Here is a 461,373-nt window from a genome sequence, read left to right as displayed (position 1 = left end):
AGTGAAGGGATCAGAAGCAGCAAGCCGAGTACAAATGCTATGATTAGCGCAATAGCCATCGAGTCATTGGTGAAATTATCGTGTATGGTCAAATAGGGATACAGAATGTAAGGCAGATGAGCTGAGCCGTATCCATAAAAGGCGAATGCAAACTGCAAAATGACGAAGATAAACGATAATCCAAGTCGCTGGCGCTTCCACACCAAGTAAACAGCTAACATAAAAAAGAGAAAGGATAAAGCGAACATCCATGATCTATCCAGCATTTTCTCATAGTGCTCACGATTATGGTCATGGATGGCGAAGAAAACAAGAAGGCTGCTAAGTATTGTCGGTAAGCTCCATACGAGCGCGTATGTTCGAACGATCTTAAATGCAGGAGCATCGCCTGCTTTATGGGCATAGAAGCTTAAGAACATAGCCGATATGTACAGCACGCTTACAAGGGCGAGCAGAACAACGGACCAGGAATAGCTGCTTCTAAACAGTTCGTTAACGAGAAATACTACTTTTCCTTCGTCTGTAACCTTGATGTATCCTCCTTCTGAGATCGTTAGTACTGTTGATAAGGCAGCTGGAATAAGCAAGCCGCTAGCCCCGTACATGAGTGTATAGATTTTCCGACTTCGTGAGCCGTAATGATTAAAAGCATAATAAGCCCCTCGAATAGCTAGCAGCACAATGGCAATGCTTCCCGGTATAAGCAAGGCAGTTCCATAATAATAGGCGGTATCCGGAAAAAATCCGATAAACCCGACAAAAAAGAACACGAGAAAAACATTCGTGACCTCCCATACTGGGGACAAATACCGATCAATGATGGAATGGATCAGATGCCTCGATCCAGTAATAGAGCTGTAATAGCTGAAAAAACCGGCGCCAAAATCAATAGAAGCGATAATGAGATAGCCAAACAGAAAAGTCCAGAGCACGGTAATACCAATGACTTCATAACTCATAATGGATCATGAGCCTCCTTCTCGTAGGCAGCTATTTCATCTTCAGCGTGATTATTTCGGAACATTTTTATTAGAACTCTTACAGAAGAAATGCCGAGCACAAGATAAAGCAGAGCAAATAGCAAAAGCATCAAATCGACATGATCGGATGTCGTTGCACCTTCCGCAGTACGCATAATGCCTCTTAAGATCCACGGCTGCCTGCCAACCTCTGAGAAAATCCAACCATGCTCAATGGTGAGTATCGCTACTGGAGCAGCAATAACAACGGCGCAAAGAAGCCAGCGGCGGTATGTATTCCCTTTTTTTCGAACCATTTCAATAATAAACAGAAGGGAGACCAGCACCATAAAGGCTACATAAGCCATCTTAATGTCAAAGAGGTAATGAATCCATAGAGGCGGATGCTCATCCTCAGGAAATTCATTTAATCCAGTAACCTCAGCAAACGGATTGCTGTGAGCGAGAATGCTTAGGCCAAACGGGATTTTTAGTCCGTATTTCACTTCATTGTCTTCGGTAAGGATACCTCCGAGTATAAGCGGCGCTTTGCCCATCGTTTCAAAATGCCACTCCGTTGCAGCCAGCTTCTCGGGTTGATATTTTGCAAGATATTTTCCCGACAAATCTCCGATAAGCGCTGTAGAAATCATAAAAACAAAGGCACAAACCATTGTGAGCTTTAAAGCTTTCTTATAGTAAATATGGTTTTTTCCTTTAAGCAGCGACCAAGCCGTAATGGCTGCGAGTATGAATGCGCAGGTTAAGTAAGCTGAAGAGAGCACATGTGCTACCTTAGTCGGCATGGCCGGGCTAAGCATTGCTGCAATAGGATTAACGTCCGCGATTTCACCATTAACTAAAGTAAATCCAACCGGGTAATTCATAAATGCGTTCACGATCGTAATGAAGAAAGCTGAAGCTGAAGAACCAATAACGACGGGAATCAACAGCCAAAAATGCGTCATCCTACTTTTAAAGCGATCCCAAGTGTAGAGGTAAATACCGAGAAAGATGGCTTCAAAAAAGAATGCAAAGGTTTCAAGGAAAAGAGGCAGGGAGATAGATTGTCCAGCAACTCTCATAAAGCTTGGCCATAGCAGACTTAGCTGCAGGCCAATAGCTGTTCCTGTCACGACGCCTACTGCAACGGTGATTACATAGCCACGAGCCCAGCGCCTTGCAAGCAGCAGGTAATGAAAGTCATTTCGTTTAATGCCGATCCATTCGGCTAGTGCTATCATCAGCGGGATGCCGACACCTATCGTGGCATAGATGATGTGGAAGCCAAGGGTGAGAGAGGTTAGTATACGACTGAATACAACGGGATCATAGCCGTTAAGCAGCATGGAATTCACTCCTTAGATGATTGATTCTTGTTTGAACTAGCTCATAAATTTTCGGATGATCGACAGCAGCATGAGCAGTGTCACAACCGCACATAACATAATTAATTTTTTTTCCTGTTGTTTTGGACGATTTTGTTTGTTTTCTTTCATGATTTCACTCGCTTTCAAACTATGTGATGTATTTCACAATGAATAAATGATTACAGCTTCCAATTGGGCTGAAATCAGTATGCCCTTTATGAAGTGAAAATAATATGACTCGATAGAGCTATATGGAGGGTGAAATGTAACGAATCGATGAACAATGCAGGAGTAGGGGAGTGTAATTAATAAAGGCCGTCCAATCATCTAAATGACTTGTTGGACAGCCTATTTTCAAACGTTAGTTTTTTAAAAACTGTTTTCGAAACGCATGAACGACTAATAAAATCAAAGGAAGAATGAGTCCGTATGTCGAGACATAAGGTATCCATGCTCCTTTGTTGAATTCAATTCCATGAAGGACATTAGGATGTAAAATGAGGGAAAATACGACCATGATCATCCCTAAAGGTAACGTAAGTGAGCGGTAGTCTTTTAAGTTCAACGTTTGTGCAAGACCGATTACAGCTGCGTAAAAATACAGTGATGTTCTAAAAAAAATCGTGACAAACCATATTCCAGCCATTATGGCTTCAATACGTATAAAATTTCCTGTGTTTATTTTTTTGGCTAGCGCAAAACTTGGATACATATGCCTTCCTGTTGTATCAGGACCGAGAACTAGAATAGCCAAAGCGATAATAATAATTAAAATGATTCCCCCTATAAATGTGCCTATCAAAAAAGCTTTTTGTGCTTTTTTAGGTTGATTCACTGAAACAGGGAAAATCATTAAAAAAACAACAGGGGAAAGAGAGAAAATACTTGTGAAGATTAAAGTAGAACGAATCATCGGTTTTATTCCAGTATCAAATACGGGTTGAATGTTGTGATTGTCGATTTGCGGCGAGATGAAAATGACTAATATGATAAATAATAAAACGAACCAAGGGAAAAAAAACTCCGCTGTCCGAGCTAGATTTTCAAGACCAAGACGAACTCCCATGATGACTATGCAAGCAAAAAGAATATGAATAGCTTGCGCTGGTGTGTCGGCCATGATCTGTGTAGTTATAAAATCCGCCATATAATACAAAAGATCTGCCGCTGTAATGAATGCAAAAAAAACAAAGGTAATAGAAACGGCCTTTCCCAGCCAGCGTCCGAGAAGCTTCTCATTTTTTTCAACTAGGGTCATTTCTGGATAAATATTCCCTACGGCATTGTACAATAATACGAGTAACATCCCTAATCCCACACCGAGAATAGCCGCGATCCAAGCATCTTGTTTGACGATTTCAGCTAATGTTGATGGAATAATTAAGACAGCAGTACCAACGGAATACAATATGACTAACACGGTAAATTGACGCACATTTATTTTGATGTCTCTTACCATTTTTGGCCTCTTTCTAAGTTATCTGCATTATATTATATCGTCCATAAAAACCATTCCCCATTAGCTTTGACTAAAGCATTGCAGCATCTTCTCATTGTTACCTTTTACTTTGTTAGATAAACACTTGTCCTAGTCACTCTCTTCATTCAATGAATGTATGAATCAACGAAGTTTGGTTAACAAATGTTAAAGATATTTTCAAAAAACTTACCCTATTTCAGAGCAGAGAGGAACATAGGCAAATGGGGTTTTTCAATAATCAATCAAAAAACAAGATGGATCTTCCAGCAAGCAAGCGTATAGATTCCAACAAAGCTGCCCAAGAAAAAAGGTTGAATTTATGCCTTGATGATAATATCCAATATGTAAAAAATATGCTAGGTCATAGCAGCGATATTGTGATCAGAGAAATTCAGATTGGAGCAGGAGAGAAATTTAAAGCCGGGATATTTTATACAGATGGTTTAACGGATCTGCAATCTGTGCAGAAATTCATCATCGAATCGCTTATGCCAAGCATCCCTAATACGGAGCTTGACCCAAACGAATCAAGCCCAGATAAGATCCTCCAAGTTGTGAAGGATCAAATTCTAACGGTAGGAGCTATCAAGGATGTTTCTGAATTTGGTGCTTTGACAACTGCTTTGTTGTCTGGAGATGTCATTCTTTTATTGGACGGTTGCGCCCAAGGGTTCATCATCGGCATGCGAGGCTGGAAAGACCGTGCAGTCACGGAATCCACGACAGAGACCGTCATTCGGGGACCGAAAGAAGGCTTTACAGAATGTATTCGAACCAATACGGCGTTAATCCGCCGCAAAATAAAAGATCCTAATTTATGGCTCACAACAACGTCAATTGGGAGAGTGACAAAAACCGATGTATCGATCATGTATATCAAAGGAATTGCAAATGACAAGATAGTAGAAGAAGTGCATCGTCGTCTCGATCGGATCGATATTGATGGCATATTGGAGAGCGGCTACATTGAAGAATTAATTCAGGAAAAAACCTATACTCCTTTTCCTACGTTGTATCATTCGGAACGTCCGGATGTCATAGCAGCTGAGCTTTTGGAAGGGAAAGTAGCCATTTTGGTTGACGGAACGCCGATTGTATTGGTCGTCCCAGCATTATTTATCTCGTTTATACAGGCTGCTGAGGATTATTATACGCGCGCGGATATCAGCACGTTGATTCGTATGCTTCGTTTTCTTAGTATTTTTATTTCTCTGTTAGGTCCGTCACTTTACATTGCTGTCACTACATTCCATCAGGAAATGCTGCCTACGCAGCTGTTAATCGGTTTGGCTGCTCAACGAGAAGGGGTACCTTTTACAGCGTTCATCGAGGCCGTGATGATGGAGGTAACATTTGAAATTTTACGGGAAGCTGGCTTAAGAATGCCAAAGGCCATTGCACAGGCCGTCTCCATTGTAGGAACATTGGTTATTGGAACAGCGGCTGTTGAGGCGGGGATTATATCTGCCGCCATGGTAATCGTCGTTGCACTAACGGGGATTGCCAGCTTTGTGCTTCCGGCCTTCGACATGTCCATGACCTTTAGAATGCTTCGTTTTCCTTTGATGATACTTGCTGCTTCTTTTGGGTTGTTCGGGATTATTATTGGGATTTTTGCACTCGTACTTCACTTGTGCAGTTTGCGTTCATTCGGAGTTCCCTACCTGAGTCCATTTGCACCATTTAATCTTGAAGAGCAAAAGGATACCATATTCCGATTCCCCCGATGGGCAATGATTGCGCGACCTAGATTGATCAATAAAAACAACATCATTCGCGAACAAAGTAGTCATTCTGAACCGTCGCGCGATAATGCAGGTGGATAATCGATGATGCATAAAAGATATTTACTCTGTTTAATTGTCATCTCGCTTATATTCGTCACAGGTTGTTGGAAGGGCCGTGAGTTGAATGAGCTCGCAATCGCTGTAGCTTTGGGGATTGACAAGGTCGGAAATCAATATAAGGTTTCCGTTCAGGTCGTCGAGCCGACTGAAGTTGCAGGGAAGAAGGGCGGTGACAAGACACCCGTCACGACGTATCAAATCACGGCTAATACCATTTTCGAAGCAATACGCAAAATGACTACAGTAAACCCTCGTAAAATCTATCCTTCCCATCTGCGAATTGTGGTTCTTGGCGAATCCTTAGCTAAGGAAGGAATCGGTCAGGCGTTAGATCTCTTGTCAAGAGATGAAGAAATTCGTACTGATTTCTTTATCGTTGTTTCAAAGCATACGACTGCCGAGAATACGCTAAAAGTATTAACAAAGCTGGAAACGATCCCCGCGGTCAGTCTGTTCTCTACTCTTCAGACTTCTGAGCAGCAATGGGCTCCAACAACAACGGTTACATTGGATGAGCTTATTACTACACTCGTGAGCGAAGGAAGAGATCCTGTATTAACAGGTCTTGTTGTTTTGGGAGACGAGCAAATAGGGCAAGAAAAGAGAAATATGGAGAAGGTTCTGACCCCAACTACATTGCAATATTCGGGACTCGCGGTATTTAAGAAGGATAAGTTGATTGGTTGGCTAAATGAAACTGAAAGCAAAGCATACAACTATATTAGCGATGAAATTAAAAGCACGGTTGGTTTTGTTGCTTGTCCACAAGGCGGCAAAATTACGTTCGAGGTCATTCGGTCTAAGACAAAGGTCAAAGGCAGCGTAAAGAATGGACAACCTCAGATCGATATTGAAGTACGAATAGAAATTAATATAGGGGAAGTACAATGCTCCATAGATTTGTTGGAGACGAAAAATATTGCAGAAGTAGAAAGGCTAGCAAACAGCAAAGTGGAAGGTTTCATTGACGCGACAGTAAAAAAAGTGCAGAAAAAATACAAAGTTGATATTTTTGGATTTGGGGATGTTATTCATCGTTCGAATCCTAAAGATTGGAGAAAGCTCAAAAAAAATTGGGATCACACTTTTGAGACGATGCCAGTAAATGTGAAGGTAAATCATAAGATTCGACATTTAGGTACGGTGTCTAATTCCTTTCTGGAAGACATGAAGAAAGAGGAGTGAAGATGCACATATGGTACCTATCATAGTGATCCTTGTAGCGGTCGCTTTAATTATTGCCATTGATGTTCCTGCGCTATTAAGAGGAAAATCAAAAAAAGAATTATGGATATTTTCCATTCTTCTGCTGTTTGGGACTGTAATAGGCATTGCTCAAGCTTTACATATTGGACTCCCCAACCCTTTGGATGGGATTATCTACATATATAATCCTGTTTCACACTTATTGGACACATGGTTAAAATAAAGCTGTCTAAAATATAGAATGTCATCTGTTAGCCACGTCACAAGGACGTGGCTTTTTTGCTGTTTTAATTATTAAAAATGAAATATTTTAGTTTAAACCACTAAACCTTCAGTATAAAAAGCTTTACCCTTTTATCGTTAAAATAGGTTCAACTTCTGCAACAATTTGTGCCATGCCGTGTTCTTCATGTGATTCGATGATGGCATTGATATCCTTGTAAGCGTAAGGAGCCTCTTTCTTCAATTCTTCTTCCCATTTCTTGAGTATATCCTGTCTGGATTTAATATCGTTACGGTTCGGATCAATAGGTGTAACAATATTAAACTTGGAAATAAATTCGCGAAACAAAGCATCATCTACTTTTACTGAATCTCCTCTTGAAAGGCTTCGACCAGCACCATGACTAGCGCTGAATAAGCTCTCACGATTGCCTAGTCCTGCAAGAATGTAGCTTTTCGCTCCCATGGATCCAGGTATAAAGACCGGCTCACCCGTAAATTGAAAAGGGGTGTTGGCCATTTGTTCAGCTGACTTTGCTGTGCAAGAGCCTTTGCGATGGATAAAACCTTCGCTGCCATCAATCGTTTCTTCCCATACAAAGTTGTGAGGGGCATCGTAGAGCAATTTATACTCAAAATCTTTTAAGCTTTTGGACAAAGACTTTTGAAGCATAAGCCCCAGAAATAAGCGATTCGCAAAAGCGAAGTTTGCTGCGTTATGAAGGAGGTTCCAATAACGATTCCATTGATATTCATATTGTTCGGAATGAGGCAGGACATAGATCCCATTGCTTGGATGCTTAAGAGAGGCGGGGTAAATTTCTTTAAGCATTTCTTTGATGTTCAGACCTGCGTGATGCCCGATAGATACAGAGCCTGTATGAATCATAACGACGATTTGGCCAGCTTTGATATTCCATTCCTTTGCCAAAGCATGATTGCGTATATTCACTACTTTCTGAATTTCTACAAAATGATTGCCGCCGCCGATCGATCCAATCTGACTATCATAGGACAAATCATCGCTGCCTAAATAACTATCCAGTCCATCTACTTTATCCGTAATAAATGAACCAAATCGATTTACCTTTAAAAGGTCGTCCTCTTGCTGCTTAGCATCATAAAATTCCCACAAACCATTGCACTTAATCGATTTCTGTGTCTCGAGAATACCCATTAATCCTTCTTTGAAAATAGCTTCACGCTGCACCCTTGTCATTGGTATATGACGTCCGCCTTCAAAGAAAATATGACGAATATCGGATTCGATTTGTTTAAGATTTGACCGGATATCATTTTCCTTCAGCGATGTCGTGTATAACCGCATGCCACAATTAATGTCATTGCCTACAGCTTGAGGGATGACAAATCCTTTGGTGAAGATGGTTGTACCAATCGGAATGCCACTGCCTTTGTGGAAATCGGGAGTGATCGCTACCTCTTCAATTTTTGCATTTTCGTTCGTAAAATAACCGCTAGTGTGCTGTTTCAGGGTTTCTACAGATTCATTGACGGTGAGGAGTTGATCAAGTTCTTCTAAAGCATTTTTTTCAAGCCTAATTTTGTCGTTTATGAAAAAACGGACAGGAATATTTTTGCTATTGTTAATTTTCAAATAGGACCATCCTTTTGATTTATAGGTAGATTATTGACATTAGTAATATTGAAGTATTCGAAAAAGATGCATAACATCGGCAATCATCCTTTCCTAGCTAATGATTTCAATATATCATTTCAAAATTTGAAAAGCATTACCTAATTCGGGCTTTAGCGCAACAAATGGATAGAGAATTACGTTTTATCCATAAATGCTAAAAAAGGAGTGTTTGTTAAATGATGAGAAAATTAATAAAATTGACCATTGCGGGTGTAATGATGTTCTCCATAACAGCTGTCAGTTATGCTGCACCCAAAAAAAGTACACCCGTTATTTTGAAAATGAACAATTATTATGTGGCATATACCTATCCAAAGGAGCCTTATGTTGATAAACAGAATCGATTGATTTTACCATTAAGATCTGTAAGTGAATTGCTGGGTGCTACAGTTTCTTATAATAACCAAACGAAAACAGCTGAAATTAAAGAAGGGGAGAACATTGTTCAAATTCAGGCAGGCAATAAGACTGCAAAGGTTAATGGTCAAAATGTAGAGATGGACACTAAAGCAGTAGTGGAGAAAGGTTTTCTGCTCGTTCCAGCTCGAATACTTTTTGATTCCTTCTCTTTTAAAGTCACGAATGAAAATAATGTGATCACTTTGAATGACGAACGATTATTAAAGCAAGGAAAACTGAAGTATCTTTCTGATGATGACCGAGTAGGGATAGCAAGAACAGCAGACCCCAATGCGTTCCAGCCAATAGAAATTTCATATAATGTCTTTGTGAAAAATAAAGTATCGCTCATTGATCTAACCGTAACTGCCAAAAATAGTACAGGGAAAGATATACCGGAGGGACAAGAGGATCTGCATACTTTTGTATATTTTGAACACTCATCCATCATGGATGCAGATGATTCTACAGTGGATATTAAGGATAGGCCAAGACCAGCTGTTAAAAAGGATGCCATCATCAAAAAACAATTAAACGCAGGTGGAGGCACGATCATTCAGCCAAATGAATTACAGTACATACTCATCGCGGGCAGGACGTTTAAACCGTTAAATGAAAGATAAGGAATGGATTAACTTTGAGTCATCCATAAAAAATGAAGCTTGACTTTCCATCTTGACACCATTATTAATTTAGTAAATAATTTAAAAATAAATTGGAAAAAGCTTATGGGGGCTCATAATGGTATGAGTAATGACGATAACTTTCAAGGAACGAATATAGATCACTTAACGAAGGAACTTGCGCTCGTATTCGGTCAATTGAAGCGTGTCGGGCATGTGTTTAGTCCTTCTAAGGAGCTCCGGCAGAGCGAATCCAATTTGCTTGTTTACTTGACGTATTTATGTCCGCCGGGTTCTAATGGCATTAAAGTTTCCGATCTAAGCAAACAGTTGAAAATAACCTCAGCTGCTGTGACGCATGTCATACAATCGCTTGAACAGATCGGGTATATTACTCGTACGATGGATGCAAGTGATCGGAGATCCATTCTTGTTACAGCAACTGAAGCTGGACATGAATTTGTTGGAGCAAGGGAGACAGAGCTATTTGAACGTTTTCAGCACTTGCGAGAACATCTAGGTGCAGATGACGCCGAGCAACTCATACGAATATTAGCTAAATCCATAAAATTTCTGAATACTTATGAAGATAGCGAAGCATCCAAACGATAGTCCGGTAACGGACTATCGTTTTATTTTTGCCAGAGCTTGGTAAGAACCTTCCTCCATTTCTTTGACGATCGAGTTGGCAGAGGGGCTCCATTGCAGCTGCTGTTCAGCACGCAAACCAGATATTCTTTGGTTAATGCTCGCTCCCCAAGCAGCAGGGCCCAAAACATGAACAGCTTCCTCATAACTACACGATTCAATTTCAGCGACGCCGGCAATTTTGCCAATTGCTATTATGAGCTCTTTGGTCGTAATGAGTTCCCTGGAAGCAGCGTTATATAACGCCCCAGGAGATGCAAATGTATAAGCGCATGCATAAAGGTTTGCCAAGTCGTCTACATCAATGGTTGACCATGCGTTTAGTCCATCACCAACGTATTTGGCGAATTGAGTGAGCTTCGTTCTTTGAATAGTCGCCCCAACTAAACCGCCACCACCTCCGTAAACGAGAGCTGGTCGAATAACGACAGTACAAATGTTTCTCTCAGCAGCTGTCAGCACTTTTTGCTCCTGATTTGCTTTCCATTGCAAGAACGGCAATGGATTTACAGCCGAATCCTCATCAACGACATTATGAAGCGTATCGTTATAGATTAACGTTCCGCTCGTATATACGAATGTTTTGCCAGTGCCTTCCAAACCGTCTAACATGGCATCAACTGCAAGAACATCTAATTTTTCCATGTCAGAACTATGCGAGATAGCAGTATGAATGACACCATCAGCAGCAAGAGTACATTCCGCCAGCAAAGCCAGATCAGCAAGATCGCCTATTACAGGGGAGATGCCTAATTTTATTAATTGCTCAGCTTTTTCATGTGTTCGAACTAATCCGGAAACTTGATAACCTTGGGATAGGAATTGTTTAGCTACTGCTAAGCCAACATACCCAGTAACTCCTGTAATGAATACTTTCAATAAAAGACCTCCTCAAATTAATTAATTTACTAACTAATGTATTTATTTTATTATTTAGCGGTTTTACTATTTTGTCAATACTTTCATAAAAAAAGGTAATTCAATTAAGGGCTACATCTGAAAGAGCATGTGTGAACATTTTTTTGACTATGTAAGCAAGGATTAGATTCAAAATAAAAAAAAGAAGACCCACATAATGGGTCTTCTGGAGAGGCTTAAGTGTATTCAGCATTTTGAATGCGTGAGAGCAGCAGTAAGCCCTTCAATTATTATTTATTAGTAACCACCACCGAAAATACCGCAGCTGCAAGAGATAATCACCAACAAAATAAACAGTACCAGAATAAAACCAATATTATTATGAGCACCACCAACGAATCCTGACATTAAACATCCACCTCCTTGCGACTTGAATACATTGTAAGGTATGCATTGCAAAAGCTTAGTGACTGGATATTTGTCATGGGGTGACATATGCCCAGTATCATTAGCCTATAATAGGGGATTAGAGGTTTTGTATAGGGAAGACCGTTAAGGATACTCTGTAGTCTGTAGGACAAGTGAATAAGTCATATCCAATCGCTAATGATTAGTAGTTGTTACCACCGAAAATTCCGCAGCTGCAAGAGATAATCACGAGCAAAATGAAGAGTACAAGAATAAAACCAATATTATTATTTACACCGCCAACTGATCCTGACATAAAACATTCACCTCCTTGTATTATCTTATAGAGCAAGTTAGTTAAAGCTATAGCTATAAGACAGGATAATGGGTAGATAGAGTATGTTTATCCATCTCATAGAGCGAGCAGAGTGGTGAAAATAGGATTAGTAGCCTCCGCAACAGCCGCCGTAACCTCTGTCGCTCACTCTGTCATTTCTTTTTTCGTTGACACTTTCAACTTGATTTTCATTTCTTCTTTCATTGCGGCCCAATACGCCACAGCTACAAGCAACAATGACTAATAAGATGAAAAGAACCAAGATCGTACCGATATTATGAGACATTATTTTAAAACCTCCTCTTATTTAACTACTATATAACGTATGATTGACTCTCATTTTTTGATTGTGTGTTTGTTACATAGACATAGTTTCAATGTCATTAGACTAGTAAATGAAGATAGAGCAAATAATCTAATGGAATCTTGTTAAACTGGATCTTATATACGACTAGTATCTGCCACCGAAAATACCGCAGCTGCAAGAAATAATGACTAACAAAATAAACAACACGAGAATAAAACCAATGTTATTGTGAGCACCGCCTACTGATCCTGATATAAGAAATTCACCTCCTTGCTGCTGTTTAGAAAGTAAGTTATACATGGATGCCGTTTAGTTATTGGTTGTTTGGCAGGGAAATACAAATTATCCATGTCTGAAGCTAAATTGAGGGATTAATAGCCTACTCCACAACCGCCGTTGTAACCTCTGTCGCTTACTCTATTGTTTTCGTTGCTGCGTACATCGTTGTTTTCTTCTCTGTCATCGTTTCTCTCATTACGACCGAAGACACCGCAGCTGCAAGCGACAATAACCAAAAGAATGAAAAGAACGAGGATAATACCGATATTATGAGCCATTATTTAAAAACCTCCTCTTATTTGACTGCTATATAAGATATGTTTGTATCTATTTAAGTGTTTGTGTGTTTGTTACAGAGGCATAGTTTCTATGTCATGTGACTATTAGAAGGAAATAGGTAGGGGAGGGATATGATAAAAAAGTAAATGTACATATGCGGTTAGAAGGATGAATACGATAGAAAAAACCCATCAATGATTCAATTAATGGCGTCGTTTTGACCTCCACTATTCAACTGAATCAGATCATGGGTTTTAGCTGCTTGCAGATTTGCATATTTTTTTATCGGAGTGCCGTTTTGCAAAAACGACGAGCCGTTCTGAGTATTCTTGATTTTTACGATTGAATTTACCAGTGCATGTAATTAAATTTAAACGAGACTCGTCCGCGGGACCAAAAATTTTCGAAAGTGGAGCCTCGGATGTTTTGAATATTTCAATCGATTCCACTTTAAAATCGATGGTGCAGTCCTCTTTACTTTTTATTGAAATCATGTCACCTAATTTTATGTTCTTTAATCTGTAAAATACGGCTGGTCCTGTATGGCTGTCAACATGTCCATCTATAACTGAATTGCCGACCATGCCAGGAAGAATGCCATTAGATAATAGCCCTACCCTCTTGGTGCTTGATGGAACATCCATTTGGCCGTTTTCTGTTATGCTGACTGGATCTATGATCGCATCGATTTCTAGAGCGGGAATGGAAAGTTTAATGGGTACGATTCCCTCTAATTTTACTTTAGAAATTGTATTCGGAATGATTTGATTATGATTTGTAGGCGGTGGACTCGGCATGGTTTCTGCTTTTACAATGGGTTCATTATACTCAGATTTTGTTGTTGTTATTTGAGGCTTAATACCATGATCTTGATCATTTGAGTAGCTGCAGGCTGTACAACCGGCAAAAATAGCTGCAGCTATCAATTGCAATATAAACTTTTTCAAAGTTAGTAAGAGAGGGGAGAGTAGATCCCCTCGTTTTTTACTGTTTATTCAGCTTGTTCGCTGGCGCCGCCGAAGCCGGTTTTCGGCATTTTAGTAATTTCTTTTGCTCTCAAGTTTTTTGCCTTCAAAGTTTTTGCTTTCAAGCTTTTAGCATGTAGGTTTTTTTCATGAGCTTTTTTTGCATGGATGCTTTTTGCATGAAGGCTTTTAGCATGCATTTTATGTTTCTTTTTCTCTTCCATTTTCTTTACATGCATTTGATGCTTTTTCTTTTCTTCCACTTTCTTCATATGCATTTCTTTTTCAGATACAGGAGCAGCAGCGTACACAGCAGAGCTTGCACTAAAGATTAAACATGCTGAGAAAACGGCGATAATTGTTTTTTTCATAACGGTTATTACCTCCAAGTTGTTGTTTAAATTATTGTGCATAGTCATGTTCCCCATTGGAGTCAAAAATCATGAATGTGAACCTTTCCCAGCTTAAAGAAAGCGATTTATATTGCAAGAACTCTATAAGGCGAGTAGAATAAAACTTTATTTCCAATACATAGTTATTGATCAGCTTGAGTCCAAAACGTATATTTGCGCACCCACATTTGTAAAAATATTGTATTTTATCCTTTTGTCGAAAGAGGCAGGAATTTGCCCTCGAAACACGAATTATATGTATATTCGTGTTTTTTGAATTAATTATGATAAACACCGCAACTTTTCGTTCCCGGGACGGTACAATGATATATAGCGGTCCGGGAATAATCCGCAGGTGGAGGAGGTTCGCCTGTCATGACTGATTCCCAGTTGATACGAGAGATAAAGGATGGCAATGTCGAGCTGTACTCCGAGCTTATGCGGCGCTACCAACGAAAAATTTTAGCGTTTATTTATCACATGCTGAAGAGTGCAAAGCTCGAGCTTATGGCCGAAGACTTGTGTTCTGAGACCTTCTATAAAGCCTACCGCAGCCTTCATTCGTTTCGCGAATTGGATGCTTCTTTTTCGACGTGGTTATATACGATTGCGCGAAATACAGTACTTAGCGAGCTTCGCAAGCAAAAATCAGCGCATGTGTCGCTTGATGAATCGGGATTCGAGCCTGTCGCAGCGCTTGATGCGGTTCCTGAGCAGCATGTGCTAAGAAATGAACGTATGGCGATGGTGCGAGAAGCGATAAACAACTTGCCAGAAAAACAACGCTCAGCGCTTATTCTTCGGGAATATGACCAGCTGGACTATCAAGAAATTGCTAATATTTTAGGACAAACGGTCAGTTCTGTTAAATCACTGCTATTCCGAGCAAGAGCAAGCGTAAAAACGCAGCTGGAGCCGTATTTCGGACAATCGCCGCTGATGGAGGAATTCGAAGGGATGAATACGAGATGAATTGCAACGATGCGCAAGACAAATTCGGCGAATATTGGGATTTAGCTGATCACGATGAAGTGCGGATAGCAATAGACACTCATTTGCTTGAGTGCAAGACATGTGCGGAGCAGTTTGAGCTGTGGGAAGAAAGCGAGGATATCATTCGTTTCTTATCGGAGGAAGATGAGAGCCTCGGTCCTATGGAGCATGTGAATCGAAATGTGATGGATCGCATTTACGCTGAGGAATCTTGGTTAATGCCTGTTCCGCACAAAAGCTATCAGTTTTCGAAGTCGTTTCGCCGTAATATCGCGCTGATCGTTGCAGCTTGTATGGCTTTGTTTGCAAGTGCATTCTTTGTATTCATATTTGATAATGATGGCGGTGTTTCACAAGCTGAAATTGCCGAGCTAAGCGGATTGATGGACACAGCAAATGCGTCTGGTGATGGTTTAATTACAGCAGGATTTTATGCAGAGGTTCCGGTTGCCAGCATTAGCGAGCCATTCGTTCTAAAGGTTATGCCGGCCTTCCCGCAATATTATGTTGCATTGTCCTTGCTTGGTCTTATTATGACGCTGCTGATTTTGAACTGGCTCTCTAGAACACGAAGCTAATGTTGATGTATGATAAAGCTCCCTAGGGAGCTTTTGTTATGTCTACTATATAAAGGAGCTGAATACGGCTTGTTGATTGGATTAGTGCGCCACGGTAAGACGGACTGGAATGAACAAGGAAAGATTCAAGGGCAAACGGATATTCCATTGAATGAAGTAGGTATTGTACAAGCCAAAGCATTGGCAGAGCGATTAAGCCGTGAAGACCAGATATGGGATGCTGTTATATCAAGTGATCTGCAGCGGGCTCATGCGACAGCACAGATTATCGCTTCGAAGTTAAATATTCCTTTGCTTGAAAGTGAGCCGCGCTTGAGAGAGAGGTATTTTGGCGAGGTTGAAGGCACGAGGGAGCAGGAGCGTCACGAACGCTGGGGAACGAATTGGCGAGAAATTGCTGAAGGTGTAGAGTCTAATGATGAGGTCAGAGCAAGAGGCTTGAGCGCAATTAATGAATGGAAGCTGAAGTATCCAAAGCGCAACTTGCTTGTCGTTTCTCATGGCAGCTTTTTGGCTCAAATCATGGAAGAGATATGTTCGGATCTCGAGGATCAATATTTATCCAACTTGTCTTACTCTATCCTGGAGCTGCGTGATGAGAAATGGCATCCGCAGCTGTATAATTGCACGATCCATTTAAATGAAGCATAGGAATCGCATACGAGCTGCGCCTTTATTTATTAAGGTGCGGCTTTTTTTGTATAAACTCCTTGTAATCTAGGTTATAAAACAATAGATATTTTCCCATAATGATATCAACTGACGCTTATTCATTACACAATACCCTTACGAAGCGGGGCGCCCGAGTGATAAGGCGGCTTCTGTAGAAAGGAGAGAGCTATGAATTTATCGGATATGCTAGGGTACGCGGATATTCAACAACTTAGCAGAATTGCAGATGTTTACCGTTGCGAATGCAATGGACATTCCAAAAACGATTTGATCCAATCCATTCTCTCTACCGTAAGTCGAAATGATGTTTTTGAAGCGCAAATAAGCAGCATGAAGATGGAGGATTTACGATTCCTCAACTCTTTGCTATTCGAAGCAAGAAACTCCTTTAGTTTAGAGGATTTGCTCGCTCGGGTGCAGCACAGCAGATTTGGGGAAGAGATCATCAAACCGGAGTTAGACCCGCCGAAAAAAACAAAACGCAGCAAAAAAAAGACAGAAGCAGTCGAAAAGCAGCTTAGCCCGCGAGAAATGATAGCTAAATTCAAGCATCACGGTTGGTTGTTCAATGGCTTCAGTGGTCCAAGCAGATATCTCTTTCAGGTTCCAAACGATTTGAAGACGCGCTTCCGCGATACGCTTGCGAGGAGGTTTGCCGCTGATCTGCAGTATACGGATGAGCCGCCTATTTACCGGGATGAGCAAATGCTTATTCACGACGATATTACACATCTGCTTCATTACACGTACCATAATGAAATCCAGCTAACAGCTGATGGGTCGATGTACAAGCGATTTACGCTGCAGCTGCTTGATCGTTTTGGCGTGCAAGAGGAGCTGCCTGCAAAAGGAGCATGGCGTTTTGGATATGGCAGACATTTTAACCAATATCCGAATCGTTTCTCATTCGTATACGATTACTGTTATCACGCAAAGTATATCAATGAAAATCAGACGCTTTTGACAGTTACGGGTCCAGGTGAAGAGCGCATGAAGAGCAGGCCTTCAAGCGAAGCAGAGCAAATCTATCGATATTGGTTGAAGCTATACAAGGGACCAATTACACATTTACTGTCGCTCGTGCATTGGATTAACACCCTCGCTGTGGAATGGGTTACGGTTGAGTCGCTCAGAACGGTACTTGTTCCGTTCATTAAGCCTTATTTTTACGATGATGCAAATACGATTTTGGAACAGAGAATTATGGCTATGATGGTTCATTTGGGGCTGCTTCGGCTTGGGGAGCATCCGATTTATGGGGCTGTAGTCCGTATGACCAAGGCAGGACGAGCTGTAGTTGCTGGCGTGAGCCTTGAGGAATCAGGTCCGATAGTGGTCCATTGATTTTGGAAATCGTACTCTTGGAGTAAGATCAAATATAAGCTACAGTATAAGAATACGACAGAAATGGCTTGTTATATTTGATCGCTTGGAGAGGACTGAAGAAAATTGTTGATCCCATACAAAGGCGTAATGCCAAAGATTCATGAAGATGTATACATAGCTGAAGGTGCAAAAATAATTGGTGACGTAACGATTGCTGAGAAAAGCACCGTTTGGTTTAATGCAGTACTGCGAGGGGATCTTGCACCTATACAAATCGGTCATAGCTGCAATATTCAAGATGGAGTCGTCGGTCACTTGAATGTGAATCAACCTTTGATTCTAGCTGATGAGGTGTCTATCGGCCATGCCGCTATAATACACGGCTGTACGATAGGCAGAGGCACATTAATTGGAATGGGGGCAATCGTACTTAACGGCGCAGACATTGGTGAATATGCTTTAATAGGAGCCGGTTCGATTGTTACAGAGAACAAAAAAATACCATCCTATACTCTATCTATCGGATCACCCGCCAAAGTCGTAAGAGAGTTAACAGAGGACGATTTACTGCGTATGAAAAAAACGATGGAGAGCTACGTGACAAAGGGAATAGAATATAGGATCTCTTAACGCCGGTTTGGAGGTGTATCCTATGGACAAAATGAAAGTAACGTATGAAGCCATGCTAGGTTTGGCCGCAGAGTTTGTGCTTGACGAAGCGGTATTGAAATTTCAAACCAACCAAATTTATACGGCAATTGACAAAGCATTGGCCGCTGGTGACGAGGATACGTTTTACCGTCTCGCAAAACAGCTAAATGCTTTAAAAAAATAACGCGTATCGTCTTTTTTGTAAAAATGACGATTGAGCGAGGAAGCTTCCCAGTTAAATGCGAACGAATCTGTTCGGTTTTGACACAGGGAGGCTTTTTTCTGTACATTTGGTTTGGCAAGGAGCGGAAATGGAGTTAACATAGAAGCAGTGATGTTGATATAGGCTGCAATTATGTTAAGGAGTGAGAATGTAAACGATGAAATTTAGTGAAATAACAAAAGAGCAATGGGATGAGTTAAGTCCATATTTGGATACTTGCCTGCTTCCTGTGACTGGAATGCCGAATGCAGCAAAGCCGTATGAGGCAACAGAATGGCTTGAGCAGCTTAGGGACATAATGGATTTAATTGAAATCCCTTTTAAAGGGAGGGTGGTCACTTATCCTGCATGGCATTACATCTCCGACAGCGAGCGTCTCTCAGAGCATTTAAATGAGTGGTGTGCTGCGGCGAAGCGCGGCGGGTTTCGTTATGTTATTGCGGTAACTGCAAATAATCAATTGATTGCCGAGTGTCCAGAAGTGGATTTATGGTTTGGTCCGAATCAAGATGGTGAGTTTCCGCAGCAATCTGATGTTTCTAATGCGATACGGAGTTTATGGAGTGGACAGACTACATGAATTTCATAAAATTGTCGTATAATATAGTTAGATTTCGGGGAAAACAAATGCCAGACAAGGTCAAATGTGACAAAATGATAACAAATTATTGAACGATAATTTGATAAACGTTCAAATATGAAGCCATATTCTTGACGCTCCCAAGCACCTAGGCTATTATAAGTTATGTCCTAGTTCGTCATGTGTTTTTGCCCTGCGGCAAGACGCGAGATATGGTTGGCAAAGGGGGTTAGAACAGAAGATGAGTAACCATGAACAACACGAGACCGCGCATCGACCGGTTCAGCGCAAAGAAATGTCCCGGCGTCAATTTTTGTCATATACGCTTGGTGGCACAACTGCATTTATGATGGGCGGCGCGGTATTACCAATGGTTCGTTTCGCAGTGGATCCACTCCTTAAGAAAAAGGGCGAGGGTACATACGTAAAAGTTGTGGAAGAGAGCAAAATTACGAACGAACCGCAAGAATTCAAATTTAAAATTCATCAGATCGACGGTTGGTACGTAAGTGACCCAGAGCTTGCAGCTTGGATTTCGAAGGATGCAAATGGCAAGATCTTTGCACTTTCACCAGTTTGCAAACACTTAGGTTGTACGATCGGATGGAACACAAAAGGTCAAAATGAATACGATTGTCCTTGTCACGATGCGCGCTACACGAAAGACGGGAAAAACATTACAGTTGCCCCGAACCCATTGGATGAGTACGAAGTGAAGCTTGAAGACGGCTTCGTGTACTTGGGTCCAGTAATGCCGAATACAAGAATGAAATAAGGAGGTCGTATGGCAGATGTTTAAAAGTGTTTACAACTGGATCGACGAGCGTCTTGACATTACGCCTCTGTGGAGAGATGTGGCTGACCATGAAGTGCCTGAGCACGTTAACCCAGCGCATCATTTTTCCGCATTCGTATATTGTTTCGGCGGTCTCACGTTTTTTATCACTGTTATTCAAATTTTGTCCGGTATGTTTTTGACGATGTATTATGTTCCGGATATTATCAACGCATATGCAAGCGTTGATTACCTGCAGCACAAGGTTGCATTCGGACAAATCGTTCGAGGCATGCACCACTTTGGGGCAAGCTTAGTTATTGTTATGATGTTCTTACATACCCTTCGAGTGTTTTTTACCGGTTCTTACAAAGCGCCGAGGGAAATGAACTGGGTTGTCGGAATGCTGATCTTCTTCATCATGTTAGGCCTAGGATTTACAGGTTACCTGCTTCCTTGGGATAACAAAGCTTACTACGCAACAAAAGTTGGTGTCCAAATTGCTGAATCCGTACCGGTAATCGGACCGTATCTCGCTTCATTCCTTTACGGCGGCGATATCGTAGGCGCACAAACACTAACTCGCTTCTTCGCGATCCATGTATTCTTCTTACCTGGCGCTTTGATTGCAATGTTGGCAGCGCACTTTATCATGATTCGGAAACAAGGTATTTCGGGACCACTTTAAGCGAAGGGAGGCATACTTATGGCGCATGGTCATAATTCGAACGAGAAGGTTGTCTATGTAGGCGACTCGCGTGTTAAGAAAAACAACCATCCGAACATTCCTCCGGACTACACGTCTTTTCCAGGTAAATCGGAAGCGTTTATTCCAAACTTCCTGCTTAAGGAATGGATGGTCGGCTGTGTCGTTTTGGTTGGTTTTCTTGTATGGGTTATTGCTGAGCCAGCACCACTAGGTTATCCAGCAGATCCAACGAATGCGGCATTTATACCGATGCCGGACTGGTACTTTTTGTTCTTGTATCAATTTTTGAAATACCCATATGTTTCGCAAGATTACATCTTGCTCGGAACAGTAGGTATTCCCGGAGTCATGTTTGGCGCATTGTTGCTAGCACCATTCCTCGACACTGGCAAGGAACGCCGCTTCTACCGTCGTCCGATTGCATCTTCATTGATGGGGCTAACACTTGTAGCTTGCGTTTACTTGACAGTTGTTTCTTGGGATCACTACCAGCATCAGCTTGAAATTAACGGACAAGTACCGGAACATATTGAGCGTGAAGAGAAGGCGCGTGAGGCTGCACTAGCAGGCCAAGAGCGTCCGAACTACACGAAACCAGCAGTAGAAGCATCACTTGTTGATGCAAATGATCCAGCAATGAAAATTGCTGAGCAAGCAAAATGTATCAGCTGTCATGCAGCTGACCTCAAAGGCCAAGGATCTGTTCCTAGCTTGGTTGGCGTTGGTGACGTTTTGTCGAAAGAGCAGCTTGTAGAAGTAGTTACGAATGGTCGTAACGGCATGCCAGCTTTCGCTGATACTTTATCTGCCGAAGAAATTGATCAGCTGACTACTTGGCTGTCCAAACAAAAAGCGGCAACAGAATAAATCATCGAAAAAAACCTGATCGTATTACACGGTCAGGTTTTTCTTCGAATATAAGTCCTTTTTAATGATAAAGCGAAGGAGAAGTGATTCATCATGCTCGCTATTTTTTGGAGCCGTGAATTTTTACTAAGCCGACCATTTTTATGGTTGCTTTTTATTGTTAATTTTTTTGGAACGGTTTATGGCTACATCTGGTACGAGTCACAATTAGCTGAAACGTTAGATAGCCACCCCTTATGGCAAATTGTTTTTGTGCCCGATTCACCTACAGCAAGTCTGTTTTTTACGATTGCTCTACTTTATTTTTTGTTTCCGCCTAAGCGTTCAAACGGCCTTGTAACAGTTTTGCGGTACATTATTGAAGGTTTGGCTGTTGTATGCTCAGTCAAATACGGAATTTGGGCTGTGTCGATGATTGTAGCGGGAGCATGGCAGGGGTCTGAGCTGAACTGGCAGCACTATATGCTTATGGCTTCACATCTTGGAATGGCGTTTGAGGCATTGCTTTTTTTCAGATTTATGAAAGCAGGAGCTGTCTCGCTTATTGTAGCTACAGGATGGCTTCTTCTTAATGACACGGTTGATTATACATATGGGATATTTCCATACCTTGCCAAACAATTGTACGATGATTTGGATGCAGTTCGCATATTCACCTACGGTTTATCCTTCTTTAGTTTGGCAGCTGGATTACTCGTATGGCGTTTTAGAAAGAAGGTATAACGATGGACATCCCTTCATAAGTTGTATTATGGGGGGATGTCCATGAAGATACGTTTTATTATTCCATTCGTCGTATGTATCGTCATGACGATAGGTTATGCTAATTTAGTCTGGGGCAGCGGAGCTAGTCTTCAAGCTTTTGCGTCCCGGCTGACGTCAGATCCAAGTAAACAGGTTCAACGGATGGATAATATTGCAAGCTCATTATATGAAGCAGCTTATACAAATAATCGACAAGCAGCTTATCAATATGTCCAACAGCTTCAGCAATTGGTTGATGGAGAGCTTAAATATGCAGCTGGTAATGCCGAAGGGTGGCAAGCTGTTGAACGAGATGCCAATACAATTGAGAAAACGCTCGTTAAAGGCTCACTTGGGACAAGCTGGTTTGTAGAGGCAGCCCGAATTAAATTAACTGCTGATGCTCTTGCAAGGCCTAATAATGCCTTGTGGCTACAATATGAGAAGATTATGCTGGATGATATTTCGCGTGTGGAAAAAGCTTGGAAGCGCCAAACTGATGATGGAGCTATAGCAGCACGAGCTGTAATGATAAGCTTGGAAAAACATGCAGATCGTATTAAACCTGCTGTCAGTATGATGTACGGGAGCAAGCATGAAACAGAGTTGATGGAGCGAATTCAGTATACGAATCGACTGCTGGAAGCATCTCGCAAAGATAAAAATAATGTCGCCAGCATTAATCGATCAGTGCAGGAACTAAAGGATACACTCACTCGAATGTTTAATCAGAATCATTTAGAAGCGGATGTTCCCGTTGTCGCAGCAGTGCCTATTTCGAATCCTTTGCGCTGGACACTTTTATTAGGCGCATTTATTTCAGCCATTCTTACTTACACAGGCTGGAGAAAATATAAAGAAAATCCTTTTGGAGTCAAGCCTATTTCCTAATGGGTAGATGATAGATCCTAAATGATATGTAAATGCATTGTTTTTTTGAAGCAATGATTAGAATAAAGACATGAAAGTCGATATTGCGCACATTTATTTTTAGCAGCCAAATTAGTTGCTGCAGAATGTTGCAATAGACGACTTTTTTGCTATCTAAAGAAAGCAATTTAAAAACATTGATTTTATTTGCGTCTTTAAGTTAACATATGAATGTATAGCTATCGACAGAAAGGAAATGTACAGATGTCGGAAAAAACGTTATCAGATATTCAGCGAGAAGTTGATGATTATATTTCTCAATTTAAAGAAGGTTATTTCAGTCCTCTTGCTTTGATGGCTAGAATGTCCGAAGAAGTGGGCGAGCTTGCTCGTGAAGTAAACCATTTCTACGGCGAAAAACCTAAAAAAGCCGATGAAGCGGATAATTCCGTTGAAATGGAGCTTGGTGATATTTTATTTATTCTTTCTTGCTTCGCTAATTCCCTCAATATAGATTTAACCGAAGCGCATAATAAGGTTATGCATAAATTCACTACGCGCGATGCGAATCGGTGGACGAAGAAAATAACCGAACAGTAAACAAGCTCCATACATATGCTGTACCATCAACCTGTGTACAAGGAGGATGGGCGGATGGATGGAGAGAGCTGCATGAAAAAGGCTTATGAATTCATCTTTAATAGTGATTTCGAGCAAGCGATATATTGGTTTGAGAAAGCCATTGAGGTTGAACCGGAAAATGCATTCTATTATCATACATGCGCCGTATCTTGCGCACGAAGCGGTAAATGGACAAAAGCGAAGCAGCATGCAGAATCAGCCGTTAGGCTTGCGCCCGAGCTTGCGGAATATAGATATCATCTTCAAACCGTAGAAGCCGGAATTTTGCAAGCGGAGGCTAATTTTTTGCTGGCCAAAGTACCGCCTGAGCTCCATGAGGCAGCACCGTTACTTGAGAGAGCAGCACTGCTTGACCCATTAAGCTTCGATGCATTTTATACGCTTGGCGTTTTGTATGCATCGCTTAGCCAATACGATAAAGCGGTTATTCATGCGAGGGAAGCAATGAGGCTCGATCCCAGCCATTCGGCAGCGAGAAGGCTCTTTGCTGACGTTAATCGTAAGAGGCGTATGCTGCGATTTCAATTGGATGCAAAAAGAAAAAGGAACAGGTGATAAAGATGACGACACAAAAAATACGCGTGGCAGTAGCTGGTGCAAGTGGAAGAATGGGACGCGAAGTTGTAAAAATGGTGCTGGAGGACGAGTCGCTTCAATTGGTGGCGGCCGTCGCTCCATCTGCTGGTCCTGTAGATGCGGGTATATTTGCAGGGAAAGCAAATACTGGAGTTATAGTCAGTGCAACACTTGAGGAAGCACTTCAAGGTACTCAAGCCGATGTACTCGTTGATTTCACCATTCCTCAGATGGCATATGGCCATACGAAGACGGCAATTGAATTAGGAGTACGTCCTATTATGGGGACAACGGGTTTTACGCCTGAACAGATCGTGGAGCTGGACGAGCTTTGCCTCGAAAAAGGAATCGGCGGTTTAATCGCCCCTAACTTCTCCATCGGTGCGATTCTGATGATGAAGTTCGCTGCAGAAGCATCAAAATATTTGCCTCATGTTGAAATTATTGAATATCATGGAGATCAAAAGCTGGATGCACCTTCGGGGACTTCCATAAAAACAGCGGAGTTGATCTCACAAGTGCGAAAAGAGTTCCGACAGGGCAACCCGAATGAGGAAGAAGTCATTGAAGGTGCGCGCGGCGGCTATTACAACGGATTCCGTATACATAGCGTTAGACTTCCTGGTGTATTTGCTCAACAAGAGGTTGTGTTTGGCGGCCATGGACAAACGCTCAAAATTCGTCATGATTCCTATGATCGCGCAGGCTATATGCCTGGTGTAAACGTGGCTGTGAAGAAGGTAATGACATACAGCGGTTTAATTTACGGATTTGAACATATTATGGATTAGATTATTAGGCAGCAGGAGAGGGGAACCGCATGTTGAATATTGCATTTATTGCGCATGATCGGAAGAAGGAAGAAATCGTTAATTTCGTAATCGCTTATGAGAAAGTATTTGTACCGCATAAGCTATACTCTACTGGCACGACGGGAACACGGATAATGGAACAAACGAACTTGTCCATTCATCGGTTCATGTCAGGCCCGCTCGGCGGCGATCAACAAATCGGTGCGATGGTTGCCCAAAATGAAATGGATTTAATTATCTTCTTACGCGACCCATTAATGGCACAACCTCATGAGCCGGATATTATTGCTTTGCTGCGTTTATGCGATGTACAAGGCATACCGGTTGCTACTAACGTAGCGTCTGCTGAACTGCTGGTTAAAGCACTTGAACGCGGTGATTTTGCATGGCGAGAGCTTGTCCATAAATATAAACCAGGTATTGAATAATGACGACAGAACTCGATATTCTCGTTTTTGGCGCTCATGCGGATGATGCTGAAATTGGAATGGGCGGTACCATCGCCAAACATGTACAAGCTGGCTTTAAGGTCGGCATATGTGATTTAACGATGGCAGAGATGTCTTCAAACGGAACGGTTGAGCTGAGGAAACAAGAAGCGGATCAAGCATCCAAAGTGCTTGGACTGCAGGCTCGTACTAATTTGGGTTTGCCTGATCGGGGTTTGGAGCCTTCACGCGATCAAATCGAACGTATTGTAGCAGAAATTCGTTATTTTAAGCCGCGGGTTGTATTTGCCCCTTACTGGGTAGATCGTCATCCCGATCATGTGGCTTGCAGTAGATTAATTGAAGAAGCTGTGTTTAACGCCAAGCTGCGCCGCTATATGCCGGAGCTGCCTGCCGTACAGGTATCACAGCTTATTTATTACTATATAAATGATGTGGATCAAGTATCGTTAACCGTTGATATTAGTGATTTTCAAGCAACCAAAAGAAACGCGCTGCTTGCTTACCGTTCACAATTCGATGCGGCAGCAGGCTCCGACCGAGTGGCTACGCCATTAACGAATAATTACATAGAACGAGTAGAAGCACGTGATTCATTGCTTGGACAAGCAAGAGGCTGGGCATATGCAGAGGGTTTCGCAATTAAGCGTCCTCACGCCATACAATATTTTTGACAATTCGTACAGCTCTTGTGTAATACAATAGTTATACGTAACGAACACAGGAGGTGCGACAACAGTGGCGAGAAAATTAAAGATTGGTATTACCTGTTATCCTACCTTGGGCGGATCGGGCGTAGTTGCAACCGAATTAGGTAAATTACTGGCAGAACGTGGTCATGAAATTCATTTTATTACACACAGTATTCCTTTTCGATTAGGACACTTTAATAAAAATATTTTTTATCATGAGGTAGAAGTTAATGATTATTATGTGTTTCGTTACCCGCCTTATGATCTAGCTTTAGCAAGCAAGATGGCACAGGTAGCAAAAATGCAGCAGCTTGACTTGCTTCATGTCCATTATGCGGTGCCTCATGCGGTTTGCGCCTATTTGGCGAAGCAGATGAATGGCGATGGCTTAAAAACGGTCACAACGCTGCATGGCACGGACATAACGGTGCTGGCTCAGGATGAATCGTTAAAAGCTTTAATTCGTCTTGCGATCCATCAAAGCGACGCTGTAACTGCCGTTTCAAAGGATCTGATTCAAGAGACTAGACAACTGCTTGATATTACGACACCAATTGATTTAACCTATAATTTTGTTGATAAACGTGTTTATTATCCACGCGATGCGGTTTCCTTGCGAGCTGATTATGCGGCTCCTAATGAGAAAATTTTGATGCATATATCTAATTTCCGTCCGGTTAAACGGGTTGGGGATGTAGTTGAAATATTTGCTCGCGTTTCCGAGAAGGTTCCTTCGAAACTTCTCTTAGTCGGTGAAGGACCTGAGCTCTCAAAAATTCAATGCCGCATTCGCCAGCTTGGTCTTGAAGACCGTGTCCATTTTCTGGGCAAGCAAGAGGATGTTGCACAAGTCATTTCAATGGCAGATGTGCTGTTGCTTCCATCAGAGAAAGAAAGCTTCGGGCTTGTTGCGCTTGAGGCAATGGCTTGCGGCGTTCCAACTATTGGTTCTAACGCTGGTGGTATTCCGGAGCTTGTTACCCATGGAGAAACTGGATTTTTGTCAGAGATCGGCGATGTCGAAGATATGGCTAAAAATACGGAAAGACTGCTTACGAATGAGAAGCTGCATGAGCAGTTTAAGCAGGCTTGTATGTTTAGAGCAAGAAACGAGTTTTGTAATGACGTAATTACAACACAATATGAGCAGATCTATTATCGGGTACTCGGCATAGAGGCAGATTTGCCAATCGCTGTTTGCAGCGATAGCTAATCATTTCCCCTGCAAGAAGAGGTGTATGACATGCAGCTTTCATTATCAACACCGATCATAGCTGCATTGCCTATCATTGAGCGGCTTCGAGAGCATCATTTCGAAGCCGTTTTTGTGGGAGGCGCAGTTCGTGATACGTATTTAGATATACCAATCAAAGACGTTGATATCGCTACATCTGCTCGTCCAGAGCAGGTGCTTGAGCTGTTTGAGCGATGCATACCAACGGGCTTGCAGCATGGCACGATAACGGTTATACAAGACAACATCACATATGAAGTGACGACGTTTAGGCAAGAATCTGCATATGAGGATCATCGCAAGCCAGAAAGTGTCCTTTATATTACCGAACTTGACGGTGATTTGCTGCGCCGTGATTTTACGATGAACGCGATGGCGCTTTATAGCGATGGTACGCTTTATGATCCATATGGCGGAATTTATGATTTGCAGTCCAAGAGGCTTCGCTCAGTCGGCGATCCGAACGCACGTTTTCAAGAGGATGCGCTTCGTATGTTAAGAGCGGTCAGATTTATTGGCGTCTACAGGCTCACTCCTTCGCTGCGAACATGGAAAGCAGTCATTCGTTATCGCGAGCTGTTAAATTATATTGCGATGGAGCGTGTGCAAGTCGAGCTAGATAAAATGGTAGCTGGAACTGCTCCGCAAAGAGCGCTGCATTTTGTTGCCGCAAGCGGACTTTTGTTTCATTTGAAGGAGTCCTTCCATGAAGAAACATTGTTATCGCTGAAAGAGATGGGACACGGAGACCAAGCACAAACGATTTATTCTCGCTTGCATGAGCTGACAGCTGTTGATTCTCGCTGGGCGGCACTGGCAATAGGGTTGCATTTATCTGTTGAGGCAGCGCAGCAGGCGCTGCAAGTGTTGAAATTTTCAAATACGCGCAGTAAGACCATAAGTACAATTGTAGCGATACATAAAGAAATGCTAGTTGTCTCGACGCAAACTAATGAGCGTGAGCTTCACTCGAGCTGGTTAAGCCTTGTCATTCGTTATGGAAAAGGGATTTGCGGCGAATGGATTCATGTTATGCGAACGCTAGAGAAGCAAGAGCTAGCCTTCACTGCTGCGTTTCTAAGACGTTTGGAGAACTGGATTGATTTATTGACCGTTTCATCACTTAAGCAGCTTAAAGTGACCGGCAAGGATCTAACAAATCATTTGCAACGAGATGCTGGACCATGGGTTAGTGAAACATTAAGCAAATTACTATTGCTAACAGCACTCGGTGAGATTGAGAATGAACGAAATGTTTTGCTTGAGCAAGCGTCGCTCGAGCGATGAACAATAACATTCACAGCAGATTGTTTTGCATTATTTGAGGAGGCACGCGCAGATGAATCAGGAGCTCTTGCTTCAATTGTTTGTAGACAAACCAGGTGAATATGTGTCCGGAGAAAACATTAGCCAAGAGCTCGGCGTCAGCAGAACAGCGATATGGAAGCATATTCGCAAGCTTGAAGCGGCTGGTTATCAATTTGAAGCTTCAAGACGTCTTGGTTATCGACTTCTAAGCATACCGGACATGCTGTCTGTAGAGAAACTTGAAAATCAGCTGCAAGGCAACATATTTGGACAGCATATTCAATATTTTGAAACGGTGGAATCCACTCAAAATCTTGCTCGTGCTGCAGCAGAAGAAGGCGCCTTGGAGGGTACCTTATTCGTTGCTGAGCAGCAGGTTAAAGGCCGCGGCCGAATGGGACGAGGATGGATCTCGCCGCGCGGCAAAGGCATTTGGATGAGCATGGTGCTGCGTCCTTCCGTACCGATTCATTTTGCACCGCAGCTTACCTTATTGACAGCGGTAGCGTTATGCCGCAGCCTGAAGCGTTTAACTGGGCTGCCAATTGGAATTAAATGGCCCAATGATTTGCTAATTGAAGGTAAAAAAATTAGCGGTATTTTGCTTGAATCAGCCGCAGAAGACGAAAGACTTCGATATGTTATTGCAGGGATAGGTATTAGCGTAAATCTAGAAGAAGCTGATTACCCAGTGGAATTGCTGGAGAAAGCAACATCACTTCGCATCAGCGGTCAGCAAAAATGGTCAAGAGAAGAAGTTATTGCTGATTTTCTGAAGGAATGGGAGCAGTTGTATTTCCTCTATCAGGAGCAAGGCTTTAGCCCGATTGTAACGTTATGGGAAGCTTTGTCCGTATCTTTGGGCAAAACGGTGCGCCTTACAACCCCACAAGGCGAATTGGTTGGAGTTCCGATTGGACTAGAAGAGAGCGGAGCTATTCGCATTCAACTGGAGGACGGCTCCATTAAGCCTGTTTTCTCTGCAGAGATGGGCGAACCTCTATAACGCATTACAAGTCGTTTACGTAATGAAGAAAGTTTGGTAAACTAAAGTCATCAGGCGGTATTCTAAGGAAGCTGCACTGATGATAAAAAATACGATGTAAATGGTTGGGAATGCACACTCTGCTCTGAGCCGTAGGGACCGAGACAGAAGGAAGCACAACAAGCAAACGTTTCCTTTTCAGTTTGGGGACCTTTTTGGCAGCGGCTAAAAGGTTTTTTTGTGTTTATCCTATCATTGAACGGGAGGATGAAAGCTGATGAGGAAACGACTGACGATTACAAAAATTAAGAAGATGAAGCAGGACCGCAATGCGATTTCCGTTTTGACAGCTTACGATTATCCTTCAGCCAAGCTTGCTGAAGAAGCTGGAATTGATGTCATTTTGGTTGGAGATTCACTCGGGAACGTTGTACTTGGATATGAGACTACCATCCCGGTAACCATTGATGACATTGTTTATCATACAAGAGCAGTTGCTAGGGGTGCCCAGCAAACGTTTATCGTTGCTGATATGCCCTTCATGACTTATGGCATTGGACGTGAAGCAACACTGCGCAATGCTGCGAAAATTATGCAAGAAGGCGGTGCTCAGGCTGTAAAGCTGGAGGGTGGCGTTGAAATTGCATCTGATGTATCCGCGCTTGTCAAAGCAGGCATACCTGTTATGGGGCATATCGGCCTGACGCCACAATCGGTTCATCAGCTTGGCGGGTACAAAGTGCAAGGTAAATTAGATGCCGAAGTGGAGCAGCTAGTGAAAGATGCGAAGGCGCTGGAAGAAGCAGGTGCTTTCAGTATCGTTCTTGAACTAGTAACTGAACCAATCGCTACAATGATCAGCGAAATGCTTTCCATTCCGATTATCGGAATTGGCGCAGGTCGCGGCTGCGATGGCCAAGTGCTTGTATATCATGATATTTTGCAATACTCATCTCCTTATTTTGAGAAAAAATTCGTAAAAACCTATGCAGATATTGGAACAACCATTAGAAATGCGATCCAATCTTATGTAGACGATGTGAAAACAGGCCAGTTTCCTGAAGAAGAGCATGTATTTAATGCACAACCTGCCCATATTCCTTCTTTGTATGGTGGCTCCTCTGAGAGCAGCAATCTTAACATAACTGAAAATAAGGACCTCGCGAATAAGGAGGTCAAATTGAAATGATCATTTGCCGCACGAAAGCTGAGCTAAAGCAGCAGTTAACTGCTGTGCGCAAGGGAAATAAAAGCATTGGTTTTGTGCCAACTATGGGTTATTTGCATGAAGGTCATGCTTCCTTAATGCGCCAAGCACATGCCGAAAATGATACCGCTGTGCTTAGCATATTTGTTAATCCACTGCAATTTGGACCTAATGAAGATTTGGATCGGTATCCACGAGATGAGAAGCGTGATTTTGCGCTTGCAGAAGAATGCGGGATCGACATCGTGTTTATTCCTTCCGTTCAAGAAATGTATCCGAATAAGCCGCTGACAATGGTCATTGTCAATCAGGTAACGGATCGTTTATGCGGCGCTTCCAGACCTGGACATTTTGACGGAGTGGGAACGGTAGTTAGCAAGCTGTTTCATTTGGTTGCTCCTGATCGTGCTTATTTTGGCATGAAGGATGCTCAGCAGGTTGCTGTCATTCAGCAAATGGTTGGAGATCTTAATTTTCCAGTGGAAATAGTGCCAAGTCCAATCGTTCGAGAACCAGATGGTCTTGCTTTAAGCTCAAGAAACGTTTTTCTTAATGCGGAGCAGCGTGAGCAGGCAGTCGTATTGTCCAAAACGCTGCAGCAGGCTTCCGACTGGATGAATGAGCCTGATATGACGGCTGAGCGGCTGGAGGCTAAAGTGAAGCTGCAATTGGTGAAAGCGAGTGAAGCTGTAATTGATTATGTGGAGCTGCTTCACTATCCATCCCTGCAGGTGCTGGATGCAAAAGTTTTATTAAATACGATTCAGCAACCGTTAATTTTGGCATTAGCTGTAAAGTTTGGCGCAACAAGGCTTATAGATAATCGGATATTACAGACTGCGGAGGTGAACCAGCATGTTCAGAACGATGATGAAATCCAAGTTGCACCGGGCAACAGTAACGGAAGCGAACCTGAATTATGTCGGTAGCATTACAATTGATGAAGATTTGATGGATGCGGCTAACATATGGGAAAATGAAAAAGTTCAAATCGTTAACAATAATAATGGTGCTCGCTTTGAGACTTATGTCATAACAGGTGAACGCGGATCTGGTGTAATTTGCTTAAATGGCGCAGCCGCAAGACAAGTTCAGCCAGGTGATCAGGTGATTATCATTTCTTATGCGATGATGACTGACGCTGATGCTAAAGCACACAAACCGATTGTAACGATTTTGGATGCGAACAATCGCCCCTTGACCATTTTAAACGAAGAGCTGCACGCGACAATCCTGTAATTTGATCTTTCACTACGTTAATCCCTGTATTATGTAACGAATGGGATGCTGTATGAAAAGCGGCGTTGAAACAAAAAATGAACATAACACTCCTTAATTCTTTGGCGAAGGCGGGATGCGGTATGTTCCAGCATATGTTTTCATCCATGAACGAAATGCTTGATCAAATTATTGAACAGTACGATGGTGCAGGTGCAAGTGAAAAGCAGCAGTTCGAACAGCAAATGCTTGAGCTCAAAAAAGTAAGTGACACATTTATTGAACAATGGCTTGAATTTGAAGAGAAGTTTTCTGAGTTCAAGGAGCAGCAAGGCGATCAAGCAGCAGTATCGCAAGTTCAGGAACAAGCCCCAGAAGGGGCGGTTCAATCAAGTGTACCTGTAAGTATCGCAGTCAGCAGTCCAACTTCAGATTTTGAAATCTCGGACGAGCTTGCTGCGGTCATCTCCAAAGGGCAGGGCTACTACAAGCTATTTATGTTTTCGCAAGCAGCAGTGCAATTTCAAGCGGCTATTCTACAATCGCCGGAATGTAATTTGGCTAGACTGTTTTTGGGCATGACTCAGATGCACCTCCAGAACTGGAGTGAAGCTCAGCGGCATTTTCAATTGCTGATTGTATTGACGGACTTCCCCAAATGGCTTGCAATGGGCTATAATGCGCTAGGATGCATTCAAGCGGTGCAAATGAATTTGGCACAAGCAGAGCAATTATTTATGAAAGCTTATGAGGTCTGTCCCAGCTTCAAGGTTCCGTTAAACAATTTGAAATCATGTCAAGAAACACCCAAGCACTTATCGTTATATTTCGGAAGCACGGAGCTGTGCTGTTTGTGAGAGGATCGGGGAATAAATGAAATTTGCAGTATTGGATTTAGAAACGACGGGACACAGCTCGGATGATGATATTTTGCAGGTTGGGCTAGTCATCGTTTCAGAGGAGCTTGAAATTATCGATACGTATAGCTCCTTTGTTCGACCTAATATCCCGATACCGGCCTTCATTACACAATTAACAGGCATAGATGAAACGGTCGTTGCGGATGCCCCAACTCTCAAAGAGGTTATTGCAGGGCTGGTTCCGTTATTGGATGATGCCGTTTTGGTCGCTCATAACGTTGGCTTTGACGCCGGTTTTTTAAACCAAGCATTAGCACGATGCGGTCGGCGTCCTTTTGCAGGACGCAGGCTGGATACCATTGAATTATTACGAATTTTATATCCTACAATTAATACGTATCAGCTTGGAGCTGTTTCTGAGCTCTTTGGAATACCACATGATCAACATCACCGCGCGGACAGCGATGCAAATGCAACTGCGCTATTGCTAATTGAAACGGTAAAAAAGCTTCGCAAATTGCCGCTGCTTACTTTGCAGCGGCTTTCCACGCTTGTAGATGACGGCAGCGATTTGAGCTGGTTTATTAAGCATACTGGGCAGCAGATGGAATATAGTACTGTATTCGAATCGAATGAATATGACTATTTTAATCAATTTGCATTGAAGGTTCGCGAATGGAGCGATGAACAGCCTCCGCGTTCAGGCGGCACAAGTGTGCTGCCATTAACAGATGTTTCATTTGACAATTATTTAGCTGATGTAAGACAACGCTTCGAACAGAAATTTGAGAATTATGAGGAAAGAGAAGCGCAGGTAGCCATGTTTCAAGAGGTGTACAGCGCTCTAAATCAGAATCAGCATTTACTTATAGAAGCAGGGACAGGAACAGGGAAGTCGCTTGGTTATTTAATTCCTGCGCTTTATTATGGCATTCAGAACGGCAAAAAAGTTGTCGTTAGTACGCATACAATCAATTTGCAGGAGCAGCTTCGTCAACGCGATTTGCCATTGCTTGAAGAAATACTGCCATTTGAGTTTAGAGCTTCGATCTTTAAAGGCAGAGGGAATTATTTATGCTTGCGCAAATTTGAAGGTAAAATCAACACAAAAGATCTTGTATCGCCGATTGAGGATACGGTTACAGCTGCTCAAATGGTCGTATGGCTTGGAGAAACGGAAACTGGCGATCAGGAAGAGCTTAACTTCGGCAACAAGGGTGCTGAGTTTTGGTCTACGGTAGCGAGCGATACGGATTCATGCCTAAATCGAGCTTGTCCTTGGTTCAAAAGATGTTTTTATCATCGCGCGAAGCATGAAGCAAACATTGCTGATGTTACGATAACGAATCATTCAATGTTATTTACGGATGTTCAAGCAGATCATCGTTTATTGCCTTCCTATACTCATCTCATTATTGATGAAGCACATCATGTGGAAGAGGTTGCAGGCAAGCATCTAGGTATGCAAATTAACTACTTCTCTTTGACGCAGGCTGTTCTTCGGCTTTATAAAGATGCGCGCTCTGGATTATTGCCTGGGCTTCGCCAGAAGCTTATGTATGAGGATGACGCACATCAAGCTTCCTGGTTAGAGACGATTGATACCGTTATTCCTATTTTCCAAGAAATTAAGGAGCACTGGGATAAGCTGTTTGAAATGTTTTATAGCTTTACTTCAACTTCATCGGATGGACCAACTGAGAATGGTCAGTCGGTATGCCGCCTTAAGAAAAACGAGCTTCCAGCAGGCTGGGAGGACGGTGTTACGGTTGAAGGAAATATCCACACTGAACTCAACCGAGTCATTCGAACCGTCGATAAAATGGTTACCGATATTAAAGACCGTGTTGACGATTCCGGTGTTCAAGCGATAATAACGGATTTAAATGGCGCGGTACGTGATTTGTCTCGACTTAAGGATGAGCTTAGAACGTTTATCACCTTAGAGCTTGCGGACTCTGTGTTTTGGATTGAAGCAAGCAGCGTATACCGCTACAGATCTGTGCAGCTATACGGTGTGCCAGTAGATGTAAGCGCTCAGCTGCAAAAATATTTTTTTGATGTCAAAGAAAGTATCGTATTAACCTCTGCAACGTTATCTGTGCAAAAATCTTTTCAATACGCGGAGGAGCAGCTTGGGTTAACTGGATATGAACAGCAGGGCAGGCTTAAAACCGTTCAATTGCCTTCTCCGTTTAATTACCGGGAGCAGGCATTAGTTGTCATTCCACGCAACTTCCCAGTACTCAAGGGAGCAGCTGTAGATGACACCTATTTGGATATGCTTGTAAAATCGCTTTCTGATGCTGCAAAGGAAACGAAGGGCAGAATGCTAGTGCTGTTCACGTCCTATCGCATGCTGAGGCAGGTCTACGAGCCGCTTAAAGAGCTTTTAAGCGTTGCAGGAATTCAAGTACTAGGACAAGGAATAGACAGCGGCAATCGCACGAAGCTTACAAGACGTTTCCGTCAAACGCCAGAGTCCGTTTTACTTGGCACGAGCAGCTTCTGGGAAGGTGTAGATATACCCGGAGAAGCTCTGATTTGCCTTGCCATCGTTCGTTTGCCATTCCAACCGCCTAACCATCCCTTAGTGGAAGCAAAAGCTGAGATGCTGCAGCGGCAGAAACAAAATCCTTTTATGAAATTGTCGATTCCCCAAGCCGTCATTCGCTTTAAACAAGGCTTTGGGCGTCTAGTAAGGACTTCACAAGACAAAGGGATCGTAATCATATATGATACTAGAATAATCGACACTTACTACGGTAAACACTTCTTATATTCACTGCCAGGACCAAAAATCGAAACGATGCATATGGATCAAATGGTCGTGCGAATGAGAGAATGGTTAACGGATGAAAATGCAGCATTGCCGCAGGAAAATCAAGCTGTGTCTAGCGAAGAGGAGGAAAAACGATGAAGCAAACGAAAATATCGGAGGCTGTCGTCAGAAGGCTTCCCGTTTATTTGCAAGTACTAAATGAAATGCTTAATCGTGAGATTCAGACCATTTCTTCGCAGGATTTAGGCACAAAGCTTGATTTAAATCCTGCTCAAATTCGTAAAGATCTCGCTTATTTCGGAGAGTTTGGACGGAAGGGCGTAGGCTACGATGTTGTATATTTAATTGAGAAGATACGTCAAATTTTGAAGGTTGATCAGACGATAAAGGTTGCGTTGGTTGGAGCCGGCAATCTAGGTCATGCCTTATGCAATTACAATAAATACTCCAAGGATAATATGCAGATTACCGCCGTGTTCGATGTACATCCGAGCAAAATTGGAACGAGCATTAATAATTTGATTGTAATGCCGATGAGCGAGCTTGCTGCAACGGTTGCAGAGCAAAATATTCGGATCGGCATCATTACCGTTCCAGCATTTGAAGCACAAAATGTAGCTAATCAATTTGTCGAAGCAGGCATAGAAGGAATATTGAATTTTGCCCCTGCTATTCTACGAGTACCGGATGAAATGCGAATACATAATGCTGATTTCACAAGGGAATTGCTTAGCTTAGCCTATTATTTAGCCAAAGAGGGAGAGACGCAGGATGAGTCAGATTTGGATTGAAAATGGTTTGTTTATAACGATGGATGACGAAAATCCATCATTTAGAGGACATATGGTTGTATCCGATGATCGGATTAGTTATATAGGTACGGCTGTTCCTGAACAGCTTTCTGATACGGTGCAAAAAATAGACGGCAGCAAGCTGGCTTTTATGCCAGGACTTATTAATACTCACGGACATGCGGCGATGAGCTTGCTTCGCGGATATTCCGATGATCAGAATTTGCAGGTTTGGCTGGAACAGAAAATGTGGCCAATGGAAGGCAAATATGTTGATCAAGATACACGTGCAGGAAGTTCTCTAGCGATCGTAGAAATGCTGAAATCAGGTACAACAGCTTTTGTTGATATGTATGATCGCATGGATCAAGTTGCTCAAATGGTTGAGCAAAGCGGTATCCGCGGTGTTTTGACAAGAGGCGTTATCGGACTATGTCCACCAGATGTACAGGAAGCTAAGCTTGCTGAGGCAATTGCTTTTGCCCGTGATTGGAACGGGAAAGCCGATGGACGCATAACCACGATGATTTCTCCACACGCGCCTTATACATGTCCACCAGCATATATTGAACGTTTTGTACAAGCAGCTCATGATTTTGATTTGCCTTTGCACACGCATATGTCGGAAACGATAGCGGAAGTTGAGCAAAACGTGCGTGATTATGGACTTCGTCCGGTCGAACATTTGGATCGTTTAGGCTTTTTCTCACGTCCTGCACTTGTTGCGCATGCCGTACATCTGAATGATGCTGAGATCGAGCTGCTTGCTGCTAAAGGAGTTGCGGTTTCACATAATCCTGTAAGCAATCTTAAGCTTGCTAGCGGCATTGCACGTGTTCCTGATTTGATTCGCGCAGGTGTTACGGTATCGCTTGGAACAGATAGTGTGGCAAGCAACAACAATCTTGATTTATTTGAGGAAATTCGATTCGCGGCTTTGCTTCATAAAGGTGTATCTGGAGATCCTACTGCTATCCCTGCTTTGGAAGCATTGAAGCTTGGTACAGTGAATGGGGCAAAATCCATTTGGCAAGAGAAGAGCCTTGGTAGTCTAAAAGTAGGCATGAAGGCAGATTTCATCGCTATTGATATTGAACAGCCGCATTTCTACCCTCAGACGGATATCGTATCACATTTGGTCTACTCAGGTTCAGGCCGCGATGTGCGGCATGTATGGATTGATGGAAGACAAGTATTGAAAAACGGCGAATGCACTTGGCTTGATGAGGAGAAAATTCGTTACGAGGCACAAGCGAGCTTTGATCGCTTGCTGCAAGCTTAATGCGAGCAACAGCAAGGAAACGAAAGCCGTTTATGACACTTAAGCGATGGTTGTTGTTAATTACAGCATTCCTCTTGCTGCTTCTAACCGTTTCCTTTATCTATTTCCGTGAAGTTCAGTCCCCTGAGTGGACAGCAATTAATGCGGCGAAGGAACAAGCGACTAAAGCAGCTGATCTTATCGAGATAGAAAAGGTACATCATCATATATGGCAAAAAAACAGTTGGGTCGTTGAAGGTATTAATCAACAGGATGAACATGTATACGTATGGCTGACTGAGAAGCAACAACCAGTTATCATGAGAGCGACGGAAGGCATTTCTGAGAAGTCACTCAAAGATGATTTCATCAGCAAGAGGCCATTGGCAGAAATAAAGAGAATTCAGCCGGGTCTGCTTGATGACAAAACGGTGTGGGAGATCTATTATAATGACGGTGAAAAGCCTGATCATTACCGATATGATTTCTACCGTTTTGATGATGGTGCATTTATTGATTCTTATACGTTACCAGCAAAAACGGGGCCATAAGGCTCCGTTTCCTTTTATTGATGGACGATTCTTGCATAATTTCATGATATACTTTCGTATAGCGGTGTTGATATACGGAGTGTTCATAAATTTATTGCAGGAGGGATTTTCATAATGATGAGACCACGTGTAATACCAATCGTGATTACTGCTGCAATTTCCGCTTCCGTTTTGTTCGGAGGCTGGGCTGTATATAATCAAGTGGCTGTAGCAGCTCCATTAGAGAAAGTTACAAAAGGCATTAAAGGTATTGTTTCTTCAGAAAAACCAGTTATGGATCGCAATAAAGTAGCTATTTCTCTTGAATTAACGCCGGATGCGAATCTCCGGGACATCTATGAAAGTATTGCGGCTAACGGAAAAGATGTAGTTGGCGACCGTAAGCTTGAGCTTAATATAGAAGAAAAATCGAATAAGCAGCTTGAAGATCTGTGGTATGCTTCCATGTTTGAAGTTGCAGAGGCGATGGAGCGCAAAACCTACTCTCATATTCCAGATGCGATGAAAGAAGCAGCAAAATCCATGAAAGATGTCACCGTGACGACTGAAATGGATGATACGAATGTGTATATTACGATTAAAAATAATGAAGCGGTGAAATATATCGTCCTGCCACGCACGCCAAACCAATTGGAGGCATGGTAATATGATGAAATATGGTAAAGAAATTGCGATAGGCTCACTTCCTGTACTTATTGCTTTTTTTATATATATTGGACAAAATGTTGTTCCCATCGTATTGCTGGGTGTGTTAGGCTTTGCCGTAGTTTATGCAGCACGAGGTAGAGGCAAGCTGACCGCGTTGTCTAGCCAGAAGCGGCGTTCTGAGGAGAAAATGACACCACTCACCTTTGAGGAAATCGGAGGTCAGGAGCGTGCCAAGCAGGAGCTTGTAGAGGCGCTTGATTTTCTCGTTCATCAAGAACAAATTGCTAAGCTTGGCATTCGGCCGTTAAAAGGCATCCTGCTGTCAGGCCCTCCAGGAACAGGAAAGACGCTGCTTGCTAAAGCAGCTGCTCAATATACAGATTCGATTTATTTGGCTGCTTCTGGCAGTGAGTTTGTTGAAATGTATGTTGGTGTAGGCGCAGGACGTATTCGCGACCTGTTCAAAGAGGCACGTACAAAAGCGAATAAAGCGAAAAAAAGCAGCGCTGTTATTTTTATTGATGAGATTGAAGTCATTGGCGGCAAACGAGATGGCGGTCAGCAGCGCGAGTATGATCAAACCTTGAATCAGCTATTAACCGAGATGGATGGTATTTATGCAAATGAATCACCGCGCATTTTGTTAATTGCGGCTACTAACCGTAAGGAAATGCTCGATAGCGCATTGCTCCGTCCAGGCCGTTTCGACAGGCACATCGGTGTTGAACTTCCTGATAAAAAGGGCAGATTGCATATTTTGAACATCCATGCGAAAAATAAACCTATCCGCACAGGCGTGAACTTAGAACGGATTGCAAGTGAATCCTTTGGTTTCTCAGGTGCACAGCTAGAGAGCGTCATGAATGAAGCGGCGATTTATGCGATGCGTGAGAGCAGTGAAACCATCGCTGAACAGCATTTATCGATGGCTATTGATAAGGTTATGATGGGTGAAAAAACGGATCGTGAGGCATCAAAAGAAGAGCGTGAACGGATTGCGCTTCATGAGCTCGGACATGCAATTATGGCAGAACTAATGCGTCCAGGCAGCGTGTCACAGGTTGCTTTGTCTCCGCGCGGTCAAGCGTTAGGTTATGTTCGTCACAATCCGCAGCAGGATCAATATTTGTACACAAAACAGTTCCTTAACGGTCAAATTATGATTACATTAGGCGGAGCCGCTGCTGAGGAAATGTTTTATGGTGATCGGAGCACTGGATCAAGAGGTGACTTCGAACAATCGATGAATATAGTCAAAACATTAGTGGAATCGGGATTGACTGATCTTGGCATTATTGATTCTTCGATGATGACAAAAGATGGATGGGCAAGCATCAATCGAACCATTTTGGATGAGCTGATGCTGCAAACAAAAGGTCTGCTTGAGTCGAATAGAGAAGTGTTTATCAAGTCTCTTCAGACGCTTCTGCGTGAGGAAACATTGAGCGGAGATGAGTTTAGAAAGCTCTTTTCTTCCAATACAGCAGCATGAAGCGTTTACAATATTACAATTTGAAGGCGGAGTTGTCGTCCGCCTTCTTTTTTTGATGAAATTCGTTATAATAAGATTGAACTATCTTTGCAGAGAAAACTTCTATTATGTTTTAAGAAGAATTCTCCCCACACTAAAGGAGCTAATACATTGCATATCAAAACAGTTGGAGTTGTAGGAGTAGGCACGATGGGTCAAGGGATCGCGGAAATGCTGGCCTCCAAAGGATTGGATGTTATCATTATCGAGCGTTCGGACGATCGCCTAGATTATGGTAAACAAATGATTGAAGTAAGCTTGGATAAACAAATCGAGAAGTGGGCGCTCACGAATTCCGAGAAGAAGCTGATTATGAATAGAATAGAGGCGACAACAAGCTACGAGAAGTTAGCGGATTGTGAGCTTGTTATTGAAACGATAACTGAAGATTTGGAATTGAAAAAAGCTGTATTTGAACAAATTGATCAAATTTGCGGTCCAAATGTTATTTTAGCGAGCAATACATCTACTCTAAGCTTAACTGAGCTAGCAAGCTTTACGAAGCAGCCGAGCCGCGTAATTGGCATGCATTTTATTTATCCAGTATCCAAGATTGATCTCGTGGAAATTGTTCGTGGTCTGAAGACGTCAGAGGAAACATTTATACGTACGAAACATTTTGTGGAAGAGGTTATTAACAAAAAAGGAGTTATGGTATTTGAATCTCCTGGTTTCGTAACTACACGACTCATTTGCTTATTTATTAACGAAGCCTTGCATGTACTCGAGGAAGGGGTCGCGTCGGCTGAGGATATTGACAGCGCTATGCGTATCGGCTATTCCTTCCAGCATGGACCTTTCGAGATGTGTGATCGTTTCGGTCTTGATTCCGTGTTGGCAGCCCTTGAGAGAATGTTCCGCGAGTATGGCGAGCTGAAATACCGTCCTTCGATCGTGCTGAAAAAAATGGTGCGCGCTGGACATCTCGGAGCCAAATCAGGAATCGGCTTCTTCAAATATGATACGGATGGGGATCGGATTTAAATGAAAGTACTCGTAATTAATGCAGGAAGTTCCTCTTTAAAATATCAGCTTTACAACATGCGTGACGAATCAGTTCTGGCAAGCGGACGCGTGGAACGGATCGGAATGGATTCTTCGATTGTTACTCATGAACCAGTTGACAAGCCCGAGGTTCGTAAAGTTAGTGAAATATTGGATCATGTTGCTGCTGTTAAGCAGGTTATCAATATGCTTACCAACCCGGAGTTCGGAGCGATCGCTAATCTGGACGAAATCGAAGCTGTAGGCCATCGTATCGTTCATGGCGGCGAGGCATTTAGCAGTTCAGTGCTTGTAACACAAGAGGTTAAGCTCGAGATTCGTCGATTGTTTGATTTGGCGCCGCTTCATAACCCAGCGCATATGATGGGTATTTTGGCGGTAGAAACAAATTTGCCTGATGTACCTCAAGCGGTAGTATTCGATACAGCATTCCATCAAAGCATGCCGAACACATCGTATTTATATCCAATTCCTACTGTGCTATACCGTCGTCACAAGGTTCGCAGATATGGTTTTCATGGCACGTCTCATTCCTATGTGAGCGCACATGCAGCCGAGTATTTGCAAAAACCATTGGAATCAATCAAAATGATTACTTGCCACATCGGAAACGGCGCAAGCTGTACAGCCATTTTGAACGGCAAGTCCTTTGATACAAGTATGGGAATGACTCCACTTGAAGGTCTTATGATGGGTACCCGGAGCGGAGATATTGATCCAGCGATCGTGCCATTTGTAATGAACAAAGAGGAATTGACTTTAAATGAAGTAAATTCTATGCTGAACAAACATAGCGGTATGCTGGCTATTTCCGGTATTAGCAGCGATATGCGCGAGGTAACAGAGGCGATGCTTGAAGGCGATAAAAACGCAAAGCTTGCTTTTGATATGTATGCTTACCGAGTTAGAAAATATATTGGCGCATATGCCGCGGCGATGAACGGTGTAGATACGATTGTGTTCACTGCTGGAGTAGGAGAAAATTCTGTCGCTCTACGCAAAGCGATATGCGAGGGCATTTCATTCTTGGGTATTGAGCTAGATGAAGAGCGCAACTCAGAGCGTCGCAAAGATATTCGTGAGATTACGACGGACAGCTCACGCATTAAAGTTTTAGTTGTTCCTACGAATGAGGAGCTCCTCATCGCAAGAGACACGTATAACTTAGTTAAGCAAAAGGATACGTCTGCACAGGCGTAGTCGTATAGGAGGCAGCTGGCAGTGAACAACGAGATATGGAAAGCTTACTCGCATGGTATGGCTGCTGCGTTGCAGGAAGGCGGCGTTTATGTGTCGGCGATGCTGCTGCGAACTTACCGCCAGCTGGAATTGTCGGATACAGAAGCGATGCTGCTCCTGCAAATCATGGTTTATATGGAAGCGGACATGAATGATTTCCCGACGCCAGAACAATTGGCTGAGCGGATGGGCCTGAGTGTTAGAGAAGTTGGACAATCCCTTGGCCGGCTGATGAAAGAAGATTTTCTTACAATTGACGAGTACGTTGACAGTTCTACGGGGATGCAGTCAGAGCGTTATAACTGGACAGGCTGGCTGCTTAAGGCAGCTGCGTTAACCGCGGAGCAGAAGCGTGAATCGCGGAAGGCAGAGCGTCAGCCATTCAAGCAGCAAGCGGCGCCATCATCGGACTTATTCAGTGTATTCGAGCAAGAGTTTGGACGCTTATTATCTCCGATAGAATGCGAGACGATTACAGGCTGGCTTGATCATGATCGATATACAGACGAAATTATTCGTTTTGCTCTTAAAGAAGCCGTCTTTGCGGGTAAGCTTAGCTTGCGTTATATTGATCGGATACTTATCGAGTGGAGCCGCAATCGAGTAACGAATGCAGACGAGGCTCGCGCACATGCGCAAAAATTTCGTGGAGGAAGAGGCTAAGCCATGCGGCTTAGCTCTTTTTTTTATGTAAAAGGGTCACATTATTATATATAGCTAAGGTTTGATCGCGTAGAGTAAACCAACATATGGGGTAAGCCGGTTGATGACAGTGGAATATCCACGTTTGTTGAACCAGTTCAGATGTTCGGATACAGAGGAAAGATGCCAGTTAGGCGGTATGGCAAGCTTTGTTTTTATCTCTTCAGAATGTATTTTATCATCGTCAACCACGTCCTCATCCATTAACCCCGTAATCACAAGCCGTCCCCCATTTATTAAAACGCGGTCCATTTCTTCTAGTGCCAGAAGCTGTTGTGAACGATTCAAGTGATGCATAGCAAAGCTGCAGCCTATAAAAGAATAACTGGATGGGGCGAGAGGCAGTGCGAGCAAATTGCCTTGTTTTGCATCAATGGCAGGGAGCCTTTCTCTTATGATCGAGAGCATTTCAGTCGATTGCTCGACAACCGTAAGCTTCGTGCCGGCCGCAGCTAGCATGCTGGAGAGATTGCCGCTGCCTGCTCCTATTTCTAAGCCAAGCTCATCAAACCGCGGATCAAGCCATTCAACGGTTCGCAGCAGTGCCATATTGTATTGCTCCTCCGAAAGAATACCGCTAAGTGTAATGATAGGTGCTTTATATCCGTGCTGAATCGCTATCTCATCGTAATTCCATTGATCGCTCCAAGAGGCTCGCGATAGCCGATTTTGTTTAATTTCTTCAGCGGCCAGCTCTGCATGTGTCAATTCAGCTGCTCCTTTTTTGTGCCATGCTGAAATCGTTTCATCAAGCGCTTGCAGCGCTTTTGTTGCTGTGATCCATTGCTCATACAGCAATGCACGAGTGCCATCCACACTTCGAATAAAAGCGTCCGGTTCATTGATCACGTTTAGAGCATCCTGTATTGCAGATACGGATAAGCCCAATTCTCTTAGCGATATGATCCAGCGGAGCCGAATGACGTCCTCAATGGAATAGTCGCGATATTTATTCTCTATTGCTTTATATGGATGAATTAGACCTTTTTCTTCATAAAAACGAAGTGTACGCGGCGTGACACCGAGTTGTTTTGCAGCTTCATGCACCTTCAATAGAGCCACCTCCTCTTGCCATTATGAACGTTTACGTTACGTTAAAGTCAATATAGTTGACTCCGTTTTTTATGTTAAATGAGGAATTTAACATGATGGTTATAGACAACAAATTGTTCCGAGTTTACTCATATAAGCAGATAAATATGGTAAAACATTTAAAAAATAGTTTATAGTTAGGTTACGATAAAAGTGATTCGACTAAATCCCGCTGAAGCATTAACTACAAGGAGGATATTTATGTCAGATAAACATTTATTTTTGTTTGGTGGTGGAGCGCCGTTCAATGAAAGCTTAGCAAAAAAATTTGGAGCTCTGGCATCAAAAGGGTTAAGCAAAGTAGTTATCTTATTTATTGAGCAAGAAGGTTGGCAAGAATACATGACGAAATATACCGATCAAATAGGTTTTCATGATATTGATCAGTTTGTGTATTTCACCTTGGATGCATCACCATCAACCGATTTATTGGAACAGCTTCAATCAGCTACAGGAGTGATTATAAGCGGTGGTGATACTGAGCTTTATCGAGATTATATCGTGGAAACAAAGCTCGGCACAATAATAAAAGCATTATACACAGAAGGCGTGCCAGTTGCAGGTTTTTCGGCTGGCGCCTTAATCAGTCCTAATGTATGTGTAATTCCACCCATCGACAACAGAGCGAATGAGCACCTTTTCCTCAAAGGTCTTGGATTAATAAATCATTGCGTCATTAGTGCACATTTTTCAAAATGGGATGAAGAAAAGAACTTATTGGCTGCACTTTCCAAAACCAACTTGTCAACGGGTTATGGGATAGATGATGCTTCTGGCATTTATTTTAAAAACGAACGGATATCAGAGACTGCGGGACAAGTTTATTTTTATTATGGAAAAGAGTGAGTGTGTTTACAACGAAGGAGGAAGATGGTTATTTCAAACGGTAAATCAATGATAGCAGCAAGCTTTATTCTCGGAGTATCTTTTATAGTGGGTTGTATGTTTATGGAGAAAAACGACGTGCCTAATAAAGAGCAGTCCGACGTTACGATAAGCGTGGAAAAACCTTTGCTAACGATAGAAGAGGCAGCAAATTATTTGCATTTATCGGAAAATGAAATTAAACAAATCATTCATACAGAGCAAATTCAGCTGACTACAGCAGGGTCCTTTTCTGGCGTTATGTTCCCCTACATAAAAGTTGGTGAGAAATTTTATATTAGCAAAAATGAGTTAATGGTTTGGATTAATGAAACGTCGAGAGAAAGGCGGGAGTATGCTGCTGGAACAGTTATCCAATAACAGTTGATCGGGAAGGGGAAGAGCGAAGATTACATATCATTCAGGAAGAGTTATCATTTTGATGGTCATGTTTTTAGATGGGTTATAATCTAGCTGGAAAATCTCCCGCTAATCAGCGCTTTGAAACATAAAAAGTGCTGAAGCGGGAGAAAGTCCTTCTAAAAAATGAAATGATCAAGCTGGAAAATGCTTAAGCTTTACCACGCTGCAGCAATTCCAAACGATATACATATTCAAAAATAAATTCAAATGCTTCAAGGTGGCGTTTTGCCTCAAATGCGTTTGCTCCCCAAGCGTAAATGCCATGCTTGCGCAGCACGATGCCAGGAATGTTTTTCACGATACGCTCCGTTATTTCCGGTACGATAGAAGGGATATGTGCGAAGTTCGAAACGATTGGAATATCAATGTGTGCTTCCTCGTCCCAAATGTTAAACCCTTTGATCAGTTCAACGCCATCTACCGGCACAGACTTGCGATCCCAGAAATACTCTGAGATTACGCTGTTAAATACGGTATGCACGTGGAAAATAGCGCCAGCCCCAGTTAATTTGTAAATTTCACAATGGATCAGTGTTTCAGCGGATGGTTTTAAGCGTGTTGTTTCGCATGGCTTGCCATCTTGATCAACAAATAAATAATCCTCTGGTGTATGAATCGTTTTGTCCTTACCGCTTGCCGTAATAGCGAATTGAAATTCGTCGGGGTTATAGTCGCCTACACGGATCGATAAATTGCCGCTGGTGCCAGGGAACCAGCCGCGTGAAGCGAACAGCTCCTTAACGTCGCGAAGATCAGATAAAGCGCGCTGCTTGTCTTCTAAAGCAATTTGCTCAAAACTCATTTTGTTGACTTCCTTTCAGCATTCATAGTGTTGATAATATCGTGGAATGTTTCGTATTCGTGATGTGGCAGTCCGAGCTCCTTGCATTTCACCGTAAGGTGGGAGCGGGAATAGACGATATCAGCAAGCTTAGCGCCTTCAAAGTCGGTTACGCTGTCGCCTATAATGATGCGCTCGTATTGCTCTTCAGGGAAACGACGCATAATGGTCGTTTTACACATGCCGCAGTTGTTGGTGCAATGAGCATCACACGGATTTGGCCACAAAATCTCAATTTGCTCATCGCTGAAATCACTGCCGTTGCAATAAATATGATCTTTTGGTATGTCGAAAGCTTCAAGAATAGGATAAACAAAAAAATCAATGCCGCCGCTAGTTACGTAAAAATCAATCTGCTGCTCTTTGCAATAGTTTAGAAATTCAGCGAAGCCTTCACGAATGCGTACATTGGAAATGCTGAAATCGATAACTTCTTTCTGCATAGAAGCAGGAAGGAGGCGGAACATTTGTCCAACGCCATCCATAATTGAAATCTCTTGCGCAATCGTTCGCTCTGCAATGTTTTCCCAGCCTGCTGGATTAAAATGTTTAATAATTGCGATAATGTTGTCATTAACGGTAATCGTTCCATCAAAATCACAAAACACGATGCGTTTCTTAGTTGTATTCATTTCAGTCATTATTCTTTGATCCCCCATGCTTCAATTGCTGCCAACAGCGCTTCATTGCCCGGTTGCTCAGCGGCATTGCGAAGAGGTACTCCATTTAATGTTGCAGTAATCGCTTGACGGAATGCTTGTCCGCCAGCTGCAGTTCCCATGGCATGACCATGAATACCGCCGCCAGCATTTACAACCACGTCGGTACCGAAATCTTTTAGAATGAGAGGTACTAGTCCAGGATGAATGCCCGCCGATGGTACAGGGAAGCTCGTCCTCAGCCCGTGAAGCGGCGCAAGCAAAGCTTCCTTAACTGCTAAATTCTCTTCCTTTGGCATAACAACCGAGCCGTAAGGTGAAGGGAAGAGCACAAGATCGGCACCTGCAAGACGCATTAACTTCCCAAGAAGAAGAGAAGCGCTAATGCCATAATGAGGCGATGGGTACATCGCTCCAGCCATTGCAGGGTGAGCTGCTATAGGGATATTAATGGATTTGTCACTGCTAAGCTCATGAAGCACATCATAGCCATAAGCAAGAACGTTAAATAAAAGCGCGTTGGCGCCGGCGTCAATCGCTTTTCGAGCATTCGCAGCAAGAGCTGAGGTAGGCCCTGTCAAGTTAACGGCGTAAAGCAGCTTTTGGCCGGTCTCTGCTTCAGCGCGACGCGCTGCATCCAAACAAGCTTCGACACGTTTCTCCAGAGGGGTAAGTGGATTCTCAAATAGGATTTCATCATCCTTGATTAAGTCCACACCGCCAAGCGCTTGCTTGTAGAACTGATCTTGAAGATTGGCTAGATCGTATCCGACAACGGATTTGAAAATACTCATTAGCAGCGGGCGATCATGTACGCCAAGCAAATCGCGAACACCGTTTAGTCCAAACTTAGGACCTGGGAAAGCAGATGCAAAATCTTCAGAAACGTCGAGATCCATAAGCTTGATTTTGCCGTCCATGGACAGCTTGCCGAATACAGTTACTAGCAAAGCAGGGAGGTCACGGCTGAAGTTGATGTCTGGATAAGCAATTCGCATGTCGGCATAGCGCTCACCGGGCAATGCATTTTCGGGCTCATGGACAGTAACGGACAATACTTTTCCAAGATGCTTTTCCATATTCGCCTTTTGCGCTTCAGGAAGCTCAGTCCAGCTGCCGACGGTTAAGCCAACAGCGATCGAAAGTGCCTTTTTATTGAAATCCGCTCGATCATCATAAGAACGATACGTTGCGATACAAACTCCAATCATTCGTTAATGCTCCTCTCGATAGCTTCTCCAAGCTCGCCTGCACGTTCTGCTGAGCGATGGATAGCTTTCTTGATTGTTTCTGAAAAATGATTTTCGGCCATCAGCTCAAGAGCTGCCTGCGTCGTCCCATTTGGCGATGTGACCTTGCGGCGCAGCTCTGCTGGCTCTTCGCCGGTATGACGAACCATTTCCGCTGCGCCAAGAACCGTCTGAACGACAAGCTCCTTTGCTGCTGTCTCCGAAAAGCCTAGTTGGATTGCGGTATCGATCATCGACTCCATAAAGTAATAGACATAAGCTGGGCCGCTGCCAGACACGCCTGTGACAGCTTGCTGGAGTGACTCGTCTACGATTGCATTAATGCCAACAGAGCTGAAAATCGCTTCTGTAAGTGCTTTTTGCGAAGTAGTCACAATATTTGAATAACTAATTCCAGTTGCTCCTAGACCAATTGTGCTGGATGTGTTCGGCATCGCACGTACGACGGAAGCCTGCCCACCAAGCAGCTGCTCGATTGCTTTGATCGATAACCCGGCAATGACCGATATAATAAGCTGTTTAGAGGAAATGAACGGCTTAATGGATGCGATCGCTTCAGCAGCATCCTTAGGTTTCATGGCTAGAAAAATAATGTCTGCCTCTTTTAAATAAGCTTCATTAGAGGAGCCTTGCACGATGGTTTGTATACCGTATAGCTCATTTAGCTCAGAGAGTCGATCTTTATTTTGTCGATTGAGCATTGAAATCTGATTAGGTGCAATGAGGTTTTTGTTAATTAGACCTCGCGCAATGGCTTCCGCCATCGATCCGGCACCATAGAAGCAAATTTGCTGACTGGCAATTGCTGTTTGTGTAAGCTGTGTCATGAAGTATTCCTCCGTTGTTCCATTGATATTGGACTGAATTCGTCCTGTTAGCCTCGTATTTGTCCAGTTCCATAAACAAGATATTTAGTAGACGTCAATGCAGGCAAACCCATTGGACCGCGTGCATGAAGCTTTTGTGTACTAATGCCGATTTCAGCTCCAAACCCGAATTCAAATCCGTCGGTAAAGCGAGTAGAGGCGTTATGATAAACGGCAGCCGCATCAACATCTTGAATAAATCGCTCAGCGTTTTCGGAGTTTTCGGTCACAATACATTCGGAATGTTTTGTACTGAAACGGCGGATATGCGCAAGCGCGGCGTCAAGATCTGAAACGACGCGGATATTCATAATATAATCATTGTATTCTGTACTATAGTCCTCATCAGTTGCCGGTTTAATGCCTGTGAGAAGGGAAGCCGTTCTTTCGCAGCCGCGGAGCTCAACGCCAGCTTGAACAAAACGATCAGCAAGTGCAGCCAAATGCTGCTCTGCAAAAGCTTCGTGAACGAGCAAGGTTTCCATGGAGTTGCAAACCGATGGCCGTTGTACTTTGGCGTTAAAGGCAATCTCGACAGCCATCGTATAGTCAGCGCTGGCATCTATGAAGGTATGGCAAATACCAGCTCCTGTTTCGATGACCGGTACAGTGGCATTTTCAACGACATTTCGAATAAGCGATGCGCCTCCACGAGGAATGACAACATCAAGCAAGCCATTAAGCTTCAGCATTTCGTTAACCGAGGCACGATCTGAATCCTCTATTAACTGAATGGCATCAGCTGGCATTGCCGTATCTGAAAGTGCATTTTTTAATACCTCTACGATTTTACGATTTGACTCGATAGCAGCTGATCCGCCGCGAAGCACGACGCAGTTGCCAGTTTTTAAACATAAGCCAGCCGCATCGACAGTAACATTGGGACGAGCTTCATAGATCATGCCAATGACGCCGATTGGAACTCTGATCTTATTTACTTTAAGTCCGTTAGGACGATCGAAATGCTCAAGCAGCTCACCAACAGGGTCCGGAAGCTCAACAATTTGTCTAAGTCCCTCAGCAATGGATGCTACACGATCTTTATTTAAAGCAAGGCGATCGAGCATGGAAGGGCTTGTGCCTTGCTCGCGACCTCGCTGCAGGTCAAGCTCATTTGCAGTAATAATTGCGTTAGTCTCGGCGATTAATGCATCAGCCATACGAGATAGAGCCGTATTTTTTTGTTCTGTGGACAAACGATTCATAATGGCAGTTGCATCTTGAGCTAAAGTTGCTTTTGTTCTCACTTCACTGATCATAGCGGAATCCCCCTTATTATTTTAATGTAATCCATTCGTCTCGATGAATAAATTCGATACGGGATACATCGACTCTACGTTTAACTTCTTCAGTAGTAAGGCCAGCCACAGCTTGAATTTGCCATGCTGCATAATTGACAACGCCTCTGCCAATGGTTTGGCCTTGTGGATTAATGACTTCGACGACATCTCCGGAATGGAAATCGCCTTGAATTTCTTTTACGCCGGCAGGGAGGAGGCTTTTGCCGCCTTCCAGCAAGGCTTGAACAGCGCCTTCATCTACAAAAACCTTGCCTAGCGGCATAGAGTGAAAGCCAAGCCATTGCTTCTTCATCGGAAGGCTATTCAGCTTCGTATCAAAATATGTACCGCGGCCATTGCCTTCCACAGCTAGCTTCAGATCGCCTTCTTGCTGCACCTTACCGATAAAAGCATGTACGCCGCCGCGCATGGCGATGCGTGCTGCTTCGATTTTGGAACGCATGCCGCCTGTTCCGACGGAAGAGCCAGCTCCGCCTGCGAGCTTCATAATATCTTCAGATATTTGATCGACGCGCTCGATCTTGACCGCTTGCGGATTTTTACGAGGGTCCTCTGTGTATAAGCCGTCCATATCGGTAATGATGATCAGCTGTGAAGCTTTCGTCATCGCAGCGACAAGCGCTGATAAGCTGTCGTTATCACCGAATTTAGGAACAAGCTCGTCGGTTGCCACCGTATCGTTTTCGTTAATAATCGGTATGATGCCAAGCCGCAGAAGCTCTTCGATTGTCATAAGTGCATTTTGAATGCGGCGGCGATTGGAGAAATCCGCACGCGTAAGCAAAATTTGTGCAGCTACTATGCCATAACCGTTGAAGGCTTCTTGATAGGCTTGCATAAGCAGTGCTTGCCCTACAGCAGCGGCTGCTTGTTTTTCATGAACGATTTTTGGCTTTGCAGCATAACCGATTTGACGAAAGCCAGCTGCAACAGCACCTGAAGTTACGAGCATCACGCCATTTCCTTTTTTATGCAAGGAAGCGAGCTCTGATGCGAAATATTGAATACGCTCGCGGTTTAGACCGCCTTCTTCCGAGGTAAGCGAGCTGCTGCCAATCTTTACGACAATACGTTCCGTCATCATTAATCCCATCCTATGCTTGTTTGGTGACAACAAAAAAGACTTTCGTCCATAAAGGACGAAAGTCTTTGCTTCCGCGGTACCACCTTTGTTGATAATCCTTAAATAGAATTATCCAGCTTAAGCCTATAACAGAAGGCGCTGTCCGGTTCATAGCCGGCCGCTCGGAGGTAGGTTCAGCAAGCGGCCTTCGGTAAATTCTTGCAGCCCATGGAATTTACTCTCTGATCGCGACCCATCTTGCTTAATTGTCCCGTCATCACGTTTCATGTTCAATTCCTACAAGCATATCACGATCCCATGCTGCTGTAAAGCAAGGTAAATGGCGGATATATTCTAAAATAAATTTAGTTTTCCAATCCGTTCAATCGCTTCTTGCAGGCGTTCTTCACTTGTAAGAAGACCAAGCCGAACAAAGCCTTCACCATGGGTACCAAACCCAACGCCTGGAGCGACAACAACATCAGCCTCATAAAGCAGAAGGTCCGCAAAAGATTCAGATGTATAGCCTTCAGGTACAGGCAGCCAGCAGAAAAAAGATCCTCCTGGTCGAGCGGCTTTCCAACCAATTCGGTCAAGGGCAGTAAACAGGGCATTGCGACGGCTTTCGTACATTGCTGTAAGTTCAGCGACACATTGCTGTGGCCCCGTCAGTGCAAGTGCGGCTGCTTCCTGAATGCCACCGAATAGGCTGCAATAATAATGATCTTGGATTAAATTGATTAGCTTGACGATTTGAGCATTTCCGATCGCAAAGCCAACACGCCAGCCAGCCATGTTATAAGTTTTGGATAGGGTATAAAACTCAACGCCTACTTCTTTCGCGCCTGGCGTCTGCAAGAAGCTGATCGGTTGATTATCATCGAAGCCAATTGCGCCATAGGCGAAATCACTTGCAACAACGATACCGTGCTTTTTTGCGTATTCCACCGTTTGTGCATAAAATTCCGCATTAGCAACAGCACCTGTTGGATTGTTCGGATAATTCATGAACATTAGCTTTGCGCGCTCGGCTATTTCTGGACTTATGGCGTTATAGTCTGGCAAATAGCTGTTTTGTTCTGTTAATGGCATAAATGACATCTCGGCACCTGCAAGCGCCACCCCAGACCAATAGTCAGGATAACCAGGGTCCGGCACGAGACAGACATCGCCGGGATTAAGCAGGCATTGGCTAATTTCGACAAGGCCAGTTTTTCCTCCGAAGAGGATAGCGACTTCAGTTGTGGGATCTATATCTACGTTATAATCCTCTTTGTACCGCTTCGCCACGGCTTCCTTTAGAAAAGGGTAGCCGCTAAAGGGTGGATATTTATGGTACAACGGATTAGCGGCAGCTTCCTGTAGCTTCGCAACAATATGGGGAGGAGTCGGTTGATCCGGATTGCCTTGTCCCAAATTGATGACATCGCGTCCTTTGGCCGTTTGAGCATTTGCTTTGGCGACCAGCTTGGCAAAAAATTGCGTCGGAAGTACATTCATCCGTTCCGCAGGTTGAATAAGGTGTTGACCGATTTGTGTTTCCATACCTCACACTCCACATGACAAAATCGCTATCTATTTAGGCAATAGCTTTAATGTAGCATGAATAGCGGGAGATGAGAAGCGGCTGGTTATGCAGCCGGAATGCCTACCCTGTCAATAAAGGGTTTAATATCGGCTTTGAACAGGAATAAAAAAGGTCTGCGCTTCTCATCAAACACGAGCAAGAGAGGAGGCTTTTCCTTACAATAAAAGAGAAAAAGATCATCGGATGAAACGGAAACGTCATTTGCTTTGATGGTAACGGCCTTCTCAAGAGGAACACGATACACATAGCTGCAGCTTGAATCATTTGTCATTTGTGGAGCAAGACCAGTGATGGAACCAACCCATGAAGAAGCCATCTCTTGATATTTGGCGTCATTTGGGATTGTCTTTGTTACTTTACCGGCGGCTACATCGAATACTTGAACTGGCTTAAGCCCTGTTTCTGGGTTAGGAGCGCCGCTAAGTGCTTGATGAGCAGAAGCGAAGTTGGCAAACAGGAAAATCGAGCAGCAAGCAAGAAGCATTGCAGCTATTCGTTTTGGAAGCATAACAGACATTCTCCTTTATGTTCGTAAAGTAGTAAATCCCTCGTTGTTACGTTTCCCATCTTGACACAGAACCATGACAGGGTATCATTAGGTGAAAAAAGGATCAACAGGAGGAACGGCATATGAGTAAACCATTGCGGCTTGCATTGCTGCAAATGCATATAGAAGCAGGAAATCCAGAAGCTAACTTCACGAAGCTGGCGAGCATGCTTGAAGAAGCGATGAGCCAAACGAGTAAACCGGATGTCATTATGTTTCCGGAAATGTGGAACACAGGTTACGCTTTAACTGAAATAAAAACGATTGCAGATCGTGAAGGCGAACGCACTCGTGCTTTTTTATCTGATTTTAGCAAGAAGCACAGCGTTCATATTATTGGAGGTTCAATCGCGGAACTTAAGGAAGACAAAGTGCTGAATACAATGTATGCATTTGATCGTTCAGGCCATGTTGTATCCGATTATTCAAAAATTCATTTATTCCGTCTTATGGATGAAGAAAAATATTTGGCTGCAGGAGATAAGCTTGGCAGGCTTGAGATAGAAGGGACAAAAGCAGGCATGATGATTTGTTATGACATCCGCTTCCCTGAGCTAGCTCGCAAGCTTGCGCTGGATGGAGCCAAATTGCTATTCGTTCCAGCAGAATGGCCGCATCCAAGACTTCATCATTGGCGTACTTTGCTTACGGCACGTGCAATTGAAAACCAAATGTTCGTCATCGCGTGCAACCGGATGGGCTCGAGCGGTGACACTAATTTCTTTGGTCACTCGCTCGTGCTTGATCCTTGGGGAGAGACGATAGCGGAAGCGGGCGAAGAGGAAACGATTATATATGCAGACATCGATTTGGATTTAGTTGATGCTGTACGCACAAAAATTCCTGTTTTTGAAGATCGCAGACCTTCTATTTATGAAGCTTAATTACCGATAACTGCTTATAGTCATATTGAGTGTACGGATAAATGCTTCAGCAGCTTTGGATAAATATCTGCCTTTGCGGCTCGCCACGACTAACGTTCTTGTAGGCTTGGATGACAATGGAAGGTAAACAGGCATGAAATCAGAGCCTTTGACTCGCGTAAGCATTTGCGGGACAAAGGCTATTCCCATTCCGCCTGCCACTAAGGATTGAATGGTTTCCATATTGCTGCTCTCGAATACGATTTGCGGAGTGAAACCTGATTGCTCACACAGTTCGACTGTAATTTGCCGAAAGCCTTGTCCGCGCTTAAGTCCAATAAACGGCTCTTTATCAAGTTCTGAAATCGAGATTGAGCCTTCTCTTAATGCAAGAGGGTGCTGTGGAGGGACGGCTAAGCAGATTTCTTCCTCCAAGAATGGTTCCCATGCGAGAGAGTTGTCAATGAGCGGCAGCGAGAGCAGACTTAAATCGGTACCGCCGCTCGCAGTAAGCTGCTCAAGCTTTGCAGTTGTTTCTTCAACTAGAACGACTTCAATCTGCGGATATTGTTCACCAAATACTGGCAAAACAAGCGGGAGTATATGTGATCCTGTTAGCGGCAATGTACCGACAACAAGTCGTCCGCGCCGCATTTGCGCCATATCGTCCATTTCCTGCTTTAACTGCTCAACAGCGTCAAGAATTGCTTGTGATTTATGAACGAATACTTGTCCAGCTTGCGTTAGTTCTACAGAATTTGTTGTTCGCCGGAACAGAAGTACGCCGATTTCTTGCTCAAGCTTGGAGAGCTGCTGACTTAGTGAGGGCTGAGCGATATGAAGCTTTTCCGCTGCTCTTGAAAAGTTTTTCTCTGAGGCGATTTGAATAACATAATTTAATTGTCTCAATTCCATATAAATTTTCCTTTCAACTGTTTATTATGTAAGGAATCTACTATTATAGTTATTACCTATAGACGTTATAGATATTATATCTTGGATCAATGAAGAAAGAAATGTTATAGTAGTTTCAGTTAAGAAAAGCAGAAGATTCAATGAAACGGTGGGGTGAACATAATGACGAAAAAGACAATGTTTGAAAAGATCTGGGATAATCACGTCATTAATCAAGAAGAAGGCAAGCCAAGCGTCATTTATATCGATTTGCAGCTTGTACACGAAGTAACATCTCCGCAAGCGTTTGAAGGCTTGCGTCTATCAGGCCGTAAAGTGCGTCGTCCTGATCTTACTTTCGCAACGATGGATCACAACGTACCAACGAAAGATCGCTTCAACATTACAGATCCAATTTCCAAACAACAAATTGACACGCTTACACAAAACTGTAAAGACTTTGGCGTAACGTTGTTTGATCTTGACAGCATTGACCAAGGTGTCGTTCACGTAATGGGTCCTGAGCTTGGTCTAACGCATCCAGGTAAAACAATCGTTTGTGGAGACAGCCACACATCTACTCACGGTGCTTTCGGCGCATTGGCGTTCGGTATTGGTACAAGTGAGGTTGAGCACGTTATGGCTACTCAATGCTTGCAGCAATCGAAAGCAAAAACGCTTGAGGTTCGCTTTAACGGCACTCGCAAGCCAGGCGTAACAGCAAAGGATTTGATTCTTGGCGTTATTGCTCAATACGGCACAGATTTCGCAACAGGTTATGTTATTGAGTTTACTGGCGAAGCCATCACAAGCTTGACTATGGAAGAGCGGATGACAGTTTGTAATATGTCAATCGAAGCAGGCGCACGCGCTGGCCTCATCGCTCCAGATGAAACAACATTCAACTATCTTCGCGGCCGTCAATATGCGCCAGCTAACTACGAAGAAGCAGTTGAAGCTTGGAAACAGCTTACTACGGATGAAGGTGCAGAGTATGACACAGTCGTTCACTTCGACGTTGACGCACTAATCCCGCAAGTGACTTGGGGAACTAGCCCAGGCATGGGTACCAACATCACAGCTAAAGTTCCTTTCCCTGCTGATCTTCCAACGGAGAACGAGCGTAAAGCTGCTGAAGCAGCACTTGAATATATGGATCTTAAGCCTGGAACACCAATGAACGAAATCCCAATTGATTATGTATTCATCGGTTCATGTACAAATGGCCGTATCGAAGATTTGCGTGCAGCAGCTGAAATCGCCAGAGGCTACAAAGTTAGCGATCGTGTAACGGCTATCGTCGTACCAGGTTCAGGCCGCGTAAAAATTCAAGCCGAAAAAGAAGGTTTGGACAAAATCTTCACTGAAGCTGGCTTTGAATGGCGTGATGCTGGCTGCTCGATGTGTCTTGCAATGAACCCTGACGTATTGAAACCGGGCGAGCGTTGTGCATCAACGTCTAACCGTAACTTCGAGGGGCGTCAAGGCCGCGGCGGACGCACGCATCTTGTATCGCCTGCGATGGCAGTTGCAGCAGCAGTAAAAGGTCATTTCACAGATGTACGCGATTGGGAAATTAAATCCGTAGTGTAGAACGAATTGAACGCGAGAGGGGTATATAAGATATGGAACCGTTTAAACAACTTACAGGCATCGTAGCCCCGGTCGACCGGGTCAATGTCGACACTGATGCAATTATACCGAAACAATTTTTGAAGCGTATTGAGCGCAGCGGTTTTGGTCAATTTCTTTTCTTCGAATGGCGTTTTCACGAAAATGGTGAAGTGAACGTTGATTTCGAACCAAACAAGCCGCGTTACGAGGGCGCATCTGTACTCGTTTCCCGTGCTAACTTTGGCTGCGGCTCATCCCGTGAGCATGCTCCTTGGGCAATTCTTGATTATGGATACAAAGTTATTATCGCTCCGTCTTATGCGGATATTTTCTATAACAACTGTTTCAAAAACGGTATTTTGCCTATCAAGCTAAGCGAAGAGCAAGTGGAAGAGCTATTTAAGCGTACAGCGAAGCATGACGGCTACAAGCTTACTGTTGATTTGGAAAACAAACAGCTTTCGGATGAATATGGTCTAACGATCGCATTTGATCTTGATGAGCACCGTCGTCAATTTTTGCTGCAAGGTCTTGACGATATCGGTTTGACTCTTCAACATGAAGACAAAATTACAGCTTATGAGCAAAAACATATTGCTCGTCTTGTGTAATTAAAACGAAATGAAGAGGACGAATCAGCCACTCCGGATGATTCGTCCTCTTTTTTCCTTTAAACGCAACTTTTTCTGACAAGCTGCGTCTATATTTGCGTCTGTTAAAGTCGAATGCACTCATTCGATGCGGGCAATTTCAGTCATCGAGGTGGGAAATGAAAAGATTTGTATCCGTATTAATGTTTATGTCGATTTTTTTCACGATGTTCTCCGCAGTAGGACAAGCTGCAGAGGTCGTACCCAAGCTTTTCTTGAATGGTCAGCAATTGAAATCTGATGTTAATCCGCAAATCATTAATAATGCAACCGTTGTACCTGTGCGGACGGTATCAGAAGGATTAGGCTACCTGATTGATTGGGATAACACGACCAAAACAGCGACAGTAACACATGCCAATAATGTCATAAAGCTAAAGCTGAATGACAATATGGCAGTAGTCAATGACAAAAAGGTTAAAATGGACACGTCAGTTTCTATCATTAAAGGCTACACTTTAGTTCCACTTCGCTTTATTGGTGAGCAGTTTGGATTGGATTTTGAATGGAAAGCTGTTGAGAAAGAAGTACATATGTACGAGCAGAACAAAGAACCAACAGATCCGACAGAACCTATTGATCCAGACCCGAATCTTCCTGTGGAAGCAGCAGGCCAGATAACAGACATTTATTACTCTGGCGGAAGCAGCATGACCCTTAATTATGAAGGAACAGTTAAGGCCAACAAGCCAATGCTGCTCGAGAACCCAAAGCGCATTGTGTTCGATTTTCCGAATACTAACTATTCATCAAACTTATCTTCACAGTTTTTGAATGGACAAGTTGAGGTTAATGTAACAGACAGCACTTATTTGCAAGGTTATCGTTATTCCTTATTTTCGAACACGCCAGCTACCGCTCGCTTAGTCATTCTTATTGGCGATAATACCGGCTATGTGATGACTGAGGAAGCAGGAAAAATTCAGTTTAGCTTAATGTCTGCTGCAGACGTTCCTGGTACTCCGCCGATTACAGATCCAGTAACTCCTCCATCATCCAAAGTCTACAACGTTGTTCTTGATGCGGGACATGGCGGCTCAGATCCGGGTGCAGCGAGTGTTTTGAAGAAACCGGAGAAAGAATTTACGCTTAGTATCGCACTTAAGATGAAGGCGTTGCTTGACAAAGAAAGCAAAATTAAAGTTCATTTAACTAGAACGGGGGATACTTACCCGACTTTAGATGATCGCGTCAAGTTTGCAGAAAGCATAAAAGCTGATTTATTTATGTCTATTCATGCCAATAGCGGTATCAGCTCCGCAACAGGAACTGAAACCTACTATTATCGCGATAACAGTAAAGCGTTTGCTAGTATTATTCACAAGCATCTAATTGCGGCAACCGGTCTTAAAGACCGCGGCGTCAAGAAAGAAGCTTATAAAGTGATCAAACAAACGACGATGCCAGCCGTACTAATCGAAGCAGGCTTCCTATCCAACGCAAACGATGCAAAAATGTTATTTGATGATGCGGCACAAAACAAAATAGCTGCTGAACTGGTTGCAGGCATCAAAGAGTACTTAAATGTAAAATAGAAAGCAGGTGTTCAGTGTTATGAAAACTTTCAAAGCACGCGGGCTGCTTGCTGTCATTATATTATCCGCTGCGCTTGCAGGATGCGGAGTTCAGGATAAGCAGGGAAATCAACCAGGCAGCACGGTATCGCCTACAATTTCACCTTCGCCTTCTCCTGAGCCAACTCCCGTTATAAACGAACTAGATGCTATTATTTATTTAACCGATGCTGAGCTAACTGAAACAGTAGAGCATCCAGTCAAGCTAACCTATGAAACGGATCTTGATCTGGTCAAAGCAGCAATTGCTGAACTGCAAAAAGATGCTGACGAGAATAAATTATCTTTATGGAAACGAATTGAGGTTAAATCCGTACAACTATCAGACGGGCTTGTTACACTGGATATTCATTTGCCTGATGAAGCGCGGCTTGGTGCGCCAGGCGAGACGTTTGTCATTCAGACGCTTCAAAAAACATTGTTTCAATTCGATGCTGTAAAATCAATCGATCTGCTTGTCGATGGACAAAAGGTTGAAACGCTCATGGGTCATGTCGAGCTCGAATATCCAATGAACAAGCAATAAGCAAAAAATATGAATGGCTTCGTTCCATCCTAGCAATAGGTTGGCGAAGCCGTTCTGCATGAGTTATTACATACTAATCAGGGGGAATATCTACTTATGACAATGCAATTTGCGAGCAAAAAGATTTTGATTGGAGCGCTAGCGTTTTCTCTAGTTGCAGGAAGCGGTGTAATCATACCTGCTTCCTATGCCTCAGCAGCCTCCGGATATACAACACCATTTACCGATGTAAGCAGTGGTCATTGGGCAGAGAAGCATATAGCTAAGCTTGCATTGCAAGGAATTATTGAAGGAAATAAGACATCAAGCGGAGCTGCTATATTCCGTCCGAAAGAAAATGTGAGTCAGCAAGAGGCTGTGCTTATGGCTCTTCGATTCGCGGGATTGGATAAAAAGGCAGATAAAGATGCAATTATCGGTTTTCCTAATTCTTTTTCCGTAAGCACTTATTTTAAACCTTATGTAACTTTGGCTTTCCAAGAAGGCCTGCTTGATCAGGTGGAAGAGTTCGGACTCGCAGCTAAAGATCCTAAAATCGCCTGGGGGACTAAGCCAGCTACCCGTGAATGGGTAACGAAGCTTATGGTTCGTGCAATCCAGCAAGAGGAAGAAGCGGTACGTTTGCAAAATACAGCCTCGACTTTCGCGGATGCAGCGCAAATCACTTCTATTTATAAGGGTTATGTGAATGCCGCTTCCAAGCTTGAGCTCGTAAAGGGTGTAACGGCAGACAAATTTGTTCCTAAAGCGAATGTGGATCGTGCGAGTCTGGCTACGATGTTCAGCCGTGCTGAGAAGCTGTTCCCGGTTGCATATGAAGGTCAAGTAAACGGGATTGCAACTAAAATAACAGATACTCAAATTACTGTTTACAGCGACAAGAAGGAAATCAACTATAGCATTAATTCAGATACTTTATTTTATCACTACAATACAGAAACACCTATTACGAGACAGCAGCTTCTAGAATACGGAGATGTAACGGTCATTGCGAAGGATGGAAAGGCGCTTTACGTTGAAGTGAAAGGCGATAAGACTTACACTAAAACGACGTCTGGAACGTTGGATCGTGTTATCGCAGATGAGAAGAAGTTATATGTATGGATTAACAATAAGCCTGTTGAATTTTTCTATAATGATTCAGTAGTAGTCGTTGATACGGATGGCAAACCGCTAGCATTAACCTCAATTAAGAGAGACAGCCAAATAAGCATCGTACAAGACAGCTTCCGTGATGCGCCGGCAACAATAAAAATTATTTCATCGACGCAGGCGTCGGCAACGAGTGTTAAAGGTACATTCTACGGCTCGACAGGTGATTTGATCACTGTCATGGAGGGTTCAACACTTGTATCTAAATTGATGGCAGATACGGTTTCCGTTGAAATTGAAGGCATTAATGGAGCAACAATCGGCGATTTAATTAAAGAAGCAGATCAAGTAGAGCTTACGCTTAATGATGCAGATAAAGTAACAAAAGTGAAAGTAGTTAACCGCAATGTGAAAGTCGTTGCTGGTGCGCAGGTTGCCGCTTTTGTTTACGATAAAAAGTTGTTGACCATTCTTGATGCAAATGGCAATAACGCCCAAGCGCTTTATTTTACGGATAAAACTCGAATTGAATACAGCGGCAACGTTATTTCATTAGCTTCTGCTAATAGCTTACTAACCGTGAACAGAAAAATTGTTATCAGCTATACAGGAAATTCGATCGTATCCCTGCAATTTTTAACTAAATATACAGGTACTTTATTATCAATGAATTCACAAAGCAACTTGATGAACATTAAATTGGAGAACGGCGCTACGTTGTCGCTTCCATATAATACTGCATACGTTGAGCATGCTGCCATAGCAAATGCAACTTACAGCGATCTTAAGGCAGGCGATCAACTTACGCTTGATTTGAGCAGCAACCAAGATCGTGTTGCAACGATTAGAGTCCACACAAATGCTCAATATGATGTAATGTCAGTAGACGTAATCAACAAAAAAATTCGTGTTAAAAATGCAATGACATCCGCATTTGATCTAAATGTGCTAGGTACAGAATTGGTTAATGAAGCAGGAGCGAAGCTTGCGATTGAACAGATTACTCCGGGCTCTATTATTACTGTTAACTACTTAGGAAAAGAAGCCGTTCGTGCACGCACTATTTCTGTTGCTTATGGCAAAGTACAATCCATCTCAGCAAACAGTGTCACTATTGTAGACCTTGTAGGTCAAACTGTTGCTTATAATGGCGATGCTGGGTTCGTAATCGTAAAAGGAGCCACGCAAGGAACAGCAACGAGCCTGCTTACTGTGGGGGACTATGTTGAGGTTCAGAAGCTTGAAGGCAACAAAACACAACTGACTGTAGCTGTTGGCGAGAGCCGCGTATTTACGAACTTCAATGCGACTGCATCACAAGTGTGGACGGAAAAAACAACAGATGCGGATAACCGGAATTATTTTAATGTAAACAGCCAGACCAAATACATTTTAAATGGAAATTCGGTTTCAGTTACAGCTTTCAAGTCAGGCGACACGATTACAATCTATGGCTTTAGAAACTATGCAATTGCAATCGTCAAGTAGCTTTTTAACGAAATTTTCATCAATTATAGGCTGAGATATTCATTTTTTGTGAAAAAACTGCCCTTAGGGGCAGTTTTTTTATAGAATATGCTTGTTTACGGTTGCGAAGCGTGACAAATTTCGCTACACTTTGAACGATAGTGTTTGATTAGGGGAGAGGACGATGGTTGCGAAACAAAAAATGCGTCATGTGCTAGACATTATTGCGGACATGTTTCCAGATGCACACTGTGAGCTTAATCACAGCAATCCGTTTGAGCTTACAATAGCAGTACTGCTGTCTGCGCAATGTACGGATGAGACGGTCAATAAGGTGACGGTGAACTTATTTCAAAAGTATAAGTGCCCCGAGGATTATTTGAGCGTACCGCTGGAAGAACTAGAGCAGGACATTCGCCGCATCGGCTTGTTTCGAAGTAAAGCATCAAATATACAAAAGCTTTGCCGTATTGTCATAGATAAATATGACGGGAAAGTGCCTGAAAGTCATGAAGGTCTGACCGAGCTGCCAGGTGTAGGGCGGAAGACGGCTAACGTCGTGATGTCTAATGCATTTGGTGTGCCTGCCATCGCTGTCGATACGCATGTGGATCGTGTAACGAAGCGACTGGGATTCGCTAAGACCGAAGACAGTGTCCTAGAGGTAGAGAAGAAGCTGATGAAACTCGTTCCGCGCGAGGAGTGGACATTAACCCACCACAGACTCATCTTTTTCGGCCGCTATCACTGTAAAGCGCAAAGCCCGCAGTGTCAAATTTGTCCGCTGCTTGATTTGTGCAAAGAAGGTAAACAACGTATGAAGCCAGGTTTTAAAACCAAAAATAAGAGTATAAAACCTAAAATAGCCAGTGAAGGATGATGAACATGAACTGTATTTCCGTGTACACAAACAATTTTGAGCTTTTTTCTGATATTTATGAGCAAGTGCTTGAGTCTCCGCCAGAGGAGCACGAGGATATCCTTGTAGAAGGCATTACAGTTAGCGGCTCAGGCGACGTGCCTGATCAATACATCGAGCGTATGCGCATTAAACCTGAGGTTGTTGTGATGAGAGATAAAGAGCGCAACATTATGATCTTGCAACATGGCAACGTATTTGAAATTTGTTTGCCGTCTGAAGAAGAGCAAGCCGTTTAAGGAGAAGCAAATGACAGAAACAACCGTGCAAAGCATAGCAGGAGCTATATCCGAAGCAGCTGGTTTAATGTCAGCTGCAGGAGATACATTACATGCCAAGCAAGCACAGGAGCTAAACAGTAAGCTGACCGATGGTCGGCTTACTGTCGCTTTTTGTGGACATTTTTCAGCTGGCAAATCAACTCTCATTAATCGTTTATGCGGGACTAAGCTACTTCCTTCTAGTCCAATTCCAACAAGCGCGAACGTTGTGTCTATTCGCGGCGGGGATCGGGCTTATGCAGCTGTTGAAACCGTAAAGAATGGTGTTGCTTCCAAAGCGGAAGTTCCAATCGACCAGCTTGACCGCTATTGTGTCGATGGCGAGCAATTTACTTCTGTATCGATCGTGTATCCGTCTGAGCTTTTAGGAGATCATACCGTGCTCCTCGATACGCCTGGCATTGATTCAACTGATGATGCGCACCGGATGGCAACCGAATCCGCATTGCATCTTGCAGACGTTGTTTTTTATGTCATGGATTATAATCATGTGCAGTCTGAAATCAATTTTTCTTTTGCGAAGCAATTGAAGGATTGGGGAAAGCCCTTATATTTTATTGTGAATCAGATTGATAAGCATCGTGATCGCGAGCTTTCTTTCGCAAGCTATCGTCAAAGCGTTGAGGATGCGTTTCACGCTTGGCACTTGGAGCCGGCGGGGATCGTTTATTTGTCGTTGCGCGAGCCAGACCACCCTCATCAAGAGTGGGAGCAGCTGCTTGAGCTGCTAGATAAACTGCAAACGATCCGCAAACCGCTTTGTGTGTACAGTGTAGATGCGTCATTGCGCCATGTAGCTGATGGACATTTGAAATGGAGTGAGCAGCAAGCGGAGCCTGAACGTGAACGGCTTCTTGCTGAGGCAGGCGGCGTTGAGGCTGTTGCCCTTGTCACAACACAAATGGATCAGCTGAAACAGAAGATTAGGCAAGTTTCGGAGCAGAAAGAGGTTTACCGGGCGCAGCTTCGCAAAGAACTGCAGACGCTTCTGGATAATGCGAATATTACGCCAGCGGGACTGCGTGATTTGGCTCAAACGTTTCTGGAGAGCCGTAAGCCTGGTTTTAAAGCGGGGCTGCTTTTTGCGGCAGCTAAGACTGCTGCTGAGCAGGAACGGCGCTTGCTGGCGTTCAGCGAGGAATTAAACAGTTTAATCAGCGCTTCGATCGACTGGCATGTGAAGCATCTGCTGCGTACGGAAGCAGAGCGTATATCATACGATGGCGAGCTGCTGGAATCGGAGCTCGCGCGGAACTTGGCTTGGCTGCCGGATTCGGAGTGGCTTATCGCGAGAGTGAAACCCGGCGCCGTCATCAGCAACGAATACACGATGACGTTTAGCCGCGATCTAGCCGCGGATGTGAAGGCCGTTTATCGCCAGCGCGCGCTCGAGATCATCGATGCGCTGGCAGACCATGCAGCGGCGGTAGGCGAAGCCGCCGCCGCTGAGGCAGAGTCACAGCTTGCTGCGCTTCGCGCGCAGGCTGGTGCACTACATGCGCTTACGGCGCTCACGAAGCGCGCCGAGGAGCATAAGGCGCGGCTAACTGCCGCGCTGCCTGAGGCGCCGGCAAGGCCGGCATTGCCAGCACCGCGTATAGCTGTGGCTGGCGGTGGCACTTCCGCGCAAGCTGGCGGCGACGCTGCTGAAGCGCGGGGTGTGCTTGCGAGCGAGAGCGGGCGAAGCGCGCGAGAGGGGCAGCATCATGTGGCAGCGGGGCGAAGCGCCCTAGCTGGCGGTGCAGCTTTGGCGCAGCAGCACAGCGCTGCAGCGCGCTTAGCCAGCGCCGCGGAGCTGCTGGCGCCGCATGCATCGCTTGCGGCTGCTGCGCAAGCGATGAGCGATAAGGCGAAGCGGCTGCAGGACAGCCGCTTCACCATCGCATTATTCGGCGCCTTCAGCGCCGGCAAATCATCGCTTGCGAACGCGCTGATCGGAGAACCGGTGCTGCCGGTTTCTCCTAATCCGACGACGGCAGCGATCAACCGACTCGTGCCCCCTACGGCGGAGCACGGTCATGGTACAGCGCGCATTGTCATGAAGACGCGCGCTGCCATTATTGATGATGTGCGCTATTCCCTAGCGCTCCTCGGTGAGAAAGAGCAGCAGTCTGATGACGCTGCTCTCATGCGGGCGATCGATCGCCTATCTCCGGATTCCATCGGAGCTGGCGGACGCCCGCATTTCAGCTTCCTGCGCGCAGCCCGCGCAGGCTGGGCAGAGCATGAACCGCTGCTCGGTCAGCAGCTGTCGGTCGATCAAGCGGAATACGAAAAGTACGTCGCTGAGGAATCTCGTTCCTGCTTCGTGAGTGAAATCGAGCTGCACTATGACTGCGCGTTGACGGCGCAGGGTATCGTGCTCGTTGACACGCCAGGAGCGGATTCTGTAAATGCTAGGCATACGGGCGTAGCCTTCAATTATATTAAAAATGCCGATGCAGTTTTGTTTGTCACGTATTACAATCACGCCTTCTCGCAAGCTGATCGTCAATTTCTGATGCAGCTTGGCAGGGTGAAGGATCAGTTTGAGCTTGATAAAATGTTTTTCCTTGTTAACGCTGCCGATTTGGCGGCAGATCAGGAGGAGCTTACAGGTGTGTTAAAGCATGTTGAGACGAATCTGCTGCAGCATGCGATTCGTTCGCCTCGCTTATTTCCTGTATCGAGCTTGCAGGCACTGGATGGTAAATTAGATGGAAATGCAGAGCTGCTGCAACGCTCCGGCATTGAAGCTTTCGAGCAATCATTCCTTTCCTTTATTCAGAACGATCTCGGACGGCTAGCTATTGATGCCGCAGAGCAGGACTTGAAACGAGCGGCAGCGACAGTTGCAGGCTGGCTTCAAAGCGCAGAGGGCGACGCAGCTGGGCGTGAAGCTGAGCTTATAGCACTGCTGCAAGCGGTGAACGAAGCGAAGATCGATATATCAGCGCTTCAAACCGGAACGATCCCTGAGCAGCTAAAGCAGGAGCTTAGTGAGCTATTGTATTATGTCGTTCAGCGTATCCAATACCGTTTTGGTGAGTTTTATAACCTAGCCTTTAATCCGGCCTCCTTGCAGGATGATGGACGTGACTTGCGCAAAGCCATTTGGACATCTTGGCTGGAGCTGCAGCGGCTCGTCCAACTGGAGCTGTCACAGGAGATGCTGGCAACCTCGCTTCGTATGGAACGAGGCATTCATACTCAGCTGCAAAAGCAATATATTCATACTGCGCAGCGTTTAGAAAATTCAATTTCCGCATATAGTGCTGTTCCTTATGCGCCAGCTGCTTTGCCAACGCCAGATGAGCCGGCCGCTTGGGAAGCGGATAACGTTGATGCGAAGCTGCTTTGGAGCCGTTTCAAATCACCGCGTCAATTTTTTGAAGGCGAGGGCAAGTCGATTCTTCGCAAAGAGCTTGAAGCGCTGCTTGCTCCTTCATTAAATGGATGGATGTCCGAGCAAACTCTCTTGTGGACATCGCTTTACGAGCAAATTTGGCAGAAAGCGGCTGATCAAGCTGGTAAACAGCTGCAAGACGATATGCTTGCCTATGAAAGCGGCAAACGAATCTCGTTGTCCGGCAGTGCGGACACGGCTGAGCTGAAGCAGCTGTATAATCAATTGATTCATATCTAATTGTCAATGAATACGGATTGTTCTATCGCATTAACAGCTGAATGCTTTTGCGAGCGTGTAAAACGCTTGCAAAAGCTTTTTTTAATTTAGTGTGTTTTTGTGCAAAAATTGAGTAATAGGCACATATTTGTCATGATTTGCGACCAATTGGGAGTATTAACCGTTTCCAATTTAGATAACGAGTCAATAAGCGGTTTATAACAGGTATATGCATATTTATACTGTTTGCTCGCATTTGATGATGCTGATAATATTCATTCATGCTTACAAAATAGATACGGGGAGATGGATTTACTTGGACGTACTAAGGCAGTTGAAAGCATTTTATTGGGCGGAACGAAAGTTTATGTTCACCTCGATATTTTGCTTAATGTGCGCTACGGCGCTCGGACTTGTCTATCCGAATTTACTGAAATTCTTGATTGATGATGTCATTACTCCAAAAAAATTCGAGTTAGTGCCGACGCTTTCTTTTACAGTAGTCGGAGTCATTATCATTAAAGGATGCATGCAGTATTTACATGGTTTTTTTGGTGCACGACTTGGTAACAAAGTGGCATTCCACATGCGGAATGCTTTGTACGACAAGCTGCAGACGCTGTCGTTTCAATATTATGACAAAGCAAAAACAGGCGATTTGATGTCACGTTTAACGGCTGATTTAGAGGCGATTCGCAACTTTATCGGTTTCGGCTTTGCACAAATCTTGAACATGGTGTTGATGATCTTGTTCGGCGGCGCCATGATGCTCTCTATTCATTGGCAGCTAACTTTGATTACATTAGTAACGATACCGCTGCTAGGCTTCGCAGCCATTCGTTTTGAACGCAATATTCATCCAGCGTTCCGTGAAATGCGTCAAGCGATGAGTAATTTAACGACAGCGGTTCAAGAGAATATTACGGGCGTACGCACGGTTAAATCTTTTGCACGTGAATCGCATGAGGTATCGAAATTTTCCATACGTAGTGAAGCCTATCAAACGAATCAGGTTGGCGCAGCAAAGATTTGGGCGAAATTTTTCCCTGTAATGGAGCTTGTAGCGAACTTAAGCGCAGTAATCCTGCTTGTAACAGGCGGTATTCTTGTCATTAACGGATCACTGCAGCTCGGTGAATTTGTCGCATTTTTCAGCTTGATTTGGTACATTATCGGTCCGATGTGGGGCCTAGGGTTCCATATTAATAACTACACACAGTTCAAAGCTTCAGGCGAGCGTGTACTAGGACTGCTGAATGAACATGTTCATGTAAAAAATATTGAGCACGCGATTGAGGTTAGCAGCGATACCGTAAAAGGTCATGTACGCTTCGATCATGTTACGTTCAGTTATCCTGACAAAACGCCGGCGGTAACCGATTTGGTCATTGATGCGCCAGCAGGCTCTGTCATTGGGTTTCTTGGTGCGACAGGCTCAGGGAAATCAACGATTATTCAATTGTTAATGAGAGCCTATAATGTAAAAACAGGTTCAATTACGCTAGACGGCATCGATATTAAAAATTTGGATGTCGCAAGCCTTCGTTCATTAATAGCTCCCGTGTTTCAAGAAACGTTCTTATTCTCGGCATCGATTCGCGATAATATCGCTTATGGCGTGCGGGATGTAACACCAGAGCAAATCGAGCACGCAGCTAAGCTGGCTAAAGCGCATGACTTCATTTTGGAGCTGCCGCTAGGCTACGATACGATTGTAGGCGAAAGAGGAATGGGCTTGTCCGGTGGACAAAAACAACGGATTGCCATTGCTAGAGCACTTATAAAAAATCCTAGAATTTTAATTTTGGATGACGCAACAAGCGCGGTAGATATGGAAACCGAGCATGAAATTCAAGCGGGCTTCAAGGAGCTGATGGCTGGCCGCACGACCTTTATTATTGCACATCGGATTTCTTCGCTTAGACATTCCGATGAAATCATCGTGTTAGACAAAGGCCATGTCGTTCAGCGTGGTAAACACGCAGAGCTGATTAAGCAGCAAGGACCATACCGCGACACCTACAACATTCAATATGCTGACTATCCGCTTGATGATGCTGCTATAGCTGCGCAAGCGAATGAGCGGAAAGGGAGTACCGTATAATGAGTACGAGTGCCAAAGCAAAAGCTAGCAATAAAAATGAACGTTTCATATACCAAGACGATGAGCTGATTGAAAAGCCCTTTAACTGGGGCCAATTGCGCCGCCTATTCGGATATATGAAGCCTTACACAAAGCAATTAATGCCTGTCATCGTTATGATGATTCTTGGTACGTTGACACGCCTAGGCGTGCCGGCGCTCGTCATTCTGGCAATTGACGAAGCGATTGCTCCTGAGCAAGGTGAAACAAGTGTACCGAAGTTGATTACTATCGCAAGCATCATGCTGGTCTTATATGTTATTCAATGGGCATCCAATACGTACCGGATCAAATATACGAATATCATTGGGCAAAAAGTTATTTATGATCTCAGAAATCATTTATTCCAGCATATTCAAAAGCTAAGCTTCCGTTTTTACGACAAGCGCCCAGCAGGCTCAGTACTTGTTCGTGTCACGAATGACGTAAATGCACTGCAGGATTTGTTTACAAACGGTGTCGTCAACTTATTGATGGACTGTGTGCAATTGTTCGGTATCGTCATTATTTTGCTCGTATGGAACTTTAAGCTTGGCCTTGCGGTCATGATAACCGTACCGTTAATGTTCATTGTATCGACGACTCTGCGCAAAAAGATTCGTTTTGCATGGCAGGATGTGCGCATTAAGCAATCCCGTATTAACTCACATTTAAATGAGAGTATTCAAGGGATGAAGGTAACGCAAGCGTACGTGCAAGAGAAAGACAATATGAGTTTCTTCGATCATATGAATACGATCAACAATAAATCATGGAACCGAGCGTCATCGCTTAACCAAACGTTCGGTCCTGTAATCGAGATCACTTCAGCAATCGGTACTTTTATTCTTTTCTGGTATGGCTCCCACCTCATTCAAATAGGTGCAATTACCGTTGGATTGCTTGTTGGTTATGCCAACTATATCGGAAATTTCTGGGACCCAATAAACCGACTAGGACAAATGTACTCCCAGCTGCTTATTGCGATGGCTTCATCAGAACGGATTTTTGAATTTATTGATGAAGAACCGACGGTAGCTGAACTAAAGGTTGCAAAGCCGCTTCCGAAAATTGTTGGCGCCGTAAAGTTCGACCATATCGTGTTCGAATACGAGAAGGGAAGGCCAGCACTCAAAGGCATCACCATCGATGTAAAAGCAGGCCAATCGATAGCGCTCGTAGGGCATACTGGTTCAGGAAAAAGTACAATCATCAACCTATTATGCCGTTTCTATGATCCGGTTGAAGGCCGTGTCCTCATTGATGGCATCGATATTCGTGATGTGACGATTGAAAGCCTGCGCTCACAGGTTGGCATCGTGCTCCAGGATACGTTTATTTTTGCAGGCACGATTCGTGACAATATCCGTTATGGACGCTTGGATGCAACCGATGCGGAGATCGTAAAAGCAGCTCAAGCCGTTAACGCGCATGATTTCATCATGGGGCTGCCAGATGGCTATGATACGCAAGTTGAAGAGCGAGGCAATGTACTTTCCATGGGTCAGCGTCAGTTGCTATCGTTCGCCAGAGCATTGCTAGCTGATCCGCAAATTCTTATCTTGGATGAAGCAACAGCCAGCATTGACACTGAAACGGAGCTGAAAATTCAAGAAGCTCTTAAAATTCTTCTAGCAGGCCGTACATCCTTTATGATTGCTCATCGATTGTCGACGATTCGTCACGCGGATGAAATTATCGTGCTTGACCACGGTGAAATCGTTGAACAAGGCAATCATGAAGCGTTGCTTGCAAAGCGCGGCGTGTACAACGGCTTGATCGAAGCACAGTACCGTTTTCTTTAAAACGTAAGCACAATTCATTTCAGCAAATGCTTATAAAATAGTTGATTTTTAAGCTTAGAACCTCCACAATGGAAGAAAAAACGAACCGAAACGCTAGTCTCTGCCTTTAGGACAGAGCTGACGATTCGATTTGCTTCCAGGAGGTTCTTTTTCTTTATGTATGGATCACCCTTAACAACGAATGCTCGCAAGTTGCTCCTGCTAGGCTCTGGTGAGCTTGGTAAAGAGGTTGTATTGGAGGCTCAGCGGCTTGGCATCGAGACCATTGCAGTAGATCGCTATGATCAAGCACCAGCTATGCAGGTTGCACATCGCAGTTATACAACGGATATGCTGGATGGGGCTGAGATTCGCCGTATTATTGAGAAGGAGCAGCCTGACTATATTGTTCCGGAAATTGAAGCAATAGCTACAGAAACGCTGCTTGAACTTGAGAAGGAAGGACATCGCGTTATTCCTACAGCACGCGCGGCTTGGCTGACGATGGACCGCGAAGGCATTCGCCGCTTAGCTGCTGAGACATTGGAGCTGCCTACCGCGCCATATCGATTTGCAGATACGTTTGAAGAGCTTGCTCTTGCGGCCGAAACGCTTGGTTTCCCATGCGTCATCAAACCAATTATGAGCTCCTCAGGCAAAGGACAAAGCGTTTGCCGATCTGAAGCGGAGCTTGAAGCATGCTGGAGCTATGCGATGGAAGGTGGACGTGCCAAGAAGCAGCGTGTTATCGTGGAGGGCTTTGTAACATTTGAATCTGAAATTACATTGCTTACTGTACGATCGGTTTCGGGTACAAGCTATTGTCCGCCAATTGGACATGTGCAGAAGGATGGCGATTACATCGAGTCCTGGCAGCCGCATCATATGACTGAGGCCCAAATTGCTCAAGCAGAGTCCATAGCGCAACGCATCACCGATGAGCTGGGTGGTTTTGGTATTTACGGAGTGGAGCTATTCATTACAAAGGATGGCGTCTTGTTTAGTGAAGTATCGCCGCGTCCACATGATACAGGCATGGTAACGATGGCGACTCAGGATCTTTCAGAGTTTGCCCTGCATGTAAGAGCTATTTTAGGATTTCCAATTCCAACAATTCGGTTGCTGTCACATGGTGCATCACATACGTTGAAAGCAGACCGTGAATCTTCCGATTTCCGCATTGGCGGTATTGAAGAGGCTTTGTCGGTTCCTAATACACAGGTTCGCGTTTTTGGAAAACCAGAAACGAAGGTTGGACGAAGAATGGCCGTTGCGCTGAGCACTGCTCCTGATGTAGAACAAGCACGAGATTTAGCTCGTAAAGCTGCAGAAGCTCTTTACGTATCGTATACTAACGAATAGAAAGTTTATTTTAAGGCAGGTGCAGCAGCAATGGGTAAAAAACAGAAAAAAATAACGTCTTCAGCTCCTAGATCATCATCAAAAAATGCTCCAAAAAATGAGTCAGAAAACGGCTTGACGCTCAAGGATTTATTAAGCAATGAGGTGCTTGGAAAGCTAAAAGCACAAGCGGATGATATGAAGCAGGCTGAAGCATCACGTAAAGAAGAACTTCGCAAACAGGAAGAAGAAAAGAAGAAGCAGGAGCAAAAGCGTTTGGAAAACGATTTTTCTTATTTGCTTGAGAATAGCGACCCTAACTGGTCGAAGCATAAGTAATAGGAAGAAAGTCGCAGTTCGCATTGTTCTCAAAAAAGCACCTTAGGGTGCTTTTTTTGTTCGGAATATCCTAAATCCTAAATTCACTAATTTCAAAACTTTTGATATAATCTTATTTTTTATGATTTTCTTTTGTTTCAAAATGCATGCAGGGTTTGCCAGATGAGCGAAAAACCATTATGCTCGGCAGTACGCTTGTTTTAAATCCAAAAGCTCTACAGCCTTTAGGTGCACTTGGCTCCCATGTAATAAAATAATGTTTGCATTTCAAACAATCAATGCGTTCATTCGTATTCATTCTGCTACCTCGAATATGATTTTGGGTGTGAATTTGAATCGTAAACCATATTACGAAGGTTGAGCATTAAAGTCAATCCTAATCGATTAAATAGGCAAGGCTGTGCCTCACAATCGCCTTTTTTAATACAAATTGTTACCACGCATACATAAATCTAATGATTCTGCAAAACATGCTAACAACAGTTATTAAAGCGATGTATGTGCATTCCATTTTATTTTCAAAGGATTAAGCTAATGTCATTGCAGTAAATTCTACATGTACGACAAGCGTATAACGCAATGTTTCGTGGTCGAAGCTGGTAGAAACGCTCAAACAGTGGATACACACGAATAACTTTAAGTGTTTTATTGAAAATGAGTTGTAGAATTTGTGGAACAAAAAAAGTTTTTTTGTTATTGTGTTAATTATGCTTGCGCTTATTCCGATTATTACATACGCTGAGCTGTAGGTTATGAATAAGTAGTGCTGCTGTTGAAACAAGACAGGAAACTATAGAACCCCTCCAAACTAATCGTTGGAAGGTTCTGTTCAGCAAGGATAGTGTGTTATCCTTATATGTATCTCTTATGACCATTAGCAAAATAAGGCTTGAAGATCGTGTAATTGCACTAATCGTTTTTTTTTGGAGACTTTACGAAACATGACAAATTGAATTAAAATAGCTTGAAGATACGGAAACGTGATTAAAGATAGGGGGACGCTCATGTCTGAGCAAACAGATCTCTTCGCAAATACAGCGGCCGCAGACCGAAATTATGAGGCCGATGATATACAGGTGCTTGAAGGGTTAACAGCAGTTCGTAAAAGACCGGGCATGTACATAGGAAGTACAAGCAGTTCGGGATTGCATCATCTCGTTTGGGAAATTGTCGATAATGCAGTCGATGAGCATTTGGCTAAATTTTGTTCGGCCATTGAAGTGACGCTGCACAAGAACGGAGCAGTAACGGTACACGATAACGGGCGTGGTATTCCTACCGGCATGCATAAGACCGGTATTCCTACACCGCAGGTCGTATTTACGATTTTGCATGCGGGCGGTAAATTTGGCGGCGGCGGATATAAGAAATCCGGCGGTCTGCACGGCGTTGGCGCATCCGTTACAAATGCTTTGTCAGAATGGCTTGAGGTTGATATTTACCGAGACGGCAAAATTCACAGACAACGCTTTGAATATTGGATCGATGAAGCGGGACGTGAGCATGTTGGTGAGCCGGTACGCGGACTTGAGATTATTGGCACTACGAATCGGACAGGCACTAAGGTTACTTTTAAGCCGGATGGCCGCGTGTTCCAGAATGGCACAACATTAAGTTATGATACGCTGGCAGAGCGTTTGCAAGAGATTGCTTTTCTAAACTCTGGATTAAAGGTAACAATTAAAGACGACCGCAGCGGTAAGCAGGATGTTTTTCATTATGAAGGCGGCGCTCGTCAATTCGTTCAGTTTTTGAATGAAGAAAAGACCGTACTGCATGATGTTATTCACTTTGCCAGTGAGCGCGATGATATTGAGGTGGAGGTAGCCCTCCAATATAATGACGGATACACGGAGACGATCGCTTCCTTCGTCAATTCCATTCCGACACGCGGCGGCGGTACGCATGAAACCGGTTTTAAAACCGCTTATACTCGCGTCATGAACGACTATGCCCGTAAAGCAGCGATGCTTAAGGAGAAAGACAAAAACCTTGAAGGCAACGATTTGCGCGAAGGCATGATGGTTGTTATTAATATCAAAATGTCTGAGGTTGAGTTTGTTGGACAAACAAAAGACCAGCTCGGAAGCTCATCTGCGCGAAGCGCTGTTGACGCAATTGTTTCGGAGAAGATGCAGGTGTTTCTTGAGGAAAACCCTCAAATCGCACAAATGCTGTTAAAGAAATCACTTCAAGCCTCGAAAGCGAGAGAAGCAGCGCGCAAAGCGCGTGAAGAAATCCGCAGCGGCAAGAAGCGGAGCGAGAGCTCAAATCTAAATGGCAAACTAACTCCTGCGCAGTCAAAAGATATTACTCGCACGGAATTGTTTATTGTGGAGGGGGATTCAGCTGGCGGTTCAGCTAAGCAGGGTCGTGACTCGAAATATCAAGCGCTGCTGCCGCTTAAGGGAAAACCGATGAATCCGGAGAAAGCCAAGCTCATCGATATTTTGAAAAACGACGAGTACAAGGCCATCATTTCTGCAATAGGGGCAGGTGTGGGTTCTGAGTTTGTCGCTGAGGAATGCAACTATAATAAAATTATTATTATGACTGATGCGGATACAGACGGCGCTCATATCCAAGTGCTTCTTCTTACTTTTTTCTACCGTTATATGAAACCGTTAATCGATTTGGGACGCGTTTATATCGCTCAGCCGCCGCTTTACAAAATTACACGTAAATCTGGCAAGCTGGAAACGATTCGATATGCGTGGACAGATGAGCAGCTTCAAAACTATTTGAAGGAATACGGTAAAAATTATGAGCTTCAGCGTTATAAAGGGCTTGGTGAGATGAATCCTGACCAATTGTGGGAAACGACGATGGATCCAGAGAAAAGAACGCTTCTTCAGGTACAAATCGAGGATGCAGCCAAAGCAGAACGCAGAGTATCGACGCTTATGGGAGATAAGGTAGATCCGCGTAAACGTTGGATTGTTGAGAATGTCGATTTTATGGAATATGAGGAATAGGGGGATTTCTGCATGAGTATGCTGGAACAGTTTTTACCGGCGTTTTTGGAGGAAGTGGTAGGCGACCGCTTCGGACGCTATTCAAAGTATATAATTCAGGACCGTGCCATTCCTGACGTTCGCGATGGTTTGAAGCCCGTGCAGCGTCGTATTCTATATGCGATGTATGATTCAGGAAACACACCGGACAAGCAATACCGCAAATCGGCTAAAACAGTCGGTGACGTTATGGGTAATTACCATCCGCATGGTGACTCATCCATTTATGAGGGTATGGTTCGGATGGCACAGCCTTGGAAAATGGGACATCCGCTCGTTGATGGACACGGAAACTGGGGTTCTCAGGATGATGATCCAGCAGCAGCTATGCGTTATACGGAAGCGCGTCTATCGCCAATTGCGATGGAGCTGCTTCGTGACATAGAGAAAAGAACGGTACAATTCAAGGATAATTTCGATAATACAACGAAGGAGCCGGTTGTGCTGCCGTCGCGGTACCCCAACTTGCTCGTAAACGGGACCAGCGGCATCTCTGCCGGCTTTGCCACGGAAATCCCGCCTCATAACCTGCGTGAGGTTATTGATGCGTGTATCGCCCTTATGGGAAGCCCAGAGCTGACGCAAGAAGAACTTATGACCTATGTGAAAGGTCCGGATTTCCCTACTGGCGGCATTATTATGGGCGAAGAAGGCATTCGAGACGCTTATGCTACAGGTAAAGGCCGCATATACATTCGTGCTAAGACGGCTATCGAGGATATGCGCGGAGGTAAGCAGCAGCTTGTCATTACTGAAATTCCATATCAGGTCGTTAAATCACGGTTGGTTACCGCAATGGAAAACATTCGGCTAGAGAAAAAGGTCGAAGGCATTGCGGAGGTGCGTGATGAGAGCGGACGCAATGGTCTGCGCATCGTCATTGAGTTTAAGAAGGATGCCGATGCACAAGGTATATTGGCTTATTTGTTCAAGAAAACGGATCTGCAGGTAGCTTATAGCTTCAATATGGTCGCAATCGTGAACAAAACACCGATGCAGCTTGGTCTTAAACAAATATTATCGGCGTATATCGATCATCAGAAGGAAGTAGTAACTTTCCGCACGAAATATGATCTTGAGAAGGCGGAAGATCGCGCTCATGTTGTAGAAGGACTTGTCAAAGCGCTCAACATATTAGACGAAGTTATAGCGACGATCAAAGCATCCAAAAATCGCGGGGATGCACAAGACAACTTGGTTGCGAAGTTCGATTTCTCCGCTCGTCAAGCAGATGCCATCCTTACTTTGCAGCTTTATCGCTTAACGAACTTGGAAATTACGACACTTGAGAAAGAGCTTAAGGAAGCGATGAAGAAGATTGCTTACTTGAAATCGATCTTGGCTAGCGAGAAGAAGCTGATTGGTGTTATTAGGGATGAACTGCTTGAGATTCAAACCAAATATGGCATTGATCGCCGTTCTGTTCTGCGCGGTGAAATCGAAGAGCTGAAAGTTAACCTCGAAGTTCTTGTTACACCAGAGGATGTTCTAGTTACATTAAGCCAGGATGGTTATGTAAAACGGACAAGCATGCTCTCGTTTACGAGATCGGGAGGCGAGCTGCAAAACGCAGGCGTCAAGGAAGGTGACTTCGTACGAGAGTTGCTTGAAGTCAATACGATTGACAATTTGCTGCTCTTTACACGCAAAGGTCAATATTATTTGCTGCCGGTCCATCAAATTCCAGAATTCAAATGGAAGGATACCGGAACAGCGATAGTGAATGTTGTACCTATTCCGAAGGATGATTCGATCGTAAGCGTCATTCCAATTAAAGATATTTTGGCATCTACAGCATCACTTGTTTTCGTAACGAAACGTGGCCAAGTCAAGCGTACGGAGCTTAAGGAATACGCAACTACAAGATCCACTGCGGTTGCAGCCTGCAAAGTTTCAGAGGGCGACGAAGTCATTCGGGTTGTTTTGAGTGATGGTTCGAAGCAAATCATGCTTATTACTAAGCAGGGAATGAGTATTCGGTTTACAGAATCCGAAGTTAATTCGATGGGTAGAGTTGCAACAGGCGTAAGAGGTATTCAGCTTAAGGATGGAGACGAGCTTGTCACCGCGGAATGGGTTGCTGAGGATGAAGGCGAATTACTCGTCATTACCGATATCGGTTACGCCAAACGTACTTTGCTGCTGGATTATCCAATTCAGGGCAGAGGCGGCAAGGGTGTTCAAACGTTCGAATTTAAAGAAGGCAAACGAGTGCGTCCAAACGGTTCGTCACTGATTGGGGCTTATTATTGCAAGGCAGCCAAAGAGATCGTAGCGATTACCTCATCAGGAGCGAAGCTTTCTGCTGCATCGGAGAAAGCACCAATTGAAGATCGCAAATCGATAGGCAAGCTCATATTCCCAGTAGAGAAAACCGACGTTATTACGAGCACGCTTGCACGTTCCATAACAGACACTAATCAAAAGGTCGATTAGGCGGATCAAACCGTTCAATGACTTCCAAAATAGCTTCAAGCATGACCCACAATGGTACCAGCTCATCCGGGCGGTCCAGCCATTGTGGGTCTTTTATAATGCCATAATTTTTAATTTTTTGAATGATTACAGCTTTTCTTTCTTCCACTGGGTGCACGCTCCTTACTGTTTAAGCATGAATAGACATAGCGCTGGGCTTTCGCCTTATTGTATGTCTAACGCTGTCATAATGTTCAACAATATATCGATTAATAGCGCAAATTATTAATTGGGTTAATCTTTTATTCGACAATAAAGACTGCTATAATAAATAGCAAATAGATGGAAATTGACAGAGAGCGAGTGTGGGAGTATGGTGTCTGGAGAATTTACTCGATTATGGACGAAGCTTTCGCGTGAATGGAAAAACAACTTGGAACAATCGCTTACTCCTTTGACAGAAGGGCAGCTGAATGTATTAGAGCTGATGCTTCAGCACCAACCGATGAAGCCATCTGATCTGCTCCAATATTTAGCGACTACGCCTGCTGCAATTACAACACTGTTGGATCGAATGGAAAGAAATGAGCTCATTGAACGTACTAGAGATGAACATGATCGAAGAATTGTGTGGGTATCTGTTTCGGAGAAGGGCAAAGCTGAGGCGGAGCGCGGTACAACGATTCGGACTCAAATGATCGAACAATCGCTGGACCGCATTTCCTCTCATAACCAGCAACTGCTGGTTTACTTGTTGGGTAAAGTAGCAAATCTGTAATCTGATTTCGCCATTCAACGCTTATTTCATAGAATCGAGCCGATTGCGCAGCATATCGTAATTTTTTTGGAGCACCTCGTAGTCGGCTTGCGTTAGCAAGGTATCATTTGAAGCAGCTAATGTTTCTTCGATTGGCAAGATGCGATATCGAAAGGAACGATCAGGCTTGTAGCGATGCACCCATGTCGGAATGGATTCAACATCAGTAATAGTAACTGTGCCTTCTGTCATATTTTTACGAACATTAACTTTAAAAATAACTCCGTAATCCTTCGATTCGCCCCGCTGATTAGAAATAAAATTTCCCATAGAATAAATAATAAGTCCCTTTTTTACATGACCATTCTCATCGGTTGTTTCGAGCACTTCATATGGCTGGACAACATGGGGATGCGAACCGGCAATAATATCAGCTCCCGCAGCGACAAGCGAACGTGCGAGACGTTTTTGTTCTTCGTTCGGTATAATCTGATATTCAGTTCCGAAATGCAGAGAAACGGTAATAAAGTCAGCACCTGCTTCACGCAGCCGAATGATGTCTGCTTTAATTTTCTCTTCATCAATAAGCGAAACGAGGTAAGGTTTGCCTTCTGGAATTGGAATACCATTTGTACCATAGGTGTAAGCTAACAATCCCATAACGATGCCATTTTTCTCGGATAGGACAGCTTGGTCTGCTTCTTCTTGCGATGCGGCTGTTCCCTTGCTTGGAAGACCAAGCTTCTTTAAATTCTCAAGAGTGCGAAGCACACCTGACTCGCCTTTATCAAGTGAATGATTGTTGGCATTTGTTATTAAGTTAAATCCAGCATCCTTGATCGCTTCTACAAGTTCGGTTGGCGCATTAAACGTTGGATATCCTGTATAACCATATTCAACACCAGCAGTTGGTGTTTCTAGGTTGGCAATAACCCAATCTCCTTGCTTCAAAATCGGTTTAACCTCTGCAAAAAACGGCTTGAAGTTATATCGATTCGTCTTCTTGTCAAAAGCTCCGGGCAGCTGGGGCGTATGCATCATGATGTCGCCTACGGCCATCCATACGGCATCGGCAAAAACAGGCTCTGGTGGTGCTGTCGGTTCAGGAGATGGTGAAGGGGTTACGACTGCTTGCTCAGTAGGAGTGGGGTCAATTGAAGCTGCAGGAAGCGAGCTGGCAGGTGCAGAAGCCCTCTCGTAAATGGAGGGCAATAAAAAAATAACCAGTAAGCCAAGTAAACTTAGTAATAATAGTATAGAATTTGTTTTTCGGTGCCTTTTACGGCGCATTAGTATTTCGTCCTTCCTTGTTACGTATTGCTCAGCATACTGGAGGCGTCTTCAAGCTGCGAACTAGTCCACCAATTCCAAACATCAGAGCCGGTTGGGACGGAACGAAAACTCATCCATTCCTTTGTTATAGGATGAGGGGCTGAAACCGAGGTTGACCATAACGCAATTTCGGATATGCCGCTTGTTGGTTTCGCGCCGTATTTCAGGTCGCCTACGAGCGGACAGCCGATATGAGCCAGCTGTGCACGGATTTGATGAGGCCTTCCGGTATGCAGCTTCACCGCAATCAATGAATAACGGCCAGATACAGCTGCTACCTCGTAATCCAAAATCGCTTCTTTAGCCTCATTCGTGGGTTTGTTATAGACGGTTACTTGATTTTGTTTGCTGTTCTTAACAATATAATGAGTCAAACGCGATTGAGGTTGTTTTGGCGTACCTTGTACAACACAAACATAAGTTTTGCCAAAATGTCTACTGCGAACCGATTCGGATAATCTGGACGCAGCTTTTGAGGTTTTGGCAAAAATCATAACGCCGCCAACCATACGGTCAAGACGGTGAACGAGGCCGAGAAAGACGTTTCCCGGCTTGTTGTATCGTTCCTTTATATCCTGTTTAAGCAGGGTAAGCATATCAGCATCGCCAGTGTCATCCTCTTGTGAGAGGACGCCAGGCGGCTTAACGACAGCTATTACATGATTGTCCTCGAACAGAACCTTGATCGTCATTACTTAGACTCCCAACGTCCCAGTATTCCGCACGGCAAATTAAGGCCGGATTTCGTAATCGGCAATCCGATTTCTCCACAGTTGATCTCGCCGCCATACTTGGCATTCATTGTCATATGCAGCAGGTTGTGCAGAACAGATTGCGATAATCCAGTTGTATAGGAGTTGATGAGTAGGAACAATGGATTGTCAGACAAAATCGATGTACAGGATTGTAAGAATGGAAACAAATTTTCTTCGAGCTTCCATGTTTCACCATTCGTGCCACGTCCATAAGAAGGTGGATCCATAATAATCGCATCATACTGCTTGCCGCGGCGTTGTTCGCGTTGAACGAATTTGAACACGTCATCCGTAATATAGCGAATTGGAGCGGACTCAAGTCCAGACAGCTGGGCGTTATCTTTTGCCCATTGGACCATACCCTTAGCTGCGTCAACGTGGCATACCTCAGCGCCTGCTGCTGCGGCTGCAACAGTGGCACCGCCCGAATAGGCAAAGAGATTCAAGACACGAATAGGACGTCCTGCATTACGGATTTTGTCCATCATCCAGCTCCAGTTAACGGCTTGCTCAGGAAATAATCCTGTATGCTTGAAGTTTGTCGGCTTGATATGGAAGTTTAGTTCGCCATAAGAAATGGTCCAGCGCTCAGGCAATGATTCGCTCATCGACCATTGACCGCCACCGGAATTGCTTCTATGGTAATGGCCATCGGCTTTTTTCCAAAGACCTGTTTCATTTGTGATCGGCCAAATAATTTGTGGATCTGGACGGCGGAGTGTATAATTGCCCCAACGTTCGAGCTTATCTCCGTCTCCTGTATCTATAACCTCGTAGTCTACCCATTTATCTGCTATGTACATGTTATTCGTAACCCTTCCTTGACCTTGTTTTTGTAATATAATAATGTCAACGATAATTATATCGAAGCTAACACAATGAAGCAATGAAACCGACGCATTTAGAGGCTGGTATTTATTCGTAAGTTATGAAAATGGCTGTTTATTACAGCAAATAAGTAAATGCTGTTGCTGACAGAGCAAAAATCAGTGTAAAAAAGAGCAAAATTTAGTAAATCTACAATAATAGAGGAGCAACAATATCATGATGAGTTTTGAGTGCGAGTGCGGGAATAAAACAGTAATGTTTGCTACGGGAGATCGGGACGAGCAGGGCAGAGAGTATATTGAAATCGAGGACGACGAGAGGCTTACTATTAAAGTAGGCGATAAAAGCGTATTATTTCGTTGTTCGTTTTGCGGCTATACATACCGACTGGAACAAATTTGATTTTCTTTAGAAATTTTATAGGGGCTGCATATTGAAAACATTTATGGTTCGGAGTATGATAAACGTGAGTCAAGTTGTATGTACAAGTGCATCGTCATACCAGTGATAACTAGCGCTAATGTCCGTACAAGTTGAGAAGAGGCGTTATCTCTAAAAATACGTTTAATACTCGGTGAATGCTTACATAGCTGTTTTGCATTCGCAAAACTTGAAGCGGATGCTTACGTAGCTGTTTTGCATTCGCAAAACTTGAGGAGGAACCATTCCATGTTACAAGTTAAGCCCTATCAATTTTGGTTTGTTACCGGAAGCCAGCACTTGTACGGACCAGAAACATTAGAAGAGGTTGCACAGCATTCACGTATTATTGCTGCGGCGTTGAATGATGATTCTATTATTTCATCCGAAATTGTATTTAAACCTGTAGTAACAACTCCAGAAGAAATTTACAAGCTTTGCTTAGAAGCGAAAGCGGATGAGAACTGTGCAGGCATCATCACTTGGATGCATACCTTCTCACCGGCAAAAATGTGGATTCATGGGTTGTCTGAGCTGCGTAAGCCATTACTACACCTTCATACTCAATTCAACCGTGATATTCCTTGGGAAACGATTGATATGGACTTTATGAATACGAATCAATCCGCACATGGCGACCGAGAATACGGCCATATTTTCGCCCGACTAGGCCTTGAGCGCAAAGTCGTTACGGGTCACTGGGAGGATGGCGTTACTCGTTCCCGCATTGCCAGCTGGATGGGAACGGCAATTGCAGTTAATGAAGGCCGTCATCTTAAGGTTGCTCGCTTCGGAGACAATATGCGTCAAGTTTCGGTTACGGAAGGCGACAAAGTTGAAGCGCAAATCAAATTCGGCTGGTCGATTAATGGTTATGGCATTGGTGATCTTGTTGCTCGTATGAATGAGGTTTCAGATTCAGAAGTAAAACAGCTGCTTGAGGAATACAACGAGCAGTACGATATTTCGTCCGAGACACGCGGCAATGCAGCTTCATGGGCTTCCATTGGCGAGCAGGCTCGTATTGAGCTTGGCCTAAAAGCATTTTTACAAGAGGGCGGTTTCTCCGCATTTACTACGTCATTTGAAGATTTGCATGGCATGAAGCAGCTTCCAGGTCTTGCAGTTCAGCGCTTGATGGAGCAAGGATACGGCTTTGGCGGCGAGGGCGACTGGAAAACATCTGCACTTACTCGCATGATGAAGCTGATTGCCAATAACAAAGGTACTTCATTTATGGAGGACTATACTTATCATCTAGAAGAAGGCAACGAGCTCGTACTTGGATCACATATGCTTGAGGTATGTCCTACAATCGCGGATAGCCGTCCAAAAATCGAAGTTCATCCGCTTGGCATCGGCGGCAAAGCGGATCCAGCACGGATTGTATTCGATGGACGCTCTGGTGCTGCGCTTAATGCTTCACTCATCGATCTAGGCAATCGTTTCCGCTTGATCATTAACCAAGTGGATGCAGTGAAGCCTACTCATGAAATGCCGAAGCTTCCAGTAGCTCGTGTGTTGTGGAAACCAGAACCATCGCTTCGAGATGCAGCAGAGAGCTGGATTTACGCTGGCGGCGCTCATCACACCGTATTCTCATATGTCGTAACGACTGAGCAGCTTGTAGACTGGGCGGATCAAGTTGGCATTGAAACCGTAGTAATCGATAAGCATTCAACGGTACGCAGTGTTCGCAACGAGCTTCGTTGGAACGATCTCAGCTATCGTATTCGTTAAACATCCTATCATCTGATTGCTTCTTAATAGAGAAGACTGCTGCTTAAAACCGTACAAGGTTAAGCAGCAGTCTTTTTCTCTATTTATAGGGGCTTTAAAGTTATGGCTTAATAGCTTTTACTCTAATCCGCACATAATCCACATACCATGTACCATCATGGAATAAATCATTTCTTACTCTTGCGGCTATTTTAGCGTATAGCAACTTTTTATCTTCTTCCGATACATTAGCGAAAAAATGATTTGCGAAACCAGATAACCAGTGATTTAGTCCTTCTTCACCGTCTTCCATCTTCGTAGGCCGATCAAAAAGAACGGCATAAGTTACTCGAAAGCCTTGTTGTTCAAGTAGAGCGCTATATTCTGAAATGCTCGGAAAGAACCAAGGATTTAACTTTTCTGCATCAATAGCATAATCCTCATCAAGCACAGCTGTTGTTGCTTTTACTATTCGATTAACATTTCCTTTGCCGCCAAACTCAGCAACAAATCTGCCGCCGCTGTTTAGCACATTCCACACATTTTCAACCACTTGTTTCGCATTTTTCATCCAATGCAATGCCGCATTAGAGAATACAGCATCAAATGATTCATCTAACTGAAACTGTTCACCATTTCCAGTGAAAAAAAGAATGGTTGGATATTTCACTCGTGCTTTTTCAATCATTTCCGCAGAAAAATCCATGCCTACAACTGTTGCTCCCGTTTTCGATATTTCATAGGCCAAATCTCCGGTGCCACACCCTACATCTAATATTTTCTCGCCTGGGGCAGGACTTAATAATTCAACAACTTCCTTCCCGTACTCAGATACAAAACCCAGTTTGTTGTCATATAATTCGGTTTTCCAAAATTGGCCGGAAGGCATAATATCATCCCCTAACTATTGGTAACCCTATTCTCACACAAAGATTGTATATAAGTAAAATATATTATTCCTATCTTCTTTATAGTTTAAAGTTATAAAGTTCGATCAGAAAAAAGCTTTACTCCTGTAGGTTAGAAGCAAAGCTCAAGGTATACCTCAACTATGAATGGGTTTATTCTGATTTTTCTTTTTGAATTTTCGCAGGGTTATTGATTTTGTAAGGAACAGGGTGCTTAGTAAGCTTTTTAGCGACTATTTTTCCTTCAAAATGAAGGATATCGCCGATTTCCAGCTCAAGCTTTTTGAGGGTAGCACTATGGCTGGACCAAGCATCGCCGATCTCCATAGCAGGATCTTGAATGGCTACTGCGTTGTAAATAACAACCTCGTCATCTGTGTCAGAAAAATTGTTAGGTACAGTCGTAAATTCTTTTACTGTTGCGACCATCTTGATCTTATCTTCAGGAAGCTGCAGTTTTGGCGCCTTTTCTTTTTTTGTTTTTTCCTTTGGAGCTGCTGCTGTTTTAGGTTCTTTATGTACTTCTTCTACTGAATCAGGCGCTGGTATCGTCTCCGAAATCACTGCTGCATCATTATTTTGTGATGTTTCTAGCAGAACGTCATTTTTATCAGCTTCAATCTCTTGTGCAGGTGCAATCTCTTCAACTGCATTGGAAGTCTTCTGGCCATAACTAGAAGCTTGCATTTCCTTTAAGTAGGAAGGGTGAATACAATGCTTTTGTTCATTTTCAAATGAAATGACAGCAGTCATTTTATCCACATATCCAATAATAGTGCATTCGAGATTCACGCCGTTTCCTTTATAGAAAAATACTTTTGTTTTGGCAGCCTTCTCAGAAAGCAAACCCCATTCCTTGCATTTTTCTATTTGCTCTGCCTCGTTTTCGAAGCTAATGTACGATATCGGTTCAATAATGAATGGATGTCCCATGTAATCTCCGCCTTTTTGGTATTATCATCATCTATTTTATCATTTTTTTGACATGTTAGTCGTTACTTGCTGACGATTAATAAAATTTTAGTCGTTTATTTAAATAAGAAGGGGAGGGGAGAAAAATAAGCCACCTGAATAGGAACATTTTAACAATGTTTATTTGACAATGAGAATCGTTATCGATATAGTTAAATGGTAGTTTTTAAAATGATATAGGAGGGATTTCTGTGTTCATTCAATTGAGATCAATTGTAGTGGAAAAGGGAAATTCACAGCAAGTTGTCGACAATTTTGGGCAAGAGGGCTATATTGACGGCAAGGAAGGTCTTATCGATATTAATATTATGGTGAATAGAAAAGCAAAAGAAACGGAAGAAGTTGTTATTATGATCCGTTGGGAGTCTGATGAAGCTTGGAAAAATTGGGAGAAAGATCCCGTCCATATTGCTGGCCATCGGAACAAAAAAGATGAGCAGCGTCCTTCATATATCGTTGATTCATCGGTAAATATGTATGATGTAAAAAAAATCAAACCAGGTACTTTTGGCAAATAAACAGAAAGCGACTTACCCTTGGCGGGCAATGTCGCTTTTTTTATTTATTCATTTTAGGGAATCTGGAATGATACCGTGGTTCCAAAATTAAGTTTGATTGTAATGACAAGCCCATAGCCATATAACTGTTCTAATCGACGATCCGTATTCAATAAACCAATTCCACTTTGTTCGTTATACTTCCCATTCAACAGTTGCCCCAATTCTTCTTCGTCCATTCTGATTCCATCATCTGCAATCGATATTTCGATGTACTTCCCAGACAATCTCTAAACGTTCAGCAAAACGTTCCTTCTCGATATACAAGTAAGCTTGAACGAGCTCTAGCTCATGTGCAATAGATACAAATTGATTCGTATTTTTGTGATCGGCAGCCTGATCTGAGCGCTCCATGATGGATTGCGTCTCGCAGGGGAGTTCGCAGCTCATAAGAAGTATTCACCAAAAATCATCTTTCGTTTTATCAGCCTTTTGCAAGCTTGATCATACGATCGGCATTTTGAAAATAACGCTTAAACCAATAAGCAGCAAATCTGAGAAAAGCAGCAAGCATATCAAAAGGGTATTAGCCGATTTTTATTAATCCAGTGGATTTGATGATACCCCAGATGATACCTGATGCGACACCCGCAGTTGCTAACAATAATAAAATGGTATCTTCATATTTTGATAATACAATTTTTATAAATATCATCATTAACGCAGTAGACGAGAAAGTCATAATGAATATGAGAAGCACACTAGTAGAAATGATGATACTGGCTATGAATGTATAATGCCAAACTCATATGATGCATATAGTAATGAACAAGCTGCATCCCGTGAGGAGGTTTTGAATGAAATCCAGCATTTCGGGAAAAGTGATGGTCATTTACGGAAGCACATTTCTGCTGATTATTGTCTTAACCTTTTGGTTGTCCTATCGGGGTACGGTTGGTCCGCTTGAGGCGGATCTGACCAATACGAATCTCGCGCTACTCAAGCAAGTAGACCAAAAGATTGAAGTGGCGTTCCGTCAAACCGAGAAAGATTTGCTCGCGCTTATGGAAGAACTCGAATTTGTCTACTTCATGCTGGATAGCTACAATGACGATGCCCAAAAATACAGCAACTATTATGGGCTTACGACAAAATTAAAAAACTTTATTAACGCGAATCCCACATTCTCATCCATTTTTGTTTACTCTGCTGTAAACGGCGATATTTTGACCGAAAAGGCTTATATGAATGATATTTCATCGGTAGACAACTGGCTAGCTGATTATATGGACATGCCGGGTTACTTCAAGTGGATGACGACCCATCCGGTGTGGGATGGAACGACAACTCAAAACGTTGTGACACTGGTGCGCTCCTACCCGACGCTCAGCAGTCCCGGTTATCGCAACGGCATCGTTGCCGTTAACATTAACGAGGTTGTTCTCTACGATATGATTAAATCGGTCTATGAGGAAAGCTCGGCTGGCCATCTGTTTATATTCGACGCAGATGGAAAAGTCGTCAGCCACGATGACAAAACGCTCCTTTACCAAAATTTAAAGCAATTACCCTATATGAAAAACGTACTCTCAGCAGAAGGCAGCGGCTCCCTATCAGTCAAGCTGGACGGGATCCCGCAAACTGTTTTTTACAGGACTTCCGCCTATACGGGGTGGAAAATGGTCAGCATCATGCCGGAATCACAAATTTACGAGCCGCTTCAGATTACCCGCAATCTTTTATTTATATTGGCTGGCGTAATGATCGTTCTAGCGCTAATTGTATTGTTCTACATCAATCGATTAACCTTTAAGCCGCTTGATCGACTGGTCAGCAAGCTTTCAGGGACCTACCAGCCAGATAAGAAGCGCGGATTTGATACGGCGGGATTCACTTATTTGGAGACGGTGTTTGAGCAAATGATGGAGGATCGGGAGCATTTGGAGAAGCATGTGCGGGATTCCAAATCCGTGCTCAAATGGAGACTGATTATGGATATGCTGACCGGCTACCGAACGGACTACCAAGCTTTGCGGCATCACTTTGAATTTACAGGCATTAAGCTCTATTCAGAGCGCTACCTTGTATGTACGGCAGAAATTGCGAAACCAGAAGGCTGCTTAAGCCTGCGTGATGAAACGTTGTATACGTATGTGTTTTGCAACGTGGCGGAGGAGATGATGGGCAAAGAGGATGCTGGAGTCGCAATCGATTTAGGCGGCGGACGAGCGGCGCTTGTCTTTAGCTTCGCAGAAGGCGAAGCGGAACAAAACCATTTGCGCGCGCTCGCAATTTTGGAATGGATACTTGAGGTGATTAAGAAGCAATTCGGATTAGTCGCTACGGTGGGTGTAGGCAGAGGAGTCAAGGAACTCGGCGATATTCAAAGCTCCTACGGCGAGTCGCGCAAGGCGCTCCGCTACAAGATGCTTTTTGGCAGCCATTCCGTCATTTCAATCGAGGATTTGCAACCGCCGGACAGTCAAGACTATTACCGTTTGAATCGGAAGGCAACTCGAATTATGGAGGCGCTCAAACAGACGGATACGGATAAAATAAAGGAGGATGTGCACCAAGCCTTTGAGAAGGCGGTGGGACTAGGCTTGCCTCCTGACCTCATCCGCCAGTTTTCGTTCGATTTAATCGTGAAGGCGCTGCAGGTTGCTGATGCAATCGGAATCGGTCCCGAGGAGTCGATGGGCAACTTGGATAGCATTTATGAGAAGATTGAGCACAGTGAGGATTGGAAGCAAGCAGAGGCCCTCGTCCTCGCTGTTCTTGAGGAGCTAGCTGCTAAGCTTACGAGCAAACGAAGCCTGAGAGGGAAAAATGACACGATTGAGCGAATGCTTACCTACATTCAAGCCCATTACCATGAAAATGATTTGTCGCTCGATCGGCTCGCTGAACAGTTTCATTTGAGCCCAACCTATATTAGCAAGCAGTTTAAAGAATACACCGAGCGAAATTTTATCGACTATCTTATCGAAATTCGAATTGACGCCTCGAAAGCACTGCTCGCTAACAAGGATAAAAAAGTGAACGATATCGCCGAAGCGATTGGATATATGAATACCCGCAGCTTCTTGCGGACGTTTAAAAAATTTACAGGGATGACACCTACAGAGTACCGAGAACATGCCATCAGCAAACAAACAGGGCAAGGCACAGAGCGAACGTAAGACCGGTGGCACACTTCCTAAGCGGAGGCGTTGCCCCGGTTTTTTCCTTGTACTATAAGAATCTATAAGTTTGTTAGCTTATAAAAGGCTTACATTTCTCCGTCAAAGCTACTTCAACATCCAGAAGTTGAAGGGGTTTTTACTTGTAATGGCGGGATTTCTTTCGTGTCACAGCAAAAGAATGAACCTGGTCAAGAAAGGTGACTGGGCCATTTCACAATAAAAGACACCTGGCACAGAACATGTCTATATTCAGCTTCCCGAGCTTTGTGTACGATCGAATTGTAGACGGAACATAAAGGGGGGGAGGACGATTTGGATACGGCTTAAGCGGGATCGTCACTTATATTTGATGCTTCTGCCTGTCATCTTGTTTTATGTCATCTTTAAATACGCACCGATGGCGGGCGAAATTATCGCATTCAAAAATTACCGGTTTATTGATGGAATATGGGGAAGCGAATGGGCCGGTTTTCATCATTTTCAAATGCTGTTCGCAAGCTTGGATTTTTGGAGAATTCTTAGAAATACACTGCTGCTGAACATCTATAGTCTCGTGTTTGGTTTTCCGGTACCTATCCTCCTTGCCTTGCTGCTTAACGAGGTGCGCAGAGAATGGTACAAAAGGACGGTCCAGAACCTGTTGTATTTGCCTCACTTCATCTCTTGGGTTGTGCTGGGCGGTATCGTTATTGCGATCCTATCGCCGAGCACAGGCGTCGTGAATCTGATTCTAAAACAATTTGGCATCGAGCCCGTCTATTTTATGGCGGATTCGACTTGGTGGCCTGTTGTGTATACGTTATCCGGTATTTGGCGCGAAGCGGGCTGGGGGACGATTCTCTATTTAGCAGCGATGGCTTCGATTGATCCCCAGCTTTATGAAGCAGCCAAAATCGACGGTGCAAACAAGCTGCGGCAAATTTGGCATATTACACTTCCCGGCATTCGCAGCACGATTGCTATCTTATTGATCCTTCGGATGGGGCATATGATGGATGTTGGTCTTGAACAAACGCTGGTGCTTCAAAACCAATCCGTGCTGGATGTAGCGGATGTCATCAGCACCTATGTATACCGGGTCGGCTTGCAAAATATGAATTACAGCTACACGACAGCGCTTGGATTATTCCAGTCCTTGATTGGGTTTATTCTAGTCGTAGGCGTTAACAGGCTCATCCGAAAGTTCGGCGAAAGGGGGTTATGGTAACTGTGAAAAGGAATGCTGCCGCAGCTTTTGTGCTGTCATCGATTAGCAAAATCATCCTTTATACGTTTCTTGGCCTCTCGTCCTTAATCGCCCTGTTCCCGCTATGGTATGAGGTGGCGGCATCCTTTAGCAGCAGCCGGGCAATTACAGCCGGAGAAGTGATGCTGTGGCCAATTGAATTCAATCTGCATGCTTACGATCGGCTATTTGATGACGGACAAATTTTGATCGGCTTGCGAAATACGGTCTTGATCACGGTTGTTGGTACCGCGTTGAACATGATCATGACGATACTGGCTGCCTATCCGCTTTCAAGACGCCGCTTGATGGGACGCAGCGGACTGCTAATGTTCGTTACGTTCACGATGTTATTCGTTTCTGGGATCATTCCGAGCTTCATTCTCGTCAAGACACTGAGCTTAATGGACACCTACTGGGCATTATGGCTGCCAGGGCTGATCAGCACGTATAACATGTTTGTGATGAAAACGTTCATGGAAGGCCTTCCGGATGAAATTGAAGAGTCGGCTGCTATGGACGGAGCTGGAGATTGGCGGGTTTTAATGCAGATCATGCTTCCGCTTTGCAAGCCGATTATCGCCTCCTTGTCGCTGTTCTACGCCGTTGGCTGGTGGAACTCCTATTTCAGCGTTCTTCTTTATATAACAAAAACGACGTCACAGTCCTTGATGGTGAAGCTGTATCAGATGATTAATCAAGTGGATGCAAGCCTGCTTAACAATACTGGGGGAAGCGAGGGTGCGGGGCAAATCTTGTTAACGCCCGAAGGCATCAAAGCTGCGGCCATCGTCATTGCGGTCACGCCGATTCTATGCGTATATCCGTTCCTTCAGAAACATTTTGTAAAAGGTGTCTTGATCGGTTCGGTTAAAGGTTAATAAGGAAAAGGGGATGATGTATTTGATGAAATGGAACAAAATTCGTAATTTGATCATGATGGCTAGCTTAATTGTTGTACTGCTGGTTGGCTGCACGGGGAAATCAGAGCCGACTAAACCTTCTGCTGCACCGAATAAGACTGATGCGCCAGCACCAGTGGTAGAGCAAAAGAAAGAGATTAGCGTATCTATCCTTGATCGGGGCGAAGTGTCATCGGAGGAAGGCAGCTATGAAAACAACCGCTGGACGAAGTGGATCAATGAGAATGCTCCTGCAAAGGTGAAATGGGTACCCGTGCCGCGTACGCAGGTACAGCAAAAATTAAACACGCTGATTGCATCGGGCACGGCTCCGGATCTCATATGGGAATATGACCGCAGCTATATCAGCCAGCTCGCTGCGCAGGGCGCGATCCAGCCGATCGACGAATATATCGAAAAATACAGCACAACGTACAAAGCTTATTTGGCTAAGCATCCAGAACTTAAACCCTTCCTAACGATAAATGGAAAAATGTATGCGGTTGCAAGTGCGCGTGGACAAGAAACGATAGCCAATCATGGCATTATGATTCGTCAGGATTGGTTGGATAAGCTAGGTTTGAAAGCTCCGACAACAGTTGAAGAATTAATTGAGGTTGCACGAAAGTTCAAAGAGGGCGATCCGGACGGCAACGGCACGGCAGACACGGTTCCAATCACCTTTAATTACAACGGAGTGCAAATTTTAAGAGCCCTTTTCTTCAATAACGAGAACCAATGGTATCTGGAAGCTGGCAAGCTCACGTTCGGCCGGATACTGGATCGATATACCGATTCGCTTGCTTTGCAGAAGCAGCTTTTTGACGAAGGGTTAATCGATAAGGAATACATTACGGATACGAATTTTCAACGCTCGCTGCAGCTTTGGACGACAGGCAAGTCGGGTATTTATCTTGGCTCATGGTCAATGGGCGCAGAGTTTGTAGATTTGAAGAAAAATGTGCCGGATGCAAAAGTAGTGCCTTTGGAGCCTGTCTCTTCGAAGTATGGAAAAAATGGCCTTTATCAGGAAGTACCGGCCAATATGTATATCGCTTTTAATACCAATATGAAGGAGGACAAAATCGAAGCAGGCGTCAAATTTTTGGACTGGATGCTGGAGCAGGGCTGGGAGCCGCTCAGAATCGGAGAGAAGGACGTTCATTATAAGCTCGTGGGTGAAGTTCCGCAGAAGACCGACGCTGATAAGTTCAAGAAGGAAGTGTTTTATGCAAGAGAGTATGCGATCTTGAACGAATGGGATCCGAAGCCGGAATGGTATGCGGTGATGGCGGCGCAGGATCCGATTTCTCAAGAGCAGGCCGTGCTTAAAGCAGCAGGTCTTGAGATTGCGATGAAAAATAAATACAGACGGGATATTGCCTATAATCCTGATCTGCCTGAGGTCAGCCAACTGATTGCTACCTTCGCTCCGATTGCGCAGCAAATTGAAGCCAAGATCGTAACTGGAGGAGGCGCGCTTACGCCGCAGGCTGGAATGGAGGATATTCGCAAGGAATGGAAGCGTTTGGGCGGTGAAAATGTAGAGAAGTTAGTGCAGGAGTGGTATGAAACGAACAAAGAGCATCTGAAGTAGAGGGGAAGGCCCTTCCTGAATGCGGGAGTTACTTTTTCGGGAAGGGTTAATCGCCGATCCGAGTAGCAAAGGATGGATGGAAAATGATGACCATGAAAAAAGTTTTTTCATTATTCCTCGTCTTTGCATTGATCATGACGGCATCTGGTACGCTTGGCGAAAATGAACATGCAGCGGCTGCAGAAGCGGTGGTCGCAGAGCTGCAAGCTGGCGATTATGAAAGCTCCGACGAAGTATGGGACTTCCTGCTGGGAGCCGAATTTCCCGGAGCGCAAGGAAGCTTTACAAGAGATCAGTCTGTATTCAAAACAGGTCTTTCCTCGGCCAAGGTGACTGGCGATTTTAATGGCGGCGGCTCTTACGTTGCACTAGAGCGGTATCTGACGAAACGAATAGTTCCGGCGGATGCTGTAAGCTTATCCTTTTGGGTGAAAACTGCGGATGCTGCATCGATTTATATTGTACTAATGGACGGAACGAACCAAAACCACTCGCAAAGGCTGGTGCTTCAGCCGACAACGGATTGGCAGAAGGTTACCGTGAATGCTTTTAATGCCGGCAGCGAATATACGCACTGGGGAGGCGCCAATGACGGAGCCTTTCATCCGTCGCTTAAGAAGATGACGATCAAGGTGGCACGGGCAGGACTGCGCACGGGGCTTAAGAGCGGCTCGGTATGGTTCGACGATCTCCGAATCAAGGTGACTGTACCTGATTTAGCCATCGCTCAAACGCAGGTTGGCAACGTATTTGCTGGTGCAAGCAAAGGCACTTTTGATGTATTAACGACGGGAGATACCGTCACATGGCAAACCAATGATGCTTGGGGAGAGCCCGGTTCATCTGGAAGCGCGCCGGTTACCGGAGGCAAGATCAGGCTTGAGGTGCCGGTACAATCAGATGGCTATTATCGTTTAAAACTATCAACTTATCAAGCGGGAACTTTGCTTAAAACAACAGAGACGACATTCGCGGCTGTGCCAACGTTTGATTTGGCAGCAGTGACGGCATCACCGTTTGGCGTACAGACGCATTTTGCACATAGCTGGAACCGTGAGATGCTTCCTTTGGTCAAGTATGCCGGAGCCAAAAGCGTGAGGGATGCGATGTTTTGGTCTGAGATCGAGCTAAAAAAAGGCATCTACACCTATAACCCGAAATTTACACTCTATATGGAAGGATTGCTGGAGAACAGCATCGATCCGCTGATGACCTTCGCTTTTTCCAATCAATTTTATGATAATTTTCAAACGCCTTATTCGGCAGAAGCTCACGCCGCCTATGCGAATTATACGAAATCCGTACTGAACCGATTCGGCGGCCAAATCAAATGGGGCGAGATGTGGAACGAGTTCAACCTGCCCGGATTTGGAGGGAATGGGCCGGCTGCATCACAGCCCGATGTATACTTCAATCTAATGAAAGCAGGTTATGAGGCTGCCAAATCGGTGCGCCCTGATCTGAATGTGCTTGGAGGCGCGACCGCAGGCATTCCAGCCGAGTGGCTTGAAGATTTGTTCCAGCTCGGAGGGTTAAACTACATGGACACCTTATCCGTACATCCTTACCGTTATCCCGACAAGCCGGAAGGACTGCTTAACGAGGTAGCCTCGTTAAATCAACTGGTGAAAACCTATAACAACGGACAGACGAAACCCATCTGGTTCTCGGAAATTGGATGGCCGACGCAGCTTGACCCCCGCGGGGTGGATGAGAGGACACAGGCTGCCTATTTGATTCGCACCTATGTACTTGGCATGGCAGCAGGAGTGGAGAAAATCTTCTGGTACGATCTGATGGACGACGGAACGGATAAGAAATATAACGAGCATAACTTCGGTATTATTCATAATGGCGGTGATCCGCTCGGCGCGTATACGCCAAAACCGGGTTATGTGGCGTTAGCGACGGTAGCGCGGCAGTTGACTGGCGCAAGCTTAACCGGTCAGGAGATTACGAACGGCATCTATCGCTATAAATTTAAGAAGGACCAGAAAACGATTCATGTGCTTTGGTCAGGGACGGATACCGAAACCGATCTGACTTTGAAAACAAATGGACCGCTGGTCGTAACGGACATGATGGGCCGTTCAGCTACCTATACGCCGAAGGACGGGGAAATTTACATTACGGCTTCAAGCGAGCCTCTATTCATCCAAGGAAAAATCGATAAAGTCATTCAAGGAAGCAAATACAGGCTTAAGAGCGAACCTTCCTTTACCGGTGATACTATCAGCGTAACGTTATCCGTATACAAAGCATCATCTTGGAATCCGCTAAGCGCTCGCATTCAATTGCAAGGATCCATTCAAAATATACAGGCTTTTTCGGTCGGCACCTATCCTGCCGTATTTCAAGGAATAGGTGAGCCTGGCAGCTATACGGCGACGGCGGATCTTGTCGTTGGCGGCAAAAAAATCGGAGCGTTAAAAAATACAGTGGTGATCAAGCAATCGGAGGAGCTTTCTGTCAAACATGTGCTGAAGGAGGGCAGCAACTTCCTGAGAGTTCGAATCGATAATACAAAACCGGTCGATAGGCGGTTGACACAGATCGATTGGCAGGTGGGTGCAAACACCGAATCAGAAACTTATAATACGGTGCTGCCTGGTTTTACGGATTATACAATTGATCTTCCAATACCGGCACTGCCCGATGGAACTTTAACGCCTCACCAGCTTACCGTCTATTTGGATGATGGCACCGTATTGTCTTCTTCAGGCAACTTGAACAATATCACTGTCGCAAGTATGACGCCCATCGTTAACCGCACAGTGCAGGTGGATGGGTCGCTGGACGATGTAACCGATCTCCCTGGCATCGACCTGTTTGAGGAAGGCCATTCAAGAGTGGTGCCGCATAATGGGCCGGAGGATTTGAGCGGTAAGCTGTGGGTTACGTATGATAATGACCACCTCTATCTATCGGCAAAGATCCATGACGATCTATTCTCGCAAACCAAATCAGGAGATGCGATTTGGAGCGGAGACAGCATTCAATTCGCTATTTCTTTGGGAACGCCGGGAGAGGCGGCGGAATGGTATGAATACGGAATGGCGCTGACACCAGATGGACCGGAATTATATCGGTGGATGGCGATGAGTGGCGTATTGACCGGACCGGTTACAAATCGCCAGCTCCAGATTACGAGAGATGAAACAAACAAGGATACGATCTATCGGCTCGCATTGCCTTGGACGGAATTGTCGCCGATTGCTCCGAGTGACGGGATTTTAAGCTTGTCCGCTCTTGTGAATGAGAATGACGGCAATGGACGCAAAGGATGGCTGGAGTGGGGCGGAGGCATTGGGTCCAATAAACAGTCTAAACTATTTAAGCCTATGTTGATTGGAGGGGCTGGATTAGCAAGCGTTAGCGGTGTGACGCTTGACAGAAGCCTACTTGAGATGACTGCGGGTGACCCTGCAGTTGCACTTCTTGCAGCGGTGACGCCAGAGAATGCTGCGAGTAAAGAGGTAACGTGGACAACAAGCGACCCGAATGTTGCGACAGTAAATGCAGGGGAAGTTACGCCTGTCGGAGTGGGTACGGCAACGATAACGGTAACGACGATGGATGGTTTATTTACAGCCAGCTGCATCGTTACAGTCACAGCTGCTCCAGTTGTTGACCCGGAGGTTGGGACACCTGTGCCTACTGAAATCGTGGAGCCGGGGTCAACTGAATCTCCAGAACCAAGTGAAACGGTAGTGCCAGTACCTAGTGAAACGCCAGAGCCGGGAAGCTCTGAAGCTGACTCCGGCGCCAACTGACTAAAGCGCCAGAGAACAGAGCTTAACCGATACACGTTGAATGGCAGGAGATGAGCAGTTCGCCTTAATGGCGGTCTGCTCTCTGTTACTTCATTGGCGCCAACTAGGATACCGTAATTGAGAGGATGGGATATATGGATAAGACGAACAATCCAATGGATCATAAGCTGCTGCTCGGAAAAATCCATCACTGGGAGCCGTTTTTTGACCCGGAAGTCAACATGCTTGAGCTGCCCTTTCATAGTCCCGGATACCATACGACGCTTACGGTTGAGGAGTTCCCGCTTGTTCACCCTACATATCCTTCTCTTCTTTATGCACTGGCTTTGCTTGACAGCGGTTTGCCGGATTATACCACGCGAGCTTATGAAGTCATAAGCAAAGTGATTTCACTGCAAGACCAAAATCCAGCACACCTAACGTATGGCATATGGTCATGGTTTTACGAGGAGCCGCTTGCGAAAATGTCCCCGCCAGATTGGAACTGGGCTGATTTTTGCGGGAAACAGCTCGTTCAAATCGAAGTCCGGCATGGGGACAGATTACCTATGGAACTGCGAGAGCTGATCCGTCAGGCTGTATTCTGCGCATGCGATGCCATTATGAAGCGGGATGTAGGTCCAAATTATACGAATATCGCACTTATGGGTGCTTTGGTCACGCTTATCGCGGGCGAAGCATACGCTGAGCCAGAATTGGCCGATTATGGTATTCGAAGGCTGGAAAAGCTCCATGCATTTACGAATCAGCTAGGGACGTTTCATGAGTTTAACAGTCCGACTTATACGGTTATCGCCATCACCGAACTGTCCAAAATTTATAAGATGACGGCGAGCACTCAGGCTAAAGCGCTTGCGGAAGATTTGCTCGATAGTGCATGGCGCATGGTAGCAGAGCATTTTCATCCGGCGACGAAGCAGTGGTCCGGCCCGCACAGCCGGAGCTACAGTACGCTGCTAACGGATATGAAGAAGTCATTTTTGCAAATCGCTACAAACAATAGGGTTGTGTTTACATTTAAGAATGAACAGCCGTATGATGCGGAGTGGTTTGGGAGCGGGATTTGCTGTCCGCACAAGTATGATCCATTCTTCACACAGTCTGAGGAAAGGCTGCTCCAGCAGCTCTATTCTAGAAATGAACAGACCGGGCAGGAAAAGTGGGCAACAACCTACATGACCTCTTCCTTTGCGATTGGTGTGTCCAGCGAGGAAATTATGTGGAATCAAACAAGACCGCTGCTTGTTTTCTTTGATAATGGTGGAGAGGCGGCTTATTTGAAGCTGCGCGTCCTGCATGACGGCTATGATTATTGCTCAGCTGTACTGAACAGTAGAGTAGAGGGAAGTAGACTGCTGCTCGGCATCCGTTTTCTAACTGATGGAGGAGATACTCATCCGAGCCTTGATCGAATAAATGGCTGCATAGCTGCATCTGATTTGCGAATTCGGGTAGAGCTTGGCGGTTGCTTGGATAATGTAGACGCGGAAGTGAGCGGGGAAAGAGCGGAGGTTAGAATCGGTGACTGCAAAGTTGCTCTGCGTATTTTGTTTACGGCATTTGGTGCAGGGACGGAGGAGCATGACGATAAACAAAAAGACAATTGGAAGTGGGAGCTCGCGAGGAACAGCAGCAGCTTTTGCTTCGACCATATTTTACATGCAGTAGAGGACAGTACAATTGATTTTGAGAAGATGGGCAAAGCAGCTTTTCTTTTTTCGCTAGTAATTGGTGAAGCAGAGCCGGAAATTATAGTAGAGGCCTATGATGATGCTGTAGCAGCTAGATTTTCAAGCAAACAGAATGCTGCCGCAACCAGTGATGATCCAATTAAGCTATCCTTAGCATTGAAGCCTGCAGCATCACCATCAGTATAAAACGGATAAGCTGCATCATTTAATGGAGGTGGAGGAGCGGGCATGAAAACGAAGTTATCGCGGGAAATAGTGAAGCAGGCGGCTGATCGTGTATATCACTATATGCTGGAGGATCATTCCGGTAGTTGGGGCATGGATTTGAACCATTGGGACTGGGTGCCGGGAGTCGGCGTCATTGCGATGCTGTCTTATTATGAGCTTACAGGTGAATCAGAGACGATGACGGAGTTAATAAAATGGTCGCAAAATAATTTACACCTTGCGGAGAAGATCAGAGTCATCAATGCGATGGCGCCATATACGGTTTTTCCAGCGCTTTATGAGCATACGCATGACCCTGTTTTTTTGGAGACAGCAGAGCGGATTGGACAATGGATGATGACGGAGGCGCCCCGTACAAGGGAAGGTGCCTTCGAGCATACGGTTACGGAAAATGTGAAATTCCCGGAGCAGGTATGGGCGGATACTATTTTTATGGCGGTTTTGTTCTTGGCTAAACTTGCGAAACTCACTGGGAATGTGGATTATGCGAAAGAGGCCGTACGTCAGGTGGAGCTGCATTTAACGCTGCTGCAAGATAAGGATACGGGTGTGCTGTTTCATGGCTGGAATTCGGAGGCACGGAACCATCTTTCGGCTGCCCGCTGGACGAGAGCTAATGCGTGGATAGCGGTGGCGGTGCCGATGATAGTAGAAGAGCTGGAAGGTTTAGCAGTTGTTCCGAAGGAAACGCTCGAACGTTATCAATTGCTCATGCGCAGCCTTATTCGCTTTCAACATGAGGAAGGCCTATGGGCAACGGTGCTTGACCGTCCTGAATTTTATTCGGAGACGTCGGGCAGCGCCGGCATTTCTTGCGGCATTGTGAAAGCGGTACGTCAAGGCTTGCTCGATGCTGATTATTTGAATGCTGCCTACCTTGCGGCAGATGCTATCCTTCTTAAAATAAAGCCGAGCGGGGAAGTCATGGGCGTGTCCGGCGGGACGCCAATCATGCCTTCAATCGAAGCTTACAATGAGATCGCTTGTTATCCAACGCTTTATGGGCAGGGACTCGTACTCATGCTGCTGTCGGAGCTATCGGACATCTCAAGCTGATTTAAAAGGACCGTTTGCATCACGATGAGGTGAGCAAACGGTCCTTATGTGTGCCCAGCTTCGGCTTTATCAGACGCTGTCGATAACCATCTTTTTGAGCGGTACCATCGATTCTTCCGGGACATAAAATTTGAATTTATTGTCGCTGATTTGTCCAAGTAGTTGACGGCGGATCGGATCGGCATCCTTTAATAGATGCTCGTCTGCCTGATGATAGTCAATCGGACGCATCCAGATCGGGCTATAGCCGAGAAAGAGCTGCCTTCTTGTAAATTCGGATTGATTGATCGATCCGGCATGCCATAAATTTTGTGCGAAAATAAATACATCACCCGGCTTTCCGCACACTTGTACCTCGCCATCCAATTGCTGGCGCACATCCTTATGGTTCGGATTATAGGGCTGCCTGTGGCTGCCCGGAATAACCTTTGTATTGCCGCGGTTCGGCTTTGTCATATCGCTCAAAATGTAACAGACTTTTATATAATAAGTAGCCGTTAAGCCTGCAATAACCGGAAACTGTGGATGAGGGCCGTCTTGATGCCAATCGATAAAGCTGTGGGAAGCCGTCTTTATATCATTTGGATTAGGTTTTCTCACGGTTAGATGAGAAATATGCAGCTGAATATTATGTCCAAGCAAATTAACGATTAAGGGAAGGATTTCTTTGTGATCGATCAATGAGGCAATTTCAGTGTGCCGAGAGACGCTATTATAAATATTATGAGCGAAAGTATCTTCCTCCTCTGCAAGGACCTCATCGATAGCTGAATTCAGGAGGGATACCTTTTCCTGTGAAAGTATATCGGGTAAAACCAAGTATCCTTGTTCATGAAAACGGCTCATTAATTCTGGAATATTTAGCGAAGCTGTACGCATTAGCCTCTCCTCCTTCTTGTAATTAATTTTATTATATGCGACAAATTTTCGTTGTATAATGTATAGATTAATCAACTTTCTTGTAAATAATTTCATAAAAGGGATGATGGAATTGGACAAGCCTTGGTTTCGCGAGCCCGAGCTGATTTACCATGTGTTCGTGAAGGATGCTGCGCATTTTCAGAAGACAGAGGATACTTATGATCACTGGGCTTTATTCATTGTTGAAGAAGGCGGCTTTGAGTATAGAATGGGAAATTCGAGGAGCGAGAGAGCTGTAAAAGGGGAGATGGTGCTTTGTCCGCCCCATATGACCTTTTACCGTAAAACAGATGGCTTGTCATTTCATCTCATCGGGTTTCAGTGGCGGAATGCAGATAGCGCTGCCGGGGAGGACAACATCACTTTGCCCCCTACAGGAAAGCTTATTCTGCTGAACAAAAAAAGAATGAGTTCTACACTTTCGTTGCTTCGCGAAGCTCGTTATGTGAAGGATAGTCTGGCGCTGAAATACAAGCAACATCTGTTAAGGGATTTGATGTATGTCTATCAGATTGAAAGCATGAATCGTAAGATAAATTATTTATATAGCGAGAACCAGGTCCTGCAGCGCGTGGTACATATGCTTCAGCAGCAAGCGGAAGAGGGCGTTTCCTTGAAGGCGATCGCGATGGAGCTTGGCCTCAGCCAAGTGCAATTGACCAGGCTGTTTAAGCAGGAATTTCAAACGACACCAAGTTCGTACGCCGCTAATCTAAGAATGGATAAGGTTAAGCTTATGCTAGTTAATTCTTCATTAACGCTTGCGCAAATAGCAGAGCAGTGCGGGTTTACGGATGAGCATCATTTGAGCAAAAGCTTCAAGAAATCGTTTGGCATGAACCCGTCCTCTTATCGGAAAGCTTATACGATTTGAGCGAATCTATTTCGACAATAAATGCCATATAAATTTCCTTAAGGAGCATAAATAAAAAATAACCGCTGGTTTTAACCAACGGTTACCGGACAAGCTGGTATCAATAACAATAATAACGCTCCCAAATTTTGAATGAATCGTCCTTATGCTTATCCCACCAACAGATATCATCCCACCAATCATCATTGTCGAACCAATCATCATTGTCGAACCAGTCAAACCAGCCTTTCTTGTCCCAATCTTTGTCGTTCTTATTTTTGCTTGGTTGGTTTGAATGATTATTGTTATTAGTATTCTTGTTGTTGTTTTGCTTATTATTATTGCTGTTGTTGTTGCTGCTATTGCTGTTGTTTGTACTTTTCGTAATGGAGAACACAGACAAGATACTTGATAAGAAACCTTTCTTTTCATCGTATGGTTCTTTACTGGATGCAGCAAATGCGGAAGCAGGATACATACAGATGGTGATCAGCAACGTAAGTGATAAGATTTTTTTGAATTTGGACATGACATCAACACCTCCCGTCCCCGCTCTAATTGCGAACTTGATGTTCGTTATAAAGAATTTTATAATAATTATATCCTTTTGTAAACGAACATTTTGAAAAAAATGGATAGTTTGGAGGAGGACTTTAGCCATAGTTTCGTAGATAATAGAGTGAAGAATACTAGTTAAATCGAAATGGAGCGGGATGTATGTTATTGTCGAAGGGTCAAAAGGTAGATATCACTAGAGGACGCGAACTTACATCTGTGAGAGTTCAATTTGGTTGGACGTCTAGAGAATCATCGATGAGCATCGATGCTGCTGCTTTTCTATTATCTGATCGAAATATCTGCGAGAGAGATGAACATTTTATATTTTATGGCAATCCAAAAGCACACGATGGTTCGATTTCGCATGATGTGACAGATAAGAGCGGTGATAAGGAGGCAATCACGATACACTTGAAGCGGCTGAGTAAAAATACGGAAAAAATAGCTTTTACAGTGACGATTCATGAGGGCGAACGGCTTGGCCATTTTATGCAAAACGCATCGCATTTATATATTCGACTAGTAAATGGAAGTACAGATGAAGAGTTGTTCCGATTTGATTATGGCTTGGCGTTTACAAAGGAAACGGCCGTAGTAGTCGGTGAATTGTATAGATATAACGGTGAGTGGAAGTTTAATGCAATTGGGAGCGGTTTTTACGGAGGGCTTGAAGCGTTATGTACAAGCTTTGGTCTAGAGATTGAGAGGGAAGAAGCAGAGGTAGCAGCTGCTGCAGCCGAAATGACTTTATCATCCATTGATTTGCGGAAAAAGATCGTTCAAATTACGTTGGAGAAGAAAAAATTAACGAGTGTTGCGGCTAGAGTAGGTATTGTACTTGATATTTCAGGTTCTATGCAGCCATTATACAGAAATGGCACCGTGCAGGAAGTAGTGGAACGAATTCTCGCGGTTGCCAGTAAATTTGATGATAACGGGATGCTCGATGTCTGGGTTTATGATACTCATTTTAGCCGATTGCCTTCTGTTTCAGAAAAAGATTTTGATCAATACGTCCAACGAAAAATATTGGATAATAACAACATACATAAGTTTGGGCGCAACAATGAACCTCCAGTTATGGAAGATGTCATTCGTAAATATACGGTGGAAGAGGAAGCGGCCACGCCAGTATTTATTATATTCATTAATGATGGCGGAGTCGTAAAACCGATTAAAAAGGTCATTACTGCCGCAGCGGTTCAGCCGATTTTCTGGCAGTTCGTTGGCATTGGTCATTCCGATTTTGAGGTGTTGAAGCAGCTAGACACCATGGAAGGCCGGATTGTCGATAACGCAAACTTTATACATTTGGATGATATAGCAGCTGTATCTGATGAATTATTGTATGATCAGCTATTAAACGAATTTCCGAGCTGGTTGGAAGCTGCGAAAGCGAAGAGGATCGTTAGACCAAATTAATTAGCATTTTTTATTTACAGTAACGACAATGGAAAATCAAAGCCACCAGATCATTAGGTCTGGTGGCTTTTGTTTATTTGCTTATGGAAATAACTCGATTATCAGGATCCCAATCAATTTTACGATCAAGGCCTTCAATAACAAAACGCAAGGGAACCATGGTCATCGTATCGATAATCATCGGAGGATAGTCTAATGTTATCGGCTTGTCATCGATAAATGCTTCTTTCTCTCTAATGGTGAGATTCAGTGTATGGTTAGCATCCGATATGGTCATTTTCCCTTTTACGTATTCCACTTTTGCACCTAGTTCATTAAATGTACTGCGAAGCGGTACGAAAGTAACGCCTTTGTAAATATAGGGATTAGAAGTGAGCGTTATCGTCTTTCCGTCGAGCTTTACTGTGATGGCTTTCTTCACTTGGCGCAGCTTTGAAACCATTTCACTTGAAGGAATATTCATTTGATTGTAATAGTCCATAATGGTTTCACTGCCTGTTCCATATCCGAATGGTTGTTTAGACCATAGAGTTCCGTCTGCCTTCAAAATAATAAAAAAATCTTGATTAAGTGAATGGATCGCAAATTGTTTCCCATTCGAGATGCCTGCAATGGGTGATGGATCAACTAAATCTTTGGAATTATTATATAAACCCCATAATGTTCCATCGGAATGAAGTGCTGCGCAGCTAAATGTTCCACAGCTTATATCAGAAGCCGATGTTAGAAGTTTATTGAGTTTTAAACCTTTGTTTATTTCCCACACTGTACCATCCATGTCGAGAACAATCGATTTTTCCCATGTGGCAGAAACTTTTTTAGCATAAATGCCAGGTAGCTTAAATGGACTCATCAAATCTCCTGTATCGCTGCCCCATCCATTGTAATGACCCCAAATCCAAGTTTCTCCTTTCGCATTAATTGCTGCTGAAAGGAAGCTTCCTGCGTGGACGGAGACAATATCTTTTAGTCCAGCAACTTGCTTTGGAATATTTTGTTCACTGACGCGTTTGCGATAATCTTCAGGCTTATAGGCGCTGATGTCCATGCGACCCAATTGACCCAACCCGCCGTTCCCCCATGACCATACCGTGCCATCTGACTTTAATGCTAGATTATGGTCTTCTTTTGCAGCAATATCGATGACATCTGAAAGACCATTAACCATTTTAGGTTTTGTTACAATAGCTTGTGCGTTTGTATCATAGGTATCAAAACCGCTTACGCCATCACCGTTCCCGCCCCAGAACCACACTGTACCATCTTTTTTGAGTGCGAGGCTGTAAAAGCCTGTGACTTGAACTTTAGCAACGTCACTGAATACAAGTACCGCAGCCGATTTGAAACCAATGGTTCCATCTCCCAGTTGACCAGCAAAGTTATTGCCCCATGCCCATACCATTCCTTGATTGTCTAACGCTAATGCTACGTTACCAGCCATTTCGACCTGAGTAAATCCTGTGAGCGAATTGGAACTGCTTTCTGCAGCCTTTAAATTACTGAGAGGTGTTAGTGATAATGCTAATAAAACCGCAAGGCATACTTTTGTGAAAATACGTTTTTTCAAAGGTTAGCACTCCTTTTTTTGCATTTAGGCGATTACAATTGTTTGAATGGGTATTAAATTGGTCCTAATGTATAGATGCCGATGATGTATGTTACATTCTAAACGATAAATTTCCATTTTTTGTTTCACTTTTTTTTGGAAACTTTTGGCCGCGCATAAAGAAACAGCTAATGAATAAATAATTGCCAACTTGTTATATAAGTCATTCAAGAAGAAGAGTACTATTGTAAGGAGAACGAAATAGGAAAGGCGGTTTTGTTGATCATGTCATTTGGCGTTTTTTTGGAGAAAGGTCCTGTGGCTTGGGAAATTATTCAGCAAGTAGACGGAAGAGGTAAGCTTGCGTTATCGGGCACTTGGGAAGTGGACCAGGCAGTGCACATTGGTCCATTCCAAGTGTTTGCAAGAGTGGTTCATGAGAATAACGGTAGAGATGTATTAAGCTGGACACCATGTGAAATGGTGGGTGAGAATGGATGGCGAGTTAGCTTGCATGTTCCGACTGGTGGTTTATACCGCTTGGAAACTTGCTTGCAGCATGATCAGAATGCGCTACTTGGTTCAGGAGCGATACGCGGAGATATGATCCATCATATCGGTGTTGGAGATTTATGGATCATAGCCGGTCAAAGCAATGCGGCAGGTTATGGAAGAGGAACGGTAGAAGATAGTCCGATGCTAGGGGTTCATTTGCTAAGAAATAACGGATTGTGGGATCTCGCAACGCATCCGTTCAACGACTCCACGGCAACAATCCATGAGGTGAATATGGAGTGGGTAAATCCAGCACATAGTCCGTGGCTGCATTTTGGCAAGTTGTTGCAAAATGAGCTCCATTATCCTATTGGTTTCGTACAAACGGCTCTTGGCGGTTCTGCGCTTCGTGCTTGGAATCCTGATGAAGAAGGTCATCTTTATCGAAATATGATCGAAACGGTGCAGCGCTGCGGCGGCAAAGTGGCTGGCGTGGTATGGAACCAAGGCAGTTCCGACTGCAATTCTGAAAGCGCCGATACTTACTTGGAGCGTTTTACAAAGGTTGTTCAATATTGGCGTAAGGATTTGAACATAACTGAGCTTCCCTTTATAACGGTCCAGCTTAACCGCTTCACCAATATTCAAGAAGACAAAGAGCATCACGACAAACAATGGGGGAAGGTGCGCGAAGCACAGCGGCAAGCTGCAATATCCATACCTTCGGTTTCTGTCATACCTTCACTTGATTGTCCAATGTCTGACGATATTCACAACAGCCCTGCAGGAAATTTAATAATTGGGAGCCGTGCGGCGAATATAGCATTGCAAGCGGTTTATGGTTTACAGCGGCAGGCGTACTCGCCTAATTTGGAACATGCCATTTACATACAGGAACATGAATCGAATTCACATGCCATTAAGCTGCGCTTTAAGCATGTATCGGAACGACTATTTGCGATAAATCCACAAGCGGATTTGTTTGGTATAGAGGACGAAGAGGGTGCTATTCTATTGAATGGCTGGACAATTATATCAAGGAATGAAGTGTTGCTTAAATTATCGAGAAAGCCAAGCGGCAAACTTAGTGTTCATGGTGCATATCAGACGAATCCGGCATCTCAGATGCTGATTGATACGGGGACTTATTTGCCGATGCTGGCTTTTTACAATGTGAAAGCGGTTGCTGAAATATAAACGATTATAAAGTAGCTAGTCTATATTTTCAGATTACAGTGTAAGAGAGCGGTTGGAGTAGAAATAGACGCTTTAAATTTGAAGTCAAATAAGCAAGGACTGTTGAACGAGCAGGTAATGCTGAGGTTAGCAGTCTTTTTTTATAATGACGGATATATCAATTTCAGACACAAAGATGATAATCAGAGCCATTGTTGAAGAAGGAACGGCGCAGTAATATACAAGTATAGCAAAACATCTGCAAGCAGCGTCAATCACACTCGAATAATGGAGAGGGGATTATCATTATGCTTACAACACAAAGGGAACTATTAAAGCCGCTATCTAAAGAACAACTGGAGCAATATCATAAAGACGGATTTGTTATTATTAAAAAAGGCTGCAGTGCGGATTTAATCGATGCTTTTAATAGACATATTTATGAACTGCGTTCTACGCCACTTGATGAAACGCCGGATTGGGCACGCACCTCCGAGAAAGCACGCTATTCTACTCGGCTGTTCAACCCGCACCAGCATGACAGCTTCTCGCGACAAGTGATGAAGCTTCCGATCGTTAGGGGTGCTCTAGCTCAGTTGATGGAAAAGGAGGCTGTTTGCGTGCAAAGTATGTTCTTCTATAAAGAGCCGGGTTCGCCTGGTCAAGCTGCGCATCAGGATTATTACTATATCAAAAACGATCCAATGACCATGGTTGCCGCTTGGATTGCGATGGAAGAGCAGGTAGATGTACAAAACGGCTGCTTATGGGTTATTCCTGGGACGCATAAGCTTGGGCTTCTGCCGCATGGCAAGGTGAAAAATGTCGATGAGCATGAAGAATGGACGGACGAGACAGAAGGCATCGATTTAAATCAACAGATTCCTGTTATTATGGAAAAAGGAGATATTCTTTTCTTCCATGAGCTTTTAATTCATTCCTCTAACCGTAATCGGAGCACGGACCGCTGGCGTCGTTCTTATGTTTGTCATTACATTCGTGAGGATTCAGCAGTTACATTGCGTGAAGATCTGCGCGAGAAATATGCGTTGATTTAATGGCTAATTCCGTATCGTTCAACAGAATCAAATCGGCTTACGCAGGCACAGTTATTTATCCGGCTAACGGTCGTTATGGCCCTCGTGTACAAGAGGATATACAGCTCGTACTGCTGCATTCGGGCGAGATGAGCATTGAGATTGATGATGAAGTTCATGAGATAACGCCTGGGTCTGTCGTGCTGCTAAAGCCTGGGCACCATGAACTGTTTACATTTTCGAGCAAGGGTGAAACCTGGCATCGCTGGATATCTATTCATATTGAGGACTTATCCGAGACGGAAAAAGATTACTTCGAGGAACTTCCGCTATGTCAGCGCATCTCGGAGGAGATGAATCGATTAACAGATTTAATGCTTTCTGTGCAATATGCTCATCCATCCGAAAGTGATCTGCTTCGCAGCTTGGGTATGTCAGCGATCCTGTTATATGTCTCTGAAATGTCGCGGACTCGAGCACTTGAGGAGATTCATCCGTCTATTTTAACAGCGAAAAGTCTGATTCACAGTACTTACCACGAGGAGATAACTTTGACTATGCTCGCGGAGCATGCAGGAGTCTCGCCAGAACATCTTGTTCGATTGTTTCGAATGAGCGAAAAAACGACCCCGATTAAGTACCTGTGGCATTATCGGGTGTTAAAGGCTGTTGAATATTTAACCCATACTGGTTTATCCATTACTGAGATTGCAATTAGATGCGGGTTTAAATCAACCTTCCATTTTGCAAGGATAGTTAAAAAGCAGATGGGGAAGACACCAACCGAAGTAAGGCAGTTCTCATGGAAAGGCAATCAAATAGACAAAGCATAAAAAAGTTCGCAGTGAATTTCCTGCGAACTTTTTTTCTTATTTCTTCTGAAGCTCTGCTTCTATAAAACGAATCCATTCGCGCGAAGCGAAGGATAAGTACTTGTCTTTGCGCCATATCATCGACAATTGCCATGGGATTACAGGCTGAACAACGGAAACCGAAGCAAAACGTTTTTTGTCCAGCTGTCTGCATATGCCCTCAGGCAATAGCGTTACACCGTATTTAGCTGCAATCATTTCCGTCATGAAATCCCATTGCGAGCTCTCAAACACGATTTTGGGCTCGAAGCCTGCTGCTTCACAATGTTCTTTAATTAAATGATGGATCGTAAAATCTTTGCGAAACATAATAAATGGCTCTGATTCTAGCTGCTTCATCTCAATCATGCTCTGACCAGCAAGCTTGTGTTCAGCATGAACAACAAGGCGTAAATTCTCGTTGATGCAGGGAAGGATATGATACCGTTCCACGTCCTTAACGGGAAGAATGACCATACTGAAATCCAGTTCTCCATGGAGAATATCCTGTTCCAAGCTTTTCCCGCCCTGTTCAATGACATGCAATCGAATTTGAGGATAATGAGACAAAAATTTCTCAATAATGAGCGGTAAAAAATATCCACCTACCATAGGAGGAATGCCTAAGCGCAGCGTTCCTTTTTTTAATTTTACAACTTCCTCAAGTTCACTCGACATATCCTCAAAGGATTGTATAATCTGTTTCGCTGAACGGAGAATCGATAGGCCAGCATCCGTCAATTCGATCTGCTTGGAGGAGCGATCTATCAGCTGTGCACCAAGATCCTCTTCAAGCAACCGTACCATTTTTGATAATGAGGGCTGGGTTACATGCAGCTTGCGTGCGGCTTGTGTGAAGCTGCCCGCTTCAGCAACCGCGACAAAATAATTTAAATGTTTAAGATCCATTTATATTGCTCCTTCAGCTTTAGAGCAGGAATCAATTGATAATCTGCTTTATGAGCACCTATAGTGAAAAGGAATGAAAACTATGCGATATATGTATTTTACCTATATATAAGATGGGTGTAAACTTAGCGTTATCGAAAAATTTTATGAAGAAAAAAGGTGTTACCATGAACGTATTAGAAAAATTAGTTGTCCCTTTATCATCAAGACCAGCATCAGCATCACTAACCATTAAGGAATCGATTGTTCTGCCGCCAGATACCAATCATCACGGAACGATTTTTGGTGGAAAGCTTATGGCATATATAGATGATGTAGCTACGATAGCCGCAACGAAGCATGCTCGTCGTCCCGTCGTTACGGCTTCAACGGACTCCGTCGATTTTCTTCATCCAGTAAGAAAAGGCGATGCAGTAAGCTTATCAGCTTTCGTTACTTGGTCACATAAAACGTCTATGGAGGTGTTTGTCCGAGTAGTGACGGAGGATTTGCTTACAGGCGGTCGCAAGGTGTGCGCTACCTCATTCCTGACGTTTGTTGCATTAGGTGATGACGATAAACCAACAGTAGTGCCTGGCGTATTAGCCGAATCAGATGAAGAGCGGCTATTGTTCTCTACTGCACCAGATAGGAAAGAGGCAAGACGTATACGAAGACAAGAGAGTAAGCATTTTGCCAACTACATGGGAACAGATTATGCTTTTAAAGAAACGCAATCCAAATCAGTCCCACAGCATTCCATTAATAAAGGTTACGAATCTGCTTGGGGCTCGGACTGGTAAACGTATAATTGGTTTCACTAAGCTGCTGTAATTGATTACAGCAGTTTTTCTTATTCAAGGTGGTAAATTGTTTTGAAAATAAGGATAACCTGTTGCCGCATATCCTATAACGAGCAAAAATTCGTTCAAAGGAGCATGCGATGCATAATGCAGGGACTTTATTTTTGAAGCTGATCGTTCATCTTTTTTCGCTTCTTTTTATTTTTCCCGCAATTTTGTTCTCCATTCTGGTGCTATGCTTGACGGATAATGTGAAATCCGGAATGGTTATGCTTATTTCTGCGTTGATTCTTCATGTTATTGTGAAAATTAGCAGCTACTCGTATTCTTTATCAGAAGGTGATCATAAATATCGAATAGACAGGCGAGAAACCGAAATATTTAGTGAGTGGTCATATGAAAAAGAATCGCCGCCACCACTTGTGGACATCTATCGTGAAATTGAATGTTGGAATGGGGAAACTGAGGCATTATACCGCATGATTCGAAATCGTGAACAAGCTAATTACTCGGAAGATCGTTCTGAACGATGCGCAGAACGCAAGCAGAATAAGTGCGGAAATAGACATGTAGATTAGTATAGGCAAAGCAGTGAAATGGATGATCAGAAAATATTACCAGCCATATTAATAAATATTAATGACGTTATGCCCCTGAATTCATATAAGATATGCGAAAGATATGTAAACAGGGAGGTTATATGATCATGGAAAAGAAACGCTGCTTGTTCTGTTCTGAGATCGTACCCATCGAACAAAAAGGTGAGTATGAGCGCTATTTGGGCTGCAACTGCGCACCGGGAAGTTATTACAGTTTATTAAGAGATAGTTACCTTGCTATTAACTCATTGTCCTATCCTATAAAAAATAAACGTTTTCCCATTATATCGGGGTACATTAGAGAACAATTAGATTGTGGTGAAAAGATTACTCTTACAATTGATGACTTGGAAACGATTGAGAAAGCACCACATATTCCGCTTACAATTGAAGATAAAGAAGCACGGCTTCTTCAATATTTATATCGTCATTCCGATGATCCTGGACAACCGATCGTCATTCAGCCGCTTTCGCAAAATTTTAATTTAACTTATTCTCCAAACCTGCAAGAGCTCGTGTACATTGTGGAGAAACTAAGGGAAGCTCAATTGATTGTTAGAGAAGGGATTACTTTTAAGCTTACGGAGAAGGGATGGAACGAAGCAGCAGCAAGAGCAGGGGGAAGGAAGTTGAAAACCTGCGGTGTGCTGCTCCCAGACAATCAGCCATTGCGAGCGGAATGGTTTGAGCATGTATTTCCGAAATTAGAGCAGTTTGGTTATTTGCCGTTTATGTTTCAACAATCAGATACAAGCGGCAATGAAAATCATTCCATAACGAAGCTAGCTGAAAGCAAGCTTATCATTGCGGATATTACAAGCCATTCACCGGAGGTTTATTTTGCAGCTGGGTATGCGCTTGGCGCAAATGTTGAGGTCGTGTGGACGATGAATAGCACACAGGAGGAGGAGCTGTGCGTTCAGCCGGAGTCCATTAGGCCAATGATATGGGATGATGCGGGGGAGCTTGCTGCGCTGCTTCAGCAGCGGCTGAGCTTTAAGAAATAATCTATAGAATCAATACACAAAACACACGCTTAAAAAGGTGTGTTTTGTGTTATTTATGTTAATCTACGTCTAGCTGCACATCGTGGCAGGTTTTAAGGCGGCATTAAAAGCAGCACGATTTTCCCATAAGAATGAGTGAATTTGGCTTGACTCATCAAAGAAATGCTCCTGCTCATCCATGTAATCTTCACCTAATCCATGTACGCTGAATCGATCCTCACAGTTATTCATTAGAGTCCACTGTCCTCCACGTTTGCGATCTGCGAATACAAAATAAAATTTTTGACCGGTTGCATCCCACTGGGCGAGTTGCTTGAAGTTTTCTAAAATAAATGCAATATCATTTTTCTTTTTGATCAACATGGTTCATCTCCTCTTTCTTTATAAAAATAATTGTCATATTAGCGTGTATGCTCGCATAAGAACAAGACAAGAATATACGATTTTATCAGAAAAGTATGTCAAACGGTAGGAACGATTTATAGGATTGTTTGACGAATAATGGCGTACTTGATATATGGTGAAATCAGTTATACTATAAATGTCAAATAACATCAGCAGTTGAAAGAAAGGATGTTTGTAGATGAGCATTTATTTTGCGCTTTTACGAGGAATTAATGTTGGCGGCAATAATATGATAAAAATGGCTGAGCTTAAACGAATGTTTGAGGAGCTTGGCTTTGCACGTGTGCAGACGTATATTAACAGCGGGAATGTCATTTTCGAATCAAACGAGAATGCAAACAAACTAGAAGAGACAATTGAGAAGCAGATTAGTGAAGTGTTTGGATTTAATATCGCTGTAATACTGAGGACGTCGGATGAACTTGTAAGCATTATTGATAAATCACCATTCAATGCGGCTGAGTTGACCGAAGGTCAGAGTATACATCTCACTTTATTAAAAGAGGCGCCTACACAAGAACAAATTAATAATTTGCCTGATGTAGACCTAGGCAATGATGAATATTACATAAGCGGCAAAGAAATTTATGTGCTTTATCGAAACAGTATTCTTGATTCCAAGCTGCCCAAAAAATTTCAAAATTTACTGCCAGCTACAGCTCGAAACTGGAAAACAATTATGAAGCTTGATGCGATGGCAAAAGCATTAAAATAAGTACAGTGTTAGAACGAAAAAAAAGGATAGGGTACTATTCTTATGAAAAGAATAGACCCCGATCCTTTTTAACCTTAATGTTTGTTAACCGTTAGCTGCCTCATCTTCAACGTTCAGTTGCCACAAGATGCCAAGCTTGTCCTTTACTTGGCCGTAGCATTTGCTCCAGAACGTTTCTTGGAGTTCCATTAGAACCGTACCGTTTTCCTTCAGCTTATGAAATAGTGATGTTACTTCATCTTTATCTTTGCTGACGATCGAAAGGCTTATATTGTTTCCTTCAATAAAGGGCATTCCAGGGAATACATCAGAAAACATAACATTGCTGCCTAAAATGTTTAAGCGAGCGTGCATGACTAAGTTTTTTGCTTCCTCAGGAAGGGGATATTCTGGGTTTGGTGGAATATCGCTGAAAGTAGTGAAATTTGTAATTTCAGCCCCAAACACTTGCACATAATATTCGACCGCTTCACGACAATTCCCATTGAAATTCAAATAAACATCAACTGCCATTTTATTCACTCCTTCATGATTATTGGCTCATTATTGCTCCAATATTTTCATTCCAATTGTATCATTAGATGGTCTGGAATCAAATTTTTTTTGAAAATTTAAGATGTTATTTTAGAAAAGATTAGGCAGGATGACAAATAGAAAAACAATAAGAATGATGATACTGCTTATCCGGCTCATTAGTATGTAAGCATCGCTAGGTTCTGAATTTCCTTTAACCATCCAGCCGTATCTCATGTACCAACCGAACTTAGGGAAGAAGATATTAAGGAATGCAATGATGACAAATAGGATAACAAACAATACCACAAGGATCAGCCCCTTATTTGTGTATTCGCGATTAAATGAAGGAATTAAGAAAGTTAAAAATAGTTGATCGGTATTTCTTTTATTGTACATGATAAAAGGCTACAGCAGACTAATAAAATGGAATTAATTCCTTATTATTATTGATTTATGTAATGGAAAAAAGGAAGACCACAAGGCCCACGAAATGGTCCTTGTGGATAATATAAACGTCTATATACTCGCACCGATACGGGTTAGACCTTCTTTTTAGTATCCTTTACCATGACCAGTGCCAACTCCGCCAACTCCACCATATCCACCGTATCCGCCAACTCCGCCAAATCCGCAACTGCAAGCGATAATCACCAAGAGAATAAAGAGGACTAAGATGATCCCTAAGCTCGAGAAAGCTCCACCAACGTGACCAGACATTTTTCAATGCACCTCCTTACGTTCTGTGTACTGTGTAATTTATGCTGGATGGGTATTTGTTGATTGGGTGTTTGTTACCTAGCTAAATGAATCATGTCATAAGCCTAGTTATAAGTTAGACAGAAGCGAAAAAGAAGTATGACTGTCTTGGGGGTGACAAACTTGAACATGAAAATGCATTACTTTATAATGTGCTTAATAGAAATACAATTCATAATATGATGTTTAAGCCACATAAGTGGCTGAAGGAGTGATTGATATGAGTACTGCAAATCGTGGAGTTAATATCGGACCTCCTAGATTTAAAATAGCGGTTCATTCCATTGTCTGGTTAGCGCAGAGCGGCAGCATCTTATCAAGTGCGATGATTGCAAATCAGGTGAATTCGCATGCAACTTTTATGAGAAGAGTTATGCAAGCATTAGCGGCAGCCGGCATTGTGGAGTCAAAGGGCGGTAGAGAAGGCGGATATATTTTAAGAAAAACAGCGAATGAAATTACATTAGGCGACATTTACGCGGCAGTAAATACATGTACAGCTGAACCAGAAGGTGATGGTAATTGTGGAGAAACAGGCCATAAACTGGACGTAGAGCTGGAAAAAATTCTGTTTGAAGCTGAGCAAAAAACGATTGATTACCTTCGTCAGTATACTATTAATGATGTGATGGAGCGTGTAGATTTTTTTGTCGTTTAATTTTTTCAACAAAGTACTAGTCAAACGTTTTGAAACGAATTATAATGTGCTTAAATGAGTTGCAGTTAAAACTGCACTTTTATTTTTGTATTATATGTGCTTATTACAAGCACAGTTAACTTTGAAGATTATGGGGGTATGACCTAAATCGGAAATAACAACAGTAAGCATAAAATATTTGAAAAGAATAGTCTGTTTTATAATGTGCCTTCATAGGTTGCATTAACCGAGAAAAAAGGAGAGTCTACAATGGAAATATTAGCGTTGGTATTGCAGGGACTATTAGGTTTGATGTTTTTGATGGCGGGATTCGGTAAAGTATCGGGGTCGAAGATGCACATTGACGGCTTTAAACAATGGGGATTGCCGCAATGGTTCCGAGTTGTAACGGGTGTTGTTGAATTAATCGCTGCCATTGCTTTAATTATTGGATACTGGGAGCACAGCTGGGCAGCAGCTGGCGCGTTATTGCTTGGCATTACAGCTATCGGAGGTACATTAACTCATGTACGTGTAAAAGATTCTTTCAAACAAACTTTCCCGATCATCCTCGTAGGTGTTTTATCATTTGTACTATTTTTTATCCGACTATCCGATTTATCTGATTTTCCTGGGTTTAACTAAGGTGTACTAGAGTAAACATAATTTCGTAATCTTCATATCTATCGTTAATAACAAAATAAGGAGCCATCACAAGTGATGGCTCCTTTGCTGTTCATTAAGTGTTTTAGTATGCTGACCAACCGCCATCCGCGGTAACTACAGTGCCGTTGATAAAGCTAGAATCATCTGAAGCTAGAAATAAAGCAACGCTCGCAATTTGTTTCGGATCTGCCGCTTCTCCGCGTTGTAAGGACATACCAGCCATAGCTTGTTCGATACCAAATGGATCAGCATGTGTCATACCTGCACCAATGTTTGTAGCAACAGCGCCAGGCGCGATAGCATTACATCGAATGCCGAGCTTGCCATATTGGAACCCTACATTTTTGGTAATGCCAACAACAGCATGCTTGGAAGCCGTGTAAGCAATGCCTGCGCGTGAACCAAATAGACCGCCGACAGAGGCTGTGTTAATAATGACGCCATGGCCTTGCTTCGTCATGAGGGGAATAGCTTTGCGAATAGCTCTCATAGGACCAGTCACGTTAATGTCCATTACTCTGTTCCACATTTCATCTGTAACGGATTCTGCAGGCAGCATTTGATCCATAATACCTGCATTATTTACTAATATATCAAGTTTGCCAAAATCATTTACTGCAGTGTCAATCATTCGAGCAACGTCTTCTTCCTTTGTAACGTTTGTAACTACGCCTTTGGCTTGTCCACCAGATGAATTAATTTCCTCAACAACAGAAGTTACTGCCGCTTCATTAATATCGGCTACAACTACTTGAGCACCTTCTTGTGCGAATAATAATGCCATTTCCTTGCCCATACCTGACGCTGCGCCTGTGATTACGGCTGTTTTTCCTTGTAATTTCATTTGTATCATCCTCTCGACTAGGCAGATTGGTTCTTTCTTTATTTGACGACGTCCTGTCGTATATACTTAGGATAACAAGTTAAGTGATTATTACTATGACATTTCGAGTCAAAATGTCGTTTAAGGTATAAATTAGTTCAACAAGCATGTGAATGAACGAGGGGCTGAGCAAATGACAAAAGTGTACAATACCTTAGATGTACGTGGTGTCCGCACCCGTACATTTCTCAAAGAAGCGCTGTTATCACTGATGGCTGTCAAAAGCTATAACCAAATAAAAATTAAAGAAGTTACAGAAATAGCGGGTGTAAACCGCGTGACCTACTATGATCATTTCTCAACGAAAGATGAGCTCCTTATGGAGCTTATTGAAGACGTGCTAACTGAATACGCCGATATTATTGAAGGCGTTACAGAATTTTCAGCGTCAAAGCGACCGTCCATTGAATATATGAAGACGATCAGGCTATCCGTTGGTCATATAAAAAAACATTCCGATTTCTATAGCATCATGCTGCTTGGAAATGGCGTTCTTAACTTCTCGGATCGACTTCATGATCAAATGTTTGAATCTTTGCTTCAATTAGTACGCCGGATGGGGCAGCAGAATCCGGAAATTGAATCGGACCTGCTTGTGAACTGGATTGTTGGAGGGGCTATAGGAATATATAAATACTGGCTGCAAAATGGCATGCGGCAAACCGAGGAAGAAATTTCACGGCAGATGCTGAAAATAACGATGGCTTCTAGTCAGGTTTTCAATTTGCGTACATATGTCATTCCATAAGGAAATGAAAAAGCTGCCTCTAATTAGTATGGCAGCTTATAGGTGAATCTTATTTATTGAGAATGCTGTCTACCCATAAATAACAGCTTTCTAATTGTTGTTCGCTAATACGATCAGACCTGTGCTCGAACATGATCCTTACTTTATTATTTTCTTCTCTAATAATGTTCAAATAATCTTCTATCGGTGCCCATCCCTCATCGGGACTGAGTTCGGGGAGTGCCGGATGATGTCTATTTTGAATGGTATCGTTAATTTGCATGTTTGACAAATGAATCGAAGCAGCATATTTCGTATACTTTCTAAATATTTTTCTTGCATCTAACGAAGGATCTATACTCTCTTGATGAAATAGTCTTGCCGTATCCAGGCACAGCTTAATTTTCGGGTACTTTATAAGCAAATTTTCCAAGAAATCCGTATCATAGATATACTTATTTAGTGCGTCAAACTCCAGTAATGGGGTGAAATGATATTGCTCGCTTTTTTCCGTAAGCCAGTTGAAAAGGTATTCGCTTTTTTCAACAAATTGCTCAAAACAATAATTGCTTTCTAAAATGTATTCCGTACTATTCGTAAATTTCCATGTATCCCAGTTGACGCTGTCATCCAATAGGACTGGTTTAGGATAATGGAACAAAATATAATCAAGTGGGGCTGTTGCTAAATAATTCAGCTCTACTTCGATATTGTTGAATGCGTCAGTTCTAATCTTATCATCTAAGGATAAAATTAATGCATCTCTTAGTCTTGAAGCATTAGCTCGCATAGGAAAATGTACTCCGATATGAAACCCTCTTTTTTTTGCTTCTTCAACAAGCTTTAAATAATCTTCATGGGTATGGAACAAACATGCTTCAATGCCGTAAAAACTATCTCTAAAATCCTTTTCATATTTACGGTCATCGAATCCTCCGTATTGCCCGATCATAAATTGTTTGATGAAAATCTCCTCCTCTTCCATAGACGTCATTACAATTCGACAGAAAACCCCATTTTCCTGTTATTGAAGTCATAAATTTTTCTTTTTTATGGAAGTGGCTACTTTTGTTTAACAAGGAACAGCCCAATAACGATAATCACTAAGCCAACCCAGTTTTTCCAATTGGGGAATTCTTTTAGAAACAAGTACCCCATAATTAACGAAATCAAAATTTCCAAACACTTAGCGGCTACTAAAGTAAAGCTAAGATTCCCGGAAGATTTGAGACCATACTTTACACCATAACCAATAGATAAATTAGCCATTAAAAAGAAGGGTAACATTAGCATTTGAAACTTTAAAGTTGACCAAAATTGGGGCTCAATATGTTTCCCTTGATAAGAAAAAATAAAATTAACTACAAATAATCCTCCAAATAAAAGCGCGAAGCTATACAGGTAAGTCATAAGAACCTCCAACTATTGTTTTTAAATTCGTTTGTTTTTTTATGAATTGCATGTAAAAAATCTTTGATCGCTTTCGTCGATTAATGTTTCCTGAAGCCAACTTTTTTATCCATGACAAAGATTTAATCTGACAGAATACTTGAAAAATCGAGCTGAATTAAAATAATCATCATAAATAATCAACGAAATCATTTTCGTACAGGAGGTAAGAACTATTAACAATCGATTCATAATGCTATTACTTACATAGGAAGCACACTTGCGATTGGTGAAAACCATTTTTTATCGTTAAAGGAGATTGAAAGGGCATGGGATGGAATTGATCTAGAATATATGCCTGAAAAAGCTGTAGACGCGGTTAAAGCAGTTCTTCCTCAAAAAATATACGAAGAACTGTTTCCAAACCGCTTAGGTTCTCCTGAATGGTATAAAGTAGCTAAAGGCAAGGAGTATTTTAAAGAAGACCAATCGGATTATTTCTCTTATGATCATTTGATCGCTGCTGTAACTGAGGTGTCAAATCTTAAGTTAAAGGTTAGCACACGCAAAGGAGACAACAGCGCTCAGGAAATACATAGATTGGATAAGGATGCTAGAATCGAGACATTGCCCTCCCGTTCGGCCGAGTTTAATTCGCCAGACAATTTAAAAACGGTTGTCATCGATTTTGGCACATTCCTCAAGGAGGGTTCTAAGAAAGATCGTAAGCGTGAGCTTGCTGCATTTCTTGCCAATCTTGCACATGAGACTGGCGGAGGCTGGGCTACAGCACCTGGCGGTGAACTGAAGTGGGGACTGTTCTGGAATGAAAATATTGCTGGAAGAACGGGTGTAAATGAATCCGCTTTCGTGGATGAAGCAAGCAGTGCTCTCTATCCGGGCGTAACGGGCAAACGTTATTATGGACGTGGACCGATCATGTTGAGTTGGAATTTCAACTACGGCTTGTTCAGCTCTATTATTTATGGAGACAAAAATGTGCTTCTTAGCAATCCAGAAATCGTCGCAGCGGACGGTAAGGTAGGTTTCATGACTGCTATTTTATTTTGGATGACACCGCAGGCGCCTAAGCCATCAGCTCATGATGTTATCGTGAACAAATGGAAGCCATCGAAGAGGATATTGCAAAAGGTTTAAAGCAGCCAGGGTTTGGCATTACCATCATGGTGCTTAGATTAGAAGCGTTTTATTAATTTCTTCCAGTTTAACTTTTAAATGAAATAATCGAACGCGATAACATACTATGCATTTTATGCAAATTTCTCTGTTTCAGATGGAGTAAGCAAATGTTCAATGACACAATATAGAAAGAAAATAGATAAAATGATTGACACAATATACGGTAGGGGGGTATAGTGTGTTTATGAGAAAGAGCAGTAAACTTCTTAAACATTGTATTTTCAATATGAAGATAAAAATAAATGATTCACATAAAGGAGATATGAACAATGAAAAATGTAACATTAAATGTTGAAGGAATGTCTTGTAATCACTGTGTTAATTCCATCGAAGGAGCTTTAAAGACGATAGGTACACAAGGAAAAGTGGATCTGGCGAGTGAATCGGTTCAAGTTGTGTTCGACGAAAGTAATCTAACACTTGAAACGATCAAGGAAACCATAGAAGAACAAGGATATGAAGTTCATTAATCGAGAAAAAAAGAGGTGATCATCATGGAAGCGACTAGCTCAGATACGAAACAAATTTCCCTGCAAATTATTGGGATGACTTGTGCAGCTTGCGCGAATAGGATTGAGAAAGGATTAAATAAGCTTGAAGGTGTTTCGGAAGCGAATGTAAATTTTGCAATGGAACGCGCTACCGTTATTTATGATCCAAGCAAAACAAACATTGCAAATATGGAACAAAGCATACAGAAGCTTGGGTACAGCACTGCTAAAGAAAGCGTTGATTTGCAGCTAGTTGGGATGACTTGCGCAGCTTGTGCACTTAAAATCGAGAAAGCATTGAATAAACTGCCTGGTATCACGAATGCTACCGTTAATTTCGCAATAGAAACTGCTCATGTAGAATTCAATCCTTCAGATGTAACTTTGTCAGATATGCAAAAACGAGTCGAGAAACTCGGTTACAAAGCAGTGCCAAAACAAGAAGTTGGCGATCCGGCAGAGCATCGTCAAAAAGAAATTAAACAACAAAAGCGCAAGCTTCTCATATCTGCCATCTTGTCGCTGCCGCTGCTTTGGTCCATGGTGACTCATTTTTCATTTACATCATGGATTTGGATGCCAAAGATTTTTATGAATCCTTGGTTTCAGCTTGCACTTGCCACTCCGGTTCAATTTTATGTCGGAAAACATTTTTATGTTGGAGCCTACAAAGCACTACGCAACAAAAGTGCCAATATGGATGTTCTGGTAGCTCTAGGCACGTCAGCTGCTTACTTTTATAGCCTATACCTGACAATAGATTGGGCAACGATGTCTGGAAATATGCACCACAGTCCATCCATGTATTATGAAACAAGCGCAGTTTTAATTACACTCGTTATTCTCGGTAAATTATTTGAAGGTTTGGCGAAAGGGCGTACTTCTGAAGCAATCAAGACACTAATGGGATTGCAAGCCAAGACTGCGTTAGTCGTTCGTGATGGTCAAGAGCTAACGATTCCTGTCGAGGAAGTGCTTACTGGAGACTTTGTGCTGGTAAAACCGGGTGAGAAGGTTCCGGTGGATGGTGAAGTCATCGAAGGTACTTCAGCGGTGGATGAGTCTATGCTGACTGGTGAAAGCATTCCAGTGGATAAAAAAATTGGCGACCATGTAATCGGAGCGACGATTAACAAAAATGGTCGGTTGAAAGTGAAAGCAACAAAGGTCGGCAAAGAAACGGCTTTAGCACAAATTATCAAAGTTGTAGAAGAAGCGCAGGGTTCAAAAGCACCAATACAGCGTGTTGCTGATGTTATCTCAGGTATCTTTGTACCGATCGTTGTTGGAATCGCACTTGCAGCTTTTGTTGTATGGTACTTCTGGATAAGTCCTGGCGATTTCGCTAATGCTTTAGAGATTGCGATCGCGATACTTGTCATCGCTTGTCCGTGTGCTCTCGGTCTTGCAACACCTACGTCGATTATGGCAGGTTCTGGTCGTGCTGCAGAGCTCGGAGTTCTCTTTAAAGGCGGCGAGCATCTCGAATCAACGCATAAAATTGATGCAATTATTTTGGATAAAACGGGAACGGTGACTAAAGGCAAACCCGAATTAACGGATGTATTTGTGGAGTCGATGGATGAAGATGCTTTCTTGCGTCTCGTCGGCGCTGCTGAGAAAAATTCAGAGCATCCGCTTGCGGAAGCAATTGTATCCGGCATATTGGCTAAAGACATTGAGCTTCCAAACGCTGATGAATTTGAAGCGATTCCTGGGTATGGCATTCGGGCAATTGTGGATGGCAAAGAGATTTTAGCCGGAACTCGGAAGCTGATGGGGAAATATAATATTCAAGCAGAGCATGCTTTTGAACAAATGTTCAACCTAGAGCAAGCAGGAAAAACAACGATGTTGTTCGCGATTGATGGCCAATATGCAGGCATGGTAGCTGTTGCTGACACCATTAAGGAGACTTCGAAAGAAGCCGTTTCTCGTTTGAAGCAAATGGGGATTCAAGTCGTTATGATTACTGGTGACAATGAACGAACTGCCCAAGCTATCGCACGGCAAGTTGGCATTGATCATGTGCTGGCAGAAGTACTTCCAGAAGGTAAAGCTGAAGAAGTGAAAAAATTACAAGCACAAGGCAAAAAAGTAGCGATGGTTGGTGATGGGATAAATGATGCACCGGCCTTAGCAATGGCGGACATTGGAATGGCTATTGGTACAGGTACAGATGTTGCGATGGAGGCTGCTGATATTACACTAATGCGCGGTGATCTGAATAGCATCCCTGATGCCATCTTTATGAGCCGTAAAACGATGGGCAATATTAGACAAAATCTATTTTGGGCGCTGGCTTACAACTCGTTGGGTATTCCTATTGCAGCAATCGGATTGTTAGCCCCATGGGTCGCTGGCGCTGCTATGGCACTTAGCTCCGTATCCGTTGTGTTAAATGCACTTCGTTTGCAGCGGATGAAAGTATAACTAGCTAAAAATTCGATATTAATCAATTGATTTTCATAATAAATTTGGTTCTTAAAAAAGGTCGCCATCGGCAACCTTTTTTTTGTATCTATGTTCTTACTCTAATGATGGGAATGATTCAATCGGATTCGTGAAATCATATGGGCAGAAGGAGAGGGCATAGTGGATAAGAAAGCGATCGTTTCAGCGATAACAAAATCAAAAGGCAGGAAAAGCCTTTACCATTTTACACGAGTAAGGAACTTGCCTGCGATCGTACATCATAATGCACTTTGGTCGAGCAAACATCTTTATCCATTTCATATCGGCGAGCGGCGATCAGAGGTCAAAGAAGTTAAATATTTCGAAGATACGGTTGTCATTAATGCGCATCTAAGGATTGTTGAGAGTATGATGGATGCGAATTGTACACATGAACAATTTCGGGCTTATCTTGATCAACATGTGTTCTTTTGGCCCACATTAAAGGATTGTCGCAAAATGTTGGATACATACAAACGAAGAGAACCGGATGAAGCATTTGTTATTTTACAGTTCGAAGCATTTCCATTATTGATGGATCATTATTCGGCCGTTAAATTGTCCAAATACGATTCGGGGAGTTCACCAAGGTTTCCAAAGAGCTGCAAGTATAAGAAAAGTTTAGAGATGTTTCTTTCTTTAGATGATTTCCAGAAAAAACGGAATAACACTGTTCCTGTGAAAGCTTCTGAAATACATGAGCTGCTGTTCAAAGACCAAGTTATTAATCTTAATCAATATGTACAGGTCATTTATGCTGATCATGATAATGGATTACCTGAGAACTGGAGAAAACTTGTGAAGCCGTTGGAAAGTTTCTCTTAGAGTTTATGATACTTCAATTACATATGAGGTCATTTCTTTTATTTTTGCTTGTTTGGAGGCGCTGCTAAACACATACATAGTACAAAAAGCATAACTTTTGTCGTTCTCAAGTTTTATAACTCCATTCGTTGCTGCCGTGTTTCCGTGTGTGACGATATTTGTAATTTGTAATTCGATGGTCTTGCTTATGTTCATTTGAGTGAGTGCTTCGAGAAATTCATTTTTTCCGTGTATAGCGGGAAATGAACCGACAATGTTCCATTGCACATCATCTGTAATTTGATCCTTTATAAAAGGCATATCCTTTTGAGCAAAAGCAATATTAAATGATTTAAGAATCGATTTTCTAGGCGCGTTTCCGCAATCTACTGGACACAGTATTTTTAATTCCTGATTTTGAGGAGCCATATGAGACATTATTTTGTTCCTTTCTTATTCCATACTGTGATGATTGCAGATTGTAAGCTTTTATGCTAAATCTAACAATACAAATTATTTTTCTAGAGCGGGGGGCTGCATATGTTGATCGTAAGTTTTCTTATAATCGCTTGGATATTAAGTTGGTTTAAGTTTAATCATTTATTAGCTTAGTTAATGAAGAGAACAGGAATAGGAGAGTTAGCTGATCGTGATATTACGCAGGTTTCAGATGGCCAGCTACAAAGAGCAGCTATTTGCAGGGCTCTTATTAATCAGCCTGATATTCTTTTTGGCGACGTAACAATTGGCGCTCTGAACTCCAAAGCTGCGGGTGAAAATCACTCCTAAGGACACCAACGCTTAGTTGGTGTTTTTTTGTTTTGTATTATTCCTTTTCGCTAGCTTGATCAAATGATGATCTAGCCAATTCAACAAGAGAATAATTTGTTCTTGTCCACTGCTTCAAGGCACTCAGTGGCTCGAGCAAAGACTCTCCCAACTTGGTAAGCGAATACTCAACGATTGGTGGAACAGACGGAGTCATATCTCGCTGAACCAAGCCGTCACGTTCCAATTGCCGCAAGGTTTGCGTTAGCATTTTTTTGGAAATTCCATCAATCCGTCTGCTAATATCTCCGTATCGAATAATACCGTCTTCCAATGCATAAATGACCAGTGCTGACCATTTGTTTGCAATGATTTCAAGTACTCTACTGTAAGAGCATTCAGATATCGAAATGTCGGGTTGAACGCTTTTAGCTGGAGATGATGTTTTCATTTAAGGTCCTCCTTATGCACTTTTTGGTTCATTGGAAACCTTAAAGTGCCTTCTTACTTTATTTTAGTTTGTATATTATTGTATGTCTATATTATCCATAAAGGAGAGAATATTATGAAGGTATACGAAATTAACGGTGAATTTGGAATTGATCGATTGAAGGCATCCGACCGCCCAATACCAGTGCCCCGTTCAAATGAAGTTCTTATCAAAATGCACGCGGTTTCTTTAAATGCTAGAGATTTGGGCGTTATCGATGGGTTTTATAACCCCAATTTAAATACGCCATTAATTCCAGTATCTGATGGTGTAGGTGAAGTTGTATCCCTCGGAGAAAACTCAAACAAATTCAAAATTGGGGATAGAGTAAGTGGAATTTTCACTCAAAGCTGGATTACGGGTGAGCCGACACAACAAAACTGGGTAAGTACACTAGGCAGTCCGTTGAATGGATTGCTCGCTGAATTTGTTGTGCTGCCAGAAGAAGGGTTAGTTCATGTACCTGATCGATTGACGGATATAGAAGCGGCAACCCTGCCTTGTGCAGGCGTGACAGCATGGCATGCTCTCATTGAGGAAGGCAAGATTAAAGTGGGTGATACCGTTGTCATACAGGGGACGGGTGGCGTCTCCTTGTTCGCACTTCAATTCGCAAAACTGTATGGAGCAACTGTTATTGTAACATCAAGCAGTGAAGAGAAGCTAAATAGAGCGAAGGAAATTGGGGCGGATTTTGGCATTAACTATAAGCAAACACCCGAATGGGATAAGGCTGTACTTGCACTGACGGAGGGACGTGGAGCAGACCATATCGTTGATCTCGGCGGATCAGCTACGTTAAATAGATCGATCTCAGCACTCCGTGTAGGTGGACATATCAGCATGATCGGCGGTCTATCGGGGTTTCGTGTAGAAGGATTTGACATTATCCCTGCAATTGTTAGAAAAGCGCGTCTGCAAGCGATCAACGTAGGCAGCCGGGACATGTTTGAAGCGATGAATTTTGCTATTGAACATAGCGAGCTACATCCCATAGTTGATTCAGTGTATCCATTTGAACGTGCTGTAGATGCGCTTCAGTACTTGACGAATGGGTCATATTTTGGGAAAGTTGTTATTTCATTTAAACATTAATGCCATTATTTTTAAGTAAACATGATTCTTTTTCTTCAATCTCATATCCAATAGTTCCCCGTTCGATGAGGAGAAAAACACAAAAAGCCCATACAATGGGCTTTTTGTGTTCATGCTATTTAAGAAAATATTCACTGTCTGAATAGATGGAAGGCATTAAGCATTCTGATTAGTAGCCACAGCCGCCGCCAAAGATGCCGCAACTACAAGCTATAATGACCAACAAAATGAACAGAACCAGGATAATACCAACACTGTGATTAGCACCACCAACAAATCCACCCATCAAACATTCACCTCCAATGTTTAAAGTACACTGTAGTTTATGTGCGTATGGTACGGTATGATTGGACGTTTGTTCTGTAAGGATATTTGCCCAATAAGCTGTTTGTTAGAAAAGAGAAAGCCCATGGCATGGACTTTCTCTTTTTTACAATGAGATGTTATAGGTTAAATGAGCATACATTGTGGCAGGTGCTGTTATGGTTTTATTCATTCGACGTAAAACAGAACAGGGTTTGTTATCTAGACAGTTTTTGTTCTAAGCGCGGTCACGGCAGTGAGTAGCGATAATAACCAACAAAATGAACAGAACTAGAATAAAACCGATATTTCCCATCAAACATTCACCCCCTGTGTTTTGACTACACTATAAATTATGTATTGCTAGAGCGAAGTGATTGGATGGTTGTACTGGTATGATAATAGCCTTATAGAATACAAACATAGCAGCTCATATTATTTTCGGTGTTTTAGATAAAAAATCGTTTAAGCGAGCAAAGACATCGACATCACAAAGTTTTATATTAATAGGGAAAGCATTTACAGAGGAGTGATTTCGATGGAAAATACAAAAGTCATGTTCGTGAGCCCCTTACAAGTTGAGACGGTTAAAGAGAATTACACTCTAAAAAAATTGAATGAAAATGAAATATTTGTGCAATTGATATATTCCCTCATTAGCCCAGGAACTGAACTAGCAATGTTAACGGGTAAAGAAGAATGGGCTAAGCTTCCGCTATGTCCGGGATATGCAAGCGTAAGCAAAGTATTGGAGACAGGTGAAGGCGTTAAAGATGTGCAGCCAGGCGATATCGTGTTTCATTATGGACAGCATAGCAAATATCAAGTTGTTAACACGAATGAGCTATGTATTCAAGTTCCTGAAAATCTGGATTTAAAATGGGTGCCATTTACCCGTATGGCTACGGTTGCCTTCACATCGGTACGCGTTTCTGAAATTGAAATTGGTGACTTTGTAAGTGTGACTGGGCTTGGATTAGTCGGTAATTTGGCTGCTCAGCTAGCTCAGCTTCAGGGAGCTACGGTTATTGGAGTCGATTTATCAAAAGAAAGAATTCGGACTGCCGAGGCATGTAGCGTGGATTACACGGTTGATGGTGGAGTAGATGATATAAAGCAACGGATATCAATGTTAACCAAGGGTGCTGGTGTATCCACACATATTGAGGCAACTGGCGTACCTGCTGTCGGAGTTGACAGTTTGAAGTGGATTGCTAAGCTTGGCGAAATCATTTTCTTGGGAAGTCCTCGCGGAGAGTACAACACAGATGTTACTGATATATTAAACTATTGTCATCTTTATGGCCGAGGCTGTATTACGTTTAAAGGCGCGCATGAGTGGCGTTATCCAGTTGAACCTAATGAATTTGTTAAACACTCATTAGTTAGAAATTCAGAAATTGTATTTGATCTTATGAAACAAAATAGGCTGCAGATCGAACCATTAATTAGTCATGTGATTAAGCCGGAGCAAGCACAAGAAGCGTACGAGGGACTAAGAGTTAATAAAGATCTGTATAATGGTGTATTGTTTGACTGGTCTTAATCGGATAACAGCTGAATGATCTATTCTAGCGGATTAACAGATTTAATTATGAGTAATTTTAATATGCTTCATTTATAATGGGAGGAGTGATAGAAGCGTTTCGATAGCAGGGGTGAAAGCAATGGATGAGTCTTGGATGAACAGCATATCGCCTTTCGTAAGGGTGGTGAGAATGATGACGACTTCATCCTTAACCGGTGAATGGATGGATCACGATCATGTGTTTACCTATATCGAACAAGGTGAAGCTGAGTTTTTCTTGAGTGGTGTTAAATATGTTGCTCAAGAAGGCGATGTGTTGTTGATGCATCCTTTTATGCCTCACATTATTCGATCGATCTCTGATCAACCATTAATTCAATATATTTTTCATTTTGATCTATATTATGATGAGGAAAGAAGTTTATTGGATTTCACAACAGCTTCCAAAATTCATAATACTTATACTGCAGATAAGGAAATGCAGTTAACATCCATTATTCCCATTTCACACATACAGTTGGCAGACAGAATAGAGCTGAAAAAGAAGTTTTTGCAGCTTCACAAACATTTTCAGGAGAAAAGAGCTGGACATTTTATATTAACTAAATCAATCTGCTTGGAGCTGTTATATTTATTTTTTAAAAATCAAACGGATCGCAATGAAGGGAAATTGACTAAAGGCTGGGCATTCATTGAAAGAGCAATCCATTACATCCATGACAGCTATCAAGATCCTTATTTAAATAATGTTTCTATAAGTAAATATGTCGGAGTGTCAACGAATCATTTGTCTCATTTGTTTAAGCAGCAGCTTGGGATATCCATTCATAAATATGTAACGCATATTAGAATTGAGCATGCAAAATTACTGATCATGGAAGGGAAGTATACCGTGACAGAAATTTCTGAAAATGTTGGTTACTCCAGCATCTATTTATTTAGTCGTTCATTTAAAGCCGCTGTAGGCATAACACCCAGTGGCTTTGCGGGTGCACAAACTAAGGTCATACAATTGTGAGAAATGCCGCCAGTGATCTGGCGGCATTTCTGTTTTGTGTTGTATTCCATTGTTATGGGGAGCCAATTCGTTGTTATTTTTTAATTTTAAGTCCTAAAGCTTGCATGAGTTTATGAAATACATCTGTATTTTCGTAGATTCCTGTAAACAACTCAGCATTTGGACCCATAGCTGTAATCGGAATATCTACGGCAGTATGGCCCGATGTTGTCCAATCCACAACAAAATTAAATTTGCTGTTAGCAACGGCGAAAGGACCATCTTCTTTGGAAATTCCGTCGCCGGACTCATCATCGGCATTCACTTCTTCGATGGAGAAGCCGCCAGTTTCATGATCGGCTAATACGAGGACAAGTGTATTCGGGTTTTTCTTGGCAAAATCTTTGGCGACTTGAACGGATTTATCTAATTCTTGACCGGCTTTGATCGTCATTTTGGCATTGTTTTGGTGAGCAAACTCATCCGTTCCTTCTTCCTCAACCATTAGGAAAAAGCCTTTATTATTTGTAGCGAGCGTATCTATCGCTTTTTTTGTCATCTCTGCTAGAGATACAACGGGGTTATAAATATCGCCTTCGCCTTCAGGTTTTTGTTGGAACATTTCTTCATTAGCGAACAGACCAAGCAGCTTGCCTTTTTTCACTTTTTGCATTTCTGTTTTGCTTGAAACGTAACTGTACCCTAATTGTTTTGCTTTATTTACGAGATTTCCTTGTGTTCCTTTGCTTTTTTCAGAAGGATCTTCGATCGGCTCATCTGGGAATTTACCAGGCTCTCCAGCTGGATACCAGAAATCTTCGCCTCCACCGAGAATGACATCAACTTTGCTTTGTGTCAATAGCTGCAAAGCGATCTCACTTTGTTTAGAACGATCATCAACATGTGCGCCGAAAGCAGCTCCCGTTGCGTCAGTTACTTGACTTGTAGTTACAATTCCAGTTGATTTCCCAGATTCCTTGGCGTATTCCATGATCGTTTTTACTTTTACTTTATTGGCATCCATTCCAATTGCACCATTGTACGTTTTCACACCGCTGGCATATGCCGTAGCTGATGCAGCTGAATCGGTTACAGGAACAGTAGAGCTCGTGTGCAGCAAACCTACGTAAGGCATCGAATCCATAGCGAGGTTGCCTTTTAAGCCGACGGTAGCAAGGCGGATAGCATCACGTTGAGCCGTTCCCATCCCATCGCCAATAAACAAAATGACATTTTTCGTTTTTGTAGTAGCTGCTTCAACTTGATTAGGCGATTGTGTACTGATAATGCTCGTAATCAGAAGGGCAGTAGCTGCTGTACCTACAATCGCGGCCTTAATTCCGTTCTTTTTAACAAGTTTCATAAATTCCCTCCTAAAGTAAGTTTACTATTTTATAGTAGAGTAATTACATTAAGAGAGTGTTTTCTTCATTTCTTGTTATTGTAAAAGATGGTTTCTCAACCTCCGTACATTCAGATAACATTACCTTTAATCATGGTCCATTCTACTTGGAAATGTTCATTCAACAAAACAAGATCGGCATCTAATCCTGTTTTGATTGTTCCTGTCTTATGATCCATACCTAATATTCGTGCAGGAGTCGTTGAGGCCATTTGAATAGCGTCGAGCATGGAAATACCGGTTTCGGTCGTGAAGCGGAGTGCTTCATTCATTGTAACTACACTAGAGGCTAATGTTCCATCCGCAAGCTGCGCAACGCCATTGGTTACTGTTACTTGATGGCCGCCAAATAGATAGCTGCCATCTCCTAAACCCATGGCTTGTAATGCATCTGTGATCAGTACCATGTTTTCGGGTCCTTTAATGCGATGCATCAAACGAACAACAGCAGGATGGAGGTGGACGCCATCGACAATGGCTTGAATACTCACATGATCTGCTTCAAAAGCAGCAGCGACGAGCCCGGGATCTCGATGATGAATCGGCCGCATGCCATTAAAGCAATGTGTAACATGGCTAGCTCCAGCATCAAATGCTAACTTAGCTTCCTCATACGTTGCATCAGAATGTGCGACAGCAATGATAACTTCCATTTCTTTCAAATAAGAGAGGAGTTCCATTCCACCTGGTAATTCTGGAGCTATCGTTACCATTTTAATAAGTCCATCTGCTTCTTCGAAAATTTGCTTCATCTCACCAAGATGCGGATGACGTAAATACTTTTCATTTTGCATCCCTTTACGTTTCGGATTCAGATAAGGTCCCTCTAAATGAAGTCCAGCAATTTTGGCGCCGACCTCAAGCCCAACGACACGTTTTACACTACGAATCATAGCTAATAATTCATCCATTGTAGAGCTTACTGATGTAGCAAGAAACGAGGTACAGCCCGTTGCAGCACATGCACGAGAAACCTCTTGAATACTCGCTTCGCTTCCATCCATCATATCGAACCCGTTAGCTCCATGTATATGCACATCGATCATACCGGGGATTAACCATTTCCCGTTCCCATCTATAAGCTCATATTCCTCCTCTGGAAGAGGCGAAAGGGGAGTATGATTATTTTCTATTTTTTCGATGATTCCATTTCTAATCCAGACGGTACTAGCTGGCAAAATAACATCAGGCTGAACGATTTGAACGTTATGCACGATTTTATAAGTCATCTTTATTTTCCTCCTCGAGTTTGTTGTTCATCTCAGAGCAAATAACTGTTATATTTTTCTGATCAAGTATTTCTTCTATTTCGCTAGGTACTTCTTGATCGGTAATTAAAATATCAATATAGTCAAAATCTAAACGATAAACCGACTTGTTTTTAAACTTCGTAAAATCAGCTACAGCGATAACCTGGTCTGATCTGCGTGCCATCTCTTTTTTGATATGCGCATCCTCTTCAAACGGGTAGTAGAGCCCATCTGATTGAATCGCCGCGGCGCCAATAAACACCTTATCAGCTCTCATTTCACGAAGCTTTTCAATAACGGAGGGACCATACAGCAAGCGGTTCTTTACATGTAAATAACCACCGAGTACATAAACCTGCAGATCATCTCGATCAGAGAGAATTCTTACGATGTCTATGGACTGAGTAATAGCTGTAATATTTTTTGCGGAGATTTGTTCGGCCACTGCCTGCACCGTTGTAGAAACGTCTAATATGACCGTCTCATGATCATGAATGAGCTTTGCTGCTACCAAACCAATATTGATTTTGCTATCTGTCTCATCAATTAGCCGTTCCTGATAGGAAGCAAGCTCCTTCTGTAATTGAGGAGAGGCTACTCCACCATGTGTTCGATTGACTACACCTTCTTGCACTAATTTAACGATATCTCTTCGAGCTGTATCCCTTGATACACCGAGATGGGTGCAAATATCCATGACACTCATCGTTTGATGTTCTTTTAAATATTCGAGTATTTTCAATAATCTCTGCTCTTGATAGATGATGAACACCTCTTTGTAAGTAAGTTTATCGTATTTTTTAAGTAAATGGAAGTATTATTTAAGTAATTAGAAGTAAGTTATAAGTAAGTTGAAGTGAATTATTGGACGAGCGGATTAGAATAAGGAGAATCAGACCATTTGTCAATTACGAGATTGACTTAGCAATCGATGTGATTTATTATTAGTTAGAAATCTAACGATTATGTGGGGGCTGATGGAAATCGAACATACTTTACAGTATCAAGTGCGCGCGATTGGCCACAAACTAAAAAATTATGCGGACAAAAAGCTTGAAGCTCATGGAATAACGTTCGAGCAAGCCAAACTCATCGAGTATGTATATCACCATGAAGAAAAAGGTGTGTCTCAGAAAGATTTGGAACGTGCATTTCAACGTAAAGGATCTTCCATTAGCAGTATCGTTCATAATCTAGAGAAAAACGGGTTTATTGAAAGGAAGACGGATGCGAAGGATGAACGCAAAAAAATAATACGCATGCAAGCAAAAGGAAAAGATGTTGTTTTGGATTTTGATCAGTTTTTCAGTGAAACGGAGAACCTCATGATGAAGGGATTGAGCAGCGAAGATCAAGTGAAGCTGTTTGCATTTTTGGATACAATCAATCAAAATCTTGATCAGGAAAATAAGCTGTTATAATACGTAACAGCAGTTATTTTCATAATATAGTTAGATATCTAACAGTATTGTTCGAAATGATTTTTGTATAAACGTGCTTTTAATTTGAAAGAGGGATTGTCATTTTTCAGTATTTAGTTAGATATCTAACTAAAATCACAGTTGTTGGCTCCTCAAAAAAACAGAAAGAAGTGATTTTCATGGAACAAACCGTCGTTGAATCGAACGAAAGTATTTATTATTTTGAAAAGGCTCCAATTCCCAAAGCAATTGCTCATTTTAGCATACCCATGATGTTAGGGATGTCTGCGAGTGTTATTTATTCTATAATTAATGCGTACTTTATAGGATTTCTTCACAACTCAGAAATGTTAACGGCGATCACACTCACCTTGCCCGTCTTTGCTATACTGATGGCATTTGGGAATCTAATTGGTGTCGGTGGGGGAACCTATATATCGCGGCTCTTAGGGGAAAAGGAATATAATAGCGTGAAACAAGTTTCATCTTTTTCATTTTATAGTTCACTTCTTTTAGGCGTTGTCATTTGTTTGGTTAGTATTCCGTTCATAAGTTCAATCGTATACGGGTTAGGGGCGAGCTCCATATCCTTTCTTCATACGAGAGACTATATGACCATTATGCTTATCGGAGCACCAGCTGTTATCGCGAATTTTGCGCTAGAACAAACAGTTAGATCTGAAGGAGCAGCTAAAGTATCGATGTATGGCATGATATTAAGTGTGATTTTGAATATTGTTTTGGATGCTCTTTTTATTTTTGTATTCGACTGGGGAATGAAAGGAATTGCTGCCGCTACTATGCTCGCAAACCTTGCGTCTGTAGTTTATTATGGCCAATATATTCATCGTAAAAGCCCATTTTTAACGCTTTCCTTGAAGGCTTGTCGAGTAACGGTAACTATGATTCGTAATATTTTAAGTGTTGGTGTTCCTGTTTTTTTACTCAGCGTTTTTATGGGAACGACAGCTTTGTTTTTTAATCATTTTCTCGCCATTTATGGAGATACATCTGTTGCGGCCTTTGGAATATCTTCTCGGCTTATGCAATTTCCTGAATTTATTATTATGGGCTTATGTGAAGGCGTGATTCCTTTGATAGCCTATTGTTTTACAGCAAATAAGAAACGAATGAAAGAAGTCATCCAGTTTACTGCTGCTGCTGTCATTTCGATTGCTGTCTTATGCGGTACTATTGTATTCTTCATCTCGAATCATTTAATAAGTTTGTTCACGATCGATCAAGAGCTGATTGCAACAGGGAGTTATATTTTGAAAGTAGTTTTTCTATCTTTGTTTATGACAGGTTTTACGCTTTTAATTACTGGTATTTTTCAAGCTACAGCACAAGGAAAGGCAGCTCTTGTTATGGCGGTTGCTCAGGGAGTTATTTTTATTCCAACTCTGTTTGTGATGAATCATTATATGCAGTTCCATGGTGTTATTTGGTCCATAGTCATCGCTGATTTTATGGCTTTGGTCATCGCTAGCGTACTGCTCTTTGTACTTCGTAATAAGCTGACGATAGCGCCGGAAATGGGCTCATTTGAGGGCTGAAATGTAAACGTTAGGAAAGAGGAAGGTAAGTAACGGCAATAGCGAACTTCATCGAGTCTGTGTAGAATTACTTCGTACTCAAAAATAAATATATAACATTCTAAGGAATATATAGTTTCTTTTCATGGCAGCAAAAACAGAGTGAAAAAGCAGAGAACGTAAGCTTAGGTTCCCAATATCTTAAACTAGCTCATGTCTTATGACATGGGTTTTTCATTTTTACTGATATCTTCCAAAAATTTCATGATTATTTCCTATTATTTATGCTATTATACTGGTGATAAGATTGTTTAAAAGAATGTTGAAAATATAGCAAAAAGAGAGGGAATTGATATCTAGATATGATAAATCAATTATTAATTCATCTAATTATCATATGTTTTCCGATCTTTATCCAACAATTTTTTTATTCTCGAAATAAATTAATTAATAGAATTTCTTATCAGGTTCTTAATGGATTTGTGTTTGGAGCATCCTCTATCCTTTGTATGGCCTATCCTATTTATGTAATGGGCAACTTTCATGGCGATTTAAGAAGCATTCCTTTAATTGTTCTGATTATTTATGGCTACGAGTACATTGTACCTGGCATTATTGCCCTTGCTGCTGCCATCTTATACTGCTTGTGTATGGGAGGAGATGATGTCTTCCTCTCTACAGCAACATTGTTGCTAAGTGTGGGGCCATGTTTCTTTTTTTTAAAGTCATTGCGTAAAAAACAAGCTGCCAGACGCATGCTGATTTGTATGAACTTATCGATTTATTCCGTTATTGTGTTCATTTTATCTTTTTTTGTCTATCTCGAGATTAACTCCTACACAAACGAGATTCATTCAGACTGTATTTTTATCATTTCGATTTTAGCTGCAGCATCATTTATTGGAATGGGTGTTTCTATATTACTGAAAGAGCATTTTATCGAAACGGCATATTTGAAAAATGAGCTAGAGCGTAGTGAAAAATTGAAGATCGTAAGTCAAATTGCTGCTTCCGTTGCTCACGAGGTGCGAAATCCTCTGACGGTAGTGAAAGGATTTTTACAGCTGTTGAAGGAATCTGTCGATGACAAAAAAAAGGATTACTTGAATATTGCTTTAGCTGAATTGGATAGAGCAGAGTATATTATTTCTGATTATTTGAATCTTGCTAAGCCGCAAGCAGATCAGCTGGAAGTAATCGAGATTTCTGAATTTCTGGTACATACATTGGAAATTATGAATTCTTATGGGCTAATTCAAAATGTGCAAATCCACTTAAACTGTAATCAAACGGATCTTTATATAAGGGCAGACAAACCGAAACTGACTCAAGTGATATTAAATCTAATTAAAAATGGGGTAGAAGCGATCCCAGATAAAGGTGAAGTGACTGTCAATGCCTATTATTACAAAGAAGAAATTTGCATAGAAATTATTGATACTGGAAAGGGCATATCCAGAGAGGAATTGGAGCAATTAGGTACCGTTTTTTTTACGACAAAGGAAACGGGGACAGGCTTAGGCATTTTGGTAACCTTTCGGATTGTCGAAGCATTAAAGGGTAAAATTGCCTTTCAAAGCGAGCTCGGAATGGGGACGAAGGTATTGCTGAAATTTCCTGCAGTAGATCAATTGAAATAAGTCTATAAATGAAGAATAGCCCCATTCTCCATAGGAGAATGGGGCTATTCATGTTATTTATTGCGAAGCATCATCGTCCACAAATCAGAGCTTTCATAACCGAGGCGCCAAGCTGCAACGCCAGCCAAATCGTAAGTTTTGGCTATATCGATACGAGCTTTGACCGTGTTTTCGGTTTCAGCCCAGAATAAATAGGTGAAGCCGTCTTTGGTATACTTATATTTCATCTGTCCAGATTCCGGGTCCATCTCACCTTGAGCGTTCGTATCTGCAATAAGCTTAGGTATTTCCTTCATAAATATGGCGCGGTTGCTGACTAGCTTATTCGTGCTGTCAAGCTTCCATTCACGTACGTAAAAAGGAATGCCTAGCATGAGCTTGTTACGCGGAATGCTATAGCTCAAAAATTGCTTAACGCCTTCTTCAACCCAGTTGAGGCCAGCAACGGAACCAGGCACCTCGCTTCCTTTCCAATGCTCATCATAAGCCATAATGATAATGGTATCGACGACTGCCGATAGAGCGGTATGGTCGTAAGCGGTTCTATCATTCCAGCTTAAGCTGCCGCGTGGCAAATCGATAGATATTTGCATACCTTTGTCATGCACGGCTTTAGCAAGTGCTGTAACAAAGGCGGTATAGGCAGCCCGATCCGTTCCAGCGACCTCTTCGAAATCAAGATTGATGCCTGCAACACCGAGTTGAGTAAGCTTCGCTACAAGCGTCTTAATGAAAGCTTGCTGGGCGGTGTTGTTCTTTAAAAATTCCGTCGTCATTTTTTTGTTAAATTGATTGTGAACGAGCGGCATTACTTTAATTCCTTGTTCTTTGAATGTGTCTACGACTACTTGATCTGAAGTGTCGATCATTGAGCCATCCGCAGCGGAGAGCTCAAACCAAGTAGGGGAGTCAATCGACAATCCTTGCGTATTAGCGACATGGCTGATAATCGTTGCGCTTGTAGCGCTGCCATTCCATCCCATATAAACTAGGCTTTTGGTATTGCTGAAAATTTTACGGCCTTCGCTCGTTTGAACAGTGCTGTTCGCAAAACCCTTCGCATACTCAATTGCACCGGTCTTTGTATTGAAGGCTCTTAATTTCTTGTCGCCTTGATAAACGGCTAAATAGGGAATACCGGACCAGTATACTTTCTCATTAAAGGTAACTTCTGCATTTGGTGTTTTTTTCGCAAGCTGTACAGCCCCATCTAAGCTAATAGAAGAGCCGACCACAGCACCATTTTGTTTTACTAAATAAGCAGGTACATTCGAATGAACGATCTTACTCGTTGATGTATTTAATACCTGACTGCCAGAAATGGAGTATGAGGCATTCATAGCATCGAGAAGGTAGGAGTAAAGCGGTAACTCTTCTACAGGTGCCCCATCCACAGTAATCTGATAGACGGGTGCAGCTGCGCGCTGTGCTTTAGTTTGTGCAGCTGTTTGGTTTCCCCAAACCCATTTGTTCGTTGTTAAGTCGTTTACATGGGCATTTCCCCATTTTTTGGCTTCCTGCTTAGCGGCAGCAAGTGTAAGGAAGGACCAATTGTCACGAGTGTTATCGCCTTGATAAAGCTTGAACTTGGCGTAGGATTGATAACTCCAGCCAATGTTTTCAAGATCACGGATATGTACGTTAGTTAGGTTTTTAGCAACAGATAATGCTTGATTGTAAGTGCTAAACTCCCATTTCGGTAGAGTTTGACCGTTCTGATAAACCTTGTAACGAGGGAAGTTATCCCATACCCAAGCACGATCGGCAATTTTCTCGACATGACTGTAACCGAATTTCCCGGCATAGGAAATCGCTTGGCCCTCCGTAGTGAACTCACGGAGCATTTGGTCATTTTGATAAACACGGAATTTTGTCATTTGATTTGCTGCAGCATCTGCAATGCCTGCCGTTGCTGTCATGATTGTTTGGCAAAAGAAAAGCAAAAGCAGCGCTGTACTCATTTTTTTTCTCATAGATTTGTCATATACACTCCTCTCTAGTCTAATGATTAGACGCAGGGAGGACGAGGATGTTGCTGGAAATCTATTAATATTTCTCTAGTAATTATTGGTAGAGCATTTTTTGGCACAAAAAAAAGCATCCGTTAACTGCTTATCCATAAGATAATGCAAGCTATTGGATGCTTCTTTTATGCTAATCGGAAATGTCTGCCCAAAATTCTTCATCTGCATCCAACGTAATGTTGGAGCGGAAAACGCGCCGATTATATTGTGTGAACATATATTGCTCGATAGCCTCGAGGATATTCGCTTCAATGATGTACTGGCTGCGGCCCTTCACCCAAACCTCGGCCGTATACCCATACTCTTCTTCCCATGAGAGCTGCACTTCCACATCGGTAGGGTTAACTCCCCGTCGTTCAGACATATGAAGGCAGATAGCGTTTATAATCTCATCTGTATAGATGCGCACGATTAGTAGGGTCTCCGTTGATCTGGCGGGTTACGCTTGCTGCGCAGATATACGAATGCTACACGTATTAGCATGATGATGGCGAAAATAGCCATTAAATTAATCATTAGACCTAGAATATTACCGAATGCGCCCATGCCCGCGAACAAACCGCCGAACATCAAGCCTGCCAAACCGCCAATCATAAGGCCTTTCATCAAGCCGCCGCCGCTAAAAAATCCAGGTTTTGTAGCGCCAGTAGTTGCTCCAGCTTTCTTGCCTGGATTCGATTGATTAACGTTATCCGATTTCTTAGGGTTTTGCGTAACGCTTTGTTTCGGAGATTTCATTCCGCCTCGTGGTTTTGCATCGGCATACTGTCCGAAACCTAGTGTGATGAATAGTGTGAGTGCCAGCATGACCATGAATCCCTTTTTCATCTGTGTTTTCTCCTCCTGATATCTTTAATACATTCTTTACAAACATAGATAATATACGGCTAATAGACATGATGGTTTCATTTATTTCTATAGGATTGGTTTAAATGTATGAAAGTATAAGCGACATATGCTAATATTTTTATTATTAATGAAACGATGAATTCGATTGGAACAAGTCATTTGGAGGTTTTTATGATTTCTTTTCCGAAAGCGTATATTGCTTATTTAGTGGAGTTCCATGCATCCAGAGATTATTTCGAATGTCACGAGCTTCTGGAGGAGTACTGGAAAGAGAATCCCGGTGATCGATTTGCAGAAACTTGGGTTGGACTTATTCAACTGGCTGTTGGCCTCTACCACGAGCGCAGAGGCAATGTTCGCGGCGCAGTCAAGATGCTAACACAAGCAGATCGCAGACTGTCTGCAGCCCCGCTTGATGAGCTTGGTTTAGGTAAGAACAGCTTGCAGATGCAATTAAGTGCAAGATTAGCTTATTTGCAGGCGGAGGACGAAACTCCCTATACAGATATTAATTTGCAAATTGTAAACGAAGACGTCGTTTTATTGTGTAAGCAAATGTGTGACCAAAGAGGATTGATTTGGGGAGCTACGAGCCCATTAGATGATGATGGAATCATTCACAGGCATTCAAAGAGAGACAGATCCGATGTGATAAAAGCTAGACTTGCAGCTTATGAAGCAAAAAAACGGGAACGTAGCGGTATGATTGAATAACCGCTGTGTTCCCGTTTTTTTGTTTACAATTGAGATGTTGCAGCGTCTACAAGCTCTAGTTCACCAGTTTCGGAATCAATAATCAATCCATGAACTAAAATATTAGCAGGCAGCAGGGGGTGATTGCGGATGATGCTTACACTGTTTAGAACACTGTCTCTGACGTTGTCGAAGCCAGTCAGCCAGCGCATCAGATTAAGACCTGAATGCTTCAAGGTTGTAATCGTCTCATTGGAGACGCCTCGCTCTTCCATATGCTGAATGATGAGTTCAGGGTTGAGACCAGTCATCCCGCAATTGCTATGCCCGATGACAAATACTTCGTCGGCTTGCAGCTCATATAAGGCGACAAGGACACTACGCATAATATTGCCAAAAGGCTGTGTTACGATAGCACCAGCGTTTTTAATAATTTTGGCATCGCCATTTTTGAGATTCATAGCTTTGGGCAGCATTTCTGTCAGCCTTGTATCCATACAAGTAACGATGACCATTCTTTTGTTTGGATATTTGCTCGTGGAATATTTCTCGTATTTCCGGTTCTCAACAAATTCTTTATTGTAATTTAAAATTTCATCAATTTTGTTCATGCTTCTCCTCCGCTTAGAAAACGAAGGTTTACCGTATAAATTTGGCTGTCGCTCTTGAGGCTAAAGCTGCTTCGTTCCTCATTGTAATCAACACGCAGCTGGGGTTCATAATATATTTCATGGCGAGGTTCATAATAGAAGGGCAAAGGATCGCCTTGTGCGAGTTTGTCGTCCACCGTGGGCTCACTAATCAACTGAAGGGCAGGAACGCCGCTAACGACACAACCGCATCCTTCTGTATCATGAAGCAGTTTTAATTGGTTTTTCCCCTCTTTTAAATAAGGAGTTAACCGATCAGTAGCTGCTTTGGAAAAAATGATATGCATATGGTTTCCTCTCTTTCTATCTCTTGCACTGGATGTCTTGCAGGTTTAAGATGATTATAAGGATTGGAATAAGTAAGATCAAGTAAAGATCCCATGAATCATAATCAATGTAAAAACGAAGCAGGAAGGTGGAACAATGATGTCTACAAAACATACGGAAGCTCTGCAAAATTTCAGAGAAACCATTCGCAAAATTTCGAGCTATGAGGAAGCACTCGGAGTTCTATATTGGGATTTGCGCACAGGCGCTCCGCGCAAAGGAATGGATAATCGCTCAGAGGTCATTGGCGTGTTATCCGGTGACCATTTTAAGCTGGCAACATCACCTGAACTAGGAGAAAATCTGTCCACACTGGAGGATCGTTCTGTATACTCAGAGCTCAGTGAAATCGATCAGCGTTTAGTTGCGGAAACTCGCAAGGAGTACGATCGCAGCATCAAAATTCCACCGAAGCTCTATCAAGAATATGTGGTGTTATCCTCGCAATCCGAAAGCAAATGGGAAGAAGCGAAGGAAAATAATGATTATACAAGCTTCCAGCCCTATTTGGAGAAGGTCATTTCCTATACAAATCAATTTATTGACCTTTGGGGACCGAAAGAGACTCGTTATGATACGCTTCTTGATCAATATGAACCGGGCATGACCGTTGCTGAACTTGACCGAGTGTTTGGTGGTTTACGCGAGCAGCTCGTACCGCTAGCATCAGCGATCGCAAACTCGCCGCATCAGCCAGATACTTCATTTCTGAAGCAAAACTATGATAAATCGTCTCAAAAAGCGTTTAGTCTATACATATTGGAGCAAATGGGTTACAACTTTGAAGCAGGCAGGCTCGATGAGAGCGCTCATCCATTCGCTACAGGACTTAATCCCGGCGATGTTCGAATTACGACAAGATATTTGGAGGACGATGTAACAAGCGCATTGTTCGGAACAATTCATGAAGGCGGTCATGCGCTTTATGAGCAAAATATTATGGAAGAGCTTATCGGCACAACGCTTTGCACCGGAACTTCCATGGGGATTCACGAATCGCAATCCCGCTTCTGGGAAAATGTCATTGGACGGAGTAGACCTTTCTGGAATCGTTATTTCGGCGAGCTACAACAACGTTTTCCTGGTCAGCTTGATGTGAGCGTTGATCAATTTTATCGCGGGAATAATGTTGTGCAGCCATCGCTAGTTAGAATAGAAGCAGATGAACTGACTTATAATCTGCATATCATTATCCGCTATGAGATCGAGAAGCTTATATTTAATGGCGGCGCGAAAGCTGCAGATCTTCCAGCTATCTGGAATGAAAAATACAAAGAGTATTTAGGCGTGACTCCGCAAAATGATGCAGAAGGCGTTCTCCAAGATGTTCACTGGTCTGGTGGAGCTTTTGGTTATTTCCCTTCCTATTCACTTGGCAATATGTATGCGGCGCAAATCGCAGATACGATGGAGCGTGATCTGCAAGGTTTCTGGGGCAGTGTAGAAAAAGGGAATTTACTGCCGATTAAGCAATGGCTTAGCGAGCGTATTTACAAATACGGCAAGCTGAGAACGCCTTCTGAGCTTATCCAGAGCGTTACTGGCAAACCGCTTGATCCACAGCATTTGGTTGCTTATTTAACGAAAAAATATACAGACATCTACAAGCTGTAGTAAGCAGCTAAATTTACTAACAAGATGAGAAGGCTGTCCAATCGTCCAATGACGATAATGGGTAGCCTTCTTTTTGTGCATGTATTCACCGCCCTTCGCTAAAGCGCATAGGCTGAAGTACATTTATTAAACGCATAGTTGCAGAAGGGACTCAAAAATGAAAAAACGAATGGTATTGACGATGCTGCTCGCCGCAGTGCTAGTCATGACAAGTGTACTGGCTGGATGCGGGAAAGGCGATTCAGGCAATGTGAAGATTCGTATCGGCGAAGTAACGCGCTCATTATTTTATGCACCAGAATACGTAGCTGTCGCGAAAGGCTTCTTTAAAGAGGAAGGGCTCGATGTGGAATTAACGACTACACCGGGCGGTGACAAAACAATGACGGCATTGCTCTCGAATGCGATCGACGTTGCATTGGTGGGATCGGAAACTTCCATTTATGTGTATCAGCAGGGGACGGATGATCCGATCATTAACTTTGCCCAATTGACTCAAACCGATGGTACTTTCCTTGTAGCTAGAGAGGCTGATGCAAACTTCGATTGGAACAATTTAAAAGGCAAAGTATTCCTTGGCCAAAGAAAAGGCGGAATGCCGCAGATGGCCGGCGAGTTTGCGTTAAAGAAGCTTGGCATCGATCCGAAAGCGGATTTGGAGCTGATTCAAAACGTTGATTTTGCAAACATACCTGCAGCCTTCGCATCGGGTACTGGCGATTATGTCCAGCTATTTGAACCGACAGCTTCGATTTTTGAGAAGGAAGGCAAGGGGCATGTGGTAGCATCATTTGGTGAGGAAAGCGGTCACCTTCCTTACACGGTGTTTATGGCTAAGAAAAGCTATATCAACAAAAACAAAAAAGCTATTCAATCGTTCACGAACGCTGTTCATAAAGCGCAGCTTTGGGTTAAAGACAACAATGCAGAAGCAATTGCCGATGTTGTGCTGCCATATTTTGAAAATGTGGATCGCGATATTCTTATCAGCTCCATTGACCGTTACAAAAAACAAGGCTCGTTTGCGACAGATCCAATCATTGATGAAGGGGAATGGAACAACCTTCTTGACGTTATTACGAGCGCAGGAGAACTTCAGAAGCGTACCGAGCATAGTGAAATTGTAGATACTAGCTTTGCCGAAAAAGCAATTGAAGCAGTGAAATAACTGCCGGCATGAAATGGAGGCTTAGGCATGATGGATGTACCCGTGCTTGAGCTGCAGCAATTATCACATGTATATGTGAATGAAAAAGGAGCCTACCTCGCGGTCGAAGAAATTGAGCTGACGGTTAACCGCGGGGAGTTTATCAGCTTGGTTGGTCCTAGCGGCTGCGGCAAGACGACGGTGCTTAGTCTGTTAGCCGGCTTGTTTCCACCGACTAAGGGGCAAGTACTGCTAAATGGTGAGCGGGTTGTGGGACCTTCGCCCAAGGTAGGCTACATGCTGCAGCAAGATTATTTATTTCCATGGCGTTCTATCAAAGAAAATGCCGCAATTGGACTTGAAATAAGCGGACGCAAATCAGAAAAGGCGCTTCAAGCGGTAGATGAGCTGTTAGTTGAGCTTGGACTGCCGGAATCCGGGCGCAAATATCCTCATGAGCTATCAGGCGGAATGAGGCAGCGAGTCGCACTTGCAAGAACTTTAGCTACAGAGCCGGAAGTGCTTCTGCTCGATGAGCCTTTCTCAGCACTTGATTTGCATATCAAAATCCAACTCGAGGACTTGGTTCATCAGACATTGAAGAGACTTGGCAAAACAGCGGTTCTTGTCACACATGATCTGGCAGAAGCTGCTGCAATGAGTGACCGTGTTATCGTGCTAGGCAGAAACCCCGGACATATTCGATGTGAAGTGGAAATACCGGAAGAGATTCGTCAAGCAACCCCGATGGTGGCTCGCAAGCTCCCAGACTTTCAACTATTGTTTGATCGCTTATGGGAGGAGCTTGATGAGGACGACATGGAAGGGGGTGGAAATGGTGGATAAACGAAGCGGGCAGGATATATTGAATAACGACAAAACAGGTAAAGCTGCTGTATCGGGTATTCAAGAGGATCGCCTGACTTGGATGGGCGAGCTGCACAATCGGTTCAAGGAACACAAACGGCGTATTACAGCTGCGGTCATCACAACACAGTTTGTGCTGCTGCTCCTGTTTATCGGTCTATGGGAAGCTGCTGGGCGCAAAAATTGGATTGATCCCTTGCTGTTCAGCTATCCCTCCAAGATGTTTCTACAGCTTTGGAAGACGATGGCGGACGGCTCCATATGGCCCCATGTTGGCATGACCGTGACAGAAACCGTCGTAGGTTTCTTGCTTGGTACGATTTTAGGCACTGCGATTGCCGCTTTGCTATGGTGGTTCCCATTTCTATCTCGTGTATTCGATCCTTATTTGGTCGTCCTCAATAGTATGCCAAAAGTGGCGCTTGGACCTATTTTTATCGTTGGACTTGGACCAGGCTTTATGTCGATCGTTGCTATTACGCTATCGATCACTGTCATTATAACGATTTTGAACATTTATAATCGATTTCGTGAGATTGACACCGGTTATATTAAAGTCGTAAGGCTGTTTGGTGCTTCTAGACTGCAATTGTTTAAGCTTGTAATTTTGCCGGGTTCCTTTCCTGTCATTATTTCAACGTTGAAAGTTAATGTCGGGCTAGCGTGGATCGGCGTCATCGTGGGTGAGTTTCTCGTCGCCAAGCTAGGTTTAGGTTATTTAATAATATATGGCTTCCAAGTTTTCAATTTCACATTAGTGCTTTCGAGCTTGATTGTGATTGCCGTTGTTGCTACGGTTATGTATCAGTTAGTTGCAATGCTGGAGAGAAAGTTGACTGAGGGTTGGCGCGAGCGGTAGGATGTAGAAATAAATCCTACTTAACGTGAGGTTATTTCATGGGCATTCGTATTATCAAAACGGCGTTAGCCGCCATTGCAGCCATTTATACCGCTGTCTATCTCGGATTGGAGCCGCCGCTTGGCGCCGGGATTCTTGCCATACTTGGTGTTGAAGTGACGAGGATGAAGGGGATTAAGAGCGCATTTGTGCGATTTATCGCTTCTGTGCTCGGACTTTTTTTTGCTTCGCTTATCTTTACTGTATTTGGTTTTCACATTTGGGCAGTTGCTATATTCATTCTCATTACTTTTCCAATATTGTCACGCTTCCAATTAAAGGATGGCATCGTTACAAGCTCGGTTATCGTATTCCACCTTTTCAATCGGGCAGAGGTGACAACCGACATTATTGGAAACGAAATTATGCTCTTATTTGCAGGTTTGGGATGGGCAACCATCGTGAACATCATTTATATGCCTAAGGATGAGCATCAACTTAGCTTCTTTCGTTCTTCAATTGAGCAAAACTTTGCCGTCATCTTTCAAGAAATGTCGCTGACGCTGCGAGATCCATCGCATATATGGAATGGCGGCGAAATTTTGGAAGCCTATAACGCGATTGAGGAAGGAGCCCAGCGCTCCGTTCGCAATCGCGAAAATCGGCTTTGGGGCCAAGAGCAATATTGGTCCACTTATTTTGAAATGAGACGTCAGCAGCTCGAATCCATCCAGCAAATGATGGTTAAGCTTGCTTTCGTATATGAAAAGTTTCCTCAAGCGATTATGATCGCAGATTTGTTTGATCAGCTGTCTAGCGATGTGAAATCAGATGTTTATAAAGGCAGCGTTGGAGAGCGGCTGCTAGAGCTGTCTCGATTATTTCAAGCGATGGAGCTGCCAAAAACAAGAGATGAGTTCGAGGTTCGCGCTTCGCTGCTCATGCTTTTAAGGGAACTTGAACGGTATTTAGGTATCGCGAAGCGATTAAAAAAAAGAAAAGTCATGACGTCCGAACTTCGACCATAGAATGTAAAGGGAAAAATTCGTTGCGAGGCAAGCGTAAATAGCTGTGGCGACATTCGTAGACATAGCTATTGTACCGCCTAGAAATTCAAATGTGATTATGGCGTAATAAGTAATTGCATGAATTTCTGGCGTATGCGGCTGTGGCGGCATTCGTAGACATAGCTATCGTATCACGTTGAAATACGAGTGGCTTATAGGTTTTAAACTATAGCCGCTTGAATTTCTATCGTAAACGGCTGTGGCGACATTGGCAAACCTAACTATCGTTTTGCGCACATATGCGAGCGTGATTGTAGAGATAAAAGCTATAATCGCATGCATATCAATCGCAAGCAGTTCTGCAAGCCATTTCGGCACAGCATACGTTTAGCTGAGAAATATAAGCATCGTTATAAGTGTGGCACTTATGTATTCTTATATTTCAAGCGTAACGGCTATTTCCGACGTCAGGCGGCTCTAGCATCCGTTCCGCAGTGATCTATATGGATCGCTATAAGTATAAAACTTATATAATCTTATATTTCGAGAAAATAAACAGTCACCCTAGACGAATGTCCTGCATACACTTTAAATGAATGATTGTATGGAGGAGGTTAAATCAATGACTATTGCAGATAAACAGCTACAATACAGAGAAATAATTACGAAAGCTGTCTGCGGCAAAGGTCGTAAGTTTTCCACTGTAACCCATACCGTAACGCCGCCTCATAATCCAACCAGTATTCTGGGAGCATGGATCATCAACCATCAGTATGAAGCGGTTCGTTCGGGCGACGGCATTGAGGTAATTGGTACTTACGATATCAACATTTGGTATTCGTACAGCAAAAACTCGCAAACAGACGTAGCTAAGGAATCCGTGCATTACGTCGAGCATGTCAATCTATCCTATGTAGACCCGAAACATCGGCCTTCTACGGTGGAAGTGTCAGCCGAGGTAGTTCAGGAGCCAAACTGTATCGAAGCGAATATTTCTTCGAACGGTTCTGGCGTCGTGATTCGTGTAGAGCGTGAGTTTTCGGTAGAGCTAGTCGCCGAGACTAAGGTTTGTGTAGCGGTTCTTCCAGGCGGTTGCGACGACCTGGACGGCAAGGATTTGGAATTCAGCCTCGGCGATAATGATTATGAGGATTTGGATCCAGATCTGCTGGACGATGAGTTGTAAGCAAGCCGGGAAGCTTTGCTGTCAAGGTATCATATGCTGCGCGAGCGGCAAATTCGAGGGCGAAAGCCCTCTTTTTTTTTGAAATTATAAAAAAACGAAAATTGATGTATACATCCCTTGTTTAAAGGCGGGAAAGCAATGGCTTCGACGTGGATATGGCGGGGCAGCTACGATCGGCTGGAGAAAATTACATACGATGCCAACGAGCAGCATACCTCAGGCGAGCGCAATGGGCAGCCGCTGCATGCCGAGCACTGGTCAGCAGCGAGAGCAGGGGATGCTGTGCTCGCATGGTCAGATGCCCGCACAATCGATAGCAGCCGTTTCACAGGGATGTGGATTCTTAATGTCAACGGTCACATTGCCACAAATCTGCTTGATTCGGAGAAACAGCGCATTTGGCGCCGAGCTGGCTTGTGCGGCGGTCCTGCGATTCAGAGCGAACGATTGTACCGTATCAGCGTCGTCCATTTAGAGCCCGTCGAAATGCTGCGAATTGATGCATCGGGGAAAGTGATGCCGTATAAGTCTTTGCTGTCAATCAGCGGCGGTTGGCCTGATGATCCAGCGCTGCGAAGAGTGGCGCGTACCGCTGTAGCGGCACTTTATGCACTTGGCCTCGATATTGGCGAGGCCGAGGTGTGGCTTGGCGGGGACGGGCGCACAGCCGTCCGTGATGCTTGGCCGAAGCTGAGGGACAAGAGGCTTGAGGCCGCTTCGTTTAGGCGATTCGCCGCGTGGCATGCCGCGGCGAGAGCGGAGACTGTGGATCGGCAGCTGCTTATTGGCGCCGATCCGGAGTTTGTGCTTGTGACGCCAGCAGGGAAGATCGCGTCGGCGTCACGGTTTTTTGGAGCTGGCGTCGGCGGGGCAGCCGGTGCCGACGCCTTGCTCGTAGGGCGACGGCTGTTGTATCCCGTCGCCGAGCTGCGGCCCGAGCCGGCCGATAGCCCGGCCGCGCTTGCCGCGAATGTGCGGCGGCTGCTGCTGCGCGCCGCCGATCGCATCAGCGACCCGGCGCTGCGCTGGGCCGCTGGAGCTATGCCCGTGCCGGGGCTTGCGCTCGGCGGGCACATTCATCTTAGCGGAGCGCCGCTGACGAGTCGCTTGCTCCGCTTGCTGGACAGCTACGCGGCATTCCCGCTCGCGCTTGTCGAGGACCCCGCAGGGCGGGCCCGCCGTCCAAGGTATGGAACCCTTGGAGACTTCCGTCTGCAGCCGCATGGCGGGTTCGAATACCGAACGCTCCCGAGCTGGCTTGTATCGCCTGCGGCAGCCAAAGCCTCTTTCGCGCTCGCGCTCATATGCGCCCGCGAAGAACAAAATCTATCCTACATGCCATCCCTACAGGAGCGTTATGTAGCAGCATATTATTCCGGCGACCGCGCAGAACTAGCGCACTGCTTGGATGGGCTCGCTTCAGCACTCTCGGCCACAGCTAGCTACTCTGAGCTCGCACCATACATCGAACCATTGTTTGATGCCTCAAGAAAAGGCAAGACCTGGGATGAAAGCACGGATATACGCGTCAAATGGAGACTGCCAGTAAGAAGATAGGCATTGTGAAGTGGCATCTGTAAGTCGCTTTAGTTTGAGTTGTTGCTTCTGAGTTTGTTAATTAACTCGTCGGCACACGCTGCACTTGTCTTTTATTATGTGTTATTTACTGTTGCTGCAAGAAGATGTGCAAAACAGGAGTTGAGCTCCATATTGAACAGCGTATGGAGCGGATGTGTCGGCTTTCGATAACATTGATTTTTACCTATCGGACATACGATCCGCTATTTTGGAGAATCGGGCACAAATTTGAATCTTACGGACATACATTCCGCTATTTGAGCAAAAGTGAGCTAAAAACGGACTAATGGAGCCAAATAAGGGATTCTATGTCCGTTAGTGCTGCCTAAACAGGCAAAATGAGCATAATAACCTACCTGATGTCCGTTAGCTAATCGCAAAAGTCACCACACACCTCCTAACGGACATATGATCCGTTATTTTTGAAAATTAGGCACATATTTGAATCTAACGGACATACATTCCGCTATTTGCGCAAAAGGCAGCTAAAAACTAACTCGTGGAGCCAAATAAGGGATTCTATGTCCGTTAGTGCTGCCTAAACAGGCAAAATGAGCATAATAACGTACCTGATGTCCGTTATCTAATCGCAAAAGTCACCACACACCTCCTAACGGACATATGATCCGTTATTTTCGAAAATTAGGCACATATTTGAATCTAACGGACATACATTCCGCTATTTGCGCAAAAGAGAGCTAAAAACTAGCTCGAGGTGCCAAATAAGGGATTCTATGTCCGTTAGTAATGCGTAAACAGGAAAAATGAGTAAAATAGCGTATCTGATGTCCGTAAGCTCATCACAATAGTCACCTCACACCTCCTAACGGACATACGATCAGCTAATTTCGATAATCAAGCACATATTTGAACCTAACGGACATACCTTCCGCTATTTGCGAAAAAGGGAGCTGTAAACTAGCTCCCAGAGCTAAATAAGAGCTTCTATGTCCGTTAGTGTTGTGTATAAATCAAAATGAGCATAATAGCGTATCTAGTGTCCGTTAACCTACTCCTTTCTCCCATCTCACAAGTTACCTCCTCTCTATACAGTTACAAATTTTAGCATTCCGCATCGAAGCCAGCGAACATATTACAATGCTACTAGTAACCATCAGCAAACACCGCTTCCATGAAGTCTCACGTTTAACTAGCTCCCAGCAGTAATCCTTCTAACATCACAAACCCCGTAACCCCACCAAACCCCCTCCCACAAAACAAACAAAACCACCCACAACCCGTTTCACTTATGGCGCACATCTGTTCCGCTTGTTATAATGAATATCTACTGTTTACTGCATGGGCGCAAAAGGATTATATTATCGCACGCATGTAATTAACGATATTAATTATTTGAACATATACGGAGCAGCATGCTGCCTACGTTTTTGAGGAGGATCGGAATGGCTGGATATACTCCAATGATTTTGCAATACCTAGCTATAAAAGAAGAGGCAAAAGATGCTTTTTTATTTTTTCGATTAGGCGATTTTTATGAAATGTTTTTTGATGATGCAATAGCCGCTTCGCGCGAGCTGGAAATTACGCTGACAGGCCGAGAGGGCGGCGGCGAGCAAAAAATACCGATGTGCGGTGTACCCTATCATTCCGCTGAAAATTATATTAGCAGACTAGTGGACAAAGGCTACAAGGTAGCTATTTGCGAGCAGGTCGAAGATCCGGCAGTGGCAAAAGGTGTTGTCCGCCGCGAAATTGTTCGAATTATTACACCCGGTACCGTTATGGAATCGAAGGCGCTTGACGGAAATACGAACAACTTTATTGCTGCAATCGTTCGCTCCCAAGGCTTGTTCGGGCTTTCGGCTTGCGATTTATCGACAGGTGAGCTTTATGTAACCTCATTCCAAGAGCATGTCGAAGCGCTGATTGATGAAATAAATGTTTATCAGCCATCGGAGCTGGTCGGGGACAAAGAATTGCTTGATCGTGTTCAGTCTGCAGCCGTGTGGAATAAGCAGCTGCTGTTAACCGCCCGCGAGCCAATGGATGCGGAGAAGCTTGCTGAGCAGTTCGGAGAGCAGGAGCTATCCAAAATAACTGGAGCACGGCTGCTGGCGGTAAGTGTACTTACGGGTTATTTGGACGAAACACAAAAACGCTCACTTGGACATGTGCGTTCGATAACGAGCTATGAACCAAATCAATATATGATTTTGGATCACTATACACGTAGAAATTTGGAGCTAACCGAAACGGTTCGCGATCGCAACAAGAAGGGGTCGCTTTTATGGCTGCTTGATCGTACACAAACGTCAATGGGAGCGAGGCTTCTGCGCCGCTGGATCGACAAACCGTTATTAAACAGCGCTGCCGTTGAAGCTCGTTTGGATGCAGTGGAGACCTTATACCTTAATTTAATTTTGAGAGATGACATACGTTCAGAGCTTCAGCCTATTTACGATCTTGAACGGCTTGTCGGTAGAGTAGCTTTTGGCAGTGCAAACGGGCGCGACTTAAATGCACTTCGCAGCTCGCTTCGCCGCATTCCGCAGTTGACTACTTTGTGTGAACAGTCTGGCTCAGAGGTCCTCAAAGCACTTGTGGATGGGACGGACAATTGCTCCGATTTAGCTGATCTGATTGAAACCGTGTTAGTCGACGATCCTCCAGTTACCATTAGAGAAGGCGGACTGATCCGTGCTGGCTATGATGACTATTTGGATCAGCTGCGCGAGGCAAGCACGAACGGCAAAAAATGGCTGGCTGAGCTCGAGCGTCAAGAGCGCGAGGCAACAGGCATTAAAAACTTAAAAATCGGCTATAACCGCATTTTTGGCTATTATTTAGAAGTTTCAAAAGCAAATTTATCAAGCTTGCCTGAAGGCAGATATGAGCGCAAGCAAACATTGGCAAATGCAGAGCGATTTGTAACTCCTGAGCTCAAAGAGAAAGAGCGGCTGATTCTCGAAGCAGAGGATAAAATGGTCGATCTGGAGCATGAGCGTTTCATCGAGCTGCGTGATCATTTGTCGCAACACCTTCATCGGCTGCAGAAGGCCGCTGCGATTATCGCTGAGCTTGATGTTTACCAATCGCTGGCAACGGTCAGCGCTGAACGTCGTTTTTCACGTCCGCGCGTGACTGAGAATTATGATCTGCACATAGAGGATGGAAAACATCCAGTCGTAGAGGCGATGATGGATGGTACGCCATTTATTTCAAATGGTACTTCGCTCCATAAGGACGAGCAGTGGATGCTCCTGATCACAGGGCCTAATATGGCTGGTAAAAGCACATACATGCGCCAAGTCGCACTCATTTGCATCATGGCTCAGATGGGCTGTTTTGTTCCTGCTAAGTCAGCGGTTATTCCGTTAATCGATCGCATTTTTACACGAATTGGAGCGGCTGACGATCTTATCGGCGGGCAAAGCACCTTCATGGTTGAGATGAAGGATATCCAGCTAATGACGGAGAAAGCAACGGCGAACAGCCTTGTTATCATAGATGAGCTGGGAAGAGGCACCTCAACGGGTGAAGGAATGGCAATCGCACAAGCAGTTATTGAATACGTCCACCATCATATTGGATGCAAAGCACTGGTATCCACGCATTTCCATGAGCTGGCGCATCTCGAGGAATCTTTGCCATCTTTGACTAACGCACGTATGGCGGTTGAGGAAAGCGGCGATAATGTAACGTTTCTGCGAAAGCTGATTCCAGGTGCTGCAAGCACTAGTTACGGAATTTACTGTGCACAGCTTGCTGGACTGCCGCAATCGATCATTGGACGAGCTTATGAACTGCTTGATGAGACACTAGCGGACGAAACTCCGAAAGCAACAGCTGGCATTGAAAGTGCTGTTTCTAGCAATCGTTTCACTTACCCAGTACCGGAGGACTCTTCAGTGTTTTCCAATACCAGCACTCGCAATGAACGAGTAAAGGAAACCAGTGCAATGGTACAGCTTTCGATATTTGATGAGCCAGCAGCTGCTGTGGAAGCAGAGCCCATGCGGAAGAAAGCGAATCCGAAAGCGGAGCAGCTGGCGGATCAATTGCGCAAGCTCGATTTGTTTAATTTGACGCCAATGCAAGCTATGCAGTGGCTTAACGATATGAAATCGAAATTAAATGACTAGTTTCGTGAAAGGGGGAACAGCAACGTCATGGCAAAAATTAATATATTGGACGAGCAGCTAGCCAACCAAATAGCCGCAGGAGAAGTGGTAGAGCGGCCTGCTTCAGTCGTCAAAGAGCTTGTTGAGAATGCGGTAGACGCCGGCAGTACAACGGTCGATATAATGATTGAAGAAGGCGGCTTATCGCTTATAAAGGTCATCGACAACGGCTACGGCATAGAGGCAGCCGATATCGTAACCGCATTTCAGCGGCATGCGACGAGCAAAATCTCTACAGCAAGCGACTTGTTCCGTATTGCGAGCCTTGGCTTTCGCGGAGAAGCGCTGCCGAGTATCGCAGCTGTTTCGAGGCTGCAGTGCACCTCTTCGGAAACGTCGACAGGACTTGCTCGCCGGATTGTAATAGAGGGCGGCAAGGTTACCATTGATGAACCAGCAAATGCGCCGCAGGGCACGGAAATGACCGTGCGGGATTTATTTTACAATACACCTGCGCGCCTTAAATATATGAAGGCAATTCAGACGGAGCTAGGACATATTTCCGACTATATTAACCGCATCGCACTTGCTCATCCGGGCATTGCATTTACGTTCAAGCACAACGGGAATGTACTGCTTCGTACGCTCGGAACTGGCGATCGACTTCAAGTTATTGCGGCCGTTTATGGCTCAAATACAGCGAAGGTGATGCTCAAGATCGAAGCAGAAACTTCAGATTACGAGCTGAGCGGCTATATCTCGAAGCCGGAACTCACACGTGCGAATCGAAATGGGATTACTGCAATCGTTAACGGACGTTACATTCGCAGTCATACGATTAATCAGTCTTTGCTGCAGGCTTATCATACGCTGCTGCCGATCAATCGTTTTCCGCTTGCGATATTAGAAATAGGAATGCATCCAAGCTTGCTCGACGTAAACGTTCATCCATCCAAAATGGAGGTCAGGTTCAGTAAAGAACCGGAGCTTCGTACAATGATAGAGGATGCGATTAAAGCGGTGTTAGGTCGCCAGCGACATATACCGGGCCCAGAATCAAGCAATAAGCTGGAGCGTTCAAAACCGTTGTTCGTTCAAGATGCAATTTCTTTCCATCGCCCTGAGCCCATGGCGGAATCGTTTAAGCCTTACCAACCAACAGCGACAAATAAGACGTCATCGACGCCTTATAAGCCGCCGGTTATTGATAGGGAATATGTTCCTAGGAATGCGGCAGAGAAGCTTTATGCTCCTCCTCCAACGTTTCCTATTGACAACTTTACCGTCCGAGAAGCTTCCGCGCATATGGAGCAAGCATCTAATGATTCGGGTTCTAATCTAAAATCACTTGAAACAGCCTTAGACACTGATTCGTTACGAAATGCTGCTCAAGAAGCTGCTGTGACCCTTGAATTCGCTGAGGCTCGAGCTTACCAGGCGGATGTGCCGCAAGAGAACCTTTTTGATGAGGTGCAGGCGCCAGTAGTTCAAGCCATGATCGCCGAGCTGCCATCAGAAGAAGAAACAGTAGAGGATCAACCATCCTTTCCTGAGCTTCACTGGATTGGACAGCACCATGGCACCTACATCGTAGCGCAATCGGAGGATGGTCTTTATTTAATCGATCAGCATGCTGCGCATGAACGGATCAATTATGAATATTTCTTTCAAAAATTCGGAAATCCTGAGGCAGCTAGCCAACAATTGCTTGTTCCGTTGACGCTTGAATTTACAGCAGGAGAAGCGATGCAATTAAAGGACCTTATTCCTATGTTCGCGCAAGCAGGCGTGGAGCTGGAGTCCTTCGGTCCTCAAACGTTTCTCGTTCGTTCCTACCCGGAATGGATGCCTCAAGGCGAGGAGCAATCCTTGCTTGAGGAAATGGCAGAGCTGCTCATCTCCGAGCGAAAAACGATTGATATCGGCAAGCTTAGGGAAAAGGCGGCCATTATGTGCGCATGCAAAGCCTCCATTAAAGCAAATGATCGTATGAACCGTGAGGAGGGCGAGACACTCTTGACAAGACTTGCAAACTGCAAACAGCCCTATACTTGTCCGCATGGCCGCCCAATCATTGTGCATCTATCGACCTATCAGCTTGAAAAAATGTTCAAGCGGGTGATGTCTTGATTGTTACAACGACGGCGAAGCCTTCAGAACGGGCTTTGGAGCAAGCAAGCCGGCTTTCTGAAGAGCTAGCCGCTTCGCTCAAAGCACGCGGAAACTTAACGGTTAACAAACTATTATCTTTAAGCAATGACAGTCAGCTAATCGTCGTAACCGAGGAAGAGGTTCGTTATTATGACGGACAATCAGAGACGCCGCTTTATTTTCACCCCAGCATGGCATATGTGCGGGTAAAACGGCTGCGGCGCGGTGAAACAGATCCTCTTATCCAGCTTTCGGGATGTTTGGAAGGGGATCAAATCATTGATTGCACAGCAGGTCTTGCTTCGGATTCTCTAGTGTTTTCTTATGCCTCTGGACCTAAAGGAGCTGTTACCGCGATTGAGAGCGAGCCTATCTTATGCGCTATCGTTCGAGAGGGTCTAGCAGGTTATGAAACAAGCCTTCCTGATGTGAATGAGGCAATGAGACGTATTGACATGAAGTGCATGAATCATTTGGAATACTTAAAAGCATTGCCTGACAATAGTGTAGATATCGTTTATTTTGACCCTATGTTCCGGAAACCGATTAACGAATCCAGCTCGATGGAGCCGCTTCGCGGCATTGCAAATATGGACGCTTTGTCGCATGAAGTGATTGAGCAAGCAAAGCGTGTAGCAAGAAAAAGCGTAGTTCTAAAGGAGCATCAAGCTAGCAGTGAATTTGCAAGGCTCGGATTTGAACGCAAGCATGTGAATTCTTCGAAAATTGCATATGGAGTGATAAAGCTTTGAGTGAAGAAATAAACAATACGCAGTTAGATCAAGAAGGGCATCCAATACGTAAACAGCCATTGCTAGTCCTCATTGGTCCTACAGCTGTAGGCAAGACACGAATGAGCTTAGATATTGCAAAAGCCTGGAATGCGGAGATCATCTCGGGCGATTCCATGCAGGTTTATCGCGGCATGGATATTGGTACTGCCAAAATCGGACTTGAAGAGCGTGAAGGCATTCCTCATCACCTTATCGACATTTGTGAGCCGGATGAAGCGTATTCCGCTGCTGATTTTCAAGCAGGAGCAACGAAAGCGATTGCGGAAATATCGGAGCGAGGAAAGCTGCCGTTTATCGTTGGGGGTACTGGCTTATATGTGGAGTCCGTTTGTTATCAGTTTCAGTTTGCTGAAATTGGTTCGGATGCTGCTTTTCGGCAAGAGCAAGAGCATTATGCGGCTGAATTTGGCGCAGAAGCGTTGCATGCGCGTTTAGCTGCCATTGACCCTCCAGCAGGGCAGAGATTGCACCCAAATGACATGCGCCGCGTCATCCGTGCGCTGGAAGTTTATCACATGACTGGACAAACCTTCTCTGATCAGCAAGCCGGCCAAACTAAGGTATCTCCATATGAGCTTTGCCTCATCGGTTTGACTATGGACCGTGCGGAGTTGTATCGTAGAATAGAACTGCGGATAGATGAGATGATGAAGCTAGGTTTAGTAGATGAGGTGAGGCGACTACTTGAGAGAGATTTGCCGCCTGCAGCGGTTGCTATGCAGGGTCTTGGCTACAAAGAGATTGCACAATATTTACAGGGAGAATGCTCATTGGAAGCAGCGGTAGAGCTACTGAAAAGAGATACGAGAAGGTTTGCAAAACGCCAGCTTTCCTGGTTCCGTCATATGAAAGACATTCATTGGATTGATATGGGGGAAAATTTTCACAACAATTTGCAATCTGTTCATGATATAATAGCAGGAAAGTTTCAAGTTAATCTTGAATATACTTCTAATCAATCTTTTTAAGACGGGGGTAACGTCCAATGAACAAATCGATCAATATTCAAGATACGTTCCTGAATCAGCTTCGCAAAGACAACATACCGGTTACGGTTTTTTTAATGAATGGCTTCCAAATTCGGGGCGTTATTAAAGCGTTCGATAATTTTACGATTATCATCGACAGCGAAGGTCGTCAACAAATGGTATACAAACATGCTATTTCGACGTTTACCCCGCAGCGGAATGTTTCTCTTATGCAGCAGGATCATAACAGTTCCGATTCATAGGCTTAATCAGTTAGTGAAACTTTCTTATAACGTGTCTCGTTTAACTAGATAGCGGCAGGCAAGAGCAACCCCGCTCCAAGCTGGGTTGCTCTTTTCATTTTGTGGTAAAACTAGATTAGACAGACAATTGAACAACAGGAGGGGAGTCGGCTATGGCTGAACGACCAAGCAAAACAACTGCACCTAAAACTTCTAAACAAAAGAAGAAAAAGAAGATATCAGGAAAGAAATGGTTTTATGGATTATTTTTCACCGCTGTAATCGCCATCGTATGCGGCTTGATCGGATACTTGCTTATCGTGCTGAACGGTGAACGAGTTCTGACTGAAAATGCGAACAAACTGACTATGGGTGAAGCATCCATCATTTATGATGTGAATGGCAATGAAATTTCACGATTGTCCGATCCAAATGAAAATCGTGAGATTGCTGAATTTTCGGAAATTCCAAAGCAACTGCTTGATGCTATTGTAGCAACAGAGGACCAACGTTTCTATGAGCATTCAGGAATCGATTTTTTTGCTATCGGACGTGCTGTTGTGAAGGACGTTATCGCACGCAGCGCGGTTGAGGGAGCAAGTACAATTACCCAACAGCTTGCCAAAAACGTATTTCTAACTGCGGATAAGACGTTTTTCCGTAAAGCAACGGAAGCCTCTATTGCGGTAGCGCTTGAGCACAAAATGTCCAAGGAACAAATATTAACGATGTATTTGAATCGAATATTTTTTGGCAAGAGAGTACATGGCGTTAAGGAAGCAGCCAAGTATTATTTCGACACTGATCTTGATAAGCTGGAGCTTTGGCAGATTGCTACTATTGCCGCTATGCCGAAAGCGCCGAACCGCTACAATCCAATAAATCATCCTGAGGATTCGATGAACAGGAGAGCAGTCGTGCTTAAGCTTATGTACGATCAAGGCTTGATTACGGCAGCAGAGATGGCAGAGGCAAAAGCGGTCGTGTATGAAATTCCTAAAAATCATGAAGAAAGAAATACCGAAAAGTATCCAGCATTTATTGATTATGTGGTTGAAGAAGCGATGGAGAAGACTGGGAAATCCGAGGAAGAGCTTCGGATCGGCGGTTTCCGGATTTATACGTCGCTAAACCCGCAAGCACAGGATACGATGGATACACAGTTTAACGATGATGACAACTTTGAGAAGAGCAAGGATGACCAACAAGTGCAAGGCGCAATGATCATTATTGATCACCGCGATGGCACGATTCAAGCCTTAACAGGCGGCAGAGATTACGTGAAAAAGGGACTTAACCGGGTAGAGGTTCCTCGCCAGCCAGGTTCAGCTTTCAAACCGATTATCTCTTACGGTCCTGCCCTTGAAACGGGCAAGTATTATCCATGGACTGTACTTGCAAATGACAAGAAATGTTACGGCAGCTATTGCCCAACGGATAGATGGGGAGCAACTGCAGTTACGATGCAGCAGGCGATTAAGGATTCTCGAAATCTTGCCTCCGTTTGGATGCTGAATCAAGTAGGCTTGAAGCAAGGGTTTGCTTTTTCAAGCAAGCTTGGCATCGAGCTTGAGAAAGATGATCGTAATTTAACAGCTGCACTGGGGGGCTTGTCCAAAGGTGCAACGCCTATGCAGATGGCAACAGCTTATAGCGTATTTGCAAACGGAGGAAAGTCCGTTGATCCTCATGCGATTTCGAAGATTGAAGGCAAAAATAATTATAAGTATGAATATAAAGCTCCACCTTCCAAGCAGCTCATGTCTGAAAGCACTGCCTATTATTTGACCGAGATGATGCAGACGGTCGTACAAAAGGGCGGTACAGGTACAAGAGCAGCAATTGATCGTCCATTGGCAGGGAAAACGGGTACTACTCAGCATGGTATTCCAGGTTACAAAGGCTCGGGTATCCGGGATGCTTGGTTTGTTGGCTACACGCCGGAGTGGACAGCAGCCGTATGGATGGGATACGATAAGACAAATGTGGAACATATCCTTAAGACGGGCAGCAGTCAAGCGGCTTCCATGTTCTCCAAGGTTATGAAACCTGCAATGAAGGATGTAGCGAAGTCAAGCTTTAAGAAACCGCAAGGCATTAAAGAAAATAAACCGCCGGCAACGATAACAAATTTTAAAGCAGTATTTATTCCAGAAGAAATGAAGGTTCAATTGTCGTGGGATCCGTATCAGGATGGAAAGGTCACTTATCAGGTTTACCGCAAGGAAGCTTCAGAAAGTGACTTCATCCGCTTCGTAGACTCGCTCACTTCCACAGGGGTAGATGATATGAGTGCATTCCCGGGAATGACCTATGAATATTATGTTGTGGCTTATGATGCTGAGCAGGATTTGGAAAGTGCCCCATCTCAAAAAGTTAAAATCAGCATTCCGGAAACAGAAGTGAATCCGGATGTGCCAATGGAGCCGAATCCAGATGAGCCGGACGGAGGAGAGCCTACACCTCCAGTAGAAGGCGGTGATGGAGAACCGACGCTGCCTCCAACTGATGGTACAGATCCAGGAACAACTGAACCGCCAGGATCAGGAAACGGAACGGGTGAACCAACACCAACGCCAACTCCAAACACTGGCACAAATACGAACAACAGCAACAATGCTCTAGGAAATACTGAAACCGGCGGCAATACGTAAGAAACGGGTGGTTAGCAATGGCGAATAGAAAGAGAGCACCATTCTTGTATTTGATCATTGTTGTCGCAGCAGTTATGGTTATAGCTGGCTGCGGCAAGGATGGTTCAGGAAGGGATAGTGCTTCAGCTTCAGCCAAGTTGATGAACTGGGACAAGATGCCTGATATGCAGATTGATCTCGACAAGTCGTACTTAGCAAAGTTTAAAACGACTAAAGGCGATTTTACAGTCAAGCTGTTTACGGAAGACGCGCCGGTAACGGTGAACAATTTTGTTTTTCTCGCGCGAGAAGGCTTTTATGATGGATTAACTTTTCACCGTATTATTGAGTCTTTCATGATTCAAGGCGGAGATCCAAAAGGAAATGGATATGGTACTCCAGGTTATTCAATTCCAGATGAACTAAGTTCGGAAATGAAATACGAAGAAGGAATTGTCGCGATGGCAAACGCAAGCAAGCCTAATTCGGGTGGCAGCCAATTTTTTATTTGCACGGGACCTGATGCTGCAAATTTAAACCGCGAGCCTAATTATACGATTTTCGGCAAGGTGGAGAGTGGCATGGATGTTGTAAAAGCCATTTCGAAGACGCCTTTGAAAAACAACTTGCCAACTGAAAATATCGTCATTGATTCGATTGAAATCGTTGAGCAATAAGAGGAATACCGCCTTTCGGGGCGGTATTCTTTTTATTTTATCGCAAAGAGCTTGGTTTATTTTGGCTGTCGGCTGGAGATGGACGTTAAGTTATGGTAATCTTTTTTTATAGGTAAATTTCAATTGTCGTTGGTCGCAAAATGTTCGTTGTGTTAACAAAGCCAAGAAGAGCTGTGCAGGTTGCTTGCGAGCTTTTCCCAAATGAACGGAAGGGTACGTTCCGTATGAAGAGAAAATTTTCAGACCGAGCTAACTGGCGGCGTATCTTGCGTAAGAGCTATACGTGCCTAGCGCTGGACGGTGAAGAGTTCAAAGGTCTCGTGACATTTTACCGGATTCATGAATTGCGTGAGCCGTTATGGAAGGAATATAACGGACGTAGATTATGTTTGGCAGATCGCGGATACTTGTGGATGCAGCATTTTCCAAGAGGCGAGCATTTTGTCGTCACGACGATGTTTGACGACAAGGGACGCGTCGTGCAATGGTATATCGATGTTTGCAAAACGCAAGGCTTAACCGATCAGCAGGTGCCTTGGTTCGATGATTTATATTTGGACGTGGTTGTGCTGCCTAGCGGCGAGGTATTTCTCATGGACGAGGATGAGCTGGAGGATGCCTTAAGGCAAGGTGATGTTAATGGCAAGGATGTTGCACTTGCACGCAAAACAGCAGGGAAATTATTATCGAGCATACGAAACGGACGGTTCCGGTATTTTACGCTGAGCCTTAAGCATCGCAAGAGCTTGCTTGCAAAAACCGGGGAATTAAGCGAATCATGAGGAAGGCAACCGTCTCAAGGAGCAGCCCGCGCAGAAGATCGAAGAAAAAGCGTCCGTGGCTGCTCTTGTTTCGTGTTGTTGCCTGGTTAATATGTGCAGGCGTGTTCTGGTGTGGATATTTACTGTGGTTAATTAACGGTTTCGATACGAATAAGCCGCTTGTTCCATCGGATGCAGGCATCGTTCTTGGTGCTGCTTTGTGGAATGATGTGCCAAGTCCAGCACTGAAGGAACGGCTTGACCTTGCTTGGCAATTATACAAGGCGGGTACGGTAGACAAGCTTATTTTGACAGGTGGATTGGATGGCAACGGTTCAAAGAAAACAGAAGCCGAGGGTATGAGGGACTATCTCATAACAAAAGGTATTTCAGCTGACAAGCTGTTGCTAGAAAATAAGGCGACCAGCACGTACGAAAATCTTGAATTCAGCAAGAAGATCGCAGAGCAGCAAGGCCTGTCAACACTAATTGTCATCACCCATGATTATCATGCTGCAAGATCAATGGAGATAGCCAAAAAGCTTGATTTTGTTCAGTTTCAAGTCGCTGGTACAAAATCAAAGGTGCTAAATCCTGTCTATAATGAGTCGCGTGAAGTACTAGCTTTTACAAAGTGGAAGCTCGACTCTCTATTGCTTAGTCTCGGATTTCACTCTTCCGATTCGAAGCTGTAAATCTGCTAATATGCTGCTGCAAAGTAGAATAAACTTGTAGTGCGGTTAGCCGCTACAGCTTTCGAAGCAAAGGATAGGTGATGCCACAGATGAGTGGACACGTCAAATCGGGATCCGGCAATGGCACTGCAAGGCCTTCCCGTCAAATCAATGTGGTCCTAAGAACGCAAGAAACATTTCAGACTGGGGCCTCTGCTCCTGCTTTAGAGACAGAACCGCTGCCTGCAGTGAAGCCGCTGCCGGGCGTCGATCATTATGCTGACATTCAGAAAGAGCTTGAACCGATGATTGGCATGGACAACGTGAAATCTCTTGTGTACGAAATATATGCGTTGCTTTATATTAGCCGAATGCGTTCTGAAGCAGGATTATTTGGCGGCTCTCATGTGTATCATATGATTTTTAAAGGCAATCCAGGGACAGGAAAAACAACAATCGCCCGCATCGTCGCAAAGCTGTTTCAAAAGATGGGTGTACTTACGAAAGGACATTTGATTGAGGTGGAGCGAGCTGATCTTGTTGGCGAATATATTGGACATACCGCTCAGAAGACGCGAGACCTCGTTCGAAAAGCAATCGGCGGCGTGTTGTTTGTTGATGAAGCGTACAGTTTAGCTCGGGGCGGGGAAAAAGATTTTGGCAAGGAAGCCATCGATACGCTTGTAAAAGCAATGGAGGATCACAAAAATCATTTTGTGCTCATACTCGCGGGTTATCCTGCCGAAATCGACGATTTTTTGCTCACAAATCCAGGCTTGCCGTCACGTTTTCCGATCCAAATTGAGTTTCCAGATTATTCGGTTGATCAACTGATTCAGATTAGTGAGCTCATGGCTAAGGACCGTGATTATATATTGCAGCCTCAGACCATATTTAAACTAAGACAGCATTTAATGCAGGAAAAGCTAAACACCATGTTCTCGTTCAGCAATGCCAGGTATGTTCGAAATGTGATAGAGAAAGCGATCAGGTTTCAAGCTGTTCGTTTGCTTACGCAGTATGCCAGTTCCGTTCCCGCAAAGCAGGAATTAATGACGATTAGACCAGATGATTTAAAGTGGGACACGAAACCAATATGATTGCGTAGTTTAGAAGGAGTATGAGATGAGCGAGATAACATTCGATACGAATACGAACATGATTGAAAAAGCGATACTGATTAGCTTAGTTACGTCAAAAGACAAGCGGAAAGGCGGAGACCCTGAGCTGTCGCTACAGGAGCTTGTACAGCTGACGGAAACAGCTGGGGTTGAAGTGCTGACGACCATTACGCAAAACAAAGAAACCGTCGATTCCAAATGGTTTATTGGCAAAGGAAAAGTACAAGAGGTTAAGGCTCTAGCTGATGAACTGGGCGCTACAACGGCTATATTTGATCAAGAGTTGTCCGGCGCTCAGGTTCGCAATTTGGAAGAATCACTGGATTTGAAAATCGTTGACCGCACCCAGCTGATTTTGGATATTTTCGCAGGTCGTGCCAAAACGCGCGAAGGTATTATTCAGGTTGAGCTGGCGCAGCTCAGCTATCTTTTGCCACGTCTATCTGGACAAAGTAAAAACTTGTCACGGCTTGGCGGAGGCATTGGTACCCGCGGTCCAGGTGAAACGAAACTCGAGACGGATCGCCGTCATATTCGTGATCGGATTTTTGACCTGAAGACGGTGCTTGACGAGGTTGTCCGCCACCGTAAATTGCATCGCGAGCGTCGCAAAAAATCCGGCGCCATTCAAGTAGCTCTTGTTGGCTATACGAATGCCGGGAAATCGACACTGCTTCGTGAGCTTACTCATGCAGATGTGTATGTAGAAAATCAATTGTTTGCAACGCTTGACCCCACCTCAAGGACACTTGAGCTGCCAAATGGCCGAGAAATTATACTGACAGATACGGTAGGTTTTATTCAAAACTTGCCGACAGATCTTGTAGCAGCATTTCGGGCGACGTTAGAAGAGGTGTGCGAGGCTGATCTAGTGCTTCATGTCATCGACAGCAGCTCTCCAATGCGGGATGAGCAAATTGCAGTCGTTAACAAAATTTTAGGTGAGCTAGGCGCTGCGGATAAACCCTATATTATGGTCTACAATAAGAAGGATTTGTGTATAAATAACGGTTCATTAGCAGATTTGCCGATTACTAGCGGCGACAATCTTGTCATTAGCGCGTACGATGCTGGAGATCTAGAGCTGTTAAAGCAAACCGTGCAAGATAAGCTCAGCGGAGACGTAGTAGTCTTTAACGTGCCAGCAGAGCGTGGAGATTTGATCGCACTTGCTTATCGAAGCGGCGAGGTCATCAATCAAGAAGTGAATGAAGAAAGCTTACGACTTACCGTTCATGTGAGTAAGCAGGAATACGAGCAGCACGGTCATCGTTTAAAACAATATATTGAGTAGGGTTTGCTTACGAAGTAGTTTTGCTGTGCAAAACTTAGGCTTATGCTTACGAAGTAGTTTTGCTGCGCAAAACTTAGACTTATGCTTACGAAGTGATTTTGCTATGCAAAATTTAAGCTTATGCTTACGAAGTGATTTTGCTGCGCAAAATTTAAGGAGAAGATATCATAATGAACAGGCAACATGTAAACCAAAGACTATGGGAGCACCTAGAGCAGCTAGCAGAGCAGTCCGAGGTGCTTGCCTCAGAAGCCTTTCGCAGCATTGACAAGATAGCTGAGCGGAATCAGTGGAAGGTCATAGAAGCGTTTCAACATCACAAAGTAAGCGATTTTCATTTTAACGGTTCAACGGGATATGGCTATAATGATCGAGGACGTGAAATACTTGATCTTGTTTACGCAGAGGTAATGGGAGCGGAAGCGGCTATTGTTAGGCCGCATTTCGTTTCTGGAACACATACAATCAGCTGTGCCTTATTCGGAGTGCTGCGCCCTGGGGATGAGCTCCTGTACGTTACGGGAAGACCTTACGATACGCTGCATAAAGTAATCGGCAAGCCTGGAGACGGCATGGGCTCCTTGCAGGATTGGGGCGTAAAATATTCCGAGGTAGCGCTCCTTGAGGATGGTGGATTGGACTGGGCTCAAATTGAGCAAGCGATCTCGGAAAAAACGAAGGTCATCGGTATCCAGCGCTCGCGTGGTTACGATTGGAGAGCTTCATTTACCGTTTCGGAGATTGAAACTATCGTAAATAGGGTAAAAGCAATAAAGCCGGACCTGATTGTTTTTGTGGACAATTGTTATGGTGAATTTACAGAGCTGCTCGAGCCTACTCAAGTTGGAGTAGATTTGATGGCAGGCTCGCTTATCAAAAACCCAGGCGGGGGCTTAGCTGAAACGGGGGGCTATATTGCCGGGAAAGCTTTTGCCGTCGAAGCTGCTGCTTACCGCTTGACTGCTCCGGGCATCGGCGGCGAGGTAGGCGCAATGTTAGGCACGCTTCGCTCCATGTTCCAAGGTTTATTTTTAGCCCCTCATTTGGTCGGACAAGCTATCAAAGGAAGTGTGCTTGCTGCTGCTTTATTTGAAGAGCTTGGGTTCGAAACAAAACCGAGATGGAATGAGCCGCGTACAGATCTCATCCAAGCGGTTCGTTTTGGACAAGCTGATCATTTAATCGCTTTTGTTCAAGGGATACAGCAGGCAGCTGCTGTTGATTCGCATGTGGTTCCCGAGCCTTGGGATATGCCTGGATATGAGAATGCTGTCATTATGGCGGCAGGAACGTTCATTCAAGGAGGCAGTTTAGAGCTATCAGCTGATGCTCCAATACGCGAACCTTACATTGCATATATGCAGGGTGGACTGACGTATGCTCACGCTAAATATGGTGTTTTAACCGCATTATATCGCCTTGTAGACAGTGGTTTAATTGTGATTAAACCTTACATAACTTGACACATTTGCGTTGTAACGGTTAGAATGAACATATAAAAGAGCGACTGGAAGGTTGATGCGACATGGCTGATGATATTCGCAGAAATATGGCCTTATTTCCCATCGGCATCGTTATGAAGCTGACGGATTTAACAGCCCGCCAAATCCGTTATTACGAGCAGCATGAACTAATCGTTCCTGCAAGAACAGCAGGCAATCAGCGGTTATTTTCATTTAATGACGTAGAACGGCTTTTGGAAATTAAATCGTTAATTGAGAAGGGCGTTAATATCGCCGGCATTAAGCAAGTAATGAATCCTGTATCCAAGGAATCTGATGATGCGACAATTGTCAGTGAGCAATCGGAAGTGAAGCGCCGTGAGCTATCCGATCAGCAGCTTCACCGACTGCTTAAACAGCAATTGCTGGAGAAGAGACCTGGACAAGCTTCGCTAATTCAAGGACAATTGACTCGTTTCTTAAATAAGCGCTAATTTAACATGATAACTATTGCTTCGCAAACTAAGGAGATGATTCTGTGAGTTACACTAAAGACGATATTAGACGTATAGCACAGGAACAAAATGTTCGATTTATTCGTTTGCAATTTACGGATTTGCTCGGAACAATTAAAAATGTTGAAATTCCTGTAAGCCAGCTTGAAAAAGCGTTGGATAACAAAATGATGTTCGATGGTTCTTCTATCGAAGGTTATGTACGTATTGAAGAATCAGATATGTATCTGTATCCTGATCTTGATACATGGGTTGTATTCCCATGGGTAACTCAAGATCGTGTTGCTCGCTTGATCTGTGATATTTACATGCCAGACGGAACGCCATTCGCTGGAGATCCGCGCGGTATTTTGAAACGTGCACTGAAGGAAGCAGAAGATCTAGGATACACAGCAATGAACGTTGGTCCAGAACCGGAATTTTTCTTGTTCAAAACCGATGAGCGCGGCGAACCTACGACTGAGCTTAATGACCAAGGCGGTTACTTCGACTTAGCACCTATGGATATGGGTGAGAACTGTCGCCGTGAAATCGTTTTGACACTTGAAGAAATGGGCTTCGAGATTGAAGCATCCCATCATGAAGTGGCACCAGGCCAGCATGAGATCGACTTTAAATATGCCGACGCGATTAAAGCGGCTGACCAAATTCAAACATTTAAGCTAGTCGTAAAAACAGTTGCTCGCGAGCATGGCTTGCATGCTTCATTTATGCCTAAACCGTTGTTTGGCGTGAATGGTTCGGGTATGCACTGTCACCAATCGTTGTTTAAAGGCGATACGAACGTGTTTTACGATGAGAAGGACAAGCTTGGCCTAAGTGCTGCTGCTCGTCACTACATGGCAGGAATTCTGCTTCATGCGCGTGCAATGGCTGCCATTACGAATCCAACAATTAACTCCTATAAACGTCTTGTGCCTGGTTATGAAGCGCCTTGTTATGTAGCATGGTCTGCAAGCAACCGCTCGCCGATGATCCGTATTCCTGCTTCGCGTGGTCTTAGCACACGTGTAGAAGTACGGAATCCAGATCCAGCTGCTAACCCGTATTTGGCACTTGCTGTAATGCTCAGAGCTGGTCTTGATGGCATTCAAAACAAGCTGCCTTTACCAGCACCAACAGATCGGAACATCTATATCATGACAGAGGAAGAGCGTCAGGATGCAGGCATCCCGAGCTTACCGCTTGATTTGAAAGAAGCACTGGACGAAATGCTCAGAAGCGACATCATCTGCGATGCGCTGGGTGATCATGCTCTTGCTCATTTCTACGAGCTTAAAGAAATTGAGTGGGATATGTACCGCACACAAGTTCACCAATGGGAACGCGATCAGTATTTAACGCTTTACTAAAATTCAAAAACCTCAACGCTGCTGGCGTTGAGGTTTTTTTTGCGTACAGTTATACAGCTGAAATAAAGCCTAATGAAGTGAAGGCACAGGCATATGTTAATCATATGTCGATAAGTAACCTATATCATCGCTCAGCAACGTCTAAGATGCGCTGAGTTTGGTTTTAAAGATTATCAGAGCCATAATTAAGCAGTGGACTCAAATCGCGCCTAAAGAAAAGTATACAGGTCTAAGAGCTACGGTCTAGTGCTTGTATGTTGATGATATATATGCGTCATTAGTAAAACAAACCTTTATAGGATCAGTCAAACACATGGATAATGTGTTCGTGGCTGGTCTTTTTTAGGTTGACTAGAGCCAGTACCACATAGAGTTAGTACTATTCGGGTGGTTATATAGTTGTTATATTCATAACAGTTAATCAACCCAAGCTAATAAACGAAATCGTGACATATATCTTAAACTCAAAACGACCTAATTATAATCTGGATAATCAACGATAAATGAGGTGAGCAGCATGACAGAAACTAGAATAGATGAAGAAACCAATGGCAGTATTTATGTGTTGCTTACGGACACGGGCACATGGTTTACTCGAATGATCAAATTATTTACTGGTGCACCCTATAATCACGCTTCACTTGCACTGGATATAAATCTGAAGAATATATACAGCTTTGGGCGTAAACGTGCAAACAACCCGCTAATCGCTGGATTTGTCAAAGAAAACGTCTATACTGGAACGTTTCGATATTTCCCTAATACGCGCTGTGTTCTTCTAAAGATTGCTTTATCAGAAAAACAACATGCCGCATTGCTTCAATACATTCGTGAGTTTGAAAAAAATAAAGAAAATTACCGATACAATTTAATCGGATTGTTAGGTGTACTGCTTGAGCTTAATATCGAGCCAACAGATTCATATTTCTGCTCCCAGTTTGTTGCTGAAGCCATGCGGAGCAGTGGTATAAACTTGTGGGAACGACCATCCGCGCAAGTTACACCTCATGATTTTCTTAAACATGAGCAAATGCAAATTGTATATGAAGGATTACTTTATGATTATCCGAAACTTGACCGCAAGAAGCTAATACGAATTTCTAATTTAAGAACAACAGCAGTATTGCTAAGAAAACGTGTAATTTAAAATCTCTCCATCTAAATAACAAAGTAGTGGCTGAAAGGAGCATGAATAGCAAAAAGAAGATCCATCAAATGGATCTTCTTTTGTTAATATGAAGAATGGCTCAAATACGAATTAATATCCGAAGCCAAAGCCGCCGCAACTGCAAGCAATGATCACCAGTAGAATGAATAATACTAAGATGATTCCTAAGCTTGAGAAAGCTCCACCCACGTAACCGGACATTTTTCAATGCACCTCCTTACGAGTTGAATACACAGTATGTTATGCGTGATAAATTCATAGTGATTGGGTGTTTGTCATTTGCTGATTAATTGATGCAGGCATTGCGTTTTTAAGTTAAAGAAGCAGGTTTGTATAAATAATTAGCTTCAGCTTTATATGTACGATTTTACAGCGTATACGGATGCTGCTGTAAATTCTTCAGGATTATATTCACAATTGTCCGATTGGGAAAATTTTTGGCAAGAATCCGATGCTGATTTTCCTTATATCGTAACTGTGAACGATGAGATCGCTGGCTTTGCATTAACCAAAAAAGTAAATGAAAATGACAGACACTATAATTTACTTGCACATTTTTTTATTATGCGAAAATATAGAAGATCTGGTGTTGGTAAACAAGCAGCTAAGCTAGTTATACAAAAGCATAGCGGATTGTGGGAGCTGTATCAGCTTGAACGAAATGTTCCCGCACAACAATTTTGGACCCATGTCATTGGAGAGCTCACAAATCAGAATTTTGTTGAAAGGTTTGAGAATGGCAGACGTTACCAACCCTTTAAGCAATAAAGTTAATGTAATAGTCAAAGAAAAGGCTGAATCAACGTTGCAAATACGTTGATTCAGCCTTTTCTTTATGTACATATGAGTTGGTATTAATGAATATCACGGAAAAGTCCAATGACTTTACCTAGAATCGTTACATTTTGAAGTAATATAGGCTGCATTGTGGAATTTTCCGGCTGCAAACGAATATGATTTTTCTCTTTGTAAAATGTTTTGACTGTTGCTTCGTCGTCCTCAGTCATTGCAACGACGATCTCACCATTGTTTGCCGTTTGTTGTTGACGAACGATAACATAATCCCCGTCATGAATACCTGCTTCAATCATACTCTCACCCATGACATTCAATATAAAAACACTGCTGTCACCAACAAAATGGGAAGGAAGCGGGAAATATTCTTCAATATTTTCTGTAGCAGTAATTGGCACACCAGCGGTAACTTTACCAACAATAGGTACTCTAGCTACGGATAGCGGGATAATGCCATCAGAGCCTTCTTGATCCAAAATTTCAATAGCACGCGGTTTAGTAGGATCTCGGCGTATTAAACCTTTTTTCTCTAGACGGTCCAAATGACCGTGAACGGTTGAACTGGACAACAATCCAACAGCTTCGCCGATTTCTCGAACGGAGGGTGGATAGCCTTTCTCCCGAACTTCATTCTTAATAAATTCAAGAATTGAATGTTGTCGGTTAGAAATCTTCGACACTGCAATCACTCCATTAGTAGGTTTGCAAAAAATTATAACATAGAACTCGAGTTCGTACAAACATAAGTTCTTAAGTACAGAGGTTCGTATTTTTTTCGTTGACACCAAACGTTTGTTCGTGTAATCTAAAAACAGAACAAACGTTTGGGGTGTTGATAAATGATAACCAGTCCAAGTTTTTATAGAACCATTCATAAACAAGATACGAACAAAGCAACAAAGGTCAACCGCTTGATTAGGCATTTCATAAAGCGTCATACTGTTAAACTCGTCGTTTGCACTGCTGTGTTTTTCTTATTGTTTACGAGCTTCCTACTTATGGGGACATACGCTTCGAGTAATACTCCCGAAGCCGCTTCCGCGGAAGAACAAATTATTAGGGTGCAATCAGGTGATACACTCTGGAATATAGCAAAACAAGTTTCAGATGGCAGCCATGATATCAGATATATCGTATATTTGATTAAAGATCGGAATGATCTGCAATCAACAGTAATAAAGCCAGGACAGAAGTTAATTATTCCTAGCATTTAGCTTGATTTTCCATTACAATTCAATAGTTCATACAAAAAATTACTTTCTATTTAAAGTAGATGCAGGCCAATCTACTTCTTTAGAAAGTTTTTTTATGTTTACTGCAGGGTTAACCCTTAGTTTAGCCGTCTATTAAAGGGGACTGAAAGGAGATGCTATTTTGTTACGAGTTGAAGAGTTATCCCACTCATTTATGAATGGGCATGAAACAACCACTGTACTGCAGAAAATAAGCTTTCACGTACATAAGGGAGAAATGATTGCGTTGTTAGGGAGCTCCGGTTCCGGTAAATCTACTTTACTGAACTTAATGGCTGGCTTAATGAAGCCTACAGAAGGCCAAATCTTTATTGCGGACCATAATATTGTAACGATGAATGAAAACCGCTTGGCAGAGTTTAGACGGAAGCATATCGGATTTATTTTTCAAGCGTATGAGTTGATAGCCAACTTGACGGTTAGGGAAAATGTGGAGCTTCCGCTTGTATTTCAATCGATGCATCCTTCAATACGGAAGAAAAAAGCTCTTTCGTTATTAGAGCAGATGGGAATTCCTGATAAAGCAGAGTTATTCCCATCTCAGCTCTCGGGAGGACAACAACAGCGTGTCAGTATTGCAAGATCATTGATAACAGAGCCATCAGTTATTTTTGCGGACGAGCCTACCGGTAATTTGGATACCAAAACAGAGGAAGAAATTATTATGATTTTGAAGCAGTTGAATAAAACGATGGATACTACCTTTATTATCGTAACTCATGAACGTGAGGTAGCAGCACAAACGGAAAAAATTATCACGCTGCGAGATGGTTATCTCGTAACGGATCAGGAAGCCGCACGAGAAAGTATGCTTGCGGGGGGAATTCAAATTGAGAATTAGTGATATTTCAAGATTATCATGGGATCAGGTAAGGCGTAGAAAGGTTGTAACGGCATTATGCGCTGCGGGTATTTCTATTGGATGTGCAGCAATAATAATCGCACTCAGTATCGGTGAATCTGCTCAAGTTTACATTGAGAAACAAATGAATAGTTACTTGAAGATGGATGAAATAACGGTCACAGCCAGTACAGGAGCATACGCTGGCGGCGGAGCATCCACAGCTGATGAAGATTCTTTGCAGAAAGGCAAGTTAACCAAGCAAAAGCTTGACATCATGAGACAAATCGAACATGTCAAAGCGGCATCACCATATCAACAGCTCAACTATATGGAGACGATGACGTTAGATGGGCTTACTTCACAAATTCAAACCGAAATTATAGGTACAGATATTGAGATGCTTTCCGCTTTTGGAAATGACATCAATCAAGGAGAAGCAACGAATGTATTAGGTACTATCGTTCTTAACTATGGAGCGACAATGGGATTTATTGATGAAGAGTCGAAACGAAAAATTCGAGAGCAAATCGATGCCAATCCCTATGATGAAACGGTTTATCAGCAATTTGAGAAGTTAAATCGTGTACCAGGGGCTTTATATCAGAAGCAAATACAGCTTCGTTCCTATTCACCTGATGGCCAAGTCGTGTTGAGCGGACCTCTTCGGGTAATAGGCGTGCTCAAGAAGCCAGCAGGAGTCAGTGATGAGCAGTCGATGTATGACAAAAAAGGTTATGTCTCATTAGAGACAGCGGAGCTCTTGAAGAAAGAGCTGAAGCTAGGGAGTGATGAGCAGGAAGCTTATAACTCTATTATTGTAAAAGTAGATAACCAAGCAAAGATTGAACAAGTAGAGAAGCAGCTGCAGAAACTAGTCGTTACGACGCGAACTAATCTACAGCAAAAGGAACAGCTCGCAAATGAATTTAAGATCATAAAAGCTGCGGCACTTGGTATTGGTGTGTTTATTCTAATCATAGCTTCGATATCGATCGTTGTAGCGATGACGATGTCTACCTATCAGAGACGTAGACAAATTGGGATAATGAAGGTGCTTGGTGCGAATTTGGCTCAAATCCGCAACATGTTCATCATCGAGGCAGCACTGCTCGGATTGCTTGGTGGATTGTTAGGTGTACTTTTCTCGTATTGGATTGTATGGGGTATAAATGCCCTCATTTATAACTTATCCGGCGAGACGGACTCTGTCATTATTTTCATTCCATTTATAACGATTCCAATAGGCATGGCTTTTGCGCTTGCTACAGGTATACTATCGGGTATCTATCCAGCAATAAGCGCTTCACGTACGGATGCTTTAACAGCGATTAGGCGCGATTAATTTATGGTTGAAGAAGGAGCTTACATATGAAAAGAAAAATAAAGTGGGGAATAATCGGTATTATTATTATTGGGATAAGTTTTGGACTATACAAAATAGGCAATCCTCCAAGGCAAACAGAATTCGTTTCTGAGTCTCAGCCAATTACATTCCAAGTGACGAACGAAACGATAGCCAATACGGTTGAAGTAAAGGGGAAATCATTGTATGAGCAGGAAACACTCATCTATGCACCTTATGGCTCCGAGGTTAAACAGTGGGCGGTAGAAGACGGGCAGCAGGTGAAAAAGGGTGATATATTGTTTAACCTGGATCAGACGGCAGTGCAAAACGATATTTTACAAATGGAGGCAGTTCTGCGAAAGGGCAAGCTTGAGGCTGAGTTAAACGATTACCTCAATCAATTGAATGACGAATCAGCGGCGATGGAGTCAACGGAAGAAGCACGAAAAAAAGTGCTCGTTGAAAGAGAAATCGCACGTTTATCCAAGGATGTCAATGAAGTAACAGCGAGCATTCAAGCCAAGGAGCTGCAGCAAAAGAAAAAAATGCTTAATGAATCCAGCTTTCGTTCACCAGCAACGGGAATCTTTTTATTCGATAATCCTAACAAACGGCCACAGGCATTGACCGTCAATGAGTATATCGGCAAAGTCGTTGACTTGAACAAATTGCAATTTATCGCCTTAGTTGGCGAACAGGATGTGTTTCGAATTAAAGCGGGCATGCCGGTCAAGGTGAAGATGAATGCGATGAAAGAGCTGAACCTTTCAGGCAAAGTGCTTAAAGTTTCTAAGTTTGCAAAAACGGGAACGGATCAAAACAATTTAAATCAAGCCGCACAATTTGAAGTCGTAATCGTGCTCGAGCCTAACGAGTATTTGATTGCCGGCCTTAGCCTCAGCGGTGCTATTGAAACTGAACGCAAAGAAAATGCAATATCAGTGCCATCGATTGCGATTATTCGCGAGAAAGATAAACATTTCGTGATGCTCGATACAGGCAATGGTCAATATGAGCGTAAGGAAATAAAGATTGGCCTCGAAACGCCAGAACAAACAGAAGTGCTTGAAGGATTGAAGCCAGGCGATCAAGTTGTTTTGCAATAACGAATGCTGCTGTCTGTCGTTACTTTATTCGAGATGAGCTCTGTTGCCTTGACAACTGATTGGTGGAAATGTAAAAGTAGAGAGTAGAGTTTTTTTCATCATGAGAGGAGTAGAGCATGTAATGGAATTCGATAAAATTATAGAACGTATTAACGAGCTGGCTCGTAAAAATAAATCGGAAGGTTTATCCGATGAGGAAACGGTTGAGAGAGAAGAGCTTCGCAAGCAATACTTGACTGTTTTCAAAAGCAATTTCCGTCAACAGCTTGATAAGATCGAAATCGTTGATGACAAAGATAATGTTAAGCACTAATGAATGTATTGTGTAATCATTTAATATCCAAGATGGGGTGATTAGATGAATTTCAAACTATTAGGCAAAAGTGGACTAGCTGTTTCTGAGCTTTGTTTAGGCACCATGACATTCGGCAATACGACAAGTGAGGAAGATTCGATCGAGATGATCGATCGTTTTGTTGATCGTGGAGGCAATTTTCTCGATACGGCCGACGTTTATGTGAGCGGTCGTTCCGAGGAAATCGTCGGCAAAGCGATTAAAAACAAACGATCTGACATCGTTCTTGCTACAAAAGTGCGTATGACAACATCCAGCAATATTAACGGTGTAGGCTTATCTCGCAAACATATTATGGACGGTGTAGAAGCTAGTCTTAAGCGGCTTCAGACTGATTATATCGATCTGTATCAAGTGCATGTATGGGATCATGCGACTCCAATAGAGGAAACGCTGCGCACACTGGATGACCTCGTTACTTCTGGTAAAGTTCGTTACATAGGATGTTCCAATTTTTTTGCTTGGCAGCTGATGAAATCACTAGCGTATAGCGATGCTAGCAGATATGTGCGTTTTGTATCGATTCAGCCTCAATACAGCTTAGTGAGCAGGCAGATGGATCGTGAAATGCTGTCGCTTTGTTTAGAAGAGAAAGTCGGAATTATTCCTTGGGCCCCGATTGGCGGCGGTTTTCTAACGGGACGCTATACAAGGGAAGAGCCAAAGGAAGGACGTCTAACTTCCAAAGTAGGCGAGAGCGCGTGGAATCTGCGGTCTAATGATAAAAACTTTGAAATTCTCGACGCATTGCTGGAAGCAGCGAAAGAGCTGGATAAATCACCTGCACAGGTAGCTTTAAGATGGCTCATTCAGCGAGAAGGCATTACTTCACCGATTTTTGGTGCCAGCAAGCTGGAGCAATTTGAAGATAATATTGGCGCCATCGGCTGGGAAATGCCAAGCGAGGTTTGGAACCGTTTGGAGCAAATAAGTGCGCTTCCGGAAGATTATCCTAATCGTTTTATTGAAAAGTTTCGCAGACCGTTTGAATAAGGTATTTAATTAGGAGGAGAATTTGTTTGTCACGTTCCTGGGAGCGCAAAGTGCGCAAAAATATGGATGTCGTAAATAAGCAGCGCAAGAAGCAAGGAAATGGTCAAATCGTTTTTAATGCAGAGAAATCAGAAAAAATCGTAGGACGCAACTTTATTGCGCCAATACTTTTGATTTTGTTTATCGGCATGTATGTCATTTTGATGTCCAGCTCCTCTACATTTAAAATGGATACGATGTTTTGGATTACGGTAGGATGCTACATTTTGCTTGCGGCTTTGTTCTTTTTCCGCAGACCGTATATTACGATCGGCAAAGACTACATTCAATCACGTCGTCTAACGGGAGACAAGCGTATTCCAGCAGCCTCGATCAAAGGCTTCAGCGTGCAAAAAGGTTATGTGGTCGTGGAGATGCAAAAAGGCGGAAACTGGGTGTTCTCAAAATTGACGAACCGTTTTCCAACCGATGAAATTGGCGAGAAGCTGAAATTATTTGCAAATGCTAATGGAATCGCTTTTCAGCAAAAATAAATAGGCAGGAGAGTTCGAACAACGATGGCTAAACAAGCAGTATTATTTGATCTGGATGACACCTTGCTGTGGGATGACCGCAGCGTTAAGGAAGCTTTTGAAGCTACATGCCAAGCGGCAGCAGCAGAATGCGGGGTTGATCCGAGCGAGCTTGAAGAATCCGTTCGCCGTGAGGCAAGAGCTCTCTACGAATCCTATGAAACGTTCTCGTTCACCAAGATGATCGGGATCAATCCTTTCGAAGGACTCTGGGCACCGTTTCTTGAAGGTGAACAGGAGGAATTCCGCAAGCTTGAGTCACTTGCTCCGGGTTATCGGAAAGCAGCTTGGACACAAGGCTTGAAAGCACTTGGTGTTGATAACGAGGAGCTAGGTGCGAAGCTGGCTGAGCAATTCCCGGCTGAGCGCCGCTTGCGTCCTATCGTATATGAAGAAACATTCCGCGTTCTAGATGCACTCAAAGGAAAATACAAGCTGCTTTTGCTTACGAACGGCTCGCCTGATTTGCAGCGTGAGAAGCTTGCTGGCGTACCGGAACTTGTGCCATACTTCGATCATATTATAATCTCGGGTGAATTTGGTGAAGGAAAGCCGGCAGCATCGATATTCAAGCATGCGCTTGAGCGTCTTGGCGTAGAGACGGATCATGGGATCATGGTTGGAGATAAGCTGACAACGGATATTCTTGGCGCAAATACGATTGGTATGACATCAGTTTGGATTAACCGTCACGGTGTTGTTCGCAATGACGAGATTGTCCCATCACATGAAATTAAACATTTGGAAGAGCTTCTTCCTTTGCTTGAAGTGTAAACTTGCAACAAAAAAGCCCCTCGCGGACAGCTTGTGCTGCTGAAGAGGGGCTTGCATTATTTTTGATTTAATATTAGGCCTGATTAGCAGCAAACTTGTCGTCAGCAAACGGATGAGCGATCCAGCCCTCTGTTTCAATGAAGAGACGAACGGCTACGATTTGGCGATTATCCATGAGTGTGAAGAAATGCGGTTTGTATTCCGGTACGGAAATGACATCGCCAGCTTCAAGCTCAACGTCGAAATAACCAACATCATCAGTACCTTTTATAATAAAGATGCCGCGTCCTGCTGTAATCGCACGAACTTCATCTTCTGTATGCGTGTGTACATTTTCAAACTTTTTGAGCAGCTCGTCTAAGTTAGGCGTAGCATCGGACAATGCGATAATATCCCAAGTTTGATATCCACGACGCTGTGCCAAATCTTTAATTTCTTCGTCATATGTCGCTAAAATTTGCTGCTTCTCTTCATCGGAGAGAACGAATTTTTGCTGTAAATCTTCTGCTAGCTTGCTTGGATTCCAATGCTCGTAAAGCACCTCTTGCTGTTCTAGAAATGCACGAACAGCCTCTTCCCCTTGAATCCGTTCTTCAGTATTGCGAATTCTAATTTCAGCCATGAACATTCCCTCTTTTCCTATAGAGATTAAATGATATAATGATTATAAAACAAATCAAATGGATTGTCGATGGATTACCTTTTCACCACACAGGTATTCTGATAAACTATGTGTTAATGATTTTTGGGAAGGGTGTAGTATTTTGTCAAAACCGACCATACAACAAATGCTTCAGGAGCGCATACTTATTTTGGACGGCGCAATGGGCACGATGATTCAACAAGCTGGATTAACTGAAGATGATTTTGGTGGGGCGGAGCTGGACGGTTGTAATGAAATACTCGTTCTGACTCGTCCTGACGTTATACAGTCTATTCATGAGCAGTACCTAGAGGCTGGCGCAGATATTTTGGAAACCAATACATTTGGTGCGACAAGCGTTGTACTCGATGATTATGATATTCCTGAAAAAGCGAGAGAGATCAATCTAGCAGCTGCTAAGTTAGCGCGTGATGCATGTGATAAGTACAGCACGCCAGACAAGCCGCGTTACGTTGCAGGCGCGCTTGGACCAACGACCAAAACTTTATCCGTAACCGGAGGGGTAACTTTCGATGAGCTCGTCGAGAGCTATTATGAGCAAGCGCTTGCTTTAATCGAAGCTGATGTGGATGCATTATTGCTTGAAACCTCACAGGATACGCTTAATGTAAAAGCAGGCAGCATCGGTATTCGCAACGCCTTTGACAAACTTGGCAAAGAGCTGCCGATTATGATTTCAGGTACGATTGAGCCGATGGGAACGACGCTCGCTGGTCAAACCATCGAATCGTTCTACATTTCGTTAGAGCATTTGAAGCCGATCTCCATCGGGCTCAACTGTGCGACAGGCCCTGAGTTTATGCGGGATCACCTGCGGACACTGAGTGAAATCGCAAACGCTGCAATTAGCTGCTATCCAAATGCAGGCTTGCCGGATGAAAACGGGCATTATCACGAATCTCCAGAGTCGCTGGCTAAGAAGATGTCAGCATTCGCTGAACAGGGCTGGTTGAATATTGCCGGCGGCTGCTGCGGAACAACTCCTGACCATATACGAGTGATGGCTGAAACCATGGCGAAGTATGCTCCGCGCACGAAGATGGGCGAGCATCCAGATGCGGTTTCAGGTATTGAGACGGTATTTATTGAACCGGAAAATCGCCCGATCATGATCGGGGAACGAACAAACATATCTGGTTCGCGCAAGTTTAAACGTCTGCTTAAGGAAGAGAAGTTTGATGAGGCTTCTGAAATTGCACGTGCACAGGTGAAGGGCGGCGCCCATGTCATCGATATCAACTTGCAGGATACCGATATTGATGAAGCGTATGCGGTACATCAATTTTTGCCGCAAGTCGTAAAGAAAATAAAGGCACCGCTTATGCTGGATTCGACTTATGATCATATCATTGAGCTGGGACTGAAATATTCGCAAGGTAAAGCGATTATTAACTCCATTAACTTGGAGGATGGTGAATCCAAGTTTGAGAAGATTTTGCCATTAATCCATCGTTATGGAGCAGCAGTTGTTATGATTCTAATAGATGAACGCGGCCAAGCGGTAACGCGTGAAGCGAAGATGGAAGTTGCGGAACGTTCCTACAATCTTCTGACTCAGAAATACAAGATGAATCCGGAAGATATTATTTTTGATCCCAATATGTTCCCCGTTGGTTCAGGTGATCCGCAATATATCGGTTCAGCTGTAGAGACGCTGGAAGGAATTCGGATGATCAAGGAGAAGTTCCCGCGTGCCAAAACGATCTTGGGTCTGAGCAACATTTCCTTCGGTTTGCCAGATGCAGGTAGGGAAGTACTCAACTCGGTGTACTTGTACCATGCGACAAAAGCAGGGCTAGATTATGCTATTGTTAATACTGAGAAGCTGGAGCGTTATGCATCGATCCCTGATGAAGAGCGTCAACTAGCTGAAGAGCTAATTTACAACACGACGGACGAGTCGCTTGCTGCGTTCGTTGCCGCATTCCGTGACAAGAAGGTAGAGAAGAAAGAAAAGATTTCGAATCTATCGCTTGAGGAACGTTTAGGCTCCTACGTAGTCGAAGGTACAAAAGAGGGGCTTATCCCGGATCTGGATGAAGCGTTGAAGAAATATACAGCGATGGAAGTCATCAACGGGCCGCTAATGCGCGGTATGGAGGAAGTTGGCCGTTTGTTCAATGGCAATGAGCTCATCGTTGCAGAGGTGCTTCAAAGCGCTGAGGTGATGAAAGCTTCGGTAACTTACCTTGAATCATTTATGGAAAAAAATGAATCCTCCGTCAAAGGTAAAATTATTTTGGCGACCGTCAAAGGCGATGTTCATGACATCGGAAAAAACTTAGTCGAAATTATTTTATCAAACAACGGTTACAAAATAATAAATCTAGGCATTAAGGTGCCGCCTGAGCAATTAATTGAAGCTTATCGCAATGAGAAGGCTGATGCTATCGGTTTGTCTGGATTGCTCGTTAAATCCGCACAGCAAATGGTTATTACGGCGCAGGATTTGCGTACAGCCGGCATTGATGCACCGATACTTGTTGGCGGCGCGGCACTGACACGGAAGTTTACGAAAACGAGAATTGGCCCGGAATATGATGGACTTGTTCTTTACGCAAAGGATGCAATGGACGGTCTTGATATCGCCAACAAGCTGATGGACCCTGAGCATCGATCACGGCTTGAAGATGAAATGGCCGCATTTAAAGCATCTGGCGGAGTATACGAGGAAGAGAAGAAACCTTTGCCGCAATTGACGCGGGCTGTTCGTTCCAAAATTTCACCGGATGCGCCTGTATTTACACCGCCGGATTTGGATCGGCATATTCTGCGTGATGTACCGCTTCCTCATGTCATACCTTATGTCAACATGCAGATGCTGCTTGGTCATCACCTCGGACTAAAAGGCAATGTTGATCAATTGTTGAAGGATGGCAATGAAAAAGCAGTGCAGCTAAAAGCGACCGTTGATGAAATATTGCAGAAAGGAACAACCGATGGCATTATAAAAACCCACGGTATGTACCGTTTCTTCCCTGCGCAGTCTTCAGGCAATGATATAATTATTTACAATCCAGTGGACCCGCGTCAGGAAATTAAGCGGTTTACGTTCCCTCGTCAACAGGTGGAGCCTTACTTATGCTTATCTGACTTCTTGAAATCAGTGGATAGCGGCGTTATGGATTATGTTGGTTTCCTAGTTGTAACCGCTGGACACGGCATTCGTGAAATTGCGAATGAATGGAAGGATAACGGCGATTATTTGCGCTCGCATGCACTTCAGTCCGTAGCTCTTGAGGTTGCAGAAGGAATGGCAGAGCGTGTCCACCATATTATGCGTGATATCTGTGGTTATCCAGATCCTGCGGAGATGACGATGAAGCAGCGTCATGGCGCTCGTTATCAAGGCATTCGTGTATCGTTCGGATACCCGGCATGTCCAAACCTTGAGGATCAGGAGCCATTGTTCGATTTGATGAGACCCCAAGATATTGGCGTCGAATTGACTGAAGGCTGCATGATGGAGCCAGAGGCATCCGTATCTGCAATGGTATTCGCTCATCCAGAAGCACAATATTTTAATGTTGAGAAACTATAGCGTATAATAACAAAGAGCCCTTGAGCGTTCGTCATGACGAGCTTAAGAGGGCTCTTCGTTTCAATTCCAGAAGTCGAGGCCGCAGGGCTAAGAGTGGGGTGGATAATAATATGAATATGTGGTTTTTGGGAACGGGCGCAGGAAGACCTTCGAAGTATCGCAATGTAACAGCCGTGGCGCTGCAGCTTCCTGAGCCAACGTGCAGTTTACTGTTATTCGATGCTGGAGAGGCAACGCAGCATCAGCTTATGAGAACATCGCTTAAACTGAATAAGATTGAATACATATTTATTACACATCTGCACGGTGATCACATTTATGGGTTGCCTGGCTTGCTCAGCAGTCGCTCTTTCGATGGCGGAATCACACCTGTACAGCTTTTTGGTCCTGTTGGGATTAGGAGCTATATTGAGTCAACCTTTGCGATTAGTGCTACGCAGCTCGATTATGAGCTCATTATCCACGAATTAACAGGAAATGAAGGTGTTGTTTTTGAGGATAATCGATTTAAGGTTGAGGTAGCGCTGCTTGAGCATCGAGTGACTTGCTTCGGCTATCGCGTAACTGAACAAGATCAGCCCGGCAAGCTGCTCGTCCACAAGCTGAAGGAGTATGGGATTGAAGCAGGTCCGCTTTACGGGGCGTTAAAAAGAGGACAGTCGGTTACATCTCCGAGCGGATTGCTCATTCACACTGAGGATGTTACCGGCCCTACTTATATCGGGAGAGTAATTACAGTGCTCGGAGATACGAAGCCATGTGATAATGCTATAACCTTAGCGAAAGATGCTGATCTGCTCGTTCACGAAGCGACCTTCGCTGCGGGCATGGAAGAGAAAGCACATGAGTTTGGACATTGTACGACGGCGGAGGCGGCAGAAACAGCTGTTAAAGCAAACGCCAAGCGGCTGGTGATGACCCATTTTAGCGGACGTTATAGCAATGAGGATCTTGTACAGCTTGAAGAAGAAGCTGGCGTACACTTCTCTCCTGTCACAGCAGCAACAGATTTTCTACATATCGAAATAAAACGTGCGACTCATATAGAATAAAAAAAAGCAAAAACGTGAGGATTTCCTCGCGTTTTTGCTTTATTTGTTATCTTTGCCAAAGTGAAACGATAGAAATACAGAAGCTAATACGATGATGACAACAATACCGAAAAAAATGAACATTTGGTAAGGGTTTGGAATAAAAGACGAGACAATCATCAGCAATCCGCCAACCACATAAAATATGGATGCTGCTCGATGTGTTTTTTTCCAAACGTCTTCACTGCCAAGCGTATTAACGGTTTTTATGCCAATATAGCTGTTTGGTTGAAAATGCGGCATATACAAGCCTGCCACTGTGAAAATAATACCAATGATCGTGATGATGACTTTGGTGATATCAATAATGAGTCCGTAACCAGATGCAATGGTAACACCGTGAAGCACGAGCAAGCTGATCAAGACTACATTTTGAACCGTGTGAAGATTAGGCTTTTGATTTTGGGAAGCATGTTTTTTTGGAAGGATGACAATTAGGATGACCATAAATGCTGGTAAAAGCAGCAAGGTAAATGCTTTATGCGCCAATCCATCGAATTCAATATTCATATCCCAGTAAATCGCCATTTGCTCGGGTAAATCGGGATAGGTTACGATGCTGGCAATTAAAGCAATGGCAACAATAATCCAAGAGAAGATACTTGCTTTCATTTCTCTACAATCCCTTCGGATTCGCTCTGTTGAAAGGAATTCATCCAGTCCATTAAGTCGTGGAAGACAGCTGTGTTAAGTGAATAATAAATATGCTGGCCTTGCCGTTCATCGGATACAAGCTCTGCTTGCTTTAACAAGCTAAGATGATGAGAGATGCTGGGCTTAGTCATTTGAAAATGGTCGGCTATTTCTCCAGCCGTTAAGTCACGTTCTCGCAATAGTTCTAAAATTTTTCTGCGAGTAGGGTCAGATAGTGCCTTAAAGGCTAAATTGATTGACATGTAAGCTGTCCTTTCCAGCTGACTTTTGAAGTCGTTAGATATTTAAACAACCATCTAATTATAATATAAATTTACTATATTGGTTTTTGTTTCGTGTGTCAATTTGATAGGTGCGACGTCAACAAGTTTGTGGCAAGCAAACAGTTTTTCTTTGGCACTATATATCCAGAACTAAAGACTAGTAAAGGGAACAGATATTCGCTAATATATAGGGTATAGTGAGGTGCTAAGAAATGATAAAAAAGAAATCACTTTCAGAAATGATCCGAAATTTACGAGCCAATGAAAATATTATAAATTGGACTGAAATAGAGCCTCAAGAGGCAAAAACAAAACCTCTGCCAGAAAGTGTTGATCCAAGAATTAAATCGGCTTTCGCAAAAAGAGGAATAGAGCATTTATATACACACCAGCACTCAGCCTACGAAACGATACGTAAAGGTGAAAATATAGTCGCTGTAACTCCGACCGCTTCTGGAAAAACGCTTTGTTATAACCTTCCAGTGTTACAAGCGATAGCGGAAGACGACGGCAGTCGAGCTTTATATTTATTCCCAACGAAAGCTCTTGCACAAGATCAAAAAAGTGAATTAACTGAAATGATAAACGAAATGGGAATTGATATTAAAAGCTTTACCTATGACGGCGATACTTCGCCTGCTATTCGAACGATTGTAAGAAATGTAGGACATATCGTCATCACGAACCCCGATATGCTGCATTCCGCTATCCTTCCACATCATACAAAATGGGTAAGTTTATTTAGCAATCTTAAATATATCGTTATTGACGAGCTTCATACGTATAGAGGCGTATTCGGAAGTCATGTAGCAAATGTCATTCGAAGGCTCAAACGAATATGCAAGTTTTATGGTAGCGATCCACTGTTTATTTGTACATCTGCCACAATTGCTAACCCTAAGGAACTAGCAGAACAATTGACAGGGAATCCTATGCGATTAATTGATGATAACGGCGCACCAAGAGGGCGGAAACATTTTGTTTTTTATAACCCGCCCATTGTAAATAAGCCGCTCAATATTCGAAAAAGTTCTACTGTAGAGGTTAATCAATTAGCGAAGGAATTTTTGACGAACAAAATACAGACGATTGTTTTTGCTCGCAGCCGGGTAAGAGTAGAAATTATTTTGAGCCATATTCAGGAATTGGTTAAAAATGAAATCGGCACAAAATCCATACGAGGCTACCGTGGCGGCTACTTGCCAAATCAAAGACGAGAAATTGAAAGAGGATTAAGAAACGGCGAAATAATAGGCGTGGTCAGCACAAATGCTTTAGAACTAGGTGTAGACATTGGACAGCTGCAGGTCTGTATTATGACAGGTTATCCAGGGAGCGTTGCAAGTACATGGCAGCAAGCTGGACGAGCTGGAAGACGACATGGGGAAGCACTTGTACTAATGGTAGCTAGCAATACGCCTATTGACCAGTATATTGTGCAAAATCCCGAATATTTCTTTGATCGATCCCCGGAATCCGCTAGAATCAATCCGGAAAACTTACTCATTCTAGTTGATCACGTTCGTTGTGCCGCCTATGAGCTGCCTTTTAAAAAGGGAGAACAATTCGGTTCAATAGAAATAGTAGACATATTGGAGTATCTGGTAGAAGAACGGGTACTCACTCAAGCAGCTGATACGTTTTATTGGGCTAATCTGGCTTTCCCAGCTAGTGAAGTAAGTCTGCGTTCTGCCGCACAGGAAAATGTAGTTATCATCGACCAATCAGAAACAGCGAACGTGAAAATCATAGGGGAAATGGACCGTTTTAGCGCTATGACTCTTTTGCACGATGAAGCCATTTATTTACATGAAGGTGTACAATTCCAAGTAGAAAAGCTGGATTGGGAGCATAAGAAGGCTTATGTTCGAAAAGTCGATGTAGAGTATTATACAGACGCGAATCTGGCGGTAAAACTTAAAGTATTAGCAGAGGATAGGATAGAGAGCAAGCGAACTTCATCCATAATATATGGAGATGTTGTAGTAAATTTTCTCGCAACACTTTTTAAGAAAATTCGATTAACGAGTTTTGAAAATATTGGATACGGCCAAGTAAATCTACCGGAAGATGAATTGCATACCAGCGCGACCTGGATAGAATTGAAAGAGGTAGACCCAGCGATTGAAACAAAAACGCTAGAACAGCTGCTTCTTGGAATAGCGAATGTGCTTAGGCATATTGTACCTATTCATGTAATGTGTGACCGAAATGATATTCATGTCGTTTCACAAATCAGGGCCGAGCATACACAGCTTCCAACGATTTTCATATATGACCATTACCCTGGGGGGATTGGACTAGCAGAGGACGTATATAAACGATTTGATGAAGTAAAAGAAGCTGCAATAAAATTAATCCGAAAATGTCCTTGCGAAGATGGTTGTCCGTCTTGTATTGGCACTGAAATATATGGAATTCATGCAAAACAAACAAGCTTAGATCTGTTGAGGTCATTATGATTATGAAGGATTATATTGGCAAGTACGAAATACAGCTCGCTCATCGCGCTCCGCTTGGACCAATTTGTGAGATTGGTGTGCGAAAGCAAACATGTTATCTTCTTAATGAAGCGGAGGGCAAACGATGAGCTTATTACGCGATAAAATGAATCGTTTGCGGGGAAACATCCGCGAGGAAGAGAACCAGCCAGCGTCGGTGGTTCCTGCCACTGAAGAGAAGATGGTACAACAGCCGGAAGGTGATGAAGAATGGCTTTCACCCGTGTGGGAGACCTTCGATGTCAAGCTGGTTACGAATGAAATTGGAAGCTTTTTGCTCCGAAAAATCATTTATCCGTCAGATTATCGCCATGGTCATCATGCATTAGTAGAGCTGCACGAGGCTGCACCTGCCTTATCAGCTTTTCATCCCCATTCTTTAACATCTGCGGAACAAATTATGTTTCTCGATTTGGAAACGACAGGTTTAGGCGTTGGAGCAGGGAACGTTCCTTTCATGGTTGGCATAGGCTATTTGTCAAAGGACCAATTTGTCATCGAGCAAGCGTTGATCAGGCATCCTGCTGAAGAGCGGGCAATGCTTCATTATTTGATGGGGAAGCTGAACGATTATACTTTTTTGTCCACCTACAACGGAAAAACCTTCGATTGGCCGCTCGTTCAAAATCGTTTTATTATGAATGGACTTGGCCAAAAAATGTGGGAGCCTCAGCATCTTGATTTCTTGCATCCTGCAAGATCGATATGGCGTAATACGCTCGTTTCGTGTAAATTGAGCCATGTTGAAGAAGAGCGGCTCGGTATTCACCGGGAGGATGACGTTCCAGGATCACTCGCTCCTCAGCTTTATTTTCAATTTCTGGCGAATGGAGATCCAGCACCGCTTGAGGGAGTTTTTCGCCATAATGAAATAGATATGTTATCCCTAGCTTGTCTAGCGATTCGATTTGGACATTTGTTAAACGGAACGATTAAGTTGTATATTCCGTTGCCCGATGAGCCTGAGGAGATGGTGCGCACAGGTCTTTGGCTAGAGCGTATGGGTAAAATGGAGCTTCCTGATCATTTATTCGATATGGCCATGAAGGAAGAGAACTCAAAACCTTCTACACTAGTCATGCTTGCCGCGCGGGACAAGAAGGCTGGAAATTGGGATCGTGCTGTGTTATTGTGGCAGAAGGCTATTATTCATTCTTCTAATCATTTTGGATCTGCTGCCCATGAAGCAAGCATTGAGCTTGCCATGTATTATGAGCATAAGATCAAAGATTTTGAGTCAGCTTTAGGATATGCGAATGCAGCTTTTGAACGTGCGCTGAATCATTCGCAGCTCATTCGGCCTGATGCAAAAAAAAGAGCGGAGCTCGATGCTTTGCGTAATCGAATAGCAAGGCTGCGCCGCAAATCAACCAAACATGTTCATTAAGAAGCTACTTTTTAAAATAGGATAAAAGCGTAAACAGACAGCTGCAGCTCAACTATATAGCTTATCTTTCAACGGAAAACGTAAGCTTGACCACTATAGTGGCGACTGCCGTTTACCCTTGGGAGGAAAACAACGATGACAACAGGACTGCCTGCCATGCGCGGCTTATTAATTGATCTTGACGGAACCTTATATCACGGTACTCATCAAATTGCTGGTGCAGCTGAACTCATCACTTATTTGAGAGAGATTAAGCTTCCATATCGCTTTGTTACAAACAACTCCTCTTCTACACCCGATGAGGTAGCTGACAGGCTAATGAAAATGGGTATTCCAGCTGCTGCTGATGAGGTATGCACATCCGCGCAAGCGGCTTCTGAGCATATCGCTTCGATTAAGCCAGGTGCATCCGTATTTGTCGTTGGTGAGGCTGGACTAAAACAGGCTTTGCAAGAAGCAGGCTTAAATCTCACAGAGGAACAACCGGATTTTGTTTTACAAGGAATTGACCGTTCGTTCACTTATGAGCGATTAACGAAGGCCGTTCGGTATATTCACAGTGGGGCTGAATTCGTTATGACAAATCCTGATTTGCTGCTGCCATCCAGTGATGGACTCATTCCGGGAGCAGGCTCTATAGGAGCTATGTTGAAGGCAGCGGGCGGCAAAGAGCCTATACTCATTGGCAAACCATCATCCATTCTTATGAGCTATTCATTAAGATCGATTGGCTTAAGCGCTGATGAAACATGGGTAGTAGGCGACAATTTGGCAACAGACATCGCTTTTGGAGCAGCTGCTGGCTGCGGTACGATTCTTGTGCTGACCGGGCTTACTACAGCGCAAAATATCGATTATTATATGGAGCAGGCAGGGTGTAAACCAACTGTCATTTGCAATCATTTAGAAGAGCTTCGTTCTTATATATCTGATCATAGAGATTGTTAAGACTTATAACGAAGAAAATAGGAAGGAAGCGAGCTTTCATGCATGAATTGCCGGAACTGGAAAATTATCGGGCTTTATTGGCGGAGCATTTCGCTGGCGCCCAAATTACCGGTATCGAGATAACAAATGGTAAAGTTTTTCAAGCAAGTGAAGAACAAATTGAGCGTGACGTGATTGGTAAAGTTGTATGGTTCGTTGAAAGAAGAGGTTTACATTTAGTTTTACACTTGGATAATGGAAAACGTCTATTGCTTCATTTGGGGCAAGGGGCTTATTTGTATAGAGGAAGCGAGTCTGATAAACCTGAACGCAACGTTCAGATGAAACTGCATTTCGGTGAAGCCGTATTGTATGGAGTCGGTTTGCGTGCGGATGATTTGCAGTTGTTGACTGTGAAGGAAGTCGAAGGGAAACTTGGACGCCTAGGACCAGATGCATTGGACAAAAGAGTGACAGTGGATCGTTTCATTGCACTATTTGCCAAAAAACGTGTTGCAATCAGAACCGCTCTTAGCGACCAAAACGTGATTTCTGGAATTGGTGCTGCATATGCGGATGAGATTTGTTTTGACGCAGCGATTCGCCCTGACACTAAAGTTCCAGTATTAGAAAACGAAGCATGGGAACGCCTATACGCAGCGATGCATAATGTACTGAAGGAAGCGATTTCACAAGGAGGAGCGGGAGAGCATTCGTTCTTTGAGGGAGATAGCTTAACTGGAAAACATCGGAATCACTTTCAAGTCTTCGAGCGTGAGGGTCAACCATGTTCACGCTGTGGTGCTGTGATTGAGAAAATCGATGTATCTGGCCGCAAAGCGTATGCTTGTCCTGCTTGTCAACAAGATGAGGGATTAAGCGTACTTTGAGTCTATCGGTTGAACGGGGGATTCATTTATGATTCATGTATATTTAGACGATTATCGCACTTGTCCAAAAGGTTTTGTATTGGCAAGCAACGCCGAAGAGTGCAAGCAGCTGATTGACCTTGAGGAAGTGGATATTTTATCGCTTGATTACGATCTAGGCTGGTCACAGCCGACTGGCTACGAAGTCGTGCGCCACATTGTTGAAACGGGTCGTTATCCAAGCCAAATATACTTACACACCTCAAGTGCCGCTGGTCGCATGCAAATGTACCATATGCTTTCAACGAATGCGCCGGCAGAGACCAAGCTGTTCAATGGTCCGATGCCGGAGGCTCTCATTAATAATATAGCTGGGCAATAATATGCACCCAAACCCTCAAGGGCTTTTTAAACCCAGACCCTTTAAGGGCTACTACACCCAAACCCTCAAGGGCTTTCTAGACCCAGCCCCTTCAGGGCTACTACACCCAAACCCTTAAGGGTTTTTTAAAGTGAAATCTTTGAGGATTTTTAAAACTCCCGAACCTAAAGGCTTTTCGAACCCACCCAAACCCTCCCTTCCAAGGGAGGGCCCCAAGGGTTGCACCCTCTGGACACCCGCAACTGGACTAACGTGGGAGCTTGATCGGCGCTCGATAGTTTGGTTAGAGCATCGAACGCTTTCGTCCCTTTGGGACACGCTTTCACTAATTATGGGGAACCCAAGGGGTTTTCGAGCACACCCAAACCTTACCATCCCAAGGTGGATCAAGGTTTGCGCTCTCTGGACAGCAACTGGATTAATGTGGGAGCTTGATCGACGCTCGCAAGTTTGGTTAGAGCATCGAACGCTTTCGTCCCTTTGGGACACGCTTTCTCTAATGATGGGAACCCCAAGGTGGCTTCGAACCCAACAAACCCTCCCTTCCAAGGTAAGGGCCCAAGGGTTGCACCCTCTGGACACCCGAAACTGGATTAACGTGGGAGCTTGACCGGCGCTTATAAGTTAGGGTAGAACATCGAACGCATTCGTCCCTTTGGGACTTGCATTCACTAATGATCGGGAACCCCAAGGGCTTTTCGAACACACCCAAACTCTATATTTTTTAAGGACTTTGAAAGTTACGCTCTTTGGACACGTGCAGTTGGACTAAGGTGGGAGCTTGATCGTCGCTTGCGAGTTAGGGTAGAGTATCTAACGCTTTTGTCCCTTGGGGACATGCTTTCACTGGAGAGGCTTTCACCTTTTCTTAATAGACAGTCTCATTATGTAAAATTATCAACTAGGATCTTGAGTGAGATGACCAGTTTATATTTTTGATGCAGTTTTATAAATAATATTAACTACATATTGTTAAGCCAGTTACACATAAGACTAATTTTTAGACTTATTTGGAGTAATTCGATTGGTTTGAGGGTAATAAGACTAGTTTTTAGTTCTATTTGTGCTCAATTTTACAATAAGCAGTAATAAAATTTATTTTTCTCTGGTTTAAGACTATATTCTAGTCTTATTTAGTTTTATTGAGCTCATTTAGTTGAAATAGGTCTAGTTTCTATATCTATTTCACTAACATCGTCCATTAATCATTATTTATGGGCTAAAACAATGGTTCATATGGCTATACTCAAATAATACCTAGCAAAAATAATATCTGAGTTAATTACTCGAATAATTACACGAAATGTGACATATTCGGTTATAATGCAAACAAAGACTAAAAATATTAATAGAACTAAAATGCTGCGGAATTAATTTCCTAGCATTTCTATGTTTTTTTATTATCTCTGATTTATGTAAATGTTTGTATTTACGAAGGCTTCAATCTTTCACACATCAAGACACGATTTACATTTACAGACAACAAACTTCCAGCGTGTCCCGTAGGGACGAAAGCGCTCATCCATAAACTAAACATTCCAGCACAGATTATCGCCAACGTTAGTCGAGTTGCGGGTGTCCAGAGGGTGCAACCCTTGGGGCCCTCCCTTGGAAGGGAGGGTTTGGGTGGGTTCGAAACGCTTGTAGGGTTGGTGTAGTAATTGTTTAGGGCTCAGGGTGTTAAACCCTCGAGGGCAAGGGTGAAAAAAATCCCTCTAGGGATCTAGGGTAATATAACACGAAAGAGGTTTAACATACGTGAGTCAATGGATCGGAACAGCTAATCAAACTTATGCACCATATGCGATGGAGGAGCTTCGGAGGCTGATTGAGGGCGTTGCCTTCACACAGCTGGCAGCAGGCGAAGTGTTTTTAATGACAAGCCCGCTAACACGGGAAGAGACGCTGCAAGCTATTCATCAGCAGGAGCCGATCTTTTTGCGCCATGTGCAGCCGGTGGATCGGACGATTGAAATTACAGGAAATGCGAATGATTTAGAACAATTGTCTAGCATGGTTCGAAATGCTGTATTAACTTTGGAAAATAAACGGGTAGCCGTTCATATTAGACGTACGTCGAAATCGGAGTTTGTGTATTCGGCTGCGGATACAAAAGCGGTGATAGACGCGGTACTTGAAGAGATTGACGCGGAACCTGTTGTACAGCAGCCAGACGTTATCATTGCGATCTATGCTGCGATCAATCAGCTTTATGTCGGTTTTGGATCGCCATCGGAGATGCTCTCGGATTGGCCGGGCGGAGCCGTTCGTTTTCAACGTGAAGAAGGACAAGTCTCGCGTGCCAAATTTAAGCTACTTGAAGCAGAACGTGAATTCAACCTAAATTACGCGCAGTTTCAAAATGCCCTTGATGTTGGCGCAGCGCCAGGCGGCTGGACATCCCTTTTACTTGAGCGCGGCTTGAGAGTTACAGCCATCGATCCTGCTGAATTGCATCCATCGCTAATGGCGTATCCTACGTTAACTTACTTAAAGCGCAATGCATCCGAAGTGAAATTTAATCCCGATTCATTCCAGCTACTAGTGTGTGATATGAGTTGGAGTCCGATGATGATGTGCAAGCTCGTTCTCGATCTTGAGCCTGCACTAACGAAGGGTGCAACTGCCATAATTACAGTTAAGTTGATGCACCGGAAACCGCTTCAAACGATTCGAGACGTGATTTCAAGACTTTCAACAGAATTTAAGCTTCAAAAAGCTAAGCAGCTGTTCCATAACAGAGAAGAAATCACACTTTATTTGATCAAAAAATAACAGGAGTTGCCCCCCTTGTTGAAAGGAGGGCGCTCTTTTTTCAAATCCAGCTTACAATCCTAGCAAAGAATAAGTATGTCTTCTAACCACTAATAAATCGATAATAGCTGTAATCTCTTAAAGGAGACCTGGCCAATGCAGAGCTTGAAAGCGCTTTATATGAATTTGCGTATCAAACACAAAATGTTTGTGTTGATATCAGTCATCATGCTGGTTGTTGCTATGCTTGCTATCATCATTCAGCAATACGCTTTTGATTTTTATGATCAGGAAATTTATAAGCAATCTTCCAAAGCGCTCAGTTTGTCGTCCCTCAGTATCGAGAATGAGCTGAAAAAGATGGAGAAGCTTACCTTTATGCTTTCAACGGATTCTACGATCCAGCACTATTTGAGATCCATCAAGAGCGGTTTGTCCGATTATGATAACTATGTTGTGCAATTAACGGTGAAGGAGCGAATGGTCAATATCGGCGGGCTTGATAAATACGTGCTTTCCGCCCAGCTGTATGACGTAAATGATAATGAATATGCGGTTGGTGCAAACTCGATAACGATTTACCAGGACCGTCTGGATGCATTCAAAAATGCAACAGCGGTCAAAAAGGGTGGGAATACGTGGATTGCCCCCTACAGCAACGATAAGTCCTTAATTGCTGCGCGAGAAGTGCGTTCGTTTGAGCAGCTGAGCTTAGACTATCTTGGCACTTTAGCGCTTCGCATCGATATGAACAAACTGTTTAGAGATCTTGCTAAAGGCATGAACAGCAACGACGCCAAGCTAGTCATTATGAAAAACAATGAAGCGGTGTATCCTGAAGCGTCCGCTTTTTCCATGGAGTCCTTATCTGCGCTGCCTGGCAATGAGGGCTACAAAGTTATACGTTATGAGGGGAAGCAATATTTTGTTACTTATATAGCGTCAACGTATACCGATTGGACTTATTATACGCTGATCCCATTTGATGACATCTTTGACCGTGTCGTGAAGGTCAAAAATACGATTATTATTATTTTTGCTATATTATTTATCGTCATTCTCCTCATTGCAGTTGGCTTCGCAAATGGTATTACTGAGCCTATTGAACGCTTGAATGCTAAAATGAAAAGAGTGCAGCTCGGCAATTTTGAATATATCGAGGAGCCGAATGAGAGAGCGCTTGCAATGGATGAAGCTGGTCAAATGCATCGAAACTTCCGAATAATGATTGAACGAATCAATGAGCTCATTCATGAAAATTACGTGAAGCAGCTTACAATTCGCGATACGGAATTTAAAGCGCTGCAAGCTCAAATTAATCCACACTTTTTGTACAACACATTAGAGTCGATCAACTGGTCCGCCAAGCTAAGCAACCAAACACATATTTCTCAGATGGTTGAAGCGCTCGGCTCCCTGCTCAGAACGTCAATCAATTTGAAGGAGCCGCTCATTCCGCTTAGCAAGGAACTGGACATCATTAATCACTATGTCACGATTCAGAAATATCGTTTTGAAGAACGGCTTGATTTCCATATTGACGTACCAGACAAGTTACTTAACTGCAGCATTCCGAAGCTTTCGCTTCAACCGCTCGTTGAGAATGCAATCAATTACGGCCTTGAACAAATGATTGACACCTGTAAAATACAAATACATGCCTATGTGGAAAATGAGCTGTGGTTTATTTCAGTGGAGGATAATGGGCCGGGAATGGAAGAAGAGTTTGTCACAAAGCTATTAAGCGGACAAGTGCAGACGAAAGGCTCCGGCTTAGGCTTGAAAAATATCGAAGACCGCATCAAGCTGCTGTATGGCGATGCATACGGCTTAATGGTAGAGAGCAAGCGAAACGGCGGTACCAAAGTGAAGCTGATGCTTCCTTATGAAATGAGGGATTCCCATGTATAAGGTTTTGTTGGTTGATGATGAACGAATCATCGTAGAAGGCATATCGCGAACTGTAAACTGGAATGCATATGAGGCAGAACTGGCAGGAACGGCGCGCAATGGACTTGAAGCTTTGGCCTTTATCGAGAGCCATATGCCGGATATCGTCATTTCAGATATCAAAATGCCAGGCATGAACGGGCTGCAGCTGGTGGAAAAAGTGTATGAAAACTACCCGCATATCGCATTTATTCTTCTTTCCGGCTTTAGTGAGTTTGATTATGCTCGCACTGCGATGCAATTTGGAGTTAAACACTATTTGCTTAAGCCATGCAATGAAAATACGATTACGGATGCACTAACCGAGGTGATAACAGAGCTGAGGAAACAGCAAACGCAAGAGAGCTTCATGCTTCATATCCAGAAAGAGCTTTCAAAGGTACTTCCTCACGCGAAGGAGCAATTCCTTAAGGAGCTTGTTACCAATAAAACATATGGCCAGCGTGATTGGGATGATTATGGCAACCTGTTTCATATTACAGTAGACAATGAAAAGGTTCAGTTGATTTTGTTTCAAATAGAGGGTGTGTTTGAATTTGAGCATCTGTTTGCGGTCAAAAACATCGCTCAGGATGTCCTCGGCAAACCGACGGTACTTCTCAGTACGACGATAGGAAAACATGTGCTGTTGCTCATTAAAGAGATTAACGAAACAGACGTTTTATTTGCACAATTGAATGAAATTAAGCAAACGTTTTCTTCCTATTACAAATTGGATGCTACAGTGGCCGTCAGCAATCCAGGTCAAATTATCGATGCTCGTAAAATGTATCGTGATACGCTGGAATGCTTAAATTATCAATTTTATTTAGGCGAAGGAAGCATCATAACGCAGAAGGATGTTGAAAGAGGAGATGATAATGCGCTTAAGCCTTTCATCTATGATGAAGAGCCTCTTTGCATGCATGTCAAATCAGGAGACTGGGCGTTTGTTCAGCATGAGCTGCAAAACTATTTTGATATGCTTGCCGACAGTCGCATGGACATGCATCTCTCGAAATCTTATGTCATACCGCTTTACATATCTGTCGTTAGACAAGGCAAACCTGAAGAAATCAATGAATATTTAACTAAGATTGCCGGATTTGATCAATTTACAACACTAAAAACGACGCAGCAATTCGTCACCGAATGTGCGCAGCAAATATGCTTGAACAACTTTCATACCCACACCAATAAGCATTCCGCCATTATTCAGAAGATGATTCAAGTAATTGAAGCGCATATTTCCAATCCTGATCTATCGCTCAACTGGGTAGCAAGTGAGATCTTATACATGAACGCAGATTATGTAGGCAAGCTGTTTAAGAAGGAAATGGGAGAGAAATTCTCAAATTATGTTGTTCGGTTAAGGATGGAGCAAGCGATGGAAGAGATTGAGAAAACAGGTGATGTGAAGGTTTTTGAACTCGCTGAGAAATTTGGTTTTGGCGATAATCCGCAATATTTTAGTCAAGTTTTTAAAAAACATACAGGGTTCACGCCTTCCGAATTCAAAAGGTCGCCATAATGGCGACCTCTGTTTTTTTAACAAAGAAAGCGGTTTTTTTAATTCCGACGATTCGACATTCACCCTATAATAAAGCTTGTAAACAACATTAAAGAGTCTGGAAGGGGCGTAACACAATGAAAGCACCAAAGAAAATGCTTTTGATGCTCATGGCTTTTGCACTAGTTCTCGTAAGCGCTTGCGGCGGAAACGCAAACAATGAAAAACCAACAAATGCGACCAACGCACCAAAATCAACAAACGAAGTGAAAGAAGAGCCAGCAGAAGCAAAGCCGGTCACTCTTCGTATCGCATGGTGGGGCGGTCAGCCGCGTCATGATTACACAATGAAAGTCATTGAGATGTACAAAGCGAAAAACCCGCATGTAACGATAGAAATGGAATATGCAAACTATGATGACTACTGGAAAAAGCTTGCTCCTCAAGCAGCTGCAAACGAGCTTCCTGATATCATCCAAATCGATACGCAAAACTATTCGCAATACGCTGGCAGAAAACAATTGGCTGATTTGACTCCATTTATCGGCAATCAAATTGACGTAAGTGACATTAGCCAAAATGCAATTGATGGCGGTAAATTAGGCGATGGACTATACGGTATGAACCTTGGTGTAAATGCTCTTGGATTTAACTACGATCCAGCACTACTTAAAAAAGCAGGCATTGATTCCATTCCTGAAAACTACACTTGGGATGATTACGTAGCAATGGCTGCAAAAGCAAAAGCAGCAGGAATTTTCTTCGACAACGGTATGCGTCCAGAAGTGTTCTTCGGCTACTACCTTCGTACACTTGATAAAACGTTGTTTAACGCAGAAGGCAACGGCCTTGGCTACGAGGATGATCAACTATTCACCGATTTCTTCGGAATGCTAGCTAAACTTGTTATCGATGGTGCAGTACCGTCACCAGACGTTCTAGCTCAAATCAAAGGCGCAGAAGACAGCCACCTTGTATTGAACCAAGGCATTGGCGTATGGCAATGGTCGAACCAATATGTTGGATTGCAGCAAGTGGCTAACCGTCCGCTAGCAATTGCTCCAATGGCTGGTCCAAATATGACTAAAGGGTTATTCCTTAAGCCAAGTATGTTCTTCTCCGTATCGGAAAATTCGAAAGTGAAAGAAGAAGCAGCTAAATTTATCAACTTCTTCGTAAATGATATCGAAGCTAACAAATTGATTTTAGGCGATCGCGGCGTACCTGTTTCCTCTAAAGTGAAAGAAGCGTTAAAAGCAGTTTCTACTGAAGCACAAATCCAAGTATACGACTATGTTGCTTGGGCAGAAGCGAACAGCTCACCAATGGATCCAGCTGATCCAATCGGTTCTGCAGAGGTGTTCAAATCGCTCACAAGCCTTGCAGAGCAAATGAACTACAACAAAATTAAACCAGAAGACGCAGCTAAGAAGTTTAGAGACGAAGCAACCGCTATTCTTAAGAAAAACAAGTAATATTGTTTGAATAGAAGCGATGGTTGGTCGTTAGATCGACCATCGTTTTTTCATAAATAAAGATGCATTGGCACGCTAGACTTCGTATAGGAGTTGGATAAGATGAAATCGCTATCACTTAAAAACAACTTGGTTGGCTACACTTTTATTGGTCCATTTGTTATCGGATTTTTGTTGTTCACCTTAGTACCCGCTGTCGCATCGTTATATTTCTCGGTTACCGATTATGATCTCTTATCGACACCATCCTTTATCGGATTAGAGAATTACCAGACGATGTTTTTTGATGATTCGAAGTTTTGGGCATCTCTGAAGGTTACTTTTTTATACGTTTTTATCGGTGTACCGCTTAGATTGGCCTTTGCTTTATTTATTGCGATGATCTTGAATACAGCCTCGAAAGCAATCGGGTTATATCGGACCGTTTATTATCTTCCTTCGATTATTGGCGGTAGCGTTGCCGTGTCGATTATGTGGCGCAACCTTTATGGCGACGAAGGGGTTATAAACATTTTTCTGAATGCACTCGGTTTAGATAGCGTGAGATGGTTTGCTGAACCTGCAGCTGCGCTGTGGATGCTCATTACATTGTCCGTTTGGCAATTTGGATCGTCGATGCTTATTTTTCTAGCAGGTCTCAAAAATATACCGCCAGAATTGTACGAAGCTTCCAATGTGGATGGAGCGGGGCCAGTCGTTCGCTTCTTCAAAATTACTTTGCCTATGCTCAGCCCGATCATTTTGTTTAATACGATCATGCAAACTATCGGAGCATTTATGACTTTCGTTCCAGCTTACATTATTTCAAAAGGCGAGGGCGGCCCGTTAGACGGCACACTTCTTTATTCCCTTTATTTGTTCCGTCAAGCATTCGTTTATTTCGATATGGGATTTGCTTCAGCAATGGCGTGGGTAATGCTCATTATTATCGCTATCCTAACCGGGATTTTGTTCTATACCTCTAAAAAATGGGTTCATTACGAGTCGAAAGGTGGCCATTAAACATGACATTCAAAAAGCTGAAGTGGCCGATCTACCACATATTTGTCGCAGCGCTCGCGCTAGTAATGGTTTACCCGGTGTTATGGCTGTTAATGAGTTCATTTAAGCAAAGCAATCTCATCTTCGCAACGGCTGATTCACTTATACCACAGCCTTGGATTTGGGAAAATTATAAAATAGGCTGGGTCGGCATAGCAGGTCAGTCATTCGGCAATTTTATTATGAATTCTCTAGAAATCGTTGTTATTTCTACCATCGGAGCTGTATTATCATCTGCATTTATCGCTTTTGGATTTGCAAGACTTAATTTTGTGGGGAAAACGTTTTGGTTTGGAATCATGATGGTTACGCTCATGCTTCCTCATGATGTTGTACTCGTTCCGCAATATATTTTGTTTGCGAAGCTTCATTGGTTAAATTCAATTAAACCTATTGTTATCCCGCAATATTTCGGCATTCCGTTTTTTATCTTTTTACTCATTCAGTTCATTCGGACCATACCGAATGAGCTTGACGAAGCAGCAACGATCGATGGCTGCGGGAAGTTCCGCTTGTTTTTCCGAATTATTTTGCCGCTCGTCGTTCCAGCTCTGGCTACCGCTTCAATTTTCTCGTTTTACTGGCGCTGGGAAGACTTGCTCGGACCGGTTTTATACTTGAATCGTCCAAGTTTGTATCCTGTGTCGATGGGTCTGAAAATGTTTCTGGACAGCGATACCGTCTCCAACTGGGGCGCTATGTTCGCGATGTCAATCGTCAGCCTCATACCGGTGCTCGCCATTTTCTTCGCATTCCAGAAGTATATTGTTGAAGGAATCAGCACCAGCGGTTTGAAATAGACATTCAAAATGAAATAGGGGAGAGGAAGATGGAAATGCCACAGCTTCAATTTGACGAAAATCATATTAAGGACGTTATAGATCGTGTTGTAGATCGCACATTCAGAATGGATTTTAGCTGGGATTGGCCGGGCGGTGTTGCTTTCTATGGGGTTGCGGAAGCGTACGAGGCAACAGGTAATGAACGTTATATTCAGCTTTTACAGGAATGGATTGATGAGAAGCTGGAAGACGGCTTGCCGAAGCTATCAGTCAACGGAGTATCCATAGGTCATGCTTTAATTTCATTGTACAAAGCAACTGACGAGCAAAAATATTTAGATGTCGCCATTCAAATGGCCGAATACTTAAAAAATGATGCGGTACGATTCGCAGATGGCATTTTCCAGCACACGGTCAATTCAGAAACGTATAATTTTCCTGAGCAAGCGTGGGTGGATACGATGATGATGGCGGGTTATTTCCTCGTGCGTATGGGACATTTGCTAGGACGAAACGACTATTTAGAGGATGGCCTAAAGCAGTATCACGGTCATGAGCATTTTTTACAAGATCCCGTTACGAACCTCTACTATCATGGCTGGGACAATATCGCACAAAATCATATGTCCTCGATCTTCTGGGCACGCGGAAACTCTTGGGCTGCTCTAACAATGGCAAAGGCATTGCCGCATATCGCCGTTCAGCATCCTTCATTTATGATTATTGAAGGCTCGATGCGAGATCAGCTCAGTACATTAGTGCGAATGCAATCCGAAAATGGGCTATGGCACACGGTTCTAAACGATGATAGCTCCTATCATGAAACGTCGGGTTCAGCAGGAATTGCGACTGGATTATTCACATTTGGTTCCTTATACAACAAATACATTCAGCGTTCGATTGAAGGTATTTTGAGCCAAATTACAGAGGACGGCGCAGTACTGAATGTATCAGCCGGCACAGCAGTTATGAATGATTTGCAGGGCTATCGTGAAGTGGCTCACAAACGTGTACAAGGCTGGGGGCAAGGACTTGTGCTTGCGTTTTTGGCGGAGCTGTTGAATTCCAAAAAACGTGTATTTTAATGAAATGCTGCTTGTTTCAAGTTTAATAACTATGTTAAAGTAGCACTAATAGATAGGAAATCAGGAAGGCATCCTGATGCGGTTTGTAACTTACAAACGGCGTCGGGATGCCTTTTTTTGTTCGTATTTTATGCTGGAGGGATCGATATGGAAGGTTCGGATGAGTTGTTTTCACCTTATGCAATAGGATCTGTGGTGGGTGATCGATACCGAATTGTTGGCATTCTTGGGCGAGGTGGCATGGGAGTTGTCTACGCCGCTGATGATTTGAAGCTCGCAAATAAACGAAGAGCAATGAAAGTCATCGCACCGCTGCCAGGCGGTCGAAAATATGCGGAAGAAGCACAAATGATGATGAGGCTGGAGCATCCGCAGCTTCCATTAATGATCGACTACTTCCCTCCACATGAGCTGCAATTCGAAGCACTGGTAATGGAATTAATTGAAGGTTGCACGATTGCAGATTTATTTCGTTCAAACGGAGCACAGCTAACCTTTACAAGCATAATCGATATCGGATTACAGCTATGCTCTGCGATTCGTTACTTGCATGAACATACGCCTCCAATTATTCATCGTGATTTGAAGCCCTCAAACGTGATGATTGACAAAAAAGGAAATGTAAAACTAATTGATTTTGGGATTTCACGCCAATATATTACCGGCAAGGATAAAGATACCGTTCAGCTTGGAACGTATGGCTTCGCAGCGCCGGAGCAAGCAGGAGCAGGGCAAAGCGATGAGCGAACGGACATTTATGGACTCGGTGCGCTGCTGTATTTTATGGCTAGTGAGGGAAGTATTTATCATCAGAAAGCGAACTGGACAGCGGAGTCTGCTTTATTTACATCTTTGCAGCCAGACGTTCCGAAAGCCTTTAAGCTTGTGCTAAAACGTTTGCTTCAACCCGATCCTCAATATCGATATGCAACTATTGCTGAAGCGGAGAAGGCGCTAGAGTTTTTTGTAGAGCCTGATAGCGACAATAAGGTGTTCTGGAATCAACAAAAAAGCAATCCCCGTACACAATTAAATCAGAAGCTGATCGGCTTATTATCTTTATCCTCAGGTGCAGGGTCTACCTTTTTGACGCATGCGCTTGCAGTCCTGCTTGGGAGGCAAGGCGCTTCAATAGCAGCAGTCGAATACGACGATACTAAGCCTGAATGGCATGCATGGTTATCTGGACATAAAAGCATCAGTAATTATGAACAGTCTGGTCAGCTAATGCAGGATAAACGTTATATCCAGTATAAACATAATGATTTAGCAGTAAATTGGTTTTCATTTTATTCTGAACTAAGCTCCGATGATGCTAAATATGATACTCTGGCTTTTGCACAAATGCTTCGAACTTCATCAACTATGTACCAGCTGTTCGATTTCTCTGGCAGATGGAAGGAGTCTAATGCTTTATCCATGCTGAAGCAGTCGCATTTCGTGTTTGTAATTGGTGATCCTGCTGTGGTTAAGTGGCAAGCGAGCGAATTAAAGCTGCTAATGGACTTGAAGCAAAAAATGAAAGCCACAGGTGGAAAATTATTTTATATCGCGAACAAAGATCTGAACTACCATGGTCGGAATGAGTGGCTTTCCTTATTTCCTGACAAGCCGTTAGCCATCGTGCCGCGACTTCCTGAAGAGACGCTGCTTTCTTTGCAATGGAAAGGGCTCTGGGCAACGGATGAATCGCGCTTAAATAAACGATTAAATCATGCGCTTTCGCCCATTTTACAGCTCCTTTATAAGGAAATGAACACAAAATGACCATTTTTGTGGTACAATGATACGGGCAAAACGACACATTTCACAAGCTATAACTATGGTTCATATATGAATGGAGATAAAGACAAATGAGTTTGTTAACAGTTGAGCAATTATCACATACGTTCGGAGATCGTGTGCTTTTTAAAAATGTAGCCTTCCGTTTGTTGGATGGAGAGCATGTTGGCCTAGTCGGTGCGAATGGTACAGGCAAGTCAACACTGATGAATATTTTAACAGGCAAACTGTTGAAGGATGAAGGAAAGGTCGAATGGACACCGCGTGTTCGTTACGGCTACTTGGATCAACATACGAAGCTTGAAGCAGGTAAAACGATCCGTGATGTACTGAAGGATGCTTTTTTACCTTTGCTGCTATTGGAAGAAGAGCTAAACAATATTGCAGCTCAAATGGGCGATGCAGATTCAGATAAATTAGATGAGCTGCTTACACGTATGGGTGAGATTCAGGAAGAGCTGGAGATCGGCGATTTCTATTTAATTGATGTAAAAGTCGATGAGATGGCAAACGGGCTAGGTCTGAATGCGATTGGACTTGATCGTGATGTTACTGCACTTAGCGGCGGTCAGCGGACAAAGGTACTGCTAGCGAAGCTGCTTCTTGAAAAACCAGGTGTTCTACTGCTCGATGAGCCTACGAACTATTTGGATGAAGAGCATATCAATTGGCTAACTAACTATTTGAAAAACTACCCGCATGCGTTTGTTCTTATTTCACATGAAACGAGCTTTATGAATCAAGTGGTCAACGTGATTTACCATCTTGAATTTACGAAGCTGACACGCTATTCGGCCAATTATGATAAATTTCTTGAAATGGCTGACCTGAACAAGGCGCAGCACATCGACGCATACGAGAAACAAAAGGATTTTATTAAAAAGCAAGAGGATTTTATTCAAAAAAACAAAGCACGCGCTTCAACATCAGGACGTGCTAAGAGCCGCGAGAAGCAGCTTGATCGTATTGATCGTATTGATAAACCGGAAGAAGCGGCAAAACCAACGTTTAACTTTAAAGAATCGAGAACGAGCGGCAAGACTGTATTTGAAGCAGAGGGCATGGTCATCGGTTACAATAAACCTCTGCTGCCAAAAATGGACATGGTCATTGAACGTGGTGATAAGATTGCTATCGTAGGATGCAACGGCGTTGGTAAATCTACACTACTCAAAACCATTTTAGGCGTAATTCCAGCGCTTGACGGCAAAACCTATCTGGGCGATTATTTAAATCCTGCTTACTTTGAGCAAGAAGCAAAAGCTCCGACCATGACGCCGCTTGAGGATGTATGGGATGAGTTCTCCTTCATGACCCAATCAGAGGTTCGGGGTGCCCTTGCACGCTGTGGCTTGAAAAATGAACATATTACACGTTCGCTTAACCAGCTGAGCGGCGGCGAGCAAGCGAAGGTTCGTCTATGCAAGCTTATGATGCGCGAGAGCAACTGGATTCTGTTCGATGAGCCGACGAACCATTTGGACGTTGTGGCTAAAGCGGAATTGAAGCGTGCTCTTAAGGCTTATAAAGGTACTGTCGTGCTTGTATCTCATGAACCGGAATTTTACGAGGATATGGCTACCAAAACATGGGATGTAGAAGCATGGTCGATGCAAAACTAGGAGTGGTTTTAGCTTAATATCCTTTATCTTCGTGAAGATAAACACCCTCCGTGGCAATTGCCGGTCTACTCTTCTTGTAGATCGGCTTGCTTGCATTTGTGATAGGTCTTCATTATGATAAATTTAACCGTATTTATAGAAGAAGATATGGTTGATTAACGGCATTAATATTATTTACAACTGGAAGCAGGTGAACCTCTAGAATGAAAGAACGTATTCTAGTCGTCGAAGATGAAGCGGGTATTTCCCGAATTTTACAACTTGAGCTTGAGCATGAGGGGTATACCGTAGGAACTGCCGCTGATGGCAGAACCGGATATGAAATGGCTTCGACAGGTGAATGGGAGCTTGTTTTGCTCGATGTCATGTTGCCTGAGATGAGCGGAATTGAAGTGCTGCGATTACTGCGACAAGCAGGAAATCCTGTACCTATTATATTGTTGACTGCACGCGACACCGTACCGGATAAAGTAAGTGGATTCGAGCATGGAGCAAATGATTATATTACAAAGCCGTTCGCAATGGAGGAGCTGTTGGCGCGGGTTCGCAACATTTTACGTATATTCCAGCAGTATCCGAAGGAAGCGGAAGGATCTGACATGATCAAGGTTGGCGACTTAACGATCGAGCTGCGCACGCGTAAGGTTTATCGCAAAGATATTTTGATCGAGCTAACGCCGCGTGAATTCGAGCTGCTCGTATACCTTGTGGAAAACAAAAATGATGAGAAATCGCGTGAAGATATTTTATCCGAAGTTTGGGGATATGATTTTATCGGTGAAACAAATTTAGTAGATGTTTATATCCGTTATTTGCGTCAGAAGTTGGACAAGGGTTATCGTCATAAGCTTATTCATACGGTTCGAGGAGTAGGTTATATGATAAAGGAGCCCGATGCATGACACTCCGCAAACGGTTTACGCTTTTCACCATTTTTTGGCTTATATTTATTTTGATTCTATTTAATATTTTTGTGTATTTCTATGTGATCAAAATAACGACTGAAAGTGAAGAAGAGGTCATTGCGAATAAGGTGAATCTCATGCTTGAGAATCCCCGAATTCAGAGCGGCCGAGGATTAAACTATCCGGAGCTGCTCAATGAGTATTACAACGTAAACGAAATGATCCGCATCATTGCGCCTAATAACAGGGTTGTAAATATAACAGGAACGGATGAGCTTCTGCAGCAGCTGCCAGCGACCTTTGAGGTGCATCACCATACCGGGATGATCACGAAGGGCGGAGAACGAATTTTGTTCATGCGAGTTCCGTTATATGACGGCAATCGTGTTATTGCAATGCTTGAAATTAATCGAATACTAGATGAATTGGACAATTATTTGCAGGTGCTGGTCGCAGCGTTAAGCGTCACGAGCGGCGGTGCCATTTTGTTTGCCATATTCGGAACGTATTGGTTTACTTCAAGACTAACGGCGCCGATTCAGCAAATGGTTAATACGATGCGAGAAATTGACCGAAGCGGGAAGCTTAGACAAATCGAGCTTAGCAACCGCGAGGAATCTGCTGAGCTTCTGCAGCTCGTTCGTGCATTTAATCAGATGATTGAACGACTTGACCGCACATTTGCTAAGCAGAAGCAATTCGTAGCAGATGCTTCTCATGAGCTCAAAACCCCTCTAACTGTCATCAGCAGCTATGCTGGTATGTTAAAGCGTTGGGGACGTGATGATGAGAGCTTGCGAAATGAAGCGATTGAAGCAATCGATAAAGAAGCTAATCGTCTGCAAAACTTAACAAAATCCATGCTTATGCTCGCTGAGGCAGAGCAGGAGGATTGGCTAAAGCAGGAGCTGTTTGATGTTGTTCAAGTGGTTGATGAGCTAGCAACGATGCTGCAAACGACGTTCGGCAGACCGATTCGAGTGAAAGCGATGTCCAAGGCGGTGCGTATGGTTGGAGACAAGGACAAAATCAGGCAGCTGCTCGTCATTTTGCTCGATAACGCGATTAAATATTCGAAGGACCCGATCGATATTACGATTACACTCGTTAGACATATCGTGAAAATCGAGGTTAAGGATAAAGGAATGGGCATTCCAGAAAACGAAATTCCGCATCTATTCGAGCGTTTCTACCGTGTGGATGGAGCCAGAAGCCGCACAACAGGCGGAGTAGGTCTCGGCTTGTCCATTGCCAAACGAATCATAGATTTGCATGAAGGAAAGGTAGATGTGTTTAGTCTGCCGGATTTGGGCACGACGATTACTTTGCAATTTAAACAGCGCAAACAATAACGATACGATTGGAGGATTTAACGAATGAAGTTTCGTACGGCAGCCGTTCAGTATAAGCTTGCTGATATAAATTCGTTTGAGCAATTCGCAGAACAAGTAACACATTATGTACGCAATGCCTCGGAATACGGGGCACAATTTATTTTGTTTCCTGAGTTTCTGACAACCCAATTGATGTCGATTGGAGATGAGCAGGGCGTAGCGCTTCCTATTGATCGGCTTCCTGAATTCACGGAGGATTATCTTGCTCTCTTTCACTCACTTGCTGCTGAATATGAGGTTTACATTGTTGGAGGCACCCACGTGATAAAACAAGCGGATGGAAGTTTGCGCAATGCTGCGCATCTTTTTCATCCCGATGGGAAAATTGACGTTCAGCATAAAATCCACATTACGCCACCAGAAGTAGAAGGCTGGAATATGTCGGCAGGTGAAGGTCTTGAGGTATTCGAGACCGCATATGGTACCATCGCGATGCTTACTTGCTACGATATTGAATTTCCCGAAATCGTTCGAATGGCCCGTGCTAAAGGTGCAGATGTCATTTTCTGTCCTTCGTGCACAGATGATCGTCATGGGTTCTATCGCGTAAGATACTGCTGCCATGCTAGAGCAGTTGAGAATCAAGTATATATCGTAACAACAGGTACAGTTGGCTCTCTTCGTAAAGTTGATCTGATGCGTGCAAATTTTGGTCAAGCTGCTATTATTGCTCCAAACGATATTCCGTTCCCGCCAGCCGGTATATTAAGCGAAGGCATCATCAATGATGATATGCTCGTCGTGGCTGACCTTGACTTATCTTTGCTTGAGGAAGTCAGGCTGAAGGGTTCTGTTACGACGTGGCGTGACCGTCGCACCGATTTGTATACCGATTGGACTTGATTTTTATCTTGTTTAGCGAAGAAAGGGGGAGGCAGTGATGCGTAAGGAGCTGTATTTGTTCATCGATGGAAAACCGCAAAAAGCAGTCATTCGCAATTATAAACCAGCAGATTTTGATGGATTGATTGAAGTTCAGCGGCTAAGCTTTCCTCCGCCTTACCCACAGGAGCTTTGGTGGAACAAAGAACAATTAACTGAACATGTGAACCGATTCCCTGAAGGTGCCTTATGCGCAGAGGTTGATGGAATGATTATTGGCTCCATGACCGGAGTAACTATCGATATGAATGATTATGGCCATGCTCATAATTGGGATACGATTTCTGACAGTGGTTATATTCGCAATCATAATATAAACGGGGATACTCTGTATGTTATAGACCTTTGTGTCATACCGGAGTTCCGAAAATCAGGCCTTGGCAAATGGCTCATGCAATCGATGTATGAAACGGTTGTTCAGCTGGGACTTATGAGATTGCTTGGGGGCGGTCGCATGCCCGGTTATGGCGCGCTATTACAGGAGATGACGCCAGAAGCTTATTTGGAAAAAGTGCTAACTGGAGAATACAAAGACCCTGTCATTACTTTTTTGCTTAGATGCGGACGGATGCCGATTGGGGTTGCTCATGATTACTTGGATGATGAGCAATCGGGTAACTGCGCTGCAATCATGGAGTGGCGTAATCCATTTAAATAAGGAGATGTACATATATGCTAACCTATCATCGAATCACAAGCATTGAGGACAAATATTTTGAACCATTACATAAGCTTCTTCAAACGATTTTTCCGCCTGAGGAAGTTCTTGCCTATGAACTTTGGCGCGAGCCGCTTGAAGACACATCCATTCATGTATATGTTGCATTGCATGAGGGGGAAGTCGTAGGTTCAACTGAATATCGATATTATCCAGAGCTGCGCGTTGCTATGACTGATTTTACGATCATCGGAAAACCATCAATTGGCATCGGTCGTTTTCTACTCCGCAATCGAGAACAAGATTTGCAGAAGCTAGCTGATCAGTCCGGTACTGTCTCGCTTGGCATGTTTGCTGAGGTATATGACCCTTATCGCGCAGGTGAGCATGCTTTTGGCGGAGTTTCACCTATGAATCCGTTTGTGCGTCGCGAAGTGCTGTCACATATCGGCTATAAGCGAATCGCTTTTCCTTATGTTCATCCTTCTTGGGACCATGAAGGCCAAGCTGTTGCTGAACTGGACTTATGTTTCCTTCCGAAGAATGAAGAGCAAACAACGATTGATGCAGCTCTAATCGCCTCATTCTTAGAAGGCTATTATGCCGCATTGCCAAACAAGCCGGAACAATGGCTTCAAATGATGGAACAAATCCGTGCATCGGAGTCGTTTGAGCTGCTGCCGCTATGACAAAGCTGATTTTTAGGGGAACTGGAGATTCCATGAGTGTGCCTCGCATTTATTGTGAATGCGAGGTGTGTGAGGAAGCACGGGACACACAGGAAAACCGCCGTTATAGATCGTCTCTGCAGCTGGAGGATCAAGAAGCTGGAACGGTATGGATTGACTGTGGGTCGGACTTCGCAAAACAATTAGAGATGGCCTCACTGCGTGAGATCGACACACTGCTCATTACACATGCTCATTTTGACCATATCGGTGGATTGGTGGAGTGGGCAGACGCTTGTCGCTGGACGAAAAAAAGAGGTCAAGCTTACGCGCCCACTGAAGTCATTAAAGAAATATTAGATCGTTTTCCTTGGCTAAATCGGCAGATTGAGTTCCATTCATTTGACACTCCTATTATGCTCGGCAAATGGCGAGCGTACAGCTGGCGAGTCAATCACGGGAAAAACGGCTATGCCTACGCATTTCGCTTTGAACATTCAGAAACAAACTGCAAATGGGTTTATTGCTCTGATTCCATCGGCCTGACGGATGAGCAGCAGCAACATTTGGCTGATCTTGATTTGCTAGTACTAGGAACAAGCTTTTACGAAGAGCCTTTTGCTTATGAAACTCGTTCTGTCTATGATGTTGTTGAAGCTATCGAGCTTATCCAGAAATGGAAGCCCAAACAAACTTTTCTCACACATATGTCGCATGATATTGATCTTCGGAGAGATTATAAGCTGCCCGATCATCTTCATTTCGCACGAACGGGCATGTCCATTTCTTTATAGCCATATACAGTAGATTAAGTCTAGCTTGACAAGCTGCTTGTCTTTTATGTACATTTAATAAGAATCCTATTTTGGATTAACTTTTAACAATATGCTTAAAGGGGAAATTTTAATGTTTGCTGGTGTCCATAACTCATAAATTGGATAGAGTCAGATGAACGTTGGTCTTGCGACGATTCCCAGTGTGAATTCACTGAGATGCAAGGCTCTATTTCGTGATCTGACGCCAAGAGTTCTGGACATGAGGATTTCCGCCTGAAGCAATTCGACAGCGGCCCAATCACCGTGCTCTCGCAGCGCGGTTTTTTTATATCCATTTTCATGTTAACGATTTTGTTAGCGGTGGAAATGGTATTGGAGCATTTGTCGATCAAAGACAGGAATGGAACGCGCCCGCGTTCTGTTTCTGTCTTTTTTTTTACTCAAAATAGAGGAGGCCACACAGATGAATGAAGCATCTTGGCGAAGATTGGAATTTGATAAGGTAAAAGCAGGCGTAGTGAGCTACACGATATCACCCGCAGGACGATTGTTGGCTGAAAGGCTTGAACCAAGCACGAAGCAGCGGCAAGTTGAAGCATGGCTGCAAGAAACGTACGAGGCTGCTGAACTTCTCGGAAGCGGAGCAAGCATTCCATTATCCGCAATGGACGGCATTGATTCGTTTCTGTCACTGCTCGGCAAAGGTAGAATTTATAATGAGCAGGAACTTGAGCAGTTGTCCGTATGGTTAAGCTCTGTTGTGCAAATGAAAAAGTACATGTTCAGCAAACGTGAGATTGCGCCAACGATTTCCGCTTATGCGGAATCTATGTACGATTGTCCCGTACTTAGGGACGAACTAAAACGTTGTATTCGTTACGGCCAGCTGACCGATCAAGCGAGCTCTGATCTTGCCTACATCCGCAGACATATTTATGCGGCGGAGGACAAAATCCAGAAAAAAATGGAGAATGCGCTTCATAAATATCGTACTGCTCTACAAGAGCCGGTCATCAGCAAGCGCCATGATCGGTTTGTCATTGCAGTAAAGCGCGAGCATCGCAAGCAGGTGCCAGGGACAGTATGGGATGAATCCGCAAGTGGTCAGACCTTATTCGTTGAGCCATTAGACGCATCAGAGCTTCAGGTGGAACTGCAGCAGTGGAAGGCGGATGAGGAGCGGGAGCGTACCGTTATATTATCCCGATTGTCTGAATATACCGAGTCGTTCTCCTTTGAGCTGTTTCGCAATGTAGAAGCTATGGCTTCATTTGACTTTATTACGGCAAGAGCGAAGCTCTCTAGGTCGTATAACGGTAAAAAAATTGAGTTATCCGATCAGCCAGTCGTTAGACTCGTCGGTGCACGCCATCCACTGCTAGGACAACATAGCGTACCGCTGCATGTGGAGCTCGGATACAAATGGAAACAGTTAATTATTACTGGACCGAATACAGGTGGCAAAACGGTAACCTTGAAAACCATTGGATTATTCGTATTGATGGTTCAATCTGGCCTCCTGGTTCCAGCTGAGAAGGGGAGCGAGATCGGTGTATTCCAGCACGTTATCGCCGACGTTGGAGATGGACAAAGTTTGGAGCAATCACTGAGTACATTTTCTTCTCATATCACCGTTCTTAAGGATATGCTTCAAGCGGCTGGCCCTAGAGCACTGCTTCTGCTTGATGAATTGGCGGCGGGTACCGATCCATCAGAAGGGATAGCGCTCTCTATCGCACTATTAGAACAACTGTTGAAAAAAGGAGCATTGGCGGGAGCAACGACTCATTTTAATGAAATTAAAGCTTTTGCTGCGCGAACCCCTGGATGTCAAAATGGGAAAATGGCATTTGATGCGGAAACGTTAAAGCCGCTTTATCGCTTAGAGATGGGGGAAGCAGGAGAGAGTCATGCATTCGCGATAGCAAGGCGCTTTGGTCTGCCAGAAGAGGTGATGCAGCGTGCAGAACATTTGCTTGTGCGGAAAGAAAATCCATCTCATGAAACACGCACAAGTGAGCAATCAAGAAATGAAAAGGAAGCTCAGAAAACGTCATCTTCAGCAGCTGCAGATTTTATTAACAAAAATTTAAAAAAGGTTGATGAAACGAAAGCACAGAACCCGAAAGAAGCAAAAAAACCTTTTGAGAAAGGTGATGCTGTTTGGATCTATCCTCTAAATAAAATGGGTGTAGTATATCGGCCTGCAGATGAACGAGGAAATGTGATTGTTCAAATTCAAGGGCAAAAGCTTACGTTCAATCATAAACGGTTAAAGCTGTATATCGCCAAAACGAAGCTTTACCCGGGTCAAAATGAGGAGTATGATCTCGATATTGTGTTTGAATCAAAGGAGAATAGAAAAGCCCGCAAGCTGATGAATCGCAAGCATGTAGAAGGTTTAGAAATTGTTACAAAAGAGGATGAGCTTCTCTAAAGGATTAATCTTGAAAAAACAAAGACCCGACAGGAGGATTAATTGCCTCGGTTGGGTCTTTTGTTGAAATCGTTAGTCACGACTTTGGATGACCAACAATAAGCCTTTTCTTATGGTGATGGTTCCATTAGATGATACAAGGACATTGCTAATCCCGAGTGACTGACCAATCGTTAGCTCGGCGTCAGTCAGCGGATATTGAAAACCATCAAGCGTTATTCCTTCTACTTTTAACGACAACGGAAGCAAAGAAACGTTAGGATATCCTTGCTGCTCGATGTTTAATTGATCGCTAATCAAAGAAATTTTATTATGGTCATCGATGATCGTCATTTTCACCTGTTGCTGGGAAGAAAGCGCGAGCAGGTGGACATTAGCAAGTGAATGATCAAATCTAGTGCCCAGCGCTCCGAGTAAAATGATTTCAGTAGGCTGCAAGTCCAAGGCGAGACGTATGGCCATTTCCGTATCGGTGTAGTTTTTGTCGATGGGGTCACAAGCTATCGTTTGACCGCTATTTTCTCGAATTTCTAACAAATCTTCTTCTGATACGGAATCAAAGTCTCCGATCGAAATATCCGGACGTCGTCCGTTCTTAATGAGAAAGCGAGCACCGCTGTCTGCTCCAATAAGCAGATCATCGGGCTTTATATGTGCAAGTGCCCAGGCGCCAAGCTGGCCGCCCGTGCATATGACGATGCGAGGATGCATGATGAATTTTCCTTTCTTTTTGGCGAAATCTAATGTAATTCACTCCAGTATAATGCCTTTTGTTCTATAAAAACTAGAGGAGTGGAATAACTGTATGGATAAACGAATGAATTTCACGAAATTTGTCGTTGCGTATCCACATCCTCCCAGCTAAAATGATGAATGAAAGTCAAGGTGCATTGATCGGTTCATGTACGGGAAGCGAGGAGCATTTGCTGTGAGTATGGACATTTTTGGTATTTTTAGCATTATCGGAACAATTGCCTTTGCAGTCAGCGGAGCGATTGTCGCTATGGAGGAAGAATACGATATACTAGGTGTGTTCGTGCTTGGACTTGTCACAGCATTTGGCGGCGGTGTCGTGCGTAATCTGTTGATAGGTATGCCAGTTACATCGCTTTGGAATCAAGGATACCTACTCAAAATAGCTATCATTGCCATGACGATTGCTTTTCTATTGCCTGTTGACTGGATTCAGCGCTGGCGACGGAGCGAGGCATTTTTTGACGCGATTGGATTATCAGCCTTTGCTATTCAAGGAGCGCTGTATGCAACGCAAATGAAGCATCCGCTCAGTGCGGTTCTTGTTGCGGCCATGCTGACAGGGATTGGCGGCGGTATCATTCGCGATGTGCTAGCAGGCCGCAAGCCGCTTGTGCTAAAAGATGAAATTTATGCCGTATGGGCCATGCTTGCAGGTCTCGCGATTGGACTAGGTTGGATAAAATCAACCTTGGAGCTCTTGGTTTTATTCGTTATTATTATTAGCTTCCGCATGCTATCTGTCTATTTCAAGTGGAAGCTGCCAAGACGCACGTTACATATTCATACTTCTAATGAACAGCAGAAAAGAGGAATATCATGAAAGCTCGTATTTTATTTGTTTGTCTCGGAAACATATGCAGGTCCCCAATGGCTGAAGCTGTTATGCGCCATCAGGTAGAGCAAGCAAAATTGACAGATCAAATTATGGTTGATTCCGCAGGAACCGGTGACTGGCATTTGGGTCATCCGCCGCATGAGGGCACAAGGGATCAGCTGGATCAGCATCAAATTTCACATCAAGGTATGAAAGCTCGATTAGTTACGCCTGATGACTACAACACGTTTGATTATATCGTATGTATGGACACAAACAACTTACGAGATGTTCGCAAGCTGTTTTTTGGAGAAGGTAAAGCTACAGCAGAGGAATCCAAGCGATTGTTTACTTTTATGGAGCTGCTGCCTGCGAGAGGAATAGCCGATGTGCCTGATCCTTATTATGAAAACAATTTTCCGTTTGTTTATGAGTTAGTCGACAGCGGATGCAAGGAGCTTCTCAAACGGATAAAAGCAGATTTGAAATTAAATGAATAAATTCATTAAAAAAGCTGTCCAACAGTTCCGTAAGGAGCCTGCTGGACAGCTTTGCTTTTGATTATTCAACCTCAATAAAATAGGCGAGAGCTTTATCAAGCTCTTTTTGCCAGAAACCCCATTGATGCTTGCCGTCTTTTTCTTCATAGAAGACAGTAGCTTGATTGAGTTCGAGCAGCGCCTTGGCGTTGCGATTCAAAGCTACAAAATCAAATACGCCACGGTCCGTTTCATAGGCATCCTCTTGCAGGCCAACAATCATATAAATATTGAGCCAGCTTAGGTCTCCTGCTGCCGAAATGATGTTTTGGGATATGCCATAAAAAGCACCTGATAATGACATGACACGTGTAAATAGCTGCGGATAGGAGAGAGCTAAATGCAAGGAAACGGAACCGCCGAGTGAATCGCCTGCCAATAATCGATGCTCTGGTTCTTGTCTTACCGCATAACGTTCCTCAACAAACGGAATGAGCTCTTCCGCGAAAAACCGAATGTATGCCTCGTGCCGATTGCCATCTGGCGTGTATTCCTCCGTACGCTGCTTTTTGTCGACATCAACACCTACAATAATGAAGGGCTCAAGTCCCTCATCCAAAATCAATCGCGTCGCTGTAGTAGCAATTCGCCCAAAGTTGAAAAAATCTTCGCCATCCTGGCAATAGACGACCGGGTAGCTAAGCACCTCGTTATAACCTGGCGGCAAAAAGATACGTAAATTGCGGCTTTGTTCAGCCAAATATCGGCTTGGCACGGTTTCCTTTACTATTGTTCTCTTCAAATATCGCTCGTCTGTCATTTCTTTCTCTCCTATCGGTTGAATTTATTGAATGGAAAACATCTGTTGTGGGTAAACAATAGAAAGACAATCAAAGGAATCACATCTATTTCTGTCTTGTTGTATTATGCTGTTATACTAATAAATAAAGTCTGTAGCATATACAATTTCTTAAAAGAATGATGAGAATCAGCGAAAAAACAACGGTTTTTGTGTTTTTTGCTTTGACCATTTTCATTAAACAGGTTTATAATAATTCTATAACAGAGGTAAACGATTTTCAAATATTTCGATTGAGGTGAGCGATCAAAATGAGCAAATTGCCATACGAAGTTCAAACGGAACCGGTAACTCCGCTATCTGTCTTGTCACTCGACGGGGAAGTTGTTAACCCGGACTTATTGCCGGCTTTGTCTGATGATCAATTAAAAGAAGTTATGTACCGCATGGTATTTACTCGTACATGGGATGAGCGTGCTGTTAATTTAGGTCGTCAAGGAAGACTTGGCTTTTACGCTCCAGTATCAGGTCAAGAAGCATCAATGGTTGGTAGCGAATACGCGTTAAACAAAGATGATTTCATTTGCCCAGGATACCGTGATATGCCACAGCTTGTATGGCATGGTTTGCCATTGTACCAAGCTTTCCTATATTCTCGCGGACACCAACAAGGTGGTCAAATTCCTGAGGATGTACATGTTCTAATGCCGCAAATCATTATTGGCGCACAAGTATTGCACGCAACTGGCGTAGCAATGGCATTTAAGAAAAAGAATGAAAAACGTGTAGCTATCACTTATACAGGCGACGGCGGTTCGTCAGAAGGCGACTTCTACGAAGGCATGAACTTCGCAGGCGCTTATAAGCTGCCTGTCATTTATGTTGTACAAAACAACGGCTATGCTATTACTACACCTTACTCTAAGCAAACAGGCGCTTTGTCTGTTGCACATAAAGCTGTTGCTGCTGGTATCAAAGGTGTTCAAGTGGATGGTATGGACGTACTTGCTGTTATCAAAGCTGTTCAAGAAGCAGCAGAGCGCGGCCGCAATGGCGAAGGCGCTACTTTGATTGAGCTTCTAACTTACCGTTTCCGTCCGCATTCCTTGGCGGATGATACGACTAAATACCGTACAAAAGATGAAGAAGCAGAATGGGCTTTAAAAGATCCGCTTGTTCGTTTCGGTAAATATCTAGAGAAAAAAGGCTTGTGGACTGAAGAAGACACAAACCGTGTGAAAGATGAAGCAAAAGCAACTGTAACTGAGCACATCAAAAAAGCTGAAGCAGTTGAAAAAATGACTGTAGCGGGCTTGATCGATAGCATGTTCGAAACAACACCGCAATACTTGGAAGAGCAAAAGGACGATTTTCAATAGAAGAGGAGGATCTGACGATCATGGCTCAAATGAATATGTTGGAAGCAATTCGCGATGCGATGCGCGTAGAACTTAAACGTGATTCGAACGTTGTCATCTTTGGTGAGGACGTAGGTAAAGTCGGCGGAGTATTCCGTGTGACAGAAGGTTTGCAGGATGAGTTTGGTGAAGATCGCGTATTTGATACGCCTCTTGCTGAGTCAGCTCTTGCAGGTATGGCAGTTGGTATGGGGTTGCAAGGCTTCCGTCCAATCGCTGAAATTCAATTCGTAGGTTTTATTTATGAAGCGCTTGACCAAATGTTTGTCCAAGCTGCTCGTATGCGTTACCGCTCTGGCGGTCGCTACAACTCACCAATCGTATTCCGTACACCTTTTGGCGGCGGCGTTAAAGCGGCTGAGCTGCATACAGATTCCCTTGAAGGTCTTGCTATTCAAACGCCGGGTATCAAGGTTGTCATTCCTTCAAACCCGTATGATGCAAAAGGCTTGATGATTTCTGCAATTCGTGAGAATGATCCTGTATTTTTCATGGAGCACTTGAACTTGTACCGTGCGTTCAAGGCTGAAGTTCCTGAAGGTGAATATACAGTTGAGATCGGCAAAGCAAATGTTGTTCGCGAAGGCAGTGACGTAACGATCATTTCTTATGGTCTTATGGTTCACACAGCTGTCAAAGCAGCAGAAGAACTTGAAAAAACAGGCGTGAGTGTAGAAGTTATCGATCTTCGCACACTGCTTCCGCTTGATATCGATACAATCGTTGCTTCAATTAAGAAAACAAACCGTGCTATTGTCGTTCAAGAAGCACAAAAAACTTCTGGCGCAGCAGCAGAAATCATTGCTCAAATCAATGAAAAAGCTATTCTGCACTTAGAAGCTCCAGTACTACGTGTTGCTGGTCCGGATACTGTATATCCGTTTGCTCTAGTTGAGGATGCGTGGCTTCCTACGGTAGCACGTATTTCTGCAGCAGTTAACAAAGTACTGAACTTTTAAAGGAGGTTAAAGCGGTGGCTAAATTCGAATATCGTTTCCCAGAGCTCGGCGAAGGTTTGCACGAAGGCGAAATCATTAAAGTGCATATCAAAGTCGGAGACACGGTTACAGATGATGACATTATTATGGAAGTTCAAAACGATAAAGCGATCGTCGAAGTGCCTTGCCCAGTAAATGGTAAAGTACTCGAAGTTCTCGTAAAAGACGGACAAGTTTGCCACATTGGCGAGGTTGTTGCAATCATTGATGCAGAAGGCGAATTGCCAGAGCAAGCTGAACCAGCAGCAGCTGAAGCACCTAAAGCAGAAGCACCTAAAGCAGAAGCTCCTACAGCGGCGGCAGCACCAGCAGTTGAGGCGCCTAAAGCTGAAGCTCCTGCAGCACAAGCAGCAGCTGCTCCTAAAGCAACTGGCGGTCTTGTACTAGCAACACCTAGCGTTCGTAAATTTGCACGCGAGCAAGGCGTAGACCTAACACAAGTAGGCGGAACTGGCAAAAACGGACGTATCACTCGTGATGACGTAACTGGTTTTGGCGGCGCTCCTGCTGTTGCAGCTACAGATGCATCTGCTCCTTCAGCTGAACAATCAAGCAACGCAGAAGTTGCAGCTAAAGGTGCTGGCGAAGCTAAACCTGCTGCAGTATCGGCTGGAACACCGTACCGTCCGGAAGAGCGCGTACCATTCAAAGGTATTCGCAAAATCATTGCTAACGCAATGTCGAAATCGGTTTATACAGCTCCACATGTTACGATCATGGATGAAGTTGATGTAACGGAGCTAGTAGCACTTCGTGCTAAATATAAGCCTTATGCTGAGAAAAAAGGCTCCAAGCTTACGTACTTGCCGTTCATCGTGAAAGCTCTTGTGGCAGCATGCCGTGAGTTCCCGATCTTGAACGCAACGCTTGATGAGGCTAATCAAGAAATCGTTCTTCGCAAATTCTACAATATCGGTATCGCTACAGATACAGATAACGGTCTAATCGTGCCGGTTATTGAAGATGCAGATCGTAAAAACCTATTCAAAATTGCTGACTCGATCCGTGATCTAGCTGCTCGCGGCCGTGACGGTAAACTTGCTGCTAACGAGCTTAAAGGCAGTACAATCTCGATTTCCAACATTGGTTCCGCTGGCGGTATGTTCTTCACTCCAGTTATCAACTTCCCTGAAGTTGCAATTCTTGGAACAGGCAGAATTACTGAAAAAGCAATTGTTCGGGGTGGTGAAATCGTAGCTGCTCCTGTAATGGCTCTTTCACTTAGCTTCGATCACCGTCTTATCGACGGCGCTACAGCTCAAAACTTTATGAATTACATCAAAACACTTCTGGGTCAACCAGAACTGTTCATAATGGAGGTATAAGACATGGTTGTTGGTGATGCTTCCCTAGATATTGACACTCTAATTATTGGTGCGGGCCCAGGCGGTTATGTAGCAGCGATTCGTGCTGCTCAACTTGGTCAAAACGTACTCATCGTGGATAAAGAACATGTAGGCGGCGTATGCTTGAATGTGGGCTGTATTCCATCGAAAGCACTTATTTCCGCTTCACATCAATATGAATCAATCAGTCACGCTTCCGCATTCGGTATCGAAGTTGGAGAAGCTAAGGTTGACTTTACTAAAGTGCAAGAGTTCAAAAACGGCATCGTGAAAAAATTGACAGGCGGCGTTGCTTCTCTTCTGAAAGCAAACAAAGTCCAATATTTCCAAGGCGAAGTTATGTTTATTAACGAAAACGAAGCGCGTGTATTCAACGATCAAGAAGCGCCTCGCTACCGTTTCAAAAACTGCATTATCGCTACAGGATCACGTCCAATTGAACTAAAAGCTTTCCCTTTCACTGGCCGTATCGTATCTTCAACAGGCGCATTGTCCTTGCCAGAAATTCCGAAGAGCCTTGTCGTTATCGGCGGCGGCTATATCGGTATCGAGCTTGGTCAAATGTACTCCAAATTCGGCACAAAAGTTACAGTAATTGAAGGCTCCGACGCGATTTTGCCGGGCTTTGACAAAGATATGTCCAACATCGTTGCGAAGAAACTAAAAAGCACGAATGTGGATATCATTACTGGCGCACAAGCAAAAGGTGCTGAGCAAACAGATAAAGATGTTACTGTAACTTATACAGTTGGCGATAAAGAAGAGAAAGTAACTGCGGATTACCTGCTCGTAACGGTTGGACGTCGTCCAAATACGGATGGTGAGCTAGGTCTTGACCTTATTAACGTGAAGCTGTCCGATCGTGGACTAGTTGAAGTTGATGAGCAATGCCGCACTAACATTCCTCATATTTATGCGATTGGCGATATCATTGCTGGACCTGCGCTTGCGCACAAAGCAATGTACGAAGGCCGCATCGCAGCTGAAGCCATTTCGGGTCAATCTAGTGTTATTGACTACAAATGTGTACCAGCAGTTTGCTTCTCTGATCCAGAATGCGCAAGCGTTGGTTTCAGTGAGAAGGAAGCAAAAGACAAAGGTCATAATGTAAAAGTTGGCAAATTCCCGTTCGCAATCAATGGACGTGCAATGTCGCTTAATGCAAATGAAGGCTTTGTTAAACTCGTATCCGATGCAGACTCCGGTCTTGTACTTGGTGCGCAAATCATCGGTATTGAGGCTTCCAATATGATTGCTGAGCTTGCTTTGGCTATCGAAATGGGCGCAACTCTTGAGGATATCGCACTTACAATTCACGCGCATCCTACACTTGGTGAAATCGTGCTTGATGCAGCTGAGGTTGCACTTGGCCACCCGATCCACACTTTTATTAAATAAATCGCAATAATGCTATCGTTTTGCGACAACAGAGGTCACGCGGCTCTCCAGCCGGCGGGGCCTCTTTGCGCTTCAAGAGCTTTAATCCAACAAATAGGAGGCGTACACGAGCATGGAACAATCAACGAAACTGGCTAGAGAATCGCGAACAATTATGACGCAGCTGATCTTTCCTTTGGACACGAATCATTTTGATACGATGTTTGGTGGAAAGCTGATGGAGTACATGGATAAGGTTGCTGCGATCTCAGCCATGAGACATGCACGTATGCAAGCTGTAACCGCATCAACGGACAGTCTTGATTTTTTGGCGCCGATTCGGGTCGGAGAAGTTATTGAGGTTGAAGCCTTTGTTTCGTGGACACATCGTAGCTCGATGGAAGTGTTCGTGTCCGTTCAATCCGAAAATTTGTTCAGTGGGGAGCGCAAAACGACAGTTACTGCTTTTTTCACTTTTGTTGCAATTGATGATCATGGCAAACCTGCTATTGTTCCAACTGTCGTCCCAGAGACAGAAGAGGAGATAAAGCTGCATCTTTCCGCTCCTGAGAGGCATGCGCTGCGAAAGAAACGAAAGCAGGACAGAAATCCTGGTTGATGATATAATTAATTGTTATTTTTCTGATTTTTTTCATGATAGGGAGCAATGTCCAAATGAGCAAAAGCGAACAAACCTACCTGAATTTGTTGAAATATGTTTTAGAACATGGAACAAAAAAAGAAGATCGAACGGGGACTGGAACGATTTCTACCTTTGGCTATCAAATGCGTTTTGATCTTAGCGAAGGTTTTCCGATGCTTACAACTAAACGTGTGCCATTCAAATTAATTGCCAGTGAGTTGATTTGGTTTATTCAAGGAGATACGAACATTCGTTATCTGCTGCAGCATAATAATAATATTTGGAATGAATGGGCGTTCAAAAGATGGGTGGAGAGCGCATTCTACACGGGCCCTGACATGACGAACTTTGGTCTTCGGTCGCAAACGGATGCTGAATTCTCTAAAGTATATGAAGAGCAAATGGATCTCTTTAAGCAGCACATCTTAACGGATGACCAGTTTGCCGCTGAATTCGGCGAGCTCGGCAACGTGTATGGCAAGCAGTGGAGAGAGTGGAAGACGACGCAAGGGGATGCGATTGATCAGCTTAAGGATGTCATTGCGACGATTAAGAAAAACCCGGATTCGAGAAGACTGATCGTCTCCGCTTGGAATCCAGAAGACGTTCCCAGCATGGCACTGCCTCCTTGCCATACGATGTTCCAATTCTATGTAACAAACGGCAAGCTTTCATGCCAGCTTTATCAGCGAAGCGCTGACATTTTCCTAGGCATACCATTTAACATCGCAAGTTATGCCTTATTGACCCACATGATTGCACACGAATGCGGGCTTGAAGTGGGAGAATTCATCCATACGCTTGGAGATGCCCACATTTACACGAATCATTTGGAGCAAATCAAGCTTCAGCTCAGCAGAGAGTCTAGACCGCTCCCTCAGTTAAAATTAAACACAGACAAACAATCAATCTTCGACTTTGCAGTTGAGGATCTATCCATTGCGGATTATAACCCTCATCCAACGATTAAAGCGCCGGTAGCTGTGTAAATTCATATTCATTTTTAAAAATGAAGAAAGGAGTTAACCATTATGAATATTACTTTGATTGCCGCTATGGATCGCAATAGAACTATAGGAATTGGAAACAAGCTGCCATGGCGTTTGCCAGCAGAAATGGCTTTTTTCAAGAAGATGACGATTGGTAAAACGGTACTCATGGGCCGTAAGACGTTTGAATCCCTGCCTAAGCCATTGGTTGATCGTAAAAATGTCGTATTGACACGTCAAACGGATTTCCACCCTGAGGGATGTGAAATCGTACATTCGATTAAAGAAGCGCTAGAATTATATACAGCTGAAGAGCTTGTTGTGATAGGCGGTGCTGATATTTACGAGCAGTTTCTGCCCTTCGCTAATCAAATATTGCTTACAAAAGTGGAAGCAGATATTGAAGGCGGAGATGCATTTTTTCCTGCATTCTCTGATTTGCAGTGGAAGCTTGTGGAAAGCGAGAGCAGAGATCGTGATGAAAAAAACAAGTATGCTTTCACGTTTCAAACGTTTATTCGGTCGGAAGTGTAGCTTTTTAAGGTAAAACCGAACGTTTGACGAACGATATGTCAGAAAGTGCAAATGATTGTACGCATAATCCATTACCTTCATAAGTACTTGAATGCTAGGATGTTGTAAAATAGTAAACGAGTGCTTTAGACAAAATATTCGTTTTCGCAGAAAGTTCGTTATTGAATATTTTAAGAATTCCCGATATAGTTTTAAAGAGAATCTAAGCAGTGTTAACGGGAAATATGGATGGAGGAAATGCGATCATGTCTACACCTACTGGTTTTATGGAATTTCAGCGCGAATTGCCGGCCGATCGCGACCCGCTAGAGCGTATCAAAGACTGGCAAGAGTTTCATAAGCATTTTTCGGATGAGCAGTTAAAAACACAAGGCGCTCGCTGCATGGACTGTGGTACACCATATTGCCACACAGGCATTGAACTGGCAGGTTCGGTTTCAGGTTGCCCAGTTAACAATCTCATTCCAGAATGGAATAATTTGATTTATCGCGGATTATGGCGTGAAGCGCTAGACCGTCTGCATAAAACGAATAATTTCCCTGAATTCACAGGCCGCGTTTGTCCAGCACCGTGTGAGGGATCTTGTACGGTTGGTTTAATAGGTGATGCTGTAACGATCAAAACAATCGAACAAGCAATCATTGATCGCGGGTTTGAAGAGGGCTGGGTTGTTCCACAACCGCCAAAAGTCCGCACAGGCAAACGGATTGCCGTAGTAGGCTCTGGCCCTGCTGGAATGGCAACTGCTGCACAACTGAATAAAGCAGGACATACCGTAACCGTATATGAGCGCGCAGATCGCATCGGCGGCTTGCTAACCTATGGTATTCCTACAATGAAGCTTGAGAAACATGTTGTTCAGCGCCGTGTTGACATTATGGCAGCAGAAGGCGTTGAGTTTGTAACGAATACAGAAATCGGCAAAGATATTACAGCTTCTGAGCTCGTTAATAGCTTTGACGCAGTCGTTCTTTGCGGAGGCTCGACAAGAGCTCGCGACGTTGAAATGGAAGGCCGCGATTTGAACGGTGTTCACATGGCAATGGATTACTTGAATGGCACAATTAAGAGCTATTTGGATTCGAATCTTGAAGATGGAAACTATATTTCCGCGAAAGACAAGGACGTTATCGTTATTGGCGGCGGAGATACTGGATCGGACTGCGTGGCTACAGCACTGCGTCACGGTTGTAAATCGGTTACGCAATTCGGCACACATGCGAAAGCGCCGCTAGTGCGAGACAACGATAAAAATCCATGGCCGCAATTCCCGAATGTGTACACGCTGGATTATGCACATGAGGAAGCAAAAGCACTATTTGGTGAAGATCCTCGAGCGTTTTCTGTACTAACGAAGAAATTTGTTGGCGATGGCAATGGAAACCTTAAAGAGCTTCATACTGTTCAAATTGAACGTACGGTTGATGAGACTGGACGTAAAATATATAGTGAAATTCCAGGAACAGAAAAAGTATGGCCTGCAGATCTTGTATTTATTGCAGTAGGTTTTGAAGGTCCTGAAACGACGCTGATTGAGCAGCTTGGTCTTGCACAAGACCGTCGTACAAACGTAAAAGCGACTTATGGCAAATACAACACTAATGTGGATAAAGTATTTGCTGCGGGCGACATGCGCCGTGGTCAAAGCTTAGTGGTTTGGGCGATTAATGAAGGTCGCGAGGCCGCTCGTGAAGTGGATAAATATTTAATGGGATCATCGATGCTTCCTTAAATATTGGACGTGATATAATAAATTTGATGGATGAGAAGCGCCTTAGGGCGCTTTTCTTGCTGAGTATGGGGTCAATACTGTCCCGCATGATAAAGGCTGTGATTGTGAATATCAATTTACGGTTAACGAGAAGGAACAAATAACAGTATTTATACTGCATCCGCGCACATTCAAGAAGAAATTCAAAAACTAAGCTCACTGTCCTAAGGAAACTTGTGGTAAAATCGGTTTGAGATGACGCGAAGGGGCGATTCGTCATGGCAGCCGATGAAGCATATGTTTTGTCACCAACAGACGTTCGAAATATTCGAAGTTATGTACAACACAAATACGCTGCGCTGCCTGGGGAAAAACGAGCAGAAATTGTAGCGGATGCGGTCAAACGCATAATACATAAGCAATTACCGAATTTCGAGACCAGCGTTAAACGCTCCGTCACAGAAATGCTCATTAGAACAGCTGTTTTGGAGCGGCAAAGACCGGTTAGAGCGGAAGATATTTTTCAAGCCTGCTTAGAGCTAGATCGAACCTCGGCAGAAATATATGATCCGTTCCATGATTGGCTGGAAGAGCAGCTGCTCATAAGCTGCAAGAAGCCTCTCATGCAGCGTGTAATGGACGAACTCGTATTAAACGGGGAGCAATCGGGTGTAGCTTCAAATGAGGCTGAGAATGGCCTTCTGACGCAGCTGAGAGGATTACTTATTACTGAAGGTGCTGAATCGCGTAATATGACACAAGCTTCAACTCAAGCAGAGGTCATTTCATTACCTGCAACGAAATGGAGCAATACGTTAGCACGTAGGATTAGTACGAGAACTTATATATACAGCACATTAAGTATTCTATTAATTGCAGCTACTTTATTGTATGGCTGGTCTTTAAATTTACCGTCTGACAACAAGCTGCAGCCACCCGTTGTTATGAACCAAGTTCAACCTATTGTTGTTCCTGTAGACGGGCTGCCTATCGAGCTTCGTTATCAAGAAATTGATCAAGCGCGGTTGATCTCATTTTTAAAGACGAAATCATCCATACTAGCTGAGGAGCCTTATTTGGGAGCAATTATAACGGCAGCGCAAGCCTTCGATATTCATCCGGTCGTCTTATTCGCTATAACTGGACAAGAGCAAGGGTTTGTACCGAAAACGAATAAGCAGCATAAAAAGATTGCCAACAATCCTTTTAATGTTTTTCATAGCTGGCAGGATTTTAACACCAATATTAAGCAATCGGCAGAAATTGCGGCGCGAACCGTATTTAACTTAAGCAAGGATAGGCCGGCAGAAGTAGATCCTTTTACATGGATTAATCGAAAGTATGCGGAAGACCCGAAGTGGTCGGATGGTGTTCGTTCGATTTTTGCCAAAATCATTGCCTATATGGAGAAGCCGGCTATTAACACAGACCTTCCGTGAACCCAATTGGGACAACTCTCCCACTTGGGTTTGCTTTTTTTTATGGAGAAATTTCAAACTTGATATGGGGAAAAACATTTCTTTTTTGCGCGGAAATCTGTAAAATGTTCTAGTGGCTGTACAGTGCGAAACGTTTATTGCTAATTGTGGAGAGCGATAGGCGTTAGACTTTCGAAAAGCTTAATGAAGGAGCGATAATCTTTTGAAGACACTAATCATTGCGGAAAAACCTGATATGGGACGAAATATAGCAGCCGCAATCGATCCTAAAGCAAAAAATCACCGTTCCTACATAGAAGGCGAGCATTATATTATTACGTGGGCGATCGGTCATTTAATCGGTCTTGCAGAGCCTGATGCCTATGATGATCGTTACAAAAAGTGGAATATAAATGATCTTCCCATTATACCGACACAGTTCAAGCTCGTACCGAACAAAAAAACAATCGATCAGCTTAAGGTTATCGGCGATCTGGCAAAACGCAGCAATCTGCTTGTCAACTCTTGTGATGCCGGGCGAGAAGGGCAATATATTTTTTCCCTCATCCAGCGCCATCTTAAGTTAAATCAACCCGTTAAACGGCTGTGGATTTCAGACCTTACCCCGGAGACGATTCGAAAAGGTTTCGAGGAATTGAAAGAGGGCGCCGAATATGAGAATTTGACCCGCGCGGCAACAGCAAGAAGCGAGGCGGATTGGCTAATCGGAATGAATGGTTCACGTGCTTTTACAACGAAGCATAATGTGCTGCTATCGGTTGGTAGAGTTCAGACGCCAGTGCTCGCCCTTATATATGATCGGCAGAAGCAAATTGAAGCGTTCTCCTCTTTGAAATTTTTTGAACTGGAAGGACATTTCACACAGGATGAAATGACGTACCGCGGCATGTGGCAGGCCGAGAGAATGACAGATCAAGCAAAAGTTGAGGCCGTTGCGGCAAAGGTTAAAGGCAAGGCGGGACGAATTGCGTCTTATGAAGTTAAGGATACGAAGGAGTATCCGTTTAAGCTATACGATCTTACTCTTTTGCAGCGGGAAGCCAATGGCAAATATGCTTTTTCCGCGAAAAAAACGTTGGATACAGCACAGGCGTTGTACGAGAAGCATAAAGTTATTTCTTATCCAAGAACAAACTCAAATTACGTGACTGAGCAGAACATTCCTGAAATGCACAAAACGTTGAATGCACTTCAAGGTACCGCCTATGATGATCTCGTCAAAGGGGCTAATCGGAGCCTTGTGCATAAGGGGAATAAATTTATTTGCAACCCGACAAAGGTTGAGGATCACCATGCCATTTTGCCAACGAATCGTAAAGCAAATGGGCTCAGCCCTGATGAGCAAAAGCTGTATGATTTGATCGTACGAAGGTTTTTGTCGCAATTTTATCCAGCTGCTGAATATAAGGTTCACACCGTCTTGACTGAGGTAGAGAACGAAATGTTCAAAACGACGGTTAAGGAGCTTCTTAGCTTAGGATGGAAGGTCATCTATGCTGACCAGAAGAAGGAGAAAGCAAAACCTTCAGCCAAAAGCAAGGATAAGGAAGAAGCAGAGGACGAAGAAATTGAAGTAAATGAGCCGTTCTCCATATCAGCAGATGCAGGGATTATCTGTTCGGATGCCATTGTGAAAGAGAAGGACACACAGCCTCCCAAGCATTACACGGAGGGTACACTGCTTAAAGCGATGGAGAGCGCAGGCAAACAAATTGAGGACGAGGATGTCCGAGATGCAATGAAAGATTCAGGATTAGGTACACCAGCTACGCGCGCAGCTACGATTGAGCGTCTGAAAAACGTTGGTTATGTGGAAATGCAGGGCAAAAAAATACAAGTTACACAAAAAGGCCGAACAGCTATTGAGCTGATTCGTGGTGCTGGTATTGATTTGCTTACCTCTCCTGAGATGACGGGGTTGTGGGAGCGACGATTGAACGAGATATCCAGAGGAACAGCTTCGGATGGACAATTCATGGAAAATGTCAAAAAATTCGCGACGATGATCGTGGACAAGGTTCGCGTTCAATCACGAGCCGCCAAAACATCATTTGAGAGTGAAGCTCCTGCTTCCGGCAAAGGCACTGGCGGGAAGTCAGGTACAGCGACTCGCACCCGTGCAGCCTCAACTAAAACGGCTGGAGCGGCAAAAAAAGCGGCATCGGCTGCGTCTACTGTATCAGRCAGCCCGACTGTCATTGCCACATGTCCAAGGCCAGGCTGCGGCGGTTCCATCTTTATGGGACGCAAAGGCTATGGCTGTTCTCATTATAAGGAAGGTTGTAAATTCGTTATATGGAAAGAAAGCTTTGGCAGGAATTTGACGGATACTCAGGTGAAAGCTTTAGTCGAGAAGGGGAAGACGACTAAGCTGAAGCTTGAGCTTCCAGATGGTACGCCTGGAGAAGGAAAAATAGTGCTTAGAAATGTGGATACCGGAGAACTAACAATCGAACAGTAGAGGCCACTTTTCTCACATAGCAAAAACCCGAATTCGTCAGAAGCACCAAGGGACGAATTCGGGTTTATTTGTTTTTGTCATTCCATTATCGATTAACGTACCCGTGAATAGCGCCTGGGACATCCTTTAGATGATCCAAGGTTAAAAAAGCGCCTTTTGGCTCCACTTCAATCTGAATGATGTTATATTCCCATTCGGTTATCGCACGCATATGAATAGCGTGAATACCTGCTGTTAATGCAGGAACAACATCCGTTCGAATGGAGTTGCCAACCATCCACGTACTGTTGCGATCGAAGACACCATTGGACAAAATGGTTTCTAGTGCGTCGCTATTTTTGACACGTCGAATGTAGATGCGGGAATCGAAATAACGCTCCAAGTTTAATTTCTCAATCTTGCGACGTTGAATGGGCATCTCGCCACCCGTATAGAGATGAAGCTCATGGCCGGCCTCCGCTAGTGAGAACAACGTTTGTTCCATATTTGGATACGGCTCGGTATCGTGCTCATAAACACTTAAGCCAAGCTTCCACAGAAAGTTTTCTTCATTTGTTGATCTCTTGCGACCAGTCAAATGAGAGAAGTGAATGTAAGTATCAACAAACGATTGTGGGAAATGCTCGCTTTTAAATCCGAATACGGCTACGCCGGCAATATCGATCTCCATTTGCTTGTCTCGGATGGCTTGTATTGAAACGAGGGGAGAGCTGCCGAACCAAGTGGTCATTGCATCAATAAATTGATCAATGACCAAGTAAAAGTATTTATTGCAGTGAATTAATGTATCGTCGAGGTCAAACATAATTTGTTGCTTCATGTATACGATCTCCTTTGCAAAACTTGAAACTGTATGATCAATCTACCGCAAGTGGCAGGGTCGAGTCAATGTAGGGTGTAAGAGAGGAACTGCTTTTACATACATATCCAATAATATCGGCATAATGATAGTGGAGGTGATTGCAATGGCTATCAACAAAAACGGCACTGGAGAATCTCGTCAAAATCATTCTACCTTGCGTGGACAGTCAGGCAAGCTTAAAACCGATAAATTCGCGAAGCGACCTGCGAGCTTAAACGGCATTAACAAACAGCTCCCTTAATGAAGCAAGTTTTTAAAAACACAGAAGGAGAGCTTGAATAGCTTCAGCTCTCCTTCTAATCCATGTTATGCATATTTAAGCTGTGAAGCTTTTAATTGATTCTTAATGAAAGCGATACGTCTGCGAACGTAGAAGTCCTTGCTGGCGCCCTTTAAATCTTTGGGAGTGATCACCTCCTCTGCAACATTATCGATGATAATAAGCCGTCCATCGGCGTAAAACTTAAAAGTTAAGTCGCGTCCAGGACGTTCATTCTCTACATATCGGAAATTTTCGCAGATGTTATTCATGGTGATCAGGCCTCCTTCAAAATGTTGAATTCGTCGATCATTAGAACATTTGTTCTTGTTTTTATTATACCAAACATTTGTTCGTATGGAAACTGTTTTTTGTTTAACGTAAACTAGATTCATAGAAGCAGTTGCTGCAAACAGAAGGAGAGCGGAAAATGATCAAAGTAAAGAACTTATCCAGACGTATTCCCGGCGGGCCTAAGGTGCTCGATGATATTAGCTTTGAGGCTTATCCTGGCGACTTTATCGCCATTAAGGGTGATAGCGGAAGCGGGAAGTCCACACTTCTTCGGTGCCTAGCCTTGCAAGAAAAGTGGAGTGAAGGCTCCTATCAATTTGATGGCAAAGATATTTTCAAAGAAGGATTCAAAGGCAAGCTTAAAGTTCGCAGAGAGGTTGCTTATGTGGAAGAAAAACCTTTTCTATTCCCGAACAAGACGGGATTAAAAAATGTTATTATCGGTTCAATTTCACAAACGCCTGCTTGGCGGAGATGGACCGGGATGGTACGTAATGATGATTATATGGGTGCGATGGATATGATAGAAAAACGCGGCCTGCTTGATAAAGCACATCAGAAGGCGAGCACTCTTAGCGGGGGCGAACGGCAGCGTATGGCAATTGCAAGAGCACTCGTTCATGGCGCTAAAGTCATTGCAGCCGACGAGCCGGTTTCGGGTCTTGATCCCCATACAGCGGATCAAGTTCTAACTGATTTGAAAGCGCTATGCAAGGAGCAAGGCGTTATTGTGATTGCTGTTATGCATCAGGGGGACTGGGCGGAGCGATTTGCTGATCAAATTCTCGGCTTGAAAGACGGTAAACTTGTTCTTAACGTAAGCGGCAGAAGATTGACTGAACGCGAGAAGGCACTCCTGTGAACGAGATCGTACTACGCCTCATAATAGAAGCTGAGCTCGACGCTGCTATTAAGCTAGAACAAAAATGCTATTCACCTGAAGCTGCTGCTACCATGGCAGGGTTTCAATTTCGCTATAAGCATTATCGTTCATTTTTTTGGTCAGCTTGGCTTGGCGACCAATTAGTTGGAATAACAAACGGCATCCGTACTTCACAGACTGATTGCGGTGATGAGATGAAGGGGAATCAAGCTGATTTTTTTGAGGGGAACAACTTTTGTATCCTTACTATCGCAGTTGATTCGCATTATCGCGGGCGTGGAATCGGCACTTTGTTGCTGAGGAAGCTGATCGAACAATGTAGTTTATCACAGATTGAAACCATTATACTGATGTGCGAGGAGCATTTGATTCCGTTCTACGAATCGGAGCAATTTGAGCGTAGAGGGGTGTCCGCTTCTACGCATGGCGGAATCGTTTGGCATGAGATGAGACGTGTATTGCATACAATGGAGCATCTTACCGAATAGGAAGGTGTCTTTCATATGTCATTTCAACCGCCAGTCGTTATCCAAACGGCAAAAGCTGATTTTCCGAAAGCCGAGCTGTCATTGCCTTATGTGAGCGGAGGCAGAAGCGAAGCTGCAGATAAAAAGATCAACCATACGATTCATCATACCGTGCAGCAAATGGTTCATAATCAAGGCTCGCTTGATGATCCGAGAGCGCAGATGCTAGGTTATTTTGAACAGAAAAATAATCAAAAGGATTATCTTAGTCTTTCCTTGTTCAATTATGCCTTTACTGGTGGAGCTCATGGCTTGACGCTTCAGCAATCGCTGACTTTTAAGCAATCGACAGGACAAACCTATACGCTGGCCCAGCTGTTTAAACCTGGTTCGGACTATGTTGGGCGGATAAGCGCTATCATAAGCGCACAAATCTTGGCAAGAAAGATTGATACGCTGGAGCCTTTCAAATCCATAAGACCTGACCAGGACTATTACGTAGCGGACCGTTCACTTGTCGTCTATTTCCAGCTATATGAGCTGGCAGCTTATGTGTTTGGATTTCTGTATTTTCCAATATCCGTCTACGAACTGCAAGATATCATTAATGAGGATGGTCCACTTGGTCCGATGCTGGTTAATGACTAATTCTGAATGAAACCATTTTCTCTTAGCAGTTATTCAGCCTAAGAACATAAGGAGACAACGCATTGATATATTTTCTCATATTATTCGCAGCAGCATTAATTGTCGCGGTGTCGTTTGTCTTCTTTCACCAACGAAAAATGGAAAAGGAGCAGCAACGCTCCATCGAAAGAACGCCTGTTTTACCATCCGCGACAGTTACGTCAATATCTACGAATCGAATAGCAGACCAACCCCTTGCTGAGACCGCTGCGAAAGCAACTATAAGCTCGATGCCTTATTCAGCAGATATGCTCTATAAGATTTTAGTTGTAGATGATCAACCCGCTATTCGAATGATGCTTGTTGAATTGTTTGCTGCGCAGGGAATCGATGTTTATGAAGCTGAAAGCGGCAGTATCGCCTTGGACATTTACGAGAAGCAGAAGCCGAATTGTGTACTGCTTGATTTGAAAATGCCCGAAATGGATGGGATAGAAATTTTGCGCGGGATAAGAATGCTGTCGCCAGAGGTGCCTGTCATTCTCATAACGGCATATGCAGATCCAGACATAATGGAAGAGGCGCTTGCGCTTGGCATTACACATTGTTTTACGAAGCCCTTTGATATCATAGAGCTCAAATCACTCGTTTATGGAATACTGGAGCAAAGTTCTGATCAAGCTGAGTGAAAAAATAGAAATCAATCGACTCGCATCTAAATGGATGCGAGTTTTTGTTATGCGTTTTAATCACTCTTCCTTTTGCATGTGACATCCAAACCACTCATACAGTTACGTAGGAGGGTGATTGGATGATTTTATTGCTAGCGGGATTATTATTATTTGCGATTGTCATTGGCGTGATTATTGCCATCGCATTCAAAGCGCAACAGTCCATTTCATTATCTAAGCATCAGAATCTAATTGGTTATGGCTTGCAGGCGCAGTTGCTGCAGGACAAACATGATCTGCATCGTTATGGTTTAGCGCAGCTGCTTAGACGGCGGTTCGGCGGGTTATCGTCATTTGGTTTATCGTTTAATGTGCTCGGTTTGATTGGTAGTGCAGCTTTTTTGTTTGGGCCAGCGATCGGAGAGGGGGGGCCGTCGGTTATTGGATTTGGTTTGCCCATAATCGCTTTATTCGCACTTATTTTAAGTGCATCTCTCGCAGAACTCTCATCTGTGACACCAACTGCAGGCGGAATTTATCATACGGCATCCTCATTAGGCGGGCGCTCATGGGGAGTGCGAGCAGGCTGGCTTCAAGCATCTGGACATTTAGCCATGCTTGCGCTGCTAAACTGCGCATGTGCAGCTTTACTGGACGGTTTTATGTCCGCTCGAATAGGTTATCAAACATCGGATTTCACTTTTTGGTGTGTCGTTGCAGTGCTGACTGCTTCCCAAGGTGCTGTGAACCACTTTGGAAACCGGATGTTAAGCAAGCTGCAAGCAGGCGGCGTTATACTGCAAGTATTTATTGCTTTATTCATTATTGCTGGGCTAGCTTGGCTTGCATGGCCAGGCAGCTATTCACCTGTATTGATGTATCAATTTCAAAATGCAGAGTGGAATGGTACCGTGCAGGCGGGATCATTCGTCAGCGGTACGCTCCTTTTGTTAAAGCTATTTATTGGCATGGAGGGCTCAAGCCAAGGATCGGAAGAAACAATTGATCCTCGTGTACGAGCACCGTGGTCGATTTTTTTATCTACTGCTTACACATTTGTTATTGGTTTTGTACTTCTGAGCTTTATGCTTATATCCATTCCATTGTCTAACGGACCAAGCTGGTTGGGAACGTTTCTACAAATGGCAGCTGCTGGCTGGGGCGGCACCAGTATGATCATTATTTTTGTCATTCTATCATTATGGAGCAGCGGACTGCAGACGATGACAGGATGCTCGCGGATTGTATACAGCCTGGCACGTGATGGCGCCATGCCGCTGAGCCAACGGTGGTCTAATGTGTCGGAGCGGCATCAGACGCCGATTCCTGCCGTCTGGTTGTGTGCGGTCATTTCACTAACTATTCTTCTCATTACTTTTTTCAGCTATAGAGACGATACAATCATTTTTCTTCTAACTGCAGCGATAATATGTTTAAATTTATCTTATGCCATACCGATTGCCTGGAAAATAAAACAGGGGAAGATCCATGCGCAGTTGCATGCATCACCGTGGCATTTGGGCAGCTGGAGTATCCCAATCCATGTGGTTTCCATAGCTTGGCTGCTGTTAACGACGATACTAGCTGCTATATTCATCGATTATCGAGGCTCAATTGCAGCTTTTGTAATTCTTACCTTGATCTCTTTCATGGAGCTAAGGTATCGGCAAAAACATGGGATGAGCCTGCAGAGCAGAGTTGATCGTTCGCGCAAGGAGCTTTATTTTATGGAAAGAAAATTTCCTTTAAATTAATCTGTATGTCGATGCTGTGGGAAATAATGATGTACTCATTTAGGAAATAGTCGGACTATTTAAAAAACATTTCCCGGGGAAACGCAATAAGTAACAGAAAAGAGAGGTTTTCGACAGCCAGTGGCTAACGCAAGTAGAATGTGTCGAAAGCGTTGCTGGGAAAGGGAAAATCACAAAAGTTATCGATATAGTTATCTCTCTTTGCCAACATCTCCCTTAGAAGATTATAATAGTCAAATGAGAGATATTTATAGGAGGAACGAAGCTAATGACACATCATATAGAAACGGCTAAACTTGTGTCACTAAATATAGGAATGCCGAAATCAATAACACACGGCAGCAAAGAAGTATTAACAGGAATTTATAAGCAGCCTTCACAAGCAACCCATGCTTTGAGCACTATAGGTCTTGAGGGCGATGGACAAGGCGATACGATTCACCATGGTGGACCGGACAAAGCGGTATGCGTCTATTTCGAGCAACGATACGCCTATTGGCGTGAGAAATACGAGGAGCCATTTGATTACGGAGCTTTTGGTGAAAACTTTACGCTCTCGAGCTGGACAGAAGGGGATTTGTGCATCGGCGATATTATCAAGGCAGGTGATGTGATCCTTCAAGTAAGTCAGCCAAGACAGCCGTGCTATAAGCTGGGGCTGCGGCATAAGCTGCCGGAATTGCCGGGACATGTTCAGCGTGAAGGCTACACAGGTCTTTATTTCCGCGTACTCCAAGAGGGCCATATACAGGCAGGGATGACGTTTGAAATTAAATATAAACATCCGGCCCGTAAAACGGTTATGGAAGCTAACCGTGTCATGTACCGTGATAAAGATGACATAAAGGGAATAAGAGAGCTGCTTGATGTGAAAGAATTGGCTGCGAGCTGGCAGGAACAGCTGGGGGCTCGTTTGACAAGATTGCAGCTTGAACAATAAGGAGGCTTGTCTGCTTTGACCGACACCATAGATTTTACATCGTATTTAGATGCATATGCATTCGCCGAGCCTTGTCATATTGAGAGCCGGGAGAGCGGAATGAATAATACGACCCGAATCATTTCGTCGGGAAATAAAAAATTTGTCCTGCGCATTTACAATAACCATAAAGATATTGATATTGTAAGGCTTGAACATGAGGTACTGAACGACTTGAATAAACAGAAGCTAACCTTTAAGGTGCCGATTCCAGTTCAGAATAAACAAGGCGAAACGATTAGCGTTGCAACAGATGGCACCTTATCGTCATTATTTCAGTTTATTGATGGTGACCGACCGACGGTTTCAAACCCAGCGCATGTTTATGCGCTAGGCGTTACAGCTGCGAAGCTTTCTAGCGCTTTAAGCGGAATAACCCCAAAAGGCTTGCCGCTTTACAGCCCTTATTTCATGTTGGAAAATACATATGCTTTGATGGATGAGGAAGCTTTTTTTGCAATGGCAGAGCTGTCCGTAGATCTTAAAGGTAGAAAATCAAGCTTCATGGCCTTGCACGAGGAGCGTCTGAAGCTGAAAGAGGATTGTAATCAACTTGTCGGGCTGCCGGAACAATGGATCCATGGTGATTTGGTTTTTAATAATACGATATGTCAAGGCGATGCGATCGTAGGTGTGCTGGATTTTGAATTTACGACTGTCGATCTTAGAGCGATGGAGCTTGCTGTCATTATTGTCGATATCATAAAACCAGATGACCTAAATATAAAAGAGAAGGTGAAGCGTTTATTGCAGGGTTATCAGGATACGAATCCGTTAACTCTTCATGAAATTAAGATATTGCCGATATTAATGAAATTAAGATTGCTTGATGTAGCATTGCATTTTGCCATACGCTTAAGAGATAATTTAGATGATGAGGAAATACTTTGCGGCATTATCGATCAGTCAGCATTTGGCTGCCGCTGGATTAATGAATATTGGGAGGATGATTTTTCATGAGTTTAGCCAAAGCACTGGGATACGGCGAGAACGAAAAACTGCTCATTATTAACGCAGATGACTACGGAGTATGCCATTCGGTAAATGTCGGCATTCAGCAGCTGCTGCTAGAACAAACGGTGAGCTCGGCGACGATTATGATGCCTTGCGGCTGGGCGAGGGAAGCAGCGCTATGGAGTGCAAGGCACCCGCAAGTCGATGTGGGTGTCCATTTCACATTTACTAGCGAATGGGATATGTACCGCTGGGGTCCAGTCAACCGCAAAGGAAGCACAAGTTCGCTTGTCACCCATGAAAATTATTTCCCGAAGGACAGTAAAACCTTTGAGCTGCAAGCTGATCCAGAGCAAGTAAAAGAAGAACTTATCGCACAAATTGAAATGGCTTTAGCTATGGGGATGAAACCATCGCATGCAGACAATCACATGGGAAGCTTGTATGGGTTAGCAACCGGCAGAAATTTCTTATCTATCGTTCTGGATGTATGCGCTTCCTATGGCCTGCCTTTCCGTTTGCCGCGTAATTTAAGGCAAAATATTGGTCAAGTGGCCTCTCCTGAGCTGGAAGAGCAAGCCAAACAGCTCGGAATGCTGGCGGATTCGAAGGGTGTTGTTATCCTTGATTATTTAATCGGCTTGCCGTTCCACTTGGAGGAGGGTGAAACATTTGATTCACTAAAGGCAAGCATGCAGCAGGTGCTTGAGGGTCTGCAACCAGGCGTTTCTGAAATTATTATACATCCGTCTCTTGTAACCGATGAGCTGAATGCTTTTCACATGCAGCCTCAAAAGCGGGGAATGGAGTTCGAATTATTCCGTGATGCTGAGATCAAGAATACGTTGCAAAAAGAAAACATCCGTATGATTCGCTGGAGTGAACTGCAAAAACTGCAGCGTGCTCGAACAGGCTTTACAACCTAACGAAGGAGTTGACTTATGTCTATTGAAGCGATAAAACAACTAGCCGAACAATTGAAATCTAATATTGGACGCGTCATCGTAGGCAAAGAGGAAGTTGTAGAACTAATGCTCATCGGACTCCTTACATCAGGGCATGTGCTGCTCGAGGATGTGCCAGGAACAGGAAAGACCTTGCTCGCTAAATCTATGGCTAAATCATTGGCTTTATCTTTCAGGCGAATTCAATTTACACCCGATTTGCTTCCATCGGATCTAAGCGGCATTCATTTCTATAATCAAAAAATAAGCGAGTTTGAATTCAGAGCTGGTCCATTGTTTACTCATTTGCTGTTAGCAGATGAGATTAATCGTGCGACGCCTCGTACCCAATCGAGTTTGCTCGAATGTATGGAAGAGCGTCAAATCAGCATCGACGGTGAAACCAAATATTTGGAGCGTCCATTTATGGTTATTGCTACACAAAATCCAGTGGAGCATCAAGGAACGTTTCCACTTCCGGAAGCACAGCTCGATCGTTTTTTATTCAAAATTAAGATGGGTTATCCGACGACTGAAGAAGGTTTGCAGCTATTAAAACGTTTTAAAGATCATGATCCGCTTACGGAGCTTGAGCCAGTTGCAGGAATAGATGTCATTCAGAAGGCACAGCAAGCCTATTCAGCGGTGAAAGTGAACGATGACATCCTTCAGTATTTGCTGCAAATCGTGGAGCAAACACGAAGGCGTGAGGAGGTTTCTGTTGGTGTCAGTCCGCGTGGCAGTCAAGCGCTGCTCCGTGCTTCCCAGGTACATGCCATTTTGCGAGGACGTGATTTTGTTACGCCTGATGATATAAAGGCAATGGCGAAGCCGGTCTTGTCCCACCGACTAGCCATTCGCGGCATGCATCGTACAGCAAATCAGGCGGAGTCCATTATTGATGACATTATTCGTTTGACGGCCGTGCCTGCTGAAGCAGGCGTTACGGCTCGTTAGGCAGCCTGATGATTTTATTCTGGTTTATATTAGCTGCAATCGTCATTTTGTCACTACAGGGCAAAATATTTCAAAAGCTCGTATTGCGCCGTATCCAATATGAACGGCGTTTTACGAGCAAAACATGCTATAGCGGCGAGCAGGTTGAGATGATAGAAGAGATGGCCAACGCCAAATGGCTGCCGGTGCCCTGGCTACGCGTGGAATCACAGCTATCCACTCATCTGCATTTTCAACAGCTTGATAATTTTTCTGTGAGCAGCGGGCAGCTTTATCAGAACCATAAGAGCTTCTTTAGTCTATCGCCGTATACAAAAATTACGCGCACACACCGCATCACCTGTGCAAAGCGAGGCTGGTACAAGCTTCAAACCGTCACGTTAACGGGCGGTGATCCGCTTGGTTTAACCCATTCGTCCGCTCAAATTGCGCTTCAAGGGGAACTGCTTGTTTATCCAAAGCCTGCCGAGGTGCCCATTCATGAGCTACCTTATCATAGCTGGCAGGGTGATCAATCGATTCGCCGCTGGATTATCAACGATCCATTCATTATTGCTGGCGTTCGCGATTATCAAGCGGGCGATACGTATAAGCAAATCAACTGGAAAGCTACTGCAAAAACAGGAAGCCTTCAAGTCCATCAGTATGATTTTACCGCGGACCGCAGACTGATGATTTATTTGAATGTGGACGATGTAGAGGGCATGTGGCGAAGCGTTACTGATTTATCGTTAATCGAGCTAGGTATTGAATGGGCAGCAGGGGCAGCTGAAGCTGTCATTCAGCAGGGCATGGAAGTTGGTTTTGCATCCAATATGCCTTTGACCGGCATGATGGAAAGCGTTCACATTGAACCTAGAGGCGGGCATGAGCATTTAATCGTTATTTTAGAGGAAATGGCGAAGCTCGATATAGAACGCACAGAGCTGTTTCATCATTTGTTGGAACGCGAAGCAAGAAGCGGCTACAGTGAACGAGATGTGCTAATGATTACGGCTTATTGGAACGAAGAACTGGAAAAACAAGCTGAACAGCTTCGCTACAACGGCAATGCAGTCGCAGTTTGGATGCTGACAGATAAAGCTAAGCAAACGATTAGCGATGTTGGACAAGCGATATCAGGTAGCGGCAGAGAAGAGGTGACCGCGTGAATGAGCCCCAGAAGCGATCTTTTTCTTTAAATACCTTAGGTCAAGGCGTTATTGAACTGCTCTTTTATTTGCCCGTATTTATAGCGATAGCTGTTTACTTGCTGCCTGCTGGAGCTTTGTGGCCATGGATAGCAACGATTCCTCTCTGTTACTGGGCGGCATCGCTAATTCTCGGAAAATATCCAAGATTACGATACGGCGTGAAGCTGCTTCTAGTTATTGCTATTGGGGCGTTGCATAGCAGTTTGTTCATTATCGCATGGGTAGGTAATATGGATATCGTCCCTATGGTTGTATGCGGACTTGCTGCTGCTGTAGCAGCAATGAAGGGCATGTCGGCGCAATTGCGCGGATGGTTCAACTCATTTCCCAATACACAGATGCTGATTGGAGTGCTCCTTTATGTAGCTGTACAGCCGTTAAAAATAATTGCGTTAAAAAAACTGATGGAGTACAACGGTGTTTTAATCGTTTGCGGAATTGCTGCCGTCATTATCTTTTTCTTTTTTGCAAATGAGCGGCATTTGAACAGTGAAACAGTAGATTCAGGGAAAACGTCAGCTACTCTTGCTTTCAAACGCCAAAATCGTCTATTAATTATTGTAATTGTCAGCATCATTAGCTTTCTTGCTCTTTTCCGCCAAATTCAGAAGATGATTGAGAGCTTCTTTCATTCAATTATTGAGCGAATAATGAACTGGCTAAACCAGTCTAGGGAGCAAACATCGGTTGAAGAACCTCCTATTGATTCTTCAACACCTGAGATGCCTTTGGAGGAAACGAAGCCGCCGTCTGATTGGATGCTGCTACTCGAGCAAATTGCGAAAATTATCGGCATCGTGTTAGTCATCATCATCTTCTGCATTCTGTTCTATTTTATTGCTAGAAAGGTAATGCAATGGGCGAAACTGCTTGCTGCTAAATTGCAGGAAAGAGGAGCAGATAGCCGCAATAATGGGGTTGGCTTTACAGATGAAGTTGAAAGTTTAATGACATTAACTAAATGGCGGGAGCAAATGGGCAATAAACTGAAGCAGCTGCTGCCAAAGAAGCGTTCCTTTGCTCAGGAATGGAATGAGCTGCGAACAAATACAGAAAAAATCAGGTTTTTATATGCTCGCTTATTGAGAAGCAGCGCCGAACAGGGGTATACGGTCAAAGAACATATGACTCCGCGCGAAACGTCAGAAGACCTGAATACATGGCAGGCTGGCAAGCTTGACAATATGCCTCGATTTATTGAGTTGTACGAAGAAGCAAGGTATGGCGATAAGCAGCCAGATGACCAACAAATCAACGCTCTTAAAAACCAGTTCGAAAAAAAAGGGAATCAAGCTTAACAAGCTGATTCCCTTTTTTTGGTGTATGATTCAAAGCATAACCATATAATCATTTGAGGCTTAAAATATGTTCGGCAATTTTATGGCCATGATACCGTCCGGATTCGATGAAAATTTCATTTGCTTCATGTCTGGAGGCTACCACACCTGCCAGATAAATGCCTGGAACATTCGTTTCCATAGTATCTTCGTTGAAGGTTGGATACCCTTCTTCCTCAATCGTAACGCCGCTTGTGTTAAGGAAGTTGCGATCGGGATGGAAGCCAGTCAAAGCTAATACAAAATCATTTTCCAAACGGATCTCGCCTTCAGGTCCTAGTACAGTGATGTCATTGTTTTCGATAGAGGTTACAGTTGACTGAAACAGCATGCGAATAGAGCCTTTGATTACTTTGCTCTGGAAACCTGGCTTAACCCATGGCTTAATGCTGGTAGAATAATCATTGCCGCGATAGACGACCGTTACCTCTGCACCGACCCTCTCTAGCTCTAAAGCCGCATCGATTGCGGAGTTGCTGCCGCCAATAATGGCAACTTTCATACCAACGTAGGGATGAGATTCGCGGAAGAAATGACTAACCTTATCGAGCTGCTCACCGGGAATGCCCAGCTCATTCGGATGATCGAAATAACCTGTAGCTATGATGACATACTTGCTTTGGTAGGTGCGCTTCTCGCCAAAACGATCTTCTCCATGCAAAATAAACTGTCCATTCTCAGGCGTAATCTTATTTATCATTTCATAGGCTTGCACACGAACGTTTTTGCGCTGCGCGGCTGTTCTATAATAATTAAGTGCTTCCAGTCTGGAAGGCTTATCGTTAGCCGTTGTGAATGGTATTCCGCCGATTTCAAGATTTTCTGGACTGCTGAAAAATTGCATATAAGTGGGATATTGCGAGATTGAATGTACAATGTTGCGTTTCTCTATGATCAGTGGCTGAAGACCAATCCGTTCGAGTTCAATCGCTGCTGCCAAGCCGCACGGACCGCCTCCAATGATGATGGCTTCTTCTTTTTGCATTCGTATTACCCTCCTATACTATAACGAAGCGATATAAATTCTAATATAACGATCATTTTACTGCGAGGCGTACATATTGTGCAAATCTGGATTTATGGCTCTCGTGTACATGCAATATATTATTGTATAATAATGTGTAACCATTCTTATTTGTATACCGGTTCTATGAAACTAGCTTTATTTCACAAAATGATAGGAGGAGATCACATGCGGCGACGTTTTGTAATAGAGGCAGTACTGGTGGCAACGTATGGACATCTTCTTGTACCGAGTCGTCCAATTGATTTTGTCGTTCCTTATTCATCCATAGCTGAGCTGTATGAAATGAGAGACGGTGTTGAACCTGTCATGGATGATCCAGATGATGATGGGCATGTAAAAACCAAAATAAATGAACTTATTGCTTTTTTTGAGGATGCTCTTAATCGCAAAAAAATTGAAAAGGCCATGCAAGTGCCTTGGCGAGAAAGCTCTCCGCTCATTCTAAATGATACGATTCATTTTACGGTCGTGCATGCTGTCGATAATGCCCATTATGGCGAGATGTTCGATCCGATCGAAACGGAATTGCTGTTAACAGGATTGAAGCTGCAAGTCCCATTGCTGTCGGATCAGTTTGAGTTTCAAGATAAGCTGATAGAAGCAGAGGTCCCTGTACAAATTTACGATATTGAAGATTTTGAGTTTGCGGTAGAGGAAGGCATCTCCTCAAGCGACTTTGATTTGCCGAATGAGTCGGACAGGTTTTAAATCATTTTTTTTGTAAAAACCTCTTGCGCAAAGGCAGAAACAGGTGTTAAGATTTGGATGGGTTAGGAAAATATGATCAAATGGATACGAAAAGGGGGGCTCACGAATGTTTTTCAATCAGATTGGAATGAATGTCGAAGGCGCGCAGTTTAGCATGAATTTCCATTCCGTTGTTCAAACATGCCGATCGGGCTGCCTTCGTTCATTGGTGTCAACGCAGCTTTTTTGACCGTTGCACGCTATTATACGAAGATCTCAAGCCGATTATGGCTTGAGGTCTTTTTTTGTTTCCTATAGGGGAAGGGGCAATCCAATGAAAACGCTGTTACGTTTGATGATTTATGTAAGACCGAGTGCCAAATGGGTATTTACAGCGGTTATCATTATGATTTTTGCGACGATATTCGATTTGGTAGCTCCTTGGGTATTAGCCAAAATATTTGACGAAGGAATCGGAAAAAGCAATATGTCCGTCGTGATCGGATTAACACTTGCTTTGGCAGGCATTCAAGCTTTAAAGAGCTTGGGCATGTTTATACAAGGTTATTCCCAAGAGCTGGTCGGTCAAAATGTCGTGTTTAAACTCCGGAAAGAGCTTTATGAGCATTTGCAGCGGTTATCATTTTCTTATTATGACCGTGCGCAGACTGGTCAGCTCATGTCCAGAATGACTGGGGATATTGATGCGGTAAAAAACTTTGTCGGGTTTGGAGCGATGAACCTATTTACTGGCATGCTGACGTTTATCGGAACGACGATTTTCATGATGACGATGCAATGGAAAGTAACTTTAATCAGCTTAATTACAATTCCTTTTATTTTGTTCGTCTTATTTCGCTTTAACCACAAAGTAGGACCAGCTTGGTCCAATATTCGTGAACAAATGGGGCGCTTAACGACTACGCTTCAAGAAAATATTTCAGGCATTCGAGTTGTCAAATCTTTTGCAACGGAGTCCGTAGAACAAAGGAAATTCGCTGAGCGAAATGAGCAAAACTTTGATACAAATATGGACCGGGCAAGGCTGGAGGCAAAAGCATTTCCCCTCATGGGCTTTTACGGAGGACTCACGTTTGTTTTGATGATCTGGATCGGTGCTATTTTTGTTGCTCGGGAAGAGATGTCGATTGGTACCTTCATAGCGTTTCAATGGTACACATGGGGCATTATTTGGCCGCTGAATATGCTAGGCTGGCAAATTAATATTTTCCAGCAAGCGATTAAAGCAGCTCCACGTGTATTTGAAGTGCTGGACACACCGGTTGATATTCAAACCCCTGAACAAGCGATAAATACGGACGGAATGCACGGCAACGTCGTTTTTGATCGTGTAACATTCTTCTTCTCCGATCAGGATTTAGCGAAGGATAAGCCGATATTGGATGAGGTTTCTTTCCAAGTGAAGCAAGGTGAGGTGATCGGTGTACTCGGTGCCACGGGTTCAGGCAAAAGCAGTCTGATTGGCTTGCTTTCTCGTTATTATGATGTGTCCAGTGGCAGTGTACTCATTGATGGTGTAGATGTGCGGGAATATGAGCTTGATGGACTGCGGCGAAGCATAGGTATTGTACCGCAAGAGACCTTCTTGTTCTCAGCATCGATTAGAGATAATATCGCCTACGGTCATCCGGATGCGACGCAGGAGCAAATTGAGGAGGCAGCACGCAAATCGCAAATCCATTCCTTCATCGAAAGCATGCCAAGCGGCTACGATACGCGAATTGGTGAGCGGGGTGTCGGGCTCTCTGGCGGGCAAAGACAACGTGTGGCGCTTGCTCGTGCGATTTTAATGGATCCGCCAATTTTAGTACTGGATGAAGCGACAGCGAGTGTAGATACAGCAACAGAATCAGCTATTCATGAAGCTTTATTAGAAGTCATGAAGGGTCGCACGACATTTATAATCGCGCAGCGGCTTTCCTCGATTCAGCATGCGGACCGTATTATTGTGCTTGAAAATGGCCGTGTGGCTGAAGAAGGCACACATAAGGAACTAAACGAAGGCAGTGGCTTCTTCCGTCAATTGTTTGATAGACAGAAGCAAATCGCACATCAATAGAAGAGAGGTGAAATCATGAGTCAAGTGGAGTGGGATATGGATTCTGATGTAGAAGAGAAGCCGTTTAATGGGAAATACATGCGGCGTATGCTTCAATATCTTATCCCTTATCGCAAATTAATGACGTGGGTCATTATTATAGTGCTTATTAATATGTTATTAAGCTTATCCGAGCCAATTATTCTTGCGTACATCATCGATAAAGGGATAAACCAAAAAGATTATTCGGTTATCCATGTATTGGGTGCTATTCTGCTGGGCGTTAAGCTAATAGGCTGGTTGTTTAGCTATATGCATACCAGATGGATCAATTTTACAGGACAACGTATTTTGTTTGATCTTCGTCAGCAATTATTTAATCATTTGCAAACCTTGTCCTTTCGTTTTTTTGATGGGCGTCCCGCTGGTAAAATTATGTCCAGAATAACGAATGATACAAATGCTATTGGTGAGCTAATCAACGGCGGTTTGATAACGATGGTGATGGAGGTTACGCATTTACTTGGCATCGTCATCATTTTGATCTGGATGGATTGGCAGCTTGCTTTGCTCTCATTTATTATGATGCCGCTGCTCTATTTCATCGTTGCAAAGCTACGTCCAAAAATTGAAGGCTCATGGTCGCGTTCACGCTCAACGATGTCATCGATTAACGGTAATGTGAACGAAACGATACAAGGCATTCGTGTCATTCAAGCCTTCTCACGCCAGCGGACTAACAATGAGCGATTTGAAGGTATAAATACCCGCAACAAAGGCGCATTTATGCGAGCAATTACGTTGGAATCGACTGTATATCCACTGGTTGAAATGATCGGAATGCTGGGCACCTGTATCGTAGTTTGGTTCGGAGCCATGAAGGTCATTGAAGGCGCGCTTACGCTTGGCTTCATTATGGCGTTCATTAATTATTTATGGCGCTTCTGGGGGCCGCTGAGCGCCTTATCCAAGGTGTATAGCCAGCTGTTGTCAGCTATGGCTTCTGCCGAGCGTATATTTGAAGTGCTGGATACCGATCCAGAGGTGAAAAATAGCAAGCATGCTTTAGAACTGCCGCAGGTTCGCGGCGAGGTTGAGTTTGATAATGTTTCGTTTCGTTATGAGGAAAATAAACCTGATGTGCTTCATAACGTTTCATTTCTCGTTAAGCCCGGGCAAAGAGTAGCTTTAGTCGGGCCAACCGGCGCTGGAAAAAGCACGATCGTTAATCTCTTGATGCGCTTCTACGATGCTACTGACGGTACCGTGCGAATTGACGGGATGGACGTTAAGCTGGCAACGCTCGAATCTCTACGCAAGCAAATGGGAATCGTGCTTCAGGATTCATTTATTTTTGCGGGTACGGTAGAAGAGAACTTGCGTTATGGCAACGACCATGCAACAGAGGAAGAGCTGCTTAGAGCAGCCGAGAGCGTAAGGCTAGACCGCGTTGTAAGCAAATTGTCAGATGGGTATCAAACGCAGCTGGAGGAGCGAGGCTCAAAACTCTCGGTAGGCCAAAGGCAATTGCTCGCTTTCGGCCGTGTGTTGCTATCAGATCCCGGCATACTCATATTAGACGAGGCTACATCCAGCGTTGACATGGAAACAGAGCAGCATATTCAAGAGGCTTTGCACACGCTGCTAGCAGGAAGAACGGCGTTTATTATCGCGCACAGACTATCCACCATTAAGGATGCTGATCTTATTCTCGTCATTGAGAACGGAAGAGTAGCCGAGCAGGGGTCGCATTCGGAGCTGATGAAGAAAGGCGGCATCTACTCCAATCTTGTTCTAACACAGCTGTCTATGCAGGAATCTGTTATTTTGCAAACTAGTTCTTAATGGCATGAATAAAAGAAGAGGGCAAGTCAGGCTTACGCAAAAGATGCGCTAGCTTGACTCGTCCTCTTTTTTTGTACGATCGATTGCTTGTGCCATCGTTTTATCCGTTAAATGCGCATAAATTTGCGTCGTTTCCGGCGAAGCATGCCCAAGCTGCTCTTGGGTTTTGTAGATGTCGTTTCGCAGATAGTAGTCCGTGGCGAAGCTATGTCTGAGCTTATGTACGGATAAGTAAGGTTTTCCAAAGCGTTTGGCATATTTCAGTACCATTTCTTGAATTGCTCGCTTCGTCATGCGCGAACCCTCGTTTTTTCCATTAGCAACAGCCAGAAACAAAGCCTTCTCTCTTTTTGGCGCCTTGTAACGGAGTTCCCTTAGAGTCAAATAAGCTTGCAGATCCTCAACCGCCTCTTGGCGAAAATATACAGGGGTTTTAAACGTATCGTCATTTTTACCTTTGCGATACACATAGGAAAGCTTCTTCTTGAGATCGATATCATCGACGTTTAAATTGACGAGTTCAGATACACGCAAGCCTGAATGTAGAATAAAGCTAATGATACATGCATCTCTTATCATATTAAGCTCGTATGCGTAAAGTGCCTGCTTGTTTTTGGCAACATCCGTCCCATAATGCTGTTTAATATAAGCCATAAATTCGGAAATTTCCTCTTCTTGAAGCAGCTTGCCCTCAAGCTTTGCGGCTGTATCCTTCGGCTTATGCGTACGTTTAATCGTAACCTTTGCCATAACATTCCGTTTGAGTAGAGGATAAAATTCCTCATCCTCTGCAATTTGACTTAAATAATGAAATAACGAGCGGAGGGAGGAAAGCTTGCGTGAGATCGTCGTTTTACTGTTTCGCTCCACTTTATGAGTCGATAAATACATACGGAAGCCATCTATACTGTCCATATGCAGCTTTTCCAGTTCAAGCAAAGCTACATCTCTAATATTTGCTGCTTCAGAAAGACCTTCTGCCATTAACCAGTTAAGAAAGGTTTCATAGTCTCTCATATATTCGACAAGCGATGAAGGAGATAAATCTGGAAGTTTGTAATTAATAAATTTTTCAATATACCAAGGCATCGTAGGAAGTTTCTTGTCGAGCTCTTCACGATCTTTTTGTTTAATAATATTGATGGCGAGTCACTCCTAAAATTAATGGTGCGAATAATTAATGGCGTTTAATAAACATAATAATAATTATGTTAACAAATTATAATAATAACCAGATGAATAGTTATATTGTAACAATTAGAGTAAGGGGGTACAACGTCATAAAAGGGTAATAGGCAAAAAAAGAATTCTCTACTCAGAGACTTCTTCTCATTATGACCCTCATACGTAGATTATGGTGTTTGGATGTATAAGAATTTATATAATGGTCACTCTAAAAAAACAAAATAATTTCTCAATTATTTTATTTTTTATTTTTGAAACCCATTAATAAACAGCCCGTATACCTTTTTATAACTTCATCGTGCTTCATTCCAAAGGGGAGTAGCTGCTACAGTAAAGTCGTCATTACGAGAATCTAACGATCTCCGGCTTTATTGGCAACTTAACGTTGTTAGCGAGACCTTTGCCACTAGTCGGCAAAGGTCTATTTTTTGGGTGTAAGCACAAGTTAAATTTACTTAAGCAGAGTCGAAAGGGAGGAATCTTGTATGGATTTTGGTTTGTTAATGGAATATGGATGGGTTCTGCTCATCCTCATTGCAATTGAAGGTTTGCTCGCAGCAGACAATGCACTTGTGCTGGCTATCATGGTCAAACATCTGCCGGAGAAAGAACGGAAGAAAGCATTGTTTTACGGCTTAGCAGGGGCATTTGTTTTCAGATTTGCCTCGTTATTCGCTATTTCCTTTCTGGTTGGAGTATGGCAAGTCCAGGCAATTGGCGCGTTGTACCTATTGTTCATTGCGCTAAACCATATTTTCCGAAAAGTCATTTTCAAGAAGCATGTCGATAATGCAACAGAAGACAAAAAAGAAACCAAAAAAGCGAGTGGTTTCTGGTTTACCGTATTAAAGGTAGAAGTTGCGGATATCGCATTTGCAGTAGATTCCATCCTGGCAGCTGTTGCGCTTGCAATGGCGCTGCCAACGACCAATTTGCCGAAAATAGGCGGAATGGATGGCGGTCACTTTGCAGTCATCTTTATCGGTGGTTTCATCGGTCTAATCATTATGCGTTTCGCTGCTTCAGCTTTCGTGAAGCTGCTAGAGCGCAAGCCTGGACTTGAAGTTGCTGCATTCGTTATCGTAGGTTGGGTAGGCGTCAAGCTGGCTGTTGTCACATTGTCTCACCCTAAACTGGGGATCATTCCAGAATCATTCTCCCATTCAGCAGCTTGGAAAATTACCTTCTATGTAGTCCTTGTCTTGATCGCGGTTATAGGTTGGTTCCTATCGAGCGACAAAGAGGAATCCAATGACGGTAAGGTAGCTACAAATAACAACTAATCTATTTTCAATATAAATCAGAAAAAAACTGTTGAGTTTCCTCAACAGTTTTTTTCTTTTTATTAGCTTATAAATGTTCCGAACTCCTCTATATCACGTCACATTAAACCGTTAAGATTGTTTCATTATATGATTCAGATTTTTGCGATGTTGTAAATTAGTAAATATATGCAATTCTGCAAATTCGGTTACAATTCCATTTTAACTGTGCTAAACTCAAACGAGTCTGTAGAAGAGTTGCCAATCTTCTTCCAAATTGCGGACAATTTGTATGTACGCTATAGAAAAAGGAGGTTCATTCTTAAATGATGAACACTAAATTCATACAACATAGTATGGCGCTTATTATTATATTTATGCTGGCATTTTCGGTTCCGCTCGAAGCTGCTCATGCCGCTCCGCCTGCTACATTAAAGGTAGGAAGCTCAGGACCCGATGTTCCGGATTTGCAATATCGGTTAAAAACGCTAGGTTATTTTAATAAAGACGTAACGGCTTATTTTGGCACAACGACGTTAGAGTCACTCAAACGTTTTCAGAAGGATTATGGTGTGGCTTCCGACGGTGTAGCAGGCGCACAGACCTGGAAAACACTTAAGAGTGTATCCGTGAATCAAGGAGAGCTTGATTTGCTGGCAAGAATTATTTATGCAGAAGCACGTGGCGAATCCTATAAAGGACAGGTTGCAGTTGGAGCTGTCGTTATGAATCGATTGGCATCGTCTAGTTTTCCAGATACAGTAAGAGGCGTTATTGAACAGCCGCGAGCATTTACGGCCGTTGATGATGGACAATATAATCTTACTCCAAACAAACTTGCCTATCAAGCAGCACAGGAAGCTGTCAAAGGTTATGATCCAACAGGTGGAGCTCTTTATTATTTTAATCCAGAAACAGCTACCTCTGAATGGATTTGGTCACGCAAGCAAACCGGAAAAATTGGACGTCATATATTTGCAGTATAAACAAAAGATTCTTATCGACAAGGTAACTTGCGATAAGAATCTTTTTGTATCTATCATATTTGCCAGCGAGATGTTTTCAAAAAGTTATGCAATCATGTTACAATAAGAAAGATAGTATCATACTTTTTTTAAACATTCTGGAGGTGCCAACATTGAAAGTTGAAATTTGGTCGGATTATGTATGTCCGTTTTGTTATATAGGAAAAAGGAAGTTCGAACTCGCGCTTGCAAAATTTGCGCATAAAGACAAGATCGAAATCGTATTCCGCAGTTTTGAGCTAGATCCAAGTGCTGATCCTAATTCAAATATAAGCACATACAGCATGCTTGCAACGAAGTATGGAATGAGCGTGGAGAAAGCAAAGGAAACAACGGCTAACGTAGCAGAACAAGCTGCAGCTGTAGGAATCACTTTTCATTTTGAAGGAACAGTTTCTACAAATACGTTTGACTCACATCGTCTCGTTCACTTTGCTGCTGAGCAGGGCAAGGAAAAGGAACTTTCCGAGAGATTGTTTAAAGCTTACTTCACAGATGGCGTAAATATCGGCAATCGCGAGCGCCTTGTTGAAATCGCTGCTGAAGTTGGGCTTGACACTGCCGCAGCAGCTGCAATGCTTGAGTCTAACCAATTCGCTGACAATGTCCGTGGAGAAGAAGAGGAAGGCAGCAAGCTCGGCATTCGAGGTGTTCCTTTTTATGTAGTTGATCGTAAATATGCTGTTTCCGGCGCACAATCGCCTGAAGTGTTTTTGGACACATTAAATAAAGCGTGGGAAGAAAAACATCCAACCTTTATTCAAGTGAATGAAGGGGACGCTGATGTTACATGTACGGATGGTTATTGTGTTCCTGATCCATCAAAGTCGTAACAGCTTACGAAGGGCGGACATTTCATGGAGGAAACAACTCTAAGGAGCAACTGTCAAATTGAGCGAATTGGTGAAATCATCGAGTTGTCTCGGATGTCTGTTTTTATTTTAATAAATGAAAAACGTATCGAAGTGCCATTAACGAAAGTCGCTGAGGGTGTTAGCCTCGGCGACTTTGTTGTCTGGACAGGCAGCAGCTGGAATCGTAAAACGATCTTATGAAAAAACGTATTTGTCGGATTAGCTTTCACAACTTATAATAGATAACGGTATAAAAGTCAGACGCTCATTAAGAAGCGACGACATGCAAATACTTAGGGGGTTTAAACGTGACAAATGAACAACAACGTCTGCTTGTGTTCGCAGGCTCTTATGCAGAAACAGAGGAGAATGGCGTGTACGTGTATGCATTCGATGAGCAATCGGGTACATTAACGTTGACGGACGCGGTTGCTGATTTTAAAAATCCGACGTTTCTCAATGTAGATGCAGACCGCAAGCTATTGTATACGATCTCCGAAGCCGTGAATCAATCAGGTCTTAAGGTTGGAGAGGCTGCGGCATTTGCCATTGATACCAAGGAGGGCTCATTACGGCTCATAAACCGTAAAGAGACGGTTGCTTCGACGACCTGTCATATTCAGCGTGATGCGAATAGCCGTTATTTGACGGTTACTAGCTATCATGGCGGCATGATTGGACTATTTGGCATCACAGAAGAGGGCGCTATCGGTCAAGAGCTTGATGTGAAACAACATGTTGGAAGCAGTCAGCATCCAGAACGCCAGGATCGTCCGCATCCGCATTCCTCGTTCTACAGCCCTGACGGTCGATACCTGTTCGTTTCTGATTTGGGACTGGATCGAATTGTCACTTATCGCTTGGATGATGCTGATCATAAGCTTATTCACCATGCCGAAATTTCTTTGCATCCGGGAGCAGGGCCGCGTCATCTGTCGTTCCATCCGAATGGTAAGTTCGTCTATGTCATTAATGAGGTGGATTCAACAATTACATCGTTTACATACGATAAAGAAACCGGCCAGTTGACGACTTTAGCAACCGTTAGCACTCTTCCGTCGGATTTTAAAGATGAAAACTCTTGTGCTGAAATTACTGTATCTTCAGACGGCAAATTTGTATATGGTTCCAATCGTGGTCATGACAGCATTGTTGTTTTCGCAATTGATGAACAAACGGGTGCTTTGTCACTTGTTCAGCACATTTCGGTTGAAGGCGGACATCCACGTCATTTTGCACTGACGCCAAACGGCAATTATTTACTTGCTGCAAACCGAGATACAAATAATATCGTTACATTCAAAGTTAATAAATCAAGTGGACAATTGACCTTCACTGGGAATAGCGTATCGTTATCCAAGCCAGTTTGTGTAATCCCTGTTTATTTAACGATGTGAATAATTAATGACGTAAGCATAGAGAGAAAAGGGGAATACAGAAGCGTGGCAACTAGCGAAGAAGAAAAACCGAAATTAAAGGCGACCAAAATTTTCAAATGTAAAAATCCGGACTGCAAGGCATGGGTTAGAGATGAGTTTGCTGCAACGGAGCAAACTTGTCCGATCTGCAAAGGACCAATGCTCAGAAGCATGAGGCATTTGCCAGCCGTTCAGAATAAGCCGAAACCTCAGCCACGTAAGCCGAAATCGGACTACTAAAATGTTTATTCAAAAAAATCCCAATCCTCTCGTTAGAGCTGGATCGGGATTTTTTTATTGCACAGCGGAATCGTTCGACTAAAAATATGGTAGGATAGACATACAAACAATGACAGGATGGTACCCTATATGCTGTTTTATTTTGTCGCATTATTTACGGCAGCCGTAATTGTCATCTTAAATAATCGCAGTAGCGAATCGAATCACTGGGCTGCTTTATTTTTGTTCAGCGCTTCAATTGGCGGACTCTCAGAAGTTTTAATAGACCATGGGTTATTCTTAATAGCTGATCTACTGCAATTTCTTAATTATACATTCACGCCTTATGCTGTTTTCGTATTCTGCCTACTATATGCGTCTATTCTAGACCATAACCGAATGAGAAAAAAACTGAAATTTTATCTTTCCATTCCGATTTTTTTGATGGCTTTATTTGTTATGATTTCTTCTAATGTGCAATGGTTTTTTAACCTTCTGCTGCTATGGAGCGCGCCTTATTATTTAATTTCCTGTTATTTATTAGTCGCATCCTTTTGGAAAGAGCGTGATGCAAGAATAAAGCGAAGCCGCTTTATCACCACAATCATAATGGTTCCAACACTGCTGGCTGTTCTAATCTTCATATATGTGGCAAAGGTGATTACACCGGATTTTGAATTTTTTAATTATATATCAGTCTTTATGATTTATTCGTTGTCGGTCGCGCTGTTATGTACCTTCATGTATGGTGTTCTTGGTGTTAAACTCCGCTTTGAGCATGATCCAATGGAAAGTACGATGCGAGCAGTTAGCACTGGCACTACGATGCTTAATCATACGATAAAAAATGAAATTGGAAAAATAGCCATCAGTACGGAAAATTTAAGAAATCTGCTGCCTGAATCGAATGAGCAATCTATGCAGCATATGCAGATCATAACGAATGCATCCAATCATATGCTTGAGATGATCAGCCGTATTCATAGTCAAATAAAGGACATTACCCTGAAAGAGCAGGCGGTTCAGCTCGATCAGCTCATCGAAAAAGTTCTTTTTCAGCATGAGGGTCTGATGCAAAATAAAGGAATTTCGTTAACCGCGAAGTATGAGCTGCGTCCTATCATCCAATGTGATCCCATTCATATAAGCGAGGCATTTGGTAACCTGCTCATGAATGCAAGTGATGCAATGCCAAATGGGGGAGCTATTGTAGTGAGGCTTGCAGCGTATAAGAATGGGGCGGAGCTTTCTGTGCAGGATAGTGGCATGGGCATCCCGGAGGAGAAGTTAAGCCAGGTGTTTGATCCCTTCTATAGCAGTGGGAAAAGTGGACGGAATTTCGGACTCGGCTTATCTTATGTATATAATGTTATGCAAAAGAGCGGTGCAAAGGTCATTCTGACCAGCCAAGAAGGTGTAGGAACACGTGCAGCCTTAATATGGCCGCGAAAAAAGATTTTAAAATGAGTAGAGAAGGAGGGAGCAACCTTGAGTCATATCAAAGTGTTTATCGTTGAGGATGACACGGATTGGATTAAAGCGCTCACTACTTTTTTGAATAAAGAGTCTGATTTGCTTGTTGTAGGAACGGCAACTAATTCTACCGATGCGATCAATCTTGCACACACGCTTACGTTTGATGTTGTACTAATGGATATTCAGCTGGAGGGCAGCAGGCTTGACGGCATTCATACAGCAATTCTTATGCATGAGCATTCTCCCGCCAAGATTATCATGTTAACGTCATTAAATGATGAGCAGACGATGACTCAGGCCTTTACAGCGGGTGCTGTACAGTATTTGGAGAAGACACGCTTTCAGGAGCTGCCGCAAACGATTCGTAACGCATATCATCATTCTGCTCCTATGGAGGCTTTACTTAACGAGCTGACTCGGCTAAAGCGCGAGGAGCAGCTTAAGGAATTAACAGGCGCAGAACGTGAAGTATTCGAGCTTATTGAAGCCGGCTACACGCAATCGCAAATTGAGAAGAAGCTTTACAAGGCAGAGAGCACGCTCAAAAATCAGGTCAATAAAATGCTCAAGAAGCTTGGCGTGCGCAGCAGCAAAGAAGCTGTGGAAAAAGTGAAGCGAAGAGGATTTTTCCAGCGGGATGAGAAGGAATAACCTATTTTACATAGCTAGAAGGCAAAGGGGTACTACATAACGTAGTACCCCTTTGTTTGTCGTTCTATGAAAGATGGAACTGCCGTTACTATACAGCTTGCGGTTAAAATAAAACGAGAGAGGGAGCGATTTAACATGGAAGCAATAACCTCACACAACGACGAAGCTGCTGTGCTGCTCATTGATGGAAATTGCATGTTATGTAATAAAATTACTCACTTTGTCGTGAAGAGAGATAAAAAGAAATATTTTCGATTTGCTGCGCTTCAGTCGCCTGTTGGCCAGCAGTTGCTTAAGGATGGAAATTTGCCTATAGATGATCTTGATACGTTTGTAATGGTGCAGTCGAATCAGTACTATACCAAATCCGAAGCGGCGCTTCGAGTATTTCGCAAGCTTGACGGCTGGTGGAGGTTGTTGTATTGGTTTCGCTTCGTACCGCTTGCTTGGAGAAATTATGTTTATCATATTATTGCGCGAAATCGCTATCGTTGGTTTGAGAAACATGAAATGTGCATCATCCCGACACCAGAGTTATTAGAGAGATTTTTGGACGATGGAATAGGAGGAGCATGAATGAATAGAAAACCGATTTACGTCGAGCTTGAAATTCGTGCAACACAGGATGAACTGTGGGCGTATACTCAAATCCCACAGCTGCATGAGCAATGGGATCTCCGATTCTCGAAAATTCAATATTTTCCAAAAAATAGTGAATCCGACATCCAGAAATTCCAATATGAAACGAGAATTGGCTTTGGTCTAAACATTAGAGGCACAGGAGAAACGAGCAGCACAATTTTCAAAGATGGAAATGAAAGAGTATCAACGTTAACTTTTGCTTCAGAGCAGCCAATCTCGCTTATACGAATCGGAGGCGGTTATTGGAAGTACAAGGATCTTGGAGACAAACAGTCCTTTATAACATTATTTAATTATCAGACTCGTTTCGGTATTGCAGGACGAATTTTGGATCGCTTTGTATTCCGACCCCTATTTGGCTGGGCTACCGCATGGAGCTTCGATCGATTGCGAATATGGCTTGAGGAACGTATTCCTCCTTCTGTAGTTGCAGAGCGAGCTTTGCTTCATTATTTGAGCGTCTGCTTCATCGTTCTGCTCTGGTGTTATGAAGGCCTTGTGCCTAAGCTCTTGTTCCCAGAAACGGGAGAGTTGACAATGATGAGGCAGGTGGGTTGGTTTAAAGGAATGGAGCTGCAAATGGTTCAATTGATCGGTATTGGAGAAATGGGACTTGGTGTGCTAATCGCTTGTTTCCATAGGAGAAAATGGATTTATATTATTCACGTATTGGTACTTATTTCATTAACAATGCCAGCGCTTCTATTCTATTCAGAATTGCTGAAGTCGCCTTTTAATCCAATTACGCTTACGTTGCCAATGATTGGTTTAGGCTTAACAGCCTATTTAAGCAGACGTCACTTGCCGCAAGCGAGCCGCTGTAAAAGACAATTTAAATAAACAGAATAGAAAAGGGGAAATCACGATGCGTTCTATATATGAACAAGCGTTAGGAGCTGATTTTCAAAAGCTCCATCCTCGCATACAGAAGCGTTTTGGCTTTTGCAGTCAAGATCGTACCGCGTCCATAGGCCATGGTGTCATGCAGCTAATTTGGTACAACAAACTTGCTGCACTGCCATTGTTTATTGGAACGCTCCGCCACATCATGTTCCCCCAAGGCGGCGTAAACATCCCGTTTTCAATAGAAAACTATGCATATGTAGATGCATTCGGACGTGAAACCGTCACGTGGATTCGCAAATTCAAGTTTCCAAGGACGATCCGCCATTTTGACGCAACGATGGTGTATAGCGGAGAAAGAGAGATTATCGTTGATTATTTAGGAAATAAGCAGCATTTAGCAGTCGATTTGGATGTTGCGGTTTCCACAAAGGGTGGAATTCGAATCATTTCGGGTGAGCAGCGTTTCTATGAAGGGTGGCTTCAATTTCGATTTCCTCGTTTGTTTACTGGCAGAGCAGAAGTGAATGAGTGGTATGACGATGAGGAGCGCTGCTACAAAATATCTGTGGACGTTCGGAACCCTATCCTTGGCCAAATTTTCCGTTATGAAGGCTCTTTCCAAGCTTCATTCGTGAATAGCGAGCATGAGGCGATTCCGATTGGAATTCGGCCATTACGTGAAGAGAAGAGGGAATAAACGGCTACTGCTGTTTATTCCTTTTTGTCACTTTCGTGTTTGGCGTTGTATAATAGAAGCTGACACGATAAGCAGGTCCAAGCTAACGAGGTAAATGCAGCTGGATCCATGGGAAACGGAGTACTAGACTAATGAAAAAATTTAAAAAGTTTTATATAGAGACGACAAGTATTTGCAACTTATCATGCAGCTTCTGTCCGCCCACATTGCGAGCGAAAGGTTTCATTAAAGTGGAGGATTTCAAAAAAACACTGGATCAGATCAAGCCGCATACGGATTATATTTATTTTCATGTAAAAGGCGAGCCAATGCTGCATCCTAAAATGGACGAGCTGCTTGATATTAGCCATGAGAAGGGCTTCAAAGTAAATATTACGTCCAATGGAACACTTATTACGAAAAACAAGGAAAAGCTACTGAACAAGCCCGCCTTGCGTCAAATCAACTTCTCGCTGCACAGCTTTGACGGTCATGCCGGTTCTACGAATAAAGAAGGTTATCTTGCCGAAATCTTATCATTCGTAAAAGAAGCGGTCGCAAGCAGCGATATTATTATTTCGTTTCGGCTATGGAACTTAGATATGGACAATGAAACGAATCAGCAGAAAAACAAAAACCGAGAGCTCCTGGGCATGATTGAGAAGGCATTTAATCTCGATTATAAAATTGAAGAAAAATTCATACCCGGCTCAGGTGTCAAAATAGCGGAGCGCATTTACCTAAACCAAGATCCTGAGTTCAAATGGCCGGATTTAAAAGAGCCGGAGTATAATGGGAAAGGCTTCTGCCATGCCTTAAGGAATCAGGCAGGCATTCTTATCGACGGAACAGTCATCCCTTGCTGCTTGGACGGAGAGGGCGTCATTAATTTAGGAAACATTCATGATACTCATTTCTCGGAAATTATTGAGAATGAGCGATCAACTAATCTCTATGATGGTTTCTCAAGACGGGAAGCTGTCGAGGAGCTGTGCAGGAAATGCGGCTATCGCCAACGTTTTGGGTGATTACTAGGATTATGCTAGTAGGTCAACAAGGCAATTTGTAATAACAAAATAACTATAGTAACGATTATTAATGAAATAAGTTATGTGAATTATAGGTATTGCGTTGGAATTGTTGAGTGGGGTCTTTTTGTGTTATGATTTATTCCGTGCTGTTCTTTGTCGTCTTTCTATCAATCAGAGAGTTAGGAGATTCAACTACACATGGATTTTATTACGATTTTAAAAGCGATTATTTTAGGTATTGTTGAAGGATTAACGGAATTTGCACCTGTATCCTCGACAGGACATATGGTCATTGTTGACGATATGTGGCTTCAAACGGAACAGTACTTGACGAAGTACGTTGCGAACACATTCAAAATTGTTATTCAGCTCGGCTCCATTTTAGCAGTAGTCATTATTTTCCGAAATCGTTTTATTGACTTGCTGGGCTTGAACAGAGGCAGCAAGGACGCGGCACAAGCTTCTTCTCAACCGAAGAAAAAGCTAAAGCTAACACATGTTATCGTTGGTCTCATCCCAGCTGGTGTACTTGGTCTATTGTTTGACGATTACATTGATGAGCATTTATTCTCGATACGTACAGTGCTAATTGGTCTAGTTATCGGAGCTATACTTATGATTATTGCCGATCGTTTTGGGCCTAAGAAACCTAAGATCGAATCAGTTGACCAGATCACTTATAAGCAAGCCTTCTCCGTTGGGCTTATCCAATGTTTATCCCTCTGGCCAGGCTTCTCCCGTTCCGGTTCCACTATTTCCGGAGGGGTGCTGCTAGGCATGAGTCACCGCGCTGCTGCTGATTTCACTTTCATCATGGCTGTGCCGATCATGGCTGGTGCGAGCTTGTTGTCCTTGGCGAAAAACTGGGAGTACTTCACGTTAGAGTCATTGCCGTTTTTTATCGCAGGTTTCATAAGCGCATTCGTTTTTGCACTTCTTTCGATTCGTTTCTTCTTGAAGCTTATTAACAAAATCAAGCTTGTACCATTTGCGATATACCGCATCGTGCTTGCTGCTGTAATCTATATCGTTTATTTTTAACCAATAGAAAAAGCCTGCTCCCTTATGATAAGGAGCAGGCTTTTTTTCGATTTATGGGCGTAACTCAATTGGTTTTTGAGCTTCATAGATGCCGATTCGACCTGAACATATAAATGCGATTACGCAGCCGATAAACATATAAATTGCACCTTCAGCCCCAAATAATTCAATGCCCATGATGAAGCAAGCGATTGGCGTCTTGGCAGCGCCGCTGAATACGGATATGAAACCAATGGCAGCGAGCAGGGGGACGGAGACATGGAGCAAACCTGCAAGTGCGCTTCCTAGCGTTGCACCGATGACAAAGAGTGGAGTTACCTCCCCGCCTTGAAAGCCTGTCCCAAGCGTTATAGCAGTAAATAGTGTTTTCAATAAAAAAACAAACGGAGAAACCGCCTCTTGAAAGGACTGCTGTAGGAGAGGGATGCCTAGTCCCAAATAATCACGTGTACCGATCGCATAGACAATAGCAATAATGAATAGTCCGCCAAAAAAGCTTTTGAGAACAGGACTTTTAAACCATTTACTAAACAAACGTTTAAGTCCTTGTACAAGCTGAGTGAATAATAATGCAGCTAGACCAAAAAGCACGGCTGCAATGACAACTTTGACAATGAGCAGCCAGTCGAGCGGAGGGACATCGCCCATTGAATAGGAGATATGTTGAATTCCCCAAGCGGTAGCAACCAGATGGCCAACATAACTCGCGATAAAGCATGGGAGCAGCGCTTCATAACTGATGACGCCGATTGCAAGTACTTCTAGTCCAAAAATTGTACCGGCTAGAGGTGTGCCAAAGACAGCACCAAAGCCGCTGCTAATGCCGCACATCAAAATGATTTTGCGATCAAGCGGGCCTCTTTTAATAAGCTTGCCAAACCATTCCGCTAAGCTGCCGCCCATTTGTACTGCAGTACCTTCTCGACCAGCAGATCCGCCAAATAAATGGGTGATTAAAGTTCCAATCAGAACAAGTGGTGCCATTCTTAATGGGATGGAGCCATTACCGGTATGTATTTGCTCTATAATTAGATTATTTCCTCTACCTGCTTCTTTCCCAAACTTGAGATAAAGATAACTTACGAAGGCACCGCCGAGTGGCAGAAGCCACAATAACCACAAATGTTGTACACGCGTTTCGGTTGCGAATTCAAGACTGGCTAGAAATAATGCGGAAGCAGAACCAGAGAGGATGCCGATGACTCCAGCAATGAACAGCCATTTCAACATATATTTGGCAAGTGTGAGCGGTGCGAAATGCCTTACATCAATCATTCATGTGAACTCCTTCGTTGGCTCCCTGAGAGAAGGAATATGTTGTATTGTTTCTATTAGCTATTATACAACACTCCTAGAAGAGGTAAAGAAATTCATATCAGCGAATCAAGTGAAAACCAGCCGTCATAGACACCGTAAGAAATCCAAACCAAGTGATAAATATTGACGAGAAAGTAGATCAATACCGTAATAAGAATACATGGGTTGATCCAATACCGATTTTTCATTCGATAATAAATGAGGATTAGCAGCAGCGGGAGCAGCAGCTTCATACCATAGTAGCTAACGATATTCCAGTCATAAAGTTTTTGTACGAGTGGATTGAGCTCCTCGATTAATGATAGCCTCAAGCCTATATCTGTAAATAAAGCGTCGGCAAAGCAAAGAAACAGCAATCCGAACAGCAGCGGTTTTAAGTCCCATTCTTTGAGAGCAGTAATGGCCATTAAGCCTCCATTCTGAAAAAATGATCTGGGTTTTGCATAATAGATGCATTTGCCTCATATGGATTATCATTCCTAAGGAATTTCTGTGGAATAAAGGAGGCCTAACGTTGAAGCGAATATTGATTGGAAGTCCCATTCGCCAAAGACCGACCATATTGCGTCACTTTTTAGCCTCGCTTGCGCGAATCGAAGCAAGCTCTTTTAAAGTAGATTATTTCTTTATTGACGACAATGATAACGAGGAGTCCTCGCAATTGCTGAGCGATTTTATATCGAAGCAAAAAGAGAACAATGAAAGTGAAACCATCTTAATAAGAGGCGATTCGATAACACCATATGCAAGGGATGAGTTTACTCATTACTGGAGCAATGATTTAATTGATAAAATCGCAAGCTGGAAGGATCATATGATCCAAACAGCGAGAGAGCAGCAATATGATGGACTATTCCTCATTGATTCGGATTTGCTGATTCACCCGGAAGCAATTGAATCTTTGATTTCTTCCGAGAAAGAGATCATTTCCACTATTTTCTGGACACAGTGGCAGCCTAATACGATGGAAATGCCGCAGGTTTGGCTGAAGGATACGTATTGGCCGTTTCAGTCAGATGGAACAGTAAAAGCCGGTGACGGTGCGGAAGCGGCTGTCATGTTTCTAATGAAGCTTAGAGTACCTGGTGTTTATCAGGTTGGCGGCCTTGGTGCATGCACGTATATCACTCGCTCAGCACTGGAGAAGCCGATATCATTTCGGACGATCTCGAATGTATCATTTTGGGGCGAAGATCGTCATTTCTGCATTCGAGCAGTTGCTCTTGGCATCGATTTGTACGTGGACACCAGATACCCAGCCTTTCATATCTACCGAGAATCGGATATTGAGCGCGCTATATTGTTTATGGAATCCACGCAGGACAAAGCATATACAAATTCGAATATGTTGCCAGCACAAGGACCTACGATCATTGTGCCCACAGCAGGTCCTAAGCTTACGTTATCTATGATCGTAAAAAATGAGGGAGAGCGCTTTTTAAAGGAAGTGCTTGAGCATCATAAGGAATATATAGATCATGCGGTCATTATTGACGATGGAAGCACGGATCATACCGGGGAAATCGTTCATGAATGCCTTGCCGGCATTCCGTTGACCTATATTAAAAACGAAAGCTCGCAATTTCATAATGAAGTAAAGCTAAGAACGCAGCAATGGGAAGAAACGATTCGCATTCGGCCGCAGTGGATTCTGAATATGGATGCGGATGAATATTTTGAGCAAAAATTTAAGGAAGAGCTGCCAGTGCTGCTAAACGATACGGAAACGTTCACTTATTTGTTTCGATTATTTGATTTTTGGTCGGAAGATCATTATCGCGAGGATGTATACTGGAATGCCCATAGCGTGTACCGCCCATTTTTATTGAAATATGTAGAGGGATTTTCTTATGTGTGGAAGCAAACCCCTCAGCACTGCGGGAGATTTCCTGAAAACATTTATTCACTTGCTAATAAGACGTCAAACCTGCGTGTAAAACATTTCGGCTGGGCGCGGGAGCAAGATCGTTTGCATAAATACGACCGGTACAAGAAGCTTGATCCTGATGCGATTTATGGCTGGAAGGAGCAATATGAATCCATTTTGGATGAGAAGCCGAATCTGGTGAAATGGATAGAGTAATAAAGCAAATAAATCATAACCTTTGACTAAGCATACACTCTAGTGATATATTTGAGTGTACGAATAGTGCAGGAGATTTCACAACCGGCTGTGTGTCCGCATACAGCCGGTTGTGCCTACTATATGGAGGCAAGCAACCTTGAATAAATATCCATTTGAGTTTGACCCGAAACAACCTTTTATACAACAGGCTAGCGATTGGATCGCTGATGTTTTTTATGAGAAGCTGCCTGAAGCTGGTTTTGAAATTAGAGATGAACAAATTTATATGGCTTTTCAATTGGAACGTGCTTTTGCAGATAAACAAACGATATTTGCTGAAGCTGGAGTTGGAACAGGTAAAACATTCGTTTACTTGTTGTATGCGATCACCTATGCTCGGTACACAAGAAAACCAGCAATTATTGCTTGTGCCGATGAATCCTTAATTGAGCAGCTTGTAAAGCCTGAAGGCGATATTGCAAAGCTTGGAAAATATTTGGATCTAACGATTGATGCTAGATTAGGCAAATCAGCAGATCAATATATTTGCTTGAAAAAGCTGGATAATGCAAGAGCTGGACAAGATAACGCGGAGCTATATGACAATATATATCGTGAACTTCCAAGCTTCGTCCATAAGCAGGATTCTATGCAAAGCTTCCATCCATATGGAAATCGCAAGGACTACCCAAGCTTAAATGATGAGCAGTGGAACGAGCTGGGCTGGGATGTATTTCAGGACTGCTTAGTGTGTGACGTTAGACATCGCTGTGGTCAAACACTCTCACGCGACCATTATCGCAAATCTGCAGATGTCATTATTTGCTCGCATGATTTCTATATGGAGCATATATGGACATATGACGCAAGAAAACGTGAAGGCCAGCTTCCATTGCTGCCAGAGTACAGCTCTGTAGTATTTGATGAGGGCCATCTGCTTGAAACAGCCGCACAGCAAGCGCTGACTTACAAGCTGAATCATGCTGTTTTTGAAGGAATCGTCATAAGACTGCTGCAAGAAGAGATTCGTGAAACTCTTGCTGTAGCTGTTGAGGATGCGATTGCCCAAAGTGAATTCTTATTTAAAATGTTGAATAAGCACAGCCAGAAGGTTCCTGCTTCGGATCGCAAGGAAATCATTTGGAGTGCGGAGCTTATTCGTGAAATTAATCGTTTGCAGGATACGCTATCGGTTATAGAAGAAGAGCTCGTATTCGAAAGCGGCTTATACACAATCGATACGTATCAGCTAAAAATCGTTGAAGAGCATTTGGAAATGATTCAATTTGCGCTTTCCTTATTCAAGCAAGCGGACAAGCCAATTAGCTGGGTTTCGCAGGATAAAGAAGGAACGTCACTCGTCATCATGCCAAAAGTGGTGAAGGAAGTGTTGAAGGAGCAAGTTTTATCTCGTAAAATGCCAATCGTATTTTCCTCAGCAACGCTCTCGGTTAACGGCTCATTTGAATATATGATGGACATATTGGGAATGGATAGCTCATTATCGTTCTCGGTTCCATCACCATATGACTATGAGCAGCAAATGACTGTGGAGATTCCAAAAGCTGAACAGTTTACGGCGCTTAACGATAAGGTAAATGAAACGTATCGCTTGCTTAAGCAATCAGGCGGAAGATCGCTTATTTTGTTCCCATCGATGGAGCAGCTAGAGCAATTTAAGGCAGAATCGGACAAGCATGCGGATTGTGCGGCTTATACTTTCTTTTATGAGGGCACAAGCGAAATTAGCTATTTGATTGAACAGTTTCAACAGGATGAAGCCAGCATTTTATGTGCAGTGACATTATGGGAAGGTTTAGATATTCCTGGTCCATCTCTTTCCCAGGTTATTGTGTGGGAACTTCCGTTTCCTCCAAATGATCCATTATTCGCAGCGAGACGGAATGACTCGGAATTACCATTCGAACAAGTGGATATGCCGTATATGCTGCTTCGATTACGTCAGGGCATTGGACGTTTGATTAGAACACGTGAAGACAGCGGGAAAATCGTTATTTTTGGCCAAAAAATGAATGATAGCTATGTGCGTGAACAAGTGGAAGGTGTGCTTCCGAAAGGTGTAGCATTAAGTTATTCCTAAAAAGAGAATAAGGTTCAAATAAGGAGAAGGGGAAACCCTTCTCTTTTTTTTATTCCTGCACTTTGAACGAACATAAGTTTATAACCTACCCATTACGGCAAAAATAGGAATAATTCGACAAAAAACAACAAGGAGTGTATGTGCTATGGCTTTACACGATCAGATAAACATTCCTAATTGGACGGTATGCGTACAAGCTGTTGTCACCCTCGTGATTCCTCTTCTTATCTCATCTATTTTTAATCGTTATCGCCAAGCTGATGATGAATAATCCGATGAGCGAAAATATTCAAGTTCGGCTGAAAGCCATTCATGAACAAATGGAGTTTCATTCCGATGTTTTGGTGCGTGAGTGCTCTATTGGGGATACGGGTATAAGCGCAGCTATTGTTTTTGTAAATGGATTAGCAGATTGTGATTTGATTGATCAGCATATTTTGAGAGCGTTAATGTCTGTTCAAGGAGAAGGCAAAACCGTCTCAAAATCGTTTTTAACCAATCAGATATTAACTGTTAGTCAATTAAGTGAAGTCCATTCTTTAGAAGAAATGCTGCCAAAAGTATTAATGGGTGCAACAGCAGTGCTCGTTGATGGAATTGATGAAATTATTATCATTGGCACTGCAAGGAGCAAATCTCGAAATATTGAGGAACCAATCTCTGAGGCATTAGTTAGAGGGCCGAGAGCAGGCTTTAATGAGAACTTATCCGACAATACTGCGATTCTAAGAAGACATGGTGAAAATGCCAGCCTATCATTCATGAGCATGCATGTTGGCACACGTGCTAAGAAGCAGCTCATCATTGCTTATATTAAAGATATTGTTGATCCTGAATTAGTTGAAAAGGTCAGGAGCAGGGTAAGCAAGATCGATATTGATAATTTACCCGAATCAGGATACGTTGAGCAGCTGATTGAGGATAATTTTTTGAGTCCATTTCCACAGGTGCAGAGTACGGAAAGGCCCGATCGGGTCATTGGCGCATTGATGGAAGGCAGGGTTGCCATTCTGCTTGACGGTACCCCTTTTGCGTTGATTGCACCTGTTACATTTAGCATGCTTCTGCAATCACCGGAGGATTATTATGAGCGTTGGATGGTTGGCACACTGCTCAGAATGCTGCGTTTTCTTGCCGCTTTGATCGCGTTATTGACACCAGCGATGTACATTTCTTTCATATCGTTTCATCCAGGCCTAATACCAACTAAATTGGCTATTTCTATCGTTGGTGCTAGGGAAGGTGTGCCTTTTTCATCTCTTGTTGAAGCGCTCATTATGGAGGTAGCGATAGAAATATTGCGAGAGGCGGGGCTTCGACTGCCTAAACCAATTGGACCGGCCATGGGAATCGTAGGAGGTTTGATTATTGGTGAAGCGGCTGTTCGAGCTGGTATCGTGAGTCCGATTTTGGTTATTGTCGTTGCGGTTACTGCGATATCGTCGTTTGCAATACCACAATACAATGCTGGGATAGCACTAAGAATGCTGCGTTTTGCTGCTATGTTCTGCGCTGCTGCATTCGGTATGTATGGCGTAATTTTGTTTTCCTTAATGTTATGCGCACATATCGTCAAACTTAAGAGTTTTGGCGTACCCTATGCGAGCCCAGCAGTTCCGTACCGTATTAAAGATTGGAAAGACTTTATTGTTCGCATGCCGATATTTATGATGAAAAAACGACCTGAAATGCTGAAGCCGAAAGACAATACACGCACGAAGAATTGAATTTGGAAGAAGGCATTATATGAAAAAGATGTCCAATGATCGTATTACAACCGTTCAAACCGCTGTGATCATTTCAAACTTTATGCTGGGTTCAGGAATTCTTACGTTGCCTAGAGCTTCTGTTGAAAAAGTAGGGACACCAGATGTATGGATATCGGTACTGATCGGGGGAACGGTTGCCTTATTAGTAGGCGTGTTTATGGCTGCATTGGCAAAATTACATATCAATCAAACGGTATACCAGTTTACTCAGAAGCTTCTCGGAAAATGGATAGGAGGCATAATTGGCATCGCGTTTGTTATTTATTTTTTCATGACAGCTGCTTATCAGGTGCGTGTTTTATCTGAGGTTACGGAATTTTTCCTGCTGGAAGGAACGCCTCCATGGGTCATTGTCATGGTTTTTATTTGGGTTAGCTTCTATTTGATGACCAGCGGCATTAATCCCATTGCGAGGTTATTTGAGGTCATTTTGCCGATAACAATCGTTATTTACGTATTAGTCATGTTAATGTCTTTACGGATATTCGAAATCGATCATTTGCGGCCTGTATTAGGGCAAGGAATCATGCCTCCTCTCAGGGGGGTCCAAACAACCTCACTGTCCTTTCTAGGCGTAGAAATTATATTGATTTTAACTGCATTTATGGATAATCCGAAAAAATCGGTAAAAGCAGTCGTCTATGGCACAGCGATTCCGTTCTTTATTTATTTGCTGACCGTAATTATTGTAGTTGGCGGGCTATCGATAGATGTTGTCATTACACGGACGTGGCCAACACTCGATCTTGTACGCAGCTTTGAGCTTTCTGGACTAATATTTGAAAGGTTTGAATCGTTTTTCCTTGTCATTTGGATTATGCAAATCTATTCTTCTTTTGTCATTACGTATTATGCTGCAGCCTTGGGATTGTCACAAGTATTCAAAGCAAAAATGATGAAATGCTTATATTTCTTACTGCCCATTGTATTTCTAGTTTCCACGCTTCCAAAAAATACGAGCGCTTTGTTTGTATACGGCAGCTTGCTAGGCAATACCGCTCTTTATTTGTTTGTCTCTATGACCATCATATTGTTTGGTATGACGAAGTGGAAAAAAAGGAGTGTAAAATGATGAAGATCCACAGCAACAGTCGGGGACGATTTATATTAGCATGCCTATGCACGCTAACGCTGCTTGTCCAAACGGGTTGTTGGAGCAAGGATGAGATTGAGGATCTTGGGCTATATGTCGGAATAGCGCTTGATGTTGCCAGCAAAACGGAAATTGAGAAAAAAATGGATAAGCTGAGTACCTCTAATCGGAAAAAGGATCTGATCACCTACACGCTGCAAATTATAGATAAACAATCAGAGGGGAAAGACGGTGAATCTTCAGGTGTTGTAACAGCTAAACCTTATATAAATGTTTCGGAGACAGGAGATTCACTTTTTGAAATGGTTAGAGGATTTTCTGCACGAATGGAGCGGCCTGTCATCGGTCATCATTTGAAGGTGATCGTTATAAATGAGATGTTGTCTCGAAAATACAGCATGAATAATCTCCTTAGCTTTATGTTGAGGGATAATAATATTCGGCCGAATAGCTTAATTGTCATGAGCAGCGGCATGGCTAGAGATGTATTTGAATCAAAAGGTACTAACATTATACCTTCGTTCCGTGTAATTGAGATGATCGGTAATCGTTATCGTACATTGAAGATCATACCTCCGATGTCGCTTATTGCAGTAGAGGGTAAAATGCATGCAAAGTCCAGCTATTTACTCCAAAATATTGTTGCTGCTGAAGGCGAGATTGAATTTTCAGGTGCAGCCGTTATTAAGGGGAAAACCCAAAAGTTCAAAGGACTGTTATCGGAGGAAGAATTGTTAGGCATAATGTGGTTGACTGGCAAAGGCAAAGGCGGGTTAGTAAAAAGCTATGATCCTGAAACGAAGCAGGTCATTGCCTATGAGATCAAAACGCTTAAAAGTAAAATAATTTCACAGGTCAAGAATGGAAAAATTAGTTTTCACGTAAATATAGAATCGGATGGTCGACTAATTGAAGAGTGGTTAATTGACAACGAGCCTCTGGATCATAAATTTGTAACCAAAGCTGTACATTCATCAGAGAAGGAAGTAGGCCGACTCGTGAATAGAGCCTTACATAAAATTCAAAAGGAATATAAAACAGACGTCATGGGTTTCGGTACTAAACTAAGCATATCGCATCCAAAAGTATGGCAAAAGGTTAAAGAGGATTGGGATGAAGAATTCAGTCGCATTCCGATTACGTATAGCATTAAACTAGCTATTACGGATACAGGAGCAAAACGGAAGCATTGATCGCTATTTTTATCGAAAAAATCATCATTTCTGCGGATAAAAAACTGCGTGAAATACATATTTCACGCAGTTTGCTTTTATATCAACTTTTAAGCTATCATAATAGAGTAATGGTCACTTAAATAGAGTGTGAAAATAGGTTTTTTATGGAGGATTTGCTTGCGAATGGGACAACATGAGGTGACGGATAGCTACGGCTTGGAAATGGACTTATTTTCGATTTGGATGAAAAATAAAGGGATGACAAAATCCACACATCAAGCCTACATAAATGATGTTCGTTTTTTTCTACAGACGGTACATCCAACAGAAACAAAACATATTACGAAAATGGATATTATGCGCTACATGGCCCTTTGCCGTGAGAAGGGGGCAGGGGATGAGGCGCGCAATCGCAAGCTTTCTTCTTTGCGTTCATTTTTTAAAGCGTTGAACGAGATGGAGCATTTGGAAGGCAATCCTGCTGCACTTATCGCAAAGTCCAAGCAGGAGAAAAATCGTATTCCGGTTTACTTGGAAGAAAATGAACTCGAAGCGCTTCTGCAAGCCATACAGGGGAAATATTATATTCGCAATGTCGCAATTGTTTTATTAATGTCCTATGCCGGTCTTCGCGTCGGTGAGGTACACCGGATGAATGTACAGGATTTTAGGCAGGATGGATCGATTCATATTCTCGGGAAAGGGCGTAAATGGCGAGTTATCCCTTTGCCGGATGCACTGCAGCATGTATTGAATGAGGCGCTTGCTGAGCGCAAGGAATCCAGGCAGGGTAAGGAGCAGCCGTTTTTTGTATCGCAGTTTGGACGAAGATTATCTATACGAATGATACAGACCGTCGCTGATGAAACGATCAAGCTGCTAAAGGAGACGATGCCTGCACTTGCGGATAAAAGGCTATCGAGCCATAAGCTACGGCATTCATTTGCAACGATGCAAATTCGCAGCGGTACAGACATACGAACCTTGCAAGAGCTGCTTGGGCACGCGAGTATTGAAACAACACAAATTTACACGCATATTGATAATAAACAGCTTCGAAATGCGATGAACAACATTTCCAGTAAAATCCCAATGAAATTTCAGAATAAGGATACATAATAATAATTATGTAAACAAATATTGAAATTATAAAATAATGCAGCAAAAAAAGCTGATGTCAGGTACATGTAGTATCTGACATCAGCTTTTTATATTAGTGGACGCTAGCTGCAACCAGCTTGCGTCTTTCTTCACGTTCTTCTGGCAGCAAACGAGGGCAGGTATAACATTTCACACCATCAACACGACAATCGTACATACAGCATGAAGAGCGAAGAACGATTTGTGGACCTCCAGGTGACCACGGATCATCGATATACCGAGGTTTGTGAACAAAAGGGTTCCGTTTCCGATTAAATACCTCAGCAGGCAGACCGAGAATGACCTCAAGATCGCGCTGTACAATTGTCAACAGTGACTGATCGTTCATATTATTTTTCAGAAAATCAATCACACCCTGCAGTTGTCCACCGACCTGGTTCCAGATCATGGCGGATTTCACATCGGCACTTATGGCTACAGCTTCGACGATATCGTTAATCTCATCCGTAAAGCTAGTTCGGAAGGCATTCTCTAAAAACTGCTTTCTTTCTTGTTCTTCGGTTGGCACATCTGTCCAGCGAAGCTCATTAATTTTGAAGCCCAGATGGGCATGATCATCGTGTTTCTCAAGCTGATAAGTTAAATTATGTAGCGATAAATCCAAATAACGGTTGTATTGGGCAGCAAAAAATAGATTCGTTATGCACAGATTAAAGAAGGACATGCCTACAAAGGAAGCAGCTAGTTGCATTCCCGTTGCTTGCACCATTTCTCCGGCTTTTATAAGTGTTGCATGAGCAGTTTCTTTATCATAAAAGCTGGTCGCTGGCAGCTCAAGCAAGGGATGAATGGCACCTTTCGGAGAAATGTGAAAATATGTTTCTACAAGTGTAAAGTCCATGTCATGTGCCATTTATTTGTGCCCCATTTCGGTTTCTCAAAATATACTTATAGAGTAGGTTTACTCGATAATGATTATCATTATTCCACTCTATAAGTATAGGAGGGGGCTAGCGGACTGTCAATATTAATGGCTCTACAATTGCTTTAACTCGGTTAAGCCCTTCCCACATATCTCCTGGACCATCGTATATAAGAACATAAGCACCCTTAAACCCAACTCGTTCAACCTCAGTAAGATAGGAGACTAGCTCGTCCTTATCAGGGACACCGGCATCGTCATAGGTAGGCTTAACATGAACTGAGACGCTTAGCGGTGCCGTATCGCCAATTTCACTGATTTTGTCCGCGCTATGATAGTTGCCGAAGTCGGTTATAAAGCCTACTGCTTTACCCGCATGCGCAAGCAGCTTAAGACTGCTTTCCGATGTCGACGTAAGCGCTTTGAAATTTTCAGTTATAACATGAACATTTCTAGAAGCAGCATATTCAGCTAGCTCGGACAAGGAGGAAGCGGACAATTCAATGGCAGCATCATCACTAGGTGAAGCTTCACCAGCAATGACACGAATTTGTTTAGCTCCACTTTGTGAAGCAATATCAATCCAATTCTGAATGAAACTAAGATCTGCTGTTCTTTTAGCCGCATCAACTGTTGTTATGTCGCCATAGTCGAGCAGCAAGGTATCAAACTTAATCGCAGCATTTTCGAAAGAGTGGCGAAGCTGCTCAAGATAAGCCGGTTCAGTTGAAGGAAAATGAAAATGGCAAACTTCAAGCGCTTGATAACCTCTAGCAGCTGCTTCAGCTGGAAGGTCTAGCAAAGTCGTAAGCTGCGGTTGTTCTTGTACACGCTTTTGATGAGTATTCGTTTCGGTATCCCATACCGTCCAGTGAAGAGGTCCAAGATTGCGATGTAAGCTCCATGTGCTAATTGATAGATATGACACTATATATCCCGCCTTTACTATATTGTTTAATCCTAAGGCTAGCATAGCACGCAGCAAGCCGAAAAAAAGCTTCGCTTTTGGCATATTACTCCTCTAGTTGGTCATTTTTGTGGGATATTGAAGTGAAAGAATGAATGCTCTTCAGAATAAATTCATATTTATCCTCGCTTTATCCGCACAATTTCTTGTTAGCATGAGGAAAAGAAGCGAGGGAGTGACCAACAATCATGGGAATAAAACAATCGTTAAAGGAAAAATGTTTGTTTCTGTATAAGTTTTTATATAAGCCTATGGAAATCGGCAGTGTCATGCCGAGCTCCAAGTATTTGGCCCAAAAGATGGTCGAGAGCATCCCATGGCATGAGGTACTAGCGGCAGCGGAGCTTGGTGCTGGCACCGGTGCGATTACAAAGCAAATTCAGGAAGCTGCTCATCAACAAACGAAAGTTTTGCTTTTTGAGACAGATCCGTTTATGTTAAAAACATTGGAAGAAAATTACCCAAATTTTGCATGTTATGAGAACACGACAAACTTGCAAGCAGCCTTACAGCAAGAAGGAATTGAGCAATTGGACTGTATCATTAGCGGCTTGCCTTTTTTCAATTTCCATCAGACACTGAGGGATATACTGATCGCGCAAATAGTAAACTCCTTAAAGGATGATGGATGGTTTGTTGCCTTTCAGTATTCGCAGCAAATGAAGAAGCAATTAAGTTTACATTTTCATATTGAAAAGATTATTTTTGTACCTATCAATGTTCCGCCTGCTTTCGTCTACGTTTGTAGAAAAAAATAGCCTTTATAAGCATATCGCAGAACTTCATTAAAGGAGGTAAACAAGTGAGCAGGACGATTTTGGTTGTTGACGATGATCCGGAAATTCGTGATATTCTACACATCTATTTAAGGAATGAAGGATATCGTGTAGTGGAAGCTGTCGATGGACAGCATGCAGTTGAGGTTGTCAACCGCGAACCCGTTCATTTGATTATTCTGGACGTTATGATGCCCAAATGGGATGGGATTAAAGCTTGCCTCAAAATTAGAGAGGAACACGATGTCCCCATTATTATGCTTTCTGCAAAGGGCGAAGATATCGATAAAATTACAGGTCTATCCACAGGGGCTGATGATTATGTTACAAAACCGTTTAATCCATTGGAGCTGCTGGCACGAGTCAAAGCACAGCTGCGAAGGCAAACCTTGACGGTCCAGGCGGTGAGTGCTTCAAACGAAATTACGATAGATGCGCTTATCATCAATAAGGATCAGCATTTGGTTACAGTAAAAGGCCAAGAAATAGCGCTAACACCTATCGAATTTGCAATATTGCTGCTGCTCGCATCGCACAGGGGGCAAGTCTTTAATATCGATAAAATTTATCAGAACGTATGGAAGGATCAATCCGCCTTTTACTCCGAAAATACGGTCATGGTTCATATCCGCAATATTCGAGAGAAAATCGAAGAAAACCCTAGGGAACCGAGATATATAAAAACGGTATGGGGAGTGGGCTATAAGATTGAAAAATAATGTGAGCAGTATGCTAATGGGACTGCGCAGCATTCGTGGTCTTATGCTGTGGGTGCCCGTCCTAAGTTTCATCATTGCCGTGGTTTTTATCGTAGGAATGGATCATTTTACTCGAACACAATTTGGGTTTATACTCAATAATTTCATATCGTTGCCTTTATTTTTCGGTATATTTATTTTTTTCTTCTTTGTTTTTACGCGTGGTGTGGTCAGTTATTTCAAAGAAATAACGTATGGGATAATCAAAATAGCCGGTGGGGATCTGGAATACCGCGTTCCGTTAACAAGGCAGGATCAACTGGGTATCGTTGCTCAAAATATTAACCATATGGCTCAGCAGCTGCAAACACAGCTAGAGCGAGAACGAATGCTCGAACAGTCGAAGATGGAGCTAATCACACATGTTTCGCATGATTTGCGGACTCCGCTTACCAGCATTATCGGCTATTTGGATTTATTGAAATCACATGCCTCTCAAGATCCAAGTGAACAAGAGCGATTTATAGACAATGCTTTCCACAAGACGCAGCAGCTTAAGAAATTGATCGATGATTTGTTTGAATATACACGACTGACTGGCGGAGATCACAACTTCATTAAGCAATCCGTAGATATCAACAAACTAGTAGAGCAGCTTATTATTGAATTTGAGCCTGTTGCTGCCGAGCAGGGAATCATTGTGGTGAAAAGCTTTTGTGCAAGACCGGTCTGTGTCGAGAGTGATACGCAGAAAATAGTGAGAGCTATTGACAATCTTTTAATCAATGCGCTCAAATATTCGATCAAACCGAGTGTGATGACGGTAAAAGCAACTGCCTCGAACGATATATTTCGGTTAACCATTGAAAATGAAGGAGTACCGATTAATCCTCATGAGGAAGCGCAATTGTTTGATCGTTTTTTCAAGCGGGAGTCGAATGATATTCGCAGCTCTATGCCAGCTGGTACAGGTCTTGGACTTACCATTGCCAAACAAATAGTAGAGATGCATGGAGGAGAAATCGGCGTTGTTCATGACAACGGCCATTATATTTTTTGGATTGAAATACCGATAAGTTTTGGCTAATTAGCAAATTAGCATTATAATAAACATAGAGGCTGAATAGTCGCAGTTTTATAGAGATTTCTTTATGGAAGGAAAGAGAAAGATGGAAACAAAACGGATTACGACAGATGAGCAATTGGAAGAGGCGTACCTGATTCGAAAAACAGTCTTCGTCAAAGAGCAAGGTGTTGCGGAGGAAGTAGAGCTTGATGAATACGATGCAATTGCTGATCATGTTCTTGTATATTACGAGAATGTACCTGTTGGAACGGGCAGAGTGCGGATCGTCGATGATATGGCAAAAATAGAGCGGATTTGCGTATTGGCTTCACACCGCATGCATAAACTCGGCAAAGCAATTATGGACGAGCTTGAGTTGATCGCACGTGAAAAGGGGCTTAAGAAAGCGAAGCTGCATGGACAAGTTCAAGCAGCAGCTTTTTATGAGAAGCAAGGTTATGAAGTAGCATCCACCATCTTTATGGAAGAGAATATCCCGCATGTTAAGATGGTTAAAGATTTATCACATTAAATAAAAAGAATGAAGAGAGCCTGCTCATGCAGGCTCTCTTTTTTTGAAGAAATCAGACAATTTCTTTGCGATAATGACTGGGAGATATCCCTTTCACTTTTTTGAACATTTTCGAGAAGAGAAGAGGGTCGTTATAGCCGACGGAGTGGGAAATATCAGATACCGAAAGCTGTTGATTGTTCATGAGATCACAAGCTTTATCCATTCGATAATGCAATAAGTAGGTTTGTGGTGATTGATTTACAACTTCCTTAAATAAGGCGGATAAGTATATGCGGTCTATGCCAATGAGTTTGGCCAGCTCAGTAATGCTTACTTTGGTGTAGTAATTCATTTTGATATAATCCATCGCTTTGCGAACATAAACATCCTTTGCTTTAGGCAAATAACCGATTTGATTAGGGGCAGTCAGCATATCGATCCAATCCGAAATAAGGCGATAGAGCAGGCTATGCACGACAAGACCGCTGTTTTTCTCAAGCTCCCCAGCATCATTAAACTGTTCTAACCAAGGCTCAAACCAATTTGCTGGAGCGAACGAGAAAGAAGGGGCCGTTTTGCTTAAGTGGACCTGTTCAAGTAAACCGTCAACACATGTTCCTTGAAAAGCGATCCAAGAATAGACCCACGGATCTTGAAGATCCGCCTTCATATGGCATATCGTATTTGGAAATACCATAAAGCCTTGTCCTTTTTTTAAGGCATATGTTTTTCCGTTAATCTGATAGGTGCCTTTGCCTTCATGAATAAATAAAATTTTGTAATGATCCTTAACGCCGGGTCCCCAGCTATAGCCAGCTTCGCAGAACTGCTTCCCATGATAATAATAGACCAGATCATAATGCTCGCACATTCATTGTCACTTCCTTGATTGTAGGTCTCTAACATATTACATTATGACATATATGACTTGCATGTGGACATTCCTTATTGCAGTAAAATTAAGCTATACTTTAAAAGCAATGATGTTGCAAGTAATCATTATAGCATGTTTCAAACAACGAAATCATTCTAAAAACAAAGGGGAATATGATAAATGCCTTATGCTGCTGATTCATCACGTTATTCCGATATGTTGTATAAACGCGCAGGCAAAAGTGGAATTAAGCTGCCTGCGATATCCCTTGGTCTGTGGCAAAATTTCGGCGGCAATCAACCGCTTGAAAATTCACGTGCAATGCTTTTAAAAGCGTTCGATCTCGGCATTAATCATTTTGACCTAGCAAACAACTATGGACCGCCTGCCGGTTCTGCTGAAGAAACGTTCGGAGCAGTATATAAGAAGGATTTGGCTCCCTATCGCGATGAACTTCTAATTTCTACAAAAGCGGGCTATTACATGTGGGAAGGTCCATACGGCGAATGGGGCTCACGTAAAAATTTGCTGTCCAGCTTGGATCGCAGCTTAACGAGAATGGGACTTGATTATGTCGATATATTTTATTCCCATCGTCCTGATCCAGAAACGCCGCTTGAGGAAACAATGGGCGCGTTAGATCATGCGGTAAGACAGGGTAAAGCTTTGTATGTTGGTTTATCCAACTACAGTGCGGAGCAGACAAGCGCTGCTGTGAAAATTTTGAAACAGCTAGGGACGCCTTGCCTGATTCATCAGCCGAATTACTCCATGCTGAACCGTTGGATTGAAGACGGTTTGCAGGATGTACTTTCTGAGAATGGCATAGGCTCGATCGCTTATTGCCCGCTTGGAAGAGGACAACTGACGAATAAGTATGTCGATAAAATCGAAGCGGAATCGAGTGCAGCTTCCAGCGCGATGAAACCAGAAGCGATCACGGCAGAGCGGGTTCGAAAATTCCGCAGCCTAGAGCAGCTAGCGGCAAGAAGGGGACAAACCTTATCCCAATTGGCATTAACATGGGTTCTGCGTGAAGGTGGAGTTACCTCAGCATTGATCGGTGTCAGCCGCGTAAGCCAGATTGAAGAGAATGTAAAGGCACTGGAAAGTGCTCCGCTGTCTGCTGAAGAATTAGCCCAGATCGACGCTATTATGCACAATATTGGAGATATTCCATGGTAATACCAAGCCCAGGCGCATACGCCTGGGTTTTTCTCTGCTTTAAACGTTGTAAATGAACCCAAAAGCAGGAAATGATACGTGTTTTGTGGAAATAAACGAAGGAAATCAAACATAAACGAGTGAGGGAAACTATGACCCATCTTACTGAAGCTTTCATCGATGCAATGGCACCCAATGCGGGAGCAATCAAAAACGGTAACGATCTCGTACGCAAAAACAGCTTTCAGAAGTTATGCCGTACGGAAGACGGATTGTTGCTATTTGGAGAATGTAAGGGAAGCGGCAAAGAGCCCTATAGCTGCTCCGTTGATTTCGTAAAAGCCGAACAACCTGTATTTCGCTGCTCCTGTCCAAGTCGTCAATTTCCATGCAAACATATATTAGGACTTTTGTATGCATATGCTGGAGGAAAGGCTTTTTCAACGGAAGAGATACCTGCGGATATTGCAGATAAGCGCGAGAAAGCGGACAAGCGTGAAGAGAAAAAGAAGGAAGCTGCCGCGATTCCAGCAGGTACAGAAACTAAACGCAAGGTTAACAAAAACGCTCTTATCAAGAAACTCGCTTCGCAGCTTGAAGGGGTCGAGCTCGTTCACAAGCTTGTGCAGCAAATCGTGCAAAGCGGTTTAGCTTCGTTGGATAAACGCTCTCTTCATATGTATGAGGAACAAGCAAAACAGCTTGGCAATCACTACGTACCCGGGCTCCAAGCAGCATTTCGAGAGATATTGGTTTTAGTAGGCTCAAGTGATAATCCGGAGACAATTTATTCCGAGGTTTGTGAACAGCTAGCTGCTATGCATGTATTAATTAAGCGCAGCCGGGATTATTTGAAGGCGCGAATGGAAGATTCGAGCATCCCAATGGATATCTCAAGCCCTCTTGAAGAAAAAATTGGCCATGCATGGCAGTTAGCTGAGCTGCGTGAGCATGGACTTCTCCGTGAAGCAGCTGAGCTTGTACAGCTTTCTTTCCGCTCTTATTCCGACGAAGCACGCGGTGAACATGTGGATGAAGGGTATTGGATGCAGCTTCAAGATGGAGAAATCGTCGTCACACGCAGCTATCGGCCTTTCCGAGCAGCCAAACATATGAAGGAAGAGGATAGCTGCTTTATGGTTGTCCAAACGAAGGAGTTATTTGTTTATCCAGGCGATTTGAATAAAAGGGTTCGCTGGGAAGAGATGACCATGCGTGAATGGATACCAAGTGATCGTGTTGTTATTCATTCATATGCAGAGCGATCCTATTCAGCGGCAGTAAAAACGGTGAAAAATCAGCTCAAAAATCCATTAGCAGACCGCAACCCGGTCATGCTGCTTCATGCTGCTCAGGTAGCAAATTCGGAAGGCGGATATGTTCTTGTTGATGAGCAAGGAGCTAGGCTTCCACTTGATGCCATCTCAAAGCTGAATCATCCTACATTGCCTTTACTCCGTAATTTAGATAAAGAGCTGCTTGCAAATGTGGGGGTACTTGTCATGTTCGAGGATCGACTCGCAGAAGGAAAGCTGCTGGCACAGCCTTTGGCTCTAATTACCGAACAAGAAATGATCCGCTTATTCTATTAATGGTTGACGAAGGAGCAAAACATGAGTATTCCATTATTGCGAGAATTGTATGAAGACGTTCGCCGTTTAATCATAGCAGGTGCGGGCATGGCGGCAGATGATGCGCGTTTGAGAAGATCGCTCCCTCAGCTGCAACAATTTGGTGAAAAGGCACCCATTTTCAAACGAATAGCAGAAGAAGTCGATAGTGTTACGAGGTCTAAGCAAGAGAATGCGGCTGACAAGCTGCTGGATTTAACAGTATTGCTGCAAGCGGTCTTGCATACACAAAGCTCTATTGAAGCGCCAGGTGAGCTGCTGCCCGTTGGCATAGAAGCAGCAAATAACAAAACGATCACGACGACCCCTTATCGAAAGCTTAAGCCGCTCATTGATTCGCTGACGCTTCGCGGTCCCAATCGGCTCGAAGCCATTAAACAAGGGGTTGAGGCAGGACTGTTCAACGATGTAAGAACATTCGCACCAGCCGTCAACGCTTTGAGAGACAGCTATTCTGAAATTGCTGAATATGTCGCAGATCATGTCATCCCACTTCTTGGTTCAGCTGCCTTGCCAATTCTGCATTCGGAATTCGATATGCAGGGAGGCAGCGGCGACGCGAGAATGCTCGTATGCCTTTATAAGCTGGCGAAGGACGAGAAGGAACTATGGCCAACTCTGCTGGCAGCGCAGAAGGATGGAGGATTGCCGGTACGTATAGCTGCGATATCGCTTACGGCTGGTTTGCCTAGCTTCGAGGAACATTTGCTCGATCTGTCGCATGATCGAAAAAAAGAGATTCGCAGCGCAGCTTTAATGGCATTGTCCCACTTCGATTCTACACAAGTCGTTGACCGTTTGATGGAATCACTAAAGAAAAAAGATACAGACATCGCCATAGCTCCCATTCAAGCGTGTGAGCTTCCTGCATTAACCGAGCAATTGTTGGTTTATGGTTTAGAGCTGGCTGAACATGTCGTTTCAGCTAAACAAGATACGGGCTTCCAAGAAAAGTTCAGCAGCGTCATCACTTGCTTTCAATCCAAAGCAGACATTGTTGCTGTAAGAGAATTTCTGATGCAAATGTTAAATGATGATGAGCTTTATTTTCAAGAGATGGAACCGATGATGAGTCAAGCAGCTCAAATATTATTAGATTCCAAAAATGATGAGGCATTAGTGTTTCTTCATGAGCTTCGCAATCGCCGCGCCTATTTGATCGCGTATTCGTTCAAAGCCGCACGACAAGTATTAAGCCCAGCAGATGTTTTTGACAGGTATGAAGGTTATGTAGAAGAGAAAAAGAGTAAAGCTGCACGCGAGCTAATACAAGCCATATATGAACTTACTCCTCATACGGTTGTGCAAGCCGCATTTACGCAACATCAAAATCATTGGAGCTGGGATGCGAGATGGGCAGATCGCTTTATCACATTAAATGAGGAAGAGCTTGTATGCCGATTAGTGGAACGCCCTAATGAGAGGGCAATCCACTATTTAGTCGACAAAGCGAAAGTAGCGCCACAACTGATGAAGCATCGATCAATTCATATTTTGTACACGTTATTCCGGCTCGGACATACTGATACGCCAGAGATGCTAATGTCATCACTGGAGCTTTCTACGCAAAAATCCTTTTATTATATGGACCGAGATTTGCAGCTATTAATTGCTATGCTTCCGGGGGAATTTGCGGATAGGCTTCAGCAAATCGCCGATAAGATGTCAAGCGAGTACTCTCGTGACCAATTAAAGCAGCTAGCCGAACACATTGCCGCTAAGCCAGCGGAGCTTGAATCGAAACCAGAAGGAGCGGGATTTCTAGCATGGATCAAAAACAAACTATCTTAAGGTTGCCTGCAGAGCAGTTATATGCACATGAACTCGAAGCACTGAAGAAACATGACACTGGAGAGAAACCGGCAGGCTGGCAGCTGTCACCGCGGGCTGTATTAACTTTTATTACAGGTGGCCGAGCTGGCAAGGTAGATATTACGCCAAAATACATTGGTCACACAAGACTCGTTGAAATTGCGATTGCGACACTGCTTACTGACCGAGCCTTATTGCTTATAGGTGAGCCGGGAACAGCAAAGTCATGGCTCTCGGAAAATTTGACGGCGGCCATACATGGCGATTCATCTAAGGTTATTCAAGGAACCGCTGGTACAAGTGAAGAACAGGTACGATACTCATGGAATTATGCAATGCTTCTTGCTAATGGTCCGTCCGAGGAAGCGCTTGTCAAAAGCCCGATCTATCGTGCAATGGAGGCAGGAGGCATTTCACGGTTTGAAGAAATATCACGCTGCGCTTCAGAGGTACAGGATGCTTTGATTTCCATTTTATCGGAGAAGACGATTTCTGTACCTGAGCTAGGTAGAGACATTCCTGCTGCAAGAGGTTTCTCCATTATTGCAACCGCAAATACGCGTGACCGCGGTGTCAACGATATGTCCGCCGCTTTGAAGCGTCGTTTCAACATCGTTGTGCTGCCGGCACCATCAGATTTGGATACGGAAGTAGCCATTGTACGTAAACGGGTAAGCGAGATTGCTTCCAATTATCGGCTTGGTGAAGCTGTTCCTGAAGAGGAAGCTGTACGCAAGGTTGTGACCATTTTCCGCGAGCTGCGCAGCGGGATGACACTAGACGGCAAAGAGAAGCTGAAGCAGCCAAGCGGTGCAATCTCAACTGCGGAAGCGATATCCTTGCTTATTAATAGTATGGCGCTGGCAAGCAGCTTCGGGGATGGGCAGGTTGCAGAGGAGGATCTCGCAGCCGGTCTGCTTGGAGCTGTCGTTAAGGATGAAGCAAAAGATGATGCGGTGTGGAAGGAATATTTGGAAAATGTGATGAAAAAACGGGGAGCCGAGTGGCGAGGGCTATATCGTGCTTGCCGTGAGCTGAGTTCGTGAGTACGGCTGCCGTATCCAATTACGGCGTTCATTTGTTCGGCGTAAGGCATCTCTCACCGACCGGGGCATTTCATTTGCAAACTTTTCTTCAAGAAGTTAAGCCGCAGCTCGTACTCGTAGAAGGGCCATCGGATGCAACGGAGCTCATTAGCCAAATCACATTAAAGGGTGTAAAGCCGCCCATTGCCATATTAGCCTATACCGATCAATTGCCAATCCGTACGCTTGTTTTTCCGTTAGCGGAGTATTCCCCTGAGTATCAAGCATTTGTATGGGCAGCTAGAAATGGCGTTGAAGCCAGATTCATCGATTTGCCGTCCGATGTATCGGTTAGCCTTCACTTGAAATTAAGTGCTGCTAGTGAAAAAGAAGATTATGCCGAAGGTGCCCGCTCGCATCGTGAACAAATCAATGATCGTTATGAGCAAGTGGCTATATCAGCGGGAGAATCCGATTACGAAACCTATTGGGAACGTTCGTTTGAACATAGCAGCGAGCCTAATACCTACCGCCATGCTATTCATGCTTTTTCAAGTGAGATGAGGCAGCTATCTGAGACGGATGAACGGATATATACACCGCTAGAGGCCGCTCACAATGAAATTCGCGAAGCTTACATGCGTGCACGAATTGCTGAGGCGATAGAAGGAGGCATTCCAGCTGAGCGAATTGTAGTTGTTACCGGAGCGTATCATGTTTCAGCACTCGAAGCGGAATTGGATGGTATGACTGAGCAAGAAGCAGCAGCATTGCCTAAGATTCAGACCAAGCTGACGCTTATGCCCTATTCGTATTATAAGTTATCCAGTCATTCAGGCTATGGAGCGGGTAACGCGGCACCGTCCTATTTTGAGCTTGCTTGGCAATGTTTAGTCAGTGGTGACCTTGGAAAGTTGTCTTCCGCTTATCTAGCAACGATTGCAGGTTATATGCGGCAGAGCGGGAATTTCCGTTCCGCAGCTTCCGTTATCGAAGCAGTAAGACTAGCTGAATCACTGGCATCCCTGCACGGAGGAAGATTGCCGACGCTGCGTGATCTTCAAGATGCCGCCATTACTTGTCTTGGATATGGCGAGCTTTCGATTGTAGCAGATGCGCTTGCAAGAACGAATATTGGTACAGCTATTGGTGCTTTGCCCGACGGAATCAGCCAAACCCCTATTCAAGAGGATCTTAATCGAAACTTGAAATCGTTAAAGCTGGAAAAATATAAAACGACGGTAGCAACTGACCTTGAGCTGGATCTGCGAGAGAACAGAAGAGTGAAATCCGAGGATGCCGCTTTTCTTGATTTAAGAAGATCTTTTTTTCTTGAGCGTCTTCAGCTCCTATCGATTAGCTTTGCTAAGAAACGCGCAGTCAAGCAGGACGGCGCAACATGGGCAGAACACTGGGTGCTATGCTGGACGCCAGAAGCCGAGATTGAGATCGTTGAGTCCATCATGAAAGGGGAGACGATCGAACTAGCAGCTGCTTTCTCTATTAAGGAGTCTTTAGCGCAGAGCACTAACATATTAGACGCTGCGGCGCTCGTTAAGGCAGCATGGCAATGCGGGCTGCCCGCATCTATGGAAGATGCGCGCCGCACACTGCAAGAGCTGGCAGTAGAAGCGGGTGACTATACTCAAATCGCAGGGACACTTCGTGAATTGTCTATTCTCGTACAATTTGGCGATGTTCGAAAAATGAATACAGATGTGTTAGTACCTCTTCTTCAACAGCTTTTTTTAAGAGGTACGCTGCTCCTTGTTGATTCGTCGATTTGCAGTGACGATGCCGCGGCAAATATGGCTTCAGCAATTATCGATATGCATGCTGTATCACAGCAGCACTTTGAGGTGGTGGACGACGAGCGATGGGTACAGCAACTAGAGGAGCTTGCTTATCGCGATGATCGGAATGCTAAACTGTCAGGTCTAGCATTTGCTTTGCTGCTTGAGCGCAACCTAATCGATCATGAACGGTTAGCACGAGAGGTGTCGAGACGATTATCCCCAGGGATACCTGCTGATATCGGAGCTGGCTGGTTTGAAGGCATGTCACTCCGCAATCGTTATGTGCTGCTGTCTCGGAGGCAGTTATGGGAACAGCTCGACGTTTATACAAGATCGCTTGATGATGAGCAGTTCAGACGATCGCTTGTTTTTCTTAGAAGAGCTTTTTCATCCTTCGAAGCTAGAGAAAAAAACGCGATTGCGCAATTATTAGGTGATATATGGGGACTTGGATCCATTGAGGCGGCCGATGTATTGCAGCGCCCACTGAGCAGTGAGGAGCAACAAAAAATAGATGAGCTCAATGAGTTCGACTTTGGAGACTTATAATATGAGCGATAATGAGCATTTCGAACAATTAAAGCGTTGGCGCCTCATTTTGGGACATTCTGCAAACGACAAGCTATCTGACCTGGCGAATGGTCAGGAATTGCTCGATAGTGAGCTGAGCTTGATGGATCAAGCTCTTGCAGCCATTTATGATGAAACAACTGAGATTATGACGGACAAACCCAAAAACAGCGGTGGTCGTTCAGCTGGTCTTGGCGCATCATCGCCCAAATTAACCAAATGGCTAGGTGACGTTCGCAGCTTCTTTCCATCTGATATTGTATCGGTCATTCAAGCGGATGCCATTGAGCGGAAGGGTTTGACACAGCTGTTGTTCGAGCCGGAGACGCTAAGTCAGGTGAAGCCTGATATTCGGATGGTTGCGACACTCATTGCGTTAAAAGGCCGTATCCCTGAGAAAACAAAAGAAACAGCAAGATTACTCGTTCGCGAGGTCGTCGATGAAATTTTAGCTCGCTTGGAGCATGAAATTCGGCGAGCCGTTACAGGCGCTTTGAACCGAAGAAAACATTCACCGTTGCCTTCGATGACAGGGCTGGATTGGAAAACGACAATCCGCAGAAATTTGAAGCATTATGATTTGGATAGCCAAAAGCTTATTCCAGAACGGTTTTATTTTTTTGAACGCGCTCGGCGGAGTAAGGAATGGACCGTTATCCTCGATATCGATCAGAGCGGTTCGATGGCGGATTCGGTCATTTATGCTTCTATTATTGGTTCTATTTTTGCGAGCTTGCCTGCCTTGGATACACATGTTGTCGCCTTCGATACTGAAGTTGCTGATTTAAGCGAGCAATGTGCCAATGATCCAGTCGATATGTTGTTTGGCATTCAGCTCGGCGGCGGCACAGACATTAACAAATCAGTTCAATATTGCGAGCAGTTTATTAGCGACCCCAAGAAAACATTGTTTATTCTAATTTCAGATCTCTATGAAGGCGGCAACCAAGCATCACTTATTAGGCGGATGGAAAATATGCGGCAATCCGGCGTTAGCGTAATTTGCTTGTTAGCCTTGTCGGATAGCGGAGTTCCTTCTTATGACGCTGCGCTTGCAAAAAAGCTGTCCACATTTGGCATTCCATGCTTCGGCTGTACGCCGGACCGGCTTCCAGAGCTGATTGCAGGCGCGCTGCAAGGGCGAGATTTGCAGGAGCTTGCTAGCGCAATTGATCCAGCGGGTAAATAAACCTTATAAACAGTTTATGGAATCTTAAGCTTTAATTAAACTTTACTTACAAGCCTCTTAACGATTGATTGTTATCTTTAGTAATAGATAACAAGTCGATTTTGGGAGGTTTTTTTTTATGCAAACAAAACTATATGTCCTATACGGCGGCAAATCCGTCGAGCATGAGGTTTCATTAAAAACAGCATACACCGTTATTCAATCCATAGATGATTCTAAATTTGAAGTATTCCCCATTTACATTACGCGAGAAGGACTATGGTGTACGCCTGACAAGTTAAATCAAGAAGGACTTCAATTAACCGATCTTATAGCTTTGCCCAAGCTTAGGAGTGAAGCCGAGTCTATTGGACAGGTTTTAATGAGTCAATTCGCATTGCCAGGAAAAAAAGTTGTCTTGCCGCTGCTGCATGGCTCATATGGAGAGGATGGAACCGTACAAGGGCTGCTGGAATTGCTTAATGTTCCTTATGTTGGGAATGGTGTATTATCCTCAGCGCTTACACTGGACAAAGCCATCTCAAAGCAGCTATTAGAGCAAGCAGGCATTCATCAGGTCGACTACCGTGTTTATCGATATGATCAATGGCTCGAAGATCATTCAAAGGTACTTCAAATGGCAGAGGAGACCATTGGTTATCCTTGTTATGTGAAGCCAGCCTCACTTGGATCAAGCATCGGCATCAGCAGATGCCACGACAAACAAGAGCTGGTGGCTGGCATTACCGAAGCATTTAAGTATGACAACAAAATTGTGCTTGAGCGTGAAGTGATCGGCAGAGAGATTCAAGTGGCTGTTATGGGTAATGAGAAGCCGCTTGCATCACTGCCAGGCGAATTCATCCATGACCATGTCTTCTTCGATTTCGAGTCCAAATACATGGATAAGCAGCTAAAGATGTCGATTCCAGCGCATCTATCCGAAGAAATCACGTCGCAAATTAGGCAGCTAGCCATCAAAGCATACCATACTCATAACTGCTCGGGTCTTGCACGGGTAGACTTATTCTTAGATGGCAAGGGACAGTTGTATTTGAATGAAATCAATGCACTGCCTGGCTTTACGAATTACAGCATGTATCCGGTCATGTGGGAGCGGACGAATGGAACTCGATATTCGGAGCTTGTCGAGAAATTAATTGATTATGCTATCATGCGTCATGCTGAAAAACAATCGATACAGTACACGAGGTGATCGGTATGCTTAGAGATACTTGGGCTGACATTCATTTGAATTATATTCAAGACAATCTTATTCAGATTCGCGAAACGCTGCCAAACCATGTCAAGCTGATGGCAGTTGTGAAAGCAAATGGCTACGGACATGGCGATCTCGAATCTGCGCATATGGCTGAACAAGCAGGCGCTGATGTTCTGGCTGTTGCTTATTTAGAGGAAGCGCTCCGCCTTAGATCCTATGGCATGAAGCTGCCTATCCTTATTTTGACACCAATAGACGCTGAATATGTACACTTAGCCATCGAGAATGATTTGATGTTAACCGTTACAAATGCCACATGGTTTAAGGAAATGAGAAAATACAAACCGACTGCATCTGCCAAGAAGCTTCTTATCCATGTGAAAGTGGATACGGGGCTCGGGAGAATTGGTATTCAATCAATAGAAGAGTGGGACAAGCTTGTGCCATGGCTAAAAGCGCCAGATATCGAAGTGGATGGATTTTACACTCATTTTGCAACCGCAGGCAAAGTAGATACGACATTTCTTGAGCTGCAAACGAAACGCTTTATGGAGATGATGGAATGGAGCAAAAAGTCCGGTCTTCATATTCGTCATTATCATTGTGCGGGGAGTGCAGCTGCACTCCGATTTCCTAATCTTGCAATGGATATGGTACGCATAGGGGCGGCGATGTACGGCTTTTATCCTGAAAAGCTTGTGCAATCTGTGAAGCTCAAGCCTGTTTTGAGCTTGCACAGCAAGCTCATACAAGTAAAGAAGCTGCGCAAAGATGAGTGCCTAGGATACGACAATTCCTATCAGGCAGAAGAAGAGCAATGGATTGGCACAGTTCCGATTGGATATGCAGACGGCTGGTCACAAAGCATGCAAAATTCCGAGGTGCTGGTCAATGGACAACGGGCAAAAGTCGTCGGCAAAATATGTATGGATCAGCTCATGGTCAAGCTGCCAGGACCTTGTGCGGAAGGAACACAGGTGACTTTAATCGGACGACAGGGAGCAGAAGAGATCACATTTACAGAGCTAGCCGTCCATATTGGGAGCGTAGCACAGGAAATATCAACGTCGCTAACAGCTAGAGTAACAAGGAAATACAAGGACGTAGAGGAGGCTTGGACGAATTGGGGCAACCGAACCAAATTGAAACCATTCAAGAAAGCGGTTATGTAAAGCATACAGCTATTCAAGTTAGTCGTGCAGAAATGTATGAAGGACATCTGGTATTGGTTAATCAAGCCAACCCTATAAAACAGTCCATTTCACTCGACAAGTTGATCCCGCTTCATACTAATCCTGATATAAAATTGCTGGAGGAAGGTTTGTTACTAGAGAAAACATGCTTGCAGCATTTCAATATACTTCTAAATGAATCTCAAGCCATGAATGATATTATTGCAGTTAGCGCTTATCGCTCGAGAGAGGAGCAGGAGCAAATCTATGAAACCTCTCTAGTGGAAAATGGAGACGAGTATACCGCTTGTTATGTGGCTTTGCCAGGCCATAGCGAGCACCAAACGGGACTTGCCATCGATGTTGGGAAAATAGATGAACATGTCGACTTTATTGCGCCATCTTTCCCAGATAGCGGCATCTATATGGCATTCAAGCAGCTTGCTGCAAAAAATGGCTTTATTCAGCGGTACAAAGCAGGAAAAGAGGCTATAACAAACATCTCTTGTGAGCCATGGCATTTTCGTTATGTCGGTTATCCTCATGCCGAAATTATGGAGCAGCATGATTTTTGCTTGGAGGAGTACATCGATTTTGTCAGAAAATTTACTTATGACGGGAATTATCTCACCGTAGAAACAGACAGCATGCTCGTGCAAATTTATTATGTGCCGGCAGAGGAAGGACCTTCCACGACTGTTCCCATCCTAAATGGTGATCTATATCGAATATCAGGAAATAATAGGGATGGTTTTATCGTTACAGCTTTTACTGGAAAAGGGCAAAGATCACATGGTCTCTAAACCCAATTATAGCGGGCTCGACTGGCTTAAATTTATAGCGGCCCTATTCGTTATTGCCAATCACACCAGTCCGCTGCTCTCGTATAACGAATATTTTGACTTTCTATTCAGCGGAATCATCTCGCGATTAGCGGTGCCTATATTTTTTATGTCAACGGGCTTCTTTTTCTTCCGAAAGCTGACAGGAGATAAAGTTAAAGATCAAAAAGCGTTGTTCATGTATTTAAAGAAAATCGGAATCTTATATTTGATTGCTATCTTGTTGTACATTCCTTTGAATATGTACAAAGGTGATTTTTCTACTCAGTTTACCTTTGGTTCCTTTATAAGAGACATTGTTTTTGACGGTACGTTTTATCATCTATGGTATCTGCCTGCGCTGATCATTGGACTTGTTCTTACGTATTATTGGCATCAGAAAATGTCGCTTTCCATGCTGCTCGTTGTTGGTTTGTTTCTCTATATAGTAGGACTCTTCGGAGATAGTTATTATGGAATTACGGAAAACATAGCTGTTCTAAAACATGTCTATGAATGGCTGTTTCAATTTTTCGATTACACACGCAATGGTATATTCTATGCACCGATTTATCTCATATTAGGCATATGGGCAGCAAAACGTCCACAGCCTGCTAGAACGCCGATAAACTACGCGGGTTTGTTTCTGATTTCGTTAGCACTAATGATAGCCGAAGCATCCCTTCTGAAAGCAATACAATTTCCGCGGCATGACAGTATGTACGTATTTGCATGGCCAGCAACCTACTTCTTGTTCCACTGGGCGTTATCCTGGAAAGGCCGGTCTGGAAAAGCATTTAGGGAGTGGCGAGTATGGATTTATATATTGCATCCTATCGCTATCGTACTCGTTCGAGGAGCAGCTGAATTCGTGAAGCTGGAAGCTTTATTCATTACTAATAGCCTCATTCATTTTGTCGCTGTATGTCTTGCATCTATCGTTATGGCAGCACTCGCCGTACGAATATCCGTCATAAAATTTAAGTTACGACCATAGATATGATAATGGGAGATGTTCGTTAAGCAAATGAACGAGAGGAGAAGCCGCAGCGAAGGAGCATTACATGCAGCTGGGAGGGATTGCAATGAGTAACGAACTGCTCATTCAACTACTCGTGCTTATCGTAATGATCATCGATATGGCTAACCGATCCAAAGATTCGTAACGTTAAAAGGCAAAACATCGAAAGTGGTGTTTTGTCTTTTTTTTCGTGTTTGTATGAAAGGAGAGGAAAAGACAGCGCAGCAACGAATATGTTTAGATGTTGAGAAAATAAGAATCGTTCCCTTAAGCTTACGTTTTGAGAACGTAATAGATAGGAAGGAGCAACGCCGTGATTGAATGTCCTTGGTGCGGCAGCAGCGTTATACTCGAGCATAATTGTTGTCCGGAATGTAAACAAGAGGTTCTTGATGAGCATTTAGATCCCTTTGTTGATGAGCAAGAGAATGAGCTTGAAGAATCAGATCTCGAACTGGATGAGTATGATATAAACAACAGCATCGCGAATTCATTCAAATGCACAAAATGTAATCATAATGAGTGCGATATTAATGAATTGGCTATGACAGGTGCGGGATTAAGCAAGCTTCTAAACATTCAATATCAACATTATTTATTTGTTTCTTGCATGCAATGCGGATTCGTTGAAATATATGACCCTACGATATTAAGACGACGCAAGTGATGCTATTTCAAATTCAGCTTTAATGGAAACATACAAAGAATTTAGCTTGAAGGTAGGTTATAATCCATTCATGCTTAAAAGGTTAACAGGAGGATTTTCTAGTGAAATACGAAGTTATTTTGTTTGATGCGGACGATACCTTATTTGATTATTCTTTAGCAGAGGCGCACGCCCTTAAAAGTGTTTTCTTGGAGTTTCAAATTGACCTTCTACAATCACATATTGAACTCTATCGCTCAGTTAATCAGCAGTTGTGGAATGATTTTGAAAAGGGTGAGATTACTCTTGATTTTTTGCGGCATGAGCGATTTAGAAAACTGTTTGCAGAAGTTAAAGTCGAGCTTGATGCTGTACATTTTAGCGAGCGCTACGTTCATTACTTGGGAGAGGGCTCTTTCTTAATCGAGGGCTCGGATGTTCTTATTCAGCAGGTTCTTCATAATGGGCATCGCATTGCAATCATCACAAATGGGATTAAACAGACACAGCATAGTCGAATTGGCAGGTCTGCTTTTGCTCATTCGTTCGAGCATATTATCGTTTCTGAGGACACTGGTTTTTCGAAGCCGCAAACGGGAATTTTTGATTTTGCATTCGAGAAGCTGAATCTGATCAATAAATCTAAGGTGCTTATGGTCGGAGATTCATTAACATCTGATATCCAGGGCGGCCTCAATTATGGCATCGATACTTGCTGGTACAATCCGAAGCGAAAGCCTAATCGTACAAGCATTATTCCAACGTATGAAATTCATCATTTAAACGAGCTGCTGCAACTACTATAAAAAAGCTGTTATTGTATAAAATTGGATCAATCATTCATTCGTAATGTTTCCCTGCATCTGGAAACTTTCCTTCTGGCGGCATCCAAGAGCTTTGGAAAATGTTTTTTTCATTAACTACTGAATAGGTATAAGTCCAACCCTTTTCGTTTATAAAATTAACGTTTAAGTGATAAGGGTTATATTGTCTACCTACTTGTCGACTAATTTCCCACTTTTGATTAGGGTACCGTTCCTCTAAATATAGATTTAGCTGTTTTGTTTTATTTGAAACTTGATAATCAATCCAGTAGGGACGAATAACAAAAAGCAATAGCAAAAGTACAGTTAATGAACAAGACATACATAAACTCAGTTTTCTAACCTTCTTGGGTAAAAGTAATGCGATAACAAACATAATCATGACAAACACAATCGAAGCTGCAATTTCAAATATGGTTATTGGATGCAAAGAAATCCCCACCTCAAATTTTCATTTGTAGGATATTAGTTCTTCCATCATAGCCTATAAACAAGAACGATGCAGGCGACAGCCAGCATCGTTTTTGTTTCTAATTAAGTTCCCAATCCTGCAGCAGCATAATGGCTGCCCCGGCGGTAACGGCATCCTCAGTCAGCTGTCCTTGCGAAAATTTCGGTTCATATTGCGGTGAATAATAAATGTTGCTCCGCGCAACTTGAATGACCGTTTCATAAATCGTTTTATCGACATTGACGAGCGGGCCACCTAAAATGACAGCCTCGGGATGCAAAATATTAATGAGATTGGCGATACCAATGCCGAGATAGGTAGCCGTTTGTAGAAATTGCTCCGTAATGAATGCATCTTTTTGCAAATACGCTTTCCGCAACGCGTCAAATTGAACTTCCTCTGGCGGAATACCCATTAACGTGCTTGATCGGCCAAGCTTCAGTTGTGAGCGTATTTTCTTCTCCAACGCTGGAATCGAAACAAGCGCTTCAAGCGCGCCATAATTTCCTTCGTCGCCAAGCCTTGGACCATCAGTCTGAATGATCATTTGACCGAACGAGCCTTCCATATCTACTGCGCCTCTAACGATTTGTCCGCCTGACATCATCGAGGTACGCAGACCAACTCCCGCATGAACATAAAGCATGTGTTCAACCTCTTCATTGCGCAGCGCCCAATGCTCGCCGATAATAGCTGTGTTCGCTCCATTATCGAGCAGGGCAGGCATGCCAAGCCGCTGTTCCAACCAGTCACAGATGGGAACATCAATCCAGCCTCGTGCAGGAAAATAACGGGGTTTTAGCATAACGCCATCTTCACGGCTCAAAGGACCAACGGCGCCTATCCCAATGCCAATCACTTTGTTGCGATCAATGTGAAAGTCACTCATCATACGCTCAGCAATTTGAGTGATTTTGCCCACAAGCGTTTCTGGCGTCATTCTTTCATCCATCTTCCATCGTTCAAACGCGAGCGGTTTTAAATTCAAATCATATAAACCGATAGAGGAGGAGAAGCGGGATATTTCTAGCCCAAAGACAGCACGATGATCTGGATTGACGCGATACAATATAGGCTTTCGCCCGCCTGTAGATCTTCCCAGCTCTGAAGCAAGAATTAGACCATCCGTTAGCAGTTCCTCCAGCAATCTCGACAAGCTCGTGGATGTTATCGTTAGTCGCGCCATTAAAGCAGCTTTGGAAACGAGTCCATCGCGAATGATCAGATCAAAAACTTGTTTTTTTATTGTAGGTACTTTTACATTCATATTTGAATCTCCATTTGTCCAAGTAATTATATCGGATATTAATCAATCTCTATTATATGCTCTAGGAATTTGCATGACTAGACAAAGTCTTAAAATATTTTATAAGTCATTTTAATCTTATGTACCATTCGTTTTGATCAGATGCTTATTCACAACCAAGCCGCAGTATATTTGTCAGTTTTCGACAAAATAATCGGTTGTCATAGCTGGGAATAAGTTCTATAATCTTGTTACAAAGCATATTATCGATAATCGATAATCGGAAACGGAGAAGTGAATGTTATGTTTGAGAACATGTCAATTCCTTCGGTTAGCTCCATTAGTGATCAGGTTTACACAGCATTAAAGAAGGAAATTCTAGCAGGCGAGCTGCAGCCGGGAGCTAGGTTGCTCGTTCTTGAGATTGCAAAGAAATTCAACATCAGCCAAGCACCGGTTCGTGAAGCGCTGGAACGACTGAAATCAGCAGGATTTAGTACAAGCATCCCCAACAAAGGTTCAATTGTTTCATACATAACCGACAAGGAAATAAAAGATATTTTCGAGCTGAGAGAGATCATAGAAGGTTTTGCGGTTCGGCAATCTATGAAGCAGCTAAACGAAAATGATTTTAACTATTTAGAAGATCTGATACGTCAAATGGATCTTGCTCATGAGCAAAACGATATTTTGAACATATTAGAGCTTGATATGGAGTTCCATGGCTTTTTTTATAGACGCTGCGATAACCATATGATTCTCGATCTTTGGAATCGGATGCGAATCAAAGTAATGCGGTTTATGGCTATTTCCAATCGTCATTACTCCACAGAAGAGCTGGCGGATTGGCATCTTCGACTCGTAGACGTTCTGCGCACTGGCGACGCTGCACTAGCAGAAGAAGCTTTTACTTTGCATATGCACTCTTACAAAATGATTCATCTCAATTAAAGTCATTCATTTCACAAGTCGACCTTACAAGAGGGGGAAATGGAGAATGTTAAGCGAGGGGTTATTATTTAAAGAAGATGTCATTCTTACGTGGATGAGGGAGCGTTTCTTGCGAAACCTGGTGTCTAATGCCCGTGCAATGAAGTCGGATTTAAAAGAAAGCTTATCCAGGCTTCAGCTTAATCCCTATTACACTTTTCCTGTTATGGCTTTGGTAGAACCGACGATCCCATTTGAAGATGAGCATGAGAAAATCATTTATTTGGAGCAAATTCGGGATTATATGCAAAAAAAAATGACCGAAGGCAGCGTCGTATTTGTGGATGAGGAGGGCAGAATTGGCATGCTCTTCTCATGGGTATCGAAGGAATCTATCGAGAAGATGCAGACTATGCTCAAAGAGCATTTTCTTCATTCCTTTAATGTCGGGGTGGGCAAACCATGCAGTCAATTATATGATATTGTTCATTCCTATCGACAGGCTGCGCGCGCGCTGCAGTATAAATTTTATAGTGGAACGGGCAAAATTAATTATTTCAGCGAGCTGGGACGCTTGGAATCGCTGCAGCAATACCCATCAGATAAGGAGAAGCAGCTTTTTGACATTTACAAAGCCGCAGAGACAACCGCAGAGATTGAAGAAAGTGTTCACCTTTTTTATGCTGAGCTGCTTCATGATGGACCGATTGATACACAGAGCGTATATGATGTGACCGTTAGGCTTCTCGTCGGAATAGAAAAACGTGTATTATCAGAGACAGAGCATGTTAGCATGTATGAGCGGTTTGACGTGATGTCGATCGTGAAGCTTGCGACTTTGGATGAAATTAAACAGTATGTCATTCATTTTTTAATTGGATTGAAAGAAGTGTTCTCGTACAACCAGAAGGAGAGCCACCGCAGCATTATCAAAAAAACGATTCATCATATGGAGCAGGAATGCCAATATGTATCCTTGCAAAGTGTGGCACAGAAAGTGTATATGACGCCAACCTACTTAAGCCTGCTATTCAAAATGAATACAGGAAAAACGTTCATCGAGCATTTGACGGACATTCGAATGGATAAAGCGAAGGACATGCTAAAGAGCACCCATTACAAAAATTATGAAGTAGCAGAGAAGGTCGGCTACCAAGATCCGCGGTATTTCAGTCAAATCTTTAAGAAAAAGGTCGGGCTCTCGCCTAGTGAATATCGGGAAACGATTGGTAAGTAAAAGCATGTCATATGAAAAGGACTCTAGCGGCGGCGTGATCCAGCTAGAGTCCTATTTCTCATATTTAAACCACAATTGCTAGTTTCGAACGAATTGCCTAGAGCCGAACATCGCTTTGCGGTCCGTTTCGATCCCTCATTTGTGCTTCCTCAAGCTCAGCATCCCAGTTTAGATGACGATATTCCTCGGCTGCGGCATCATTTTCGAACCAGTTCAAGAAATCTGTCCAAAGCGCAACGTCCCATCCGGCATCAATTTGTGCTGTCGAGTATACGCTGTCACGCAGTCTAACGAAACCAAACACATCACGTACTTGGGATTTTTCCGCTTGTACGACCGTCAGCTCAGCTAAATGAGGCGGAATAAAAATAACGCCAGAAGGAGTGCCGAGTACTACATCGCCAGGCATACAAATAGCCTTGCCAATTCGTGTTGGAACGTTCATGCCTACCATTGTAACGTCCGCAATCGCAGTAGGATCGCTGCCGCGATAATACACATTGATATTATCGATTTCTACGATTTGCTGATTATCGCGAATGCCGCCCCAAATGACAGCACCGCCTCGCTTCGTGCGTGTGGAAATAGCTGTAGATAAATTCCCGCCTACGTAAGTGCCGAGATGCACTTTATCAAACATATCCACTACTGCGACGTCATCTTCTACAAGCGAATCAATAACCCATTGGTTGAAAAAGCCTTTTCGATTTTCTTGCTCATGTCCATAGTTAAGCAGCGTTTCATGCAGATCAGGTCGTTTAGGCACCATTACAGCTGTAACAGCGCGTCCAACCATTATTTTATTCGGATGGACAATTTTGAAATCACCTTCGAACTGAAAGGCATAACCTCTGTTCCAGAGAGGGCCCCAAGCCTCCTCCAAAGTGATTTTGCGCATGCGCCTTAGAACATCTTCGGATACTTTAGGACGTCCATTCGAAAAGCGTTCACCCTCCCAAAGCGGCGTAAGCTGGATCATATCTTCCGGATTGTCAAATTTCATCTGAGCACCTCTTTCGCAATAGTGTGTTTGAAGGCTGCTGTTATTTGCTTTCTATGTCTATTGTTAGGGACATTCCCATATTTGTCGATGCGACTTTCTTAAGATATTTATGGGGCAATCTATGAATTTTTCACACTATATAAAATCAAACGATTTCATAATTTCTTCACCTTCATTCATGTAACCGCTTTCGTATAAAGTAAAGGAACATTATCTAGGAAAGGGGACGAGATGATTAGAGTGAATACAGAAACTGTTATACCTAAACGAAAGCAGGCAAAAACGAAGCGCAAACAGCAAGGAGCTGCTCATTTAGCCGGATACATTTTTATATCCCCTTGGCTAATCGGTTTTTTGCTGTTGACGCTTTGGCCCATTGCACAATCGTTTTATTTGTCTTTTACCGAATATTCTTTGCTGGAGGACCCGGTATGGACCGGCACGGACAACTACACCAAAATATTTACTGGTGATTCCACTTTCACGAAATCGCTAAGCGTGACGTTTATGTTTGTATTATTCTCCGTACCATTAAAACTGTTTTTCTCCCTTATGGTCGCATTGGCACTCAATAAAAACATTCGAGGCATGAATATTTATCGGACGGCGATTTATTTTCCATCCTTAATCGGAGGAAGCATTGCGGTAGCAGCGCTTTGGCGCAATATGTTCGGGATAGACGGTTATATCAATCAGGTACTCGCTTGGTTTGGGATTGAGGGGGTAGGCTGGATATCCAATCCGGACACCTCGCTCGGCACATTGATTTTACTCAATACGTGGCAATTCGGATCAACCATGGTTATTTTTCTAGCTGGGCTTAAGCAAGTGCCGCAAGAGCTTTATGAATCAGCCTCTGTAGACGGTGCCGGCAAGGTAAGGAAATTTATAAGCATTACGCTGCCGATGCTCTCGCCGGTTATGTTCTTTAATCTCGTGCTGGGCATTATCGGATCGTTTCAAACGTTTACCTCAGCGTTCATTATCACAAAGGGTGGCCCTATTAATTCAACCTATATGTACGCTATGTTCCTGTACGAGAAAGCGTTCAAGCATTATCAAATGGGTTATGCGTCTGCACTTGCTTGGATATTGCTCACCATTGTTGCGCTTCTCACGCTTATTAACTTCGCAGCCTCGAAATATTGGGTGTTCTACGAATCAGATGGGGGGAAAACCAAATGAATTCGCTGCGTCCGAAGCTGACGAGCCATTTGTACCTATCCCTGTTCTCTATTCTGATGCTGTATCCCGTCATCTGGTGGGCAGGAGCCTCTTTAAAAAAGACAGAGGAGCTAAGCTTGCCGACGATCTGGCCGAAGACACCCATGTGGAGCAATTACTGGGATGGCTGGCACTTCTCATCGGAATATACGTTTGCACATTTTTTTGGCAACACACTGCTTATGGAGCTGGGCAATGTCATTGGCGGCGTTGCTACGGCTGCGATCGTAGCTTATGGCTTCGGAAGGTTAAACTTCAAGCTGCGCGGCTTCTGGTTTTCCATTTTATTGCTGACCATGATGCTTCCAGGACAGGTAACCGTTGTCCCGCAATACATTTTGTTCAACAAATTAGGATTTGTGGACAGCTATGTACCGCTCGTTCTTCCGCATTTTTTCGGAGGCGGCGCATTTTTCATTTTCTTGCTTGTGCAATTTATTCGCGGAATCCCGAAAGATTTGGATGAGGCCGCAACGATTGACGGAGCAAGCGTTTACGGAATCTTTTGGAGAGTGATCCTGCCACTGCTGAAGCCCGCACTTGTTACCGTAGCTATCTTCACCTTTATATGGAGCTGGGACGACTTTTTTGCACAAGTGCTTTATTTAAGCTCCGTTGACAAATTTACTGTTGGGCTGGCACTGCGCATGTTCATCGATCAATTCGACATTCAGTGGGGGCAATTGCTAGCCATGTCCTTGCTGTCGATCTTTCCTTCGGTAATCATCTTTTTCTTTGCACAGAAGCATTTTGTCGAAGGAATTGCTACTACAGGATTAAAAGGGTAAGTCATTTCATTTCACAAAGGAAAAGGGGATGTAAGAAGATGAACAAAAACGGGTCAAGAAGCTTGGGGCTGTTGATGCTGGCATTACTGCTCGTATTGACCGCTTGCAGCGGAGGCGGAAGCAGCAATGGAGGGAAGCAAACGAATGAAGGAACGAAGAGCACAGCAAAGCCGGACGATGCAGGCGGCAAAGCAGCTGGCGCCAAAACAACACTCAGCATTATGTGGTGGGGGCCGGATGCCCGGCACGAGGCAACAAAAAAAGCGCTAGACATTTACTCCCAGCAAAACACGAACGTATCTTTTAAGCCGGAGTTTATGGCATGGGATGCATTCTGGCAAAAGCTTCCGACACTTGCTGCTTCGAAGTCAATAACAGATGTACTGCAAATGGACGCTGCCTACATTCAAGAATATGTATCGCGCGGTCAGCTAGAGGATCTCTCTGACATTGATCTAAGCGGCATTGTTGATCCATCCGTGATTTCTAATTTGCAAATAGATGGAAAATTGTACGGTATTCCACTCAGTCAGAATGCGCAAGGCTTAGCTTATAACAAAGCGGAGCTGGAGCAATACGGGATCACGCTTCCGCATAAGGATTGGACTTATGATGAATTTTTCCAGTGGGCAAGAGACGCTCGGGCGAAGCTTCCTGATGGGAAATATCCGATAGGTGATACAACCACTTGGGATAGCTTCAACTATTACCAGACGTCGATGGGTAAACCGCCCGTTATGTCCGATGGCGGGAAAACATTTACGCTTGATAAGGATTTGTTTATGACCTTCTACCAAACGTATGAAGAGTTCCGCAAAACGAAAATCGTACCTCCTGCAGAAAAAGCCGCTTCATTTCTGGAAAATGACCCGCAAGCTGATCCAATGGCATCCGGCGTCGTAATGACAAGAGGTGCAACAACCGGCTCTGTCAGCGCTTTAGAGCAGCTTATGCCAGGAAAGGTAGGCGTAGTGAATCTTCCTGTTGGTTCTGCGGGCGGCGGCTGGGCGCAATCAACCATCTTCTTAAGTGTAAGCGCGAATTCCAAAAACAAAGATGAAGCGAAGAAATTTCTGAGATGGTTCGTTACCGATAAGGACGCAGGCAATGCGCTTGGTCTCACACGCGGCATTCCGATCAACCCTGACATTTATAAAGAGCTGGAGCCAACTCTTGAGGCTAAAGATAAGCTCGGCAAAGAAATATATGACCTTTCACTAGACAAGGCTTTGCCGTTCTATCCGCCGGCAGCAGGCTTCTCCGAATGGGTTGATACGTATAAGAAGGAGATGGAGGCTGTAACCTTCGGCCAGCAATCGATTGAAGATGCCTACAAGAAAATAGACAAGATGGGCAAGGAATTGGCTGCAAAAGTGGCTGGTTAATAAAATATGGAGGTGGTATCTGGATGCAGCTAGCAGAGTTTTTCTCATCGCAGCCCGCAAGATTATGGCTTTTGGCAAAGCAGCTTGGCATTGAATACGCAGTTGGAGGACTTCCATGGGAGGAAAAGCAGGAGAAACCATGGGATCTGATGCCGCTTATTCGTATGAAACAGAGGTATGCTGATGCTGGTCTTACGCTTAACGTGATCGAATCTATGCCTCCGAGCAATGAGATTAAGCTTGGAACGGCAGGAAGAGACGCCGAGATCGAAGTATTCCAGCAATTTATTACGAATATGGGTGCAGCCGGTATTCCTGTCCTTTGCTACAATTTTATGGCTCAGTTCAATTGGTTTCGAACATCGACTACCACACGGACGCGGGGCGGAGCACTAGTGTCCAGCTACGATCACAGCCTCATGAAGGATGCGCCGCTCACCGAGGCTGGCCTTATTAGTGAAGATCAGCTTTGGGAAAATCTTCAATACTTCATGGAGCGAATCGTCCCTGTTGCAGAGAAAGCAAAAGTGAAGCTTGCGCTACATCCCGATGATCCTCCGATCTCACCTATTAGGGGGATATCGCGTATTTTGACAAGTGCAGCTGCCCTGCAGCAAGCGATTGATTTAGTTCCAAGCGCCTATAACGGCATTACCTTATGCCAAGGAACACTCGCAACGGCTGGAGAACATATTCCGAGCGTCATCCGCCATTTTGCAAAGCAGGATAAAATGTTTTTCGTCCATTTCCGTGATGTGAAAGGAACGCCGGAAAAGTTTGAGGAAACGTTCCACGATGATGGGCAAACCGATATGCTCGAGGCCATGCATACGTACTATGAAGTAGGCTTTAACGGACCAGCAAGGCCAGATCATGTGCCGACGATGGAAGGCGAGGATAATGCGAATCCCGGATATGAGCTGTTGGGACGCTTATACGGTATCGGTTATATCCGAGGTTTAATGGAGGCTGCTGCTGCTGCTGCGCGATTATCAAATGAAGCTAAGACGAGTGTTAACATTTCGGGATAACCACCATACGTTCATAAAGCAAGCACCTTCAACTCCACATATCGTGTGGAACTGGAGGTGCTTTTTTTAATGCTCATCTTTTCTCAAAGCGCAATCGATACATCAAACATGAAAAAACGGAACGTTATTAAGCGTCCCGTTTGATCCCCACAGTATTAACATACTAGCTCCAAAGCCGATCATTGGAATGGTAATGATTCCAATTGTCCGTATGCTCCCACAGCCCTGGGATTTTTGGATGCAGATGCTGTGCTAGTACCTCATCGTTCAAGTCGTCAATACCCAGACCAGGCGCATCTGTCATATGAATGAAGCCATTCTGAACGAGCTTGTTCGGAAGCTTGCTGCTAATGATAATATCATCCCACCATGGCACCTCACAGGAATGATACTCTAGCGCCATAAAGTTCTCTGTCGCTGCTGCTACATGTGCTGCTGCGAGACAGGCGATAGGACTCTCAGCCATATGGATCGCCATGGCCACACCGTATTCCTGTGCCATATCACCAATTTTTTTCGTTTCCAAAATGCCGCCAGTCGTCAGAACGTCTGGATGAATGACCGACACTCCGCCAGCTTGAAGCAGCGGTCTGAAGTTTTCTTTCAAATAGATATCCTCACCTGTACATATCGGTGTAGCAACAGCACGGGCAAGCTTCGCATACTGCTCGGTATATTGCCATGGAAGCATATCCTCCATCCAAGCCAAATTGAATTTATCGACGCGGCGGCCAAGCTTAATACAATCTTCAAGACCAATATGTCCAAAGTGATCAACAGCAAGCGGAACCTCATAACCAATTACAGCGCGTACATCCGCCACATATTGCTCCAGCATATCAAGCCCTTTATCCGTTACATGAATCGCCGTGAAAGGATGGGGGATGTTGTGAATATCATAATGTTGATTTCGGATATCTCGAATTTCCTCTTCGGTTAAGGTGTCATGGTTTGCACTGTAACGGTTTTTGGAAGCATTTCTCATCTCATCAATGAAGCCCATCGGAGCACTTAAAGTACCTGGCTCATTAATAATTTGACCGATGCCAAGATCCATCTTTAGGAAAGTGAACCCTTCCTCCATACGCTTCTGAAGCGCGAGCCCCATAGCGGTGCCTGTATCCTTGCCGACGACCTCGGTATCGCAGTACATTCGAATTTTGTCACGGAACTTGCCGCCGAGCATTTGATAGATCGGTACACCATATGCTTTTCCAGCCAAATCCCATAAAGCGATTTCAAGCCCGCTCACACCACCACCTTGACGAGCATGACCGCCAAACTGCTTAATGCGGCGAAACAGCTTATCGATATTGCATGGATTTTCGCCTAATAACCGACCTTTCAGCATTTGCGCATAAACTTTATCAGCTCCGTCACGTACTTCACCAAATCCGATTAGGCCTTGATTCGTATACACTTTAATCAAGCTGCTATGAAACGGCCCGCCTACAATATCGGTGAAGCGAATATCCGTAATCCGAAGTGCGGAAGGGCTTGCATGTTTGCTCACATGGGCTAACGTTTCTTCATAAGAAGGATTGTTGGACACGAAAGGTCACTCCTTGTTTATAAGTTAGGTATTGAATAGGGTTGAACTCATTCATTCATCTAGCTTAGCTAGAGCAGCATGCTGCCGCCATCGAGTCGAATGGCTGAACCGGTCATGAATTCGCTTTCATCGGATGCAATGAAGCATACGAGCTGAGCTACGTCGAGTGGACGGCCAACACGGCCAAGCGGGAATTTGTCATGTATAGAGCGAGCCGTTTTTTTATGCTTCTCGACGTCCTCGGCGGACATGATTGGCTTCGATTCTCGGGCACTTTGCTTGCCGACATCAACGGCTCCTGGCTCAATCGTATTAACGGTAATCCCATACCTTGCAAGCTCAATTGCACTTTCTCTGCCTAACATGCGAATACCGCCCTTGGTCATGGAATATACGGCATCGAAGTCGGTGGGACGCTTGCTATGAACAGAAGACATATTAATGATGCGTCCTGACTGCTTTTCCTTCATATAGGGAACGACGGCTTGTATGCATTGCCAGTAACCTTTTAAATTAATGTTCATCATGCGATCGAAAGAGGCTTCATCATGCTCAAAAAATCCATAATTCAGCTGCAATGCGGCATTATTAACCAAAATATCAATACCGCCATAATGCCCAGCAGTGGTGGAGACCATCCGTTCGATTTCATCTTTTTGCGAAATATTCGCTTGCACGATCATCGAGCTTCCACCGAAATCATCAATCATCTGTTTGGTATGAAGCGCACCAGCATCGCTCTGATTATAATGAATGGCAACCATAACCCCTCGTCGTGCAAGCTCGATTGCAACGCCTTTGCCAATTCCTGTTCCAGCGCCGGTAACTAAAGCGATTTTGCCAACGATACTCATTATTCACCTCCATACCGGCGATTACGGTTTTTTCATTTTGAAATTCATATAATGAAGCAAAAAACCGCCATCCAGCCTTATATCTGCACCATTAATGAGTCTCGCCTCATCGGAAGAGAGAAAATTCACAAGCTCAGCGATATCTTCATTGCTGCACAAAACAGCATTAGGCACCTTATATTCGTAATCGTTGTACAAGGTGGATAGATGACTGTGAAACAACTCATCGTCGCCAGCAACAGAACCCACTTCAATGGTATTGACACTGATCCCATATCGCCCTAACACAAGAGCTGCTTCTTTGGACAGCATTTTGACTGCACCTTTTGCAATACTGTAGGTAAACACTGAACCAGTCGGCTTCTCGGCATGAATGGAAGAGACATAGATGATTTTCCCTGCTTGCTTCATCATCATTTGTTTGCCGACAGCCTGCGTACAAATAAATGCCGATTTGGCGTTTACTGCGATGCTTTGCTGAAAAAGCGCTTCATCACCATCTTCAATTGTGCTTGGAGAAATCTCATTATTGTTGTGAACGAGAATATCAACCGTACCAAGCTGCTGCTCCGTGAATAGAAGCATATCCGTGACTTCAGCAGTTTTACAAAGGTCAATGGTAACTACGACCGCCTGCAAGCCTGCGTCCTGTACTAGCTTTAATTCTGACCCAATCGCAGAGCCTCCTGAATGACTATTCAAAATAAAATGCGCTCCGCTTTCCTTTAAACGTCGAATGATTGCTTTCCCGCTGTCACTGTCTGAATCCGTAATAAATACAACCTTATTTGGCAATCGCATAGATCCCCTCCAAGGAACAGACATAAAATGATGTATATAGCCTTATTTTAGTTACTTTGGTTCAAGCATAGCGATGCTGTAAATTTATGATTTTGTTTGATTTCTTGCATAATCCGCCAATACTGCAACAACCCTATGACTGCATTCGTTATTAAGGGAGAATAGGAATCCAAATGGAAGGGAAAGCCATGCGCAAAATAAAAAAATTCATTTTCATCACGCTTCTAATGATTATTTTAGTTCCGTTTATTTTGAGCTACTCGAACTATCGAATGACTAGAGTCAATAACGATTATGAAGCCTTATTCACCGAGCAGCTTAAGGCAGCTGTACATAAGGGAACCACATTTGATATGAAGGAAGTCGCGCCATTTGATTGGGATAAAATGTTTGTTTTTGAAGCTTATCGCTCAAGAGAAGAGATGGAGAGAACAGTCGGACGAGAGTGGACCAATGAAGCCTCCTACGCCGGATATTGGATAGATAGAAAGATAAGCGGACAATATCCTTTGCTGGATGAGTCGGTACATAAACTGGTTTTTGTGAAAAAGGATAAAGTGGTGTTTGATACAACTCTAGACCGAGCAATAGCTGACTTCTCGGTTAGCAGCAGCATGATTGATCGCGATCATTCCCGATATACCATTACGAAAACAGAACAATCATTTGCTACGGTTTATAATGTATTAGAAGAGTAGATAGATTGATAGACTAGGGAGCATCTAGAAAAAAATGACAGTCTAGAACGAGTACTCCTGTTCTGGACTGTCATTTGTTTAAATCATTGATGAACAAACTAGGAAACAGGAGGGAGCTTAGTCTTCGTTGGCTTGGCATAACCCTCTTTATACGTTTCGTCGATAATTTGGCGAATCCGATCTACTTCGATCCCTGAAGACTTCATTGCTGCGGTTGTTACAGCAATTTCGATGCATACGCCGCAGCGAGTGCCATGATCGTCCCAGACAACAGAGCCGTCTTCCTTTATTTCGGCGATAAAGCAATTGAGATTGCTTTGGTGTCCCGCGCTTTCGCCACACCCGCAGTAACAAGGGATATAGGGCAATACATCCGTAACCGTTGCAGCGGTTTGATAGGCGATACGCAAGTTGTCAGAGGCGCCATCTAGAAAAGTTGGTAAAATATCAAGCGATGCTGTCGTCTCTTGCAAATCGCCAGATGCTGTTTGATGATCACCATGATTGCCGCCATTTGCTTCATGTGCGTTCGTTGCTGATCCAGCTGAATTTGTTTGGCTGCTGCATGCGCTGAGCAGCATCGAAGAGAGCAGAACCGAATAGAGTGTGGTTTGGGCTAATCGTTTCAAGTATAGCAGCTCCTTGTTTCTATTAATTGGTTTTATTATAGCATTTTCAAATATTAAAAGAGTAACGTATATGGTACTATTAATTGACGATTTAGATCGTTTAAGCCGTAAGCTCTCCCGTTTAATCGTAACAAATGCCAAGATACAAAAAAGGAGCGATTGTCGATGAAGGTATTGTTTATTGGTGGAACAGGATTAATAAGTGAAGCTGTTTCTAAGCTCGCATTAGAACGCGGAATTGAACTCTATCTTTTTAACAGAGGGAAACGAGACGAGTTTGTACCAGACGGGGCAAAGGTCATCAAGGGTGATATACGCGACCCTGAGCAGGCTGCTGCTGCACTTGAAGGCTATCAGTTTGATGTGGTAGTCGATTGGATTGCCTTCACGCCGGAGCATGTCAGCACGGACATTGCGTTGTTCCGTGGACGCACGAATCAATACATATTTATAAGCTCAGCCTCTGCTTATCAGAAACCGCCTAAACACTATATCATCACAGAGGATGCAACACCGCTCGAAAATCTGTACTGGCAATACTCGCGTGACAAGATTGCATGTGAGCAGCTGCTGCTTGATGAGCAGGCGTCATCAGGTTTTCCAATTACTATCGTAAGACCCTCATTTACCTATGGCGATACGATGATACCCGCAGCCTTAAACAGCTGGCAGCATCCATGGTCTCTGATCGCAAGAATACGTGCGGGACAGCCAGTTATCGTGCATGGTGATGGCTCCTCTTTGTGGACGATGACACATAATACCGATTTTGCCAAAGGTTTTGTCGGCTTGCTTGGACGTGCTGAGGCGATCGGAGAGGCGTACCATATTACTTCAGACGAAGTCCTTACCTGGAATCAAATCTATGAAGCAATAGGTTCAGCCGCAGGCGTAGAGCCGAAGCTTGTCCATATTTCTTCCGAGTTTCTTATTTCGCATGACCCTGATCTCGAGGGCGGCTTGCTTGGCGATAAATCTGTCACGAGCGTATTTGATAACCGCAAAATCAAAAGCTTAGTTCCCGATTTTTCAGCAGATCTTTCCTTTGAAGAAGGGATTAAACGGACGGTTGCTTGGTTTGAGGCTCACCCTGAGCGATGCACCGAAGATGATGCTTGGAACGAGCAGATGGATACGATTATCGCTGCTCATGCAGCCGGATTTAAAAAATAAAGCGTAAGCAAATGACGAAAATATAGATTTTAAGCTGTACATTTAGAGAAATAAAAAAAATTTTTTAGCGATTTTTATAAGTGCAAAAAAAGTGCTTATCCCCTAGGGATGAAGCGCTTTTTTTGTGTTTTAAACCTCGATCTCTAGATGCTAAAAAATTTCTCATAATTTACAAGAAGCATAAAAACTCGTCTTTTGATGGAATGAGCGACATATAATCTTCACAGACCGTCCACTTTTTCTTGATGCCTGCTTATTCTCGCCATCTAACTTATATCGTAACAGGTATACTTCATTAACTTAAGGGAGAGGTATAATCATGCGAAAAAAGTTGAATCAGCATTTATTTGTTTACTTGCTCATTTTATCGTTAGTCATTACTTTAGGCATGTACGTCCAACCTTTAAATAACGAACCGGATTCACAAGCTTTAGAAACGTCTGCAGCAGAACCATTTTCTTTAACTGACCTAACGCCGCTTGTTGTTGATAGCTTAGAGAACAATGAAAAAGTCATCGCTTCACCCACTCCAGCACCTATACCTGTAACATTCAACGAGATTAGTGCGGCTACAGTTAACGCATCTGATCAACCTCCAACTATCCCGCTTGAAACGACTCTCGAAGTTGAACAACCGCCAGCCATCGCTGAAAAACTAACGAATACATATGAGGTTACCGCGTATTACCTTAACATTCGAACAAAACCGAGCGCCGCTTCGGATATTATAAAGGTTGTAGAAAAGGGATCAAAGCTTGAAATTACAGAAGAAACAGACAATGGTTGGCTTAAGCTGCAAAATGGTGGATACGTACATGGCGGATATGCCAAAAAGGTGAAAAGTGAAGTTTCCGTGTTATCCCTTGCTGCTGATATTAATCGTCAGTCTGCCATTGCACTTAAAGCAAAAAGCCAGGAGCAACGCATAGATAAGATAGAAATTTTAGAAGAAGCAGTAGAGGAAGAACTTATGAAGCCAACATCTGCTGTAGAGTCTGATTCGGGCCTTACCATCGAGCATATTGAGAAAATATTCGAAGGAACAGCACTATCCGGGCATGATTTGGAACAAGCTATCCTTGAAGTGGAGGATGAATACGGCATAAATGCTTATTTTACAATAGCCGTGATGAAGCTGGAGAGTGGTAATGGCAAAAGCAGGCTAGCTAAGAGCAAAAATAACTTATTTGGCCTCAATGCGATAGATGGCGATAAATACAATAAGGCGTTCAGCTTTGAAACCAAAGGGGACAGCGTACGAAAGTTTGGACAGCTCTTATCCAAAAACTATGTGGGCAAGGGACTGACTACCATTGAGAAGGTTGCCCGAAAATATTGTCCTGCCAACTCCAAATGGTCAAGTTTAGTGAAGAATATAATGAAAAGTGACTATAGGAAGCTCTGACATGGCAATTTCCCACCAAGTATGTTATTTTAGGCTCCTAAGCATTTGACGACTTGCATAATAGGAGGCTGCAAATAAATGGTGGATAACGTGCAGAAAATGCCATTCGGCTATGAGCCGCCTGTAGATGAGCTGAAAGGAACGATTGTATACTATGATACATTTGAGCATACAACGGAACGAGAGCTTGATCTAGCCGCAGATTGGGTGAAGGCACGTTCCTTTCGCAAGCTTGTTCTCTATCCACTGCATGAGCTGAGCATCAAGAGGATGTCGAAAGAGAACGTCAGCCCATTTTATAAGCGGGAAGATCGGCTGCATGAATGGAAGCGGGACCGAGCGGAGACGAACATCGTTGTTGAACGTTTTGAAATTAAACGCAAAAAGTATACGCCAATCGATTTTGCTCTAAGACATTTGGCCGAAACTTATCCGAAACCTCTATTTGTACTCATGACGGCTGAAATGGCGAATATGTTCGCTTCGTTCTCATCATTCGAGGAATGGATCGTGAAAATCAGGCTTTTGTTGACGGAAGAGCCTGCACAGCTGCATCCACGGCTCTTACAATATCAGCATCGCTGGGAAGCAATTGTCACCAAATAAACCTTGGAATACATAAGAAAAGAGCTGTCCGTGAGTAAAAACTCACGGGCAGCTCTTTTTTCTGTTGCAAAACGATTATTCGTCTAGCCGGTTGACGGGCTATTCGGAACATGGCCTTTTTGATTGATATTCTCTGCTCTGGCCGAAGCTGAATTATTTTCCGCTTCCTTGGAGCTGTCTTCAAACGCTTGATTTTTGCTTGGAATCGATTTGTTTTTGTTGTGAGCCATCCACAATAACCTCCACTAGCGTGATTGCCTAAAACTCCGAGGCTAGCTTAGGTTAACCATGTTCCAGCAAAATAACCAAAATCTATAGCTGCTTGCTCATTATTTTACGCTAACAACATGCTCTTCGCATGCTGTAGAGCAGAATCCGTGCTTCGTTTCTTCACATTCCTTGCATACGATATGCTGCAAATGACAGGAGTCATCTGCACAATTGATATAGGTATCAGCAGGCTGCTCGCAGTGGTGGCATTTGCCTACAACAACCGCTTCGTCTGTTTGATTAATGACAACGGATGTTCTCTCATCGAATACATAACATTTGCCGTCAAACAGTTTGCCTTGTACTTCCTCGTCCTTGCCGTAGGTTACAATACCGCCCTCAAGCTGATAGACGTCGTTAAAGCCTTCGCTTAGCATAACGCCTGTAAGCTTCTCGCAGCGAATGCCGCCTGTGCAATAGGTAATGATCGGCTTGTCTTTGAATTCCGCCATATTCTCGCGAAGCCATTCAGGAAACTCCTTGAATGTTTCAAGATCGGGTCTGATCGCGTTGCGGAAATGACCAAGATCGTATTCATAATCGCTTCTGCCATCTAGTACGATAACATCTTCTCTTTGCAAATACTCATGAAATTCTTTTGGTGATAGACGAGTGCCGCTTAATGTATTCGGATCTAAAGGCTTATCATAACGTAGCGTCACTAGCTCTTTCTTGTAACGTACAAAAATCTTCTTGAAAGCATGTTTATCAGTTTCGTCGATTTTGTAAACCATATCCGAAAATAAAGGATTCGCACGCATATGCGCCATATATTGTTCAGTTTGCTCGATGGTTCCTGAGAGCGTTCCGTTAATTCCTTCATCAGCAATTAAGATACGGCCTTTTACGTTTAATTCCTTGCAATATGCAAGATGTTCAGCAGCAAACTGCTCAGCATCCGGTACAGCTACAAATTTATAATACAATAAAACTCGAAAATGATTAGCTTCACTCATCGTAGTCTTTCCTTTCCGGTAAACAAATAAAAGCATTCTATATTATAGTTGACATTTTAAATAATTTCAACTTAAAACCTTTTTTGAACCTTTTTCATATACGAAACCAATGTATAGCGAAAGCAAATAGAGGAGGGGCTATATGAAAAAAGGGATAATAGTCATATTGATATGTTTGGTACTAGCTGCTTGTTCCACCGAACAGCCAAGCGTGCCACAGGATTTTCTAACTAATATCGAAAGTACGGATTTAAGCAAGGAGCATACTGGCGGGATATCGCCTGGGGATTCGGTACAATTACTTACGGATAAACGTGGTCAGCCAAAAGGGAAATACGATATTAAAATGAAAAAAGCAGATGATTATGATGTGCCTGTTCAGTCATGGGAGTATTTTAACGCTACATATACGGTAACTGAAAGCAAGGTCGCAAGCTATATTCTGCTTCCAGATGAAGCTACCCATAAAGGGGCTAAACTGGGAAATTCTATACAATCTGTTAAGGACATGTATGGGGATGCCTATTATAATAGAGAACACGATGATTTAAAACTACTAGGTTATATCGATAAAGAGAAGGAATGGGTACTCGAGTTTATGGTAGATCAAGAAAAGGTAACCGGCATCATGATGAGTGAATTATCCCTTTTTGAAACGAAATAATAATTGGAATTGGCACATGAGTACTCGTGTGGCGTGAGGAGGTTTCCGTATTAAAGGATTCGGACATACAACCCTTGTTAGCTTTGCTTCTGGATGAAGATCCGGAAGCTTTCCGCTTGGTGTATGAGAAAACGGCAGATCATATCTATCGTACTGTCTATTATTTGGTCACGAACAAAAACGAAGTCAATGATATCGTTAGTGAGATTTACATCGCTATGCTCTCCGCTTTGCCTGCCTACGACTACAATAGACCATTTCGAGCCTGGCTTAACGGCTTAATCATTAATCAGGTTAATCATCACAATCGAAAAGGCTGGCGATTTTTACGTTTAATTAATCGCAATAAGCAATTGTATGGCGTACAGCCATGGAAGAGGCCAGATGAATTAGCGGTCGAAGAGGAAGAAAAACACCAAGTACTTCAGCTAGTAAACAGCTTGTCTGCCAAGCATAAACAAATAATCGTACTTCGCTATTATCAGGATTGCTCCTTTGAAGAGATTGCCAGCACGCTCCAAATCCCACTAGGCACAGCCAAATCCAGACATCATGAGGCTTTGAAAAAACTGCGAAATCGAACCTCACATTCTCAATTTTTCAAGGAGGTGTTTAATCATGTCGATTGAACAAGAGCTAACACAAGCCTACAAACAATCCGCAACGAGAATCAAACGCCCTGAGGAGCTTGATGCTCGAATCGAACAGCTGTACCGAAAGCAGAGCTTCCAAAAGCAGACCAAGCTGCACGCCGTAAAAAAATCATGGACGCTCAGAATCATCGTAGCGGGACTGCTCCTTACTTCCATGGGTTTCTCTACACCCTATATTTTTCATTTTAAAGACGAGATTATTGATTACATGCTGCATAATGGTCAATTAGGAACGTATGATGCGATGTTGGCTCAGCAAATGCGCGAATCGCTCAAAGAGGTTAAACAAACACTTCCTACCGAGGGGAAGGCGATATTTTATTCGCAAAAATTAAAAAGTCTTCTGCCGAAAACAAGTTCTATACCTATCGCAATCGTCACCAATCCATACGTGTGGAAGGTAGAAAAAGAATGGGAGATGCAATTGACGGAAGCAAATCCAGATCTTCAAATGCCTGATTCTTTAACAGAAACATTGACGTTTATTGGAGGTCAGAAGGATCAGCCGTTTGGCGGTTCATTATCCGCTGCAGACATGGAGTCGCTTCATGAGCTTGAGAAACGTGTGAAGAAAGAGAAACCGGAGGAGACCTGGCTGCCACTGCCCAGACCTGAAATAGAGAGCGTGGATCATCCTGTCTATACGACGACTTATGAGAACGAATCCACTGACATTATTCATATCACCATGGAGGTATTCACGGATAAGAGCAATGTGCAATTACGTTCAAATCTAAAGGCGCAAGAGCAAATCGTTATTGGTCAACAATCTGCTACCTATGCTCTTGCCGAGCCATTTCTGTACAGTGATACGGATCAGTATCAATCCGTCTTTTGGATGGATTCATTAGCGGATGAAACGATACTATACACGATTGGCAGTTCCGATCTAGACATGACCAAAGCAGAATTAACCAGCATAGCCGAGCAGTTTATTCATTGATAACTGGGGAGAGTGTTCAATGCAACCATACGCTATTTCTACGAAAAGCCACTTCGTAACGATGCTGCTTGGCACATGGCTGGTGCTCGGTATATTCGTAGACGGTTATGCCCATAACCATGATGTTGTCGAAACATTTTTCACTCCTTGGCATGCGATTTTGTATAGTGGGTTTCTTGCATGCGCAGCATGGATACTTGGAATGATTGTATATGTGAAAAAAAGAATGGGCTGCTCGTGGAAGCAAGCCATTCCTAGTGGATATGAGCTTGGCTTGCTTGGCGTCATCATCTTTCTTGCAGGCGGCTTAGCTGATATGGCTTGGCATATTATTTTTGGAATTGAAGTGAATCTTGAAGCGCTGCTTAGTCCTTCTCATTTAGCTTTAATGCTTGGTGCCATTCTCATCTTATCAAGTCCACTTCGAGCAGGCTGGAGGGAGCTGAGTGGCGACCAGATAGGTTGGAGAAGCTTTTTCCCATACTTATTATCCTTAGCGTTATCAGCGGGTACTGTCAGTTTTTTTCTCATGTATGTGTGGATGTTTCGGTATAATTTGCCAGCGCCCAAAGTAGTTGCTTGGTATATGAACAATTCCAGCACTTTATTTGCGCACCGAATGGCAGATGATGCCGAGGTAAGAGGATTAACGTTTATCCTACTTAATACGATCGTATTTATGTTTCCCATTTTATTTATGCTAAAGCGCTGGAAGCCTCCTTTTGGTGCGATTACTTTTGTATTCTTACTCATTAGCGCACTAATGGGTGTAATCGATGGTTTTACCCAAATACATAGTTTACTCATATCGTTTGTTGCAGGACTCAGCGGTGACTTATTGCTACATTTTAGACGCTCTGATCTGAATCGCAGGCGAAGCAGCAGGCTGATTGCAACCATTACGCCTATTGTGCTTTGGGGCAGTTACTTCGGCTGGATGGCTGCGACGAGCGGAATTGGCTGGGAGCCCGAGCTGTGGGTAGGCTCAATCGTACAAGCTTCGCTGCTGTCGCTGGGCCTTAGCCTTTTAGCCCAATCGCCTGAGCGTGTAAGTCAATGAGCGTACGATTAAAGTCCATTATTTTGTTGCTTATAACTTTGTTCATCATCCTGTTAGCTGCAACTGGCTGTGCTTCGGGTACATTTACGAACCTTACGAACGTCGATATAGAACCGCCTAAGCGCGGATTGCTGGCTGCTCTTCAGAATGAACAAATGCCGTCACCAGAAGCTTCAGGTTATCTTGTAAAAATAAGCGAAATAAATGGCAATCCAGTAGAAGCAGGAGAAATGGAATTACAATTGGAAGTCACCACCGCGGATGGGCAGCCTGTAACGAAATTTACAGAAGATATGACCAAGCTCATGCATCTGATCGTCGTTAGTAAAGATTTATCATCGTTTCAGCATGTGCATCCCGATTATGTGAAAGACAATGTTTTTCGGACAAAGCTTAATTTACCATTTGCAGGCTCGTTTTATGTAACGACTGAATTCAAGCCTCATAAACAAAAAGTTGTCATTCATAAGCAGTGGATACAGGTTTCTGGCGAGCCATTATCTAACAAAACAATAGTTCCTGACACCACATGGATAAAAAGTGTAAGCGGCTTAGAAGTTTCATTATCGGCAAGTCCCGGGATTGGTGAAATAGAAGCGGGACAGATGGTTATGTTGCTATTCCGATTTATTGATAAAGAGACGGGAAAGCCGATTAAGCAGATAGAGCCATTTCTCGGCACTTCCGGCCATTGTGTTATTTTGAACAGCACAGTTGACCAATTCGTGCATGCACATGCAATGGAAGCGATGAGTGGTGGTTCAAACGTCATGTTCCACACGGTATTTCCTGAGAAAGGCATCTACAAGTTATGGGGGCAATTTCAGTTTAAAGGCGAGGTGCTGACGGTGCCATTTGTCATCACCGTTAAATAAGAGATGGTTGAACCAAATAAAAAGTGTGTATGTACTCCTGCCCCCGTTAAGGGGGTTTTTGCTTTTTATAAGCCTTTATTCAATAACGACCACTGGACTAATCCATTCTTTTATTAGTAAATTGCTCAAGATTGCTGTCCATAATGTGGGATTTACCGCATTAGAGGGTTCGTACATTCCCCCTATACTTATAAATGTAAGGGTTTTCAAAAATGAAGAAGGGGGAAAGGAAATGACATTCACGACTCGAAAATGGTTTTGTTTTGCGTTAGCGTTTGCGATTTTGGCATCATCGGTATTTGTTTCAGCGCCAAGTGCGAAGGCAGCATCAGACGGAGTAGGGGGAGCGGGAGTGGGTCCAGCTACAATTTATTCGTATCAGCCTTCAGCAAAATATGCAGTTTCAACGAACTATAGCCTTAAGGCGAATGGAGTAGAAATTCCAGTGGTTAAGGGCTTCAACGACTACGATTATGCAAGCTTCTCGATGGGAGGCGGACCGGTAACCTATGAACTAACGATCCTGAATACGGACAAGGTGCATGAATATTCGATCAGTCCGAAGAAACTCGGTATTCAAGCTGATTCGGTGGTTGGCAGAACGATCACGTTTACGACGCAGAAGGATGAGTATTTGATCATCATGATGAACAACCGGGCTACCCGATTGGTTATCGCGGCTGATCCGGCGGAGACGGATATTCCGAATGCCACCGGCGAGGGGATCTATAATGTGACCGCAGCGCCTTATCTGGTGACGACAACGGGGGAGAAAACGGGAGTAGCAGCGAGAACAGCTGCCTTGCAGCAAGCCATTAATGATGCGAGCAGCTATGGAACTGCGCAGGGGAATGGGAAGCAAGGCATCGTTTATGTTCCACGCGGTACGTATTACATCGGTAATATCCTGTTGAAGAGCAACACGGCGCTTTATATGCAACCTGGAGCAACATTTGTTGCTACGGGAAAGACGGCAGATTATACCGAACATTGGTTTAAGGATTCGATGGGAAGGCCCGCCACATGGTGGATTTCTACAGCCTTTCATTCGACGAATATTAAAATTTACGGGCGCGGCACGATCGATGGCAACGGACAAGCGCTGCATGATGATAAAAGTACGAACGGCAAAGGTATGATCAACAATCTGATCGTGCCTATCGCTACATCAAATTTTAAGATGGATGGCATCATGGTTCGGGAATCGGCTGGCTGGGCGATCGTATCGACAAGATCCAATGATTTAGCATTTACGAATTTGAAAATGTTCAACAGCCTGGGCATGGGCGAAAATGACGGCATCGACATTTGCGAGTCGCAAAACGTAGTCGTTAGAAATTCGATTGGCATAGCGCTGGATGATCCGTATTCCACCAAAGCATGGCGGGAGGATACGGATATCGCATCCGGGAAGGTACCGTGGCCAGGAAGTCCGGAGCCGGTGCAAAACGTGCTCTTCGAAGACGCGATTTCTTGGACTTTATGTTATGGCTTCAAAATGGGTCAAGGCGTTATGCAGGACCAACAAAATATTACGTTCAAGGACGGTGTCGTGTATAAGGCAGCGGTTGGTTTTGCCATTCATCATAAATATGGATCGGGTAAGGTAAGCGGCATTACCTTCGAGAATATGGATGTAGAAGATATCAGCGGCAGCAACGAAGACAACAGTGCTTGGATGACAATGTTTACAGTAAACGGCGGCAATGCAGGTGTCGGACCGATCACAGGCGTAACCGTAAAAAACATTACAGTACGAGACATTGGCGAAGGCTTCTCCAAGCTGAAGGGGATGGAAGGAGCGGAGATTACAAATATTACGTTCGAAAACGTGTATATGCCGGGCAAAAGCGAGCCTGCAAAAAATCTCCATGAGATGAACTTTCTGAGCAAGGAGCATTATAGCGGTGTAACGATCAAGCCCGTGCAAAATCCGGAGCCTAGGACGCGGACGAATCTGGCGCTAAGGAAGCCCGCGGTCGGCTCTTCGAATGACGGCGTCGAGGATACGTCGCGTTATGTTAATGACGGTAATCTCGCGACCCGCTTTGGCTCCAAGCGAGGCATCGATCCGAGCTGGATTTATATTGATCTCGGGGAGAGCAAGACAATTGATCAAGTGAAGCTGTACTGGGAGAGTGCCTATGGCAAAAGCTATCAGATCCAAGTTGCCAACGATATAAGCAGCGAAGCAGGTTGGCAGACGGTGTACAGTACGACGACTGGGAAGGGCGGCATCGAGACGGTTTTGTTTAATGAAGTCAACGCCCGCTACGTGCGGATGTACGGTACGGTAAGAGCGACAGTGTATGGTTATTCCCTTTGGGAGCTTGAGGTATATGGACCCGAAGTGTTTGCGGACAGCATTACTTTGAATCAATCAGCATTTACGCTGGTGACTGGCAAAACGGAGCAGCTAAGCGCAGCGCTTATGCCAGAGCAAACGACGAACAAAAATATAACGTGGACAACAAGCAACAGCAATGTTGCAACGGTAAGCCAGACTGGGCTTGTTACCGCCATAGGGATAGGGACGGTCAACATTACGGCGAAAACACAAAACGGCGACTTAAGTACATCAGCAGTTGTGACGGTGATGGAACCAACTGATCCAATAGATCCAACTGATCCAACTGAACCAGGGGAGTCGCTTTTGCCGCCAGTACTATATGAGGCAGTGGCGGGCAATGGAGAAACCAGCTTAAGCTGGAACGCCGTGGATCATGCAGATGGCTACAAAATATTTGTCAGCACGACGCCAGGCGTTTATTCGGAAGAGACAGCAACCGTAACAGGCTCTGTATATAACTATTTAGCCAAAGGCTTGAGCAATGGTCTTACGTATTATTTTGTTATCAAGGCTTATAATGGGTCAGGAGAAAGCACAGCTTCTAATGAAATAAGCGCAGTTCCAATAGGAGAATCAGGACCTGTCTCGCCTATTAATCCTCCGCAGCCTGGGAAGCCTACTAATGCAGAGTTTGCTGTGTTGATCAACGGCAAGGAAGAGCAGCTTGGAACCGCAGAGACTTCAACAATAAATGGACAATCGGTTACTCAGTTCAAGCTTGATCCTGTTAAACTCGCGAATAAGCTGGCCAGTGAGCAAGAGCATTCGGTCATTGCGATACAGACGAGAACACAGCCTGATCGTTTCCTAGCTGGGCTGACTGCGGAAATACTGGATAATCTTCAGCAGAAAAATGCGGTAATTATGCTGCAAACCGCTGCAACAATCTATACGCTGCCTGCGCAGCATATTAATTTAAAAGCATTGATGGTGCAATTTAACACTTCTGCAGAGCCGTCAGCCATAGAGATTAATATCGAAATCAGCAAGCCGGAAGCAGCGGTTCAAAAGTTGCTAGACGAAGCTGCTATAATCGGCAAGTTTTCATTAGTTGATGCGGCATTTGATTTTACGGTTACCGCCAATTATGGAGGAACCAAAATGAATATCGACAGCTTCGACGCCTATGTGGAAAGGGCGTTGATACTTCCTGACGATGTGGATCAAACTCAAATGACGACAGCTGTTGTCATTGACCCAGACGGATCAGTTCGCCATGTACCTACCAAAATTGTTCATAAGAATGGCAACTATATAGCAGTAATTAGCAGTTTGACAAACAGCGTGTATGCGCTTGTCCATTATGATACCGTATTCGTGGATATAGAGGGACACTGGTCAGCATCCGCCGTAAATGATCTAAGTGGACGACTCATCGTAAAAGGTGTGGACAAAAATAAGTATCTGCCTAACCAAGAGGTTACGCGAGCTGAATTTGCGGCTTTGCTCGTTCGGGCGCTCGGCCTGAAAACTGTCAAGGCAGCGCAAATATTCACAGATGTGAATAGCTCGGCTTGGTATTCGGAGGCAATCCAAACGGCTTATGCTTATGGCCTGATTGAAGGATTCGAGGATGGGACATTCCGTCCAAGCATCAGCATGACACGTGAACAGGCCATGGCGATCACAGCCAAAGCAATGAAGCTTACGGGATTAAAGGACAAACTAGTGAATACAGATACCGATACGCTGCTGCAAGGATTTGCGGACAGAGCAATGTTTGCAGAGTGGGCTATAAGCGGTATCGCGGATTGTTTGCAAAGTGGTCTTATTAACGGAAAAACAGATCATCAGCTGGCGCCAAAAGCAAACCTGACTCGAGCGGAAGTTGCATCGCTCATTCAACGGCTTTTACAAAAATCAGAATTGATTTAATTTTCTAAATGAAAAAAGGATTGTCTCTAAAGCGACGACTGGAGACGATCCTTTTTGCTGTATGATCATTATAAAGTGAGTCCAAATCGCTTGAGCTCAATAAAGATGGGTTCCAATCGTTTACCTTTTTCAGTAATGGTGTATTCTACTCTTGGGGGGACTTCAGCATAAATGGTTCGACTAACGATGCCTTGGTCTTCAAGCTCCTTCAAGCGAAGGGAAAGTGTTTTCGGACTGATGCCTTCGAGTGATTTCAACAATTCACTAAAGCGCATCGTTTCTTCGACCAGCAGGTCACGAATAATGAGAAAGGTCCACTTCGTACCGATAATGTCTAGTACCTTACCTATAACGCAAGGAACACCATAGGTACCACGCTCTAGAACGAGCAGTTCACGTTCATCCATTAGGATCACCTCAACTAATTTAACTCCATTTCTTCAAGTATAGTACAAAAGTAACTTTAGGGAAACTATATGAAAAAAAGTTCACTACTTTCACTTTTATACTAACTGTGGTAAAAATAGAGTAATAACTACCCACTCTAATTAACGAAGAGGTGCATAGATCATGACGTTTAAACATTTAGATACACCATTTGAACTCAAAAGTCTTAAGCTTAAAAATAGAATTGTAATGGCACCTATGTGTCAATACTCTGTAGATGCGAAGGACGGGATACCTAATGAGTGGCATTATGTTCATTATGTTTCACGTGCGATAGGCGGTACGGGTCTTATCCTCATGGAGATGACCGACGTTGATCCAGATGGTCGCATTACAGATCATGATTTAGGGCTTTGGTCAGATGAGCATATTCCAGCTTTCAAACGCATTATTTCAGAGGTTCATAAACATGGTTCGAAAATAGGCATTCAAATCGCGCATGCTGGACGCAAAGCAGAGGACGCTGAGCAGCCCGTTGGTCCATCTGCCATCCCAGCAGGTCCTAACTATAAAACACCTAAACCACTTTCTGTCGAAGAAATAAAAGTTATTGTGAATCAATTTAAAGAGGCAGCTAGAAGAGCAGTAGAAGCGGGTGTAGACACAATTGAAATACATGGTGCTCATGGTTATTTGGTGCATCAATTCCAGTCTCCGGGCATTAATACCCGTGAGGATGAGTACGGTCAGGATTTGGCTAAATTTGGTGTAGAGGTCGTTCAAGCGGTGAAAAGCGTAATGCCAGCAGACATGCCGCTCATCATGCGAATCTCTGCCATTGAATATATGGATGGTGGTTATGATTTGAACCATAGCATCGAGTTCAGCAAACGCTACAGAGAAGCTGGAGTTGATGTGTTTCATGTATCCAGCGGCGGAGAAGGACCAGTCGGAGTAAGGCGTCCGGGCAACTATCCTGGTTATCAGGTGCCTTTGGCACGTGCTCTGAAAGAAGCGCTGCAGGTACCTGTCATTGCCGTAGGCAAGCTGGAGGATCCACAGCTGGCTGAAGCGACGATTGCGAGTGAAGATGCTGATTTAGTAGCTGTTGCTCGCGGCATGCTTCGTAATCCTTATTGGGCATTACATGCAATTCAGGCCATTAAAGGTGAGGCATTACCCGCAAAGCAATATGAAAGAGCATACTGATCATTATCAAGCTAATAATAAGAAGAGCCTCTTGGACGCCGAGAGGCTCTTCTTGTTATTCAAGCAATGCAATAAACCGGTTTGCGATGATGGGAAGAGAAGAATTGCGCCTAGTGGCAAAACCTACAGAACGTAATGGAATGGGTTCAATTGTCTGAAGTCGAAATAGTTTCTTATTCTCAAGTTCTAGATCGATAAAGGATTGTGTAACAAATGCTGCTCCATATCCGCGAATAGCCATTTCAATTAGCATATCCATGCTGGACAGCTCCATATCCGCATCTGGCGTTATGCCTTGTGAAGCAAACCACTGCTCAATAAACAATCTTGTACTGCTCGCTTCAGAGAGCAGCAAGAGCGGCAATTGGGCTAAGGCTTGAGCCGAAAAGGGGGTATCGACTAAATGACGATACGCTTCTCCTACAACAAAGCAGTCCTGAATCTCCGTTAGATGTGAAACGACAAGTTCATGATCAGAGAGGGGCAAGTGAACAAGACCAATATCAATTTGACCATCTAACAATCGATCCCGTATATCCGATGTTTTTCCTTGAGAAAGCCGAATGCGTACATCGGAATGCTCCGCGTGAAACGTATCGAGCAGAGGCAGCAGCAAATGCTTGATTACAGGTCCGCTAGCCCCAATGCGCAGCTCGCCTGCCGTAAGGTTTTTGAGCGCTTGTAATTGGATTTCACCTGCTTGCAGTATCGTAAACGATTTCTCTACATAAGCGAGAACTTCCAATCCTTCCGAAGTAAGCTTTACTCCTTTGGACAATCGATCAAACAACTTCACTTCAAGCTGCGCTTCCAGTTGCTTAATTGCGTAACTGACTGAAGGCTGTGTAATATGCAGCTCTTGTGCTGCTTTTGTCAAATTTCCTAATTTGGCGGTATGGAGAAAAATGCGATACCATTCCATATTCATTAGCATGATATAGTTCCTCTCTATGACAAGATTCGAAAATTTCGATTTCATTTATTTCACATTCAAAATTATAATAGACAAATAACGAATGCGTCAAAGCATTCCATCGGGAGGTAAACATAATGGCAGGAAGCACATATGGGGAAAGCTTTAAAATTACGACATTCGGTGAATCACACGGGGAAGCCGTTGGCGTCATTGTAGATGGCGTAACACCTGGGGTTGAGCTGGATGAGAAATATATTCAAACGCAAATGGATCGAAGAAAACCCGGTCAATCCTCTGTAACTACCCCGCGCAAAGAATATGATGTCATTCGTATTATGTCTGGCATGTTTGAAGGGAAAACAACGGGAACGCCACTTTTCATTATGCTGCATAATACGGATATGAAGCCTGAAGCATATAACGATATACAAAATTCCTTTCGTCCAGGACATGCCGATTATACGTATTTGAAAAAATACGGCTTGCGTGATCACCGCGGAAGCGGGAGGGCGTCGGGAAGAGAAACAGCAGGCCGTGTTGCTGGCGGAGCGGTTGCCCGCAAGCTGTTAGAGAACCGAGGAATAAGTGTTGTTGCTTATACCAAGGAAATAGGCGGTATTAAATGCGAAACGTACGTCGAGGATGAGATTGAAAAAAATGCGGTAAGAGCATGTGATCCAGAAGCAGCGGTTCGTATGATCGAGAAGATCGAGCATTTAGCGACTATTGGAGACAGCTGCGGCGGTATCGTGGAATGCAGAGTAAGAGGTGTTTTACCTGGGATTGGCGAGCCAGTATTTGATAAGCTGGACGCTGAGCTTGCAAAAGCAATGCTATCCATCGGGGCTGTTAAAGGCATTGAGTTTGGGGCAGGTTTTGCAGCAGCAGAGATGCTCGGCAGCGAGCATAATGATGCCATGAGCAAAAACGGGTTTTTAAGCAATAACGCGGGGGGAATTGTCGGCGGCATCAGCACGGGCGAAGAAATTGTTTTTCGTATAGCGGTTAAGCCCACTTCATCCATCTCTTTGCCGCAGCATACGATTGATATCCACGGTCAAGAGAAGATGATCGAGACCATTGGCAGACATGATCCGTGTATCTGTCCACGTATTATTCCCGTTGTAGAAGCGATGGCATGTATCGTTATTGAAGATCTAATCAAGCGCCAAGCAGCAATGAATGGATAAACTGTGCTATGCTTATAAATGACAAATGCTGAGAGGAGATTGCTAATGAAACCAACAGTCTTCATTGATCGACAGATCCCCGCTGAAGTAGAGGCGTTTATAGCAGAGCACTGTATAATAGACAAATGGGAAGAGAAAACGCCCATGACCCGTCAGCAGATGCTTCTGAAGATGGCGAGTGCAAATGGTTTATTAACGGCAGGAGCAAAAATTGATGCTGAATTAATTGACCATGCGCCGCATTTGAAAGTCGTAAGCAGCATAAGCGTCGGCTATAATCATTTTGATGTTGAAGCAATGCGTACAAGAGGGATAATTGGAACGAACACGCCGCATGTCCTGAATGACACTGTAGCGGATCTTGCACTCGCACTCATTCTGGGAACAGCGAGGCGTGTTGCGGAGCTGGATCGATACGTAAAGGATGGCAAGTGGAAGACAGGCGATGGCGTCAAGCTGTTCGGTAAAGATGTCCACCATGCTAAGCTTGGCATCATTGGAATGGGGAGAATTGGTGAGGCGGTTGCCCGTCGCGCCAGGTTCGGGTTTGACATGGATGTCGTTTATTATAATCGCAGCCGTAAGCCAGAAGCGGAAGAGAAGCTGGGCGTTCGTTATTTTGAATTAAATGATCTGCTTGCTTATTCAGATTTTGTTTTATTATTAGCACCTCTGACACCAGACACGGTTAAGCTAATTGGAGCAACTGAGTTTAAATTAATGAAGCCATCATCGATTTTTATTAATATATCGAGAGGGCAAACGGTAGATGAGCAAGCTTTGATTGAAGCTCTCGAGCAGGGTACGATTTCAGCTGCGGGCCTTGATGTATTCGAAAAAGAACCGATTGAAGCGGATCATCCTTTTCTGACGATGGCTAATGTATTAACCTTGCCTCATATCGGCTCTGCCACTTCGGATACAAGGTTTAATATGGCTATGCTTGCAGCTCAAAACCTAGTAAACGCGTTAACGGGACAAGTCCCCCCAAATGTCGTTGACGAGCTGCTTTAACAGGATACACGTTGTTAATAAGAGGGGTACATATCATGACAGCTTCAAAGTTATTACTTCTCGGAGCAACAGGCAAGACCGGTCAATTTATTGCGAGTTATCTTGAAGATAGGAACGTTCCATTTAAGCGATTTGTAAGACTGCCTGAGCAAATGATCGATGAGAGCTATCTTGGAGATGTACGTAATCAGCATGATGTTTTTGAAGCCATAGTTGATGCGAGTGGAGTCATTTGTGCGTTAAATACGGAAGGCAACGGAACACTTGTCAGCGGCATCACAAATTTAATTGCCGCAATGCAGCATTACCGAGTGAAAAGAATCGTAACGATTGGTACAGCGGGCATCTTGCAGAGTGAGCTGCAGCCAGAGCTGCTTAGATACCAATCCAGTGAAAACAGACGTTTAAACCATGATGCAGCCAAAGAGCATGAGCAGGCTTATAGGGCACTCGCTAACACTGATTTGGACTGGACCATCGTCTGTCCCACAAAGCTCGTTCAAGAGGAGCTGCGCGGCGGTTATCGTGTGCGAAAGGAAATCCTGCCCTCTGGAGGTGCATCGATTTCTTTTGCAGATACGGCTGAATTCGCTGTTTCGGAATATTTTAACGGTGCTTATGTGCGAGAACGTGTTGGTATTAGCTACTAATTCATAGGCAAAAAGGTAAAAACACCTGAGTTCCTACTTTTCATAGGGACTCAGGTGTTTTTGGTTATCTATTATTGAGCTGCATCAGCTTTCAAAACTTCAACGCGATTTGAGAAAAATGTAGCACCGCCGCCCATATCTGCGAGCCGCTGCGGCGTCAGTGTATTCACGGCTTGATGACCTTTTTTCTTGTCTTCCCACCATAAGCCTTGCGTGACGAGTACTCCTGGCAGTACATCTTGACCAACGCGCAGCGTCATCTCCAGTTCACCACGATCATTGCGTATCTTAACACGTTCCCCGCTAAGGAGTCCGAGAGCTTCTGCGTCATCCGCATGCATATGAAGGAGAGGCTCCTTCTCAAGCTTTTGCAGCTTTTCTTGGTTGGCGAAGGTCGAGTTAATGAAGCTGTGATTCGGGCCAGTCGTCAACCAAAAAGGATACGTCTCCGGTTCTCTAAGCGGCGTATGATTGGGTATTGGTGGCAAGCCGTTCATAAGCATTTTCTCCGAATAAAGCTCGATTTTACCAGAAGGAGTCGGAATCATCGAGGTATAGGAAGGAAGCTCATTACCGCCAGCCTTCATCCACGTATTAGCTTGCAGCGCCTCAAAAGTAATGCCTTTAAGAAGTGGATTATTTTCGCTATCAAGTGCCTCACTTATCATTTGCTGCTCAGAAATGTCAAATAGATGAGGCTCAAAGTCAAGTTTAAGCGCGAGCTCCTTAAAGAGCGTAAAGTTTGATTTGCATTCACCCATCGGTTCCATAATCGGCTGGTGAAGCTGCAAATACAGATGCCAGTATGAAGTGTATAAATCCAAGTTTTCAAAATGAGAAGTTGCAGGCAATACAATGTCCGAATATTTGCAGGTGTCTGTTAAGAACAAATCATGTGTAATCGTAAATAAGTCTTCACGAGCCAATCCCTCGCGCACTCGGTTCTGGTCAGGCGCTACGACTGCTGGATTGCTGTTATAGACAAACAGCATCTTGACTGAAGGAGCGGCATCTAGAAGAGCATCGCCGAGCTGATTCATGCTGATCGTACGGACATCCGGATCAGGCATTAAATCGGGGCGCTCAATTTTCTCACCATTGAGCCGCGAATACCAGCTGTTGCCTTTCATTGCGCCGCCACCTTGAACATCCCATTGCCCAGTCAATGCAGGCAAGCATGAAATTGTTCGCACGATCATTCCGCCATTATCATGGTGCTGAAGCCCGTTGCCAATGCGGATAAAAGAGGGAGTAGTCGTTCCATACAGCCTGCTAAGCTCCTCGACCTCCGCTGCCGGTACGCCTGTAATAGCTTCCACTCGTTCAGGCGTATATTCAGCTGCTTGCTTCGCGAGATCCTCGTAACCGAGCGTGAACTGCTCGAGAAAAGCTTGATCAGTCAGCCCATCACGGATGATGACATGCATCATGCCGAGAGCGAGCGCTGCATCCGTTCCCGGACGCAAATGAATGAACTGATCCGCCCAAGTAGAGGTGCGATTGCGATGCACATCAATATGAATAACCTTTGCTCCGTTTTTCCGTGCTTCCGTTGCCAACATCGTTTGATGCATATTTGTGGATACGAGATTGCAGCCCCATATAAGAAACAGCTTCGTATGTATCGTTTCTTCGGGATCAATGCCTCTGGAAGCGCCCATCGTATAAGCATAGCCAGTTGAGCCAGCAGCGTTGCAAATTGCGCGGTCCAATTGACTTGCACCGAGTCGATGAAAGAACCGTCGATCCATTCCTTCTGCATTCAAAACACCCATATTGCCATAAAAACTATAAGGCAATATGGCACTCGCTCCATGCTCGGAAATAATCCCTTTCATCCGCGAGGTAATTTCCTCATAAGCCTCTTCCCAAGATATCCGTTCGAATGAATGCTCGCCTTTGGGACCTACGCGGCGAAGAGGGTAGAGCAGTCTTTCAGGATGATACACGCGATCATTTAATTGTCTTACCTTATTGCAAATTGCTCCGCGGGTTACCGGGTGCTCTGCATCACCTGTTACTTTCGTTATTTTGCCTTCCTCGAAGGTGATGCTCAGACCACAAGTATCCGGGCAATCAAAAGGGCAAACCGATTTTACAGTACCATTTATTATTGATTTGCTCATATCTTTCTCACTCCATATAACAGCCATATTCACGTCGTATTATCATAGCATAATCGCATGCAGCATAGGGAGCAAGATGCAAAAAAGTGATGTGCAATTCGCCTATTTTCCGAACTTCCAGTTTATTATCTATTGACAGCACTTTACTTGTCATGTAATATTCAATGTGCTTAAGACGTATTCCACAACTAAATAATTCGTATAACCTCACGGAGTTACAGCTTGAACAGGGTGAGGGTTTCTACGGGAAGCCTTACTTCCCAACTACGAATATGAGATCAATCATCATTGATCCTATATTCGCAGTTGGGATTTTTTTATGCGCAAATTTTCAAATTTTCATGAGGGGGATTCACACAGATGAAGTATATTTTTTCGGTTTTTCTAGGTGCTGCAAGCTATGGCATTTTATCCACTATTGTTGTGCTTGCTTATGGTCGCGGCTATGAGCTTGGTGAAGTTGTAGGCAGTCAATTGTTAACAGGTTTTTTGCTCGCTTGGATACTCACTTTCATTATGAAATGGCGTGAGAAGCGCAGCCAGAGCTCAACTAATCAAAGTAAGGTTAATACATCTATTCGCACGAGCAGCATGACATGGAAACAACGTTTCATTCTAATGGCTGCTGGAACTCCAACCGCTATTACAGGTTTATTGTATTACCAATCTCTTCGCTACATCCCAGCATCGCTTGCGATTATATTGCTCTTTCAGTTCACATGGATTGGTGTATTAATTCAAGCGGTAGGACAGCGGAAACGTCCAAACGGCATTATGTTTTTTACAATTGCTATCTTATTCGGCGGTACTTTGCTTGCAGCAGGCATCATCGAGCAGGGCACAGGTCAGTTCAATATAATGGGAGTTATACTCGGCCTGTTATCTGCAGTTAGTTACTCATTATTTATTCTCTTTAGCGGAAAAGCAGTTCCCTCTGTACATCCTGCATATCGAAGCGCTTGGATGATTACCGGAGGCATGGTACTTGTATTTATTTTATTCCCTCCAACCTTTTTGTTTAATGGACTCATTTTTGGAGATTTGATGCTTTACGGTTTCTTGCTTGGTATGTTCGGTGCGTTTATTCCACCCGTGTTATTTGCAATCGGTGTGCCGCATGTCGGAGAAGGGATGGCAGGGATTTTGGGTGCGTCGGAGCTTCCTGTCGCTGTTTTGCTTTCATCCTTCGTTCTGAATGAACATGTCAGCGCCTTGCAATGGGCTGGTGTCATCGTCGTACTCATAGGGATTGCGCTTCCAGAAGTCATCAAAATGAAGCGAAGAAGATTGAGCGTGCAATAATCACATATATGAAAAAGAAGCCAGCTGCCCTGAATTAGTGCAGCTGGCTTCTTTTGAATTAGAGACTATTCCTAGCCGTATTCTTATTCCTTTGTATAAGTGGAGAGCCAGTTATAAATAATAAATAATCAACTGATGTTGTTTACACTAATCCTATTTCTGGGAGGCATTTGATGATCTATGATTGTGTAATTGTAGGTGGCGGCATTGCAGGTTTACAGGCTGCCATACAATTAGGAAGATATCGTCATCACGTTGCGGTTATCGATTCCGGCAATGGAAGATCTTCGGTATGCAGAAGCTATCATAATTTAATCGGTTTTCCTGATGGCATTAGCGGGGTGGAGCTTCGCCTTGCAGGGAGAAAGCAAGCAGAGCAGCTTGGAGTCACATTCATACAAGCTGAAGTTGTACATGCGGAAAGATTAAATGAGGCTTTTTTTCTAAAAACTTCGGATATGAAAACTTATCTTGGTAAGAAGCTGCTTATTGCGACAGGTGTGAAGGATCGGCTTTCGAATTTGGATATGCTTATTCCATGTTTAGGAACGAGCGTATACGTATGCCCTGACTGCGATGGATACGAAGTACGAGACCAGCCTACGATTGTTCTAGGTGCTGGAAATGCCGGAGCACAAATGGCACTAACACTTACGCATTGGACGGAGGAGCTCATTTATGTAAATCATGAGCTCACACCGATTGAAGAAGAGCTACGACTCAAGCTTGACCAAAAAAGAATCCCCTGTATAGAACAAGCCATTCAAACCGTTCTGATTGAGCGTGAACAATTTATAGGGATAATTCTTGCGGACGGTTCATCTATTTATCGTCAGCGCTGTTTTGTTGCTTTTGGCGGTAATGAGGTTCGTTCCTCCATTGCCAAACAGCTTGGAGTAGAGGTTATGGAGAACAATCATATTGTCGTTGACCCGCGTACCAAGCTTACAAGTGTCGAAGACATTTGGGCCGCTGGAGACGTAACTGCGCATTCTGAAATGTTGACCATAGCAATGGGGGATGGCAGCCAAGCGGCAATATGGATTCATAAGAGCTTATTATCTACATAGAGGTGATGACCTTGTCGATAATTCCATATTCCAATGCCTCTTCCGATGACATATAATAATCACGATCCATATCCTTTTCGATTTTCTCTATAGGCTGTCCTGTTCTTTCTGCACTAATTCGATTCAATTTAGAGCGTATATTCAAAATCCGATTTGCACTTATCGCAATATCACTAGCTTGCCCTTGGACACCGCCATGGGGCTGATGAATCATAATCTCGCTATTAGGCAGCGCAGCACGATGACCCTTCTCGCCAGCAAGCAGAAGTATAGCTGCAAAAGAAGCAGCGAATCCCGTGCAGATAGTGTGTACTGGAGCTTTCACAAATTGCATCGTGTCAAGAATGGCGAATCCGGCAGAAGTGGAGCCGCCTGGGCTGTTAATGTACATCGAGATTTCTTTCTCAGAATCCTCCGCGGTAAGAAATAATAATTGAGCAACGATGCTGTTAGCGACTACATCATCTATTGCAGAGCCCAAAAAAATGATGCGATCCTTCAGCAATCGCGAATAAATATCGTAGGATCTTTCACCGCGGCTGGATTGCTCGACTACATAAGGTACATAATTACTCATCGTATTTTACCTCCAAATGGATGTTGTTTGGTTTCGATTAGTAAACGAATAACAATTAAAAAAAGATACGGGAAAAATTTTTGAAAGAAGCGTATCTTTTGACGCACTTCATTCGTTTACTTCAATAAGGATGTTCTCCTTTTTGAGAAGATGAAGAGAGGTAAATGCCGAGGAGGTATAATGATGAATGAACTGAAATCTTTACCCCATACAGTAGTAAAAAGCACAGAGGCTGACCTTGATCAGCTTCAAAAAACACTTGAGCGATATTGTTTGTTTTTAACAAAATCAAAATGGGATGCAGAGGATTTAGTGCAGGATACATGGATAAAAGGGCTGCGGGCAGCTGTTGATTCAAATCACAATAATCCGGAAGCTTTGTTGCTGCGCATCGCCAAAAATACATGGATTGACCAGCGAAGAAGAAAAAATCAATATCAACTTCTCATCCAGCAAGCGAAGCCATTGGATATAGCAGCTTATTCAAGCAGTCTTGACCATGAAGAAGCGATGTACGCGCTCTTGCAACATCTGTCACCTTTACAACGAACTGTGTTTCTTTTGCGCGATGTGCTTCATTTTTCAATCGAAGAAACTGCCGAGCGGCTAAATACGACGCCTGGTGCAATCAAGGCTGCCCATTACCGCGCGCGTGAAGCCTTGCAAGCAGTCAAGCGGGAACTGAAGGCAGAGGCTGTTATACTACCTGATGATGAGTATTTGCGAAGCTTCTTAAGAGCGATGGCGGTTGCTTATCAGACGGGGGATGTAGCTCTTTTAGTTGAGCTTGCACAACGAGATATTTCTGAAGCGCCAATCCTAGTAGGTATCGCACAGAACAATAAGCGCAAAGCCTCAAGAAGCGGAGCACATGTGTTTGCTGCTAACCCAGTGAATGTGCAAATGGCTGCATAAGCAATAAAGAAAAAAACCGATGCCAGCAGGCGTCGGTTTATTTGCTGTATGCAGCTCCACGCAGAATTTTATGAAATAAGCTATAATAGAGGAATAGAATATGAAGGATTGAGGCAAACAATGATGACTCGCAAGCTTATTTTTTTTGACATTGACGGTACCTTGGTTGATCACGAGAAGAAAATACCGCCATCTACGCACCAAGCGATTGAGCAATTGAAAGCAGCTGGCCATGAACTCGTTATTGCGACGGGAAGAGGGCCCTTTATGCTGAAGCCCATTAGCGAACAATTAAACATAGAATCCTATGTTAGCTTTAATGGCTCTTACGTGGTGTACAATGGAGAAGTTGTGTACAGCCATTCGATTAATCCTGACCGACTTGCAGAGCTTACGCAAATTACTCTAAATAATAATCATCCTTTAGTCTATATGACACCGGAAGGTATGCGCTCCAGTACACATGAAACCGCTTATTTAGAGGATGCCCACGAACCGTTAAAAAAGAAGCTGCCGCCTATGGAACCTGATTATTATGTAGGAAAAGATATTTATCAGTGCCTGCTTTATTGCAAGCAAGAGGATGAGGGCTGCTACAAGGAAAATTTTTCTGAGCTCGGCTTCATTCGTTGGCATTTGTTTGGCAGTGACATTTTACCGCCTGGTGGCTCAAAGGCAAAAGGAATTCATGCTCTTGTTGAACGATCCGGTTTCGACCGTGAAAATATTTATGCATTTGGCGATGGTTTAAACGATCTGGAAATGATGCAATATGTCTATCACAGCGTTGCGATGGGCAATGCACCCGATGAAGTGAAGCAAGCCGCACGTTATGTAACGAAGGATGTAACGGAGGACGGCATTATGTATGGCCTGCGCATGCTTGGTTTATTAAAAGATTAGGGCAGGCACGCCTCGCGGTTCTTCACATGTGTAAAATAAAAAAAGGCAGATCTCTTTAATAGAGATCTGCCTATTATCGTACTATTTAATTACGCGTCTAGCAGTTACATAACGCTTGTCCCATGTGCTGCCTTTGAATTTGGAAATGGTTACGCCTACACCTACTCTGTAAGTGTGAAGGAGTTTATCATTACCGATATATATGCTTACGTGATTGATGATGCCATCACGATTCGTGTCAGAGAAAACAAGATCGCCTGGTTTAAGATTGCTTTTCGAAACATAAGTGCCTGATTTCGCTTGCTGTTTAGAAGACCTAGGCAGACTAATGCCATTTTTCTTAAATACGTACTGCGTGAAAGACGAGCAGTCAAACGCGCTAGTAATACCAGATTTTGCACCAAATTTATAAGGCACGCCCAAATATTTTTTTCCAGTTGCAATGACACTTTTTGCTTTGGACGTACTTGATACCGTTGCTGCATTTGCTTCTTGAGGCGCTATGACAGGCACGCTGGCAATGGCAATAGATAAGCTGATTCCAATACCTGCGATAAGTCTACTAATCTTTTTGTACTTTGTGTTATTCATGATGTTCCTCCTTGAAATTAGGTAGTCTGTGTGTTGAGCTAGGAATACCATAACATAGATTAAATGCCCACTAATTACCTATGAGGAAGCAAACCCTTGCTGCTGCTGAATAAAAACAACTTTATTAAAAAGTGATGATAAAATACTCACTTTTTCTCACTTGACAGCTGTCCATTTGGTAAAGTTCATTTATAAGTGTTTTTACTCTATCGCCAAGCTGGATACAGGATATATACTGATGAAGTCGGGCCGACGAATCTTGAGGAAAGGAGCTGATCGATTTGATTAACAACCTGGAGGTGATCTCCGTTTAACGGAGATCGCTCATTAGAAGGAGACCGCAAGGTCTCCTTTTTACTTTTAAAAATGTTCTAACCATTATTAATGGAATTATTGTTAAACATTTCTTGTCATCTGAAAATGCTTACAATATAATAAGAAAGTGCAACAAGAAAGAAGTTCAAGTGGAGGGAATAACATCCATGGCTTTTATTGCTTGCAACAAAAACTCAGCGTTACCAAAAATCGAAAGGAGGAAGCAAAAAATGTTGATTAACACTACTGCTGCAAACAATTCTAAAAAGATTAGCTTGTTCGAGGAGGACATTTATTGTGAACTACAAAAATGGGAGAGACGTGCTTCCCCCTAGTCTATTGCAAGAGCTGCAAAAATACATTCAAGGTGATTTGATCTATGTGCCTAAGCTTGCGGAGAAACGTGCGCATTGGGGTGAGGTAAGCGGCACACGGAAACTGCTTGCCGAACGAAACAAAGAAATTTACCTGTATTATTCGAATGGTTGGACTGTTGCTGATCTAGAGCGGAAATATCATTTATCGTGCGAAAGCATTCGTAAGATCATTGTTAAATCACGATAATGAAAAAATATTGAAAAAAAGCAGATTGCCGCGAGCATCTGCTTTTTTTGTTGTCATTATTGAGTAAAAAGTAGGATTGACACAACTAAGACAAACCTTTAAGAGGGATTTTTTGTCGAACGTCGAAATGTTAATGGATGTATTTTTGACGATAGATGTCGAATGAACACTAGAACAAATGGCAGTGGAGGATTAAGAAAATGAAAACATTATTAATTGCAGAAGATGAGCCGGTTCTGCGCATGCTTATTATGGATACGCTCGAAGATGAAGGTTATGCGCTCGAAGAAGCGGCTGATGGGGAAGAAGCGTTACAAAAAATTGTGGACACTAACTTTGATTTAATTATTCTAGACTACATGATGCCTAAGATGACAGGTATTGAAGTCATAGAGAAAACAAGGCTGCTGGAGGATCGCAAGCATTCATGCATTCTTATGCTGTCAGCGAAGAGCCAGCAAGCCGAACAAGAGAAAGTGCTGCTCGCTGGCGCCGATGGCTTTATGTCTAAGCCCTTCAGTCCGCTTGAGCTAATCGATAAGGTAGAGGAGATGTTACGTGGGTAAGCTGCGTCTCTTCTATAAGAAAAGAATTACACGACAGTTCGTAGCGATGATGGTACTTGCTTTATCGCTTATTCTTATTGGGGCTGTTGCCGTGCTGACAATCTCGGTTATTATATTAAAAAATTATGAGTCCGAAACGGTTCAAATGAGAGAGAAGCAAGAGCTTGTCGCGCAAATTGCCGATCATTCCAATGATATTATTTTGAGAGCGCGCGGTTACTATGTCTATTTAACAGATTTCGAATATAAGCAGATTTTTTCGGAGAAGAAGCTGCTGGATCAATCTCTAGCAAAAATCAAAACCTATCCGATTAATGCAACGGAACAAGAAGTGATGAACAATATTGAGTCCTTTTTCGTTGATTACTTTGAAAACATTTTGCCGAAAGCGATTGAATATTCAAAAGCTCAAAATTATGAAGCGCTTCGCGTCCTTGTATCCGCAGGTGAGGATAACCCTGTAAATAAACTAATTAGCTACTCACGTGATTTTGAGAAACAAGTACAGCTGCTTGCTGAGCAAAAAAACGATGAATTGTTTCGCAGCCTAACGCTCCAAGCCGTTATATTAATAGGATACATCATTATTATCTTAATTATAGCTTCATTTATTACGAGAAAAGTGGCTAGAGATATTGGCGTGCCGCTCATGAGATTGACGAACCACGCTCGTGAGTTCGCGAATGGTGAATATTCGGAGCCGGAGGATCTCACAAGAGAAGATGAGCTTGGAGAGCTGGCACGAACCTTTAAGAAAATGATGACGCAAATCCAAAGTAAAGAAGAGGAGCTTCTCGCTCAAAACGAAGAACTTATTGCGCAGCAGGATGAGCTGCAGGCACAGCAAGAGGAACTGCAGATTGCCGTAGGTGTTATGGAGCAAAATGAGAAATATTTGGAGAAGCGCAACCAGCTAGTACAATCCCTCTCTAATACCCTCGATAAACAAGAGCTGCTGCAAAGCATCATTTCTAATATAGTCGCTATTACCGATTCCGATAAAGGCTTAATTGTGATGATGAATAGAGAGCATGATTGCGCATCCGTAGGGATTTCCAATGCTTCAGCCAAACAGTTTATTGAGCAAATGGAAGATGGCATCGTATTACGTGCCTCACAGACCAAACAAGCATACAGCATAATTCGAGAATGTTCACTTGGCGAACAGGGATATCACGATTCTGCTATGAAGGCTACCGATTTAATCTTGCCCATTTTGAATGCATCAGAAGAAATGGTTGCCTGCCTAGTCATTACGAAGGTCAATCGTACGATTACGAAGCAAGAGGAAGAAGAGATCGTTGGCATGATGACACAAGTATCATTAGCCTTCGATAAACTACATTTGTACGAACTGTCGGAGAAGCAGCGATTGATGACTGGAGATATACTGAACACCATTCAAGAAGGCATTCAATTGCTAGATCTAGATGGCAGCACGCTTCAAATTAATCACAAAATGGCTGAGATATTCGGGTTTTTCAATCATGAAAAAGGGACAATCAATATGCCTTATGAGCAATTCAAAGGTTTTGTCCAATCCTCTGTTGTTGAATCTGAACCGTTAATTCAATTTATGACTGGGCTTATCTCAAATGGACATTATAATGGCTTGCGCAGCATGAACTATGAAATTACAGAACCAGATAGAAAATTCATTCAAATTTATTGCGAGCCCTTGTACCGCAATGGTCAACAATTCGGGTTATTGCTCGTTCACCGTGACATAACGAAGGAGTACGAGGTTGACCGGATGAAATCTGAGTTTGTAAGTACAGTTAGTCATGAGCTGCGGACGCCGCTTGCAAGTGTGCTTGGATTCGCAGAGCTGCTGCTTCACCGGGAACTGAAGCCGGAGCGCCAGCGGAAGTATGTATCGACGATTTATCAAGAAGCTAGAAGATTAACGACGTTAATTAATGACTTTTTAGATTTGCAACGAATGGAATCAGGCAAACAAACATATGAAATGAAAAGTACATCATTAACGCCATTAATTAAAGAAGCAATCGACATGCAGCAAATGTCTGCCAGCATCCATCAAATCACATGGCAAAATGATGCACAAGAAGCAATTGTAATTGCAGATAAAGATAAAATGCTTCAGGTATTCATTAATTTATTGAGCAACGCAATTAAATACTCGCCAAATGGCGGGCAAATCACTTTGTTTAGCAGCATTAACAAAGATATGATCGTCATTCGCTTAGAAGATGAGGGACTTGGCATACCAAAGGATGCACTGCCTAATCTCTTCAACAAGTTTTATCGTGTCGATAATTCTGATCGAAGAGAAATTGGCGGGACTGGCTTAGGCTTGGCAATCGTAAAAGAGATTGTTACAAGACATGATGGCAAAATAGAAGTTTTTTCCGAGTTCGGACATGGAAGTACCTTTATCGTGACGCTTCCACTGGCTAAGCAGCAAGAACGAATACAAAACGATGAGTTGAAGGAAAATACTTCTTCTGAGACGTCCATTCAAGTGATGCTGATTGAAAACGACCTTAATTTGTCCACTTTACTCCGAGATGAATTGAGGTCTAGTGGATTTCATGTTCACCTGTTCACAGAAGGTGGATTGGCTATTAATGCAATTGAACAGCTCAAACCGGATATCGTGGTCATCGATCTGATGCTGGAATCAGGAATTACCGGCTGGGATATTATTAGCAAAATCAAGAAATCCGATGTATTGCTAAATACGCCAATCATCATTTCGAGCGCCTTCGAAGAGAAAGAAAAAGCTGCACAATGGGGAATTAATGAATTCCTTGTGAAACCCTATTTACCTGGCAGACTAAGTGCAGCAATCTCTCGTTTGCTGCGATAATTGGGGGAGCCCATTTTCATGAAGACGGAAAAATATAAACAACTGATTCAACAGCGAATTACACAGACGATCGATGATTGGTCCAATCAAACAGCAGTTGAGGAACAAGATATTCATCGATTTTTCCATAATCTTAAAGGGACAAGCGGTACGATTGGGCTGCGTGAGGTTGAAAAGTTTTCGGAATCCAAAGAACAATTGTTTTCTGAAAAAAGCAAAAAAACGTACATACGCGAGGAGTGGTCAGAGCATTTGCTGCCACTAACGGCCATGTTTCCTCAAGTACTGCAGCTGCTAGACGGACTCGACAATGCAAATGAGGGTCAGGCCGATTCCCTTGATGATCATTCAAAGCATCACAATCGTGTACTTGTCATTGATGATGATGTTGAATTTGTAACCTATGTCAAAGAAGTTTTAGAGAAAAATGATTATCCAGTAAGCATTGCTCTGAATGCCGAGCGCGGTTTAAAGCTGTTCTACGAATGGAAGCCTAATCTCATCCTTCTTGATATCGTGTTGCCCGATCGAAGCGGCATGTATGTTCTTAATCAAATCGTTGATAAGGCGAAGCAGCAGCATATTCCGATTATAATGGTCAGCGGGAATGTATCCGTCGAAAATCAAGTTAACGCCTATCGATCCGGTGCGATGGACTTTCTTGCCAAGCCGTTTGATGTTGAGCTGCTTAAGGCTCTCATCGACAATCGATTTGCGATGAAGATGGACTGGGAACGCTCGATCATTATTGATGAGTTAACAGGCGCTTACAATCGCAAGCATTTCAATCAAATGATGCGGCAGCATATCGACAGCTTTAAGCGCTCAAACGATATTTTCTCACTCGTTATGATTGATTTGGATTACTTCAAACTTGTAAATGATACCTATGGTCATCTTCAAGGGGATGAGGTGCTTCAAGCCTTTGTGGCAACTACACAACATGCGATCAGGCCAAGAGACATTTTATGCCGATATGGCGGGGAAGAATTTGTTCTTATTTTACCGAATACGGATGCAGTTCAAGCCGCTTACCTTATGGAGCGTCTTCGCACTAAATTTAATGCTATTAAATTTCAAACGAGTGATTCTAACTTTCAAGTCACATTTTCATCAGGAATCACAGAAATAACGGAACTTAATAGCCATTCTGCTACCCTGGTAGATGAAGCGGATCAAGCTTTATACAGTGGGAAACGCGGAGGACGAAACCAAACGGTTGTTTATTCCAAGGCATTAAACCATTCCAAAAACGAATCGATTTTAAACATCATTGTCGTTGATGATGATCCATTAATCCGAGAGATTATCATCAATCGATTTTTTAACTGGAAGCCTACGAATCATACGAAGGTAAAAGCAGAAGGTTATGCAGACGGTAGAACGTTCTTATCCTCCAACTGGTACAAAGAGAGTGAAAAGTTTATTATCCTGCTCGATGGCTCTATGCCTGATTTGGACGGATTAGAGGTATTAAAGGAGCTGCGCCTCAATTATCCTGAACAACAGCTGTTGATCGTCATGCTGACCGCTCGCAATAATACTTCTGATATCGTCAATGCACTTCAAATTGGTGCAGATGATTACGTCGTAAAGCCATTTCATATGCAGGAGCTTGTGCTGCGAATCGAACGATTGGCTAGTCGAATCGTTAACTAGATTAAGGAATAGCACAAAAAATCGCACTTCGATAAGAAGCGCGATTTTTTTTATAGGGCATCCTATGATTACAGACTTGCATTCCCTATTAGGGAATAGTATGTTTAGAAAAATTAAACCGAATCAGCGATGTACGGCTTCCGGTAATTCTACAACGGTTTGGGGATACTTATAATCGTTCTGATAACAGTTCGTGTCTGAATCATAAGTAGACTGTGAAAGCTTGTGAGAGATCGCGAATATGGGAAGTTTCGGGTTGACGTGCAGGGAAGAATCATAAAAAGAGCATCGTTCAAAATTAAAGTCCAGCGTAGTGATAATGATGACGCAGTTCGAAAAGGTACACCCGATAAAGCTAAATCCGTCAAAAGCAATCGTTTCATTCGTAAAATGTTCATTCGAAATTGTGTGCATAATCAGCGCTCCTATTCTGTGGTGGGACAACCTAATTGCTAGTCTACCAGATTCGTGATGTGATGTTTGTCGGTTGATGCATGTGAAAATTAATAATTAACGACATAAATAGCGTTCATTTGAGATGACTCTCCATTAATATAGTGAGTACAATATTTTTTTACAAAATACGATTGATTAAGTGAAGGAGCTGTATAAATGGACTCAAAAAAATTAGCCGCCGAAAAAGCTGTCGAGTTTCTTAAGGACGGAATGGTCGTGGGATTAGGAACAGGATCAACCGCTTATTGGGCGATTCAAAGAATCGGCCAAAAAGTAAAGGAGGGCCTATCGATTAAGGCGATTGCTACGTCGAGAGCTTCTGAAGAGCTTGCGATAGAGCTTGGCATAACGATGCTTCCATTCGCAGAGATTGAGCAAATTGATGTGACAATTGACGGCGCAGATGAAGTAAATAACGAATGGAACTTAATCAAAGGCGGAGGAGGCGCGCTGCTCCGAGAGAAAATCGTAGCTGCCGCCAGCAAGCAGCTAATTATCATCGTAGATGAAAGCAAGCATGTCGCGCAATTGGGACGTTTCCCGCTCCCGGTAGAAATCGTTCCGTTTGGTTACGAAATAACAATAAAAAAACTGCGTAATCTAGGCGCTGAGACAAGTGTTAGAACAAAAGAAAATCAAATGTTTGTAACGGATAATGGCAACTATATTGTAGATTGTCAGTTTGGTATCATTTCACAAGCAGAACAGCTGGAACATACATTAAATCTCATCCCTGGTGTCGTCGATAACGGATTGTTTATCGGTATGGCAACTAAGGTCATCGTAGGTTATACCAATGGTACAGTGAAGCTGTTGTAAAGCTGTCTAATAGATGTATGCTGCACTTAGCTTGACACATCACCCGAAAGTGGTTTACAACCATATACAGAGGTGAGCGACATGAGCGTCATTCGGTTGGAGAACGTAACGAAAAAGTATGAAGATACACTTATTTTTCGAGATATTTATTTTCGGATAAGCAAAGGGGAACGAATTGGTCTTATTGGCCGTAACGGCGCAGGAAAATCGACCGTATTTAAACTTATTTTAGGCAGAGAAGAGCCTACAGCAGGGAAGGTAGAGGTTGATCCGAAGGTCAAGGTGAGCTACTTCTCACAGTTCTCAGAGCTGAGCGGCAATCGTTCCGTCAAACAAGAGCTGGAGCTTTGTTATGAGCATATTTGGAGCATCGAACGCGAGCTTGGGGAAATCGGAGAAAAACTTGGTATTACCGTTGATGCTGATGAAATGGATCAGCTGCTGAATCGTCAAGCAGATCTCTTCGAGCAGATGGAGCATCAAAATGGCTGGAATGCTGCTGTAGAGATCGATACCGTACTCACTAAGCTTGGATTTGATGAGCAATCGCGTCAACAGCCTATCGATCAATTGTCAGGCGGCTGGCGCAACCGCGCCGCACTAGCCAAAATGTTAATTGAGCTGCCAGACGTCGTACTTCTGGACGAGCCGACGAACTTTCTAGACCTCGACGGTCTTGCTTTGCTGGAGCAATGGTTAAATCGCTTTAGCGGTACAATGATTTTGGTATCTCATGATCGGCAGTTTATTGACCGGGTAGTGACTCGTACCATTGAGATTGAGAATTATCATTTTCAAGAATACGAAGGCAATTATACCGATTATATTCGGAAGAAGAAGCTTCGCAAAAAAGAACTTGATCGGCAGTTCGAATGGGAAGAGGAGCTTCTGCTTATGGAAGCTGAGGAAATCGACAACCGTTCGAGCAGGAAGTCTTCCAAAGATCGTCTGTCGCGTAAGCTGGCTGATATGAAGAAAAGAGTAGAGCCGCATCCTGTAAACGTTCTGATTACTGATATTTATGAAAATTTGCGTTTTCCAGACAACTTATGCACTGTCGATGCAATAAGCAAAAACTATGCTGAGCGTGTTATCTTTCAAGATGTCAGCTTTGATATCCAAAAGGAAGACCGGATTGCTATTATCGGTTCAAATGGCAGCGGAAAATCCACTTTAATTAAAGTGCTAACAGGACAAGAACCGGCTGATTCAGGTTCCGTGCAGTTTAGCAAAGGCGTAAGCTACGCCTATTTCAATCGCATGTGGGACGAGCTCGATCAGAAGGATACAGTAAGCCATGCAGTGAACATCTATGGCCTTGGACTTAATGCCCCTCGCAAGAAAGTGAATAAATTTCTTTCTATGCTGCAGTTCTCGGAAGCAGACCTTCAAAAAGTGATCGGAAGCTTATCCGGCGGTCAACAGGCACGTGTGGCTCTCGCAAAATGTTTGCTGTCTGGCGCCGAACTCATCATATTGGATGAGCCTACCAATCATCTGGATTTGACCAGCATACAGGTGATGGAGCAGGCGTTAATTCATTTCCCTGGAGCAGTACTCACCGTAAGCCATGATCGTTTTTTCATTGATAAAATCGCTACAAAGCTGCTGACCTTCGAACCGGGTGGAGTAATTACTCAACAAAGTGTATAGCTCACAGCAAAACATAGTATAAGCCAACCTAATGGGGTTGGCTTTTTTTTGTTTATCCGAGCTCAAATAATAAAGATAAGCTGCATATATGGAGGGAGATCGAAGTCATTTTTCAGCGGTCTGTCTTCATATACTACGATACGTGCGGATACCGTCGAACATTGTCCACTAACCATGCCTCGTCTAAGAAGGAGTGGAGTGAGATGCAATTTTCTATATCCGATGAGCTGGAAATGACTCGCGCAGTGTTAAGGGAATTTGCAGAAAGCGAGGTTGCAACTAAAGCAGTCGAACGTGATGAGAAGGAGCAGTTTGATCGATCGTTATTTGACCAGTTGTCTAAGCTTGGCATAACTGGCATACCTATTGATGACTTAAATGGCGGTGCTGGCAGCGATTGGATGACTTTCATTATTGTAATAGAAGAACTGGCTCGTGTCTGCGCTTCTACAGCTGCTCAGCTTGCCGCCCATACGGTTTATGCTGCTATGCCGATTTTCACTTTTGGCGGCGACGCTTTAAAAGCTTTGTATCTTAAGGACCTCGCAAAAGGTGTAAAGCTGGGTGGATGCGCTCTGCCATCGACAGTAGTGGGGAACGAGGGATTGAGCAGCAGCATTTCAGCACGTCGACGAGGAGATCACTGGGAGCTATGTGGCGAGCATAAATGTGTCATTCATGGAGATATTGCGGATTATTGCATTGTTATTGCAAAGACGGAGTTAAAACGAAAGAAATCGACATGTACAGCTTTTTTAATAGAAACGAGTACAGCTGGATGGCAAATTGGGCAGCGAGTACGAACGATGGGATTGCGTTCTTTCCACATTTCAAATATGAAGCTGGATAAATATGAGTTATCTAAGACAAACAAAATCGGAAAAGATGGTCAAGGATTTGAAATCATTTTGAATTCCATCGATATCGGTCATTTGAGTGCAGCTGCGCAATCCATTGGCATTGCACAAGGAACTTTTGAAGCTGCAGCTGCCTATGCCAAGGAGCGCAAGCAATTCGGTCATTTAATTGGAAAGCAGCAAGGCATCTCTTTCAAGCTTGCAGATATGGCAACTCAGCTGGAAGCAGCCAGGCTTCTCGCTTATCAAGCGGCGTGGCGCAAGGATGAAGGCTTAAGCTTTGCAAAGGAAGCCGCCATCGCGCGTAAGTTCGCGGCAGAAATGGCTGTTGCCGTTGCGATTGAGGCTGTACAAATATTTGGCGGTTATGGCTATATGCAAGAATATCGGATGGAACGTTTTTTAAGGGATGCAAAATGTGTGGAAACGGGGCTTGGAACAGGCGGGATGGAAGTGGATTGCATCCATCGGATGCTGAAGGAGTAGGAGGTATATCACCATGCGCAAGACCGTTATTATAGGAGGGAAACGAACAGCATTCGGAAAGCTAGGCGGCATGTTCAAAAATGAGAAAGCAGTTGAGCTGGGCGCTGCCGTCATTAAAGGAGCCATGCAGCAAACGGGAATACACGCAAGTCAAGCTGATGCCGTCATGATGGGAATGGTGCTTCAAGCCGGCTGCGGCCAAAATCCAGCTCGACAAGCTGCCATTCTTGCCGGAATCGATTGGAGCGTCCCAGCGGAAACGATTAACAAAGTTTGTGCTTCAGGCTTGCGAGCCATCTCTATGGCAGATCAGATCATACGTGCAGGAGATGCAAACATAATATTAGCTGGCGGAATGGAGAGCATGAGTCAGGCGCCATTTGCTGTTCGAACGGCTAGATGGGGAAACAAGCTGGGAAATGCCGAACTGACGGATTTATTGATTCACGATGGTCTACTTTGTCCTTTCGAAGATGTACTGATGGCTGTTTATGGCAACAAAATTGCAACAGATCATCATATTAGTCGGACGGAACAAGATGAATGGGCATTAAGAAGTCATGACCGAGCGAGCTCAGCTGCAAATCTGCGATTATTTGAGGATGAAGTTCAGCCTTACTACACTTCTGCAAACGCTATTTTGGCCATTGACGAAGGACCACGTTTTAATACGGATTTGTCGAAGCTTGCGCTGCTAAAACCGATTCATGGTCCGAGCGGTACAATTACGGCTGGGAATGCTCCGAGTGTGAATGACGGCGCCGCCGCTATGCTCCTCATGTCGGAGGAAGAAGCGGTACGAGGCGGACACAAGCCGCTTGCCAAAATTATCGGATATAGCACCATTGGTGCGAGTGCTCCTAATTTAGCTGCTGCTCCAGCGCTTGCAATCCAAAAGCTATTGCGAAAAACGGGCATTCCTTTAAAAAACATTGATTTATTTGAGGTGAACGAGGCGTTTGCCTCTGTCATTCTCAGCTGCGGGAAAATAGTAGGCTGGGATGAGGAGAAGGTTAATGTGAATGGCGGTGCGATCGCGCTTGGCCATCCAATCGGTGCAAGCGGCGCAAGAATTTTACTCACTTTAATTTATGAATTGAAGCGCCGCGGCGGCGGTTTAGGCATTGCTGCCATCTGCAGCGGCGGAGCCCAGGGTGATGCCATGCTCATTCAGGTGGAGGGCTAAGGCAAAGGAGGTGCTCATGATTATCCAAACCGTTACCGTAATTGGAGCTGGACAAATGGGCAGCGGAATTGCACAGACGTTAGCGCAAAATGGATTGCAGGTAACCCTTTACGATATTGAGCAAGCTGCCGTGGCAAGGGGGATTGCCACAATTAATACTTCCCTGACTCGACTTGCCGCCAAAGGAAATATTAGCGAGGCTGATCGAACTCAGACCATAAAATCCATCCTAACTTCGACAGACTTAATGTGCTCCTATCGCTCTGATCTAATGATTGAAGCTGCGCCAGAGAATATGACGATGAAAAAAGAGATTTTTGAAAAGCTTGATCAAATTTGTCAACCAAATACCATTTTGGCTACCAATACATCCTCGTTATCAATTACAGAAATAGCTTCAGCAACAAAAAGAGCTTCACGTGTAATCGGCATGCATTTCATGAACCCCGTACCTATTATGCCATTAGTCGAAATTATTAAAGGGCTTGAGACTTCGAGCGATACATTTGAAAAAATAAAAGCATTGACGCTCACAATCAAAAAAAAGCCGATTGAGGTTCAAGATTTCCCCGGCTTTGTCTCCAATCGAATTCTGATGCCTATGATAAATGAAGCGATTTACACGGTGTATGAGGGGGTCGCTGAGCCGGAAGCTGTAGACCAAGTGATGAGGCTTGGCATGAACCATCCAATGGGTCCGCTTACGCTTGCCGACTTTATTGGACTCGATACTTGCTTAGCAATCATGGAGACACTGCAGGCTGGATTCGGCGATTCAAAGTATAGACCATGCCCGCTGCTGCGCAAATATGTGCAGGCTGGCTGGCTAGGCAGGAAAGCTGGACGCGGCTTTTATGTGTACTCAAATGAGAAGGGATAGGTACATCCGAAGGGAGACGGGCGATGGAACTCCGACTTTCAAAGGAACAAATAGAGCTGCAACAAGCGATACGACATTTTGCAGAGACAGAAGTAGCCAGCGCTGTGCCACTCATGGAGCAACATGATCAATTTCCCAGCCTTCTCATTGAAAAACTATCACAAGCAGGCTTTATGGGCATTCCAATTCCTAAGCAATGGGGAGGAGCAGGCTGCGATTTCATTTCCTATATTGCTGCGGTTAACGAAATATCAAAGATAAGCGCAGCGCTTGGTGTCATCTTATCCGTTCATACTTCGGTTTGCACTTTGCCGATCCTGCATTATGGTACGCCAGCTCAAATATCAAGCTATGTTCCCGAGCTTGCTTCGGGTGAGCGCTTAGGTGCTTTCGCGTTAACAGAGCCTCATGCGGGTTCGGACGCCTCCTCTATTCGAACAACAGCTGTATTAGACGGAGAATATTATGTTTTGAACGGATCAAAGGTATTTATCACAAATGCCGGCGCGGCCAATGTTTATGTTGCATTTGCAGTGACTGATGCAAGCAAAGGGGCATACGGCATTACCGCTTTTATTATTGAAAGTGAAACAAAAGGGCTAACGATCGGAAGAAAAGAAAAAAAATTAGGTTTGCACGGATCGAATACTTGTGAGCTTATATTTGATCAATTAAGGATACCCGTTTCCCAGAGACTTGGCGAAGAAGGCAAAGGCTTTACCATAGCCAAAGGCTCCCTTGATGGCGGACGTATCGGAATCAGCGCCCAAGCGCTTGGAATTGCGCAAGCTGCACTAAACATTCTAAATGACCGCTTCCAACCGAAGGCTGCATTGTTGTTAAAGCCAGATCAGAAGGCAATGCATCAGCAAGTTAAACTCGCTGGCATAACAGCTAAAGTAGAGGCAGCTAGATTGCTCGTTTATCGCGCGGCGTATTTGCATCAAGAAGGTTTGCCTTGTACGAAGGAAGCATCCATGGCCAAAATGTTCGCATCTGATACAGCAGTTGCAGTGACAAGCCAGGCTATGCAAATGCTCGGATCAGACAGCTGCCTGCAAGGATCAACGATAGAACGACTGTTCCGAGATGCGAAAGCCACTCAAATTTACGAGGGAACGAACGAAATTCACCGAATCGTAATCAGCGGCAAAATACTCAAATCATTATGATTTTTAAAAAGGCGGTGGCGAGATGGGTCATACTCCCGGAGCGCGATTTCGCGAGGTGCTTCAAGTCGAGAAGCCTTTGCAGATCGCAGGCGCTATTAATGCCTTTTCGGCAATAATGGCGGAAAGAGCAGGGTTTCGCGCTTTGTATTTATCTGGTGCAGGTGTTGCTAATGCGTCGTTCGGTCTGCCTGATCTTGGGATTACAACGCTGCAGGATTGTCTTGAGGATGTAAGAAGAATAACGAGTGTTACAGAGCTGCCACTGCTCGTAGATGTGGATACGGGCTTTGGAGGAGCTTTCCAAATTGCGCGAACGATTAAGCTGATGAACCGTGCGGGAGCCGCCGGCGTTCATATTGAAGATCAAATCCTGGCTAAACGCTGCGGGCATCGCCCTAACAAAGCAATTGTAAGCAAGGAGGTAATGGTTGATCGGATTAAAGCTGCTGCAGACGCAAGAGAAGATGATCAGTTTGTCATTATGGCTCGCACGGATGCACTTGCGGTAGAAGGGTTAGAAGCAGCGATTGAACGGGCATGCGCATGTGTGGAGGCCGGAGCAGATATGATTTTCCCTGAGGCAATAACAAAACTTGAGGATTATCAAGCCTTTGCTGATGCGGTGAAGGTTCCTATACTCGCAAACATTACGGAGTTCGGGCAAACTCCGCTGTATACGATAAAAGAGCTTGAGCATGCAGGTGTCAGCTTAGCTCTTTATCCGTTATCTGCCTTTCGCGCAATGTCAGCAGCAGCTCTTCATGTCTATGAAACGATAAAACAGGAAGGAACACAGAAAAATGTCATAAATGTTATGCAAACTAGAGCAGAGCTTTATGATTTCCTCGATTATTTGAGCTACGAAGAGAAGCTGGATCAGCTTTATGGAGTCAAAGAGGAGGAGAACCGTCATGACAACTAAAAAACAAGGCGGTCTCGCCGACGTTATAGCGGGACAGACTTCGATTTCGACAGTCGGAAAAGCAGGAAAGGGCTTAACCTATCGAGGTTATTCGATTGATGATCTCGCCCTTCATGGCAGCTTTGAAGAAACTGCTTTTTTATTGTTATATGGAGCCTTGCCAAGCGATGTCCAGTTAAAAGATTACAGGAAGAAGCTTGCGTCACTTAGACAACTGCCAGCAGGTGTATTGAACATATTGGAGCAGCTACCGAGCAGCACACATCCAATGGATGTGCTTCGAACGGGGGTTTCGGCGTTAGCTGCGTTCGAACCAGAAAATGAGGAGCGTGACGCTTCCCATATCGCTGATAGATTAATAGCCTGCAGCGCCTCTATTTTATTGTATTGGTATCATTATCAGAAGAGTGGGAGAAGGATTGATACAGAGACCGATCAACAAAGTGTTGCTGGACATTTTCTGCAGCTGCTTCATGATCAACGCCCGAACGAGCTTCATGAGAAAGCTTTTGACGTTTCACTTGTACTGTATGCGGAGCATGAATTCAACGCTTCTACATTTGCAGCACGTGTTACTGCATCTACTTTATCAGATATGTATTCCGCCATTACGACTGGCATCGGCACACTCCGTGGACCTCTTCACGGCGGTGCCAACGAAGCCGCGATGGAGCTGATTGAACAATTCGGCAGCGTGCGCGAAGCCGAGATCGGAATTATGCAAATGCTGAAGGACAAAAAATTAATTATGGGCTTTGGACATCGTGTTTATTCTGTATCTGACCCACGATCCGATATTATTAAATACTGGTCAAATAGACTCTCTGCAGGGGCTGAGAATTCAATCATTTATCCAATTTCCGAGTCTATAGAGAAAATAATGCTGAAAGAGAAAAAACTATTTGCTAATTTGGATTTTTACAGCGCGTCAGCCTATCGATTTATGGGCATTCCAACCTCACTTTTTACACCGATCTTCGTTATTTCTCGTACCAGCGGCTGGGCTTCCCATATCATTGAACAACGTGCAAACAATCGAATCATTCGTCCTAATGCTGAATATATCGGCTGTGATTTGCAGCCTTGGCTGCCTATCGAACAACGATCCTAAATGAGGAGGAGGATGCGAAACGAATGTCCACTTTAATGAGTAATGAGAGGCCAAAGCCGGATCAAGTGTTGGTTGATATTGCACAATATGCTGCAAACTATACGATAACTAGCGAAGAAGCTTATAATACCGCTCGCTATTGTCTCATCGATACGCTTGGCTGCGGGTTGTTAGCGCTTAGGTATCCCGAGTGCACGAAGCTGCTAGGCCCGACCGTACCGGGAACTCTTGTTCCGAATGGAGCTCGTGTTCCTGGAACTTCGTTTCAGCTTGATCCGATCACTGCTGCATTTAACATTGGATGTATGAATCGCTGGCTCGATTACAATGATACTTGGCTTGCAGCGGAGTGGGGCCATCCATCAGATAATCTTGGAGCTATACTAGCTGCTTCGGACTATGAAAGCAGGAAAAACATAGCCGAGGGCAAACCGCCGTTTGTCATGAGAGATGTGCTTACAGCTATGATCAAGGCGCATGAAATTCAAGGAATTCTTGCACTTGAAAACAGCTTTAACCGCGTAGGGCTCGATCATGTTATTCTCGTGAAGGTTGCCTCAACTGCTGTAGTGACTGCGCTGCTAGGCGGGACGACAGATGAAATTATTGATGCTTTATCCAATGCGTGGATTGATGGTCATCCTCTTCGTACTTATCGTCATTCGCCAAATACAGGTTCGAGAAAGTCATGGGCAGCCGGCGATGCCACAGCTCGCGCGCTTAGGCTTTCATTGATGGCGCTAAAAGGAGAGATGGGTTATCCCGCTGCACTATCTACACCGGAATGGGGATTTTATGATGTGCTGTTTAAAGGGAATCCTTTGTCCATTAAACGGGATTTTGAAGCTTATGTCATGGAAAATATATTGTTTAAAATATCTTTCCCCGCTGAATTCCATGGCCAAACAGCGGTGGAGGCTGCTATCTTGCTGCACCCGAGTGTGAAGGATAAATGGCATGAAATTGATAAAATAATCATTTCTACACATAAGTCCGCACTGCGAATTATCGACAAAACAGGACCGCTCCATAATCCTGCGGATCGTGACCATTGCATTCAATATATGGTCGCAATTGGCCTGATTCATGGACATTTAACTGCCGATCATTATGAGGATGATTATGCGAGTGACAGTCGTATCGATGAGCTTCGCAAGAAAATGGTTACGACTGAAGATATCACTTACTCACATGATTATTTGGATGTTAATAAACGCTCGATTGCCAATGCCATTCAAGTGTTTTTCCAAGACGGAACATCCACTGAGAAGATCGAGATTGCATACCCAATCGGCCATCGGCGCAGACGTCAGGAAGCCATACCGCTTCTGCTTGCGAAGTTTGATGCCAGTTTGAAGAGCAGGTTCCCATCCAAGCAAACACAAGCGATATTAGAGCTTTGCCAAGACCAAAACGTATTAGAGAACACGCCCGTACAGCAGTTTATGGAACTATTTGTTATTTAGGTAAATGCCTGCGTACAGCGCAGGTTTTTCTTTTTAAAATCTATTTTTTTTTGTAGCTTTTCTGTAACTTTCTGCACCCCCATTTCGTTATATTGTATAAGTAAGCCGAATAAGAATATATACCATATAGAAGGAGCGTCTGCGCTATGAAAAAATATGTATTGATCGCAACTGTTGCGATAGCTTGTCTCACGGCCTTTAGCTTTGCGCCGGCGGGAGGCCGTGAATATACACCGGTAGAACAAACACCGGATATGATAACTGGCTACGTTTCAATGACAAAAGGGGAAAATAATCATTACACATTATCTATCGACCAAATCGATTGGTACGAGGGTGATGCAGCGACAAAAATTTTCCTTGAGCGTGAAAAGGATTCTGGGCTCGATGCCCCGCCAGATGGTTATTACATTGAGAATGATGATGAAACATTGCGTGACTTACCGATAGCCGATAACGCTGAGGTGCTTATGCAAATCTATAATCGAACGGGCAATATTAATGAAGCAGATATTGTTTGGAATGAACCGATTTCAGTTAAAAAGTTTATTGAACTCATCAATACGGAAGACGACTTCGATATGAAGAGCTTTCCTTATCATATGACGATCAAGAACGGGGAAATCGTACGCATCGTCCAGCAATTCGTTCCTTAAATAACCTTTTACATTTATGAGAGAAGCAACACAACAAGCGCGTGCCGATAGTTAATCGGCACGCGCTTTTTATGTTTCACTTGATGCTTTTGAAATAACGTTTATATTTTCTTCAATCTGATTTATCCGTTTAATCTCTTCCAGCTTCATAGATACGATGAGCAAGCATCTCAGGATGCGTCTTTGCAGTTGACATATGATCGCCATGACCTTGGATGTATCGGAACAAGCCCAGTCGGTTGGACATATGCGGATGCCATCCATATTCGCTGTTGTACTGTGGAAGAACATTATCCTCCGTTAAGAAAATATAACTTTTCGGCATATTCAAACTATAAAATACTTTAAGATCGAGTTTTTCATAAAAAGGTTTTGCTGGTTCTGGACTTACCATACTGTACATTTTCTCCGCTAAGCCGAGGCTTGCCAAATTAACAAATGTTTCACGAAACAGCGAAAATGGCAGCATGATCGTATCATCCTTCGAGCTTTCCCTAAGCTGCTGGAAACTAGCTTTTACAGGGGCTGGGAATTCATCGGCGACCATTTCACCGTCGTTTAATACAAAAGCATCCAAAAACACGAGCCTCCTAATACTCTCTGGAATGAGCTCTGCAACCTTTTGGATGACGGAGCCTCCGAAGCTGTGACCCACAAGTATGATTTGCTGAAGATTTCTTGACGCAATATAAGCAGCTACAGAATGACTTATCATTTCATGAGTGACGTTTTTATTAGGGTCTGCACCATGCCCAGGATATTCAGGCGCGAACACGATATGGCCCATTTTGCTTAATTCATAACCGATGCCATTCCAAAAGCTCGCATCCGCCCAGGAGCCATGAACGAGAACAAAAGTGAGCGGCTGTTCGCTCTGCATCAATCTTACACTGGTTGCGTAAACATCCGAGTATGGATATACGTAGTTAATCGTGTTTTGTTCAATTTGATACATGCGGCATTACTCCTCAAAATCAGATTATTCAGCATATGCCTATAATCCATTTAAGGTTAATAATCGCCCAGTATCTGTACAAGGCTGCAAATTTACCACTTATGTTATCGTTTTAATATCCTTATTCTGATTAAGCGGAATGCGAAAGCTATGTCTAGCTGAGTTATTGGGTGGAATTATGCTTTTTGCTGATGCGAGCGTAGCATTGATTTCACCGCCAAGCATGATGAGGATAGAGCTAATGTAGAGCCAGATCAACAGGATGATTACTCCGCCAAGACTGCCGTATGTTTTCGAATAGTTCCCAAAATTGTTCATATAAAACTGAAAAACAAGTGAAGTCGCAATCCAACCAAACGTTGCAAATAAAGCACCTGGCACAGCTTCTTTTAAGCTCAGCCTTCTGTTAGGAACAATCCAATAAAGCAAGGAAAAGGCGCCTGTCATTGCGGAAATAGGTATGACATACTTCAAGACATTCCAAATCCATTCGAAACCATTTGGATAATCAAGCCACTTAAATAAGTATTCGCCAATAGCTTTACCGAAAATAAGCATAACCATGACCAAAACAATAACGACGACTAAAAAAATTGTTGATAGCAGTGAAATACCGCGTACCTTCCAAAACGGCCGCTTTTCCTCAACATCGTAGGCTTTGTTCAATCCTTTCAAAATCGCATTAATACCGTTTGAAGCAGACCAAATGGTCGCAATCATACCGAATGACAGCAGTGTTCCGCTGCTGTTATCTACAACTTCAGCAAGAATTCCGCTAATCGTATCACTTGCATCTGCAGGTAGAAGGCGAATAAACTCTGCGATCACGCTATCGCCAGACATTTCGATAAAGCTAAGCAAACTGACCATAAATATAAGAAAGGGGAAAAACGATAAGATCAAATAATACGTCAGCTGTGCGCCAAGCGCAGGCACATCATCCTCACGAAAACGGCTGTATAAGCATTTTATAAATTGCATCGTGTTGAGTTTTTGTTTCATGAAGACCACCATCCTTTTGATATAAAACTAAACAAAATAGAAGGCTACAAAACATTTAATGAAATAGAAAAGATAAGCAGCAAGTAGGAAATAGTCAAATCATGTCGAATAAGAGTATGAGTAAATATTTTCGAATGAAGGGAGTGGACCTTATGTTTTTACATTTTCTACAAACCAAGGAGCAAAAAGAAGCATTTCTCGAATTAGCACATCTTGCAGCAAATGCTGATGGGTTCATTCACAAGAAAGAACAAGGATTTCTTCAATCGTATATGCAAGAGATGGATATGCAGCAAGCCGTAATAAGCTTTTCATCCGAAAAGCAGTTAGCAGATATACTAGGAAATATTAATGATGATCATGTAAAAAAAATCTTTTTCGCAGAAATTCTGCTTCTCATATTCGCTGACGGCGACTACAATGACGATGAAAAAGAATTAACAAAGGATATGAAAGAGCTTCTTAATCTAGACGAAGAAACTTGTGAATCCATTAAAAACTGGGTTATTCGTATGGATCAGCTCAAAATTGAAGGCCTTAAGCTTATTTTAAATCCCTAATAAAATAGCAGACATAAGCAAAAAACCTCCGTTCTTCCCAGTGGAAGAATAGAGGTTTTTTTAAGTACTGCTTTTTCTTAAATGCATTATGGCTTCGAAAAGCCGAATTTTTCAAACACAGCCATTGCCTCTGCCGTTTGAAGATAATCATAAAATTGCTTCGATTCTGGAAGATGCTTAGTTGCTGTAACGACACCAATCGGATAGGTGATCGGCGTGTATGTTGCAGGATCAACGGTAAGGACAATATTGACTTTATCTGATGTTAAAGCGTCAGTCTTATAAACAAAACCCGCGTCTGCATTGCCTGTTTCAACGTACTGAAGAACCTGACGGACATCCTTCGCTTGAACAACCTTCGGTTGCAAGCTATCCCATAGCTTCGCTTGTTCCAAGGCTTCTTTTGTATAGCTTCCAGCCGGTACGCTCTCTGGGATGCCAATTGCAATCGTTTTGACATCAGCATTCAACAGATCATTAACCGTTGCAAGCTGTGTTTTTGATGTTTTTGAAGTGACGAGCACGAGACCATTAGAGAGGAGATTTGTTTGGCTATCCTCAGCAATCAGCTTCGCATCTACTAGTGACTTCATGTTTTTGGAAGCAGCTGAGAGGAAAAGATCCGCAGGCGCGCCATTTTCAATCTGCTTCTGAAGAGCGCCTGAAGCGCCAAAGTTAAAATTCAATTTTACATTAGGGTGAATTACCTTAAATTGTGTTTCAATTTCCTTTAACGCATCCGTTAAACTTGCAGCTGCTGAAATCGTTAAATCAACATTTTCAGCAGGTGTTTCCGTGCTAATTGCTGTTGATTCTGGTTGATTGGTGGAGCTTGGTTGATTCGAACCACAGGCCGTTACAACGACCATAATCATAACCAAATACAATAAAACATAGCTTTTTTTAAGTAAATTAATCATTTAATACCCTCTTTCGTTATGTTTAGATATAAATAGATATAATCCATTTTCCGATTATAAGGTGAAGGAAATAGATTTGTAAAGCGAATAACCACAGTATTTCCGTTGTTTATGCTACAATAATGATTACTGCATACAATCCTTAAGAGGTGATTAACATATCTGAAAATATTTCCTATACGACAGAGGAAATCTCTAAGCTGCTCAAAATATCCAAATTAACCGTTTATGATCTTATCAAAAAAGGGGATTTGGCCTCATACCGAGTAGGTAAACAAATGAGAGTGGACGCTTCTGATTTAGAAGCCTATAAGCAGCGCTCAAAGGGGAACCAGCAAAGCTTGCGTGACGCTTTAATTGTTCAACCAGATGCTGCAAGCACAGTACGCCAGAGCCTTGGGGCTCGCTCCATTGTCATCACAGGACAAGACATCAGCCTCGACATCCTCGGAAGGCATATTGAGAAATATACACACGCACTGCGCCCACTGCGGTCTAATGCCGGCAGTCTAGATAGTTTGATCTCCATGTATAATGGGCAATCCGATGTCGTAAGCACCCATCTGTTAGACGGCGATACGGGCGAATACAATATTCCGTACATACGCAAGCTGCTCGTCGGATCGTCATACGTTGTTATTAATCTGCTATCTAGGAAAGCCGGATTATTTGTCCAAAAAGGGAATCCGCGAAACCTAAAAGGATGGAGCGATCTTGTTCAGCCAGACTTACGTATTATTAATAGAGAAAAAGGCTCCGGGGCTCGTGTATTGTTAGATGAACAGCTTCGATTGCATCGTATTTCGGCACGTGAGCTTCTCGGCTATGAGGACGAACTGACAAATCATTTAGGCGTTGCAGCCAAAGTGGCGGGTGGCGAGGCAGATGTTGGAGTTGGGATAGAAAAAGCAGCAGCGATCGTAACTGGAGTGGACTTTATTCCTTTAGTTAGTGAACGTTATGATCTTGTCATTATGAAATATTCGGAGAATAGCGATCTCATTAACTTGATTATCGAAATTTTGAAGTCCGCTTCATTTCAACAGGAGCTTGCAGCTATTTCCGGCTATGACTTATCACAGACAGGAAATGTTCTTTATGAATGTTAATGCAGATTTCACTTTTCAGATGAATCCCATTATAATGCGCAAGGATGGATGGAGATGAAACTTCCCATTTTGAATGAAGTGTTGATTAAACGAATACAGCAATCAGAAATGGAATATCTTACATCAAGAATTAGTTCCATAGGGGAGAGACTAGGCAATCCTGAAGGAGTTGAGATTAATCATTATGGCCAAGCTGTAGCTTACTATATAAGAACAATGCCTTGGAGCATTTTTAATTCGGTAAAAGGTTTGGGCGATGAGGACAGCGACAAGCTGGAGGAGATTATTAAGTTTTATAAAGCAAGAGACAGAAGCTTTCAAATTGATTTGGATCCTATAAAATGCACAGCTGCTCTGTTTGGGAAATTGGCAGAGCTCGGTTTTCGACAAAATGGCTTTCATTCTGTTCTTTTTGGACTGCCAAGTGAAGATAAACCTGTTTTGCCACCTCATATCACGATTTCGGAAGTCGTTACAGAGGAGGTGTTCGATCATTATGCTGAAATCCATTGCCTAGGATCAGGCATGTCATTGTCCGATAAACACCATTTTGTTAATAATAATATTGGTTTACTGAATCGAAAAGGGTGGAAAATCTATCTAGCGTATTTAAATGACATACCTGCTAGTGTAGGTGTCATGCATATGAATGAGGATGGAATCGCCTCGTGTGCTCTAGCGGCTACTGCCCCTGCATTTAGAAATCAAGGGCTGCAAACAGCACTATTAAGCAGGCGTCTACATGAAGCGCATCTTGCAGGCTGTGAGCTCGTCGTAGCACAGGCTAGCTTCGGATCAAGCAGTCAACATAATATGGAAAGAGCCGGATTACATATCGCATGGACGAGATCCATTATGAAAAAATAAAAAGAACATTTTGTATTCACGCTTTTCATGCTATTATTGATCCATAAATATGGATGACAGGAGAAAATAAGATGAGCTATACACAGTCAAGCGGTTATGGTAAACCGATGCAAAAATTAATGCTAACCTTTTTCTTTGCCTTAATTGTTTCAGTAGGCGGCATGTACATAGGAACAATGCTTCCTAGCGCCGCACGAATCCCACTGTTTATTGTCGAGATTGGATTAATCATTGCCATCATGTTTTTGCGTAAATCAACAGCAATTGGCTACTCATTGATGTATGTGTTTATGATTGTATCTGGTGCAACCTTGCAGTTTTCTTTAAGCTATTATATCGCCTCCATGGGTACATCAGTCGTCATTCAAACCGTTTCTGTTGCCGTACTCGTTTATGCAGGCCTTGCGATCTACGCTACATACTCCAAAGAGGATTTTCGCTTTCTCGGCGGGTTTTTGTTCGCATCATTAATTGGGCTCATCGTTATCGGTCTTATGCAATTTATTTTCCCTTTCGGAGGGATGATGGAAACCATTTATGCCGGCTTTGGATTACTCATTTTCATCGGTTATACACTTTATGACTTTAGCCGTATGTCCAAGGAAGGTTTTGAAGACAAAGATATTCCACTGATGATCGTTAATATTTATCTTGATTTGGTTAATATCATTTTGTTCGCCCTACGTTTTGTGAAATCCTTGCTGGATGATTAATCGTTCGTCCTAATTGCCAATAAGGTTAATCTTCATACTTGAGGATTAACCCCTTTTTTTTTACGTGTTGATAACCATCTTTTAATAATTGATTTATCGGGTGAAGCTGCTTTGATATCATAATCAATAAAGTCCCCTCTACGAATTCGCTTATCCAAAGCTTGCTGCTGATCCCTCCATAAACTTTCTGCTACATAGTAATGAAACAACATGATTCATTCCTCCTCTTACCAATCAATGCTTATGCTTTCATTATGCGATCTGAGTCCGTTGGTAAAAAGAGTAGATCTTTCATTGTTTATTTCACCTTTTAATTTTCAGAGCAATGCCCAGTATAACTTTATCCTAGGAGGAAAGAGATGGGGTTTATAATCGTTTTACTGCTAACGATGATTGTTATTTTATTATTTGAAATAAACGGAAAGCTGCCTAGAAGAAATCGAAACAAAGATGAATTGAGGCGTGCCTTGAAGAGAGATCAGGAAAGAAGAAAAAGGGATAAAGAAAGAGATTACTAAGAGACCGCTGAATGGCGGTCTTTTTTTTGTGATGCCACGTTGACATCTGCATTTAAAACATGTATATTTTTATCAACGCCTTATACCCATAGGGGTATATGTACGGCGTCATTTTTTCGCCTTTCTCGATACCCCCATGGGTATGTTATTCGAATGATTTATTAATAAACGCAAAGGAGGTTCAAGAAATGATGAATCACATTCAAGCAGACAAAACAATAGATTGCAAAGGCTTGGCTTGTCCTATGCCCATCATCAAGACGAAAAAAGCAATGAATGAGCTTCTTTCTGGACAAGTCATTGAAGTAGTTGCCACGGATAAAGGATCTTTGGCAGACATCCAAGGGTGGAGCAGAAATGCGGGGCATCAATACTTGGGTACGCTTGTGGAGGGCGAGGTATTGAAGCATTACCTTAGAAAATCCAACCCGAATGAAATAAAAGAAGAAATCAAATATTTGAAGACAATGAACAACGGAGATTTGAAGAAGAAGCTTATTTCAAATGAGAACATGATGATTTTAGATGTACGTGAGTCTGCAGAGTATGTTTTTAACCACATCCCTGGAGCCAAATCAATTCCGTTAGGAGAGCTTGATATTCGAACGAGTGAACTCGATCCTGATCAGGAGCTTTATATCGTGTGCCGCACTGGCACCCGCAGCGATATCGCTTGCCAGCTATTAGCTGATAAAGGGTTCAAACTCGTGTACAATGTCTTGCCAGGTATGTCCGAATGGGAAGGACCACTAGAGAATGATGTACAGTAATACCACTCACTCATCATAGTAGGAGGAATACACCGTGAGTTCATCAAACCAGTTAAATGAAATGAGTGCCGGGCAGCTAGCAAAACTTATTTTAAGCAAAAAAGAAGATCTCTTCATCCTTGATGTACGTAGTGAAAGCGACTTTGCGAATTGGAAAATCGAAGGAAGTCGAATAGAGGTTCTCAATATTCCTTACTTTGAACTGCTAGAGGGAGTAGAGGAGATAATCGAACAAATTCCAATAGACAAAAAAGTGCTGGTTGTATGCGCCAAAGAAGGTTCTTCAATATTTGTTGGAGAGTTGCTCGTGGCAGCAGGCAGGTCTAATGTTTATTACTTGCAGGGCGGGATGAAGTCGTGGAGCGAGCATTTGGAGCCCGTAAAAATTGGCGATTTGCGCCAAGGCGGTACTATTTTTCAGTTTGTACGAATGGGTAAAGGCTGCTTGTCCTACATGATCGTATCAGACGGTGAAGCTGCTGTCGTAGATGCCCCTAGAATGACGAATGTGTTGGAGCAATTTGCGAAGGACAATGGGTATCGCATTATGCATACGTTAGATACCCATCTTCATGCGGATCATATCTCGGGCGGCCGTAAGCTTGCAGAACAACAATCTGCAACGTACTGGCTTCCTCCAAAAGATGCTGCAGAAGTCACATTTGAATACGCGAAACTTGAGAACGGTCACGATATTGAGGTAGGCAATACCACATTAAAAATACAACCCATTTATTCACCTGGTCATACGATCGGCAGTACATCATTTATAGTAGATGATCAGTATTTACTAACTGGTGACATTTTATTTATTGAATCCATTGGACGACCAGATTTGGCTGGACTCGCTGAAGATTGGGTTGGTGATCTTCGTCAAACGTTATATAGTCGTTATCCGGATTTGTCTCAGGATTTAATTATACTTCCAGCACACTTCGGCAAGTTCTCGGAGCTTGGAGAAGATGGGCGGGTAGCCGCTGTTTTATCCGATGTATATAAAAACAATACAGGCTTGCAAATATCGGATGAAGCTGCGTTTCGCGGCATGGTGACCAACAATCTGCCGCAGCATCCGAACGCTTACCAAGAAATACGCCAAACGAATATGGGTAAAATCACACCTAACGAAGAAGAGCAGCGCGAAATGGAAATCGGTCCAAATCGTTGTGCCGTTCACGATAATTAAAGGAGGAAATGAATAATGAAAGCTGATCTAATCGTTGATACCAAAGGGCTGGCTTGCCCGATGCCAATCGTAAAAGCAAAAAAAGCACTGGATGGATTGAAGCCTGGACAATTTATGGAGGTATTATCAACCGATAAAGGTTCTTTAAATGATTTTACGGCTTGGATTAGAAAAACAAACCATGAACTCGTGCAGCATACGGAAGAAAACGGCGTGTTCACATTTCTAGTGAAAAAAATTTAACTGAATTTTATTATGGAGAGGAGAACATATATGGAAGCTGTAACTGAAAAAACAACGATAGTCCTCTTCAGCGGGGAACTTGATAAAGCGATAGCTGCTTTTATTATTGCAAATGGAGCAGCTGCTTATGATCACGAGGTAACTATATTTTTCACCTTTTGGGGACTAAATGCTTTGCGCAAGGATGAAGCAGTCCATACCAAAAAAGGGCTTCTTGAAAAAGCCTTTGGCTGGATGATGCCAAGAGGACCGCAAAAACTAGGCTTATCCAAAATGAATTTTGGCGGCATGGGACCTAAAATGATTAAGCATGTTATGAAGAAGCATAATGCGTTATCACTGCCACAGCTCATAGAACTTGCGCAGGAGCAAGGGGTTAAGCTTGTAGCGTGTACAATGACAATGGATCTTCTTGGTTTGCAGCGTGAAGAGCTGATCGATGATATTCAACTTGCTGGTGTAGCCGGTTACTTAGGCGACGCCACCGATGCAAAAGTGAATTTATTTATATAATCAATGAAATGATACTCTCTTTTGGTTTATAATATACCCATACATGTACACGTTAACGAATGGGAGGTTAAGAACATGGCATATGTTTATACCGATGAAATAAAAACACGACTAAGAAGAATAGAGGGTCAGGTTCGAGGCGTATTGAGATTGATGGATGAACAGCAATCTTGCAAGGACGTAGTAAGCCAGCTGTCAGCAGTACGCAATGCAGCAGATAAAGCAATGGCCCAAATTGTTGCGGAAAACCTTCATCAATGTATTATTGAAGAACAGTCTGCTGGCGGCGATGCGAATAAGCTGGTTAAAGAAGCGATTGAGCTGCTCGTGAAAAGTCGGTAAAAGAACACAAGCTTAATAACCTTCTCTAGCATACTCTACTTAGTAGAATGGATGGTAGAGGAGGTATAGTTATGCATTTAATTTCAATCATTCTCATTGGACTGGCTTCTAATATTGATAATTTAGGAATTGGTGTATCCTTTGGCACACGATCAACAAAAATTCCAATTGTCTCAAACTTGTTTATTGCCATATTGGCCATGGCTGCAGCATATTTAGCCATAACAATGGGTCACCTTATATCTGGTTTTATGAGTCAAAAGCATGCAGATTTAATTGGTGGTTCTGTCATCATACTTCTAGGTCTTTGGAGCATATTGCCTAAACAGAGGACAAGGGTTGCAACAAGTCCATTACGTGAGACTAGTGATTCGGAAAGATCTATTACTTGGCAGGAAACGATCTCATTAGGTTTTGCTTTATCATTAAATTGTATCGCTACAGGATTTGGAGCAGGTGTTAGTGGTGCGTCACCGATAATGACTGCAATTTCTGTTGGTATATTTTCACTAATAACCGTTGCTATCGGATTGCGGATTGGACATGAGATTGCTAGAACATGGTTAGGTAAATATTCTACTCTCATCGGCGGTATGATACTCATTGTAATAGGCCTTTTGGAGATTTTTTTGTAACTGAACGATAACAAAAAATAAGCGAACACGGTAGAGCGTGTTCGCTTATTCTAAGACGTCATATATAATTCTTACACCTAGGGAGCTGTAATTTTCTTCTTTGTAATGTCCATGCTCACAATACTTGGTGCTGGACAAGCTTTCATTGATTGACAGCAAGGGTTCATTGCAGGTCGGGCATTTATCTTCAAATATTTTTTTGAATATACTTTTCATTTCATAAATACCTCATTTCACATGAAGTTACTTGGTTTTAATTATACCTTACTTATTGCATTCCAACAAGGAGAGTTTTTATGGACATTATCCTTTACATCATCATGACGCTGCTCGGTTTTGTTGGTTCCTTTTTTTCGGGATTACTTGGCATAGGCGGGGCCATAATAAATTTTCCCCTTTTATTATATGTTCCATCCAGTCTTGGCTTAGCGCAGTTTACGGCAAAAGAAGTGGCATCCATCAGCATGTTTCAAGTTTTCTTCGCTTCGTTAGCTGGGATTATCGCTTTCCGTCAGAAAAGCAATCAAACAGCGGTCATTCATAAAGGTCTTGTTATTTATATGGGCAGCAGTATTTTAATGGGCAGTTTAATTGGCGGATTCGGATCTCGTTTTCTTAATGAAGATGCCATTAATATTATATACGGAACATTATCGGTTATTGCTGTTGTTTTAATGCTCGTTCCAAACCGGGGAAAACAACAATTAAATATAAATGAAATCACTTTTAATAAGCTCATTGCGGTAACGTCTGCTTTCATTGTTGGCATTGTGTCAGGAGTTGTTGGAGCAGGTGGTGCTTTTATTCTAATCCCAATAATGTTGACGGTCTTAAAAATTCCGACAAGGACAACCATTGCTTCATCATTAGCGATCGTATTTGTGTCGGCAATTGGCGGCGTAATCGGCAAGCTATCCGCTGGTTCCATTCCGATATGGCCAACTGTATTTGTGGTATTGGGCAGCTTGATCGGTGCTCCAATTGGATCTAGAATCAGCTCTAAAATAAACGTGAAATATTTGCGATATGGGCTTGTTGTATTACTCATTTTCACAGCGATTAAAGTGTGGTCATCCATATTACAATAGAATATGCGTACCTTATTAAACGGATTGGGGAGGTTAGGATATGTTGATTTTAATTGCTCTAACTGGTTTATTCGTAATGTGGTTCATTTATAGAAGATTCTCACCCCTAAAAAATTTAACTTATGTCGACGAAAAAGCGCTAAATGAAAAAGGCGTTATACCTGACAGCAGTAAAATACTCGATGTCCGCGATTCAACTGACTATGAGAAATGTCATGTGGATGGTTCGATTAATATATCAATTGGTCGGCTCCCTTATTTGTGGAACAAAGAGCTTGCACCAAATGACTCTGTCTTAATTTTGTCGGACAGTTTCTATAAAAGTAAAAAGGCTGCGAAAATCCTTAAAAAACATGGTTTCAGCCAGCTGTTTACTGTACGAAACCAACAATGTGCATAGATAACTTTTCAAGTGACTGATGAACCGCGTATATCGCGGTTTTTTTGCGTCCACTCTAAACCAGATTATGGTACAATCTCCTCGTATGTTGAAAATAATGCTGTTCGTGCACAACAATTTTATATCAGAAAGCAGGGATCATTTGAGATTATTTCATGTGAGCGAAGAAAGTGATATTACACTTTTTGAACCTCGAATACCTTCTCGAGTGGATATGGATCAAAGCAAAGGGTTGGTATGGGTAATAAATGAACGGTGCTTGCCGAATTTCCTAACACCTCGCAATTGTCCTAGAGTAACTTATCATAGTCATGAAACGACCACAGATGAGCATAAAAAACTTTATTTAAGCTCAAATTCGTTGGACCATGTTGTTGCGATTGAGCATAAATGGTTTGAAATCATGAGGCAAACCACGTTGTATTTATATGAATTCGATACGACTGATTTCTATGGCGCAGATAAAAGTGCTGGTTACTATGTGAGCGAAAAAACACAGATCCCTATCAATAAAATAATTGTTCATGATTTGTTTGGAGAACTCATACGCAGAAATGTCGAGGTTCGCATGATCGATAATTTGTGGGATTTGAATGATAAAATTGCAACCACAAGCTTTAATTGGTCGATGTGCAGAATGGGTTTTGCCGCGCAGAGGAAGGAATCAGTATGATGAGTACAATAGTTGAGATTGAAAACTATAATCCTCTTTGGGAGCACGAATTTTGTGAAATACGATCTACTATCGAAGCTGAAGTTGGGCAATTCATTAGGTCAGTTGAACATGTAGGAAGCACCTCTGTTAAAGGACTTGGTGCTAAGCCCATCTTGGATATAGATATCGTCATTGAAGATTATAGTATGCTGCCTCTGATCATCCAAGGGCTTGAGAAGATTGGTTATTTCCATCAACAAGAATGGAGTTTTGAAGGAAGAGAGGCCTTTGGCAGAAAAGATATGTCGGTTCCTTGGCATAAACAGCGTGGAAAATGGATGGAGCATCATTTGTACGTGTGCAATCGTGATAGCGAAGAATTAGCAAGACATTTGGCATTCCGCGATTATCTTAGGGAGCATCCCGAGGCTGTCATTGCGTATGAACAGTTAAAAAAGGAATTGGCTTTGCACGCTCAAGATCGGTCCGGTTATACAGCAGGTAAAACTGATTTTATAAATGAAATATTAAAAAGGGTAAAGCTCACGAAAACAAAGGATCTTTGATGATAAAACATACGAATGGAATGCAGCTCTGAACTTGATACATACTAACAATCTTTTATAATTTTAACGGCAGTCTTTACATCCATATGGACGAAATTAGAGCGGCTCGTGTAGTATAGATTCATTATTCCTAATTAATGGAAGGGGATCGAGACAGATGAATGAATTGCTAAGCGAGTGGAAAATAACGGAGGGCCACTTGGATGTTGTGCCCGAAGAGGTTGGGCTCAGCTCACATCAATTAAATAAGCTGGATAATCACTTTCTGAATCTGATCGCACAGCAAAAAATTCAAGCAGCCAGTTTTCTCGTTGCACGAGAAGGAAAGATCGCCGCATGGAAATCAATGGGGCGACTGCATGGCTCAACTGACCAAGGTGAATTGCAGCCGGATTCCTTGCGTAAAATGTCATCCATAACGAAAGCATTCACAAGTGTTGCGATCATGAAGCTCATAGAGGACGGTAAGCTTTATATCGATCTGCCTGTGTCCAGCATTTTGGCGGAATTTGATAATCCTGTACATAAAGATATCACCTTGTTCCACTTATTAACGCATACGTCTGGTATTTTGCCAGTCACCGGATATTACAATGAGCCCTATCCTAGAGAATGGTGGGGGGCTAGCGGCATGGATCATTGGATTCGAAAAGTGCTGCAAGGCCCGCTCGTTTGCCAACCCGGGGATGCCTATAATTATTCTACGGTGGGCTTCGCTCTGCTGGGCGAGATCGTCTCAAGAGTATCTGGTAAGCAGTATGAGGACTACATTACGGAGAACATTATCGAACCACTCCAAATGACACGTACTTTTTTTGATGTGCCTGAGCATCTGCACTCTGAAGTATGCAGTGTAGATCGGATGGATATCGAAAGGTTAAGCAGAGAAAATGACGGTTCACCTATGCCGCCTCGTTCGGATAGTGGACTTTATTCAACACTATTTGATATGTGGAAATTCGGACAAATGCTGTTGAATGGCGGAACCTTTGAAGGTCAGCGTATCCTTGGCAGAAAGTCAGTAGATCTGATGACTCGCCGACATCTGTTTAACGTTCCCGCCTATCATTGGGGAGGTAAAATCAAAGATAAAGGCCATGCTCTTGGTTTAGATTTAGCTATTCATCATCTTTCATATGAATCAGTAGGCACCTACCAGCTGGAGGGTTCAGGAAGAACCGGATTTTTTGTGGACCCGGTTGAGAAGCTCGTTGTTGTACTCATGGTGCCTTCCATTTACTCATGGATACCTGAATCGGTACTTGGTACAAAACAAATGATATGGTCAAGTTTGGTTTAGAATAAGCATGAAACTTGAATGCAGCCATTAGTAATATTTATAAAGAGTGAGCCGACTATTCGGCTCGCTCTTTTTTTTGTGCAGATAATTAGACTGATGCAATGACATCATGAAGACTAATATAGATACATAACCCGGGTATAGTAAAAACTCTTGACCTACATACCCTTAGGGGGTATATTATAATGGTTATGATGTAAAGGAGAGATGCCAAATGAATGATAAAATAAAAATCGCAGTCTCACCAGCCATTCAGGTTGGAGGCAGCCTGTTCACACCTCATCAACTGGTAACCATAGGTTCACTCATTGACACAGATGCAAATATAGAGATGACACCTTTTAAGCAGCTTTATGTGGAAATACCGTTAGATCAACAAAATGAAATAACCGAACAATTACGAGCAGTCGGCCTCGAGGTTAATCCTTCAGGCTTTACGACAAAAAGCTTGATTGCATGCAACTTTTGCAAAGGAGCCAAGGATGCCGGCTTAGATATTGCCATTAAATTAAACGAAGCAATTGCGGGAATCGGAACACCAACGCCAATGAAAGTCGGTTATGCAGGTTGCGCATTAGGTACAAGTGAACCTTTATTAAAAGATATTGGGGTCGTAAAAATGCGGAATGTGTTTGACGTTTATGTCGGCGGAGAGCCCAAGGGAATAAAACCTTCCTTTGCCCAGCTTTTACTTTCAGGCTTACCAGAAAATCAGTTAATATCATCAATAATTAATCTCATTAACTATTATAAAGAACATGCTAAAGGAAAGGAAAAGTTCAGCAAATTTATTAATCGAATTACTCTAGACGAACTAAAAACATTGAAATGGAATGAGCAACCATGAGTAAAATTTTAGTTATTGAGGATGAAGATAAAATTAGAGAGGTTATAATCGCTTATCTAAACAAGGCTGGTTATCGTGCATGTGAAGCTATTGATGGCCAAAGTGCGATGCATGAAATCGATAAGCATCCCTTTGATTTAATCATTCTTGACTTGATGCTCCCTGACATTAATGGAGAGCTGCTGTGCAGACAAATACGAGGAACTAATCCGGTACCTATCATTATGCTTACGGCTAAAGCTTCTCTAAATCATCGCATCCAAGGGTTATCTGCTGGAGCTGACGATTACATCGTGAAACCATTTGATCCCCATGAATTGTTGGCTAGAGTTCGTTCTGTCCTGCGGCGTACTAATCATCATGAGCTTCTCGCTGATCGTTTGGAATACGGTAATGGACGATTAAGTTTGGATAGCCAAGCTAAACAGGTTTACATCAATCAAGAACCCATAAATTTAACACCCAATGAATATAAACTGCTTGTTGTTATGGCTAGAAATGCTGAAAGAACACTTTCCCGCGAACAATTAATTGATATGGTGATGGGAATCGATTTTGAAGGGGATGCTCGTACAATTGATCAGCATGTCAAAAATTTACGGCAAAAAATAGAGGAGGATGCTAAAAATCCAATGTTCATTCAGACGGTTTTTGGTGCCGGCTATCGCTTTCATGGAGGAGGCAAATGAAAAAAACACTATCCAATCGGATTAGTATTCTTCTTATCTTTTATACAACAGCCATCTTAATCATTGCTTCCATTGCTTTAGTTACAGCCACTCATCATCATTTCCAGCTTTATGGTGAAGAGATAGCGCAAGGCAGCCACGATAAGACAGAGTCATTAAATTCACATTTAGAGCAAGCCGTGCTTCAATCCATTGGACTGACAGTAGGAGGAGCACTCATTATTACGCTTATTATGAGCATTTACATCGCTAAAAAAATTTCCTCTCCTTTAGTTAAAATGAAGAACATAACACTCGTTATGGCAAGAGGAAAACGAGATGCTCGTCTTCCTTTAAAAGGCACTCCAAAAGATGAAGTCGATCAACTGGCCGCCTCTATCAATCATTTAGCTGAACAGCTTGAACAGCAATAACAATTACGGGTAACGATGACCGAAAATATTGCTCATGAGCTTCGAACCCCCTTAACGACATTAAATAGTTTTTTATCAGCGATTCAAGATGGAATTTGGGAAGCTACACCTGAACGCATACAATCATGCAGAGAAGAAATTCACCGTTTAGTCCAAATGGTTAATGATTTGGAAGAACTGCAAACACTTACTTCTACAGCACAGCAGTTAAGCTTAAAAGATGTTCCACTAACAAAATCTATAGAACAAGTTTTAGATCTTATGAAGCCCTCCTTTTCAGATAAAGGAATTATTTTGGAAAGAGGTTTCATCCCTGAAATGACTATCCATGCTGATGAATACCGACTCATTCAAATGTGGACGAATTTATTATCGAATGCTCTAAAGTTTACTTCTAATGGTGGAAAGGTATCGGTATATGGGAAATTAGTTCAACAAGGTGTTCAAATAACCGTCAAGGATACTGGAATCGGAATACCAACTGAGCAGCTCGCGCATGTATTCGAACGTTTCTATCGTGTGGAAAAATCACGGAACCGGAAATCGGGAGGCGGGGGCTTAGGTCTTGCTATTACGAAAACGCTTGTCGAACGTCACGGAGGACAAATTTGGGCTGAAAGTGATGAAGGGACTTTATTTCATGTGTATTTACCGAATACAGTAAAGAATAACTAAATAAAGAGTCTATTTGTAGATGAATGAGAACATTTTGTAGCGGCTGGAGACAAATTATTCAAATCAAAGCTTACTTTACAAGACAATAAACTGCAAAGGATGTTACTAATCTGATACAGAACCGAGTGAGAACGTTTATAAATCAATAGCATAAAAAAACACGTACCGTTGATGCTTTTCCGATCGGAGGTACGTGTTATTTATTGAGATTAGGTACTGCTTATTACGCTGACCATTCATCCATCATTTACTCCATAATGAGCTAAATCTACAGTAGCTGAAAATGAGCAGGTTTCCTAGAGCAGCTAGCCAAAATACTACTGTTGGGTACGCGAGCTCAGAGATCCAACCCGCAGAAACAATCGTAATCGGCATAGCAAGCTTGAATAATGAGCCAGTTATGCCACTGATACGTCCGATTAGCTGATGTGGTGTAGATTCCTGTCTAAATGTCCAAATACAAACGGTGCTGATCATCTCAAAACATCCATTAAGCAGCAGGCTGAAGCTTAACATCATACTGGATTGCGATAAAGCCATCAGTAAATAAGATAACGCAACACATAGCGTGGTGATCGTGACCAAGACACCAACAGAATAGGTGCGTCGAAGCCTGCTAATAAGTAGACTGCCAAGAAGCCCACCTACACATGCTGCTGCCAACACGGTACCTAGCTCTGCATTATTCAGTCTGAGTGCATCCTTGGCGTAGAAAATGATCGTTGTATCCACCATGCCTGATGTCGCGTTCAAAAAAATTACAGCGATCGTCAACTGCCATAATAATTTATTAGAGCGAAATTCAGCCCAACCTGCTCGAAGCTCACGCCAGAAACCAGCTTGCTGAGCATTAGGCGGCTCATCGCTGCGTAAGAATATCAGCAAAACAAATGCAATAGAGAACAAAAACGCAGTAATGAATAAGGCATCATACAGCACAGGAAGCATGAGCAGCAGCCCTGTTACAGCAGGACCCATAATGCCAACCAAGGTTGACATAAAGTTGAAGGTAGCGTTAGCCGGTGTCAGCATTTCCGCAGGGAGTGAATGCTTCACAATTCCAACACGAGCATTATTAAATGCATAACCAAACAGCATGAGCAAAAAGCCGCTTACATATAGCACAAAGATGGGTGGATTGCCGTAGGAAATGACTGCATATAGACCTAGAAGAACGCAGATTTGCAGTCCTATGGCCCATAATGACCAGCTTTTCTTGTGCACGCGGTCAACCAGTACACCGATAAACATGGCAAGCAGCAGGTTTGGAAGAAACTCGATGGCGCGCATCGTTGACATTTTCACCGCAGAGTGGCTCAAATCGTACAAAATAAGCGGCAGCGCCAGCTCATAAATTTTGTTGCCAAAGGCGATAATTCCACCTGTTAGAAACAGGATAAGGAATCCTGGATGCCGCCATAAATGAATAAAGGTTGGAGCAGCGGGCTCTGCAAATTGCTTTATGCGCTTCATGATGTGATTTCTCTCCTCATTCTCGTACTGTTGCAAATGATTATACTTTCGAAAAAGAAGAATAAAAAGAGAAGGAAACCATACTATCATTTCGTCTTTTTGGATATAAAAAAATAGAAACCTTCATGAGAGCCGTTTAGTATAAATGAATAAATTAAAAATAGGAGATGAAGCACAATGGAGTTTAGGGAGCTGGAACAGCCCAACTTGTATGTATTAGAAGACTGGTTTAAAGATGCAGAAGTTTATAAATGGTTAAGCGGCAAATTGCCATTAAAACGCTGGTATAAGTTCGTTAATAAAAGCTCTAATTATTATGCTTGGATAGTTTATGAGCAAGAAATACCCGTTGGTCAAATCAGTGTTGAAATTTATCCCGACCATACTGCTTCTGTAAGTTTATTAACCAATCCAAGCCTTCGAAATAAGGGTTACGGAAAAAGAATGCTGGAGTTGCTGCAGAATAGAAAGGAATTAGATGCCGTACAGATCATTACAGCAGGTATTAAAGTTGAAAATATAGCGAGCATCCGATGCTTTAAAAAGGTGGGCTTTGCCGATGAGGGAATCGACTCGGATAACATCATGAATCTATCAATTCTTCTACATAATCATGAGGAATCATCGGAGTAATATTTCGTTGCTAGGATCTATATGCTAAAATCATGTTAAGCAATATAACATCAATTCCTATCGGAGGTGCAGCAAATGTCCGGGGTCATTTCCAAAGCTATTCACATATTGGATCTGCTTGTACCGCATGGCAGCGAGAAAGAAATGAGTGCAACAGAAATCAGCAGGGAACTCGACATGCCCGTACAAAGCGCGCATCGGATTCTTCATTCTTTATCCGAACATGGATTTGTTGCTCAAGATAAAAAATCGAAAAAATATAAATTAGGACTTTCCATTATGAAATACGGTTTTTTGATGTGGGACAGTCTAATGTTCAGGTCACTGGCTAGACCATTCATGGTCGAACTATCGCAAAAAACGAAAGAAACGATTTATTTGGCTACAAGAGAGAACCAAGAAGGCGTCTATATTGATTCCATCGATTCACCGCAAATTTTGAAAATTTCCGAACCTATCGGACTTAGGCTGCCACTCTATATAGGAGCATCTAATCGCGCTATTCTTGCTCATTTGCCATCCACGATGCAAGAAGCTATATTGCAAGGTGTGGATTGGACAACAGTACCGTCGCTGATTCCATTGTCCAAAGAAATGATTCAGACTGACCTAGAGATCATTCGCTCCCGAGGTTATGCCATCACATCAGGAGAAGCAACGGATGGAACAACTGGCATCGGGGCTCCCATCTTTTCTTATGATAATACAGTTATTGGATCACTGAATGTAGCTGGTCCCGCGATACGGTTTACGCCAAGTAAAATCGAGAGCTACGGTCAGCAAGCAAAAAAGTATGCGGATCTCATCTCCAAAGAACTGGGGTTCCGCAATAAGATACGTTGGAGCGAGTAGGAGGCTATCCCAAACGAATAAATTGAACGAACAGTGATCGAGCGTTCGTTCTTTTTTTATGCAAAAAACTGCTTTACATTGATTTAGGACATATGTCCTTTCCTAAACCTTGAAATGTATCGTTTAATGATGGAAAGATTGATATGGAGGAGAGCAATGATATGAAAGGAAGCATTTTCGCATTTTTAGGCGGGGTCTTAATTACACTGCAAGGTGTTGCTAATTCAAGAATTAGTCAAGATATCGGCACTTGGCAAACCGCAACGATTACCCAGTTCACCGGATTCATAGCAGCCTTGATTATTCTGTTATTCGTCAGGGATAAACAGTGGTCCGGTTTTAAACAAGTAAAACCCTTATATCTAATCGGCGGTTCCTTTGCAGCTATTATCATCTTCAGCAATGTCACTGCTATTCAACAAATTGGCGTTACACTTAGCATATCTGCCATGCTGATTGCCCAGTTAAGCCTGGCTTTTATCGTCGATAGTCAAGGATGGTTCGGGGTTGCAAAGCAGAAGATGAGGCTGCCTCAATTTATCGGTATTGGGATGATGATAGCTGGGGTGGTCATATTGCGGTTATAATAGTTAAAATATACCAAGCCCTTGACCGTATTCCACTGGAGGTGATTCGTACAGATGCAAGAAATTAAAGATCGCGAGCAGCTCCACCATTTTTTACAAGCGCATCAATTGGAAGCAACATTCGGGGAACAATTATTACCCCATTTATCACTATTCTGCTTTGACCATGAGGAGCTTATTTGTTCCCAAGGTCAATCTTCAAAATATCTCTATTTTCTCGTTCAAGGAAAGATAAAGATCTACACAACATCGAAAGATGGGAAAACACTTATTCTTACTTTCAAAACCTCCCTTGATGTAGTAGGGGATATTGAATATGTGCAAGACATTGACATTATCAACACGGTCGAAGCCGTGTCGACTGTATACATGATTGGCATTCATCATCAGTGGTTGAATAAATATGGCAAAGATCATTCGCTGCTGCTGCAATTTTTATTGAAAATTATAGCTCGGAAATTTTTAAAAAATTCAAACGCATTAAGCTTCAATATTTTGCATCCTGTGGAGGTTCGATTGGCGAGCTATCTATTGTCCGTCTCCTATGATGATTCAGAATATCTAATTAAAGGGCAGGGAAAAACAATCAGCTTAAAGGATACGGCTAACTTGATCGGAACGAGCTATAGACATCTCAATCGGGTTGTCCAGCAATTTTGTGCAAAGGGTTTAATTGAGCGGAAAAATGGAGGCATTCTTGTTAAAAACAAGGATGGACTACGCGCACTCGCCAGCCAAAATATTTATGAGTCAAACAATATCCTGAGCTAATTCAAAACAATAAGCCAATGGGAGAGTAGAAAACATGATGATTGGACTTATATTTGCAGTTCTCACTGGTTGTTTGGTCAGTTTGCAAAATATATTCAATAGCAAAGTCAATGAACGAATAAATACATGGACAACAACTGCGTTAGTATTAGGCATGGGATTCCTTGCCTCATTTGTTATCGGATTCGTATTCGAAGGCGAACAGTTATTTGCATTACAAAATATGAAGCCATGGTACTGGTTCAGCGGTCTAATCGGCGTAGGCGTTGTTACTTGTCTGGTACAAGGCATTAAGCGGCTTGGTCCGACGTATGCCATCTCTATCGTTCTAACCGCACAGCTGGGAACTGCTTTATTGTGGGACTCGCAAGGGTGGCTAGGTATCGAAAAAGTAGCGTTCACAACGAATAAAGGGTTAGGTGTCCTTGTAATCGTCTGTGGCATCATTGTATTTAAAATAAGCGGTGCTCGTAAGAAAGTTACAGCATAACAACCAATAACGATTAAGATTCAATTTGATCAAAGCAGGGTATTTTCTTCTATAAAGGCTCTAATACTAACTTAGCAGCAGGAGGAGGAAAAACATGATCAAAACTAAACTTAAATACGGTCTTGTAGCAGCAGCACTGATGATTGGCCTTACTGCAATCGCACCGTTAACGCAAGCAGCAGGCAGCACAACAGCAAAGGATCTTTTCAGCGGAACACCAGCAGGGGATACCGCATACCATTTCAGTGATATTCAATTTTTGAACGGTACAACCGGACGCGCTGCTGGCAATGGATTTCTCATTGGTACTTCTGATGCCGGCTCAACATGGCAACCGATCTATAAGGGTACTTGGCAATTTACACAGCTTGATTTTATTTCCATCACAACCGGATGGGCATTGGCGAAATCTTCTGCTTCCGGAACGAATGCCCTTATTCACACCAAGGATGGCGGAAAAACGTTCACCAAAATAGTAACCAGTCCGCTCGCGCTTGAACGTATTCATTTTGTGGATGCTTCAAATGGCTTCGGCTATACGAAGGCTTTTGCCTATAAAACATCAAATGGCGGGAAAACATGGACCAAAATCTCTACTCCTCCCAATAACCGCTATGCAGAGTTTACAGATGTGAAGCATGGATGGTCACTTATCGTAGTACCTGGATTTGGCTATCGACTATCAAAAACCACAGATGGTGGTATGAATTGGTCCACAAAACTAACAGTTAAATCAGAGGAGAGCATAGGCGGTAAGCTTTACACAAAGGGAAATCAAATATGGGCACAATTTTACGGTGGAGTAGGGATGTCCCAGCAATCTTATTCCCTTTATGCCTCTGCAGATAATGGTTCAAGCTGGAGGAAAGTAATTAGCCAGGAAACAGCAGGCGGCGGACCAGCACCAGGCGGTGCTGCAGGACTTGTTAAAGAAGGACCTGCTGCGCCTGGTGGACACCCTAGCAATATGGAGCTTGTTGATGGAGCTGCGATACTCGGAGGTTACTCTCCAGCCGCTGGAGTCATTGGCGTTGGTCGTTCGGTTGATTCAGGGAAAACGTGGAATAATCTTACACCGATCGCAGGGGGAGAAAGCATTATTTCGTTTACAAGCAACGAACTAGGCTGGATGGCCGATACAAGCCTATCTAATGCAGCTGTATACAGAACAACCGATGGCGGCAAAACATGGTCCAAAAAATTAAGCATTCCTGAAAACAATCAGTAAGCTGCAATCGCAGATATACTGACAAGAACTTTAAGAAGACTGGTTCCTATTATAGGGCCAGTCTTTTTGTTGCCATCAGCCATTATGTATAAAAAAAGAGGGGCTAAGCAAAATAAAGGAAGTATTCAACTTCAATTTGCGGTAGTCACTTGAGTGGGGTGGACGTATGGATGATATAAAATGTGATTTCTCTCCAATGAAAGTTGAAGTGAAGAGTAAGCTTCTACATTTGCGTGAATCCCTTGAATCTTTGATAAAGGATTTGGATCATGATGTTGGCAATTGCTTGCTAAACGAGTTCCATTCTATGAAAGAACAAGTTTTTGAAACGGAATCGATTGCAACAACCTTTTATTTAAAATGTTATCTTGCACCTTATACCGCTAAATATGACGAGCTGTCCCATGCAATATCCCATTTATCGAAACGGCGCCATGGGGCGCTTCTCGTCGTGCAAAGATCAGATTCAATCGATAGGTATATTACTCATGGCGTATTAATTTCTGCCATGCTGACGCATTCGTTAATAGAATCTATTTTCACCCCTGGCGGTCCGCTCCACGACGGCGCAGTCTTAATCCAAAATGATAAAATTATATCTGCTGGTAATGTCCTGCCGTTAACGCAAAGAGACAGCGAGCAGAAGAAGCTTGGAACTAGACATCGTGCCGGTCTTGGTTTATCAGAATTAAGTGATGCGCTTGTTATCATCGTATCAGAAGAAACCGGTCAAGCTTCCTTCAGCTTGGAAGGGAATTTATATCCCTTTTCACCAGGCAATGATCTGCTCCATTAAATGACACAAAGAAAAACCACCTCTTCATAAAGAGGTGGTAGTTGGTAGTGACGATTAACGCAATGTTTTCAATGCACCGCTCCAAGCGAGTACTTGATCTAACATACCGTTCAAATTAGTAAGATGAAGATCAGCTGGTTTGAAAACAGAACCGTTCTCAAAATCAGTGAAGAGTGACAATGCAGGATGTACACGAACGTCAGCTACAGACAATTCGCCCAAAATTCCACGTAAATGCTCAGCTGCACGAGCACCGCCTACGGAACCGTAACTTACGATACCTGCTGCTTTATCGTTCCATGCGTCACGAGCATAATCAAGCGCATTTTTCAGTGATGCTGAAATACTGTGGTTGTATTCTTGTACGATAAATACGAATCCATCCAAGCTTGCAAGCTTAGTATTCCAAGCTGTTGCTTGCTCAGTAGCATCGCTTTCTCCCAAGAGCGGGAGCTTGAAATCCGCGATATCAACGATTTCATAATTAGCATCTCCGCGTTGATCAGCGATTTTCTTCACCCATTCACCAACTTGCGGGCTAAGACGACCTTGACGAGTACTTCCTAAAATAATACCGATATTTAATTTTGACACTGTTTTTTCCTCCTCAATAGTTGTTCTACCAAATCATTTGTCTAGAAAACCTTTTGCAGACACTGCCAAATCATGTTGTAAAGCTTTAGAACAAGAACCGTCCTTAGAATAACAAATAGTTAATGATCAGTATTTCTTAAACAAGGAAGGGTTATTCTTAATGAAAGATGGATAATAAAAATACGCCAACTTCCTTTACGTTGAGTATCTTTAATATGAGATAATAATAGCGAATATAAATTTCTTTGTCAAGTAACTATAATTAATTAAGTGCATTAATCTTTCCATTAATTGTAGCTTTTTAAACTTAAACATTCACACTTGTCATTTTATCAATTGAGTAGTAAAGTGATGGCATAGTCATTGAGAGGGGGAACGAAATGCAGAATAATACGTTAGGTTCGTTAATTTGGCTTCGGCTGATGCGGTTTACGAATCAGAGCAACCAGATGTCAAATGAGTTTTTAAAACAATTTGATTTAACGACTGCTCAATTTGATGTACTCATGCAAATTCGTGTCTATCAGCCTCTAACTCAAATGGTACTGGCCGAGAAAGTAACGGTTACGCAAGGCGGCATATCTCGCATGCTCGTACGACTTGAGAACGAAGGTTATATTGTGCGCAAGCAAGACTGGAAAACCAAAACGATTAGTTTAACAGAAAAGGCCGAAGCCATATTGGATATCGCAATGCCGAGTCAGCTTGCTTTTCAAACTTCATTTTTTGAAGATGTATTAAATGAGGACGAACAAAAAACACTATACTCATTGATGACTCGCATCCATAAACATAGCCAGAAAAAGAAATTGCCGTCAGAGTAATTTTTTTGCAATATCAATTGACTAGTCAAGTTAAATAGAGGAGGAACAATTATGTATACCATCCCTGGACATCATCATATTTCGATGATTACAAAAAACGCAAAAATTAATAATCATTTTTATCAAGAAGTACTAGGACTGCGCAGAGTGAAGAAGACGGTCAATCAAGACGATCCATCCATGTATCATTTATTTTACGGTGATTTAACGGGCAGTGCGGGAACGGAGCTATCCTTCTTTGAAATGACAAATGCAGGAAGAACTGTGCGCGGTACTAATGCGATTACTCAAATTGGCTTGCTCGTGCCTTCTTTAGAAAGTTTAGCCTATTGGAAAAAACGTTTTGAATTATTAAAGGTAGAACACGGCGAAATTACAAAATATGCAGGGCGAGATGCGCTCCATTTTGAAGATACAGAAGGTTTGCGAATGGTTCTACTAAACAATAACGGTGAGGAAGTCCCTGAGAAATGGGCAGCATGGGAGGAATCAATCGCCTTGCAAAATCATCGCATTCTTGGCATGGGAACTGTCGAAATGACCGTTCGATCTTTGGATCGTTTAGCCGCTACATTGACGAGCATGTTAGGTTATAGCGAAGTGTCACGTACGGAAAATGAAGCCATTTATCAATCTGTTGCCGGTCGTTCCTATGGAGAAATTTTGGTCAAACAAGCAGATGGAGCAATCGAGAAGCCTGGAAGAGGAAGCATTCATCATTTAGCCATCCGTGTTAAAAATGAAGAAGAGCTGCGCTATTGGGATGAGGTCGTTAAAAAACGCGGCTTCCACTCCTCCGGCATTGTGGATCGTTATTATTTTCAAAGCTTATATTTCCGAGAATCAAATGGCATTTTGTTTGAAATAGCGACGGATGGGCCAGGGTTTACGAAAGATTCATCCGTCGCAGAGCTAGGTAAAGCACTGGATTTACCGCCATTTTTAGAAGCTAGACGGGCGGATATTGAAGCAAAATTAGTACCGCTGAATTAATACGCAAAAGGGGAGAGAACGCATGGAAAAATATCGAAACGATAAAAATAAAGGATTAGAATTCGGATTGTATTCCATTGGGGATCATTTGCCTAACCCGAATACGGGCACAATGATAAGTGCTGAACAGCGTATTCAAGAGCTCATTGATGCAAGCAAGCTGGCAGATGAGGCAGGAATAGATGTATTTGCTGTAGGGGAAAGTCATCAAACATTTTTCACGACACAAGCCCATACCGTGATTTTAGGAGCTATTGCCCAGGCCACAAAAAACATTAAGATTGCCAGCTCAGCAACAGTGCTAAGTACATCTGATCCTGTTCGAGTATACGAAGATTTTGCAACGATCGATTTAATTTCCAAGGGACGTGCGGAAATTGTGGCAGGACGGGGCTCACGCGTCGGGGCGTATAGTTTGCTTGGCTATGATGTTCGGGATTATGAAGAACTATTTGAAGAGAAGCTAGAGCTTCTAATGAAATTAAACAATGAAGAAACGATAACATGGGAAGGTCAGTTTAGACCAGCTCTTAAGCAAGCATCGATTTTGCCGCAGCCCCAAAATGGACATATGCCCATTTGGAGAGCAGTAGGCGGACCTCCTGCAAGTGCTATTAAAGCAGGATATGCCGGAATTCCAATGATGCTGACAACGCTTGGAGGTCCAGCAAGCAACTTTAAAATTTCGGTAGATGCTTATCGTGAAGCTGCTTCAAGCAAAGGTTTTGATCCAGCAGCTTTACCTATAGCAACGACGAGTTTATTTTATATGGCAGAAACGACACAAGACGCTCTTCGTGAGTACTATCCACATCTTAACGCTGGAATGCAAGCACTGCGTGGAGGCGGATATCCAAAACAGCAGTTTGCTCAGTCGACCGATCATCGTGATGCTTTAATGGTGGGCAGCCCGCAGCAAATCATTGAAAAAATGCTTTACCAATATGAATTATATGGACATCAGCGTTTTATGGCTCAAATTGATTTTGGCGGTGTTTCATTTGATAAAATTGCAAAAAATATAGAACTTATCGCTACTGAAATTATGCCTGCAATTAAGAAACATACCGCTAAAAACTAAATTGCAATCAAAATCAATTTCATCATTTAACTTATAAAAAGTGCCGCGACGATTTATTGCGGCACTTTTTTATGTTCCATATCATCCTAATAACCCCGCTAAATAGCTAGTCATAACGAGCTTGCGTAGCTATTTATGTATGGATTGGAACAATTTTCTATTTATATATAGAATTATTCTATTATTCAATCTTTTCAAAATTCTGTATGCTAGGATTAATCAAAGTTTATAAAACACATAGGAATTATATGGATTGATTGTAAAGTACGTATACCAAATGATAAAAAGTTGGTGAATGCAATAGGACAGCTTTTAGAAGTTGATCGATTACAGGTGGCATTTCGGATGGATCAAGGAGAAGTGATCGCTGTAGATGATGTGAGCTTCACACTTGAACATGGGGAAACCATCGCTATTGTTGGCGAATCCGGTTGTGGAAAGAGTGTAACATCCCTTTCCATCATGGGATTGCTCGGAGCTAATGGTTCAGTTCGTCAAGGAGAAATCAAGTTCAACGGCTCATCTCTAATCAGCTGCTCGCAAGCTCAGCTTCGTAAGCTTCGAGGCAGCGAAATCGCGATGATTTTTCAAGAGCCGATGACCTCTCTAAATCCAGTCTTCTCCATCGGAGAGCAGATTGAAGAAACGATTCGCCAGCATTTGAACCTGTCTCGAAAGGAAGTGAAGCGCTTAGCCATAGATTTGTTAAGGAAAGTAGGTATTCCTAGAGCTGAATCGATTATAAAGGAATACCCTCACGCACTTTCAGGAGGCATGAGACAACGGGTAATGATTGCAATGGCGCTGGCATGCCAGCCCAAGCTGCTCATTGCCGATGAGCCAACGACTGCACTCGATGTTACGATTCAAGCACAAATCCTTGCATTGATGAAGCAGCTGCAGGCAGAAAGCGGTGCTGCTATCTTGCTAGTTACGCATGATTTAGGAGTTGTAGCTGAAATGGCGGATACGGTGGTCGTCATGTATGCGGGGCAAGTCGTCGAATCAGCTGACGTTTTCACTCTCTTTCGAGCACCAAAGCATCCGTATACGCAAGGCTTAATGAAATCAACCCTCCGACTCGATCAAGTCAACAGGGAGCGGCTGCAGACGATTCCAGGTTCAGTTCCCTCTATCCAGAAGATGCCTGCAGGATGCCGCTTTCACCCACGCTGTCCACATACAATCGCACGATGCCAGCAAGAACAGCCTGATCTTACGACGAATGGACAGGGACATCATGTACGCTGCTGGCTGAAGGACCTTCCAAACGTATCGAATGAAGAACATACTCAGGCGGTTAGATTATGAGCCTCAACGCACTATTGCAAATCGAATGGTTAAAAATGTATTACCCCATTCGTAGTGGCGTATTTTCGAATCAAGTCAGCCATATCAAGGCGGTTGATGATGTGAGCCTAACGATGTATGAAGGGGAAACCGTCGGTTTAGTTGGCGAATCGGGATGCGGCAAGTCGACGATTGGTCGTTCAATCATTCGACTTGAGAATCCGCAAGCTGGACGTATTCTTTTTGAAAATCAGAACATTATATATTCCTCTCAGCGACAGTTAAAACCGCTGCGGACACGAATGCAGATGATTTTTCAGGACCCGTATGCTTCCTTAAACCCAAGGCTTCGAATATACGATACGCTTGCTGAGCCTTTAATTGTTCACAAGCTGGTGAAGCGCAGTGAGGTGCAGCGTGAGGTTGATAACCTGCTTCAATTAGTTGGATTGCCGCGTTCGGCTGCCAATCGATATCCTCATGAATTTTCCGGGGGGCAGCGCCAGAGGATCGGAATCGCTAGAGCCATTTCATTCAAACCCAAATTGATCGTATGCGATGAGCCAGTATCAGCGCTTGATGTCTCCATCCAAGCTCAAATTTTAAATCTTTTACAGGATTTGCAAAATGAGTTGAAGCTGACGTATTTATTTATCGCCCATGGCATTGGAGCAGTTAAACAGATCAGTACAAGAATCGCCGTCATGTACTTGGGGAAAATCGTAGAATTGGCACCTACAGAGGAGCTATTCCGCAAGCCGAAGCACCCGTATACGCAGCTTCTATTAAATGCGTATCCTCCGCCGGACCCAACGCTTCGAACAACGAACAGTCACATCATTCAAGGAGATGTGCCTAGTCCAGCTGAGCCTCCATCTGGTTGTCGATTTCATACTCGTTGTCCTTATGTGCAAGAGCTGTGCCGAACAACAGAACCGGTAATTACGAAAGAGCATCACTCTGTTGCATGCCACTATCCGCTTGCATAGCACAAAGGCTAGGAAAGGAGAAGGCATCGATGGGCCATTATATCGTTCGAAGGCTGCTGATTTCCATACCAGTATTTCTTGGAATCACATTGCTTAATTTTCTTATCATGAATATGGCTCCCGGGAATCCCGTGGATATGTTAATCACTCCTAATATCCCGAAAGAGCTGCTAGAGATTAAAAAAGAGCTGCTTGGTCTGAATGACCCATTGTATATACAGTATGTAAAATGGCTGGGCGGTTTTTTTAGAGGAGAACTCGGCTATTCATTTAGCAGCTTCGCCCCCGTATCACAGCTGATTGGCGCCAGAATCGGACCTACCTTGCTGCTGGCTGCAGCATCGATGCTGGTTGGGATATTGATTGCCGTACCCGTAGGGGTGATCAGTGCTGTCAAACAGAATTCAAAATTGGATTATGTCATGACAGGGTTATCCTTCCTAGGCACCTCGATTCCTCCCTTTTTCCTAGGCCTTGGATTCATCTATGTGGTTGGAATTAAGCTGAAGTGGCTTCCAACAGGGGGAATGTCAACGTTAGGTGGCTCTGGAAGTTTCGGAGATATCCTCATGCATATGATTCTTCCTGTCATGGTGCTTGGTATTACGATTGCAGGTAAAAAGGTTCGTTATGTTCGCGCAAGTATGCTCGATGTACTCCATCAGGATTATCTGCGTACAGCCCGAGCGAAAGGCCTTAGTGAATTTCTGGTTACGAATAAGCATGCGCTTCGCAATGCCTTAATCCCGATCATAACGATCATCGGTGCAGAAATTCCTTTGGTATTAGGCGGCAGCATTATTATTGAGCAAGTATTTCAATGGCCGGGTATCGGGCAATTAACGATGGAAGCCATTCTCTCACGGGACTATCCAACTTTAATGGGCATTAATCTGATTGCTGCTTGCGTTATACTTTTCACGAATTTGTTGACCGACATCGTTTATTCAATGGTCGATCCACGCATTAAATACAGCTGATTGGAGGGGATTGGAAATGTCCGTTAGTGAAATGCCATGGATGAGGAAAGATGCTTTTCCCTCAGATCAAAGCGATGAAGACGAACTGTCAATGGATGTAATGGAGAGTCATGCCCAATTAGTGAGACGTAAGTTTATCAAGCACAAGCTGGCGGTATGGGGACTTGCAACTACCTTGCTGCTGCTTAGTATCGCGCTTTTTGCGCCGTGGCTTGCTCCGAGTAAGCCTAATGAAATTACAGATGCGTTCTCAGCCCATCCCTCGCTTACACACTGGTTAGGCACCGATCAAGTAGGGCGTGATGTATTAAGCCGGCTGATTTTTGGAACACGGGTATCCTTAATGATTGGTTTTTTTACAGTTGCTTTGTACGTAACATTCGGAACATTCATTGGGCTAATTGCTGGTTACTATGGCAAATGGCTGGATATGGCACTTATGCGTTTGACTGATGTTTTCTTAAGTTTTCCATACATGATGGTCGTATTGGTCATCGTGAGCGTGCTTGGTGCAAGTGCATCCACGATCATCCTTGTTCTCGCACTGTTCAAATGGCCAACGATAGCAATGCTTGTCAGGGGAAGCGTATTATCCATGAAACAAATGGATTTTGTCCGCGCCGGCGTTGCGCTTGGATACAACACCCCGCGAATACTCATGAAGCATATTTTGCCAAATGTAATGGGGCCAATCATTGTGAATGCAACGTTTGGCGTTGCCAGCACGATTCTTAGTGAAGCTGGACTTAGTTTTCTTGGGATGGGGGTCAAATCCCCTCAGGCGAGCCTTGGCAATATGCTGCACGATGCACAATCGCTAACGGTTTTAACTGAGCAGCAATGGTTATGGGTACCCGCTGGCATCGTTATTCTCATTACAGTTCTTGCGATTAACTTTGTAGGGGACGGTCTTCGTGATGCGTTTGATGCAAGAGCCTAAGTACATGAATCTGCTATTTAATTATTTAAATAGATAAAGCAATAAAACAAAAGGAGAGAAACAAATGAAAACAAGGTTTCAAGTACCAGGATTCATATTATTAACCATCTTAATGATTTTCCTATCGGCTTGCAGTGAAACGAAGCAGGGGAAGATCGAAGCAACAGCAGAACCAGCCAAGGAGGATGTTTCTGTTAAGTCAACAACCAACGAAGCCAAAGCAAAAAAAACCTTATACATTGGTATCGTTAATGCTCCTGTTACTTTAAATCAAATCAATACGCAAGGAAGCTCGGCGTCGCTTGCCCCTATTAATTTACTTAATGATTCTTTGCTCGATGTAACGGATACCGCACAATTTATACCGAAGCTGGCGGAATCTATCGAGACGCAGGATAAGCAAACTTACCATATCAAGCTTAAAGCGAATGCCAAATGGAACGATGGCACCCCTTTTACAACGGCAGATGTGGCTTTCACCTTAAAGCTTGCCCTCCATGCCAAAGTAGAATCATCCTTCAAGCTGGATTTTATCGAAGGTTTAAATGACATTGGGAAACTGGATGAAGGGAAGACAGAGCTATCGGGATTAAAAATCATCGATCCTACGACCTTCGAAATCAAAACAAAAACACCGATCGATCCGCTCGTATTCAATGAACGTTTCGGTGTTAAAGTTAATTTCTTGCCCGAGCATATTCTGAAAGATGCCAATCCAGAGCAGCTTTCAACGAACGAATATTTCCAGAAACCATTAGTCACCATTGGTCCCTATAAGTTTGCGAATTATGAGCAGGGGCAATTTGTCGAGGTGACAAAAAATGAAAATTACTACCTCGATGTACCTAAGATAGACACGATATTCATTAAGGTGCTTCCCGCGGCAAATCTTGTAGCGCAACTGCAGACGGGAGAAATTCAAATGAATTCTTTGCCGGTCGGGCTTGTACCGATTACGGATTATGATAAGGTGAAGGGCTTTGAGAATGTAAATGTAACCTCTGCTCCAGCCTCTGAGCCAGCAGAAATATTCTTCAATACGGAGAAGCTGCCTGATAAAAAAGTGCGCCAAGCGATCGCCTATGCGTTGAACCGTCCGCTCATCGTGGAGCAGCTGCTCAAAGGGCAGGCCGAAATTATTGATGGAGGCATCCCAAGCTCGCATCCTTACTTTAATAAAAACATTGCCAATTATGATTACAATCCTGAAAAAGCAAAAGAGCTTTTAAAAGAAGCGAACTGGGATCCCAAACGTACCATTACATTTATTATTCCAGTTGGGAATAAAGTTCGTGAGCAGGCTGCTGATATTCTCGTGCAAAACTTAGAATCTGTTGGGATTAAAGTAGACGTTCAGAAATTCGATTTTCCAACGTTAATCGATAAAGTGGAGAAGGGCGAGCATGACATTACCATATTCACAAGAGATTACTATATCGAACCTAGCCTCTATTTTACAACCTATAAAAGTGATGATCCCGAAAGTGTGATTCGATTTAAGAATCCATTAGTCGATGAGCTGATTAAAAAGGGTGAACAAGAAATTATTGAGGAAAAACGTCACGAGATTTATAACCAATTGCAAGAGGTACTGCATGATGAGGTTGCCACTTTAGCTGTTTATTCCGAGAAACGTTTGCAGGTCGTATCAAAAAACGTTCTCGTTGGAAAACCGCTTAATCTAGGTACGTTCAATAATGTAAACCAGTGGGATATAGAAACGAAATAGCAGCACACATTTTTAAAAAAGCTGCATGCCATGAAGTTATTTCTCGGTTTTACGGAATTTATTCCATTTATATATGTTTTTAAAACTTTAGGAGGTGCAAGGAAAATGGCAGATTTGAATTGTCTTGTATGCAAGTCGGATATCGAGGTGGAAGAGAGTGTAACGACGGGTGAAATTTTGGAATGTGGTTCATGCGGTCAAGAGCATGAAGTACAAGTCGAATCCAATCTTGTAAGCATCGCTCTAGCTCCAGAAATAGAAGAAACTTGGGGAGAGTAGGAACCGAACATGGAACAGAATCGTGCGATTTTATTATGTGTTACAAAGTTGCGGGAAGAAGAACAACGAATTATCGATCATCTTCGAGCTTTAGGCGTACAAGTGCAGGTGAACTTGGATTCCATGGACTTACCATTAGGTGAGCCTGATGTTCATTCCTTCGGAATTGCTCTCATTCGTTGTCTCTCACAGAAAAACGCGTTGAATCGAGCCCATCTGCTTGAATTAGCCGGTCTTGAAACGTTGAATTCGGTCAAAGCAATTACTATTTGTACAAATAAAATACATCAAGCGATTGTGTTTCAAAAACATGGCATTCCCCAGCCCCAATATAAAATAGCTTTTACACCTGAGAAGCTCTTCCAAGCTTTGCAGACATTTGGAGATTTATGTGTCATTAAGCCGGCAACCTCATCTTGGGGAAGGGGAATAGCTAGAATCACCGGCAAAGAATGCTTAGATGGCTGGATAGCAGCAAGAGAATCTGTAGACCCTGGGCATCAATCGTTCCCTGTATTAGTGCAAGAATATGTGGAAAAAGGCGATTTTGATATCCGTGTTGTCATCGTAGGCAGCAAACCGATTGCTGCGTTCCGCCGGGTTTCGGCAGACAATTGGAAAACGAATACACATCTAGGCGCAGAAATCGATCCTCTAGAAATTAATGATGAAATGGCATCCATTTGCAAACAAATAATTGAGGTTTTGGGCGAAGGCATTTATGGTGCAGACTTGTTTTTTGATTACAAGCAGCAGCGGTACGTCGTATGTGAAGTGAATCAAAACCCGGAATTCGCAAAGTCCTGGAAAATTCATGGTGTCGATGTGGCCTACCTTATTGCACAATATGTAAAAGCTGCGATTGAACGAAAAAACAAGGCCAACTTAACAGTTATATCTCGGTAAATAGGGAGGTTAAATAGGAAATGGGAGAAACGTTAACGAAACCAGAAGCTGTCATCCAAAAAGAAAACTATTTTTCATTGTCTTTTGTATTATCGAGAGTACTAAATTCAGGCGTCATTATGAGTATTGAAAAAAATGATCTTGAATTAAAAGGATTGGAGAAAGGGATAGCCAAGCTGACCAACAAGAAATATGTCTCCTTATTTAATAGTTACACGGGTGCGATTCATGGTGCGCTGTGGGGACAGGACTTAGGGTACTATACCTCTACAAGTCTGGAGCATCCAAGTGAGCAGGAAAAAAAGTTTATTCATTGGTTAGGTATCACACTCATTTCAGATCCACACATAAAGCAGGCTTATGTGACCGTTGAAGTTAATTGGGATAATCTTCAGCAGTTGGATCAGATCATTTTTAAAGCCAGCGACCGCGCTCCCGTTCTCGTTTTGGATTTTACGGGATTAGGCTTTGGTCCGGTAGCTGCCATCGCAGCAAATGATGAGAACATTTGGAAAAAAGCAGAACGCTTGAAGATTTTTGGTGCCTTTGATTTACAAACGATGTGGACACAGGAAGAAAGTGAACCTGACCTGCAGCCAGCCTTGCAGTTCAACTACAGGCTTAGCCCGCTTGTGGCAGCATGTGTGAAGTTAACACTCTTAAGGAGGAACCAATCATGATGAAGTCGGATTTTATTCGCAAGCCGTTAGCGCTGCCATCAGACGATTGGGTTCAAGCGCCATTAGCCTTTCTGGGAGGACCATCGATTATTCCAGAGGATGTAAGGAAGACGAATTTCCCAATCATTACGAAGGAAGATGTCATCCAAATGCTTATCTCCATCCAGCAAGATGGAGAGCAAGTTGTCGAGGAGTTCAAGGAAACGTATCGCAATTATGTTGGGGCGAATTATGCGATTGCTACAGCGAGCGGTACATCCAGCCTGCACCTCGCATTAGTTGGGGCAGGTGTACAGCCCGGGGATGAGGTAATCGTTCCTGCATTTACATTCATAGCAACCGCTCAAGCCGTTGTTGCAGCGAAAGCGATCCCCATTTTTGTGGACATTGACCCTATAACCTATTGCTTGGATCCACTAAAAGCAGAGCAAGCCATAACGAACAAGACAAAGGCAATCATGCCCGTGCATGTACATGGCCTGCCTGCTGATTTAACTGCATTGAGACATCTGACTGACAAGTATTCCCTTCGTCTAGTGGAGGATGCCTCCCATGCACATTCCGCATCGATTCATCAACAGCTCGCCGGTTCGATCGGAGACAGTGCAGGACAAAGCTTAATGGCCGACAAAAACTTTCCTGTAGGCGGGGAAGGAGGCATCGCTTTTTTCAAAGAAAAAGAGGATTATGAGCGCGCACTCGCGTTCCTTGATTCATCAGGTATTGATTACCGCATGTCGTGGATCGCAGCTGCTTTCGGTTTGAGCCAGCTTTCCCGCCTTCCTTATTATGATGCCATTCGTTCACGGAATGCAGCTTATTTAACGAAAGAGCTTTCAGAGACAAAGCTGTTTAGCGGTCCGTTCGTACCAGATGGGTATAAGCACAGCTATAACATGTATCGCGTTAAACTCTCACCCGAGCGACTTGGGCTTGAGGACTTGGAGGATTATCTTGTAAAAGATGCCGTTCAGCAGCTCATTAATTCTGAAGGCGTATTTGCTAGAGAGTGGCAAAATGTACCGATACCTGGTCATCTGCCGTTCAAAAATCGAAAAGGCTTTGGAAATGGTTATCCGTTTACGTTATCGGACCGTCAAGATTTTGGTTACGATTTGAACCATTTCCCTGAAACATTGAAGATGCTTAGAAACAGCTTAACGATATGCAGAGAATTAAGAACGCCTATAGAATATGAGCGAATTCAAGCTTACGCCTTAGCTTTCAAAAAAATCGATGCGAACCCGCACATTATTCGTGATCTGGTAGAGCGAGGCAGCGATCTTAAAGTGCTGTATGAAAGAGACGCTAGATTAGGATGAGTACAACAGAACAACAAAAGAAACGAGTAGCCATTCTAGGCGGCAGCGGGTTCACTGGCGCTGAGTTATACAGGCTGTTAAATAAGCATCCGCATTTTGAAGTTCAGTTTGTGTCCTCCGAATCAAAGGCGGGATACCCGGTGGATAAGTTCTATATCGGTTCTATTCATAAGAAAAAGCACAGCTCGTTAAAGTTCAAGAAAATAATAGAATTAGACGGTCATTACGATGCGGTCTTCTCCTGTTTGCCCACAGGCTCCTTGCCCAAGATCATCCAGCATGTTGCAGAGCATACAGACTATATCTTTAATCTAAGCGGGGATTATCGCATATCCGACCCCGATATATTGCATCAACATTATCCAGAAACATTAAAAAATGCATTCGAAGGCGGATGGCACTACTATATTCCAGAGTTCAGCAAAATCAATCTTGAAGCAAAAGTAGTCAATCTTCCGGGCTGTATGGCGGTCGCGACGCTGTACACACTTTATCCGCTTGTGGCGCATGGTTTAATTGAAGGACGTGTAGTCACTGATGCCAAGACGGGCTCCAGCGGCGGCGGAAAATCGACAACAGAACATCATGCGGAGCGCTCACATAACTTCAGAGCTTATAAAGTTCATGGTCATCGACATCAGCCCGAAGTTGTGCATGCATTATCCTATCATTTGAATCAAACGGTAGATTTGCAGTTTTCGGTCTATAGTCTTGATCTTCCCCGAGGAATTATGACAACCTCGTATTCCTTGCTCAAAGAGCATATAACAGAGGTAGATGTAAAAAAAGCATTCTACAGCACGTATTCATCCAAACCATTTCTTCATTATTTTAACTCGGGCAATGGTTCACCTATGATCAAAACAGTGGTAGGAACAAATTATGCAGAAATCGGTGCTTATGTGGATGGACGTAATTGTGTTTCCATCGCAACCATCGATAATTTAATTAAAGGAGCTGCGGGGCAAGCCATACAGGCAGCAAACAACTATTTTGGATATTCTGAGGAGGCGGGATTGACATTTGAATTTGAGGGAGCGTGGCCCTGATGAGCAGCGGCAGCTTATATGTAATTAAACTCGGGAGCAGTACGATTGTAAACCATCCTCACATTTTCGAAGAAATTAATCGTATCGTAAAGCGAGGAAATCAAGTGCTGCTTGTGGCAGGCGGTGCCGAAGCCATCAAGCAAAAATATGAATTCATTCCTCGTGCGATGCCTTTTCTTACATTGCCGTCAGGGGATGAAGTGCGGTACTGTTCACCCGAAGAGATGCCGTTTATCCGTGCAGCCTATCATGAGATTATTTTGCCCACTATACATACACAGCTGAAGGCATACGGTCTGACTGTCTACTCACAGCTTGGTGGAGATCAAGGTCTTGTTTATGGCGAGAAAGCGAAACCCCTTAAAGTAATTAAGAATCAAAAATCAATTATTGTCCGTGATTCGTTGTTCGGTCATTTCGTGGGCAGTCATGTGGCATTTCTCAAATCTGCTTTACAGGCCTTTGATGTTGTATGTGTTTCTCCACCAATAGTAGATCCAGAACTGGATGTGTACATAAACATTGATGCAGACGTGCTCGCTGCTCACTTAGCAGTGGACTTAGAAGCGCATCACCTGCGCTTTGTTACTGGAACTGCAGGTTTACTGGAAGATATTGAAGATAAACAGTCAACGATACAAAGTGTCTATACGAATGATGAATTAAGTTTTGTAAAAGGGCGCATGAAGCAAAAAGTGCGCGCAGCCCAATTAGCAATCCAGCAGGGCATCTGTGATGTGAATATATCCGGTCCTCATACCTTGGAAGCACCCGGTAAAACGTGGTTTTGGAACATGGATCGGAAGCTCGGCGCATTCGATTTATTGAATAAAGTCGCGCGTATTCCTTCGGTCTCTCAAGATGAGCATGTGCTTGCACACTACTTATTAGAGACGATAAAGCAGCCTTCGGTTTCGGGGGAAATAGATCACGCGGGGAACATCGTTTTCCGAAAAGGGAATGGTCCCCATACGCTGCTCTTATTAGGGCATATAGATACGGTTCCGCATGTTTGGCCTGTTCGATCCGACTCCAATGGCATTACGGGCAGGGGAATCGTAGATGCTAAAGGCTGCTTTGTAAATTTCATTCATATGCTGCAAGAAATTGAAGTGCCAGAGCTGGGATCTTTACTTGTAATTGGTGCTGTCGAAGAAGAAATATCATCATCAAAAGGGGCTCATTATATTCGAGATCATTACAAGGCGGATGCGGTTATTATTGGGGAGCCGAGCGGGGTAGAGAGCTTAACCCTCGGTTATTACGGTCTCTTTAAGCTGGAAATTACTATTCATCGCGCGCAGGAGCATACCGCAGCCAAAGATAGCCAGAGCGTTATCGACGAATTGTACAGTGTCGTATCAGATATTCGTGTTCTCGTACGTGATATCGATCCACAATCCTTATCCTCATTAATTGATATCGAGCATCAGAATGAACGAGGGTTTTTGACGGTAAAAGGGACGTTAAACTTTAGAATATCACCTGCGGCAGGCAGCGATTATTGGAAAAAAATTGATTTGTCATTTGGCGAAAATGTGACTGTTGACATCTTGCGTGCAACACCAGGATTTTCGAACTCTCGCACAGGCTCCTTAGTCAAAGCTTTTGTTCGCAGTTTCGCTAAGCAGGAGAAATCCATTCACTATATCAAAAAACGTGGAACGAGCGACATGAATACGCTGGCCACAACTTGGGATTCCGTCCCTATGGTAGCTTATGGTCCCGGGGATTCCAGCTTGGATCATACGAATGATGAATATTTACATTATGGTGAGGTAGAGCAGACCAGAACGATTTTAAAAGAAGCTGTAAACGAATGGTTTCGGCTGAGATTGGAGGAATAAATGGAGCTGGCAATCGATATTCAAAGGGAAGAAATTTCCCTGCTGGTTGATAAGGCGAAAGAAGCGAGGAAATTGATCATTGACATGGCTGCATCACCTACAGGATGCCATATCGGCGGAAGTCTTTCTGCGATTGACTTATTGATTGGTGCGTATTCGAAATATGTTGAAGATCCCAATACGCTCATCATTCTTAGCAAAGGGCATGCTGCAGCAGCATTATATGCCGTGCTCCATGTATACGGGATTATCAAGGATAACCCAGCGGAAAGCTATGGAAAAGCAGGCTCTTTGTTCACAGGTCATCCTAATCATAAACTGTCAGGCATTCCCTTCGCTACAGGCAGTTTGGGGCATGGCATTCCGTACGCAGCAGGCTGGGCACTGGCGCAAAAAATGAAACAAACGAATGGTCTAGGGATTGTGATCGGTGGAGATGGGGAGCTGCAGGAAGGGTTATGCTGGGAAACCGCACAGATTGTCCAAGCCCAGTCAATCACTAACTTTGTATATATCGTCGATTGCAACGGAGGGCAAAACGATGGTTATGTGCATGACATATCACCGCTTCGCAATCTCCGGCAAAGATTTGAAGCGTTTGGCTTTGCTGTCAAGGAAATCAACGGCCATCATTTCAAAGAAATCCTTGCCGCAATTGAACCGGATCCAGATAGACCGGTAGCCGTCCTAGCCAATACGATAAAAGGAAAAGGTGTTGCAGCGATTGAAGGAAACCCCGAAGCGCATTATGTTAAAATCCCGGAGAAGCTCGCTCATAAATGGAAGGTGAATTTATCATGACCAAGAAGTCAGGTAGAGATGCCTATAAAGATGAGCTGACTACGCTTGCTTCCAGCAACGACCAAATTGTATGTATTGAAGCAGATCTAGGAGGCAAAAATCATCCTTTTGGACAGCAGCATCCCCAGCGTTTTTTTAATCTAGGCATTGCAGAATTAGCTGGCATTGATATGGCAGCCGGTCTTGCTGAAGCCGGTTATGTGCCATTCTTCTCAACCTTTGCTTCCTTTGCAGCATTGCGAGCAGCTGAAAGCATCAAGCTGACGATGGGGTATATGGGGAAAAATGTGAAGGTTGTAGCTGCGTATGGAGGGGTATCTGGTGGTTGGTTTGGAACGACACATCATGCACTGGAGGACATCGCAGTCCTCCAATCGTTTCAGAAGATACGGATCGCCTGCCCTCATGGTGAGCAGGAAACACGAAGAGTAATACGTGAGGCAGCAGCATCAGAGGAGCCATATTATATTCGCCTTTCTAGAAATGATGCTTTTGACAGCTTGGATCGAGCAGAGGACGAGAGCTGCAGAAACTTAATTGTTGAAGGAGGCGCACGTACTGCCCGATCCAAACTATGCTTGATTTCCGTGGGTGAACAAGCAACAGAACTTTGCAAGCGGATCGTTCAAGAAGACAACGATATCGTACATGCGCATTTATGTTACGTCGACATTCAAAGCTTGAAACCCTATATTCAACAATTAAGCGGTTTAGCTGACCAATTTCTGGTCGTTGAGGAGCATAGAGCAACCGGCGGTACGGCGTCCTATCTAGCCTTATTATTGCCTAAGCATCAAGTTCACTCACATCATTGCGGTGAGAACTGGCCGATCTACGGCGGTACACATGCTGAGGTTCTAGACTATTTAGGATTTGGGTTTGAACCACTGCAACAACAAATCCAGAATATTCTAGGAGGTAAGGATGGTTTTTAGCGTACTTAAACAAAGAAACTTCCGCCATTATTCCTTCGCTGATATTATTTCCGGGTTCGGCGTAGGCATGAGTACGATTGGTGCGAACTGGTATCTCATGGATCAGACAAATTCGATTACCGCCATAGGTTTCATGCTTTCCTTAAATGTTATTGCTGGTTTTCTCATCTCCGCATTTGTAGGCACCCTAATTGATAAATGGAATCGTAAAACGATTATCTTATGGGCCAATGGCATTCGGGCGATCGCCTTGTTAATCATAACAGGTGCTTTTGTATGGACGGGATTCCGAATTGAATATCTTTATGCCTTTGCCATTATTAACGGGATGGGCTGGACCGTGTATATGACGGCTTCTCGAAGTCTGGTTCAGGAAATCCTATCGGAGAAAGATCTCATTAATGGAAACTCCTTAATTGAAATCAGCTTGCAAGTAGGGATGTTTATGGCTGGTGCACTTTCAGGAGTGTTGTACAAATTCGTTGGTTTTGAGATCATTCTTCTTCTTAATGCGATCGCCTTTATAGTGAGCAGCTTCTTCCTTAGTCGGATTCAATATACACCTATCCCTTTTGAAAATGATAAAGAGTCCTTTTTTGCAACGTTTAAGAATGGCCTAACGTATCTGGCGGAACGTCCATTTATTTTCTTGCTTGGTATTGTATCGATTATTCCACTCGTTTCTACGATGATTTACAACGTCGTTCTTCCTGGCTATGTGAGCAATACGGTGCAAGGTGATTCCGTTGTATTCGGTTTGTCAGATATGTTTTATGGCATTGGTGGATTATTGTCTGGATTTATTGCAGCACCCTTAGCTAAGAAAATATCGCAACATGGAACGATACTATTATTTTTTATGATATCCGTGCTGAGCTTGCTGGCTGTAGCGTTTAACCATTTGATTCTGCTTTTGTACCTTGGCAGCGTGTTGATCGGATTAACGAACTCTTCGTTACGTATTTTGATGACAACGACGCTGATGGAATCGGTATCCAAATTCTACATGGGTCGAGCGACTTCGGTCTGGATGGCGATTTCCTTGCTCTTGCAGACCTTGTCCGCCACAGGGCTTGGCCTTGTCATTGATCGTTTCTCTCCAGGCGCGGGTTTTATCTGTATGAGCGGCTTGATGTTCATCGGACTTATTGTGTTCTTTGTGATGAATAGTAAAGCGACACAAAAAAGCACACTGGAAGCTTGAAATTTGCATTGCGAACCACTTATTTCATAACCATTAAAGGAGGAAAAAGAGATGACAGCAATTAAAACAGTAGCTTTTGTTGAACCAAGTTTCTACGGCGTTAGTTTTGCGAGAGTCGCTTTTGAACAAGGACATAAAGTCATTTCCATCGTTTCTTCCACGGAAAATCCGCAAAAGTATGGATATGAAGGCATTTACCATGATCTAATTGTTGCAGATATTCGAGATGAAGATTCACTCTACCAAGCGATTGTTGGCTCACCTTATGCGAATCAACTGGATGCGTTAATTCCTGCTACGGATTACGCCTCTCACGTAACTGCGAAGGTAGCAGAGCGGATTGGACTTAGAGGAGTACCATACGAAGCAGCTTTAAAGTCGCGAAACAAAGATTTGGCTAGAGAAGCTTATGATGAACATCAAGTTCCGAGTGCAAAATTCAAAAAAGTGAGAACTTACGAAGATGCATTAGCAGCTGCGGAAGAGATCGGATTTCCTATCGTATTAAAACCGACTAATTGCGCAAGCAGTCAAAATGTTTATTTCATAAACGATGAAATTGAACTAAAACATGCAATAGATGCGATCTCAGCGTTTAAAGTAACTTATATGGACTTTAAAGTCCGCGATGAGTATTTAATTGAAGAGTACTTGGATGGTCCAGAATTTAGTGTCGAATTATTCGTAAAAGATGGAGAGCCCATTTTCTCGGCCGTTACTGAAAAATTGACCTCACCGCTTCCTTATTTTGTTGAAATCCTCCATACATTACCTACTTCAGTGCATGTAGAGCATGAGGATCACATCGTTCGTACGGCTGCTGATGCTTTGAGAGCTATTGGGATAGTAAATGGACCAAGTCACGTAGAAGTGAAGCTTACAAGTACGGGGCCACGAATTATCGAGGTGAACGGCAGGCCAGGAGGCGACAATATTTCTTCTGATTTATTAGTGCAAGCGTTCGGTGTCGATATATTTGAAGCAACCGTTAACTATTATTTAAACAACCCGATCAATATTCAGAAAAGGTTTAACCGTGCAGCTTCAATTGCTTATGTGACCGCCGATCGAGAGGGTATTTTTGATGGGATTGAAGGCTTTGCCGGTTTAGAACTAAATGAAAATGTTATCCGAGCACAGCTCACGGTAACTGAAGGAGATTTGGTCTCCGAAGCAAAAAGCTCGGATGATCGATTGGGTTACTTCATTACAGTTGGCAACACCCCTCAAGAAGCGAAAGAACTAGCCCTTTCTCTGAAGGAAACGTTAACGGTCGTGTATCAGCAGCAAACGACAGAGAGTCCAGCGGGGTAGACGTAAGACAAGATTTGAGTTTGAATAAGCAGGGAACAGGCTCTTAACGAGCCTGTTCCTTCCATAAATAGAATGTAGCAATAATTCCACGAATGATCATATCTAATGACAGCCTTTAAGAGACAAGCTTCAACCCTACGGCTGACCCTAATACCATCGCTATAAAAACAACCCTTTTCCAGTCTTTTGATTCTCCATATAATAGCATTCCCAATATAGCTCCACCTGACGCTCCAATCCCCGTCCAAATGGCGTACGTTGTTCCCATAGGCAGTGTTTTCATGGAATAAGCAAGAAATAAGAAGCTTGCTAAAAATCCGATCGTTAATAATACAACGGATTGCCAATTGCGATCCTTATGCAATTTATTTATCATGGCGACACCAAACATTTCAAACAATCCTGCAAATATAAGAGAAATCCAAGCCATTAGGATACAGCTCCTTTCTGATCTTTATCCTTCGTAACTAATTTCAAGCCCATGACTCCAGCTAATAAAAGTAAAATCAACAACATTTTGGTCCATTTAAATGGTTCTCCAAAAAATATGATTTCGGAAAAAACAGTCCCTGCCGTACCCATTCCTACAAAAACAGCATATACCGTTCCGACGGGCAGTTTTTTGCCTGCAGCGATCATTAAATAGAAACTGATAATAATAGAAACAACAGTTCCTGTCCACGTCCAGAAGTCATCCGCGTGTTTTAAGCCAATCACCCAAAAAACCTCGAAAAAAGCGGCAATAAATACTTTAATCCAATTCGAATTCACCAAAATACACCTCCAATTTTATTGTTGCCAAAAAACATAAAAAAAAAGCCCAAGAGTAAACTGTTTAACAGTTTCTCCCAGGCTTTTATCCTTCCGTGACACAGCATCGCTGTGAGTTTTCTCTCGGACCAGACCAACAGTTATGCTGCGGAACCCTAGAAAACATTTCATTTATTCAATTACCTTGTATTATACACATATCCGAATCAATTACAATACTCATAAAATGGAAAATAACAAAAAAAGATCTTCCAGAACATGTAGTACAACCCTTGGAAACCATATATGCTTGATATAAAATAATAGGAAAGCATTAGGAGAAAGGGGAAGCTGAACATGTCGATGCAGATCGAACTGAAACCGAGAAAACCGGGAAGCAATGGCAAGATGCTTGTCTTGCTGATTCATGGTTTGGGCGCTCCTGAAACGTGGGTAAAGCCAGGCAGGGACTGGGCAGAGCTCATCGCATCAGATCCGGACATCACGGATACGGATATTGGTATCGTTACATATGACACCTCTAAGCTCATCAGCAGCATTTTTGGAATCGAAGGAGAGTTTGAAGTTTTAGGTCAAAAAATTAGTGTCAGTAAAAAAAGTCCTCTGTCCATAGACCAGCTTGCTATTCAATTAAAGGCTATTTTGGATGGGTATACCTATAGAAAATATGAGAAAATTGTTATCGTTGGCCACAGTATGGGAGGATTAATCGGTAAACGATTCCTACTCAACGAATATTTGCATCGCAAAAAAGGATTAGAACGGATCTGTGGCTTTATTAGCTATGCAACACCTTATAACGGCTCTAAATTCGCTGAATTTCACCATTTAATAAAGCGCTTTCAGAATCATAAGCAAATCGAACAGCTGCGTTCAAACAACGCTTTTTTGGATGATATGAACCGCAGTTTTTTCGATGCTCAAGGAGAACTTAAGAGCTTCTTCACGTCCATTTACTGCTTCGGAGACAAGGATACCGTAGTCGAGGAGGGAAGTGCTGTTCCTACTATGGGACATTCAACCAAGTACGCGCTTGCCAGGTCTCTGCCCGGTGATCATGGCACCATTCTAGATCTGCTGCAAGGACATCTCTCAACAAACTACGATATTCTAAAAGGACTATTACTAGACGTACTAGGCACTTTTGATCCTCCACCGTTTGGTATCCATGATCACCGCCCAGAGCCTACAACTTCCTTAGACCAGTCGGACAAGCCAGCAGGATCTGCTAATGTATCTAAGATGCAGGCTCGCTTAAACGATCAATTTGAGATTCACCGACAAGCACTGGATACCATCTTCATACGACGTTTCAAAAATGATGACGAAATAAGAACAAAGCTTATTGCTTCTATGAATGATGTTCTTCGAAAGCTGAAGGAGATGGAAGAAAGCAGATTACAGTTGTTTCTAAAGCTGTACCAATTTGCAAACATTCGTCTTCCTGAAGGAGAACCCGGCCTGCGCGAGCTGTGGGAGCTGCTGGCGCTCGTCAATTTGGTATATCCCGATTGGAACTTTATCGATCCTGAGGAATGGGTTCATTTGTCCAATCTTCAGCTGGATTCCGATCGCTGGGTGCGTATGCTCTACTCACAGGCTAAAGAAACGATGCCTGAGGTCGTCATCGGATTTATGACTAAACTTTACACCAATTCTTTTCAATCTTATATGAAGTCCAGAGACCATTCGGATTTATTCCCGTATCGCTTGCTGCTCGAAAATATTAATTCGGAATCACTCGCAAAAGGCAACCCAGAAAACCTATGCGAGCATTGCAACAATGGCCGTAAAGCTGACTTTTCCAAAATATTACTACAATTTGCTCAAGACACGAAGTTAACCATCTTCGAAGGTTTAGAATCTAATCGCTTATCCGGAACGGTCAGTATCAGTTGTTCCTCTTGCTTGCGTCAAGTTAGACATGAAGTGAGTTATGAAGAAATTTGCACGCGACTAAGGAGTGTGATTTGAAAATGGTGCAACAGATATTTGACTTTTTTGACCACCAATCTGACCTTGAGAAGTTAACAAATGTATCGATTAGGCATATAGATGCCCTTTACTTTTCTGCGAAGCAAATTTTTGCAGTCGTTTCCTATGATTCTCCATCATCACTCGAGAACCACTGGGAGCGAGCAGCTTATCAATTTGCTTACCGGGTACAGAATCAGCTGCCCAGCGAACTAGATGATTTGCGTTGGGACATGTATTTAGTCCTCTTTGTAGACTCGCAAGAAATAAGCAATGCTTTGAAAAAACGCATCGAGTCAAACCGCTTTTTCTTTCGCAAGATAATCATCACGAGCTCTGATTTAAATCGTTTAGCTGAAAAACTGCCTTTAGACTTTCAAACTAAGCTGCCCGAGCACCAGCTCGAGCGTCTTTGGTTTCATGATCGGCATTTTCTCCAGCAATGGCAATCCTGTGTTCAACAATCGACGAAAGACCAGTTAAATAAAGCTTTGTTTCAAGCTGATGAGCAGTCTGTGGACAAGCTATTGTCATCTTTAAATATTCCAGTGTTAGCTGAGGTGCTCAGCCATGAGGATTAATGCAATCACAATAGAAGCATTCCGCGGGTTTAATGAGAAGCGAAGATTTGAATTTCCCAATACAAGCATTGTCATTTTACATGGCCCAAATGGTTACGGAAAAACCTCTTTTTTTGACGCGATCGAATGGGGATTAACCGGTAGCATTTATCGTTATGAGCAAGACCCCGAACGAAAATTATATCGATACATTGGGAATCATTTTGCCGGGGATAGAGCTCCAAAAGTAATCATTGAGCTAGGAAATTCAGACATGCAAATTACAGTAACACGTACGGGGATCGCCAATACGAATGTAAGGACAGATAGCGGAGCCCATTTGCTTGAAGTTGAGATTAATGGTGAGAAGGTACCTGCCAAGGAGGCAGAAGCCGTTTTAAAAGAGAAGCTCGTCCACGCGGAATGGCTCGATAAAGTGGATTTAAACAAAAGCTTGTTTCTTACTCATCTTCTATGTCAAGAACGGATGAATGGCATCCTAAGAGGCATGAAGGAGAAGGATCGCTACAATTCGGTTTCCCGAATTTTCGGCACAGAGCATTTTTCGAGCTATGGAGAACTCGTGCATAAAGCAAGGGTGGAGCTGGAAGAAAGAAGACTAGCATTTAGCCAAAAGCGTGGGCAGCTGATTGCGGAGGAAGAAACGCTGGAGCACCGTATTCAAGGCATTAAGCTGGAAATCTCAGAATTCTCGCCTGCATCACGAAATAATCAATGGTCAACAGCACTTCATAACTATGAAGCTGTCTTCCAAAAAGCAGCGGTTTCAGAAGATGAAGATCAGGTTATTTCATTGATCAAAGAAGCCGAGGAGCAAATAGAAGCTCTAGTTCAGGAACGAAATCTTTTAGAAAATGATACAATCAGACGGCTCGATCTAGCAAAAGATGCTATGACCTCATTACAGGAAAAGCTTCCGCTTCTGATGCAATGGGAACGAGAAAATCATCTTACTCAAACGCGAGATGAACACTTAAATACAATTCAAAAATTGCTAAGGCTCAATGAAGAAGTAGATAGTTTTTTGCAAAACGAACAGATCAAGCTTCAAAACGAACAGCTAAATGAGGATTTACAGCAGCAAACAACGGCAATTCAGCATAGAGCCGATCACTTATTAGAAGCGTTAAATGAAGTGAAAAAATTATGGTTTCAGGCAAACAACCGTAAAAAATTTGATGGGATGAGCGGTAACTTTGCCATAGCATATCCACTCTTAGAGGAGACTCCTCGACTCGCACTCTATCATTCATTACGAGAGTTAGAGCTGCGGTTTCGTGAACAAACAGATTTGGAAAACGCTTTTTTGGAGGCTGATCGTTTACACAAGCAGCAGTTGGAATTTGTACAGCAGCTTGTGCTTCATGAAAAGAAACATAAAGCTTTTCTAAAGCATGTTCTACAGGTTGCTATTGAACAGCCAGAGCTAGATTGCTGCCCTGCCTGTGGAATAGAAGATGTTGATTCATTACGCCTGCAGAACTACGTCAGCGCACAGATGGATGCCATTCATCCTGATCTAGCTCGTGCAGAAAAGAAGAGCCTCGAGCTTGAATTACAACGACAAATCTATAATGACCAGCTGTTTGAAGCAAAAGCGAATGTTAAAGAAAGTCTAATCATACTTCAAGCCACCATGCAGGAATGGAGTGATCAGCATACTCAATTGCTCGATCAAGTGGCAGATTTACAAGCAAAGCACTACGATTTGCACAAAAAAATGCAGTTAATGGACAAGAGCTACAATGATTTCAAAGCATTGGCTGATGAGTTGGATATCCCTATTCATACGCCAGCTCTGAAAGAGCAGTTACTGACTAAGCTGGATGAAGGTAATAAACAAGTAGATCATTTACGCAAGCAGCTTATTACGATCGCTACATCGTTCTCATCCCTGCCAAGGGAGAGCAAAGAGAGAGAACTTAAGCATCTACAAGATGATGTCGTTGTTTGGCTAGGTAAGCTAACGGCAGAAGGAATTATTGGTGCCAGTGCTCAAACAACGGATTGGAGCGCAGTTGCAGATCAGTTAGACGCAAAGGCTAGTTTGATTGAAGAATCATTGCTCGAAAATACTCGTAAGCACGGAGCAGCAACACAATTATTAGATGCTTTCCGAGCAAACGCGGATCTCGCCCTGCTCGAACAATTACAACAACAAATAACTGCCAAGCATAAGGTCATAGAACGAGTGGAAGAAGGTCTTCGAACCATCGAAGACATGGTTGCCGCTCTAAAGGATGCCGAGCAGGCCGTGCCAGATGCCATTCGCGGCTTGAATGAACGAGTCATGGATCAAATGTTCAACACTATGCGTTCCATCTTTGTCAGAATCAACTCTCATCCCGTATTTACCGAGATCGATTATGATACGGGGAAAAAATTCAACAGCAATCGCTTATTTCTCAAAGTGATGACGAGAGAAGATGCGGCCCTTGGCCACCAAGAAGCAAATCCCTCGTACATATTTAGCGCAGCCCAGGTGAATGCCACTGCGATTTCATTCTTTTTGGCCATGGCGCTTACGCAATCTTGGTCCCCACTGTCCTTTGTCGCAATGGATGACCCTGTACAAAGCATGGATGACTTGAATGTAGCTGCATTAATTGATCTTATACGTAATTTAGCTGATTCCAAATTGCAAAATCATAAACAATTTATTATCTCAACACATGATTCGACGTTCTATCAGGTTATGAGAAAGAAGTTCAGAATGCTGAATGTAGGCATTATTGAATATGATTCCTATTCAGAAGCAGGCCCTACATTTGAGCAGCGTGTAGTAGAAGCTACGGATAAGAAGCCGATTGCCATATTTTCGAAAGCAGACTCATAAAAAATCAATCATAAAAAGTCGATTTCCTGTACGATTAAGGAATCGACTTTTTTTATTATAAATGGCCTAAAAATATAATTAATCTAAACCTGAGAATAAAAATTTTCAACTTCGTTGTATATAGTGTAAAAGCTTTTACAAAAAAATAAGGAGAATCGCTAATGAAGTCTAATGATAAAAATTTCATCCAACGCTTAAAGCGACAGAAAGAAGATGCTTTAGAATATATCGTAGATACCTATTTGCCTTTAATTAAAGGGGTAACTTATAAAGTGCTGTCCCCGCTTGAGTACGAGGGAGTTATTGAAGAATGTATGAACGATATTTTGTTATCCATATGGAACAATTCGAATAAATTTCATGGCGATTCGACTGATTTCAGGAAATGGATTTGTGCTATAGCCAAGTTTAAGTCTATTGATTATTACAGAAAAAATAGTAAAAGAGTAGAATTCACCACTAATGAAATGGAATTGAGCTCCGAAAAATCGGCAGAAGAAGAGTTGATTATGCTGGAGGATAAAACGGAATTAATTCAATTAATCCATTTATTAGAGCCTGTGGATCGGGATATTTTTATAATGAAATTTTTTCTTGGATTAAAAACAGAGGATATTTCAGCGAAACTCGATTTAACGAAAGCGTCTATCGATAATCGAATTTATAGAGGGAAAAAGACACTTTACACCAAAGCGATGCAGCTGAATTGGAAAGGTAGTGTATGATGAAGGATATTTATGAATTATTAAACGATATAGATCTAGACGACAAGCAGTTTGTGGAAATGGAAGTAACTGAATTTGAAAAGACCAAGGTAAAGATTGCATTAAAGCAATCATTAGCTCAAAATAAAAAAACACATCGTTGGAGAAAGAATGCTGCTGCTGCAGTCATACTAATCGGCTTAACGGCTGCTACCTTCGGCATTACGTTCCCTGCTTATGCTAGCGAAATCCCCATTATAAGAAATATATTCAGGTTATTGGATACCGGAAGGGTCGGATTTTATGATGACTATAAGAAATATTCCAGCGAAATTAACATGTCAAAGGAGAGCAGCGGCATAAAAGTGACGATTGAAGATGCGATTTTTGATGGGAAATCGGTTACCTTAACCTATGCATTAGAAAGTAAACAAGACTTGGGTGACAAACCAAAGTTACATGGTTTATTATTTGCAAAAGGAGCACTCGGCGGCAGTCAAAGCTCTCAAATTACAAAAGTGGATGAGAATAGTTATGTAGGTTTAGTGCAAAGCAATATCGATTTTCGTAATCAAACGGAATTGGATCTCGTAAATATAAACTGGACTATTGAAAATATAACAAATCCAAATAACGAAGAGAAAATACAAGGTAAATGGAGCTTTGCTCTTTCTTTAGACGCAACGGCGAATCAAACACAGATCATAAATCAAAGTGTTGAACACGAGGGAGTAAAAGTGAACATAGACAACATAACCTTTACCCCCATGAGCTTTATCGTTTATTACAATCAAGTGATTTCGGATGAGACAAGAAATGAATGGGATGCTGTAGATGTGGATATCGAAATCAAGGATGACTTAGGCAATCATTATGTAGGTAAAGGCAATGGAGGAGCAGGTGAGCGAGGCGGCTATAACATGAACTGGAGTAAAACTTTTGAAAAATTAGACCCCAATGCTACCAAGCTTATACTGACACCTCAGATAAACTTGTATGAACACACTGCCGAAAATCATGGATCATTAGAAATAACGAGAGACGAAGGTTCAAAAGAAATTGTATTGCCTAAAAAATCAGGAAGAGGTAGAGAACAAATTAAATTGGATGATATTGTCATTGAAATAAAGAAATAAATGATAAGACATTAAGGCTTATGAGAGGACATGCTATGGTTGCTTCAGATTAAGCCATAAAAAAGCGAGCAGGATCGTATCCTGCTCTTTTTTTGTTGCATATTTAATAAGGAGAAACGATAATTTAATGATATGTGGGAAATAGGATTGATTACATTTATAAATAACAACTTTTGATTAAAGGGTAATATTAATCGGAAAAATGTGCTATAATTTAAAGTTGAAATTTCAAAGCTTTAACAACAACAAGAAAAGGTGAAACGAATGATAATGAACGAATGGGAACAACTTTTATGAATAATGAATTGAACCTTTATAAACGTATATTAAATAAACTGCCCGACTTGAATATTAAGCTTGCTGAACCCGTTAAAAATCACGCATATACAAAATTAGGGGGGAATGCAGATGTATTCATTACTCCAAATAAATATGATGAAATAAGCACTGTATATAAAATTGCGAAAGAAGAAAATGTTCCAGTTACCCTTTTGGGACATGGCTCCAATCTTATCGTGAAGGATGGCGGCCTTCGCGGGATTACGATGCATTTAAAAAACTTGAATGAAGTTCGAACCGAAAATAGTACAATTATTGCGCAGGCTGGAGCTTCGATTATAGATGTATCTAGGCAAGCATTAGAACAGCATCTGTCTGGACTTGAGTTTGCATGCGGCATCCCAGGTACGGTCGGTGGTGCTTTGTATATGAATGCAGGAGCCTATGGCGGACAAATTTCGGATGTATTAGTCAAAGCTTTAGTAATGAACGAAGCAGGCGAGCTTCTCACATTATCAAGTGAGGATCTGTCATTAAGTTATCGGAAAAGTAATATTTCTGCAAATAAATATGTCGTGCTCGAAGCTGTATTTAATCTTAAACAAGCTGAATATGCCGATATTAAAGAAAAAATGGATGAGTTCACTTTTGCGCGAGAAAGTAAACAGCCTTTGGAATATCCTTCATGCGGCAGTGTATTCAAACGCCCGCCTGGATATTTTGCTGGAAAACTGATACAAGACAGCGGTTTGCAAGGGAAACGAATCGGAGGAGCAGAGGTATCCACAAAACATGCAGGTTTCATTGTAAATGTGGATCATGCTACATCTCAGGATTACATTGATTTGATCGAAGTTATTAAGACGACGGTAAAACAAAACTTTGGCATAGATTTAGAAACGGAAGTCATTGTCATTGGGGAAGACAATCAAAACTAAAACAAACGATTAAAGTTCAAAGACCCTTCCCATTCAATTGGCGAGGGTCTTTGATTTTTTACAATATTTATATTTATATAACTTTTTTGGTTTCTTATATAAAATATATCTATTATGTAATCAATTGACCTCAAGTGGGTGTGAATGCTACAGTTATCTCAGCCTTTAATCCTCACTTAACCCGTAGGGATTATGAGTTTAATACACAACCAAATTGGAGGAAACGATTTTGAAAAAGTTTAATGCATTTACGTTTGCCCTTGTTTTCTTATTTGTTATTACAGCATGCGCCAATAATGGCAGCAGCAATAAAGGAGAATCAGCCGCGGGGGGTAAAAAAGTTATTGTCGGCACTGGTAATGATTTCGAGCAAGTCGCTTTTCTCGATGATAACGGAAAGTTAACAGGCTACGACGTTGAAGTTATCAGAGAGATAGACAAACGTCTGAAAGAGTATGAATTTGAGTTTCAAACGATGGAATTTTCCAACATTCTATTAAGTCTAGAAACGAAAAAGATCGATATAGCCGCTCATCTATTTGAGAAAAATCCTGAGCGTGAACAAAAGTTTTATTTTAACGAAGAACCTTACGCTTATTGGCGGAACAAAATTATTATTGCAGCAGCAAACAATGAATCGATCAAGTCCTTAGATGATTTGAAAGGAAAAAAAGTGCTGATTGGCCCGACCAGCGCTCAAGCTCAAATCCTTGAAAATTACAATAAGGAACATGATGGCGCAATAAAAATCGTGTACCAGCAAAACGATGCTAACGATGAAGTTCTTCAAATCACTAATGGACGGGTTGACGCAACAATAAGCGCAGACTTCCTTCTTCCGATCAAAGATCCGCAAGGCAAGCTCAAAGCAGTAGGAGATGCGCTTAATGAGGGGCATATCCAGTATGTACTCCGTAAAGACGACCCCGAGTCAAAGAAACTTGCCGACGCTGTGGATCAAACGATAAAAGAAATGAAAGCGGATGGAACCCTCGCAAAGCTTAGTACGGATTGGCTTGGTCAGGACTTTTCAAAATAAAAGCTTAACACTTTAAATGTGGAGGTGATTATTCACAATGGGAATTGCAGTGATTTATGGAAGCTCCCGCAAAAATGGAAACTCGGATCAACTAGCAAATTTATTAGTTGAAGGATTTGAAGCAGATAAAATTCACTTATCTGACTACAACATCGAGCCTATTGTCGATTACCGGCATTCTGAGAAAGAGCCTTACCCAAATGATGATTACCATCATCTGATCGAACGCGTAAAGGCACAAGATGTATTGGTGTTTGCGACGCCAATCTACTGGTATGGCGCATCAGGACTTACGAAGACGTTCATTGATAGATGGTCCCAATCATTAAGAGAGAATAAGACCGAGTTTCTATCTAGTTTTGCGTCAAAAACAGCTTGGATCATCGGTATAGGCGATGACGAGCCCCATCTGAAAGGAATTCCGCTTGTTCAGCAATTTCAATATATTTTCGACTATACGGGCACAAATTTTGCAGGTTACATCCTTGGGAGAGGCAACAAACCAGGCGATATTTTGCAAGATACCATTGCTTTGGCCACTGTGGAGGAAATCCGGAAAAAATGGCATACTTAATCAAAATGTAAATTTAGAGGAATTCACACGTTGTAACAACATCTGAATTCATTTTATAATGTAAAGAGGCAGGGAGGTGATAGGAATGGCAAATCAAATTGCCGGGAAAAGTAACTGCTCATGCAAAGCCTACTATTAGGGCGATACTTTGCGTGGGGCCGGACTGAAATATTTTCGCCCAATGGAGCTCATATCGTTTCTAATAAAAGCTTTGCACCTTATATTTTTTTTCATTAAAAATAAGGGGCTGAACAGCTATGAATAAACCATTTATTAGAAACCATCAATATAATTTAATTAAGAAACAAGCACATCTGCTTCAAACTGCGTGTAACACGGTATCCGATCCAAAAGTAGTTGAAGCGGTTAGGTATAGTACGCAAACAAAGATTTCCGAAGCATTCCCGGGCGCAACTGATCTTCAAAAGCATGAGTTAGAGAAGCTTGCAACGTTAAATAGGACAGAAGAAATTCAATCCTATTTGCAATCGCTGCAGCATTTGATGTCGGAATTCACTCAAGTAACGGCAGCTCAAATAAAAAAGCTGTTTCCAAAAGTCAAAAAGCTAAAGGTACCTGATTTAGATGATATTGACTACCGTTATGTTACGTATATGGGTTGGACCGATATCGCATCTAATAGGCTGTTTCTTATTTACCGTCAAGACGGACAGCTTATCGGCATTGAAGGAAAGTTTACGCCAACAAATAAGAAAAGCACCTGTTTTTTGTGCAATCGACATGAAGAAGTTGCGTTATTCACGGCGATTACGAAATCAAGGCCTGCTAATGCTTCACCGGATTACTACAAGGCCATTGGAAATTATATGTGCGTAAACAGCGAAGCCTGCAACGCAAATATAACGGATGTCACCGTTTTAGAGAAATTCTTCAGCAACTTTATTGGAAAACATGAATCATAAAATGAAAAGAAGCATCAGAAATTCTGATGCTTCTTTTTTTGTTGTGATTTGCTTCTTCCAGTATAGCTGATTGCAGTCTACACAAGTTCTTCAAAAGTGTAGGTTACAATGAGGATAAGGAATAGTGGATAGGAGGACAAAAGAACAAATTTGAAAAAAAGAAATGAAAAAACGTTTCCTAAATACCCATTGGGGGTATAATGCGAATAACATACTGAACGAATAAACAGAGGAGTGTAATATAAAATGAAAAAACAATTGGTTTTACTTAGTGTTGCTGCGGTAATCGTTTTAAGTGGATGCGGTAAAAACGAAAATGCTGAGAACGCGATGACCAGCAATCAAGGTGAAGACCACTCGCAAATGAATCACTCCAATAGCAGTCAGCTTCCTAAAGGGTTAAAAGAAGCAACGAATCCAACCTACAAGGTGGGGAGTGAAGCGATTATAAAAGCAGACCATATGGCAGGAATGAATGGAGCTACAGCAACAATTGTGGGCGCCTATACAACTACTGCCTACGCTGTATCTTATACCCCAACAACGGGTGGCGAAAAAGTGACCAATCATAAGTGGGTTATTCAAGAAGAAATTAAAGATGCAGGCGACAAACCCTATGAGCCAGGTACAGAAGTTATCCTTCAAGCAGACCATATGGCGGGTATGAACGGCGCTACCGCAACAATTGATTCCGCAGAGCAAACGACGGTTTATATGTTTGATTACGTTCCAACCACTGGGGGAGAAAAAATGAAAAACCATAAATGGGTAACGGAAAGCGAGCTTTCACCGAAGTAATCAACCGTTTCTGAACAAACGACGATTCTTTCTCAATATTAGAGAGAATCGTCTTTTTTTATACAGGAAAACGAAACTTTTTTACAAATAATGGCGTCTAATCCTTGTAAATAAAACAATGAGGTGATGATTTGCGAGGGTTAAAAACGCGTTTGCTTATTTTATTCATTGTAGGTGCTGTTTCATTATCTATGACACCAGCATCCGTAAATGCGGCGCAGATACCTGTTCTAGATGGCATTATCAGCATTGATGGAAATCATGCATTGGATAAAAAAGGTGTACTCTGGTCATGGAATGAAAAAACATTTGAAGCCGTTCCCATCCTAGATCAAGTAAAGAAAATCTCGGAAAGCAATGCCGCCATAAAAACGGACGGCAGTGTGTGGACCTGGGGGAGAAAGCCTGGAACAACGTCAGGCCTGTCTAATGTCCAACCCTCACAGGTGGAAGGCTTGGACAAAGTCATTGATATTTCAGGCAATTATGCATTAAAAGCAGATGGTACCGTATGGTCACTCGGTGGATTATGTGAATTTCAGATTCAAAATGATGCCTGCAGGGAAGGCAGCAGTAAGGAAGAGCAGCTTCGACCCGGCCGTATTGGCGAGTTAGAAAATATTGCTGCGATTGAAGGAAACGGTTATTTTCCGATTGCACTTGCAAAAGATGGGACAGTGTGGATTTGGGGGTACGATAAATATGGCGATCCCTTTCTGCCGATCACAGTACTTGATAAAAGCAGTCTGAAAACAGACCCTTTAAAAGGTATCAGTTCTATTTCTAATGGAACACTCGTAACTTCTTCTTGGAATGTGTATATTATGAATCGATATTCTCTTTATGGGCTGACCGAGCCTAGCTTCAATCTGGCCAAGCTCGCTCCAAACGTTTCGGCTGTATCGGGCTTTGTTGATGGGATGGGAGATTTTCATGCCTTTTCATTTGTACTTACGAAAGATGGCAAAGTATCTTATTGGATTTGGCCTATACAAGATAAGAAGCTTTACCCTGTGAAAGGACTAGATCAAGTCAAGATGGTCAGCGCGATTGGCGAAGGAGCAGGTACAGCTTTGCATAAGGATGGAACGGTTTCATCTTGGGGGAAGTTGAGTCAGTATTACGGTGACGATAAATACAAATACAACTATAAGATCATACCTAAAAAAGTGGTTAAAGGCATCGRCATTCGCTTAAATAATAAATACCACCTAATGGACGCGCAAGCAGCTTTTATAAATGGATCCGTATTCGTGCCCGTCAGGGGACTTATTGAATCTCTCGGGGGTACGGTCAGCTACTCAAATGACATCGTAACGGTAAAATACGGTTCCCATTCAATCATAATGGAAGTGTGGAAGAATCAGGCAACGGTTGATGGCAATGTTGTAAAGTTGACTGCCCCTGTTCAAATCGTCAAAGGCAGTACGATGATTCCGCTGCGATTCGTTGCACAAGGACTTGGTGCAAATGTCGTATGGGATGGAAAAAATCAGGAAGTACATTTGACTATAAAGTGAACCGCAAATAAGCTTCAAAATAAGAAAATGAACAAAACCAGTTCAAACACATCCCATGTGTTGAACTGGTTTTTTTTTCTATAGGAAAGAAGCTTAGATTTGTTTTATTATCATTGAATCGCATACGATTTCCGTAATATTACATCTTATAGCTCGGTCAATTATGTCTTTATAATGTAAGGGTGTGACAACGAGAGGAGGATGTCTATCATTCTAAAATGAACTAGGAAAGTGAACGGAAGGCTATACGGAAATCGCATAATAGTGAAACAATCTTTTTTGTAAACGCTGCCATTTGTACGTTTTTCGGTAGATCGCACATTTTCTCGCACCCCCACATTATTGAGGAGGAATATAATGCGCAATAAGTATGTTGCATGGTCGCTCATCGTTACCATGCTATTCTCGACCTTGCTCCTATCTACTGGACCGTTTACTCCCGTTTCTGCTGCAGGTGGATCAAATCTGTCGATCGGCAAAGACATTACAGCAAGCGGCCAATCTCAAACCTACAGTCCAAGCAATGTGAAAGACAGCAACCAAGGAACGTATTGGGAAAGTGCAAATAACGCATTTCCACAATGGATTCAAGTCGATCTCGGCTCCAATACTAGCATCGACCAGATCGTATTAAAGCTGCCTGCAGGCTGGGAAACCCGGACGCAAACGCTAGCGGTTCTAGGCAGTGTTAATGGAACAACGTTTACGAATATTGCAGCTTCTACCGGTTATGTATTTAATCCGGCGGTTGCAAGCAATTCGGTCACAATTAACTTCGCTTCAACGAACACACGTTATGTTCGCTTGAATTTTACTGGCAATACGGGCTGGCCAGCGGCACAGTTATCCGAATTCGAAATTTATGGCACTGCGCTGACACCGTCACCTACTCCTACGTCAACGCCTACGGGCACCTATCAGGCTGAGTCTGCTGCATTGTCCGGCGGAGCGAGCGTAAATACCGATCATACCGGCTATGCCGGCACTGGATTTGTTGACGGCTACTTAGCACAAGGTGCGACAACAACGTTTACGGTCAATGCAGCCGCGGCAGGCAGCCGCAACGTGACACTCAAGTACGCCAATGCTAGCGGAAGCACAAAAACAATAAGCATCTACGTTAACGGAACAAAAATCCGCCAAACCTCACTTCCAAACCTTGCGAACTGGGATACGTGGGGAATGAAAGCAGAGGCTCTCACTTTAAATGCAGGCTCCAATACGATTGCTTATAAATACGATGCAGGCGATTCCGGCAATGTCAATCTTGATCAAATCACGGTTGATTCAACGATCATTACGCCTACACCTTCTCCTACAGCAACGGCAACTTCTACTCCAACAGTGACACCAACAGCAACGCCAACGCCAACTCCTACGCCAACAATGACACCAACTCCAACAGCAACGCCTACAACTCCTCCAGGTGGAAACATCGCTATTGGCAAAGCTATTAGCGCATCATCCAGCACACAAACGTTTATTGCAGCGAATGCAAACGACAATAATACCGCCACTTATTGGGAAGGCGGCAGCGCTTCGAGCACCTTAACTCTCGATCTTGGGGCGAATCATGACATTACTTCCATCGTGCTGAAGCTGAATCCTTCAACAGAATGGGGCACTCGCACACAAACGATTCAAGTACTAGGCCATAACCAAAACTCAACAACCTTCAGCAGCTTAGTGTCGGCGCAAGCTTATACGTTTAATCCAGCTTCGGGCAATACGGTAGCGATTCCGATTACCTCGACGGTTAAACGTCTGCAGTTGAATATTACGACGAACTCCGGCGCACCTGGCGGTCAAATCGCTGAGTTTCAAGTATACGGAACGCCTGCTCCAAACCCTGATTTGACGATTACAGGCATGTCATGGGCACCGGTCTCACCAATAGAGACAAATGAAATTACACTGAACGCAACAGTTAAGAATATCGGCAACGCCAGTGCCCCGGCGACTACAGTCAACTTCTACCTTAACAACACGCTTGCCGGATCTGCTCCAGCAGCCGCACTAGCAGCCGGTGCTTCAGCAACAGTGTCACTTAATGTTGGTGCCAAAACAGCAGCTACGTACTCAGTAAGCTCGAAGGTAGATGAGAACAATGCAATTATTGAGCAAAATGATGCCAACAACAGCTACACGAATCCATCTTCACTCATTGTCGCTCCTGTAGCCAGTTCCGATTTAATTGGAGCTGTATCCTGGACACCTAGTAATCCAGTTGCCAGCAACACAGTCGCTTTCAACGTTATCCTTAAAAATCAAGGAAACATTTCTTCAGCAAGCGGCACCCATGGCGTAACCGTTATTCTTAAAAATTCAGCCGGCTCTACCATTCAGACCTACAACGGGTCATATAGCGGTACTTTAGTAGCTGGCGCATCTGCAAATGTCAGTATTCCTGGGACATGGACAGCAGTAACTGGCAACTATACCGTATCCACAATCGTTGCTGTTGATGCCAATGAATTAGCAATTAAGCAAGCAAATAACACGAGTTCAACAAGTCTAGTCGTTTATTCTGCTCGAGGTGCTAGCATGCCTTACAACAGGTACGATACGCAGGATGCGACTCGTGGTGGAGGGGCAACTTTACAATCTGCACCGACATTCGATCAGGCGCTGATTGCATCCGAGGCATCTGGTCAGAGCTACGTGTCACTTCCATCGAATGGCTCATATCTTCAGTGGAACGTAAGGCAAGGGGAGGGCGGAGCAGGCGTTACGATGAGATTTACGATGCCTGACTCGTCAGATGGCATGGGGCTCAGCGGATCACTTGATGTTTACGTCAATGGTGTCAAAGCTAAGACCATCCCGCTCACTTCCTACTACAACTGGCAGTATTTCGCGAGTGACCAACCAGCAGACACTCCATCCGGAGGACGTCCGCTCTTCCGATTTGATGAGGTGCATTGGAAACTAGACACAGCCCTTCAACCTGGCGATACCATACGTATCCAAAAAAGCAATGCAGACAATCTCGAATATGGTGTAGACTTCCTTGAAATCGAGCAGGTTCCTGCTGCGATTGCCCGCCCAGCAAATTCGGTTTCTGTAACGGATTTTGGCGCTGTTGCGAACGATGGCCTCGATGATCTAGCTGCCTTCGAAGCTGCTGTAACATCAGCGGTTTCTACTGGAAAAATCATGTATATACCAGAAGGAACATTCCATCTCGGAAACATGTGGAAGGTCGGTTCTGTCAGTAGCATGATTAATGATATTACGATCATGGGTGCAGGCATCTGGCATACAAACATCCAGTTTACCAACCCTAATGTAGCATCGGGCGGCATCTCATTCCGTGTCGAAGGCAAGCTTGATTTTAGCAATATTTATATGAATTCCAAGCTGCGGTCACGCTATCACGAGGGTGCTATTTACAAGGGCTTTATGGACAATTTCGGAAAAAATTCAAAGGTGCACAATGTATGGGTTGAGCACTTTGAATGCGGTTTTTGGGTAGGGGATTATGCACATACACCAGCAATTTATGCGGATGGGCTAGTGATCGAAAATAGCCGTATCCGAAATAATCTTGCTGATGGTGTCAACTTCGCTCAAGGCACAAGTAATTCGACTGTTCGCAACAGCAGCGTCCGAAATAACGGTGATGATGGTCTTGCCGTATGGACGAGTAATGTAAATGGTGCCCGCGCGGGTGTCAATAATACTTTCTCGTTTAATACGATTGAGAATAACTGGCGTGCGGCTGCTATTGCATTTTTCGGCGGGGGAGGACATAAGGCTACTAACAACTTGATCATCGACACTGTCGGCGGATCTGGCATTCGAATGAACACTGTATTCCCAGGCTACCATTTCCAGAACAATACCGGCATTTTGTTCTCGGATACAACGATTATAAACAGCGGTACTAGTAAAGACCTCTACAATGGTGAACGCGGAGCTATCGATTTGGAGGCATCAAACGATTCCATCAAAAACGTGACGTTTACCAACATTGATATTATCAATACGCAGCGCAGTGCGATCCAGTTTGGATATGGCGGCGGCTTTGAAAATATCGTGTTCAACAATATCAATATTAATGGTACGGGACGTGATGGTATCCTTACATCGCGGTTCACATCACCGCATCCAGGTGCGGCAATTTACACCTATACGGGGAATGGATCAGCAACGTTCAACAACCTGACGACTAGCAATATCGCTCATCCCAACACGAATTACATCCAGAATGGATTTGGTTTGATCATTCAGTAACAGATTGATCATTCAGTAACAATAAGAAATGGCTGTGTGGGGAGTTCTTTGGAACTCCTCCACTTTTTTTTATGTTTATCAAAGATATAATACGAAAATGGAGAATCACATAATACATATTAAATATATACGATTTTAGAAAATGAATGAGAAAAAGGAACAATTGTATGAGCAATTAGTTGAAAACATCGTTTATTAGATAACACAAAGCGATTAGTTAACCAAAATGTTCATGATTTAAATAAAAATAATCGGAATAATCCAAGCATTCTATGCATTAAATGAATTACCGTTCATATTTTATATATAAAAGAAGCAATTCACTCCAGAAAACAGGAGGTTATCGCATGAATGCCGAGCACAGTCAAGGACTTAATGCCATTTCGCAACCCGGTGAATTCACAGAGCTTGACCGTTTCATGTTCGAATCTTGGGGTTATTTGATCATTCCAAATGTATTAACCGCTGACCAAGCACAGCAATGTTTGGAGGCATCTATTCGCCTGCATGAGAGAGAAGGGACAACCGGATGGGCTCAGGTTGGCCGAGGATTTGAAAGTGAACCCACGCTGGACCAGTTGATTGATCACCCTGCGGTGCTCCCAAAAGTGAGAGCATTATATGGCGATCGTTTTATTCTTCAATCCGCTTGGTGCACGAAGCAGCCGGCATTTGGAGGAGCAGGCGGCTGGCATCAGGATGGCTCAGGAGCCTACGATTTTAATCAACTAGCTTATCCGATTCCTCTGCTGCAGCTGCGCGCTTCCTATTTGCTTACTGACCAATCGCTGCCTAGGATGGGCAACATGGAGATGATTCCAGGCAGCCATAGAGCCCAAGTTCCACTCCCGGCAGACATCCGCCGCGATAACGGTGATTTGCCTGTAGGACATGTCATTTGTGCGCCTGCCGGATCTGTATTGCTCTTCCATAACGCGGTTTGGCATCGTACATATTTTCATGATGGAGATTACGACCGTTATACCGCACATTATATTTATAGTCCGCCTTGGGTTCGATTCTCCGATCGCTTTGCAAACAACAAGGACTATTTGGAGCGTACAACGCCTATGCGCCGTTATTTAGCAGGAGAATATGAGCGGCCAGACGCGCCATTTGGAGCCGGGTACCCCGAAACGGCTTTTAAAGATTAGCAATTCGCCGCTTAAACAAATATTTGAATAATGGAGGGATTACCTAATGTTAAATGTTGCGATGATTAGCAAATGGCATGTTCATGCTGATGGATATACAAAACACCTGCAATCACTTGGAAACGTAAACATAACAGCAGTTTGGGATGAAATAACAGAGAGAGGGCGAACGTGGGCAGCAGAGCTCGGAGCTGCTTTTGAATCTGATCTGGATACGCTGCTTCAAAGGGAAGACGTAGATGCTGTCGTCATCGATGCCCCTACCAGCATGCACGCGGAAGTCATGGTTGCTGCTGCGCAAGCTGGAAAACATATTTTCACCGAGAAATCGATGGCGCTTACGGTAGCCGAATGCGACAAAATTACGGCTGCTGTACAAAAATCCGGCGTGAAGTTTTGTATATCTTTTCCCGCTCGAACAAGGCCTCACCATTTATTCGCTAAACAGCTTCTGGATGACGGCCTGCTTGGTGCCGTTACGCTGCTGCGAATCCGAAATGGTCACGACGGAGCATTAAACAATTGGCTGCCTGAATACTGGTACGATGAGAAACAGGCAGGCGGCGGAGCTATGATGGATCTTGGTTGCCATCCGATGTATTTGGCAAGCTGGCTGCTTGGTGAGCCGAGACGAATTACATCTATGTTTAATTATTTTACAGGCCGGGCTGTTGAAGATAATGCACAATGCTCGATTGAGTTTGCTAACAACGCGGTTGCGCTGCTGGAAACTAGCCTTGTTACTTACTCGACGCCTTCTGCGTTTGAACTTTACGGTACGGAAGGGACACTGATCATATCCGGGGAAGATGTTAAATTTGCTTCCAAACATACCGATTCACCGCTCCAAGGCTGGATTTCACCTCGACAGCTTCCAAAGGAGCAGCCGCTTCCACTAACACAATGGGTGGATGGCATTCTGAACGACAAGCCGATGCCATTTGGACTCGAGGATGGAACAAGGCTGACGGAGCTTCTTGAAACGGCATATATCGCACATCGCGAGAGAAGAACGGTAGATTTTAAACGGCAAGGAGGAAACTAATTAGATGCGAACAGTAAAGGTAGGTATTATCGGATGCGGCATGATTGCTGGCGGCAAACATATGCCAAGCTTAGCCAAGGTGGATAATGTAGAGATGGTCGCATTCTGCGATCTGATTGAGGAAAGAGCGCGCGAAGCTGCTGAGAAGTATGGAGTTCCCGGCGCGAAGGTTTTTACCGATTATAAGCAGCTATTAGCGATGGAGGATATTGAAGTCATTCATGTATTGACGCCAAATATTTCACATGCCGTCATTTCAATCGATGCCATGGAAGCTGGCAAACACGTTATGTGTGAAAAGCCGATGGCCAAGACTAGTGCCGAAGCGAAAGTAATGTACGAAGCTCATGTTAGAACCGGTAAGAAGCTGACAGTCGGCTACCAGAACCGAAGCAAAGCTCAGTCGTTGCTGTTAAAAAAAATGATCGAGAATGATGAGCTTGGCGAGATCTATTATGCCAAAGCGGTTGCAACAAGGCGTAGAGGGGTTCCTACATGGGGAGTATTTCTGGATAAAGAGAAACAAGGCGGCGGACCGTTGATCGATATTGGCACCCATTCACTGGATCTCATCCTATGGCTGATGAACAATTATGAACCTCACAGTGTAGTAGGCAGTGTGTTCCAGAAGCTCAAGGATACAGAAAATGCAGCTAATGAATGGGGATCATGGGACCCAGAGCAGTTTGAAGTAGAAGATTCCGCTTTTGGTTATGTGAAATTCAAAAACGGTGCTGTCGTTTCAATTGAAACCAGCTGGGCACTTAATATCGCCAAATCGGAAGGATCATATTTGTGCGGTACGAAGGGCGGTGCTGATTTTCATGATGGTCTGCGCATTAACGGTGAGAGGGACGGCAGCTTATTTCTCAACGTCATCGACGTGAAAGCAACCGAGAGAGAGCAATTCCGTGGAGAAAACCTGACTGATTTCGAGTATGAAGCCAAGCAGTGGATCAGCAGTATTGTGAACGACACCGATCCGCTCGTTAAGCCTGAAGAGGCGATGGTGGTATCGGCTATTCTGGAAGCGGTTTACTTATCAGCCGAAACCGGCAAAACGATCTACTTCGATTAAAGACAGTTCATGTACAAGAGTAAAAGACGGATAATAATGTGAGTTACAATAAAGGACGGTATCCTGAGGTCATTAGACTTCTGGATATCGTCCTTTTCTTTTGGTGAGCCCTATATTTAAGATGAAGATTTAGTGCTTTTTGCAGAGCTGAGGTGATCAATTTGATCATCTAGTACTTTGCCGGCTCTCTCTAGAAACAGTGTAATCAGTTCCAGCTCTGCATCTGTATAGGAGGAAGCCAGCTTTACCATCTCGTTGTGAAGTGGAATATACGTATTGCTGACATCTTCTTTCTGTTCATAGAGCGGAACAATAATCACTTTGCGACGGTCATTGGGATCGTTTTGCCTGCGTACGTAACCGAATTTTTCAAGGCGGTCAATTAATGCTGTCACACTTCCAGTAGCAAGCCCAGTTAGTTTGGACAACTCACCGGCTGTGATTGGTCCTTTTTCACGTAAAATATCCACAGATAAAAAATCATTATTATATAAGCCGAGAGCAGCAGCTACATTTTGTTGGTACAAAACTGTTCGGCTTCCTAGTCCGCGCATACGTGCGACGAATTGTTCCTGCTGATCGGTCGCTTGCACTTGTTGCTCGCTTGACAAAGGACAAACCTCCTTTTAAGATATGGGTATCTCGGATTCCGAGATACTTTGTTATAAAGATATTAGATGAAATGAATTTAATCAAGTTCATTCTATCGAAATCATTCATAATTTGCAAAAACTTTAGTCATGATGGCTAAACACTTTAATCCATATTTGAGATCGGAATGCTATAAGACATAGAATAATTATTTATTATGAGGAGGATTTTTATGAAAGATACCATTTTTATTAAAGGTGCACGTGAAAACAACCTGAAAAATGTTTCCCTTTCAATTCCAAAGTACAAGCTGGTCGTTCTTACAGGTCCATCAGGATCTGGCAAATCAACTTTGGCTATGGATACACTTCAAAGAGAATGCCAAAGGCAGTATTTGGATTCCATGGGCATGACCTCGGATTCGATAGGGAAGCCGAAGGTTGAGTCTATCGAAGGATTGTCACCTTCCATCAGCGTTGGACAGCATGTTACCAATCGAAATCCACGATCAACAGTCGGAACAGTAACCGATATCTATACGTTTGTAAGGTTTATCTTCTCGCGACTAGGGAAGCGGATTTGCCCTTCTTGCAGCGGTCACATAGCTCCTTTATTTGAGCCCATAGGTGCAATGGCCGATGAAGATGAGGAAATGGATCATCAAATGATAGGCTGTCCTCACTGCGGAGCAGCGCTTGAGCAGCTAGGAATGTCACACTTTTCCTTCAATAAGCCAGAAGGAGCCTGTGGAGCTTGCAGTGGGCTTGGGCATGTGGCAAGCATTAATGAAGCAGCCGTTTTCAATTCGGAGCTCAGTCTGCGCGATGGGGGAGTGGCTTCTCTGAACGGGGTTCATCGCGATATTCAAATTCGTATTTTGATGGCGGCAGGAAAGCATTACGGCTTTGCATTTGGTCCGGATCAGCCATTAAAGGATTTCGGAGAGGTACAGCGCGATTTGTTATATTATGGTGTCGGTAGTGAAGCCTTCAAGCGGCATTATCCAAATGTGAAGCCTGTCCAAGGTACAAAATTCGAAGGAGTCATCCCTGGTTTATGGAGGCGTTACAAAGAAAAAGAAGGGGAAACAGGCACTGCGGAAAAAGAGGGAAGTTTTTTTCATGAACAGCTTTGCCCGGAATGCCTAGGCGCACGCCTTAAGAAAGAAGTTCGTCTTGTTCAAGTAGCCGGCTCAACCATCTCCGATGTATCGGAATGGTCACTCAGTGATGTATTTAAGTGGACCGAGGAATTACAAGAGACGCTCCCGCCTGAAGGTCATTATCTGCTCGAACCCATTCTGCATGATATGCCTACTAGGCTAAAACGAATCATTGATGTTGGCCTAGGCTATCTTTCTCTGAATCGGCAAACCGTTTCGTTATCAGGCGGCGAAGCACAGCGGCTGCGGCTCGCATCGCTGCTCGGTTCTGGCCTAACCGGAGTACTTTATATTTTGGATGAACCGACCACGGGTCTTCATCCCCGTGATACATCCGGTCTCATACGAGTACTTCAGCAGCTTCGTGATTTAGGGAATACAGTACTCGTAATCGAGCACGATGTTGAGATGATGCGTGCTGCAGACCATATCATCGATATAGGTCCTGGCGCTGGGTTGCACGGTGGAACCGTCGTAGGCGAAGGAAGTCTGGAGGATTTAATGTCCAGTAAGCTTTCGGTTACAGGCGCTTATTTGAGAGAAGAGAATGGCTCAACCCCTGTACGCATCCGCAGAGCAGGCAACGGTCAGTTTATTACAATCGAGCAGGCTAAACTCCGTAATGTTGACATTCCAACTGTAGCATTCCCGCTTGGCTGTCTCGTTTCCGTTACAGGTGTATCTGGCTCCGGCAAATCCACGCTAGTCTTTGATATCCTAGCAGAAGGAAGTCAGAAGGAGTTGGAGCGAATAGGGTGCAAGAAAATTACGGGCTTAGAGCATGTCGGAAATGTCGTTATATTTGACCAGACACCCATGGGACGAGTGCAGCGCTCCAACGTAGCAACGTATACGGATGTGTTTACGCAGCTGCGCCAGTTGTTCGCTGGTTTGCCTGAAGCTAAAAAAAGAAAACTGACAACCAAACATTTCTCATTTAACACCTCTGGTGGTCGTTGTGAGACATGTCAGGGGCTAGGTGTGCTTTCCGTTGATATGAACTTCTTGCCTGATCTGGAGGTAAAGTGTCTTGACTGCAAAGGAAAACGATTTACGGATGAGGTTCTGCAGGTTCAGTATGAAGGCTGCTCTATATCGGATTTGCTGAATATGTCTGTGCAGGAAAGCCTAGCTATTCTCAAAAAAGAAACTAAAATAACAGGTATAATTGAGATGCTTTGTGAAGTCGGACTAGGCTACTTGAAATGGGGGCAATCGGTCAAAACGTTATCTGGCGGTGAAGGACAGCGGATCAGACTGGCGAAAGAGCTGAGCAAGCCTTCCAAAAACCATACGCTCTACCTGCTGGATGAACCGACGACAGGCCTCCATCCAACTGACATTAAGCAGCTCCATACTTTACTCAGCAAGCTGGTTGATACTGGAAATACGGTAATCGTTGTTGAGCATAGTCTGGAACTGATACGAGAATCCGATTGGGTTATCGATATCGGCCCAGAAGGGGGCGCAGCCGGCGGCAAATTAGTAGCAGAAGGCACTCCTGAGCGTGTAGCGGAAGTGGCAGAGTCGTATACGGGTATGTTCTTAAAGGAAATGTTGGCTAAAAGACAGTAATTATAGCTTGCCAATCTATTACTAAATCAATACGTAGTGCAGGTACTGTCATGCTGACAGTACCTTTTTTTGTTAACTATTCTATAAGGAAACGAAATATCAAATACTGTTTTAATAAATCACTAATTTATGGTAGATTACAGAAGGAAAACATAAAAATCAAAGGAGGAGATCACCGTTTCTAATGCTCTAAATAAACATAATGAATACCCAATGGTAAGCATTCCAGCTGGAGTAATTGAATTAAGAGATGACCGGACGAAACGAAAATGGAAGTCTGAAATTAAACCCTTTTATCTTTCACCTTATCCCGTAACGATGGAGTTGTATTTAGCTGTAACCAAAAAATCTCCTCTTTCTTTAAGTAGTGATCAAAGGCCAGTGGTCAATATCTCTTGGAATGAAGCCATCTATTTTTGTAATTTACTGTCCCTGAATGCAGGATTAACAGAGTGTTACTCATTCAGTCAGGATGGAGATCATATTGAATGTGATTGGGAATCTGATGGCTATCGCCTTCCGACAGAGGCGGAATGGCAATATGCGTGTAAAGCAGGATCAGCTGGCTATCAATACGGAGAGATTGATAAAATCGCTTGGTACAATGGAAATTCGGGAGACAGCATTCATGAAGTAGGTAAAAAAGAACCCAACGCATGGGGTTTATATGATATGTTAGGAAATGTCTGGGAATGGTGCTGGGATTTATATGATGAGCAGGTATATGGCTCATATCGCATTTTTCGCGGCGGCAGCTGGGCTGAAGATGCGAGAGGCTGCGGAGCTACTTGTCGTCGTCGCAGTCATCCGTCATTTTGTATTGACGACCTTGGGTTTCGCCTTGCCAAATCATGTTAACGAGTTGATAATAACCGCGGAGGTATACCTCCGCGGTTATTTCTAATTCCTATTAAGCTATTTGCTATTCATAAGCTCACGCAGCGCATCTGCAAATTTGGAGATTCCTAAACCAATTTCAGCTTCTTTTGCTCGAGCAAAAGTAAATCTTACGAAACCAGAATCCGATCCGTACACACTACCAGGAACAAAAACAATCCCTCTTTTAATGGACTCCTCCAGCAGCTTTCCATCGTGAACATCCGGAACTAGCTTACACCATAGATGAAGACCACCTTGTGGGGCAGTGAACGTAACCAATCCTGGAAGTTCCTTCTGCAATGCTTCAATAAGTAAATCTCGTTTATATTGGAGCTGCATTCGCAAGCGGTCAAGATGAGGTTCAAAGTAATTGGACTTCAAAAATTGTGCCGCTACCTGCTGCGGTATAACGCTAAGTCCAAAATCCATTTGCTGTCTTGCGTCAGCAAGTCTCTCCACAATGGAGTTAGGGGCAACCATCCAACCTATTCGCATGCCAGATGCAGCTATTTTGGAAAAAGAACCGATATAGAGGACAGACCCAATTGAATCCATTGATTTCAGCGGTGAAGGCGGTAAACCTTCATAGTCCGTTAAGCTAAATGGGTCATCCTCGACAATAGGCAGCGCCAACTCGCTTGCGACGCCAAGCAGCTGTTTGCGGCGTTCAGCACCGAACACTGTACCTGTTGGGTTCTGATAGTTGGGGTTCATGAACACCATTTTGATCCGATGTTTTTTGTATAAAGCACGAATGTCCTCAGGACATACCCCTTGACTGTCAACAGGAAGTCGGAACAACCTAAGCCCCGCTGATTGAAACATAGGCAGAGAATAGCAGTAGGAAGGATCTTCAATCGCAACCGCGTCGCCAGGCGACAACAAACACTGGGTTATTAAATATAACGATTGCTGAGATCCCGATGTGATCAAAATCGATGATTCCGTTGTCTTAATACCCCGATGTTGATCTAGATAGGATACCAATGCTTGTCTAAGCGGAATATACCCTTGAGGATTATCATAACCCAAATATGAAGTATATTTATTCTCGCTCATCAACGTTGTAATTTCATCATTAGGAGCCAAATCAGCCGACAGCTCGCCGCTAGCAAAATCGATGAGAGAGGGGTTTTGATTGAGCGCTTCACGAATTCTTCGCATAAAGGGCAAGTTAGGTAGAAAGCTGCCGCCCTCAGCGTACCGACTCCAATTAGGCGTGTGCTTGGGAGTGGCTCCCCATTTTGTTTTGGATACACGCGTTCCACTGCCTGTCTGACTTTCAATAATCCCCATCGATCGAAGCTCGGCAAATGCCAAAATGACTGTACTGCGGTTTACGCCTAGTTGTTCAGCCAATTTTCTCTCAGATGGAAGCAAGCTGCCAGGAGGGAATTCACCGTAGGAAATCCGTCTTTCTAGATGATCGGTAATTTGTTTATATATAGGAATTTTACTTTTCCTCTCAAGTTCCCACATCAGGTTCACATCCCTTGCTTGTAAATAAAACATTATAGTCATGATTATCATACCACTGATTTTCAAACTGAAAGAGGCTGTTTTCAACCTAACTATGACAGTTAAATGAAAACCAATCGAATTGGATGGTAGTAATTCATCCGATTTGGATGGTTCGTTTTTTCGCTTTTTATTTTATGATAAACGTTAATTCACATATCAATGAACTGCACGTATTAGGAATCAAAAAAATACTGCTAACATATAGGGGGAAATCATATGCAAGTACCTATCGGCGTATGGATCGTATCTTTTATAATCGTAGCTATTCTTTCATGGATTACATTCTGGATCACGAACAAAGCGTATTCAAGACGTTGGGAAGATCATGATGACAGCAACCTAAATAATTAAAAAAATGATTGTGAGCTACAACAACAAATAGCACAGGAAGTGGAAATCAGTAACGACAAAAGCTTTGTTGTTACTGGTTTTTTTGTGTTCATCTGAATAATTCTGCGTAGTTTCTGACGATAAAAAATAAAAGGTCAATATTCAATTTTTACTTGCATTTTGCAAATAATTGCGTTATAAATAGATCAAGAGGTGAAACAAGTGGAGAACACTAGAGAGATGTTTCAAATAATGACTCGCCGGTTTGGGCTTCTGGATAAAAATTGTTGCACAGCGGGCGGAGTGGATATCTCATTAATTCAAAGCCATATTATTTATGAGATCGATCGAAAACATAATCCATCGATTCAGCAGGTGGCGGATTCACTATCCATAGACATCACGACGTTTAGCCGCCAAGTTCAAAGCCTTGTGAAGTTAGGATTGGTGAAGAAAACACAACTTCCTGAAGACCGGAGAATCAATATTTTAACGTTAACGACGGAAGGCAAGTACATTTCAACAGTCATTGATGGCCAAATGAATGACTATTTAAAAGAGGTCTTTTCGCATATGTCTGAATTTGAACAAGACATGGTCATAAACTCGATAAAATTGCTTAACGAAAGCATGGCAAAATCGAAAGTATGTTGTACAACACTGGGATAATTATTTATCCCTTTAAAAATCATTAATACTTGCAATTTGCAAATAATATTGAGGAGGAAATAATATGATGAAAAGTATTCCTATTAACCAAATTAGCTGCTGTGAGGTACATGACAACGAAAAAAGCAATTTGCCAATTGCAATTATAGGAGCTGGACCGGTAGGTCTTGCGGCTGCTGCACATTTACGTTTAAAAGGAGAGTCATTTTTACTTTTAGAAGCTGGTTGCGATATCGGAGCAAATATTAAAAAATGGGAGCATGTAAGACTCTTTTCCCCATGGGAATATAACATCGATAAAGCAGCTAAACAATTGTTGCTTTTAACCAACTGGATCACAACACAAAATACGGATATTCCAACAGGGAAAGAACTTGTAGAACAATATTTAAAGCCTCTATCAGAGCTCTCTGAAATAAGTCCGTCTATTCATTTGAATACGAAGGTGACTGCCATTAGCCGTAAGGGTTTAAGTAAAGTTAAAACGAACGGTCGTGATGATCTGCCTTTTGCCATTCACGCCACCCAAAATGGCAGCCAACATCTTTTTGAAGCAAGAGCGGTTATTGATGCCACGGGAACATGGTCAAATCCAAACCCGCTTCGTTCGGATGGTGTGTTCTTATTAGAAGAAAAAGCGCTTAGCAATCAAATATATTATGGCATCCCAGATTTGCTCGGAAAGGATGAAGAACGTTACCGCGGAAAAAAAGTCCTTGTCGTTGGAAGCGGTCATTCCGCTATTAATACACTTTTGGAACTTGGCGAACTTCAAAAGCAAACAAACGAGACTGAAATTGTATGGGCAATACGAAAACATAATCTTGAGAATGTTTATGGCGGACGTGAGTTAGATGGATTACCGGCTAGGGGTGAACTCGGAAATCGAATTCAAAAATTAGTAGAATCGGGAATTTTGAAAGTGATGACCTCGTTTTATATTGAAGAATTAAAGGAGAGTAACGGGAAAATTCATGTTATCGGTACGATTGGATCAGAGAAAGCTTTTATTGACGGTGTCGACGAGATCGTATGCAACACAGGCTCACGTCCTGATTTATCATTTGTCCGTGAGGTAAGAGTGATGATGGACCCGAGTCTTGAAAGTGCATATGAGTTAGCGCCACTAATCGATCCAAACGTTCATAGCTGCGGTACAGTTAGACCTCATGGTGAACTCGAATTACGTCAACCTGAGAAAGATTTTTACATTGTGGGTGCCAAAAGCTATGGAAGAGCACCGACCTTCTTAATGACAACCGGCTATGAGCAAGTTAGATCGATTGTAGCCGCTTTAGTGGGGGATATGGAGTCTGCTCGTAAAGTAGAGCTGGAATTGCCGGAGACAGGTGTTTGTAGCATTGGTGTCGGCGGCGGAGACAGTTGCTGTGGACCAGATCAAAAGTAGAAATAATATACGATGTTCCAGCAAGTAATTTGCCTAGTATTCTAGGAATACCGAAATGTTCCGTCTACTTTCGTAGCCAGTATGAGCAACGTTCTACTTCAAACAACCTAAAACAAAGGGCATTTATTTAATCTAATGCCCTTTGTTTTGTTTATTTAGGAAGAAGGGGCGACTTTGAATGGTTATAAACACTCGAAATTTTCACATCTCATCATATTCGCCATTGATTATATAAGTAGTTAGTTATATAATTATGAAATGAAAAGAAGCCAACGGGAGAAAACAGAGGGAGGTACTACATATGGAGCAAACGATACAGGAAATGGCCGAGGCTTATAAATTATTAGCCGATAAAACGCGGTTAACCATCGTAGCACTGCTCAAAGAAAAGGAACTATGTGTATGTGATATCACTGACATTATCGGGATGTCTCAGCCAAATGCCAGCCAGCATCTACGAAAACTAAAATCAGCCGGACTTCTAAATGAAAAGAAAAAAGGGCAGTGGGTATATTACTCCCTTAATCCGGATGCGGAAGCCTATGTACAGTGCGTGTATCCGTACCTGCCTTCCATGAAAGAAAAAATAGCAGGCTTAAAAAATAACAGCTGTGATACACAGGGGGAAGTATGACACTCATTGCCATTTTAATCTTTTTGCTTACGCTCACGTTTGTAATCTGGCAACCAAAAGGACTAAGTATTGGTTGGTCGGCAGCTGCCGGAGCTATTCTGGCTCTTCTGTTTGGCGTCGTAAGCTTTGCTGATGTTAGTACGGTTACGGGTATTGTTTGGAATGCTACGCTTGCCTTTGTAGCCATTATCGTAATATCGCTTCTTTTAGATGAAATCGGCTTTTTCGAATGGGCGGCGCTTCACATGGCGCGGCTCGCACAAGGCAATGGAAAACTTATGTTTGTTTATGTTGTTCTTCTTGGTGCAGCAGTATCGGCATTCTTTGCCAATGACGGCGCCGCGCTTATTTTAACACCTATTGTGCTTGCGATGGTGCGTGCACTCAAATTTGATCAGAAAATGATTTTGCCATTCATTATGGCCAGCGGTTTTATCGCAGACACAACTTCGCTCCCTTTTGTAATCAGTAACCTCGTTAATATCGTTTCCGTTGATTTTTTTGGAATCGGCTTTATCGAGTATGCTAGCCGGATGATTATTCCGAACTTTTTTTCGCTGCTGGCGAGCCTTCTGGTCTTGTTTTTGTTCTTCCGTAAAAGCATCCCAGGTCACTACGATTTAAAACAGCTCAAGAAGCCGTCTGAAGCCATAAAAGATAAGAAGATGTTCCGAATTTCATGGGTAATCTTAGCCATGTTACTTCTCGCATACCTTGTAATTCAATACATTCATGTTCCAATTTCCGTCATAGCAGGCGTCGCTGCAATCTTGTTTATTTTAGCTGCTCGACGCAGCCCGGCTATTCAAACTTGGAAGCTGGTCAAGGGCGCTCCTTGGGCAGTTGTCATCTTCTCCATTGGCATGTACGTGGTTGTTTATGGACTTCGTAATGTGGGACTTACAGATGAACTAGGAAAAGTCATACAAGCCATCGCCGACAAGGGACTATTCATCTCCACTATCGGTATGGGATTCCTTGCTGCGATATTGTCTTCGGTCATGAACAATATGCCAACCGTGATGATCGATGCATTAGCCATAAAAGGAACAGCAACGCAAGGCGTCATTCGTGAATCTTTGGTGTATGCCAACGTTATCGGCAGTAATTTGGGACCTAAGATGACACCCATCGGATCGCTCGCGACACTTTTGTGGCTGCACGTATTATCACGTAAGGGTGTAAAAATCACATGGGGAAATTATTTTAAAACGGGTATCATTCTCACGATCCCAACACTCTTTATCACATTAACAGGGTTGTATATGTGGCTGCATTTCATCCATTCAACAAGCATTAATGTATGGCTGCTGATTGCCGTAATTACCGCTATATTGGTTCTAATCGCCATATTAATAAATGCTTGGATTAGCTCGAAAATGGGCAAAACGAGATTTCAAGAAGAGATCGTAAAAGTTAACTCGAGAATATAGGAGGCCGATAATAATGAACTACAAACCACTCGTTTATTTTCTGTGTACTGGAAACTCTTGCAGAAGCCAAATCGCCGACGGATTTTTGAAGGCAATGGGCAGCGGCAAATATGAAGTGATGAGTGCTGGTCTAGAAGCTCATGGCTTAAATCCCCGTGCGGTTCAAACCATGAAAGAAGCAGGCATCGATATCTCCAATCATACTTCGGATGTCATTGATCCTGAAATTTTAAAACAAGCAGATTACATCATCACGCTTTGCGGTCATGCTAACGATAACTGTCCGGTTGTAAGTAACGACAAAGCGCAAAGATGGCATTGGGGCTTCGACGACCCCGCAAAAGCGACAGGTACAGAAGAAGAAATCAATACTGCATTCGCAGAGATCCGAGATTCGATAAAAAATCGTATTGAGTTGTTTGTGAAGGAAGGGAAGTAACAAACAGTAATAATTATGTTCTTTCGAATATATTCGAGGATTTAGGAACTGTTTTTGTGCCATTTATAACTATACTACAAAAGAAGCAAGCCCTCAGGGCTTGCTTCTTTATCATTTAAAATTGCTAATTATTTGGTCTTGCTGAATTTCGTCATCTCTAATGATACCTACTCCTGCGTATAAAATATAAATAATGCCGCCAACGAAGCACGCACATAAAGTTAAGAAGGAAATCATATGTTGTCATCCTTTCTAATCGTGATTACATCAATCGTACAGTGACCCTCAAACCTTGTGACCCTCCAATCCAATCTGATATCTCCCATCCAATAAAATTCAACTGACGGTAGTTATTGATAGCTTGACAAAAAATGAAGCTCCTCTTACTATAATATTATCTCGATTATCAAGATACTTATAACTATAATTATATTTATTCAAGACAATCAGTCGTCGAGATAAAAAAGGGAGTGGCAATTACATTGTCAATTGAACAAAGTGGAGGGAACGAGAAACAATGGAAATGGCAAAAGGAAATAAAGTAGGTGTAATCATTGCAGCACTTCTGCTGGCTACACTGATGGCATCGATGGATAACACCATATTAGCAACTGCGATGGGGACAATCGTAGGGGATCTTGGCGGGTTTGACAAATTAATGTGGGTGACTTCTGCTTATATGATCGCAGAGATGGCTGGTATGCCGATATTTGGTAAGTTATCTGATATGTATGGTCGCAAGCGTTTCTTTGTTTTCGGAATTATCGTATTCATGATCGGCTCAGCTTTATGCGGTACAGCGGAATCTATTGTACAGCTAAGTATTTATCGCGCGATACAGGGTATTGGCGGCGGAGCACTTGTACCCATTGCATTCACAATTATGTTTGATGTGGTCGCACCTGAAAAACGTGGGAAGATAGGCGGATTGTTTGGTGCTGCGTATGGTATTTCCAGCATATTCGGACCTCTAATTGGCGCTTATATTGCAGATTATGTTCATTGGTCCTGGATTTTCTACATCAATTTACCAATAGGAATCATTGCATTTGTAATGATTGCTTATTTTTACAAAGAGTCTGTTGAGCATTCTAAACAAAAAATCGACTACATGGGCGCAATAACGCTCGTAACTTCAATTCTTTGTCTCATGTTCGCGCTGGAGCTAGGAGGTAAAAAATACGATTGGGACTCCTTCACGATCATAGGTTTGTTTTTAGCTTTTGCCGTATTATTGGTCACTTTTATATTTATTGAACGCCGCGCAGAAGAACCGATCATCACCTTCAGCATGTTCAAAAATCGGCTTTATTCCACGAGCAATTTAATGGCTATTTTTAGCGGTGCAGCATTTATAACAGCTTCCGTTTACATCCCAATCTACGTTCAAGGGGTACTTGGAGGCTCAGCTACAAACTCGGGGCTCGTGTTGCTTCCTATGATGGTCGGATCTGTTGTCACCGCTGCTGGCGGCGGTATTTTGCTCTCCAAGTTTAGTTATCGCTCCATCATGATTTCGACGTTGTTTCTGCTAGTGGGCGGCATGGCTCTACTGACTACTTTAACACCCGATTCATCCCGATTTACGGTTACAATCTTTATGATTTTAGTTGGTCTTGGCATCGGCTCATCGTTTTCTGTTCTAAGCAATTCCGCCATACATGGATTTACTGCTAGGCAGCGAGGCTCTGCAAGCTCTACACTTAGCTTCACTCGGGAACTGGGAATGACGCTTGGAATTACGGTATTTGGTATTATTCAAAGTAACTTATTTGCAAATAAGCTTTCTTCATCGTTCGTCAGCGGCGGTCAAACGTCGGAGTTCATTGATCTAAGTGATCCAAGTAAAATTTTGACACCTGAGACAAGGGAGAGCATTCCTTCTCAGATTCTTGATAAAATAACTGAAGCACTGTCCTCGTCACTCGTTCATACCTTTGCTTGGGCCATCATTCCTTCCGTCATTGCTCTTTTAGCTGCCTTTGCTATGAGCAAGGAGAAGTTTGATCCAGCTTCCGAGCTAGAAGAATATTCAGCATCTCATTAAAAAATAAACCTCGCTATTCGTAGCGAGGTTTTTCTTATGTACATTAAACTTTTGCAAATAAATCTCTAATGACGCTTGCGTCAAGCTCATTCGTTATTTTATAAGAATTAGCAGCATTTTTTGAAGCATTATAATCAAATACATTTAGAAAATGATGATCGTAAAGTGTAATAACCAAGAGACTACTTAATTACATAATAATATTTCACAACTTGACATATTAGCGACTTCATAGGTATTATAGACACAATAAGTCTGTAATTGAGGTGAGAACATGAAATTTTCCAAAGCAACCAATTATGCACTTCACACCATGCTCATGCTTGTAGAAGCTTCTAATTTGAAGCCCATAGGCGTCAAGCAGCTGGCGGAATCCCAAAACGTTTCACCTACTTATCTTTCCAAAATTTTAACGAGACTCGTCAAAGCAGGGATGATTGAATCCGTTTCTGGGGCAAACGGAGGTTACCGGCTATCACGCAAAAAGGACGACATTACGTTTTTGGATATTATCCACGCTATTGAGGGTACAACATCATTATTTGAATGTGATTTTGTTCATGGTGAAGAATGCTTGATTCAAGCTGCAATGAAAGAAGCGGAAGAGAAGATGGAACAACATCTGAAACAAACGAAATTAGCTGACATTGCAAAAAAACAAACCAAAATTGAAAGTTAAGAACATTTTTTCTGAAAAAGGAGAAGTACAATTAACATCGTATAAAATCCTTTTTTGAAATAATTATAGATATAACGAGTCTTCAATGTCGGACTTGAACTTGATAATAAGCGTTTTTTTCGCTTTATTATAGATATAATGAGTCTTTAATATCCCATTAGTAGGAGATGAGCTACATGAATTATGATTGTGCCATTATTGGCGGAGGACCAGCAGGGTTAAATGCCGCACTTATGCTTGGCAGGGCAAGGAGAAGCGTTGCTTTGATCGACAACAATCGTCCAAGAAATGCTGTTACTCATACATCGCATGGCTTTATAACAAGGGATCGCGTTACACCAGCTGAGTTTCGCCGCATTGCTTATGAAGAGGTGCTGAGTTATCCAACAGTCGATCATAGGCAAGCTGAGGTGATTTCTGTCAGTAAAATTGAAGCCGGATTTGAGCTTATTGATTCATCTGGATTTCGCATTCATACACGTAAATTGATCTTGGCAACAGGAGTAAAAGAAATATTTCCCGAGATCGAAGGCTTTTACCCGCTTTATGGAAAAAGCTTGTTTAATTGCCCATATTGCGACGGCTGGGAGCTACGCGATCAGCCGCTTGTCGTTGTTTCGGAATATCCGACTGTTTTTCATACAGTGAAGCTGCTTCTCAATTGGAGCAAGGATTTAGTTGTCTGTACAAACGGGAATGAAAACCTGTCGAACGAACAAAAAAAACAGCTCCAACGAAAGGGGATCGTAATCATGGAGCAGCCCATTGCAGCATTCGTCGGACAAAATGGGAAGCTTGAGCATATTCGTTTCTCAGATGGAACTACCATCGAAAGAGCTGGTGGTTTCGTTACTCCTAAGTTTATTTCAAGCACGCGGTTCGGAGAACAATTGGGCTGTGATAAAACGGAGTTGGGAGGAATTCAAACGGATGGAAAGGGGAAAACCTCAATACCCGGTCTTTATATCGCTGGTGATGCTTCCTATTTTATGCCATCCCAATTGGTTTTTGCTGCGGCAGACGGCAGTCGAATAGCGATGAGCGTAAATTTGGAGTTGGCAGAGGAAGACTTCATTTAACGAAACTTAAATGAAGTCACAATACGGAAAGAGGGAGCGCTATTTGCAAATAAAAAATCATTTGATTGGGTCTTCAAAATTTCGGGCAGCTTTATGTGTCATCTTGCTTCTTACAGAGCAAGGCGGAACGTTGACTAGCTCAGAAATGGCGCAACAGCTGAATGTCCATGCGGCTTATTTACGAAAAATCATGTCCACATTGCTGAAAGCTGGGATGGTTGAAGCTAAGGAAGGACAAGACGGTGGATATAAACTAAAACATCCTGAATCAGATATAACACTGGCTGATGTTTACGATGCAGTAAGAGAGGTAAAGAAAAGCCAAACCGTTACATTCTGTCATTGGACAACATCTATAAATGAAAACTTAGCGAAATTGATGCTAGAAGTTGATGAATGTACCATTTCATACTTAAAGGAAATTAAAGCAACTGACATGATAAGCAGCTTAAGCAATTCAAATTAGAAAAATCTAACATCCAACTGGAGAGGAAGACATAACCATGACAATTATACATGCAACGGATACAACACTAAAAAATGAAATTCAAAAGGAGGGGCTAACCATAGTTAATTTCTGGGCACCTTGGTGTGGGCCATGTCTTATGTTTGCACCCATTCTTGAAACATTTCGTTCGGCAGGAAGCCATAATGTAAAAATTGTGAAAGTAAATGTGGATGTTAGTGAAGCGATGGCTTCACTATTTGGAATTATGAGTATACCTACTACCATCCTCTTTAAAGATGGAATACCTGTTGACAATAGGAGCGGAGTCTTATCAGTAGAAGGCTTGGAACAATTTATTTCTGGTCATAATAAATAATAGCCTGCCTTATATATTCCTTTACAGGAATATTCCCTATGTGGTATATTTGGTTTAAGAAGCGATTCACAGTAAATAATAAATAGAGGTAAGGTGAACAAATATAAGAAAAACAATCGTATCGGAATTTTTATAGTGACTTATGAAGGATATAGACAAGCTTGATCGTTCATGATAGAGGAAAAAGATGTGTAGTACACACGTATCAAAAGGTTAATATCATCGCAATGGAGGATTCAGATGACTACAAAAATTAAAATGACTCATACGTTTAATGCTCCTCGTGACCTTGTGTTTAAGGCTTTTTCAGAATCAGAACATTTACTGAATTGGTGGGGACCAAAAGGATGGGCTTTTGATATTAAAAAATTCGATCTCCGCCCAGGTGGTTTATTTCATTACAAACAGACCGCACCAGACGGAACCGAGATGTGGGTCAAGTTTATCTATCATGAAGTTAATTCACCTGAGAAAATTGTATATACCAATTCCTTTTCTGATGAGGAAGGTAACACCGTGCGTGCACCCTTTGACGCTAATTGGCCTCTTGAATTTTCAGTCACTTTTATTTTCAGTGAAGATGGAGACAAAACCATTCTTACTATGGAAGGGGAAGCAGTATCTCCAACTGAAGAGGAAGCCAAAACGCTAGAAGCATCACAAGATATGGTTCGCGAAGGATATGAAGTGACGTTTAATCAACTGGCAGATTACTTATTAATGGTATAAACCAACTAGTTAAAGTGATACAAAAAAACTCTTAACGACAAAGGTTAGTTTGATCTCACATTGTTGATGATCAACCTAACCTTTGTTGTTTTTTTGTTAGAAGGGCTCAAATGGAACGGGGGCGAGCCTTTTTGCGTAATGTATCTCAGTACTTTGCACTTCATGTCCAACTTGATATTCTCGCTACATATTTTTACCAAAAAATTGTTGAACCACCAACAATCGTGTAAAATATAACTTATTTGCTCGACGCATATCGTTCCAAATTCCTCGGAGGAAGTGAGTAAACATAATATTTTAGTCTTATTTACTTCAGAAAACTATACTAAGGCTTCAAATCAGTTATTTTGTTACATTTCCCAGTCATTTTATTTTAACTATAAGTCGAGGTTATGCGTCGTATGAATGATAAGTATACAGCTCAAGCAGATACTTGGTACCAGCTTGCAGAGCAAAAGGCAGCCCAATATTTTGAAACATTGAACGAACAAGTGAAGAATAAAACTTATGTAACCACACTAACCGAAGATATTCAATTGTGGAAAAAGAACCATATCCAACATTATTCATTGTTATCCTTTTTTTCGAAAGGAAAGAAAAAACCGGATTCTCGGGATTATCATAGATATATATGGTGGCTGAATTATTCAGGAAAACTGGATGATTATTTGGATCGAAGCGTTTCCTATATTTATATGAGGGATTTAGGAAAAGCTTTGGATGCTCCAGAGACACAAATGAGAATTCAACGGGTGATTGCTGACGTCAAAAGCCACTTTATTCAACCCTCAACAACAAACGGGGGAGAGCAGCCTGATTTTATGACCTTGGCGGGGCTGTATCGGTGGGCTCAGAAGGAAGGCATAGAAAACGGCATAATTTGGGTAATAAATAAACTAAAATCCGTATCCTCTAATATCCCAAAGGAAATGAGTTCCGAGCACGCGGTGCGCAAGCTGATCAAAATCATAATTGGCGTAATGTTGCATGTAATTGAAGAAATGGATGACCAAGTATTGCCTGCTGAACGTGCCAGGAGACTAGACGAAGCCATCAGACTTGGTTACTCCTATGGGCTAACCTATCCTTTTATTGACGATCTGCTTGATTCGGGTGTCCTAAAGGCAGAGGAGAAAGAACAATATTCCAATATGATCCGTACTTCGCTTCTAAGCGGATCTGTTCCACAATTAGGTGAATGGTCCGGCAATAACTTTGAATTTGTCCAATACGTACACGCGGAGCTTAGTGACGCTTTTGAGTATATTAAAAAATATCAGCGACCTGAGACACAACAAACCTTTTTCGAGCAATCCTACGTGTTTTTTCATTCTCAGGATTTGGACCGTGTCAAGGACCTATCGAATGTAAATTACACTAACAAAGAGCTTTACCTGCCTATCATTTTAAAATCCTCATCTTCAAGGCTCATCGTTCGTTCCGTCATTAGTGCTCCTTTGGATGAAGGCTTTGATAATCGAACATTTTATTATGGCATTTATAACCAGCTGGCAGATGATTTAGCAGATATGTTTGATGATATGAAAGACGGGGCGGTAACACCCTATACCTATTATTTGAAATACCATGAGCAGCGCTCAGATCTAATCAATCCCTTTGAGTTATACTGGTCCGTCATCTCTTATTTAATTCACAACATATACTACTCCGATGCCAAAACCAGAGAAGTGATTCTTGATCGTGCCTTCAATGGTCTAAAAAGGTTGAAAGAACGTATAGGTACTGAGAAATATAACGAAATTATGGCGGTGTTTGCTTCAGGAGATCCAGATTTCAATCGCCTTATCCAACATGTGGTTCAAAAAGCGGATGATGTGGATTTCTTCGATAAACTGCTCCGGGATCAGATGGTAACGGTTTTAAAAAGCAATCGCAGTGAAAAGGAGCAATTCCTTTCAACTGTCAAAACTGCTCGCGAGCAAATCAACAATCTATTGCCGATTCACAAAAGTAATGAAATACCTCCAATGAGAGAGCTGCTTATTGATGCTGCAAACTACAGTCTTGAGGGAGATGGCAAACGATTACGGCCAATATTGGCTTGGGTCATGGGTATAAATGAGTATGGACTGCATGCTTCGGCGATCGTGCCGCTTCTAAAATCATTAGAGTATATGCATACCGCGTCTTTAATCTTCGATGATCTCCCAACGCAGGATAATGCCTCTACTCGCAGAGGGCGACCTACGCTGCACCAGGTGCATAATAGTGCCACCGCGGAATTAACCGGCCTATTTCTTACCCAAAAGGCGATTGAAGAGCAATCATCCCTTGAACAGTTTGACCCTAAAACCGTGCTTGCTTTAATGCAATATTCGTCCCAAAGAGCTGGAGATATGTGCATGGGGCAGGCGATGGATTTGCATTCCAAAGGAAAAGCATTAACATTGGAGCAGCTAAATATGATGTGCTTTTACAAAACCGGAATTGCATTTGAAGCTTCACTTGTAATGCCTGCTATTCTCGCTCAGGTAAAGTCGTCAGAAATTGCGGTTTTGAAAAAATACGCCTATCATGCGGGCATAGCCTTTCAAATTAAAGATGATTTGCTTGATTCGGAAGGAGATTTACATTTACTCGGTAAACCTATTGGCCAGGATGTGGAGAACAACAACTCGACTTTTGTAACCATCCTTGGTCTAGATGGAGCTAGAAAAGAGATGTGGGAACACTTCTGCCTTGCAATGGAAGCATTGAAAGAGATGCCACGTAATCCAGCTTTTCTGAAGCAACTGCTGAATTATATTATAAGCAGGGATTATTAAATTACATTCGTACGTCTTGAGGAAGATTCGTGAGATCATGTTAGATATTGCAATAATTTGAATAAGCAAACAGCAGTCCATCGGTGACATATGGTCACTGTTGGACTGCTTTTACTTTTTAATGGTGTTTGAAGCAGTCAGCAAAAGTTGATGAGAATGAAGGGGAGAAGTAAAGTGAGCGAGGTTAATATGACTAATTACCAATTCATAAGTGACTATAAAGACATTTCAACCTACAAAGAAAGCTTTAATGAATTGGCTAAAATGGTATTTGGACTTGATTTCGAAAAATGGTATGAAAAAGGGGGCTGGAACGAAAATTATATATGTTATTCCTTTCTCGATAAAGGTAAAGTAATTGCCAATGCCTCAGCAAGCAAAATGACGGTTATATGTAACAGTGAAGAGTACAAAGCCATTCAAATCGGTACCGTTATGACGCATCCCGACTATCGAAATCAAGGATTATCAGGCAAACTGATGAACCATATTATCGAGAAATATGAACAAGAATATGACTTTATCTACTTGTTCGCTAATGATTCGGTTCTAGACTATTATCCTAGATTTGGGTTTAGAAAAACGCAAGAAAGTAGTTTTACGCTAAACATTTCAGGTTTAGAATTAAAACCAGAAGCAATCCGTTCCTACCGCAAGCTACATACGAATAACGCCAATGATTATCGGTTGATGGAGCAGTTTGCTAAGGAAAGAATATCTGTATCCCCTATAATGGGTGTGAAAAACAATGAACATCTATTGCTGTTTTATTTTATCTTAGCATTCAATGATGCGATTTATTATGTCGAAGAAGTTGATGCCATTGTTATTTTTAAACACGAGGATAAACAACTTCATCTTTATGATATCATCAGCGTTCAAAAAGTTGATTATGATGTTATTTTGAACAGCCTTGTTACTGCCGATACGGAGATTATTCATTTTTACTTTACACCCGATTACGATAATGAAAACATTCATGTCGAGTTATTAGCAGAGAGTGAGGACACATTGTTTGTTCGTCCTTCATTTGAAGATAGAGCAGAACATATTTTGTTTCCATTAACTTCTCATTCATAACGAAACACTTTTTTCAAACATTATCAGTACAAGGTAAATATCATGCTCTACATCCTGCAGGAACAGCATAGGCCATCGTCTTCCATGTCAATCGTACAGGTCGTTTTGTCTTCTTGAGAATACAATATGGTGTATTCCAAAACAGGAAGGAGATAATTCTGTGAACCGTAACGATTATAATAACATGAGTAATAACATGAACATGGGTAGTAATATGGGTAGTAACATGGGTATGGTAGAAGGTGCGAATTCGGCTAACTTTTGTCCGGATTGTCCAACGCAAACGATTTATGATCCTCCAATTACGCAATATGAGGACATCTACCATCCGCAGCTTGTAAATGTTATTCAAAATATTGAAACGGTGAAGAAGCATCATTGTTGTCCTGTCTATCAGCATTATTACACGCAATCTGAGAAAAATGTCATGGTTTCAGGCTTAAAACGCAGAAAACGTGCTAAAATATCTTCCAAAAAACGTTCCAAAAAATAGTCCTTAAATATAAAAAAAGACCCGTAAGAGCCAACGCTTCGCAAATGAAGCGGCCGCCTTACGGGTCTTTCGCTTGTTTTCAAGATTACTTTAACTGATACAAGAGATGATTTCTTCTTAAATACATATACAATACATACAGAATACAGCAGACAGGCAAAACAAACAGAAAATTACCTTAACTGTTGTCAAAAAGGCTCCAGCCTCAATAAGATATGAATATATATTGTTAAATTTCTAAAGGAATTTAATGGGGAAGCTGAACAACTTTGTGAAATATATCTACTCCTTCATATAAACGTTGCAGATTATTCACAATTTGTATACTTGAAAATCTCAGAAGCAGAGAAGTAGCAACGTTTAGATTGAAACTAATAGAAGTTTAGTTTAACATCAAATACAGTGAACCATACCTCAAGTATCGGAAAAAATGTAATGATGCTAGTAACACATGGCGGCAAACAAAAGCTTCAATCGATGCATTAAGCTTTGTTATTGCCTTTGCTTTGTGTGTTCCTAGAGCCTTGTAAACGGACTTTTCACTTTTCACCAGCTTTCAAATAGCTTATAATTATCTGATAATCGCAGATCATTTAATCTATAATCAATTACAAAACAATATGATATGGTTTTAATTGAAACAGAAAAGGTGTGTGACTGGGTCGAGCATTGGCTTAGTGTAACGCCTATACAGAAGCGCCTACATGCTTTATGCAAATTTTAGGATATAAGGATGGTAAAAATGAGCAACGGAGAAAATAAAACAGACGTCATCTTGATTGGTGCCGGAATCATGAGTGCGACTTTAGGGACACTTCTGAAAGAATTGGTACCGGAATGGAAAATTACCGTGTTTGAGAAGCTCGAGAGTGCTGGAGAAGAAAGCTCTAACGAGTGGAATAATGCAGGAACAGGGCATGCAGCACTGTGCGAGCTTAACTACACTGTAAATAAGCCAGACGGATCTGTAGATATTAGCAAAGCGATTCAAATTAATGAACAGTTCCAGCTTTCCATGCAGTTTTGGTCTTACCTTGTAAATAGTAAGCTAATCCGTAATCCGCAAGACTTTATTATGCCATTACCTCATATGAGTATGGTCCAAGGAGAACAAAATGTAACGTTTCTAAAGAAACGTTTTGAAGCCATGTCTACTAATCCGTTGTTTAAAGGGATGGAATTTTCCGATAACCCTGCAAAATTAATGGAATGGATCCCACTTATTATAAAAGATCGTAAATCAAATGAAGCTATAGCAGCAACCAAAATTGACTCTGGTACGGATGTCAACTTTGGTGCTTTAACGCGCATTCTGTTTGACCACTTAAAACGTAAAAACGTTGATCTCAAATATAAACATAGCGTTGATAACATTAAACGTGCTAGCGACGGCTCGTGGGAATTGAAAGTACGTAATGGCAGCGGCAATGTCGAACGGCATACTGCAAAATTTGTTTTTATCGGAGGCGGAGGCGGAAGCTTGCATTTATTGCAAAAATCCGGTATTCCTGAAGGTAGACATATTGGCGGATTCCCCGTAAGCGGAATATTTATGGTTTGTAATAATCCGAATGTTGTGGCACAGCATCATGCAAAAGTTTACGGCAAAGCCAAAGTTGGAGCTCCTCCAATGTCGGTTCCACATTTGGATACAAGATTTATCGACAATAAAAAATCTTTGCTGTTTGGTCCTTTTGCCGGATTCTCACCTAAGTTTTTGAAAACCGGTTCAATGTTTGATTTGGTCACTTCCGTAAAACCGGATAATCTCATCACAATGTTATCCGCAGGTGCAAAAAATATGTCATTGACAAAATACCTGATTGAGCAAGTTATGTTATCCAAAGAAAAGCGCATGGATGAGTTGCGCGAGTTTATCCCTAACGCCAAAACGGAAGACTGGGATTTAGTAGCAGCTGGTCAGCGTGTGCAAGTTATCAAAGATACTGAAGCTGGCGGCAGAGGAACACTTCAATTTGGTACGGAAGTTATAACGGCTGCTGATGGTTCGATTGCAGCATTGCTAGGCGCTTCGCCAGGTGCTTCTACTGCTGTTCACGTTATGCTTGAAGTATTTAAAAAATGTTTCCCTCAACACATCAAAGAGTGGGAACCAAAAATTAAAGAAATGATTCCTTCTTATGGCGTTTCATTAATGGAAAATCCAGAGCTTCTGCACGAAATTCATACTTCTACAGCTGACTCACTAGGCCTGAGTGAAAAAGAGCTGGCTTTTAGTTAGTTTTTCTGATTTAAAAACAAATGAATGTAGTGAAATATTACGTAATTGAAAGCATGCCGTGAATTATTTAATTTCATTAAAATAAATATTGAACCTTTGATCTAATTATAGATTGAAGGTTCTTTTTTTATTGAATTTAAAGGTGCTGCAGTTAATATTGCTTGCATGTTACCGTTTTTGGTGAGAGGACATACTAATAAAAACCTTTTTGCTCCCTTTTAAAGCAATTGTCCCAATTTTTTTTTACAGCGTGAAAAATAACGGGCTGCTCGATTGTATTACTAGTGAAAGGGGGACATCAAGTGAACGATTCATATGAGCTCAATGAATCCGTCCGCAAAGCCGTGGTCAACTATTCCGACAGCCTGGTCAAGATAGCTTTCGCTTATCTCAAAAATATTGCTGACGCGGAGGAAGTAGCGCAAGAAGTATTTCTAGCCTATCTCCAAAAATCCCCCGTCTTTGATAGTGATGAACATGAGAAAGCCTGGTTAATCCGTACAACTATCAATAAATGTAAAAACTTGCTCAAGACGGGGTGGTTTAAGAGTCGAAACCCCATACCGGACAACCTGTCTAACCTGCCGAAGGATGAATACATGGTCATGCAGGCTGTATTATCATTGGATAAAAAATATCGGGTCCCGATCCATTTGCATTATTACGAAGGTTATTCCTTGGAAGAAATAGCGGATATACTTCATGCCAAACCTGCGACGGTAGGTACTTGGCTCGCTCGAGGGCGTAAACAGCTTAAAGAAGTTATAGGCGGTGATTTGTGAGAATGAAAAAATCAAGTTATAAATCGGCCATGTCCAAAGTGAAAATAAGTGAAGACTTTCAAGAACGTACACTTGAACGCTTAAGCCTGGAGAAGCACAAACAAATCGACAACAATAATAACAACATACGAAATGGAGAGATTCCTATGAAAACAGTTCATTCTAAAGTAAAGAAAAACAAAGTGATGATCTGGGCAACCAGCATTGCGGCTTGTGCGGTATTGACTCTGAGCATTAATGCAGTAAACCAAGACGCAGGCAGTACTTCTCCTGGTGCGGTCACGAAAAATCCAAGCGGCACCATTGAGAATAATGGTCCTGGACCGGCGACCTCAGCAAAACACAGGGTAAACATTGATGGTGTGATTGATGAGGTAAGTACCGACGGCCAAAGCTTTCGAATTGGCGAATTGTGGGTGACAGTTACGGAAAAAACGACTTACGGCATAACAGGCCCAACAGCTCCTGATATTTCAGAGCAGCTGGTAAGCAAGGAATTTAAAGTGGGCAACACGGTATCTGGCTTCACTTCGGAAGACGTCACGAGCGGAAAAGTAACAGCCGACGTCATTTTCAATAATTTTTGATATAGCTGCTGTTAGCATACTAACCGCATCCTCCTATGGGTGCGGTTTTTTGCTAGCATAATATAAAATAGACGATCATAAATCAAAAAAAGACCGATCAACATCAATGCTTGTTGGGATCACTCCGTTTCCAGTGTCCACCACAAAAAGCTAAGTTTTTTACAGTAGGAACTAAATTCTTACAGGTAAACGATAAAGAAACGTTTTGTTAAAATAATTATTGTAATCGCTTTCAAGTTAATATATGGAAGGAAGTGAGGCTCGAGCAGCCTATTGCAGGCTTTACAGCATCATGTGAGACTAAATGCAATTAAAGAAGAGGAGGTATACAGATGAAATAATTGTAACCTCCGATGACGGACATGGGACGCTTACCTAGACTATTTAGAAATTCAGTAAAAACACTGAATCTAGTAGAGAGAGTTAAGCAGAACGGAGTGGCGCGAACAACCATACTTGTATGTTTATACGAGGAGGTACTACCATGTTCAAAGCAAAACTAATAAAAGGGGCAGCGGCCCTAGCACTTTTCAGTTCGTTATTCTCCATCCCGATAATGCCTATTGCCAGTGCAGCCGATGCCAACTGCCCGAACGGATATGTAGGTCTGACATACGACGATGGCCCAAATGCCAGTAACACTACATCACTGCTCAATGCTCTGAAGCAGGCCGGTTTGCGTGCAACGATGTTCAACCTTGGGCAAAACGCCCAAAATAACCCGTCACTCGTGCGGGACCAAGTGAATGCGGGCATGTGGGTCGGAAACCACTCTTATACACATCCTCACATGACCACATTGAGCAGCTCGCAGATGTCATCGGAAATTACGCGAACACAACAAGCGATCCAGTCAGCTACCGGAGCTGCACCAAAATTGTTCCGCCCGCCGTACGGCGAGACTAACGCTTCTTTGAAGTCAATCGAGAGTCAAAATGGGCTAACCGAGGTGCTGTGGAACGTTGACTCACAGGACTGGAATGGCGCCACCACCGCACAGATCGTAGCCGCTGCGGGCAGACTGCAGAACGGCGATGTCATCCTGATGCATGATCAATACCAGACTACGCTCCAAGCGATCCCCCAGATTGCTCAGAATCTTAAGAGCCGGGGACTTTGCCCTGGTATGATTTCAACAAGCACCGGCCGGGCGGTTGCGCCTGACGGTGGCGGTACAACTACTCCTCCAAGCACAAGTACAAAAAAGGAAGCCGAAAGCATGACCAAAGCTGGTCAGTACACCGGGAATATCAGCTCGCCGTTCTCTGGTGTTGCTTTATACGCCAACAATGATTTGGTCAAATACACACAGAATTTCACGAGCGGAACTCATAGTTTCTCACTCCGTGGTGCTTCAAATAATTCCAATATGGCCAGAGTTGACTTGAAAATAGGCGGGGTGACGAAAGGGACCTTCTACTTCGGAGGCAGTAGTCCCGCAGTCTATACCATAAGCAATGTCAGCCATGGAACCGGTAATCAAGAAATTGAGCTCGTTTGCACCTCCGATAACGGGACATGGGATGTTTACATTGATTATTTGGAAATTCAGTAAATAACTCGAACCAGTAAAGGATACGATTTAGTTATTGATTTAAATTCAAATCGTATGTTCCACTAAATCCCGGCGGGATCTTCTCCGTCGGGATTTTTGTGATTAGCCCTGTTGAAAAAACTGAATAAAACTTATCGTCATTTTTCAAGCTAAAAGATTGATCATTTATAATATTGGTTTAGTTCTTGACCTAAAGTAATGTCACCCCATATAATTATCCATTAATAACCAATAGAATGAGGTCAAGGAGAGTGAAGTTAATGGAAACTACCCTTACAGCCGATCTTGAAAGAATACTGCGAAAACTTGATCAAGCTGATTTAATTAATCTTTTAGTTGATCGGATACCCTCCAGTGACTTGAATTCACTTCTCTTAAAAGTATTCAGCGAGAAAACAAAGACATCTTCTCCAAATGATCTACTTAAAAGATACAAGAATAACCGTTTTGTACACCCAGCTGACGTCGATGTGCTCTTACTTAAGAGGATGGAGTTGGATGTTTTAGTTATTGCTTCAAAACATTCTTTTTCGCCAATTCAACTATCTCCCGTAGCACCATTGGGCTGTGCTTCTGTGCTAGGAACAGTTGATCAAAACAAAGCAATTTCCGCGTTAAGAGGAACGGAGGTTGTATCAGATGCAACCAATCTCTTAGCCCTGCATATCAGTAATTTACTTAAAACAATTGATTCAAATGATAAGAGAGATAATTTTATTCGCTTCTGTACAACCCATAGGCATGTCCGAGCGCAATTCTTTGGAGATGCTCCAGGGATGCTGCCTCATTTCCATTTATTTTGTATGGTGACGTCTGGATTAGATGAAGGTTCCTATAGCTTCGAAAAACACTCATTATGGGAGCATATTAAAGTGTACCAAAGTATATTTAAAACGCTGTTTGGATCTGACATCGAGATCATTATAAGTGAACGAAGTGGTTACAAAGATTCGGCTGGCTTAGTCTCAAGGATTATAAAACATGGAAATGAATTGTCATTGAATGTGTCGGTAAGTACAGGAGAGCCGAATATGGAAAACCAGTATTACAAAGGAATGCAATTCACAATAAAGACAGTAATCGGCGAAACGGAGTATTTTATTGGAGATGGCGGCTTTGTAGATTGGACACAAAATATGTTAGGCAGCAGGAAAGAGCGGCTTTTAATTAGTGCAATTGGTCTGGATAGGCTCATTTTGTGAAGTTCCGGCCTTTCTAAAAGGACTCGAAATTATTGAATTCCTACTAAGCAGGTGATTATCATTTTTGAGAAGATGTATGCTGCAAACGTAATGGATTCATTGACTTATCTTTTCATCTTTATTAGGACTGATCCAACGAACCCTTTACTTTTTCAACTTTTACTCAAGTATCGATGCTGGTTACATAAAGAAACCAAATTTAATTTTCGCTCAATTAAGAGGTTACTAAATGAGTTGAGTTTAATTGAAGATCCTCGATACAAAGCAACTATTATCTCAAAACTCAAAAGAATAAGGTTGTACAATAGGGTTCATAACATAGAAAGGATATATCAAAGCATGGGTCCGATCAAATACATAATAGAAAGTTTAATACATGTGATTGATCAACAGGATACAAATAAAATAAGCATTATGTCTAGTTCAGTCCATAATTATCCATCATTCATTTTAGGTAAATACAAATGCAACTCTGTAGATTTCTGGAATGAACAGATTTGCTTTTACAATAGAAATTATCAAAGTGACTTCATGAGTGATTGGAAGTATTTGTTTTTTGAATATTATCCGAAGCATGAGCAATCACTATTGCGTTAACCATCAAATGGGAATTCATATTAATATTATAAAAATGGAGTGATTAAGTGTTTCCAATTCTAGAGACAGAAAGATTGCAATTGAGAGAAATTGTTAAAGAAGATGCTCATAGCATCTTTCATTGCTTTTCCAATCATGATGTGACACGATATTATGGACAAGATACGTTAACAAATATCAAACAAGCAGAACCGTTCATTGCGTTTTTCGCGAAAAGCTACCAAGAAAATCGAGGCATTCGATGGGGAATTGAAATAAAAGGTAAAAAAGAAATGATCGGGACCATCGGTTTTAATGTTTTGTCTTTAAAACATAAGAGAGCTGAGATAGGCTATGAGCTTCATCCTGATTATTGGGGAAATGGTTATGCAACAGAAGCCATTTCAAAAGTTATAGCATATGGTTTTAGCGAACTTGGGTTAACACGAATTGGCGCGATTGTTTTTATTGAAAATAAAAAATCCAATCAAATATTAACAAAACTAGGTTTTGAAAAAGAAGGGATTTTGAAAAACTATATGTATCAAAATGGTGTTGCCTATGATACAAACATTTACTCTTTGATAAAGTGAAGTTAATGAAAGGATGGAATCAATGAAAACAATTCAAAAGATGTATGAACATCTAAACTGGGCAAATCAACGTATTCTAGAAACTTTGCAAAATGTAGTAGTCGAGGATCAACTGGTGCGGTTATTTTCTCATATTCTATATGCCGAACAAGTTTGGATTGCTAGAATACAAGGAATGGACAGTTCACAAATGCCTATCTGGTCAGTTGGTGATCTAGAATCCTGTGCAACACTTATTAAACAAAATGAAGAAAGCTTCAAAAATATTCTCACTAAAATCACAAACGCTGACTTAGATAACTTAGTATCATATTCAAACAGTAAAGGTAAAGAGTTTATAACTTCCACACGAGATATTTTAACTCATGTAGCACTACATGGTCAGTATCATCGAGGACAAATTAATTTACAAATTCGAGCAAATGCTTTTGAACCCGTCAACATTGATTATATTTCTTTTGTGAGATAGAAATATCAATAGTTACGATTTGAATTACAGGTAAACGATAGTTATACTTTAGTTCTGGAGCAGTTTGCCATGGCAGCTGCTCTTTATTATTTATTAATACAAAGGTTCGTATGGCTCCAATACTTGGTCATAGTGATATATGATGAAGAAGGTCTGTACCCCTCGTATTTGTAAGAGAAAGGTGTGTAAATCCTGTTTAAGCTTAATCATGTCTCTCTTCCTATGCGCACTACTTTATTCATTAATATCGTTCTCGTTTTTTCGATTAGCACCGTTTCTGTTCTGTTGTATGGCGATCACTTTCTCATTGGGTCATATGATAAACAAAATAATGACGATGTCAAATATGTAAATAGCGCTAAAATTTTATTGAATAAGCACACGATTGCTTATAACAGCGGCGATGAGCCGTCTGCTTTCATCATGCCAGGAATGCCAGTTGTACTGGCTGGTCTCATGCTCATCTTCGGACAAGGAGATGGAGGGATTGTGGCATTCCGAGTCCTTATGGCAGCCCTTCAGGCGTTCTCGATCTATTTGATTTTTATAGCGGCTAATCAACTGTTTAATAGTAGAGCAGCTATAATAGCCAGTATCGCAACTGCGCTTTATTTGCCCGATTATTTTTCTTCAGGCGCCATTTTGTCGGAGACAATGTTCCGTACGCTGTTCATATTGCTTATTTGCTTTAGCCTTCTTGCTTTAAGGAGACAGGAAACGAGGTATTACATTATTTCGGCCGCTATTGTTGGGCTAGCATGTTATTTCAAACCGCATGCGGTACTTTTTCCCGTTGTCTGGTTCATTTTATGGCTTGTGCAAAAGATATCTTGGAAAATTATAGTGAAGTATACAGCAGTTATTTCGCTAACGTTGATCCTTTTGCTATCACCATGGTGGATACGGAATTACGTCACATTTGATAAATTCATTCCATTCACACAGTCAGCAGGCAATCCGATGTTATTAGGCGCTCTTATTAACAACAAGGCACCTTCAAAGGCCTTCTTCGACACCCATCTAGAATACGAGGGCATCAGTGAAAATTTATTTGCAGGCTCAGATGCTGCTCAAGCCGAAACGGCACAAAAAATTGTAAGCTTCGGCTTTACAAATCAGCCTTTAAAATACTTGAAATGGTATACGATTGATAAAGTTTTTGGATTATATGCGGCTCCTTATTATTGGAAAACGGTATTTGGTGTAAATATTTGGATCGCGGGCATCTATCATGTCGTATTTATGCTATTTGGAGCAGCAGGTTTACTGATTACGCTTAAGCGAGCCTTCCGGCAAAAGGAGATTGCTTATTTGTTTTTATTGCTTTCACTGGCCTATTTTACATTAATCTATATTCCTTTTGTCGCATTCAATAGGTATGGTTACCCGAATGTGTTTCTTTTCTTTATGAGCGCAGGTTTTTTTATCGACTGGGCGATTGCAAAGTATCAAAGTACGAGTGTGAAAAATCATGTCACTGCCAACCTTTAAAGGCTTCAACACACACGGGAATCGAAATGGATGGGAGGCTTTATGAAAAAAAGATATGCTTTCATGCTATTTATAGCAATCAGTATTTTATTTTTAATAGGATATAATAGATATTTTTATAGTTTTCAAGCTCTTAATAATAATGCTGTCATATTTAGTGGTCCGACCAAATCTCCGAATGGCGAATATAATGCAAGTGCATATTATATCCCTTACGGTGGCGCAGCAGGTGGCGTTTTGTATCTTGTCGAGGTTGAAGAAATCCAAACGGGCAAGAAAAAAACGATTTATTCAAGCAATCATAAAGACATTTTTTCTATGAATTGGAAATCCGCAGAAGTTCTTAAAATTAAAAATGAAAGTCTAGAATATAATGACCATAGGAATATAGAGTTGAATGTGAAGTCCGATATTTATGAAGAATCTGGCGCTGCTTGTCGAAGTCTATTGTTAAAAGGAAAGTTTGAAAATTGTTATAAGGCCGATGACATTCAGGTGCCATTTATTCTTAAAATGATTGGTTTCTGAAAAGAGACACGGAACTCCACAATTTGAAATTACGATTGTTAAGATACATTGGCTTGATTAATTATGGTTTTAGTATTTAGCATACTTCATGTTGCAAACGGTACACCAATGCTTAAGGCTCAAATTATTATGAGAAAAGGTACAGCCCCTCTAAAAATATGAGGAGTTGTACCTTTAGTTTTTTCTATAGCTGCTTTTTTAATTGGTAAAGCATTTTTTACAAATCGTTTGCTATTTCATTAATCCTTTAATGAAAATAGATATTTTAGGAACATAGATAAGCATGAGAGACCTAGGGGCATTACAGGTAAAATTGATGTAATGTTCACCAGAACTAGTCACCGTGCAGGATACTTCCAAAATATATAGAATGTTTTTATAACATATCGATATTTTTGACAAATCTTTCATCAGATGTAGTGGGGGTATATGTTTATGGAAAATAATCGAAATTGGGCAGGTAACTATAGGTATAGCGCATCGGAACTCCATGTTCCGGAAACATTGGAGCAAATACAAGAAATAGTAGCACGTAGCAATCGAATTAAGACACTTGGCACTCGTCATTCGTTCAATGGAATCGCTGATTGTAACGAAAACCTCATCTCTCTTCAAAAGTTTAACCGAATCATTGCATTAGACACTAAACACAATAAGGTTACAGTCGAGGGAGGTATTAGATACGGAGATCTGTGTCAATATCTGTATGAATTCGGTTATGCTTTGCACAACTTGGCGTCGTTGCCCCATATTACAATAGCAGGCGCATGCCAAACGGCCACACATGGTTCCGGTGACCAGAATGCTAATCTTGCTTCGGCGATTCATTCCATGGAAGTTGTCAAAGCGGATGGGAATAAGGTCGTATTCTCCCGTGATCAACAAGATGGGCTTTTTGCCGGGGCGGTAGTGGGGCTTGGAGGGCTCGGGGTTATTACGAAAATCACTCTAGATATAATCCCCACATTCCAGATGAGTCAATATGTATTTGATCATTTGCCTTTAGTTCAACTTAAAGACCATTTTGACGAAATATTCTCTAGCGCTTATAGTGTTAGTCTTTTTACGGATTGGAAAACGTCTACATTCAATCAAGTCTGGCAAAAGCGTAAGTTACCAGATCTTGAACACGCTGAAGTGGAATCTGAATTTTTTGGCGCCAAGCTCGCAAGTGTACCACGACATCCAGTGCCAGGTTATTCTGCAGAGAATTGCAGTGAGCAGCTTGGTATTCCGGGGCCATGGCATGAAAGGCTACCGCACTTCCGCATGGATTTCACGCCAAGTGCCGGAGAGGAACTACAGAGTGAATATTTTGTGCCGCGCAAAGATGCCTATCAAGCACTATGTGCGATTGACCGGATACGTGATTTCATATCGCCACATCTTTATGTGTCAGAAGTTCGTACGATTGCAGAAGACAATTTGTGGATGAGTCCTTGTTATAAGCAGGAATCCGTTGCTTTTCACTTTACATGGAAGGCGGATTGGGAGGCGGTCCGACAAATCCTTCCGATGATCGAGGAACAAATTGCGCCTTTCCATGCTCGCCCACATTGGGCAAAGCTGTTTGCCACGCCACCTGCCCATCTTCAATCATTATATGAGAAGTTGCCTGACTTTCGGCAATTACTACTTCAAAACGACCCTCAAGGAAAGTTTTGCAACGACTTCTTGAAAAACTACATTATGGAGAAACATTAATTCCTTTACAGTTATATAACCATATGGTAATGTATATAATATAATATGGAAATTATAACTTTGGAGGGGATTGAATGGACGGTAAACTTCTACAATATGAAGGAAGAAGTGTGGTTCGGTTCGAGCGTTACCTGAATCATCCGATAGAAAAAGTATGGAGGGCGATAACTAGTCCCAATCAGATTGTCAATTGGTTAACTGCGCATGCTGAATTTGATTTGATCGTTAACGGAAAGATTACATTTCGTTGGGAGAATGGGGATCTGGTACATGGAAAGTTCATTATGGTCAATCCCCCAAATGAGCTCGAGTACACTTGGATAGAGAAGACTTCAGGAGAATCAGTGGTTCGATGGGAGCTGCATGACGATGATAAAGGATGCCATCTTCACCTGACTCATACGTTTTACGAGCCCGCTGAAGTTGCTGATTTTCTGGCAGGCTGGCATGTGCATCTAGACATGATTGATATGATTCTTCATGAAAAGCATGTCGACTTCCCTTCGGATCTTTTTAAAGAGTTGCGCAAGAAATATGATTCGATAATGAATTGAGTTGTAAAGGAAGACAATGCTGATGCTCTTGGAGCGATTAGCACATCAAATTAAAATCCATTGTCGGTTACGCATTCGAGTGGAGAGGACCAAGTGATGAGTAATAATATATTTGAAGTTTTGTCGGAACCGCACAGACGGTCTATGCTGGATCTATTGCGCATTCGCGAGCGATCAGTTGGTGAACTTGTAGATAAGTGTCAATTGAGTCAACCAGGTGTTTCTAAGCATCTAAGAGTATTGCGAGAAGCTGGATTGGTAGAGGTACGATCTGTATCCCAAAAAAACATCTATTCCTTACGCCCAGAGCCGCTTCAAGAAGTCGATAAGTGGCTGGAGTCTTATCGTCATTTCTGGTCCAGCAAGCTTGACGATCTCCAGTCCTTCCTTGACCAAGAAGAAGAATAGATACTTGATTAGAACTTACATTGACCATGATAAAGTCAGGAGATTATCCTGGCTTTTTCTGTGTTACACCATAGATGAAGATAGAGATTCGAAATGATACATTTTTTACAAGTAAAAAGTAGAACAAGAGGAGAACTTTAATGGAAAAAATCGATTCTTATTGAACTAACGGAAAGCTAAGAACAATGATAATTGTGGATGAGCAGGCGCTTCGGCGGTCTGCTTATTTTTTTATCTTAACAAGTAGTGGAGCAAGAAGTAAGACGGGGTACTATTAATGATAGAACTATTCATTACGACGGGAATGGGGATATAATTCAGGAAACAATAACACTTTTTTAGCAATTTTCGCTTCTTGTCCTTAAGAATTAGAATAATTCATGAGGCTAACAAATAACACAAAGTAAATTTTTCATATTGAAAATTTCAATTGGGATGAAGGGGGAGTACCGTTGGAGAGAGTTCATGATGCTGCATTAAATAGTTTCTGGGTTGCAGTGGTTGTTTCGTTGATCCTTATGTGTTTTTATCCGCTGAACTTCTTAATTGAGGTCCATATGATGTTCTTTGTGTACGTGCTCCTATTGTTGATATTGTCACTGTGGATATTAATTCTTTTGTGCTTATGCCCTGCTTTTTATTTAATTGATCTGTTATTCAGAATTAAAAAAAGGAGATTATTTTCGTCCATGCTTGCTCACGCATTTACCGGGTTGATGATTTCCACAATGATTTATTCCCTCTGTGTCGGCAAATTAGAATGGAATTACTTCTACTGCGTACCCGGAATCCTAAGCGGCTTTCTGTTCCCAGTAATGGAGCGTTGGAATTAGAGTATCATTTCTTGCTTTTGCAGAAAGGATTGAACTACTTGAAGCCTATTATCATTTTGTACATATTGCTTCTGTTCGTAATGGGATGTCAAAGCAAAGAGGACAATTCAATAATTAAGGAGGTTTCGTCCGATTCCCTTACAGTTCGAGTCAAAGTGGAAAGAGAAGAAGCATCAAAAATTAAAATTCATACCGAATTGGTGAATACAGGCGATAATTTCATTGGGATCATCCATGGCGACCCTTTGACTGGAGCAGTCGTCGGAGAGCGATCTAATCGCCCAGATATTATTTATAGTTTTGTTGGTATCTCAAAGTCATTAGCTAAGAATGAAGTATACAGTTTCGATAAGGACAAAATGATTAATATTACACCTGAAGAACAAATTCTTTACACTGAAACCATATTTTCGATTAATGGTGAAAGGAAGACCATAGAATTAAATATTAATTTAGATGAAGTTGATTAAAAAGTATCTTTGAATTCCTAATTCAAAACTTTAAAATTGGAGGCGCATATTTATGGACTATTTTATAATAACCGGCACATCAAGAGGAATTGGACAAGCTATTGCAGAGCAACTTATCTCATCAGAGCACTATTTATTTTGTATTTCACGCGAAAGAAATCATTCGTTAACAAACAAAAGCAAGAACATAACCTATTTAGAATTTGATTTACACGACATTGATCAAATCGAGGCGTTAATGAACCGAATTTTTTCAGAAATTGATCTGTCTAAAGCCACTGGTGTTTATCTCATAAACAATGCTTCTATGATCGCTCCTGTTGCATTTATTGATTCGGCTGCTGTTAACGAAATAACAGGAAACATTCATGTTAATCTGCTCGCACCTATTTTACTGACTTCTACATTTATGAAGCATACGAAAACCTTTTTAGGCAAAAAGCGCATTTTAAATATATCATCCTCCTCAGCCAAACATCACCACCCTGGCATGAGTCTTTATTCGGCATCCAAAGCAGGCTTGGACGTATTCACTCAATGTGTCGGTCTTGAACAAAGCCACACCCAAACACCTGTCGGTATTATTTCTATCTGGCCAGGAATGATTGATACGAATTTGCAAAAAGAAGCAAGAACTCAAGACCAAGCAGCTTTCCCGTCTGCACAGCTATTCGGAAAGGCCAAAGATGCCGGCATGCTGACGACACCAGAAGAAACCGCACAACAAATAATAGCGTTTTTGTTTACAGAGCATTTTGAACATGGTGCTATCGTTGATATTTATGACTATTCGAAGCTTCAACAACATGTTGACACTCCAAACAAAAACACTTAACAAAGGCGGCTGAAATAATGATGAGCATAATTAACGGTTCTGAAACTTTAATCATAGTCATTCATGAAATCTATGGCATTAACCGTCATATGCAACATATTTGTCAATCACTAGCGGATCACAATTTTGATGTTATTTGTCCAAATCTTTTGGAACAAGAAGTACCTTTTGACTATGCAAAAGAGGAAACTGCATATCGTCATTTCGTAGAAAATGTAGGCTTTATTAAGGCTTCGAACCAAATTAAGCATCTCGTATCCGACAAGAGGGCTAATTATAAAAAAGTTTTTCTTGCCGGATTTAGCGTAGGAGCAACAACTGCTTGGTTATGTTCAGAGGAAGCAGAGGTTGATGGGATAGCAGCATACTATGGTTCACGCATTAGAAACTACACGGAATTATTACCTAAATGTCCAATGATATTATTTTTCCCACAAGAAGAATTGTCGTTTCATGTAGATGAATTAATTTCGATTTTAAGCAAAAACGATGCGAATGAAATCCATAAATTTAGCGGACAACACGGCTTCAGTGACCCGTATTCTCATAAATACAATGAACAATCCGCACAAAAGGCCTTTTCTGAGATGGTAGGCTTTTTCCATAACATAGAACGATTGTGATCCCATCGTAGGAAGCAAATACATTTGGTTGTTTGTAGACTGCCTGTTAACGGAGTTTAACTTTAAGAGGGCTATCATCGGTAATTTTACAGTAACTATTTTATTATTGGGGCGATAGAGTGGAAGAGAACAATTCATATCCTAATAGGACCCGAAGGTGATATGAAGTAACGGAGCCCGGCACGAGCTCTGCTTTTTAATGCGATAATGTTAGAGGGAAATCAAAAAAGAACCTGGATAATTTTATCAGGTTCTAAACATTTGCATATAAACAAACACGATGATATAATCGTTTCACGTCTTCGGAAATAATTTTGAACATAAATGTTACATCTTACAATTTTATTTTATCATGCTGGTAAGCTCTTGTCAAATCTTTTTCTCAATTTATTGGATAGGAGAGATATTGAATGCGTTCTTTAGTTCTCGGTTTTCAGGAAATGGAAAAAACGCAATTTTCACTCGTTGGAGGAAAAGGGTTGAATTTAGGGGAATTATCAAAAATCGAAGAAATTCAAGTACCAGAAGGATTTTGCGTTACAACTGAGGTTTATCAAAGAGCCTTCGAACATAACGAAACGTACTATGCATTGTTGAATCAACTGACAACGTTAAAAGCAGTAGATCGAGACCAGATTGGTGAAATTAGCAGAAAGATTCGACAAATCATTATGGAGGTAGAAATTCCTTCTGAAGTTGTGAAAGCAAATACACACTATCTCTCACAATTTGGTGATGAACATGCTTATGCCGTACGTTCTAGTGCGACTGCTGAAGATTTACCACATGCTTCTTTTGCTGGTCAACATGACACCTATTTAAATATCATCGGCAAAGAAGCAATCATTCAGCATATCAGTAAATGTTTTGCATCTCTATTTACGGATCGCGCGGTAATCTACCGTATGCAAAATGGATTTGACCACAGTCAAGTTTATTTATCCGTTATCGTTCAAAGGATGGTTTTCCCACAGGCTTCGGGCATTTTATTTACCGCCGATCCGATCAGTTCTAACCGAAAGCTGCTCTCCATCGATGCCAGCTTTGGACTTGGAGAAGCGTTGGTTTCTGGCCTAGTTTCTGCCGATTGTTATATCGTACAGGGAGGGGAAATCGTCAACAAAAGGATAGCAACCAAAAAAGTGGCTATCTATGGATTAAAAGAAGGAGGAACAGAGACAAAGCAAATCGATCCTGAACTACAGAAGACACAAACACTTACTGAACAACAAATTTTACGATTGGCGCTCATCGGAAGACAGATCGAAGCTTATTTTGGTTGTCCACAAGATATCGAATGGTGTTTAGTTGATGATACATTTTATATTGTACAGAGTCGTCCAATTACAACCTTATACCCGATCCCTGAAGCGAATGATAAAGAAAATCACGTCTATGTTTCTGTTGGTCATCAACAAATGATGACCGACCCCATAAAACCATTGGGACTGTCTTTCTACCTGTTAACGACCCCTGCAACCATGCGAACAGCTGGTGGAAGATTGTTTGTTGATATCACACATAGCCTGGCTTCCCCTGTCAGTAGCAGTATTGTAATAGATGCCTTGGGAAAATCCGATCCCCTCATAAAAGACGCGCTTATGACTATCGTAGAGCGAGAAGATTTTATAAAATCAACTCCTGATGTTAAACAAGTACCTAGTCCCATTAAAAGCAGTAAAGGTAAGACGTTTTCCGATATTCAAGCACAAATCGAAAATAACCCGACAATCGTTTCTGATTTAATTAAAAGTAGTCAAACATCGATAGAAGAGTTAAAACAAAACATCCAAACGAAATCAGGATCAGATTTGTTTGATTATATTTTAGAAGATATCCAGCAATTAAAGAAAACTCTATTTAACCCACAAAGTTCTGCTGTAATTATGACTGGGATGGATGCTTCATCATGGATTAATGAAAAAATGAACAAGTGGTTAGGTGAAAAAAATGCAGCAGATACGCTTTCGCAATCTGTACCAAACAATATTACTTCGACAATGGGTCTGGCACTATTGGATGTCGCTGATGTGATTCGTCCTTATCCAGAAGTAATTGATTATTTACAATATGTAAGAGAAGATAACTTTTTGGATGATCTAGTTAAGCTAAATGGTGGGAAAGAAACCCAAGACGCTATCTATGCTTATCTCGACAAATATGGGATGCGATGTGCCGGTGAAATCGATATGACAAAAACTCGTTGGAGTGAAAAACCAATTACACTTGTCCCGATGATTCTAGGCAACATCAAAAACTTTGAGCCTAATGCCGGCAAGCGAAAATTCGAACAAGGGCGACAGGAAGCTTTGGAAAAAGAACAAGAGTTATTAGACCGATTAAAACAATTACCGGATGGTAATCAAAAAGCCGCAGAGACCAAACAAATGATCAGCTTAATCCAAAATTTCAGCGGATATCGTGAATATCCAAAATACGGCATGATTAGTCGATACTTCGTATATAAGCAAGCTTTATTGAAAGAAGCCGAACAGCTCGTACAAGCGGGCATTATTCATGAAAAAGATGATGTATACTATCTTACTTTTGAAGAATTTCGCGATGTCGTAGCCACAAATATACTGGATTACCAGATCATCAACAATCGAAAAGACGAATATAAACGATATGAAAAACTGACTCCCCCACGAGTTATTACATCTGATGGCGAAATCATTGCAGGGAAGTATGAACGGGAAAATCTCCCAACCGAGGCTATTGCAGGTCTGCCTGTTTCTTCTGGAGTAATCGAGGGACGAGCACGTGTTATCTTAAGTATGGAGGATGCTGACTTAGAAGATGGAGATATTTTAGTCACTTCCTTTACTGACCCTGGCTGGACACCATTGTTTGTATCCATTAAAGGTCTAGTTACCGAAGTTGGTGGGCTGATGACTCATGGGGCAGTTATCGCGCGTGAGTATGGCTTACCAGCAGTAGTTGGGGTAGAGAATGCTACCACATTAATAAAAGATGGACAACGAATACGGGTGCATGGAACTGAAGGGTATATCGAAATATTGTAATGGCTAACAAGATAACATTTAATTTAAGACATAAAGGAGATAGAGATATGACGGAATTTTGGGAATCAAGTTTTATAGAAAAACAAACGATGTGGGGATTTGAACCTACAGACTCCGCAATCGTAACAAAGGACTTTTTCCTTGAAAAGAATGTTAAGGACATACTGATTCCAGGTATTGGTTATGGCAGAAATGCAAAGGTTTTTATTGACAATGGAATAAAGGTAACAGGTATAGAAATTTCAAATACAGCGATTGATTTGGCGAAGGAAAACGGGCTTGATATAAGTATTTTTCATGGTTCAGTAACGGATATGCCCTTTGATAACAAGCTCTATGATGGTATATTCAGTCATGCGCTTATTCACTTATTGGATAATCGAGAGAGAGAAAAATTTATTCAAGATTGTTATGATCAGTTAAAGCCAAATGGATATTTGGTTTTTACAACGGTTTCACAAAAAGCCCCAATGTTCGGAAAGGGCAAACAATTGGCTAAAGACTATTTCGAGATAATGGAGGGCGTAAAAATGTATTTTTATGATGCTGATTCCATAAAACAAGATTTTGAAAAATATGGACTGGTAGAGATTTTAGAAATTGACGAGCCAAATAAGAACACGAAAAATGCACCTCCAATCCATTTTCTAATTATAAAGTGCAAGAAAACACCGTAAACATTATCATATATTTTTCAACACTATCTAAAACATAACTTAAAGGAAATAGAACTCCACCGAGTACGAAAAAGTAGTCATTAGTGCATTGAAACAGTGGCAGTCTAGGACATTATTTACTGGTCCATGACTGTCACTGTTTTTAGTTTGGAATACAAATATCAGTTCAACATTCATGCACTTGTAAAGACAAATAATGAAAACCATGATCATTCGAGATCTTCTTTATATATACTTTATCAGCAGTAGTCCATACCAACTGGTTAAACCCTTCATACGATACATGGCAACTGTCTAAATTGCGGGAGAAATGGATAAAGGAGTTGGATACATGAAATCAATAACAAAACTTACGGGGCGAGTGATTTTCAAGGGAAACCCTGGTTATGAAGCGGCTCGTAAGAATTGGGATCCTCATACCGACAGATTTCCAAAAGTTTTTGTTTTTGCCCAAAGAACACTGGATGTTGCAAACGCTATAAGATGGGCTCGCAAAAATAATGTTCCTATTCGCCCGAGAAGTGGACGGCACGCCTTGGAGACCAACCTTTCTCAAGTTAACGGAGGCATTGTCATCGATGTTAGCGAGATGAAGAAAATCAAGTTGAATAAAAAGTGCAGAACTGTTGTGGTTGAGTCAGGCAATCGGGTAGGAAGAGTCGTAGACAAATTGGCAAGACAAGGTTTTATCGCACCGTTTGGTGATAGTCCTTCGGTTGGAATCGGTGGAATTACACTTGGCGGAGGGATTGGTCCGCTCCAAAGAACGACTGGCCTCATTAGCGACAATCTCATCGGAATAGAAATGGTTGACGCTAAGGGAAGAGTAATCCGGGCAAATAAAAAACGCAATTCCGATCTCCTATGGGCTTCCCGCGGTGGAGGAGGCGGTAACTTTGGCGTATACACAAAATACAAATTCAAAGTACTGCGTGCTCCAGCCAAAGCTACCGTCTTCAGCGTAACGTGGCCATGGGAGCAGTTCGAAAAAGTCGTAAAGAAATGGCAAGTCTGGGCTCCTAATGCCAGTACCAGATTGGGCAGCGAATTAAATGTTGGACCCAAAAAGGGTGGAAATGTTAGCATGATCGGTCTGTTTCTTGGATCTAAAACGGAAGCCCTGCGTCAATTAGAGCCTATTCTAAGCGTGGGGACGCCTACAAAAAAAACCATCCGATTGTTACCATATCTTGAAGCTACAAAGTTTTTGTTAGCTCCTGATCCAGTGCTTACACAAAAGTTCAGCAACCAGTTTTCCAGCGGCTTCGGCAGACGTCCTTTTCCAGATAAAGCCTATAAAGTTATGCGCGAGTTTCTAGAAAACGCTGAGGGAGGGACTCCGGCCGGCTTCTTCTTCCTTAACTGGGGTGGTGCCATAAGCCGTATCGCACCTAAAGCCACAGCATTCTACTGGCGTAAAGCCAAATTTTATGTCGAATGGAACAGCTCATGGGTTAAGCCATCTCATGCCGCTAAAAATATTGCCTTAGCACGGAACACAAGGCATAAGCTGCAGCCATATATCGTAGGTTCCTATATCAATGTACCAGACCAAGGTATCAAATGTTCTGGTCCTGTTTATTATGGTAAAAACTTTCCTAGGCTGCGTAGAGTAAAAGCTAAGTATGATCCAAATAATGTGTTCAACAATCCTCAAAGTATTCCACCGGCTTGAATGAGAATGAATTGAAATAAGGTACTTTCTTACAGTTAAGTTGTGGGGGATATCATGTCACATGCCAAGCAGCAAAGACACACATGGTAACTAATCGCGTGAACCCAAGGGGAACCTTGGGTTCATTTTTCATTTTACAACTAAAATCGATAGGGCTAGGCTTCCGTAACCACAGAGAAAGTAATTTGATTAAAATAGTACCTTGACAGTCATAGTAGTATGTCGTATTATACAGTAGCGGGGTGATTAAATGAGTGAGAACAAAATTACATCCGACCTGCTGCGCGGACATACCGATACGATGATATTGCGACTATTATCCGAAGATGATCGCTATGGATACGAAATTGTCAAATTGATCGCGGAGCGCTCGGGCGGTGAGTATGAACTAAAAGAAGCGACCATGTATTCCAGTGTCAGACGTCTTGAGACAGACGGTGATATCGAGTGGTATTGGGGCGATGAATCACAGGGCGGACGGCGCAAATATTTTAGAATTACCGAGAAGGGCAAGGAAACATATGCCCGCAACAATAGCAACTGGGAGTATGCAAAACGCGTGCTTGAAAACTTACTATAGGAGGTTTGATGTGATGAATCAGAAATTGACGAATTATTTGAACGACGTTTTTACGCCATACGATGGGGTGAAAAGCGTCACCGAATTAAAAGCCGACCTGCTCTCCGATTTACAGGAGAGGTACCGTGAACTTAAAGCCGAGGGCAAAGACGATGAAACAGCGTTTAATAAGACCATTGAGAGCATTGGCGACATCGAGGAAACGATACTGGAAGTCGCCAATCTCTCCCGCTCGCTGGAGAGGCAAGTACTGACAAACTTTAGCGCGAGCAATTTGCCAAAGAGTGACTTTGCAGGTGTTATTGCGCATAAAGGAAATTTCACATCGAGTGCATTACACGGCTCTGACTTTGCAGGTGCAGACTTGACCGGAAGCACCTTTAAGAGCAGCGACATCCGTGAAGCCAATTTTAACGGCGCAAATCTGACCGACTGTACCCTATCTGTCAATGATCTTTCCAATGCGAGCTTCAATAAATCGATCCTTGTACGCACCAACTTCAGCATTTCGGGGATGGAAGGAGCAAAATTCACAGGCGTAAAACTGACCGACGTCACGCTAAACAAGATCGACCTTAAAAAAACAATTTTTGAAGGTTGTATCTTTGACGGCGTGGACTTCAAATATTGTGACCTGAGTGGGCTGTGTCTTGACGGGCAAACCTTTATCGGCGTTAAGTTTGACAAGTCTGCTATAAATGAAGTTTCGTTTAAGGGTGCTACACTCAAGAATGTTTCTTTTCAAGCATTTTTTTCCTTGACTAATAAGTATTACCGCTCCATCAAAACCATCTGCTTTGACGAAGCAGTCATGGATAAGCTGACCTATGCTGCGCTTAAAGGTATGGGAGCCGAATTGTCTAAAGTTACAGTTCGATAAGGAGGGGAAAAAGTATGAATAATAAGTCAATTCAAGTTATAGGTCTGCAAAAGTCTTACAAAGAGCTTGCCGTCCTTAAGGGAGTAGATTTCGAGGTGGAAAAGGGCAGTATTTTTGCACTGCTCGGTTCAAACGGGGCAGGTAAAACGACGGTTGTCAAAATCCTGACTACGCTGCTCAAACAAGACAGTGGAACCGCCGTCGTTGAGGGATTTGATGTAGCGTCCAAACCTGATCATGTGAGGCAGGCGATTAGTTTAACCGGACAATTTGCCGCTGTAGACGAACTAATGACCGGACGGGAAAATCTAATCATGATTGCCAAACTGCGATACCTGAGTAATCCGCGGCAAGTTGCGGATGACTTGCTTAAACGCTTTGGCCTGACAGACGCCGCCAACCGCAGGGTATCTACTTATTCGGGTGGGATGCGCCGCAGGCTCGACATCGCATTGAGCTTTGTAGGGAAACCGCAGGTTATTTTCCTCGACGAACCGACCACTGGCCTTGATCCCGAGGCACGCATCGAGGTTTGGAAGATCGTGAAGGAGCTTGCAGACAGCGGCACTACGGTATTCCTAACTACGCAGTATTTGGAAGAGGCGGAACAGCTCGCTGACCGAATTGCGATTCTGCACAAGGGTAAAATCATCGCCAGCGGCACGCTTTTGGAGCTAAAAAAGATGTTTCCATCAACGAAAGTGGAGTATATTGAGAAGCAGCCGACATTGGAAGAGATATTCCTCTCCATTATTGGCAAGAAGGAGGGAGCATAAATGGAGACGGTAAAAAAACATTTTTTTAACGATTTGGGCGTTATGCTCGGACGTTCCATGCGCCATATTTCCCGTAGTATGGACACCATCGTCACGGTCTGTATCACTCCGATTGCGATGATGCTGTTGTTCGTCTATGTGTTTGGTGGTGCAATTCAAACCGGTACAGATAACTACGTTAATTATCTATTGCCCGGAATACTGCTCATTGCGATTGCTAGCGGGATATCCTACACGGCATTTCGTCTGTTTACCGATGTGCAGCGAGGTATTTTCGAGCGGTTTCATTCCATGCCAATTTCGCGTTCCACCTTACTATGGGGGCATGTGTTGACCTCACTAGTATCCAATGCTATCTCGGTTGTCGTTATCATTCTCGTAGCGTTGATTATGGGTTTTCGTTCTTCGGCCGGGATACTAGACTGGCTAGCAGTAGCTGGCATACTCATGCTGTTTACGCTGGCATTAACCTGGGTCGCTGCCATTGCAGGATTATTGGCAAAATCGGTGGATGGGGCAAGCGCTTTTTCCTACCCGATCATCTTCCTTCCGTTTATTAGCTCGGCATTTGTGCCGACTGAATCGATGCCTTCGGTCGTTCGTGCCTTTGCTGAAAACCAACCGGTAACCTCGATCGTTGAAGCCATTCGCGCGTTGCTCTCAAACCAACCGGTGGGCAATGAATTATGGATTGCGCTTGCATGGTGCGTTGGGATCTTGTTTGTAGCCTACTTCTTTGCGATGAGGGTTTATAAAAAGCGGTTTTAAATGAAGAAATGCGACCCAGTACTGTATCGGTTCTGGGTTTATTCTTTTTTAATGATGATGTTCTTTTAACTTTATGCAGGATTGAAAACAAGTTTTAACCGTCTTTGTATCAGTTATTCTCGACAGATGAACTAGTAAAGCAATTCGAGCATAAGAACATGGAGCTAATCTAGTTCACGGTGGAAAACGGTTTGATCCGAAGAAAGGCAAGATCAGAGAATGCCCTCATCCTGCCTCATACGTCTTATTCGTTACTAGTGCACTAAACTTTCCAAATCCGGCTGCAATTTGTTCCGTAGGACATACAGCATGATCGCTCCAACAAGGAACGCGACGGCATCCGCTATGACAAGCGACCAGACCACCCCATGAAAGCCATTCAAGCGATTAGCTATAAACAACACAGGAATCAGAGTAATTCCTTGAATAATTGACATAATAAACGCGGCGGTTCCTTGCGCTGTTGCTTGGAAGATTCCCGTAAACAACGAGGTCATTCCTGTAATGAACAAGGATAAGAACGTCACATGCAGAATGTAGCTGCCCATTTCAATTAATTGCGGGTCATTCGTAAATAAACCAATTAAATGGTCGGAAATCAGATAGACGATAACTCCGAACACGACTGCTAACGCAAGAACCACTTTAATTGTGAATGTAATGGTATGCTTCATGCGTAATTTATTCGCTGTAAAAGAGAAAGCAATCATCGGCACAACTCCCTCACATAATCCCATCAGAATAAACTCTGGAAATTGCAGCAATCGCGATGAAATTCCGAACCCCGCTATAGCTTGCTCCCCATATTCAACAAGAAAATGGTTAAAGATGAGCGACATTGCTCCCATGATGATACTCATAACAAATACGGGAACTCCGATTTTGAATACATTGCTTAGAATGTCCTTGTTAGCCTTAAACCATTTTATAGAAATGGTCAAAAATTGGCTTTTATATCTTATACGAAAGGCGTAGTACATACTCGCAACCAAATTAGAAATGACTGTAGCAGACGCAACGCCGATTACATCCCAATGGAAAACGAAGATGACTAGCGCATCTAGAATAATATTTACGACAACACTGATAATCATACCGATCATCGACGTGGTAGCTGACCCCTCCGAGCGCACAATATTCTCCAGCGTGAAGAACAATACGACGATTGGTGAACCAATAAGCATTATCGTGACATAGTCCTTTGTAAATCCGAAGGAGTCAGGCGTTGCCCCTAGGCCATGAACGATTGGATCAATCAACGGGAGACTAACGGCCATCACGATAAGACCGAGAACTAAACTACTGTAAAAGGCAAATGAAGATACATGCTTAACATCATCATATTTTTTCTCACCCAGCAACCGAGAGATGAAGGCTCCGCTACCGATGCCAATCAAGTTGCCTAGTGCCATAATCGCCGCGAATAAAGGCAAGGTGAGTGCGAGTGCAGTCAACATGGCAGTATTGTGGAGTGTACCAAGGAAATAGGCATTCAAGATGGAGTATATAACACTCATTGACATGCCTAACATCATCGGTACAGCGAAGTGAGCTACAGCTTTTGAGACGGGTGCTTTTTCAAAATAATGGAGGTTTTCTGTATCCATGTGAATCACTACTTTCTTTATTTATTTTGACCATCAATCTAACGGTGTTAGTTTGTATCTTACAGTGTTAGATGATATCATGAACCTATGAACCTGTAAAGTATAAACTTACACTGTTAGATAAAAGGACGGATACCGATGAAAAAAAAGCAGCCTCAGATTTCGGAGGATAAAATTTTGGAAACCTCGTGGGAGCTTCTTGGAGAGGAAGGCATTGAGAAATTCAGCATGAGACGCTTGGCCGATCGTATGGGCATACAGGCTCCCTCTCTGTACTGGTATTTCAAGAGCAAGCAGAATCTCTACCAGCGCCTGGCCAACCATGTATCGAAGATCATTTTGGAGGAGTTTCACTCTGAGGGGGATTGGAGGGAGCAGCTAGCGGAATTTGCGGTAACCGTACGGAGTGTGCTCAGCCGATATCCCTGCTCCACGCAGCTCATGATGTTGACGCTGCCCCACGAACCAGACATGATCCGGTTCACTAACCGAATGCTGCTCTGCATGGAATCGACGCCACTTGAGCAAGAGCAAAAATTACAAGCCGTTCTTACGCTGGTGAACTATGTCTTCTACTTCGTTCTGGACAATTATCAGCATCAGCGCATATTATCCACTATGCTTGAGGAGCAGGGAGAGCTTCGTGATGGAGAGATAACAAGTCTTCTGGACGCCATGAGCGAGACAGATGCGGGAGTGTTTCGAGGGATGTACAAAAATGGGCTATTTAATCTGATAGGGACCGACGGAGCGTTTGAATTCGGCATGAAGCTGATTCTGAAGGGGATTGAGCAGGTGATAAAGGATCAGGATAGGTAGTATAGTATGTAAAACACCCTCATCTGGATATCGGATGGGTCGGATTCATTGAGGTTTATATACAACTTTACGGTAGCCCGTTAAGCTAACAGAGCAGGACAGTCGAACAATAGTGACCAATAAAAGGTTTTATTAGGTACGATTACATTTTGAGGAAAGGTGATATAAAGGTGATCTACAAAGGGATATTCTTGGCTTTCGTAATCATCCAAAATATTTATTTTCTCATAACACAACCAGATAAATATAAACTATGGATATCAGTATTTAATATAACAGTAGGTACCCTAATGACATTAATGGCTGTTTTTTATTATTTTGATGCTTATAAACCTAAAATTGGTCCAGTAGGAAATGGTCCCGATCCTGATTTAATTTTGACTAATTTTCTCGGCATGATAGTGACGGGAGGATGCTTTATAATTATCGGTTTGATCGGTGTTCACATTAAAAGAAAGCTGAAGCACAAGAAATAATAGGAGAAGCTATTCCTAGTTTGAATTACGGCCCGCCTTGACAAACGGAGAGTCCTCCACTTAGAATCAAATATTTGAAAGTGTATTTAGTCTGCTGCCAAGGAATGGGGATAGGAATCCAATTCCTCAAGATAGCATGCTTCAGCAAAGTCCGCAAATTAATAGTGGGATAGAAGTGGTCGATTCATTTGTAGGCGGGACATTTCCAGCACTGACTGCTCTGAATGGGGAAAGTGTGAATCCATTGCAGATTTACATACAGATTGGATCATATCTTTGGTTCATCTGTATGTTCATCATTATTATCGTTAGCTACCGAAAGACATATTTTGAATGGGAGTCCGCTTGCTTTTGGTGAGGGGAATGTCAAAGGGAGGATTAAAAACGTGTTGAATTACAGAAAACCGAGGTTTTGGTTACTTTTTTTCTCAATTGTCCTTATGATAGCAGTTGGAATTGGATTGCTAGCAAATCCTGTAATAAAGGGGAAAGATTCATTAGGACAAATTACTGACTCAAATAATATACCATCAAGTGAAGAAGCTTCTTTGGAACTACCAGAGAAATCAGCAGCGGAAATATTAAGTGACCTAGCCAATCTGCAATTTTCAATTAAAAGGGATCAAATTAGTGATGACGATCAAGAAACCGTTGTCACATTTGGAAAAGCTTTTGTGAATTTGTATACCGGTGCTATTGCAGAACAAAAAGCAGTCACATTTAGAAATTACATATCTAACGATAATCTTCTAAAATACACAAATAAAATGCTAGAGCTAGAACAAAGAAAAGAATTAAAGGGAGAGTTTAGTGTTATTTTCGGTCTGGAAAATAAATTTGCGGAAGCAGAATTCAAGCAACTTGATGAAAATCTCTACTACGTAAATTTACCTTTTTCGAACCAAGGATCTGGTATGAGCTTTAAGATGTTAGTTCAAACAGAAAATAAAATATTAAAAATCGTTGATTTGTACTTTGGAAACAAAGACGGTGTAGACACGATTGTAACTGGACATCCCGCTGTTAGAAAACTTCATGATTCAAAACTCTGGGATGACAAAGAATGGGTTGATGGTGTTTTTGAAAAGCTTGAAAAAATATAAATCTGAACGAAGCTCTTGAGTATGCATAAATAGGAGACAAGCTATTAAAAACCACGTATATCGTGGTTTTTTTGTTTTTTCGGTACATATACTTAGCAATGTGCTATGTCAAGAATTTGTACCGAATAACGAAAAAACAATCATGATTGACAATCATTTTACCGAGTGTTACCATAAATATATTAATTGTACTGACTAGTCAGTACATTACGGAAAGGAGAGTCATTTCGCATTGAGCAAAACGAAAATCATGTCAGCAGCGATAGACGTTTTCTCGGAGAATGGATACCACCGAGCTAGTATGGACGATATCGCACTTAGAGCAAAGGTTGCCAAAGGGACGCTGTATTATCATTTTCCAGGAAAAGCACAGCTGTTTAAGACGATCGTAATGGATGGACTGCAGGTCATTACCGATCGAATACGGAATGAGCTGCGAACTGATCTTTCGTTGGAAGAACAAATCAGGCGAATCATCCGGCACAATCTCGACTTGTTTCTGGATTCCAGCGGATTCGCACATATCGTGTTCAACGAATTATCGAACGGAATTGATCAGGAAGTACTAGAGGAATTGAATAAACTGAAGCTCGGCTATATTCGTTTTATTGCAGAGGTGCTGGAAGGAAGCCGGGAAGAGGGGGTAATGATCAATGTCAATTGCAGCTTGGCTGCTGCGGGAATTGTCGGATTGCTCAACAGTTCCTGCGATTATTTTCTAACCTATGGCAGTAGTATAAACCGCGACGATCTTGAACATTTTCTTTATCAGATTATTACGACCGGGTTGTTTTTGACCCCCGGCGGCAAGCCAGATGGTATGTTGAACTGATTTCATTCTAAGCGGAAAGCGGCGATGCGACGTATGAATTGGAAAACTGACAGCGAACTGATACCTTTGTCTTGGTTTAAAGAAATGCGAAACTCTTCCCCTGTCGTGTTCAATTCGGAGAAAAATACTTGGGACGTGTACAAGTACGAAGATGTAAAGAAGATATTTGCCGATCATGAGCATTATTCTTCAAAAGGGACGGAAAGCGCCATGGAGCCGATCAACTCAAGCATTCTTAGACAAGATCCACCTAAACACCGACAGCTGCGTATGCTCGTTTCGCAAGCGTTCACGCCTCGGGCTATCGAAGCGCTCGCACCGAAAATTGAATCGATTGCGCAGCAATTGTGTGATCAAGCAGAAGAGACGGGGGAGATGGATGCCCTTCTCGATTATGCGAGCCCTCTGCCGATCATCGTCATCGTCGAAATGCTGGGCATTCCGTCCGTGGATCGCGACCGGTTCAAGGAATGGTCGGATTCGCTAGTTGGGAATGACGGCGAACGTTATTTTCAATGCCAGAAGGAAATGAGCGACTATTTCTCCGACATCATGAATCGAAGACGGCTTGACCCGCAGGATGATCTCATCAGCAATCTCGTTCATGCAAAGGTCGAAGGCGAGCAATTAAGTGACTTGGAGATCATCGGATTCTGCATTCTGCTGCTGGTGGCGGGGAATGAAACGACTACCAATCTTATAACGTCAGCCTTACTGTGCCTAGATAGCGACAGAGAGGCAAGGAAAAGTCTCATCGAGGAACCTTCCATGATTCCGCAAGCCATCGAAGAGGTGCTTCGCTATTGCTCTCCTGTTCAAACGATGATTCGAATCGTTAAAAAGACGACTGTTCTGCGCGGCCAAACGCTTTCGCCCGGACAAATGGTCAACCTCTGGATCGGGTCGGCCAATCATGACGGAGCCCAATTTGATACTCCAGAAAAATTCGAAATCCATCGCAAACAGAATCCGCATCTGGCATTGGGACATGGCATTCACTTCTGCTTGGGCTCTCAGCTTGCCCGCTTGGAGAGCAAGATCGCCATTCAAACACTTCTTAGCAGGTTTCCTGACTACGCAAGAGATCGTTCGCACACGCTAGAGCGGTTGGACAGCTGGATGATGTTCGGGGTCAATCGTTTGCCACTGGTTCTGACAAAATAACGTTACTTTAACAGGCGCTTTATTGCATATTCAACACCAATAAAAGTCGTAAAAGCTTATGTAATCATTGGTTCTACAATCGAACAATACTATAGCGTAAGAATCAACAAGACGAGGCTGCCGATATTATGATATGCTCCCCAAATAGTAGACAGGTGAAATAATAAAAAACCTGTTGCTATGAGGGGAGCATTTTCATGTCTAAAGTTAAATATTCCGCATCAGAGAAACTTACCATAATCGGAGAGATCGAAAGTGGTGAACTTGGCTCTATGGCC

Annotated in this window: 440 protein-coding genes, 2 pseudogenes and 2 riboswitches (1 of these 444 only partly in view); of the genes and pseudogenes, 350 read left to right on the top strand and 92 right to left on the bottom strand. The window is 43.0% G+C overall.

All coding sequences use genetic code 11. The annotated features are described in order from the left end of the window. The 3 genes from AC1DOV_RS06150 to AC1DOV_RS06140 form a co-directional block, all read right to left on the bottom strand. On the bottom strand, nt 1-959 hold the 5' portion of the coding sequence (locus AC1DOV_RS06150) for a cytochrome d ubiquinol oxidase subunit II (protein ID WP_477549439.1). Its footprint begins 55 nt before the window's first position; 959 of the gene's 1,014 nt are visible here — the first part of the coding sequence; it begins with the start codon at nt 957-959; the stop codon falls past the left edge of the window. Further along, the gene (locus tag AC1DOV_RS06145) at nt 956-2,308 is read right to left on the bottom strand and encodes a cytochrome ubiquinol oxidase subunit I (protein ID WP_441875236.1); all 1,353 of its coding nucleotides are present in this window, start codon (nt 2,306-2,308) and stop codon (nt 956-958) included. Before AC1DOV_RS06145 ends, AC1DOV_RS06150 begins: the two co-directional genes overlap by 4 nt. Before the next feature lie 382 nt (nt 2,309-2,690). Next, nucleotides 2,691-3,788, bottom strand: coding sequence for a GerAB/ArcD/ProY family transporter (locus tag AC1DOV_RS06140; protein ID WP_477549438.1), 1,098 nt, complete (start codon nt 3,786-3,788; stop codon nt 2,691-2,693). Between the two features lie 242 nt (nt 3,789-4,030). Here AC1DOV_RS06140 and AC1DOV_RS06135 point away from each other — a divergent pair, with 242 nt between their 5' ends. Genes AC1DOV_RS06135 through AC1DOV_RS06125 form a run of 3 tightly spaced genes read left to right on the top strand, consistent with a single transcriptional unit; the run spans nt 4,031 to nt 7,085 of the window. Continuing rightward, entirely contained in the window at nt 4,031-5,635 is a 1,605-nt protein-coding gene (locus AC1DOV_RS06135; protein WP_477509649.1) for a spore germination protein, read from the top strand. A 3-nt stretch (nt 5,636-5,638) separates the two neighbouring features. Further along, a complete protein-coding gene (locus AC1DOV_RS06130) occupies nt 5,639-6,841 on the top strand; it encodes a Ger(x)C family spore germination protein (protein ID WP_441875245.1) in 1,203 nt (400 codons plus the stop codon). 10 nt (nt 6,842-6,851) lie between these two features. Next, entirely contained in the window at nt 6,852-7,085 is a 234-nt protein-coding gene (locus tag AC1DOV_RS06125) for a hypothetical protein (protein WP_477509648.1), read from the top strand. Nucleotides 7,086-7,208: 123 nt separating this feature from the next. Here the strand turns inward: AC1DOV_RS06125 and AC1DOV_RS06120 are convergent, their stop codons facing one another. Further along, nucleotides 7,209-8,699: an RtcB family protein gene (locus tag AC1DOV_RS06120; RefSeq protein ID WP_477549437.1), complete on the bottom strand. Its 1,491-nt coding sequence runs from the start codon at nt 8,697-8,699 to the stop codon at nt 7,209-7,211. 218 nt (nt 8,700-8,917) lie between these two features. On the opposite strand from AC1DOV_RS06120, the gene AC1DOV_RS06115 reads away from it, so the two are divergent. Both AC1DOV_RS06115 and AC1DOV_RS06110 read left to right on the top strand, forming a co-directional pair. After that, on the top strand, nt 8,918-9,763 hold the full coding sequence (locus AC1DOV_RS06115) for a copper amine oxidase N-terminal domain-containing protein (protein WP_477549436.1): 846 nt from the start codon (nt 8,918-8,920) through the stop codon (nt 9,761-9,763). A gap of 123 nt (nt 9,764-9,886) precedes the next feature. Next, the gene (locus AC1DOV_RS06110; RefSeq protein WP_339202888.1) at nt 9,887-10,375 is read left to right on the top strand and encodes a MarR family winged helix-turn-helix transcriptional regulator; all 489 of its coding nucleotides are present in this window, start codon (nt 9,887-9,889) and stop codon (nt 10,373-10,375) included. Between the two features lie 12 nt (nt 10,376-10,387). Here AC1DOV_RS06110 and AC1DOV_RS06105 read toward each other — a convergent pair whose 3' ends face one another. From AC1DOV_RS06105 to AC1DOV_RS06075, 7 genes are all read right to left on the bottom strand, one after another. After that, nucleotides 10,388-11,290: an NAD-dependent epimerase/dehydratase family protein gene (locus tag AC1DOV_RS06105; protein ID WP_477549435.1), complete on the bottom strand. Its 903-nt coding sequence runs from the start codon at nt 11,288-11,290 to the stop codon at nt 10,388-10,390. Nucleotides 11,291-11,566: 276 nt separating this feature from the next. Next, nucleotides 11,567-11,677 carry a YjcZ family sporulation protein gene (locus AC1DOV_RS06100; protein ID WP_441875260.1) on the bottom strand — a complete coding sequence of 37 codons (111 nt, stop codon included), beginning with the start codon at nt 11,675-11,677 and terminating at the stop codon, nt 11,567-11,569. A gap of 202 nt (nt 11,678-11,879) precedes the next feature. After that, entirely contained in the window at nt 11,880-11,993 is a 114-nt protein-coding gene (locus AC1DOV_RS06095; protein WP_083681477.1) for a sporulation protein YjcZ, read from the bottom strand. A gap of 127 nt (nt 11,994-12,120) precedes the next feature. Then, complete coding sequence (locus AC1DOV_RS06090) at nt 12,121-12,300, bottom strand: hypothetical protein (RefSeq protein WP_430058644.1); 180 nt, start codon at nt 12,298-12,300, stop codon at nt 12,121-12,123. Nucleotides 12,301-12,692: 392 nt separating this feature from the next. Continuing rightward, entirely contained in the window at nt 12,693-12,878 is a 186-nt protein-coding gene (locus tag AC1DOV_RS06085) for a hypothetical protein (protein ID WP_339202884.1), read from the bottom strand. Between the two features lie 255 nt (nt 12,879-13,133). Then, nucleotides 13,134-13,805, bottom strand: coding sequence for a class F sortase (locus tag AC1DOV_RS06080; RefSeq protein ID WP_477509644.1), 672 nt, complete (start codon nt 13,803-13,805; stop codon nt 13,134-13,136). A gap of 65 nt (nt 13,806-13,870) precedes the next feature. Continuing rightward, nucleotides 13,871-14,215: a hypothetical protein gene (locus AC1DOV_RS06075; RefSeq protein ID WP_477549434.1), complete on the bottom strand. Its 345-nt coding sequence runs from the start codon at nt 14,213-14,215 to the stop codon at nt 13,871-13,873. A gap of 396 nt (nt 14,216-14,611) precedes the next feature. Here AC1DOV_RS06075 and AC1DOV_RS06070 point away from each other — a divergent pair, with 396 nt between their 5' ends. The 33 genes from AC1DOV_RS06070 (at nt 14,612) to AC1DOV_RS05910 (ending at nt 43,678) form a co-directional block, all read left to right on the top strand. After that, nucleotides 14,612-15,208, top strand: coding sequence for an RNA polymerase sigma factor (locus AC1DOV_RS06070; RefSeq protein ID WP_076265683.1), 597 nt, complete (start codon nt 14,612-14,614; stop codon nt 15,206-15,208). After that, on the top strand, nt 15,205-15,807 hold the full coding sequence (locus tag AC1DOV_RS06065) for an anti-sigma factor family protein (protein WP_430058651.1): 603 nt from the start codon (nt 15,205-15,207) through the stop codon (nt 15,805-15,807). Before AC1DOV_RS06070 ends, AC1DOV_RS06065 begins: the two co-directional genes overlap by 4 nt. Before the next feature lie 69 nt (nt 15,808-15,876). Further along, a complete protein-coding gene (locus AC1DOV_RS06060) occupies nt 15,877-16,458 on the top strand; it encodes a histidine phosphatase family protein (protein ID WP_477549433.1) in 582 nt (193 codons plus the stop codon). Between the two features lie 189 nt (nt 16,459-16,647). Continuing rightward, nucleotides 16,648-17,823, top strand: coding sequence for a hypothetical protein (locus AC1DOV_RS06055; protein WP_441875278.1), 1,176 nt, complete (start codon nt 16,648-16,650; stop codon nt 17,821-17,823). Nucleotides 17,824-17,928: 105 nt separating this feature from the next. Next, nucleotides 17,929-18,435 carry a gamma carbonic anhydrase family protein gene (locus AC1DOV_RS06050; RefSeq protein ID WP_339202874.1) on the top strand — a complete coding sequence of 169 codons (507 nt, stop codon included), beginning with the start codon at nt 17,929-17,931 and terminating at the stop codon, nt 18,433-18,435. 22 nt (nt 18,436-18,457) lie between these two features. Continuing rightward, nucleotides 18,458-18,640 (top strand): IDEAL domain-containing protein, encoded by a 183-nt coding sequence (locus AC1DOV_RS06045; RefSeq protein WP_076265688.1) that lies wholly within the window; start codon nt 18,458-18,460, stop codon nt 18,638-18,640. A 196-nt stretch (nt 18,641-18,836) separates the two neighbouring features. After that, a complete protein-coding gene (locus AC1DOV_RS06040; RefSeq protein WP_441875282.1) occupies nt 18,837-19,259 on the top strand; it encodes a DUF2487 family protein in 423 nt (140 codons plus the stop codon). A 241-nt stretch (nt 19,260-19,500) separates the two neighbouring features. Beyond that, entirely contained in the window at nt 19,501-20,034 is a 534-nt protein-coding gene (locus tag AC1DOV_RS06035; RefSeq protein WP_339202870.1) for a Rieske (2Fe-2S) protein, read from the top strand. A 16-nt stretch (nt 20,035-20,050) separates the two neighbouring features. Beyond that, a complete protein-coding gene (gene qcrB / locus AC1DOV_RS06030) occupies nt 20,051-20,722 on the top strand; it encodes a menaquinol-cytochrome c reductase cytochrome b subunit (protein ID WP_053376377.1) in 672 nt (223 codons plus the stop codon). 18 nt (nt 20,723-20,740) lie between these two features. Beyond that, nucleotides 20,741-21,610, top strand: coding sequence for a menaquinol-cytochrome c reductase cytochrome b/c subunit (locus tag AC1DOV_RS06025; RefSeq protein ID WP_076265692.1), 870 nt, complete (start codon nt 20,741-20,743; stop codon nt 21,608-21,610). Nucleotides 21,611-21,700: 90 nt separating this feature from the next. Beyond that, nucleotides 21,701-22,333, top strand: a complete 633-nt coding sequence (locus AC1DOV_RS06020) for a DUF1405 domain-containing protein (protein WP_477549600.1) — start codon at nt 21,701-21,703, stop codon at nt 22,331-22,333. 42 nt (nt 22,334-22,375) lie between these two features. Then, on the top strand, nt 22,376-23,245 hold the full coding sequence (locus AC1DOV_RS06015; RefSeq protein ID WP_477549432.1) for a sporulation protein YpjB: 870 nt from the start codon (nt 22,376-22,378) through the stop codon (nt 23,243-23,245). A gap of 243 nt (nt 23,246-23,488) precedes the next feature. Beyond that, on the top strand, nt 23,489-23,824 hold the full coding sequence (locus AC1DOV_RS06010; protein WP_076265695.1) for a nucleotide pyrophosphohydrolase: 336 nt from the start codon (nt 23,489-23,491) through the stop codon (nt 23,822-23,824). A 54-nt stretch (nt 23,825-23,878) separates the two neighbouring features. Beyond that, a complete protein-coding gene (locus AC1DOV_RS06005) occupies nt 23,879-24,421 on the top strand; it encodes a tetratricopeptide repeat protein (RefSeq protein ID WP_477509639.1) in 543 nt (180 codons plus the stop codon). A 5-nt stretch (nt 24,422-24,426) separates the two neighbouring features. Then, complete coding sequence (gene dapB / locus AC1DOV_RS06000) at nt 24,427-25,233, top strand: 4-hydroxy-tetrahydrodipicolinate reductase (protein ID WP_477549431.1); 807 nt, start codon at nt 24,427-24,429, stop codon at nt 25,231-25,233. Between the two features lie 29 nt (nt 25,234-25,262). Then, nucleotides 25,263-25,682 (top strand): methylglyoxal synthase, encoded by a 420-nt coding sequence (locus AC1DOV_RS05995; protein ID WP_339202866.1) that lies wholly within the window; start codon nt 25,263-25,265, stop codon nt 25,680-25,682. Beyond that, nucleotides 25,682-26,377: a bacillithiol biosynthesis deacetylase BshB1 gene (bshB1, locus tag AC1DOV_RS05990; RefSeq protein ID WP_477549430.1), complete on the top strand. Its 696-nt coding sequence runs from the start codon at nt 25,682-25,684 to the stop codon at nt 26,375-26,377. Before AC1DOV_RS05995 ends, bshB1 begins: the two co-directional genes overlap by 1 nt. Before the next feature lie 64 nt (nt 26,378-26,441). Next, entirely contained in the window at nt 26,442-27,608 is a 1,167-nt protein-coding gene (gene bshA, locus AC1DOV_RS05985) for an N-acetyl-alpha-D-glucosaminyl L-malate synthase BshA (protein ID WP_441875300.1), read from the top strand. A 30-nt stretch (nt 27,609-27,638) separates the two neighbouring features. Next, the gene (locus tag AC1DOV_RS05980; RefSeq protein WP_477549429.1) at nt 27,639-28,916 is read left to right on the top strand and encodes a CCA tRNA nucleotidyltransferase; all 1,278 of its coding nucleotides are present in this window, start codon (nt 27,639-27,641) and stop codon (nt 28,914-28,916) included. Between the two features lie 52 nt (nt 28,917-28,968). Further along, nucleotides 28,969-29,943 carry a biotin--[acetyl-CoA-carboxylase] ligase gene (locus tag AC1DOV_RS05975; protein ID WP_477509634.1) on the top strand — a complete coding sequence of 325 codons (975 nt, stop codon included), beginning with the start codon at nt 28,969-28,971 and terminating at the stop codon, nt 29,941-29,943. 256 nt (nt 29,944-30,199) lie between these two features. Then, nucleotides 30,200-31,111 carry a 3-methyl-2-oxobutanoate hydroxymethyltransferase gene (gene panB / locus AC1DOV_RS05970; protein ID WP_441961192.1) on the top strand — a complete coding sequence of 304 codons (912 nt, stop codon included), beginning with the start codon at nt 30,200-30,202 and terminating at the stop codon, nt 31,109-31,111. Then, nucleotides 31,108-32,058 (top strand): pantoate--beta-alanine ligase, encoded by a 951-nt coding sequence (gene panC / locus AC1DOV_RS05965; RefSeq protein ID WP_477549428.1) that lies wholly within the window; start codon nt 31,108-31,110, stop codon nt 32,056-32,058. The genes panB and panC overlap by 4 nt, the downstream gene beginning before the upstream one ends. Next, nucleotides 31,985-32,368 (top strand): aspartate 1-decarboxylase, encoded by a 384-nt coding sequence (panD, locus tag AC1DOV_RS05960; RefSeq protein WP_076265703.1) that lies wholly within the window; start codon nt 31,985-31,987, stop codon nt 32,366-32,368. The genes panC and panD overlap by 74 nt, the downstream gene beginning before the upstream one ends. A 122-nt stretch (nt 32,369-32,490) precedes the next feature. After that, nucleotides 32,491-33,204, top strand: coding sequence for a hypothetical protein (locus AC1DOV_RS05955; protein WP_477549427.1), 714 nt, complete (start codon nt 32,491-32,493; stop codon nt 33,202-33,204). A gap of 16 nt (nt 33,205-33,220) precedes the next feature. Then, the gene (dinG, locus tag AC1DOV_RS05950; RefSeq protein WP_477549426.1) at nt 33,221-36,127 is read left to right on the top strand and encodes an ATP-dependent DNA helicase DinG; all 2,907 of its coding nucleotides are present in this window, start codon (nt 33,221-33,223) and stop codon (nt 36,125-36,127) included. Continuing rightward, a complete protein-coding gene (locus AC1DOV_RS05945; RefSeq protein ID WP_076265706.1) occupies nt 36,124-36,780 on the top strand; it encodes a redox-sensing transcriptional repressor Rex in 657 nt (218 codons plus the stop codon). Before dinG ends, AC1DOV_RS05945 begins: the two co-directional genes overlap by 4 nt. Beyond that, nucleotides 36,761-38,062, top strand: coding sequence for an amidohydrolase (locus AC1DOV_RS05940; RefSeq protein WP_477549425.1), 1,302 nt, complete (start codon nt 36,761-36,763; stop codon nt 38,060-38,062). Before AC1DOV_RS05945 ends, AC1DOV_RS05940 begins: the two co-directional genes overlap by 20 nt. Before the next feature lie 32 nt (nt 38,063-38,094). Beyond that, nucleotides 38,095-38,592 carry a cell wall elongation regulator TseB-like domain-containing protein gene (locus AC1DOV_RS05935; RefSeq protein WP_477509629.1) on the top strand — a complete coding sequence of 166 codons (498 nt, stop codon included), beginning with the start codon at nt 38,095-38,097 and terminating at the stop codon, nt 38,590-38,592. A gap of 114 nt (nt 38,593-38,706) precedes the next feature. Further along, a complete protein-coding gene (locus tag AC1DOV_RS05930; RefSeq protein WP_477509628.1) occupies nt 38,707-39,237 on the top strand; it encodes a hypothetical protein in 531 nt (176 codons plus the stop codon). Between the two features lies 1 nt (nt 39,238). Beyond that, nucleotides 39,239-40,732 (top strand): AAA family ATPase, encoded by a 1,494-nt coding sequence (locus AC1DOV_RS05925; protein ID WP_477549424.1) that lies wholly within the window; start codon nt 39,239-39,241, stop codon nt 40,730-40,732. Between the two features lie 87 nt (nt 40,733-40,819). Further along, nucleotides 40,820-41,755, top strand: coding sequence for a 3-hydroxyacyl-CoA dehydrogenase family protein (locus tag AC1DOV_RS05920; protein ID WP_477509626.1), 936 nt, complete (start codon nt 40,820-40,822; stop codon nt 41,753-41,755). After that, a complete protein-coding gene (locus AC1DOV_RS05915; RefSeq protein ID WP_477549423.1) occupies nt 41,756-42,976 on the top strand; it encodes an acetate kinase in 1,221 nt (406 codons plus the stop codon). It begins immediately after the preceding gene. A 21-nt stretch (nt 42,977-42,997) separates the two neighbouring features. Next, nucleotides 42,998-43,678, top strand: a complete 681-nt coding sequence (locus AC1DOV_RS05910) for a DnaD domain protein (RefSeq protein ID WP_477549422.1) — start codon at nt 42,998-43,000, stop codon at nt 43,676-43,678. Nucleotides 43,679-43,732: 54 nt separating this feature from the next. Here AC1DOV_RS05910 and AC1DOV_RS05905 read toward each other — a convergent pair whose 3' ends face one another. Further along, a complete protein-coding gene (locus AC1DOV_RS05905; protein ID WP_477549599.1) occupies nt 43,733-44,764 on the bottom strand; it encodes a MerR family transcriptional regulator in 1,032 nt (343 codons plus the stop codon). 246 nt (nt 44,765-45,010) lie between these two features. Here AC1DOV_RS05905 and AC1DOV_RS05900 point away from each other — a divergent pair, with 246 nt between their 5' ends. Next, complete coding sequence (locus tag AC1DOV_RS05900; protein ID WP_477549421.1) at nt 45,011-45,655, top strand: Type 1 glutamine amidotransferase-like domain-containing protein; 645 nt, start codon at nt 45,011-45,013, stop codon at nt 45,653-45,655. Between the two features lie 24 nt (nt 45,656-45,679). Then, entirely contained in the window at nt 45,680-46,054 is a 375-nt protein-coding gene (locus AC1DOV_RS05895; RefSeq protein ID WP_477549420.1) for a helix-turn-helix domain-containing protein, read from the top strand. Between the two features lie 190 nt (nt 46,055-46,244). On the opposite strand, the gene mtnB is transcribed toward AC1DOV_RS05895, so the two are convergent. From mtnB to AC1DOV_RS05855, 8 genes are all read right to left on the bottom strand, one after another. Further along, nucleotides 46,245-46,898 carry a methylthioribulose 1-phosphate dehydratase gene (gene mtnB / locus AC1DOV_RS05890; protein ID WP_441875344.1) on the bottom strand — a complete coding sequence of 218 codons (654 nt, stop codon included), beginning with the start codon at nt 46,896-46,898 and terminating at the stop codon, nt 46,245-46,247. Next, nucleotides 46,895-47,569: a 2-hydroxy-3-keto-5-methylthiopentenyl-1-phosphate phosphatase gene (locus AC1DOV_RS05885; RefSeq protein WP_441875581.1), complete on the bottom strand. Its 675-nt coding sequence runs from the start codon at nt 47,567-47,569 to the stop codon at nt 46,895-46,897. The genes mtnB and AC1DOV_RS05885 overlap by 4 nt, the downstream gene beginning before the upstream one ends. 8 nt (nt 47,570-47,577) lie before the next feature. After that, a complete protein-coding gene (locus AC1DOV_RS05880; RefSeq protein WP_477549419.1) occupies nt 47,578-48,807 on the bottom strand; it encodes a 2,3-diketo-5-methylthiopentyl-1-phosphate enolase in 1,230 nt (409 codons plus the stop codon). Further along, nucleotides 48,804-49,673 carry a pyrroline-5-carboxylate reductase gene (gene proC, locus AC1DOV_RS05875; RefSeq protein ID WP_477549418.1) on the bottom strand — a complete coding sequence of 290 codons (870 nt, stop codon included), beginning with the start codon at nt 49,671-49,673 and terminating at the stop codon, nt 48,804-48,806. The genes AC1DOV_RS05880 and proC overlap by 4 nt, the downstream gene beginning before the upstream one ends. 47 nt (nt 49,674-49,720) lie before the next feature. Beyond that, nucleotides 49,721-50,971: a glutamate-5-semialdehyde dehydrogenase gene (locus AC1DOV_RS05870; protein WP_339202837.1), complete on the bottom strand. Its 1,251-nt coding sequence runs from the start codon at nt 50,969-50,971 to the stop codon at nt 49,721-49,723. 16 nt (nt 50,972-50,987) lie between these two features. Beyond that, on the bottom strand, nt 50,988-52,094 hold the full coding sequence (gene proB / locus AC1DOV_RS05865) for a glutamate 5-kinase (protein ID WP_441875353.1): 1,107 nt from the start codon (nt 52,092-52,094) through the stop codon (nt 50,988-50,990). A 336-nt stretch (nt 52,095-52,430) separates the two neighbouring features. Beyond that, nucleotides 52,431-53,621 carry an aminotransferase class I/II-fold pyridoxal phosphate-dependent enzyme gene (locus tag AC1DOV_RS05860; protein WP_477549417.1) on the bottom strand — a complete coding sequence of 397 codons (1,191 nt, stop codon included), beginning with the start codon at nt 53,619-53,621 and terminating at the stop codon, nt 52,431-52,433. A gap of 86 nt (nt 53,622-53,707) precedes the next feature. Continuing rightward, nucleotides 53,708-54,172, bottom strand: a complete 465-nt coding sequence (locus tag AC1DOV_RS05855) for a hypothetical protein (protein WP_441875358.1) — start codon at nt 54,170-54,172, stop codon at nt 53,708-53,710. 122 nt (nt 54,173-54,294) lie between these two features. Here AC1DOV_RS05855 and AC1DOV_RS05850 point away from each other — a divergent pair, with 122 nt between their 5' ends. Next, on the top strand, nt 54,295-55,095 hold the full coding sequence (locus tag AC1DOV_RS05850) for a carbon-nitrogen family hydrolase (RefSeq protein WP_477509618.1): 801 nt from the start codon (nt 54,295-54,297) through the stop codon (nt 55,093-55,095). Here AC1DOV_RS05850 and AC1DOV_RS05845 read toward each other — a convergent pair whose 3' ends face one another. After that, on the bottom strand, nt 55,096-55,989 hold the full coding sequence (locus AC1DOV_RS05845; RefSeq protein ID WP_076265724.1) for a LysR family transcriptional regulator: 894 nt from the start codon (nt 55,987-55,989) through the stop codon (nt 55,096-55,098). 162 nt (nt 55,990-56,151) lie between these two features. Between AC1DOV_RS05845 and leuC the strand changes: the two genes are divergently transcribed. From leuC to gyrA, 14 genes are all read left to right on the top strand, one after another. After that, nucleotides 56,152-57,561 (top strand): 3-isopropylmalate dehydratase large subunit, encoded by a 1,410-nt coding sequence (gene leuC, locus AC1DOV_RS05840; RefSeq protein WP_076265725.1) that lies wholly within the window; start codon nt 56,152-56,154, stop codon nt 57,559-57,561. 32 nt (nt 57,562-57,593) lie between these two features. Continuing rightward, complete coding sequence (gene leuD, locus AC1DOV_RS05835; protein WP_441961270.1) at nt 57,594-58,193, top strand: 3-isopropylmalate dehydratase small subunit; 600 nt, start codon at nt 57,594-57,596, stop codon at nt 58,191-58,193. A gap of 158 nt (nt 58,194-58,351) precedes the next feature. Further along, nucleotides 58,352-59,767: an N-acetylmuramoyl-L-alanine amidase gene (locus AC1DOV_RS05830; RefSeq protein ID WP_477509616.1), complete on the top strand. Its 1,416-nt coding sequence runs from the start codon at nt 58,352-58,354 to the stop codon at nt 59,765-59,767. A 19-nt stretch (nt 59,768-59,786) separates the two neighbouring features. Beyond that, nucleotides 59,787-60,332 (top strand): GerMN domain-containing protein, encoded by a 546-nt coding sequence (locus AC1DOV_RS05825; RefSeq protein WP_477509615.1) that lies wholly within the window; start codon nt 59,787-59,789, stop codon nt 60,330-60,332. A 96-nt stretch (nt 60,333-60,428) separates the two neighbouring features. Further along, nucleotides 60,429-62,912 carry an S-layer homology domain-containing protein gene (locus AC1DOV_RS05820; protein WP_477549416.1) on the top strand — a complete coding sequence of 828 codons (2,484 nt, stop codon included), beginning with the start codon at nt 60,429-60,431 and terminating at the stop codon, nt 62,910-62,912. 163 nt (nt 62,913-63,075) lie between these two features. After that, nucleotides 63,076-63,771 (top strand): endonuclease III, encoded by a 696-nt coding sequence (gene nth, locus AC1DOV_RS05815; protein ID WP_477549415.1) that lies wholly within the window; start codon nt 63,076-63,078, stop codon nt 63,769-63,771. 5 nt (nt 63,772-63,776) lie between these two features. Continuing rightward, on the top strand, nt 63,777-64,049 hold the full coding sequence (locus tag AC1DOV_RS05810) for an NAD/NADP transhydrogenase alpha subunit (RefSeq protein WP_076265731.1): 273 nt from the start codon (nt 63,777-63,779) through the stop codon (nt 64,047-64,049). Between the two features lie 10 nt (nt 64,050-64,059). Then, entirely contained in the window at nt 64,060-67,716 is a 3,657-nt protein-coding gene (locus AC1DOV_RS05805) for a dynamin family protein (protein ID WP_477549414.1), read from the top strand. Nucleotides 67,717-68,011: 295 nt separating this feature from the next. Further along, nucleotides 68,012-69,799, top strand: a complete 1,788-nt coding sequence (locus AC1DOV_RS05800; protein ID WP_477549413.1) for an ABC transporter ATP-binding protein — start codon at nt 68,012-68,014, stop codon at nt 69,797-69,799. Then, nucleotides 69,799-71,622 (top strand): ABC transporter ATP-binding protein, encoded by a 1,824-nt coding sequence (locus AC1DOV_RS05795; protein ID WP_477549412.1) that lies wholly within the window; start codon nt 69,799-69,801, stop codon nt 71,620-71,622. The genes AC1DOV_RS05800 and AC1DOV_RS05795 overlap by 1 nt, the downstream gene beginning before the upstream one ends. Nucleotides 71,623-71,778: 156 nt before the next feature. Then, on the top strand, nt 71,779-72,963 hold the full coding sequence (gene purT, locus AC1DOV_RS05790; protein ID WP_477549411.1) for a formate-dependent phosphoribosylglycinamide formyltransferase: 1,185 nt from the start codon (nt 71,779-71,781) through the stop codon (nt 72,961-72,963). Between the two features lie 30 nt (nt 72,964-72,993). Next, nucleotides 72,994-73,281, top strand: a complete 288-nt coding sequence (locus tag AC1DOV_RS05785; protein ID WP_339202817.1) for a YqkE family protein — start codon at nt 72,994-72,996, stop codon at nt 73,279-73,281. Nucleotides 73,282-74,285: 1,004 nt separating this feature from the next. Continuing rightward, the gene (gene parE / locus AC1DOV_RS05780) at nt 74,286-76,256 is read left to right on the top strand and encodes a DNA topoisomerase IV subunit B (protein ID WP_076265738.1); all 1,971 of its coding nucleotides are present in this window, start codon (nt 74,286-74,288) and stop codon (nt 76,254-76,256) included. Between the two features lie 12 nt (nt 76,257-76,268). Next, nucleotides 76,269-78,731, top strand: a complete 2,463-nt coding sequence (gyrA, locus tag AC1DOV_RS05775) for a DNA gyrase subunit A (protein WP_477509610.1) — start codon at nt 76,269-76,271, stop codon at nt 78,729-78,731. Here the strand turns inward: gyrA and AC1DOV_RS05770 are convergent. Beyond that, a complete protein-coding gene (locus tag AC1DOV_RS05770) occupies nt 78,712-78,879 on the bottom strand; it encodes a hypothetical protein (RefSeq protein ID WP_179089723.1) in 168 nt (55 codons plus the stop codon). The genes gyrA and AC1DOV_RS05770 overlap by 20 nt on opposite strands. A 204-nt stretch (nt 78,880-79,083) precedes the next feature. Between AC1DOV_RS05770 and AC1DOV_RS05765 the strand changes: the two genes are divergently transcribed. Beyond that, a complete protein-coding gene (locus tag AC1DOV_RS05765; RefSeq protein WP_477549410.1) occupies nt 79,084-79,488 on the top strand; it encodes a MarR family winged helix-turn-helix transcriptional regulator in 405 nt (134 codons plus the stop codon). Nucleotides 79,489-79,509: 21 nt separating this feature from the next. On the opposite strand, the gene AC1DOV_RS05760 is transcribed toward AC1DOV_RS05765, so the two are convergent. After that, nucleotides 79,510-80,508, bottom strand: a complete 999-nt coding sequence (locus tag AC1DOV_RS05760; protein WP_477509608.1) for a CapA family protein — start codon at nt 80,506-80,508, stop codon at nt 79,510-79,512. On the opposite strand from AC1DOV_RS05760, the gene AC1DOV_RS05755 reads away from it, so the two are divergent. Further along, nucleotides 80,507-80,668 (top strand): hypothetical protein, encoded by a 162-nt coding sequence (locus AC1DOV_RS05755; RefSeq protein WP_477549409.1) that lies wholly within the window; start codon nt 80,507-80,509, stop codon nt 80,666-80,668. The two genes, AC1DOV_RS05760 and AC1DOV_RS05755, sit on opposite strands and share 2 nt — an antisense overlap. Nucleotides 80,669-80,777: 109 nt before the next feature. On the opposite strand, the gene AC1DOV_RS05750 is transcribed toward AC1DOV_RS05755, so the two are convergent. Together AC1DOV_RS05750 and AC1DOV_RS05745 are read right to left on the bottom strand one after the other, a co-directional pair. Next, on the bottom strand, nt 80,778-81,491 hold the full coding sequence (locus AC1DOV_RS05750; RefSeq protein ID WP_477549408.1) for an RluA family pseudouridine synthase: 714 nt from the start codon (nt 81,489-81,491) through the stop codon (nt 80,778-80,780). Beyond that, nucleotides 81,491-82,357 carry a class I SAM-dependent methyltransferase gene (locus tag AC1DOV_RS05745; protein ID WP_339202809.1) on the bottom strand — a complete coding sequence of 289 codons (867 nt, stop codon included), beginning with the start codon at nt 82,355-82,357 and terminating at the stop codon, nt 81,491-81,493. Before AC1DOV_RS05745 ends, AC1DOV_RS05750 begins: the two co-directional genes overlap by 1 nt. Before the next feature lie 241 nt (nt 82,358-82,598). Here AC1DOV_RS05745 and AC1DOV_RS05740 point away from each other — a divergent pair, with 241 nt between their 5' ends. Both AC1DOV_RS05740 and araA read left to right on the top strand, forming a co-directional pair. Then, nucleotides 82,599-82,784 (top strand): hypothetical protein, encoded by a 186-nt coding sequence (locus tag AC1DOV_RS05740; RefSeq protein WP_076265743.1) that lies wholly within the window; start codon nt 82,599-82,601, stop codon nt 82,782-82,784. Between the two features lie 267 nt (nt 82,785-83,051). Then, nucleotides 83,052-84,542 (top strand): L-arabinose isomerase, encoded by a 1,491-nt coding sequence (gene araA / locus AC1DOV_RS05735; protein WP_477549407.1) that lies wholly within the window; start codon nt 83,052-83,054, stop codon nt 84,540-84,542. A gap of 100 nt (nt 84,543-84,642) precedes the next feature. Here araA and AC1DOV_RS05730 read toward each other — a convergent pair whose 3' ends face one another. Beyond that, on the bottom strand, nt 84,643-85,410 hold the full coding sequence (locus AC1DOV_RS05730; RefSeq protein ID WP_477509605.1) for a methyltransferase domain-containing protein: 768 nt from the start codon (nt 85,408-85,410) through the stop codon (nt 84,643-84,645). A 172-nt stretch (nt 85,411-85,582) separates the two neighbouring features. Next, nucleotides 85,583-86,362, bottom strand: a complete 780-nt coding sequence (locus AC1DOV_RS05725) for a hypothetical protein (RefSeq protein ID WP_477509604.1) — start codon at nt 86,360-86,362, stop codon at nt 85,583-85,585. Nucleotides 86,363-86,592: 230 nt separating this feature from the next. Here AC1DOV_RS05725 and AC1DOV_RS05720 point away from each other — a divergent pair, with 230 nt between their 5' ends. Continuing rightward, nucleotides 86,593-86,919 carry an antibiotic biosynthesis monooxygenase gene (locus tag AC1DOV_RS05720; protein WP_076265747.1) on the top strand — a complete coding sequence of 109 codons (327 nt, stop codon included), beginning with the start codon at nt 86,593-86,595 and terminating at the stop codon, nt 86,917-86,919. 53 nt (nt 86,920-86,972) lie between these two features. Here AC1DOV_RS05720 and AC1DOV_RS05715 read toward each other — a convergent pair whose 3' ends face one another. Next, nucleotides 86,973-87,137 carry a hypothetical protein gene (locus AC1DOV_RS05715; RefSeq protein ID WP_441875409.1) on the bottom strand — a complete coding sequence of 55 codons (165 nt, stop codon included), beginning with the start codon at nt 87,135-87,137 and terminating at the stop codon, nt 86,973-86,975. Nucleotides 87,138-87,147: 10 nt separating this feature from the next. Beyond that, entirely contained in the window at nt 87,148-87,348 is a 201-nt protein-coding gene (locus AC1DOV_RS05710; RefSeq protein ID WP_477527682.1) for a sensor histidine kinase, read from the bottom strand. Nucleotides 87,349-87,755: 407 nt separating this feature from the next. On the opposite strand from AC1DOV_RS05710, the gene AC1DOV_RS05705 reads away from it, so the two are divergent. The 7 genes from AC1DOV_RS05705 to AC1DOV_RS05675 all read left to right on the top strand — a co-directional run bounded on the left by AC1DOV_RS05705 (nt 87,756) and on the right by AC1DOV_RS05675 (nt 100,555). Continuing rightward, nucleotides 87,756-90,080, top strand: coding sequence for a helix-turn-helix domain-containing protein (locus AC1DOV_RS05705; protein WP_441875415.1), 2,325 nt, complete (start codon nt 87,756-87,758; stop codon nt 90,078-90,080). Nucleotides 90,081-90,432: 352 nt separating this feature from the next. Continuing rightward, nucleotides 90,433-91,290: an ABC transporter permease gene (locus tag AC1DOV_RS05700; protein ID WP_477549598.1), complete on the top strand. Its 858-nt coding sequence runs from the start codon at nt 90,433-90,435 to the stop codon at nt 91,288-91,290. A 2-nt stretch (nt 91,291-91,292) separates the two neighbouring features. Further along, nucleotides 91,293-92,189 carry a carbohydrate ABC transporter permease gene (locus AC1DOV_RS05695; protein ID WP_441875418.1) on the top strand — a complete coding sequence of 299 codons (897 nt, stop codon included), beginning with the start codon at nt 91,293-91,295 and terminating at the stop codon, nt 92,187-92,189. Between the two features lie 25 nt (nt 92,190-92,214). Next, nucleotides 92,215-93,807 carry an extracellular solute-binding protein gene (locus tag AC1DOV_RS05690; RefSeq protein WP_477549597.1) on the top strand — a complete coding sequence of 531 codons (1,593 nt, stop codon included), beginning with the start codon at nt 92,215-92,217 and terminating at the stop codon, nt 93,805-93,807. A gap of 83 nt (nt 93,808-93,890) precedes the next feature. Next, nucleotides 93,891-97,580 carry an Ig-like domain-containing protein gene (locus AC1DOV_RS05685; protein ID WP_477549406.1) on the top strand — a complete coding sequence of 1,230 codons (3,690 nt, stop codon included), beginning with the start codon at nt 93,891-93,893 and terminating at the stop codon, nt 97,578-97,580. A 134-nt stretch (nt 97,581-97,714) separates the two neighbouring features. Continuing rightward, entirely contained in the window at nt 97,715-99,457 is a 1,743-nt protein-coding gene (locus AC1DOV_RS05680) for a hypothetical protein (RefSeq protein ID WP_477549405.1), read from the top strand. Between the two features lie 42 nt (nt 99,458-99,499). Next, nucleotides 99,500-100,555, top strand: coding sequence for a glycoside hydrolase family 88/105 protein (locus AC1DOV_RS05675; protein ID WP_477549404.1), 1,056 nt, complete (start codon nt 99,500-99,502; stop codon nt 100,553-100,555). 69 nt (nt 100,556-100,624) lie between these two features. On the opposite strand, the gene AC1DOV_RS05670 is transcribed toward AC1DOV_RS05675, so the two are convergent. Next, nucleotides 100,625-101,434, bottom strand: coding sequence for a phytanoyl-CoA dioxygenase family protein (locus tag AC1DOV_RS05670; protein ID WP_477549403.1), 810 nt, complete (start codon nt 101,432-101,434; stop codon nt 100,625-100,627). A 112-nt stretch (nt 101,435-101,546) separates the two neighbouring features. On the opposite strand from AC1DOV_RS05670, the gene AC1DOV_RS05665 reads away from it, so the two are divergent. After that, a complete protein-coding gene (locus tag AC1DOV_RS05665) occupies nt 101,547-102,350 on the top strand; it encodes a helix-turn-helix domain-containing protein (RefSeq protein ID WP_477549402.1) in 804 nt (267 codons plus the stop codon). 100 nt (nt 102,351-102,450) lie between these two features. On the opposite strand, the gene AC1DOV_RS05660 is transcribed toward AC1DOV_RS05665, so the two are convergent. Next, on the bottom strand, nt 102,451-102,858 hold the full coding sequence (locus AC1DOV_RS05660) for a hypothetical protein (protein WP_477549401.1): 408 nt from the start codon (nt 102,856-102,858) through the stop codon (nt 102,451-102,453). A gap of 188 nt (nt 102,859-103,046) precedes the next feature. On the opposite strand from AC1DOV_RS05660, the pseudogene AC1DOV_RS05655 reads away from it, so the two are divergent. Beyond that, nucleotides 103,047-103,565, top strand: a pseudogene (locus AC1DOV_RS05655) (TerD family protein); the annotation flags it as partial. Between the two features lie 63 nt (nt 103,566-103,628). Next, nucleotides 103,629-104,309 carry a vWA domain-containing protein gene (locus tag AC1DOV_RS05650; RefSeq protein ID WP_477549596.1) on the top strand — a complete coding sequence of 227 codons (681 nt, stop codon included), beginning with the start codon at nt 103,629-103,631 and terminating at the stop codon, nt 104,307-104,309. Between the two features lie 73 nt (nt 104,310-104,382). On the opposite strand, the gene AC1DOV_RS05645 is transcribed toward AC1DOV_RS05650, so the two are convergent. Further along, nucleotides 104,383-105,876: a stalk domain-containing protein gene (locus AC1DOV_RS05645; protein WP_477549400.1), complete on the bottom strand. Its 1,494-nt coding sequence runs from the start codon at nt 105,874-105,876 to the stop codon at nt 104,383-104,385. Between the two features lie 264 nt (nt 105,877-106,140). Here AC1DOV_RS05645 and AC1DOV_RS05640 point away from each other — a divergent pair, with 264 nt between their 5' ends. The 3 genes from AC1DOV_RS05640 to AC1DOV_RS05630 all read left to right on the top strand — a co-directional run bounded on the left by AC1DOV_RS05640 (nt 106,141) and on the right by AC1DOV_RS05630 (nt 109,396). Beyond that, a complete protein-coding gene (locus tag AC1DOV_RS05640; protein ID WP_477549399.1) occupies nt 106,141-107,547 on the top strand; it encodes a sialate O-acetylesterase in 1,407 nt (468 codons plus the stop codon). Nucleotides 107,548-107,834: 287 nt separating this feature from the next. Further along, nucleotides 107,835-108,584: a phytanoyl-CoA dioxygenase family protein gene (locus AC1DOV_RS05635; RefSeq protein ID WP_477549398.1), complete on the top strand. Its 750-nt coding sequence runs from the start codon at nt 107,835-107,837 to the stop codon at nt 108,582-108,584. After that, complete coding sequence (locus tag AC1DOV_RS05630) at nt 108,584-109,396, top strand: helix-turn-helix transcriptional regulator (RefSeq protein ID WP_477549397.1); 813 nt, start codon at nt 108,584-108,586, stop codon at nt 109,394-109,396. Before AC1DOV_RS05635 ends, AC1DOV_RS05630 begins: the two co-directional genes overlap by 1 nt. A 36-nt stretch (nt 109,397-109,432) precedes the next feature. Here AC1DOV_RS05630 and AC1DOV_RS05625 read toward each other — a convergent pair whose 3' ends face one another. Then, nucleotides 109,433-110,323, bottom strand: coding sequence for a LysR family transcriptional regulator (locus tag AC1DOV_RS05625; protein ID WP_477549396.1), 891 nt, complete (start codon nt 110,321-110,323; stop codon nt 109,433-109,435). A gap of 167 nt (nt 110,324-110,490) precedes the next feature. On the opposite strand from AC1DOV_RS05625, the gene AC1DOV_RS05620 reads away from it, so the two are divergent. The 3 genes from AC1DOV_RS05620 (at nt 110,491) to AC1DOV_RS05610 (ending at nt 112,711) form a co-directional block, all read left to right on the top strand. Continuing rightward, on the top strand, nt 110,491-111,105 hold the full coding sequence (locus AC1DOV_RS05620; protein ID WP_441875593.1) for an acyl-CoA thioesterase: 615 nt from the start codon (nt 110,491-110,493) through the stop codon (nt 111,103-111,105). A gap of 140 nt (nt 111,106-111,245) precedes the next feature. Further along, a complete protein-coding gene (locus tag AC1DOV_RS05615; RefSeq protein WP_477549395.1) occupies nt 111,246-111,683 on the top strand; it encodes a hypothetical protein in 438 nt (145 codons plus the stop codon). A gap of 128 nt (nt 111,684-111,811) precedes the next feature. After that, nucleotides 111,812-112,711 carry a hypothetical protein gene (locus tag AC1DOV_RS05610; RefSeq protein WP_477549394.1) on the top strand — a complete coding sequence of 300 codons (900 nt, stop codon included), beginning with the start codon at nt 111,812-111,814 and terminating at the stop codon, nt 112,709-112,711. A 69-nt stretch (nt 112,712-112,780) separates the two neighbouring features. On the opposite strand, the gene AC1DOV_RS05605 is transcribed toward AC1DOV_RS05610, so the two are convergent. Continuing rightward, nucleotides 112,781-113,074, bottom strand: a complete 294-nt coding sequence (locus tag AC1DOV_RS05605) for a hypothetical protein (protein WP_477549393.1) — start codon at nt 113,072-113,074, stop codon at nt 112,781-112,783. A gap of 220 nt (nt 113,075-113,294) precedes the next feature. Here AC1DOV_RS05605 and AC1DOV_RS05600 point away from each other — a divergent pair, with 220 nt between their 5' ends. Further along, nucleotides 113,295-113,831 carry a DUF1697 domain-containing protein gene (locus tag AC1DOV_RS05600; RefSeq protein ID WP_430058754.1) on the top strand — a complete coding sequence of 179 codons (537 nt, stop codon included), beginning with the start codon at nt 113,295-113,297 and terminating at the stop codon, nt 113,829-113,831. Between the two features lie 84 nt (nt 113,832-113,915). Here the strand turns inward: AC1DOV_RS05600 and AC1DOV_RS05595 are convergent, their stop codons facing one another. From AC1DOV_RS05595 to AC1DOV_RS05585, 3 genes are all read right to left on the bottom strand, one after another. Further along, nucleotides 113,916-114,344, bottom strand: a complete 429-nt coding sequence (locus tag AC1DOV_RS05595; RefSeq protein ID WP_477549392.1) for a VOC family protein — start codon at nt 114,342-114,344, stop codon at nt 113,916-113,918. A gap of 111 nt (nt 114,345-114,455) precedes the next feature. Further along, the gene (locus AC1DOV_RS05590; protein ID WP_477549391.1) at nt 114,456-114,653 is read right to left on the bottom strand and encodes a DUF6199 family natural product biosynthesis protein; all 198 of its coding nucleotides are present in this window, start codon (nt 114,651-114,653) and stop codon (nt 114,456-114,458) included. Between the two features lie 246 nt (nt 114,654-114,899). Then, the gene (locus AC1DOV_RS05585) at nt 114,900-115,064 is read right to left on the bottom strand and encodes a hypothetical protein (RefSeq protein WP_441875472.1); all 165 of its coding nucleotides are present in this window, start codon (nt 115,062-115,064) and stop codon (nt 114,900-114,902) included. Nucleotides 115,065-115,323: 259 nt separating this feature from the next. Between AC1DOV_RS05585 and AC1DOV_RS05580 the strand changes: the two genes are divergently transcribed. Together AC1DOV_RS05580 and AC1DOV_RS05575 are read left to right on the top strand one after the other, a co-directional pair. Next, nucleotides 115,324-115,761: an RrF2 family transcriptional regulator gene (locus tag AC1DOV_RS05580; RefSeq protein ID WP_441875475.1), complete on the top strand. Its 438-nt coding sequence runs from the start codon at nt 115,324-115,326 to the stop codon at nt 115,759-115,761. A 249-nt stretch (nt 115,762-116,010) separates the two neighbouring features. Continuing rightward, complete coding sequence (locus tag AC1DOV_RS05575; RefSeq protein WP_477549390.1) at nt 116,011-116,385, top strand: DoxX family protein; 375 nt, start codon at nt 116,011-116,013, stop codon at nt 116,383-116,385. Nucleotides 116,386-116,488: 103 nt separating this feature from the next. On the opposite strand, the gene AC1DOV_RS05570 is transcribed toward AC1DOV_RS05575, so the two are convergent. Further along, nucleotides 116,489-117,250, bottom strand: a complete 762-nt coding sequence (locus AC1DOV_RS05570) for an SDR family oxidoreductase (RefSeq protein WP_430058767.1) — start codon at nt 117,248-117,250, stop codon at nt 116,489-116,491. Between the two features lie 172 nt (nt 117,251-117,422). On the opposite strand from AC1DOV_RS05570, the gene AC1DOV_RS05565 reads away from it, so the two are divergent. Next, nucleotides 117,423-118,037 carry a TetR/AcrR family transcriptional regulator gene (locus AC1DOV_RS05565; RefSeq protein ID WP_477549389.1) on the top strand — a complete coding sequence of 205 codons (615 nt, stop codon included), beginning with the start codon at nt 117,423-117,425 and terminating at the stop codon, nt 118,035-118,037. Between the two features lie 49 nt (nt 118,038-118,086). Here AC1DOV_RS05565 and AC1DOV_RS05560 read toward each other — a convergent pair whose 3' ends face one another. Both AC1DOV_RS05560 and AC1DOV_RS05555 read right to left on the bottom strand, forming a co-directional pair. Beyond that, nucleotides 118,087-119,001 (bottom strand): apurinic/apyrimidinic endonuclease family protein, encoded by a 915-nt coding sequence (locus AC1DOV_RS05560; protein ID WP_477549388.1) that lies wholly within the window; start codon nt 118,999-119,001, stop codon nt 118,087-118,089. Nucleotides 119,002-119,078: 77 nt separating this feature from the next. Beyond that, nucleotides 119,079-119,426: an EamA family transporter gene (locus AC1DOV_RS05555; protein ID WP_477549387.1), complete on the bottom strand. Its 348-nt coding sequence runs from the start codon at nt 119,424-119,426 to the stop codon at nt 119,079-119,081. Nucleotides 119,427-119,759: 333 nt separating this feature from the next. Here AC1DOV_RS05555 and AC1DOV_RS05550 point away from each other — a divergent pair, with 333 nt between their 5' ends. The 4 genes from AC1DOV_RS05550 (at nt 119,760) to AC1DOV_RS05535 (ending at nt 124,375) form a co-directional block, all read left to right on the top strand. After that, nucleotides 119,760-120,563, top strand: a complete 804-nt coding sequence (locus AC1DOV_RS05550; protein ID WP_477549386.1) for a chitinase — start codon at nt 119,760-119,762, stop codon at nt 120,561-120,563. Nucleotides 120,564-120,874: 311 nt separating this feature from the next. Next, the gene (locus tag AC1DOV_RS05545) at nt 120,875-121,075 is read left to right on the top strand and encodes a copper ion binding protein (RefSeq protein ID WP_477549385.1); all 201 of its coding nucleotides are present in this window, start codon (nt 120,875-120,877) and stop codon (nt 121,073-121,075) included. Between the two features lie 24 nt (nt 121,076-121,099). Then, a complete protein-coding gene (locus AC1DOV_RS05540) occupies nt 121,100-123,529 on the top strand; it encodes a heavy metal translocating P-type ATPase (protein ID WP_477549384.1) in 2,430 nt (809 codons plus the stop codon). Nucleotides 123,530-123,691: 162 nt separating this feature from the next. Then, on the top strand, nt 123,692-124,375 hold the full coding sequence (locus AC1DOV_RS05535) for a DUF7002 family protein (protein WP_477549383.1): 684 nt from the start codon (nt 123,692-123,694) through the stop codon (nt 124,373-124,375). A 3-nt stretch (nt 124,376-124,378) separates the two neighbouring features. On the opposite strand, the gene AC1DOV_RS05530 is transcribed toward AC1DOV_RS05535, so the two are convergent. Beyond that, entirely contained in the window at nt 124,379-124,792 is a 414-nt protein-coding gene (locus AC1DOV_RS05530; protein ID WP_477549382.1) for a nuclear transport factor 2 family protein, read from the bottom strand. A 174-nt stretch (nt 124,793-124,966) separates the two neighbouring features. On the opposite strand from AC1DOV_RS05530, the pseudogene AC1DOV_RS05525 reads away from it, so the two are divergent. After that, nucleotides 124,967-125,131, top strand: a pseudogene (locus AC1DOV_RS05525) (ATP-binding cassette domain-containing protein); the annotation flags it as partial. Between the two features lie 49 nt (nt 125,132-125,180). Here AC1DOV_RS05525 and AC1DOV_RS05520 read toward each other — a convergent pair. After that, nucleotides 125,181-125,573, bottom strand: coding sequence for a winged helix-turn-helix transcriptional regulator (locus AC1DOV_RS05520; RefSeq protein WP_477549381.1), 393 nt, complete (start codon nt 125,571-125,573; stop codon nt 125,181-125,183). A gap of 114 nt (nt 125,574-125,687) precedes the next feature. On the opposite strand from AC1DOV_RS05520, the gene AC1DOV_RS05515 reads away from it, so the two are divergent. The 3 genes from AC1DOV_RS05515 to AC1DOV_RS05505 all read left to right on the top strand — a co-directional run bounded on the left by AC1DOV_RS05515 (nt 125,688) and on the right by AC1DOV_RS05505 (nt 129,556). Then, on the top strand, nt 125,688-126,707 hold the full coding sequence (locus tag AC1DOV_RS05515) for a zinc-dependent alcohol dehydrogenase family protein (protein ID WP_477549380.1): 1,020 nt from the start codon (nt 125,688-125,690) through the stop codon (nt 126,705-126,707). A gap of 841 nt (nt 126,708-127,548) precedes the next feature. Continuing rightward, nucleotides 127,549-128,556: a zinc-dependent alcohol dehydrogenase gene (locus AC1DOV_RS05510; protein WP_477549379.1), complete on the top strand. Its 1,008-nt coding sequence runs from the start codon at nt 127,549-127,551 to the stop codon at nt 128,554-128,556. 121 nt (nt 128,557-128,677) lie between these two features. After that, the gene (locus AC1DOV_RS05505) at nt 128,678-129,556 is read left to right on the top strand and encodes a helix-turn-helix transcriptional regulator (RefSeq protein WP_477549378.1); all 879 of its coding nucleotides are present in this window, start codon (nt 128,678-128,680) and stop codon (nt 129,554-129,556) included. 73 nt (nt 129,557-129,629) lie between these two features. Here the strand turns inward: AC1DOV_RS05505 and AC1DOV_RS05500 are convergent, their stop codons facing one another. The 3 genes from AC1DOV_RS05500 to AC1DOV_RS05490 all read right to left on the bottom strand — a co-directional run bounded on the left by AC1DOV_RS05500 (nt 129,630) and on the right by AC1DOV_RS05490 (nt 132,929). Then, nucleotides 129,630-130,898 (bottom strand): alkaline phosphatase, encoded by a 1,269-nt coding sequence (locus tag AC1DOV_RS05500; RefSeq protein ID WP_441875519.1) that lies wholly within the window; start codon nt 130,896-130,898, stop codon nt 129,630-129,632. Between the two features lie 110 nt (nt 130,899-131,008). Further along, nucleotides 131,009-132,166 (bottom strand): N-acetylglucosamine-6-phosphate deacetylase, encoded by a 1,158-nt coding sequence (nagA, locus tag AC1DOV_RS05495; RefSeq protein WP_477549377.1) that lies wholly within the window; start codon nt 132,164-132,166, stop codon nt 131,009-131,011. Beyond that, complete coding sequence (locus tag AC1DOV_RS05490) at nt 132,156-132,929, bottom strand: DeoR/GlpR family DNA-binding transcription regulator (RefSeq protein ID WP_477511890.1); 774 nt, start codon at nt 132,927-132,929, stop codon at nt 132,156-132,158. Before AC1DOV_RS05490 ends, nagA begins: the two co-directional genes overlap by 11 nt. Before the next feature lie 235 nt (nt 132,930-133,164). Between AC1DOV_RS05490 and AC1DOV_RS05485 the strand changes: the two genes are divergently transcribed. The 3 genes from AC1DOV_RS05485 (at nt 133,165) to AC1DOV_RS05475 (ending at nt 136,783) form a co-directional block, all read left to right on the top strand. Next, nucleotides 133,165-133,608: a MarR family winged helix-turn-helix transcriptional regulator gene (locus AC1DOV_RS05485; protein ID WP_477549376.1), complete on the top strand. Its 444-nt coding sequence runs from the start codon at nt 133,165-133,167 to the stop codon at nt 133,606-133,608. A 179-nt stretch (nt 133,609-133,787) separates the two neighbouring features. After that, nucleotides 133,788-135,164 (top strand): MATE family efflux transporter, encoded by a 1,377-nt coding sequence (locus AC1DOV_RS05480; protein ID WP_477549375.1) that lies wholly within the window; start codon nt 133,788-133,790, stop codon nt 135,162-135,164. Between the two features lie 461 nt (nt 135,165-135,625). Further along, nucleotides 135,626-136,783 carry an ATP-binding protein gene (locus tag AC1DOV_RS05475; RefSeq protein WP_477549374.1) on the top strand — a complete coding sequence of 386 codons (1,158 nt, stop codon included), beginning with the start codon at nt 135,626-135,628 and terminating at the stop codon, nt 136,781-136,783. A 53-nt stretch (nt 136,784-136,836) separates the two neighbouring features. Here AC1DOV_RS05475 and AC1DOV_RS05470 read toward each other — a convergent pair whose 3' ends face one another. The 3 genes from AC1DOV_RS05470 to AC1DOV_RS05460 all read right to left on the bottom strand — a co-directional run bounded on the left by AC1DOV_RS05470 (nt 136,837) and on the right by AC1DOV_RS05460 (nt 139,635). Beyond that, nucleotides 136,837-138,744 carry a glycosyl hydrolase family 18 protein gene (locus AC1DOV_RS05470; RefSeq protein ID WP_477549373.1) on the bottom strand — a complete coding sequence of 636 codons (1,908 nt, stop codon included), beginning with the start codon at nt 138,742-138,744 and terminating at the stop codon, nt 136,837-136,839. 193 nt (nt 138,745-138,937) lie between these two features. Continuing rightward, nucleotides 138,938-139,216 carry a YxcD family protein gene (locus tag AC1DOV_RS05465; protein WP_076265783.1) on the bottom strand — a complete coding sequence of 93 codons (279 nt, stop codon included), beginning with the start codon at nt 139,214-139,216 and terminating at the stop codon, nt 138,938-138,940. 2 nt (nt 139,217-139,218) lie between these two features. After that, entirely contained in the window at nt 139,219-139,635 is a 417-nt protein-coding gene (locus AC1DOV_RS05460) for a hypothetical protein (protein WP_076265784.1), read from the bottom strand. Between the two features lie 192 nt (nt 139,636-139,827). Between AC1DOV_RS05460 and AC1DOV_RS05455 the strand changes: the two genes are divergently transcribed. Continuing rightward, a complete protein-coding gene (locus AC1DOV_RS05455; RefSeq protein ID WP_477549372.1) occupies nt 139,828-140,370 on the top strand; it encodes a DUF309 domain-containing protein in 543 nt (180 codons plus the stop codon). A gap of 23 nt (nt 140,371-140,393) precedes the next feature. Here AC1DOV_RS05455 and AC1DOV_RS05450 read toward each other — a convergent pair whose 3' ends face one another. Together AC1DOV_RS05450 and AC1DOV_RS05445 are read right to left on the bottom strand one after the other, a co-directional pair. Then, on the bottom strand, nt 140,394-140,960 hold the full coding sequence (locus tag AC1DOV_RS05450) for a beta-class carbonic anhydrase (RefSeq protein ID WP_477549371.1): 567 nt from the start codon (nt 140,958-140,960) through the stop codon (nt 140,394-140,396). After that, nucleotides 140,957-141,286: an iron-sulfur cluster biosynthesis family protein gene (locus AC1DOV_RS05445; protein ID WP_477549370.1), complete on the bottom strand. Its 330-nt coding sequence runs from the start codon at nt 141,284-141,286 to the stop codon at nt 140,957-140,959. The genes AC1DOV_RS05450 and AC1DOV_RS05445 overlap by 4 nt, the downstream gene beginning before the upstream one ends. A gap of 139 nt (nt 141,287-141,425) precedes the next feature. Here AC1DOV_RS05445 and AC1DOV_RS05440 point away from each other — a divergent pair, with 139 nt between their 5' ends. The 22 genes from AC1DOV_RS05440 to AC1DOV_RS05335 all read left to right on the top strand — a co-directional run bounded on the left by AC1DOV_RS05440 (nt 141,426) and on the right by AC1DOV_RS05335 (nt 169,416). Beyond that, the gene (locus tag AC1DOV_RS05440; RefSeq protein WP_477511906.1) at nt 141,426-142,940 is read left to right on the top strand and encodes a carboxypeptidase M32; all 1,515 of its coding nucleotides are present in this window, start codon (nt 141,426-141,428) and stop codon (nt 142,938-142,940) included. Between the two features lie 157 nt (nt 142,941-143,097). Then, a complete protein-coding gene (locus AC1DOV_RS05435) occupies nt 143,098-144,108 on the top strand; it encodes an ABC transporter substrate-binding protein (RefSeq protein ID WP_430058807.1) in 1,011 nt (336 codons plus the stop codon). A 27-nt stretch (nt 144,109-144,135) separates the two neighbouring features. After that, nucleotides 144,136-144,933, top strand: coding sequence for an ABC transporter ATP-binding protein (locus AC1DOV_RS05430; RefSeq protein ID WP_477549369.1), 798 nt, complete (start codon nt 144,136-144,138; stop codon nt 144,931-144,933). An 82-nt stretch (nt 144,934-145,015) separates the two neighbouring features. Further along, nucleotides 145,016-145,813, top strand: coding sequence for an ABC transporter permease (locus AC1DOV_RS05425; protein ID WP_477549595.1), 798 nt, complete (start codon nt 145,016-145,018; stop codon nt 145,811-145,813). 38 nt (nt 145,814-145,851) lie between these two features. Continuing rightward, on the top strand, nt 145,852-146,820 hold the full coding sequence (locus AC1DOV_RS05420; protein ID WP_076265791.1) for an aromatic acid exporter family protein: 969 nt from the start codon (nt 145,852-145,854) through the stop codon (nt 146,818-146,820). A 601-nt stretch (nt 146,821-147,421) separates the two neighbouring features. Next, a complete protein-coding gene (locus AC1DOV_RS05415) occupies nt 147,422-147,985 on the top strand; it encodes an outer spore coat protein CotE (RefSeq protein WP_076265792.1) in 564 nt (187 codons plus the stop codon). A 138-nt stretch (nt 147,986-148,123) separates the two neighbouring features. Then, nucleotides 148,124-149,542, top strand: coding sequence for a putative amidoligase domain-containing protein (locus AC1DOV_RS05410; protein WP_477549368.1), 1,419 nt, complete (start codon nt 148,124-148,126; stop codon nt 149,540-149,542). Between the two features lie 1,424 nt (nt 149,543-150,966). Next, nucleotides 150,967-153,666 (top strand): DNA mismatch repair protein MutS, encoded by a 2,700-nt coding sequence (gene mutS / locus AC1DOV_RS05405; RefSeq protein ID WP_477549367.1) that lies wholly within the window; start codon nt 150,967-150,969, stop codon nt 153,664-153,666. Nucleotides 153,667-153,693: 27 nt separating this feature from the next. Further along, nucleotides 153,694-155,775: a DNA mismatch repair endonuclease MutL gene (gene mutL, locus AC1DOV_RS05400; RefSeq protein ID WP_477549366.1), complete on the top strand. Its 2,082-nt coding sequence runs from the start codon at nt 153,694-153,696 to the stop codon at nt 155,773-155,775. After that, nucleotides 155,772-156,548 (top strand): class I SAM-dependent methyltransferase, encoded by a 777-nt coding sequence (locus AC1DOV_RS05395; protein ID WP_477549365.1) that lies wholly within the window; start codon nt 155,772-155,774, stop codon nt 156,546-156,548. Before mutL ends, AC1DOV_RS05395 begins: the two co-directional genes overlap by 4 nt. After that, entirely contained in the window at nt 156,545-157,558 is a 1,014-nt protein-coding gene (miaA, locus tag AC1DOV_RS05390) for a tRNA (adenosine(37)-N6)-dimethylallyltransferase MiaA (protein ID WP_477549364.1), read from the top strand. Before AC1DOV_RS05395 ends, miaA begins: the two co-directional genes overlap by 4 nt. Before the next feature lie 17 nt (nt 157,559-157,575). Then, nucleotides 157,576-157,821, top strand: a complete 246-nt coding sequence (gene hfq / locus AC1DOV_RS05385) for an RNA chaperone Hfq (protein ID WP_076265797.1) — start codon at nt 157,576-157,578, stop codon at nt 157,819-157,821. Nucleotides 157,822-157,973: 152 nt separating this feature from the next. Continuing rightward, nucleotides 157,974-160,454 carry a transglycosylase domain-containing protein gene (locus tag AC1DOV_RS05380; protein ID WP_477511878.1) on the top strand — a complete coding sequence of 827 codons (2,481 nt, stop codon included), beginning with the start codon at nt 157,974-157,976 and terminating at the stop codon, nt 160,452-160,454. Nucleotides 160,455-160,471: 17 nt separating this feature from the next. Continuing rightward, nucleotides 160,472-161,110, top strand: coding sequence for a peptidylprolyl isomerase (locus AC1DOV_RS05375; RefSeq protein ID WP_339202718.1), 639 nt, complete (start codon nt 160,472-160,474; stop codon nt 161,108-161,110). A gap of 224 nt (nt 161,111-161,334) precedes the next feature. Next, entirely contained in the window at nt 161,335-161,892 is a 558-nt protein-coding gene (locus AC1DOV_RS05370; RefSeq protein WP_076265800.1) for a ribonuclease FAU-1 family protein, read from the top strand. Further along, nucleotides 161,889-162,566 (top strand): YdcF family protein, encoded by a 678-nt coding sequence (locus tag AC1DOV_RS05365; protein WP_477511877.1) that lies wholly within the window; start codon nt 161,889-161,891, stop codon nt 162,564-162,566. Before AC1DOV_RS05370 ends, AC1DOV_RS05365 begins: the two co-directional genes overlap by 4 nt. An 89-nt stretch (nt 162,567-162,655) precedes the next feature. Continuing rightward, complete coding sequence (locus tag AC1DOV_RS05360) at nt 162,656-163,645, top strand: AAA family ATPase (RefSeq protein WP_339202714.1); 990 nt, start codon at nt 162,656-162,658, stop codon at nt 163,643-163,645. A 25-nt stretch (nt 163,646-163,670) separates the two neighbouring features. Continuing rightward, nucleotides 163,671-164,960: a GTPase HflX gene (gene hflX, locus AC1DOV_RS05355; protein ID WP_441882501.1), complete on the top strand. Its 1,290-nt coding sequence runs from the start codon at nt 163,671-163,673 to the stop codon at nt 164,958-164,960. Between the two features lie 170 nt (nt 164,961-165,130). Further along, the gene (locus tag AC1DOV_RS05350; protein WP_477549363.1) at nt 165,131-166,423 is read left to right on the top strand and encodes a methionine gamma-lyase family protein; all 1,293 of its coding nucleotides are present in this window, start codon (nt 165,131-165,133) and stop codon (nt 166,421-166,423) included. Nucleotides 166,424-166,485: 62 nt separating this feature from the next. Further along, complete coding sequence (locus tag AC1DOV_RS05345; protein WP_053376247.1) at nt 166,486-166,896, top strand: MerR family transcriptional regulator; 411 nt, start codon at nt 166,486-166,488, stop codon at nt 166,894-166,896. Between the two features lie 44 nt (nt 166,897-166,940). Next, nucleotides 166,941-168,269 carry a type I glutamate--ammonia ligase gene (gene glnA, locus AC1DOV_RS05340; RefSeq protein ID WP_076265805.1) on the top strand — a complete coding sequence of 443 codons (1,329 nt, stop codon included), beginning with the start codon at nt 166,941-166,943 and terminating at the stop codon, nt 168,267-168,269. 517 nt (nt 168,270-168,786) lie between these two features. After that, complete coding sequence (locus AC1DOV_RS05335) at nt 168,787-169,416, top strand: hypothetical protein (protein ID WP_477511874.1); 630 nt, start codon at nt 168,787-168,789, stop codon at nt 169,414-169,416. A 111-nt stretch (nt 169,417-169,527) separates the two neighbouring features. On the opposite strand, the gene AC1DOV_RS05330 is transcribed toward AC1DOV_RS05335, so the two are convergent. Further along, nucleotides 169,528-169,638, bottom strand: a complete 111-nt coding sequence (locus tag AC1DOV_RS05330; RefSeq protein WP_083681511.1) for a sporulation protein YjcZ — start codon at nt 169,636-169,638, stop codon at nt 169,528-169,530. A gap of 156 nt (nt 169,639-169,794) precedes the next feature. Here AC1DOV_RS05330 and AC1DOV_RS05325 point away from each other — a divergent pair, with 156 nt between their 5' ends. Further along, nucleotides 169,795-170,205 carry a GNAT family N-acetyltransferase gene (locus tag AC1DOV_RS05325; RefSeq protein WP_477549362.1) on the top strand — a complete coding sequence of 137 codons (411 nt, stop codon included), beginning with the start codon at nt 169,795-169,797 and terminating at the stop codon, nt 170,203-170,205. A gap of 86 nt (nt 170,206-170,291) precedes the next feature. On the opposite strand, the gene lexA is transcribed toward AC1DOV_RS05325, so the two are convergent. Beyond that, on the bottom strand, nt 170,292-170,912 hold the full coding sequence (gene lexA, locus AC1DOV_RS05320) for a transcriptional repressor LexA (protein WP_054024635.1): 621 nt from the start codon (nt 170,910-170,912) through the stop codon (nt 170,292-170,294). 159 nt (nt 170,913-171,071) lie between these two features. Here lexA and yneA point away from each other — a divergent pair, with 159 nt between their 5' ends. The 8 genes from yneA (at nt 171,072) to AC1DOV_RS05280 (ending at nt 177,474) form a co-directional block, all read left to right on the top strand. Then, entirely contained in the window at nt 171,072-171,446 is a 375-nt protein-coding gene (gene yneA, locus AC1DOV_RS05315) for a cell division suppressor protein YneA (protein WP_430058841.1), read from the top strand. 160 nt (nt 171,447-171,606) lie between these two features. Beyond that, nucleotides 171,607-172,326, top strand: coding sequence for an ABC transporter ATP-binding protein (locus tag AC1DOV_RS05310; RefSeq protein WP_477549361.1), 720 nt, complete (start codon nt 171,607-171,609; stop codon nt 172,324-172,326). Continuing rightward, nucleotides 172,316-173,671 carry an ABC transporter permease gene (locus AC1DOV_RS05305; protein ID WP_477549360.1) on the top strand — a complete coding sequence of 452 codons (1,356 nt, stop codon included), beginning with the start codon at nt 172,316-172,318 and terminating at the stop codon, nt 173,669-173,671. Before AC1DOV_RS05310 ends, AC1DOV_RS05305 begins: the two co-directional genes overlap by 11 nt. A 26-nt stretch (nt 173,672-173,697) precedes the next feature. Further along, a complete protein-coding gene (locus AC1DOV_RS05300; protein WP_477549359.1) occupies nt 173,698-174,780 on the top strand; it encodes an efflux RND transporter periplasmic adaptor subunit in 1,083 nt (360 codons plus the stop codon). A gap of 121 nt (nt 174,781-174,901) precedes the next feature. After that, entirely contained in the window at nt 174,902-175,093 is a 192-nt protein-coding gene (locus AC1DOV_RS05295; RefSeq protein ID WP_076265812.1) for a DUF896 domain-containing protein, read from the top strand. A 45-nt stretch (nt 175,094-175,138) separates the two neighbouring features. Then, complete coding sequence (locus tag AC1DOV_RS05290) at nt 175,139-176,128, top strand: aldo/keto reductase (protein WP_441963228.1); 990 nt, start codon at nt 175,139-175,141, stop codon at nt 176,126-176,128. A gap of 26 nt (nt 176,129-176,154) precedes the next feature. Beyond that, nucleotides 176,155-176,661 (top strand): hypothetical protein, encoded by a 507-nt coding sequence (locus AC1DOV_RS05285; protein WP_076265814.1) that lies wholly within the window; start codon nt 176,155-176,157, stop codon nt 176,659-176,661. 24 nt (nt 176,662-176,685) lie between these two features. Then, nucleotides 176,686-177,474, top strand: coding sequence for an HAD family hydrolase (locus tag AC1DOV_RS05280; RefSeq protein ID WP_430058852.1), 789 nt, complete (start codon nt 176,686-176,688; stop codon nt 177,472-177,474). A 73-nt stretch (nt 177,475-177,547) separates the two neighbouring features. Here AC1DOV_RS05280 and AC1DOV_RS05275 read toward each other — a convergent pair whose 3' ends face one another. Continuing rightward, nucleotides 177,548-178,096: a 1,2-dihydroxy-3-keto-5-methylthiopentene dioxygenase gene (locus tag AC1DOV_RS05275; protein WP_076265816.1), complete on the bottom strand. Its 549-nt coding sequence runs from the start codon at nt 178,094-178,096 to the stop codon at nt 177,548-177,550. A gap of 166 nt (nt 178,097-178,262) precedes the next feature. Here AC1DOV_RS05275 and metH point away from each other — a divergent pair, with 166 nt between their 5' ends. Together metH and rnz are read left to right on the top strand one after the other, a co-directional pair. Next, complete coding sequence (metH, locus tag AC1DOV_RS05270) at nt 178,263-181,679, top strand: methionine synthase (RefSeq protein ID WP_430059337.1); 3,417 nt, start codon at nt 178,263-178,265, stop codon at nt 181,677-181,679. A gap of 110 nt (nt 181,680-181,789) precedes the next feature. Continuing rightward, nucleotides 181,790-182,731 carry a ribonuclease Z gene (gene rnz, locus AC1DOV_RS05265; protein ID WP_477549358.1) on the top strand — a complete coding sequence of 314 codons (942 nt, stop codon included), beginning with the start codon at nt 181,790-181,792 and terminating at the stop codon, nt 182,729-182,731. Nucleotides 182,732-182,770: 39 nt separating this feature from the next. Here rnz and AC1DOV_RS05260 read toward each other — a convergent pair whose 3' ends face one another. Beyond that, nucleotides 182,771-183,382: an SdpI family protein gene (locus AC1DOV_RS05260; protein ID WP_477549357.1), complete on the bottom strand. Its 612-nt coding sequence runs from the start codon at nt 183,380-183,382 to the stop codon at nt 182,771-182,773. Next, nucleotides 183,379-183,666, bottom strand: a complete 288-nt coding sequence (locus AC1DOV_RS05255) for an autorepressor SdpR family transcription factor (protein ID WP_339202685.1) — start codon at nt 183,664-183,666, stop codon at nt 183,379-183,381. Before AC1DOV_RS05255 ends, AC1DOV_RS05260 begins: the two co-directional genes overlap by 4 nt. 236 nt (nt 183,667-183,902) lie before the next feature. Between AC1DOV_RS05255 and AC1DOV_RS05250 the strand changes: the two genes are divergently transcribed. The 21 genes from AC1DOV_RS05250 to AC1DOV_RS05150 all read left to right on the top strand — a co-directional run bounded on the left by AC1DOV_RS05250 (nt 183,903) and on the right by AC1DOV_RS05150 (nt 211,453). Beyond that, on the top strand, nt 183,903-186,149 hold the full coding sequence (locus AC1DOV_RS05250) for a DEAD/DEAH box helicase (protein WP_477511905.1): 2,247 nt from the start codon (nt 183,903-183,905) through the stop codon (nt 186,147-186,149). Nucleotides 186,150-186,273: 124 nt separating this feature from the next. Next, nucleotides 186,274-187,575 carry a ribonuclease H-like domain-containing protein gene (locus AC1DOV_RS05245; RefSeq protein WP_477549356.1) on the top strand — a complete coding sequence of 434 codons (1,302 nt, stop codon included), beginning with the start codon at nt 186,274-186,276 and terminating at the stop codon, nt 187,573-187,575. A 135-nt stretch (nt 187,576-187,710) separates the two neighbouring features. After that, the gene (locus AC1DOV_RS05240) at nt 187,711-188,523 is read left to right on the top strand and encodes a TIGR01457 family HAD-type hydrolase (protein ID WP_477549355.1); all 813 of its coding nucleotides are present in this window, start codon (nt 187,711-187,713) and stop codon (nt 188,521-188,523) included. 38 nt (nt 188,524-188,561) lie between these two features. Next, on the top strand, nt 188,562-189,392 hold the full coding sequence (locus AC1DOV_RS05235; RefSeq protein WP_477549354.1) for an Fpg/Nei family DNA glycosylase: 831 nt from the start codon (nt 188,562-188,564) through the stop codon (nt 189,390-189,392). Nucleotides 189,393-189,420: 28 nt separating this feature from the next. Next, entirely contained in the window at nt 189,421-189,753 is a 333-nt protein-coding gene (locus AC1DOV_RS05230) for a cyclic-phosphate processing receiver domain-containing protein (RefSeq protein WP_076265823.1), read from the top strand. A gap of 1,758 nt (nt 189,754-191,511) precedes the next feature. Further along, entirely contained in the window at nt 191,512-192,528 is a 1,017-nt protein-coding gene (locus tag AC1DOV_RS05225; RefSeq protein WP_076265825.1) for an SAM-dependent methyltransferase, read from the top strand. Nucleotides 192,529-192,663: 135 nt separating this feature from the next. Then, complete coding sequence (locus AC1DOV_RS05220) at nt 192,664-194,418, top strand: sensor histidine kinase (protein WP_477512982.1); 1,755 nt, start codon at nt 192,664-192,666, stop codon at nt 194,416-194,418. After that, nucleotides 194,411-195,967: a response regulator transcription factor gene (locus AC1DOV_RS05215; RefSeq protein WP_477512983.1), complete on the top strand. Its 1,557-nt coding sequence runs from the start codon at nt 194,411-194,413 to the stop codon at nt 195,965-195,967. Before AC1DOV_RS05220 ends, AC1DOV_RS05215 begins: the two co-directional genes overlap by 8 nt. A gap of 116 nt (nt 195,968-196,083) precedes the next feature. Continuing rightward, nucleotides 196,084-197,421, top strand: a complete 1,338-nt coding sequence (locus AC1DOV_RS05210; protein ID WP_339202676.1) for an ABC transporter substrate-binding protein — start codon at nt 196,084-196,086, stop codon at nt 197,419-197,421. A 102-nt stretch (nt 197,422-197,523) separates the two neighbouring features. Continuing rightward, a complete protein-coding gene (locus AC1DOV_RS05205; RefSeq protein ID WP_076265829.1) occupies nt 197,524-198,423 on the top strand; it encodes a carbohydrate ABC transporter permease in 900 nt (299 codons plus the stop codon). Nucleotides 198,424-198,425: 2 nt separating this feature from the next. Next, nucleotides 198,426-199,262 (top strand): carbohydrate ABC transporter permease, encoded by an 837-nt coding sequence (locus AC1DOV_RS05200; RefSeq protein WP_076265830.1) that lies wholly within the window; start codon nt 198,426-198,428, stop codon nt 199,260-199,262. Nucleotides 199,263-199,297: 35 nt separating this feature from the next. Then, entirely contained in the window at nt 199,298-200,329 is a 1,032-nt protein-coding gene (locus tag AC1DOV_RS05195) for a glycoside hydrolase family 88/105 protein (protein WP_477549594.1), read from the top strand. Nucleotides 200,330-200,476: 147 nt separating this feature from the next. Beyond that, nucleotides 200,477-202,096, top strand: coding sequence for a serine/threonine protein kinase (locus AC1DOV_RS05190; RefSeq protein ID WP_477549353.1), 1,620 nt, complete (start codon nt 200,477-200,479; stop codon nt 202,094-202,096). An 86-nt stretch (nt 202,097-202,182) separates the two neighbouring features. After that, nucleotides 202,183-203,733: an ABC-F family ATP-binding cassette domain-containing protein gene (locus AC1DOV_RS05185; protein WP_339202673.1), complete on the top strand. Its 1,551-nt coding sequence runs from the start codon at nt 202,183-202,185 to the stop codon at nt 203,731-203,733. A 203-nt stretch (nt 203,734-203,936) separates the two neighbouring features. Next, complete coding sequence (locus AC1DOV_RS05180; RefSeq protein WP_076265833.1) at nt 203,937-204,635, top strand: response regulator transcription factor; 699 nt, start codon at nt 203,937-203,939, stop codon at nt 204,633-204,635. After that, nucleotides 204,632-205,990, top strand: a complete 1,359-nt coding sequence (locus AC1DOV_RS05175; RefSeq protein WP_076265834.1) for a HAMP domain-containing sensor histidine kinase — start codon at nt 204,632-204,634, stop codon at nt 205,988-205,990. Before AC1DOV_RS05180 ends, AC1DOV_RS05175 begins: the two co-directional genes overlap by 4 nt. Before the next feature lie 24 nt (nt 205,991-206,014). Further along, nucleotides 206,015-206,875: a carbon-nitrogen hydrolase family protein gene (locus AC1DOV_RS05170; RefSeq protein WP_477511818.1), complete on the top strand. Its 861-nt coding sequence runs from the start codon at nt 206,015-206,017 to the stop codon at nt 206,873-206,875. Nucleotides 206,876-206,912: 37 nt separating this feature from the next. Further along, nucleotides 206,913-207,572, top strand: coding sequence for a GNAT family N-acetyltransferase (locus AC1DOV_RS05165; protein ID WP_477511819.1), 660 nt, complete (start codon nt 206,913-206,915; stop codon nt 207,570-207,572). Between the two features lie 14 nt (nt 207,573-207,586). After that, nucleotides 207,587-208,261, top strand: a complete 675-nt coding sequence (locus AC1DOV_RS05160; protein ID WP_477511820.1) for a GNAT family N-acetyltransferase — start codon at nt 207,587-207,589, stop codon at nt 208,259-208,261. After that, complete coding sequence (locus AC1DOV_RS05155; protein WP_477511821.1) at nt 208,258-209,034, top strand: MBL fold metallo-hydrolase; 777 nt, start codon at nt 208,258-208,260, stop codon at nt 209,032-209,034. Before AC1DOV_RS05160 ends, AC1DOV_RS05155 begins: the two co-directional genes overlap by 4 nt. A gap of 445 nt (nt 209,035-209,479) precedes the next feature. Then, nucleotides 209,480-211,453: an endonuclease MutS2 gene (locus AC1DOV_RS05150; protein ID WP_477511822.1), complete on the top strand. Its 1,974-nt coding sequence runs from the start codon at nt 209,480-209,482 to the stop codon at nt 211,451-211,453. A 72-nt stretch (nt 211,454-211,525) separates the two neighbouring features. Here the strand turns inward: AC1DOV_RS05150 and AC1DOV_RS05145 are convergent, their stop codons facing one another. After that, a complete protein-coding gene (locus AC1DOV_RS05145; protein ID WP_477511823.1) occupies nt 211,526-212,164 on the bottom strand; it encodes a thiamine diphosphokinase in 639 nt (212 codons plus the stop codon). 223 nt (nt 212,165-212,387) lie between these two features. Between AC1DOV_RS05145 and AC1DOV_RS05140 the strand changes: the two genes are divergently transcribed. Both AC1DOV_RS05140 and AC1DOV_RS05135 read left to right on the top strand, forming a co-directional pair. Further along, the gene (locus tag AC1DOV_RS05140; protein WP_076265841.1) at nt 212,388-213,029 is read left to right on the top strand and encodes a trimeric intracellular cation channel family protein; all 642 of its coding nucleotides are present in this window, start codon (nt 212,388-212,390) and stop codon (nt 213,027-213,029) included. Then, a complete protein-coding gene (locus tag AC1DOV_RS05135; RefSeq protein ID WP_477511824.1) occupies nt 213,026-213,523 on the top strand; it encodes a low molecular weight protein-tyrosine-phosphatase in 498 nt (165 codons plus the stop codon). The genes AC1DOV_RS05140 and AC1DOV_RS05135 overlap by 4 nt, the downstream gene beginning before the upstream one ends. A gap of 61 nt (nt 213,524-213,584) precedes the next feature. On the opposite strand, the gene AC1DOV_RS05130 is transcribed toward AC1DOV_RS05135, so the two are convergent. Further along, nucleotides 213,585-214,322 (bottom strand): alpha/beta hydrolase, encoded by a 738-nt coding sequence (locus AC1DOV_RS05130; RefSeq protein WP_477549352.1) that lies wholly within the window; start codon nt 214,320-214,322, stop codon nt 213,585-213,587. A gap of 290 nt (nt 214,323-214,612) precedes the next feature. Between AC1DOV_RS05130 and pdhA the strand changes: the two genes are divergently transcribed. The 10 genes from pdhA (at nt 214,613) to AC1DOV_RS05080 (ending at nt 227,218) form a co-directional block, all read left to right on the top strand. Continuing rightward, on the top strand, nt 214,613-215,680 hold the full coding sequence (gene pdhA, locus AC1DOV_RS05125; protein ID WP_339202659.1) for a pyruvate dehydrogenase (acetyl-transferring) E1 component subunit alpha: 1,068 nt from the start codon (nt 214,613-214,615) through the stop codon (nt 215,678-215,680). A gap of 20 nt (nt 215,681-215,700) precedes the next feature. Then, a complete protein-coding gene (locus AC1DOV_RS05120) occupies nt 215,701-216,678 on the top strand; it encodes an alpha-ketoacid dehydrogenase subunit beta (RefSeq protein ID WP_339202658.1) in 978 nt (325 codons plus the stop codon). 14 nt (nt 216,679-216,692) lie between these two features. Further along, entirely contained in the window at nt 216,693-218,042 is a 1,350-nt protein-coding gene (locus tag AC1DOV_RS05115; RefSeq protein WP_477511826.1) for a dihydrolipoamide acetyltransferase family protein, read from the top strand. 3 nt (nt 218,043-218,045) lie between these two features. Further along, nucleotides 218,046-219,461 carry a dihydrolipoyl dehydrogenase gene (lpdA, locus tag AC1DOV_RS05110; RefSeq protein WP_076265847.1) on the top strand — a complete coding sequence of 472 codons (1,416 nt, stop codon included), beginning with the start codon at nt 218,046-218,048 and terminating at the stop codon, nt 219,459-219,461. Between the two features lie 112 nt (nt 219,462-219,573). Further along, on the top strand, nt 219,574-220,059 hold the full coding sequence (locus tag AC1DOV_RS05105) for an acyl-CoA thioesterase (protein WP_441882416.1): 486 nt from the start codon (nt 219,574-219,576) through the stop codon (nt 220,057-220,059). 56 nt (nt 220,060-220,115) lie between these two features. Next, nucleotides 220,116-221,072 (top strand): thymidylate synthase, encoded by a 957-nt coding sequence (locus AC1DOV_RS05100; RefSeq protein WP_477511827.1) that lies wholly within the window; start codon nt 220,116-220,118, stop codon nt 221,070-221,072. Nucleotides 221,073-221,114: 42 nt separating this feature from the next. Further along, nucleotides 221,115-221,606 (top strand): dihydrofolate reductase, encoded by a 492-nt coding sequence (locus AC1DOV_RS05095; RefSeq protein WP_441882410.1) that lies wholly within the window; start codon nt 221,115-221,117, stop codon nt 221,604-221,606. 245 nt (nt 221,607-221,851) lie between these two features. Next, a complete protein-coding gene (locus tag AC1DOV_RS05090; protein ID WP_441882407.1) occupies nt 221,852-223,339 on the top strand; it encodes a glutamate synthase subunit beta in 1,488 nt (495 codons plus the stop codon). A gap of 257 nt (nt 223,340-223,596) precedes the next feature. Continuing rightward, nucleotides 223,597-224,757: a hypothetical protein gene (locus AC1DOV_RS05085; RefSeq protein WP_477549351.1), complete on the top strand. Its 1,161-nt coding sequence runs from the start codon at nt 223,597-223,599 to the stop codon at nt 224,755-224,757. A 202-nt stretch (nt 224,758-224,959) separates the two neighbouring features. Beyond that, on the top strand, nt 224,960-227,218 hold the full coding sequence (locus AC1DOV_RS05080; protein WP_477549350.1) for a type IA DNA topoisomerase: 2,259 nt from the start codon (nt 224,960-224,962) through the stop codon (nt 227,216-227,218). An 85-nt stretch (nt 227,219-227,303) separates the two neighbouring features. Here AC1DOV_RS05080 and AC1DOV_RS05075 read toward each other — a convergent pair whose 3' ends face one another. After that, nucleotides 227,304-228,038, bottom strand: coding sequence for an HAD family hydrolase (locus AC1DOV_RS05075; RefSeq protein WP_076265854.1), 735 nt, complete (start codon nt 228,036-228,038; stop codon nt 227,304-227,306). A gap of 145 nt (nt 228,039-228,183) precedes the next feature. Here AC1DOV_RS05075 and AC1DOV_RS05070 point away from each other — a divergent pair, with 145 nt between their 5' ends. After that, entirely contained in the window at nt 228,184-228,321 is a 138-nt protein-coding gene (locus AC1DOV_RS05070) for a hypothetical protein (protein WP_441882397.1), read from the top strand. Nucleotides 228,322-228,386: 65 nt separating this feature from the next. Here AC1DOV_RS05070 and AC1DOV_RS05065 read toward each other — a convergent pair whose 3' ends face one another. Next, the gene (locus AC1DOV_RS05065; protein WP_076265855.1) at nt 228,387-228,611 is read right to left on the bottom strand and encodes a hypothetical protein; all 225 of its coding nucleotides are present in this window, start codon (nt 228,609-228,611) and stop codon (nt 228,387-228,389) included. Between the two features lie 158 nt (nt 228,612-228,769). Between AC1DOV_RS05065 and AC1DOV_RS05060 the strand changes: the two genes are divergently transcribed. From AC1DOV_RS05060 to AC1DOV_RS05010, 11 genes are all read left to right on the top strand, one after another. Continuing rightward, the gene (locus tag AC1DOV_RS05060; protein WP_076265856.1) at nt 228,770-229,495 is read left to right on the top strand and encodes a phosphonate ABC transporter ATP-binding protein; all 726 of its coding nucleotides are present in this window, start codon (nt 228,770-228,772) and stop codon (nt 229,493-229,495) included. Beyond that, complete coding sequence (locus tag AC1DOV_RS05055) at nt 229,492-230,004, top strand: GNAT family N-acetyltransferase (protein ID WP_477549349.1); 513 nt, start codon at nt 229,492-229,494, stop codon at nt 230,002-230,004. Before AC1DOV_RS05060 ends, AC1DOV_RS05055 begins: the two co-directional genes overlap by 4 nt. 15 nt (nt 230,005-230,019) lie before the next feature. Further along, nucleotides 230,020-230,631, top strand: a complete 612-nt coding sequence (locus AC1DOV_RS05050) for a DUF3298 and DUF4163 domain-containing protein (RefSeq protein ID WP_477549348.1) — start codon at nt 230,020-230,022, stop codon at nt 230,629-230,631. Between the two features lie 62 nt (nt 230,632-230,693). Then, nucleotides 230,694-231,299: a response regulator gene (locus AC1DOV_RS05045; RefSeq protein WP_477549347.1), complete on the top strand. Its 606-nt coding sequence runs from the start codon at nt 230,694-230,696 to the stop codon at nt 231,297-231,299. A 122-nt stretch (nt 231,300-231,421) separates the two neighbouring features. Beyond that, complete coding sequence (locus AC1DOV_RS05040; RefSeq protein ID WP_477549346.1) at nt 231,422-233,035, top strand: amino acid permease; 1,614 nt, start codon at nt 231,422-231,424, stop codon at nt 233,033-233,035. A gap of 268 nt (nt 233,036-233,303) precedes the next feature. Beyond that, nucleotides 233,304-233,975 (top strand): MOSC domain-containing protein, encoded by a 672-nt coding sequence (locus AC1DOV_RS05035; RefSeq protein ID WP_477549345.1) that lies wholly within the window; start codon nt 233,304-233,306, stop codon nt 233,973-233,975. Between the two features lie 15 nt (nt 233,976-233,990). Further along, nucleotides 233,991-234,974, top strand: a complete 984-nt coding sequence (locus tag AC1DOV_RS05030; protein WP_477549344.1) for a phosphotransferase — start codon at nt 233,991-233,993, stop codon at nt 234,972-234,974. Next, nucleotides 234,971-235,894, top strand: a complete 924-nt coding sequence (locus AC1DOV_RS05025; protein ID WP_477549343.1) for a polysaccharide deacetylase family protein — start codon at nt 234,971-234,973, stop codon at nt 235,892-235,894. The genes AC1DOV_RS05030 and AC1DOV_RS05025 overlap by 4 nt, the downstream gene beginning before the upstream one ends. A gap of 15 nt (nt 235,895-235,909) precedes the next feature. Next, a complete protein-coding gene (locus AC1DOV_RS05020; RefSeq protein WP_477549342.1) occupies nt 235,910-236,869 on the top strand; it encodes an AAA family ATPase in 960 nt (319 codons plus the stop codon). An 8-nt stretch (nt 236,870-236,877) separates the two neighbouring features. Next, on the top strand, nt 236,878-238,020 hold the full coding sequence (locus tag AC1DOV_RS05015; RefSeq protein ID WP_477549341.1) for a DUF58 domain-containing protein: 1,143 nt from the start codon (nt 236,878-236,880) through the stop codon (nt 238,018-238,020). Next, nucleotides 238,017-239,360, top strand: coding sequence for a DUF4129 domain-containing protein (locus AC1DOV_RS05010; RefSeq protein ID WP_477549340.1), 1,344 nt, complete (start codon nt 238,017-238,019; stop codon nt 239,358-239,360). The genes AC1DOV_RS05015 and AC1DOV_RS05010 overlap by 4 nt, the downstream gene beginning before the upstream one ends. Nucleotides 239,361-239,409: 49 nt before the next feature. Here AC1DOV_RS05010 and AC1DOV_RS05005 read toward each other — a convergent pair whose 3' ends face one another. Beyond that, nucleotides 239,410-240,384: a YpdA family putative bacillithiol disulfide reductase gene (locus tag AC1DOV_RS05005; protein WP_477549339.1), complete on the bottom strand. Its 975-nt coding sequence runs from the start codon at nt 240,382-240,384 to the stop codon at nt 239,410-239,412. A 207-nt stretch (nt 240,385-240,591) separates the two neighbouring features. Between AC1DOV_RS05005 and AC1DOV_RS05000 the strand changes: the two genes are divergently transcribed. The 3 genes from AC1DOV_RS05000 (at nt 240,592) to AC1DOV_RS04990 (ending at nt 245,017) form a co-directional block, all read left to right on the top strand. After that, a complete protein-coding gene (locus tag AC1DOV_RS05000; RefSeq protein ID WP_076265867.1) occupies nt 240,592-241,134 on the top strand; it encodes an ADP-heptose synthase in 543 nt (180 codons plus the stop codon). 313 nt (nt 241,135-241,447) lie between these two features. Continuing rightward, complete coding sequence (locus AC1DOV_RS04995) at nt 241,448-243,193, top strand: ABC transporter ATP-binding protein (protein ID WP_477511839.1); 1,746 nt, start codon at nt 241,448-241,450, stop codon at nt 243,191-243,193. 15 nt (nt 243,194-243,208) lie between these two features. Next, nucleotides 243,209-245,017 (top strand): ABC transporter ATP-binding protein, encoded by a 1,809-nt coding sequence (locus AC1DOV_RS04990; protein ID WP_477549338.1) that lies wholly within the window; start codon nt 243,209-243,211, stop codon nt 245,015-245,017. Nucleotides 245,018-245,065: 48 nt separating this feature from the next. Here the strand turns inward: AC1DOV_RS04990 and xerS are convergent, their stop codons facing one another. After that, nucleotides 245,066-246,160 carry a tyrosine recombinase XerS gene (gene xerS, locus AC1DOV_RS04985; RefSeq protein ID WP_477511863.1) on the bottom strand — a complete coding sequence of 365 codons (1,095 nt, stop codon included), beginning with the start codon at nt 246,158-246,160 and terminating at the stop codon, nt 245,066-245,068. 527 nt (nt 246,161-246,687) lie between these two features. Between xerS and AC1DOV_RS04980 the strand changes: the two genes are divergently transcribed. The 13 genes from AC1DOV_RS04980 to AC1DOV_RS04920 all read left to right on the top strand — a co-directional run bounded on the left by AC1DOV_RS04980 (nt 246,688) and on the right by AC1DOV_RS04920 (nt 257,343). After that, the gene (locus AC1DOV_RS04980) at nt 246,688-247,485 is read left to right on the top strand and encodes a TerC family protein (RefSeq protein ID WP_076265871.1); all 798 of its coding nucleotides are present in this window, start codon (nt 246,688-246,690) and stop codon (nt 247,483-247,485) included. A gap of 308 nt (nt 247,486-247,793) precedes the next feature. Beyond that, nucleotides 247,794-248,450 carry a spore cortex-lytic enzyme gene (gene sleB / locus AC1DOV_RS04975; RefSeq protein WP_441882544.1) on the top strand — a complete coding sequence of 219 codons (657 nt, stop codon included), beginning with the start codon at nt 247,794-247,796 and terminating at the stop codon, nt 248,448-248,450. A 152-nt stretch (nt 248,451-248,602) separates the two neighbouring features. Then, nucleotides 248,603-249,322 carry a DsbA family oxidoreductase gene (locus AC1DOV_RS04970; RefSeq protein ID WP_339202621.1) on the top strand — a complete coding sequence of 240 codons (720 nt, stop codon included), beginning with the start codon at nt 248,603-248,605 and terminating at the stop codon, nt 249,320-249,322. Nucleotides 249,323-249,346: 24 nt separating this feature from the next. After that, a complete protein-coding gene (locus tag AC1DOV_RS04965) occupies nt 249,347-249,544 on the top strand; it encodes a hypothetical protein (protein WP_477511842.1) in 198 nt (65 codons plus the stop codon). Nucleotides 249,545-249,651: 107 nt separating this feature from the next. Continuing rightward, on the top strand, nt 249,652-250,740 hold the full coding sequence (locus AC1DOV_RS04960) for a lactonase family protein (RefSeq protein WP_477511843.1): 1,089 nt from the start codon (nt 249,652-249,654) through the stop codon (nt 250,738-250,740). Between the two features lie 45 nt (nt 250,741-250,785). Next, a complete protein-coding gene (locus AC1DOV_RS04955; protein ID WP_076265875.1) occupies nt 250,786-251,001 on the top strand; it encodes a cold-inducible protein YdjO-related protein in 216 nt (71 codons plus the stop codon). A 129-nt stretch (nt 251,002-251,130) separates the two neighbouring features. Further along, nucleotides 251,131-252,447, top strand: a complete 1,317-nt coding sequence (locus AC1DOV_RS04950) for a sensor histidine kinase (protein ID WP_477511844.1) — start codon at nt 251,131-251,133, stop codon at nt 252,445-252,447. A gap of 21 nt (nt 252,448-252,468) precedes the next feature. Next, the gene (locus AC1DOV_RS04945; RefSeq protein WP_477511845.1) at nt 252,469-253,107 is read left to right on the top strand and encodes a response regulator; all 639 of its coding nucleotides are present in this window, start codon (nt 252,469-252,471) and stop codon (nt 253,105-253,107) included. Nucleotides 253,108-253,242: 135 nt separating this feature from the next. Next, a complete protein-coding gene (locus tag AC1DOV_RS04940) occupies nt 253,243-253,683 on the top strand; it encodes a thiol-disulfide oxidoreductase DCC family protein (protein ID WP_477511846.1) in 441 nt (146 codons plus the stop codon). Further along, nucleotides 253,684-254,589: a DoxX-like family protein gene (locus tag AC1DOV_RS04935; RefSeq protein WP_477511847.1), complete on the top strand. Its 906-nt coding sequence runs from the start codon at nt 253,684-253,686 to the stop codon at nt 254,587-254,589. A 25-nt stretch (nt 254,590-254,614) separates the two neighbouring features. Beyond that, entirely contained in the window at nt 254,615-255,292 is a 678-nt protein-coding gene (locus tag AC1DOV_RS04930; protein WP_477511848.1) for a DUF4166 domain-containing protein, read from the top strand. A 131-nt stretch (nt 255,293-255,423) separates the two neighbouring features. After that, entirely contained in the window at nt 255,424-256,299 is an 876-nt protein-coding gene (locus AC1DOV_RS04925; protein WP_430058958.1) for a radical SAM/SPASM domain-containing protein, read from the top strand. A 201-nt stretch (nt 256,300-256,500) separates the two neighbouring features. After that, nucleotides 256,501-257,343: an undecaprenyl-diphosphate phosphatase gene (locus tag AC1DOV_RS04920; RefSeq protein WP_430058959.1), complete on the top strand. Its 843-nt coding sequence runs from the start codon at nt 256,501-256,503 to the stop codon at nt 257,341-257,343. Nucleotides 257,344-257,394: 51 nt separating this feature from the next. Here AC1DOV_RS04920 and AC1DOV_RS04915 read toward each other — a convergent pair whose 3' ends face one another. Continuing rightward, nucleotides 257,395-258,618, bottom strand: a complete 1,224-nt coding sequence (locus AC1DOV_RS04915) for a voltage-gated chloride channel family protein (protein WP_477511849.1) — start codon at nt 258,616-258,618, stop codon at nt 257,395-257,397. A gap of 95 nt (nt 258,619-258,713) precedes the next feature. Then, entirely contained in the window at nt 258,714-259,067 is a 354-nt protein-coding gene (locus AC1DOV_RS04910; protein WP_441882325.1) for a DUF5658 family protein, read from the bottom strand. 107 nt (nt 259,068-259,174) lie between these two features. Here AC1DOV_RS04910 and AC1DOV_RS04905 point away from each other — a divergent pair, with 107 nt between their 5' ends. The 6 genes from AC1DOV_RS04905 (at nt 259,175) to AC1DOV_RS04880 (ending at nt 267,982) form a co-directional block, all read left to right on the top strand. Beyond that, nucleotides 259,175-260,743, top strand: a complete 1,569-nt coding sequence (locus AC1DOV_RS04905; protein ID WP_477511850.1) for a glycosyltransferase — start codon at nt 259,175-259,177, stop codon at nt 260,741-260,743. Between the two features lie 139 nt (nt 260,744-260,882). Beyond that, complete coding sequence (locus AC1DOV_RS04900) at nt 260,883-262,826, top strand: ATP-dependent DNA helicase (protein ID WP_477511851.1); 1,944 nt, start codon at nt 260,883-260,885, stop codon at nt 262,824-262,826. Nucleotides 262,827-263,086: 260 nt separating this feature from the next. Then, the gene (locus tag AC1DOV_RS04895; RefSeq protein WP_477511852.1) at nt 263,087-264,553 is read left to right on the top strand and encodes a spore germination protein; all 1,467 of its coding nucleotides are present in this window, start codon (nt 263,087-263,089) and stop codon (nt 264,551-264,553) included. 19 nt (nt 264,554-264,572) lie between these two features. After that, complete coding sequence (locus AC1DOV_RS04890) at nt 264,573-265,667, top strand: spore germination protein (RefSeq protein ID WP_477511853.1); 1,095 nt, start codon at nt 264,573-264,575, stop codon at nt 265,665-265,667. Beyond that, on the top strand, nt 265,664-266,881 hold the full coding sequence (locus tag AC1DOV_RS04885) for a Ger(x)C family spore germination protein (protein ID WP_477511854.1): 1,218 nt from the start codon (nt 265,664-265,666) through the stop codon (nt 266,879-266,881). The genes AC1DOV_RS04890 and AC1DOV_RS04885 overlap by 4 nt, the downstream gene beginning before the upstream one ends. Before the next feature lie 165 nt (nt 266,882-267,046). Next, nucleotides 267,047-267,982, top strand: coding sequence for a tyrosine-type recombinase/integrase (locus AC1DOV_RS04880; protein WP_477549337.1), 936 nt, complete (start codon nt 267,047-267,049; stop codon nt 267,980-267,982). A gap of 94 nt (nt 267,983-268,076) precedes the next feature. Here AC1DOV_RS04880 and AC1DOV_RS04875 read toward each other — a convergent pair whose 3' ends face one another. Beyond that, nucleotides 268,077-268,877 carry a (2Fe-2S)-binding protein gene (locus AC1DOV_RS04875; protein ID WP_477549336.1) on the bottom strand — a complete coding sequence of 267 codons (801 nt, stop codon included), beginning with the start codon at nt 268,875-268,877 and terminating at the stop codon, nt 268,077-268,079. A 97-nt stretch (nt 268,878-268,974) separates the two neighbouring features. Beyond that, entirely contained in the window at nt 268,975-269,814 is an 840-nt protein-coding gene (locus AC1DOV_RS04870; protein ID WP_477549335.1) for a sugar phosphate isomerase/epimerase family protein, read from the bottom strand. Nucleotides 269,815-270,041: 227 nt separating this feature from the next. On the opposite strand from AC1DOV_RS04870, the gene AC1DOV_RS04865 reads away from it, so the two are divergent. From AC1DOV_RS04865 to AC1DOV_RS04850, 4 genes are all read left to right on the top strand, one after another. Continuing rightward, entirely contained in the window at nt 270,042-270,611 is a 570-nt protein-coding gene (locus AC1DOV_RS04865) for a class I SAM-dependent methyltransferase (RefSeq protein WP_477549334.1), read from the top strand. A gap of 44 nt (nt 270,612-270,655) precedes the next feature. Then, a complete protein-coding gene (locus tag AC1DOV_RS04860; protein ID WP_477511859.1) occupies nt 270,656-271,348 on the top strand; it encodes a response regulator transcription factor in 693 nt (230 codons plus the stop codon). Next, complete coding sequence (locus AC1DOV_RS04855; RefSeq protein ID WP_477549333.1) at nt 271,338-272,414, top strand: HAMP domain-containing sensor histidine kinase; 1,077 nt, start codon at nt 271,338-271,340, stop codon at nt 272,412-272,414. Before AC1DOV_RS04860 ends, AC1DOV_RS04855 begins: the two co-directional genes overlap by 11 nt. 82 nt (nt 272,415-272,496) lie before the next feature. Beyond that, complete coding sequence (locus tag AC1DOV_RS04850) at nt 272,497-272,925, top strand: GNAT family N-acetyltransferase (protein ID WP_339202589.1); 429 nt, start codon at nt 272,497-272,499, stop codon at nt 272,923-272,925. A gap of 52 nt (nt 272,926-272,977) precedes the next feature. On the opposite strand, the gene AC1DOV_RS04845 is transcribed toward AC1DOV_RS04850, so the two are convergent. Beyond that, nucleotides 272,978-273,778, bottom strand: coding sequence for an AraC family transcriptional regulator (locus AC1DOV_RS04845; RefSeq protein ID WP_477511602.1), 801 nt, complete (start codon nt 273,776-273,778; stop codon nt 272,978-272,980). A gap of 183 nt (nt 273,779-273,961) precedes the next feature. Here AC1DOV_RS04845 and AC1DOV_RS04840 point away from each other — a divergent pair, with 183 nt between their 5' ends. From AC1DOV_RS04840 to AC1DOV_RS04785, 12 genes are all read left to right on the top strand, one after another. Next, on the top strand, nt 273,962-274,966 hold the full coding sequence (locus AC1DOV_RS04840) for an aldo/keto reductase (RefSeq protein ID WP_477549332.1): 1,005 nt from the start codon (nt 273,962-273,964) through the stop codon (nt 274,964-274,966). Nucleotides 274,967-275,097: 131 nt separating this feature from the next. Next, nucleotides 275,098-276,537: an SWIM zinc finger family protein gene (locus AC1DOV_RS04835; RefSeq protein WP_477511604.1), complete on the top strand. Its 1,440-nt coding sequence runs from the start codon at nt 275,098-275,100 to the stop codon at nt 276,535-276,537. A 21-nt stretch (nt 276,538-276,558) separates the two neighbouring features. Continuing rightward, nucleotides 276,559-278,367, top strand: a complete 1,809-nt coding sequence (locus tag AC1DOV_RS04830; RefSeq protein ID WP_477549331.1) for a HEAT repeat domain-containing protein — start codon at nt 276,559-276,561, stop codon at nt 278,365-278,367. Continuing rightward, the gene (locus AC1DOV_RS04825) at nt 278,343-279,434 is read left to right on the top strand and encodes an ATP-binding protein (RefSeq protein WP_430059001.1); all 1,092 of its coding nucleotides are present in this window, start codon (nt 278,343-278,345) and stop codon (nt 279,432-279,434) included. The genes AC1DOV_RS04830 and AC1DOV_RS04825 overlap by 25 nt, the downstream gene beginning before the upstream one ends. Then, nucleotides 279,431-281,758: a DUF5682 family protein gene (locus AC1DOV_RS04820; protein WP_477549330.1), complete on the top strand. Its 2,328-nt coding sequence runs from the start codon at nt 279,431-279,433 to the stop codon at nt 281,756-281,758. The genes AC1DOV_RS04825 and AC1DOV_RS04820 overlap by 4 nt, the downstream gene beginning before the upstream one ends. 1 nt (nt 281,759) lies before the next feature. Further along, a complete protein-coding gene (locus tag AC1DOV_RS04815; RefSeq protein ID WP_477549329.1) occupies nt 281,760-282,968 on the top strand; it encodes a VWA domain-containing protein in 1,209 nt (402 codons plus the stop codon). Between the two features lie 118 nt (nt 282,969-283,086). Next, on the top strand, nt 283,087-284,163 hold the full coding sequence (locus AC1DOV_RS04810) for a D-alanine--D-alanine ligase family protein (RefSeq protein ID WP_477549328.1): 1,077 nt from the start codon (nt 283,087-283,089) through the stop codon (nt 284,161-284,163). A gap of 5 nt (nt 284,164-284,168) precedes the next feature. After that, on the top strand, nt 284,169-285,341 hold the full coding sequence (gene alr / locus AC1DOV_RS04805) for an alanine racemase (protein WP_477549327.1): 1,173 nt from the start codon (nt 284,169-284,171) through the stop codon (nt 285,339-285,341). Further along, nucleotides 285,293-286,144 carry a D-alanyl-D-alanine carboxypeptidase family protein gene (locus tag AC1DOV_RS04800; protein WP_477549326.1) on the top strand — a complete coding sequence of 284 codons (852 nt, stop codon included), beginning with the start codon at nt 285,293-285,295 and terminating at the stop codon, nt 286,142-286,144. The genes alr and AC1DOV_RS04800 overlap by 49 nt, the downstream gene beginning before the upstream one ends. Next, nucleotides 286,089-287,159, top strand: coding sequence for an acyltransferase family protein (locus tag AC1DOV_RS04795; RefSeq protein WP_477549325.1), 1,071 nt, complete (start codon nt 286,089-286,091; stop codon nt 287,157-287,159). Before AC1DOV_RS04800 ends, AC1DOV_RS04795 begins: the two co-directional genes overlap by 56 nt. Before the next feature lie 337 nt (nt 287,160-287,496). Continuing rightward, nucleotides 287,497-287,850, top strand: coding sequence for a zinc ribbon domain-containing protein (locus AC1DOV_RS04790; protein WP_441882267.1), 354 nt, complete (start codon nt 287,497-287,499; stop codon nt 287,848-287,850). Between the two features lie 101 nt (nt 287,851-287,951). Then, on the top strand, nt 287,952-288,635 hold the full coding sequence (locus tag AC1DOV_RS04785; protein ID WP_477549324.1) for a YjjG family noncanonical pyrimidine nucleotidase: 684 nt from the start codon (nt 287,952-287,954) through the stop codon (nt 288,633-288,635). 34 nt (nt 288,636-288,669) lie between these two features. Here AC1DOV_RS04785 and AC1DOV_RS04780 read toward each other — a convergent pair whose 3' ends face one another. Together AC1DOV_RS04780 and AC1DOV_RS04775 are read right to left on the bottom strand one after the other, a co-directional pair. After that, nucleotides 288,670-289,083 (bottom strand): hypothetical protein, encoded by a 414-nt coding sequence (locus AC1DOV_RS04780; protein WP_441882261.1) that lies wholly within the window; start codon nt 289,081-289,083, stop codon nt 288,670-288,672. Nucleotides 289,084-289,183: 100 nt separating this feature from the next. Then, entirely contained in the window at nt 289,184-290,371 is a 1,188-nt protein-coding gene (locus AC1DOV_RS04775; RefSeq protein ID WP_076265903.1) for an ROK family protein, read from the bottom strand. Nucleotides 290,372-290,653: 282 nt separating this feature from the next. Here AC1DOV_RS04775 and AC1DOV_RS04770 point away from each other — a divergent pair, with 282 nt between their 5' ends. Both AC1DOV_RS04770 and AC1DOV_RS04765 read left to right on the top strand, forming a co-directional pair. Continuing rightward, the gene (locus tag AC1DOV_RS04770) at nt 290,654-291,301 is read left to right on the top strand and encodes a GntR family transcriptional regulator (protein WP_076265904.1); all 648 of its coding nucleotides are present in this window, start codon (nt 290,654-290,656) and stop codon (nt 291,299-291,301) included. 46 nt (nt 291,302-291,347) lie between these two features. Next, nucleotides 291,348-292,517, top strand: coding sequence for a helix-turn-helix domain-containing protein (locus tag AC1DOV_RS04765; RefSeq protein WP_477549323.1), 1,170 nt, complete (start codon nt 291,348-291,350; stop codon nt 292,515-292,517). Nucleotides 292,518-292,614: 97 nt separating this feature from the next. On the opposite strand, the gene AC1DOV_RS04760 is transcribed toward AC1DOV_RS04765, so the two are convergent. Continuing rightward, entirely contained in the window at nt 292,615-293,520 is a 906-nt protein-coding gene (locus AC1DOV_RS04760) for an RraA family protein (protein WP_477549322.1), read from the bottom strand. A 231-nt stretch (nt 293,521-293,751) separates the two neighbouring features. Here AC1DOV_RS04760 and AC1DOV_RS04755 point away from each other — a divergent pair, with 231 nt between their 5' ends. Genes AC1DOV_RS04755 through AC1DOV_RS04740 form a run of 4 tightly spaced genes read left to right on the top strand, consistent with a single transcriptional unit; the run spans nt 293,752 to nt 297,948 of the window. Beyond that, nucleotides 293,752-294,705, top strand: coding sequence for a carbohydrate ABC transporter permease (locus AC1DOV_RS04755; protein WP_477549321.1), 954 nt, complete (start codon nt 293,752-293,754; stop codon nt 294,703-294,705). Continuing rightward, entirely contained in the window at nt 294,702-295,532 is an 831-nt protein-coding gene (locus AC1DOV_RS04750) for a carbohydrate ABC transporter permease (protein ID WP_477549320.1), read from the top strand. Before AC1DOV_RS04755 ends, AC1DOV_RS04750 begins: the two co-directional genes overlap by 4 nt. 38 nt (nt 295,533-295,570) lie before the next feature. Continuing rightward, on the top strand, nt 295,571-296,917 hold the full coding sequence (locus tag AC1DOV_RS04745) for an ABC transporter substrate-binding protein (RefSeq protein WP_477549319.1): 1,347 nt from the start codon (nt 295,571-295,573) through the stop codon (nt 296,915-296,917). Nucleotides 296,918-296,940: 23 nt separating this feature from the next. Continuing rightward, the gene (locus AC1DOV_RS04740; protein WP_477549318.1) at nt 296,941-297,948 is read left to right on the top strand and encodes a mannonate dehydratase; all 1,008 of its coding nucleotides are present in this window, start codon (nt 296,941-296,943) and stop codon (nt 297,946-297,948) included. A gap of 163 nt (nt 297,949-298,111) precedes the next feature. Here the strand turns inward: AC1DOV_RS04740 and AC1DOV_RS04735 are convergent, their stop codons facing one another. The 3 genes from AC1DOV_RS04735 to AC1DOV_RS04725 form a co-directional block, all read right to left on the bottom strand. Continuing rightward, nucleotides 298,112-299,500: a mandelate racemase/muconate lactonizing enzyme family protein gene (locus AC1DOV_RS04735; RefSeq protein WP_477549317.1), complete on the bottom strand. Its 1,389-nt coding sequence runs from the start codon at nt 299,498-299,500 to the stop codon at nt 298,112-298,114. A 68-nt stretch (nt 299,501-299,568) separates the two neighbouring features. Next, a complete protein-coding gene (locus AC1DOV_RS04730) occupies nt 299,569-300,354 on the bottom strand; it encodes an SDR family NAD(P)-dependent oxidoreductase (protein WP_477549316.1) in 786 nt (261 codons plus the stop codon). A gap of 21 nt (nt 300,355-300,375) precedes the next feature. Beyond that, a complete protein-coding gene (locus tag AC1DOV_RS04725) occupies nt 300,376-301,155 on the bottom strand; it encodes an SDR family NAD(P)-dependent oxidoreductase (RefSeq protein WP_477549315.1) in 780 nt (259 codons plus the stop codon). Between the two features lie 188 nt (nt 301,156-301,343). Here AC1DOV_RS04725 and AC1DOV_RS04720 point away from each other — a divergent pair, with 188 nt between their 5' ends. Continuing rightward, nucleotides 301,344-301,853: a hypothetical protein gene (locus AC1DOV_RS04720; RefSeq protein ID WP_477549314.1), complete on the top strand. Its 510-nt coding sequence runs from the start codon at nt 301,344-301,346 to the stop codon at nt 301,851-301,853. 98 nt (nt 301,854-301,951) lie between these two features. On the opposite strand, the gene AC1DOV_RS04715 is transcribed toward AC1DOV_RS04720, so the two are convergent. Beyond that, entirely contained in the window at nt 301,952-302,434 is a 483-nt protein-coding gene (locus AC1DOV_RS04715; protein ID WP_477549593.1) for a PCYCGC motif-containing (lipo)protein, read from the bottom strand. A 213-nt stretch (nt 302,435-302,647) separates the two neighbouring features. Between AC1DOV_RS04715 and AC1DOV_RS04710 the strand changes: the two genes are divergently transcribed. The 3 genes from AC1DOV_RS04710 (at nt 302,648) to AC1DOV_RS04700 (ending at nt 305,666) form a co-directional block, all read left to right on the top strand. Next, on the top strand, nt 302,648-303,655 hold the full coding sequence (locus tag AC1DOV_RS04710; protein WP_477549313.1) for an SDR family oxidoreductase: 1,008 nt from the start codon (nt 302,648-302,650) through the stop codon (nt 303,653-303,655). A gap of 319 nt (nt 303,656-303,974) precedes the next feature. Continuing rightward, nucleotides 303,975-305,060: an SH3 domain-containing protein gene (locus tag AC1DOV_RS04705; protein ID WP_477549312.1), complete on the top strand. Its 1,086-nt coding sequence runs from the start codon at nt 303,975-303,977 to the stop codon at nt 305,058-305,060. A gap of 78 nt (nt 305,061-305,138) precedes the next feature. After that, on the top strand, nt 305,139-305,666 hold the full coding sequence (locus tag AC1DOV_RS04700; RefSeq protein ID WP_076265917.1) for a hypothetical protein: 528 nt from the start codon (nt 305,139-305,141) through the stop codon (nt 305,664-305,666). 83 nt (nt 305,667-305,749) lie between these two features. Here AC1DOV_RS04700 and AC1DOV_RS04695 read toward each other — a convergent pair whose 3' ends face one another. After that, nucleotides 305,750-305,896 (bottom strand): hypothetical protein, encoded by a 147-nt coding sequence (locus AC1DOV_RS04695; protein WP_179089728.1) that lies wholly within the window; start codon nt 305,894-305,896, stop codon nt 305,750-305,752. 99 nt (nt 305,897-305,995) lie between these two features. Further along, nucleotides 305,996-306,892, bottom strand: a complete 897-nt coding sequence (gene trhO, locus AC1DOV_RS04690; protein WP_477549311.1) for an oxygen-dependent tRNA uridine(34) hydroxylase TrhO — start codon at nt 306,890-306,892, stop codon at nt 305,996-305,998. Nucleotides 306,893-307,034: 142 nt separating this feature from the next. Here trhO and AC1DOV_RS04685 point away from each other — a divergent pair, with 142 nt between their 5' ends. From AC1DOV_RS04685 to AC1DOV_RS04660, 6 genes are all read left to right on the top strand, one after another. Beyond that, nucleotides 307,035-307,556: a fimbrial protein gene (locus tag AC1DOV_RS04685; RefSeq protein ID WP_477549310.1), complete on the top strand. Its 522-nt coding sequence runs from the start codon at nt 307,035-307,037 to the stop codon at nt 307,554-307,556. Nucleotides 307,557-307,582: 26 nt separating this feature from the next. Continuing rightward, nucleotides 307,583-308,185, top strand: coding sequence for a sigma-70 family RNA polymerase sigma factor (locus AC1DOV_RS04680; protein ID WP_083681531.1), 603 nt, complete (start codon nt 307,583-307,585; stop codon nt 308,183-308,185). Next, nucleotides 308,175-309,152, top strand: a complete 978-nt coding sequence (locus AC1DOV_RS04675; RefSeq protein ID WP_477549309.1) for a hypothetical protein — start codon at nt 308,175-308,177, stop codon at nt 309,150-309,152. The genes AC1DOV_RS04680 and AC1DOV_RS04675 overlap by 11 nt, the downstream gene beginning before the upstream one ends. Before the next feature lie 19 nt (nt 309,153-309,171). Then, nucleotides 309,172-310,212 carry a hypothetical protein gene (locus AC1DOV_RS04670; RefSeq protein WP_441886335.1) on the top strand — a complete coding sequence of 347 codons (1,041 nt, stop codon included), beginning with the start codon at nt 309,172-309,174 and terminating at the stop codon, nt 310,210-310,212. After that, nucleotides 310,209-311,087, top strand: a complete 879-nt coding sequence (locus tag AC1DOV_RS04665; RefSeq protein ID WP_441886332.1) for a hypothetical protein — start codon at nt 310,209-310,211, stop codon at nt 311,085-311,087. The genes AC1DOV_RS04670 and AC1DOV_RS04665 overlap by 4 nt, the downstream gene beginning before the upstream one ends. A 232-nt stretch (nt 311,088-311,319) precedes the next feature. Beyond that, nucleotides 311,320-315,312 carry an S-layer homology domain-containing protein gene (locus AC1DOV_RS04660; protein ID WP_441886329.1) on the top strand — a complete coding sequence of 1,331 codons (3,993 nt, stop codon included), beginning with the start codon at nt 311,320-311,322 and terminating at the stop codon, nt 315,310-315,312. 68 nt (nt 315,313-315,380) lie between these two features. Here the strand turns inward: AC1DOV_RS04660 and AC1DOV_RS04655 are convergent, their stop codons facing one another. Continuing rightward, the gene (locus tag AC1DOV_RS04655) at nt 315,381-315,719 is read right to left on the bottom strand and encodes a winged helix-turn-helix transcriptional regulator (RefSeq protein ID WP_441886326.1); all 339 of its coding nucleotides are present in this window, start codon (nt 315,717-315,719) and stop codon (nt 315,381-315,383) included. Between the two features lie 163 nt (nt 315,720-315,882). Here AC1DOV_RS04655 and AC1DOV_RS04650 point away from each other — a divergent pair, with 163 nt between their 5' ends. Beyond that, entirely contained in the window at nt 315,883-316,908 is a 1,026-nt protein-coding gene (locus tag AC1DOV_RS04650) for an NADH:flavin oxidoreductase/NADH oxidase (protein WP_477549308.1), read from the top strand. Between the two features lie 55 nt (nt 316,909-316,963). Here AC1DOV_RS04650 and AC1DOV_RS04645 read toward each other — a convergent pair whose 3' ends face one another. Beyond that, on the bottom strand, nt 316,964-317,842 hold the full coding sequence (locus tag AC1DOV_RS04645) for a LysR family transcriptional regulator (protein ID WP_477549307.1): 879 nt from the start codon (nt 317,840-317,842) through the stop codon (nt 316,964-316,966). 116 nt (nt 317,843-317,958) lie between these two features. On the opposite strand from AC1DOV_RS04645, the gene aroC reads away from it, so the two are divergent. The 3 genes from aroC to AC1DOV_RS04630 are packed head-to-tail and all read left to right on the top strand — an operon-like array spanning nt 317,959 to nt 320,678. Beyond that, nucleotides 317,959-319,014, top strand: coding sequence for a chorismate synthase (aroC, locus tag AC1DOV_RS04640; RefSeq protein ID WP_477511636.1), 1,056 nt, complete (start codon nt 317,959-317,961; stop codon nt 319,012-319,014). A 45-nt stretch (nt 319,015-319,059) separates the two neighbouring features. Beyond that, the gene (locus tag AC1DOV_RS04635; RefSeq protein WP_477549306.1) at nt 319,060-320,028 is read left to right on the top strand and encodes a 2-hydroxyacid dehydrogenase; all 969 of its coding nucleotides are present in this window, start codon (nt 319,060-319,062) and stop codon (nt 320,026-320,028) included. 35 nt (nt 320,029-320,063) lie between these two features. Continuing rightward, nucleotides 320,064-320,678: an NAD(P)-dependent oxidoreductase gene (locus tag AC1DOV_RS04630; RefSeq protein ID WP_441886311.1), complete on the top strand. Its 615-nt coding sequence runs from the start codon at nt 320,064-320,066 to the stop codon at nt 320,676-320,678. Between the two features lie 71 nt (nt 320,679-320,749). On the opposite strand, the gene AC1DOV_RS04625 is transcribed toward AC1DOV_RS04630, so the two are convergent. Further along, complete coding sequence (locus tag AC1DOV_RS04625) at nt 320,750-322,804, bottom strand: molybdopterin-containing oxidoreductase family protein (protein ID WP_477549305.1); 2,055 nt, start codon at nt 322,802-322,804, stop codon at nt 320,750-320,752. Nucleotides 322,805-322,981: 177 nt separating this feature from the next. Continuing rightward, nucleotides 322,982-323,091: riboswitch (purine riboswitch) on the top strand. Nucleotides 323,092-323,164: 73 nt separating this feature from the next. On the opposite strand from AC1DOV_RS04625, the gene AC1DOV_RS04620 reads away from it, so the two are divergent. Together AC1DOV_RS04620 and AC1DOV_RS04615 are read left to right on the top strand one after the other, a co-directional pair. Further along, nucleotides 323,165-324,106, top strand: coding sequence for an EamA family transporter (locus AC1DOV_RS04620; protein ID WP_441886305.1), 942 nt, complete (start codon nt 323,165-323,167; stop codon nt 324,104-324,106). 173 nt (nt 324,107-324,279) lie between these two features. After that, nucleotides 324,280-325,176, top strand: a complete 897-nt coding sequence (locus tag AC1DOV_RS04615; protein ID WP_441886302.1) for an NAD(P)/FAD-dependent oxidoreductase — start codon at nt 324,280-324,282, stop codon at nt 325,174-325,176. On the opposite strand, the gene AC1DOV_RS04610 is transcribed toward AC1DOV_RS04615, so the two are convergent. Further along, the gene (locus AC1DOV_RS04610; protein WP_441886299.1) at nt 325,169-325,753 is read right to left on the bottom strand and encodes an ATP-dependent Clp protease proteolytic subunit; all 585 of its coding nucleotides are present in this window, start codon (nt 325,751-325,753) and stop codon (nt 325,169-325,171) included. The genes AC1DOV_RS04615 and AC1DOV_RS04610 overlap by 8 nt on opposite strands. A gap of 180 nt (nt 325,754-325,933) precedes the next feature. Here AC1DOV_RS04610 and AC1DOV_RS04605 point away from each other — a divergent pair, with 180 nt between their 5' ends. Next, the gene (locus tag AC1DOV_RS04605; RefSeq protein WP_477549304.1) at nt 325,934-326,668 is read left to right on the top strand and encodes an RNA polymerase sigma factor; all 735 of its coding nucleotides are present in this window, start codon (nt 325,934-325,936) and stop codon (nt 326,666-326,668) included. A gap of 123 nt (nt 326,669-326,791) precedes the next feature. Continuing rightward, nucleotides 326,792-327,571: a Cof-type HAD-IIB family hydrolase gene (locus AC1DOV_RS04600; RefSeq protein WP_441886354.1), complete on the top strand. Its 780-nt coding sequence runs from the start codon at nt 326,792-326,794 to the stop codon at nt 327,569-327,571. A gap of 81 nt (nt 327,572-327,652) precedes the next feature. Here AC1DOV_RS04600 and AC1DOV_RS04595 read toward each other — a convergent pair whose 3' ends face one another. Next, entirely contained in the window at nt 327,653-328,162 is a 510-nt protein-coding gene (locus AC1DOV_RS04595) for a C40 family peptidase (RefSeq protein ID WP_477549303.1), read from the bottom strand. 612 nt (nt 328,163-328,774) lie between these two features. Between AC1DOV_RS04595 and AC1DOV_RS04590 the strand changes: the two genes are divergently transcribed. From AC1DOV_RS04590 to AC1DOV_RS04575, 4 genes are all read left to right on the top strand, one after another. Beyond that, complete coding sequence (locus AC1DOV_RS04590) at nt 328,775-329,041, top strand: CD3324 family protein (RefSeq protein WP_054024760.1); 267 nt, start codon at nt 328,775-328,777, stop codon at nt 329,039-329,041. Nucleotides 329,042-329,241: 200 nt separating this feature from the next. After that, nucleotides 329,242-329,607, top strand: coding sequence for a response regulator transcription factor (locus tag AC1DOV_RS04585; RefSeq protein ID WP_076265936.1), 366 nt, complete (start codon nt 329,242-329,244; stop codon nt 329,605-329,607). Continuing rightward, complete coding sequence (locus AC1DOV_RS04580; RefSeq protein ID WP_477549302.1) at nt 329,600-332,440, top strand: ATP-binding protein; 2,841 nt, start codon at nt 329,600-329,602, stop codon at nt 332,438-332,440. Before AC1DOV_RS04585 ends, AC1DOV_RS04580 begins: the two co-directional genes overlap by 8 nt. Nucleotides 332,441-332,458: 18 nt before the next feature. After that, nucleotides 332,459-334,099, top strand: coding sequence for a diguanylate cyclase (locus AC1DOV_RS04575; RefSeq protein ID WP_477549301.1), 1,641 nt, complete (start codon nt 332,459-332,461; stop codon nt 334,097-334,099). 123 nt (nt 334,100-334,222) lie between these two features. On the opposite strand, the gene AC1DOV_RS04570 is transcribed toward AC1DOV_RS04575, so the two are convergent. After that, a complete protein-coding gene (locus tag AC1DOV_RS04570) occupies nt 334,223-334,513 on the bottom strand; it encodes a hypothetical protein (RefSeq protein ID WP_076265938.1) in 291 nt (96 codons plus the stop codon). A 198-nt stretch (nt 334,514-334,711) separates the two neighbouring features. Here AC1DOV_RS04570 and rpiA point away from each other — a divergent pair, with 198 nt between their 5' ends. The 10 genes from rpiA to AC1DOV_RS04520 all read left to right on the top strand — a co-directional run bounded on the left by rpiA (nt 334,712) and on the right by AC1DOV_RS04520 (nt 345,763). Continuing rightward, the gene (gene rpiA / locus AC1DOV_RS04565; RefSeq protein ID WP_477549300.1) at nt 334,712-335,374 is read left to right on the top strand and encodes a ribose-5-phosphate isomerase RpiA; all 663 of its coding nucleotides are present in this window, start codon (nt 334,712-334,714) and stop codon (nt 335,372-335,374) included. Between the two features lie 81 nt (nt 335,375-335,455). Next, complete coding sequence (locus tag AC1DOV_RS04560) at nt 335,456-337,027, top strand: ABC-F family ATP-binding cassette domain-containing protein (protein ID WP_477549299.1); 1,572 nt, start codon at nt 335,456-335,458, stop codon at nt 337,025-337,027. Nucleotides 337,028-337,230: 203 nt separating this feature from the next. After that, entirely contained in the window at nt 337,231-338,370 is a 1,140-nt protein-coding gene (locus AC1DOV_RS04555) for an acyl-CoA dehydrogenase family protein (protein WP_477549298.1), read from the top strand. A 13-nt stretch (nt 338,371-338,383) separates the two neighbouring features. After that, nucleotides 338,384-339,556 (top strand): acetyl-CoA C-acetyltransferase, encoded by a 1,173-nt coding sequence (locus tag AC1DOV_RS04550; RefSeq protein ID WP_477549297.1) that lies wholly within the window; start codon nt 338,384-338,386, stop codon nt 339,554-339,556. A 16-nt stretch (nt 339,557-339,572) separates the two neighbouring features. Next, complete coding sequence (locus AC1DOV_RS04545) at nt 339,573-340,436, top strand: 3-hydroxybutyryl-CoA dehydrogenase (protein WP_477549296.1); 864 nt, start codon at nt 339,573-339,575, stop codon at nt 340,434-340,436. Between the two features lie 23 nt (nt 340,437-340,459). Next, nucleotides 340,460-341,608 carry an acyl-CoA dehydrogenase family protein gene (locus AC1DOV_RS04540; protein ID WP_477549295.1) on the top strand — a complete coding sequence of 383 codons (1,149 nt, stop codon included), beginning with the start codon at nt 340,460-340,462 and terminating at the stop codon, nt 341,606-341,608. Nucleotides 341,609-341,630: 22 nt separating this feature from the next. Next, nucleotides 341,631-342,530: a methylisocitrate lyase gene (gene prpB / locus AC1DOV_RS04535; RefSeq protein WP_477549294.1), complete on the top strand. Its 900-nt coding sequence runs from the start codon at nt 341,631-341,633 to the stop codon at nt 342,528-342,530. Beyond that, entirely contained in the window at nt 342,520-343,641 is a 1,122-nt protein-coding gene (gene prpC, locus AC1DOV_RS04530) for a bifunctional 2-methylcitrate synthase/citrate synthase (RefSeq protein WP_477549293.1), read from the top strand. The genes prpB and prpC overlap by 11 nt, the downstream gene beginning before the upstream one ends. 23 nt (nt 343,642-343,664) lie before the next feature. Next, on the top strand, nt 343,665-345,107 hold the full coding sequence (locus tag AC1DOV_RS04525) for a bifunctional 2-methylcitrate dehydratase/aconitate hydratase (RefSeq protein WP_477549292.1): 1,443 nt from the start codon (nt 343,665-343,667) through the stop codon (nt 345,105-345,107). Nucleotides 345,108-345,253: 146 nt separating this feature from the next. Then, nucleotides 345,254-345,763, top strand: a complete 510-nt coding sequence (locus tag AC1DOV_RS04520) for a hypothetical protein (RefSeq protein ID WP_477511653.1) — start codon at nt 345,254-345,256, stop codon at nt 345,761-345,763. A 130-nt stretch (nt 345,764-345,893) separates the two neighbouring features. Here the strand turns inward: AC1DOV_RS04520 and AC1DOV_RS04515 are convergent, their stop codons facing one another. Next, on the bottom strand, nt 345,894-346,718 hold the full coding sequence (locus AC1DOV_RS04515) for an alpha/beta hydrolase (protein ID WP_477549291.1): 825 nt from the start codon (nt 346,716-346,718) through the stop codon (nt 345,894-345,896). 99 nt (nt 346,719-346,817) lie between these two features. After that, nucleotides 346,818-347,720 (bottom strand): YihY/virulence factor BrkB family protein, encoded by a 903-nt coding sequence (locus tag AC1DOV_RS04510; RefSeq protein WP_477549290.1) that lies wholly within the window; start codon nt 347,718-347,720, stop codon nt 346,818-346,820. Between the two features lie 152 nt (nt 347,721-347,872). On the opposite strand from AC1DOV_RS04510, the gene AC1DOV_RS04505 reads away from it, so the two are divergent. Next, nucleotides 347,873-348,280 (top strand): TerB family tellurite resistance protein, encoded by a 408-nt coding sequence (locus AC1DOV_RS04505; RefSeq protein ID WP_430059109.1) that lies wholly within the window; start codon nt 347,873-347,875, stop codon nt 348,278-348,280. Between the two features lie 86 nt (nt 348,281-348,366). On the opposite strand, the gene modA is transcribed toward AC1DOV_RS04505, so the two are convergent. Continuing rightward, on the bottom strand, nt 348,367-349,200 hold the full coding sequence (modA, locus tag AC1DOV_RS04500; protein ID WP_477549289.1) for a molybdate ABC transporter substrate-binding protein: 834 nt from the start codon (nt 349,198-349,200) through the stop codon (nt 348,367-348,369). A gap of 158 nt (nt 349,201-349,358) precedes the next feature. On the opposite strand from modA, the gene AC1DOV_RS04495 reads away from it, so the two are divergent. The 3 genes from AC1DOV_RS04495 (at nt 349,359) to AC1DOV_RS04485 (ending at nt 351,889) form a co-directional block, all read left to right on the top strand. Next, entirely contained in the window at nt 349,359-350,309 is a 951-nt protein-coding gene (locus AC1DOV_RS04495) for a substrate-binding domain-containing protein (protein WP_477549592.1), read from the top strand. Between the two features lie 54 nt (nt 350,310-350,363). Then, the gene (locus AC1DOV_RS04490; RefSeq protein WP_477549288.1) at nt 350,364-351,176 is read left to right on the top strand and encodes a GNAT family N-acetyltransferase; all 813 of its coding nucleotides are present in this window, start codon (nt 350,364-350,366) and stop codon (nt 351,174-351,176) included. Between the two features lie 71 nt (nt 351,177-351,247). Next, the gene (locus AC1DOV_RS04485; RefSeq protein ID WP_441886234.1) at nt 351,248-351,889 is read left to right on the top strand and encodes a Bax inhibitor-1/YccA family protein; all 642 of its coding nucleotides are present in this window, start codon (nt 351,248-351,250) and stop codon (nt 351,887-351,889) included. A gap of 32 nt (nt 351,890-351,921) precedes the next feature. Here AC1DOV_RS04485 and AC1DOV_RS04480 read toward each other — a convergent pair whose 3' ends face one another. Further along, a complete protein-coding gene (locus AC1DOV_RS04480) occupies nt 351,922-352,101 on the bottom strand; it encodes a hypothetical protein (protein ID WP_477549287.1) in 180 nt (59 codons plus the stop codon). Nucleotides 352,102-352,248: 147 nt separating this feature from the next. Between AC1DOV_RS04480 and AC1DOV_RS04475 the strand changes: the two genes are divergently transcribed. The 16 genes from AC1DOV_RS04475 to AC1DOV_RS04400 all read left to right on the top strand — a co-directional run bounded on the left by AC1DOV_RS04475 (nt 352,249) and on the right by AC1DOV_RS04400 (nt 362,729). Beyond that, nucleotides 352,249-352,407, top strand: coding sequence for a hypothetical protein (locus tag AC1DOV_RS04475; RefSeq protein ID WP_441886228.1), 159 nt, complete (start codon nt 352,249-352,251; stop codon nt 352,405-352,407). 191 nt (nt 352,408-352,598) lie between these two features. Further along, a complete protein-coding gene (locus AC1DOV_RS04470; protein ID WP_441886350.1) occupies nt 352,599-353,177 on the top strand; it encodes a sulfurtransferase TusA family protein in 579 nt (192 codons plus the stop codon). A gap of 61 nt (nt 353,178-353,238) precedes the next feature. Continuing rightward, entirely contained in the window at nt 353,239-354,363 is a 1,125-nt protein-coding gene (locus AC1DOV_RS04465) for an MBL fold metallo-hydrolase (protein ID WP_477511668.1), read from the top strand. A 15-nt stretch (nt 354,364-354,378) separates the two neighbouring features. After that, the gene (locus AC1DOV_RS04460; protein ID WP_339209356.1) at nt 354,379-354,606 is read left to right on the top strand and encodes a sulfurtransferase TusA family protein; all 228 of its coding nucleotides are present in this window, start codon (nt 354,379-354,381) and stop codon (nt 354,604-354,606) included. A gap of 30 nt (nt 354,607-354,636) precedes the next feature. Beyond that, entirely contained in the window at nt 354,637-355,119 is a 483-nt protein-coding gene (locus AC1DOV_RS04455) for a DsrE/DsrF/DrsH-like family protein (RefSeq protein ID WP_477511662.1), read from the top strand. Nucleotides 355,120-355,194: 75 nt separating this feature from the next. Continuing rightward, complete coding sequence (locus tag AC1DOV_RS04450) at nt 355,195-355,461, top strand: metal-sensitive transcriptional regulator (RefSeq protein WP_441886221.1); 267 nt, start codon at nt 355,195-355,197, stop codon at nt 355,459-355,461. A 71-nt stretch (nt 355,462-355,532) separates the two neighbouring features. Then, the gene (locus tag AC1DOV_RS04445; RefSeq protein ID WP_441886218.1) at nt 355,533-356,096 is read left to right on the top strand and encodes a manganese efflux pump MntP; all 564 of its coding nucleotides are present in this window, start codon (nt 355,533-355,535) and stop codon (nt 356,094-356,096) included. A 296-nt stretch (nt 356,097-356,392) separates the two neighbouring features. After that, on the top strand, nt 356,393-357,184 hold the full coding sequence (locus AC1DOV_RS04440) for a sulfite exporter TauE/SafE family protein (RefSeq protein WP_339209350.1): 792 nt from the start codon (nt 356,393-356,395) through the stop codon (nt 357,182-357,184). A 40-nt stretch (nt 357,185-357,224) separates the two neighbouring features. Further along, nucleotides 357,225-357,584: a rhodanese-like domain-containing protein gene (locus tag AC1DOV_RS04435; RefSeq protein ID WP_441886214.1), complete on the top strand. Its 360-nt coding sequence runs from the start codon at nt 357,225-357,227 to the stop codon at nt 357,582-357,584. Between the two features lie 142 nt (nt 357,585-357,726). Next, nucleotides 357,727-358,257, top strand: a complete 531-nt coding sequence (locus AC1DOV_RS04430) for a DUF6886 family protein (protein WP_477511663.1) — start codon at nt 357,727-357,729, stop codon at nt 358,255-358,257. Then, nucleotides 358,257-358,805: a GrpB family protein gene (locus tag AC1DOV_RS04425; protein ID WP_477511669.1), complete on the top strand. Its 549-nt coding sequence runs from the start codon at nt 358,257-358,259 to the stop codon at nt 358,803-358,805. Before AC1DOV_RS04430 ends, AC1DOV_RS04425 begins: the two co-directional genes overlap by 1 nt. 157 nt (nt 358,806-358,962) lie before the next feature. After that, the gene (locus tag AC1DOV_RS04420) at nt 358,963-360,105 is read left to right on the top strand and encodes a serine hydrolase domain-containing protein (RefSeq protein ID WP_477549286.1); all 1,143 of its coding nucleotides are present in this window, start codon (nt 358,963-358,965) and stop codon (nt 360,103-360,105) included. A gap of 214 nt (nt 360,106-360,319) precedes the next feature. Next, a complete protein-coding gene (locus tag AC1DOV_RS04415) occupies nt 360,320-360,952 on the top strand; it encodes a nitrite reductase (protein ID WP_477549285.1) in 633 nt (210 codons plus the stop codon). Then, nucleotides 360,949-361,641 (top strand): response regulator transcription factor, encoded by a 693-nt coding sequence (locus AC1DOV_RS04410; RefSeq protein WP_477549284.1) that lies wholly within the window; start codon nt 360,949-360,951, stop codon nt 361,639-361,641. The genes AC1DOV_RS04415 and AC1DOV_RS04410 overlap by 4 nt, the downstream gene beginning before the upstream one ends. Continuing rightward, nucleotides 361,638-362,054, top strand: a complete 417-nt coding sequence (locus AC1DOV_RS04405; protein WP_477549283.1) for a HAMP domain-containing protein — start codon at nt 361,638-361,640, stop codon at nt 362,052-362,054. Before AC1DOV_RS04410 ends, AC1DOV_RS04405 begins: the two co-directional genes overlap by 4 nt. A gap of 15 nt (nt 362,055-362,069) precedes the next feature. Then, nucleotides 362,070-362,729 (top strand): sensor histidine kinase, encoded by a 660-nt coding sequence (locus AC1DOV_RS04400; protein ID WP_477549282.1) that lies wholly within the window; start codon nt 362,070-362,072, stop codon nt 362,727-362,729. A gap of 243 nt (nt 362,730-362,972) precedes the next feature. Here AC1DOV_RS04400 and AC1DOV_RS04395 read toward each other — a convergent pair whose 3' ends face one another. Further along, nucleotides 362,973-364,202: an MFS transporter gene (locus AC1DOV_RS04395; RefSeq protein ID WP_477549281.1), complete on the bottom strand. Its 1,230-nt coding sequence runs from the start codon at nt 364,200-364,202 to the stop codon at nt 362,973-362,975. Nucleotides 364,203-364,379: 177 nt separating this feature from the next. Here AC1DOV_RS04395 and AC1DOV_RS04390 point away from each other — a divergent pair, with 177 nt between their 5' ends. The 7 genes from AC1DOV_RS04390 (at nt 364,380) to cdaS (ending at nt 369,559) form a co-directional block, all read left to right on the top strand. Next, the gene (locus tag AC1DOV_RS04390) at nt 364,380-364,835 is read left to right on the top strand and encodes a GNAT family N-acetyltransferase (protein ID WP_477549280.1); all 456 of its coding nucleotides are present in this window, start codon (nt 364,380-364,382) and stop codon (nt 364,833-364,835) included. A 75-nt stretch (nt 364,836-364,910) separates the two neighbouring features. After that, nucleotides 364,911-365,687 carry an IclR family transcriptional regulator gene (locus AC1DOV_RS04385; protein WP_441883297.1) on the top strand — a complete coding sequence of 259 codons (777 nt, stop codon included), beginning with the start codon at nt 364,911-364,913 and terminating at the stop codon, nt 365,685-365,687. 161 nt (nt 365,688-365,848) lie between these two features. Further along, a complete protein-coding gene (locus tag AC1DOV_RS04380; RefSeq protein ID WP_339209338.1) occupies nt 365,849-366,274 on the top strand; it encodes a DMT family transporter in 426 nt (141 codons plus the stop codon). Nucleotides 366,275-366,328: 54 nt separating this feature from the next. Further along, a complete protein-coding gene (locus AC1DOV_RS04375; protein WP_477549279.1) occupies nt 366,329-367,045 on the top strand; it encodes a Crp/Fnr family transcriptional regulator in 717 nt (238 codons plus the stop codon). A 34-nt stretch (nt 367,046-367,079) separates the two neighbouring features. Next, nucleotides 367,080-367,535 (top strand): DMT family transporter, encoded by a 456-nt coding sequence (locus AC1DOV_RS04370; protein WP_477549278.1) that lies wholly within the window; start codon nt 367,080-367,082, stop codon nt 367,533-367,535. 94 nt (nt 367,536-367,629) lie between these two features. Further along, nucleotides 367,630-368,763, top strand: a complete 1,134-nt coding sequence (locus AC1DOV_RS04365; protein WP_477549277.1) for a WD40/YVTN/BNR-like repeat-containing protein — start codon at nt 367,630-367,632, stop codon at nt 368,761-368,763. Nucleotides 368,764-368,929: 166 nt separating this feature from the next. Beyond that, nucleotides 368,930-369,559: a sporulation-specific diadenylate cyclase CdaS gene (gene cdaS, locus AC1DOV_RS04360; RefSeq protein WP_477549276.1), complete on the top strand. Its 630-nt coding sequence runs from the start codon at nt 368,930-368,932 to the stop codon at nt 369,557-369,559. Nucleotides 369,560-369,613: 54 nt separating this feature from the next. On the opposite strand, the gene AC1DOV_RS04355 is transcribed toward cdaS, so the two are convergent. Next, a complete protein-coding gene (locus AC1DOV_RS04355) occupies nt 369,614-370,153 on the bottom strand; it encodes an NADPH-dependent FMN reductase (protein ID WP_076265973.1) in 540 nt (179 codons plus the stop codon). A 380-nt stretch (nt 370,154-370,533) separates the two neighbouring features. On the opposite strand from AC1DOV_RS04355, the gene AC1DOV_RS04350 reads away from it, so the two are divergent. From AC1DOV_RS04350 to AC1DOV_RS04265, 18 genes are all read left to right on the top strand, one after another. Beyond that, nucleotides 370,534-370,977: a MarR family winged helix-turn-helix transcriptional regulator gene (locus AC1DOV_RS04350; RefSeq protein WP_441883285.1), complete on the top strand. Its 444-nt coding sequence runs from the start codon at nt 370,534-370,536 to the stop codon at nt 370,975-370,977. Between the two features lie 51 nt (nt 370,978-371,028). Beyond that, complete coding sequence (locus tag AC1DOV_RS04345) at nt 371,029-371,970, top strand: ring-cleaving dioxygenase (protein WP_477512608.1); 942 nt, start codon at nt 371,029-371,031, stop codon at nt 371,968-371,970. 22 nt (nt 371,971-371,992) lie between these two features. Further along, nucleotides 371,993-373,051 (top strand): LLM class flavin-dependent oxidoreductase, encoded by a 1,059-nt coding sequence (locus AC1DOV_RS04340; RefSeq protein WP_477512607.1) that lies wholly within the window; start codon nt 371,993-371,995, stop codon nt 373,049-373,051. Nucleotides 373,052-373,351: 300 nt separating this feature from the next. Beyond that, entirely contained in the window at nt 373,352-374,362 is a 1,011-nt protein-coding gene (locus AC1DOV_RS04335; RefSeq protein ID WP_477527781.1) for an ABC transporter ATP-binding protein, read from the top strand. Further along, nucleotides 374,359-375,330: an ABC transporter ATP-binding protein gene (locus AC1DOV_RS04330; protein ID WP_477512605.1), complete on the top strand. Its 972-nt coding sequence runs from the start codon at nt 374,359-374,361 to the stop codon at nt 375,328-375,330. Before AC1DOV_RS04335 ends, AC1DOV_RS04330 begins: the two co-directional genes overlap by 4 nt. A 29-nt stretch (nt 375,331-375,359) precedes the next feature. Beyond that, nucleotides 375,360-376,310 (top strand): ABC transporter permease, encoded by a 951-nt coding sequence (locus AC1DOV_RS04325; protein WP_477549275.1) that lies wholly within the window; start codon nt 375,360-375,362, stop codon nt 376,308-376,310. 16 nt (nt 376,311-376,326) lie between these two features. Further along, a complete protein-coding gene (gene opp4C / locus AC1DOV_RS04320; protein WP_477549274.1) occupies nt 376,327-377,250 on the top strand; it encodes an oligopeptide ABC transporter permease in 924 nt (307 codons plus the stop codon). A gap of 64 nt (nt 377,251-377,314) precedes the next feature. Next, nucleotides 377,315-378,979, top strand: coding sequence for an ABC transporter substrate-binding protein (locus tag AC1DOV_RS04315; protein WP_477549273.1), 1,665 nt, complete (start codon nt 377,315-377,317; stop codon nt 378,977-378,979). A gap of 105 nt (nt 378,980-379,084) precedes the next feature. Beyond that, nucleotides 379,085-379,258 carry a lysine biosynthesis protein LysW gene (locus AC1DOV_RS04310; protein WP_076265982.1) on the top strand — a complete coding sequence of 58 codons (174 nt, stop codon included), beginning with the start codon at nt 379,085-379,087 and terminating at the stop codon, nt 379,256-379,258. Between the two features lie 9 nt (nt 379,259-379,267). Then, nucleotides 379,268-380,164 carry a RimK family alpha-L-glutamate ligase gene (locus AC1DOV_RS04305; protein ID WP_477549272.1) on the top strand — a complete coding sequence of 299 codons (897 nt, stop codon included), beginning with the start codon at nt 379,268-379,270 and terminating at the stop codon, nt 380,162-380,164. 20 nt (nt 380,165-380,184) lie between these two features. After that, nucleotides 380,185-380,844, top strand: coding sequence for a degT/DnrJ/EryC1/StrS aminotransferase (locus tag AC1DOV_RS04300; protein WP_477549271.1), 660 nt, complete (start codon nt 380,185-380,187; stop codon nt 380,842-380,844). Then, entirely contained in the window at nt 380,841-382,166 is a 1,326-nt protein-coding gene (locus AC1DOV_RS04295) for a DegT/DnrJ/EryC1/StrS aminotransferase family protein (RefSeq protein WP_477549270.1), read from the top strand. The genes AC1DOV_RS04300 and AC1DOV_RS04295 overlap by 4 nt, the downstream gene beginning before the upstream one ends. Next, nucleotides 382,163-383,215 (top strand): N-acetyl-gamma-glutamyl-phosphate reductase, encoded by a 1,053-nt coding sequence (argC, locus tag AC1DOV_RS04290; protein ID WP_477549269.1) that lies wholly within the window; start codon nt 382,163-382,165, stop codon nt 383,213-383,215. The genes AC1DOV_RS04295 and argC overlap by 4 nt, the downstream gene beginning before the upstream one ends. Then, nucleotides 383,215-385,062 carry a M20/M25/M40 family metallo-hydrolase gene (locus AC1DOV_RS04285; RefSeq protein ID WP_477549268.1) on the top strand — a complete coding sequence of 616 codons (1,848 nt, stop codon included), beginning with the start codon at nt 383,215-383,217 and terminating at the stop codon, nt 385,060-385,062. The genes argC and AC1DOV_RS04285 overlap by 1 nt, the downstream gene beginning before the upstream one ends. Continuing rightward, nucleotides 385,063-385,863, top strand: coding sequence for a 1-deoxy-D-xylulose-5-phosphate synthase N-terminal domain-containing protein (locus AC1DOV_RS04280; protein ID WP_477549267.1), 801 nt, complete (start codon nt 385,063-385,065; stop codon nt 385,861-385,863). Beyond that, a complete protein-coding gene (locus AC1DOV_RS04275) occupies nt 385,860-386,798 on the top strand; it encodes a transketolase family protein (RefSeq protein WP_477549266.1) in 939 nt (312 codons plus the stop codon). The genes AC1DOV_RS04280 and AC1DOV_RS04275 overlap by 4 nt, the downstream gene beginning before the upstream one ends. Beyond that, nucleotides 386,788-388,002, top strand: coding sequence for an MFS transporter (locus tag AC1DOV_RS04270; protein WP_477549265.1), 1,215 nt, complete (start codon nt 386,788-386,790; stop codon nt 388,000-388,002). The genes AC1DOV_RS04275 and AC1DOV_RS04270 overlap by 11 nt, the downstream gene beginning before the upstream one ends. A 51-nt stretch (nt 388,003-388,053) precedes the next feature. Then, nucleotides 388,054-389,316 carry an ATP-grasp domain-containing protein gene (locus AC1DOV_RS04265; protein ID WP_477549264.1) on the top strand — a complete coding sequence of 421 codons (1,263 nt, stop codon included), beginning with the start codon at nt 388,054-388,056 and terminating at the stop codon, nt 389,314-389,316. Between the two features lie 115 nt (nt 389,317-389,431). Here AC1DOV_RS04265 and AC1DOV_RS04260 read toward each other — a convergent pair whose 3' ends face one another. Continuing rightward, nucleotides 389,432-389,746, bottom strand: a complete 315-nt coding sequence (locus AC1DOV_RS04260) for a DMT family transporter (protein ID WP_076265992.1) — start codon at nt 389,744-389,746, stop codon at nt 389,432-389,434. Then, a complete protein-coding gene (locus AC1DOV_RS04255; protein ID WP_477549263.1) occupies nt 389,746-390,087 on the bottom strand; it encodes a DMT family transporter in 342 nt (113 codons plus the stop codon). The genes AC1DOV_RS04260 and AC1DOV_RS04255 overlap by 1 nt, the downstream gene beginning before the upstream one ends. A 72-nt stretch (nt 390,088-390,159) precedes the next feature. Further along, nucleotides 390,160-390,257: riboswitch (guanidine-I (ykkC/yxkD leader) on the bottom strand. Between the two features lie 166 nt (nt 390,258-390,423). On the opposite strand from AC1DOV_RS04255, the gene AC1DOV_RS04250 reads away from it, so the two are divergent. The 15 genes from AC1DOV_RS04250 (at nt 390,424) to AC1DOV_RS04180 (ending at nt 410,902) form a co-directional block, all read left to right on the top strand. Next, on the top strand, nt 390,424-392,061 hold the full coding sequence (locus AC1DOV_RS04250) for an ABC-three component system protein (protein WP_477549262.1): 1,638 nt from the start codon (nt 390,424-390,426) through the stop codon (nt 392,059-392,061). Between the two features lie 2 nt (nt 392,062-392,063). After that, nucleotides 392,064-392,642, top strand: coding sequence for an ABC-three component system middle component 1 (locus tag AC1DOV_RS04245; protein WP_477549261.1), 579 nt, complete (start codon nt 392,064-392,066; stop codon nt 392,640-392,642). After that, complete coding sequence (locus AC1DOV_RS04240; protein ID WP_477549260.1) at nt 392,632-395,478, top strand: AAA family ATPase; 2,847 nt, start codon at nt 392,632-392,634, stop codon at nt 395,476-395,478. Before AC1DOV_RS04245 ends, AC1DOV_RS04240 begins: the two co-directional genes overlap by 11 nt. A gap of 161 nt (nt 395,479-395,639) precedes the next feature. Beyond that, nucleotides 395,640-396,203: a sigma-70 family RNA polymerase sigma factor gene (locus AC1DOV_RS04235; RefSeq protein WP_477549259.1), complete on the top strand. Its 564-nt coding sequence runs from the start codon at nt 395,640-395,642 to the stop codon at nt 396,201-396,203. After that, complete coding sequence (locus AC1DOV_RS04230; RefSeq protein ID WP_477549591.1) at nt 396,203-397,318, top strand: DUF4179 domain-containing protein; 1,116 nt, start codon at nt 396,203-396,205, stop codon at nt 397,316-397,318. The genes AC1DOV_RS04235 and AC1DOV_RS04230 overlap by 1 nt, the downstream gene beginning before the upstream one ends. A gap of 293 nt (nt 397,319-397,611) precedes the next feature. Continuing rightward, a complete protein-coding gene (gene murB, locus AC1DOV_RS04225) occupies nt 397,612-398,535 on the top strand; it encodes a UDP-N-acetylmuramate dehydrogenase (RefSeq protein WP_477528322.1) in 924 nt (307 codons plus the stop codon). 229 nt (nt 398,536-398,764) lie between these two features. Continuing rightward, complete coding sequence (locus AC1DOV_RS04220; protein WP_477549258.1) at nt 398,765-399,574, top strand: transporter substrate-binding domain-containing protein; 810 nt, start codon at nt 398,765-398,767, stop codon at nt 399,572-399,574. Nucleotides 399,575-399,611: 37 nt separating this feature from the next. Next, the gene (locus AC1DOV_RS04215; RefSeq protein WP_441883239.1) at nt 399,612-400,148 is read left to right on the top strand and encodes a flavodoxin family protein; all 537 of its coding nucleotides are present in this window, start codon (nt 399,612-399,614) and stop codon (nt 400,146-400,148) included. A gap of 257 nt (nt 400,149-400,405) precedes the next feature. Then, complete coding sequence (locus AC1DOV_RS04210; protein WP_477549257.1) at nt 400,406-401,071, top strand: FusB/FusC family EF-G-binding protein; 666 nt, start codon at nt 400,406-400,408, stop codon at nt 401,069-401,071. Between the two features lie 246 nt (nt 401,072-401,317). Further along, complete coding sequence (locus AC1DOV_RS04205; protein WP_477549256.1) at nt 401,318-401,869, top strand: YdhK family protein; 552 nt, start codon at nt 401,318-401,320, stop codon at nt 401,867-401,869. A gap of 131 nt (nt 401,870-402,000) precedes the next feature. After that, nucleotides 402,001-403,389: a stalk domain-containing protein gene (locus AC1DOV_RS04200; RefSeq protein ID WP_477549255.1), complete on the top strand. Its 1,389-nt coding sequence runs from the start codon at nt 402,001-402,003 to the stop codon at nt 403,387-403,389. Between the two features lie 357 nt (nt 403,390-403,746). Then, the gene (locus AC1DOV_RS04195; protein WP_477549254.1) at nt 403,747-407,625 is read left to right on the top strand and encodes a discoidin domain-containing protein; all 3,879 of its coding nucleotides are present in this window, start codon (nt 403,747-403,749) and stop codon (nt 407,623-407,625) included. 347 nt (nt 407,626-407,972) lie between these two features. Then, nucleotides 407,973-408,779 (top strand): phytanoyl-CoA dioxygenase family protein, encoded by an 807-nt coding sequence (locus tag AC1DOV_RS04190; RefSeq protein WP_477549253.1) that lies wholly within the window; start codon nt 407,973-407,975, stop codon nt 408,777-408,779. 46 nt (nt 408,780-408,825) lie between these two features. After that, nucleotides 408,826-409,824: a Gfo/Idh/MocA family protein gene (locus tag AC1DOV_RS04185; RefSeq protein ID WP_477549252.1), complete on the top strand. Its 999-nt coding sequence runs from the start codon at nt 408,826-408,828 to the stop codon at nt 409,822-409,824. A 4-nt stretch (nt 409,825-409,828) separates the two neighbouring features. Then, on the top strand, nt 409,829-410,902 hold the full coding sequence (locus AC1DOV_RS04180) for a Gfo/Idh/MocA family protein (RefSeq protein WP_477549251.1): 1,074 nt from the start codon (nt 409,829-409,831) through the stop codon (nt 410,900-410,902). 116 nt (nt 410,903-411,018) lie between these two features. Here the strand turns inward: AC1DOV_RS04180 and AC1DOV_RS04175 are convergent, their stop codons facing one another. Beyond that, on the bottom strand, nt 411,019-411,513 hold the full coding sequence (locus AC1DOV_RS04175; RefSeq protein ID WP_441883223.1) for a MarR family winged helix-turn-helix transcriptional regulator: 495 nt from the start codon (nt 411,511-411,513) through the stop codon (nt 411,019-411,021). Between the two features lie 212 nt (nt 411,514-411,725). Here AC1DOV_RS04175 and uvrA point away from each other — a divergent pair, with 212 nt between their 5' ends. Further along, nucleotides 411,726-414,230 carry an excinuclease ABC subunit UvrA gene (gene uvrA / locus AC1DOV_RS04170; protein WP_477549250.1) on the top strand — a complete coding sequence of 835 codons (2,505 nt, stop codon included), beginning with the start codon at nt 411,726-411,728 and terminating at the stop codon, nt 414,228-414,230. A gap of 213 nt (nt 414,231-414,443) precedes the next feature. Next, nucleotides 414,444-415,088 (top strand): formylglycine-generating enzyme family protein, encoded by a 645-nt coding sequence (locus AC1DOV_RS04165; protein ID WP_477549249.1) that lies wholly within the window; start codon nt 414,444-414,446, stop codon nt 415,086-415,088. 57 nt (nt 415,089-415,145) lie between these two features. On the opposite strand, the gene pdxR is transcribed toward AC1DOV_RS04165, so the two are convergent. Next, the gene (gene pdxR / locus AC1DOV_RS04160; protein ID WP_477549248.1) at nt 415,146-416,588 is read right to left on the bottom strand and encodes a MocR-like pyridoxine biosynthesis transcription factor PdxR; all 1,443 of its coding nucleotides are present in this window, start codon (nt 416,586-416,588) and stop codon (nt 415,146-415,148) included. Between the two features lie 258 nt (nt 416,589-416,846). On the opposite strand from pdxR, the gene AC1DOV_RS04155 reads away from it, so the two are divergent. From AC1DOV_RS04155 to AC1DOV_RS03975, 37 genes are all read left to right on the top strand, one after another. Continuing rightward, a complete protein-coding gene (locus tag AC1DOV_RS04155) occupies nt 416,847-416,981 on the top strand; it encodes a hypothetical protein (protein ID WP_256710766.1) in 135 nt (44 codons plus the stop codon). 201 nt (nt 416,982-417,182) lie between these two features. Next, nucleotides 417,183-417,629: a MarR family winged helix-turn-helix transcriptional regulator gene (locus AC1DOV_RS04150; RefSeq protein WP_477511171.1), complete on the top strand. Its 447-nt coding sequence runs from the start codon at nt 417,183-417,185 to the stop codon at nt 417,627-417,629. A gap of 64 nt (nt 417,630-417,693) precedes the next feature. Continuing rightward, the gene (locus tag AC1DOV_RS04145; protein ID WP_477549247.1) at nt 417,694-419,037 is read left to right on the top strand and encodes an NAD(P)-binding domain-containing protein; all 1,344 of its coding nucleotides are present in this window, start codon (nt 417,694-417,696) and stop codon (nt 419,035-419,037) included. 301 nt (nt 419,038-419,338) lie between these two features. Next, complete coding sequence (locus AC1DOV_RS04140) at nt 419,339-419,671, top strand: ArsR/SmtB family transcription factor (RefSeq protein ID WP_477511169.1); 333 nt, start codon at nt 419,339-419,341, stop codon at nt 419,669-419,671. Beyond that, a complete protein-coding gene (locus tag AC1DOV_RS04135; RefSeq protein WP_477511168.1) occupies nt 419,668-421,104 on the top strand; it encodes an arsenic transporter in 1,437 nt (478 codons plus the stop codon). The genes AC1DOV_RS04140 and AC1DOV_RS04135 overlap by 4 nt, the downstream gene beginning before the upstream one ends. Before the next feature lie 13 nt (nt 421,105-421,117). Beyond that, nucleotides 421,118-421,543 carry an arsenate reductase (thioredoxin) gene (gene arsC, locus AC1DOV_RS04130; RefSeq protein WP_477511167.1) on the top strand — a complete coding sequence of 142 codons (426 nt, stop codon included), beginning with the start codon at nt 421,118-421,120 and terminating at the stop codon, nt 421,541-421,543. A gap of 517 nt (nt 421,544-422,060) precedes the next feature. Next, the gene (locus AC1DOV_RS04125) at nt 422,061-423,590 is read left to right on the top strand and encodes an MDR family MFS transporter (protein WP_477549246.1); all 1,530 of its coding nucleotides are present in this window, start codon (nt 422,061-422,063) and stop codon (nt 423,588-423,590) included. Between the two features lie 274 nt (nt 423,591-423,864). After that, nucleotides 423,865-424,269, top strand: coding sequence for an Rrf2 family transcriptional regulator (locus AC1DOV_RS04120; RefSeq protein ID WP_441883207.1), 405 nt, complete (start codon nt 423,865-423,867; stop codon nt 424,267-424,269). 176 nt (nt 424,270-424,445) lie between these two features. Further along, nucleotides 424,446-425,348 (top strand): NAD(P)/FAD-dependent oxidoreductase, encoded by a 903-nt coding sequence (locus AC1DOV_RS04115; protein ID WP_441883205.1) that lies wholly within the window; start codon nt 424,446-424,448, stop codon nt 425,346-425,348. Between the two features lie 43 nt (nt 425,349-425,391). Beyond that, complete coding sequence (locus tag AC1DOV_RS04110) at nt 425,392-425,814, top strand: RrF2 family transcriptional regulator (RefSeq protein WP_441883203.1); 423 nt, start codon at nt 425,392-425,394, stop codon at nt 425,812-425,814. A 37-nt stretch (nt 425,815-425,851) separates the two neighbouring features. Further along, nucleotides 425,852-426,172, top strand: a complete 321-nt coding sequence (trxA, locus tag AC1DOV_RS04105; protein ID WP_441883201.1) for a thioredoxin — start codon at nt 425,852-425,854, stop codon at nt 426,170-426,172. Between the two features lie 240 nt (nt 426,173-426,412). Beyond that, complete coding sequence (locus tag AC1DOV_RS04100; RefSeq protein ID WP_441883199.1) at nt 426,413-426,901, top strand: SRPBCC family protein; 489 nt, start codon at nt 426,413-426,415, stop codon at nt 426,899-426,901. Between the two features lie 392 nt (nt 426,902-427,293). After that, the gene (locus AC1DOV_RS04095) at nt 427,294-429,687 is read left to right on the top strand and encodes a polyprenyl synthetase family protein (RefSeq protein WP_477549245.1); all 2,394 of its coding nucleotides are present in this window, start codon (nt 427,294-427,296) and stop codon (nt 429,685-429,687) included. A 174-nt stretch (nt 429,688-429,861) separates the two neighbouring features. Then, entirely contained in the window at nt 429,862-430,767 is a 906-nt protein-coding gene (locus AC1DOV_RS04090; protein WP_441883195.1) for a GNAT family N-acetyltransferase, read from the top strand. Nucleotides 430,768-430,927: 160 nt separating this feature from the next. Then, nucleotides 430,928-431,260, top strand: a complete 333-nt coding sequence (locus tag AC1DOV_RS04085) for a hypothetical protein (protein WP_083681545.1) — start codon at nt 430,928-430,930, stop codon at nt 431,258-431,260. Nucleotides 431,261-432,002: 742 nt separating this feature from the next. Beyond that, nucleotides 432,003-433,502 (top strand): malate:quinone oxidoreductase, encoded by a 1,500-nt coding sequence (locus tag AC1DOV_RS04080; protein WP_477549244.1) that lies wholly within the window; start codon nt 432,003-432,005, stop codon nt 433,500-433,502. Between the two features lie 302 nt (nt 433,503-433,804). After that, entirely contained in the window at nt 433,805-434,284 is a 480-nt protein-coding gene (locus AC1DOV_RS04075) for an RNA polymerase sigma factor (RefSeq protein ID WP_076266020.1), read from the top strand. A gap of 2 nt (nt 434,285-434,286) precedes the next feature. After that, nucleotides 434,287-434,871: a hypothetical protein gene (locus AC1DOV_RS04070; protein ID WP_477549243.1), complete on the top strand. Its 585-nt coding sequence runs from the start codon at nt 434,287-434,289 to the stop codon at nt 434,869-434,871. A gap of 484 nt (nt 434,872-435,355) precedes the next feature. Continuing rightward, on the top strand, nt 435,356-436,426 hold the full coding sequence (locus tag AC1DOV_RS04065; RefSeq protein ID WP_477511158.1) for a polysaccharide deacetylase family protein: 1,071 nt from the start codon (nt 435,356-435,358) through the stop codon (nt 436,424-436,426). Nucleotides 436,427-436,686: 260 nt separating this feature from the next. Further along, a complete protein-coding gene (locus tag AC1DOV_RS04060; protein WP_477549242.1) occupies nt 436,687-437,628 on the top strand; it encodes a hypothetical protein in 942 nt (313 codons plus the stop codon). Nucleotides 437,629-438,272: 644 nt separating this feature from the next. After that, nucleotides 438,273-438,797 (top strand): GNAT family N-acetyltransferase, encoded by a 525-nt coding sequence (locus tag AC1DOV_RS04055; protein WP_477549241.1) that lies wholly within the window; start codon nt 438,273-438,275, stop codon nt 438,795-438,797. A 22-nt stretch (nt 438,798-438,819) separates the two neighbouring features. Beyond that, a complete protein-coding gene (locus AC1DOV_RS04050) occupies nt 438,820-439,266 on the top strand; it encodes a DinB family protein (protein WP_477549240.1) in 447 nt (148 codons plus the stop codon). Nucleotides 439,267-439,488: 222 nt separating this feature from the next. Continuing rightward, complete coding sequence (locus AC1DOV_RS04045; protein ID WP_477549239.1) at nt 439,489-440,757, top strand: glycosyltransferase family 39 protein; 1,269 nt, start codon at nt 439,489-439,491, stop codon at nt 440,755-440,757. A gap of 42 nt (nt 440,758-440,799) precedes the next feature. Further along, nucleotides 440,800-441,285: a DUF5412 family protein gene (locus AC1DOV_RS04040; protein ID WP_477549238.1), complete on the top strand. Its 486-nt coding sequence runs from the start codon at nt 440,800-440,802 to the stop codon at nt 441,283-441,285. 435 nt (nt 441,286-441,720) lie between these two features. Then, nucleotides 441,721-442,989 (top strand): FAD-binding protein, encoded by a 1,269-nt coding sequence (locus tag AC1DOV_RS04035; protein ID WP_477549237.1) that lies wholly within the window; start codon nt 441,721-441,723, stop codon nt 442,987-442,989. 74 nt (nt 442,990-443,063) lie between these two features. Continuing rightward, complete coding sequence (locus AC1DOV_RS04030; RefSeq protein WP_477549236.1) at nt 443,064-443,543, top strand: SRPBCC family protein; 480 nt, start codon at nt 443,064-443,066, stop codon at nt 443,541-443,543. 96 nt (nt 443,544-443,639) lie between these two features. Further along, on the top strand, nt 443,640-443,951 hold the full coding sequence (locus tag AC1DOV_RS04025) for an ArsR/SmtB family transcription factor (protein ID WP_339209257.1): 312 nt from the start codon (nt 443,640-443,642) through the stop codon (nt 443,949-443,951). Nucleotides 443,952-444,939: 988 nt separating this feature from the next. Then, a complete protein-coding gene (locus tag AC1DOV_RS04020) occupies nt 444,940-445,254 on the top strand; it encodes a hypothetical protein (RefSeq protein ID WP_477549235.1) in 315 nt (104 codons plus the stop codon). A 52-nt stretch (nt 445,255-445,306) separates the two neighbouring features. After that, nucleotides 445,307-446,089 (top strand): (S)-benzoin forming benzil reductase, encoded by a 783-nt coding sequence (locus AC1DOV_RS04015; protein WP_477549234.1) that lies wholly within the window; start codon nt 445,307-445,309, stop codon nt 446,087-446,089. 17 nt (nt 446,090-446,106) lie between these two features. Beyond that, nucleotides 446,107-446,712: a dienelactone hydrolase family protein gene (locus AC1DOV_RS04010; protein ID WP_477549233.1), complete on the top strand. Its 606-nt coding sequence runs from the start codon at nt 446,107-446,109 to the stop codon at nt 446,710-446,712. Between the two features lie 410 nt (nt 446,713-447,122). Further along, complete coding sequence (ppsA, locus tag AC1DOV_RS04005; protein ID WP_477549232.1) at nt 447,123-449,738, top strand: phosphoenolpyruvate synthase; 2,616 nt, start codon at nt 447,123-447,125, stop codon at nt 449,736-449,738. 47 nt (nt 449,739-449,785) lie between these two features. Next, on the top strand, nt 449,786-450,415 hold the full coding sequence (locus AC1DOV_RS04000) for a class I SAM-dependent methyltransferase (protein WP_477549231.1): 630 nt from the start codon (nt 449,786-449,788) through the stop codon (nt 450,413-450,415). Between the two features lie 331 nt (nt 450,416-450,746). After that, the gene (locus AC1DOV_RS03995) at nt 450,747-452,090 is read left to right on the top strand and encodes an FAD-binding oxidoreductase (RefSeq protein WP_477549230.1); all 1,344 of its coding nucleotides are present in this window, start codon (nt 450,747-450,749) and stop codon (nt 452,088-452,090) included. A 250-nt stretch (nt 452,091-452,340) separates the two neighbouring features. After that, the gene (locus AC1DOV_RS03990; protein WP_339209247.1) at nt 452,341-452,670 is read left to right on the top strand and encodes a PadR family transcriptional regulator; all 330 of its coding nucleotides are present in this window, start codon (nt 452,341-452,343) and stop codon (nt 452,668-452,670) included. Between the two features lie 13 nt (nt 452,671-452,683). Next, nucleotides 452,684-453,550: a pentapeptide repeat-containing protein gene (locus AC1DOV_RS03985; protein WP_441883162.1), complete on the top strand. Its 867-nt coding sequence runs from the start codon at nt 452,684-452,686 to the stop codon at nt 453,548-453,550. A 14-nt stretch (nt 453,551-453,564) separates the two neighbouring features. Beyond that, a complete protein-coding gene (locus AC1DOV_RS03980; protein WP_477549229.1) occupies nt 453,565-454,326 on the top strand; it encodes an ABC transporter ATP-binding protein in 762 nt (253 codons plus the stop codon). Continuing rightward, the gene (locus AC1DOV_RS03975; protein ID WP_441883158.1) at nt 454,327-455,094 is read left to right on the top strand and encodes an ABC transporter permease; all 768 of its coding nucleotides are present in this window, start codon (nt 454,327-454,329) and stop codon (nt 455,092-455,094) included. It abuts the gene before it with no gap. Nucleotides 455,095-455,348: 254 nt separating this feature from the next. Here the strand turns inward: AC1DOV_RS03975 and AC1DOV_RS03970 are convergent, their stop codons facing one another. After that, nucleotides 455,349-456,701, bottom strand: a complete 1,353-nt coding sequence (locus AC1DOV_RS03970; RefSeq protein WP_477549228.1) for an MATE family efflux transporter — start codon at nt 456,699-456,701, stop codon at nt 455,349-455,351. 138 nt (nt 456,702-456,839) lie between these two features. On the opposite strand from AC1DOV_RS03970, the gene AC1DOV_RS03965 reads away from it, so the two are divergent. The 5 genes from AC1DOV_RS03965 (at nt 456,840) to AC1DOV_RS03945 (ending at nt 461,095) form a co-directional block, all read left to right on the top strand. After that, nucleotides 456,840-457,520: a TetR/AcrR family transcriptional regulator gene (locus AC1DOV_RS03965; RefSeq protein WP_477549227.1), complete on the top strand. Its 681-nt coding sequence runs from the start codon at nt 456,840-456,842 to the stop codon at nt 457,518-457,520. Nucleotides 457,521-457,810: 290 nt separating this feature from the next. Beyond that, nucleotides 457,811-457,996, top strand: a complete 186-nt coding sequence (locus AC1DOV_RS03960; RefSeq protein ID WP_441883152.1) for a hypothetical protein — start codon at nt 457,811-457,813, stop codon at nt 457,994-457,996. Between the two features lie 386 nt (nt 457,997-458,382). Continuing rightward, nucleotides 458,383-459,099 (top strand): hypothetical protein, encoded by a 717-nt coding sequence (locus tag AC1DOV_RS03955; RefSeq protein WP_477549226.1) that lies wholly within the window; start codon nt 458,383-458,385, stop codon nt 459,097-459,099. 232 nt (nt 459,100-459,331) lie between these two features. Continuing rightward, nucleotides 459,332-459,931: a TetR/AcrR family transcriptional regulator gene (locus AC1DOV_RS03950; protein WP_477549225.1), complete on the top strand. Its 600-nt coding sequence runs from the start codon at nt 459,332-459,334 to the stop codon at nt 459,929-459,931. 33 nt (nt 459,932-459,964) lie between these two features. Further along, nucleotides 459,965-461,095: a cytochrome P450 gene (locus tag AC1DOV_RS03945; protein ID WP_477549224.1), complete on the top strand. Its 1,131-nt coding sequence runs from the start codon at nt 459,965-459,967 to the stop codon at nt 461,093-461,095. Nucleotides 461,096-461,373: the final 278 nt, after the last annotated feature.

This window comes from Paenibacillus sp. 01T47, assembly GCF_056398245.1.
The sequence above is the reverse complement of the archived record's forward strand: the minus strand, read 5'-3'. Positions and strand labels throughout refer to the sequence as shown.

Excerpts from the sequence above, each read along its gene's own strand:
- AC1DOV_RS06145 (WP_441875236.1), bottom strand. The coding sequence starts at position 2,308 with ATGCTGCTTAACGGCTATGATCCCGTTGTATTCAGTCGTATACTAACC.
- AC1DOV_RS06140 (WP_477549438.1), bottom strand. The coding sequence starts at position 3,788 with ATGGTAAGAGACATCAAAATAAATGTGCGTCAATTTACCGTGTTAGTC.
- AC1DOV_RS06135 (WP_477509649.1), top strand. The coding sequence starts at position 4,031 with ATGGGGTTTTTCAATAATCAATCAAAAAACAAGATGGATCTTCCAGCA.
- AC1DOV_RS06130 (WP_441875245.1), top strand. The coding sequence starts at position 5,639 with ATGATGCATAAAAGATATTTACTCTGTTTAATTGTCATCTCGCTTATA.
- AC1DOV_RS06125 (WP_477509648.1), top strand. The coding sequence starts at position 6,852 with ATGGTACCTATCATAGTGATCCTTGTAGCGGTCGCTTTAATTATTGCC.
- AC1DOV_RS06115 (WP_477549436.1), top strand. The coding sequence starts at position 8,918 with ATGATGAGAAAATTAATAAAATTGACCATTGCGGGTGTAATGATGTTC.
- AC1DOV_RS06110 (WP_339202888.1), top strand. The coding sequence starts at position 9,887 with ATGAGTAATGACGATAACTTTCAAGGAACGAATATAGATCACTTAACG.
- AC1DOV_RS06100 (WP_441875260.1), bottom strand. The coding sequence starts at position 11,677 with ATGTCAGGATTCGTTGGTGGTGCTCATAATAATATTGGTTTTATTCTG.
- AC1DOV_RS06095 (WP_083681477.1), bottom strand. The coding sequence starts at position 11,993 with ATGTCAGGATCAGTTGGCGGTGTAAATAATAATATTGGTTTTATTCTT.
- AC1DOV_RS06090 (WP_430058644.1), bottom strand. The coding sequence starts at position 12,300 with ATGTCTCATAATATCGGTACGATCTTGGTTCTTTTCATCTTATTAGTC.
- AC1DOV_RS06085 (WP_339202884.1), bottom strand. The coding sequence starts at position 12,878 with ATGGCTCATAATATCGGTATTATCCTCGTTCTTTTCATTCTTTTGGTT.
- AC1DOV_RS06075 (WP_477549434.1), bottom strand. The coding sequence starts at position 14,215 with ATGAAAAAAACAATTATCGCCGTTTTCTCAGCATGTTTAATCTTTAGT.
- AC1DOV_RS06070 (WP_076265683.1), top strand. The coding sequence starts at position 14,612 with ATGACTGATTCCCAGTTGATACGAGAGATAAAGGATGGCAATGTCGAG.
- AC1DOV_RS06065 (WP_430058651.1), top strand. The coding sequence starts at position 15,205 with ATGAATTGCAACGATGCGCAAGACAAATTCGGCGAATATTGGGATTTA.
- AC1DOV_RS06055 (WP_441875278.1), top strand. The coding sequence starts at position 16,648 with ATGAATTTATCGGATATGCTAGGGTACGCGGATATTCAACAACTTAGC.
- AC1DOV_RS06045 (WP_076265688.1), top strand. The coding sequence starts at position 18,458 with ATGGACAAAATGAAAGTAACGTATGAAGCCATGCTAGGTTTGGCCGCA.
- AC1DOV_RS06040 (WP_441875282.1), top strand. The coding sequence starts at position 18,837 with ATGAAATTTAGTGAAATAACAAAAGAGCAATGGGATGAGTTAAGTCCA.
- AC1DOV_RS06035 (WP_339202870.1), top strand. The coding sequence starts at position 19,501 with ATGAGTAACCATGAACAACACGAGACCGCGCATCGACCGGTTCAGCGC.
- qcrB (WP_053376377.1), top strand. The coding sequence starts at position 20,051 with ATGTTTAAAAGTGTTTACAACTGGATCGACGAGCGTCTTGACATTACG.
- AC1DOV_RS06025 (WP_076265692.1), top strand. The coding sequence starts at position 20,741 with ATGGCGCATGGTCATAATTCGAACGAGAAGGTTGTCTATGTAGGCGAC.
- AC1DOV_RS06015 (WP_477549432.1), top strand. The coding sequence starts at position 22,376 with ATGAAGATACGTTTTATTATTCCATTCGTCGTATGTATCGTCATGACG.
- AC1DOV_RS06010 (WP_076265695.1), top strand. The coding sequence starts at position 23,489 with ATGTCGGAAAAAACGTTATCAGATATTCAGCGAGAAGTTGATGATTAT.
- AC1DOV_RS06005 (WP_477509639.1), top strand. The coding sequence starts at position 23,879 with ATGGATGGAGAGAGCTGCATGAAAAAGGCTTATGAATTCATCTTTAAT.
- dapB (WP_477549431.1), top strand. The coding sequence starts at position 24,427 with ATGACGACACAAAAAATACGCGTGGCAGTAGCTGGTGCAAGTGGAAGA.
- AC1DOV_RS05995 (WP_339202866.1), top strand. The coding sequence starts at position 25,263 with ATGTTGAATATTGCATTTATTGCGCATGATCGGAAGAAGGAAGAAATC.
- bshB1 (WP_477549430.1), top strand. The coding sequence starts at position 25,682 with ATGACGACAGAACTCGATATTCTCGTTTTTGGCGCTCATGCGGATGAT.
- AC1DOV_RS05980 (WP_477549429.1), top strand. The coding sequence starts at position 27,639 with ATGCAGCTTTCATTATCAACACCGATCATAGCTGCATTGCCTATCATT.
- AC1DOV_RS05975 (WP_477509634.1), top strand. The coding sequence starts at position 28,969 with ATGAATCAGGAGCTCTTGCTTCAATTGTTTGTAGACAAACCAGGTGAA.
- panB (WP_441961192.1), top strand. The coding sequence starts at position 30,200 with ATGAGGAAACGACTGACGATTACAAAAATTAAGAAGATGAAGCAGGAC.
- panC (WP_477549428.1), top strand. The coding sequence starts at position 31,108 with ATGATCATTTGCCGCACGAAAGCTGAGCTAAAGCAGCAGTTAACTGCT.
- panD (WP_076265703.1), top strand. The coding sequence starts at position 31,985 with ATGTTCAGAACGATGATGAAATCCAAGTTGCACCGGGCAACAGTAACG.
- AC1DOV_RS05955 (WP_477549427.1), top strand. The coding sequence starts at position 32,491 with ATGTTCCAGCATATGTTTTCATCCATGAACGAAATGCTTGATCAAATT.
- dinG (WP_477549426.1), top strand. The coding sequence starts at position 33,221 with ATGAAATTTGCAGTATTGGATTTAGAAACGACGGGACACAGCTCGGAT.
- AC1DOV_RS05945 (WP_076265706.1), top strand. The coding sequence starts at position 36,124 with ATGAAGCAAACGAAAATATCGGAGGCTGTCGTCAGAAGGCTTCCCGTT.
- AC1DOV_RS05940 (WP_477549425.1), top strand. The coding sequence starts at position 36,761 with ATGAGTCAGATTTGGATTGAAAATGGTTTGTTTATAACGATGGATGAC.
- AC1DOV_RS05935 (WP_477509629.1), top strand. The coding sequence starts at position 38,095 with ATGACACTTAAGCGATGGTTGTTGTTAATTACAGCATTCCTCTTGCTG.
- AC1DOV_RS05930 (WP_477509628.1), top strand. The coding sequence starts at position 38,707 with ATGATGAGACCACGTGTAATACCAATCGTGATTACTGCTGCAATTTCC.
- AC1DOV_RS05925 (WP_477549424.1), top strand. The coding sequence starts at position 39,239 with ATGATGAAATATGGTAAAGAAATTGCGATAGGCTCACTTCCTGTACTT.
- AC1DOV_RS05915 (WP_477549423.1), top strand. The coding sequence starts at position 41,756 with ATGAAAGTACTCGTAATTAATGCAGGAAGTTCCTCTTTAAAATATCAG.
- AC1DOV_RS05900 (WP_477549421.1), top strand. The coding sequence starts at position 45,011 with ATGTCAGATAAACATTTATTTTTGTTTGGTGGTGGAGCGCCGTTCAAT.
- AC1DOV_RS05895 (WP_477549420.1), top strand. The coding sequence starts at position 45,680 with ATGGTTATTTCAAACGGTAAATCAATGATAGCAGCAAGCTTTATTCTC.
- mtnB (WP_441875344.1), bottom strand. The coding sequence starts at position 46,898 with ATGAGTTTTGAGCAAATTGCTTTAGAAGACAAGCAGCGCGCTTTATCT.
- AC1DOV_RS05885 (WP_441875581.1), bottom strand. The coding sequence starts at position 47,569 with ATGAATACAACTAAGAAACGCATCGTGTTTTGTGATTTTGATGGAACG.
- AC1DOV_RS05880 (WP_477549419.1), bottom strand. The coding sequence starts at position 48,807 with ATGATTGGAGTTTGTATCGCAACGTATCGTTCTTATGATGATCGAGCG.
- proC (WP_477549418.1), bottom strand. The coding sequence starts at position 49,673 with ATGACACAGCTTACACAAACAGCAATTGCCAGTCAGCAAATTTGCTTC.
- AC1DOV_RS05870 (WP_339202837.1), bottom strand. The coding sequence starts at position 50,971 with ATGATCAGTGAAGTGAGAACAAAAGCAACTTTAGCTCAAGATGCAACT.
- proB (WP_441875353.1), bottom strand. The coding sequence starts at position 52,094 with ATGACGGAACGTATTGTCGTAAAGATTGGCAGCAGCTCGCTTACCTCG.
- AC1DOV_RS05860 (WP_477549417.1), bottom strand. The coding sequence starts at position 53,621 with ATGGAAACACAAATCGGTCAACACCTTATTCAACCTGCGGAACGGATG.
- AC1DOV_RS05855 (WP_441875358.1), bottom strand. The coding sequence starts at position 54,172 with ATGCTTCCAAAACGAATAGCTGCAATGCTTCTTGCTTGCTGCTCGATT.
- AC1DOV_RS05850 (WP_477509618.1), top strand. The coding sequence starts at position 54,295 with ATGAGTAAACCATTGCGGCTTGCATTGCTGCAAATGCATATAGAAGCA.
- AC1DOV_RS05845 (WP_076265724.1), bottom strand. The coding sequence starts at position 55,989 with ATGGAATTGAGACAATTAAATTATGTTATTCAAATCGCCTCAGAGAAA.
- leuC (WP_076265725.1), top strand. The coding sequence starts at position 56,152 with ATGACGAAAAAGACAATGTTTGAAAAGATCTGGGATAATCACGTCATT.
- leuD (WP_441961270.1), top strand. The coding sequence starts at position 57,594 with ATGGAACCGTTTAAACAACTTACAGGCATCGTAGCCCCGGTCGACCGG.
- AC1DOV_RS05830 (WP_477509616.1), top strand. The coding sequence starts at position 58,352 with ATGAAAAGATTTGTATCCGTATTAATGTTTATGTCGATTTTTTTCACG.
- AC1DOV_RS05825 (WP_477509615.1), top strand. The coding sequence starts at position 59,787 with ATGAAAACTTTCAAAGCACGCGGGCTGCTTGCTGTCATTATATTATCC.
- AC1DOV_RS05820 (WP_477549416.1), top strand. The coding sequence starts at position 60,429 with ATGACAATGCAATTTGCGAGCAAAAAGATTTTGATTGGAGCGCTAGCG.
- nth (WP_477549415.1), top strand. The coding sequence starts at position 63,076 with ATGGTTGCGAAACAAAAAATGCGTCATGTGCTAGACATTATTGCGGAC.
- AC1DOV_RS05810 (WP_076265731.1), top strand. The coding sequence starts at position 63,777 with ATGAACTGTATTTCCGTGTACACAAACAATTTTGAGCTTTTTTCTGAT.
- AC1DOV_RS05805 (WP_477549414.1), top strand. The coding sequence starts at position 64,060 with ATGACAGAAACAACCGTGCAAAGCATAGCAGGAGCTATATCCGAAGCA.
- AC1DOV_RS05795 (WP_477549412.1), top strand. The coding sequence starts at position 69,799 with ATGAGTACGAGTGCCAAAGCAAAAGCTAGCAATAAAAATGAACGTTTC.
- purT (WP_477549411.1), top strand. The coding sequence starts at position 71,779 with ATGTATGGATCACCCTTAACAACGAATGCTCGCAAGTTGCTCCTGCTA.
- AC1DOV_RS05785 (WP_339202817.1), top strand. The coding sequence starts at position 72,994 with ATGGGTAAAAAACAGAAAAAAATAACGTCTTCAGCTCCTAGATCATCA.
- parE (WP_076265738.1), top strand. The coding sequence starts at position 74,286 with ATGTCTGAGCAAACAGATCTCTTCGCAAATACAGCGGCCGCAGACCGA.
- gyrA (WP_477509610.1), top strand. The coding sequence starts at position 76,269 with ATGAGTATGCTGGAACAGTTTTTACCGGCGTTTTTGGAGGAAGTGGTA.
- AC1DOV_RS05765 (WP_477549410.1), top strand. The coding sequence starts at position 79,084 with ATGGTGTCTGGAGAATTTACTCGATTATGGACGAAGCTTTCGCGTGAA.
- AC1DOV_RS05755 (WP_477549409.1), top strand. The coding sequence starts at position 80,507 with ATGATGTCGCCTACGGCCATCCATACGGCATCGGCAAAAACAGGCTCT.
- AC1DOV_RS05760 (WP_477509608.1), bottom strand. The coding sequence starts at position 80,508 with ATGATGCATACGCCCCAGCTGCCCGGAGCTTTTGACAAGAAGACGAAT.
- AC1DOV_RS05750 (WP_477549408.1), bottom strand. The coding sequence starts at position 81,491 with ATGACGATCAAGGTTCTGTTCGAGGACAATCATGTAATAGCTGTCGTT.
- AC1DOV_RS05745 (WP_339202809.1), bottom strand. The coding sequence starts at position 82,357 with ATGTACATAGCAGATAAATGGGTAGACTACGAGGTTATAGATACAGGA.
- AC1DOV_RS05740 (WP_076265743.1), top strand. The coding sequence starts at position 82,599 with ATGATGAGTTTTGAGTGCGAGTGCGGGAATAAAACAGTAATGTTTGCT.
- araA (WP_477549407.1), top strand. The coding sequence starts at position 83,052 with ATGTTACAAGTTAAGCCCTATCAATTTTGGTTTGTTACCGGAAGCCAG.
- AC1DOV_RS05730 (WP_477509605.1), bottom strand. The coding sequence starts at position 85,410 with ATGCCTTCCGGCCAATTTTGGAAAACCGAATTATATGACAACAAACTG.
- AC1DOV_RS05725 (WP_477509604.1), bottom strand. The coding sequence starts at position 86,362 with ATGGGACATCCATTCATTATTGAACCGATATCGTACATTAGCTTCGAA.
- AC1DOV_RS05715 (WP_441875409.1), bottom strand. The coding sequence starts at position 87,137 with ATGGACGAAGAAGAATTGGGGCAACTGTTGAATGGGAAGTATAACGAA.
- AC1DOV_RS05710 (WP_477527682.1), bottom strand. The coding sequence starts at position 87,348 with ATGAGCTGCGAACTCCCCTGCGAGACGCAATCCATCATGGAGCGCTCA.
- AC1DOV_RS05705 (WP_441875415.1), top strand. The coding sequence starts at position 87,756 with ATGAAATCCAGCATTTCGGGAAAAGTGATGGTCATTTACGGAAGCACA.
- AC1DOV_RS05700 (WP_477549598.1), top strand. The coding sequence starts at position 90,433 with ATGCTTCTGCCTGTCATCTTGTTTTATGTCATCTTTAAATACGCACCG.
- AC1DOV_RS05690 (WP_477549597.1), top strand. The coding sequence starts at position 92,215 with ATGAAATGGAACAAAATTCGTAATTTGATCATGATGGCTAGCTTAATT.
- AC1DOV_RS05685 (WP_477549406.1), top strand. The coding sequence starts at position 93,891 with ATGATGACCATGAAAAAAGTTTTTTCATTATTCCTCGTCTTTGCATTG.
- AC1DOV_RS05680 (WP_477549405.1), top strand. The coding sequence starts at position 97,715 with ATGGATAAGACGAACAATCCAATGGATCATAAGCTGCTGCTCGGAAAA.
- AC1DOV_RS05675 (WP_477549404.1), top strand. The coding sequence starts at position 99,500 with ATGAAAACGAAGTTATCGCGGGAAATAGTGAAGCAGGCGGCTGATCGT.
- AC1DOV_RS05670 (WP_477549403.1), bottom strand. The coding sequence starts at position 101,434 with ATGCGTACAGCTTCGCTAAATATTCCAGAATTAATGAGCCGTTTTCAT.
- AC1DOV_RS05660 (WP_477549401.1), bottom strand. The coding sequence starts at position 102,858 with ATGTCCAAATTCAAAAAAATCTTATCACTTACGTTGCTGATCACCATC.
- AC1DOV_RS05650 (WP_477549596.1), top strand. The coding sequence starts at position 103,629 with ATGACTTTATCATCCATTGATTTGCGGAAAAAGATCGTTCAAATTACG.
- AC1DOV_RS05640 (WP_477549399.1), top strand. The coding sequence starts at position 106,141 with ATGTCATTTGGCGTTTTTTTGGAGAAAGGTCCTGTGGCTTGGGAAATT.
- AC1DOV_RS05635 (WP_477549398.1), top strand. The coding sequence starts at position 107,835 with ATGCTTACAACACAAAGGGAACTATTAAAGCCGCTATCTAAAGAACAA.
- AC1DOV_RS05630 (WP_477549397.1), top strand. The coding sequence starts at position 108,584 with ATGGCTAATTCCGTATCGTTCAACAGAATCAAATCGGCTTACGCAGGC.
- AC1DOV_RS05625 (WP_477549396.1), bottom strand. The coding sequence starts at position 110,323 with ATGGATCTTAAACATTTAAATTATTTTGTCGCGGTTGCTGAAGCGGGC.
- AC1DOV_RS05620 (WP_441875593.1), top strand. The coding sequence starts at position 110,491 with ATGAACGTATTAGAAAAATTAGTTGTCCCTTTATCATCAAGACCAGCA.
- AC1DOV_RS05615 (WP_477549395.1), top strand. The coding sequence starts at position 111,246 with ATGCATAATGCAGGGACTTTATTTTTGAAGCTGATCGTTCATCTTTTT.
- AC1DOV_RS05610 (WP_477549394.1), top strand. The coding sequence starts at position 111,812 with ATGGAAAAGAAACGCTGCTTGTTCTGTTCTGAGATCGTACCCATCGAA.
- AC1DOV_RS05605 (WP_477549393.1), bottom strand. The coding sequence starts at position 113,074 with ATGTTGATCAAAAAGAAAAATGATATTGCATTTATTTTAGAAAACTTC.
- AC1DOV_RS05600 (WP_430058754.1), top strand. The coding sequence starts at position 113,295 with ATGAGCATTTATTTTGCGCTTTTACGAGGAATTAATGTTGGCGGCAAT.
- AC1DOV_RS05595 (WP_477549392.1), bottom strand. The coding sequence starts at position 114,344 with ATGGCAGTTGATGTTTATTTGAATTTCAATGGGAATTGTCGTGAAGCG.
- AC1DOV_RS05585 (WP_441875472.1), bottom strand. The coding sequence starts at position 115,064 with ATGTCTGGTCACGTTGGTGGAGCTTTCTCGAGCTTAGGGATCATCTTA.
- AC1DOV_RS05580 (WP_441875475.1), top strand. The coding sequence starts at position 115,324 with ATGAGTACTGCAAATCGTGGAGTTAATATCGGACCTCCTAGATTTAAA.
- AC1DOV_RS05575 (WP_477549390.1), top strand. The coding sequence starts at position 116,011 with ATGGAAATATTAGCGTTGGTATTGCAGGGACTATTAGGTTTGATGTTT.
- AC1DOV_RS05570 (WP_430058767.1), bottom strand. The coding sequence starts at position 117,250 with ATGAAATTACAAGGAAAAACAGCCGTAATCACAGGCGCAGCGTCAGGT.
- AC1DOV_RS05565 (WP_477549389.1), top strand. The coding sequence starts at position 117,423 with ATGACAAAAGTGTACAATACCTTAGATGTACGTGGTGTCCGCACCCGT.
- AC1DOV_RS05560 (WP_477549388.1), bottom strand. The coding sequence starts at position 119,001 with ATGGAAGAGGAGGAGATTTTCATCAAACAATTTATGATCGGGCAATAC.
- AC1DOV_RS05555 (WP_477549387.1), bottom strand. The coding sequence starts at position 119,426 with ATGACTTACCTGTATAGCTTCGCGCTTTTATTTGGAGGATTATTTGTA.
- AC1DOV_RS05550 (WP_477549386.1), top strand. The coding sequence starts at position 119,760 with ATGCCTGAAAAAGCTGTAGACGCGGTTAAAGCAGTTCTTCCTCAAAAA.
- AC1DOV_RS05545 (WP_477549385.1), top strand. The coding sequence starts at position 120,875 with ATGAAAAATGTAACATTAAATGTTGAAGGAATGTCTTGTAATCACTGT.
- AC1DOV_RS05540 (WP_477549384.1), top strand. The coding sequence starts at position 121,100 with ATGGAAGCGACTAGCTCAGATACGAAACAAATTTCCCTGCAAATTATT.
- AC1DOV_RS05530 (WP_477549382.1), bottom strand. The coding sequence starts at position 124,792 with ATGTCTCATATGGCTCCTCAAAATCAGGAATTAAAAATACTGTGTCCA.
- AC1DOV_RS05520 (WP_477549381.1), bottom strand. The coding sequence starts at position 125,573 with ATGAAAACATCATCTCCAGCTAAAAGCGTTCAACCCGACATTTCGATA.
- AC1DOV_RS05515 (WP_477549380.1), top strand. The coding sequence starts at position 125,688 with ATGAAGGTATACGAAATTAACGGTGAATTTGGAATTGATCGATTGAAG.
- AC1DOV_RS05510 (WP_477549379.1), top strand. The coding sequence starts at position 127,549 with ATGGAAAATACAAAAGTCATGTTCGTGAGCCCCTTACAAGTTGAGACG.
- AC1DOV_RS05505 (WP_477549378.1), top strand. The coding sequence starts at position 128,678 with ATGGATGAGTCTTGGATGAACAGCATATCGCCTTTCGTAAGGGTGGTG.
- AC1DOV_RS05500 (WP_441875519.1), bottom strand. The coding sequence starts at position 130,898 with ATGAAACTTGTTAAAAAGAACGGAATTAAGGCCGCGATTGTAGGTACA.
- nagA (WP_477549377.1), bottom strand. The coding sequence starts at position 132,166 with ATGACTTATAAAATCGTGCATAACGTTCAAATCGTTCAGCCTGATGTT.
- AC1DOV_RS05485 (WP_477549376.1), top strand. The coding sequence starts at position 133,165 with ATGGAAATCGAACATACTTTACAGTATCAAGTGCGCGCGATTGGCCAC.
- AC1DOV_RS05480 (WP_477549375.1), top strand. The coding sequence starts at position 133,788 with ATGGAACAAACCGTCGTTGAATCGAACGAAAGTATTTATTATTTTGAA.
- AC1DOV_RS05470 (WP_477549373.1), bottom strand. The coding sequence starts at position 138,744 with ATGAGTACAGCGCTGCTTTTGCTTTTCTTTTGCCAAACAATCATGACA.
- AC1DOV_RS05460 (WP_076265784.1), bottom strand. The coding sequence starts at position 139,635 with ATGAAAAAGGGATTCATGGTCATGCTGGCACTCACACTATTCATCACA.
- AC1DOV_RS05455 (WP_477549372.1), top strand. The coding sequence starts at position 139,828 with ATGATTTCTTTTCCGAAAGCGTATATTGCTTATTTAGTGGAGTTCCAT.
- AC1DOV_RS05450 (WP_477549371.1), bottom strand. The coding sequence starts at position 140,960 with ATGAACAAAATTGATGAAATTTTAAATTACAATAAAGAATTTGTTGAG.
- AC1DOV_RS05445 (WP_477549370.1), bottom strand. The coding sequence starts at position 141,286 with ATGCATATCATTTTTTCCAAAGCAGCTACTGATCGGTTAACTCCTTAT.
- AC1DOV_RS05440 (WP_477511906.1), top strand. The coding sequence starts at position 141,426 with ATGTCTACAAAACATACGGAAGCTCTGCAAAATTTCAGAGAAACCATT.
- AC1DOV_RS05435 (WP_430058807.1), top strand. The coding sequence starts at position 143,098 with ATGAAAAAACGAATGGTATTGACGATGCTGCTCGCCGCAGTGCTAGTC.
- AC1DOV_RS05430 (WP_477549369.1), top strand. The coding sequence starts at position 144,136 with ATGATGGATGTACCCGTGCTTGAGCTGCAGCAATTATCACATGTATAT.
- AC1DOV_RS05425 (WP_477549595.1), top strand. The coding sequence starts at position 145,016 with ATGGGCGAGCTGCACAATCGGTTCAAGGAACACAAACGGCGTATTACA.
- AC1DOV_RS05420 (WP_076265791.1), top strand. The coding sequence starts at position 145,852 with ATGGGCATTCGTATTATCAAAACGGCGTTAGCCGCCATTGCAGCCATT.
- AC1DOV_RS05415 (WP_076265792.1), top strand. The coding sequence starts at position 147,422 with ATGACTATTGCAGATAAACAGCTACAATACAGAGAAATAATTACGAAA.
- AC1DOV_RS05410 (WP_477549368.1), top strand. The coding sequence starts at position 148,124 with ATGGCTTCGACGTGGATATGGCGGGGCAGCTACGATCGGCTGGAGAAA.
- mutS (WP_477549367.1), top strand. The coding sequence starts at position 150,967 with ATGGCTGGATATACTCCAATGATTTTGCAATACCTAGCTATAAAAGAA.
- mutL (WP_477549366.1), top strand. The coding sequence starts at position 153,694 with ATGGCAAAAATTAATATATTGGACGAGCAGCTAGCCAACCAAATAGCC.
- hfq (WP_076265797.1), top strand. The coding sequence starts at position 157,576 with ATGAACAAATCGATCAATATTCAAGATACGTTCCTGAATCAGCTTCGC.
- AC1DOV_RS05380 (WP_477511878.1), top strand. The coding sequence starts at position 157,974 with ATGGCTGAACGACCAAGCAAAACAACTGCACCTAAAACTTCTAAACAA.
- AC1DOV_RS05375 (WP_339202718.1), top strand. The coding sequence starts at position 160,472 with ATGGCGAATAGAAAGAGAGCACCATTCTTGTATTTGATCATTGTTGTC.
- AC1DOV_RS05370 (WP_076265800.1), top strand. The coding sequence starts at position 161,335 with ATGAAGAGAAAATTTTCAGACCGAGCTAACTGGCGGCGTATCTTGCGT.
- AC1DOV_RS05365 (WP_477511877.1), top strand. The coding sequence starts at position 161,889 with ATGAGGAAGGCAACCGTCTCAAGGAGCAGCCCGCGCAGAAGATCGAAG.
- AC1DOV_RS05360 (WP_339202714.1), top strand. The coding sequence starts at position 162,656 with ATGAGTGGACACGTCAAATCGGGATCCGGCAATGGCACTGCAAGGCCT.
- hflX (WP_441882501.1), top strand. The coding sequence starts at position 163,671 with ATGAGCGAGATAACATTCGATACGAATACGAACATGATTGAAAAAGCG.
- AC1DOV_RS05350 (WP_477549363.1), top strand. The coding sequence starts at position 165,131 with ATGAACAGGCAACATGTAAACCAAAGACTATGGGAGCACCTAGAGCAG.
- AC1DOV_RS05345 (WP_053376247.1), top strand. The coding sequence starts at position 166,486 with ATGGCTGATGATATTCGCAGAAATATGGCCTTATTTCCCATCGGCATC.
- AC1DOV_RS05335 (WP_477511874.1), top strand. The coding sequence starts at position 168,787 with ATGACAGAAACTAGAATAGATGAAGAAACCAATGGCAGTATTTATGTG.
- AC1DOV_RS05330 (WP_083681511.1), bottom strand. The coding sequence starts at position 169,638 with ATGTCCGGTTACGTGGGTGGAGCTTTCTCAAGCTTAGGAATCATCTTA.
- AC1DOV_RS05325 (WP_477549362.1), top strand. The coding sequence starts at position 169,795 with ATGTACGATTTTACAGCGTATACGGATGCTGCTGTAAATTCTTCAGGA.
- yneA (WP_430058841.1), top strand. The coding sequence starts at position 171,072 with ATGATAACCAGTCCAAGTTTTTATAGAACCATTCATAAACAAGATACG.
- AC1DOV_RS05300 (WP_477549359.1), top strand. The coding sequence starts at position 173,698 with ATGAAAAGAAAAATAAAGTGGGGAATAATCGGTATTATTATTATTGGG.
- AC1DOV_RS05295 (WP_076265812.1), top strand. The coding sequence starts at position 174,902 with ATGGAATTCGATAAAATTATAGAACGTATTAACGAGCTGGCTCGTAAA.
- AC1DOV_RS05290 (WP_441963228.1), top strand. The coding sequence starts at position 175,139 with ATGAATTTCAAACTATTAGGCAAAAGTGGACTAGCTGTTTCTGAGCTT.
- AC1DOV_RS05280 (WP_430058852.1), top strand. The coding sequence starts at position 176,686 with ATGGCTAAACAAGCAGTATTATTTGATCTGGATGACACCTTGCTGTGG.
- AC1DOV_RS05275 (WP_076265816.1), bottom strand. The coding sequence starts at position 178,096 with ATGGCTGAAATTAGAATTCGCAATACTGAAGAACGGATTCAAGGGGAA.
- metH (WP_430059337.1), top strand. The coding sequence starts at position 178,263 with ATGCTTCAGGAGCGCATACTTATTTTGGACGGCGCAATGGGCACGATG.
- rnz (WP_477549358.1), top strand. The coding sequence starts at position 181,790 with ATGAATATGTGGTTTTTGGGAACGGGCGCAGGAAGACCTTCGAAGTAT.
- AC1DOV_RS05260 (WP_477549357.1), bottom strand. The coding sequence starts at position 183,382 with ATGAAAGCAAGTATCTTCTCTTGGATTATTGTTGCCATTGCTTTAATT.
- AC1DOV_RS05255 (WP_339202685.1), bottom strand. The coding sequence starts at position 183,666 with ATGTCAATCAATTTAGCCTTTAAGGCACTATCTGACCCTACTCGCAGA.
- AC1DOV_RS05245 (WP_477549356.1), top strand. The coding sequence starts at position 186,274 with ATGAGCTTATTACGCGATAAAATGAATCGTTTGCGGGGAAACATCCGC.
- AC1DOV_RS05240 (WP_477549355.1), top strand. The coding sequence starts at position 187,711 with ATGACAACAGGACTGCCTGCCATGCGCGGCTTATTAATTGATCTTGAC.
- AC1DOV_RS05235 (WP_477549354.1), top strand. The coding sequence starts at position 188,562 with ATGCATGAATTGCCGGAACTGGAAAATTATCGGGCTTTATTGGCGGAG.
- AC1DOV_RS05230 (WP_076265823.1), top strand. The coding sequence starts at position 189,421 with ATGATTCATGTATATTTAGACGATTATCGCACTTGTCCAAAAGGTTTT.
- AC1DOV_RS05220 (WP_477512982.1), top strand. The coding sequence starts at position 192,664 with ATGCAGAGCTTGAAAGCGCTTTATATGAATTTGCGTATCAAACACAAA.
- AC1DOV_RS05215 (WP_477512983.1), top strand. The coding sequence starts at position 194,411 with ATGTATAAGGTTTTGTTGGTTGATGATGAACGAATCATCGTAGAAGGC.
- AC1DOV_RS05210 (WP_339202676.1), top strand. The coding sequence starts at position 196,084 with ATGAAAGCACCAAAGAAAATGCTTTTGATGCTCATGGCTTTTGCACTA.
- AC1DOV_RS05205 (WP_076265829.1), top strand. The coding sequence starts at position 197,524 with ATGAAATCGCTATCACTTAAAAACAACTTGGTTGGCTACACTTTTATT.
- AC1DOV_RS05200 (WP_076265830.1), top strand. The coding sequence starts at position 198,426 with ATGACATTCAAAAAGCTGAAGTGGCCGATCTACCACATATTTGTCGCA.
- AC1DOV_RS05195 (WP_477549594.1), top strand. The coding sequence starts at position 199,298 with ATGCCACAGCTTCAATTTGACGAAAATCATATTAAGGACGTTATAGAT.
- AC1DOV_RS05190 (WP_477549353.1), top strand. The coding sequence starts at position 200,477 with ATGGAAGGTTCGGATGAGTTGTTTTCACCTTATGCAATAGGATCTGTG.
- AC1DOV_RS05185 (WP_339202673.1), top strand. The coding sequence starts at position 202,183 with ATGAGTTTGTTAACAGTTGAGCAATTATCACATACGTTCGGAGATCGT.
- AC1DOV_RS05180 (WP_076265833.1), top strand. The coding sequence starts at position 203,937 with ATGAAAGAACGTATTCTAGTCGTCGAAGATGAAGCGGGTATTTCCCGA.
- AC1DOV_RS05175 (WP_076265834.1), top strand. The coding sequence starts at position 204,632 with ATGACACTCCGCAAACGGTTTACGCTTTTCACCATTTTTTGGCTTATA.
- AC1DOV_RS05170 (WP_477511818.1), top strand. The coding sequence starts at position 206,015 with ATGAAGTTTCGTACGGCAGCCGTTCAGTATAAGCTTGCTGATATAAAT.
- AC1DOV_RS05165 (WP_477511819.1), top strand. The coding sequence starts at position 206,913 with ATGCGTAAGGAGCTGTATTTGTTCATCGATGGAAAACCGCAAAAAGCA.
- AC1DOV_RS05160 (WP_477511820.1), top strand. The coding sequence starts at position 207,587 with ATGCTAACCTATCATCGAATCACAAGCATTGAGGACAAATATTTTGAA.
- AC1DOV_RS05155 (WP_477511821.1), top strand. The coding sequence starts at position 208,258 with ATGACAAAGCTGATTTTTAGGGGAACTGGAGATTCCATGAGTGTGCCT.
- AC1DOV_RS05150 (WP_477511822.1), top strand. The coding sequence starts at position 209,480 with ATGAATGAAGCATCTTGGCGAAGATTGGAATTTGATAAGGTAAAAGCA.
- AC1DOV_RS05145 (WP_477511823.1), bottom strand. The coding sequence starts at position 212,164 with ATGCATCCTCGCATCGTCATATGCACGGGCGGCCAGCTTGGCGCCTGG.
- AC1DOV_RS05140 (WP_076265841.1), top strand. The coding sequence starts at position 212,388 with ATGGACATTTTTGGTATTTTTAGCATTATCGGAACAATTGCCTTTGCA.
- AC1DOV_RS05135 (WP_477511824.1), top strand. The coding sequence starts at position 213,026 with ATGAAAGCTCGTATTTTATTTGTTTGTCTCGGAAACATATGCAGGTCC.
- AC1DOV_RS05130 (WP_477549352.1), bottom strand. The coding sequence starts at position 214,322 with ATGACAGACGAGCGATATTTGAAGAGAACAATAGTAAAGGAAACCGTG.
- pdhA (WP_339202659.1), top strand. The coding sequence starts at position 214,613 with ATGAGCAAATTGCCATACGAAGTTCAAACGGAACCGGTAACTCCGCTA.
- AC1DOV_RS05120 (WP_339202658.1), top strand. The coding sequence starts at position 215,701 with ATGGCTCAAATGAATATGTTGGAAGCAATTCGCGATGCGATGCGCGTA.
- lpdA (WP_076265847.1), top strand. The coding sequence starts at position 218,046 with ATGGTTGTTGGTGATGCTTCCCTAGATATTGACACTCTAATTATTGGT.
- AC1DOV_RS05105 (WP_441882416.1), top strand. The coding sequence starts at position 219,574 with ATGGAACAATCAACGAAACTGGCTAGAGAATCGCGAACAATTATGACG.
- AC1DOV_RS05100 (WP_477511827.1), top strand. The coding sequence starts at position 220,116 with ATGAGCAAAAGCGAACAAACCTACCTGAATTTGTTGAAATATGTTTTA.
- AC1DOV_RS05095 (WP_441882410.1), top strand. The coding sequence starts at position 221,115 with ATGAATATTACTTTGATTGCCGCTATGGATCGCAATAGAACTATAGGA.
- AC1DOV_RS05090 (WP_441882407.1), top strand. The coding sequence starts at position 221,852 with ATGTCTACACCTACTGGTTTTATGGAATTTCAGCGCGAATTGCCGGCC.
- AC1DOV_RS05085 (WP_477549351.1), top strand. The coding sequence starts at position 223,597 with ATGGCAGCCGATGAAGCATATGTTTTGTCACCAACAGACGTTCGAAAT.
- AC1DOV_RS05075 (WP_076265854.1), bottom strand. The coding sequence starts at position 228,038 with ATGAAGCAACAAATTATGTTTGACCTCGACGATACATTAATTCACTGC.
- AC1DOV_RS05070 (WP_441882397.1), top strand. The coding sequence starts at position 228,184 with ATGGCTATCAACAAAAACGGCACTGGAGAATCTCGTCAAAATCATTCT.
- AC1DOV_RS05065 (WP_076265855.1), bottom strand. The coding sequence starts at position 228,611 with ATGAATAACATCTGCGAAAATTTCCGATATGTAGAGAATGAACGTCCT.
- AC1DOV_RS05060 (WP_076265856.1), top strand. The coding sequence starts at position 228,770 with ATGATCAAAGTAAAGAACTTATCCAGACGTATTCCCGGCGGGCCTAAG.
- AC1DOV_RS05050 (WP_477549348.1), top strand. The coding sequence starts at position 230,020 with ATGTCATTTCAACCGCCAGTCGTTATCCAAACGGCAAAAGCTGATTTT.
- AC1DOV_RS05040 (WP_477549346.1), top strand. The coding sequence starts at position 231,422 with ATGATTTTATTGCTAGCGGGATTATTATTATTTGCGATTGTCATTGGC.
- AC1DOV_RS05035 (WP_477549345.1), top strand. The coding sequence starts at position 233,304 with ATGACACATCATATAGAAACGGCTAAACTTGTGTCACTAAATATAGGA.
- AC1DOV_RS05025 (WP_477549343.1), top strand. The coding sequence starts at position 234,971 with ATGAGTTTAGCCAAAGCACTGGGATACGGCGAGAACGAAAAACTGCTC.
- AC1DOV_RS05020 (WP_477549342.1), top strand. The coding sequence starts at position 235,910 with ATGTCTATTGAAGCGATAAAACAACTAGCCGAACAATTGAAATCTAAT.
- AC1DOV_RS05015 (WP_477549341.1), top strand. The coding sequence starts at position 236,878 with ATGATTTTATTCTGGTTTATATTAGCTGCAATCGTCATTTTGTCACTA.
- AC1DOV_RS05005 (WP_477549339.1), bottom strand. The coding sequence starts at position 240,384 with ATGCAAAAAGAAGAAGCCATCATCATTGGAGGCGGTCCGTGCGGCTTG.
- AC1DOV_RS05000 (WP_076265867.1), top strand. The coding sequence starts at position 240,592 with ATGCGGCGACGTTTTGTAATAGAGGCAGTACTGGTGGCAACGTATGGA.
- AC1DOV_RS04995 (WP_477511839.1), top strand. The coding sequence starts at position 241,448 with ATGAAAACGCTGTTACGTTTGATGATTTATGTAAGACCGAGTGCCAAA.
- AC1DOV_RS04990 (WP_477549338.1), top strand. The coding sequence starts at position 243,209 with ATGAGTCAAGTGGAGTGGGATATGGATTCTGATGTAGAAGAGAAGCCG.
- AC1DOV_RS04980 (WP_076265871.1), top strand. The coding sequence starts at position 246,688 with ATGGATTTTGGTTTGTTAATGGAATATGGATGGGTTCTGCTCATCCTC.
- sleB (WP_441882544.1), top strand. The coding sequence starts at position 247,794 with ATGAACACTAAATTCATACAACATAGTATGGCGCTTATTATTATATTT.
- AC1DOV_RS04965 (WP_477511842.1), top strand. The coding sequence starts at position 249,347 with ATGGAGGAAACAACTCTAAGGAGCAACTGTCAAATTGAGCGAATTGGT.
- AC1DOV_RS04950 (WP_477511844.1), top strand. The coding sequence starts at position 251,131 with ATGCTGTTTTATTTTGTCGCATTATTTACGGCAGCCGTAATTGTCATC.
- AC1DOV_RS04940 (WP_477511846.1), top strand. The coding sequence starts at position 253,243 with ATGGAAGCAATAACCTCACACAACGACGAAGCTGCTGTGCTGCTCATT.
- AC1DOV_RS04935 (WP_477511847.1), top strand. The coding sequence starts at position 253,684 with ATGAATAGAAAACCGATTTACGTCGAGCTTGAAATTCGTGCAACACAG.
- AC1DOV_RS04930 (WP_477511848.1), top strand. The coding sequence starts at position 254,615 with ATGCGTTCTATATATGAACAAGCGTTAGGAGCTGATTTTCAAAAGCTC.
- AC1DOV_RS04925 (WP_430058958.1), top strand. The coding sequence starts at position 255,424 with ATGAAAAAATTTAAAAAGTTTTATATAGAGACGACAAGTATTTGCAAC.
- AC1DOV_RS04920 (WP_430058959.1), top strand. The coding sequence starts at position 256,501 with ATGGATTTTATTACGATTTTAAAAGCGATTATTTTAGGTATTGTTGAA.
- AC1DOV_RS04915 (WP_477511849.1), bottom strand. The coding sequence starts at position 258,618 with ATGATTGATGTAAGGCATTTCGCACCGCTCACACTTGCCAAATATATG.
- AC1DOV_RS04910 (WP_441882325.1), bottom strand. The coding sequence starts at position 259,067 with ATGGCCATTACTGCTCTCAAAGAATGGGACTTAAAACCGCTGCTGTTC.
- AC1DOV_RS04895 (WP_477511852.1), top strand. The coding sequence starts at position 263,087 with ATGATGAATAATCCGATGAGCGAAAATATTCAAGTTCGGCTGAAAGCC.
- AC1DOV_RS04890 (WP_477511853.1), top strand. The coding sequence starts at position 264,573 with ATGAAAAAGATGTCCAATGATCGTATTACAACCGTTCAAACCGCTGTG.
- AC1DOV_RS04885 (WP_477511854.1), top strand. The coding sequence starts at position 265,664 with ATGATGAAGATCCACAGCAACAGTCGGGGACGATTTATATTAGCATGC.
- AC1DOV_RS04880 (WP_477549337.1), top strand. The coding sequence starts at position 267,047 with ATGGGACAACATGAGGTGACGGATAGCTACGGCTTGGAAATGGACTTA.
- AC1DOV_RS04875 (WP_477549336.1), bottom strand. The coding sequence starts at position 268,877 with ATGGCACATGACATGGACTTTACACTTGTAGAAACATATTTTCACATT.
- AC1DOV_RS04865 (WP_477549334.1), top strand. The coding sequence starts at position 270,042 with ATGGGAATAAAACAATCGTTAAAGGAAAAATGTTTGTTTCTGTATAAG.
- AC1DOV_RS04850 (WP_339202589.1), top strand. The coding sequence starts at position 272,497 with ATGGAAACAAAACGGATTACGACAGATGAGCAATTGGAAGAGGCGTAC.
- AC1DOV_RS04845 (WP_477511602.1), bottom strand. The coding sequence starts at position 273,778 with ATGTGCGAGCATTATGATCTGGTCTATTATTATCATGGGAAGCAGTTC.
- AC1DOV_RS04840 (WP_477549332.1), top strand. The coding sequence starts at position 273,962 with ATGCCTTATGCTGCTGATTCATCACGTTATTCCGATATGTTGTATAAA.
- AC1DOV_RS04835 (WP_477511604.1), top strand. The coding sequence starts at position 275,098 with ATGACCCATCTTACTGAAGCTTTCATCGATGCAATGGCACCCAATGCG.
- AC1DOV_RS04830 (WP_477549331.1), top strand. The coding sequence starts at position 276,559 with ATGAGTATTCCATTATTGCGAGAATTGTATGAAGACGTTCGCCGTTTA.
- AC1DOV_RS04825 (WP_430059001.1), top strand. The coding sequence starts at position 278,343 with ATGGATCAAAAACAAACTATCTTAAGGTTGCCTGCAGAGCAGTTATAT.
- AC1DOV_RS04815 (WP_477549329.1), top strand. The coding sequence starts at position 281,760 with ATGAGCGATAATGAGCATTTCGAACAATTAAAGCGTTGGCGCCTCATT.
- AC1DOV_RS04810 (WP_477549328.1), top strand. The coding sequence starts at position 283,087 with ATGCAAACAAAACTATATGTCCTATACGGCGGCAAATCCGTCGAGCAT.
- alr (WP_477549327.1), top strand. The coding sequence starts at position 284,169 with ATGCTTAGAGATACTTGGGCTGACATTCATTTGAATTATATTCAAGAC.
- AC1DOV_RS04795 (WP_477549325.1), top strand. The coding sequence starts at position 286,089 with ATGGTTTTATCGTTACAGCTTTTACTGGAAAAGGGCAAAGATCACATG.
- AC1DOV_RS04775 (WP_076265903.1), bottom strand. The coding sequence starts at position 290,371 with ATGAATGTAAAAGTACCTACAATAAAAAAACAAGTTTTTGATCTGATC.
- AC1DOV_RS04770 (WP_076265904.1), top strand. The coding sequence starts at position 290,654 with ATGTTTGAGAACATGTCAATTCCTTCGGTTAGCTCCATTAGTGATCAG.
- AC1DOV_RS04765 (WP_477549323.1), top strand. The coding sequence starts at position 291,348 with ATGTTAAGCGAGGGGTTATTATTTAAAGAAGATGTCATTCTTACGTGG.
- AC1DOV_RS04760 (WP_477549322.1), bottom strand. The coding sequence starts at position 293,520 with ATGAAATTTGACAATCCGGAAGATATGATCCAGCTTACGCCGCTTTGG.
- AC1DOV_RS04755 (WP_477549321.1), top strand. The coding sequence starts at position 293,752 with ATGATTAGAGTGAATACAGAAACTGTTATACCTAAACGAAAGCAGGCA.
- AC1DOV_RS04750 (WP_477549320.1), top strand. The coding sequence starts at position 294,702 with ATGAATTCGCTGCGTCCGAAGCTGACGAGCCATTTGTACCTATCCCTG.
- AC1DOV_RS04745 (WP_477549319.1), top strand. The coding sequence starts at position 295,571 with ATGAACAAAAACGGGTCAAGAAGCTTGGGGCTGTTGATGCTGGCATTA.
- AC1DOV_RS04740 (WP_477549318.1), top strand. The coding sequence starts at position 296,941 with ATGCAGCTAGCAGAGTTTTTCTCATCGCAGCCCGCAAGATTATGGCTT.
- AC1DOV_RS04730 (WP_477549316.1), bottom strand. The coding sequence starts at position 300,354 with ATGAGTATCGTTGGCAAAATCGCTTTAGTTACCGGCGCTGGAACAGGA.
- AC1DOV_RS04725 (WP_477549315.1), bottom strand. The coding sequence starts at position 301,155 with ATGCGATTGCCAAATAAGGTTGTATTTATTACGGATTCAGACAGTGAC.
- AC1DOV_RS04720 (WP_477549314.1), top strand. The coding sequence starts at position 301,344 with ATGCGCAAAATAAAAAAATTCATTTTCATCACGCTTCTAATGATTATT.
- AC1DOV_RS04715 (WP_477549593.1), bottom strand. The coding sequence starts at position 302,434 with ATGCTGCTCAGCGCATGCAGCAGCCAAACAAATTCAGCTGGATCAGCA.
- AC1DOV_RS04710 (WP_477549313.1), top strand. The coding sequence starts at position 302,648 with ATGAAGGTATTGTTTATTGGTGGAACAGGATTAATAAGTGAAGCTGTT.
- AC1DOV_RS04705 (WP_477549312.1), top strand. The coding sequence starts at position 303,975 with ATGCGAAAAAAGTTGAATCAGCATTTATTTGTTTACTTGCTCATTTTA.
- AC1DOV_RS04700 (WP_076265917.1), top strand. The coding sequence starts at position 305,139 with ATGGTGGATAACGTGCAGAAAATGCCATTCGGCTATGAGCCGCCTGTA.
- AC1DOV_RS04695 (WP_179089728.1), bottom strand. The coding sequence starts at position 305,896 with ATGGCTCACAACAAAAACAAATCGATTCCAAGCAAAAATCAAGCGTTT.
- trhO (WP_477549311.1), bottom strand. The coding sequence starts at position 306,892 with ATGAGTGAAGCTAATCATTTTCGAGTTTTATTGTATTATAAATTTGTA.
- AC1DOV_RS04685 (WP_477549310.1), top strand. The coding sequence starts at position 307,035 with ATGAAAAAAGGGATAATAGTCATATTGATATGTTTGGTACTAGCTGCT.
- AC1DOV_RS04675 (WP_477549309.1), top strand. The coding sequence starts at position 308,175 with ATGTCGATTGAACAAGAGCTAACACAAGCCTACAAACAATCCGCAACG.
- AC1DOV_RS04670 (WP_441886335.1), top strand. The coding sequence starts at position 309,172 with ATGCAACCATACGCTATTTCTACGAAAAGCCACTTCGTAACGATGCTG.
- AC1DOV_RS04665 (WP_441886332.1), top strand. The coding sequence starts at position 310,209 with ATGAGCGTACGATTAAAGTCCATTATTTTGTTGCTTATAACTTTGTTC.
- AC1DOV_RS04660 (WP_441886329.1), top strand. The coding sequence starts at position 311,320 with ATGACATTCACGACTCGAAAATGGTTTTGTTTTGCGTTAGCGTTTGCG.
- AC1DOV_RS04655 (WP_441886326.1), bottom strand. The coding sequence starts at position 315,719 with ATGGATGAACGTGAACTGCTCGTTCTAGAGCGTGGTACCTATGGTGTT.
- AC1DOV_RS04650 (WP_477549308.1), top strand. The coding sequence starts at position 315,883 with ATGACGTTTAAACATTTAGATACACCATTTGAACTCAAAAGTCTTAAG.
- AC1DOV_RS04645 (WP_477549307.1), bottom strand. The coding sequence starts at position 317,842 with ATGCTAATGAATATGGAATGGTATCGCATTTTTCTCCATACCGCCAAA.
- aroC (WP_477511636.1), top strand. The coding sequence starts at position 317,959 with ATGGCAGGAAGCACATATGGGGAAAGCTTTAAAATTACGACATTCGGT.
- AC1DOV_RS04635 (WP_477549306.1), top strand. The coding sequence starts at position 319,060 with ATGAAACCAACAGTCTTCATTGATCGACAGATCCCCGCTGAAGTAGAG.
- AC1DOV_RS04630 (WP_441886311.1), top strand. The coding sequence starts at position 320,064 with ATGACAGCTTCAAAGTTATTACTTCTCGGAGCAACAGGCAAGACCGGT.
- AC1DOV_RS04625 (WP_477549305.1), bottom strand. The coding sequence starts at position 322,804 with ATGAGCAAATCAATAATAAATGGTACTGTAAAATCGGTTTGCCCTTTT.
- AC1DOV_RS04620 (WP_441886305.1), top strand. The coding sequence starts at position 323,165 with ATGAAGTATATTTTTTCGGTTTTTCTAGGTGCTGCAAGCTATGGCATT.
- AC1DOV_RS04615 (WP_441886302.1), top strand. The coding sequence starts at position 324,280 with ATGATCTATGATTGTGTAATTGTAGGTGGCGGCATTGCAGGTTTACAG.
- AC1DOV_RS04610 (WP_441886299.1), bottom strand. The coding sequence starts at position 325,753 with ATGAGTAATTATGTACCTTATGTAGTCGAGCAATCCAGCCGCGGTGAA.
- AC1DOV_RS04605 (WP_477549304.1), top strand. The coding sequence starts at position 325,934 with ATGATGAATGAACTGAAATCTTTACCCCATACAGTAGTAAAAAGCACA.
- AC1DOV_RS04600 (WP_441886354.1), top strand. The coding sequence starts at position 326,792 with ATGACTCGCAAGCTTATTTTTTTTGACATTGACGGTACCTTGGTTGAT.
- AC1DOV_RS04595 (WP_477549303.1), bottom strand. The coding sequence starts at position 328,162 with ATGAATAACACAAAGTACAAAAAGATTAGTAGACTTATCGCAGGTATT.
- AC1DOV_RS04585 (WP_076265936.1), top strand. The coding sequence starts at position 329,242 with ATGAAAACATTATTAATTGCAGAAGATGAGCCGGTTCTGCGCATGCTT.
- AC1DOV_RS04575 (WP_477549301.1), top strand. The coding sequence starts at position 332,459 with ATGAAGACGGAAAAATATAAACAACTGATTCAACAGCGAATTACACAG.
- AC1DOV_RS04570 (WP_076265938.1), bottom strand. The coding sequence starts at position 334,513 with ATGCACACAATTTCGAATGAACATTTTACGAATGAAACGATTGCTTTT.
- rpiA (WP_477549300.1), top strand. The coding sequence starts at position 334,712 with ATGGACTCAAAAAAATTAGCCGCCGAAAAAGCTGTCGAGTTTCTTAAG.
- AC1DOV_RS04560 (WP_477549299.1), top strand. The coding sequence starts at position 335,456 with ATGAGCGTCATTCGGTTGGAGAACGTAACGAAAAAGTATGAAGATACA.
- AC1DOV_RS04555 (WP_477549298.1), top strand. The coding sequence starts at position 337,231 with ATGCAATTTTCTATATCCGATGAGCTGGAAATGACTCGCGCAGTGTTA.
- AC1DOV_RS04550 (WP_477549297.1), top strand. The coding sequence starts at position 338,384 with ATGCGCAAGACCGTTATTATAGGAGGGAAACGAACAGCATTCGGAAAG.
- AC1DOV_RS04545 (WP_477549296.1), top strand. The coding sequence starts at position 339,573 with ATGATTATCCAAACCGTTACCGTAATTGGAGCTGGACAAATGGGCAGC.
- AC1DOV_RS04540 (WP_477549295.1), top strand. The coding sequence starts at position 340,460 with ATGGAACTCCGACTTTCAAAGGAACAAATAGAGCTGCAACAAGCGATA.
- prpB (WP_477549294.1), top strand. The coding sequence starts at position 341,631 with ATGGGTCATACTCCCGGAGCGCGATTTCGCGAGGTGCTTCAAGTCGAG.
- prpC (WP_477549293.1), top strand. The coding sequence starts at position 342,520 with ATGACAACTAAAAAACAAGGCGGTCTCGCCGACGTTATAGCGGGACAG.
- AC1DOV_RS04525 (WP_477549292.1), top strand. The coding sequence starts at position 343,665 with ATGTCCACTTTAATGAGTAATGAGAGGCCAAAGCCGGATCAAGTGTTG.
- AC1DOV_RS04520 (WP_477511653.1), top strand. The coding sequence starts at position 345,254 with ATGAAAAAATATGTATTGATCGCAACTGTTGCGATAGCTTGTCTCACG.
- AC1DOV_RS04515 (WP_477549291.1), bottom strand. The coding sequence starts at position 346,718 with ATGTATCAAATTGAACAAAACACGATTAACTACGTATATCCATACTCG.
- AC1DOV_RS04510 (WP_477549290.1), bottom strand. The coding sequence starts at position 347,720 with ATGAAACAAAAACTCAACACGATGCAATTTATAAAATGCTTATACAGC.
- AC1DOV_RS04505 (WP_430059109.1), top strand. The coding sequence starts at position 347,873 with ATGTTTTTACATTTTCTACAAACCAAGGAGCAAAAAGAAGCATTTCTC.
- modA (WP_477549289.1), bottom strand. The coding sequence starts at position 349,200 with ATGATTAATTTACTTAAAAAAAGCTATGTTTTATTGTATTTGGTTATG.
- AC1DOV_RS04490 (WP_477549288.1), top strand. The coding sequence starts at position 350,364 with ATGAAACTTCCCATTTTGAATGAAGTGTTGATTAAACGAATACAGCAA.
- AC1DOV_RS04485 (WP_441886234.1), top strand. The coding sequence starts at position 351,248 with ATGAGCTATACACAGTCAAGCGGTTATGGTAAACCGATGCAAAAATTA.
- AC1DOV_RS04480 (WP_477549287.1), bottom strand. The coding sequence starts at position 352,101 with ATGTTGTTTCATTACTATGTAGCAGAAAGTTTATGGAGGGATCAGCAG.
- AC1DOV_RS04475 (WP_441886228.1), top strand. The coding sequence starts at position 352,249 with ATGGGGTTTATAATCGTTTTACTGCTAACGATGATTGTTATTTTATTA.
- AC1DOV_RS04470 (WP_441886350.1), top strand. The coding sequence starts at position 352,599 with ATGAATCACATTCAAGCAGACAAAACAATAGATTGCAAAGGCTTGGCT.
- AC1DOV_RS04465 (WP_477511668.1), top strand. The coding sequence starts at position 353,239 with ATGAGTGCCGGGCAGCTAGCAAAACTTATTTTAAGCAAAAAAGAAGAT.
- AC1DOV_RS04460 (WP_339209356.1), top strand. The coding sequence starts at position 354,379 with ATGAAAGCTGATCTAATCGTTGATACCAAAGGGCTGGCTTGCCCGATG.
- AC1DOV_RS04455 (WP_477511662.1), top strand. The coding sequence starts at position 354,637 with ATGGAAGCTGTAACTGAAAAAACAACGATAGTCCTCTTCAGCGGGGAA.
- AC1DOV_RS04450 (WP_441886221.1), top strand. The coding sequence starts at position 355,195 with ATGGCATATGTTTATACCGATGAAATAAAAACACGACTAAGAAGAATA.
- AC1DOV_RS04445 (WP_441886218.1), top strand. The coding sequence starts at position 355,533 with ATGCATTTAATTTCAATCATTCTCATTGGACTGGCTTCTAATATTGAT.
- AC1DOV_RS04440 (WP_339209350.1), top strand. The coding sequence starts at position 356,393 with ATGGACATTATCCTTTACATCATCATGACGCTGCTCGGTTTTGTTGGT.
- AC1DOV_RS04435 (WP_441886214.1), top strand. The coding sequence starts at position 357,225 with ATGTTGATTTTAATTGCTCTAACTGGTTTATTCGTAATGTGGTTCATT.
- AC1DOV_RS04425 (WP_477511669.1), top strand. The coding sequence starts at position 358,257 with ATGAGTACAATAGTTGAGATTGAAAACTATAATCCTCTTTGGGAGCAC.
- AC1DOV_RS04420 (WP_477549286.1), top strand. The coding sequence starts at position 358,963 with ATGAATGAATTGCTAAGCGAGTGGAAAATAACGGAGGGCCACTTGGAT.
- AC1DOV_RS04415 (WP_477549285.1), top strand. The coding sequence starts at position 360,320 with ATGAATGATAAAATAAAAATCGCAGTCTCACCAGCCATTCAGGTTGGA.
- AC1DOV_RS04410 (WP_477549284.1), top strand. The coding sequence starts at position 360,949 with ATGAGTAAAATTTTAGTTATTGAGGATGAAGATAAAATTAGAGAGGTT.
- AC1DOV_RS04405 (WP_477549283.1), top strand. The coding sequence starts at position 361,638 with ATGAAAAAAACACTATCCAATCGGATTAGTATTCTTCTTATCTTTTAT.
- AC1DOV_RS04400 (WP_477549282.1), top strand. The coding sequence starts at position 362,070 with ATGACCGAAAATATTGCTCATGAGCTTCGAACCCCCTTAACGACATTA.
- AC1DOV_RS04395 (WP_477549281.1), bottom strand. The coding sequence starts at position 364,202 with ATGAAGCGCATAAAGCAATTTGCAGAGCCCGCTGCTCCAACCTTTATT.
- AC1DOV_RS04390 (WP_477549280.1), top strand. The coding sequence starts at position 364,380 with ATGGAGTTTAGGGAGCTGGAACAGCCCAACTTGTATGTATTAGAAGAC.
- AC1DOV_RS04385 (WP_441883297.1), top strand. The coding sequence starts at position 364,911 with ATGTCCGGGGTCATTTCCAAAGCTATTCACATATTGGATCTGCTTGTA.
- AC1DOV_RS04380 (WP_339209338.1), top strand. The coding sequence starts at position 365,849 with ATGAAAGGAAGCATTTTCGCATTTTTAGGCGGGGTCTTAATTACACTG.
- AC1DOV_RS04375 (WP_477549279.1), top strand. The coding sequence starts at position 366,329 with ATGCAAGAAATTAAAGATCGCGAGCAGCTCCACCATTTTTTACAAGCG.
- AC1DOV_RS04370 (WP_477549278.1), top strand. The coding sequence starts at position 367,080 with ATGATGATTGGACTTATATTTGCAGTTCTCACTGGTTGTTTGGTCAGT.
- AC1DOV_RS04365 (WP_477549277.1), top strand. The coding sequence starts at position 367,630 with ATGATCAAAACTAAACTTAAATACGGTCTTGTAGCAGCAGCACTGATG.
- cdaS (WP_477549276.1), top strand. The coding sequence starts at position 368,930 with ATGGATGATATAAAATGTGATTTCTCTCCAATGAAAGTTGAAGTGAAG.
- AC1DOV_RS04350 (WP_441883285.1), top strand. The coding sequence starts at position 370,534 with ATGCAGAATAATACGTTAGGTTCGTTAATTTGGCTTCGGCTGATGCGG.
- AC1DOV_RS04345 (WP_477512608.1), top strand. The coding sequence starts at position 371,029 with ATGTATACCATCCCTGGACATCATCATATTTCGATGATTACAAAAAAC.
- AC1DOV_RS04340 (WP_477512607.1), top strand. The coding sequence starts at position 371,993 with ATGGAAAAATATCGAAACGATAAAAATAAAGGATTAGAATTCGGATTG.
- AC1DOV_RS04330 (WP_477512605.1), top strand. The coding sequence starts at position 374,359 with ATGAGCCTCAACGCACTATTGCAAATCGAATGGTTAAAAATGTATTAC.
- AC1DOV_RS04325 (WP_477549275.1), top strand. The coding sequence starts at position 375,360 with ATGGGCCATTATATCGTTCGAAGGCTGCTGATTTCCATACCAGTATTT.
- opp4C (WP_477549274.1), top strand. The coding sequence starts at position 376,327 with ATGTCCGTTAGTGAAATGCCATGGATGAGGAAAGATGCTTTTCCCTCA.
- AC1DOV_RS04315 (WP_477549273.1), top strand. The coding sequence starts at position 377,315 with ATGAAAACAAGGTTTCAAGTACCAGGATTCATATTATTAACCATCTTA.
- AC1DOV_RS04310 (WP_076265982.1), top strand. The coding sequence starts at position 379,085 with ATGGCAGATTTGAATTGTCTTGTATGCAAGTCGGATATCGAGGTGGAA.
- AC1DOV_RS04305 (WP_477549272.1), top strand. The coding sequence starts at position 379,268 with ATGGAACAGAATCGTGCGATTTTATTATGTGTTACAAAGTTGCGGGAA.
- AC1DOV_RS04300 (WP_477549271.1), top strand. The coding sequence starts at position 380,185 with ATGGGAGAAACGTTAACGAAACCAGAAGCTGTCATCCAAAAAGAAAAC.
- AC1DOV_RS04295 (WP_477549270.1), top strand. The coding sequence starts at position 380,841 with ATGATGAAGTCGGATTTTATTCGCAAGCCGTTAGCGCTGCCATCAGAC.
- argC (WP_477549269.1), top strand. The coding sequence starts at position 382,163 with ATGAGTACAACAGAACAACAAAAGAAACGAGTAGCCATTCTAGGCGGC.
- AC1DOV_RS04285 (WP_477549268.1), top strand. The coding sequence starts at position 383,215 with ATGAGCAGCGGCAGCTTATATGTAATTAAACTCGGGAGCAGTACGATT.
- AC1DOV_RS04280 (WP_477549267.1), top strand. The coding sequence starts at position 385,063 with ATGGAGCTGGCAATCGATATTCAAAGGGAAGAAATTTCCCTGCTGGTT.
- AC1DOV_RS04275 (WP_477549266.1), top strand. The coding sequence starts at position 385,860 with ATGACCAAGAAGTCAGGTAGAGATGCCTATAAAGATGAGCTGACTACG.
- AC1DOV_RS04270 (WP_477549265.1), top strand. The coding sequence starts at position 386,788 with ATGGTTTTTAGCGTACTTAAACAAAGAAACTTCCGCCATTATTCCTTC.
- AC1DOV_RS04265 (WP_477549264.1), top strand. The coding sequence starts at position 388,054 with ATGACAGCAATTAAAACAGTAGCTTTTGTTGAACCAAGTTTCTACGGC.
- AC1DOV_RS04260 (WP_076265992.1), bottom strand. The coding sequence starts at position 389,746 with ATGGCTTGGATTTCTCTTATATTTGCAGGATTGTTTGAAATGTTTGGT.
- AC1DOV_RS04250 (WP_477549262.1), top strand. The coding sequence starts at position 390,424 with ATGTCGATGCAGATCGAACTGAAACCGAGAAAACCGGGAAGCAATGGC.
- AC1DOV_RS04245 (WP_477549261.1), top strand. The coding sequence starts at position 392,064 with ATGGTGCAACAGATATTTGACTTTTTTGACCACCAATCTGACCTTGAG.
- AC1DOV_RS04240 (WP_477549260.1), top strand. The coding sequence starts at position 392,632 with ATGAGGATTAATGCAATCACAATAGAAGCATTCCGCGGGTTTAATGAG.
- AC1DOV_RS04235 (WP_477549259.1), top strand. The coding sequence starts at position 395,640 with ATGAAGTCTAATGATAAAAATTTCATCCAACGCTTAAAGCGACAGAAA.
- AC1DOV_RS04230 (WP_477549591.1), top strand. The coding sequence starts at position 396,203 with ATGAAGGATATTTATGAATTATTAAACGATATAGATCTAGACGACAAG.
- murB (WP_477528322.1), top strand. The coding sequence starts at position 397,612 with ATGAATAATGAATTGAACCTTTATAAACGTATATTAAATAAACTGCCC.
- AC1DOV_RS04215 (WP_441883239.1), top strand. The coding sequence starts at position 399,612 with ATGGGAATTGCAGTGATTTATGGAAGCTCCCGCAAAAATGGAAACTCG.
- AC1DOV_RS04210 (WP_477549257.1), top strand. The coding sequence starts at position 400,406 with ATGAATAAACCATTTATTAGAAACCATCAATATAATTTAATTAAGAAA.
- AC1DOV_RS04205 (WP_477549256.1), top strand. The coding sequence starts at position 401,318 with ATGAAAAAACAATTGGTTTTACTTAGTGTTGCTGCGGTAATCGTTTTA.
- AC1DOV_RS04195 (WP_477549254.1), top strand. The coding sequence starts at position 403,747 with ATGCGCAATAAGTATGTTGCATGGTCGCTCATCGTTACCATGCTATTC.
- AC1DOV_RS04190 (WP_477549253.1), top strand. The coding sequence starts at position 407,973 with ATGAATGCCGAGCACAGTCAAGGACTTAATGCCATTTCGCAACCCGGT.
- AC1DOV_RS04185 (WP_477549252.1), top strand. The coding sequence starts at position 408,826 with ATGTTAAATGTTGCGATGATTAGCAAATGGCATGTTCATGCTGATGGA.
- AC1DOV_RS04180 (WP_477549251.1), top strand. The coding sequence starts at position 409,829 with ATGCGAACAGTAAAGGTAGGTATTATCGGATGCGGCATGATTGCTGGC.
- uvrA (WP_477549250.1), top strand. The coding sequence starts at position 411,726 with ATGAAAGATACCATTTTTATTAAAGGTGCACGTGAAAACAACCTGAAA.
- AC1DOV_RS04165 (WP_477549249.1), top strand. The coding sequence starts at position 414,444 with ATGGTAAGCATTCCAGCTGGAGTAATTGAATTAAGAGATGACCGGACG.
- pdxR (WP_477549248.1), bottom strand. The coding sequence starts at position 416,588 with ATGTGGGAACTTGAGAGGAAAAGTAAAATTCCTATATATAAACAAATT.
- AC1DOV_RS04155 (WP_256710766.1), top strand. The coding sequence starts at position 416,847 with ATGCAAGTACCTATCGGCGTATGGATCGTATCTTTTATAATCGTAGCT.
- AC1DOV_RS04145 (WP_477549247.1), top strand. The coding sequence starts at position 417,694 with ATGATGAAAAGTATTCCTATTAACCAAATTAGCTGCTGTGAGGTACAT.
- AC1DOV_RS04140 (WP_477511169.1), top strand. The coding sequence starts at position 419,339 with ATGGAGCAAACGATACAGGAAATGGCCGAGGCTTATAAATTATTAGCC.
- AC1DOV_RS04135 (WP_477511168.1), top strand. The coding sequence starts at position 419,668 with ATGACACTCATTGCCATTTTAATCTTTTTGCTTACGCTCACGTTTGTA.
- arsC (WP_477511167.1), top strand. The coding sequence starts at position 421,118 with ATGAACTACAAACCACTCGTTTATTTTCTGTGTACTGGAAACTCTTGC.
- AC1DOV_RS04125 (WP_477549246.1), top strand. The coding sequence starts at position 422,061 with ATGGAAATGGCAAAAGGAAATAAAGTAGGTGTAATCATTGCAGCACTT.
- AC1DOV_RS04120 (WP_441883207.1), top strand. The coding sequence starts at position 423,865 with ATGAAATTTTCCAAAGCAACCAATTATGCACTTCACACCATGCTCATG.
- AC1DOV_RS04115 (WP_441883205.1), top strand. The coding sequence starts at position 424,446 with ATGAATTATGATTGTGCCATTATTGGCGGAGGACCAGCAGGGTTAAAT.
- trxA (WP_441883201.1), top strand. The coding sequence starts at position 425,852 with ATGACAATTATACATGCAACGGATACAACACTAAAAAATGAAATTCAA.
- AC1DOV_RS04100 (WP_441883199.1), top strand. The coding sequence starts at position 426,413 with ATGACTACAAAAATTAAAATGACTCATACGTTTAATGCTCCTCGTGAC.
- AC1DOV_RS04095 (WP_477549245.1), top strand. The coding sequence starts at position 427,294 with ATGCGTCGTATGAATGATAAGTATACAGCTCAAGCAGATACTTGGTAC.
- AC1DOV_RS04080 (WP_477549244.1), top strand. The coding sequence starts at position 432,003 with ATGAGCAACGGAGAAAATAAAACAGACGTCATCTTGATTGGTGCCGGA.
- AC1DOV_RS04070 (WP_477549243.1), top strand. The coding sequence starts at position 434,287 with ATGAAAAAATCAAGTTATAAATCGGCCATGTCCAAAGTGAAAATAAGT.
- AC1DOV_RS04065 (WP_477511158.1), top strand. The coding sequence starts at position 435,356 with ATGTTCAAAGCAAAACTAATAAAAGGGGCAGCGGCCCTAGCACTTTTC.
- AC1DOV_RS04060 (WP_477549242.1), top strand. The coding sequence starts at position 436,687 with ATGGAAACTACCCTTACAGCCGATCTTGAAAGAATACTGCGAAAACTT.
- AC1DOV_RS04050 (WP_477549240.1), top strand. The coding sequence starts at position 438,820 with ATGAAAACAATTCAAAAGATGTATGAACATCTAAACTGGGCAAATCAA.
- AC1DOV_RS04045 (WP_477549239.1), top strand. The coding sequence starts at position 439,489 with ATGCGCACTACTTTATTCATTAATATCGTTCTCGTTTTTTCGATTAGC.
- AC1DOV_RS04040 (WP_477549238.1), top strand. The coding sequence starts at position 440,800 with ATGAAAAAAAGATATGCTTTCATGCTATTTATAGCAATCAGTATTTTA.
- AC1DOV_RS04035 (WP_477549237.1), top strand. The coding sequence starts at position 441,721 with ATGGAAAATAATCGAAATTGGGCAGGTAACTATAGGTATAGCGCATCG.
- AC1DOV_RS04030 (WP_477549236.1), top strand. The coding sequence starts at position 443,064 with ATGGACGGTAAACTTCTACAATATGAAGGAAGAAGTGTGGTTCGGTTC.
- AC1DOV_RS04025 (WP_339209257.1), top strand. The coding sequence starts at position 443,640 with ATGAGTAATAATATATTTGAAGTTTTGTCGGAACCGCACAGACGGTCT.
- AC1DOV_RS04015 (WP_477549234.1), top strand. The coding sequence starts at position 445,307 with ATGGACTATTTTATAATAACCGGCACATCAAGAGGAATTGGACAAGCT.
- AC1DOV_RS04010 (WP_477549233.1), top strand. The coding sequence starts at position 446,107 with ATGATGAGCATAATTAACGGTTCTGAAACTTTAATCATAGTCATTCAT.
- ppsA (WP_477549232.1), top strand. The coding sequence starts at position 447,123 with ATGCGTTCTTTAGTTCTCGGTTTTCAGGAAATGGAAAAAACGCAATTT.
- AC1DOV_RS04000 (WP_477549231.1), top strand. The coding sequence starts at position 449,786 with ATGACGGAATTTTGGGAATCAAGTTTTATAGAAAAACAAACGATGTGG.
- AC1DOV_RS03995 (WP_477549230.1), top strand. The coding sequence starts at position 450,747 with ATGAAATCAATAACAAAACTTACGGGGCGAGTGATTTTCAAGGGAAAC.
- AC1DOV_RS03990 (WP_339209247.1), top strand. The coding sequence starts at position 452,341 with ATGAGTGAGAACAAAATTACATCCGACCTGCTGCGCGGACATACCGAT.
- AC1DOV_RS03985 (WP_441883162.1), top strand. The coding sequence starts at position 452,684 with ATGAATCAGAAATTGACGAATTATTTGAACGACGTTTTTACGCCATAC.
- AC1DOV_RS03980 (WP_477549229.1), top strand. The coding sequence starts at position 453,565 with ATGAATAATAAGTCAATTCAAGTTATAGGTCTGCAAAAGTCTTACAAA.
- AC1DOV_RS03975 (WP_441883158.1), top strand. The coding sequence starts at position 454,327 with ATGGAGACGGTAAAAAAACATTTTTTTAACGATTTGGGCGTTATGCTC.
- AC1DOV_RS03970 (WP_477549228.1), bottom strand. The coding sequence starts at position 456,701 with ATGGATACAGAAAACCTCCATTATTTTGAAAAAGCACCCGTCTCAAAA.
- AC1DOV_RS03965 (WP_477549227.1), top strand. The coding sequence starts at position 456,840 with ATGAAAAAAAAGCAGCCTCAGATTTCGGAGGATAAAATTTTGGAAACC.
- AC1DOV_RS03960 (WP_441883152.1), top strand. The coding sequence starts at position 457,811 with ATGACATTAATGGCTGTTTTTTATTATTTTGATGCTTATAAACCTAAA.
- AC1DOV_RS03945 (WP_477549224.1), top strand. The coding sequence starts at position 459,965 with ATGAATTGGAAAACTGACAGCGAACTGATACCTTTGTCTTGGTTTAAA.